The sequence below is a fragment of the Tessaracoccus sp. MC1865 genome (assembly GCF_017815535.1).
Taxonomy (GTDB): domain Bacteria; phylum Actinomycetota; class Actinomycetes; order Propionibacteriales; family Propionibacteriaceae; genus Arachnia.
In genome coordinates this window covers 1-461373 of record NZ_CP072596.1, presented here as the reverse complement: position 1 = coordinate 461373, position 461373 = coordinate 1, and the positions used below count along the sequence as shown (strand labels likewise).

The 461373-nt window shown below is 68.6% G+C and carries 378 protein-coding genes, 5 tRNA genes, 4 pseudogenes and 2 riboswitches (1 of these 389 only partly in view); of the genes and pseudogenes, 157 read left to right on the top strand and 230 right to left on the bottom strand.

The features are described from left to right. A protein-coding gene (locus J7D54_RS14370) for a S8 family serine peptidase (RefSeq protein ID WP_182762615.1) crosses the window boundary here: on the top strand, positions 1–2013 show its 3' portion. It extends 1164 nt beyond the left edge of the window; the window shows 2013 of its 3177 coding nt (coding positions 1165–3177); the start codon falls outside the window, past its left edge; the stop codon is at positions 2011–2013. Positions 2014–2171: 158 nt separating this feature from the next. Then, on the top strand, positions 2172–5303 hold the full coding sequence (locus J7D54_RS14365) for a S8 family serine peptidase (RefSeq protein ID WP_182762617.1): 3132 nt from the start codon (positions 2172–2174) through the stop codon (positions 5301–5303). 71 nt (positions 5304–5374) lie between these two features. Here the strand turns inward: J7D54_RS14365 and fbaA are convergent, their stop codons facing one another. The 5 genes from fbaA to J7D54_RS01890 form a co-directional block, all read right to left on the bottom strand. Beyond that, entirely contained in the window at positions 5375–6397 is a 1023-nt protein-coding gene (gene fbaA / locus J7D54_RS01910) for a class II fructose-bisphosphate aldolase (RefSeq protein ID WP_182762619.1), read from the bottom strand. Between the two features lie 126 nt (positions 6398–6523). After that, positions 6524–7069: a hypothetical protein gene (locus J7D54_RS01905; RefSeq protein ID WP_182762621.1), complete on the bottom strand. Its 546-nt coding sequence runs from the start codon at positions 7067–7069 to the stop codon at positions 6524–6526. Positions 7070–7074: 5 nt separating this feature from the next. Beyond that, a complete protein-coding gene (locus J7D54_RS01900) occupies positions 7075–7725 on the bottom strand; it encodes a TrmH family RNA methyltransferase (protein ID WP_182762623.1) in 651 nt (216 codons plus the stop codon). A gap of 18 nt (positions 7726–7743) precedes the next feature. After that, positions 7744–8784, bottom strand: coding sequence for a CNNM domain-containing protein (locus J7D54_RS01895; RefSeq protein ID WP_220486211.1), 1041 nt, complete (start codon positions 8782–8784; stop codon positions 7744–7746). Next, positions 8784–10142, bottom strand: a complete 1359-nt coding sequence (locus J7D54_RS01890; RefSeq protein ID WP_182762625.1) for a hemolysin family protein — start codon at positions 10140–10142, stop codon at positions 8784–8786. Before J7D54_RS01890 ends, J7D54_RS01895 begins: the two co-directional genes overlap by 1 nt. 95 nt (positions 10143–10237) lie before the next feature. On the opposite strand from J7D54_RS01890, the gene J7D54_RS01885 reads away from it, so the two are divergent. Further along, positions 10238–10531, top strand: coding sequence for a GNAT family N-acetyltransferase (locus J7D54_RS01885; RefSeq protein ID WP_182762627.1), 294 nt, complete (start codon positions 10238–10240; stop codon positions 10529–10531). Between the two features lie 74 nt (positions 10532–10605). On the opposite strand, the gene J7D54_RS01880 is transcribed toward J7D54_RS01885, so the two are convergent. The 5 genes from J7D54_RS01880 to J7D54_RS01860 form a co-directional block, all read right to left on the bottom strand. Continuing rightward, positions 10606–11148: a YceI family protein gene (locus J7D54_RS01880; protein ID WP_182762629.1), complete on the bottom strand. Its 543-nt coding sequence runs from the start codon at positions 11146–11148 to the stop codon at positions 10606–10608. A gap of 421 nt (positions 11149–11569) precedes the next feature. Continuing rightward, a complete protein-coding gene (locus tag J7D54_RS01875) occupies positions 11570–12301 on the bottom strand; it encodes a LemA family protein (RefSeq protein ID WP_182762630.1) in 732 nt (243 codons plus the stop codon). 175 nt (positions 12302–12476) lie between these two features. Continuing rightward, a complete protein-coding gene (gene pyrE / locus J7D54_RS01870; protein WP_182762632.1) occupies positions 12477–13016 on the bottom strand; it encodes an orotate phosphoribosyltransferase in 540 nt (179 codons plus the stop codon). After that, the gene (locus J7D54_RS01865) at positions 13013–13702 is read right to left on the bottom strand and encodes a class E sortase (protein ID WP_182762634.1); all 690 of its coding nucleotides are present in this window, start codon (positions 13700–13702) and stop codon (positions 13013–13015) included. Before J7D54_RS01865 ends, pyrE begins: the two co-directional genes overlap by 4 nt. Positions 13703–13872: 170 nt before the next feature. Continuing rightward, entirely contained in the window at positions 13873–14511 is a 639-nt protein-coding gene (locus J7D54_RS01860; RefSeq protein ID WP_182762636.1) for a LysR family transcriptional regulator substrate-binding protein, read from the bottom strand. A gap of 33 nt (positions 14512–14544) precedes the next feature. Between J7D54_RS01860 and J7D54_RS01855 the strand changes: the two genes are divergently transcribed. Both J7D54_RS01855 and J7D54_RS01850 read left to right on the top strand, forming a co-directional pair. Next, positions 14545–14898 (top strand): DUF5997 family protein, encoded by a 354-nt coding sequence (locus J7D54_RS01855; RefSeq protein ID WP_076063686.1) that lies wholly within the window; start codon positions 14545–14547, stop codon positions 14896–14898. 11 nt (positions 14899–14909) lie between these two features. Next, positions 14910–15428 carry a hypothetical protein gene (locus J7D54_RS01850; RefSeq protein ID WP_182762638.1) on the top strand — a complete coding sequence of 173 codons (519 nt, stop codon included), beginning with the start codon at positions 14910–14912 and terminating at the stop codon, positions 15426–15428. A gap of 30 nt (positions 15429–15458) precedes the next feature. On the opposite strand, the gene J7D54_RS01845 is transcribed toward J7D54_RS01850, so the two are convergent. Genes J7D54_RS01845 through J7D54_RS01835 form a run of 3 tightly spaced genes read right to left on the bottom strand, consistent with a single transcriptional unit; the run spans position 15459 to position 18606 of the window. Then, positions 15459–16181, bottom strand: coding sequence for a hypothetical protein (locus J7D54_RS01845; RefSeq protein WP_182762640.1), 723 nt, complete (start codon positions 16179–16181; stop codon positions 15459–15461). Positions 16182–16231: 50 nt separating this feature from the next. After that, positions 16232–17488, bottom strand: coding sequence for an acyl-CoA desaturase (locus J7D54_RS01840; protein ID WP_182762642.1), 1257 nt, complete (start codon positions 17486–17488; stop codon positions 16232–16234). A gap of 8 nt (positions 17489–17496) precedes the next feature. Beyond that, on the bottom strand, positions 17497–18606 hold the full coding sequence (locus J7D54_RS01835) for a ferredoxin reductase (protein ID WP_182762644.1): 1110 nt from the start codon (positions 18604–18606) through the stop codon (positions 17497–17499). Positions 18607–18736: 130 nt separating this feature from the next. Between J7D54_RS01835 and J7D54_RS01830 the strand changes: the two genes are divergently transcribed. From J7D54_RS01830 to J7D54_RS01810, 5 genes are all read left to right on the top strand, one after another. After that, the gene (locus J7D54_RS01830) at positions 18737–19543 is read left to right on the top strand and encodes a spermidine synthase (RefSeq protein ID WP_182762646.1); all 807 of its coding nucleotides are present in this window, start codon (positions 18737–18739) and stop codon (positions 19541–19543) included. Between the two features lie 52 nt (positions 19544–19595). Continuing rightward, a complete protein-coding gene (locus tag J7D54_RS01825; protein WP_182762648.1) occupies positions 19596–20102 on the top strand; it encodes a DUF1707 domain-containing protein in 507 nt (168 codons plus the stop codon). A 68-nt stretch (positions 20103–20170) separates the two neighbouring features. Further along, entirely contained in the window at positions 20171–21481 is a 1311-nt protein-coding gene (locus J7D54_RS01820; RefSeq protein WP_182762650.1) for an MATE family efflux transporter, read from the top strand. A gap of 47 nt (positions 21482–21528) precedes the next feature. Next, complete coding sequence (locus J7D54_RS01815) at positions 21529–22785, top strand: PQQ-dependent sugar dehydrogenase (RefSeq protein ID WP_182762652.1); 1257 nt, start codon at positions 21529–21531, stop codon at positions 22783–22785. A gap of 88 nt (positions 22786–22873) precedes the next feature. Next, the gene (locus tag J7D54_RS01810; RefSeq protein WP_182762654.1) at positions 22874–23671 is read left to right on the top strand and encodes a hypothetical protein; all 798 of its coding nucleotides are present in this window, start codon (positions 22874–22876) and stop codon (positions 23669–23671) included. A gap of 88 nt (positions 23672–23759) precedes the next feature. Here J7D54_RS01810 and pdxH read toward each other — a convergent pair whose 3' ends face one another. Then, on the bottom strand, positions 23760–24398 hold the full coding sequence (gene pdxH, locus J7D54_RS01805) for a pyridoxamine 5'-phosphate oxidase (protein WP_182762656.1): 639 nt from the start codon (positions 24396–24398) through the stop codon (positions 23760–23762). 56 nt (positions 24399–24454) lie between these two features. Between pdxH and J7D54_RS01800 the strand changes: the two genes are divergently transcribed. Continuing rightward, a complete protein-coding gene (locus J7D54_RS01800; RefSeq protein ID WP_182762658.1) occupies positions 24455–24817 on the top strand; it encodes a hypothetical protein in 363 nt (120 codons plus the stop codon). On the opposite strand, the gene J7D54_RS01795 is transcribed toward J7D54_RS01800, so the two are convergent. Further along, entirely contained in the window at positions 24814–25473 is a 660-nt protein-coding gene (locus tag J7D54_RS01795) for a DUF1707 domain-containing protein (RefSeq protein ID WP_182762659.1), read from the bottom strand. The genes J7D54_RS01800 and J7D54_RS01795 overlap by 4 nt on opposite strands. Before the next feature lie 86 nt (positions 25474–25559). Here J7D54_RS01795 and J7D54_RS01790 point away from each other — a divergent pair, with 86 nt between their 5' ends. Beyond that, on the top strand, positions 25560–26564 hold the full coding sequence (locus J7D54_RS01790; protein WP_182762661.1) for a hypothetical protein: 1005 nt from the start codon (positions 25560–25562) through the stop codon (positions 26562–26564). 32 nt (positions 26565–26596) lie between these two features. Here J7D54_RS01790 and clpB read toward each other — a convergent pair whose 3' ends face one another. After that, complete coding sequence (clpB, locus tag J7D54_RS01785; RefSeq protein ID WP_182762662.1) at positions 26597–29167, bottom strand: ATP-dependent chaperone ClpB; 2571 nt, start codon at positions 29165–29167, stop codon at positions 26597–26599. A gap of 191 nt (positions 29168–29358) precedes the next feature. On the opposite strand from clpB, the gene treS reads away from it, so the two are divergent. Then, positions 29359–31569, top strand: coding sequence for a maltose alpha-D-glucosyltransferase (gene treS, locus J7D54_RS01780; RefSeq protein WP_209455183.1), 2211 nt, complete (start codon positions 29359–29361; stop codon positions 31567–31569). 56 nt (positions 31570–31625) lie between these two features. Here the strand turns inward: treS and J7D54_RS01775 are convergent, their stop codons facing one another. The 3 genes from J7D54_RS01775 to J7D54_RS01765 all read right to left on the bottom strand — a co-directional run bounded on the left by J7D54_RS01775 (position 31626) and on the right by J7D54_RS01765 (position 35289). Further along, entirely contained in the window at positions 31626–32507 is an 882-nt protein-coding gene (locus J7D54_RS01775) for a carbohydrate ABC transporter permease (RefSeq protein ID WP_076063170.1), read from the bottom strand. Then, a complete protein-coding gene (locus J7D54_RS01770; RefSeq protein WP_182762665.1) occupies positions 32504–33778 on the bottom strand; it encodes a carbohydrate ABC transporter permease in 1275 nt (424 codons plus the stop codon). The genes J7D54_RS01775 and J7D54_RS01770 overlap by 4 nt, the downstream gene beginning before the upstream one ends. A gap of 92 nt (positions 33779–33870) precedes the next feature. Further along, positions 33871–35289, bottom strand: a complete 1419-nt coding sequence (locus tag J7D54_RS01765; RefSeq protein WP_209455182.1) for an ABC transporter substrate-binding protein — start codon at positions 35287–35289, stop codon at positions 33871–33873. A gap of 168 nt (positions 35290–35457) precedes the next feature. Between J7D54_RS01765 and J7D54_RS01760 the strand changes: the two genes are divergently transcribed. After that, on the top strand, positions 35458–35955 hold the full coding sequence (locus J7D54_RS01760; protein WP_182762667.1) for a histidine phosphatase family protein: 498 nt from the start codon (positions 35458–35460) through the stop codon (positions 35953–35955). Positions 35956–35969: 14 nt separating this feature from the next. Here the strand turns inward: J7D54_RS01760 and J7D54_RS01755 are convergent, their stop codons facing one another. The 4 genes from J7D54_RS01755 to J7D54_RS01740 form a co-directional block, all read right to left on the bottom strand. Beyond that, complete coding sequence (locus J7D54_RS01755) at positions 35970–36545, bottom strand: hypothetical protein (RefSeq protein WP_182762669.1); 576 nt, start codon at positions 36543–36545, stop codon at positions 35970–35972. 149 nt (positions 36546–36694) lie between these two features. Beyond that, positions 36695–37564, bottom strand: coding sequence for a hypothetical protein (locus J7D54_RS01750; protein WP_182762671.1), 870 nt, complete (start codon positions 37562–37564; stop codon positions 36695–36697). Between the two features lie 25 nt (positions 37565–37589). Beyond that, positions 37590–37865, bottom strand: a complete 276-nt coding sequence (locus J7D54_RS01745) for a DUF2277 domain-containing protein (protein ID WP_182762673.1) — start codon at positions 37863–37865, stop codon at positions 37590–37592. An 11-nt stretch (positions 37866–37876) separates the two neighbouring features. Beyond that, on the bottom strand, positions 37877–38233 hold the full coding sequence (locus J7D54_RS01740) for a VOC family protein (RefSeq protein ID WP_182762674.1): 357 nt from the start codon (positions 38231–38233) through the stop codon (positions 37877–37879). A gap of 168 nt (positions 38234–38401) precedes the next feature. Between J7D54_RS01740 and tdh the strand changes: the two genes are divergently transcribed. The 6 genes from tdh to J7D54_RS01710 all read left to right on the top strand — a co-directional run bounded on the left by tdh (position 38402) and on the right by J7D54_RS01710 (position 43772). Then, on the top strand, positions 38402–39427 hold the full coding sequence (gene tdh / locus J7D54_RS01735) for an L-threonine 3-dehydrogenase (RefSeq protein WP_076063151.1): 1026 nt from the start codon (positions 38402–38404) through the stop codon (positions 39425–39427). A 47-nt stretch (positions 39428–39474) separates the two neighbouring features. Continuing rightward, positions 39475–40662, top strand: coding sequence for a glycine C-acetyltransferase (locus J7D54_RS01730; protein WP_182762676.1), 1188 nt, complete (start codon positions 39475–39477; stop codon positions 40660–40662). A 24-nt stretch (positions 40663–40686) separates the two neighbouring features. Next, a riboswitch (TPP riboswitch) is annotated at positions 40687–40782 on the top strand. Continuing rightward, on the top strand, positions 40773–41573 hold the full coding sequence (thiM, locus tag J7D54_RS01725; protein WP_182762678.1) for a hydroxyethylthiazole kinase: 801 nt from the start codon (positions 40773–40775) through the stop codon (positions 41571–41573). It overlaps the preceding riboswitch by 10 nt. Continuing rightward, on the top strand, positions 41573–42250 hold the full coding sequence (gene thiE / locus J7D54_RS01720; RefSeq protein ID WP_182762680.1) for a thiamine phosphate synthase: 678 nt from the start codon (positions 41573–41575) through the stop codon (positions 42248–42250). The genes thiM and thiE overlap by 1 nt, the downstream gene beginning before the upstream one ends. Beyond that, positions 42247–43089, top strand: a complete 843-nt coding sequence (gene thiD / locus J7D54_RS01715; protein WP_182762682.1) for a bifunctional hydroxymethylpyrimidine kinase/phosphomethylpyrimidine kinase — start codon at positions 42247–42249, stop codon at positions 43087–43089. The genes thiE and thiD overlap by 4 nt, the downstream gene beginning before the upstream one ends. Then, positions 43086–43772, top strand: a complete 687-nt coding sequence (locus tag J7D54_RS01710; protein ID WP_182762684.1) for a TenA family protein — start codon at positions 43086–43088, stop codon at positions 43770–43772. The genes thiD and J7D54_RS01710 overlap by 4 nt, the downstream gene beginning before the upstream one ends. 75 nt (positions 43773–43847) lie before the next feature. Here the strand turns inward: J7D54_RS01710 and J7D54_RS01705 are convergent, their stop codons facing one another. Both J7D54_RS01705 and J7D54_RS01700 read right to left on the bottom strand, forming a co-directional pair. Beyond that, entirely contained in the window at positions 43848–44876 is a 1029-nt protein-coding gene (locus J7D54_RS01705; protein ID WP_182762686.1) for a hypothetical protein, read from the bottom strand. Between the two features lie 172 nt (positions 44877–45048). Next, positions 45049–45954 (bottom strand): PRC-barrel domain-containing protein, encoded by a 906-nt coding sequence (locus tag J7D54_RS01700; RefSeq protein WP_182762688.1) that lies wholly within the window; start codon positions 45952–45954, stop codon positions 45049–45051. A gap of 189 nt (positions 45955–46143) precedes the next feature. Between J7D54_RS01700 and J7D54_RS01695 the strand changes: the two genes are divergently transcribed. The 4 genes from J7D54_RS01695 (at position 46144) to J7D54_RS01680 (ending at position 51431) form a co-directional block, all read left to right on the top strand. After that, positions 46144–48702: a glycogen/starch/alpha-glucan phosphorylase gene (locus tag J7D54_RS01695; RefSeq protein ID WP_182762690.1), complete on the top strand. Its 2559-nt coding sequence runs from the start codon at positions 46144–46146 to the stop codon at positions 48700–48702. A gap of 131 nt (positions 48703–48833) precedes the next feature. Beyond that, a complete protein-coding gene (locus J7D54_RS01690; RefSeq protein ID WP_182762692.1) occupies positions 48834–49376 on the top strand; it encodes a hypothetical protein in 543 nt (180 codons plus the stop codon). Positions 49377–49390: 14 nt separating this feature from the next. Continuing rightward, entirely contained in the window at positions 49391–50605 is a 1215-nt protein-coding gene (locus J7D54_RS01685) for a hypothetical protein (RefSeq protein ID WP_182762694.1), read from the top strand. Continuing rightward, complete coding sequence (locus J7D54_RS01680) at positions 50589–51431, top strand: hypothetical protein (protein ID WP_182762696.1); 843 nt, start codon at positions 50589–50591, stop codon at positions 51429–51431. The genes J7D54_RS01685 and J7D54_RS01680 overlap by 17 nt, the downstream gene beginning before the upstream one ends. Positions 51432–51510: 79 nt before the next feature. Here J7D54_RS01680 and J7D54_RS01675 read toward each other — a convergent pair whose 3' ends face one another. Continuing rightward, positions 51511–52053, bottom strand: a complete 543-nt coding sequence (locus tag J7D54_RS01675) for a hypothetical protein (RefSeq protein WP_182762699.1) — start codon at positions 52051–52053, stop codon at positions 51511–51513. Between the two features lie 229 nt (positions 52054–52282). Here J7D54_RS01675 and J7D54_RS01670 point away from each other — a divergent pair, with 229 nt between their 5' ends. Beyond that, the gene (locus J7D54_RS01670; protein WP_182762700.1) at positions 52283–53233 is read left to right on the top strand and encodes an L-lactate dehydrogenase; all 951 of its coding nucleotides are present in this window, start codon (positions 52283–52285) and stop codon (positions 53231–53233) included. 194 nt (positions 53234–53427) lie between these two features. Here J7D54_RS01670 and J7D54_RS01665 read toward each other — a convergent pair whose 3' ends face one another. The 4 genes from J7D54_RS01665 to dnaK all read right to left on the bottom strand — a co-directional run bounded on the left by J7D54_RS01665 (position 53428) and on the right by dnaK (position 57518). Beyond that, entirely contained in the window at positions 53428–53850 is a 423-nt protein-coding gene (locus J7D54_RS01665) for a heat shock protein transcriptional repressor HspR (protein WP_182762702.1), read from the bottom strand. A gap of 6 nt (positions 53851–53856) precedes the next feature. Beyond that, complete coding sequence (gene dnaJ / locus J7D54_RS01660; protein WP_182762704.1) at positions 53857–55020, bottom strand: molecular chaperone DnaJ; 1164 nt, start codon at positions 55018–55020, stop codon at positions 53857–53859. 102 nt (positions 55021–55122) lie between these two features. Then, entirely contained in the window at positions 55123–55671 is a 549-nt protein-coding gene (locus tag J7D54_RS01655) for a nucleotide exchange factor GrpE (RefSeq protein WP_182762706.1), read from the bottom strand. Then, entirely contained in the window at positions 55668–57518 is a 1851-nt protein-coding gene (dnaK, locus tag J7D54_RS01650) for a molecular chaperone DnaK (RefSeq protein ID WP_182762708.1), read from the bottom strand. The genes J7D54_RS01655 and dnaK overlap by 4 nt, the downstream gene beginning before the upstream one ends. A gap of 469 nt (positions 57519–57987) precedes the next feature. Here dnaK and J7D54_RS01645 point away from each other — a divergent pair. Beyond that, positions 57988–59574: pseudogene (locus tag J7D54_RS01645) on the top strand (N,N-dimethylformamidase beta subunit family domain-containing protein); the annotation flags it as partial. Positions 59575–59601: 27 nt separating this feature from the next. Here the strand turns inward: J7D54_RS01645 and J7D54_RS01640 are convergent. From J7D54_RS01640 to J7D54_RS01620, 5 genes are all read right to left on the bottom strand, one after another. Next, complete coding sequence (locus tag J7D54_RS01640; RefSeq protein ID WP_182762712.1) at positions 59602–60645, bottom strand: glutathione synthetase; 1044 nt, start codon at positions 60643–60645, stop codon at positions 59602–59604. Further along, positions 60642–61811 (bottom strand): flavohemoglobin expression-modulating QEGLA motif protein, encoded by a 1170-nt coding sequence (locus tag J7D54_RS01635; protein ID WP_182762713.1) that lies wholly within the window; start codon positions 61809–61811, stop codon positions 60642–60644. The genes J7D54_RS01640 and J7D54_RS01635 overlap by 4 nt, the downstream gene beginning before the upstream one ends. Beyond that, positions 61808–62632: an N-formylglutamate amidohydrolase gene (locus J7D54_RS01630; protein ID WP_182762716.1), complete on the bottom strand. Its 825-nt coding sequence runs from the start codon at positions 62630–62632 to the stop codon at positions 61808–61810. Before J7D54_RS01630 ends, J7D54_RS01635 begins: the two co-directional genes overlap by 4 nt. Before the next feature lie 82 nt (positions 62633–62714). Next, entirely contained in the window at positions 62715–63368 is a 654-nt protein-coding gene (locus J7D54_RS01625; RefSeq protein ID WP_182762718.1) for a response regulator transcription factor, read from the bottom strand. Next, positions 63365–64513, bottom strand: a complete 1149-nt coding sequence (locus J7D54_RS01620; RefSeq protein ID WP_182762720.1) for a sensor histidine kinase — start codon at positions 64511–64513, stop codon at positions 63365–63367. The genes J7D54_RS01625 and J7D54_RS01620 overlap by 4 nt, the downstream gene beginning before the upstream one ends. A 175-nt stretch (positions 64514–64688) precedes the next feature. On the opposite strand from J7D54_RS01620, the gene J7D54_RS01615 reads away from it, so the two are divergent. Continuing rightward, positions 64689–65408 carry a hypothetical protein gene (locus J7D54_RS01615; protein ID WP_182762721.1) on the top strand — a complete coding sequence of 240 codons (720 nt, stop codon included), beginning with the start codon at positions 64689–64691 and terminating at the stop codon, positions 65406–65408. Here the strand turns inward: J7D54_RS01615 and thrC are convergent. Together thrC and mptB are read right to left on the bottom strand one after the other, a co-directional pair. Next, complete coding sequence (gene thrC, locus J7D54_RS01610; RefSeq protein ID WP_182762723.1) at positions 65304–66731, bottom strand: threonine synthase; 1428 nt, start codon at positions 66729–66731, stop codon at positions 65304–65306. The genes J7D54_RS01615 and thrC overlap by 105 nt on opposite strands. Positions 66732–66741: 10 nt before the next feature. After that, positions 66742–68106 carry a polyprenol phosphomannose-dependent alpha 1,6 mannosyltransferase MptB gene (gene mptB / locus J7D54_RS01605; protein WP_182762725.1) on the bottom strand — a complete coding sequence of 455 codons (1365 nt, stop codon included), beginning with the start codon at positions 68104–68106 and terminating at the stop codon, positions 66742–66744. A 68-nt stretch (positions 68107–68174) separates the two neighbouring features. Between mptB and J7D54_RS01600 the strand changes: the two genes are divergently transcribed. Genes J7D54_RS01600 through J7D54_RS01585 form a run of 4 tightly spaced genes read left to right on the top strand, consistent with a single transcriptional unit; the run spans position 68175 to position 72231 of the window. Then, positions 68175–69518 carry an NAD(P)/FAD-dependent oxidoreductase gene (locus J7D54_RS01600; protein WP_182762727.1) on the top strand — a complete coding sequence of 448 codons (1344 nt, stop codon included), beginning with the start codon at positions 68175–68177 and terminating at the stop codon, positions 69516–69518. An 8-nt stretch (positions 69519–69526) separates the two neighbouring features. After that, positions 69527–70054, top strand: a complete 528-nt coding sequence (locus J7D54_RS01595) for a DoxX family protein (RefSeq protein WP_182762729.1) — start codon at positions 69527–69529, stop codon at positions 70052–70054. Positions 70055–70087: 33 nt separating this feature from the next. Continuing rightward, complete coding sequence (locus J7D54_RS01590) at positions 70088–70813, top strand: response regulator transcription factor (RefSeq protein WP_076063093.1); 726 nt, start codon at positions 70088–70090, stop codon at positions 70811–70813. Beyond that, on the top strand, positions 70810–72231 hold the full coding sequence (locus J7D54_RS01585; protein WP_182762731.1) for a cell wall metabolism sensor histidine kinase WalK: 1422 nt from the start codon (positions 70810–70812) through the stop codon (positions 72229–72231). The genes J7D54_RS01590 and J7D54_RS01585 overlap by 4 nt, the downstream gene beginning before the upstream one ends. Before the next feature lie 203 nt (positions 72232–72434). Here the strand turns inward: J7D54_RS01585 and J7D54_RS01580 are convergent, their stop codons facing one another. Beyond that, positions 72435–72659 (bottom strand): hypothetical protein, encoded by a 225-nt coding sequence (locus tag J7D54_RS01580; RefSeq protein ID WP_182762733.1) that lies wholly within the window; start codon positions 72657–72659, stop codon positions 72435–72437. 270 nt (positions 72660–72929) lie between these two features. On the opposite strand from J7D54_RS01580, the gene deoC reads away from it, so the two are divergent. Further along, positions 72930–73676 carry a deoxyribose-phosphate aldolase gene (gene deoC / locus J7D54_RS01575; RefSeq protein WP_370585831.1) on the top strand — a complete coding sequence of 249 codons (747 nt, stop codon included), beginning with the start codon at positions 72930–72932 and terminating at the stop codon, positions 73674–73676. Positions 73677–73694: 18 nt separating this feature from the next. Here the strand turns inward: deoC and J7D54_RS01570 are convergent, their stop codons facing one another. The 10 genes from J7D54_RS01570 to J7D54_RS01525 all read right to left on the bottom strand — a co-directional run bounded on the left by J7D54_RS01570 (position 73695) and on the right by J7D54_RS01525 (position 92159). Then, positions 73695–75563 (bottom strand): ABC transporter ATP-binding protein, encoded by a 1869-nt coding sequence (locus J7D54_RS01570; RefSeq protein ID WP_182762737.1) that lies wholly within the window; start codon positions 75561–75563, stop codon positions 73695–73697. Between the two features lie 7 nt (positions 75564–75570). After that, a complete protein-coding gene (dcd, locus tag J7D54_RS01565) occupies positions 75571–76146 on the bottom strand; it encodes a dCTP deaminase (RefSeq protein ID WP_182762739.1) in 576 nt (191 codons plus the stop codon). Between the two features lie 42 nt (positions 76147–76188). After that, positions 76189–77517, bottom strand: coding sequence for an RDD family protein (locus J7D54_RS01560; protein WP_182762741.1), 1329 nt, complete (start codon positions 77515–77517; stop codon positions 76189–76191). A 91-nt stretch (positions 77518–77608) separates the two neighbouring features. Further along, positions 77609–79900 (bottom strand): transglutaminase family protein, encoded by a 2292-nt coding sequence (locus tag J7D54_RS01555; protein WP_182762744.1) that lies wholly within the window; start codon positions 79898–79900, stop codon positions 77609–77611. After that, the gene (locus J7D54_RS01550; RefSeq protein WP_182762746.1) at positions 79897–81132 is read right to left on the bottom strand and encodes a DUF58 domain-containing protein; all 1236 of its coding nucleotides are present in this window, start codon (positions 81130–81132) and stop codon (positions 79897–79899) included. The genes J7D54_RS01555 and J7D54_RS01550 overlap by 4 nt, the downstream gene beginning before the upstream one ends. Then, the gene (locus J7D54_RS01545; protein ID WP_076063068.1) at positions 81132–82097 is read right to left on the bottom strand and encodes a MoxR family ATPase; all 966 of its coding nucleotides are present in this window, start codon (positions 82095–82097) and stop codon (positions 81132–81134) included. Before J7D54_RS01545 ends, J7D54_RS01550 begins: the two co-directional genes overlap by 1 nt. A 25-nt stretch (positions 82098–82122) precedes the next feature. After that, positions 82123–88422: an Ig-like domain-containing protein gene (locus J7D54_RS01540; RefSeq protein ID WP_182762749.1), complete on the bottom strand. Its 6300-nt coding sequence runs from the start codon at positions 88420–88422 to the stop codon at positions 82123–82125. Positions 88423–88442: 20 nt separating this feature from the next. Next, complete coding sequence (locus J7D54_RS01535; protein ID WP_182762751.1) at positions 88443–89777, bottom strand: FHA domain-containing protein; 1335 nt, start codon at positions 89775–89777, stop codon at positions 88443–88445. 54 nt (positions 89778–89831) lie between these two features. After that, the gene (locus tag J7D54_RS01530) at positions 89832–90935 is read right to left on the bottom strand and encodes a MalY/PatB family protein (protein ID WP_182762753.1); all 1104 of its coding nucleotides are present in this window, start codon (positions 90933–90935) and stop codon (positions 89832–89834) included. Positions 90936–90965: 30 nt separating this feature from the next. After that, positions 90966–92159, bottom strand: coding sequence for a hypothetical protein (locus tag J7D54_RS01525; RefSeq protein WP_182762755.1), 1194 nt, complete (start codon positions 92157–92159; stop codon positions 90966–90968). Between the two features lie 291 nt (positions 92160–92450). On the opposite strand from J7D54_RS01525, the gene ileS reads away from it, so the two are divergent. Beyond that, positions 92451–95585, top strand: coding sequence for an isoleucine--tRNA ligase (gene ileS, locus J7D54_RS01520; RefSeq protein WP_245244073.1), 3135 nt, complete (start codon positions 92451–92453; stop codon positions 95583–95585). 82 nt (positions 95586–95667) lie between these two features. Here the strand turns inward: ileS and J7D54_RS01515 are convergent, their stop codons facing one another. The 3 genes from J7D54_RS01515 to J7D54_RS01505 form a co-directional block, all read right to left on the bottom strand. Further along, entirely contained in the window at positions 95668–97113 is a 1446-nt protein-coding gene (locus J7D54_RS01515; protein ID WP_182762758.1) for a CAP domain-containing protein, read from the bottom strand. 290 nt (positions 97114–97403) lie between these two features. Continuing rightward, the gene (locus J7D54_RS01510; RefSeq protein WP_370585838.1) at positions 97404–98408 is read right to left on the bottom strand and encodes a Gfo/Idh/MocA family protein; all 1005 of its coding nucleotides are present in this window, start codon (positions 98406–98408) and stop codon (positions 97404–97406) included. A 35-nt stretch (positions 98409–98443) separates the two neighbouring features. Beyond that, a complete protein-coding gene (locus J7D54_RS01505) occupies positions 98444–99622 on the bottom strand; it encodes a DUF480 domain-containing protein (RefSeq protein WP_182762762.1) in 1179 nt (392 codons plus the stop codon). 340 nt (positions 99623–99962) lie between these two features. On the opposite strand from J7D54_RS01505, the gene J7D54_RS01500 reads away from it, so the two are divergent. Both J7D54_RS01500 and ngcE read left to right on the top strand, forming a co-directional pair. Further along, positions 99963–101237, top strand: a complete 1275-nt coding sequence (locus J7D54_RS01500; protein WP_182762764.1) for an aspartate kinase — start codon at positions 99963–99965, stop codon at positions 101235–101237. Between the two features lie 82 nt (positions 101238–101319). Continuing rightward, positions 101320–102714: an N-acetylglucosamine/diacetylchitobiose ABC transporter substrate-binding protein gene (gene ngcE / locus J7D54_RS01495; protein WP_182762765.1), complete on the top strand. Its 1395-nt coding sequence runs from the start codon at positions 101320–101322 to the stop codon at positions 102712–102714. A 4-nt stretch (positions 102715–102718) separates the two neighbouring features. Here ngcE and J7D54_RS01490 read toward each other — a convergent pair whose 3' ends face one another. After that, positions 102719–104368 carry a helicase HerA-like domain-containing protein gene (locus J7D54_RS01490; RefSeq protein WP_209455181.1) on the bottom strand — a complete coding sequence of 550 codons (1650 nt, stop codon included), beginning with the start codon at positions 104366–104368 and terminating at the stop codon, positions 102719–102721. Positions 104369–104477: 109 nt separating this feature from the next. Here J7D54_RS01490 and J7D54_RS01485 point away from each other — a divergent pair, with 109 nt between their 5' ends. Both J7D54_RS01485 and J7D54_RS01480 read left to right on the top strand, forming a co-directional pair. Then, positions 104478–104771, top strand: coding sequence for a type II toxin-antitoxin system VapB family antitoxin (locus tag J7D54_RS01485; protein ID WP_076063541.1), 294 nt, complete (start codon positions 104478–104480; stop codon positions 104769–104771). Positions 104772–104814: 43 nt separating this feature from the next. After that, positions 104815–105357 (top strand): LytR C-terminal domain-containing protein, encoded by a 543-nt coding sequence (locus J7D54_RS01480; RefSeq protein WP_182762767.1) that lies wholly within the window; start codon positions 104815–104817, stop codon positions 105355–105357. An 84-nt stretch (positions 105358–105441) separates the two neighbouring features. Here the strand turns inward: J7D54_RS01480 and J7D54_RS01475 are convergent. Further along, a tRNA-Ser gene (locus J7D54_RS01475) sits at positions 105442–105526 on the bottom strand. An 81-nt stretch (positions 105527–105607) separates the two neighbouring features. On the opposite strand from J7D54_RS01475, the gene J7D54_RS01470 reads away from it, so the two are divergent. Beyond that, the gene (locus tag J7D54_RS01470; protein WP_182762769.1) at positions 105608–106786 is read left to right on the top strand and encodes an MFS transporter; all 1179 of its coding nucleotides are present in this window, start codon (positions 105608–105610) and stop codon (positions 106784–106786) included. 39 nt (positions 106787–106825) lie between these two features. On the opposite strand, the gene tadA is transcribed toward J7D54_RS01470, so the two are convergent. Both tadA and J7D54_RS01460 read right to left on the bottom strand, forming a co-directional pair. Continuing rightward, positions 106826–107257: a tRNA adenosine(34) deaminase TadA gene (gene tadA / locus J7D54_RS01465; protein ID WP_182762771.1), complete on the bottom strand. Its 432-nt coding sequence runs from the start codon at positions 107255–107257 to the stop codon at positions 106826–106828. A 32-nt stretch (positions 107258–107289) separates the two neighbouring features. Then, positions 107290–107880: a tRNA adenosine deaminase-associated protein gene (locus J7D54_RS01460; RefSeq protein WP_182762774.1), complete on the bottom strand. Its 591-nt coding sequence runs from the start codon at positions 107878–107880 to the stop codon at positions 107290–107292. 119 nt (positions 107881–107999) lie between these two features. Here J7D54_RS01460 and upp point away from each other — a divergent pair, with 119 nt between their 5' ends. The 4 genes from upp (at position 108000) to J7D54_RS01440 (ending at position 112304) form a co-directional block, all read left to right on the top strand. Further along, the gene (gene upp, locus J7D54_RS01455) at positions 108000–108641 is read left to right on the top strand and encodes a uracil phosphoribosyltransferase (protein ID WP_076063531.1); all 642 of its coding nucleotides are present in this window, start codon (positions 108000–108002) and stop codon (positions 108639–108641) included. A 46-nt stretch (positions 108642–108687) separates the two neighbouring features. After that, entirely contained in the window at positions 108688–109449 is a 762-nt protein-coding gene (locus J7D54_RS01450; protein ID WP_182762776.1) for a YwiC-like family protein, read from the top strand. A gap of 70 nt (positions 109450–109519) precedes the next feature. Continuing rightward, positions 109520–111295: an alpha-amylase family glycosyl hydrolase gene (locus J7D54_RS01445; protein ID WP_245244071.1), complete on the top strand. Its 1776-nt coding sequence runs from the start codon at positions 109520–109522 to the stop codon at positions 111293–111295. 22 nt (positions 111296–111317) lie between these two features. Further along, the gene (locus tag J7D54_RS01440; protein WP_182762778.1) at positions 111318–112304 is read left to right on the top strand and encodes a hypothetical protein; all 987 of its coding nucleotides are present in this window, start codon (positions 111318–111320) and stop codon (positions 112302–112304) included. On the opposite strand, the gene J7D54_RS01435 is transcribed toward J7D54_RS01440, so the two are convergent. The 3 genes from J7D54_RS01435 to J7D54_RS01425 form a co-directional block, all read right to left on the bottom strand. Then, positions 112297–112857, bottom strand: a complete 561-nt coding sequence (locus tag J7D54_RS01435) for an NADAR family protein (protein WP_182762779.1) — start codon at positions 112855–112857, stop codon at positions 112297–112299. The two genes, J7D54_RS01440 and J7D54_RS01435, sit on opposite strands and share 8 nt — an antisense overlap. 161 nt (positions 112858–113018) lie before the next feature. After that, positions 113019–113915 carry a 1,4-dihydroxy-2-naphthoyl-CoA synthase gene (locus tag J7D54_RS01430; RefSeq protein ID WP_076063520.1) on the bottom strand — a complete coding sequence of 299 codons (897 nt, stop codon included), beginning with the start codon at positions 113913–113915 and terminating at the stop codon, positions 113019–113021. An 89-nt stretch (positions 113916–114004) separates the two neighbouring features. Then, positions 114005–114736, bottom strand: a complete 732-nt coding sequence (locus J7D54_RS01425; protein ID WP_182762781.1) for a glycerophosphodiester phosphodiesterase — start codon at positions 114734–114736, stop codon at positions 114005–114007. Positions 114737–114872: 136 nt separating this feature from the next. Between J7D54_RS01425 and J7D54_RS01420 the strand changes: the two genes are divergently transcribed. Together J7D54_RS01420 and J7D54_RS01415 are read left to right on the top strand one after the other, a co-directional pair. Continuing rightward, entirely contained in the window at positions 114873–115409 is a 537-nt protein-coding gene (locus J7D54_RS01420; RefSeq protein WP_182762783.1) for a dihydrofolate reductase family protein, read from the top strand. 120 nt (positions 115410–115529) lie between these two features. After that, positions 115530–116108 carry a hypothetical protein gene (locus J7D54_RS01415; RefSeq protein WP_182762785.1) on the top strand — a complete coding sequence of 193 codons (579 nt, stop codon included), beginning with the start codon at positions 115530–115532 and terminating at the stop codon, positions 116106–116108. 40 nt (positions 116109–116148) lie between these two features. Here J7D54_RS01415 and J7D54_RS01410 read toward each other — a convergent pair whose 3' ends face one another. The 5 genes from J7D54_RS01410 to J7D54_RS01390 all read right to left on the bottom strand — a co-directional run bounded on the left by J7D54_RS01410 (position 116149) and on the right by J7D54_RS01390 (position 119419). After that, on the bottom strand, positions 116149–116475 hold the full coding sequence (locus J7D54_RS01410) for a type II toxin-antitoxin system PemK/MazF family toxin (RefSeq protein ID WP_182762787.1): 327 nt from the start codon (positions 116473–116475) through the stop codon (positions 116149–116151). Then, positions 116472–116678 (bottom strand): antitoxin MazE family protein, encoded by a 207-nt coding sequence (locus tag J7D54_RS01405; RefSeq protein ID WP_182762789.1) that lies wholly within the window; start codon positions 116676–116678, stop codon positions 116472–116474. The genes J7D54_RS01410 and J7D54_RS01405 overlap by 4 nt, the downstream gene beginning before the upstream one ends. A gap of 85 nt (positions 116679–116763) precedes the next feature. Then, positions 116764–117363 carry a malonic semialdehyde reductase gene (locus J7D54_RS01400; protein ID WP_182762791.1) on the bottom strand — a complete coding sequence of 200 codons (600 nt, stop codon included), beginning with the start codon at positions 117361–117363 and terminating at the stop codon, positions 116764–116766. 62 nt (positions 117364–117425) lie between these two features. Beyond that, positions 117426–118769, bottom strand: a complete 1344-nt coding sequence (locus J7D54_RS01395) for an ATP-binding protein (RefSeq protein WP_182762793.1) — start codon at positions 118767–118769, stop codon at positions 117426–117428. Then, complete coding sequence (locus J7D54_RS01390; RefSeq protein ID WP_182762795.1) at positions 118766–119419, bottom strand: response regulator transcription factor; 654 nt, start codon at positions 119417–119419, stop codon at positions 118766–118768. Before J7D54_RS01390 ends, J7D54_RS01395 begins: the two co-directional genes overlap by 4 nt. A gap of 94 nt (positions 119420–119513) precedes the next feature. Between J7D54_RS01390 and J7D54_RS14165 the strand changes: the two genes are divergently transcribed. Genes J7D54_RS14165 through J7D54_RS01380 form a run of 3 tightly spaced genes read left to right on the top strand, consistent with a single transcriptional unit; the run spans position 119514 to position 122492 of the window. Continuing rightward, complete coding sequence (locus J7D54_RS14165) at positions 119514–120734, top strand: hypothetical protein (RefSeq protein ID WP_245244069.1); 1221 nt, start codon at positions 119514–119516, stop codon at positions 120732–120734. Continuing rightward, positions 120731–121672 (top strand): ABC transporter ATP-binding protein, encoded by a 942-nt coding sequence (locus tag J7D54_RS01385; RefSeq protein WP_245244067.1) that lies wholly within the window; start codon positions 120731–120733, stop codon positions 121670–121672. The genes J7D54_RS14165 and J7D54_RS01385 overlap by 4 nt, the downstream gene beginning before the upstream one ends. Then, complete coding sequence (locus tag J7D54_RS01380) at positions 121659–122492, top strand: ABC transporter permease (RefSeq protein ID WP_182762800.1); 834 nt, start codon at positions 121659–121661, stop codon at positions 122490–122492. Before J7D54_RS01385 ends, J7D54_RS01380 begins: the two co-directional genes overlap by 14 nt. A gap of 1 nt (position 122493) precedes the next feature. Here J7D54_RS01380 and J7D54_RS01375 read toward each other — a convergent pair whose 3' ends face one another. Next, positions 122494–123657 (bottom strand): sensor histidine kinase KdpD, encoded by a 1164-nt coding sequence (locus J7D54_RS01375; RefSeq protein ID WP_182762802.1) that lies wholly within the window; start codon positions 123655–123657, stop codon positions 122494–122496. Positions 123658–123673: 16 nt separating this feature from the next. Then, positions 123674–124342 carry a response regulator transcription factor gene (locus J7D54_RS01370; protein WP_182762804.1) on the bottom strand — a complete coding sequence of 223 codons (669 nt, stop codon included), beginning with the start codon at positions 124340–124342 and terminating at the stop codon, positions 123674–123676. Positions 124343–124485: 143 nt separating this feature from the next. On the opposite strand from J7D54_RS01370, the gene J7D54_RS01365 reads away from it, so the two are divergent. From J7D54_RS01365 to J7D54_RS01340, 6 genes are all read left to right on the top strand, one after another. After that, complete coding sequence (locus J7D54_RS01365) at positions 124486–129183, top strand: multicopper oxidase domain-containing protein (RefSeq protein WP_209455180.1); 4698 nt, start codon at positions 124486–124488, stop codon at positions 129181–129183. A 132-nt stretch (positions 129184–129315) separates the two neighbouring features. Beyond that, complete coding sequence (locus J7D54_RS01360; protein WP_182762808.1) at positions 129316–129657, top strand: cytoplasmic protein; 342 nt, start codon at positions 129316–129318, stop codon at positions 129655–129657. A gap of 171 nt (positions 129658–129828) precedes the next feature. Further along, entirely contained in the window at positions 129829–131412 is a 1584-nt protein-coding gene (locus tag J7D54_RS01355) for an SDR family NAD(P)-dependent oxidoreductase (protein ID WP_182762810.1), read from the top strand. 111 nt (positions 131413–131523) lie between these two features. Then, positions 131524–132351 carry a CPBP family intramembrane glutamic endopeptidase gene (locus J7D54_RS01350; protein WP_182762812.1) on the top strand — a complete coding sequence of 276 codons (828 nt, stop codon included), beginning with the start codon at positions 131524–131526 and terminating at the stop codon, positions 132349–132351. 50 nt (positions 132352–132401) lie between these two features. Further along, positions 132402–133472 (top strand): serine hydrolase domain-containing protein, encoded by a 1071-nt coding sequence (locus J7D54_RS01345; RefSeq protein ID WP_182762814.1) that lies wholly within the window; start codon positions 132402–132404, stop codon positions 133470–133472. 2 nt (positions 133473–133474) lie between these two features. Further along, entirely contained in the window at positions 133475–133837 is a 363-nt protein-coding gene (locus J7D54_RS01340) for a hypothetical protein (RefSeq protein WP_182762816.1), read from the top strand. A gap of 220 nt (positions 133838–134057) precedes the next feature. Here J7D54_RS01340 and J7D54_RS01335 read toward each other — a convergent pair whose 3' ends face one another. The 4 genes from J7D54_RS01335 to J7D54_RS01320 all read right to left on the bottom strand — a co-directional run bounded on the left by J7D54_RS01335 (position 134058) and on the right by J7D54_RS01320 (position 143412). After that, the gene (locus J7D54_RS01335) at positions 134058–134459 is read right to left on the bottom strand and encodes a type II toxin-antitoxin system VapC family toxin (protein WP_182762818.1); all 402 of its coding nucleotides are present in this window, start codon (positions 134457–134459) and stop codon (positions 134058–134060) included. After that, positions 134446–134676 carry a hypothetical protein gene (locus J7D54_RS01330; RefSeq protein WP_040283599.1) on the bottom strand — a complete coding sequence of 77 codons (231 nt, stop codon included), beginning with the start codon at positions 134674–134676 and terminating at the stop codon, positions 134446–134448. Before J7D54_RS01330 ends, J7D54_RS01335 begins: the two co-directional genes overlap by 14 nt. Before the next feature lie 203 nt (positions 134677–134879). Then, a complete protein-coding gene (locus J7D54_RS01325; RefSeq protein WP_182762820.1) occupies positions 134880–137093 on the bottom strand; it encodes a UvrD-helicase domain-containing protein in 2214 nt (737 codons plus the stop codon). Then, positions 137086–143412, bottom strand: a complete 6327-nt coding sequence (locus J7D54_RS01320) for a DEAD/DEAH box helicase (protein ID WP_182762821.1) — start codon at positions 143410–143412, stop codon at positions 137086–137088. Before J7D54_RS01320 ends, J7D54_RS01325 begins: the two co-directional genes overlap by 8 nt. Before the next feature lie 369 nt (positions 143413–143781). Between J7D54_RS01320 and J7D54_RS14405 the strand changes: the two are divergent. Together J7D54_RS14405 and J7D54_RS01315 are read left to right on the top strand one after the other, a co-directional pair. Further along, positions 143782–144522: pseudogene (locus J7D54_RS14405) on the top strand (hypothetical protein); the annotation flags it as partial. Between the two features lie 177 nt (positions 144523–144699). Continuing rightward, a complete protein-coding gene (locus J7D54_RS01315) occupies positions 144700–145254 on the top strand; it encodes a HEPN domain-containing protein (protein ID WP_182762823.1) in 555 nt (184 codons plus the stop codon). Between the two features lie 245 nt (positions 145255–145499). Here J7D54_RS01315 and J7D54_RS01310 read toward each other — a convergent pair whose 3' ends face one another. The 4 genes from J7D54_RS01310 to J7D54_RS14400 form a co-directional block, all read right to left on the bottom strand. Beyond that, a complete protein-coding gene (locus J7D54_RS01310) occupies positions 145500–146480 on the bottom strand; it encodes a reverse transcriptase family protein (RefSeq protein ID WP_182762825.1) in 981 nt (326 codons plus the stop codon). Between the two features lie 114 nt (positions 146481–146594). Next, a complete protein-coding gene (locus tag J7D54_RS01305) occupies positions 146595–147332 on the bottom strand; it encodes a hypothetical protein (RefSeq protein ID WP_182762827.1) in 738 nt (245 codons plus the stop codon). Positions 147333–147369: 37 nt separating this feature from the next. Continuing rightward, entirely contained in the window at positions 147370–152106 is a 4737-nt protein-coding gene (locus tag J7D54_RS01300) for a class I SAM-dependent DNA methyltransferase (RefSeq protein ID WP_182762829.1), read from the bottom strand. Next, on the bottom strand, positions 152099–154933 hold the full coding sequence (locus tag J7D54_RS14400; protein WP_182762830.1) for a helicase-related protein: 2835 nt from the start codon (positions 154931–154933) through the stop codon (positions 152099–152101). The genes J7D54_RS01300 and J7D54_RS14400 overlap by 8 nt, the downstream gene beginning before the upstream one ends. Positions 154934–155154: 221 nt before the next feature. On the opposite strand from J7D54_RS14400, the gene J7D54_RS01290 reads away from it, so the two are divergent. After that, complete coding sequence (locus J7D54_RS01290) at positions 155155–156057, top strand: dienelactone hydrolase family protein (protein ID WP_182762832.1); 903 nt, start codon at positions 155155–155157, stop codon at positions 156055–156057. Between the two features lie 35 nt (positions 156058–156092). Here the strand turns inward: J7D54_RS01290 and J7D54_RS01285 are convergent, their stop codons facing one another. After that, on the bottom strand, positions 156093–157055 hold the full coding sequence (locus J7D54_RS01285) for a DUF4349 domain-containing protein (protein ID WP_182762834.1): 963 nt from the start codon (positions 157053–157055) through the stop codon (positions 156093–156095). A 182-nt stretch (positions 157056–157237) separates the two neighbouring features. Here J7D54_RS01285 and J7D54_RS01280 point away from each other — a divergent pair, with 182 nt between their 5' ends. Beyond that, complete coding sequence (locus J7D54_RS01280) at positions 157238–157654, top strand: DUF302 domain-containing protein (RefSeq protein ID WP_182762836.1); 417 nt, start codon at positions 157238–157240, stop codon at positions 157652–157654. A 6-nt stretch (positions 157655–157660) separates the two neighbouring features. On the opposite strand, the gene J7D54_RS01275 is transcribed toward J7D54_RS01280, so the two are convergent. Continuing rightward, on the bottom strand, positions 157661–157930 hold the full coding sequence (locus J7D54_RS01275; protein WP_182762838.1) for a hypothetical protein: 270 nt from the start codon (positions 157928–157930) through the stop codon (positions 157661–157663). Positions 157931–158092: 162 nt separating this feature from the next. On the opposite strand from J7D54_RS01275, the gene J7D54_RS01270 reads away from it, so the two are divergent. Then, positions 158093–159556 (top strand): HNH endonuclease signature motif containing protein, encoded by a 1464-nt coding sequence (locus J7D54_RS01270; RefSeq protein ID WP_182762840.1) that lies wholly within the window; start codon positions 158093–158095, stop codon positions 159554–159556. Between the two features lie 40 nt (positions 159557–159596). Here the strand turns inward: J7D54_RS01270 and J7D54_RS01265 are convergent, their stop codons facing one another. The 3 genes from J7D54_RS01265 to J7D54_RS01255 all read right to left on the bottom strand — a co-directional run bounded on the left by J7D54_RS01265 (position 159597) and on the right by J7D54_RS01255 (position 163340). Next, on the bottom strand, positions 159597–160790 hold the full coding sequence (locus J7D54_RS01265) for a cytochrome P450 (protein ID WP_182762841.1): 1194 nt from the start codon (positions 160788–160790) through the stop codon (positions 159597–159599). Between the two features lie 32 nt (positions 160791–160822). Then, positions 160823–163084: a catalase gene (locus J7D54_RS01260; protein ID WP_182762843.1), complete on the bottom strand. Its 2262-nt coding sequence runs from the start codon at positions 163082–163084 to the stop codon at positions 160823–160825. Positions 163085–163264: 180 nt separating this feature from the next. Further along, positions 163265–163340 (bottom strand) — tRNA-Arg (locus tag J7D54_RS01255). Positions 163341–163470: 130 nt separating this feature from the next. On the opposite strand from J7D54_RS01255, the gene J7D54_RS01250 reads away from it, so the two are divergent. Both J7D54_RS01250 and J7D54_RS01245 read left to right on the top strand, forming a co-directional pair. Continuing rightward, on the top strand, positions 163471–164958 hold the full coding sequence (locus J7D54_RS01250; RefSeq protein ID WP_182762845.1) for an AlkA N-terminal domain-containing protein: 1488 nt from the start codon (positions 163471–163473) through the stop codon (positions 164956–164958). Continuing rightward, positions 164955–165434 (top strand): methylated-DNA--[protein]-cysteine S-methyltransferase, encoded by a 480-nt coding sequence (locus tag J7D54_RS01245; RefSeq protein WP_182762847.1) that lies wholly within the window; start codon positions 164955–164957, stop codon positions 165432–165434. The genes J7D54_RS01250 and J7D54_RS01245 overlap by 4 nt, the downstream gene beginning before the upstream one ends. A gap of 61 nt (positions 165435–165495) precedes the next feature. Here J7D54_RS01245 and J7D54_RS01240 read toward each other — a convergent pair whose 3' ends face one another. Both J7D54_RS01240 and J7D54_RS01235 read right to left on the bottom strand, forming a co-directional pair. Next, positions 165496–165912: an ACT domain-containing protein gene (locus J7D54_RS01240; RefSeq protein WP_209455179.1), complete on the bottom strand. Its 417-nt coding sequence runs from the start codon at positions 165910–165912 to the stop codon at positions 165496–165498. A 110-nt stretch (positions 165913–166022) separates the two neighbouring features. Beyond that, positions 166023–166116 (bottom strand) — tRNA-Ser (locus J7D54_RS01235). 87 nt (positions 166117–166203) lie between these two features. Between J7D54_RS01235 and J7D54_RS01230 the strand changes: the two genes are divergently transcribed. Then, on the top strand, positions 166204–168063 hold the full coding sequence (locus J7D54_RS01230) for an LCP family protein (RefSeq protein ID WP_182762849.1): 1860 nt from the start codon (positions 166204–166206) through the stop codon (positions 168061–168063). 7 nt (positions 168064–168070) lie between these two features. Here J7D54_RS01230 and J7D54_RS01225 read toward each other — a convergent pair whose 3' ends face one another. Further along, positions 168071–168511 carry a hypothetical protein gene (locus J7D54_RS01225; RefSeq protein WP_076064170.1) on the bottom strand — a complete coding sequence of 147 codons (441 nt, stop codon included), beginning with the start codon at positions 168509–168511 and terminating at the stop codon, positions 168071–168073. A gap of 45 nt (positions 168512–168556) precedes the next feature. On the opposite strand from J7D54_RS01225, the gene J7D54_RS01220 reads away from it, so the two are divergent. From J7D54_RS01220 to J7D54_RS01205, 4 genes are all read left to right on the top strand, one after another. Then, positions 168557–168644: transfer RNA gene (locus tag J7D54_RS01220), tRNA-Ser, on the top strand. A gap of 113 nt (positions 168645–168757) precedes the next feature. After that, complete coding sequence (locus J7D54_RS01215; RefSeq protein ID WP_209455241.1) at positions 168758–169573, top strand: pseudouridine synthase; 816 nt, start codon at positions 168758–168760, stop codon at positions 169571–169573. Between the two features lie 75 nt (positions 169574–169648). Next, positions 169649–171493 (top strand): M15 family metallopeptidase, encoded by a 1845-nt coding sequence (locus tag J7D54_RS01210; protein WP_182762851.1) that lies wholly within the window; start codon positions 169649–169651, stop codon positions 171491–171493. Beyond that, positions 171490–172266 (top strand): hypothetical protein, encoded by a 777-nt coding sequence (locus J7D54_RS01205; RefSeq protein ID WP_182762853.1) that lies wholly within the window; start codon positions 171490–171492, stop codon positions 172264–172266. The genes J7D54_RS01210 and J7D54_RS01205 overlap by 4 nt, the downstream gene beginning before the upstream one ends. Before the next feature lie 82 nt (positions 172267–172348). Here the strand turns inward: J7D54_RS01205 and J7D54_RS01200 are convergent, their stop codons facing one another. The 3 genes from J7D54_RS01200 to J7D54_RS01190 all read right to left on the bottom strand — a co-directional run bounded on the left by J7D54_RS01200 (position 172349) and on the right by J7D54_RS01190 (position 186824). Further along, a complete protein-coding gene (locus J7D54_RS01200; protein ID WP_182762854.1) occupies positions 172349–182626 on the bottom strand; it encodes a calcium-binding protein in 10278 nt (3425 codons plus the stop codon). 334 nt (positions 182627–182960) lie between these two features. Beyond that, positions 182961–183926 (bottom strand): NAD(P)H-quinone oxidoreductase, encoded by a 966-nt coding sequence (locus tag J7D54_RS01195; RefSeq protein WP_182762856.1) that lies wholly within the window; start codon positions 183924–183926, stop codon positions 182961–182963. Positions 183927–183959: 33 nt separating this feature from the next. Beyond that, on the bottom strand, positions 183960–186824 hold the full coding sequence (locus tag J7D54_RS01190; RefSeq protein ID WP_182762858.1) for a glycosyltransferase: 2865 nt from the start codon (positions 186822–186824) through the stop codon (positions 183960–183962). A gap of 77 nt (positions 186825–186901) precedes the next feature. Here J7D54_RS01190 and J7D54_RS01185 point away from each other — a divergent pair, with 77 nt between their 5' ends. Then, positions 186902–187561 carry a VOC family protein gene (locus tag J7D54_RS01185; RefSeq protein WP_182762860.1) on the top strand — a complete coding sequence of 220 codons (660 nt, stop codon included), beginning with the start codon at positions 186902–186904 and terminating at the stop codon, positions 187559–187561. A 54-nt stretch (positions 187562–187615) separates the two neighbouring features. Next, positions 187616–188683, top strand: coding sequence for a non-hydrolyzing UDP-N-acetylglucosamine 2-epimerase (wecB, locus tag J7D54_RS01180; RefSeq protein ID WP_182762862.1), 1068 nt, complete (start codon positions 187616–187618; stop codon positions 188681–188683). Positions 188684–188770: 87 nt separating this feature from the next. Here the strand turns inward: wecB and J7D54_RS01175 are convergent, their stop codons facing one another. The 12 genes from J7D54_RS01175 to J7D54_RS01120 all read right to left on the bottom strand — a co-directional run bounded on the left by J7D54_RS01175 (position 188771) and on the right by J7D54_RS01120 (position 201365). After that, on the bottom strand, positions 188771–190060 hold the full coding sequence (locus tag J7D54_RS01175) for a nucleotide sugar dehydrogenase (RefSeq protein WP_182762864.1): 1290 nt from the start codon (positions 190058–190060) through the stop codon (positions 188771–188773). A gap of 110 nt (positions 190061–190170) precedes the next feature. Beyond that, positions 190171–191274 carry a hypothetical protein gene (locus tag J7D54_RS01170; RefSeq protein WP_182762866.1) on the bottom strand — a complete coding sequence of 368 codons (1104 nt, stop codon included), beginning with the start codon at positions 191272–191274 and terminating at the stop codon, positions 190171–190173. Between the two features lie 79 nt (positions 191275–191353). Continuing rightward, complete coding sequence (locus tag J7D54_RS01165; RefSeq protein ID WP_182763343.1) at positions 191354–192343, bottom strand: Gfo/Idh/MocA family protein; 990 nt, start codon at positions 192341–192343, stop codon at positions 191354–191356. Between the two features lie 2 nt (positions 192344–192345). After that, positions 192346–193434 carry a DegT/DnrJ/EryC1/StrS aminotransferase family protein gene (locus tag J7D54_RS01160; RefSeq protein ID WP_182762868.1) on the bottom strand — a complete coding sequence of 363 codons (1089 nt, stop codon included), beginning with the start codon at positions 193432–193434 and terminating at the stop codon, positions 192346–192348. Then, a complete protein-coding gene (locus J7D54_RS01155) occupies positions 193431–194030 on the bottom strand; it encodes an N-acetyltransferase (RefSeq protein WP_182762870.1) in 600 nt (199 codons plus the stop codon). The genes J7D54_RS01160 and J7D54_RS01155 overlap by 4 nt, the downstream gene beginning before the upstream one ends. Before the next feature lie 99 nt (positions 194031–194129). After that, complete coding sequence (locus J7D54_RS01150; RefSeq protein ID WP_182762872.1) at positions 194130–194462, bottom strand: DUF202 domain-containing protein; 333 nt, start codon at positions 194460–194462, stop codon at positions 194130–194132. Then, a complete protein-coding gene (locus J7D54_RS01145; RefSeq protein ID WP_182762874.1) occupies positions 194459–194821 on the bottom strand; it encodes a YidH family protein in 363 nt (120 codons plus the stop codon). Before J7D54_RS01145 ends, J7D54_RS01150 begins: the two co-directional genes overlap by 4 nt. Continuing rightward, a complete protein-coding gene (locus J7D54_RS01140) occupies positions 194818–195894 on the bottom strand; it encodes a glycosyltransferase (RefSeq protein WP_209455178.1) in 1077 nt (358 codons plus the stop codon). The genes J7D54_RS01145 and J7D54_RS01140 overlap by 4 nt, the downstream gene beginning before the upstream one ends. Positions 195895–195902: 8 nt before the next feature. Beyond that, complete coding sequence (locus tag J7D54_RS01135; protein WP_245244065.1) at positions 195903–196775, bottom strand: ABC transporter ATP-binding protein; 873 nt, start codon at positions 196773–196775, stop codon at positions 195903–195905. Next, positions 196753–197628 carry an ABC transporter permease gene (locus J7D54_RS01130; protein WP_245244063.1) on the bottom strand — a complete coding sequence of 292 codons (876 nt, stop codon included), beginning with the start codon at positions 197626–197628 and terminating at the stop codon, positions 196753–196755. The genes J7D54_RS01135 and J7D54_RS01130 overlap by 23 nt, the downstream gene beginning before the upstream one ends. Continuing rightward, positions 197629–198804, bottom strand: a complete 1176-nt coding sequence (locus J7D54_RS01125; protein ID WP_182762876.1) for a glycosyltransferase — start codon at positions 198802–198804, stop codon at positions 197629–197631. Further along, positions 198804–201365 carry a glycosyltransferase gene (locus tag J7D54_RS01120; protein ID WP_182762878.1) on the bottom strand — a complete coding sequence of 854 codons (2562 nt, stop codon included), beginning with the start codon at positions 201363–201365 and terminating at the stop codon, positions 198804–198806. The genes J7D54_RS01125 and J7D54_RS01120 overlap by 1 nt, the downstream gene beginning before the upstream one ends. Before the next feature lie 184 nt (positions 201366–201549). Between J7D54_RS01120 and argG the strand changes: the two genes are divergently transcribed. The 4 genes from argG to J7D54_RS01100 all read left to right on the top strand — a co-directional run bounded on the left by argG (position 201550) and on the right by J7D54_RS01100 (position 205796). Next, complete coding sequence (argG, locus tag J7D54_RS01115; protein ID WP_182762879.1) at positions 201550–202971, top strand: argininosuccinate synthase; 1422 nt, start codon at positions 201550–201552, stop codon at positions 202969–202971. A gap of 64 nt (positions 202972–203035) precedes the next feature. Next, positions 203036–203413, top strand: coding sequence for a hypothetical protein (locus tag J7D54_RS01110; protein ID WP_182762881.1), 378 nt, complete (start codon positions 203036–203038; stop codon positions 203411–203413). Positions 203414–203751: 338 nt separating this feature from the next. Next, entirely contained in the window at positions 203752–204585 is an 834-nt protein-coding gene (locus J7D54_RS01105; RefSeq protein WP_182762883.1) for a glycosyltransferase, read from the top strand. Continuing rightward, positions 204582–205796 carry a hypothetical protein gene (locus tag J7D54_RS01100; RefSeq protein WP_182762885.1) on the top strand — a complete coding sequence of 405 codons (1215 nt, stop codon included), beginning with the start codon at positions 204582–204584 and terminating at the stop codon, positions 205794–205796. The genes J7D54_RS01105 and J7D54_RS01100 overlap by 4 nt, the downstream gene beginning before the upstream one ends. A gap of 13 nt (positions 205797–205809) precedes the next feature. On the opposite strand, the gene J7D54_RS01095 is transcribed toward J7D54_RS01100, so the two are convergent. From J7D54_RS01095 to J7D54_RS01085, 3 genes are read right to left on the bottom strand one after another with little or no spacing between them, the layout of a single operon-like run. Further along, positions 205810–206775 (bottom strand): glycosyltransferase, encoded by a 966-nt coding sequence (locus J7D54_RS01095; protein ID WP_182762887.1) that lies wholly within the window; start codon positions 206773–206775, stop codon positions 205810–205812. Then, a complete protein-coding gene (locus tag J7D54_RS01090; protein ID WP_182762889.1) occupies positions 206772–209273 on the bottom strand; it encodes a glycosyltransferase in 2502 nt (833 codons plus the stop codon). The genes J7D54_RS01095 and J7D54_RS01090 overlap by 4 nt, the downstream gene beginning before the upstream one ends. A 39-nt stretch (positions 209274–209312) precedes the next feature. Then, a complete protein-coding gene (locus tag J7D54_RS01085) occupies positions 209313–209909 on the bottom strand; it encodes a hypothetical protein (RefSeq protein ID WP_182762891.1) in 597 nt (198 codons plus the stop codon). Positions 209910–210148: 239 nt separating this feature from the next. On the opposite strand from J7D54_RS01085, the gene J7D54_RS01080 reads away from it, so the two are divergent. After that, entirely contained in the window at positions 210149–210691 is a 543-nt protein-coding gene (locus J7D54_RS01080) for a WhiB family transcriptional regulator (protein ID WP_182762893.1), read from the top strand. A 68-nt stretch (positions 210692–210759) separates the two neighbouring features. On the opposite strand, the gene J7D54_RS01075 is transcribed toward J7D54_RS01080, so the two are convergent. Together J7D54_RS01075 and serS are read right to left on the bottom strand one after the other, a co-directional pair. Then, positions 210760–211590, bottom strand: a complete 831-nt coding sequence (locus tag J7D54_RS01075; protein ID WP_245244061.1) for an HAD family hydrolase — start codon at positions 211588–211590, stop codon at positions 210760–210762. A 125-nt stretch (positions 211591–211715) separates the two neighbouring features. Then, entirely contained in the window at positions 211716–212993 is a 1278-nt protein-coding gene (serS, locus tag J7D54_RS01070) for a serine--tRNA ligase (protein ID WP_182762895.1), read from the bottom strand. Positions 212994–213150: 157 nt separating this feature from the next. Here serS and J7D54_RS01065 point away from each other — a divergent pair, with 157 nt between their 5' ends. Both J7D54_RS01065 and J7D54_RS01060 read left to right on the top strand, forming a co-directional pair. Further along, positions 213151–214338, top strand: coding sequence for an MFS transporter (locus J7D54_RS01065; RefSeq protein WP_182762897.1), 1188 nt, complete (start codon positions 213151–213153; stop codon positions 214336–214338). Next, positions 214339–215223, top strand: a complete 885-nt coding sequence (locus tag J7D54_RS01060; protein WP_182762899.1) for a diacylglycerol kinase family protein — start codon at positions 214339–214341, stop codon at positions 215221–215223. 30 nt (positions 215224–215253) lie between these two features. On the opposite strand, the gene pheA is transcribed toward J7D54_RS01060, so the two are convergent. Continuing rightward, on the bottom strand, positions 215254–216168 hold the full coding sequence (gene pheA, locus J7D54_RS01055; RefSeq protein WP_182762901.1) for a prephenate dehydratase: 915 nt from the start codon (positions 216166–216168) through the stop codon (positions 215254–215256). Between the two features lie 99 nt (positions 216169–216267). On the opposite strand from pheA, the gene J7D54_RS01050 reads away from it, so the two are divergent. After that, positions 216268–217563: a S8 family serine peptidase gene (locus tag J7D54_RS01050; RefSeq protein ID WP_182762903.1), complete on the top strand. Its 1296-nt coding sequence runs from the start codon at positions 216268–216270 to the stop codon at positions 217561–217563. Positions 217564–217578: 15 nt separating this feature from the next. On the opposite strand, the gene eccCa is transcribed toward J7D54_RS01050, so the two are convergent. Next, positions 217579–221640 (bottom strand): type VII secretion protein EccCa, encoded by a 4062-nt coding sequence (gene eccCa, locus J7D54_RS01045; RefSeq protein ID WP_182762905.1) that lies wholly within the window; start codon positions 221638–221640, stop codon positions 217579–217581. A gap of 71 nt (positions 221641–221711) precedes the next feature. On the opposite strand from eccCa, the gene eccD reads away from it, so the two are divergent. Continuing rightward, positions 221712–223142, top strand: a complete 1431-nt coding sequence (gene eccD, locus J7D54_RS01040; protein ID WP_182762907.1) for a type VII secretion integral membrane protein EccD — start codon at positions 221712–221714, stop codon at positions 223140–223142. 15 nt (positions 223143–223157) lie between these two features. On the opposite strand, the gene J7D54_RS01035 is transcribed toward eccD, so the two are convergent. Together J7D54_RS01035 and eccE are read right to left on the bottom strand one after the other, a co-directional pair. Next, a complete protein-coding gene (locus J7D54_RS01035) occupies positions 223158–223829 on the bottom strand; it encodes a hypothetical protein (RefSeq protein ID WP_182762909.1) in 672 nt (223 codons plus the stop codon). Next, positions 223826–224998: a type VII secretion protein EccE gene (gene eccE, locus J7D54_RS01030; RefSeq protein WP_182762911.1), complete on the bottom strand. Its 1173-nt coding sequence runs from the start codon at positions 224996–224998 to the stop codon at positions 223826–223828. The genes J7D54_RS01035 and eccE overlap by 4 nt, the downstream gene beginning before the upstream one ends. A 128-nt stretch (positions 224999–225126) precedes the next feature. On the opposite strand from eccE, the gene eccB reads away from it, so the two are divergent. The 3 genes from eccB (at position 225127) to J7D54_RS01015 (ending at position 227334) form a co-directional block, all read left to right on the top strand. Then, the gene (eccB, locus tag J7D54_RS01025) at positions 225127–226524 is read left to right on the top strand and encodes a type VII secretion protein EccB (RefSeq protein ID WP_182762912.1); all 1398 of its coding nucleotides are present in this window, start codon (positions 225127–225129) and stop codon (positions 226522–226524) included. Between the two features lie 175 nt (positions 226525–226699). Next, positions 226700–227008 carry a WXG100 family type VII secretion target gene (locus J7D54_RS01020; protein WP_076062478.1) on the top strand — a complete coding sequence of 103 codons (309 nt, stop codon included), beginning with the start codon at positions 226700–226702 and terminating at the stop codon, positions 227006–227008. Positions 227009–227043: 35 nt separating this feature from the next. Further along, positions 227044–227334, top strand: coding sequence for a WXG100 family type VII secretion target (locus tag J7D54_RS01015; protein WP_076062476.1), 291 nt, complete (start codon positions 227044–227046; stop codon positions 227332–227334). A 55-nt stretch (positions 227335–227389) separates the two neighbouring features. Here J7D54_RS01015 and J7D54_RS01010 read toward each other — a convergent pair whose 3' ends face one another. After that, positions 227390–228199, bottom strand: a complete 810-nt coding sequence (locus J7D54_RS01010; protein WP_182762914.1) for a DUF1206 domain-containing protein — start codon at positions 228197–228199, stop codon at positions 227390–227392. A 375-nt stretch (positions 228200–228574) separates the two neighbouring features. Between J7D54_RS01010 and J7D54_RS01005 the strand changes: the two genes are divergently transcribed. Further along, complete coding sequence (locus J7D54_RS01005) at positions 228575–229384, top strand: hypothetical protein (protein ID WP_182762916.1); 810 nt, start codon at positions 228575–228577, stop codon at positions 229382–229384. Next, entirely contained in the window at positions 229381–230499 is a 1119-nt protein-coding gene (locus J7D54_RS01000; protein WP_182762917.1) for a hypothetical protein, read from the top strand. The genes J7D54_RS01005 and J7D54_RS01000 overlap by 4 nt, the downstream gene beginning before the upstream one ends. A gap of 32 nt (positions 230500–230531) precedes the next feature. On the opposite strand, the gene J7D54_RS00995 is transcribed toward J7D54_RS01000, so the two are convergent. From J7D54_RS00995 to aat, 3 genes are read right to left on the bottom strand one after another with little or no spacing between them, the layout of a single operon-like run. After that, the gene (locus J7D54_RS00995; protein WP_182762919.1) at positions 230532–231716 is read right to left on the bottom strand and encodes an alpha-amylase family glycosyl hydrolase; all 1185 of its coding nucleotides are present in this window, start codon (positions 231714–231716) and stop codon (positions 230532–230534) included. A 7-nt stretch (positions 231717–231723) separates the two neighbouring features. Further along, positions 231724–232587, bottom strand: a complete 864-nt coding sequence (locus J7D54_RS00990; RefSeq protein ID WP_182762921.1) for an Fpg/Nei family DNA glycosylase — start codon at positions 232585–232587, stop codon at positions 231724–231726. Continuing rightward, positions 232580–233326, bottom strand: coding sequence for a leucyl/phenylalanyl-tRNA--protein transferase (gene aat / locus J7D54_RS00985; RefSeq protein ID WP_182762923.1), 747 nt, complete (start codon positions 233324–233326; stop codon positions 232580–232582). The genes J7D54_RS00990 and aat overlap by 8 nt, the downstream gene beginning before the upstream one ends. Before the next feature lie 132 nt (positions 233327–233458). Between aat and J7D54_RS00980 the strand changes: the two genes are divergently transcribed. Then, positions 233459–234139: an EcsC family protein gene (locus J7D54_RS00980; RefSeq protein WP_083665571.1), complete on the top strand. Its 681-nt coding sequence runs from the start codon at positions 233459–233461 to the stop codon at positions 234137–234139. Here J7D54_RS00980 and alr read toward each other — a convergent pair. Further along, positions 234136–235257, bottom strand: a complete 1122-nt coding sequence (gene alr, locus J7D54_RS00975; protein WP_182762925.1) for an alanine racemase — start codon at positions 235255–235257, stop codon at positions 234136–234138. The two genes, J7D54_RS00980 and alr, sit on opposite strands and share 4 nt — an antisense overlap. A gap of 91 nt (positions 235258–235348) precedes the next feature. Between alr and J7D54_RS00970 the strand changes: the two genes are divergently transcribed. Continuing rightward, on the top strand, positions 235349–236140 hold the full coding sequence (locus tag J7D54_RS00970) for a DUF4282 domain-containing protein (RefSeq protein WP_182762927.1): 792 nt from the start codon (positions 235349–235351) through the stop codon (positions 236138–236140). A gap of 66 nt (positions 236141–236206) precedes the next feature. On the opposite strand, the gene J7D54_RS00965 is transcribed toward J7D54_RS00970, so the two are convergent. Genes J7D54_RS00965 through pdhA form a run of 3 tightly spaced genes read right to left on the bottom strand, consistent with a single transcriptional unit; the run spans position 236207 to position 239828 of the window. Further along, a complete protein-coding gene (locus tag J7D54_RS00965) occupies positions 236207–237745 on the bottom strand; it encodes a dihydrolipoamide acetyltransferase family protein (RefSeq protein WP_209455177.1) in 1539 nt (512 codons plus the stop codon). Positions 237746–237762: 17 nt separating this feature from the next. Beyond that, positions 237763–238740, bottom strand: coding sequence for an alpha-ketoacid dehydrogenase subunit beta (locus tag J7D54_RS00960; protein WP_076062458.1), 978 nt, complete (start codon positions 238738–238740; stop codon positions 237763–237765). Continuing rightward, positions 238737–239828: a pyruvate dehydrogenase (acetyl-transferring) E1 component subunit alpha gene (pdhA, locus tag J7D54_RS00955; protein WP_370585832.1), complete on the bottom strand. Its 1092-nt coding sequence runs from the start codon at positions 239826–239828 to the stop codon at positions 238737–238739. The genes J7D54_RS00960 and pdhA overlap by 4 nt, the downstream gene beginning before the upstream one ends. A 274-nt stretch (positions 239829–240102) precedes the next feature. Here pdhA and J7D54_RS00950 point away from each other — a divergent pair, with 274 nt between their 5' ends. Further along, positions 240103–242508: a bifunctional UDP-sugar hydrolase/5'-nucleotidase gene (locus J7D54_RS00950; RefSeq protein ID WP_182762929.1), complete on the top strand. Its 2406-nt coding sequence runs from the start codon at positions 240103–240105 to the stop codon at positions 242506–242508. Between the two features lie 69 nt (positions 242509–242577). Here the strand turns inward: J7D54_RS00950 and argF are convergent, their stop codons facing one another. Further along, a complete protein-coding gene (argF, locus tag J7D54_RS00945; RefSeq protein ID WP_182762931.1) occupies positions 242578–243567 on the bottom strand; it encodes an ornithine carbamoyltransferase in 990 nt (329 codons plus the stop codon). A 109-nt stretch (positions 243568–243676) separates the two neighbouring features. Further along, a complete protein-coding gene (locus tag J7D54_RS00940; protein ID WP_182762933.1) occupies positions 243677–244132 on the bottom strand; it encodes a low molecular weight protein-tyrosine-phosphatase in 456 nt (151 codons plus the stop codon). Between the two features lie 113 nt (positions 244133–244245). On the opposite strand from J7D54_RS00940, the gene J7D54_RS00935 reads away from it, so the two are divergent. From J7D54_RS00935 to J7D54_RS00920, 4 genes are read left to right on the top strand one after another with little or no spacing between them, the layout of a single operon-like run. Beyond that, complete coding sequence (locus J7D54_RS00935) at positions 244246–244932, top strand: response regulator transcription factor (protein ID WP_182762935.1); 687 nt, start codon at positions 244246–244248, stop codon at positions 244930–244932. 32 nt (positions 244933–244964) lie between these two features. Beyond that, positions 244965–246347 carry a cell wall metabolism sensor histidine kinase WalK gene (locus tag J7D54_RS00930; RefSeq protein ID WP_182763350.1) on the top strand — a complete coding sequence of 461 codons (1383 nt, stop codon included), beginning with the start codon at positions 244965–244967 and terminating at the stop codon, positions 246345–246347. Continuing rightward, positions 246344–247018 (top strand): AzlC family ABC transporter permease, encoded by a 675-nt coding sequence (locus tag J7D54_RS00925; protein WP_209455176.1) that lies wholly within the window; start codon positions 246344–246346, stop codon positions 247016–247018. The genes J7D54_RS00930 and J7D54_RS00925 overlap by 4 nt, the downstream gene beginning before the upstream one ends. Continuing rightward, positions 247015–247323, top strand: a complete 309-nt coding sequence (locus J7D54_RS00920; RefSeq protein WP_076062443.1) for an AzlD domain-containing protein — start codon at positions 247015–247017, stop codon at positions 247321–247323. Before J7D54_RS00925 ends, J7D54_RS00920 begins: the two co-directional genes overlap by 4 nt. Before the next feature lie 17 nt (positions 247324–247340). On the opposite strand, the gene J7D54_RS00915 is transcribed toward J7D54_RS00920, so the two are convergent. After that, complete coding sequence (locus J7D54_RS00915; protein WP_182762937.1) at positions 247341–249236, bottom strand: hypothetical protein; 1896 nt, start codon at positions 249234–249236, stop codon at positions 247341–247343. Positions 249237–249239: 3 nt separating this feature from the next. Beyond that, positions 249240–249728: a SigE family RNA polymerase sigma factor gene (locus J7D54_RS00910; protein WP_182762938.1), complete on the bottom strand. Its 489-nt coding sequence runs from the start codon at positions 249726–249728 to the stop codon at positions 249240–249242. An 83-nt stretch (positions 249729–249811) separates the two neighbouring features. Here J7D54_RS00910 and J7D54_RS00905 point away from each other — a divergent pair, with 83 nt between their 5' ends. Next, positions 249812–250366 (top strand): 4'-phosphopantetheinyl transferase superfamily protein, encoded by a 555-nt coding sequence (locus J7D54_RS00905; protein ID WP_182762939.1) that lies wholly within the window; start codon positions 249812–249814, stop codon positions 250364–250366. On the opposite strand, the gene J7D54_RS00900 is transcribed toward J7D54_RS00905, so the two are convergent. From J7D54_RS00900 to J7D54_RS00890, 3 genes are all read right to left on the bottom strand, one after another. Beyond that, positions 250338–251633, bottom strand: a complete 1296-nt coding sequence (locus tag J7D54_RS00900; RefSeq protein ID WP_182762940.1) for a M1 family metallopeptidase — start codon at positions 251631–251633, stop codon at positions 250338–250340. The two genes, J7D54_RS00905 and J7D54_RS00900, sit on opposite strands and share 29 nt — an antisense overlap. A gap of 6 nt (positions 251634–251639) precedes the next feature. After that, positions 251640–255512: a Pls/PosA family non-ribosomal peptide synthetase gene (locus J7D54_RS00895; protein WP_182762941.1), complete on the bottom strand. Its 3873-nt coding sequence runs from the start codon at positions 255510–255512 to the stop codon at positions 251640–251642. A gap of 76 nt (positions 255513–255588) precedes the next feature. Further along, positions 255589–256605 (bottom strand): LLM class flavin-dependent oxidoreductase, encoded by a 1017-nt coding sequence (locus J7D54_RS00890; protein WP_182762942.1) that lies wholly within the window; start codon positions 256603–256605, stop codon positions 255589–255591. A gap of 208 nt (positions 256606–256813) precedes the next feature. On the opposite strand from J7D54_RS00890, the gene J7D54_RS00885 reads away from it, so the two are divergent. The 3 genes from J7D54_RS00885 (at position 256814) to J7D54_RS00875 (ending at position 257805) form a co-directional block, all read left to right on the top strand. Continuing rightward, positions 256814–257059, top strand: a complete 246-nt coding sequence (locus tag J7D54_RS00885; protein ID WP_209455175.1) for a hypothetical protein — start codon at positions 256814–256816, stop codon at positions 257057–257059. Between the two features lie 243 nt (positions 257060–257302). Beyond that, positions 257303–257530 carry a hypothetical protein gene (locus J7D54_RS00880; RefSeq protein WP_182762943.1) on the top strand — a complete coding sequence of 76 codons (228 nt, stop codon included), beginning with the start codon at positions 257303–257305 and terminating at the stop codon, positions 257528–257530. Between the two features lie 5 nt (positions 257531–257535). After that, positions 257536–257805 carry a hypothetical protein gene (locus J7D54_RS00875; protein ID WP_245244060.1) on the top strand — a complete coding sequence of 90 codons (270 nt, stop codon included), beginning with the start codon at positions 257536–257538 and terminating at the stop codon, positions 257803–257805. Positions 257806–258168: 363 nt separating this feature from the next. Here the strand turns inward: J7D54_RS00875 and J7D54_RS00870 are convergent, their stop codons facing one another. Both J7D54_RS00870 and J7D54_RS00865 read right to left on the bottom strand, forming a co-directional pair. Further along, positions 258169–258429: a helix-turn-helix transcriptional regulator gene (locus J7D54_RS00870; protein ID WP_182762945.1), complete on the bottom strand. Its 261-nt coding sequence runs from the start codon at positions 258427–258429 to the stop codon at positions 258169–258171. Then, positions 258429–259169 (bottom strand): hypothetical protein, encoded by a 741-nt coding sequence (locus J7D54_RS00865; RefSeq protein ID WP_182762946.1) that lies wholly within the window; start codon positions 259167–259169, stop codon positions 258429–258431. The genes J7D54_RS00870 and J7D54_RS00865 overlap by 1 nt, the downstream gene beginning before the upstream one ends. 224 nt (positions 259170–259393) lie before the next feature. Here J7D54_RS00865 and J7D54_RS00860 point away from each other — a divergent pair, with 224 nt between their 5' ends. Together J7D54_RS00860 and J7D54_RS00855 are read left to right on the top strand one after the other, a co-directional pair. Then, positions 259394–259654: a hypothetical protein gene (locus tag J7D54_RS00860; protein ID WP_182762947.1), complete on the top strand. Its 261-nt coding sequence runs from the start codon at positions 259394–259396 to the stop codon at positions 259652–259654. Between the two features lie 134 nt (positions 259655–259788). Further along, positions 259789–260256, top strand: a complete 468-nt coding sequence (locus tag J7D54_RS00855; protein WP_077343896.1) for a hypothetical protein — start codon at positions 259789–259791, stop codon at positions 260254–260256. 48 nt (positions 260257–260304) lie between these two features. Here the strand turns inward: J7D54_RS00855 and J7D54_RS00850 are convergent, their stop codons facing one another. Together J7D54_RS00850 and J7D54_RS00845 are read right to left on the bottom strand one after the other, a co-directional pair. Further along, positions 260305–260568, bottom strand: a complete 264-nt coding sequence (locus tag J7D54_RS00850) for a type II toxin-antitoxin system RelE/ParE family toxin (RefSeq protein WP_182762948.1) — start codon at positions 260566–260568, stop codon at positions 260305–260307. After that, positions 260565–260828 (bottom strand): type II toxin-antitoxin system Phd/YefM family antitoxin, encoded by a 264-nt coding sequence (locus J7D54_RS00845; protein WP_209455174.1) that lies wholly within the window; start codon positions 260826–260828, stop codon positions 260565–260567. Before J7D54_RS00845 ends, J7D54_RS00850 begins: the two co-directional genes overlap by 4 nt. A gap of 212 nt (positions 260829–261040) precedes the next feature. On the opposite strand from J7D54_RS00845, the gene J7D54_RS00840 reads away from it, so the two are divergent. The 3 genes from J7D54_RS00840 (at position 261041) to J7D54_RS00830 (ending at position 263226) form a co-directional block, all read left to right on the top strand. Then, positions 261041–261331, top strand: coding sequence for a hypothetical protein (locus J7D54_RS00840; protein WP_182762950.1), 291 nt, complete (start codon positions 261041–261043; stop codon positions 261329–261331). A 34-nt stretch (positions 261332–261365) separates the two neighbouring features. Beyond that, positions 261366–261845 (top strand): ASCH domain-containing protein, encoded by a 480-nt coding sequence (locus J7D54_RS00835; protein ID WP_182762951.1) that lies wholly within the window; start codon positions 261366–261368, stop codon positions 261843–261845. Between the two features lie 91 nt (positions 261846–261936). Next, complete coding sequence (locus tag J7D54_RS00830) at positions 261937–263226, top strand: MFS transporter (protein WP_182762952.1); 1290 nt, start codon at positions 261937–261939, stop codon at positions 263224–263226. Between the two features lie 10 nt (positions 263227–263236). On the opposite strand, the gene J7D54_RS00825 is transcribed toward J7D54_RS00830, so the two are convergent. The 4 genes from J7D54_RS00825 to J7D54_RS00810 all read right to left on the bottom strand — a co-directional run bounded on the left by J7D54_RS00825 (position 263237) and on the right by J7D54_RS00810 (position 265819). After that, a complete protein-coding gene (locus J7D54_RS00825) occupies positions 263237–263698 on the bottom strand; it encodes an ATP-binding protein (protein ID WP_209455173.1) in 462 nt (153 codons plus the stop codon). Between the two features lie 76 nt (positions 263699–263774). Next, the gene (locus J7D54_RS00820) at positions 263775–264974 is read right to left on the bottom strand and encodes an MFS transporter (protein WP_182762953.1); all 1200 of its coding nucleotides are present in this window, start codon (positions 264972–264974) and stop codon (positions 263775–263777) included. A 3-nt stretch (positions 264975–264977) separates the two neighbouring features. Next, entirely contained in the window at positions 264978–265322 is a 345-nt protein-coding gene (locus tag J7D54_RS00815; RefSeq protein ID WP_209455172.1) for a metalloregulator ArsR/SmtB family transcription factor, read from the bottom strand. A gap of 89 nt (positions 265323–265411) precedes the next feature. Next, entirely contained in the window at positions 265412–265819 is a 408-nt protein-coding gene (locus tag J7D54_RS00810) for an SRPBCC family protein (protein ID WP_182762955.1), read from the bottom strand. A 104-nt stretch (positions 265820–265923) separates the two neighbouring features. Here J7D54_RS00810 and J7D54_RS00805 point away from each other — a divergent pair, with 104 nt between their 5' ends. The 7 genes from J7D54_RS00805 to J7D54_RS00775 all read left to right on the top strand — a co-directional run bounded on the left by J7D54_RS00805 (position 265924) and on the right by J7D54_RS00775 (position 269705). Beyond that, positions 265924–266262 (top strand): helix-turn-helix transcriptional regulator, encoded by a 339-nt coding sequence (locus J7D54_RS00805; protein WP_182762956.1) that lies wholly within the window; start codon positions 265924–265926, stop codon positions 266260–266262. Between the two features lie 20 nt (positions 266263–266282). Next, the gene (locus tag J7D54_RS00800; RefSeq protein WP_209455171.1) at positions 266283–266468 is read left to right on the top strand and encodes an SRPBCC domain-containing protein; all 186 of its coding nucleotides are present in this window, start codon (positions 266283–266285) and stop codon (positions 266466–266468) included. A gap of 8 nt (positions 266469–266476) precedes the next feature. Further along, the gene (locus J7D54_RS00795) at positions 266477–266767 is read left to right on the top strand and encodes an SRPBCC domain-containing protein (RefSeq protein WP_245244057.1); all 291 of its coding nucleotides are present in this window, start codon (positions 266477–266479) and stop codon (positions 266765–266767) included. 150 nt (positions 266768–266917) lie between these two features. After that, entirely contained in the window at positions 266918–267187 is a 270-nt protein-coding gene (locus tag J7D54_RS00790) for a hypothetical protein (protein WP_182762957.1), read from the top strand. A 97-nt stretch (positions 267188–267284) separates the two neighbouring features. Beyond that, positions 267285–267923: an NUDIX hydrolase N-terminal domain-containing protein gene (locus J7D54_RS00785; protein WP_182762958.1), complete on the top strand. Its 639-nt coding sequence runs from the start codon at positions 267285–267287 to the stop codon at positions 267921–267923. 10 nt (positions 267924–267933) lie between these two features. Then, complete coding sequence (locus J7D54_RS00780; RefSeq protein WP_182762959.1) at positions 267934–268941, top strand: DUF2332 domain-containing protein; 1008 nt, start codon at positions 267934–267936, stop codon at positions 268939–268941. After that, entirely contained in the window at positions 268938–269705 is a 768-nt protein-coding gene (locus J7D54_RS00775; protein WP_182762960.1) for a YdcF family protein, read from the top strand. The genes J7D54_RS00780 and J7D54_RS00775 overlap by 4 nt, the downstream gene beginning before the upstream one ends. Here the strand turns inward: J7D54_RS00775 and J7D54_RS00770 are convergent. Beyond that, positions 269627–270448 (bottom strand): ERCC4 domain-containing protein, encoded by an 822-nt coding sequence (locus tag J7D54_RS00770; RefSeq protein ID WP_182762961.1) that lies wholly within the window; start codon positions 270446–270448, stop codon positions 269627–269629. The two genes, J7D54_RS00775 and J7D54_RS00770, sit on opposite strands and share 79 nt — an antisense overlap. A gap of 163 nt (positions 270449–270611) precedes the next feature. On the opposite strand from J7D54_RS00770, the gene J7D54_RS00765 reads away from it, so the two are divergent. From J7D54_RS00765 to J7D54_RS14390, 5 genes and pseudogenes are all read left to right on the top strand, one after another. After that, entirely contained in the window at positions 270612–270953 is a 342-nt protein-coding gene (locus J7D54_RS00765) for a helix-turn-helix transcriptional regulator (protein ID WP_182762962.1), read from the top strand. Beyond that, complete coding sequence (locus J7D54_RS00760; RefSeq protein ID WP_182762963.1) at positions 270950–271423, top strand: SRPBCC domain-containing protein; 474 nt, start codon at positions 270950–270952, stop codon at positions 271421–271423. Before J7D54_RS00765 ends, J7D54_RS00760 begins: the two co-directional genes overlap by 4 nt. A gap of 84 nt (positions 271424–271507) precedes the next feature. Beyond that, positions 271508–272074, top strand: a complete 567-nt coding sequence (locus J7D54_RS00755; protein WP_182762964.1) for a DUF664 domain-containing protein — start codon at positions 271508–271510, stop codon at positions 272072–272074. A gap of 15 nt (positions 272075–272089) precedes the next feature. After that, a pseudogene (locus tag J7D54_RS14395) lies at positions 272090–273216 on the top strand (SulP family inorganic anion transporter); the annotation flags it as partial. Between the two features lie 6 nt (positions 273217–273222). Next, positions 273223–273837, top strand: a complete 615-nt coding sequence (locus J7D54_RS14390; RefSeq protein WP_371811098.1) for an STAS domain-containing protein — start codon at positions 273223–273225, stop codon at positions 273835–273837. On the opposite strand, the gene J7D54_RS00745 is transcribed toward J7D54_RS14390, so the two are convergent. Beyond that, entirely contained in the window at positions 273838–274320 is a 483-nt protein-coding gene (locus J7D54_RS00745; RefSeq protein WP_182762965.1) for a DUF4395 domain-containing protein, read from the bottom strand. 216 nt (positions 274321–274536) lie between these two features. On the opposite strand from J7D54_RS00745, the gene J7D54_RS00740 reads away from it, so the two are divergent. Further along, a complete protein-coding gene (locus tag J7D54_RS00740; RefSeq protein WP_182762966.1) occupies positions 274537–275229 on the top strand; it encodes an MOSC domain-containing protein in 693 nt (230 codons plus the stop codon). A gap of 24 nt (positions 275230–275253) precedes the next feature. Here J7D54_RS00740 and J7D54_RS00735 read toward each other — a convergent pair whose 3' ends face one another. Continuing rightward, positions 275254–276531: an MFS transporter gene (locus J7D54_RS00735; protein WP_220486247.1), complete on the bottom strand. Its 1278-nt coding sequence runs from the start codon at positions 276529–276531 to the stop codon at positions 275254–275256. A 124-nt stretch (positions 276532–276655) separates the two neighbouring features. On the opposite strand from J7D54_RS00735, the gene J7D54_RS00730 reads away from it, so the two are divergent. Together J7D54_RS00730 and J7D54_RS00725 are read left to right on the top strand one after the other, a co-directional pair. Further along, positions 276656–277153, top strand: a complete 498-nt coding sequence (locus J7D54_RS00730) for a hypothetical protein (protein ID WP_182762967.1) — start codon at positions 276656–276658, stop codon at positions 277151–277153. A gap of 21 nt (positions 277154–277174) precedes the next feature. Continuing rightward, positions 277175–277465: a hypothetical protein gene (locus J7D54_RS00725; protein ID WP_182762968.1), complete on the top strand. Its 291-nt coding sequence runs from the start codon at positions 277175–277177 to the stop codon at positions 277463–277465. 138 nt (positions 277466–277603) lie between these two features. On the opposite strand, the gene J7D54_RS00720 is transcribed toward J7D54_RS00725, so the two are convergent. From J7D54_RS00720 to J7D54_RS00710, 3 genes are all read right to left on the bottom strand, one after another. After that, positions 277604–287845: a choice-of-anchor K domain-containing protein gene (locus J7D54_RS00720; protein WP_182762969.1), complete on the bottom strand. Its 10242-nt coding sequence runs from the start codon at positions 287843–287845 to the stop codon at positions 277604–277606. A gap of 762 nt (positions 287846–288607) precedes the next feature. Continuing rightward, positions 288608–292642: a DUF11 domain-containing protein gene (locus tag J7D54_RS00715; RefSeq protein ID WP_182762970.1), complete on the bottom strand. Its 4035-nt coding sequence runs from the start codon at positions 292640–292642 to the stop codon at positions 288608–288610. A 442-nt stretch (positions 292643–293084) separates the two neighbouring features. After that, on the bottom strand, positions 293085–293831 hold the full coding sequence (locus tag J7D54_RS00710; RefSeq protein ID WP_182762971.1) for a sortase domain-bontaining protein: 747 nt from the start codon (positions 293829–293831) through the stop codon (positions 293085–293087). Between the two features lie 161 nt (positions 293832–293992). Here J7D54_RS00710 and J7D54_RS00705 point away from each other — a divergent pair, with 161 nt between their 5' ends. Beyond that, positions 293993–294433, top strand: a complete 441-nt coding sequence (locus J7D54_RS00705) for an Hsp20/alpha crystallin family protein (protein ID WP_076063374.1) — start codon at positions 293993–293995, stop codon at positions 294431–294433. 92 nt (positions 294434–294525) lie between these two features. Then, on the top strand, positions 294526–295086 hold the full coding sequence (locus J7D54_RS00700; protein WP_182762972.1) for a protein-L-isoaspartate O-methyltransferase: 561 nt from the start codon (positions 294526–294528) through the stop codon (positions 295084–295086). Between the two features lie 12 nt (positions 295087–295098). Here the strand turns inward: J7D54_RS00700 and J7D54_RS00695 are convergent, their stop codons facing one another. Beyond that, a complete protein-coding gene (locus J7D54_RS00695) occupies positions 295099–296046 on the bottom strand; it encodes a sugar-binding transcriptional regulator (RefSeq protein WP_182762973.1) in 948 nt (315 codons plus the stop codon). Positions 296047–296130: 84 nt separating this feature from the next. Between J7D54_RS00695 and J7D54_RS00690 the strand changes: the two genes are divergently transcribed. Beyond that, the gene (locus J7D54_RS00690; protein ID WP_182762974.1) at positions 296131–297741 is read left to right on the top strand and encodes an alcohol dehydrogenase catalytic domain-containing protein; all 1611 of its coding nucleotides are present in this window, start codon (positions 296131–296133) and stop codon (positions 297739–297741) included. Between the two features lie 6 nt (positions 297742–297747). Here the strand turns inward: J7D54_RS00690 and J7D54_RS00685 are convergent, their stop codons facing one another. Continuing rightward, complete coding sequence (locus J7D54_RS00685; protein WP_182762975.1) at positions 297748–298113, bottom strand: RNA-binding S4 domain-containing protein; 366 nt, start codon at positions 298111–298113, stop codon at positions 297748–297750. 80 nt (positions 298114–298193) lie between these two features. Between J7D54_RS00685 and J7D54_RS00680 the strand changes: the two genes are divergently transcribed. Beyond that, entirely contained in the window at positions 298194–298883 is a 690-nt protein-coding gene (locus J7D54_RS00680; protein ID WP_182762976.1) for an SDR family NAD(P)-dependent oxidoreductase, read from the top strand. Between the two features lies 1 nt (position 298884). Here the strand turns inward: J7D54_RS00680 and J7D54_RS00675 are convergent, their stop codons facing one another. Both J7D54_RS00675 and J7D54_RS00670 read right to left on the bottom strand, forming a co-directional pair. After that, positions 298885–299214 (bottom strand): plasmid stabilization protein, encoded by a 330-nt coding sequence (locus J7D54_RS00675; protein ID WP_182762977.1) that lies wholly within the window; start codon positions 299212–299214, stop codon positions 298885–298887. A 123-nt stretch (positions 299215–299337) separates the two neighbouring features. Next, positions 299338–300231: an oxygenase MpaB family protein gene (locus J7D54_RS00670; RefSeq protein ID WP_182762978.1), complete on the bottom strand. Its 894-nt coding sequence runs from the start codon at positions 300229–300231 to the stop codon at positions 299338–299340. Positions 300232–300356: 125 nt separating this feature from the next. Here J7D54_RS00670 and J7D54_RS00665 point away from each other — a divergent pair, with 125 nt between their 5' ends. After that, a complete protein-coding gene (locus tag J7D54_RS00665) occupies positions 300357–300833 on the top strand; it encodes a cupin domain-containing protein (RefSeq protein ID WP_076063400.1) in 477 nt (158 codons plus the stop codon). A 35-nt stretch (positions 300834–300868) separates the two neighbouring features. On the opposite strand, the gene J7D54_RS00660 is transcribed toward J7D54_RS00665, so the two are convergent. The 14 genes from J7D54_RS00660 to J7D54_RS00595 all read right to left on the bottom strand — a co-directional run bounded on the left by J7D54_RS00660 (position 300869) and on the right by J7D54_RS00595 (position 314784). Continuing rightward, positions 300869–302299, bottom strand: a complete 1431-nt coding sequence (locus tag J7D54_RS00660) for an L-fucose/L-arabinose isomerase family protein (protein ID WP_182762979.1) — start codon at positions 302297–302299, stop codon at positions 300869–300871. A 64-nt stretch (positions 302300–302363) separates the two neighbouring features. After that, entirely contained in the window at positions 302364–303485 is a 1122-nt protein-coding gene (locus J7D54_RS00655; RefSeq protein WP_182762980.1) for a mandelate racemase/muconate lactonizing enzyme family protein, read from the bottom strand. Continuing rightward, positions 303482–304504, bottom strand: coding sequence for a LacI family DNA-binding transcriptional regulator (locus tag J7D54_RS00650; protein WP_182762981.1), 1023 nt, complete (start codon positions 304502–304504; stop codon positions 303482–303484). Before J7D54_RS00650 ends, J7D54_RS00655 begins: the two co-directional genes overlap by 4 nt. Before the next feature lie 39 nt (positions 304505–304543). Further along, positions 304544–305449, bottom strand: a complete 906-nt coding sequence (locus J7D54_RS00645) for an amidohydrolase (RefSeq protein ID WP_182762982.1) — start codon at positions 305447–305449, stop codon at positions 304544–304546. Then, positions 305446–305679, bottom strand: a complete 234-nt coding sequence (locus tag J7D54_RS00640) for a biotin/lipoyl-containing protein (protein ID WP_182762983.1) — start codon at positions 305677–305679, stop codon at positions 305446–305448. Before J7D54_RS00640 ends, J7D54_RS00645 begins: the two co-directional genes overlap by 4 nt. After that, a complete protein-coding gene (locus J7D54_RS00635) occupies positions 305672–306664 on the bottom strand; it encodes a thiamine pyrophosphate-dependent dehydrogenase E1 component subunit alpha (protein ID WP_182762984.1) in 993 nt (330 codons plus the stop codon). Before J7D54_RS00635 ends, J7D54_RS00640 begins: the two co-directional genes overlap by 8 nt. Beyond that, entirely contained in the window at positions 306661–307695 is a 1035-nt protein-coding gene (locus J7D54_RS00630; RefSeq protein WP_209455168.1) for an alpha-ketoacid dehydrogenase subunit beta, read from the bottom strand. Before J7D54_RS00630 ends, J7D54_RS00635 begins: the two co-directional genes overlap by 4 nt. A gap of 16 nt (positions 307696–307711) precedes the next feature. Further along, positions 307712–308455 (bottom strand): SDR family NAD(P)-dependent oxidoreductase, encoded by a 744-nt coding sequence (locus J7D54_RS00625; protein WP_182762986.1) that lies wholly within the window; start codon positions 308453–308455, stop codon positions 307712–307714. Then, positions 308452–309510, bottom strand: a complete 1059-nt coding sequence (locus J7D54_RS00620; protein ID WP_182762987.1) for a Gfo/Idh/MocA family protein — start codon at positions 309508–309510, stop codon at positions 308452–308454. Before J7D54_RS00620 ends, J7D54_RS00625 begins: the two co-directional genes overlap by 4 nt. Positions 309511–309524: 14 nt before the next feature. After that, a complete protein-coding gene (locus tag J7D54_RS00615) occupies positions 309525–310529 on the bottom strand; it encodes an ABC transporter permease (protein WP_182762988.1) in 1005 nt (334 codons plus the stop codon). Positions 310530–310549: 20 nt separating this feature from the next. Next, the gene (locus J7D54_RS00610) at positions 310550–312061 is read right to left on the bottom strand and encodes a sugar ABC transporter ATP-binding protein (protein ID WP_182762989.1); all 1512 of its coding nucleotides are present in this window, start codon (positions 312059–312061) and stop codon (positions 310550–310552) included. Positions 312062–312071: 10 nt separating this feature from the next. Beyond that, positions 312072–313241 (bottom strand): sugar ABC transporter substrate-binding protein, encoded by a 1170-nt coding sequence (locus J7D54_RS00605; RefSeq protein ID WP_209455167.1) that lies wholly within the window; start codon positions 313239–313241, stop codon positions 312072–312074. Positions 313242–313262: 21 nt separating this feature from the next. Continuing rightward, complete coding sequence (locus tag J7D54_RS00600; protein WP_182762991.1) at positions 313263–313625, bottom strand: L-rhamnose mutarotase; 363 nt, start codon at positions 313623–313625, stop codon at positions 313263–313265. A 10-nt stretch (positions 313626–313635) separates the two neighbouring features. Beyond that, complete coding sequence (locus J7D54_RS00595) at positions 313636–314784, bottom strand: mandelate racemase/muconate lactonizing enzyme family protein (protein ID WP_209455166.1); 1149 nt, start codon at positions 314782–314784, stop codon at positions 313636–313638. 179 nt (positions 314785–314963) lie between these two features. Between J7D54_RS00595 and J7D54_RS00590 the strand changes: the two genes are divergently transcribed. From J7D54_RS00590 to galE, 4 genes are all read left to right on the top strand, one after another. Then, a complete protein-coding gene (locus J7D54_RS00590; RefSeq protein WP_209455165.1) occupies positions 314964–315425 on the top strand; it encodes a MarR family winged helix-turn-helix transcriptional regulator in 462 nt (153 codons plus the stop codon). After that, positions 315418–316716 carry an MFS transporter gene (locus J7D54_RS00585; protein ID WP_182762993.1) on the top strand — a complete coding sequence of 433 codons (1299 nt, stop codon included), beginning with the start codon at positions 315418–315420 and terminating at the stop codon, positions 316714–316716. The genes J7D54_RS00590 and J7D54_RS00585 overlap by 8 nt, the downstream gene beginning before the upstream one ends. 15 nt (positions 316717–316731) lie before the next feature. Next, positions 316732–318111 carry an L-serine ammonia-lyase gene (locus tag J7D54_RS00580; protein ID WP_182762994.1) on the top strand — a complete coding sequence of 460 codons (1380 nt, stop codon included), beginning with the start codon at positions 316732–316734 and terminating at the stop codon, positions 318109–318111. A gap of 97 nt (positions 318112–318208) precedes the next feature. Beyond that, positions 318209–319225 (top strand): UDP-glucose 4-epimerase GalE, encoded by a 1017-nt coding sequence (gene galE / locus J7D54_RS00575; RefSeq protein ID WP_182762995.1) that lies wholly within the window; start codon positions 318209–318211, stop codon positions 319223–319225. Between the two features lie 69 nt (positions 319226–319294). Here the strand turns inward: galE and J7D54_RS00570 are convergent, their stop codons facing one another. Then, positions 319295–320164: a hypothetical protein gene (locus J7D54_RS00570; RefSeq protein ID WP_182762996.1), complete on the bottom strand. Its 870-nt coding sequence runs from the start codon at positions 320162–320164 to the stop codon at positions 319295–319297. A gap of 125 nt (positions 320165–320289) precedes the next feature. Between J7D54_RS00570 and J7D54_RS00565 the strand changes: the two genes are divergently transcribed. Then, positions 320290–321300: a LacI family DNA-binding transcriptional regulator gene (locus tag J7D54_RS00565; RefSeq protein WP_182762997.1), complete on the top strand. Its 1011-nt coding sequence runs from the start codon at positions 320290–320292 to the stop codon at positions 321298–321300. Here J7D54_RS00565 and J7D54_RS00560 read toward each other — a convergent pair. Beyond that, on the bottom strand, positions 321272–321496 hold the full coding sequence (locus tag J7D54_RS00560) for a hypothetical protein (protein ID WP_182762998.1): 225 nt from the start codon (positions 321494–321496) through the stop codon (positions 321272–321274). The genes J7D54_RS00565 and J7D54_RS00560 overlap by 29 nt on opposite strands. Before the next feature lie 65 nt (positions 321497–321561). Between J7D54_RS00560 and J7D54_RS00555 the strand changes: the two genes are divergently transcribed. After that, complete coding sequence (locus J7D54_RS00555) at positions 321562–322608, top strand: adenosine deaminase (protein WP_182762999.1); 1047 nt, start codon at positions 321562–321564, stop codon at positions 322606–322608. Positions 322609–322672: 64 nt separating this feature from the next. Here J7D54_RS00555 and rplI read toward each other — a convergent pair whose 3' ends face one another. From rplI to J7D54_RS00510, 9 genes are all read right to left on the bottom strand, one after another. After that, positions 322673–323119, bottom strand: a complete 447-nt coding sequence (gene rplI / locus J7D54_RS00550) for a 50S ribosomal protein L9 (RefSeq protein ID WP_182763355.1) — start codon at positions 323117–323119, stop codon at positions 322673–322675. A 23-nt stretch (positions 323120–323142) separates the two neighbouring features. Then, on the bottom strand, positions 323143–323382 hold the full coding sequence (gene rpsR / locus J7D54_RS00545) for a 30S ribosomal protein S18 (protein ID WP_076063420.1): 240 nt from the start codon (positions 323380–323382) through the stop codon (positions 323143–323145). 83 nt (positions 323383–323465) lie between these two features. Then, entirely contained in the window at positions 323466–324005 is a 540-nt protein-coding gene (locus J7D54_RS00540; protein WP_076063422.1) for a single-stranded DNA-binding protein, read from the bottom strand. A 143-nt stretch (positions 324006–324148) separates the two neighbouring features. Further along, entirely contained in the window at positions 324149–324436 is a 288-nt protein-coding gene (rpsF, locus tag J7D54_RS00535) for a 30S ribosomal protein S6 (RefSeq protein ID WP_076063424.1), read from the bottom strand. Between the two features lie 144 nt (positions 324437–324580). Next, complete coding sequence (locus J7D54_RS00530) at positions 324581–325327, bottom strand: SGNH/GDSL hydrolase family protein (protein WP_182763000.1); 747 nt, start codon at positions 325325–325327, stop codon at positions 324581–324583. Beyond that, positions 325324–325704, bottom strand: coding sequence for a rhodanese-like domain-containing protein (locus tag J7D54_RS00525; protein WP_076063429.1), 381 nt, complete (start codon positions 325702–325704; stop codon positions 325324–325326). The genes J7D54_RS00530 and J7D54_RS00525 overlap by 4 nt, the downstream gene beginning before the upstream one ends. 29 nt (positions 325705–325733) lie before the next feature. Continuing rightward, positions 325734–326057: a hypothetical protein gene (locus tag J7D54_RS00520; protein WP_182763001.1), complete on the bottom strand. Its 324-nt coding sequence runs from the start codon at positions 326055–326057 to the stop codon at positions 325734–325736. A 267-nt stretch (positions 326058–326324) separates the two neighbouring features. After that, on the bottom strand, positions 326325–326741 hold the full coding sequence (locus J7D54_RS00515) for a hypothetical protein (RefSeq protein ID WP_182763002.1): 417 nt from the start codon (positions 326739–326741) through the stop codon (positions 326325–326327). Positions 326742–326774: 33 nt separating this feature from the next. After that, positions 326775–327497 (bottom strand): SDR family oxidoreductase, encoded by a 723-nt coding sequence (locus J7D54_RS00510; protein ID WP_182763003.1) that lies wholly within the window; start codon positions 327495–327497, stop codon positions 326775–326777. Positions 327498–327562: 65 nt separating this feature from the next. Between J7D54_RS00510 and J7D54_RS00505 the strand changes: the two genes are divergently transcribed. Both J7D54_RS00505 and J7D54_RS14360 read left to right on the top strand, forming a co-directional pair. Continuing rightward, the gene (locus tag J7D54_RS00505) at positions 327563–329263 is read left to right on the top strand and encodes a fumarate hydratase (protein ID WP_182763004.1); all 1701 of its coding nucleotides are present in this window, start codon (positions 327563–327565) and stop codon (positions 329261–329263) included. Between the two features lie 108 nt (positions 329264–329371). Then, entirely contained in the window at positions 329372–329767 is a 396-nt protein-coding gene (locus tag J7D54_RS14360) for a hypothetical protein (RefSeq protein WP_182763005.1), read from the top strand. A gap of 3 nt (positions 329768–329770) precedes the next feature. Here the strand turns inward: J7D54_RS14360 and J7D54_RS00495 are convergent, their stop codons facing one another. Beyond that, positions 329771–330439, bottom strand: coding sequence for a response regulator transcription factor (locus J7D54_RS00495; RefSeq protein WP_182763006.1), 669 nt, complete (start codon positions 330437–330439; stop codon positions 329771–329773). Next, positions 330436–331905: a cell wall metabolism sensor histidine kinase WalK gene (locus J7D54_RS00490; RefSeq protein WP_182763007.1), complete on the bottom strand. Its 1470-nt coding sequence runs from the start codon at positions 331903–331905 to the stop codon at positions 330436–330438. Before J7D54_RS00490 ends, J7D54_RS00495 begins: the two co-directional genes overlap by 4 nt. 166 nt (positions 331906–332071) lie before the next feature. Between J7D54_RS00490 and J7D54_RS00485 the strand changes: the two genes are divergently transcribed. Continuing rightward, entirely contained in the window at positions 332072–332680 is a 609-nt protein-coding gene (locus tag J7D54_RS00485; protein WP_182763008.1) for a hypothetical protein, read from the top strand. A 124-nt stretch (positions 332681–332804) separates the two neighbouring features. Beyond that, positions 332805–333539: a hypothetical protein gene (locus J7D54_RS00480; RefSeq protein ID WP_182763009.1), complete on the top strand. Its 735-nt coding sequence runs from the start codon at positions 332805–332807 to the stop codon at positions 333537–333539. On the opposite strand, the gene J7D54_RS00475 is transcribed toward J7D54_RS00480, so the two are convergent. The 7 genes from J7D54_RS00475 to J7D54_RS00445 form a co-directional block, all read right to left on the bottom strand. Continuing rightward, the gene (locus tag J7D54_RS00475) at positions 333526–334605 is read right to left on the bottom strand and encodes a sugar phosphate isomerase/epimerase (protein ID WP_182763010.1); all 1080 of its coding nucleotides are present in this window, start codon (positions 334603–334605) and stop codon (positions 333526–333528) included. The two genes, J7D54_RS00480 and J7D54_RS00475, sit on opposite strands and share 14 nt — an antisense overlap. Before the next feature lie 5 nt (positions 334606–334610). Continuing rightward, on the bottom strand, positions 334611–335618 hold the full coding sequence (locus J7D54_RS00470) for a sugar phosphate isomerase/epimerase (protein ID WP_182763011.1): 1008 nt from the start codon (positions 335616–335618) through the stop codon (positions 334611–334613). Between the two features lie 143 nt (positions 335619–335761). Further along, a complete protein-coding gene (locus J7D54_RS00465; RefSeq protein ID WP_209455164.1) occupies positions 335762–336883 on the bottom strand; it encodes a sugar phosphate isomerase/epimerase in 1122 nt (373 codons plus the stop codon). Positions 336884–336961: 78 nt separating this feature from the next. Beyond that, complete coding sequence (locus J7D54_RS00460) at positions 336962–338158, bottom strand: Gfo/Idh/MocA family protein (protein WP_182763012.1); 1197 nt, start codon at positions 338156–338158, stop codon at positions 336962–336964. A 66-nt stretch (positions 338159–338224) separates the two neighbouring features. Next, positions 338225–339337, bottom strand: coding sequence for a substrate-binding domain-containing protein (locus J7D54_RS00455; RefSeq protein WP_182763013.1), 1113 nt, complete (start codon positions 339335–339337; stop codon positions 338225–338227). Positions 339338–339418: 81 nt separating this feature from the next. After that, positions 339419–340450, bottom strand: a complete 1032-nt coding sequence (locus tag J7D54_RS00450) for an ABC transporter permease (protein ID WP_182763014.1) — start codon at positions 340448–340450, stop codon at positions 339419–339421. Then, on the bottom strand, positions 340447–341973 hold the full coding sequence (locus J7D54_RS00445) for a sugar ABC transporter ATP-binding protein (protein ID WP_209455163.1): 1527 nt from the start codon (positions 341971–341973) through the stop codon (positions 340447–340449). Before J7D54_RS00445 ends, J7D54_RS00450 begins: the two co-directional genes overlap by 4 nt. Before the next feature lie 130 nt (positions 341974–342103). On the opposite strand from J7D54_RS00445, the gene J7D54_RS00440 reads away from it, so the two are divergent. Further along, a complete protein-coding gene (locus tag J7D54_RS00440) occupies positions 342104–343327 on the top strand; it encodes an ROK family protein (protein ID WP_182763015.1) in 1224 nt (407 codons plus the stop codon). 8 nt (positions 343328–343335) lie between these two features. Here J7D54_RS00440 and J7D54_RS00435 read toward each other — a convergent pair whose 3' ends face one another. The 7 genes and pseudogenes from J7D54_RS00435 to J7D54_RS00405 all read right to left on the bottom strand — a co-directional run bounded on the left by J7D54_RS00435 (position 343336) and on the right by J7D54_RS00405 (position 349063). Beyond that, positions 343336–343491 carry a hypothetical protein gene (locus J7D54_RS00435; protein ID WP_182763016.1) on the bottom strand — a complete coding sequence of 52 codons (156 nt, stop codon included), beginning with the start codon at positions 343489–343491 and terminating at the stop codon, positions 343336–343338. Continuing rightward, complete coding sequence (locus tag J7D54_RS00430) at positions 343488–343913, bottom strand: HIG1 domain-containing protein (RefSeq protein ID WP_209455162.1); 426 nt, start codon at positions 343911–343913, stop codon at positions 343488–343490. The genes J7D54_RS00435 and J7D54_RS00430 overlap by 4 nt, the downstream gene beginning before the upstream one ends. A gap of 5 nt (positions 343914–343918) precedes the next feature. After that, positions 343919–344227 carry a hypothetical protein gene (locus tag J7D54_RS00425; RefSeq protein WP_182763017.1) on the bottom strand — a complete coding sequence of 103 codons (309 nt, stop codon included), beginning with the start codon at positions 344225–344227 and terminating at the stop codon, positions 343919–343921. Between the two features lie 5 nt (positions 344228–344232). Then, positions 344233–345066 carry an SPFH domain-containing protein gene (locus tag J7D54_RS00420; RefSeq protein ID WP_182763018.1) on the bottom strand — a complete coding sequence of 278 codons (834 nt, stop codon included), beginning with the start codon at positions 345064–345066 and terminating at the stop codon, positions 344233–344235. Then, complete coding sequence (locus J7D54_RS00415) at positions 345056–345691, bottom strand: hypothetical protein (protein WP_182763019.1); 636 nt, start codon at positions 345689–345691, stop codon at positions 345056–345058. Before J7D54_RS00415 ends, J7D54_RS00420 begins: the two co-directional genes overlap by 11 nt. A 128-nt stretch (positions 345692–345819) precedes the next feature. After that, a pseudogene (locus J7D54_RS00410) lies at positions 345820–348003 on the bottom strand (nitric-oxide reductase large subunit); the annotation flags it as partial. A 229-nt stretch (positions 348004–348232) separates the two neighbouring features. Further along, positions 348233–349063, bottom strand: coding sequence for a DUF72 domain-containing protein (locus J7D54_RS00405; RefSeq protein WP_182763021.1), 831 nt, complete (start codon positions 349061–349063; stop codon positions 348233–348235). 322 nt (positions 349064–349385) lie between these two features. On the opposite strand from J7D54_RS00405, the gene J7D54_RS00400 reads away from it, so the two are divergent. Together J7D54_RS00400 and J7D54_RS00395 are read left to right on the top strand one after the other, a co-directional pair. Beyond that, positions 349386–354905 carry a carboxyl transferase domain-containing protein gene (locus tag J7D54_RS00400; RefSeq protein ID WP_182763022.1) on the top strand — a complete coding sequence of 1840 codons (5520 nt, stop codon included), beginning with the start codon at positions 349386–349388 and terminating at the stop codon, positions 354903–354905. A gap of 191 nt (positions 354906–355096) precedes the next feature. After that, on the top strand, positions 355097–356167 hold the full coding sequence (locus J7D54_RS00395; protein ID WP_182763023.1) for an FAD-dependent oxidoreductase: 1071 nt from the start codon (positions 355097–355099) through the stop codon (positions 356165–356167). 47 nt (positions 356168–356214) lie between these two features. Here the strand turns inward: J7D54_RS00395 and J7D54_RS00390 are convergent, their stop codons facing one another. From J7D54_RS00390 to J7D54_RS00375, 4 genes are all read right to left on the bottom strand, one after another. Continuing rightward, a complete protein-coding gene (locus J7D54_RS00390) occupies positions 356215–358191 on the bottom strand; it encodes an MDR family MFS transporter (RefSeq protein WP_182763024.1) in 1977 nt (658 codons plus the stop codon). Between the two features lie 119 nt (positions 358192–358310). Next, positions 358311–358934: a hypothetical protein gene (locus J7D54_RS00385; RefSeq protein ID WP_182763025.1), complete on the bottom strand. Its 624-nt coding sequence runs from the start codon at positions 358932–358934 to the stop codon at positions 358311–358313. A 111-nt stretch (positions 358935–359045) separates the two neighbouring features. Further along, a complete protein-coding gene (locus J7D54_RS00380; RefSeq protein WP_182763026.1) occupies positions 359046–360980 on the bottom strand; it encodes a cation-translocating P-type ATPase in 1935 nt (644 codons plus the stop codon). Between the two features lie 14 nt (positions 360981–360994). Continuing rightward, positions 360995–361228 carry a heavy-metal-associated domain-containing protein gene (locus tag J7D54_RS00375; protein ID WP_182763027.1) on the bottom strand — a complete coding sequence of 78 codons (234 nt, stop codon included), beginning with the start codon at positions 361226–361228 and terminating at the stop codon, positions 360995–360997. 119 nt (positions 361229–361347) lie between these two features. On the opposite strand from J7D54_RS00375, the gene J7D54_RS00370 reads away from it, so the two are divergent. Then, positions 361348–362034 carry a Crp/Fnr family transcriptional regulator gene (locus J7D54_RS00370; RefSeq protein WP_182763028.1) on the top strand — a complete coding sequence of 229 codons (687 nt, stop codon included), beginning with the start codon at positions 361348–361350 and terminating at the stop codon, positions 362032–362034. A 21-nt stretch (positions 362035–362055) separates the two neighbouring features. Here the strand turns inward: J7D54_RS00370 and J7D54_RS00365 are convergent, their stop codons facing one another. Next, a complete protein-coding gene (locus tag J7D54_RS00365) occupies positions 362056–363867 on the bottom strand; it encodes an ABC transporter ATP-binding protein (protein WP_182763029.1) in 1812 nt (603 codons plus the stop codon). A gap of 107 nt (positions 363868–363974) precedes the next feature. Between J7D54_RS00365 and J7D54_RS00360 the strand changes: the two genes are divergently transcribed. Genes J7D54_RS00360 through murJ form a run of 3 tightly spaced genes read left to right on the top strand, consistent with a single transcriptional unit; the run spans position 363975 to position 370478 of the window. Beyond that, positions 363975–364919 (top strand): 1-phosphofructokinase family hexose kinase, encoded by a 945-nt coding sequence (locus tag J7D54_RS00360; RefSeq protein ID WP_182763030.1) that lies wholly within the window; start codon positions 363975–363977, stop codon positions 364917–364919. Positions 364920–364926: 7 nt separating this feature from the next. Then, the gene (locus tag J7D54_RS00355) at positions 364927–366837 is read left to right on the top strand and encodes a DUF6049 family protein (RefSeq protein ID WP_245244261.1); all 1911 of its coding nucleotides are present in this window, start codon (positions 364927–364929) and stop codon (positions 366835–366837) included. Continuing rightward, entirely contained in the window at positions 366834–370478 is a 3645-nt protein-coding gene (gene murJ, locus J7D54_RS00350) for a murein biosynthesis integral membrane protein MurJ (RefSeq protein ID WP_182763032.1), read from the top strand. Before J7D54_RS00355 ends, murJ begins: the two co-directional genes overlap by 4 nt. 9 nt (positions 370479–370487) lie before the next feature. Here the strand turns inward: murJ and J7D54_RS14385 are convergent, their stop codons facing one another. From J7D54_RS14385 to J7D54_RS00305, 9 genes are all read right to left on the bottom strand, one after another. Next, positions 370488–372626 carry an ATP-dependent DNA ligase gene (locus J7D54_RS14385; RefSeq protein ID WP_182763033.1) on the bottom strand — a complete coding sequence of 713 codons (2139 nt, stop codon included), beginning with the start codon at positions 372624–372626 and terminating at the stop codon, positions 370488–370490. A gap of 168 nt (positions 372627–372794) precedes the next feature. Continuing rightward, complete coding sequence (gene glpK, locus J7D54_RS00340; protein ID WP_182763034.1) at positions 372795–374315, bottom strand: glycerol kinase GlpK; 1521 nt, start codon at positions 374313–374315, stop codon at positions 372795–372797. 42 nt (positions 374316–374357) lie between these two features. Then, the gene (locus tag J7D54_RS00335; RefSeq protein WP_182763035.1) at positions 374358–375119 is read right to left on the bottom strand and encodes an MIP/aquaporin family protein; all 762 of its coding nucleotides are present in this window, start codon (positions 375117–375119) and stop codon (positions 374358–374360) included. 185 nt (positions 375120–375304) lie between these two features. Continuing rightward, positions 375305–376003, bottom strand: a complete 699-nt coding sequence (locus J7D54_RS00330) for a hypothetical protein (protein WP_182763036.1) — start codon at positions 376001–376003, stop codon at positions 375305–375307. A 1-nt stretch (position 376004) separates the two neighbouring features. Next, positions 376005–376346: a hypothetical protein gene (locus tag J7D54_RS00325; protein ID WP_182763037.1), complete on the bottom strand. Its 342-nt coding sequence runs from the start codon at positions 376344–376346 to the stop codon at positions 376005–376007. 186 nt (positions 376347–376532) lie between these two features. Further along, positions 376533–377480 carry a hypothetical protein gene (locus tag J7D54_RS00320; RefSeq protein ID WP_182763038.1) on the bottom strand — a complete coding sequence of 316 codons (948 nt, stop codon included), beginning with the start codon at positions 377478–377480 and terminating at the stop codon, positions 376533–376535. Then, the gene (locus J7D54_RS00315) at positions 377480–378739 is read right to left on the bottom strand and encodes a hypothetical protein (protein ID WP_182763039.1); all 1260 of its coding nucleotides are present in this window, start codon (positions 378737–378739) and stop codon (positions 377480–377482) included. Before J7D54_RS00315 ends, J7D54_RS00320 begins: the two co-directional genes overlap by 1 nt. A 111-nt stretch (positions 378740–378850) precedes the next feature. Beyond that, positions 378851–381460 (bottom strand): YhgE/Pip domain-containing protein, encoded by a 2610-nt coding sequence (locus tag J7D54_RS00310; protein ID WP_182763040.1) that lies wholly within the window; start codon positions 381458–381460, stop codon positions 378851–378853. Beyond that, a complete protein-coding gene (locus J7D54_RS00305; RefSeq protein WP_182763041.1) occupies positions 381457–384126 on the bottom strand; it encodes an MMPL family transporter in 2670 nt (889 codons plus the stop codon). The genes J7D54_RS00310 and J7D54_RS00305 overlap by 4 nt, the downstream gene beginning before the upstream one ends. A 91-nt stretch (positions 384127–384217) precedes the next feature. Between J7D54_RS00305 and J7D54_RS00300 the strand changes: the two genes are divergently transcribed. After that, entirely contained in the window at positions 384218–384811 is a 594-nt protein-coding gene (locus tag J7D54_RS00300; RefSeq protein WP_076062167.1) for a TetR/AcrR family transcriptional regulator, read from the top strand. After that, positions 384808–385416: an MBL fold metallo-hydrolase gene (locus J7D54_RS00295; RefSeq protein WP_182763042.1), complete on the top strand. Its 609-nt coding sequence runs from the start codon at positions 384808–384810 to the stop codon at positions 385414–385416. Before J7D54_RS00300 ends, J7D54_RS00295 begins: the two co-directional genes overlap by 4 nt. 167 nt (positions 385417–385583) lie before the next feature. Here the strand turns inward: J7D54_RS00295 and J7D54_RS00290 are convergent, their stop codons facing one another. Together J7D54_RS00290 and J7D54_RS00285 are read right to left on the bottom strand one after the other, a co-directional pair. Then, positions 385584–386948, bottom strand: coding sequence for an MFS transporter (locus tag J7D54_RS00290; protein WP_182763043.1), 1365 nt, complete (start codon positions 386946–386948; stop codon positions 385584–385586). Between the two features lies 1 nt (position 386949). Beyond that, positions 386950–388140: a TerC family protein gene (locus J7D54_RS00285; protein ID WP_245244050.1), complete on the bottom strand. Its 1191-nt coding sequence runs from the start codon at positions 388138–388140 to the stop codon at positions 386950–386952. A 187-nt stretch (positions 388141–388327) separates the two neighbouring features. On the opposite strand from J7D54_RS00285, the gene J7D54_RS00280 reads away from it, so the two are divergent. Further along, positions 388328–390235 (top strand): penicillin-binding transpeptidase domain-containing protein, encoded by a 1908-nt coding sequence (locus tag J7D54_RS00280; RefSeq protein WP_245244048.1) that lies wholly within the window; start codon positions 388328–388330, stop codon positions 390233–390235. Here the strand turns inward: J7D54_RS00280 and J7D54_RS00275 are convergent. From J7D54_RS00275 to J7D54_RS00265, 3 genes are all read right to left on the bottom strand, one after another. Beyond that, positions 390228–391565, bottom strand: a complete 1338-nt coding sequence (locus tag J7D54_RS00275) for an ABC transporter substrate-binding protein (RefSeq protein ID WP_182763046.1) — start codon at positions 391563–391565, stop codon at positions 390228–390230. The two genes, J7D54_RS00280 and J7D54_RS00275, sit on opposite strands and share 8 nt — an antisense overlap. Positions 391566–391638: 73 nt before the next feature. Further along, complete coding sequence (locus J7D54_RS00270) at positions 391639–391986, bottom strand: multidrug efflux SMR transporter (protein WP_182763047.1); 348 nt, start codon at positions 391984–391986, stop codon at positions 391639–391641. Beyond that, positions 391986–392300 carry a multidrug efflux SMR transporter gene (locus J7D54_RS00265; RefSeq protein WP_182763048.1) on the bottom strand — a complete coding sequence of 105 codons (315 nt, stop codon included), beginning with the start codon at positions 392298–392300 and terminating at the stop codon, positions 391986–391988. Before J7D54_RS00265 ends, J7D54_RS00270 begins: the two co-directional genes overlap by 1 nt. 35 nt (positions 392301–392335) lie before the next feature. After that, positions 392336–392394: riboswitch (guanidine-III (ykkC-III) riboswitch) on the bottom strand. A gap of 96 nt (positions 392395–392490) precedes the next feature. Between J7D54_RS00265 and J7D54_RS00260 the strand changes: the two genes are divergently transcribed. The 5 genes from J7D54_RS00260 (at position 392491) to J7D54_RS00240 (ending at position 398766) form a co-directional block, all read left to right on the top strand. Beyond that, positions 392491–393531, top strand: a complete 1041-nt coding sequence (locus tag J7D54_RS00260) for an LLM class flavin-dependent oxidoreductase (protein WP_182763049.1) — start codon at positions 392491–392493, stop codon at positions 393529–393531. Between the two features lie 53 nt (positions 393532–393584). Continuing rightward, complete coding sequence (locus J7D54_RS00255; RefSeq protein ID WP_182763050.1) at positions 393585–395258, top strand: DUF885 domain-containing protein; 1674 nt, start codon at positions 393585–393587, stop codon at positions 395256–395258. A gap of 45 nt (positions 395259–395303) precedes the next feature. Then, the gene (locus J7D54_RS00250) at positions 395304–396260 is read left to right on the top strand and encodes a TIGR03885 family FMN-dependent LLM class oxidoreductase (RefSeq protein ID WP_182763051.1); all 957 of its coding nucleotides are present in this window, start codon (positions 395304–395306) and stop codon (positions 396258–396260) included. 18 nt (positions 396261–396278) lie between these two features. Further along, complete coding sequence (locus J7D54_RS00245; protein WP_182763052.1) at positions 396279–397943, top strand: alpha-amylase family protein; 1665 nt, start codon at positions 396279–396281, stop codon at positions 397941–397943. A gap of 70 nt (positions 397944–398013) precedes the next feature. Then, complete coding sequence (locus J7D54_RS00240) at positions 398014–398766, top strand: extensin family protein (protein WP_182763053.1); 753 nt, start codon at positions 398014–398016, stop codon at positions 398764–398766. On the opposite strand, the gene J7D54_RS00235 is transcribed toward J7D54_RS00240, so the two are convergent. From J7D54_RS00235 to J7D54_RS00225, 3 genes are all read right to left on the bottom strand, one after another. Next, positions 398756–399238: a flavodoxin domain-containing protein gene (locus J7D54_RS00235; protein ID WP_076062142.1), complete on the bottom strand. Its 483-nt coding sequence runs from the start codon at positions 399236–399238 to the stop codon at positions 398756–398758. The two genes, J7D54_RS00240 and J7D54_RS00235, sit on opposite strands and share 11 nt — an antisense overlap. Positions 399239–399302: 64 nt before the next feature. Then, positions 399303–399905, bottom strand: a complete 603-nt coding sequence (locus J7D54_RS00230) for a DsbA family protein (RefSeq protein WP_182763054.1) — start codon at positions 399903–399905, stop codon at positions 399303–399305. 59 nt (positions 399906–399964) lie between these two features. Further along, positions 399965–401221 (bottom strand): dicarboxylate/amino acid:cation symporter, encoded by a 1257-nt coding sequence (locus J7D54_RS00225; RefSeq protein WP_182763055.1) that lies wholly within the window; start codon positions 401219–401221, stop codon positions 399965–399967. Positions 401222–401410: 189 nt separating this feature from the next. Between J7D54_RS00225 and J7D54_RS00220 the strand changes: the two genes are divergently transcribed. The 5 genes from J7D54_RS00220 to J7D54_RS00200 all read left to right on the top strand — a co-directional run bounded on the left by J7D54_RS00220 (position 401411) and on the right by J7D54_RS00200 (position 405372). Beyond that, positions 401411–402157, top strand: a complete 747-nt coding sequence (locus J7D54_RS00220) for a DUF883 C-terminal domain-containing protein (protein ID WP_182763056.1) — start codon at positions 401411–401413, stop codon at positions 402155–402157. Beyond that, a complete protein-coding gene (locus J7D54_RS00215; protein WP_182763057.1) occupies positions 402154–402675 on the top strand; it encodes a phage holin family protein in 522 nt (173 codons plus the stop codon). The genes J7D54_RS00220 and J7D54_RS00215 overlap by 4 nt, the downstream gene beginning before the upstream one ends. After that, a complete protein-coding gene (locus tag J7D54_RS00210; protein WP_182763058.1) occupies positions 402672–403310 on the top strand; it encodes a DUF3618 domain-containing protein in 639 nt (212 codons plus the stop codon). Before J7D54_RS00215 ends, J7D54_RS00210 begins: the two co-directional genes overlap by 4 nt. A 70-nt stretch (positions 403311–403380) precedes the next feature. Then, positions 403381–404322, top strand: a complete 942-nt coding sequence (locus J7D54_RS00205; protein ID WP_182763059.1) for a Sir2 family NAD-dependent protein deacetylase — start codon at positions 403381–403383, stop codon at positions 404320–404322. A 45-nt stretch (positions 404323–404367) separates the two neighbouring features. Further along, positions 404368–405372: a DUF808 domain-containing protein gene (locus J7D54_RS00200; RefSeq protein WP_182763060.1), complete on the top strand. Its 1005-nt coding sequence runs from the start codon at positions 404368–404370 to the stop codon at positions 405370–405372. On the opposite strand, the gene J7D54_RS00195 is transcribed toward J7D54_RS00200, so the two are convergent. Further along, the gene (locus J7D54_RS00195) at positions 405369–406859 is read right to left on the bottom strand and encodes an FAD-dependent oxidoreductase (protein ID WP_182763061.1); all 1491 of its coding nucleotides are present in this window, start codon (positions 406857–406859) and stop codon (positions 405369–405371) included. The genes J7D54_RS00200 and J7D54_RS00195 overlap by 4 nt on opposite strands. 218 nt (positions 406860–407077) lie before the next feature. Between J7D54_RS00195 and J7D54_RS00190 the strand changes: the two genes are divergently transcribed. After that, positions 407078–408004 (top strand): C40 family peptidase, encoded by a 927-nt coding sequence (locus J7D54_RS00190; protein WP_182763062.1) that lies wholly within the window; start codon positions 407078–407080, stop codon positions 408002–408004. Between the two features lie 58 nt (positions 408005–408062). On the opposite strand, the gene J7D54_RS00185 is transcribed toward J7D54_RS00190, so the two are convergent. After that, complete coding sequence (locus J7D54_RS00185; protein WP_182763063.1) at positions 408063–410171, bottom strand: alpha-galactosidase; 2109 nt, start codon at positions 410169–410171, stop codon at positions 408063–408065. Positions 410172–410551: 380 nt separating this feature from the next. Here J7D54_RS00185 and J7D54_RS00180 point away from each other — a divergent pair, with 380 nt between their 5' ends. After that, a complete protein-coding gene (locus J7D54_RS00180; protein WP_255433575.1) occupies positions 410552–420607 on the top strand; it encodes a N,N-dimethylformamidase beta subunit family domain-containing protein in 10056 nt (3351 codons plus the stop codon). A 104-nt stretch (positions 420608–420711) separates the two neighbouring features. On the opposite strand, the gene J7D54_RS00175 is transcribed toward J7D54_RS00180, so the two are convergent. Genes J7D54_RS00175 through J7D54_RS00150 form a run of 6 tightly spaced genes read right to left on the bottom strand, consistent with a single transcriptional unit; the run spans position 420712 to position 428561 of the window. Then, complete coding sequence (locus tag J7D54_RS00175; protein WP_182763065.1) at positions 420712–422610, bottom strand: glycoside hydrolase family 127 protein; 1899 nt, start codon at positions 422608–422610, stop codon at positions 420712–420714. Then, a complete protein-coding gene (locus J7D54_RS00170) occupies positions 422607–423077 on the bottom strand; it encodes a ribose-5-phosphate isomerase (protein WP_182763066.1) in 471 nt (156 codons plus the stop codon). The genes J7D54_RS00175 and J7D54_RS00170 overlap by 4 nt, the downstream gene beginning before the upstream one ends. An 11-nt stretch (positions 423078–423088) precedes the next feature. Beyond that, positions 423089–424807: a dihydroxyacetone kinase family protein gene (locus tag J7D54_RS00165; protein WP_182763067.1), complete on the bottom strand. Its 1719-nt coding sequence runs from the start codon at positions 424805–424807 to the stop codon at positions 423089–423091. Next, positions 424804–426744: a right-handed parallel beta-helix repeat-containing protein gene (locus J7D54_RS00160; RefSeq protein WP_182763068.1), complete on the bottom strand. Its 1941-nt coding sequence runs from the start codon at positions 426742–426744 to the stop codon at positions 424804–424806. Before J7D54_RS00160 ends, J7D54_RS00165 begins: the two co-directional genes overlap by 4 nt. 15 nt (positions 426745–426759) lie before the next feature. Beyond that, on the bottom strand, positions 426760–427647 hold the full coding sequence (locus tag J7D54_RS00155) for an NAD(P)-dependent oxidoreductase (protein WP_182763069.1): 888 nt from the start codon (positions 427645–427647) through the stop codon (positions 426760–426762). Then, entirely contained in the window at positions 427644–428561 is a 918-nt protein-coding gene (locus J7D54_RS00150; protein WP_182763070.1) for a sugar phosphate isomerase/epimerase, read from the bottom strand. The genes J7D54_RS00155 and J7D54_RS00150 overlap by 4 nt, the downstream gene beginning before the upstream one ends. A gap of 223 nt (positions 428562–428784) precedes the next feature. On the opposite strand from J7D54_RS00150, the gene J7D54_RS00145 reads away from it, so the two are divergent. From J7D54_RS00145 to J7D54_RS00125, 5 genes are all read left to right on the top strand, one after another. Beyond that, positions 428785–429816 (top strand): LacI family DNA-binding transcriptional regulator, encoded by a 1032-nt coding sequence (locus J7D54_RS00145; protein ID WP_182763071.1) that lies wholly within the window; start codon positions 428785–428787, stop codon positions 429814–429816. 110 nt (positions 429817–429926) lie between these two features. Then, positions 429927–431423: an alpha-N-arabinofuranosidase gene (locus J7D54_RS00140; RefSeq protein WP_182763072.1), complete on the top strand. Its 1497-nt coding sequence runs from the start codon at positions 429927–429929 to the stop codon at positions 431421–431423. Between the two features lie 232 nt (positions 431424–431655). Then, positions 431656–432549, top strand: a complete 894-nt coding sequence (locus J7D54_RS00135) for a carbohydrate ABC transporter permease (protein ID WP_182763073.1) — start codon at positions 431656–431658, stop codon at positions 432547–432549. Between the two features lies 1 nt (position 432550). Then, the gene (locus J7D54_RS00130) at positions 432551–433444 is read left to right on the top strand and encodes a carbohydrate ABC transporter permease (RefSeq protein WP_245244046.1); all 894 of its coding nucleotides are present in this window, start codon (positions 432551–432553) and stop codon (positions 433442–433444) included. A gap of 49 nt (positions 433445–433493) precedes the next feature. Continuing rightward, positions 433494–434864 (top strand): ABC transporter substrate-binding protein, encoded by a 1371-nt coding sequence (locus tag J7D54_RS00125; RefSeq protein ID WP_182763074.1) that lies wholly within the window; start codon positions 433494–433496, stop codon positions 434862–434864. A 299-nt stretch (positions 434865–435163) separates the two neighbouring features. On the opposite strand, the gene J7D54_RS00120 is transcribed toward J7D54_RS00125, so the two are convergent. The 5 genes from J7D54_RS00120 to gyrB form a co-directional block, all read right to left on the bottom strand. After that, positions 435164–436426 (bottom strand): MFS transporter, encoded by a 1263-nt coding sequence (locus J7D54_RS00120; protein ID WP_256437901.1) that lies wholly within the window; start codon positions 436424–436426, stop codon positions 435164–435166. A gap of 69 nt (positions 436427–436495) precedes the next feature. Further along, positions 436496–436572: transfer RNA gene (locus J7D54_RS00115), tRNA-Ile, on the bottom strand. Positions 436573–436749: 177 nt separating this feature from the next. Further along, positions 436750–437628 (bottom strand): DUF3566 domain-containing protein, encoded by an 879-nt coding sequence (locus tag J7D54_RS00110; RefSeq protein WP_182763076.1) that lies wholly within the window; start codon positions 437626–437628, stop codon positions 436750–436752. Further along, positions 437621–440221, bottom strand: a complete 2601-nt coding sequence (gene gyrA / locus J7D54_RS00105) for a DNA gyrase subunit A (RefSeq protein ID WP_182763077.1) — start codon at positions 440219–440221, stop codon at positions 437621–437623. Before gyrA ends, J7D54_RS00110 begins: the two co-directional genes overlap by 8 nt. Before the next feature lie 153 nt (positions 440222–440374). Further along, entirely contained in the window at positions 440375–442510 is a 2136-nt protein-coding gene (gene gyrB / locus J7D54_RS00100) for a DNA topoisomerase (ATP-hydrolyzing) subunit B (protein WP_370585834.1), read from the bottom strand. Between the two features lie 166 nt (positions 442511–442676). Here gyrB and J7D54_RS00095 point away from each other — a divergent pair, with 166 nt between their 5' ends. Continuing rightward, on the top strand, positions 442677–443294 hold the full coding sequence (locus J7D54_RS00095; RefSeq protein WP_182763078.1) for a DUF2461 domain-containing protein: 618 nt from the start codon (positions 442677–442679) through the stop codon (positions 443292–443294). Between the two features lie 18 nt (positions 443295–443312). Here J7D54_RS00095 and J7D54_RS00090 read toward each other — a convergent pair whose 3' ends face one another. Both J7D54_RS00090 and J7D54_RS00085 read right to left on the bottom strand, forming a co-directional pair. Next, positions 443313–444662 carry a M23 family metallopeptidase gene (locus J7D54_RS00090; RefSeq protein ID WP_182763079.1) on the bottom strand — a complete coding sequence of 450 codons (1350 nt, stop codon included), beginning with the start codon at positions 444660–444662 and terminating at the stop codon, positions 443313–443315. Positions 444663–444822: 160 nt separating this feature from the next. Continuing rightward, entirely contained in the window at positions 444823–445446 is a 624-nt protein-coding gene (locus tag J7D54_RS00085; RefSeq protein WP_182763080.1) for an SIMPL domain-containing protein, read from the bottom strand. A 46-nt stretch (positions 445447–445492) separates the two neighbouring features. Between J7D54_RS00085 and J7D54_RS00080 the strand changes: the two genes are divergently transcribed. Then, a complete protein-coding gene (locus J7D54_RS00080; RefSeq protein WP_182763081.1) occupies positions 445493–446020 on the top strand; it encodes a metallophosphoesterase in 528 nt (175 codons plus the stop codon). On the opposite strand, the gene J7D54_RS00075 is transcribed toward J7D54_RS00080, so the two are convergent. The 12 genes from J7D54_RS00075 to J7D54_RS00020 form a co-directional block, all read right to left on the bottom strand. After that, on the bottom strand, positions 446011–446535 hold the full coding sequence (locus J7D54_RS00075; protein ID WP_182763082.1) for a DUF721 domain-containing protein: 525 nt from the start codon (positions 446533–446535) through the stop codon (positions 446011–446013). The two genes, J7D54_RS00080 and J7D54_RS00075, sit on opposite strands and share 10 nt — an antisense overlap. A gap of 41 nt (positions 446536–446576) precedes the next feature. Further along, positions 446577–447977: a serine hydrolase gene (locus J7D54_RS00070; protein WP_182763083.1), complete on the bottom strand. Its 1401-nt coding sequence runs from the start codon at positions 447975–447977 to the stop codon at positions 446577–446579. Positions 447978–448008: 31 nt separating this feature from the next. Continuing rightward, positions 448009–448260: a hypothetical protein gene (locus tag J7D54_RS00065; RefSeq protein WP_182763084.1), complete on the bottom strand. Its 252-nt coding sequence runs from the start codon at positions 448258–448260 to the stop codon at positions 448009–448011. 59 nt (positions 448261–448319) lie between these two features. Continuing rightward, the gene (locus tag J7D54_RS00060; protein ID WP_182763085.1) at positions 448320–448772 is read right to left on the bottom strand and encodes a YhcH/YjgK/YiaL family protein; all 453 of its coding nucleotides are present in this window, start codon (positions 448770–448772) and stop codon (positions 448320–448322) included. Positions 448773–448835: 63 nt separating this feature from the next. After that, positions 448836–450029 (bottom strand): DNA replication/repair protein RecF, encoded by a 1194-nt coding sequence (gene recF / locus J7D54_RS00055; RefSeq protein WP_182763086.1) that lies wholly within the window; start codon positions 450027–450029, stop codon positions 448836–448838. Position 450030: 1 nt separating this feature from the next. Continuing rightward, positions 450031–451191, bottom strand: a complete 1161-nt coding sequence (dnaN, locus tag J7D54_RS00050) for a DNA polymerase III subunit beta (RefSeq protein WP_182763087.1) — start codon at positions 451189–451191, stop codon at positions 450031–450033. Positions 451192–451264: 73 nt separating this feature from the next. Beyond that, positions 451265–453829, bottom strand: a complete 2565-nt coding sequence (locus J7D54_RS00045) for an ABC transporter permease (protein WP_182763088.1) — start codon at positions 453827–453829, stop codon at positions 451265–451267. Positions 453830–453832: 3 nt separating this feature from the next. Then, complete coding sequence (locus J7D54_RS00040) at positions 453833–454699, bottom strand: ABC transporter ATP-binding protein (RefSeq protein WP_182763089.1); 867 nt, start codon at positions 454697–454699, stop codon at positions 453833–453835. A 6-nt stretch (positions 454700–454705) separates the two neighbouring features. Beyond that, the gene (locus tag J7D54_RS00035) at positions 454706–455779 is read right to left on the bottom strand and encodes a hypothetical protein (protein WP_182763090.1); all 1074 of its coding nucleotides are present in this window, start codon (positions 455777–455779) and stop codon (positions 454706–454708) included. Further along, a complete protein-coding gene (locus tag J7D54_RS00030) occupies positions 455776–456942 on the bottom strand; it encodes a glycosyltransferase family 4 protein (RefSeq protein WP_182763091.1) in 1167 nt (388 codons plus the stop codon). The genes J7D54_RS00035 and J7D54_RS00030 overlap by 4 nt, the downstream gene beginning before the upstream one ends. After that, positions 456939–457289, bottom strand: coding sequence for a hypothetical protein (locus tag J7D54_RS00025; protein WP_182763092.1), 351 nt, complete (start codon positions 457287–457289; stop codon positions 456939–456941). The genes J7D54_RS00030 and J7D54_RS00025 overlap by 4 nt, the downstream gene beginning before the upstream one ends. A gap of 329 nt (positions 457290–457618) precedes the next feature. After that, entirely contained in the window at positions 457619–457783 is a 165-nt protein-coding gene (locus J7D54_RS00020) for a hypothetical protein (RefSeq protein WP_182763093.1), read from the bottom strand. Positions 457784–457910: 127 nt separating this feature from the next. Between J7D54_RS00020 and J7D54_RS00015 the strand changes: the two genes are divergently transcribed. Further along, positions 457911–459512 carry an FAD-dependent oxidoreductase gene (locus J7D54_RS00015; RefSeq protein WP_220486252.1) on the top strand — a complete coding sequence of 534 codons (1602 nt, stop codon included), beginning with the start codon at positions 457911–457913 and terminating at the stop codon, positions 459510–459512. Positions 459513–459578: 66 nt separating this feature from the next. Here J7D54_RS00015 and J7D54_RS00010 read toward each other — a convergent pair whose 3' ends face one another. Both J7D54_RS00010 and dnaA read right to left on the bottom strand, forming a co-directional pair. Next, entirely contained in the window at positions 459579–459836 is a 258-nt protein-coding gene (locus J7D54_RS00010) for a metal-sensitive transcriptional regulator (protein ID WP_182763361.1), read from the bottom strand. A gap of 56 nt (positions 459837–459892) precedes the next feature. Beyond that, positions 459893–461248, bottom strand: a complete 1356-nt coding sequence (gene dnaA, locus J7D54_RS00005) for a chromosomal replication initiator protein DnaA (protein ID WP_370585835.1) — start codon at positions 461246–461248, stop codon at positions 459893–459895. Between the last annotated feature and the right edge of the window lie 125 nt (positions 461249–461373).

Here is a 461373-nt window from a genome sequence, read left to right as displayed (position 1 = left end):
AACCTGCCGGTCGCGCGCACCACGGACCCGCTGAACTGCGAGGTGGAGACCGCTGATCTCACCGGCAAGGTGGCCATCGCCCAGCGCGGCACCTGCACCTTCCACCAGAAGGCCGCCAACGCCCAGGCCGCCGGCGCCGAGGCGCTGGTCATCTACAACAACGAGCCCGGCTTCATCAACGCCACTGTCGAGGGCGAGGTGACCATCACTATCCCGGTGGTCACCGTCACCCAGGCCGTGGGCACCTCCGTGGTGGGCGCGCTCCCCGCCACCATCCAGTTCACCGGCGGGGAGAGTCAGCAGCCCAACCCCACCGGCGGGCTGATCTCGGACTTCTCCTCCTGGGGTCTGGCCGCAGACCTGACCCTGCAGCCGGATCTCGGCGCGCCGGGCGGGTCCATCCGCTCCACCTACCCGCTGGAGAAGGCCGACGGTTACGCCACCCTGTCCGGCACCTCCATGGCCGCACCGCACGTGGCCGGCGCCGTGGCGCTCATGCTGGAGAACGCGCCGTCGATGACCCCGGCGGAGATCCGCAGCCGGCTGCAGAACAGCGCCGTGCCCGCCGCCATCGCCGAACTTCCCGATGCGGGCATCCTCGACGCGGCCCACCGTCAGGGCGCCGGCCTGATCCGCGTCGACCGGGCGCTGCAGGACGGCTTCGTCGTCTCGCCGGGCAAGATCTCCGCCGGCGAATCCGCCGACGGCGCCCACACCGAGACGCTGACCATCACCAACGTCACCGACGCCCCCGTCACCTGGGCGCTGTCCTACGAGGACGCGCTCAGCACCTACCTGGAGACCGATCCGGACTGGGGCGACGGCACGCAGAACACCGTCGGCTACAACCTGTTCGCCTCGCAGGTGTCCTTCTCCGCGCCCAGCGTCACCGTGCCCGCCGGCGGCGCGGCCACCGTCGACGTCACGATTGACGCAGACCCGGAGGCCCCGGAGGGCGCCCAGTACTCGGGCTTCGTCCACCTGACCTCCGACGAGGGAGCCACCGCCGTGTCCGTGCCGTTCGCCGGCATGGCGGGCGACTACGGCAACCTCGAGATCTTCCCGGAGATCTGGGACCTCCCGGCGGTGGTCGAGATCACCGCCTGCTCCTTCTGGGACGAGGGCCAGTGCGTGGACCCGGACGTCGACTACGAGATCGTCGACGCCGGACGCATCTTCACGGGCGGCGAGGACCTGCCGACGGTGGCCTTCCACCAGGCCGTGCCGGTGCAGAAGCTGACCATCGACGTGCTGCGCGCCGACGCCAAGGGCAACCCCATCGACGCCAGCCGCGCCACGGTGCTCAGCTTCGACCACCTGGGACGCTCCGAGTTCGAGTCGCTGTACACGTGGAACGGCCAGCTGCCCAACGACGCCGGCCTGCTCGTCCCGGCCACGCCCGGCAACTACGTGATCCAGGTCACGGGCGTCGCGGCGGACGGCGACGGCGGCAGCCAGAGCTGGACGTCGGCGGCCTTCGGCTGGAAGAACACGCCGGTGGCGTCGCCCACGCCCACGCCGTCGAAGTCGCCCACGGTGCCGGTGGCGAAGCCGACGGTGACCGTCACGAAGTCGCCTGCGGCCGAGCTGCCGGCCGACGTGTACAACACGCCGGGCATGCACGAGGTCAACGGCCGCAAGTGGTTCACGGCCTGCGAGGACTACTCGCAGACCGTGCGGTGCCGCACGATGATCTGGGCCACCACTGTGATCCAGGCCGACGACGGCTCGTTCGTGCCGCGCAGCGGGTGGGCGTTCAACAACCTCACCTACCTCCCGCACATGACGCGGGCGCAGTGGGGCACCAACCCGCTGGCGGTCAACGGCACCTGGAAGGGCACCGACGGCCGCACGTGGCGCACCGAATGCGACACGGCGACGACGGGGCGCGGCGGCTGCCGCTCCTACATCACCGCCAGCGTGATCGAGGCCTACCCGGCGGCTGACGGTGGTTACGCCTACCGCTGGGCCACCAAGGAGATCCTCAACAACATGGTCCGGTTCCAGAGCTGACCAGCGACACCTGAAGCACCCAGAGGGCCCGGCGACACGTTCGCCGGGCCCCCTCTGCACCTGCCCCGGAGGTGCCGGGACCTCCAGACCTGGGGCGGAGGCGCGAAGCCGTCGCGGACCAGTAGGTTGTGCTCAGCCCTTGGCAACGGAAGGACGCCATGTTCCAGCAACGTTGGTGGCGCACGGCGATGACTTCGCTCGTCGTCGCCGCTCTCACCCTCTCCCCCGCGGTCTCGCGGGCCGACGACCAGACCGCCGCCACGGTGGACCTGGGCAACCTCGCCGACCACGTGACCACCCCCTCGGCAGAACTCGGGAAGACCTGGCCCACCGGGGAGTGGTTCGTCGAATTCCGTTCCCAGCCGACGGTCTCCGGCGGCAGGCAGACGCAACTCCAGCGTGACCGCTCGGACTTCACCGCAGAGGCGCGTGCCGCGAGCCTGCCTGCCGAGGTGAACCGCGTCTACACGCGGCTGTTCAACGGCGTCACCGTCCGCGCCGACGACGCGCAGGCCAGGAAACTGGCCGGGCTGCGCTCGGTCAGGTCGGTCCAGCCGGTGCTGGGCCTGCGCGTTCCCACGGCCCCGCCGTCGGCCGATGGCTCGCCCACCAGGCCGGCGCTGGCCATGATCGGCGCCGACAGGGCGCAGAGCGCGCTCGGGGTGACGGGCCGGGGCGTGAAGGTCGGCATCATCGACTCCGGCGTCGACTACACCCACCCGGATCTGGGCGGCACCGGCTCCGGGACGACGTTCCCCACCGCCCGCGTGGCCTACGGCCGGGACCTCATCGGCGACCACTGGAGCCCCTCCCCCGACGATGAGGGCGGCGCCGGCGAGATCGCCCCGGACAGGGATCCCATGGACTGCCTCGGCCACGGCACACACGTGGCCGGCACCGTCGGCGGCGCGGGCGAGGTCGTCGGCGTGGCCCCCGAGGCGACGCTGGGCGCCTACAAGGTGCTCACCTGCAGCGGCGACACCACCATGGCCGTCGTCCTCGACGCCATGGAACGCGCCACCGCCGACGGCATGGACGTCGTCAACATGAGCCTCGGCTGGCCGTTCCAGAGCTCGCCGAACCACCCGCTGTCGCAGGCCGGTGACCGCATGGTCGACGCCGGCGTCGTCCTGGTGGTGGCCGCGGGCAACGAGGGCGAGATGGGCACGCAGACGCTGCGGGCCCCGTCGGTGGCGGAGAAGGCCATCGCGGTTGCCTCGTTCGACTCGACGAGCATCGCCACCCCCGAGGTGGTGTTCACTCCGGCCTCCGGCGATCCCATCCGCTCCGGCTACACCGTCGTGTCCGCCGCTCCCGTGCCGACAGGCTTCACCGGCGAACTGGCCAGGTTCAGCGACCCGCTCCAGTGCAAGCTGGACCCCGCGCTGGAGGGCAGGATCGCGTTGCTCCCCGGCACCGGCGGCTGCGACATCGAGCGGCGCACGCAGCTCGCGCTGGACTCCGGCGCCATCGGCGTGGTGCTCCACGGCGACTACTTCTCCTGGGAGTGGGCCGAGGCCAACGACATCCCGATGATCGGCATCCTCGCCGACGCCGGGCGTCAGGTGGTCCAGTCGCTGGCGAACGGCCCGGTGACCGTGACCGTCCCGGGCACGTTCATCGACGACCCCAACCCGTACACCCCCGGGCTGGCCTCGTCGTTCACCTCCTGGGGACTCGACGCGGAACTGGGCCTGAAGCCCGACCTGGCGGCCCCGGGCGGCGACGTCTATTCGACGCTGCCGCTGTCCATGGGCGGCCACGGGCTGTCGTCGGGCACCTCGATGGCCGCGCCGCACGTCGCCGGCGCCGCCGCGCTCCTCCTGCAGCGCAACCCCGGCTACACCCCCGTCGAGATCCGCACCCGGCTGCAGAACACCGCCACCCCCGCCGTCTACTCGTTCATGCCCCAATCGGGCGTCCTCGACGCGGCCCACCGCCAGGGCGCCGGCCTGATCCACGTGGACCGGGCCATCACGCAGCAGCACCTCGTCACCCCGTCGAAGCTGGCCACCGGGCAGTCCGCGGACGGCCCGTTCCGCCAGACGCTCACGCTGACCAACGCGACGGACGCCCCCGTCACCTGGCGGGCCTCGCACGACGACGCGGTGACGAGCTCGGTCGCCTGGGGCGAATCCAGGACGCAGAACCGGCCGGACTTCACGCAGGAAGCCGCCGAGGTCGCCTTTTCGGCACCCACGGTCACGGTTCCCGCTGGCGGCAGCGCCACCGTCGACGTCACGATCGACGCGCCGGAGACCGCCCCGGACACCGCCATCTACAGCGGTTTCCTGCAGTTCACGACGGACGGTGACTCCCTCCGGGTCCCCTTCGCCGGCATGAAGGGCGACTACGGCGACGCGCCCCTGCTGTTCCCGCAGGCCAGCGCCAGCGCGCCGTTCCTCGGCGTGCTGTGGGGCTGCGCCGAGGTGGAGGGCCGCCAGTGCACCGATTCCATGCCGGCCTTCGGCGTCCGGGAGGACGACACGCCCTACGACGAGTGGCAGCTGCCCGCCGTCGGGTTCACGCTGGGCACTCCCGCCTCGGCCGTCACGCTGTCGGTGCTGGCCACCGACACCCAGGGAACGCCGGTCGAGAGGTCCGAGCAGGAGGTCTACACCGAGCCCGCTCCGTGGCGCTCACCGGAGGCCAACTTCGCCGCCTGGGACGGCATGCTGGCCGGCGCCGACGGCGAACCGATGCCCGCCCCGCACGGCACCTACGCCCTGCGGATCACCGTGACCAACTCCGACACCCCGGCGCTGACCGAGACCTGGACGTCGCCGTCGTTCACCTGGCTGGAGGCCATCGAACCGGAGGAGCCCAGCCCGGAGCCGACGCGAAGGCCGACCACAGCCGCCCCGAGGCCCGAGGTCAGGGACGTCTACAACACGCCGGGCCTACACATGGTCAACGGCCGGCAGTGGTTCACGGCCTGCGAGCCGTACTCGCAGACGGTGCGCTGCCGCACGATGATCATGGCCACCACCGTCACCGAGACGGCCGGGGCGTTCACCCAGACGACGGGGTGGGTGTTCAACAACCTCACCTACCTGCCGCGGATGACGCGCGCCCAGTGGGGCACCAACCCGTTGGCCCGGGGCGGCGCCTGGACATCGGCCGACGGCCGCACGTGGCGCACCGAGTGCGACACCGCCGCCACGGGCCGCGGCGGCTGCCGCACCTACCTGGGCGCCAGCGTCATCGCGGCACTGCCCACGGCGGGCGGCGGCACCCAGTACACCTGGGTGACGAAGGAGATCCTCAACAACATCGTCCGGTTCCGCTGACCTGACGAAAACAACTGCGGCCGGCCCCCGAGGGGACCGGCCGCAGCATTGTTCAGTGCGTCAGCGAGGCGTCACTTGGACGACTGGCCGGCGGAGCGGAGCTGCTGGCAGGCCTCCACGACGCGGGCGGCCATGCCGGCCTCGGCTGCCTTGCCCCAGGCGCGGGGGTCGTACAGCTTCTTGTTGCCGACCTCACCGTCGATCTTCAGCACACCGTCGTAGTTCTTGAACATGTGCGTGACGACCGGGCGGGTGAAGGCGTACTGGGTGTCGGTGTCGATGTTCATCTTGATGACACCGTGGTCGACCGCGTCGGAGATCTCCTGCGCGGTGGAGCCGGAACCGCCGTGGAACACGAGGTCGAACGGCTTCTCCTTGCCGTACTTGGCGCCGACGGCGTCCTGGATCTCCTTGAGGAGCTCCGGGCGCAGCTTGACGGCACCCGGCTTGTACACGCCGTGCACGTTGCCGAAGGTGAGGGCCGTCATGTAGCGGCCCTTCTCGCCGAGGCCGAGGACCTCGATGGTGCGCAGGCCGTCTTCGACGGTGGTGTAGAGCTTCTCGTTGATGGCGGCTTCGACGCCGTCCTCTTCGCCGCCGACGACGCCGACCTCGATCTCGAGGACGATGTTGGCCTTGGCGCAACGCTCGAGGAGCTCAGCAGCGATCTGCAGGTTCTCCTCCATGGGAACGGCGGAACCGTCCCACATGTGCGACTGGAACAGCGGCAGTTCGCCACGGGCGACGCGCTCCTCCGAGATGGAGAGCAGCGGACGCACGAAGCTGTCCAGCTTGTCCTTCGGGCAGTGGTCCGTGTGGAGCGCCACGTTGACCGGGTAGTTCTTGGCGACTTCCTGGGCGTAGGCCGCGAAAGCGGCTGCGCCGGCGATCTTGTCCTTGATGGTGGGGCCGGAGAAGTACTCGGCGCCGCCGGTGGAGACCTGCAGAATGCCGTCCGAGCCTGCTTCGGCGAAGCCCTGGAGAGCGGCGTTGAGGGTCTGCGAGGAGGAGACGTTGATGGCCGGGTAGGCGAACTTGCCCGCCTTGGCCCGGTCGAGCATCTCCGTGTAGACCTCAGGAGTTGCAACTGGCATGGGAGCCCCTTTTTTCTCGATGAAAACTGGTTCCCGCCCAGCCTATCGCGTCGGCTGGATTCCACACCGTCTGGGTCCGGGTTGTAGCCCGGGCGTTCCCGGGGCGCCAGGGAACGTGTCAGAGGGTCAGAGCAGGTTGTCGAGCGCCGTGGTGTCGAGGCGCACCCGGCCCAGCGAGTACGCCTGGGCGGCGGAGTCGATGACCGCCGGGGCGGCGTCGAGGAACGCCACGGGCACCTTGGCCGCCAGTTGGCCGTTGGCCTCGACGACGAGGGTGGGCCCGGCGCCGAAGTTGTGGCCTGCGAGCTTCAGCGCCGTCACCTCGGCCCACGGCACCGTCACGGCGGTGGGGTGGACGAACTCGACGCCCTTGGGGTCCAGGTAGAAGGCCACGCCGTCGGTGATGGCGGCCAGGTCCTTCTTGGCGTTGCTCAGCCCGACGGCCGACAACACGAGCCAGAACACCGTCGACACCAGCCACAGGGCGGCGATGCCGATGGTCCAGCCCAGCGACCAGTCGCGGCCGAAGAAGAACCAGAACACCACCAGCAGGACCAGCGAAACCACCGTCGAGATCACGCGCCACCGCAGGGTGCTCCGCGCTCTGGTGACGCGTGCCGCCGTGGGCAGAGGCGTCAGCCCGGCCGCGAATCGCTGTCCCTGCTGCTGCATGGAGGTCATGCTAGCGCCACGCCGGTTGAGGCCGGCCCGTGCTGCAGCTGCCAGTGGTACATCGCGATCGCCGCGGCCGCCCCGGCGTTCATCGAGCGGGTGGAACCGTGCTGCGTGATGGCCACCAACTGCTCGCAGCCCGCCACCATCGCCTCCGTCAGGCCGGGGCCCTCGGAGCCGAAGATCAGGCAGCCGTCGGCCGGGAGTTGCGCCGTCTCCAGGGGCACGGAACCGGGCAGGTTGTCGACGCCCACAGCCGTGACGCCCCGCTCCGCGAGGAAGGCCATCAGCGACGCCTCGTCCTCGTGGTGGTGGACGTGGAGGTAGCGGTCCGTGACCATCGCGCCGCGCCGGTTCCACCGTCGCTTCCCGACGATGTGGACGGCCGCCACGTTGAACGCGTTGGCGGTGCGCACGATGGAGCCGATGTTGAAGTCGTGCTCCCAGTTCTGGATGGCCACGTGCAACCGGGAGCGGGTGCGGTCAAGATCGGCGACGATGGCCTCGAGCTTCCAGTACCGGTACCGGTCTGTCACGTTGCGGCGGTCGCCGTCGCGCAGCAGTCCCGCGTCGAGGCGCTCATCGTCCGGCCACGGCTCCGGGTGCGGCCCCACTCCCACGGTCGGCGCAGTGGGGTCGTGGGGCTCGTCGGTCATGCCCGGCAGGATAGCGGCTCAGCCCGCATCGACGGATTGGACAATGCCCGTGGGCATCAGCCCGGGCAGCACGTCGCTGAGCGTCACGATGCCGATCTCGAGGTCGCCGTCAGTCACCACGGCGATCTGCGTGCGCGCCAAGCGCAGCTGGTTCAGCGCGGTGGCCACACCGCTGTCCGCCGACAACCGCACGGGCGGGCGCGCCACGTCCATCGCGGGCCGCGACAGGTCCGGCTCGTCCAGGGTGTCGCGGACGTGCACGATGCCGACGGTGGTCCCACCGTCGCGGACGAGCACCCGCATGTGGCCGTGGTTCCGGGTGACCATCTGCACGTCGGCCAAGGTCCCGGTCACCGGGATGGCGGCCAGTTCCTGCTCCTCGGGCACCAGTTCGCGCACCTGACGCTCGCGCAGGGTCAGCACGGAGGTGATCGACGACTGGTAGCCGGCCTCCAGCGCGCCGACGTTGGCGGAATGCTCCACCAGGTGGCGCAGACCGGCGACGTCCTGCGTGGCCGACAGCCCGTCGACGGGCTCCGCGCCGGCCTTGCGGACCAGCCAGTTGGCCATGGCGTTCATCGCCCTGAGGATGGGACGGACCACGAACATGAAGGCCCGCATCGGCACCGCCAGCAGCACCGAGGATTCCTCGGGGTGCGCGATGGCCCAGGACTTGGGCGCCATCTCCCCCACCACCAGGTGGAGGAACGTGACGATGATCAGCGCCAGTACGAACGACGCGACGTCGGCAACGGCGGCCGGCAGCCCCGTGACCTCCAGCAGCGGGGTCAGCGCGTGGTGCACGGCGGGCTTGGTGATGGCGCCGAGCGCCAGCGTGCACACCGTGATGCCCAGCTGGGAGCCGGCCAGCACCAGGGTGAGTTCATGCGAACTCTTGATGGCGGCGCGGCCGGCGAACGTGCCCGCCCGCTCCTCCAACCGGTGCGGCTTGGCGGCCATCAGCGCAAATTCGACGGCGACGAAGAACGCGCTCAACACGATGATCAGCACGGTCCAGAGGGTGACGGTCCAGCCACTCATGCCTGTCTCGAGCAACATCATTTCTGCTCCCCCAGTTCAGGCAGCGAGATCCGCACGCGGGAGGCCACGTGGCGCTCCACGGCCAGCACCTCGATGCGCACGAGGTGCGCCGGGGAGTGGGAGTCGATGGCGCGCTGCGCCGCCGTCGGCTCCAACACGAGGTTCACGACGGCGCCCTCCTCGGGCAGATCCCCCAGGGAGTGGATGATGAGGCCGGAGATGGTCTCGAAGTCGCCGCCGGGGAGCTTGAGGCCGATGGCGCGCTCCACCTCGTCCACGTGGACGTCGCCGGGCATGACCCAGACGCCGTCGTCGGACTGCGGGAGGTAATCGGGGTTGTCGGGGTCGTGCTCGTCGGTCAGCTCGCCGATGACCTCCTCGGCCAGGTCCTCGAGGGTCACGACGCCCACGAAGACGCCGAACTCGTCGATGATGCAGGCCATCTGTTCGCCGGCGGCGCGCAGCTGGTTCTCGGCGTCCGGCAGCTTGGTGAGATCCGGCAGCCGGAAGGGCTCGCGGGCGATGCGCAGCACGGGCTCGTCGAGGGCGCGGCCGGTGCGCAGCACATCTGCCAATTGGACCACCCCGATCACCGAGTCATGTTCGTCCACCACCGGGTAGCGGGTGTGGCCGGTGGCCATGAGGTTGCGCACCTCGCCGATGGTGGCGTCGGCGCGCACCACGTCGACGTGCACGCGGGGGTTCATGGCGTGGTCGAGGTCGCGGCGCGGGAAGTCGAGGATCCGGTCCAGGATGTGCGCCAGCTCGGGCGACAGCGTGCCGGATTCGCGCGAGGCAGCGACGACGCGCTCGAGATCTGTGGCCGACGCGGCCGACTCGACGTCGTGCACGGGCTCGATCCGCAGCGCACGGAGCAGCAGTTCGGCCGCCTTGTCGAAGACCCAGATGATGGGACCGAACATGGCCAGGTAGATGCGCGTCGACGGCGTCAGCGCGTCCGCCACCACCGTCGAGCGGGCGATGGCGTAGTTCTTGGGGAACAGCTCGCCGATCAGCATCTGCACGAACGTGGAAAACCCGATGGCGACGAATCCGCCGATGGCCACGCTGACCGCGGTGAGCGCCCCGCCGTCGAGCAGGGAGCCGATGGCCTGGCCGATCAGTGGCTCCGCCACGTAGCCGACGAGCAGGCCCGTGACGGTGATGCCCAGCTGGGCGCCGGAGAGCATGAACGAGGTGCGACGGGTGATCTCGAGGGTGCGGGCCGCGCGGTCGTCGCCGGCCTTGGCGCGGCTGCCCAACTTGGACCGGTCAACGGCGACGTAGGCGAACTCCTGCGCCACGAAGTAGCCGGTGGCGACTGTGATCAGGAGCACGACCAGGACGCCTACGAGCAGGGATACAACAGGGGTCATCGGGGCTTACCTCTCAGAGGCAGACGTTGGGACCCCTCCGAAGTGTCACAGCATGGCATGCGCTCCAGTATGTCAGGCGGACGTATCGTCGACACATGACCGAAAAAGCCACCGTCACCAACAATCCCGAGCAGAACCGCTACGAGATCCGGCTGGGCGACGACCTCGCCGGTTTCGCCGACTACATTTTGAGCAACGAACTCATCACGTTCACCCACACGGAGATCGACCCCGCCTTCGAGGGCAAGGGTCTGGGTTCCACTCTCGTCCGCGGTGCCCTCGACGACGTGCGCGGGGCCGGCGACCGCCAGGTGCTGCCCATCTGCCCGTTCGTCAAGAGCTGGATGGCCAAGCACCCTGAATACGAGTCGCTCGGCTACGGCTCCTGACCCGCTGCCCTGCTTGGGGACAGGAGAACGCCCCGGTGTGGTCACCGGGGCGTTCCTGTGGGGATCTGGGGAGATCAGGCCTGCTTGATGGCCGAGATCTCGAACTCGAGGACGACCTTGTCGGAGACGAGGAAGCCGCCGGTCTCGAGGGCGGCGTTCCAGGTCAGGCCGAAGTCGGAGCGCTGGATCTGCTTGGAGCCTTCAAAGCCCACGCGGGTGTTGCCGAAGGGGTCGAGGGCCGAGCCCTGGTACTCCAGCGGGATGGTGATGGACTTGGTGACGTCCTTGATGGTGAGGTCGCCGGTCACGTTGACGGTGTCGCCTTCGATGGAGAAGTCGGTGCCCTTGAAGGTCCAGGTGGGGTAGTTCTCGACATCGAAGAAGTCGGCGGAGCGGATGTGGCCGTCGCGGTCGGCGTTGCGGGTGTTGATCGACGCGGCGTCGATGGTGACCTCGAGGGTGCTGGCCTTCACATCGTCGGCGTTGATGACGGCCTGGCCCTCGAACTTCTCGAAGGAGCCGCGGACCTTGGTGACCATCGCGTGGCGGGTCACGAAGGAGAGGGTGGTGTGGGCGGGATCGAGGACGAAGGTGCCGTGGAGTTCGTTGAGGGACATGTTGTTTCCTTTCCGGGGTGGTAGTTGAAACTCTAACAGTCTTTGGTTGAGGTTTCAACTATGTCGAGCGGTTTTCAACAAAAGGCCTAGTGGCATCCGCGTGTCGCCTCGATGAGGAGGGACGTCTGGTTGGGGCGATGGCTCCACATCAAGATCTGGGGTGGTTGATGACGCTGAATCTAGATTTGCGGTGGTTGATGACGCTGAATCCAGATTTGGGGTGGTTGATGACGCTGAATCTGGATTTGGGGTGGGGTGGCGTGAGGGCCGAATCTAGATCTGAGGTCGCGGACGACGCCGAATCTGGATTCGGAGCCGACGGCCGGGCGCGACGTGGGCCGGGCCGACGGTGGGGCGAGCCGAAAGCGGAAGACGCCCCTGCGTCGCTACGACGAAGGGGCGTCTGCCTGCTAGGGGCCGCTCAGTTCTCGAACGGGGGCCGCTCCGCGGGCTGCTGCTGCGGCTGCTGGATCTGCTGCTGAGGCGGCTGGACCGGCTGCTGGTACTGCTGCTGCGGCGCGATCTGCTGCTGCTGCTCGGGGGCGGCGGGGGGACGCTGGGAGATCTCGCCGAAGTTCACGTCGGGGGCCTGGCGGACCATCGGGTCGTTGACCTCGAAGTAGGTGGCCTTCTCGAACTTCGCGAACCCGGCGATGATGTTGCTGGGTACCGACTCGATGCGCGTGTTGTAGTCGCGCACGTTGGCGTTGTAGAAGCGACGCGAGGCGGCGATGCGGTCCTCGGTGTCGGTCAGCTCGCGCTGGAGCTGCATGAAGTTCTGGTTGGACTTCAGATCCGGGTAGGCCTCCACGGACACCAGCAGGTTGTGCACGGCCTGGGTCAGTTCGGATTCGACGGCGGCGCGTTCTTGGCTGGGCTGGCCGCCGCTCTGGCCGGCGAGCGCACGGGCCTGGTTGCGCAGCGCGGTGATCTGCTCGAGCGTGTTGCGCTCGTGCGCCGCGTAGCCGCGGACCGTCTCCACCAGGTTGGGGATCAGCTCGTAGCGCCGGTTGAGTTCGACGTCGATCTGGCGCCAGGATTCCTGGATGAGGTTGCGGCTCTTGACGAAACCGTTGTAGGCAGCAACGCCCCAGAGGACCACGCCGAGGGCGAGGACGACCAGCACGGCCAGGATGATCAGCAGTGTGTCCACGAAGTTCTCCTATCTTCGGGAATCACGCTACCGCAGGCGCGAAGCCACGGGCAGGGTCTCACCGTGAGCAATTGGAGGGGTCATCGCCCCGGAAGGGCGTTCTTGTCGGCGTGTCGCGCCGTGACCCCATCCAATTGCTCACGGCACGGGGCCGCGGGGTGCCGAAGAGAGGGCCTCAGAGGCCGAGGTCGGCGAGGTTGAGGGCGTAGCGGTACTCGAGCCCGGCCTCGGCGACAGCCTCGGCCGCACCGGTGCCGCGGTCGACGACCACCGCCACGGCCACCACCTCGGCGCCCGCCTCCCGCACGGCCTCGACGGCGGTGAGGGCCGAGCCGCCCGTCGTGGAGGTGTCCTCGACGACCAGCACCCGGCGGCCCGAGACCTCGGTGCCCTCGATCCGGCGCTGCATGCCGTGCGACTTGCTCTCCTTGCGCACCACGAACACGTCCAGGCGGCCGCCGGCTGCGGCCTTCGAGTGCAGCATGGCGGTGGCGACAGGGTCGGCGCCCAGCGTGAGTCCGCCCACGGCGTCGAAATCAAGATCCGCGACCAGGTCGTTCATCACGCGGCCGACGACGGGGGCGGCCGCACCGTCGAGGGTCACGCGCCGCATGTCGACGTAGTAGTCGGCCTCCTTCCCGGAGGCGAGGGTGACCTTGCCGTGCACGACGGCGAGGTTCTTGACGTGCTCGATGAGTTCGGTGCGGTCGGTCATGATGTCTTCTTCTCCGTGTCGCTGAGGGTGCCGAAGCCGACGGCCCGGTCCGGGGTGGGGAACAGATCCTCGCAGGTGGTGAGGGTGATGAGGGCCTGGTGGGGCACGACATCCGGGTGGCCGGGGACCGGCTCGAGGACCCAGTTGTCGTCAGCCCCGACGGTGAGCTCGGCGGGGGCCGAGACGATCTCGTAGGTGAAGGTGGCGGTGCGGGTCTCGACGATGATCTCGTCGCCCTGCCGCAACTCGAGGAGGCGACGGAAGGGCTCCCCCTCCGTCACGCAGTTGCCCGCCAGGGCGAAGTTGCCGAGTTGGCCGGGCAGCGCGCTGCCGGGGTACCAACCGACACCCCGGTTGAGATCCGTGGGCTCGACCCCGGCGATGATCGGCCACTCCGCGCTGAAGGCCGGAATGCGCAGCAGCCAGTTGGCTTCATGCATGCCGGGCTCGGCGATGAGCGGCGGGGCGGCGGGGTCCTCCTGCTGCAATTCGGGAGGGAGCGGCGCGTCCCATTCCGTGCGGAGCCGGGTGATCTCGTCGACGGCGCGGTCACGGGCGAACGCCGTGGTGCCCCAGACCTGCCAACCGAGGAAAGCGCCCACGGCGAGGACCACGACGAGCAGCGTCGCGAGGAGCAGCAGGAACGGGGAGATGCCCCGCTTCTCTCTGATCACCCGAGTCGCCACGGCCCCATTCTTGCAGGATGCCGCCGACTCGCGGTTGCTGAGCCGTCGCCGCGGTCGTCCCTGGGCGGCTCGCCTGGGGTAGTGCATGGAAACTCCTCCAGTCTGGGGCTGCCTGCGCGCGCCGGAGCGGGCAGACCCCGGCTGGCGGAGATCTGATGCGCCCTCCGCAGTCAACGGCGGCGTGGGCTCCGTCGACCCTTCGCCTGCGGGGGCTTCGCAGCGCGCGGCTGCTCCTTCGGGGGCTTCTCCCCCTTGGCCTGGGCGGTCCGGGTGCTGTTGACCGTGCGGCCGCGCACCACGCCGATGAAGTCCTCGATCCGTGGGTGCTCGTTGTCCACCCGCCACGCCAGGCCCACCGTGGTGGGATCCGCATCGACGACGGGGAGGTAGACCATGTCCTTGCGGCTGCCGGAGCGCGCGATCGACATCGGCACCCGGAGGACGGCGGCGGAGTAGGCGGCGAGGTCGACGCTCTCCGGCTCCGCGTCGTGGATCACCCGCGTGCCGTCCTCGGCCAGATCCTCGGCGGTGACCTCGTCCAGCGCCGCCAGGAGGTGGTCCTTGCTCAACCACAGCACGGGCTGTTCTTCGTAGAGCGGGATGACGTGCAGCCCGTTCTTGTCGATGGGCAGCCGCACGAAACACAAGTCGACGTCACCGGCGACCACGGCGCGCCGCTGCTCCGCCTCGGTGACCTCCGTCACCTCCAGCGGTTCGCGGAACCGCTCGCCCCAGATGCGGCGCCATTTGGTGAGGGTGACGCCCGGCACGAAGCCGATGCGCAGGCCGCCGTCGTCTGCTGCTGTCATGCGTTGAGGCTACTGCAGGGCTACGCTTCGGGCATGAGCCAGACGATGAAGCCGATCACCGCAGCGGCCAAACTGGGCATCTACCTGCCCGCCGCGCCCGAGGACTTCCGCACCACCCCCATCACCCGCGAAGAGGTCGACGCGCTGCGCGACGACCCGCCGGAGTGGTTGGTGGAGCTGCGCCGCAACGGCCCGTTCCCCCGCGACGTCGTCGCGCAGAAGCTGGGGGTCTCGAAGTCGGGCCTCGCCCGCTCCGGCGTGAAGGAGGCGCTGACCAGCGATGAGATCGGCGAGCTGCTGGCCAACCCGCCGGGCTGGCTCGTCGACGAGCGCGAGACGCACCAGAAGGTGCTGAAGGAACAGGCCCGTCAGCGCGACCAGCACTGAGAGGACTGACCATGGCCACGATTGAACCCACAGATCCCCCGGTCGCCGACGAGGAAGTCGTCGTCGACGAGGAGTTCCTGCGCTCCATGGAGGACGACGAAGAGGCGCAGAAGATCCTGCAGCTGATGTCGGAGAAGGTCTGCGACTACTGCGAGGCACCGGTCACCTGGCTGGACCCGACGGACCTGCGGGCGGCGGACCCCCAGTCCTTCGATGAGCTCGTTGACCGCTACGGCATCGACCCGGAAGCCATCCTCATGTGCTGGGACTGCCCGGAGTGCGGCAACTTCAGCCTCATGGGAGACGACTTCGAGGTGCAGTGGCTCGACGCCACGCCCCAGTGCCCGGAGTGCGACAGCTACCAGGTGGAGGTCATCGACCCCGCCCGGGTGGCGCACCTCGACCGCGCGCGGTACCTGGAGTGGAAGAAGCAGGTGGGCGTACAGGCGCTGCTCGACGGCGACGCCGTCCAGTGCCACGACTGCGGCGTGCTCAGCTTCGTGCCGAGGCAGGACGCCGAGGGCAACTGACGCCGCCCCGTCCGCGCCGCGACGGCGGGGTCAGGCCGCCACCTCTTCGGGCGGCCGGAACCGGGCGAGCGCGGCGTGCTCGACGGCGCGGCTCCGCAGGAACCAGCTCCACGCGAAGGCCACCAGCGCGATCGTCTCAAGCATCAGGATGGGCTTGTAGCGGCCCAGCATGAAGTAGATCTCCACCGGCAGGAACGTCCACAGCACCATCAGGAGCACCGCGATCACGATGGTGGCGCCGCTGATGCCGTAGGCCACCAGGCGGGGACCCAGGTCATGCTCCGGGATGGCGCTCATGGGGAACAGGATCAGGCAGAACGTCGCCAGCGCCAGGAGGAACACCGAAGCGGCGACATTGTGCAGCCAGTAGGTGGTGCTCACCCCGAACACGCATTGCAGCACCGTGCAGTCCCACTCCGCCTGCCGCGGCTGGAGCGGGGCCAGCGCGACGAGGGCCGCGGCGATCGAGGCCACCTTGGCCACGATCCGATCGGCCCGCAGCTCCGGGTTGGTGGGGTGGTAGCCGCGGTAGGACCAGAGGAACAGGGCCAGCGCGCACAGCGTGCCGACGAACACGTCGCGCATCGGCGTGTAGTAGTACTCCGAGATGCTGCCGCGAAGGCCTTCCCCGCTGATCAGGCTCCAACCGATCAGCGACACCGGCAGGAAGAAGCTCAGCAGGGCGATCACGCGTTGCTGCGTGATGAAGGTTCGCCCCAACTGCTGGTGGCTACTCGGCCGGTCTTCCCGCACGACGCGCACCTCCTATGCCCTCAACGGCGGTCGGAGCACAGGATAGTCGGCTACGACGCGACGGCGGCCCGCCGGGGCAGCCACATGCCGCGCGTGTTGCGCACGACCTCGCCCACGGCGTCGCGGGCCGCGCCGGCCACCTCGCGCAGTCGGCTCGACCCCTCTCGCTTGTCCGGCAGCGAATGGCGCAGCACCGTGCGCCAGGCAGAGAACACCTGCTTGTACAGGGGGCCGGAGACGTAGCGCAGGTTGTGGCGCTCCATCAGTTCCTGGACCCGCGGCGCGATCTGCGGGTACCGGTTGCTGGGCATGTCCGGGAACAGGTGGTGCTCGATCTGGTGCGAGAGGTGCCCGGTCATCAGGTGCATCACCCTCGAGCCGGTGATGTTGGCGGAGCCGAGCATCTGCCGCAGGTACCACTCGCCCCGGGTCTCGCCCTCGATGGATTCCGTCTCGAACGTCTCGACGCCCTCAGGCAGGTGCCCGCACAGGATCACCGAGTGGGTCCAGATGTTGCGCAAGGTGTTGGCGATCACGTTGGCAGCCAGCGTGGGCAACGCTGACGGGCCCGACAGCAACGGGTGCACGACGTAGTCCTTGCTGAACTGCTTGCCGATCTTCTTCAGCGTGGCGGTCAGGTCGGCCTTGAACTCGGCCGTGGACCGCTTGCCGTCCTTCCACTCCTTGATCTGCATGTCGTAGGCGGCGATGCCGTACTCGAAGAACAGCATGGTGAAGAAGTTCGTCACGGACTGGAACAGGTGCTTGAGCTCCCATTCCTGGCCGGAGTCCACGCGCATGATGTTGTAGCCCAGGTCGTTGTCCATGCCGACGACGTTGGTGTAGGTGTGGTGCTCCACGTTGTGCGAGCGCTTCCACTGGTCCGCCGGCGACGCGAAATCCCATTCCCACGTGCTGGAGTGGATCTTCTTGTCGCGCATCCAGTCCCACTGGCCGTGGAGGATGTTGTGGCCGATCTCGGTGTTCTCGATGATCTTGGCGAACGTCAGCCCCGCGGTGCCCGCGATGAACGCCGGCGGGAACTTCGAGAACAGCAGCATCACGCGGCTCCCGGCCTCGAGCATGCGCTGGAGGCGGATGACCCCGCGGATGTAGTCGGCGTCGTTGGCGCCGCGGCTGCCCAGCACCTCGTCGCGGAGCTCGTCGAGCTCGCGGCCGATGGCCTCGATGTCTGCCGGGCTGAGGTGGGCAATGGGGTTGCGCCGCCCCGTCGACGAGGTTTCGGCGCGCTGTTGCGGTGTGCTGGCGGTGATGCGGTTGGAACGAACTTCCGTGGTGGCGGTCATGGCATGTCCTAAACGGTGAGGTGACAGGGCCCGGCCGCAGCCGATACGCAGGTCTGGACGAGTACAGGGTCTTGCGGATCAGCCGTGGTGACTTCCCCGGTGCGTAGGTCGCGGATGCTGCCGCCGGTGAGCGGCAACACACAGTTGAAGCAGATGCCCATCCGGCAGCCGGAGGGCATCAGGACGCCTGCGTCTTCGCCGGCGTCGAGCAGGGTGGTGGCGGCGTCGGCGTCCACCGTCACGCCGGAGGTGTCGAAGGTTACCGCGCCACCGTCGCCGACGGCGATGATGGCCGCGCGGAAGCGTTCGGTGTGCAACCGCTCCCCCAGGCCTTCGGCAGCCCAGTGGGCCTCCGCGTCGTCGAGCATGGCGGCAGGGCCGCAGGCCCAGGTGTCGCGGCTGCGCCAGTCGGGGACCACCGAATCGAGTTGGTCGGGCGTGAGGATGCCGTCGACGGCGGTGAAGCGGGTGACCAGCCGCAGGCGACCGGCCGCCTCGAGGCGACGCAGCTCAGGGAGGAACAGCGCCTCGGCCTCGCTGGGGGCGGAGTGGACGATGACCACATCCGCCGGCAGGGGGTCGTTGCGCAGCATGCCCATGATGGGCGTGATGCCGGAGCCCGCCGTCAGGAACAGTGCGGCGGGCGGGGTGGGCGTGGGCAGCGTGAAGAGGCCTTCGGCCTGGTCCAGGTGGAGCAGCGTCCCCGGGGCGAGGCTGCGGACGAAGTTGCTGACCTTGCCGTCCGGGATGGCGCGTGCCGTGATGGTGAAGGTGTCGGCATTCACCGGGCTGGTCAGGGAGTACGCGCGCCACAGGCGCACGCCGTCCACGTCGAAGCCGATGCGGACGTACTGGCCGGGCGTGTGGGGGCGCCAACCCCTGCCGGGACGGATGGTGAGGGTGGTGGCGTTGGGGCCTTCGGCGCGCACGCCCAGCACCCGGCCGCGGAGTTCGGCACCGGAGCCCAGCGGGCTGATGAGGTCGAGGAAGTCTTCGGGGAGAAGCGGGGTGGCGATGGCCTCCGCAACCCTGCGGGCGCCCTTCCGGACACCGCCGAGAACGCGCTTCGCGACCGACGTGGCCTGGGGCTGAGGGGCGATGACCCCCGTTGTGGTCATGTATACAAGCCTACGGCACCGTAGGTAACGGGCAGGGAAAACGGCATTCCCGTGGACAGGAACCGGCTCCCCAGGCCCCGCCCGAGGCGCTCCCCGAGCGCCGCCGCTGAGGTTTGGCTAGGCTCTCCACGTGGCTGACCGACTCTTTCCCGACCCCGAAACGATGGGGGCGTATTACGTCCGGTTCGGCCCCACGTCGCAGTCCTACGTGGATCCGTACCAGCCGGATCTGCTCCTGTTCGAGTACGTGGCGCACATCTCCCTCCTGCTGGAGCACTCGGCCTTCCGGGCCCCGGCGGACCAGCGGCTCCGCGTCGTCCACATCGGCGGCGCCGGCATGACTCTCCCGCGCTGGGTGGCCCACCGTCGGCCGGAGACTGCCCAGGTGGTGTGCGAGCCCGACGTCGAGCTCACCGAGGAGGTGCGGCGCAAGATCCCGCTGCCCACCCGTTCCGGGATCAAGGTGCGCGACGTCGACGGCCGCACCGGGTTGGCCGCGATGCCCTCGCAGTGGGCCGACGTCATCATCGTCGATGCCTTCAAGGAACTCGTGGTGCCGGGAGACCTGGTGACCCAGCAGGCGCTGGACGACCTGCGGCGCATCGTCAGGGGCGACGCCGTCGTCATCTTCAACATCACCGACAAGGCGCCCTTCGAGTGGGCCCGGAAGCTCGCAGGCGGGCTCAACCAACGGTGGAAGCATTCGATGATCGGGATGGAGAACGACGTCTACAAGGGCCGACGCTTCGGGAACCTGCTGATGTTGGCGTCCGACACCAAGCCCGACACCGGGCCGATCGAGCGTGAATCCGGGCGCCGGCTCTTCGGCTACCGCTGGGTCACGGGGCACGCGGCGCAGCGCTGGCCCGGCGGGGCGCTGCCCTTCACCGACGACACCATGGAGGACTCGCCCGGCCCCCGGGGCCGGGGATGGTGAGCGGTCCGTGGGGCGCGGGGATTTTGTCGCCCTGCGCAGCTAGCCTGAGGTCATGGACAACCTGCAGCTCCGCATCGGAGACCTGGAACGCAACGAGGCCGTCGGGTTCCTCCAGACGCATGCGGAGCAGGGCAGGCTCAGCTCCGATGAGTTCAACGAACGGATCGGCAACGCGCTGACGGCCCGCACGCTCGGGGAACTGGCGTCGCTCTTCTCGGATCTGCCTGCACCCAAGCCCGGCCCCGCGTCCAGCCTGCCTGCGGTCCCGTCGCCGGCCCCGCTGCAGACTCCCCCACCGCCGCCCTACGCCGCGCCCCACCAGCCACCCTCGCCCTACGGCCCGCCGCAGCTGCCGCCGCCCTACCCGCCGCCCATGTACGCGCACCAACCCGTGGCCCCGGTCCAGCAGGTGTTCGTCAACCAGAGCGGGCCCGTCGGGATGTACCGCAAGTACAACTCGTTCTGGGTGCACCTGCTCCTGTTCTTCCTCACCGGCGGCATCGGCAACATCATCTACGCCTGGTACATCTGGGACTGGAACACCAAACGCGGGTACTGAACCGCCGGTCCCACCGGGCAGGCGCCGGAGATGGGGCGCCGTGACAGGGGCATAGACTCGCCCCCGCCATGAGTTTGAGCCGACGTGTCCTCGCCCTAGCGGTGCCCGCCTTCGCCGCGCTGGTCGCCCAGCCGTTGATGATGCTGGCGGACACCTGGATCGTGGGCCACCTCGGCACCGTTCCGCTCGCCGGCCTCGGCATCGGTTCCGGCCTGCTCACCACGGCCACCGGCCTGATGATCTTCCTCGCCTACGGCTCGACGTCCGTGGTGGCGCGCCAGATCGGCGCCGGTCACCGCGGCCGGGGCATCGAGCTGGGCGTCCAGGCCATGTGGCTGGCCGGCCTCATCGGGGCGACGGTGGGCTCACTCGTCTGGATCGCCTCGCCGTTGCTGTCCACCGCGCTGGGGGCGACGGGCGACGTGCACACCCAGGCGGTGGAGTATCTGCGCTGGTCCCTCCCCGGGTTGCCGGGCATGCTCGTGATGCTCGCCGCCACCGGCACCTTCCGCGGGCTCGCGGACGCCCGCACCCCGCTGGTGCTGTCCATCAGCAGCGCGGCGCTCAACCTGGTGCTCAACGTGGCGCTCGTCGTCGGCCTCCAGATGGGCATCGGCGGCGCAGGCCTCGGCACCGCGCTGGCAGAAACCGCGCTGGGCGCGACGGCAGCCCTGCTCGTCGCGCGCAAGGCCCGGGCCGCCGGTGCGAGGCTCCGCCCGTCGTGGACGGAGATGATGAGCAGCCTGGCAGTCGGCGTCCCGCTGTTGCTGCGCACCGTCACCCTGCGCATCGCGCTCCTCATCACCACCTACATCGCCGCCCGGCAGGGCACGGCCGGACTGGCCGCGCACCACGTCGTGATGCAGGTGTGGGGTCTGCTCTCCTACGCCCTCGACGCGCTCGCCATCGCCGGGCAGACCATCATCGGCACGGCGCTGGGGGCGGCCAACCCGAAGGAAGCCCGCGACTCCACCCGCCTCATGACTTGGTGGTCCGTGGGCGGCGGCGCAGTGATCGGCGTGCTCGTGGTGCTCGTCCGGGAACCGGTGGCGGCGTTCTTCGCACCCGACGACGCGGTCCGCACGCTCGTCGCCTTGCTGCTGGTCCTGATCGCCGTCACGCTCCCGCTGGCCGGTTACGTGTTCCTCCTCGACGGTGTGCTGATCGGCGCCGGGGACGGCCGCTACCTGGCCATCGCCGGGGTGATCACGCTGCTGGGCTACGCTCCCCTGTCATTCGGTGCGCTCACCGTCGACGCCGGAGTGCCGGGGCTCACGTGGTTGTGGCTGGCGTTCGCCGTCGGGTTCATGGGGTTGCGGGCTCTCACGCTGGGTCTGCGCGCCCGCGGCGACCACTGGATGCGGCTGGGCGCAAGCTGACCCAGCGGGTGTGACGCGCCCGCCGGACCGGCTGGTAGCGTCGTGACATGCGAGTACTTGCACCGCTTGTCCTCACTGCCGCACTGACGCTGGCCGCCTGCACCGGCCCGGGTGAGCAGCCCAGGCCGGGAGACCGGGCGCCCACTCCCGCCACCTCCCCCAACTTCACCACCTCCGCACCGTCCGCGCCGTCACCGGCCGCCCCCGAGGCGTCGTCCACGGCGGCGGAGCCCACCGTCGCGGAATCGCCCACCGCGGAGTCGAAGGAGCCGGCGCCCGAGACCCACAAGTTCGCCGTCACGGAGCATGAGGCCTACACCAACCCGTGGGCGTTGGAGTTCCTGCCGGGCACGGATCTCCTGGCCATCACGGAGCGCACCGGGGCGCTGAAGCTGCGCTCGCCGGACGGCACGGTGCGCGAGGTGAGCGGCGTTCCTGAGGTCGCCGTCGCGGGCCAGGGCGGCTTCGGCGACATCGTCGCCGGGCCGACGTTCGAGACCGACGGCACCGTCTACCTCTCCTGGGTTGAACGTGGCGACGGCGGGGCGGGCGCGGTGGTCGGCACGGCCACGCTGGACGTCGACGCCGCCACGCTGAGCACCGTGACCAAGATCTGGGCGCAGACGCCGAAGGTGGACGGCGACGGCCACTTCTCCCACCGCATGGCCATCCAGGGCGACCACCTCTTCGTCAGCTCCGGCGACCGCCAGAAGATGGACCCGGCGCAGGAGATGGACAACACGCTCGGCAAGATCCTGCGCCTCACCCTCCACGGGCAACCGGCCCCTGACAACCCCTTCCAGGAGGACGCGCCGGCGGCGCAGCAGTTCTGGTCCATGGGGCACCGCAACGTGCTCGGGCTCGCGTTCGACGCCGACGGCCGCCTGTGGGCGTCGGAGATGGGGCCCGAGGGCGGCGACGAACTCAACCTGATCAAGCCCGGCCTCAACTACGGCTGGCCGGCCGCCTCCAACGGTTCGCACTACGGAGGCGGGCCCATCCCGGACCACGCTTCCGGCGACGGGTTCGAGCCGCCGAAGGTGTTCTGGACCCCGTCGATCTCGCCCGGCTCGTTGATGATCTACCAGGGCAGCCTGTTCCCCGGCTGGACGGGGGACGCCTTCCTCGGCGCGCTCTCCGGCGAGGCACTGGTACGGGTGAAGCTGGATGGCGAGACCGCCGCCGAACAGGAGACCTGGCCGATGGGCGCCCGCATCCGGGCCGTCGAGGAGGGTCCCGACGGCGCGATCTGGCTGCTGCAGGACGGCGACAGTGCGCTCCTGCTGGAGTTGCGCCCGGCCTGATGCCCTGGGGGTTGCGGAGGCGGGCTGCCGAGTCCCGAGTGCCCTTGGGGAGGACGAGCCCGGCGTGTCGGGGACTAGTGTGGCGGGCATGACCCGACGCATCAGTCGCTCCACCCTCGCCACCGCAGTTCTGAAGTCCGCCGCGTGGGCGGGCATCACCCTGATCGACCCCAACCGCCTCAGCGGCTGGAAGAAGCACGCCTACTGGCTGGCCATGGCCGGAGGCACCGCCGCAGAGGTGGCGCTGCCCGACGACGGCACCTACCGCCCCGCCGGCCTGAGCACCGGCCTGGCGCTCGGCACGGCTGGCGTGACCTACGGCGCGCAGGACCTCCTGGCCCGCAGCGACGCCTGGTCCATCAAGCAACTGCAGCGGCTGGGCATCAGGCAGCCCCGGCTCTGGGCCGCCGCCGGTGTCTTCGCCTCGATGATGGCGGTCTCCCTGGCGCAGGGTTCCCGGCCCGCGGCGGAGGATGCTGACGGGTTCGACGAGTTCGGCCAGCCGCTCCCGGAGACGCTGGAGCCGCTCCCGGCCGAGGCGCGGGCGGTCATCTCCGCGCTGCTCGACGCGGTCGACGACTACGGCAGCGAGGAACTGCGGGTCCAGCTCGAGGACGCCGTGTGCCGCGACGAGGACGGCCACTACCTGCTGGTGCCGGACCCCGAGGCTCCCCTCACGCTCCTGGACAGCTACACGTTCCCGGCGAGCGCCACCTTCACGCGCGACGGGGCCACCCACGTGCTCATGCTCGACATCGAGGACGGGCAGCTCTCGTACCTGTCGCACATGATGGAGCCGTACCCCGACGACGACACCGACGTGGACTGGTCCCTGCCGGAGGCGTCAGAACTGCGGGTCATCGCAGGTCTCGCGGCAGCAGACTGACCGAGGTCACATCTCTCCACCTATATGGGGGTGCAACCCTCCCCCATGGAGCGAGGCCCACACACCCACATAGCTGGAGGAAGGGCGCTCACGGTTGCAGGCGCTCGTTCGCCCACCCATCGGCGGTGCGCCGGCAGACCACCCGGTCATGCAGGCGACCCGGCAGCCCCTGCCAGAACTCGAAGGTGTCGACGCTGAGCACGTACCCGCCCCAGTGCGGCGGGCACGGCACGTCCCCGCCCTCGAAACGCCGCCGGGTCTCCTCCACCGCGGCCACCAGGTCGTCGCGGGAGCCGATCGGCGACGACTGGTGCGAGGCCCACGCCTCCAACTGGCTCTCGCGGGGGCGCTTGGCGAAGTACTCCTCGGACCGCTCCCGCGCCAGCCTGGTCACCGAGCCGACCGCCCGGACCTGCCGCATCTGGATCGGCCACCAGAACGACACGGAGGCGACGGGGTGCTCAGCCAACTCCCGCCCCTTGGCCGACTCGTAGCTGGTGAAGACCACCAGCCCGTCCGGCGAGATCTCCTTCAGCAGCACGATCCGCGCCTGCGGACGACCGTCGGCGTCAATGGTGGCCAGCGTGACGGCAGTCGGCTCCGGTTCCCCGACGGCGAGCGCATCGTTGACCCAGTCGTCGAGCAGCCCCCAGGGTTCAACCGAGGCGACATCGTCGGGCAGGGGCGCGCCGGTGTAGTCGCGCCGCACATCGTGGAGGTTGGCCATGGACCCATCCAACCATTCCCCCCACGGGCCGAGACAGGGGGGACTAACGTCGGCACATGAGCTACGACATCGCCGTGTTCGATCCCGTGGGCGCCCCCACCGACGACGACGCCTTCGTCGCCTGGTTCCAGCGGCAGAGCGCCCCGGACGACGACCCCGACGCGGGCACCGTCGCCCTCCGCAACTGGTTCTCTGATTTCTCGGGCCACTTCCCCGCCCTCAACGGCCCCTACGCCGACGACGACGGCACCACCACGTATCGCTTCGGCCGCACCGTCACGATGGCGAGCTGCCCCGACGGCGGGGCAGAGAAGGCGGCCAGGACCGGTCGTTCGCTGGCGGCCAAGCACGGCGTGGGGTTCTACAACGCCAACTCGGGCGATGAACGACTGTTCCTGCCCGGCGGCGGAACCAGCTAGCGGCCGATCTGCCGTCCCCAGGAGTCGACGGTGTTCTTCGCCGTGCGGAGATCCGCCCCGGTGAGTTCGCGGTAACGCTTGACGGCGTTGATCTTGCGGCCAGCGCGCACCTCGTCCATGACGTACTCGCGCTCCGAGTAGGTCAGGGGGCGAGGCGGCTCCATGCTCGGCGCCGCGCTGAGGCCGCGTCGGTTCTCGAACACCATGGGGTAGATCAGCCAGATCCACAGCGCCATGAGCACCACGAGGAAGCCCCAGTCCAGTGCCCCGGCCAGCGCGATGCCCACAAAGATCATCCACCACTGCGCGTACCAGGGGCGCGGAGGCTTACCCAGCTGGACAGGCGCATTGGGCTCGGCGTACGGCATGGGCTGCTGGTCGTAGCCGTAGCCCTGCGTGTTGAGGTCGTAGCCGTAGACCGGCGGCACCACGGGCTGCGGCGACGGCGCCGAGGCGGGGTACGGGCTGCCCGGCTTGGGGTTGGGGAGGTCCAGAAAAAGTGACGTCAGGTCGCTCTCCGTGCGGGCGCTCAGCGCGCGCGACATCCGGTCGTCGAATTCCTCCGAGCTCAACCGGCCGGTGGCGTGGTGCTCGCGGAGCATCCCGACAGCGTCGTCGCGTTCAGCATCCCCGATGCGCATGAAGTCCCCAGCCATGAGCACCAGCGTACCTTCCCACTCGCCCCATAAATGTCGGTGGCAGGACTAGGCTGAAAGCACCGAATCAACTCCTTGGGGGAGCAATGGGATTCATCAGACGCGTCGCCCTCACAGCAGTCGCGGCGGCCACAGCTATGACCGGATTCACCGCCTCAACGGCGCATGCCGCGCCCGTCTACGACACCAACGGACCGGTCGTGACGGTCTACAACACCCCGGGCAACCAGAGGGTCAACGGACGGCTCTGGAGCACCGCGTGCGCCAAGTACAGTTCCACCGTCGTGCGCTGCACCACGAACCTGTGGTCCACCATCGTGGTCCACCAGGGCACCCAGTACATCAACGAGACCGGTTGGCACTTCAACAACCTCACGTACCTGCCCTCCCACCGCGTGGCCTGGGCGGGCAACCCGCTGGCCACCACCGGGCAGTTCGTCAGCGCCGGCCGCCCATGGCGGACCGAATGCGACACCGCCGCCACCGGGCATGGGGCGTGCCGCAGCTACATCTGGACCCGGTACGTCTCCACGGAGGGGGGCAGCCCCTGGCTGCGTCAGGGCTGGGTGTTCAACAACCAGGTCCTGTTCGCCACGCCCACCGTGCCACCCGTCACCGCCGTACCGCCCATCGTGTTGGACCGGGCGGTCCTGACCCCCACCGGCTTCGGCCCCCTCCAAGCCGACATCTCGGACTTCGACGCCAAGACGCTGGGGTTCAAGGTGGACAAGAGCTACGTGCGGGAGGACGGGAGCACCTGCTCCACCGTCGAGACGCCGGACTCGTTCGTGAACCGCTACGGCGTCTGGTCGAGCCCGGTGATGGACCAACTCATCGTGCGATCGCCGCAGGTCAAGATCACCGACGGCGCGGGCGGCGTCTCAACCTTCCGCCTGGGCCAGACGGTGGACCAGTTGAAGGCCGCCTACGGAGCCGCCCTCACCGAGGAGAACAGCCTGTTCTACCTCCGCGAGGGCGACTCGTGGCTCTCCTTCAGCGCCAACACCTTCGACGAGAGCGGCGACCCTGCTGTGGTCGACCTGATCACCGCCGGGGAGAAGTGGTACGGCGGGTACGGCTGGTGCGAATGATCGACGACGGGGCCTGACCGGCGCCGACGAACTCAGGCGACGATGGCGATGCCGTCGTCCACCCTGTCGAAGCGCACGGTCTGGCCGTCGTTGATCGCGCCGGACAGCAGGCCGCGGGCCAGGTCGTCTTCGATGGTGGACTGCACCAGGCGACGCAGCGGCCGCGCCCCGTAGACGGGGTCGAAGCCGGCCTCACCCAGCCACAGCTTCGCCGCGTCGGACACCTCGACGGCGATCCGACGGCTGGCCAGCCGCGCGTTGAGGCGCCGCAGCTGGATGTCGACGATCTGGCTGAGTTCCTCCCGGCTCAGGGCATCGAACAGCACCACCTCGTCGAGGCGGTTGAGGAACTCCGGCCGGAACGCCTGCCGCACCACGGACATGACCGACTTCTCCTTCTCCTCGCGGTCGAGGAGCGGATCCGCCATGAACTGCGAACCAAGGTTCGAGGTCATGATCAGCAGCGTGTTGCGGAAGTCGACGGTGCGGCCCTGGCCGTCCGTCAGCCTGCCGTCGTCGAGCACCTGCAGCAGGATGTTGAACAGATCCGGGTGCGCCTTCTCCACCTCGTCGAGCAGGATCACCGAGTAGGGCCGGCGACGCACCGCTTCGGTGAGCTGGCCGCCCTCCTCGTAGCCGACGTAGCCCGGAGGAGCACCGACGAGACGGGCCACCGAGTGCTTCTCGGAGTACTCGCTCATGTCGATGCGCACCAGCGCGGTCTCGTCGTCGAACAGGAAATCCGCCAGCGCCTTGGCCAGCTCGGTCTTACCGACACCGGTGGGGCCGAGGAACAGGAACGAACCGGTGGGCCGGTTCGGGTCCGAGATGCCGGCGCGCGAGCGGCGCACGGCGTCGGACACAGCCACGACGGCGGACCGCTGGCCGATGAGGCGCTCACCGATGCGCTCCTCCATCTGGAGCAGCTTCTCGGATTCGCCCTGCAGCAGGCGCCCGACGGGCACGCCCGTCCACGCGGCGACGACCTCGGCGATGTCGCCGGCGCTGACCTCTTCGGAGACCATCGACGGCGTGGCGTCGGAGGCCTCCGCCTCCGCCAACTCCTTCTCCGCGGCCGGGATCTCGCCGTAGAGGATGGTGGAGGCCTTGGTGAGGTCGCCCTCGCGCTGGGCGCGATCTGCCTCCATGCGCAGTTGGTCGATGCGCTCCTTCAGGTCGCCCACCCGGTTGAGGCCGGACTTCTCCGATTCCCACCGGGTCTCGAGTCCGCGCAGCTTCTCCTGCGCGTCGGCGAGCTCGGCGTTCAGGGCGGCGAGGCGCTCGCGCGAGGCCTCGTCGTCCTCCTTCTCGAGGTGGAACTTCTGCATGGTCATGCGGTCCACGTCGCGGCGGAGCATGTCGATCTCCTCCGGTGAGGAGTCGATCTCCATCCGCAGGCGCGACGCGGCCTCGTCGACGAGGTCGATGGCCTTGTCCGGCAGCTGCCGGCTGGTGATGTAGCGGTTCGACAGCTCGGCGGCCGCGACCAGCGCGGAATCCGTGATGCGTACCTTGTGGTGCGCCTCGTACCGCTCGCGGAGGCCGCGCAGGATGGCCACGGTGTCGTCGACGGAGGGCTCCCCCACGTAGACCTGCTGGAAGCGCCGCTCCAGCGCGGGGTCCTTCTCGATGCGCTCGCGGTACTCATCGAGCGTGGTGGCGCCGATCATCCGCAGCTCACCGCGCGCGAGCATGGGCTTGAGCATGTTGCCCGCGTCCATGGCGCCCTCACCGGACGCGCCGGCGCCGACGACGGTGTGGAGTTCGTCGATGAACGTGACGATCTGGCCCTCGGCCTCCTTGATCTCGTTCAGCACGGCCTTGAGCCGCTCCTCGAACTCACCGCGGTACTTGGCGCCGGCCACCATCGACGCGAGGTCGAGCGACACCAGCCGCCTGCCCTTCAGCGAATCCGGCACGTCGCCTGCCACGAGGCGCTGGGCGAGGCCCTCGACGACGGCGGTCTTGCCGACGCCGGGCTCACCGATCAGCACCGGGTTGTTCTTGGTGCGCCTGGCCAGCACCTGGACCACGCGGCGGATCTCCTGGTCTCGGCCGATGACCGGGTCGAGTTTTCCGGAACGCGCCCGCTCCGTGAGGTCGATCGAGTACTTCTCGAGGACGGATTCGCCGCCCTCGGATTCAGCGGAGGTGACGCGCTTACCCCCGCGGGAGGCCTCGAACGAGGCCTTCAGCGCGTCTGCCGTCACGCCGGCGTTGTCCAGGATGGTCTTTGCATCGGAGGCGATGGTGGCCAGCCCGATGAGGAGGTGTTCGGTGGCGACGAAGTCGTCGCCGAGGGAATCCGCCAGCGTCTCCGCAGCCGCGAGCACGCGCGCGAAAGGCCCGCTCAGGGCGGGCTGGCTGACCGAGCTGCCCGACGTGGAGGGCAACTTCTTGATGGCGGCGACAGCGGCCGCGTCCACCTGGGCCGCGCCGGCGCCGACGGCCTCGAGCAGTGCGCCGACGGTGTTGTCAGGAGTCAGGAGGAGTCCGTGCAGCAGGTGCACGGGCTCGGTGTTGGGGTTGCCGTTGGTGAGAGCCTGCCGGACCGCCGCCGTGACGGCGTCCCGCGACTTCGTCGTGAGCCGTTCCGTGTTCATGTAGCTGGATCTCCTCGTTAGTTCTCAGAAAGCGCTGTCCCGCGCACTGAATTCAAAGTTGAGTCTACATCACTCAACCTTGTCTCCGACCAGTCTATTCCCCCGACAGCACCCTCGTGGCAGCGTTGCTGCAAGCGGCGGCACATGCGTACCTGCGCTGGGCGGCCAGAGCGACCGGTAGCGTAAGGCAGGTGACCACGACACCTGAGAACCCGGTGCCCGAGCAGATCGACGACGACGAACTGCTCGAGGCAAGCTTCGACCAGCAGCGGTTCGCGGCCCGCCCAGCCCGGCTGCGGCCCCGCGCCCGCCGTCGCTCCGACGACCAGGGGCCCATCGCCCCGCCGTTCACCGCCTCGGGCGCCAACCGGGCCTACGTCGAGTGGCTCGAGGAGCAATCCATGCTCCACGACGCCAACCAGATCTCGCGCCAGGTGGCCGGCAAGCACCTGATGTGGGCCCACCCCTACGCCCACCCGGACCCCCGCGCGGCGGTGCAGCGGGCCTCGGTGTGGTTCACCGCCTACCCGCTGTCGCACATGACGGACCGGGCGCAGTCCTTCCTCGGCTCCCTCGGCAGCCAGGAACTGTGGGAGGCCTTCTCCAGCATCGGGATCGAGGCCGTCCACACCGGCCCGGTGAAGCTGGCCGGCGGCCTGCACGGCTGGGAGCCCACCCCGTCGGTGGACGGCCACTTCGACCGGATCTCGATGGCCATCGACCCGCTGTTCGGCAACGAGGCCGAGTTTCGCGAGATGTGCGAGACCGCACAAAAGTACCACGGCACCATCATCGACGACATCGTCCCCGGTCACACGGGCAAGGGCGCAGATTTCCGGCTCGCCGAACTGAACTACCGTGACTACCCCGGCGTCTTCCACATGGTCGACATCCCGCCGGAGCACTGGTCGCTGCTGCCCGACGTGCCCGAAGGCCGCGATTCGGTCAACCTCTCCCCCGAGGCCGAGCAGGCTCTGTCCGACGAGGGGCTGATCATCGGCGCGCTGCAGCGGGTGATCTTCTACGAGCCCGGGGTCAAGGAGACCAACTGGTCCTGCACGCCCCCGATCGTCGACTACAAGGGCGTCGAGCGGCGCTGGGTCTACCTCCACTACTTCAAGGAGGGGCAGCCCACCATCAACTGGCTCGACCCGACGTGTGCCGGCATGCGGCTGGTGATGGGCGACGCGCTGCACTCGCAGCTGGACCTCGGCTCCCGCGGCCTCCGGCTGGACGCCAACGGGTTCCTGGGCGTCGAGAAGACGTTCGGCTCCCCCGCCTGGTCCGAGGGCCACCCGCTGTCGCTGGCCGCCAACCAGCTGATCGGCTCACTCGTGCGCAAGGTGGGAGGCTTCACGTTCCAGGAGCTGAACCTCTCCATCGACGACATCGCCCGCACGGGCACCGTCGGCCCTGACCTCTCCTACGACTTCATCACGCGCCCCGCCGCCCAGTTCTCCCTGGCGACGGGCGACACCGAGTTCCTGCGGCTCGTGCTGCGCGAAGCCATGCGCCTGGGCATCGACCAGGCGTCGCTCGTGCACGCCATGCAGAACCACGACGAACTCACCTACGAGCTGGTCCACTTCACCACCACGCACCGCGACGACGAGTACACCCTCGGCGGCCAGACCTACACGGGCGGCGAGCTGGCCGAGCACGTGCGCGAGACGATGCGGGAGAAGCTGACGGGACCGGCGGCCCCGTACAACTCCCTGTTCACCACCAACGGCATCGCGAGCACCACCGCGTCGATCGTCGCGGCCTCGCTGGGGTTCACGGACCTCGACGCGATCTCCGACAGCGAGGCGCGGCGCATCTCGAACGCCCACCTGCTGCTGTGCATGTTCAACGCGTGGCAGCCGGGCGTCTTCGCCCTCTCCGGGTGGGACCTCGTCGGCGCGCTGCCCCTGGACCGCGAAGAGGTCAAGGCCCTCACCGCCATGGGCGACACCCGGTGGATCGAGCGCGGCGCCTACGACCTGCTGGGAGTGGCCCCCGACGCGAAGAAGTCGGCGAGCGGCATGCCGCGCGCCCGCGCGCTGTACGGCTCCGTGCCGGACCAGTTGAAGCGCGAGACGTCGTTCGCGAGCCGGCTCGCCGCCGTCCTCAAGGTGCGCAAGCGCAACGGCCTGCCCACCGGCGCCCTGGTGGACGTGCCCGAGGTGGGCGACAAGGCACTGCTCGTGATGGTCAACGAACTGGAGACCGGCACCACCCAGATCACCGCCCTGAACTTCGGCGGCGAGAAGCTCAGCGCCCGCGTGCAGTCCGACAAGCTGCCCAGCGGCCGCGTGTTCGACCTGTCCACCCGACGCAAGGTGGGCACCGTGGACGACCTCGGCGGGTTCACCGTCGAACTGCCCGCCTACGGCGGCCAGGCGATGATCATCCGCGACTGAACCAACAGCAACGTCCCCTGCGCCCGGATCAGGCGCAGGGGACGTGTGCTGTGCGGCTACTTCTGCGAACCGGCCAACAGGGCCTGCACGAAGTAGCGCTGGAAGGCGAAGAACACGATCAGCGGCACGATCATCGACAGGAAGGCACCCGCCGAGAGCACGTCGATGTTCGAGCCGTACTGCCTCAGTTGAGACTGGATCGCCACGGTCAACGGCATGGACTGCGCGTTGGTGAAGATCAGCGCCACGAGCATGTCGTTCCAGGTCCACAGGAACTGGAAGATCGCCAACGACGCGATGGCCGGCAGGCCCAGCGGCAGGATCATCCGGAAGAAGATCTGCCACTCCGACGCGCCGTCCACCCTCGCCGCCTCCAGCAGTTCCGAGGGGAACTGCGTGAAGAAGTTGCGCAGCAGGAAGATGGCGAACGGCAGGCCGAACGCCACGTGGAACAGGATCACGCCCAGCACACTGCCGAAGATCCCCAACTGCCCGAACAGGCGGGCCAGCGGGATCAGCGCCACCTGGATGGGCACCGCGAGCAGCACGATGACGGCGATCAGCAGCCAGTCGCGGCCGGGGAACTGCAGCCACGCGAACGCGTAGCCGGCCAGGGCCCCGATCATCACGACCAGCGCGGTCGTCGGCACCGCGATCACGACGGTGTTCCAGAAGGAGCCTGTGATGGTGGGGTTCGACAGCAGGTTGGCATAGTTGTCCAGCGTCAGCTGGGCCGGCGCGGTGAACACGTTCCACCAACCCGACGCCGAGTTGTCGCCGGAACTGCGCAGCGACGTCAGCAGCAGCCCGACGGTGGGCACGAGCCAGAAGATCGCCACCACCGCCAACACCACGTTGACTATCGAGTTGTTGAAGACGCGCAACACCTTCTGTGCCGGTGTGAGCTTCGGTTTCACGATGCTGAGTTCGACGGTCATCGTCCGCGCTCCTCTCGGAAGCGGCGGATGTTCAGGATCATCGACGGCAGCACCAGCACCAACAGCAGGATGGCCAGTGCGGAGCCGAGGCCGTAGTCGTTACCGCCACCGAACGACACCGTCCACATCTCCACTGCAATCACGTTCGCCGCGGGTTTCGAGGCGCCTGGCGGGATGACGTAGACGAGGTCGAAGATCTTCAGCACGTTGATGATCAGCGTGACGAACACCACCACCAGAACGGGGGCGAGCAGCGGCGCCGTGATGCGGGTGAACACCCGCCACTCGTTGGCGCCGTCGATCCGGGCCGCCTCCTGCAGCGACGGGTCCATGGCCGACAGGCCCGACGAGATCATCACCATCGCGAAGCCCGCCCAGATCCACACGTAGGACAGGATCACCACGGCGTTGATGAACGTGGAGCTCAACCAGGACACACCCTGCGCGCCCTCGCCGAAGTTCGACGCCGGGAGCGCCACCCGGTAATTCCCCCCCGGATCCAGCCCTTCGATGACGTAGGTGCCGTTGGGCTCCGTGGTGGCGTTGCCGGCGATGGAGCCGTCCTCGGCCACCGCGTCGACGCGGATGCCGGGCAGGCCGGACTTGCCCTCCTCGAGGGCGCCCTGCGTGCCGCCCCCGCCGGGGATGACGTCCAGGAACACGGTGCCGGAGATCTGGTCGTCGCCGGCCTCGGGAGCCGCGACGGCCCCCTCCGCCGTCTCCGGGAGGTTGTTCTGCCGGATGCCGATCAGCGGCAGGTCCACGACGGTGCCTGTGCCCACCGTCGACTCCGTGCTGATGATGCCGCCCTCAGCGGTGAGGCCGACGTCCTTGCGCGGGTTGGCGCCGGGATAGTTGGCGGTGTCCGTGAAGGTGTTCTGCACGCCGACGATGGCGGCGTTCACGGCACCGAGCTGCGGGTTCTCCTGGAAGAGGCCGCGGAAGATGACGCCGGCGGCGAGCATGGAGATGGCCATCGGCATGAAGATGATCAGCCGGAATGCCGTCTTCCACTTCAACCGCTGCAACAGCACCGCGAAGATCAGGCCGAGGACGGTGCAGATCACCGGGGCCACGAGCACCCACATGATGTTGTTGCGGATGGCGGTGAACGTGGTGTCGTTGGTGAACATCGTCACGTAGTTCTGCCAGCCGGTGAAGTTGTCCCCGCTCCTGTCGTAGAGCGAGCGCACCAGGGTGAACACGATGGGGTAGGCGACGAGCGCGCCGAGCACCAGGAGGGCCGGCGCCAGGAAGGAAGCGATGATCAACCCGCGCTTCAAGCGACCCGAGGACCGGGGCTTGTGAACCCCGGTCCTCGGACGCTCTGGCGCGGTGACTACAGCAGTCACCGGAAGCCTTGTCAGCCGCCGTATGCCGACGCGGCAGCAGCCTCGAGGCGCTGCATGGTGCCGTCGACATCAGACGGGTTCTCGTAGAAGGTGATCATTTCCTGCCAGAAGCCCTGGCCCTGCGTGCCGCCGAACGCGCTGGGCGTCAGGTCGGACATGTCGAAGCGGAACGCCTCCGCACCCACGAGGGCCTCGGCGATCTGGCGGGAGGTGTCGTCCGGGTACAGCGAGGTGTCGACACCGTTGTTCGGCGAGGTCAGGCCGCCCAGGGGCACCCACACCGAAGCGGCTTCGGGTGAGGCGAGGTAGGCCATGAGCGCGTTGGTGGCCTCGTCGTCGGTGAACTGGATGGCGACGTCGCCGCCGCCGACCACTGCCGCTTCGGAGCCGTTGACCGACGGGAAGTCGAAGAACAGGGCGTTCTCGCCGACGGTGGAGTTGCCGTCCTCGGTGATGACGCCGGCCACGAAGTCGCCTTCGTAGACGGTGCCGGCCTGCGGGTCAGCCCCGAAGACCTCAGTGATGGACTCGGGGAAGCCGCGCTGGGCGCCGCCCTCCTGCACCAGATCCGTGCCCCACAGCTGGGCCAGCACGTCGAGAGCCTCCTTGACCGACGGATCCGTCCAGGGGATCTCGTGGTTGGCGAGCTGGTCGTACATCTCGGGGCCGGCGGTGCGCAGGTAGACGTTCTCGAACCAGTCCGTCAGCGGCCAGCCGACGTCGGCGCCCACGGAGATGCCGGCATAACCCGCGTCGCGGATCAGGCCGAGCTGTTCGAGGAAGCCCTCCCAGTCTTCGGCGGCGGCGGGATCTGCGCCGGCCTCACTCCAGAGGTCGGCGTTGTACCACATGGTGGATTTGTTGGCCGCCTTGAACCAGACGCCGTAGAGCTCTCCGTCCACGCTGCCGAGGTCGAGCCAGGACTGCGAGTAGTTCTCCTCGACGGCGGCCTTGACGTCGTCTGACAGCGGCATGATGCTGCCGTCAGCGGCGAGCTGCTGCATGAGGGCCGGCTGGCCCACGACGGCGACGTTGGGCGGCGTGCCGCCCTCGAGCTGGCCGGAGATGTAGGTGGGGCCGTTGTCGCCGAAGCTGGTGTAGGTCACGCTGGCTCCGGTGGCGTCCTCGAACTGCTGAAGGACGGCCTCGAAGTTGGCCTGCTCCGCGCCGGACCAGGCGGCGACGACGTTGAGGGTGGTGCCGGACAGGTCCGCCGCGGCGCCGTCGCCACCGGACGTGCTCTCGCTGGGGGACGCGCTTTCGCTGCCCATGGGGCTTTCGCCCGCAGCGCTCGGGCTGGCGCCAGTGGTCCCGCCGTCGGTGCCGGCGGTGGGTTCCACATCGCCGTTTCCGCAGGCGCTGAACAGGGCGACGCTGGCCATGCCGAGAGCGGCGAGGGCCGCTACGTGTTTACGGGATCGATTGAACATGTGTCTCCTTCGTTTGCGACGACACCTTCAGCGTCGCTCTCGCGACAGCGTCGTCGTCTAGCCGGTGAACACCTCCAACCTAGCCACCGGTCAGCGCCTGTTCACGCTAACAAATGTCTCTTTTCGCTAACTTTTCCACTATCCCCTCCGCGTGCTTAGGGTGGAGGTATGGCAGTGACGCTGATTCTCGTCCGGCACGCGAAATCCGACTGGCACGTGGACGTCCCGGACCGCCTCCGTCCACTGTCTGACAGGGGTGTTCGCCAGGCATCGGCCACCGCCCAGTGGCTGGGCGCGACCTTCGGCCGGGTGGACCTCGCCGTCGTCTCGGTGGCGACGCGGGCCCAACAGACCTGGGGGATCTTGTCCGCACATCTCCACCCCGCCTCAGGAACAATCGACTCGGAAGACGCCTACACCTTCGGCGGGGAGGAACTGGCAGACGTTGTCTCCGCGCTGCCGGGCTCTGCGTCGACGGTGGTCCTCGTGGGGCACAACCCCGCGCTGGAGGAATTGATCGGGCTGTCCACCGGACATTCCGTCCCCATGCGGACGTCGGCCGTGGCGGTCCTCGAACTCCCCAACTGGGGCGCCGTCGCCGAGGGCAAGGGCACCGTCATCGCCGCCGGGCGACCGGCGGACGACAGCTGGTCGGTGCGCCCGTGATCCCGGGGTGAACCTCAGCGCAGCAACGCGAGCAGGTCGTGGCGCGGTCCGCCGACGTCGGTCCAGTCCGCGATGAGCGTGCCCAGCGCGTCGCCGGGCACGTCGGACGAGCGCTCCAGCACCCGCACCAGTTCCACCTCTGCGTCCGACCCCTCGCCCGGCACCACGCCGCTGCCGTGGACGTCCATGACCAGCGGCAACACGTTGCCATCGTGGTCGTGCACATCCGCCTGGCCGTCCGCCTCCCGGATGACACGCTCCAACTCCGCCATGAACACCGGGTCCGTGGCCGCGTCGTAGCAGTAGCGGGTGCCCAGCACGGAGTGCTCGAGGGTGCCGATGAGGTCTCCCCCGTCCAGCGGGGCGGCCCGCCAGGTGACCGGAACGAAGTAGGCGTGCACGCCGTCGGAGATGACCATGGAATCCAGCCCGACCTCACCGTCAGGGTCCACCAGGCGGAAGTTGGCGACGCGTTCGAGCCTGCCCGCGTCGCCGAAGAACCAGTGCTGCCGCGGCAGCCAGCCCTGCAGCAACTCGATCTTGGTGGGGCGGAGTTCTGCTCCGACGTGGACTTCAGCTGCGCCGCTCATGGTGCCTCCTCGCGTCATTCACAACCTTAGGCGGTGCGTGGGGCAGCCCCAGCGGAGTTCGGGTTGCGGCCGATGCTGACCTTCAACCGCCTCCGGTGGGCGACAAGGTGGCCGTGCCGCTGTTGATCGCCACAGACCAGGAGCAGGGCTCACCTGCCCTGATGGTCGGCGAACCACTGGGCCCCGGCCGGCTCGAGCGCTCTGGCGACCTCCACCATCTCATCTGAGCTCCAGTCGCTGTCGCCGCCGTCGGGCCACAGTTCCGCGTCCACCTCTCCCAACTCGCGGCAGACCCGCCTGAACGACCGGCCCTCCCCGGAAGCGAAGATGTCGTCCCCCAGGTCGGTGACGTTGCCCTCGCCGCATTCCCGGACCGCGGTGGGCTCCAGCACGATGCGCAGCCAACCCGTGTGCTCCGGCGTGCGCAGGTCGTAGATGACCTGCTCCGGCTCCGCCAGGACCAGGCGGAGTTCGGGCGCCTCGATGCTGGTGGGCGCGACGAGGGGCAGCGTGGCGGTCCGGAACTTCTCGGCCCGCTGCTGCAGTTGGCTGCGACGGTCCAGGTGATCGCCCAGGGTGAGGAGCGCCACCCCCACCGCGGTCGCCGCCAGCAGGGCGACGGCGCCGACGAGGAGCCGCCGGGGTTTCAGCCCGGAGGCCGTCAACGCCGCCGCCACCGGCGCAAGGAATGCCAACAGCAGACCGGTGCGTTCGGGCGCGCCGTCGAAGGTCGTGAAGAGCGCGACGCCCGCCGCGGCCACGGCGAGCAGGACCGGCACGAACCACCAGCGCAGCCCCAGCCTCGCGGCCAGGAAGACCACGACGACCACGCCCAGCGCCGCGCCGGCGAGGGCGCCCAGGAAGGCGTAGCCGACGTTGCAGAGGAAACCGCTGCACGGGACCAGCGCCGCCCCGACGCCGCCCAGCAGGGCGGGGACGAGGATGGACAGGTAGGCCAGTCCCGCGCCCAGCCACAGGAGCGAGCCGGCGCTGTGCTTCGGGGGCTGGGTGCGCGGCATTCCTGCAGGGTAGCCGGGGAGGGGTCTAGCCGGTGGCGGCGAAGCGCTTCGCGGAGCGGGCTTTCGCCTTCACCGCCTCCTCCTGCCGGTTCTTCGCCGGCGCTACGGTCACGAGGTCCTCCAGGAGGTGGCGCGTGATGTGCGCGACCTCCTCGACGGCGCGGTTGAACGCCTCCTCATTGGCCTTGCTCGGCTTCGTGGTGCCGGAGACCTTGCGGACGAACTGCAGCGCGGCGGCGTGCACCTCGTCGTGCGTGGCGGGCGGTTCGAAGTTGTTCAACGGGCGGATGTTGCGGCACATACCCAGATCTCCTACGTGGTGCCCTCGTAGAGGCCGATGGGGTTGCCGTCCGGGTCCTCGAACACGGCGAACCAACTGGTGGGGGTGACCTCGGTCTTCTCCATCACGACCGTGGCGCCGTGGTCCTTCGCGACGCTGAGGGTGTCGTCGATGGAATCCACCTCGACGTAGGAGCGGGGCTGGGTGAAGCCGTCGCCCCGCGGGGCGAGGCCGCCGCCACTGATCTGGTTGGGGGCGCGCCACATCGGGTAGCCCTCGAAACCGGGGAACTCCTGGATGTCCCACCCGAACAAGGTGGAGTAGAAGTCCTGCGACCGTTTGAGGTCTGAGACCGGAATGTCAATGTGGGTGATGTCGCCGTGAGCCACGGGAGCCTCCTTCACACTCGGTTGCCACCAGCCTAAGCCGGGCCTCGGCCCAATGCCAGGGGTTTCCGCACCTCGCAGATGCGGGATCGCGGGCGGTCCGGTGAAGGTGGACGCTCGTTGCGGCAGGGCGCCCGCAGGCGGCGCGGGTGGCGTGCCACGATGGTTGACATGTTGGCCCTGGTGAAGACAGCTCCCGGCCCCGGGCTGGAGCTCATGGACATGCCCATCCCCGTCCCCGGCCCCAACGACGTGCTCATCAAGATCCGGCGCACCGGCATCTGCGGGACCGACGTGCACATCGACCGCTGGGACGGCTGGGCCGAGAAGAACGTGAAGTGCCCCCGCATCATCGGGCACGAGTTCTGCGGCGACATCGTGGAGCTGGGCTCGTCTGTGACCAACCTCGAGGTGGGCCAGTTCGTCTCCGGCGAGGGGCACTACGTGTGCGGGCGTTGCCGGGCCTGCCTGGCCGGCAAGCGGCATCTCTGCCGCAACTACAAGGGCATCGGCTACCACGTCGACGGCGTGTTCTGTGAGTACTTCGTGATGCCCGCCCGCAACGTGTGGGTGCATCCCGACGGCATGAACCCGGACGTGGCCGCCATCTTCGACCCGTTCGGCAACGCCGTGCACGCCGCGCTCCAGTTCCCCGCCCTGGCTGAGGACGTGCTCGTCACGGGCGCCGGGCCCATCGGCATCATGTCCGCGCTGGTGGCCAAGTTCCAGGGCGCCCGCAACGTGGTGATCACGGACCTGTCCGACGAGCGGCTGGAACTGGCCCGCTCGCTGGGGCTCACGTCGACCGTGAACACCGGGGTGGAGCGGCTGGAGGACGTTTACGAGCGCTTCGGCATGGTGGAGGGCTTCGACATCGGCCTCGAGATGTCCGGCTCCGGGCCCGCGCTGCGCTCGATGATCGACAACATGACGCACGGTGGGCGCATCGCGCTGCTGGGGTCGCCGACGCAGGAACTCACCGTCGACTTCGCCACCATCATCTTCAACATGCTCACCATCCAGGGCGTGACCGGGCGCGAGATCTTCGAGACCTGGTACGCCATGAACGCGCTGATCCGCTCCGGTCTGGACATCTCCGGCGTGATCACGCACCGGTTCCCGGCCGAGTCTTTCGCTGAAGCCTTCGAGGTCGCCTCGGATGGCCGGTCCGGCAAGGTCATCCTCACGTGGGACTGACCACGTCGCATGGGATCCCCGCCAGTTACTTTCCGAACAGGAGCACCATGACCTTCCTCGATGACATCAACCAGCAGATCCAGGCCCTCCGCGACGAGGGGCTGTACAAGGAGGAGGCCCCGCTCACGACGGCGCAGGCCGCGCATGTCGGCACGCTCGGCGGCGAGGTCATCAACCTGTGCGCCAACAACTACCTGGGCCTGGCGGACTCCCCCGAACTGATCGCCGCCGCGAAGGAGGCGCTCGACCGCTGGGGCTTCGGCATGGCGTCGGTGCGGTTCATCTGCGGCACCCAGACGCAGCACCAGGACCTGGAGGCGAAGCTCGCCGGCTTCCTCCGGAAGGGCGCCGAGGGCTTCGACACGATCCTCTACTCGTCGTGCTTCGACGCGAACACCGGCCTGTTCGAGACCGTCTTCGGGCCCGAGGACGCCATCATCTCCGACGAGCTCAACCACGCGTCGATCATCGACGGCGTGCGCCTGACGAAGTCGCAGCGCCTGCGATACCGCAACCGGAGCCTCGACGACCTGCGCGCCCAGCTGGAGGCCGCCAGGGGCGCGCGCCACCGGGTGATCGCCACAGACGGCGTCTTCTCGATGGACGGCTACGTGGCGCCCCTCGACGACATCTGCACGCTCGCCGATGAATACGGCGCGTTGGTGATGGTCGACGACTCCCACGCCGTCGGCTTCATCGGCGACACCGGCGCCGGCACGCCGGAACTGTTCGGTGTGACCGAGCGGGTCGACATCCTCACGGGCACGCTGGGCAAGGCTTTGGGCGGCGCGTCGGGTGGCTTCACCTGCGCGCGTGGGCCCATCGTCGAGTTGCTGCGCCAGAAGTCGCGGCCGTACCTGTTCAGCAACTCGCTCGCCCCCGCCATCACGGCCTCGGCGATCGCGGTGATCGACCTCATCGCCTCCCGGCCCGAACTGCTCGACCGGCTCCGCGAAAACACGGCCTACTTCCGCCGCCGGATCGTCGAGGAGGGCTTCGAGGTGCCCGAGTCTGACCACCCCATCGTCCCCGTGATGATCGGCGACGCGGCGCTGGCCGCCCAGATGGCCGACGAGATCCTCTCCCGAGGCGTCTACGTCCGCGCGTTCTCGTTCCCGGTCGTGCCCCGCGGCAAGGCGCGGATCCGCACCCAGTTGTCCGCCGCCCTGACCAGGGAGGACCTGGACGCGGCGGTGGCGGCGTTCGTCGCCGCCCGGGACGCCGTGGCCCGCTGACCGTCAGGCGACACTGGTAGGGTCGGGGCGAAGCCGGGGTGCCCCGCAGGAGGGCTGAGAACACACCCGTAGTCACCTGATCTAGGTCGTTCTAGCGAAGGGAGCAATCCATGACCGGCATTGCCCGCATCCTCGGCGCCGTCCGCGCCACCACCCCGTTGGTGCACTGCATGACCAACACCGTGGTGCCCGAGATCACCGCCAACGTGCTGCTCGCCGTCGGCGCGGCGCCCGCCATGATCGACCTGCCCGAGGAGGCGGAGATCTTCGCCGGCCTCGCGTCGGCGCTGCTGATCAACGTGGGCAACGGCTCAGCCGAGCAGCACGCCGGCATGCGCCTCGCCGCCCCCGCCGCCGCAGCCGCGGGAAAGCCGTGGGTGCTGGACCCGGTCGCCGTCGGCGGCCTGCCGGTGCGCACCCAACTCGCCCGCGACCTCCTCGCCCACCGCCCTGCCGCCATCCGCGCCAACGCCTCCGAGATCCTCGGCCTGGCCGGCACGTCGGCCGGGGGCCGCGGGGTGGACGCCACCGACGAGGTGGAGGCCGCCGTCGGCACCGCCCGCGAACTCAACGCCACCACCGGCGCAGTCGTCGCCATCTCCGGCCCCGTGGACGTGATCGTGTCCGCCGGCCGGATCACCCGGGTCACGGGCGGCGACGCCCTCATGCCGCTGGTGATCGGCACCGGCTGCGCGCTGGGCGCCACCGTCGCGGCCTGCCTCGCCGTCGCCGAGAGCGAGGCGGACCGGCACGACGCCGTGGTCGCCGCACACGCCATCTTCGGCGCGGCCGGAATCGCCGCTGCCCGGGGGGCTTCGGCCCCCGGCACCTTCCGCACCCTCTGGCTCGACGCGTTGCACGCGCTGACGCCGGCAGAGGTGGAAGGACTCGTCACAGTCGAGGAGGACTGATGCAGGCCCACAAGAAGCTGGCCAAACAGGTGGACTGGCGGCTCTACGTCGTCACGGACACGGAGCTCGCGGGCGGCCCGGACAGGGTGCCGCGGATCGTCGAGCAGGCGGTGCTGGGCGGCGCCGGAGTCGTCCAAGTGCGCGACAAGCACATGTCGGAGGTCGAGTTCCTCCACCTCACTCAGGCCTGCGTCGACGCCACCCAGCGCGTGTTCGACGCCACCGGCCACCGCGCCGCCATCTTCGTCAACGACCGCCTCGACATCGCCGCGGACCTCGGCCTCCACTTCCACATGGGGCAGAGCGACGGCGACATCGCAGAGGCCCGACGGCGGCTCGGGCAGGACCTGATGATCGGCCTGTCCATCTCCAACAGCGAGCAACTGCGCACCGAACTGCGCCACCAGACCGCCGACGTGTTGGGCCTGTCGCCCATCTGGAACACCAGCACCAAGACCGACACCGAACCGCCGCTGGAACTGCAGGGCGCCGAACAGATCGTGCGCGAGACGGCCGGTCGTGCGAAGACCGTCGCCATCGGCGGCATCAACCAGGTCAACGCCCGATGGGTGATCGACACGGGGGTGGACGGCATCTGCGTCGTGTCCGCCATCATGACCGCCCCGGACCCGCTGGCCGCAGCCAAGGAACTCATGTGGCTCTGGAGGACCCGATGACCACGCCCAAGATCGCCCTCAGCATCGCCGGCTCGGACCCCAGCGGCGGCGCCGGCATCCAGGCCGACCTCAAGACCTTCCACGCGCTGGGCGTCTACGGCACCGCCGCGCTCGCCGGCCTCACCGCCCAGAACACGCAGGGCGTGCGCGAGGCCCGAGCCGTCGATCCCGCCTTCGTGCGCAGCCAGATCGAGGCGGTGCTCGACGACCTCCCCGTCGCCGCCACCAAGCTCGGCATGCTCTCGAACGCCGAGGTCGCGGGCGTCGTTGCGGACCTGCTCGAGGAGCGGCGCGCCGACTTCGGCGTCGTGGTCCTCGACCCCGTCATGGTCGCCACCTCCGGCGACACACTCCTCCAGGACGACGCCGTCGTCGTCGTCCGCGAGCGGCTCATGCGCCTGGCGGACGTGGTCACGCCCAATGTCCCGGAGGCCGCGGTACTCCTGGGTGCCTCCCCGGCCACGGACAGCGACGGCGTCATCGCGCAGGCGAAGGCGCTCGTCGGGGCCGGCGCCAGGGCCGCGCTGGTCAAGGGTGGCCACCTGTCCGACGACGAGGTCACCGACGCCTTCGCCACCTCCGACGGCGTGGCCATCCTCAGCGGCCCCCGGATCAGGTCGCGGCACACGCACGGCACCGGCTGCACGCTGTCGTCGGCGATCGCCGCCCACGCGGCGCGCAACGGCGACACGCTGCGCACCGGTGTGCGGCTGCCCAGCATCGAACAGGCCCGCGACTACCTCATGCGGGCCATCGCGTCCGGCGCCGGCTGGACGCTCTCCCGAACGCCAGACCTGGGCCACGGACCCGTGGACCACTTCGTAGAAAGCACGCGATGACCATCACCTGGACGACCGGCGAATTCAGCGCCATGGCATGGGAGGCCACGGCGGGGATCCGCCGCCGCATCGACGACCTCCCGCTGCTGACCGAACTCGCGGACGGCACCCTCGACGTCACCCGCTTCGTGGAATACCTCGTGCAGGACGACTTCTACCTGCGCGGCTACACCCGCGCCCTCGCGATGCTCGCTACCCGCGCTCCCTTCCCGGAGGCCGCGGGCTTCTGGGCGGCGAGCGCCGGCGGCGCCGTCGCCGCGGAGGTGGAGATGCACGCCGCGCTGATGAGCGACCCGGCGCTGGCCGGCGCGCCCCGCCCCACCGTCGCGTCCCCCACCACCCGCGCCTATGTCAACATGCTGCAGGCCATGACGGCCTACGAACGCTACGAGGTGGGAGTCGCCGCGGTGCTCCCCTGCTTCTGGGTCTACGCCGACGTCGGCGCCCGGCTCGCGGAGACCGCCTCGGCCGTGCGGGACCACCCCTTCGGCCACTGGGCGGCCTCCTACGCGGACCCCGCCTTCCAGGACGCCACCAGACGCGCCATCGAGCTGATGGACGCGGCCGCCGCGACGGCGGACGAGACGACTCGCGGGCAGATGCTCACCGCCTTCGTCGACGCCACCTATTACGAGGAGCAGTTCTGGGCGAAGTCCTACGCCCAGGAGGCCTGGACGATCTGACCCGCCGACGCCCAGTGACACAGTTCGCTCCCACGCCCTCAGAGGGCGCGGGAGCGAACTTGTTGAGCGGTGTGGTCAGCAGCCGCCGAAGCTCACGTCCTCGGTGTACTTCTGCGCCGAGATCTCCACGATCACGTCGGTGTCCTTCATCGGGGTCAGCGGTGCGTAGCGCGCGCCGCCGCCCGGGTAGGGCTCGCCCTCGACGCGGAACTGCAGTTCGCGGTCGCCGAGCCTGACGGAGCCGAGGTACTGCAGCTCGCCATGGTTCTGCTTGCGCACCTGCTTGAAGTCCGCGCCGTAGATCGCCTTGATCTGGGCCACGGTCATGCCGACCTCAGCGCCGTCCTCGGTCTGGATACCGGGCTCACGCACGGCCACGTCGGCCAGGTCCACCACAGAGATGCCACGGTCCACCAGCTCAGGCCCGTTGCGGTAGGCGTCGCAGTCTTCGGTGGGCGACGGGACGATGTAGCCGAGCCGCAGGTAGTTGAGGGTGGCGTTGTTGTAGGCCGCCTGGGTGTACGGGGCGTAGGTCAACGGGCCGAGGCCGTCGAAGGTCAGCTTGCTCTGATCCAGCACGTGCGCCGGGATGCTGGTGACAGGGGCGACCGAGCCACCGGAGAAGCGCACCAGGTTGTTGAAGACGAAGCCCGTCTTCCGCACGTAGGAGTTGCCCTCCTTGGCGATGAAGTTGGTCTCGATGTACGAGCGGCAGCCACCACGGCCGGTGGCCGGCGTGTCACATTCGGTGCGCCACCTGTGACCGGCGCTGGTGAAGGTGCCGTTGGCCGCGAGCGGGTTGCCGGCCCAACTGGAGCGCGGCGACGGCAGGTAGGAGAGGTTGTTGAAGTGCCAGTCGGTGTCCTGGACAAATCTGCCGTTCTTGTACACGACCTGCGTCGACCAGATCTTGGTCTCGCACCGCACGACGTTGGACGAGTACATCTCGCACTCGGTGTCCCAGAGCCTGCCGCTCTGGATGTGGCCGCCCGGCGTCGAGTAGACGTCGGTGGTGTCGGCGGCGTTGGAGGGCTGGGTCACCAACCCTGAGATAGCCAGTCCCGCTGCTGCGGTGGCGATGGCGGTTCTGCGGAGAAGCGACATTGCTGTTCCTAACTGTGCCTGGGGCAGAGCCCCGTGGATGATGTCATCCTCGTTCTTCGGGGAATCAATGTGAATACGTCGCGGTGCTCAATCTGGTTGCACTCGGCCGGCGTCTGTCCCAGACTCGGAAACGGCCGGCCCGTGATGGGCCGGCCGTTCCTCGTCAGATCACTCAGTTGGGGCGGGGGTTGCCCTGGTCAGGCGCGTCGAAGATGTTGTCGATGGGGCGCTGTCCACGGGTGCGTTCGCCCAGGGGGCCTTCGGCGGCGTCGGGGTAACCGGAGACGTCGTCCCCGGGGTACGCCTCGTCGTCCACCAGTTCACCGTCCGGGCCGACGTCGCGCAGGCGATCGTCGCGGAGTCGCTCGTCGTCGACGTAGCGTTCGCCCCCCACTGCGGCCTGGTCGTCCACGAACGAGGGGTCGTTGCGGTAGGCCGGGTCACTGATGAGGTCGTCCTGACGGCTGCGGACGTTCTCGTTGCCCATCCCGGGCGAGCCGAGGCTGCCGCTCTCGACGACGCGCTCGTTGCCGACGCCGGGCGAGCCGAGGCTGCCGGTGTGGACGCCTGCGTTGTCGCCGGTGCGGCCGTCCCCGAAGGAACGGGCCGGGTCGTGGGTGTGGTCCGGGCCGTCCAGCACTTCACCGACGGGGCCGCGCCCGTCGCGGTCGCTGTCCAGCAGCGGTCCATCCGAGCGCTCCTCGCCGGACAGGTCATGGTCGCGGTCCCAGCGGCGCGTGCGGAGGCGGTCTTCCTCGATGACGCTGCTGTCCACCTGGTAGTAGCGGTACAGGTCGTCTTCCTGGGACCTGGTGATGTGTCCGTCCTCGTCCACGTTCGGGGCGTCCTTGACGGTGTCCTTGTCGTGCGCCAGCGTCAGGCGGTCACCCTCCAGCGAGGATCCCGCGAGCGGCGCGAAACTGGTGCGCAGGCCGAAGAGACCGGTATTGACCGTGACCCACATGGGCTGGCTGGTCTGGTCGTCGAGGTAGACGCCGCTGACGCCGCCGATCTTCTCGCCGCTACGGTCGTAGGCCGTGGCCCCGAGCAGTTGGTCGATGTTCTCGTCGTGGTGCATGGTGTGCTCCCTTCGTTCCCGGCCAGAATCTGGCCGATCCGTGTAACCGGGGGTACGTTCCAGCCTCTCTCACAAAAGGGGCGGGAAAAACACCCTGAGGGAGGTGATTGGGACGCCCGGTACCGGGTATCTGAGCGCGCAGGACACGCCCGATGTGAGAAATGTGCACGTTCAAACTACTGTGGTGCCATGCCTGAGTTTGCGCAGCACAACGGGGGCCCCATGCGGGCCGATGAATCCCCCAACACCGACGTTCGCCGCGTCGGGCCCACATCGACACCGACGCACCCTCTCGCCGCCGCTCCGGTGGGCGCGCCGACCTATTCGGTCGACGGTTTCGTGCGCGAGTTCCTCCACGAACTGAACACGAACCAGGGCGTCACGCTCTCACGTTCGACGGTCAATGACCAGTACCTCGCTCTCGCCAGCACCGTGAAGAACTACCTCATGGCGCGGTGGCTCGAGACCAACCGCAAGACGCACGCCGCCAAGGTCAAGACCATCGGTTACCTGTCCGCCGAGTACCTGCTGGGCAGCCAGCTCAACAACGCGCTGCTCGCCTCGGACCTGCACGACATCGCCCTGGAGGGCCTGGCCCAGTGCGGCCTGGACCTGCCCACGCTGCGCGCGCAGGAGATCGAGCCTGGGCTGGGCAACGGTGGCCTCGGCCGCCTCGCCGCCTGCTTCATCGACTCCCTCGCCACCATGAACGTGCCCTGCGTCGGCTACGGCATCCGCTACGAGTACGGCATCTTCCGCCAGACCTTCGTCGACGGCCGCCAGGTGGAGCAGCCCGACACCTGGCTCGCGCTCGGCGCGCCGTGGGAGTTCCCGCACCCCGAGGCCTCCGTCGTGGTCAACTTCGGTGGCCACACCGAGCGCTACACGGACGACGGCGGCGAGGAGCGGTGCCGCTGGGTGCCGGCCTGGAACGTGCTCGCCGTGCCGTACAACTACATGGTGCCCGGCTACCTCAACGGCCGCGTCAACACGCTGCGCCTGTGGAGCGCGTCGGCCACCAAGGCGTTCGACCTGCAGATCTTCAACTCCGGCGACTACGCCCAGGCCGTCCGCGCCCAGACCTTCGCGGAGAACATCTCGAAGGTCCTCTACCCCGAGGATTCCACGCCCCAGGGCAAGGAACTGCGCCTCCAGCAGCAGTACTTCTTCGTCGCCGCCTCGCTGCGCGACTTCCTGGACGGCCTCGAAGAAGACTTCGACCTGCACAACCTGCCTGAGCGGATCATCTTCCAGCTCAACGACACGCACCCCGTCATCGCGGTGCCCGAACTCCTGCGCATCCTCATCGACGAAGAGGGCTTCGACTGGGACGAGGCGTGGGAGATCGCCAGCAGGTGCTTCGCCTACACCTGCCACACCCTGCTGCCCGAGGCGCTCGAGGTGTGGTCCACCGAGTTGCTCGGCCGCCTGCTGCCCCGTCACCTGGAGATCATCTACCAGATCAACGAGAACCTCATGGGCGAGGTGCGCGCCGCCTTCCCGGATGACGAGATCCGCGCCCGCCGCATGTCGCTGATCGTCGAGGGCGACGAGCGCGGGGTCCGGATGGCCCACCTGGCCGCCGTCGCCGCCACCAAGATCAACGGCGTGGCCGCGCTGCACTCGCAGCTGCTGCGCGACAAGGTGCTGAAGGACTTCGCGGACCTGTGGCCGGACAAGTTCACCAACGTCACCAACGGCGTGACCCCGCGTCGCTTCGTGCGGATGGCCAACTACAAGTTCGCCGACCTGCTCAACGACACTCTGGGCAGCGGCTGGGTCACGGACCTCGAACGGCTCCGCGAGTTGGAGCCCTACGCGGAGGACGAGGACTTCAAGGCCCGCTTCCGTGAGGTCAAGGCGTGGAACAAGGGCCGCCTCACGCGCCTGCTGAAGGTGCGCGACGGCATCGACCTGCCCGAGGGCCACATGCTCGACGTCATGGTGAAGCGCCTGCACGAGTACAAGCGCCAGTCGCTCAAGGTCCTGCACATCGTGTCGCTGTACGAGCAGGTCATCAGCGGCAAGATCACCGCCGCGGAGGTGACCCCGCGCACCGTCCTGTTCGGCGCCAAGGCCGCTCCCGGCTACCGCATGGCCAAGGACACCATCCACCTGATCAACAAGGTGGCAGAGGTCGTCAACAACGACGCGCGCCTCGAGGGTCGCCTGAAGGTCGCCTTCCCGGCCAACTACAACGTCACCCTGGCGGAGAAGCTCATCCCCGCGGCGGACCTCTCGGAGCAGATCTCGCTCGCCGGCATGGAGGCCTCGGGCACCGGCAACATGAAGTTCGCGCTCAACGGCGCCCTCACCATCGGCACGGACGACGGCGCCAACGTCGAGATCCGCCAACTGGTCGGCGACGAGCACTTCTTCCTGTTCGGCATGTCCGAGCCGGAGGTGGCAGACCTGGGCTCCAAGGGCTACAACCCCACGGAGTACTACGAGGCCAACGCCAACCTGCGCGACGCCCTGAACCTGATCCTGTCGGGTCACTTCTCCGGCGGCAACGGGCACATCTTCGACTCCGTGGTGCTGAACCTCATCAACCAGGACCGGTTCATGGCGCTGGCAGATTTCCAGAGCTACGTGGATGCACAGGCCCGCGTCGAGGAGCGTTACGCCGACCAGGAGGCCTGGACCCGCTCCGCCATCCTGAACGTGGCGCGCACCGGCTTCTTCAGCTCGGACCGCTCGATGCGCGACTACCTGCAGCGCATCTGGCACACCACCCCGATGATCTGATCCGCACCCGACGAAGCGGCCGGTACCCCCACGGGGCGCCGGCCGCTTCGTCGTCTGGGTCCACCTGGGTGCGCGCCTGCTCTGATGACCCCGTGCGACCGTAGGCTGCACAGGCAGATTGGGGAGGTAGCGTGCAGGAAACCGTCATCACGGATGAGTCCGGGGCCATCGAGATCACCGTGGAGGGGCTGGAGGTGGTCTCACTCCGCATCAGTGCTTCATGGAGAGACCGGTTCATTCCCCGAGAGTTGGCCGAGACGATCTCGGCCCTCATCCGTCGGGCACTGCCGCCCCTCGAGGCAGCCGCACCGTCGGCCCTGCCGGAGGTGCACCTCCCCCTCTCGTCCATCCCCTCCTATCTCGCTGAGATGCGCGCGGGCCGGGCGGCCATGCGTCGCTACCTCGCCCGGCTCAGGGCCGGTGAGGTTGACCGTCGCCGAGAAGAGGTGCTGGGCACCCCGCACGACAGGGTGGAGGTCTTCCTCACCGCTGGCCGCTTCCACGGGCTGCAGATCAACCCGGAGTGGGCGGCGAAGGCCAGCCTGCAGGCGCTCGCCGACGAGATCCTGGAGGTGCTGCCGAAGCCGCTGGTGCAGCCCTCCGCCGAGGACGCCGACATCGCAGACGCCCATTCCCACTACGCGGCGGCGCGCCGCTACCTCGTCGAGAAATAGGACGGAGACACCTCATGAGCCCCCAGGCAACGCTGGATCTCATCACCCAGATGACCGAAGACCTGCAGGACGCCTATGAACTGCAGGCCGAACTCGTGCTCGCCGAGATGGAGGCGTCCAGGGCGCTGGTCGGCGATTTCAAGGAGTATCGCTGCGAGAGCTGGCCGTTCTGCCCCTCCGGCGGGTACTACAGCGAGACCCGCCCGTCGGGCTGGAACCTGTTCTGGCACACCATCCGCACCAGTGACCACGAGCGCCAGGGCGAGGCCATGGAGGCGCTTGCCGAGGCCGAGTCCGGCTACGACACCACCTGCACCGCGCAGACGAGCCGCAAGGACAAGCTGGTCAGCATCCCCACGGACGTGGGCGGCTTCCTCCTCGACTGGTTCAGCATCGACGCCTCGTTCGAGGGCGTCTACTACCCGGCCAACACCAACGAGATCCCTTCCAACGGGGAGCCGTGGGTGAGCGGGAACGCCGCGGGCTACGACGCGTCCATCGGCAGCCAGCGCACAGCCGCGGAGACCACGCGCGGCGTCGCCGGCGGTCTGGTGTCCAACACCACGACGTATCTCGGCAACGTCACGGACTCCATCGCGAACCTGACGAACCTGGCCCAGCAGCAGGAACAGCTCTACCTCGACGCCATCAAGTTCGCCATCATGGAGCCGACGATCGGTAGCTTCATCGGCGCGGTGGAGGATTTCGCCCAACTCGTCATGGACCAGCGACAGCTCTTCTACGACCGCGTGCAGGAGCAGGGCAGGCAGCTGTCGGCGGCCATCTCCTCCGTCGTGCAGGTGGGGCTCCTCGAGAACGACCTGACGGGCATCGGGCCGGGCGGCACCTGGCCGTCGCCCCGCAACGTGTCGCGAGACCTGGACCAGCCGGGCTGCACCGGCAACGACGAGGTGCGCGCCAACGCCGAGTGGTTCCAGTCGCAGGTCGCCTACTGGGACGACCTGGCCACCCAGATGTCGACGCTGCACAGCACCGCTTCCGGCGCGTCGCGGCTGCCGGTCATCATGATCGACATGCCCCACTTCTCGGCCGCCGAGTCCTCGTCGCTCAACGGGTTGGCAGACAGCATCACCACTGCCATCGACGGAGGCCGCGCCGCCGCTGAATCCATGCGCGACTCGCTGCGGCAGACCGCCCGCAACTACCTGGACAACGAAGCCTCCTCCACCTCGCAGGCAGACTCCCTCTTCAATGAGTACTTCGGCTAGGCGGGCTGCGGCCTGGGCCGCCGTCGGCGTGTTGGCCCTCGCGGGCTGCACCCCCGCCGCCGACGAGCGTACGGAGTCCACAGACCTGCTGCGGGAATACATCGGCGCCACCGCGAGGCCCGCCGGGTTCACGGTCACCGATGAGTGGCGCCTCGAGGTCGTCGGCGGGGAGCCGCCCGAGACGCAGAAGCTCTACCCCACTGAGGGATCCAGCCTGGCGGATCCCGCCGCGCCCATCACGGTGCCGAGGGACGACTTCCCCCTGGACGACAGCATCGAGCTGGCCGAGGCGCAGATCGACGCGTGCGACGGTGCTGCCCGCGTCGCGGTGCGGGCCCTGTCGCCCGGCATCGTGGTTGCCGAAGCCCAGTGCGACGGGCAGGGCAGCGTCTTCCTCGACGGCAAGCAGTTGGAGCCGATCACCGAGCCCATCTCCGGAGCCGCTCTCACCCAGGTCTGGTCCGAGATCGACCGGGCGGGCCTCACCGACGAAGCCCTGTCCGTCGAGATCGACACGGAGGAAGGCTCGGCCGTCGTCTCCGTGCGCGGTGTCGACAAAGCCAGGATCTACCAGTGGAGTCGCGGCCTAGACGCGGCGAGCACCAGCGTCGCGTCCCATCCGCTGCCCTCTGACGGCCCAGCGCCGGAGCCCGCACCGCTCCCGCCGGCAGGGGATCTGGCCTCCGCCGTCGACGGACTCCTCGGCTCCCTGCCTGATCCCAGCCTCGCCACCCGCCTGGAAGTGCAGCGCGACGGCGGCGTGACGACGGCCATCCTGGAGTCCGCCGACTACACCCAATTGTCATCAGCAACCTTCAACGGATGAGTTGACAGCACAGCGAAGCGGCCGGCACCCCAGAGGTGCCGGCCGCTTATGTCTCGCCTGATCGGGTGTCGTCACCGGATCAGATGGTGTAATCCTTGTTCTCGTCGGCCGGATCTGCCGCGTCGTGCGTGCCCTGCTCCTTGCCGGAGGCGCGGCCGCGCTCAGCGAGGTCGCGGAAGCCGCGGTTGATCTCGTCCATGAACTTGTCGAGCTGCTCGCGCAGCTGGGCCAGAACGTTCTTGGCGCCCGCCTCCGAATCAGCTTCGGGGTGGGACTCGACGTACTGCTTCTTCTGCTCCTCGTAGAACTCCTTGGCCTTGTCGGCCACCAGCCCCACGAAACCGACCGCGGCGTAGGCCGTCTCCTCAGCCGCCTTGCGCAGGTTGTCGCCCAACTGCTCCGGGCTCCGGTGCTGCTCGGGGCCGTCGACGGCGGTGTGCTGCTGACCCCACGCGTCGCTGGCGGACGCGTCAGGAGCGTCGGTCGTGCCGGTGGTGCCGTACTCGGCGCCCGACTCCTGGCCGGCCGCGGCCTCGGTGGCGTCGTGGGTGTAGGTGGGTTCATCGGCGAAGCGCTCGCCCTGGCTCTGGTCGTCCGGTCGGTCGTTGAAATGCTCGGTCATGGGACCCTCCTGGATCTCGTGCGTTCCTATCTAGTGTGCAACGTAAAGGGTGCCGCCACGAGGGGTTGGCTCCCCCAAAAGCCCCCTATTCACCCCTGAGGATGGGACCCACGAGCGTTTCGGTGGGCCGAGGGCGCCACATCTGGATGTGGGGTCCCTGACCGACGCAGATCCAGATTCGGGGCCGTGCCCGACGCGGGGTGTTGGGGATTGTGGGCAAGATGTGGGTATGAAGATGCGAGGCACGAAACTGTCAGTCGTCGGCGCGGGCGCCGTCGGCACCTCCCTGGCGTACGCGGCGCTGATCAAGGGCGCCGCGACGCACGTCGCGCTGCACGACCTCAGCGCCACCAAGGTCAAGGCCGAGGCCCTGGACCTCGCCCACGGCAGCCAGTTCCTGCCTCCCCACGTCACCGTCGAGGGCTCCGACGATGTCGCGGTGACGGCCAAGTCCGACGTGGTGGTCGTCGCGGCCGGTGCGAAGCAGCAGCCCGGCGAAACCCGGATGGACCTCGCTGCGAAGACCGTCGGGATGATGAAGTCGCTGATCCCGCCGCTGGTGGAACAGTCGCCCGACGCGGTGTTCATCATGGTGACCAACCCCGTCGACGTCACCACCCAGGCGGCGCTCAAGATCTCGGGTCTCCCCCGCAACCAGCTGATGGGCTCCGGCACGGTGCTCGACTCGTCGCGGCTGCGGTGGCTCATCGCCGCCGAGTGCGCCGTCTCGGTGACCAATGTGCACGCCTACATCGCCGGCGAACACGGAGACACCGAGACTCCGCTGTGGAGCACCGCCACCATCGGCGGCGTGCCGCTGAAGCAGTGGGAGGAGCAGACCGGCCAGTTGAGCCGCGAGGTGCGCGAGCGCATCGCCGAGCAGGTCGTCGGCGCGGCCTACGAGGTGATCGAGGGGAAGGGCGCCACCAACTACGCCATCGGGTTGGCGGGCACGCGCATCATCCAGGCCGTGCTGCGTGACGAGCACCGGGTGCTGCCGGTGTCGTCGTACCTCGAGAACTGGCAGGGGATCTCGGACGTGTGCATGTCGGTGCCGCACGTCGTCGACGGCAAGGGTGTGGGCCGGGCGCTGGAGCTACCTCTCACCGACGGGGAACTCCAGCGCCTGCGCGACAGCGCGGACCACATCCGTGAGGCGGCGCGCCGGCTGGGCTTCTGAGGCGGACGCCGGTGAGCAGCACGGCGGGCTGGGGCCGCCGCCGGTCACCCGCTGGAAGCCCGGGTTCCGGATGGCTGCGCTGGGCAAGGCCGCCAACGCGAAGGTGGGCGGGAGTTGGGCTCGACGGGCGAGGCCACAACCGCCACTACGACGGCGACCCGAGCCAATCCGGCGGTTCTGCCACCGCCGCGTCGTCAGGAGGCCGACGGCGGCAGCGCGAGGCGCCGCTGTGGCCGGTACCGGCCCTGGTGCACGCGCCCGGACGACTCCGCGGTGAACACCCGCGCCGCCATCTCGTCGCTCTGGATGCGCCGGACCAGTTCGCTCAGGCGCTCCACCTGGTCGCGCAGGCCGTCAACCTGCTCCTCGAGCGCGAGGATGCGGCGGATGCCCTCAAGGTTGATGCCCTCGGTCTGCGACAGGTACTGCACGTGCCGCAGTTTCGCGATGTCGCGCAACGAGTAACGCCGGCCACGGCCCCGCGCCCGCTGGGGGACGACGAGGCCGAGCCGGTCGTAGCCGCGCAGGGTCTGCGCGTGCATGTCGGCCAGCGACGCGGCCACCGAAACGGGGAAGACCGCCGCGTCGGGGTCAAAGGGCTGCAGATGCTGGCTCATCGGTCATCACCCTCCGAACAGCGACTCGCGAGGGTTGACCTCGTGGGCCTTCTCGGCGTATTCCAGCAGTGCGGCCTTGGCCTCCGCGCTCAGATCGTCCGGCACCTCGACCTTGATGGTCACCAGCAGGTCACCCTGCGAGCCGTCCGGCTTCCGCGCGCCGCGGCCACGCACCCGCATCGTGCGCCCGTTGGGCGTCGACGGCGGGATCCGCAGCTTCACGCGCTGCCCCTGCATGGTGGGGATCTGGATGTCGGCGCCCAGCGACGCCTCGGTGAACGTCACCGGCACGTCCAGTGTGAGATTGGAACCGCTGCGCCCGAACAACTTGTGCGGGGTGACGTGCACGCTGACGTACAGGTCTCCCGGCGCGCCGCCGTTCTCACCGGCCGCGCCCTTGCCCTTGAGCCGGATGCGCTGCCCGTCCTCGACGCCGGCGGGGATCCGCACGTTCATCGTCTTGGTGGACTTCCCACGGCCGGAACCGGCGCAGTCCGGGCAAGGGGTGTCGACGATGAGGCCGCGACCGAGGCAGTCCGTGCACGGTTCGCTCATGTGGAACACGCCGCCGGCCTGCGACGACTGCATGCCCGAACCCTCACAGGACGGGCACACCCGCGGCAGCGTGCCGGCCTTCGCGCCGGTACCCCGGCACGACGGGCACGGCTGATCCGAGACCGTCCGCATGGTCACCGTCGCGCCCTCGACGGCCTGCTCGAAGCTGATGGTCACGTCGCCCTCGATGTCGGCGCCGCGACGGGGGCCGCGCTGCGTGGCGCGACGGGTGGCCCCGGCGCCTCCGCTGAACAGACCGCCGAACAGGTCGCCGAAGCCCTGCTGCCCGGTGCCCTGGCCGGCGTTGCGGAACAGGTCCTCGAACGACGGCGACGCGCCGCCGCCGGGCTGCCCGGGCCGGTTGAACCGGAAGCCGCCGCCGAACAGGCTGCGGGCCTCGTCGTATTCCTTGCGCTTCTCCGTGTCCGACAGCACCGCGTTGGCCTCAGAGGCCTCCTTGAACCGGGCCAGGGCGGCGCTGTCGCCCGGGTTCTGGTCAGGGTGGTTGTCGCGGGCGATCTGACGGAAGGCCTTCTTGATCTCGTCCGGCGACGCGTCCTTGGAGACGCCGAGAACCTTGTAGTAGTCCTTCTCGAGCCAGTCCTTGGTACTCACTTCCCGATCATCTCCTTTCTGAATGAGGGTGCATGGTTGTTCCTCCACGGGCCGGGCGGCCTGCCCTGCGACGTCGTCGCGAGGGCAGGCCCATGCACGGCATTACGGGTTGGCGACGGCGACGCGTGCCGGGCGCACGACCCGCCCCTTGAGCTGATAGCCCTGCTGCATGACCTGCGACACGGTGGTGACCGTGACCGGTTCGTCCAGCTGGACCGCCATGAGGGCGTCGTGGCGGTTGGGGTCGAACTCCTCGCCCACCTCACCGAACGACACCAGGCCATGCTTGGCCATGACCTTCTCCAGCTCGTCGGCGACCATGCGGAAACCGCCGTCGATGTCGCCGTGCTCCCTGGCGAGGGCGATCGAGTCCAGCACGGGCATGAAGTCCGTCAGGACCGATTCGATGCCGGCCTGGCGGGCCAGGTCGCGGTCGCGGTCCACGCGCTTCTTGTAGTTGACGTACTCGGCGCCGAGGCGCTGAAGATCCGTCGTGCGCTCCGCCACGAGTTCCTCGAGCTCGGCGACACGGTCAGGAGCGTCAACGGCTTCGAACTCGACGGGGGCTTCAGGTGCGCCCGTGGGCGAGGCCGTCTCCTCGACGGCCTCGCCCACTGCGTCGCTGTCCGGAGTGAACTGCGAATCGGTCACTTGTCGTTCTCCTCGTCGACGATCTCCGCCTCGACGACGTCCTCTTCGCCCTCGGGCGTGGCGTCAGCGGCCCCGCCGTCGGCCGGAGCGGACTCCTGCGCCTTGGCCTGGGCGGCGGCGTAGATCGCCTGACCCATCGCGGCGGCCTTCGTGTTGAGGTCGTCGATCGCGGCCTTGACCACGTCGTCGTCCTCGCCCTTCAGGGCCTCCTTCAGCGCGTTGGTGGCCTCCACGACCGGCGCCTTCACGTCCTCGCCGATGGTCTCGTCGTGCTCGGTGAGGAGCTTCTCGGTGCGGAACACCAGGGCGTCGCCCTCGTTGCGCATGTCGACGGCCTCGCGGCGCTTGCGGTCCTCTTCGGCGTGCGACTCGGCGTCCTTGACCATGCGCTCGATGTCGTCCTTGGCCAGGGCGGAACCGCCGGTCACCGTCATGGACTGCTCCTTGCTGGTGGCGAGGTCCTTGGCGTTGACGTGCACGATGCCGTTGGCGTCGATGTCGAAGGTGACCTCGATCTGGGGCACGGACCGCGGTGCGGGCAGGATGCCGGTCAGTTCGAAGTTGCCGAGCGACTTGTTGTCGCGGGCGAACTCACGCTCGCCCTGGTAGACCTGGATCATCACCGACGGCTGGCTGTCCTCAGCGGTGGTGAACACCTCGGAGCGCTTGGTGGGGATGGTGGTGTTGCGCTCGATGATCTTGGTCATCACGCCACCCTTGGTCTCGATGCCCAGCGACAGCGGGGTCACGTCGAGGAGCAGCACGTCCTTGACCTCGCCCTTCAGCACGCCGGCCTGCAGCGAGGCGCCCAGTGCGACGACCTCGTCCGGGTTGACGCCCTTGTTGGGCTCCTTGCCACCGGTGAGTTCCTTGACCAGGTCCGCGACGGCGGGCATGCGGGTGGAGCCACCGACGAGGAGGACCGTGTCGATCTTGTCGACGGAGGTCTTGGCGTCGGAGATGACGGCGTTGAACGGCGCGCGGCAGCGGTCCAGCAGCGACTGGGTCATGCGCTGGAACTCCGAGCGGGTCAGCTTCTCGTCGAGGTGCAGCGGGCCCTCCGCCGAGGCGGTGATGTAGGGCAGGTTGATGGCGGTCTCCGACGCGGAGCTCAGCTCGATCTTGGCGCGCTCGGCGGCCTCCTGCAGACGCTGGCGGGCCATCTTGTCCTTGGACAGGTCCACGCCGTTCTTGTTCTTGAACTGCGTGACGAGCCAGTCCACGACGAGGGAATCCCAGTCGTCGCCACCGAGGCGGTTGTCGCCCTTGGTGGCCTTGACCTCGAAGACGCCGTCGGCGATCTCGAGCAGCGACACGTCGAACGTGCCACCACCGAGGTCGAAGACGAGCACGGTCTGCTCGGTGTCGCCCTTGTCGAGGCCGTAGGCCAGCGCGGCGGCGGTGGGCTCGTTGATGATGCGGTCCACCTTCAGGCCCGCGATCTCGCCGGCCTCCTTGGTGGCCTGACGCTCGGCGTCGGAGAAGTAGGCCGGGACGGTGATCACCGCGTTGGTGACCGACTCGCCCAGGTACGCCTCAGCGTCGCGCTTCAGCTTCTGCAGCACGAATGCCGAGATCTGCTGGGGACGGTAGTCCTTGCCGTCGATCTCGACCTTCCAGTCGGTGCCCATGTGGCGCTTGACGGAGCGGACGGTGCGGTCCACGTTCGTGACCGCCTGACGCTTGGCGACCTCGCCGACGAGGACCTCGCCGGAGGTCGAGAAGGCCACCACGGACGGGGTGGTGCGCGAGCCTTCAGAGTTGGGGATGACGGTGGGTTCGCCGCCCTCGAGGACGGCGACGCACGAGTTGGTGGTGCCGAGGTCGATGCCTACTGCACGAGCCATGGGATTTCCTCCTGGGTGTTAGCTGCATGAAGCTGTTGAAGTCGAATCAGTTCCCTTGAGCGGGGTTGACTCAAGCTAACCACAGACCCCGCCCAGGCTCAAGTCAAAGTTGAGCTTATCCGGCTCAACCCTGGGGAACCCTGATTATTGGGCTCCCTGAGCACCCGTGTCGGCACCGCACGTTAGAGTCGGGGACAGATCGCTGACCAGGGGGAATCATTCATGCGCATCCAGACACTGTTCATCGCCGTCATCGTGGCCCTGACCACCATCTTCGCCTCCGCCCAACCCGCCTCAGCGGAGTCCACGTGGCGGATCACGGGCCGGCTCGGGGACTGGCAGGTGCTCTCCGGCTACGCCGTCGGGGAATCGCTGCTGCCCGGCGACGAACTGCGGCTGAAGGTCCACGCCACAGGGGCGACGGTCTCCGTCGAGATGTTCAGGATGGGCCACTACGACGGGCACCGGAGGCCAACTCGTCGCCACTGCTCCAGCTCAGCCCGCGGTGAAGCAGCCCGGGTGCGTGACGCGCGACAAGACGGTGGACTGCTCCAACTGGAGCGTCACGCACCGCTTCGACACCACCTCCTGGCAGCCGGGCGCCTACCTGGCGAAGCTCTCAGACAACGGCGGCAACCAGCGCTACGTCTCGGTGTTCCTGCGCTCCCCCAGCCACTCCGGGGCCGTGACCGTGATGTTCGCCACCTCCACGCATGCGGCGTACAACAGCATCGGCGGCTACTCGCTGTACGTCGGCCTGCCCGACGGCAGCGCGCTCAATCGGGCCTACACCGTCAACATGAACCGGCCCAACCGCGGCAACGGCGCGGACAAGTTCTACCGCTACGAACTGGGCTTGGTCCAGTACCTCGAGTCGCTGGGCGTTCCCATCAGCTACACCACCAACTCCGAGCTGCACCGCGGGGCGGATTCGTTCCGGGGCTCGCGGGCGCTGGTGATGCTGGGCCACGACGAGTACTGGTCCGTCGAGATGCGCCGCAATGCCGAGATCCTGCGAGACAGGGGCACGAACCTCCTCTTCCTGGGCTCCAACGCGGCCTACTACCGGACTCGCTTCAATGCAGACTTCACGGAGGTCACCTCCTACAAGCTCAGCCACCTCGACCCGGTGCAGGACCGCACCTCGACGGGCACCTTCCGCGCCGAGCCCTACCCCAACCCGGAGGCCCGGCTGATCGGCTCACAGTACGACTGCGACGGGGCCAACCCACAGACTGACCTGGTCATCACCAACCCGTCCTTCTGGGCGTTCAAGGGAACCGGCGCCACCGCGGGCTCGCGGTATCCCCAGCTCATCGGCCACGAGGTCGACAAGGCGGGCCCTGATTCCCCCCAGGGCGTCCACATCGCCGCGCACTCGACGTTCGACTGCACCACCCGCAAGGGCATCTCAGACCTGACGTACTACGTGGCGCCGTCGAAGGCAGGCGTGCTGAACCTGGGCACGATGGGCTTCGCGTTCGCCCTGACGCCCGGGATCGCCTACGACGCGCGTTCGGTCGCGTTCGTCAAGCAGGTGCTGGCCACCGTCGTCACCGAAGCAGCGAAGGGGCCGCTGGGCACCACCCACACGGAACGGGGCAACTTCCTCGACGTCTACCCGGCCCCGCCCGCGCCGAAACCGCTCGACATCTACACCACCCCTGGCGAGCATCTCGTCAACGGGCGTCGCTGGAGAACCGCCTGCGAGCCCTACTCGCGAACCGAGCGGTGCCGCACGGAGATCTGGGCGACGACGGTCGCCCAGGTGGGCGGCAGGTTCGTGCAGACGAACGGTTGGGCATTCAACAACCTGACCTACAAGACCTCGCCCCGGGCAATGTGGAAGGGCAACCCCTTGGCCGCAACCGGGTCCTGGACCGCGGTTGACGGGCGCAAGTGGCGCACGGAATGCGACACCGCAGCCACCGGTCGCAACGGGTGCCGGAGCTACATCGAGTCGGACGCCATCGCGCTCGTGACGAAGGCGGATGGTTCGAAGGTCTACGAATGGACGCGCGACTGGCGGTTCAACAACATGGTGCGCTTCAGCTGATCCGGCGCCCGGCGCCGCCGGGTAAAGCTAGAGGGCGGCCAGGCTGATGTTGGAGATCTGGTTTCCGTAGTGCCGGCGGATCTCGAGCTTGCGCTCCAGATCCGTGATCACCGCGGTCGCGAAGTTCTCGTCGTACAGCGCGGCGCAGGAGCCCAGACCACCGGGGCTGAAGACGTTGACCTCCATGAGCTTGTCGCCCACGATGTCGAGCCCGACGAGGAACATCCCGTCGGCGACGAGCTTGGGCCGCACCACATGCACCATCTCGAGCATTTCATCGGAGACCTTGACGGCCTCCGCCTTGCCCCCGGCCGACATGTTGGAGCGCAGGTCGGACCCGCTCGACCGGCGTCGGAAGGCCGCATACTTGCCGTTCATCATCAGCGGCTTGCCGTTCATCACGAACATCCGCACATCGCCGTTCTTCGCCTCCTCAAGGTACTCCTGGGCCACGACGTAGCCGTCGCGGGAGATCGCCTCGATGATCTGGTTCATGTTGGGGGATTCGTCCGTGTTCACCAGGAACACGCCGCTGCCACCGGAACCCTGCAACGGCTTCAGCACGGCACGGCCGCCGAGATCCTTCACGAAGTCGACGATCTGGGCCTCGTCACGCGAGATGAGCGTAGTGGGGCGCACCGCCTCCGGGAAGTGCTGGAAGTAGGCCTTGGAGAGCGCGTTGGCCAGGCTGGTGGGGTCGTTGACCACCAGGACCCCCGTCGAGGCGATGAGCTGCCCGAAGGCGACCCCCGCGTTGTTGGCCCACGCCGAGCCCTGCGCGTCGTCGGCGGGATCCGAGCGGAGCATCACGATGTCGAACTCGCTGAGCGGCAGCCGCTCCTCAGACGTGGGCTTCTGCACGTCCTCGATGTAGCGCTCGAGTGAGCGGTAGTTCTTGCCGGCCCCGGCGCGGGCGCGGGCGCTGAGGGAGCCGTCGGGCTCGTAGGCGAAGTTGCCCATCCCCATCAGCCACGCCTCATGACCCATGTTGGTGGCGTGCATGGCCAGCCTGGTGGTGGTGTATTCGGCCTTCTCGGTCATGACGTCGTTGACGACGAATCCGATCTTCATGCTGCAACTCCTTGGATGAGTTCGGTGGGGTCTGTGGTCTGGGCTGCGACGAGGAGCCGCTCGCGGCTGCTGGCCTCGTCGAACCAGCGGGGCAGCACGACGGGGGCGCTGAGCACCCCTCGTGCGTTGAGTTCTTCGATGAGAGGGAGGTCCTCCAGGGCGAACTTGCCGAGGAAGAAGGCGCCGAGGTCGCCGCCGGAGCGGAGGTGCCCCAGGATGTCGATGAGGCCGCGCAGGTAGCAGGCGTCCTTCGTCAGCCCGCCGGAGCGGAAGATGCGCATCACGGTGGAGAAAGCGCCTCCGGGGTGGAAGCCGTCGTCGACGAGGCCCTCCCAGCATTCGCGGAACGACGCCCCGCCGAGCATGCGCGACACGGTGAGCACGCGGCCGGCGAGTTGCCGGAGCCGCGACGCGGTCAGTTCCCCGCAGGCCACCTCCGCCAGCACGGCCAGGCCCTCCTGGGTCTCGTCGTACCCGGCCAGGCCGGTACCCAGAACCTGGAGCGGCTGGTGGGAGCCGTTGACCTGGGTGACGAGGTGCGTGCCGACCTCGTGCTGGATCAGCGCGTTGGCGCGGTCCGCCGATACGGAGGCCTCCGGCCCGATCAGCAGCAGGTTGCCCGACACCATGACGCCGGTGGAATCCGGCCGGATCTCCGCGTGGATGTCGACGTCGGGTTCGAGCCCGCGGTAGTAGTCGAGTTCCTCGTTGGCCAGGGCCAGGAACTCCTCGGCCGTCAGCCGTTCACCGGACCATGCCGAGGCGTCGATCCGGCTGAGGATCGCCTCGGCCGCCGTGAGCAGGTCCTGGTGGACCCCGCCGAACAGCTCGATGGAGAGGTTGCGGAAGTCCTGCGAGCCGCGGCAGCGCAACATCGACAGTTGGAGGTCCAGCTCGCGGTGCTTGTTGCGCAACAGCGCGCCCACCGTCGCGTCCTGCACGCGGGTGACGTCGATGCTGTGCAGCACCGTGTGGAGCACCTCCGGCTCGATGATGTAGTCGCGGTAGGTGAACTCCGGCTCCCGCACGTCGCCGGCGATGAAGGCGTCCTTCACGTCGTTGGCGTCGATGGGCGTGACGTCCAGGATGAACCGGAAGCTGGTGCTCAGCTGCGACAGCTGCAGGTCGATGGCCTGGTCCACCATCGAGAGCGGGTTGTTACTCATCCGCCCTCGCCAGCCATGGCCTGCTCGGGATCCCGGTGCTGCGGGATGTGCCGCTCGGGGATCTCGGCGAGCGCCGCCAGCACCGGGCCCTGGGTCTGCTCGAGGGCGGCGGCGAGCCGTTCGATGTGCTCGTGGTCCGGCTCCCCCGTCCACTCGTCCATGAACGTCTTCTTGAACTCGATGGCCAGCACACAGCCCACGCCGGGGTAGCGCTCGTGGACGAACCAGGCGAGGTTCTGGCCCTTGAACTTCACGTTCTCGCGGATGTCGAAGCCCTGACCCAGCATCGATTCGCGGAAGGCGCCCGCCACGTCGCCGAACGTCTCATGGTTCAGCGAGCCGGTGCCGAGGTTGACCTCCGGGTTCTCCTCGACCGGCTCGTCGGGGGCGTCCGCGCCGTCGCGGCGATGGTTGTAGGAATGCACGTCATAGATGACGAACGGGCCGCGCTCGGCCACCACATCGAGGCGCTCCGCCAAGGCGGCATAGAACGCGTCATAGCCTGTCAGGGCGATGTCGACCGCGTCCTCGGGAAGTTCGTCGGTGTCCCAGACCTTGAGCCCCCAGCAGTCGTCCGGCGTCCGGTAGACGGCCTTGGTGCGGATCCGGTTGAGATCCGTCTCGAACCGCGACAGGTGCACGTTGACCCGGGCCGGGATGCGACCGGCGATGAGGTCCGTGAAGGGGTCCTCCTCGCGGAAGCGCACCTCCTCGTCGAGCACCATGGACCTGGCGATCTCTGGGCTCAGGTCATGCCCGGCATGGATGGAGGTGGCGATCAGTTGACCGGACCAGTCACCGAGGAACTCGAATGGTTGCATGCACCATTCCTACCCGACGACCGGTTCGCGGGGGTGAAAACGCATAGCTATGAAGGGGGGCCGCGGTTGTGGCGGGCGTTGCTCAGGAGCCGGGCTGGACGAGACCGGACTCGTAGGCCAGGACGGCGACCTGGACGCGGTCGCGGAGGTCGAGCTTGCCCAGGACCCGGGAGACATACGTCTTCACCGTGGTCTCGCTGAGGTACAGCCGGGCGCCGATCTCCGCGTTGGACAGCCCACGGGCCACCAGCCGGACGACGTCCAGCTCGCGCTCGCTCAACGAGCCCAACACCTCGGGCGTGACGCCCGGCGAGGGACGGCGCGTGAACTGTTCCAACAGGCGACCGATCAGGGCGGGCGCCAACATCGACTCGCCCCTCGCCACCACACGGACCGCGTGCACCAGGTCGTCGGGCGCGACGTCCTTCAGCAGGAACCCCGAGGCGCCCGCACGCACCGCCGACCACACGTACTCGTCGAGGTCGAACGTGGTCAGCACCAGGATCTTCGGGCGCGACCCCGGCCCTGCGAGGATCCGCTGCGTGGCGGCGACGCCGTCGAGCCTGGGCATCCGGATGTCCATCAGCACGACGTCGGGGCGCTCCCGGCGGGTCAGTTCGACGGCGACCTCACCGTCGCCTGCCTCCCCCACCACCGTCAGCCCCGCACGCTCCAGGATCAGCCTGAACCCGGCGCGCACCAGTTCCTGGTCGTCCACGATCAACACCCTGATCATGGACCCTCCAACGGCAGGACGGCCTCGACGGCGAACCCGTCCTCGTCGTGGACCGTCAGCGTGCCGCCGAACAGGGAGACCCGCTCGCGGATCCCGACCAGGCCGTGACCGGGGGCGGCGCTTCCCGGCAGGGCCGGGCCGGGGTCGCTGACTCTGATGCGCAGGTCGTCGCCGAAATGGATGCCCACGTCCGCCGAGGTCGCCGCTGAGTGTCGACGCACGTTGCTGAGCGCCTCCTGCACGATCCGGTAGGCCGCCAGATCCAGCCCTCCGCCGAGCGGCACGTGCCGGCCGGTCCGGGTGACGCGGACCTCGAGCCCCGCGTCGCGGACCGCGGCCACGAGCTCAGGCAGCGCCTCCAGCCCCGGCAGGGGCGTCAGCGCCGCCACCGGGTCCGGCACGCGGAGCATCTGGACCATGCGCCGCATCTCCGACATTGCGCCCGTGCCGCTGGTGCGGATGGCGCCCAGCGCGCGCCGCACGAACTCCGGGTTCTCGTCGACCACCTGCTCCGCTGCCCCCGCCTGCACCACCATCACGCCGACGGCGTGCGTGACGATGTCGTGCAGTTCCCGGGCGATCCTCGCGCGCTCCTCCGCAACGGCGGCGGCCGAACGTTCCCGGCTCGCCGCCTCGGCCTGTTCAGCGGCCACCGCAGCAGCCACCGCCTTCTCCTCAGAGGCGCGCAGGCCGCGTCCGATGAGGTAGGCCAGCGCCACTGTGGCCCAATGGAAGATGAGTTCCCCGGGGCTGCGGAGATCCGGCAGCGCCAGGTCCGCCAGCGCCAGATAGGCCGCGATCAACAACGCGGCGAGCCACCGCAGTGCGCCCGGGGCGTGGCGCGCCACCGAGTAGGCCAGGACGTAGGTGGGCACCAACTGGCCGAGGAACAGCACCTGTAACTGACCGCCGGTGAGCAAGCCCAGCACCGGCCAGACGAGGAGCGCGGCCACCGCCACCCACGGCCGCGCTCTCCGTTGCGACAGCAGCGCGGCGACCGCGACGATGCCGACGGAACTGACCGCGGGCGAGCCGGCCCCGAAGACGGACTCCATCGGCAGCCACACCTCGACCAGTCCCAGCACGGCGAGCAGCGCCGAGACCACCAGGTCCTGCGCCTGCGGGCTGAATCGAGGCCGTGCCATGCGCACAGCCTAAGCAGCCCACCGTCGTCCCATGCCATTCCAGGGAAGACCGCTGGGTCTCCGGAAGTGGACTCCGCGGGACACAACCGACCCCGTGGGGCTGATGACCGGCCAACCGCCGGCTTCGTAGCGTCGGCGGCAACCGGCACAGGTCGGTCCCAACCAAGGAGCAGCCATGCACATCACCTCACCCACATTGCGCTGGACCACCGCGCTCACGCTCGCCCTCGCGGCGCTCACCACGTGCGCCTCCCTGCCCTTCGGCCCCAACTTCGCGGGGCCACCCGCCACGTGGCTGGCAGAGATCGCCGTGACCCCAGCCGCTGGCTGGTCCTTCCACCTGTTCACCATCTCGCAGTTGTTCCTGGCCGCGGGCGTCGTCGGCATCGCGGCCCAGACCTGGCGGCGCGCACCGAGGCTGACCTTCGTGGCCACCGCCCTCATCGCCCTGAGCGCGTTCGCGCACGGCGTGGGCGGAGGCGTCCAGATCATGCTGCTCACCTTCGCCCCCCACACAGAGCTGCACGACGAGGTGGGGCCGGTCATTGAAGCCATGTACAGCAGTCCCCACCTGGTGCCCTACCTGGCGTTCGGCATGCTGGGCCTGGTGCTCGGAATGATCCTGTTCGGCGTGATGCTGCTGCGCGCCCGTTTCGGGCCGCGCTGGCTGGGCGTGGCGCCCATCCTCTTCGTGGTGGCGGAATTCGGGCTCAGCTCGTTGAGCGAGTGGGCCTTCTACGCCGCCGGACTACTGTTCGGGGTCACCCTGGTGGGGCTGGCCGTCGTGACGCTACGCGGAACGCTCGATGATCGCGCGGACGGCGACGGCGTCGTTCGGGGCGCTGAGGACGCGTCGGGGCAGATCCTCGATCCCCTCGAAGCGCGCCGGACGTGACGGCACCACGCCGATGGCCTCGACGATGGTCTCGGCGAACTTCACTGGCAGCGCGGTCTCCAGCACGATGACCGGGCCGTCGACGGGTAGGCTGCCGGCGACCTGCACGGCGTCGGCAGTGTGCGGGTCGATGACCACGCCGTCGGCCCGGAAGACCCGCCGGATCTGGTCCAGCCGGTTCTGGTGCGTGGACGTACCCGCCACGAACCCGAACCGCTCGACCTGGCCGCGGAACTCCGGGGTGCCGCCCAGGTCGAAGGAGCCGTGGGAGCCCAGTTCGTCGACGAACAGCTCCCGCACGCGGGCGGCGTCGCGACCCAGCAGGTCGGAGATGAAGCGCTCGAAGTTCGAGGCCTTCGAGATATCCATCGACGGCGAGCTCGTGGCCTGCGTCTCGGCACCCGCCCGCACGCGGTAGACGCCGGTGCGGAAGAACTCCTCCAGCACGTTGTTCTCGTTGGTGGCCAGGATGAGCCGGTGGATGGGCAGGCCCATCTCGCGGGCGATGTGGCCGGCGGCGATGTTGCCGAAGTTGCCCGACGGCACGGCGAAGCTGACCGGCCCCGCGTGCTTTTCGGGGAGCCGCAGCCAGGCGGCGAAGTAGTAGACGACCTGGGCCAGCAGGCGCGCCCAGTTGATGGAGTTCACGGCCCCGATCTTGTGCCGGGCCTTGAAGTCGGCATCCGCGTTGATGGCCTTGACGATGTCCTGGCAGTCGTCGAACACCCCGTCGACGGCGATGTTGACGATGTCCGGGTCGTCGATGGAGAACATCTGCGCCTGCTGGAACGGCGTCATCCGGCCCTGCGGCGACAGCATGAACACCTTCACGCCCTGCTTGCCGCGGAGCGCGTACATGGCCGAGGACCCGGTGTCGCCGCTGGTGGCGCCCAGAATGGTGATCCTCTCACCGCGGCGCTCCAGTTCGTAGGCGAACAGCTCGCCCAGCAGTTGCATCGCCATGTCCTTGAAGGCGGCGGACGGGCCGTTGCTCAGGTGCGCCAACCACAACCCGTCGCTCAACTGCGTCAGCGGCACGACGGCGGGGTCGAGGAACTTCGACGGCTCGTAGGCCCGCCCCACGATGCCGCGCAGGTCCTCGGCCGGGATGTCGTCGATGAACAGCGACACGATCTCGAACGCGAGCGCCGCGTAGCCCTCCTCCGCCAGCAGCGTGCGCCAGGCATCGAGTTGGGCGACGGAGACCTGCGGGTAACTGTCCGGCAGGTACAGCCCGCCGTCGGCGGATAGACCCTCGAGCAGGATGTCGCTGAACCGCTTGCCGGGCGCGCCCGAGGCATCACGGGTGGAGACGTAGAGCATGGGGTGGAGTCTAGTGTGCCGGCCGCTGGGCGATGGCCGGGATTCCGCGGCGCCACCACCACCACAGCGGCACCCCCACCACCACCATGGCGACATAGGGTGCCATCGCATCCTGCAGCGCGGGCAGGAGCGCGAACGCAGCCACCACCACCAGCCAGACGCGGTCCGTCAGCGGCGAGCGCGGGCAGAAGACATACAGCGGCAGCAGCCACGTGAGGTACCAGGGTTGCAGCGCCGGCGCGCACACCATGAAGGCCGCCAGCACGGCGACGGCGAAGAGCCACGGCCGGTCCCCCGTCGCCCGCCCCTTCGGGCCCCACTTCACCCACAGGAGCACCACGACCACGGCGATCAGCAGGGTGGAGAGCAGGTTGATGACGCCGTCGGAGACCCCCTCCGGGAAGATCTCGTGGTAGCGGAAGAAGGACGCCACCCACGACAGCGGGGCGTTGCTGGTGGCACCGATGGGCTGGCCCGCCGTCGGGTTGCGCCAGCCGAGGCCCCAGTGGAGCGAGGTGGCCAGGAACGTCAGCACCGTCACCGCTCCCGGCACGACAGCCACCCACGCGAGACCCCACCAGGAGGACCGGGCGGGCCGACGGAGGCTCCAGGCGAGGGCCACCACGCCGAGGCCGTACAGCGCAGCGGACTGCTTGATGCCCATCGCGACGCCCAGCAGCAGGCCGGCGACGACGAGCCCGCGCCAGCCGCGCCATCCCAGGTCGGTGACCGCCAGGAACGCGGCCACCCCGAGCGCCACCATCAGGGCGTCGTTGTGGGCGCCGCCGATCCACTGCACGAGGATCACGGGGTTGAGCAGCCCCGCCCACAGCGCCAGGCCCGGGTCGACGCCGAAGCGCCGGGCGAGCCGCGGCAGCACCCAGGCGAGGATCGCCAGCGCGAGCACGCTCTGGATCCGCATGGCCATCGGGGTGGCGAGGATGTCGCCGGCGGTCAGCCGGGAGATGAGGCCGAACAGGTCGAGCTGCAGCGAGGGGTAGACCGAGGTGGTGGTGTGCCAATGGGTGCCCACGAGCAGGCCGGGCTGCCCCGCATCGCCGATGGCCGTCTCATACGGGTTGATACCCCGGGCCACCTGCCAGCCGGTGGCCGCGTACGCGTAGGCGTCGCGGGAGTGGAGCGGCAGCGACACCAGCAGGGGCAGCGACCACAGGGCCGCCGTCGTCAGCGGGCGGTGCCAGCGGGGCCCCAACTGCCACCAGGCGAGCAGCAGCACGCAGTGGCCGGTGAAGGAGACGATGACGCGCCACCAGGACGCCGGGCCCTCGAGCAGGAGGGGGGCGTCGGTGAACGCGGCGCCGACGATGACGAGCACCGCCGAGAACCCGATCGTCACCCACAGCCAGTTGCGCACCGCGCCAGACTAGTGGAATCAATCCGGGATATTTTCGCCACGAGTATGTTGCGGATTACTCTGGGCACATGCATCGTGTCGTCATCATCGGTTCCGGCTTCGGCGGGCTGTTCGCGGCCAAGGCCCTGAAGCACGCGGACGTGGACATCACCCTCATCGCCAAGACCAACACGCATCTTTTCCAGCCGTTGCTCTATCAGGTGGCGACCGGCGTCCTCAGCGAGGGCGAGATCGCACCCCCCACCCGTGAGATCCTGCGCCGGCAGAAGAACGTGCAGGTGCTGCTGGGCCTCGTCGAGGACATCGACCTGACCGCCCGCACCGTCAAGTGGCGCTTCCACAACCAGCACCACGAGACGCCCTACGACACCCTGATCGTGGCCGCCGGCGCCGGCCAGAGCTACTTCGGCAACGACCACTTCCGCACGTTCGCGCCGGGCATGAAGACGATCGACGACGCGCTGGAGCTGCGGGCCCGCATCCTGAAGTCGTTCGAGGTGGCCGAGTTCACTACCGATCCCGACGAGCGGCGCCGGCTCCTGACGTTCGCTGTGGTGGGCGCCGGCCCCACGGGCGTCGAGATGGCCGGCCAGATCCGCGAGCTGGCGGATTCCACGCTGCGCAACGAGTTCCGCTCCTTCGATCCCTCCGACGCCCGCGTCGTGCTGCTCGACGGCGCCGACCAGGTGCTGCCGCCGTTCGGGCCACGCCTGGGCCGCAACGCGCAGGAGACGCTGGAGAAGCAGGGCGTGGAGGTGCAGCTGGGCGCCATCGTCACAGACCTGGACGACGACGGCCTGACCTTCCGCCGCAAGGACGGCAGCACCCAACGCATCGAGGCAGGCTGCAAGGTGTGGGCCGCCGGCGTGCAGGGTAGCGAACTGGGCGCGACCCTCGCCGAGCAGTCCGACGCCCAACTGGACCGCTCGGGCCGCGTCGTCGTCGACGAGAAGCTGAACCTCCCCGGGCACCCTGAGGTGTTCGTCATCGGCGACATGGCGTCGATGCCGGGAGTGCCGGGTGTCGCCCAGGGCGCCATCCAGGGCGCGAAGCATGCGGCGAAGACCATCCGGGCGCGGGTGGCGAACGCCCCCGAGCCCGGCGCGTTCACGTACCGCGACAAGGGGTCCATGGCCACCATCTCCAAGTTCGCCGCCGTCACTCAGATCGGCAAGATCCAGCTGACCGGTTTCATCGCGTGGCTCGCGTGGCTGTTCCTGCACCTCCTCTACATCGCCGGGTTCAAGCAGCGCATCACCACGCTGCTGAGTTGGTTCATCACGTTCGTGACCAACGGCCGCTCACAGCGGGTGGTCACCAACCAGCAAATGGTGGCGCGCCTCGCGTTGGAGCGTCTCGGCGCCGGTTCTTCTGGCAAGCTGATCCACGGCGAGGAGCTGACCGAGGACTAGGAGCTGCGATGGACGCCTTCCTGAAGGTGGTGCGTGACCTCGCGCTGCTCGTGGCCAGGATCGTGCTGGGCGTGACGCTGATCGCGCACGGCTGGTACCGCTGGAACATCACGGGCCTCGAGGACCAGACCAACATCCTCGAAGGGGTTGGCCTGCCCAGCGCGGAGGGGCTCGTCATCGCGACGATCGCCTTCGAACTCATCGGGGGCGCCCTCCTCATCTTCGGCCTGGCCACTCCGCTCATCGGCCTGGGCATGATCGTCCAGAACGGAGCGGTCATCCTCACGACGCGGCTCGACGCCGGCTTCTACCAGCACGACCGGGGCTGGGAGTACAACGCCGTCCTGGCCACCTTCGGCCTGGTCCTCCTGGCCTTCGGCTCCGGCCGCGCCGGCCTCGACTACCTGTTCCTGCGGCCGCGCGACGACGCCGGCGAGCGCCTGATCGAACCGGACCCCCGCGACCGGCCCACGGCCTACCCTGTGCCGGACGAACCAGCGGCGGGCTCTCACAGGTACCCCACAGAAACCCCATAGCTTTCACCCACCCGGCGGTGAGAGAGTGGACCCATGGCCCATGCTGACACCCTGACCCGCCCGGACGGCACGCCCATCCGCGTGCTCACCGTCGACGACGAACCCAGCCTCATCGAGCTGCTGTCGATGGCCATGCGGTACGAGGGGTGGGACGTCTACACGGCGACGTCCGGCACGGAGGCCGTCAAGGTGGCCCGCGAGGCGCAACCCGACGCCCTGGTGCTCGACATGATGCTGCCGGACTTCGACGGGCTGGAGGTGATGCGCCGCATCCGCACCGAGGACCCGGACGTGCCCGTGATCTTCCTCACCGCGAAGGACGGCGTCACGGACCGCATCGCCGGGCTCACCGCCGGCGGCGACGACTACGTCACCAAGCCCTTCTCGCTCGAAGAGGTCATCGCACGGCTGCGGGGGCTGCTGCGCCGCTCCGGTGCCACGTCCATCCGCCCCGACACGCAGATCATCGTCGGCGACCTGATCCTCGACGAGGACTCCCACGAGGTGACCCGCGCCGGCGAACACATCAACCTCACCGCCACCGAGTTCGAACTGCTGCGCTTCCTGATGCGCAACCCCAAGCGGGTGCTGTCGAAGGCGCAGATCCTGGACAGGGTGTGGAACTACGACTTCGGCGGCCAGGCCAACGTCGTGGAGCTGTACATCTCCTACCTCCGCAAGAAGATCGACGCGAACCGCGACCCCATGATCCACACCATGCGCGGCGCGGGCTACGTGCTGCGGCCGGCGGCCGGATGAGCCCTCAGCGACGCGGCTCCCTCGCCGCCCAGATCCAGCCCCGCGTCGTCATCACGGTCGCGGTGCTGGCGCTCGTGGTCAGCATGGTCACCGTCTTCGCAGCCGCCACCATCCTGTACCGCCAACTCGACACCGAGCTGGACGGCGCGCAGGTGCGGCAGGGTCGCGGGCCGGGCTGGAGCAGCGGCGACCGGGTGCCCGGTATCGAGACCCCCGGCATGAGGGTGGGCACCGTGATCGCCCTGGAGCTGCCCGACGGCAGCGCCGTGGGCAGCGTCATCGAAGACGGCAAAGTGGACTCCGTGACCACGGCCGCCATGATCCGCCTCGTCGAACTGCCGGCCGACGGCGAGAAGCGCTCCGTGATGCTGCCCGGGATGGGCAAGTACCGCGTCGAGGCGCGGGAGACGCGGCTGGGCAAGGTGTCGGTGGGGCTGCCCACCGGCGACATCGACCGCTCCCTGCTGTGGCTGACGCTGTTCGCGGCGGGCATCTCGTTGTCGGCCGTCGCCGTCACGGCGTTGGTCACGCGCGAGGTGCTGGGCCGCGCCACCCGGCCGCTGACCGCGCTCACGAACACGGCGGACCAGGTCAGCCACCTGCAGCTGGAACGGGGACGCGTCGAGGTACCGAGGGTCTCGGTGGGCGCGCTGCCGGAGAACAACGAGGTCACCCGCCTGGCCACCGCCTTCAACGACATGCTGGACCGGATCGAGGGCGCGCTGGCCGCCCGCGAAGCGTCCGAGGTGAAGCTGCGCCGGTTCGTCGCGGACGCGTCGCACGAGCTGCGCAACCCCCTGGCCGCCATCCGGGGCTACAGCGAGCTGGCGGAGCGCGCCCCGGAAGGCGAGAAGTCCTTCGCGCTGCAGCGCATCGATTCGGAATCCCGACGGATGACCAAGCTGGTCAACGACCTGCTGCTGCTGGCCCGGCTCGATGCCGACACGCAGGTGGAGGCGAGGCCCGTCGACGCCGTCGAGGTGGTGGTCAACGCGGTCAGCGACGCGCAGGCGGCGAGCCGCGACCACCAGTGGCAGCTGATGCTGCCGGAGCCGGAGGTCATGGTGCTGGCCGACGCAGACCAGCTGCACCAGGTGATGATCAACCTGCTGAGCAACGCCCGGACGCACACGCCGCCCGGCACCGTCGTGCGCACGTGCGTGCGGCGGCATGGGGACCGCGCGGTGATCGAGGTCGCCGACAACGGTCCCGGCATCCCGCCCGAGACGCTGCCCCGCGTCTTCGAGCGGTTCACAAAGGCCGACGACGCGCGCACCCACTCCACCGTTCCGTCCACGGGGCTGGGGCTGGCGATCGTGCGTGCCATCGCCGAGGGCTTCGGCGGGTCGGCGATGGTGTCGAGCAGGCCTGGCCGGACGGCCTTCACGGTGACGCTGCCGCTGGCCCCTGCCGACTGACCGACGCGCGGCTGCCAGGCGCCAGGGCGACTTCAAGTTCCGGCCCAGTGCTGGGTTTGGCGCCGTCCTTGGCCTCAAAGCCAGCATTGAACACGGCCGCCCGATTTCAGTGCTGGATGTGGCGCCGTCCTCGGGCACAAACCCAGCATTGAAGCAGGCTCATGCCGCCGGACGACGCTGGGTGCCGCGCGCGGAACGCCGGCTCAGGGCGGCGCCGGGTCGAAGGTGATGCCGCGCACGAGCTTGCTGTTGGCCACGAGGCCGTCCAACTCGCCCTCGGCCTGCTTCACGAAGCCACCAGTTTCAGCCGTGCAATCGCTGGCCGAGGTCCAGACCTCGTATTCATTGACGCGGCCCGAACCGTTGGACGACTGGCGCGGAGTCAGGCTCACGCGACCGAGCTGCACCGGCTCGTCTGAAATCTTCACCGTGAGGTGGTGCGGCGGCTGGACTTTGGTGCCCGACCACTGGGTATGCGCGTGTATTCGTACGCTGCGTTAGCGGATTGGGGGAATACCAACCCGCTCAACGCCAACGCGCCGGCGGCAATGCCTGCCACCACATGTCGTGTTGTCACTGTGGACATCCGAGTCCCTTCTCATCGGTGCCCACACCTGCTCTGCACCTTCACCGTCGCCCCTTGTGGCGGTCACCTTCAGAAGACAAGCGCTCGTTGGAAGTGCGCAACACCCGCCCAAATGGACAGCTACGATGCAAGAAACGAAAGGACCGCAATGCAGATCACCCGCTCGGCACTAGCCCAGATGATTGACCACACGTTGCTGAAGACGGACGCAACGCGCGCCCAGGTGGCCGCGCTGGTGGCCGAGGCACGCGAGCTGGGCACGTACTCGGTGTGCGTCTCCCCGTCGATGCTGCCGATCGACGTGGAACTGGGTGAGGTGCTGGTCGCCACGGTGTGTGGCTTCCCATCCGGCAACCACACCCCGGCGGCGAAGGCCGGGGAGGCCGCCGAGTCGGCCCGACTCGGCGCCCACGAGGTGGACATGGTGATCAACATCGGCCTCCTCAAGGAGGGCCGCGCGGACCTCGTCGAGGCCGAGATCCGCGCCGTGCGCGAGGCCGCCCCGGACGTGCTGCTGAAGGTCATCATCGAGTCGGCCGCCCTGACTGACGACGAGATCATCGCGGCCTGCCGGGCGGCGGAGGCTGCCGGGGCGGATTACGTGAAGACGTCCACCGGCTTCCACCCCAGCGGCGGCGCCTCGGTGCACGCGGTCACGCTGATGGCGCAGACCGTCGGTGACCGCCTGGGGGTGAAGGCCAGCGGCGGGATCCGTGACTACGCCACCGCCAACGCGATGGTCGAGGCGGGGGCCACGCGCCTGGGCCTGAGCGGCAGCGCCTCGGTTCTCGCGGGCGCTGAAGGCGTCGAATCGGGCGAGGTGCCCGAAGCCGGCGTCGAGTCCGGCGACAACTACTGAGCCACCCCGAGCGGCGGCTCAGTCGTCGGAGAACTGCGTGAAATACAGCGTCGCGTACTGACCGCGGGACTCGAGCAGCTCCGCGTGGGTACCGCGCTCAACGATCCGGCCGGACTCGACCACCAGGATCTGGTCTGCATGCCGCACGGTGGAGAGACGGTGCGCGATCACGATCGACGTGCGCCCCTCCCGCGCGTTGTCCAGCGCCTGCTGCACCAGGTGCTCGGATTCGGAATCCAGGTGCGCCGTCGCCTCGTCCAGCACCAGGATGGGCGGGGCCTTCAACAGCAGCCGGGCGATCGCGAAGCGCTGCCGCTCGCCGCCGCTCAACCGGTAGCCCCGCTCGCCCACCACGGTGGCCATCCCGTCGGGGAGCCGGCGCACCAGGCCCGCGATCTGGGCCGCCTCGAGCGCCGCCCACAGCTCATCTTCGGTGGCCGAGGGCTTGGCGTAGCGCAGGTTGGCGCCCACGGTGTCGTGGAAGAGGTGCGCGTCCTGCGTCACGTAGCCGATCTCGTCCTGCAACGACGACAACGCCAGCTCTCGCACATCCGTGCCGCCGATCTCCACGCTGCCCGAATCCACGTCGTAGAGCCGCGCCAGCAGGTGCGTGATGGTGGTCTTGCCCGCGCCCGACGGGCCGACCAGGGCGACCGTCTGCCCCGGCGACACCTCGAACGTGACGCCCCGCAGCACCGGCTCGTTGGCCGACTCCCCCACCGCCATGGCGGGCTCGAGCGACTCCAACGACACCTGCTGCGCGTCCGGGTAGGTGAACCACACGTCACGGAAGGCGACGCTCGGCGGCCCGGTCACCTGCTTCGCGTCCGGCGCGTCGACGATCAGGGGCTTCAGGTCCAGCACCTCGAACACCCGCTCGAAGCTGACCAGCGCCGTCATCACGTCCACCCGCAGCGAGCTCAGCTGGATCAGCGGCCCGTACAGCCTGGCCAGCAGGGCCACCAGCGCCGTGAGGGTACCCACGGTGAGCTGACCCTCCACCGCGGCGTAGCCGCCGAAGCCGTAGAACAGCGCCGTGGCCAACGCCCCGACGAAGGTCATCGCGGTCATGAACACCCGCGAGGTCATGGCGATCTTCACCCCGCCGTCGGCCACCGCCCTGGCCTGCGAGGCGAACGTGGCGTTCTCCGTGGCGTGGTCGCCGAACAGCTTCACCAGCAGCGCCCCGGAGACGGAGAACCGCTCGGTCATGGTGGCCGACATCTCCGCCTGGTGCTGCATCCGGTCACGGGAGAGGTCCGCCAACCGCCTGCCCACCAACTGGGCGGGCACCATGAAGATGGGCAGCAGCACCAGCGCGCCCAGCGTCAGCGGCCACGACAGCGCCAGCATGGAGCCCAGCACCAGCAGCAGCGTGACGCCGTTGGACACCAGCGACGACAGCGTGGAGGTGAACGCCTGCTGCGCGCCGTTGACATCCGAGTGGAGCCGCGAGACCAGCTTGCCCGTGTGGGAGCGGCTGAAGAACGCGATGGGCATGCGCAGCACGTGGTCGAAGATCTGGGTACGCATCGAATAGATGAGCCCCTCGCCGATGCGCGCCGAGCACCACCGCTCAACGATGGACAGCGCCGCGGAACCGACGGCCATGCCCGCCACCACCAGCGACAGCACGACGATGAGCCGGACGTCGCCCGCCAGCACGCCGTCGTCGATGATCCGCTGGAACAGCAGCAGCGGTACCACCGACAGCGCGCTCCCGAGCGTGACGCTGACCAGGAAGAGCAGGATCAGGCCCTTGAAGGGTCCGCCGTAGGCGATGACGCGGCGCGCGGTGCCGCGGTCCAGTTTGTGGTCACGGATCTCGGATCCAGTGGCGAGCCGGCCGAGGACCCGGCCCCCACCCATCCCCCTGCCGACACTCATGGGCGGATCAGACCTGGCTTCGGTGGAAGTTGAGGTGCGAGCGCGACGGCGTGGGTCCGCGCTGCCCCTGGTAACGGGAGCCGTACTTCTCAGAGCCGTACGCGTGCTCCGCCGGAGAACTGAGCTGGAAGAAGCAGAACTGGCCGATCTTCATGCCCGGCCACAACTTGATGGGCAGCGTGGCCATGTTGGACAGCTCGAGGGTGACGTGGCCCGAGAAGCCGGGATCGATGAAGCCCGCCGTCGAATGCGTCACCAGACCCAGGCGGCCCAGCGACGACTTGCCCTCCAGCCTGGCCGCCAGCGCCTGGCCGAGCGTGATCCGCTCGTACGTGGACGCCAGAGCGAACTCCCCGGGGTGCAGCACGAAGGGTTCGCCTTCGGCCACCTCGATCAGGCGCGTGAGCTCGGGCTGCTCCACCGACGGGTCGATCGACGGGTATCGGTGGTTCTCGAACACGCGGAACAGCTTGTCCAGGCGCACGTCGACGGAGGCGGGTTGCACCATGACGGGATCCCAGGGGTCCAGCAGGATGTTCCCGGCGTGCACTTCGGCCAGGATGTCGCGGTCGCTCAGCAGCATGTCGTCGATCCTAACGCCGCGGCGACTGGCCCAGAGGCGTGCTCAGGAGATGACGGGGCGGCGCAGGACGGTGAACCAACGGTTGCCGTAGCTGACCTGCTGCCCCTCCCTGACCCGCACCTGGGTGCCGGACGGGCAGGGTTCCAGCTCGCCGCCCTGCGTGACGAGGGCCGTGCCGTTGGTGGAGCCGCGGTCCACGACGTACACGCCGCGGGGGTCCGTCCCGATCTGCACGTGGGTGCGCGAGATCATCCGGCCGTCGCCCGACGCGGGCACCAGGTGCACCTCCGGGTCCTCCGGGCCCTTCTGCGGGTTGCGGCCCAGCAGCACCGTGACGGTGAGTTCCACCTCGCGGCCGTCGTCGAGGCGGAGATACCAGCCCGCGCCTCCGCCGCGACTCGCCGTGGACGGCAGGTTGGCGATGCGGGTGCCTTCGTTGTCCTCCACCTCGCCGAAGTCGCGGCGTCGCACCTTCATCGACGGTTCGATCACCGACGTGGGGGTGGGCAGCGGGATCCACGCCCGGGGAGGCTTGGGCGACTCAGCGGGCGTCGGCTCCGGCAGCACCGGCTTGGGCGGTTGCGGGGCCTGCCACGGCGACGGCGCGGGGGTCTTCGCGGCCGGCGGACGCCACTGCGCGGAGGCCTGGAAGGGCGCCTGCTGCGGCGTGGGCTCGACCGGCTCGGACTGGACGCCGGGCAGCCAGTCCGGCGCTGACAGCTGGGTGCGGGGCTGCGGGGGGAGGCCGCCGTGCGGCGCTCCCTGCTGGGGCGCCCCCTGCTGGGTGCCGCGCGGCGCGAAGGAATCCCAGTTGGGTGTGGCGGTGGTGCCGGGCTGAGGGCTGAACGAGCTCGACAGGTGGGGCGGCAACCCGACGGTGCTGGCCTGGGCCGTCTTCCGCGGGGCCGTGCTGCCGGGACGAGCCTCGGCCTCCCTGGGCTGCACCACGACGGCGGACACAGCCATGTCGTGCCAGCCCTGGCGACGCTCGTGGATCACGAGGAAGATCAGCAGCGCGATGCCGCCGATGACGGTGCCCAGCACCGCGGAGAACACCACGTGGCGCAGGAACACGCGCCACCAGCCGATGGGTTCGCCGTCCTTCAACGACACCAGCCGCAGTCCCATGGCCTGCGCGCCGAGGCCCGCGCCGCGTACGGCGTAGGCCCACCACTGGTACAGGGCGAAGGCCAGGGACAGCACCCCGGCGCCGATGGCGATGACCAGGGCCACCGTCGGTTCGCTGGCGGACCGCCCGGCGAACGCGCCCAGGGCGCCGATGACGAGGAACGGCAGCGCGTCGATCACCGCGGCGAGGAAACGCTTCCCCAGCCCAGCGACCACGGCACCGCGTGGAATCAGCCGACTCACCTAGCTCCTCCTAGACCAGATACATGCAGAGAATACCCGTAGGGGTGCCACCCGGCACGGCGGCCGGTCGGGTGAGATGGGCAGCACCGCATCACTTGATCCTCCGGAACGATTTGGTCGACAGGTAGCTGGTAAGCCAACGCACCCAACTGACGGAGCGCCGCATGCCGCGGTGGATGGCGGCGGACGACCGCCAGTACTCGCGGGCGGTGGTCTCGCTGGGCTCGCCCGGGGCGAACACCAACCAGTCCGCCTCCTTCGCCAGCGCGATGGGATCCGCCACCGTCGCCACCTTCGGGAAGTCCCCGACGAGGGCCTCAGCCTGCTCGGACCTGGTGGCCGAGATGGACGGCGAGCGGCCCACGTCGCGGGCGCGGTCCACCAACTCCGCCCAGGCACCGGCGATCCGGTTGGCCAGGACGGGGTCGTTGCGCCGACGGGAGCGACGGCGCAGCTTCAGCCCGATGACCAGCGCCAACGGCGCCACGATGGTCAGCAGTGGGATGGCGGTGAGAGCAGCGATGGCGCCGATCTGCGCCCAGTCGATCCGGCTCTCCGGCTCCGGGGCCTCGCCCGGTTCGATGGGCAGCAACTCGTCCGGCGGCGGCACCTCGGGCCGCTGCGGCGGCGGGGGCGGGTTCTCGATGAAGGGAAGCTGCTCCGGCGGCGTGCGTTCGTCGTCCTCCGGCGGCTCGCGGTCCTCGGGCGGCGTGGGGTTGAACACCACCCATCCCAGGCCCTCGAGGTAGACCTCCGTCCAGGCGCCCACGTGGCCGCCGGAGATCGCGCTGCCCGTGTCCACCTGGTAGCCGTAGATGACTCGCGCCGGGATGCCCAACTCCCGCGACATCAGCGCCATCGCGACGGCGTACTGCTCGTGGTCGCCGACCATCAGCTCCGGGTCCGCGAGGAGGTCGATCAGGCGCCGCTCGGAGTGGCCGGACAGCGAGGCGACCTCGTCGGCCTGGCCGTGGCTGAAGTAGCCGTTGCTCAGCCGCTCCTCCAGGGTCAGCGCGAGCTGTCCGGCCGTGCCGCCGTCGCGGGCCCAGGCGCGGGCCGCGGCGATCAGCTCGTCCGGTACGCCGTTGGTCTCCGGCAGGTCGAACCGGCCGGCGCGCGCCTTGGCGATCTCCTCGTCCGGGGGGCGGGGCGCGACCCGGGCGCCGAGCTCGTAGGTGTCGCCCTCCCGCAGCCCGGCCACGTTCAGGCCGGTGCCGGAGCTGCGGTTGTAGAAGAAGTTCTCCCCCAGCTCGACGCGGCGCGGCCCCTGGAACGCCACCTGCGTGCTGCGCCCCACCGTCGGGGTCCAGACGCCGTCGTAACCGCGCACCGTGACGCGCACGGAGAGGTCGTCGCCCTCGGTCTCGTCGGCGATCCACTGGCCCACGCGGGTGAAGGTGGTGGCCTGCACCGCGGTGTCGTCGAGGGTGGAGACCCGGTAGCTGATGCCGTCGTACTTGTCGAGGGTGGCGATGCGCACGATGTCGTCCGGGCGCGCCCCCAGCACGTCGAACAGCACCTCCGCACGGTGCTGAGTGATGTTGGCGCGGAACCCCTGCAGGGGGGAGGCGAACTGTTCCAGGTCGATGGGCGGCTCCATCGCGGTGCGCAGGGTCTCGCGCGCCGGGGTGGGCGAGATGAACGGCACGGCGGCCAGCGCCACCGCGAAGGCGGCCACCAGCACGCCGGCGCCCAGCAGCGCGCGCAACGGCTTGAGCCGGTTCGCGCTGCCCGCGAGCTGGCCGCGCACCACGGCGCGGCGGTGGCTCGTCCACACGAGCACCACGACGAACAGCAGGCCGCCCACCACCAGGGGGCGGTAGGCCACCTGCGAGCCGACGACGACGCCGATCAGGTAGCCCAGCACCGGCGGGAGCCAGGCCATCATGGGCCGACGCGAGCGCAGCGAGATGACCATCGCCAGCAGGCCGGCGGTCAGGCCCACCAGCCCGGGCACGGTCAGCAGGTTGTAGGTCTCGCCGATGGGCGGGTCGAGCGTCAGCATGTCGCGCCACGCCGTCACTGGCCCCACGAGCAGGCCGAACAGCGTGCGCGGGGTGGGGACGACGAAGCCGATCGTCGACGACGGCATGGTGAGCAGGCCGCCGAAGAGGAACCACGCCCCGGCGGCGGCCAGGGCGGTGACGCCCGAGGACCAGTGCCGCAGGGCCGACACGACGGCCAGGCCGATGCCCACGGCCCCGAAGCCGAGGACCGCCACGAACAGCCAGCCGGTGCCGTACACCGGGTAGAAGGAGAGCGCCACCAGGGTCAGCAGCACGAGGATCGCGGTGGCGTCGACGGCGGCCCAGCGCCACCGTCGGGACAGCTCGTACGGGGTGGCGTCGTGCGCCGGCAGGGCCCGGCGGGCGGGGGCGCTCACTGCATGGCCTTCCGCATGGCGCGGGGCAGCTCGTCGAGGGTGCCCACCTGGAGCACGGTCACGTTGCTGGCGGAGCGGGCCCGCAGTTCGGCCCCGTCGGCCACGCGGATGCCGACGACGCGGGTGTCGACGTCGAACCGGGCGCAGGAGCGGCGCAGGTCAGCCAGGGTCGCCGTCGAGCCGGTGATGCAGACCGCCACGGACGCCGACGCCTCGCGCCGAATGGTGGTGTGCACCAGGTCCGCGATGCCGCCGCGGGTGCTCTGCCCCACGAGCGACAACTCGTCCAGCGTCCTGGTGGGCGTGACGCTCATCAGGGTCTCGTGCGTGGTCAGCACCGCCAGCGGTGACTCGGAGTACAGCGTCTGCAGCGCCACCGAGGCGGCGCAGGACACGGCGAGTTCGAACTCGGCGTCGTCGAGGTAGGCGCCGCGTCCGGTGTCGAGCGCGACGACGACCCGCGACATGCGCGACTCCTCGAACTGCCGCACCATCAACTCGCCCGCCCGGGCGGTGGAGCGCCAGTGGACGTGGCGCCGGTCGTCGCCGGCGACGTAGGGCCGCAGCGCGTGGAAGTTCATGTCGGCCGACGAGATGTGGGAGCTGGCGTGGCCCTCGAGGTCGTGGACGAAGCCGGCCTGCCGGCCGGGCAGCCGCACGGTGCGGGGGTGGACGTAGAGCTCGAGGGCCTCCGTCCAGGTGGTGGAGCGGCCGGCGAGCGCGAAGGGGTCGCCCTGCACCGTCTGGGCCGGGCCGACCGTGACAAGACCGCGCTTGTCCGTGGGGATGCGAAACGTGTTGTGCGACACGGCGCCGGAGACCAGCGACGGGAGCGAGAAGCTCGTCGACACGGGCCCGACGGGCAGGTCCAGCCGCGAACCCCAGTGGCGGCGGGGCGCGGCGTTGCGCACCATCAGCTCCCCCCGGGCCGGGTCACCCACGACGACGGCGCGGCCGGCCAGCCGCAGCCCCACCTCGAGCGTGGGCCGGCCGATGGTGAACAGCAGGCACAGCCCGACGGTGACCACCGCCAGCACTCCCGCGACGGTGAACTCGAGCCACCCGAAGCCCAGGCCTAGCGCCAACGCCAGGGCGCCGGCGGCCAGCGCCATCCAGCCGCTGGTGCGCAGGCCGGTGACGCGGCGGAGCCGGTCATAGAACCGGCGCAGGCCGTCGAACGTGGGTGGGTCCACAACTTCGGGAGCTTCCCACCGCGCGGGAGTTGCGGTCATCAGGCGGACTGACGCTCCGTTGGAGGCTCCACGGAACCGACCACCTCGGCCATGACGTCAACCGCCTGGACTCCGTTGAACTCGGCCTCCGGGTCGAGGATGAGACGGTGCGCGAGGCACGGGATGGCGAGCATCTTCACGTCGTCCGGCACCACGAAGTGCCGCCCCAGCGACGCGGCCCACACGCGGGTGGAGCGCACCAGGGCCAGGGCGCCGCGGACGGAGACGCCCAGCCGCACGTCGTCGACGTGCCGGGTGGCCTCCGTGAGGCGGGTGATGTAGTCGAAGATCGACGACTCGATGTGCACGGACGCGGCCAGTTGGCTCATCTCCGCCACCTGCGAGGTGGACAGCACCGACGGCAGCGCCGTCGACCTGGGCCGGCTGCCGCCGGTGGCGAGGATCCGCATGGTGGCGTCGTGGTCCGGGTAGCCGAGCGCCGTCTTCATGAGGAAACGGTCGAGCTGCGCCTCCGGCAGGCGGTAGGTGCCGGCCTGCTCGATGGGGTTCTGGGTGGCGATCACCATGAATGGCTGGCCGACGTTGTAGGACTGGCCGTCCACGGTGACCCGCGACTCCTCCATCACCTCGAGCAGCGCCGACTGGGTCTTCGGAGAGGCGCGGTTGATCTCATCGGCCAACACGATGGAGGCGAAGATGGGGCCCTGGTGGAACTCGAAGTCGCCGGACTTCTGGTCGAAGATCGTCACACCCGTGACGTCCGAGGGCAGCAGGTCCGGCGTGAACTGGATGCGGCTGTTGGTGCCCTGCACGGACTGGGCGATGGCGCGCGCGAGCGTGGTCTTCCCGGTGCCCGGGTAGTCCTCGAGCAGGAGGTGCCCTTCCGCGAGCATGCAGGTGACGGCCAGCCGGACGGCTTCCGTCTTGCCCATGATGACGCGTTCGATGTTGGCGACGATGTTGGCGAAGTTCTCGCCGAACCACCGGGCTTGTTCGGGATTCACTGGCTCTGGTTTCCTTCGTTCGGGCTCATCTGATCCTGCTCCAGGTCTGGGTGGAGCCGTTCAGCGTGCAGGTGACGTCGATCCGGGTGGGCTTGATGTCCGGCGGGGTGGAGGTGGTGGGCTCGGGGGTGGGGCCACCGGGCTCCGCCGGGCTGGGAGTGACGGTCACCGGGTCCGCCGAGATGTACTGCTCGGTGGGCTGGTAGTAGATGACCCCGTCGCTGCCGGCCGGCACCACTTCCTGCTGCTGCTTGCCCTCGCCGCTCAGCTCGATGGTGCAGCTGCCGGAGTCGACGTAGCTGAACTTGAAGGTCAGCTGGTCGTTCTGGAGTTGCGGGAGGACGGGCGCCGTCGACACCGCGGAGATCGCCGGGAGGTGGCTGAAGCTCTGCTCGTTGACGCGCCACGGGATCTGTTGCTCGCCGTAGGGGACCGCGCCGCTGCGCTGGCTGGACCAGACGCAGCCCCTCGATCCCGGATAGCAGAACTCGAAGGCGGACGGGTCCCAGCCGTTGGTGCCCTCCCAGTCGTCTGCGCTTCCGCTGAGACGCGCCGTGACCCGGCTCTCGTCGACGGCTGAGTAGGAGGCGACCTGGGGAGGCGTCGGCTCGGCGCCCTGGGGACGCAAGCCGGTGCGGGTCTCCACGGCGGACTCCATCTGGTCGAGCACCGCCTTGATTTGCAGCTGATACCGGCGCCCGTTGACGAGCGGCCTGATGACGCCGTCGCCGGGGAGCTGGTGCCAGCCCTCGCCCATCGAGTACTGGATCACGCCCGGGGAGTTGCGCGGCATGGTGTGGGCAACGCTGACGGTGACCTGGCCGTCGCCCGGGGTGGCCTCCACGGACGTGAGCTTCGGCCGGGCCCACGAGGTGATGGGTGTCGGCGACATGCCCAGCGCCACCTCGCTGTGCCGGTTCTTCGCGTAGACGCGGAACTGGGTGGCCTCGGTGCCCATCCCGTGGATGGCCGCCTGGAGGGTGGTGGCCCCCGTCGGCGCCACCACTGCCTGGCGGTCCGTGCGCTCGCGGCCCGACGCCACGGGGACGACGCGGTACTGCGCGATGGTGGGGTCGCCGTTGGGGTCCACCCCCGACACGTCGAAGGAGACCCGGAAGCCGCCGCCGATGTCGTCCTGGATGGTGGTGGGCGTCACGGCGATGGAGCCCATCGGCGCCCCGACGGGGTACTCGCTGTTCGAGGCGTCGGACAGGTCGGAATCGAAGTGGGCCGCGTTGGAGACGATCGCGTGGTCGCTGAGGGCCTGCACCCGGAACTGCGACGACTGGCCGTTGACGAGGTTGGCCCACCACAGCGCCCGCTGGTCCGCCGAGACCGTCTGCGGGCTGTCGGGCTGTTCGGCGCCGTCGACGTAGCGACGGACCAGGTAGCCCTTGACCCCGCTGGAACCGAACTCCGAATCGGTGATCCGGTTGTGCACCCAGGAGACCGTGAGGCCGCGGTCTCCCGTGGCGGCCTGGACCACCTGCGGCGGCAGCAGCTTGGCGTCGGGGTGGAACGCCGCGGACGGCGGCGAGATCTCCGACGGGCCGACGGAGTTCTGCTCGGTCACCGTCGCGGTGTACGGGACGCCGTTGGTGAGGCCACGGATGCTGCAGATGCCGCGCGAGCAGGTGCCCTCCGCCGGCGGGAGACCCGGCGCGGACGCCGACGCGGTGCCGGTGACGTTGGCCGGCACGTCGCCGCCCGTGCCGGTGGGGGTGTACTTGAAGGTGACGGATCCGTCGCCGGCGACGATGTCGTAGGGGTTCCCGGGGCGGCCGGGCACGTCGCGGACCCGCACCTGGATGACCCCGCTGACCACCCGTTCGGGGTCGCGGAGCGCGTCGTTGACCGAGTAGCTGACCACCATCGTGCCGTGCCACCCCGGCGCCGGCGAGACGGTCACGACGCCTGCCCCCGGGTCCGCCACGGCCTTGCCGCCGCCGCTGACCACCCGCGCGCCTTCGAGGAACACCTGCTGGTCGTGCGGCAGGTAGGACACCACGTTGTCGCCGAGCACCGGCACCGGCATGGACTGGCCGGCGTCGACCTCGACGACCACCTCGGACGCGGAGACCTTCTGGAACCGGGAGGCCACCACCAGGATGGTGAGTTCGAACCGGGCGGTGTTGGCGTCCACCGAACCGTCGATCACCTCGCCCTGCAGCACGACGGACTGGCCCTTGCGCGCCGAATCGAGGGCGCGCGCGACGATGCGGTTGCCGTGCTCCTCCCACTCGATGGGGGCGTCGCCGCGGATCTGGCGCGGACGCTCCAGGAGCCGCACGCTGTCGCCCTCGGGGTCGCGGAAGAAGGCCGTCACGTCGATGCTCTGCTCATCCTCCGCGGCGCCGACCTCGAGGACCGGACGCTCCGTGAGCAGGACGGGCGCCTGGTTGACCTGGTAGCCCTCCTGGTCGGGGTCTGAGCTGCCGCTGACCTTCGCGCGCAACACCGTCACGGGGATGGAGATGAACGCGCTGCTCACGTCGGTGCTGGCGCTGGAGGCGGGCATCACGTCCCTGACCTCGAACACGACGGCGGCGGGGCCGAAATCCGCCAGCCCCGGCTGGTACTCCACGGCGTTCAGGCCCGCGGCCCGGGCCAGGCCGGTGCCGGGGTAGCCCTTGATGTTCTCGACGCTGGCGAGTTCCACCTCACGGCCCTGGGTGCCCTGCACCACCTCGTTGACGTTGATCTGGAGGTTCTCGCCGGCCCGCACCGTCATCTGGAGCGCCGGGTCCTTCAGTGTGGGCACCACGTCGCCGCGGCCGGGGACGGTGATCACGCCGTTGGTGGCGAGGCCGTCGTCGTCCACGGCCCGGTAGCGGATCTGCTGCATGGTGTCGCGTACGCCGATGGAAACCTTGCCCTCGTCGGTGAGGCGGGGCGCGAGGTCGTCCTCGGCATCGGTGTCGGGGAGGTCCACGGTGAGCTCGTCACGCGGGCCGTCGGGGTCGTAGTCGTTGGCGAGGGGGTCGATCTCGACGTACTGCTGATCCGCGAGCTGGGCCACGTCGACGAGGTCGTCGCGGGCCACGGGCGGCAGCAGGGGCGCCTCCTCGTCGACCGTGAGCCTGATGAGCCCGGAGTTCGGTTCGCCGCGGAGGTCGACGATGTCGTAGGTGCCGTCGTAGTCGCCCTCCTCCTCCGGGGCTGTCATGACCAGTTCGCGGTTATCCACCAGTTGCACGGGGATCTCGGCGCGCATCCGCGCCGGCTCCTCGCTGGCGAACTTGATGGGGTCGCCGTCGAGGTCGTAGTCGTTGGAGAGGGGATCCAGCTGCACCTGGCGTCCCGGGCGCGTGCGGATCTCGTCCATGACGGCGATGGGCTTGTTGTTGGTCTTGCTGGGCTGGGCCACGCCGATCCGGATCTCGCCGGTGGCCTCGACGCCGTGGCTGTCGACGACGACGTAGCGGAACGTGTCCGTGCCTGCTGAGGTGAGGAACGCCTCGTACTCGAAGTACCGCTCCCCCACCTTGAGGACGCGGCCGTGCGTCGGGATGGAGCCCAGGCCCACGAGCCGCACCGAGTCGCCCTGCGGGTCGATGCCGTCGAGCGGGATGGGGATGCGGGTGGTGGTGCCTGCGAGCACGCGGTCGATCACCTGGCGGGGCTGCGGGGGCTCCGCGTTGGAGGCCTCCTCGGACACGATGGTGACCCGCACGATGCCGTCGGTGGCCTCACCTGTGCTGTCGACGGCGCGGTAGCGGACCTGGCTGACGCCCGGGGCCGAACCCGCCGGGACGCTGACCCGCACGGTGTCGCCCTCCACCCACGCGTTGTCGCCGAACGGGTTGTCCACCAGTTCGGCGTCGACCGTGAGGTCGCGGCCGTCCGGCGAGGTGTCGTTCTCCAGCACCTTGACCGCGCCCGTGGCGCCGGCGCGCACGCGCAGCAGGTCGTCCTCGACCCGCGGCCCGATCTGGTCCGACGCGTCGGTGGCGACCACTTGGATGGTGCCCCGCTTCGACGCGGTGCCGTCGGAGACGTGGTAGTGGAACTTCTCCGTGCCGGTGAGCTCCGCCGTCGCCTCGATGGTCAGCAGCGTGCGGCGCTCCATGGTCACGTTGAGGGTGGGGGGCACGTCCGTGATGGTCTGGATGACCAGGACGTCGCCGTCGGGGTCCGTGTCGTTGAGGAGCGGGTCCACCGTGACCGAGCCCATCGCCGGGAGGTGCGCGACGTCGTCCACCGGCACGGGTGGCCGGTTGGTGAGCCGCGGCAGCACGTCCACGCGCACCAGCCCGCTGGCGCCGTTGTTGACGCTGTAGTTGATGTAGTGGGCGCCCACCCTGTCCGAGGTGAACGTGAAGCGGTTGTCCGCCAGCGAGGTCTCGACGCACTCCGCGCAGTCGACCGGGTTGACCTCCGTGAGGTTGATCGCGCGGATGTCGTTGGCGAGCGGCTCTACGGTGACGGATTCGCCCTGCATGGTGGTGGCGAAGTCGCCGTAGGTGGTGGGCGGCACGACCTCTTCCGAGACGAGCACCTGCAGCTGGTCCGTCGTGACGGCGCCGTGCCGGTCCGCGACCTGGACGTGGATGGTCTTGGGCCCGAAGGTGGTGCCGACGTCGGTGTAGGTGATCTCGCCGTCCGGGCGGAACTGCACGATGTCGCTGAACTGGGGGTCCATCCAGGCCTTCTCCAGGATGAGCGGGTCGCCCTCCGCGTCGCGCCAGTCCAGCAGCGCGCGGTACTTCACGTCGGAGTCGCCCTTGGTGACCCGCAGCGGCTGGGGGGCCGGCACGTCCGGGTCGTGCTTGCCGCGCAGCGCGGGCGGCTGGTTGCCGCCGCCGGGCTCCGCCGGGTGGACCGTGACATAGGCGTTGGCCGTCGCGGTCTTCTCGCGGCCGTCGTCGACGGTGTAGGGCACGACGATCTCGCCGCTGGCATCTGAGTCGACGGTGATCTGCAGCCCGGACCCGCCGCGCACCGGCTGCACCGTGGCGCCGTCGATCTGCAGGTCGTCCGGCACGGAGATGGTCAGCACGTCGCCGTCGGGGTCCGTGTCGTTGTCGAGCACCGGGATGATGGTGGCCACGCCGGCGCGGGCGCCCAGGCGGTCGTCCTTGGCGATGGGGGCGCGGTTGTCGAGGGTGCGGTCCGGGAGCACCGTCGGGTCGCCCTCGGTGTACTCGCTGTCTTCGCGCTCGACGATGGGCCGCACGTGCGACCAGGCCTCCGGCAGGATCACGGTGCCCTTGTCCACCAGCCAGACGGTGCCGTTGGCCATGTCGTTGAGGGCCACCGTCGTGCGGTTGACCTGGAACTCCAGGGCGGTTCCGTCGCTGGTGAGGTGGTCGAGCTCGGTGACCACCGGTTCCTCACCGGCGCAGCGCTTCACGACCCGGAGCACTCCAGGGCCTCCCTGGAACGCACCGTAGAGGCAGTCCGCCACCTGGATGGGGCGCACCGGCCTCAGGTCCATGCGCCCGGACATGGAGCGGAACCCGTCCGGCGTGATCGCGCCCAGCCCGGCCTCGTTGGCGAAGAGCGCCCGGGCGCCGTCCTCACCGTGCAGCACGTCTGCCACCGGCGGCAGCAGCACCGCCTGCGACTGCCCGCTGATGGTGAACGCCTTCGGCATCCCCTCCACCCAGATCTGGGCGTTGTGCCGGTCCAGGACGACGGCGTTGTCACCGACGGCGGAGATCTCGAAGCTGCGGCGCTCGGGGTCGAACTCGATGGGCACCGCAGTGGTGAGGACGACGTCGCCCTCGAGCCGCACGAGCGTGCTGGCGGAGACGTTGAGGCCGATGGCCTTCCCGCTGACGGTCAGGGTGGCCACCCCGAACTCGCCCACCTCCAGATCCGGCTTGTCGCGGAGGAAGTCCACCCGCAGCATCTCGTCGAGGGTGCCGTGCCAGACGCGCCCGTTCTCCTGGTCGAACACCAGCATGGAGCCGCCCACCTGCTGCACCACCGCGTTGGGCGGCATCTTGGTGGCGCGCTCCAGGATGTTGCGCCCGGGGAGGTACGGATGCAGGTTCGACGACTGCGGCAGGAAGGCCTGCGCGTGCTCCTGGTGCTGGTAGAGCTGGAACCTGGAGTCGCCGGTGGCCGTCGCCGCGGACAGCTCGTCGATCTGGGCGTTGACGGTGCCCATGAGTCCGTCGTCACGCTTGCCGACGAAGACGATGCCCTCGTCGAGGTGCACGTCTGCCTGCACGAGGCCCGGGCTGAGGTACGCCGCGATGCCCAGGGCGATCGCCAGGACGACGACGAGGAGGGCCTGCCAGAACCGCCGGAGGAAACGGGCGATGATCCGAAGGGGCCGGGCAGCCTGCCTGGCTGGCCCGAGCGGAGCGTCCGTCACGGAGATCTGGTCCTCCTCTTCTAACCGCGGGGCGGCTCGATGCGCAGCGAAACGCCGTCACCGAGGTCGAGCACGGTGCCGATCCCCACCTGGACCGAGGCCCCGTCGCGCAGGGTGAACGGGGGTTCGCCGGCGGGGAGCACAGTGGTGCCGTTGGTGGAATCCAGATCCGTGACGTGCACGTTCCAGTCCTGCGTGGTGATCAGCAGGTGGTTGCGCGAGATGTCGTTGCTGGGGCTGGCCACCCGCATGAGGTGGCTGCCGGACGGGCCGTGGCCCGCATCGGGGGCGCGGCCCACGACGATGCCGGCGACGATGTCGGCGAAGTCGCCGCGGTTGGTGTGCACACCCGCCAGGACGGGGCGGCGGATGAGCCGCGGGTTCGACGAGTCCACGGGGTACTGGCAGATGCGGCAGGTGCGGCTGCCGGGGGCGTTGGGGTGGTTGTTGACACAGGGCACGGCCAGCACCTGCGGGTCCGGTCGTTCGTCGGCCGGCGGCGCGGGCTTGTGCGTGGCGGCCAGTCCCGTGGAGAAGATGGTGCCGCCGTCGTCCTCCTCCACCTCGCCGAACGAGCGCGGCACCACGACGGGCGCCGGTCGCTCAGCCGGCGACGACAGCGATGCGGGCTCCGCGATGGGGGGCACGACCACCTCGGGCGCGACCGGGGGCGGGATGACGGCGCTGAGCGCTGCGGCGATCTCCTCGGGGCCGGCTTCGTCGGTGTCGTCCGCGTTGAATTCCTCAGACGGCGGGGCGTCGAGGACCATGGCCTCCGAGAACTCGTCATGGACGACGTCCACCGGCGCGTCGTCGTCTGAGACGTGGGCCGCGGTGGGGACGAACTGCGGCGTGCCGGCCGGCTCGTCCGCGGTGGGGAACCGCACGAGGGCGGCGGGGTCAGTGGTCAGGAACACGGCCGAGACGGTGGCCGCCCCGACCACCAGCGGCAACTGCAGGGCCTGGTCCGCGTCGAACTCCTCCAGCGTGATGCCGAGGTTGCGCTCGCGGCCCAGGTGCTCCTCGCGCCACGTCACGCTCCCCTCGCCCTGCAGGACGACATCCCCGGAATCAGTGTCGACCACCCGCACGCGGCCGCGCGCGAGGCCGTGCAGCCCGTCGTCGTCCCAGTGGAACGCGCCCAGATCCGGCATGGAGTCCAGGCCCACCTGCGAGACGAGCGTCAGCAGCGCGTCGAGGGAGCCGGCGGCCACCACGCTCAGCCAGAGTTCGTTGACCGTGGCTGCTGCGCGCGCCGGCGGGGGCGCCATGACCACCAGGGTGCTCGGCCCGGTCAGGGCAAGCCACGCACCGGGCGTGTAGGTGGTGCGCCATGCAGCCATGGGTCGCGTCATGTCATCTCCTCGGATTGGCACTAGGCAGAAGGTTAGCGGTCAGGACCCGCGAAACTAGATGATGGACGAAGCCATCCGCCTGATGCCCTCGGTGATGATCTCACGCGAAGAGGCCAGATTGACCCTGACGAACTGGGTGGATTCAGGCGAGAAGTCCGTGCCGAAGTTGAACCGCACCCGGCCCACGTCGTGGAAGTGCCGGCCGGGGTGTTCCAAGCCAAGCGGCGAGCAGTCGAGCCATGCCAGGTAAGTGCCCTCGGACGGCGTGTACGTGAGTTGCGGGAGCTGCCGGGCCAGTTCCTCGGCGAAGAACGCCTTGTTCGCGTCGATCTCCTGCGACGCCTGCGCCAGCCACTCGCGGCCTTCGCGCAGCGCGGTGGTGTGGGCGAGGATGCCGAAGTAGGAGGCGGAGTCCGACACGACGGGGTTGATGCGGCCACGCAGGTCTGCCGGGCCGATGATGAGCGCGGCCTTGAGGGCCGCCAGGTTCCAGCACTTCGACGCGGACGTGATGATGACCGCGCGCGCGCCCGGCGCCGCCTGGAGGTAGGGGGTGTGCCGGGTGCCGGCGAGCGGTGCGTGGATCTCGTTGGAGGCGACGATCACGCCGTGTGCGTCGGCCAACGCGGCCACCGCCCGCAGTTCCTCGACGGTGTGCACGGCCCCGGTGGGGTTGTGCGGCGAGCACAGCAGGTACAGCGCGGGGCGGTGCTCGACGAACGCGGCCTCGATGGCCGCCAGGTCCAGGCGCCCGCTCTCCAGCATGGGGGCGGTGACCACTTCGCGGCCGTGGCTGACGCTGCGGAAGGGCGGGTAGACGGGCGGGTTGATCAGCACCCGGTCCCCCGGCTCGGTGAAGGCGAGCACGGCCTCGCGCATGCCGGTGACGACGTCGGCGACCAGCATGGCGTCGGCCGTGTCGAACTGCCAGCCCCACTGCCACTGCGCGTAGTCGGCCATCGCCTCCTGGTAGGCGGGCAGTTCGGGGTAGCCGGTGTCCGAATCGCGGATGGCGCGCTTGATCCGGTCACGGACGGCGACGGCGATCTCCGCGTCCATCTCGGCGACGAACATGGGCAGCACGTCCGGCTCGAAGCGGCGCCACTTGATGCTGCCCCGCTGCCTCAACTCGTCCAGCGGCACGTTGAAGATCGTCATGCCGGCGAGTCTATGGCAGCCGGCCGCGGGTCAGCCGCCGTCGACGTTGTGGGCGACGGCCCCGATGATGTCGTGCAGGAAGCGCAGGTACCCGTCGACGTGTTCGCGCGGCGCCGCGTCTTCGATGACGACGGCGGCCACCTCCCGCTCGAGCCACAACTGGCTGAACTCCGGCGTGGTGGGGGCGGTGAAGAACCGCCACACGGCCGGGCCCAGGAGGTGCCGGGTGGCGTCCGCGTCCGACGACGTGACGCGCCAGCGGGCGTCGAACGTGGGGTCGCCCACCTCGATGTCGCTGGTGCCCATCAACTCGGCCAGCAACGCGTTCTCCGCGGTCAGCCGCACGGGGTTCATCACCAGGCCCGGGCGTCGCACGCAGAGCACCTGGCGGATCTTGGCGCCCTGCTCGGGGGCGGAGATCCACTGCCAGCCGAAGCACGGGAGGTCGCCGAAGCGGCCCACGAAACCGTGCACGAACCTGCCGGACGGCACCGGGCCCTGATTGAAGCGTTCGACGATCTCGCGCGCGTTGGCGTAGTAGAGCCAGCCGCGCTGTCCCGCCCATTCCTGCCAGGTGGTGCCGCGTCGGACGACGGGCCTCACCGCCGCGGTGCGCAGCGCGGGGGCCGAGGCGGTGAGATAGGCGGGCAGGGCGCGCTGGTAGGGGCGGGGCCGGATGGCGTCGAGCACCCGCGAATCGATGGCGTCGACCATCTTGCGGAGCAGGTCCAGGTACCGGTCCACGTGCTCGGGCTCGACGCGGCCGCGCGCGCTCAGCAGGACGGCGTCGTGCTCGAACCAGATCTCCGAGAAGTCCGCGGCGATGGGGATCAGCAACTGGCGGACGGCCTCGTTGAGCACGTCGTTGGCGAACTGGGGGTGGGCGGCGCTGACGCGCCAGGCCAGGTCGAAATCCGCCTCGATGGGGATGCCGGGGCCGGACTGGGTGAAATCCGCCGCCTCGATGCTCAGCCAAGGGAACCGCACCCCCGGCACCCGCAGTGCCACGACGTGGAGGTGACCGGCCGGGTCCGAACCCGCCGTCGCCCGGAAACCGAAGCAGGGCAGGCCTGCGTAGGTGCCGGACCACCCGACGGTGATCGCGCGCTGCCCGCCGACGTGGAGGCCGCCGCCGCGGAAGGTACCCGTCATGGCCTCCCACGCGGGGAAGAAGTGCAGGTTGCGGAGGGTCGCCCAGTGCCGCCAGGCCTCAGCATCGGCCATTCAGGCACCTCCCTTCCATCCCCATCGGCTCAATGTTGCCATGGAGGTCGTCCGGCGGGGCGCCGACCGCCGCGTGGGCTTGAGTCGGCGCCGCGCTCGGCGCATAATGGCACGGACCGCACGGCGCGGATGGGGCCATCACCCCGGAGCTGCCGGAAGAACGGTGGATCTCCACTCATTAGAACCGGCTGCGGCAGCGAATGAAGCGGGGCGCTCACGCGTCCAAGAAGGGTGGTACCGCGGGCCACGGCTCGTCCCTTCGCCATGGCAGACGAAGAAGGAACCCACCCGATGAGCACCACTCCCGGCTACCGCGCCGTGCCCGCCCAGGTCGATTTCCCGGCGTTGGAGCACGACATCCTGAAGTTGTGGGCTGAGCGCGGCACGTTCGACCAGTCCCTCGAGAAGTCCAAGGGTGGTGAGCCCTGGACGTTCTACGAGGGCCCGCCCACCGCCAACGGCATGCCCGGCACCCACCACATCGAGGCGCGGGTCTTCAAGGACATGTTCCCCCGCTTCAAGACGATGCGCGGCTTCCACGTGGAGCGCAAGGCCGGCTGGGACTGCCATGGCCTGCCCGTCGAACTCGCCGTCGAGAAGGAACTGGGCTTCTCCGGCAAGGCCGACATCGAGGCCTACGGCGTGGAGGCGTTCAACGCCAGGTGCCGCGAATCCGTGCTGCGCCACGTCGACGCGTTCTCCGATCTGACGGAGCGGATGGGCTACTGGGTCAACCTCGACAAGGCCTACGTCACCATGACGCCCGAGTACGTGGAGTCACTGTGGTGGGCGCTGAAGCAGATCCACTCCAAGGGCCTGCTGCAGGAGGACTACCGCGTCGCGCCGTACTGCCCGCGCTGCGGCACCGCGCTGTCGGACCACGAACTCGCGCAGGGCTACGAGGACGTCACCGACCCGTCCATCTACGTGCGCTTCCCGCTCACGTCCGGCCCGCTCGCCGGCGACGTCGACCTCCTGGTCTGGACGACGACGCCCTGGACGCTGGTGTCCAACACCGCGGTCGCGGTGCATCCGGAGGTCACCTACCGGGTGGCCAGCCACCCTGAGCAGAAGTCGCTGGTGGTCGCCGAACCGCTCGCCGAGCAGGTGCTGGGCGAGGAATGGACGCTGGGCGCGTCCTTCACCGGCGCGGAGATGGAGCGCTGGTCCTACCAGCGGCCGCTCGAACTGGTCGAGTTCCCCGCCGAGGCCCACTTCGTGGTGCTGGCCGACTACGTCACGACGGAGGACGGCTCCGGCCTGGTCCACCAGGCCCCGGCCTTCGGTGAGGACGACATGGCCGTCTGCCGCGCCTACGGGCTGCCGTTCGTGAACCCCGTCACCAAGGAGGGCGCCTTCGAGGAGGGCCTCAGCCTGGTGGGCGGCATGTTCTTCAAGGACGCCGACGCGTTCATCGTCGAGGACCTCACCTCGCGCGGCCTGATGTTCCGCAAGCTGGACTACACGCACAGCTACCCGCACTGCTGGCGCTGCCACACCCCGTTGCTCTACTACGCCATGCCCTCCTGGTACATCCGCACCACGCGCATCAAGGACCAGTTGCTCGCCGAGAACGAGGACACCACCTGGCACCCGGAGAACATCAAACACGGCCGCTTCGGCGACTGGCTCACCAACAACGTCGACTGGGCCCTGTCGCGCACCCGCTACTGGGGCACGCCGCTGCCCATCTGGCGCTGCGAGGACGACCACCAGGTGTGCGTCGGTTCCCGCGCGGAGCTCTCGGAGCTGACTGGGCAGGACCAGTTGGCGCTCGACCCGCACCGCCCGTTCGTCGACGACATCACCTTCAGCTGCCCCACCTGCGGCAAGGAGTCGCGGCGCGTGCCCGAGGTCATCGACGCCTGGTTCGACTCCGGCTCGATGCCCTTCGCGCAGTGGGGCTACCCGCACGCCGAGGGTTCCGTCGAGATGTTCGAGGAGCGCTACCCGGCTGATTTCATCTGCGAGGCCATCGACCAGACCCGCGGCTGGTTCTACTCGCTGATGGCGGTGGGCACCCTCGTCTTCGGCGAATCGGCGTACAAGAACGTCGTGTGCCTGGGCCACATCCTGGCCGACGACGGCCGCAAGATGTCCAAGCACCTGGGCAACGTGCTGGAACCCATCCCGCTGATGGACAAGCACGGCGCCGACGCGGTGCGCTGGTTCATGGCGTGCTCCGGCTCGCCGTGGTCGGCCCGCCGGGTGGGCGACACCACCATCGGCGAGACCGTGCGCAAGGTGCTGCTGACGTACTGGAACACCGTCGCCTTCCACACCCTGTACGCGCGCGCCGCCAACTGGACTCCGACGGGCACCGCTCCCGCCGTGGCAGATCGCCACGTGCTGGACCGTTGGTTGACCTCCACCACCCAGGAGCTGATCCTGGAGACCACCGACGCGCTCGAGAACTTCGACACGCAGCGCTACGGCCAGGCCATCGCCGGCTTCATCGACGCGTTGTCCAACTGGCACGTGCGTCGTTCCCGTCGCCGGTTCTGGAGCGGCGACGAGGGCGCCCTGTGGACGCTCCACGAGACGCTCGACACGCTCACCCGCCTGCTGGCCCCCATCATGCCGTTCGTCACGGAGCGCGTGTGGCAGGACCTCTTCTACGCCGCGGACCCGGAGGGCCCCAACTCGGTGCACCTGGCCTCGTGGCCCGTGGCGGACGAGTCGCTCATCATCCCGGAACTGACCGAGGCGATGAAGCTGACCCAGCGCACCGTCGAACTGGGCCGCTCCGCGCGCGCCGAGTCCAAGATGAAGGTGCGCCAGGTGCTGGGCCGCATGCTGGTGCCGTCGCGCATCTTCGCCAAGCTCTCACCCGAGTTGCAGGAAGAGGTCAAAGCCGAGCTGAACGTCGAATCCATCGAGTCCTTCGATTCGGCCGGCGACCTCGTCGACTTCTCCGCCAAGGGCAACTTCCGCAACCTCGGCAAGCGCTTCGCGAAGAAGACGCCGCTCGTGGCGAAGGTCATCGCCGAGCTGGACGCCGCCTGGCTCGCCGGGCAACTGCGCGACGCCGGCCGCGCCCTGATCGAGTTCGAGGGCGAAGAGGTGGAGCTGTCCGCCGACGACGTCATCGTGACCGAGCGGCCCCGCGAGGGCTGGTCAGTTGTCAACGAGCAGGGCGAAACCGTCGCGCTCGACCTGGAGCTGACGCCGGCCCTGGTGCTGGCCGGCCTGGCCCGCGAGGTCATCCGGTTCATCCAGGACGCCCGCAAGCGCGCCGGGCTGGAGATCACGGACCGGATCCGCGTCACCGTCGAGGCCGACGGCCCCCTCGGCGACGCCGTCGAGACCCACCGGAGCCTCATCGCCGGCGAGGTGCTCGCCGTCGATCTCACGAACGCGCCGGTGGCTGAAGCCACGGATGTCGACGATGAGCTGGGGCTGAAGATCACCCTGGCAAAGGCCTGACACTGACCCACCGTGATTCAACGGCATCGGGCCGACCCGCAGCGTGCGGGTCGGCCCGATGCCGTGTGACCGGGCGCGGAGGTCAGGGGAACAGCACCAGGTTGTTGAAGACCCACGCACCGGACTGCTTCACAACCAGACCGCTGGTCGTCGTCGTCGCGCGGAAGACCGTGGTGAACGTATAGCTGCGGCAGGCGCCGCGGCCGGTCTGGGCGGTGTCGCACTCGGTCTTCCACCGGCGGCCACCGGATTCGAAACCGTTCATGTTGTGCATGGCGATCGGGTTGGTGCCCCACTCCGCACGGCTCATGAGCGGCAGGTAGGTGAGGTTGTTGAACGCCCACCCCTCCTTCTGCACGAACCGCCCACCTTCCTTGACCACGATCGCGGCCCAGATGTCGGTGCGGCAGCGTTCGGTCTGCGAATAGGGCTCGCACCTGGTCTGCCAGTCGCGGCCGTTCACGTTGCGGTGGATGCCCGGCAGCGTGTAGGGGGCGCTGCGCACGAAACCCCCCGCCGTGGGCTTCGGCGGCGTGGGCGCCGGGGTCGGCGAGGCGCTGTTGCCGGTGGTGACCCAGATCGTCTGGGTGGGGGCCGGCGTGGTGGGGCGCGGGCTCGCCGGGGCGGGCTGTCCGGCGGCGGGAGCGTCGGCGTCGAAGAGCTTCACGCCGTAGGAGTGGCTCACGGTGACGCCGTTGCGGACGATGCCGCTGACGGTGACGGTATAGGTGTGCACCGCGGAACCCACCGGCTTCGGCAGCAGGCCGAGCTCGAAGACCAGCGTCGGGTTCCCCATGCCGCCGACCAGCGGCTGCTTGGTGACCTGCACGGGGCCGTTAGGCCCTGTCACGCTCACCTTGGCGCTGTCGAACTTGGTCGACGAGTTGCCGGTCAGCGACCACCGCCCGTTGGGCTGGATCTGCGTGGGGAAGTAACCGGCCGTGGGCCACGGGATCCAGGCGGGATCCGGGTTGGAGCGGTTGTCGTTGGGGGTGTTGATGACCCAGAGGGCGTTGGAGTTGGTGGTCGAGCCGCTGCCCATGGTCGTCGTGTGCGGGCGCATCACCCAGCGACGGTGGCCCACGGCCGTGTTCGACGCGCCCGGCTCAGACATGTACAGCGCGATGGCGCCCGCGCCGGAGCCGGAGCGCACCGCGCCGAGCGCGATGTTCGAGCGGCCTGCGGCCTCCTTGCCCTGGGCGCTGATGCAGCGCCAGGAATCCGTCGGGTAATGGTCGAGCCGCTTGTTGGCGCTCATGATGAGGGCCGCTTGTTGCGCCTTGGCGGACAGCGCGGCGTCGAACTTCACCGCGGCGAGGCCACCCATGGCGCGGAAGTAGTTTACGGCGTCGAGCGTGGCCTTCTGGGCCGCGGCGCTGGGGGCACCCGCCGCGCAGGTGTCGAGGTTCCCGGTCCAGTCCTGCTGCACGGCCAAGGCCGGCTTGAGCTGCTGCTGATAAGCAGCGCGGACGGATTCGATGTTGGAGTTGTCTATCGCGGTGGTGGCCTGGGAAGACTGAAGACCCATCCCGGAGAGGATGAGCACAGCCCCCAAAGCGGCGGCCAAAAGAGCATGCAGGCGCACTGGGGAAGATCCTTCTGCGAACAAGATTTACCTACGAGGAGGGGTCGCTCGACGATGAGTACCGCCTGTGACGGTACACAAGTGACGCATAAGGTGCAGTCAAACCGTAAATCTGATGTCTTACGACCTCAACGTCAGGTTAATACTCCGGGTCGGTATCCTCGGCATCGGGGTGGCCTTGGTGGGGCGACCCACCTCCTGACACCTGACGACTTTGTCAGTTCAAGAGCGGTTCAGATGAGCGCCAGGTTGGCGTCGCTGTGGGAGATCCCTGCCTGCCGGAGGCATGACTCGAGCACCCGCATCACCTCGAGGGTGTCGTCGAGCGGCATCGTCAACGACTCCGTGCAACCCTCCCTGATCCGCTCCGTGACCTCGGCGAACTCGTGGCTGTAGCCGCGGCCGGTGGGCATGGCCTCGATGATGCGCGGCAGCACGCCGTTGCGGTGGATGGTGATCATCGACGGATGGTGGAAACGCGGCTCCACCTCGATCCAGCCCTTGGTGCCGATGATGACCATCCGGGCCGGGCCATGCCCGTCGAAGCCGACCGCCAGCGACGACAGCCCACCGCCGGTGTGCGCGAGGCTGATGCTGGCGGCCCGTTCCACTCCCGTGGGGTACAGGCGCGTCATGCAGTCCACAGACTTGACGTTGCCGAGGAACGCCTGGGCGAAGTTGACGACGTAGACGCCCAGGTCGAGGATGGCGCCGCCGCCCAGTTCCTTGGCGAAGAGGCGGTGGTCGGGCTGGAACTCGCGGTACGCGTAGAGGTCACCCTGCACCGAGACGACGTCGCCGATGCGCCCCCACGCCACCACTTCGCGGGCGGCCTCGACCACCGGCAGGAAGCGGGTCCACATGGCTTCCATGGCGAACACGCCCCGCTGGCGGGCCGCCCTGACGATGTCGCGGGCGCCGGCCAGGGTGGCGGTGAAGGCCTTCTCGACGAGGACGGCCTTGCCGTTGGCGATGGCCATGAGCGCGACGTCGCGGTGCTGGGGGTGCGGCGTGGCGATGTAGACGACATCGACGTCCTCGGATTGGAGCATCTCAGCGTAGGAACCGAAGGCCTTGGGGATGCCGTGCTTGGCGGCGAACGCCTGGGCCTTGGCGGTGGTGCGTGACGCGACGGCGGTCAGTTCCGCACCGGGGACGAACTGGAAGTCTCCAGCCACTCCGTGTGCGATAGCTCCCGTGCCGACGATGCCCCAGCGAACCGTATCCATGGCAGACAGGGTAGTCCTCTCGATAATGCTTGGTGGGTGTTTGACTAGGCTCTGCGTCGGCCGATGAGATAGAGCCGGTCCCGATCCGCGTCGCCGCTGACGAGGTACGACTCAGATTCCAGGCCGGCCGCGGACATCGCGCGGCGGATCTCGGCAGGGTCGTGCAGCACCAGCGGCACCGCCACCTCTTCGCCGTCCCACTGCGTCACCGGTTCGACGGCGTTGCCGACGTAGACCGCCAGCGCGAGCACGCCGTCGGGCAGCAGGGTCTGGGCGAGGTGCCGGAGGACGGCCGCCAGTTCGCTGGGCGCGAGGTGGATGAAGGAGTACCAGGCCAGGATGGCGCCCCAGCCCGCGTCGTTGCCCGGCCGCAGGAGGCGGCGGAAATCGCCCACCTCGAACTCGACGTCGAGGTTGCGCTCGCGGGCCACCTCGATCATGCGCGGTGCCAGGTCGAAACCGGTGGGCAGCGCACCGGCCTCCGCCAGGAGGAGCGTGGTGTCGCCCAGGCCGCAGCCGATGTCGGCCGTCTGGTGCGGGCCCGAGAGTTCGGCCACGTGCGCGATGAACCAGTCCTCGAACGCCGTGGGCGACATCGGGTCCGGCTCGAGGTCTGCCAGCGCCTCGTAGGCGACGACCATGGCCTCGTCGCGGGAGGCGACCCCCTCCGCCAGGATCTGCTCCCGGTCGACGGCGGCCTCAGGGCCGACGTCGGGCGGGATGTCGCCCAGGAGGTGGAGCCAGCGATGGTCCTGGTGTCCGGCCTTGCGCTCGAGCTGCCGCACCAGCGGGGCCTCGCGCTGCGCCATGCGCTGCAGGACGGCTTCCACCGCTTCCCTGTCGGTGAAGCGGTGCAGCCTGTCGGTGCGGGCCTTGAGCTCACCCGGCGCCTGGGGGCCGCGGAGCAGCAGCACGGTCAGCAGGGCGCGCTCGTCGTCGGGCAGTGCCAGGGCCTCGACGGCGCTCTGCGAGTACTTCAGGGTGCGCTTGCCGTAGTCCAGCCACGTGATACGGGCCAGCCCCCGGTCCTTGAGGGAGCGCACGGCGTCCTGGACGGTGCGCTCGTCGTAGTCGACGACGGGCTCGCGGCTGCTGGACTGGTTGCAGGCGGTGCGCAGGGCGTTGAGCGTCAGCGGATAGCTGGCCGGGACGGTGATCTCCTTCTCGAGGAGGCACCCCAGCACGCGCTGTTCTTCTGCGGTGAGGATCGGGAGCGCGGTCACGGGCCCGACATTACCCGCTGGGGCCGGGCGCCGTCGGGGCGGGTGCGGGGGTCGCCCTGGCGACCCGAATCTTGATTCGGCGTCGTCCACAGGGCTGAACCCAGCAATGAACCACGACCTCCTCGTTCAATGCTGGATTTGGCGCCGTCCACAGGGATAAACCCAGCAATGAACGACCGCCTGCTTGTTCAATGCTCAGCCTGATTCCACGCGCCGGGACTGCCCCCAGCGCTGGTGCGCACGTCGCCGGACGACGGCGACCCGGTGCGCGGCGGACGGCCCTCGCTTCCAGGCCCCGGGCGAACTATCCTGATACGCGGTCCTCAGGAGGTTCTTACACATGGGTCGCATCGTTCAGAAGTTCGGCGGCAGTTCGGTTCAGGACGCGGAGTCCATCAAGCGCGTCGCCCGCCGCATCGCACGCACCCGCGGCGAGGGGCACGACGTCATCATCGTCATCTCCGCCATGGGTGACACCACCGACGAGTTGATGGACCTGGCGCTGCAGGTCTCCCCCAGCCCCAAGTCACGCGAACTCGACATGCTGCTGACCACCGGCGAGCGCCAGTCGGCCGCGCTGCTGGCGATGGCGCTGGCGGACCTCGGCGTGGAGGCGGTGTCCTACACCGGATCACAGGCCGGCATCCTCACCACCCCCACCCACGGAAACGCGCGCATCATCGACATCACCCCGGGCCGCGTCGTGAAGTCGCTCGAAGAGGGCAGCGTCGTGATCGTCGCGGGCTTCCAGGGCGTCGCCCAGACCACCAAGGACGTGACGACGCTCGGCCGCGGCGCGTCGGACACCACCGCCGTCGCGCTCGCCTCCGCGCTGGGCGCCGACTACTGCGAGATCTACTCGGATGTGGACGGCGTCTACACGGCGGATCCGCGCATCGTGAAGTCCGCCCGCCAGATCAGCGAGATCGGCTACGAGGACATGATGGAGATGGCCGCCAGCGGCGCCAAGATCCTGCACCTGCGCTGCGTCGAGTACGCGCGCCGCGAGGGCGTGCCCGTGCACGTGCGTTCCTCGTTCACCGACAAGCCCGGCACCTGGGTCAAGAGCCAGGATCAGATCACGAAAGACGGAGCCATGGAAGAAGCCATCATCACCGGTGTCGCCCACGACCGCACCGAAGCCAAGATCACCATCGTCAACGTGCCGGACCGGGTGGGCGAAGCCGCCAGCATCTTCCGCGCGATCGCCCAGGCCGACATCAACATCGACATGATCGTGCAGAACATCTCGCGCCTGTCGGACGCCGCCACGGACATCTCGTTCACCCTCCCCATGGACCTGGGCGCCAAGGCCATCGCCGCGCTCGACGCCATCAAGGACGAGGTGGGTTTCGAGGAGGTGCTCTACGACGACCAGATCGGCAAGGTCTCGGTGGTGGGCGTGGGCATGCGCTCGCACCCGGGCGTCTCCGCCACGTTCTTCGACGCTCTGGCCAAGGCAGACGTGAACCTGCAGATGATCTCCACCTCGGAGATCCGCATCTCGGTGATCGTCGGCGCCGATGATGTCGACGACGCCGTCCGCGCCGCCCACAGCGCCTTCGGGCTCGACGGCTCGGCCGAGGCCACTGTCTACGCGGGCACCGGTCGCTGACCTTGCCCTCCCCCTGTCCCGGCGCCGGGCGCCGGGCAGGCAAGAAGGGTGCTCCCGGCGGGCGCGGGGCTAGAGTTCCTGCATGACCATTCTGGGGCGACGACACTTCCTGGCTGCGGCCGCCGTCGTGCCGCTCACGGCGTGCGTCAACACCCAGCCGCCGGCGCCCCCGGGCGAGAGCCAGACGGGGAGCCCCACCTCCACGCCGGAGCCCAGCCCCACGGCCACCCATCCCTTCGGGCTCACGGTGCCCAGCAGCGTCAAGGCCGTCATCTTCGACGGCGCCTTCGGCGTCGGCTACGTGCGCGACGCCGCCACCGCCATGCGGAAGACCTATGAGGGCCTGCGGGTCCAGGTGTCCGCGAGTAGCGACATCACCGCAGACGTGGCGCCCCTGTTCGCCGACGGCGCCACCCCGCCGGACCTCGTCGACAACTCCGGCAGCCACCAGCTGGCCGTCGCGGACATCGTCGACGAACTCCTGCCGCTCGACGACCTGATGTCGTCCGTCAACCTCGAGGGCATCCCCATCGAGGAGACGCTGTACAGCGGCGTGGTGCAGGCCGGCACGTTCAACGGACGCCACGTGGCGCTGGACTACGCACTCAGCGTCTACGGGCTCTGGCACTCCGCCAGCCACTTCGCGGCTCAGGGCTGGGCCGTGCCCACCGCCTGGGACGAGCTGTTGGAGCTCGGCGAGCAGGCCCGCGGGTTGGGCCAGGACCTGTTCGTGTGGGGCGACGACGCCGCCAGCTACTACGCCGAGCTGGCCATCTCGTCGGCCATCAAGGAGGGCGGCCACGACGTGCGCCGCGCGCTCGACAACCTAGAGCCCGAGGGCTGGTCCCACCCCGCCGTCGCCGGGGTGCTGCAGTCCCTGGCGGAGTGCGTGGCCGCGGGCTTCGTCCGCCATGGCGGGGCGTACGTGGACGCCCAGGCGGAGTGGTCGCAGCACCAGAAGGCGCTGTTTTACCCGTCGGGGTCCTGGATCGCCAGGGAGATGGAGGGCCGCACCAGCCACGGCTTCGAGATGACGGTTTCCCCGGTGCCCGCGCTCACGGCCGCGCCGACGCTGCCCTGGTCCGCCGCGCATGCGCAGCCCATCGAGCAGTTCATGGTGCCGAAGAACTCAGCGAACCCGGCCGGCGGGCAGGAACTCCTGCGGACGCTGCTGTCGAGGGAGGCCGCGGAGTCGTTCGCACGGAACAACCTGGTGCCCACGGTCGTGCGCACCACGGTGCCGGCAGACCTGGAGTCGACGGCGTTGGCCGCGCAGACCCGCCTCCTGGCAGACGCCGGGGAGGACGTGTACTCGTGGCGCTTCGTGTCCCACTACGGCCTGTCCGAGGACTACAACCGCCTCTGGGGGCAGTTCCTCAGGGGTGACCTGGGCGCGCAGGCGCTGGCCGAGGAACTGCAGGCGTTGTCGGACGCTGTGCGCGAGGATCCGGACATCCCCACCTACACCGTCGACTGAGCTGCTACCGCCCCCGGCGGCCGGTGCCGAAGATGCTGCGCACGATCTCGCGGCCGGCCGTGCGCATGACGTCCTTGAACACCGGCGACTTCGTGACCTGCTCGATCAGCGACGGGTTCTCCCGCTCATAGCGGCGACGCTCGGCCTCCGCCTGCTTGCGTTCGCGCTCCAGCTGGGCCAGCTCGCGCTCGTTCTCGCGCTGCTGCTTCTCCCACTCCTGCTGGGTGCGCTCCTGCTCCTTCTGGGCGGCGGCCTCGGCCTCCGCCCGCTCCGCCTCCAGCCGTTCGGCCGCGGCCTGCGCCGAGCCGGCCTCGAGCCGGCGGGTCAGGATCTCGTAGGCCGATTCCCTGTCCACCGCCTGGCCGTACCGCGCGAACAGGGGCGACGCCTCCACCGAGGCCCGCAACTGGGCCTCCGGCGTCGGCGACATCGAGGAGGCCGGCGCCCAGATCCGCGTCCAGGCCACCGGGGTGGGCGCGCCCTTCTCGCTCATCACGGTCACGACGGCCTCGCCGATGCCCAGCTGCTGCAGCACCTGCTCGAGGTCGTAGTGGGAGTGCGGGTAGGTGTCAACGGTGGCCTTGAGGGCCTTCGCATCGTTGGGCGTGTGGGCCCTGAGCTGGTGCTGGACGCGCGAACCGAGCTGGGCCAGCACGTCGTCGGGCACGTCCTTGGGTGTCTGCGTTACGAAGAACACGCCGATGCCCTTGGAGCGGATCAGCCGGACGGTCTGCGTGATGGCCTGGAGGAACGCCTTCGACGCATCGTTGAAGAGCAGGTGGGCCTCGTCGAAGAAGAACACCAGCTTGGGCTTGTCGAGGTCGCCCACCTCGGGCAGCGACGTGAACAGGTCTGCCAGCAGCCACATCAGGAACGTGGAGAACAGCGCGGGCTGCGTGGCGAGTTGCGGCAGTTCCAGCAGCGACACCACGCCGCGGCCGTCCGGCGCCACCCGCAGCAACTCCGAGGGCTCGAACTCGGGCTCGCCGAAGAAGACGTCGCCACCCTGGTCCGAGAGCGTCACGAGCGAGCGGAGGATCACGCCGGCGGTGGCCGTCGACACCCCGCCGATGCCTTTCAGTTCCGGCTTGCCCTCATCCGAGGTGAGCCACTTGAGCAGGCCGACGAGGTCCTTGAGGTCGAGGAGCAGCAGGCCGTTCTTGTCGGCGTAGTGGAACACCAGCCCCAGCGAGGATTCCTGCACCTGGTTGAGGCCCAGCACCTTGGACAGGAGGATGGGGCCGAACGACGACACGGCCGCCCGCACCGGAACGCCGATGCCCTGCCCGCCCAGGGCGTAGAACTCGGCGGGGAACGCCGTCGGCTGCCAGGGCTGGCCCTGCTTCTGCGTGCGGGCGAGGATATTATCGTTCGATTCGCCCGGCGACGCCATGCCGCTGAGGTCGCCCTTGATGTCCGCGGCGAACACGGGCACGCCGGCCGTCGACAGCGCCTCGGCCATCACCTGCAGGGTCTTGGTCTTGCCCGTGCCGGTGGCCCCGGCCACCAGGCCGTGCCTGTTGAACATCGACAGGGGGATGCGGATGGGCACGTCGACGGCGGGCTCTCCGTCGACGAGGACGCCCAGCGTCGCTGCCGGCGCCTCGAAGGTGTAGCCGGCCCTGATCTGGTCAGTTGGTGCTGCATCGTTCACGTCCGCATCGTCCCACAGACCCCCGTCGCACGGGCGTGTTTACGACGCACGGAGGCCCCAGTGGGCACAGCTGGCTCCGGGCGGGGGGCGGGTTGGGTAGGCTGGCGGCGTGATCTTCAAGCGAGTCGGCGATTCCCGCCCCTACCCGGACCACGGGTACACCCAGAAGCAGTGGATCGCGATCGCGCCCCATCAGGTGCGCCTCGACGAACTCGTGACCACCAAGCGCACGCTGGATCTGGAGGCGCTGCTCGAGGAGGATTCCACCTTCTACGGCGACCTCTTCGCGCACGTCGTGTCCTACCGCGGCGAGCTCTACCTGGAGGACGGGTTGCACCGGGCGCTGCGCGCCGCGCTCCAGCAACGGCAGACAATGCACGCCAGGGTCCTCGAGTTGAAGTAATCTCCCACCAGGGAAACTCCTCGACGAAAGCGAATGTAAACAAGTGCGCATCTTCCGCCTGATAGCCACCCCGGTGATTCTGCTGGGTCTGCTGGGCTTTCTCGGGTGGGGTTTCCTGTGGGGCTGGCGCGAACTCACCGCGCCGCTGCCGACGACACCGCCCACGCCGTGCGTCACTGAAGCCACGGAGTTCGTCAACCCCACCATGGTGTTCGTGCACGTGTACAACGGCGGCTTCACCTCCGGGTTGGCGCGTCGGATCGGCACGCAACTGACCGACGGCGGGTACAACGTGGTGAGCGTCGACGACACCGAGGAGACCATCAAGGAGACGGTGATCCGCGGCAACAAGGACCAGTACCCCGCCATGCGGCTGCTGATGTCGAACTTCATCGACCCGAAGATCGAGTACGACGACCGCATCGACGGCACCCTCGACGTGCTGGTCGGCACCGCCTGGCAGGGCTACGCGCCCACGGAACAGATCATCTACCAGGTGTCGTCCGCCGGCGGTTCGATCTGCAGGCCGCCGGTGGCCACGGACGAGTCTGCGTCCCCGTCCCCCTCGCCGACGACGGAGAGCTGAGCCCGTCGCACGCACGCCCGTAGCCTCGGCTCCGGGGCCCATAGAAACGTTGAACCCCCGGAATCTCTTCCGGGGGTTCGTCGGCGGTGATGGAGGGATTTGAACCCCCGGTAGGTTGCCCTACTCTCGCTTTCGAGGCGAGCTCTTTCGGCCGCTCAGACACATCACCGCAGACCAGTGTAGTGATTCCCACCGGCGATCACCAATCGTGGTTTGCCAGCCACCCGCGCCCGGCGCGTACAGTAGGCCGGTGCGTGAAATCTCGGCCCTCCTCCGTGTCCCGGGACTCCCGCTCATCCTGGCGGCCCAGCTAGCCGCCCGGTTCCCGGCCGGGATGTACACGCTGGGGATCCTCATGCACGTGGAGCGGGCCCAGGGCACCTACACCGCCGCGGGCCTGGTGCTCGCGTCGTTCTCCGCGGCCATGGCCGTGGCCGGGCCGCCGGTGTCGCGGCTGCTGAGCAGGTTCGGCACCTTCCGGGTGCTGCTGGTGTGCACCCTCCTGTCCGTCACCGCCTTCTCGGCCCTCGCGCTGTTCCCCACCCTCCCCCTGTTCTGGCTCATCGTGCTGGGCGCCCTGGGCGGCGGCACCGTCCCGCCCGTGATCCCGGCGGTCCGCACGCTGTATCCCCGGGTGACCCCGCGCCCCCTGCTGACGACGCTCTTCAGCTTCGACGCCGCGCTGCAGGAGGTCATCTGGGTCATCGGACCGGTGTCCATCACCATGCTGGTGGCCGCGTTCGACACCACCGTGGCGCTGCTCATCGTGGTGGCCGTACAGATCGTCGGCGGCCTCGCCTTCATGCTGGCGCCGGCCGTGCGCACCATGAAGATCCCGCAGACGGACCGCAAGCTGGGCCGCGTGCTCCAGAACCCGTCCGTGATCCTCATGATGGTCACCTCGGCGCTGTTCCTGGGCGCCTTCGCCGCCGTCGAGGTGGGTGTCGTGGCCAGCTTCGACGAAGGCTCGATCCTCGCCGGCGTGGTGCTGGGCATCACGTCGTTCGGTTCGCTCATCGGCGGGCTCGCGGCGGGCAACCGGCCCATCTCGCGCTGGTCGCTGGCCCTGCGCACCATGATCATGGTGGTCGGCCTCGTGTTGGCCGCGATCCTGACCGGCTTCTGGGGCCTGACCGCCGCCCTGTTCATCGCGGGCGTCGGCATCGCGCCCGCCCTGGCGGCCGTGTCCTCGGTCATCGCCGGCAGCGTGCCGTTCGCCGACACAGCGGAGGCTTACGGCTGGATCGGCACCGGCCAGTTGCTGGGCACCTCTGTGTGCGCGGCCGTCGCCGGCGTAGCGATCGACGCGGTGGGGGCGCCCGGCGCGCTGTTCATCGCCGCGGGGGCCGGCGTGCTGGCGCTGGTGGTGGCCGTCGTGTTCCGCAAGGCGCAGCCGGACCTGCGCGGCGGCATCTCCATCCTCGACTGAGCCGCGGCCCAGCTGTCATGAGCGGGCAGGGGGGTTCACCTAGCGTTTGGCGGCGAAGAACTGCTCGAGGATCGCGGCGCATTCGGTTTCCAGGACCCGTGAGGTCACCGTCGGGCGGTGGTTGAGCCGGGGGTCGCGCACCACGTCCCACAGCGACGAGACGGCGCCGGCCTTCTCGTCGAACGCGCCGAACACGAGGTGCCCGATCCGCGAGGCGACGATGGCGCCGGCGCACATGGTGCAGGGTTCCAGGGTGACCACGAGCGTGCAGCCGGTGAGCCGCCACTCCCCCACTGCCTGCGCGGCGCGGCGGATGGCGACGACCTCCGCATGCGCGGTGGGGTCCCCGGTGAGTTCCCGTTCGTTCCCGGCAGCGGCGATGACCTCCCCGGCCGGGTTCAGGACGACGGCGCCGATGGGTACGTCGCCGTGCGCTTCCGCGCCCGACGCCTCGGCCAGCGCGCGACGCATCGCGTCATGCCAGCGCGTGCCCACGGCCCAGGTCAGTCGTCGAAGGACTCGGCGGCGCGCTCGAACTCCGCGCCGATCTTCAGCTTCTTCGCGATGACGCCGAGGAGGACGTCGGAATCCTCGTCGTAATCCGTGGCGATGGCCTCCATCTCGAAGCCGCGGAGACCGCTGGCTGCGTAGATCTCGAGGTCGCCCAGCGGGAAGGAGTCGTCGTCCTCGTCCGGCACGTCCTCGCCTAGGTAGTCGACCACGTCGCGGGCCAGGGGCCAGTCGTTGGCGGCCGTCGCGTCGGACAGCAGCACCTCGACGGTGCGGCCGCGCACGCGGCACAACACGAAGAACTCGCCGGCCACGGAGACCCAGCCGTCGGCGCCCGAGTCGCCTGGGAGGCGGCTCAGCTGACGGATGAGCTCGTCGAAGTCGTTGGCGAGGTCGTAGTCCATGGGCACCGCAGTGGCCTTACCGTCTTCGCGGTAGAGCGCGACCACAAGGTCGATGTCGTCCTCGGTGGCGTCTTCGAGGTCGTCATCGTCGTCGTCGAAATCGTCCAGATCAGCGTCGTCTGTTTCCTCGACGTCGTTCTTCAAGTCGAACGGCTCCGCATCCTCATCGAACACGTCCACAACCCACTCCTTCCGACGAACCCAGGTGCCTCGCCCATCCTTGCACGCTTCCCCGGAATGAGACAGCAGGGGGCCCAACCCGCTACGCGGAAGTGCCCGGATGTGCGAAGGTTGGTCCCGTGGAACTACACGTCGTCGAACACCCGCTCGTCCATCACAAGCTCACGGTCCTGCGGGACAAGAACACGCCGCAGCCGGTCTTCCGGTTGCTCGTGGAGGAACTCGTCACCCTGCTCGCCTACGAGGCGACCCGCGGGGTGCGCGTCCATGAGGTGCAGATCGAGACGCCCGTCGCCCCCACCACCGGTGTGAAGCTGGCGCAGCCGGCGCCCCTGGTGGTGCCCATCCTGCGCGCCGGGCTCGGCATGCTCGACGGCATGCTGCGCCTGGTGCCCACCGCGGAGGTGGGCTTCCTCGGCATGATCCGCGACGAGAAGACCCTGCAGCCCATGACCTACGCGGAGCGCCTCCCGCAGGACCTGTCGGGCCGGCAGTGCTACGTACTGGACCCGATGCTCGCCACCGGCGGCTCACTCGGCGGCGCCATCCAGTACCTGGTGGACCGGGGGGCGGACGACATCACCGCCATCTGCCTGACCGCTGCGCCCGAGGGCGTGGAGAAGCTGCAGCACCTCCTGGGCGACCTGCAGGTGCCGTGCCGCGTCGTGGTCGCCTCGCTGGACGAGCGCCTCAACGAGGCCGGCTACATCGTGCCCGGCCTCGGCGACGCCGGCGACCGCCTGTACGGCCTGGCCGAGTAGGCACCCCGTCGCTCGTCCCCCGCGGGGCGGCCGATAGGTTGGGGTCATGGCCAAGGGAGCGTCCAAGGGGTGGATGACCAACCAGCACGGCGCCTGGGCGATGATCATCGTCCCGTTCCTCGCCGGGCTGATCCTGGTGGCCCCCTACCGCCCCCTCGACGGTGGCGACGCCGCGCTGGGCGTCACGTGGCTGATCGGCTACTTCGCCTACCACGCGCTCACGCTGGCGCTGAAGGCCGCGCCGCGCCGCCGCCCCTCGTACTACCCCGCCGTGGCCGTCTACGGCGCCATCGCCGTCGTCGCGGGCCTTGTCACCTTGTGGTTCCGGGGCTGGTCGCTGCTGCTGTGGGCACCGCTGTACGCCGTCCTGCTCGGTAGCGCGCTGTGGTTGGCGGCCTCCAAGCGGGAACGCACCGTGCTCTCCGGGGTGCTCACGATCGTCGCGTCCTGCGGCCTGATGGCGGTGCTGCGCAGCACCGCGGGGGTGGACTTCGTCCGGGCTGACGAGGTCGCCGTCGTGGTGGCCATCACGGCCTACTTCGTGGGCACGGTGCTGCACGTGAAGGCACTCATCCGGGAGCGCAACGACCCCCGCTCGGCGAAGCGGTCGCTGTTCTACCACGTGGCGCTCGGCGCGCTGGTGCTGGCGGCGGCCATCGTCGGCTGGCTCGGCTGGGGCTGGCCCATGTGGGCAGCGGCCCTCATCGCGCGCGCCTGGTGGCTGCCGCGTCGGCGTCGCTCGCCGGGGCAGATCGGCGTCGTCGAGATCGTGGCGTCGGCATGGGCGTTGCTGCTCGTGCTGTTCTGAGCCACCCTCCACTCCCAGCGCACGCTTGGAGACATCCCCTACTCTGAGGCGAGATCAGAAAGGGGCCATCGTGGTTCTAGAGGGTATGGGCGCGATCGTCGCCGAGGGTGGCGTCGGATTCCGGGTGTGGGCGCCGAACGCCGACAGCGTCAGCGTCACCGGCGACTTCAACGGCTGGGACACCACGGCACATCCCCTCACCAGGGAGAACGACGAGGGGTACTGGTACGGCTACGTCGAGGGCGCCGAGGCGGGTCAGGAGTACAAGTACCTGCTGACCAACGGCAGCCTCGAACTCCACCGCAACGACCCCTACGCCCGCGAGGTGACGAACTCCGTCGGCAACACCGTCATCGTCGACCCCCTCGATTTCGACTGGGAGGACGACAGCTTCGAGCCTCCGGCGCACAACGAGATCGTCATCTACGAGGCCCACGTCGGCTCGTTCTTCACCAAGAGCGACGACACCGGCAGCTTCACGATGATGGCCGAGAAGCTCCAGCACGTCCTGGACCTGGGCTGCAACGCCATCCAGCTCATGCCCATCGCCGAGTTCGCCGGCGACCTGTCCTGGGGCTACAACCCCGCCCACATCTTCGCCGTCGAATCCACCTACGGCGGCCCCCGCGCCTACCGCGAGTTCGTGAAGCAGGCGCACCGCATGGGCCTGGCCGTGATCCAGGACGTGGTCTACAACCACTTCGGCCCGTCAGACCTGGACCTGTGGCAGTTCGACGGGTGGCAGGAGAACGACAAGGGCGGTATCTACTTCTACAACGACCACCGCTCCAGCACCCCGTGGGGCGACACCCGCCCGGATTACGGCCGGGCCGAGGTGCGTCGCTTCATCCACGACAACGCGCTGATGTGGCTGCGCGAGTACCGCGTCGACGGGCTGCGCTACGACATGACGCCGTACATGCGCTCCGTGGACGCCACGGGCTTCGACATCATCGACGGCTGGACCCTGCAGTCCTGGATCAACCGCGACATCCGCGCCCAGTTCCCCAGGGCGCTGCTCATCGCGGAGGACATGCACTCCAACCCGCTGGTCACCGGCCTGGACAACGACGGCGCGGGCTACCACGCGCAGTGGGACCCCAACTTCGTGCACCCGGTGCGCAAGGCCCTGCAGGAATACGACGACGCGCACCGCAGCATCGACGCCATCGCCGACGCGCTCACCTTCAACTACGACGGTGACGCGTTCCGCCGGGTGGTCTACACCGAGTCGCACGACGAGGTGGCCAACGGCAAGGCGAGGGTCGTGGCGGAGGTCCAGCCCGGCGACCAGCAGGGCTGGTTCGCGCAGAAGCGCTCCACGCTGGGCGCCGCGCTCGTGATGACCGCGCCGGGCATCCCCATGCTGTTCCAGGGCCAGGAGTTCCTCCAGGGCGACTGGTTCCGCGACGACGTGCCGCTCGACTGGCATCTGAAGCGCGAGCACCACGGCATCGTGCAGCTCTACGCGGACCTCATCACGCTGCGGCGCAACCTGTTCGGCGAGTCGCAGGGGCTGCAGGGCCAGGGCATCAACGTCTTCCATCGCAATGATGACGCGAAGGTCATCGCGTTCCAGCGCTGGTACGACCACGGCATCGGCGACGACGTCGTGGTGGTGGCGAACTTCTCCGGCGAGGTGCGCGACGACTACCGCATCGGGCTGCCGTCAGGCGGCAGGTGGGAGTTGAAGCTCAATTCCGACGCCACCCTGTACTCCGACGACTTCGGAGACCACCCGTCGGACGACCTGCACAGCAACGACGAGGGCCAGGACGGGTTCGGCGCCAGCGCCACGCTCACCATCGCCCCGTACTCGGTGCTGATCTACAGCTACGCGGGCTGACGACTCGCCCTAGGCTCGGGTCATGGACGAGGCACAGCGGATCGACGCGTTCTGGCAGTGGTGGGGGCGGCATTCAGCCGCGTTGGGGTCGCTGCTGGACACCGGCGCCGAGGAGGCTGCGGTCCGCACCTACGGGCCGCTGCTCGCCGAGCAGCTCGACGCCGTCGACTCGCGCCTCGGCTACCGCATCGACGACAACGCGGGGCGCAGCCGTCGCACCCTCACCATCTCTGCCCATGGGCAGCCGTGGCTGATGGCGCTGGCCCGCCGGGTCCGTGACGGCGCCCCAGCGCCGGACCGGCACTGGTCCTACTCGAACTTCATCAAGCGCTCACCGGAGCCGATGGCCGTGACCTTCGACATCGACGGGCTCGCCCTCGAGTTGGCGGACACCCAGATCACCTACCGCGACATGGCGCGCCGGGTCGACGTCGGCGTGTGGCACCCGTTGTTCGAGCCCTTCACCGCCGAGCAGCGGGCGTCGCTGGCCGCTGCCATGGTGGACGTCGCGTTGGGCGAGGAGCATGTGCAGTGCTGGGTGGGTGGGCTCGAGGCCCTGGACAGCCCGCCGGAGGACCCTGTCGACCTCGTCACGCTGCGGCGCTTCGTCGACGACGTGCGCACCCGGTTCGTCGAGCTCCCCGACGTCAGCCCGTGGACCACGGTGCAGGGCACCCGCTACGACGGCAAGGAGCTCCACGCGCGCATCAGGGTGCCGCTGTGCGTGGCGCGGGAACCGCTGTTGGAGAAGGTCGTCACCATCCGGCTCCGGCTCGAAGACCTGCGGGGCCCGGCGGCCGACGAGGTCGAGGAGATGATCAACGAGAGCATCGGGGCCGACGGCGAACTGGTCGCCGTCGAAACCCTCAACAGCCTGCGCACGTGGTACTCCTACGTCCGGCCCGACACGGAGGCGACGCAGCGGCTGCTCGATCTCGCCACCGCGCTCGCCCTACCGGTGGAGGTGGCCAACGACCCCACCTGGGAGGTCGTCTCCCACCTCAGCTGAGCAGCCGGCGGCGGGCCTCCATGAGGGCGAAGCCCTGGATGTTGAGGCCCGGCCAGCGGGTGGGGTCCTGGGCGGCGGGGTCATCGGCCGACAGGCCGATGCCCCACACCCTGTCGATGGGCGTGGCGTTGACCAGCACCGCGTGCCCGGTGGACCTCAGGTGGTCGGCCAACTGCGGATCCGCGGCGAACTTGGCCACGTTGGCGGCCACCGCCACCTCGAAGCGGTGCGACTTCCACACCTCGTCGTTGAACGGCCGGACGGTGCGCCCGATCGCCCGGGCCGTCGTCGGCGACTCTGCCCTCAGCACGCGCTGTGCGGAATGGGTGTCGCCGAAGAGGGTCGCCTTGCGCCAGGCGAGGTAGTGCTCGACGGTGCGGAAGAGCTCGCCGTCGGACTCGAAGGGCGCGGGATAGTGCTCGCTGAGGCAGCCGTTGTCGACCTGGCCTGGCTGTTCCGGCACGTGGCCGTGGAACAGCAGCAGGTTGAACCCCGCGCCGGCGGCGAGGGCGGCTCTGAGGCTGGCAACTGAGGAGGGCTCCAGGATCGCCATCGACCCTCACTTCCACACGGTAGGTCTACCCGGTCACCCTACTGAGCGCGGGGTCGATCCAGGGGTCCTCGGCGAGAGGTCAGACGTACTACTTTTCGGCGGTTCCGCGGGGAGTCGTCGCTTGTCAGACGCGGGTGCGTGCCTTGCGCTGCCGCGATGGCTCAGTAGTAATAGGGGAACTTCGACCAGTCCGGCCTGCGCTTCTCCAGGAAGGAGTCGCGGCCCTCCACGGCCTCGTCGGTCATGTAGGCCAGCCGGGTGGTCTCGCCCGCGAAGATCTGCTGGCCGACCAGCCCGTCGTCGATGGCGTTGAAGGCGTACTTGAGCATGCGCTGCGCGGTGGGTGACTTGCCGCAGATCTTGGCGGCCCATTCCAGGCCGACGTCCTCGAGTTCGGCGTGCGGCACCACCCGGTTGACCATGCCCATGCGGTGGGCGTCCTCGGCGTCGTGGACGTCGCCGAGGAAGAAGATCTCGCGGGCGAACTTCTGCCCCACCTGGCGGGCTAGATAGGCCGAGCCGTAGCCCGCGTCGAACGAGCCGACGTCGGCGTCGGTCTGCTTGAACTTGGCGTGTTCGCGCGACGCCAGCGTCAGGTCTGAGACGACGTGCAGCGAATGGCCGCCGCCGGCAGCCCACCCGTTGACCAGGGCGATGACGACCTTCGGCATGAAGCGGATCAGGCGCTGGCATTCGAGGATGTGCAGGCGGCCGAGCTTGGCGGCGTCGACGGATTCCGCCGTCTCGCCCTCCGCGTACTGGTAGCCGGCGCGGCCGCGGATGCGCTGATCCCCGCCGGAGCAGAACGCCCAGCCGCCGTCCTTCTCGGACGGCCCGTTGCCGGTCAGCAGCACGCAGCCGATGTCGGAGGAGGTGCGGGCGTGCTCGAGCGCCTGGTACAGCTCGTCGACGGTGTGCGGGCGGAACGCGTTGCGCACCTCCGGCCGGTCGAACGCGATCCGCACGGCGGGCACGTCCTTGGCGCGGTGGTACGTGATGTCGGTGAACTCGAAGCCCTCGACGGGGGTCCACAGCTCTGGGCGGAACGGGTTGCTCATGCGCCCACCCTATCGAGCGCGGCTCGGCGACGTCGGCCCGAGCGCGCGGGGCGGCTCGCGCCGTCGGCGGTCTGGCTCAGCGGTCTGGCTCAGAGGTAGCCGCGACGGACGGTCTCGCCCAGCCTGTCGGGGAAGTTCGTGATGATCGCGTCCACGCCGATGCGCTTCAGACGCAGGGCGTCTTCGTCGTTGTTCACCGTCCAGGCATTGACCTTGATGCCCTTCTCGTGGCACAACCACACGAAATCCGGGTGGCGCAGCGCCAGGTAGTGCGGGTGCACGTTGCCGGCGCCGAACCGCTTGGCGTACTCCCACGGCTCGTAGAGGCCGTCCGAGAACAGCAGGCCGAGGTGCTCCGGCGACACCCGTCCGCGCAGGTTGGCCAAGCTGTAGTGGTTGAACGACGAGAACAGCGTCTGGTCCAGCATCCCTGCATCCGTGACGGCGGCGAGCACGTCGTCCTCGAGCCCCGGGTACAGCTCGACGCTGTTCTTGAGTTCAAGGTTGACCGTCGCGTCGGTGCCCCTGACCAGCTCCAGCACGTCGCGCAGGAGCGGGATCTTGGTGTTGCGACGGCCGGGGAAACCGTGCGAGAAGTCCGCGCCGCGCAGTTCCTCCAGCGTCTGGTCCACAACCTTGCCGAAGCCGTTGGAGGTGCGGTTGATCGCCTCGTCATGGACGACGACGAGCTGCCCGTCCGCGGTGCGCTGGACGTCGAGTTCCAGGCCGTCGGCACCCATCTTGAGGGCGAGCTCGAACGCAGGCAGCGTGTTCTCCGGAGCGTATGCCGACGCGCCGCGATGGGCCCAGATTGCAGTCACTCCCCTATCCTTCCACCTCTTCGCAAGCTGGGCACCTTCTGAACGGCTCAGCATCCGGGCGGGTAGCCTCGAAAGGGTCTCGGTTGAATCGCGCCCGACCGTTGAGCGGTGTCCGGCGCCGGGGAAAGGAGTGGCCATGGCCACGCTCGTCTTCAGCATGAACCAGAGCCTTGATGGGTACGTCGATCACGACAAGTTCGCGCCCGGCCCCACGCTGTTCCGGCGCTTCATCGAGGAGGCGCGGACGCAGACGGGCTCGCTCTACGGGCGGCGCGTCTACGAGTTGATGCGCTACTGGGACGACGACCGGGCCGAGTGGGACGACGCCGAGCGGGAGTTCGCCGTCGCCCACCGCCGGCAGCCGAAGTGGGTCGTCTCGCGCAGCCTGAAGGAGGTTGGGCCCCACGCCTCATTGGTGACCGGCGATCTGGCGGAGGCGGTGCGCCGGTTGAAGGCCGAGCACGACGGCGAGATCGCCGTGGCGGGGCCGCGCTTGGCCCAGAGCCTGACGGAGCTCGGCCTGATCGACGAGTACCGGACCTACCTCCACCCGGTGGTGTTGGGCGGCGGGGATCCGTTCTTCGCCAGGCCCCGTCCGCGGCTGCGCCTGGCGGCTTTCGAGCAGGTCGACGACGACGTGCTGCGCCTGAGTTACGTCCCAGCCGTCGCTTAGCGGGGGATCGGACGGCGGCGGCTGGCCTCGCCGCGTCAGGTCGGTGTGCACCGGGTGAAAGTTATGCTCCGACTACGGCTCCTGCATGAGGAGCACCGAGATCCGCCGAAAGGAAAGATCATGAATCACAGAATCGGCACCTCCATCATCGCCGCCATGGCAGCCCTCGGGCTCGCCGCATGTTCCGGCACCCCAGGGGAGTCGACGACGCCCGGCGCCTCCGTCGAAGCCCCCGCAACGGACACCACCACCACCGCCGAGACAGGCACCGAGTCGGCGTCGGCCGACCCCACCACCCAGTCCGCTTCCGCCGACCCCAGCGCGGACTCCGACGCGTCGACCCCGGCCGGCACGGACGCCCAGCAGCCGGTGGCGGACGCCTGCGCGAGCATGTCCGGCCCCCTCGAGGATGCGAGCAAGGCGATCGCTGACATCGCTTCGGTCGGCACCGCGGATCCGCAGGTAGCCGTGGACACCTGGACCAAGCTGGTCGAGGCCTACCGCACGGCCGCGGACATCGTGGTCAACCCGGAGGTCAAGGCGGCCGCCAGCGCCGTGCAGGAAGACGCCACGAAGATGCGCGACGCGATCCAGAAGGTCTACGTCGACCAGGACATGAGTGAGATGGGAGACGTCACCGAGGCCACCACTGAGTTCGGGGCCTCCATGGCGGAGTTGCAGGCGCTCTGCACCGGCTGAGTCCACGTTCATCGACGCGGGAGCCCGCTGACGCCATCTGTCAGCGGGCCATCCCGAGGAAGGTCATGAGGAGTCGCTCCAAGTCGACCATCTGCTGGCTGGAGAGCCTGCCGACGCGCACCTGCACGTTGCTCCGCCTCACCGTTGTCAGCTTGTCGACCATCACGTCGCTGTCCTGGGACAACCCGCCCGCGCCACCTGCGGGGATTCGCAATCGCAACAGTGGAGCGTCGATGAGCCTCGTGGTCAGGGGCACGACGGCCACCGAGTCCGTTTGATCGAAGACATCATCCTGAACGATGATCGCCGGCCGCGGTTTCGAGGCGTAGACACCGCCCGCCACCGTCCATAGTTCGCCGCGTTTCACTCCTCGTCCCAGTCGACGGCAACGGCCTCGATGAAGTCCTGCTCGTCGTGTCTGCGGTCAGAGTCCGCCACTAGGGCGGCCTGGCGACGGGCTTCACGAGCGAATTGCTCCGACCGCACGTCCGGCACCCACACCTGCACCGCACGATACCCGCGAGCCCGCATTCGCTCGCGGTACTGCCCCACCCTGTCGCTGACGCTCATGGATCCACGTTACATGTAACGCTTTCCCGCGACAAGAGGCTCGGGTGGCGGCGTTAGGTTCGTGCGGGGCCGGGGCCGACGCGGGTCAGATCAGGCTGGCTGCCTCGTCGAATGCGAGGCGCGGGTTACGCGGGAACGTGCCGTCCTCGGCGACATGGCCGATGTTGACCACCATGAGGCTGCGCATCGACGTGCCGGGGAAGAACTCCCGGTCGAGGCCTGCGAGGTCGACGCCGCCCATCGGGCCAGCGTCGAGCCCGACGGAGCGCACAGCGAGGATGAACCCGCCGGCCTGGAGCCACGCGTTGTTGCGCGCGAACGCCTCGCGCATCGCATCGTCGGCCTCGAACCGGTCGCGCGCTCCGGCAGACTGGGGCGAGACGACGGGCAGGTGCTCGTGGAAGTCGATGTCAGCGGCGAGGATGGCCACGACGGGAGCCGACTCCGACTTGTGGCGGTTGAACTCCGCCAGCAACGGCAGCAGGCGGGACTTCGCCTCAGGAGTGCGCACGAACGTGATCCGCAGCGGCTGGCTGTTCATGGCCGTGGGGGTGAACTTCGCCAGTTCGTACACCTGAGCCAGCTCGTCGTCGGTGACCGGCTCCGACGTGAAGCGGTAGGCGGTGTGCCGCTCGGTGAAGATGCGGCTGGCGGTGATGTGCTCGGGCGGGGCGACCAAGGTCATGCAGAATCCTTCAGAGAGGTAGTTGATCCTTCTACTATATCCCACGTTCCGGAAACAGCCGTCTAAGAGGCCGGCTGCTGCGCGGCGAGCGTCAACTCCGCCCGAAGTCCGCCCAGCTCCGAGTCGCCCAGCGCAACGTCGCCCCCGTTGTCGCGGGCGATCTCCTGGGCGATGGCGAGCCCCAGACCGCTGCCCCCGGCTTCACGCTGGCGCGCCTCATCGAGGCGGACGAACCTCTCGAACACCCGCTCCCGGTCCTCCGGCGCGATCCCCGCCCCGTCGTCCTCGACCACGACGCGGGGCCCCGCAACCGTGATGCGAACCCGGGAGCCGGCATGCCGCACCGCGTTGTCGACGAGGTTGCGCAGCACCCGCTCCACGGCAGGCCCGTCCACCGTCGCTGCGCCTTCCCCCATCACCTCGAGCGCCACCCCTGCGCGGCGCGTACCCGCCACCTGCTCCGCCACCGCCCGCAGATCGGTCAGACGACGACGTCCACCCGCCGCCCCGACCCGGGCCAGCAGCAACAGGTCGTCGACGAGTGCCTGCATCCTCAGCACTTCCGGCTCCAGCTCCGCCGCCAGCTCCCCCGTCGGGAAGGCGTCGGGATGTGACAGGGCCACTTCAATGCTCGCCCTGAGTGACGACAGCGGCGACCTGAGCTCGTGCGCGGCGTCCTCCACGAATCGGCGTTGCCGCGACGCCGCCCGATCCAGTCGATCAAGCATCTCGTTGAGCGTGCGTGCGAGCGCGGCGAGCTCGTCATCCGCGTCGGGCACCGGCAACGCGCCGGGCCCACCCTCACTCGCCACCCGCGCGGCGGCCACCCGCAGCTCCTCCACCGGGCGCAGCGCCCTGCCCAGGGCGAGCCAGATGAGTCCAGCCAGCGCGAGGGTCAGGATGGGCACGACCCCGACGAGCGATACGCGAAGCGCCCGAAGCACCCCCTCCACGTCGCGCAGCGGCAGCGCGACCACCACGGTGACGCGCTCGCCTCGCCAGGTCGCAGTCCTGGCGGCGATGCGGGCGCGGTCGTCGTAGGCGGTGGGCAAGGTGACCCCGGGTCGCTCCGTAGCGAGCGCTGCCTCCTCGGGGCTCAGCAGCGGCAGCGTTCGGCTGGCCGTAGCGGAGCTCGACACCACCAGCCCATCGGTGTCGAGCACCTGCGCGATCTCTCCGGGCTGGGTGACGGGGAGCGGATCCGGGAGCCGGTCGTCGGAAGCGAGCCGGGCGATGGTCTCCACGCGGGCGGTGGCCGCGCGGTCGAGTTCGGCGACGCGGCTGGAGGAGACGACGGCGGTCAGCGCGACGGCGCCCAAGGACAGCCCCACCGCCAGCAGGCCGGCCGTCAGCAGGGTGAGTCGCAGACGCAGCGACAGCCCTCCCCACCGCACGGGGCCAGTCATCCGACGGCCCGGTAGCCGGCGCCCCGGATGGTCGAGATGACGTCGCGACCCAGTTTGCGCCTCAGGTAGCCCACGTAGACCTCAACGACATTGAGGTCCTCGCCGGTGCCCTCCCAGACGTGGTCACGCAGCTCCACCTTGCCGACCACGCGGTCGCTGTGGCGCATCAGGTATTCCAGCAACGCCACCTCGCGGGCGGTCAATTCCACCGGCGCGCCGCCCAGCGTGACCGCTCGGGTGGACGGATCAAGGGTGAGCGCACCCACTTCGAGCACGGCCGGCCTGGCGCCGGAGGGTCGCCGAACCAGAGCCCGGAGCCTCGCCACGAGCACGACGAACGAGAACGGTTTGGTGAGGTAGTCGTCTGCACCGAGGTCGAGGGCGTCGGCCACGTCGTATTCGCCGTCCTTCGCGCTCAGCATCAGCACCGGGGTCCAGACGCCGCGCTTCCGCAGCTCAGCGGTCACCGCGTACCCATTGCGCCTCGGCAGCATGATGTCGAGCACGATGGCGTCGTAGTCGCCGTGGGTGGCCAACGTGAGCCCTGCGTCACCGTCGTGAGCGACGTCCACAGCGAAACCCTCAGCGGTCAGTCCCCGCTGGAGCGCGCGCGCGAGGGTGCGCTCATCGTCGACCACCAGTACGCGCACGGTTTCATCATGTCATTCACGCGTCGTCCGCACCCCAGCGCCGCACGCTTCCGCTCTCAGCAGCCTCTCAGCGTGCGGCGCCTATCGTGGCACCATGACCGATTCCCAGGCTGACCGCCGTTCCCCGCTCCGCTCCCCGTGGGCGGTGCCGATCGTCGTCGCCGTGGCCGTCACTGCCTCCCTGGCCGCCCAGCCACTGCTGGCCGCGGGCGAGTCGAATGATCTGCCCGACATCTCCGCCGAGGAACTCGTCGCTCGAGTGCTCGAGGCGGACCCCCAGCCGATGTCCGGCACGGTGGTGCACACCGCACGTCTCGGCCTACCCGACCTGCTCTTCACCGAGGCGACCGGCGCCGACCCGATGTCGCTGCTGGGCGGCAGCTCCACGCTCAAGGTGTGGACCGACGGCGAGCAGCGGTCGCGGGTGGCACTGCTGGGCGCCGTGTCCGAGTACTCGGTCGTGGCCGACGGAGCGGACCTGTGGACCTACTCCAGCTCCGACGACGAGGCCGTGCACTACAGCGTCAGCGATGCTGACCGGGCGCGCCTGGAGGCGATGAGCGAGGAGGCCCGTGCCGAGGCCCTGGCCCGCAAGGCGGAGCTGCCCACCCCGCAGGAAGCCGCAGCGGAAGCGCTCGCGAAGGCCGACGAGTCCAGCACCATCAGCGTCGACTCCCAGATGATCATCGCGGGCAGGGACGTCTACCAGCTCGTCGTGACCCCCGACACCGACGCCACCCTCGTGGAGCGCGTCGTGGTGGCCGTCGACGGCGAAACGATGACCCCCCTCCGCGTGCAGACCTGGAGCACCCAGGACCAGAGCGCGCCCGCGGTTGAAATCTCCTTCACCGACGTCTCCTTCCAGATGCCCAACGAATCGGTGTTCGAGTTCTCCCCACCCGCGGGAGCCACCGAGCGCGAGGTCGTCGTACCGCTCCCCGAGCAGGATGGCGCGATGCCGTCGCACGAGGGCACGCACCATCAGAAGCCGACGGTCACCGGCTCGGGATGGGAGAGCGTCGTCGAACTCCAGGGAATGGACCTCACCAAGCTCCTCGCCGCCGACCCGGGCGCCATGTCCGGCATGCCCGATCGCCTTGTCGGATCGGACGAGGCCCAGGAACTGATGGACGAGTTCACCCCCGACCACTCCGGGGGGATGGGGCTCGACAACGCAGCACTGTTCGAACAGCTCACCACGGAGGTTCCCGAGGGACGCCTGCTCAGCTCCACGCTGCTCAGCATCCTCATGACCGACGACGGCCGCGTGCTCGTGGGTGCTGTGCCCGCCGAGACGCTGCGTGCGATGGCGTGAGCGCCCCCGCCATCGAGACCTCGGGGCTGACCAAGCGCTTCCGCTCCGGGCAGGTGGCGGTCGACGGGGTCGACCTCGCAGTACCCCACGGTGCTGTCTACGGCTTCCTCGGCCCCAACGGGTCGGGGAAGACCACCACCATCCGCATGCTGCTGGGCCTCGTTTCCCCCACGTTAGGCTCCGCACGCCTGCTCGACCGGCCGATGCCGGGAGACGCCCTGGAGGTGCTCCCCCGCGTGGGGGCGCTGGTCGAGGGACCCGCCTTCCATCCCTACCTCAGCGGACGCGCCAACCTGGCCCGGCTCGACGCCTGTGACGCGACGTCCGCCCGGTCCTCGTCGCGGCAACGGATCGGCGAGGCTCTCGAACGCGTGGGGCTCACCGCCGCCGCCCGCAAGCCGTACCGTCAGTACTCGCTCGGGATGAAGCAGAGGCTGGGACTCGCAGCGGCGCTCCTGAGGCCCCGCGACCTGTTGGTGCTCGATGAGCCGACCAACGGCCTCGATCCCCAGGGCACCCGGGAAGTCCGCCACCTCATCCGCGAACTCTCGGCCGAGGGCGCCACCGTGCTGGTTTCCTCCCACCTGCTGGCTGAGATCGAACAGGTCTGCACGCACATCGGGATCATGAGCCAGGGTCGGCTGCTGGTCCAATCGGAACGGGGATCGCTGGTCGCCGACGACGCCTCGACGCTGGTGGTCACCACCAACCTCGACGACGTAGCTACCGCCGCCGATGTGCTCCGCGGGCTCGGGCTCGAGTCAGTGACCGCCGAGGGCGCCGTGCTGCACGCTGCGCTCGGCGCCACTGCCCCGTCGGGGGTGGCCGCAGCGCTGGTGCACGCCGGTGTCGGCCTGGACGGGCTCGAGGTCCGACGGCGCAGCTTGGAGCAGCTGTTCGTGGAACTGACCGGGGAGGGCTTCGATGTCGCGCGCTAGGGGTTCGTTCGGGCGGCTGGTCCGCAGCGAGCTTCGGCTCCTGTTCGGGCGACGGCGCACGCTGGCCCTGTTGGCGGGGCTGGCCCTGGTGCCACTCCTGCTCGCCCTCGTCCTGTTCATTGCCAGCAACTCCGGCATGAGCGGGCAGGGCCCAGGTTTCATCGACCGGGTGACCGGCAATGGGCTCTTCCTGGTCATCGCAGCACTGTTCATGTGCCTGCCGTTCCTGCTGCCCTTGACCATCGGCATCACGGCCGGCGACGCCATCGCCGGTGAGGCCCAGACGGGGACCCTGCGGTACGTATTGACGGTACCGGTGGCCAGAACCCGGCTGCTGGCGGCAAAGGCCCTCGTCGCACTCGCTTTCGCGTTCGCGGCCGTGCTGGTGATCACGATCGTCGCTCTCGCCGCCGGCGGTGCGTTCTTCGGATTTTCGGAGATGACACTGTTGTCGGGCACCACGGTGTCCCTCGCGGCGGGCGTGGGCCGGATGCTGGGAGTCGCGGCGTACGTGGCGCTGTCGCTGACGGGTCTGGTGGCCGTCGGGCTGTTCTTCTCAACCCTGACGGATGTACCGGTCGGCGCGATGGCCGCGACGACCGTCGTGGCCGTGGTGTCGTCGGTGCTGGACACGCTGCCGCAACTGTCGGCCATCCATCCCTATCTGCTCACGCATCACTGGTTCGACTTCGCCGAGTTCCTCCGCCTCGAGGTCGACTGGAGTGTCCTCGCGTCCGGCCTTCTGGTTCAACTGGGCTGGGTGGCGATCTTCGCCTCGCTGGCCTGGGGCCGCTTCAGGACCGCCGACGTCACCGCCTGACCTAGCTCGAGAAGCGCACCGCGGGCATGGGGTCGGGAGAAAGGGTCGCCCACTTGTCGGCGTCGAAGACCACGTCAGGCAACTCAGCCGTCGCAGGCGCCCCACCCACTGTCCCTGCCGTGCCGGTATCCATCGGCAGGATCAGGAGCACCAACGCACCTCCTTCATGGCTGCGCCCCACCAACACGCGGCCGCCCCTGGACTCCACGATCTCCTGGACGAGCGCGATGCCGAGGCCGGTCTGGGAGAGGTCGAGGTCCCCGGCGACCGGGGGCAGATGTGCGATGTGCGGCTGGCGCGCATTCACCGCCGCGGCCAGTGCCGCGTCGAAGCCGCGCCCGGCGTCCGCGACGCCCAGCCACAGGCTTCCTGCGTTGGTCGAGGCAGCCAGGCGCACGGTGTCGTCCTTGTGGGTGTACCGCACGGCGTTCTCGATCAACGTGTCGAGGCAGCCCCGGATGCGTTCGGCGGAGAGCGTCACGGTGCCGGCGTCGGAGTCGACCATCCAGTTCCTGTCGGCAACGGACGCCCACCGGTGGGCCGTCTCCCGCAGCAGCGCGTCCACATCTACGGGCATTCGCTCCAACAGGTCACTCAACTGGATCATCCGCAGCAGCCTGTCGCTGGCCCGGGCCAAACGACGCAACTCGTCGTGCACCACCTCCAGTCGCTCGCGGACGTCCGTGTGCTCCTGCCCGTCGAGCGTCATCTCCACATAACTTTGCGCGATCGTGAGCGGGGTCCGCATCTCGTGCGAGGTCAGCCGGGCCAGCCGCAGCCGCCGGGCCGACGACTGCGCTGCCCGATCGGCCAGCGCCCCGGCCATGGTCAACGCCGCTTCTCTGCGCTGGACGTGCCACACCACTAAGCCGGCCAGCATCAGCATCAGGAGGATCTCGGTGGTTTCCGCCCAGGCCACGTGTCCGGTCGAAGCACGATAAACCAGGATCGCACCCGTGATGAGGCTGACTCCGACGGCCGCCAGCACCGTCGGCAGGAGGTCCCAGGCCTCAAAACCGTAGGCCAGCGCGAAGCCCACCCACACCAGGTGGAACGGCACCACCTCGAAGGTTGGAACGAACCACATCCACAGGGCGCAGACCGTTGCCAGGGCCAGCCACGGCAGGAACAGGCGCGACCGCAGCACCCCTTTGCCCTGCCTCATCTCGGCTCCTCTGAGGTCAGCCGTCGGTGAAGCAGTAGCCGACGGAACGGATGGTTTCCACAGGCACGTCCGGAACCTTCTTGCGTATCCGCCGCATGCAGACCTCCACCAAGTTGCTACCGGGATCGAAGTCGAACCCCCACACGTCGTGCAGCAACTCAGATCGGGTGCACACGTCGCCGTGCCGGCGCGCGAGGTGGGCGAGCAACCCGAACTCACGCTCGGACAGGTACACGTCCTTCCCCCGCATGCGTGCCAGGCGACGATCCATGTCCAGTCGGAGCCCGCCCACCTCCAGGAAGCGCTGATTGTCGCGCTCGTGTGGCTGGTCAACCAGATGGCGCCGCACGCGGGCCACCAGCTCGGCGTTGTGGAACGGCTTCACGATGAAGTCGACGGCGCCCAGGTCAAGCGCCTGCACCCGCAGAGAAACGTCGTCCACCCCCGAGACGACGACGACCGGGGTGGTGAAGCCATTCTTACGGAGGACAGACAGCACCATCAGCCCGTTCGACTTCGGCATCACGACGTCGAGCAGTACGAGATCCACCTCCTGCTCACGGAGCTGCTGCAGCGCCTCGTCCCCGTCCTCGGCGAGCAATACGGTGTGACCTTCGTTCGCCAGCAGCGTGCGCAGCAGGGCTCGAGTCCGCTCGTGGTCATCGACGACCATCAAGATGCTCATGACCGACAGATTACGCCTGCGTGACCGCTGTGTCAGTTGATCTCTCCACGCGCGGGGATGGGCTCCAATAGCGGGTGAGCGTCGGTTGACGCCCTCGGTAGGCGGGCGAGAAAAACGACCCCCGCGAAACGAGAGGGGAAGGAATGATGAACGTGCTCAGGAGGAGCCGACGAAGGCTCGCCATCACCATCACCTCAGCATCGTTGCTGATTGTGATGACACCCGTGATCGGGCTGGAGGCAAACGGGGCCGCACCGCAAGCGGTGACCGCAGAAGTGGCCGCTGCTGCGCCGACATCACCGACTGACGAGACGAAGGTGCCCCACTACTTCGGGCCGTACCCCAACTGGGCCAACAGCCCCTACACACTGTCGACGGCCACGGTCACCGTCGACGGCCCGGGCACGGGTGCGGAGGCGGTGGCGGTGGTGGACCCCCAGACCGGCGGACTGGCTTCGATCACGGTCACCTCCCCGGGACGTGGCTACGACACCACCACCACGGTCACCGTCGGTGGTAACGCCGCGGGTAGCACCGCCGGCACGGCCACAGCGACGGTCAACCCGAGCGGCGCCGTCGTCGAGCTCAGCGTGGACTCCCCCGGCGCCGGCTACGGCGCGTTGGCCATCGCGATCACCGGAGGCGGCGGCACCGGTGCCACCGTAACCGCATCGGGTGGCGTCGACGGCGTCACCCTCGCTGACGGCGGCAGCGGCTACACGATGCCCACCGTCGACTTCGACCTCCCCGACGATCCCAACGGGACCGTGGCCAAGGCCCACATCCCCATGACCGCCAACGGTGACGCCGTGGATGGGATGGATGCGGGCGGCACCATCACCGCAGTGGTGGTCGATGATCCCGGATCCGGCTACAGCACAGCCCCCGCGGTCACGATCCGCAACGGCACCATCTTCGACCCCATCAACGGCGCCACGGCGGCAACCGCCACCACGAGCCTCGCGCTCGTCGGAACGGGCATCACTGATCCGGGTTCCGGGTACACCAGCGTTCCCAGCGTGGAGGTGACTGATCCCACCGGAACCGGCACGGGGGCCACCGTCACGGCGGTGACCGACGTCGGCTCCATCTCCTCGATCACGGTCGACACCGCCGGCGACGGCTATCTCTCGCCAGGGATCAAGAAGTTCCAGGACGAACTGCCTGTGCCGTGCAACCCTGGCACAGACGGGCTCGGCTGCCCGCTGGCACCTGACACGCCGGCCATGGGAGCGGACGCCAAGTTCATCCCGACCGGTGTCCCCGAGGTGAAGACCTACAACGACCAGGAGGCCGACGAGTACGTCATCGGCCTGGTGCAGTACCGCACCAAGTTCTCCACGGACCTGCCCGCGACGCTCGTGCGCGGCTACGTGCAGCTGTCCACCGCGGCCGTGCCGGGACGGCAGGTGCCGCTTTACAACGAACTGCTCGACGGCACCCGGCAGCCGATCAGCGGTTACACGGCCGTCGCGTCGCCCCAGTGGCTAGGCCCGATCATCGCGGCCACCAAGAACCGGCCGGTGCGGATCGTCTTCCGCAACCTCCTGCCCAACGGCGCCGAGGGCGACCTCTTCCTGCCCACCGACAGCACCATGATGGGCTCGGGAATGGGCCCGATGGAGATGGCCGAGCCCGTCAACGAGGGCACCGTGATGGACGGCGTGCGGAACCCGGATTGCACCGGCTACCCGAAGTCCGACATGTGCTTCAAGGACAACCGGGCCACGCTGCACCTCCACGGCGGCATCACACCGTGGATCAGCGACGGCACACCGCACCAGTGGATCACCCCCGCCGGCGAGGACACCGCCTGGCCGGAGGGCGTGAGCGTGCGCAACGTTCCCGACATGGTGGACAGCAGCGGAGCCGAAGTGTGTGCTCCCGCCGATGACGGCTGCTCCACCTTCTACTACACCAACCAGCAGAGCGCCCGGATGATGTTCTACCACGACCACTCGTGGGGCATCACCCGGCTCAACGTCTACGCCGGCGAAGCCGCGGGATACCTGATCACCGACGACACCGAGAAGGCCCTCGTTACCAACGGGACCATCCCCGGCGCCGACGACACGATCCCCCTCATCGTCCAGGACCGCACTTTCACCCCGGACGAGGCAACGCTCCAGCTGCAGGACCCGACGTGGGACACGCAACGCTGGGGCGGCAAGGGCAGTTTCTGGTACCACCACGTCTACATGCCTGCGCAGAACCCGGGCGACCCGTCCGGGATGAGCGCCTATGGACGTTGGATGTACGGCCCATGGTTCTGGCCACCGGCCTCGGGGACGGTCAACGGACCGATTGCCAACCCGTACTACGACCCTGCCTGCAATCTGGACGACCCGGCCACCTGGCAGTACCAGACCGATCCGTTCTGTGAACCCGAGCAGATCCCGGGCACCCCGAACATCTCGGCCGGCATGGAGCAGTTCAACGACACCCCGATCGTCAACGGTGTCGCTTACCCGACGCTGAACCTCCAGCCGAAGTCGTATCGGCTGCGGGTGCTCAACGCGGCCAACGACCGCTTCTTCAACTTGCAGTGGTACACCGCCGACCCCACCCAGGGCGACGGCACCACCGAGGTGGCTCTCAAGCCCGAAGAGCTCGCGGCGGCCCAGCTGGATCCGACGGTCTCACCCACCCCGGTGGGCAGCCAGAACAACGCCTACGGCCCCGATTGGGTCCAGATCGCCAGCGAGGGCGGCTTCCTGCCGGCGCCTGCGGTGCTCGACGGCCAGCAGCCCACCACCTGGATCACCGATCCGACGCGCTTCGACGTCGGCAACGTGGACCAGTCCTCGCTGCTTCTGGCACCCGCCGAGCGGGCCGACGTCATCGTCGACTTCTCGAAGTTCGCCGGCAAGACGCTGATCATGTACAACGACGCCCCGGCCGCGTTCCCGGCGCGGGTGCCGTCGTACGACTACTACACCGGCGCTCCCGATCTGAGCCCAGTGGGTGCCCCGACGCCGTTCGCCGGCTACGGACCCAACACCCGCACGGTAATGCAGGTGACCATCGCTGACACGACACCAGCGGCCGCGTTCAACCTGACGAAGCTCCGCACCGCGTTCTCCCACAAGGCGAACGGGTCGGGCGTCTTCGAGTCGGGCCAGCACCCGGTCATCGTCGGCCAGGCCGCCTACAACTCGGCCTACGGCGCCTCCTTCGCCGCCAGCAGCAACTGCAACGTGGCCAACCCCGCCGTCCAGCGCTGCGACGGGCTGGTTCGGGTGAACAACACCGGAACCTTCGCCTTCAACACTCTGCGTTCACCGAACACCAAGGTGTCGATGAAGATGGAGCCCAAGGCCATCCACGACGAGATGAATGCGTCGACCTTCGACGAGTTCGGGCGCATGCAGGCCAACCTCGGCATCGAGGCGCAGCCGCCTACACCGGGACTGCAGAACGTCACTCTCTACCCGTTCACCAATCCGCAGACCGAACTGATCGACGGCAGCAAGCTGCCCTCGGCAGACGTGAAGGTCTCCCCGATCAGCGACATGGCCGACGGCTCGCAGATCTGGCGATTCACCCACAACGGCGTGGACACGCACCCCATCCACTTCCACCTCTACGACGTCCAGGTGCTGAACCGGGTGACGTGGGACAACATCATCAAGCCCACCGATCCAGGCGAGCTGGGCTGGAAGGACACCGTGCGGATGAGCCCACTGGAGGACACGATCGTGGCGCTGCGCCCGATCATCCCGAAGGTGCCGTTCGAGGTGCCGAACTCGGTGCGGGCACTGAGCCCGATGGATCCGATCGGCTCGACGATGGGCTTCAACAACACCGACCCACAGGGCAACCCGACCGCTGTGGTCACCAACCGGCTGGTCAACTTCGGCTGGGAGTACGTCTACCACTGCCACATCCTCTCCCACGAGGAGATGGACATGATGCGACCGGTCAGCCTCGCCCTGCCACCTCTCCAGCCCGTCGGGCTGGCCTACACCCTCACCGGGAGGGGCAACAACCGCCGGGTGCGGCTGACGTGGACCGACAACTCGATCACCGAGACGTCGTTCGTCGTCCAGCGGACGGCCGACGGCACCACCTGGGTCGACGTGGGAACGGTGCAGTCGCCGCTGGACCAGGTCAACACCAGGGGAGGCACGCGTGAGTTGGTCGACGCCACGTCCAACGCCACGACGCCCTACCGCTACCGGGTGCAGGCCGTGAACACGGTCGGGTACGGCGCGGAGTTCCCGAGCTTGTCTGTCCGGGCAACCTCGTTGGAGCTGGGCGTCAACATTCCAGGGGCCCCAACCCAACTGGTGGGCGCCTTGCAGGCCGGACCTCGGGTGGCTCTGACCTGGCGTGACAACGCGAGCAACGAGTCCGGGTTCGTGGTGGAGCGTTCCACCGACGGTGGGACAACCTTCGCGGCCCTGGCCACTCCGGCAGCGCGCAACGGCACGGGGAACGTGACCTTCACCGACACCAGCGTGACGCTGGGGTCCACGTACCAGTACCGGGTGACCGCAGCCAACGCCGCGGGCGCCTCGGCGCCGTCCAACACGCTGTCGATCACCGTCGCCGTTCCGGCAACGCCGGCCAACCTGGCCGGAACCGCCAGGCGGCAGGGAAACGGCGAGCGGGTGACCCTCACCTGGGCTGACCTCGCCAACGAGAGCGGCTACACGCTCCAGTGGAGCACCACCGCGGCCTTCACCACCGTGAACGGCACCGGATCCACACCAGCGAACACGACGACGTTCACCACCGGAACCATCACGCGGCAAACGTGGTTCTTCCGGGTGCGCGCCGCCAACGCCCTGGGGACGTCCGCCTGGTCTCCCCTCGTCCAGGTGGCCGCCGCCGGGTAGCGCTACCGCGGCGGGTTAGGCGTCGGGAGCCTGCGTCACGCAGGCTCCCGACGTCGGCCGCCCCCTCCCGAGCGCGCCCAGAAGAACAGTCAACGTCTCGCTGCAAGAGCAGCGAGAGTCCAAAGGAGAGTCATGAAAGACCCTGTTGTCACCAATCCCGGGCTGTACCGGGTGCTCTTCGAGAACCATCGTGTTCGAGTGTTGGAGTACGTAGATCAACCAGGCGATTCCACCCAGCCCCACTCACACCCCGACAGCGTGATGGTGACCCTCACCGGGTTCCGTCGCCGGCTCCGTTCAAACGACCGGGAGATGGACGTCGAACTGACTGCGTTCCAGGCACGGTGGCTGGACGCCCAAGAGCATGCGGGCATGAACATCGGAGACACCCCGACCCACGCCATTTTCGTCGAGCTGAAAGAGCCCACCTCGTCGGCCGTCGCCGAGCAGCGCCTCGGACCGTCCACGTCCTGAAAGCGTCCACGACGCTTCGCCTGTTTCAATCACCCCTCGATGCGATGAACCTGTTCAGTTCGCTGCGCGTGCCTCCATCAGGATGTCCGGAGGCATCGGCCGGCGCAGCTGCCAGGTGAGCGCGATCGGCTGTGAGGTGCCCGCGGCCGAGTTCTGAGTACGCTTAGCGCCGTGTCGAATCCATCAGCGCCCAAGCCCACTGCAGCACCCTCCTCGGAGGCGGTCGGCAGCGGAGTCGACCCAGACGACCTGGCCGCGACCCTGCGGGTCTTGCGCACCATCCACGAGCTCGACGAGGCCCACCCCGACTTCGTGGCCGTCCGACGGGCGACCGGCAGGATGTTCAAGGCGGTCAAGCACCACCGCCGAAGCGTCAAGCGAGCGGCGATCCAGGACAGCGACAAGGCGATCGTCGCCGGGACAGCCACGGGCGCACCCGACCGCATCGATGATGAGACGCGGGGGCTGGCGCTCACGTCAGGCGTCGAGGCGCCGACGGCCGGGACGCTCATGAAGGCCCGACCCTGCTACATCTGCAAGCAGCGATACACGCTGGTGGACGCGTTCTACCACCAGCTCTGCCCCGCGTGTGCGGCCATGAGTCACGCCAAGCGCGGAGCGCGGACGGATCTGACCGGCAAACGAGCGCTGCTGACCGGCGGCCGGGCCAAGATCGGAATGCACATCGCGCTGCGGCTGCTGCGCGATGGTGCCCACACCACGATCACCACCCGCTTCCCGCGCGATGCGGTGCGACGCTTCGCGGCGATGCCCGACGCCGCCGACTGGCTGCATCGACTCCACGTGGTCGGCATCGACCTGCGTGATCCGTCCCAGGTCATCGCATTGGCCGACGCGGTGGCCGCCCGGGGCCCGCTGGACATCCTGATCAACAATGCGGCACAGACCGTACGACGCTCGCCTGGTGCGTACGCGCCCCTCGTCGACGCCGAGTCGATCCCCATCCCGGACGGGCTGTGGCCCGAAGGGCAAGGTCCAGAACTCCTGACGTTCGGGCACACACGAGACCTGCATCCTCTGGCACTGGCCGAGTCGGTCAAGGCCCACCCGCTGCTCGCGGCGGCGGACGCTGCGGTCACCGGCTCTGCCTCCACTCACGCGGATGCCGAGGCTGCGGCCCGCCACGCCCAGCGCCTGACGGACATGGCTCTGGCTCCGGGCTCGTCGTCGCTGGCGCGTCTGGCCGACGGCTCAGCGATCGACGCGGGAGGGCTCGTTCCGGACCTTCACGACTCGAACAGCTGGGTCCAGGGCGTCGGCGAGGTGGACGCGCTCGAGATGCTCGAGGTGCAGCTCTGCAACGAGACGGCGCCGTTCATCCTCATCAGCCGCCTGCGGCCGCGCCTGGCCGAGGCGGCGAGAAGCGTGGCGAGCGGTCCGGCCCGGGCGTACGTGGTCAACGTCTCAGCAATGGAGGGGGTCTTCGCGCGCGGCTACAAGGGTCCCGGCCATCCGCACACCAACATGGCGAAGGCGGCGGTCAACATGCTGACCCGGACGAGCGCGCGGGAAATGTTCGAATCCGACGGCATCCTGATGACCAGCGTCGACACCGGCTGGATCACCGACGAGCGACCGCACCCCACGAAAGTTCGGCTCGCCGAAGAGGGCTTCCACGCGCCCCTGGATCTGGTCGACGGAGCCGCCCGGGTCTACGACCCGATCGTCCGCGGCCAGGCCGGCGACGACCTGTTCGGCGTCTTCCTGAAGGACTACGCACCGTCACGTTGGTAGGCCCGCACTAGGCAATCTGACTCTCTGCACGGGACGGAACCGTCAGATCCCCTTGAAGGCCACACCTGTCCCTACGCAGCGTAGTATCAGCGGCAGGGCAGGTGATACCACTTGGTCGTCTCCGCCCTTAAGGAAGTGACTGTCATGAACAGGCTGCAGGAGACCCGTCCCATTTGGCACGCGGTCGCGTGGATAGCGATCTACGTGATTGCGGTCAACATCGGCGACTGGCTTTCAACGCTTGTCGGCGTTCCGAATTTGGGGGCCAGCGCGGTGCTGGTCCTGCTCGCGGTGTGGCTCGTGGTCCGCCTCCGCAAGCACGGTTGGCTGACGTACTACGGCGTCCGCCCCCTGCGCAGGCGCGATTTCAACGCGACGCTGCTATACATCCCGCTCCTGCTGATCGCGCTGATGCAGTTCACGAAGGGTTTTAGGGACGACCTCGACTTCACCACGGTGGCGCTGATCATCGTTCTCATGGTCGCTGTCGGTTTCCTTGAGGAACTGATCTTCCGCGGCATGTTGTTCCGCGGAATCCAACGCACCAGCACGTTGACGCGCGCGGTTGTGATCTCCGGCGTCACTTTCGGCATCGGGCACATCGTGAACCTCACCAGGGGAATGGCGCCGTTGGATCAGGCAATCCAGATCGCGTTCGGCGTCACCCTGGGAATCGTCCTGGCGCTGCTGTTCGCCGTTACCGGCACGATCGTTCCGCTCATCGCCTTCCACGCCCTCCTCAACATCAGCGGGAATCTGACCAGGGCGGATGCGCAGGCAGAACTGGTCATGCTCGCGGCGACCACGCTGGTCTGCGCCGGATACGCCGGGTACTTGATCACCGTGCTTCGACGACGTGGGCCCAGCCCCGAGATATCGCAACCCGCGCCTTCGGACACCGCGGCCGCTCCGCCGGCGCGAGCTTCGGCTCTCACCTGAGCGGGGCGGCGAGACGGGTGCGCACTTCCGAGGTCTCGAGGAGGGGTCTCTTGGCTGCCGGCGCCGGCGCCGGTGCGATGGCGCTGTTGGCGCTCGTTGGCCCGCGCCCGGTGGGAGCGGCCGCGGGCCGCACCGGTGATCCTGCGCTGCTCCGGCGCGTGGACCCCCATCTCCGGGGGCTCAATCGCGTGGCACTGGCCTATGTCGACGGGGATGCCACCCAGTTTGCGGGCATTGGCGCCGACCAGACCACCCCCTTCGGGATCGGCTCGGTGTCGAAGACCTTCTGTGGCGCAGTGCTGATGGACATGGTTGCCAAGGCCGAAGTGAGCCTTGACACCACCGTCGACGAGATCACCGACGCAAGCGGATCCGAGGTGGCCGACGTCACGCTGCGGGAGCTCGCCTCCCACACCTCGGGCCTCCCGGACTTCACGGCGAAAGCGGCCGGGAGCCAGAACACGTGGTTCGGGTTGCTCCACGCAGACGGCTTGCGGCAGGACGCGGCCGAGACCGTCGCCGACATCCTCCAGCAGGGCACGGAAGGACGGGGCAGCTACTCCTACTCCACTGCCGGCATCGCCCTGCTCGCCCACCTCCTGGCGGCGAAGGCCGCGACCACTTACGGCGAGCTGCTCACGGAACGCATCCTGGAGCCGTTCGCACTGACCGACACGCTGCTCCCCGCGACTGTGGCGGACCTGCCGGAGGGATGGACCAAGGGCCGGCTCGGCGGGCGACCCGCAGAGCCGTGGATCCTGGGGGGTCTGGGGCCGGGCGGCGGCATGTGGTCCACCTGCCAGGATCTTGCGTCCTGGCTGCGGCTGACGCGGGACGGCCGCCAACCAGGCTCCGCCGGGCTCGACCCTGTAGCCCCGGCGCCGATCCTGCCCTGGATGCCGGAGGCCCAGATGAGCATCACTTGGGTCCGGGCCTCCACTGCCGGAGGCGAGGAACTCATCTTCCACAACGGGCTCACCGGGTCGCACCATTCGTACGTGGGGTTCTGCCCCCGCACCGGGTGCGGCCTGGCCTACGTCGTCAATTCGGTGCCCACCGGTGCCCAGTTGCTCACCCTGCAGGGCGACCTCGTGAGCGCCCTACTGGACGAAGCGCACTAGCCATGAGCGAGACATTCGTCCTGGCACTGTCCGCCGCACTGGCCCTCGCTACCGTCGTCGGTACTGGATGGGCGATGTGGCGGATCACGCGGCACAATCCCAGCCGCCATCGCGCCCTCTCCTACGTGCTGTGGAGCGTCACTGGCACCACGCTCATCGGGGTGGTTCTTCCTGCCATCGTGATGGGAATGGTGGACCCCTTCCCCATCTGGATGGTCCAGGCGACGTTCACGTCGGCGACTGCGGCGGCCCTGGGCTGGCGGTGGCCAGCCCTGCCCCGTGAGCCGCGAGACCGGGCCTGGGTCGCCGTCGGCTCGGTGATCTTGGCCCTGGCGCTTGCGCTGGCCGGGGTCGCGGTCACCTAGCAGCAAACGGCCGTGCGAAGCCCGCCGCCTGCGTCGGCCCAGCGGAGAGGTCGCGCGCCAGCGCTACCCGAGCAAGATCGCCTGAAGCCCCAGCGGCGCGTGAGAGTACCGAAAGTCTGTGGGGCAGACTGGTTGAGGCGACGAACATATTGCCCGCAAGCGACGCGAAGTCGGGGGGAGTGGCTGCGGCAGATCCTCGACCTCTGCGGCAACCGTGACGTCAACCGTGGGCCTTGACGACCTCGATGGTGCAGCGTGGGTCGGTGGATCGTGCGAGGCGCCTGTCACCGGTGAGCAGGGGCGCCTGAAGTGCTTCGGCGAGGGCAACGTACGCGGCGTCGTAGATAGTGAGGTTGTCCCGCAGTTCCCAACAGCGAACCAGCAGCGAAGTGTGCTCGACGCGCTGGAGTGGCAGCTCCTGCAGGTCGTCAAGAGCAAGCCGGACCCGGCGCGGGTCCAGGTGGCCGCCGAGGGCCAGGCCGCGCCAAACCGAGGCCACTTCGAGGTCGACCAGCGCGGGTGCGGCGAGTCGTTCACCGCGCAGCCTGTCCCGCACTGTGTCACCGTCCTGGCCGTCGTCAAGCAGTGCGACGGCCAGGACGCTGGCGTCAATGACCAGCACGGTCGGACCGCAACGCGCTCACCGCGTCGGCGAGCGGCAGCGATCCGCCGGCGCGCCCGCCGGCCCTGGCCAACACCTCGTCCAACGTCGGCTGGGCGGCTTCGGCGATCAGCTTCGAGCGCAGGTACTCCTGAAGTGACTGGTGCGCCGCGCTAGCCCGCTGTCGCAGCACAGCATGCGTCTGGTCCGGCACGTCCTTGATCTGAATATTCGGCATGGAGCCATTATGGCGCCACGCACGCCTTGACGGAAGCGCGCCACTCTAGGCAGATCAGCTCTTTTCGCCACTGAGGTATCGACTGCGGCGGAGCGCGTTGCGCAGTGGCTATTGGTAGTGGGTCCGCATCCTCAGACGTGGACCCCGTGGCGACCAGGTATCGTCAGCGGCCCGGAATCCTCCTTCACCTGATCCGCTCAGGATCAGCTTGGCAGCAGCGACGACGGTGTGCCGCTGTACGTCACGACCAACTCGTCGCGGGCGCGCGACGCCGCGACGTACAGCAGCGAGCGTTCCCGAAGCTGCGCCTCGCTCAGTTCCTCGTCGTCGAAGTCGTAGGCCTTCAAACCCATCGGCATCGAGTCCTTGCTCAACCCGAACAGCAGCACCCGCGCGAACTCGGTGCCCTTGGCCCGGTGCATCGTCAGCGCCACCGGGTAACCGGGCTTCACCGTGCCGGCCTCCAGGGCCCGCACCTCGACGCCCCGCTCCCCCAGCCCGGCGACGACGCGGTCACGCGTCACCCGGTCGCGCACCAGCACCGCGACCGTCTCCGGCGCGACGTCACCACCGCCCACCCAGGACCCGAGGAGGTCCGCCGCGAAGTCCAACTCCGCCGTCAACGTCGGGAACGACCGCACCTCCGGTTTGGGCCCCGTGCGCGCCGACAGGTAGCCGGCCATGGTCTCGGCCTCGCCGTCGGAATCGACGATCTCCTGCCCGGTCAGCACGCCGACGGCCCACGCCAGGTTCTGCGCGGTGGTGCGGTAGTTGAGCTTCAGCCCCCGCGACCTGCCCTGCGTCCGGATCCCGTACGCCGAGAGCATCAGCTTCTGCCCGTAGATCCGCTGGTGGGCGTCCTCGGCGATGAAGACGTCGTTGGGCGCCTCTCCCGCCAGCGCCCGCACCAGCTGCCAGTGGCACGGCTTGAAGTCCTGCCCCTCGTCGACCAGCACGTGCCGCGCGGGCCGCTCCCCCGTCGCCTCAAGGTGGGCTGCCGCAATCGAGGCGGCCTCAGCGAAATCCAACGTGCCCGCCTCGCGGGCGGCGCCGCGGTAGGCCTCGACAACGGCCCACACCGCCTTGCGTCCGGCCCGCGACAGCCGCACCCCGCGCCCCGTCCGCGCCACCTTCAGGTAGTCCGCCAGCTGCGTGATGCGGTGCGGCAGGATCACCATCTCGTACTCGGCGGCCAGGAACGCGGGCTTGCGCAGCTTCTCGTCCAGGTCCTCACCGGCCCGCAGCACGGCTTGCCGCCAAGCGGCGTCGGCGTCGGTCCGGCCCCCGATGTCGGTGCGCCCCACCCCCAGCACGGCCGCGACAGCCTCGCTCACGTCCGCCCCCGCCGACTGCAGCACCGCCCGGGCCAGCGCGTCGATGCCCTTGACGTGGAGGCCGGGCGCGCCGAGGGCGTCGGCGAAGCGCAGGCCGGGGTCGAGGCGCTCGAGGCTCCGCGACAGCTCGGCGGCCAGGTTGGTGGTGAACGTGGTCACGACGATGGGCGCGTCCGGGTCCTCGACGGCGAGCCGCCGCGCCCGGTGGAGCACGACGACGGTCTTGCCGGTCCCGGCGCCGCCGGAGATCCGGTACGGGCCCTTCCAGTCGCCCCGCACCCAGGTGCGCTGCTGCGGGTGGAGGAAGACGCGCCAGGCGGAGAAGTCGCCGCCGGTGATGACCCGGCGGAGCTCGTCGGCGCCGGCGAGCTTGGCGAACCCCATCTGGGCGGTGGGGTGGTCGAAGCTGTCGAGGAGCTCCTGGTCGCTGACCGGCTCGGGCTCGACGAACCGAGTGGTGGCCTCCTCGTGGCTCATCGGCCGGTTCATGATCTCCAGCTCCTGCTGGATCTGAGTGATCGACTCGCCGTCGGCCAGGAGCAGCAGCGCGAGGCCCTGCCACTCGGGCAGCGTCTGCGCGAACGTCTGCAGCGCGTCCTTGCTGGTGAGCGCGACAGCCTGCTCCGAGGTGGCCGGCGGGATGCCGAGAGAGACGGTGAGGTCGGCGGCGCTGAAGGCGATCAACGGCTCGGGTCCTGCCGGTAGCGGCGGGACGGCCACCGGCGGTTCCCACGTGGGTGCCGATTCACTGGCCACTTCGTTGTACTCGGGCAGCCCGTTGATCGGGTTGATCGTCAGCTGCACCTTGGCGGCCGCCTTGTAGGCGTCGTCGTGGTTGTAGATGCCGTGCACCACATAGGCGGTCGAGGTGGGGGTGGTGAGCTTGAACAGCAACGCCCGGTACTGGATGTCGACTCGCCCCGTCCGGGCCCGCGAATCTGCAGCGTTGGCGATCGGCTCGATGTGCAATCCCGGCGCGCTGTCGTCCTGGGCGAGCTTTTCGAGGAAGGTGTAGGCCTTCTGCTTGATCGACGCGTCGAGCAGCTTGTCCTGCTTGGGGTAGATGATCACACTCTCAGCCACGGGGCTGCTCCTTCCATGCCGCCGCGATCACGGCCGCGTCGGGCGCGAGGATCCGCCACCCCTGCTGATCGGGCACCGGTTCGGCATCCAACCGCACCGCGATCCGCTCGTTGGTCCAGACGAGGTCGAAGGGAACGCCGTCGAGCTCGTAGCCCACCTCGGCGTCCGGCGCGGCCACCCCGGCCTCGCTGAGCGCGGCGATGAGCTCCAGCACCGACGCCGACTCCCCCGCCAGCTCCTCGACGATGGGCTGCCACTCGGCGCCGACCTCCACACCCCGATGGACGATGTCCACCACCGGGACGGTCGGGAGGGCAGCGGAGGATCGCGCCTCGAACGTGGCGATCGACGCGGGCAGCAGCGCCATGACGTTGGCCAGCCGCAGCCACTCGCGCCAGGCGTCCTTCGCGTCGGGAGTGGTGAGGTCGACGGTGTCGTCGAGCACCGCGGCCAGCCGCACGGAGCCTGGGGCCGGGACGCTCACCGCGACGGCGAGACTCCCGTGCCGCCAGACCCGGGTCTGCCCGCCCGACCCGGACAGCAGACCGACGGCCAGGTCCTCCACCGGCGCATCCGTAGGAGTGGCGCCGGAGGCGAACACCGAGAACGCGGCCGCCCGGGCGAAACGCTCCAGATTGTCGGGGTCTGGCTGCTGCATCCACCCGGCCAGGAACGCCAGCGGCCCACCGAGCAGCGCCTCCCGCGCCGCGGCGGTGTGCTGCATCGTCGGCTCGGCGTTCAGCTTCTGCACCAGCGACGCCTTGAACCACGACGGCGCAGTGGCGGCGTCGCCCGCCTCGTCGAGCGCCAAGTCCTGTGCGGTGATCGCGAGCACGAGCGTGCCGCTCTGGCGGAGGATGCGGCGCTTGGCGGCGTCGTCGGCGACGTTGTTGTGCTTGGGCGAGGCGTGGAACTGCCAACCGTCGGTGAAGATCGCGACGTCGGGCAGGCCCTCGCTGGACAGGACGAAGTCGGGCTTGGAGTTGGCCACGTGCACCTGCGGCCGGAGCCGGAAGGTGCGGCTGCCGAGCGAGACGGTGATGATGTTGCCGCCGGAGATGCTCGGGGTCTGCTTGACGGTGCCGCCCAGCTTCGCCGCCAGCCGCAGGAACGCGGCGCGGAACCGCTCCTCCAACCACGACTCCCCCGTCGGGTCCGGCGCCGGCGGTGCCTCCGTGATCTTCCACGACGGCACCAGCGGCGGCTCCCCGCCGTCGATCCCCAGCAGCGTCCGCAGGTGCCGCTCGGCGGCGACCCGGGAGGTGACCTCACGGTTGTACGGGGCGGCGAAGGGCAGCAGGCAGCGGTGGCAGGACAGGCGCCCCTCGTCGTCGCAGGCGCAGTCCTTGACCCGCTCCAGCGCGCCGGTCAGCACCTGCCACAGCTCGCGCGGATCGGCCAGCTCGGCCAGATAGCCCGTGCCGCCGGGGACGAGGTCGTGCAGGAGGAGCGCGTCGCGGTTGTCGAGCAGCGGGTCCTTGATGAAGGCGACGTCGAGGTGGTCGGGCGCGCCGCCGTAGTTCTCCCGCAGCCCGAGCAGGACGGCGGCGGTGAGGCTGGGCACGGCAAACACGTCGTCGCCGAACGCGATGCCCTGCGGCAGGGTGAGCACCACGCCCTCGGTGGTGAGCTTGCGGGTGAGCAGCACGGAGCGGGTGTGCTCCTCGTGGCTGTGGCGGTGCTTGCACCAGGGCCGGTGCTCGTCGCGCTTGTTGGCCAGTCCGGTGCGGTCGAGGTGGCCGCAGGCCTCGCAGATCCGGAACCGGGGCCCGGCGAGCCTGTTACCGGCGATGGTGATCTCGCCGGCGGTGTGGCGGCGGGGGCCGAGGTTGTACCAGCGGACGTTCATGCCCTTGAGGTACGCCACTCCCAGGCCGCCAGTGGTGTACCAGCGGTGCTGGACGGTCTGGGGGTCGACGTCGGCGGCGGTGACGATGGAGAAGCCGGCGCGGACGCGCTCGTCGTTGGAGTCGTCGATGCGCGACTCGTCGCGGCGCACGAGCGCGGAGACGCGGGTGAGCTCGATGGTCTCGAACCGCTGCCCGACGTCGTTGATGCCGGACTTCCCGCAGCGGGGGCAGGTGGTGGGGGTGTCGTCGCCCTCGTGGCTGTAGCCGCAGTGGGGGCAGAGCCGGACGGAGCGGATGGCGGAGCCGTCGTGGCCCACCTCGACCGCATCGATGTCGATCTGGTGGCCGCCGACGTAGAACGACGCACCGGGCGCGAAATCGCGCAGGGCGTTGGCGCTGGCGCGGGAGTAGTCGGCCGCCTCGGAGTGGTACTCGCCAGTGTCGGAGTCGATCCAGCTCATGGTGACGTCGAGCTGGACGGAGTCGTCGACCAGCGAGTAGTTGGGCAGCAGCCCAATCCGCTCCAGCGCGGAGATCCAGAAGTCGCCGTAGGCAGCGCCGATCTGGGCCTCCAGCATGCGCTGCTCGGCGCGGGCCTCCTTGAGGGCGCGGGCGTCGTCGTCGCTGTCCTGCTCGCGGGCCTCGAGGTCGGGCAGTTCGGCGACGAGCTGGTCGAGGCGGTCCTTGAGGTCCTGCTGCTCCGCATGCCAGCGCTGGGCGGCACGGCCGATGGTGGCCACCAGCCCGCTTGCCCCGTCGGGCCCGGGGGTGGCCCATGCGCGCAGTGCCTCGGCGGCATCGCCCCGGAGGGTGGCGGTGAGGTCGCCGTCGACGGCGAACGCGGCGAGGAAGCGGTCGACGGCGCCGGGCTGCCGGGAGGCCTCGACGAGCTGGTCGAGGAAGGTGTCCTTCCCACCGGTGGGTTGCGCGAGGGCGGTGCCGGTGGTGCGGGGGTGGATGGCGTCGGGGTCGCGGGCGAGGCTGTCGGCGAGGTGGGCGATGTACTGGCGGCGGAGGATCTCCTCGGCGCTGAGGTACGTGGCGGGCGGGGTGACGGCGCCGTTGATGAGGGAGAGCGGGTCGCCGAGGCGGGGCAGGAACTCGCCGCGACCCTGCACGAAGGCCAGGTCCAGCGCGTTGCCGGTGAGTCGGCCGGCGCGACCGACGCGCTGGACGTAGTTGCTGACGGTGCGGGGCAGGGAGGCGAGCATCACCGAGGAGAGGTCGCCGATGTCGATGCCCATCTCCAGCGTCGGGGTGGCCACCAGCACGTTGGGCGCGGTGGGGTCGTCGGCGCTGGACTTGAAGGCGTTCTCGTACTTGAGGCGCGTCGCTGTATCGAGGAGGCTGGTGTGTTCGCGGGCGACGACCCTCCGCACCTCGGATGAGCGGTAGAGGCGGCGGTAGTAGTTGTCCGCGTCGCCGGAGTGGGGGGCGAGAGTGCCGGCGCAGGTGGCGTGGAGGCAGGGGCCGCCGTCGAGCTCCGCGCCGGTGTCGAGGCTGACGGGGAACTCGCCGTGGCAGGTGGTGCAGCGCAGGGTGTGGCGGCCGGCGTCGACGTCCGAATCCTCGGTGGGCGCGACGACGACCCGCTCCGGCTCGATGGCGTAGACGGTGGCGCCGCTGCGGGTCTCGACGGCGTGGAGCAGCTGGTCCTTGGCGAGCTGGTCCAGCAGCGTGCGGGCGAGCACTCCCCCGGCGGCGCCATCCAGGCCCAGGCAGCGACGCGCCCACTGGGCGTACCAGGCCCGGGTGCCGGTGACCGGATCGAGCAGCGCCTTGTTCGGCTCGATCTTCGCGCCGCCCACCCGCGGGAAGGCGGGCGTGGAGCGGCCGGGCGGGAAGGGCGGCATGTACTTGGCGCGGCCCTTGCGGCTCCACAGGTGCCAGCGGTTGCCGTCCTCGGTGACGTACCGCTCCAGCCATGGGTGCCAGATGCCGCCCTGGGTGCGGATGCGTTCGACGACGCCGCGGGCCCAGGTGGTGAGCGTCCGGTCGTCCACCTCGTGGGGGAACAGCCCGGGGTCGAGTGAGTCGAGCGCCTTCCTGGCGGAGCGCAGGAGGTCGGCGCCGTCGATGGAGACGTGGGCGCTCATGGTGCCGGTGCGCTCCAGGGTGCGGCCGAAGCTACTGGTGAGGCCGAATTCGAGGGTGGCGGAGAACAGCAGCCGTTCCTGGGCGATGGCGATGAGCTTGGCGGGCGGGTTGTCCTTCTCCCAGAACGGCTTGAACTCCTCCTCGCGGGCGGTGAGGTTGGGGGCGAGCAGCCGGTAGCGCTTGAACTTGTCGTCTTTGGCCTGCTCGACGGCGTGCGCCACCAGAGCGGGCAGTGATCGCGGCGCGTCGCCGGCGGCGCGCAGCACGGAGCGCAGGGTGAGGGTGTGGGAGCGGGAGGAGACGAAGCCGGCGCGGTGGGCGGCGTCCTGGACGGAGTCGACGAAGACCAGCGACTTCTTCTCGGCCTCGTCGAGGGTGGCCTGGCCGAACATGTTGGACAGCGTCACCGACATCAGGGTGGCGATGGCGCTGCCGGTGAAGCGGATGGCGTCGGTCTGCCCGCAGCTGGGGCAGGTGTCCTTGGCGGAGTCGTCGTCGGCATCCTCGCCGATGTGGGTGACGACGCGCAGCACGCGGCCCTCGCGGACGGCGGTGGGATCAACGTCGCTGGGCGTGGTGGTGATCCGGCGCTCGCGTGGGTCGAACCAGGCCAACCCGGTCTCCGGTGGGGCGTCGGAATCGACATCCGCCGAGGCGTTGAGGAGGGGCCGGAACCGGCCCTCGCGGGTCACGTGGTGGCGGCGGATGTTCTCGTCGTTGGCAGCCAGTTGGTCGCCCACCGGGCCGAGCTCGACGCCCCAGCCGGAGCGGCCGCAGAACCGGCAGTGGACGGCGGGGAACGCGATGCCCCCGCCCTGGGTGGCGTCCTCGCTGGCGACCGGCGGACCGTCGTCGGCCCATCGGAAGCGGGCGGCCGAGTCGGCGTAGCGGTCGATACGGCTGAGTTCGCGCACCCAGAGGTGCGCCTCGGTGGACGGCATGGTCCGGTCCGGCCCGCCGCCCTTGCCGCGGGCCCGCAGGTGCCCGAGCGCCCCGTGGACGGCGATGACGAACCGACGGCGAACGTCCAGCGTCTCCGGGGTGCCACGGATCAGCCGGGCGAGCTCGGTGACGTGGGTGGCCTGAGCGGTGGCCGCGAGGAAGTCGCGGATGAACGCGCTGGACTTCGCGAGAGTCTGGAGGTCGGCTGTGTCTGGATCCTCATGGAGGGCGCTCAGGACGATCCGGCACAGCTTGGCGGGATCGGTGTCGTCGTCGATCTGCGCGACGACGTCGGCGGCCACCCGCTCGGTGACCTCCACTCCCCCGCCTTCTCCGCTGGCTGAGGTGCGAGCGCCAGCGAGCCTCGAAGCCTCAGAAACTGCCAGCGACCACTCATCCGGAGCCAACCACTGCTCCCCCACGACACAGCCGTCATCGAGCTTCTCCCCGAACACCCGAGTGGCGAAGTCGACGATGTCCATCGCACCGGACGGCGCATCCTCCCGCGGCCCGAGGGTCGCGGACGTCCCCACAGGAGTGATTCGCCCCAGCGGCCGACCCCACTCCTCCGCACTGTGAGTGTCGTCACCGCTTCCCTGTTCCGGCCAGTACGACTTCAGCGCCAGTCCCAAGCGACGCAGCAGCATCGCGACGTCCGTCCCCTGCGCCCCGTCGTAGGTGTGGAACTCGTCGAGCACCAGGTAGGTCAGCGACTCAGCCGACTTCTCCCACAGCTTCTGGTCGGCGGATCGCAGGAGGAGTTGGTCGAGCATCTTGTAGTTGGTGAGCAGGATGTCCGGCGGGTCGTCACGAATGATCGCCCGGTCAGTGATCAGACCGTTCTCGGTGACCTTGGTGGTGGGACCAGAGCGCTTCCCATCGGCGGAGACGGCGGCCTCGCCGGTGTAGAGGGCAGCGGTGATCGAACCGAGGGGCTGGTGGCCGTGCGCGTCGCGCTCGGTGATCAGGCGGGCGAGGCGCTGCGCCTGGTCGTTGGCCAGCGCGTTCATCGGGTAGAGGATGAGCGCCTTCATCCCGCCCACGCCCTGGCGGCGGGCGCGAAGGCAGCGGTCCAGGATCGGGTACAGGAACGCCTCGGTCTTGCCCGACCCCGTGCCCGTCGTGACCAGCGTCGGCTGGGGACGACCGTTCAGGCTGGACAGCCGACGGAAGGCCGTGGCCTGGTGACCGTAAGGGGCGAAGCCGGGCGGCATCCAGTCCAGCGGCGACGCCTCACGACGCGGCGCCGGACTGAACGGCATCCCCGTGCGCAGGTAAGGCCCCTTGAACATGCCCTCGGACTCGTCCGCAAGGAGCTCGTGAAGGGCCGCTCGCGCGTCGGCGTCCGCCAAGGCGAAGGTGGTGGTGAGGTAGTCGAGGAGCCCGTCGCGCAGCCGCATGGCCTGGCAGCCTGGCAGCAGTTCACTCACAATGATGTCCTCCCCCTCGGGCGCTGGGCCCCGACGACCCCAACCTATCCAAGAACGCATCCGCCAAATGGCCGTGACGACGCATCAGCCCCGCATGGCCATCTGGATGATGTGGGGCGCTCCTCTTCGGAAGGAACGACCACGGATCTCCGCGGGATTGAGTCCACGACTCCCTCGGGGGGCTCGTCCTCACCGCGGCAGGCCAACCGCAGTCGGGCACCGTGCTCCGTTCACTGTTTTCCAGAACAGCGCTCGAAACGATGGCCTCGGACCACACGAGGCCGACCCGCATCGGGCACACAACGACGAAGATCGTATAGCCGAACTCGGTCGGCGAGCTGGAGATTCGGGGATACTTGTCTCGTGCCGATGCCAAAGTTCCCGCTGGACCCCTCGCAGTCTGTGGGCCGTTTCTGGGTTGCAGGAGGTGGGGCAGAACAAACATCGAGCGGTGTCTGTCGGGTGGAGCCCGGACTCCTCGAACTGGAGGTGGTTGACCCGCTCACGGCCTGGATGGAACCAGTACCTGACACACCTGGCGAATCTATTCGCCGGGCAATGGAGCCTCTTGACCTGGTCATACAGGGCACCATTCCCTTCTCCCCTGAGAGAGTTACCTTCCTCGGAGCGCGTACCATCGAGCGCCGAGCTATCCGACTTCCGTTTGGAGATGGTCAGCCCGATGACCCTCAGCTCCACCGGCTTCGGGCTGATTGGTGCGTCGCCGGAACACATCTCCCATCAAGTGATTCGGCTTTCCACGCTGTCCGAGCGCGCTTCACACACTTGGAACTGTGGGCCCGATACACGGGGATCGATATGAGGCTGAATTCTTTACCGAAAAGAACGGTCACGCTACAGTTCGAGCCGCCGCCTGCTGTGTCCGTGCCCTTCCTTGTGTTCGAGGAGAACGCCTTGCTCCGTCTCGAGACGGTCGGGTCACTGCCTGCGCCTTCGGTTTGGGGCGGGCAAATCCACACACAAAATTGGCTGGTTCTTGAAGGGTTGTCCGGATGGACCCTAGAGGCCACTCTTGCGAAATTCGTTCGACCCATCCAAACGCTTCTTACCTTGATAGCCGGAGAGCAGTGTGGCGTCCTGCAATTGGAGGTCAAAGTTGATGGCGCCTGGTGCCCCGTGTTTGGGGGCCAGATAAGCGGTGCTGACCCGAGACCGACGGGAGAGACACTTCTTCTATGTCGAGGTGGATTGCCGCTCGAAAGGATGGCGGCTTGGTGTCAAACTGCCATCCGGCTCTCACCAGCTCCTAACGTTGTGGCGTCGGCCTTGGCTGGGGCCTTCGCGACGATCGACACTCAGGCCCTTGCGCTCACCACGACGGCCGAAGGTCTCGACCGCACCTTACATCCGAGCGCTTACAGATTCACCAAGGACGAGGTCGCGGAATCTGTAGCTGCCTTGAAAACTTCTGCGGTTCCTGAGAAGGTCCGTGATCAACTCATCGCGGCTCTGAACCTGTACCTCGCTGAAGACAGCTATCCGATGCGAATGAACCGGCTAGCCCGCGAAGTGGCCAAGGCTGCACCTGAGTGCGTGGGAGAACCGCGGAAGTGGAAAAGGATCATGACGGAACTCCGGGTTGGTCTCGCCCACGCCCTCAACGCATCACCGATGGATGCCGTCGTAGATTTGCCGAGGATTCGGGCCCAAGTGATCAACCTACAGTGGGCGCTCCGCCTGAGGATGCTCCAAGAAGCAGGCGTGCCGGATGAGGTCCTTCGGGCCGCCCTCGGTGAATCACCGAGTTATCAACGCGACCAGAGATTCTGGAGAACAAGCCTGGGAGAACTCTTTCCAGGCAAGGCGGGCGCCTCCATGTAACGAGGCTGGCCAACGATGTACTGGGCATCGAGCTCCAGAGCGGCTCAGCGAGCATCCCGGCTTCTCTAATCTAAGATCGTCCGTGCGCCGTGCGGACCACCTGCTCAGGCAAGACGTCGTTGCCGGTTATGCCGACTCGGGGTCTATTAGTGGTCGAGCCAACTCCTCGGTTGAACGCTGGTTGCAGCGTTGGTTGGGCCTAGTCTAGACAGGATGGTCAGGTGAGTGGTCACCCGCCCAGACCTTCAGAGGCCCAGTTCCCCGAGGAGTTCATCCCAGTCATCCCTGGGCGGACCCTTCAACTCTAATCCCATCGCACCAAAGGCCACGTGGAGGTCACTGTGCCCGAGGTCATTGACGATACTACGCACGACCTCGGGATTCACCTGGTTCACATGGCGGAGCCATCCTTCCAGTTGGCGCCCCGACGGCAGTGCGACCCGAGCCTCACAATCCGAGTACCCGAACTCGCCGATGTAGTGAAACCATGCTCTCAGTCTCCTTTTGATCCGCCGTGGCACGTGTGGCCTTGCAGCGTCCCCCACGTACAGGCCAGTGACGTACTGTGGTCCGCCGCGACGCATGAAGCGGGTCTTGCGAGGATTCAGCACCCAGCCCTGTCTTAACAGCACGGCATCCACCCGCGCGACAAGGCTGTCGTCAACATGTTGTCCTGAGAACGTTAAGTCATCGGCGTAACGCGAGTACCGAACGCGCTGCTCGCCTGCGAGCTCCTCAAGGGCTCTATCGGTCGCTTCGAAGACGACATTAGAGAGCATGGGGCTAGTACTGAAACCAGGCGGAGTCGAATCGTCCACGACGAGTATCGGAAGAAGTAATTGCACGAGATCCTCAGCCAATCCCTGACTCAGAAGCGCCGACTCCAGCCGCCTGCCATTGATGGCCCCGAAAAAGTCAACCAAGTCCACACAAACAACACACGCTTGCCCCAGGTGTTGCGAGGCGTTATCGACGATACTTCTCCCCGCCACATAGCCGAACACCATATCCGGTGCTTCATAAGGCAGAACGCACTCGAGTCGTATCCGCAGAAGCTTGAGCGCAGCTTTCAGCTCGACATCAGGGACCGCGATATCGCGGTAGCCACCATGACGCTTGCGAACTCTTCGCTTCGAGTATCTGGCTCCTGCCCTGATTTCGTCGCCGAGGGACCGGAGCTGCGGCTCAGTCAGTCCGATCGGCCGCAAGAACGCACGAATATCCATGTCGTTTCGCCATAGGCGAGGGGGCGCGTCGAAGCACGAAACCTCACTCAACGCACGCGACTCGCGTACCTAGGACGGCGCCCCCTCTCTCGTAGAGTATCTCAAGTCGACTCCTCAGGGAAGTCCACGTCGTATGATTGTGCCATCTTCAAGTGAGCGCACCATCGAGATTGATCGTCGAATCGCCTTCCAGTTCCGATACTCGTGATTCTTGGGATCCGTCGGCCGTCCGGCCGCGTTCCATCGATTGAAGATGTGCATTGCGTAGTCGGCGACCGCCAACGCGTGCGGCTTGCGCTTCTGGCCGACACTGGTGGTCAATGTGTAGCGGCCTGAGACGGACTTGGACGCCGATCCTACAATGGCAGCGAACTTGCTGTTTAGCGACTGATGTGTCTCAAATATCAGGTGCACTTCATCGGCAGATCTCACGCTCTGGAGCACCGTCCGTATCAGCTCGCGATAGAGCACCGCGAGGGTCTGCACCTCGCCAAGATCCGGCCGACGCTCACCCCGCGTGAACAGGATGCATATACGCAGCGGCATGAGACCTGCCAAGAGATCAACGAAGAACGTATACGCCTCTCTGGGATCCTCGGAGGCATGGAAGGAGTTTGACTTATGCAGTTCGAAACTCTCAAGATCGTCCAAGTAGTATAAGTCCCGCGTACGAGCATACAGTTCCGCGATCCGTCTTTCGGTCTCCTCATAAGTGGATTCGAAGAGGGCAGCGCCCACCATCAAATAGGGCGACGTGGATTCATCGAAGACCACAGTAACGCGTCGGGGCAGCGGCAGACTGAGCACTTGGATTTCCTCAGGAAGCGAATGCTGAGGTGTCTGTGCTCTCATTCCACATCTCCTCGGACATGGCGCACCTCGCGGCTTGTCACGGGCATCGAAGCGCACCTACGGCTGAACGGAAGTCGGCCTCGCGGTCACGGGGGGCGAAGGGGAGCTCGTAGGTGTAGACCGTTCCCGCGGGATGGGTAGCGGTGCGCTCATCGTCGGTGAGCTTGTCGCCCTTCTTGCGCCACAGCTGGCGGACCTGCGTCGGAACAAGACGGCCGTTGGCGTCGTAGATGTAGTCGTTCTGGTCGTAGCCGTGCAGGACCGCGAACTGGGTGCGGTAAATCGTGGCGAGCTCGTCAGCGGTGACGCCGAGCATCGTGGCCATCAGCGCGTCGATCTCCACCAGAGCGTTGCGGCGATCGATATCGCGGCGCAGCGGGATGTCGGGTGTCCACTCATACCCGACGTCTCCCAGATCAGGCGCGTCTGCGTGCGCCTTACCGAGGAGCCATTCATCGTCCGCGAACTTAGGATCCCACACCTCGCGCCACAGGTCAGCATAGGCCTCTGTGAGGCAGTTGAGCCGCAGGGTCCGCAGCAAGAGTCTTGGAACCAACGGATGACCAGCGGGGGGAAGCGACCACTGTTCGGCAGCGCTTTGGATGATGTTGCTTCGCGGCGCGGAACGCGTGCGCAGATCATTGAGCAGCGATGATGCTGCTCCCGCGACAAGTGCCACGTCTCTGGGATCGCCGGCGAAGCCGTAGACGACCAGCAGGTGCGCAGCGCCGGGAGGGAGGATCGTCGGAATGAGCGTCCGCTCGCCGGAGTTGGCCGCCATTGCTCGCCACACGACGCGGTAGTGGTCGCGGACGGGGACTCCGTCCCAGGTGCCGTAGGCAGAGTCATAGATGGCTCGGCTGCCGGACGGCTTGTAGGCCGTCACAGGCTGGGCGTCGGGCGCAAGCGTCTCCAAGTCCAGCGACGACCAGTCGAGGTTGTGGAGCATCGTCGGGTTGGGCGACTTGTAGAAGGGGTTCGCGACGTGAAGGTTCGGGCCTTGAAGGATCGCATCTTCCCAGGACGCCGGCCCCCACTCCTGGACGAAGCGGCCTTTCTGTCGATCGATAGACTCATCCCAGCCTCGTGAGAAACTCAAGCCGAGCTCCCCGACTCTCCTGGCCTTCGCCAGACGAGCGAGAACCGTAGCCGAGGAGCTATTCACCGTGTAGAGCATCCGTGAGCGCTCGACCGGCGTGGTCGGAGACTCCAGGACATCGCGCCACACCTGCAGTGTCTCCCGATTGACCCTTTGGATGCGTGATCGGTGAGGGCGACGATCCCAGCCACCCTCGTGCTTGAAGCCCGGTTCGGGACCCGAGCCATCGTGCTGGGCAGAACGCGTGACGGTCTCGGGGTGGTAGAGCCCGGCTGCATGCAGGAAGATTGCCTCTCCTATAGGTCCGTAGACATGGACCCCGTAATTGACGAGATGGTGGACTTCGTCGAAGAGTTGCAGCTCGTTGATGAACTGCCAGTGTCGCCGGAGCCGCGCGTAGGTGGCTTCGCGAAGCACTCCCGCCTTCTCGTCTGTGAAATGAGTCTCCGGGTGGATCAGGCCGGTGGCACCGCGGTCAGACGAGTTCACCCAGGTCCGGGACATGAAGCAGCGGTACAAGTCCGGCTGAAGGCCTGACAGCACCGGATACGTCGTGATGTCTCCGACGAACTCAGCGAGAGCCACGAGTTCCGCGTCGCCATCGATCACGCCTTGCCCGATCCCGGGCTGTTGGAGCGTCTGCTCGCGGCGCGCCTTCTTCTCCGCAACTGACGGTTTCCACGCCAACTGCCACCACGGGTCGCCCTCGGCCAGGAGAGACTCGACGTCACTTCGCGGCCGAACCCACGGCGGGTTTCCGACCTGCAGGTCGAAGCCTCCGCGACCGAACACCGTCGCGAAGTCCAACTGCCAGTGGAAGAAACCCTGCTCCTTCGCCACGTCCTCGCAGACACGCAGCCACGCGTGATCGTCGAGCACGTCCCTGACTCGTCTGGCACCGGCGCCGGCGAGTTCGAAGCTCTCCTGGTCCGCCATCGCCTCCCATTGGTCCCCCGGGGACAGCGTGCCCATCCCCTGCTTCGCGCCGCGGGACGACAGCTTCTGCGTGCCGAGGATGCCCTGGGCGGCGTCGATCCACTGGTCGAGCGTCGGCGGAGCCACCTCGTCGCCGGTCAGCGGCCAGAACCACAGCGCAGTCCAGGCGTCCATCATGCGGCGGAGTCGGCGGTAGGCGCCGTCGTCGTCGGCGAGGGATTCTTCGATCTGTTCGCGGGTGACGTTGGGAGTGCCGGTTCCTGAGGCTTCGAGGCCGCTTCGCGGCACCTCAGCCAGCGGAAGGGGGTCTCCCCACAGCTTGATGTGGCGGGCTGACTGCTCTTCAGCGACCTTCAGGCGTCGGTAGGCCATCGCCCACAGTTCCTCGGCCTGGTGCGAGATCGCCACCAGTTGGTCGAGCTGCTTCTTTGTCGGCTTTCCCTTGATGGCCTTGCGCCACGCCTTGACCTTGACCACTCGGTCGGGGACGAGCTCCTTGGCCTCCTTGGACTCCGACGTCGCACCCCAGCCGGCAGCGGGCAGAAGCCAGTGGTGGACGCGGCCGCCGGTCCCGCTGAGCTCGGGCCGGTCCTGCTCGATGCGAGCGGCGATGTCGGTGAGCGGCTCGGCCGTGGGCGGCGCGGTGAGCCAGCGCTTGTCGTTGACCTGATCGCGCGTGTAGAAGGAGCGCGACGCGCCGACCAGCGAGTTGCCGCGGCGCAGCCGGAGCCCGAACCACGGGGCCTGGAGCCCCTCGGCCATGGTGTCCAGCCACAGCGTGATCTCGGCGAACTCCACGGCGGTGGCGTTGAGATCCACGCCGTAGACGTTGTGCAGGGCCAGGTACGCCTTCACCTTCTGCAGCTCGGCCGGGTAGACGTCGGGGTCGATCCGCTCCGCCAGCTCCTCCTGCCGGCGCTTGAGGTACTGCTCGGCCAGCTGCCGGACGGCCTCGATGGCGAACGCGCCGGAGCCGAGGGCGGGCTCGCAGACGCTGAGGCCCAGGATCTCCTCGGCGGTGGTGGTGTGACCGTCCTGGTCCAGCAGCTCGGCGAGCGCCTCGGAGACGGTGAACTTCGTCAGCACCTCGGGGGTGTAATAGGAGGCGGAGCGCTGGCGCTGGCGGCCGGAGAGCCGGAAGACGAACTGCCCGCGGGTGTAGCGGCGGCGGCTCTTCTGGCCGGTGACGGGGTCGGTGTCTTTGACGAAGTCCTTCTCTTCAAGGTGGTCGGCGCGGTCCACGGGCACCACCCAGGAGCCCTTCTCCGGGTTGCCGTCGCGGGCCACCTCGTAGAGGTCGACGTCGGCGAAGGAGCCGGTGTAGCTCATCAGGCCCTCGTAGACGGCGCCCAACTGGTTGATGCCCAGTTCGACGTAGCTGATGAAGCCGCGCTCCTTGCCGGAGCGCTCCTTGCTCAACAGGAGCCGGCGGAGGACCTCCTGGAGGGCGTGGTTGCCGAGGCCGACCTCGTCGATGAGGGCCGTGGCCTGGGGTGAGAAGAGGTCTGCGCGGAGAGGTTGGAACTCGAGGCCTCGTTCGACTAGGCGGTCATTGGTCGTTTCATAGGTTTCGAGACGCTCAGTCGCTTCGCTCCCTCGCTCCTCAACCAGCGGGGATGGACGCTCAGTCGCTTCGCTCCCTCGCTCCTCAACCAGCGAGTGGCCGCGGTCGACGAGGCGGAAGAGCAACGCCAGGGACTCGTACAGGTGGGTGCCGGAGCGGGCGCGCGGGGAGGCGAGCTCCACCTGCACGAGCTCCCGCAGCCGGTCCAGCGAGTAGCCGCGGGCGTAGTCAGGGTCCCCGACCGGGAGGATCTTCAGCTCCGGCGACGCCTCCGCGTAGAGGAGGAACAGGATCCGGTAGAGGAACCGCAGCGACTGCAGCGCCAGCGGCTGCGCCTGGCTCTGCGGCAGCGGGTCCAGGCCTTGGGCGCGCCGTCGGTCCACCACCTCGTTGGCGATGAGCTCGATGGATTCCCGCACGCCCTCACGCAGGTCCGCGGACACGCCGACGGTGTGGGCGACGGACGCCTCCAGCGTGGCGTCCCACCAGATGTTGCCGTCGGCATCGGGGGCCAGCGACTCGGCGTCGACGGCCACCAGCGCCCTGTCGATCTCGCCGCCCTGCTTGGTGTCGCCGCGCTCGGCGACGGTGTGGAGGTCGACGGCCAGGTAGCGGCCCTCGGGCCAGCGGGAGGCCTCTGCCACCACCAGCCAGCGGCCGGTCATGATGAGCGCGAACTTCGTCTCCTCGTGGTCGAGGAACAGGGTGGAGACGAGCTTCGTGGCAGAGGTGATCGGGTCCTCATCGTCGACGACGTACGGCTCGGCGAGCGTGTCGGCGTGGCGGGCGAACAGCTCGTCCAGCGTGGCGGCGGGCTTGGCCTCGATCAGGGCGAGTGTCGGCTCCAGTCCGGGCGAGCGAAGCAGCCGGACCGGGCCGTTGACGGTGGTCTCGTAGGGGCCGGGCTCGTAGCCGAGGATGCGGCGGAGGTCGGCGTGGAGTGCCGCGGCGGCGTCAGGGTCCGGGTCGTCGTCGGCGTAGAGGGCGGCCATGGCGGTGGCCAGCTTGGAGCGCTCGGCGGTGAACCTGGATTTGGTGGTGGGGTGCTCGGCGTCGCGCCACTGCTTGACCCGGTCCAGGACGCGGGCCACGTAGGACTCCTTGCGGGCGTCGGTGGTGAAGAAGTGCTCGCTGATCCAGTCCTCGACGACGAGGAGGGCGTCGCTGTCAGCCATGGGTGGCCTCCGGGGTGTCGGCGGGGAGGACTACCAGCAGGGGGCGCACCAGCTGACGGTCTGGGGTCATGTCGCGGCTCAGCCGCTCCTGCGCGTCGACGAGCGCGCGGCGGCGGCGCACCTGGTCGCGCTGGATGAGCGCCTCGGCCTCGGACTGCCACTCCTCCGCGCGGGCCACCCACTCGTCGACCCGCGCCTTCGCGGCGTCCGCCGCGGCCTGGAACTGGAACCGCAGGGTGTCCTCGGCGCGGTCGACTGCGGGACGGACGAGGTCCATGTCCGGGAGCTGGACCGGGCCGGGGTTGCTGCGCTCGCCGATGACTCCGGCGTCGGCGAGCATCTCCCCCGCCGTCGCGTGGACCTCGACGAAGGGCGTGGCGCCGTGGAACTGGGCGGACAGCCACGATGAGGCCACCACCTGGCCGCGGCGGTTGATGAGGGTGCCGTTGAGCAGCACGGTGGGCACGTCGACGTCGCCGCGGACGGCGAAGATCTCGCCGCGGGCGAGCCGGGCCAGGGCGCGGTCGGCGGCCCAGTCGAGCACGGGGTGGAGGGGGCCGAGGTAGTGGGCTTCCGGCCAGGAAGAGGCGCTGGTGTCGGTGAGGGCGGCGTCGAGGATGGTGCCAGCGGCGTTGGGCTCGGTCACGAGCTGGAGACGCTCGAGGACGTTGCGGTCGGCGAGGTAGCTCTGCGGGAGCACCTCGAAGCGCTGCCGCAGGTCGGCGGGCGGGACGAACTCGACGATGTGCTCGGCCTGGTGTTCGCGCCAGCCGACGCCGCCGAGGTCCCGAGGCAGCGGCTTGTCCTCGGGTGAGGGGTAGTACTCGTGGAGGGCGTCGCGGAGGAAGTCGACCGGCTTGGCGTAGAGGAGGTGGTCGCCGACGACGGCTGGCTCGGGCTGATCGTCGGCGTCGTCGTCGAGGTACTGGGCCAGCCAGTCGTCGACGCTGGTGGCGATGTCCTCGGGGCTGGCCACCACGTCGTCGAAGCTCTTGGAGCCGGCCAGCACTTGGCGGATGGCCTCCTCCTCGGCGGTGACGCTGTAGCGGCCCATGAGGCTGGCGGCGTCGCCGAGGGCGCGGTGGGCCTCGTGCTCGCGGGCGACGAGGGCGGTGAGGACCCGGATGTCGCCGGAGAAGCGCTCGTTGGCGGCGCTCAACAGCAGGGTGGTGATCTGCGGGGGCTGCTTCTGGCCGTAGCGGTCGATGCGGCCGTTGCGCTGCTCGATGCGGATGAGGCTCCACGGGATGTCGTAGTGGATGAGGTGGTGGCACTGCTTGTGGAGGTTGACGCCCTCGGAGGCGACGTCGCCGGTGACGAGCACGCGGATGGGTGAGCTGGTCTGCTTGAAGCTCTCGACGATGGCCTGCTGTTGGTCGTCGGCCAGGCCGCCGTGGAGGACGTCCACCTGGCCGGGCTTGAGGCCGAGATCCTTCTCAAGCTTGGCCTGGAGCCAGTGGAGGGTGGCGACGCGCTCGGAGAAGACGACGGCGCGCATGGGCGAGGACTTGCCGACTCCGACCTCGTCGCGGAGGTAGCTGACCAGGGCCTGGTACTTCGACGAGGTGGCCATGGTGGCGTCGTTGAGGACGGCCAGGCGGCGCAGGGCCTCGGCCTCGCGGTGGGCGGCGGGCGTGTGGTCGAGGCGCTCGATGCGGTTGCGCAGGGTGTCGCGGAGGGCGGCGGGCGAGGACAGGAAGGCTTTCGCCAGCGTCCACGGGAAGAGCGAGCCGTTGGCGCCGGAGTAGGGCGAGGTGGTCGTCGGGCGGAGCCAGGTGTCCACCAGCTCGTCGACGACGGCGTCCTCCTGCGGGGAGGCGTCGATGAGACGGTTGTCGGGTTCGAGGCGCTCGGCCCAGTCGGCGCCCACCTCCTCGGCCACCTCGGCGCTGTGGCGGTGTCGCCGGATGGTGAGCTGGTCGACGCGCTTGGCGTCGAGGTCGCCGTCGGCCTTGACGGCGGTGGGGTCGAGGAGTCGGACCAGCTCGGCGAATGACTCGCGTGATCCGTTGTGCGGGGTGGCGGAGGCGAGGATGAGGGCGTCGGCCTGCGGCGCGAGGATGCTGGCCAGGCGGTTGTTGAGGGTGGCGGTGTTGGTGACGTTGTGCGACTCGTCGATGACGACGGCGTCCCAGTGGTGGCGGCGCAGGTCGTGGACGAAGCGCTCCTGCTTCAGCGTGTCGATGGAGATGATCACGCGGCGGAAGTAGGAGAACGGGTTGCGGTTGGCGGGCAGCTTCTGCTTGACGCGGGCCACGCCCTGGGAGTCGAGGCGCACGAACGGGATGGCGAAGCGGCTCCACATCTCGTGCTGCATCTGCTCCAGCACGTGTCGCGGGGTGACGACGAGGATCCGCTCGCCGCGGCCGCGCCGGATGAGCTCCGAGAGGATCATGCCGATCTCGAGCGTCTTGCCGAGGCCGACGGCGTCCGCGAGCAGGATGCGGGGGCGCAGTGTCGCGGGGTCGAGGGCCTTGGCGACCGCCTTGTGCTGGTAGCCCAGCTGCCGGGCGAGCATGCGTGGCGAGACGGTGAGCGAGTCGTCACTGAGGGGGACGGCGGTCTTGCGGAGGGTGGACTCCACCCAGAGGCGGGAGCGCCGGTACTTCGGGGAATCGTCCGGGCGGACGGTGGTGTCGCGGGGGTCGTTGAGCTTGATCCGGTCCAGCGAGGGGTAGAAGACGGCGTCCTGGCCGCGGACCAGGTCGGAGAGGCCCTGGGCGTTGAGGACGGGTCCGTCGGACGACTCGTCGACTGACGTCACCAGCCAGTCCTCGTCGCGCACCACCACGACGTTGCCGGGTGCGAAGGTGTCAGTCCTACTCATGGTGAGGTGCAGCCTATCGAGGATGCCTCAGGTACGGGCGGTGGCCCAGCATCTTCTGCCTCGGTGTGGAGCTGCGATTCGGGTCGCCGTGGGATTCTGGGATGAGGAGATCGGGCGATGGGCTCGGGGCGGCCACGGGCCGGATGCCCCCACTACGTTCGTCAACCTGTTCCGTGAGGAGCAGAAGACACGCGCCCTGCTGGCCTGAGGAGGAGTGGGTCATGGATCGTTCAGGCGTGAGACGCCTGCTGGGTGTCGGCCCCGCCCCGACTCGCATCGTCGACGCCGAAGTCTCGCGACCCCAAACGTGGGAGGGAATCTCGCGCTCACGGGTGTCGCTGCGCGCCCCCGACGGGCACACGATCCCGTGCCTCCTCCTGGAACCGGAGCATCTCTCGACACCCCTGCCCGTCGTGGCCGTTCACCAGCACAACGGCGAGTTCCACCTCGGCAAGAGCGAACCGGCCGGGATCGCGGGCAACCCGGACATGGCCTATGGCCTCGCCCTCGCGACGGCCGGGGTCACCACGCTGATCCCTGACCTCCACGGGTTCGAGGAGCGACGCGACCACTCTGGCGACGGCGCCCGTGACGAACAGTTCCACGCATGGAACCTCATCGCCCACGGCAGCACCCTGCAAGGCGCACATGTCACCGACGTCAGCGTGGCCATCGACTGGATCCTCCACCACACCGGCGCCGGTTCATGCGGCGTGATCGGGCACTCGCTGGGTGCCCAGGTCAGCTTCTTCTCGATGGCCTGCGATGAGCGCATCGTCGCCGGCGTGCTCAACTGCGGCGTCGGGACGGTGGCATCCTTCGAAGCCGCCGGCATTCTCCACAACCCGGCCTGGTATCCGTCCGGCATCACGACACTCGGCGACTCCCCCGCCGTCGCACGTGCCTTCCATCAGCAACGAGTCCTCCTCGTCGCCGGGCGCCACGACCCCTTGTTCCCCGTCTCGGGCGTCGACCAGGTCGTCGCCGCCTTCGCACCAGGAGTGGCCGACCACGAGATCTTCGACGGCGGACATGAGCTACCGTCCACGCTGCTGACCCGCGAAGTCGACTGGCTCCTGCGCGAACTCACCTCGCCGAGCAGGCCCGATGGTCGCACTCCCTGAGGATCGGACGGTTCGCCCGGCGGCACTGCGCGTGGTCACGGGGCCGACTGCTCAGCCTCCGGTTGTGTCGCGAGCACGGGGGCGGAGGGCGCGTGGCGGCGCGCGGCCCGCCGTCGGAGGTAGGCGCGCAGGGGGAAGAACAGCACCAAGGCCACCAGCCACACGGGGGCGGTGGCGATCAGCAGCGTCAGCAGCCCGGTCAACAGGCCTGCGGCGCCGCGGATGCCGTCGGTGATGGCCTCGCCGAAGCCCCACGACTCGCCGCCGGGACTCACCACGGCGCGGGGTTCGACCAGTTCGATCGTCACCGTCGCCATCGCGGCCTGCCGCTCCAGGTAGGTCACCTGCGCGTCGAGCGATTCGATCTCGCCCCGCACCCGGGACAGCTCGGTCTCGATGGCCAGCATGTCCTTGACGTCCTTGGCCGCGTCGAAGAACTCACGCAGGCGCACTTCCTGGGCTCGCAGGTTGTCCAGCCGGGCGGAGAGATCGACGTGCTCCTGGGTGACGTCGCTGGTGGCCTCGGACTGGAACTTCACGACGCCGAGCGCAGCCACCTCGGCGAGGAAATCCTCGTAGGTCTCGGCGGGCACGCGCGTGGTCACCCAGCCGCGCAACGCCGACCCGTCTCCCGCGGGTGCGCCGTCCTCGCCGTAGCGGTAGAGCCATTCGTCGGTGTCGGTGGCCACCTGCATGTCGGTGACGGTGCCCTCGTGGCTGCGGGCCAGGTCGCGGATCTTCGTCACCGCGTCCGGCGTGCTCTCCACCTCCAGGCGGAGCACCTTCGACCGGATGATCAGGCGGTCCCCGCCGCCGGAATCCTCATCACCGTCCTTCTGGGGCATGCCCACGGAGCCACCGCCCGCGTCCGGAGCGGGGCCACCCGCAGGTGAATCCACAGTGGCGCCGTCTCCCCCGGCACAGGCCGCCAGCAGCAACGTCATCAGCAGCGCGACGACAGCTCCCACGACGCTCCGCAGCCCAGCTTTCCCCCACATGGCGCCTCCTCGATCGGTTCAGTGGGGCCGACGCTACCCCCGCGCCGCGCCGCCGGGTACAGGCCGGGCACAGCCGAGTCCAGATCGTTACTCGGGAAGGGCTGTCCACGTCGTTGCCGATTCGTTCCATGTCCCTACGCTCGGGCACCGAAAGGGGCACGATGAGGGGTAAGGAGGTTGAGATGAGTTACGGACTTCGCATCGACCTGGAGCGGCCCTTCGACGACGTGGTGGCCCTCACCAAGGAATCCCTCGCACAGAGCGGCTTCGGCATCCTCACGGAGATCGACGTGAAGCAGACGCTGAAGAACAAGCAGGACGTCGACGTCGACGACCAGGTCATCCTCGGCGCCTGCAACCCGGGGTTCGCCTACAAGGGGCTCCAGATCGAGCCGTCGCTCGGCGTGCTGTTGCCGTGCAACGTGGTGGTGCGGCACACGGCAGGCGTCACCGTCGTGGAGGCGATCGACCCGGAGACGATGGTCGCCATCACCGACAACTCGGAGATGAAACCGCTGGCCGACGAGGTACGCGAGGCTCTGCGGGCAGCGTTGGACCGCGTGTACGTCAGCGCGACGGGGAACCCCGAGGGCGTCTGAGGGGGCTCAGAAGGGCTGCTGTTCCTCGGCAGCCTTCAACGCGGCCGCGGCGGCGCTGGCGGCGTCCATTCCCTGGAAGTTGAGGTAGGCGAAGTCGCCGCGCAATGCCTCCAGCACCCGCTCGACGTCCCAGGCCCTGTCGAGGTCCTTGATGTGCTGGGTGATGACTTCGGCAGGGGCATCGGCCAGTTCGGTGACCCGCTGCAGCCGCTCCTCGTCGAGGCGCTGCTGCACGCTGTCGGCGGTGGACGAACGGACGCGGTCGGCATTGGACATGTCTTCTTCCTTATTGTGAGCCTCCAGCCAAGCACTTCTGGCAGCGGCAGAATGCACCCCGGAGGGCACCTTGGGCTGCGTCCGCCCACCCTTTGGGGTGGTTTTCGAAGAAGGGCGCCGACTCGAGCAATTTTGTCAGTGCGTTCTTATTTAATGGTACGTATGAACGAGACGCGCGAAGTGTTGCTGCAGGGCATGGCTGCCCTGTGGCAGGACATCGGCTCCCTGGGAATGAACCCGGCAGCCGACGTCCAGCGTCGCGCCCAGCTCGCGGCACTGTTGGACGAGGTCCAGGCGCAGGCAGCCGGCGCCCGGCTGCGGCTCCTGCACGACGCACGCCTCGCAGCCGATGACGCGCTAGTGGAGCGGGTGCGGCAGTCCGTGCGCACCACCACCGCCCAGGCCACCGCGTCACTGAAACTCGCCATGGATCTCGGGGAACGCTTCCCGCTCATCGCCGCCGCCTTGAACGACGGGGAAATCTCCCTGGCGCAGGCCGAAGCGATCATCTCCGGGCTCCGAAAGCTCCCCAACGCTGTGACGCGTGCAGAGGTGGAGCTGTGCCAGCGCTCCGTCCTGGCGGAGGTTCACAACCTCGGCCCAGACGAGTTGCGGGAACTGGCCAGCCACGTGTTCCGGGTGATCGACCCCGACGGCGCCGAAGCCGAAGACAAAAAGAGGCTCGACGCCCAAGACCGGGCCGCCCGCCGCAACCGGTACCTCACCATCACCCCGGACCACCACGGGTCGTCGAGGTTCAGCGGCCTACTGCCCACCGCCCAGGCAGAACTGCTCGCCGCACAACTCGACGCGGTGATGCCGCCAGCCTCGTCGTACCGCGACTCCGACGAACCCTCCGACCCCGCCATGCGCCGCGCCGACGCGTTGATGATCCTGGTCCACACCGCCGCCGCCACCGGGGAACTCCCCGCCCACGGCGGAGACCGCCCCCAGGTCCACATCACCGTCAACTACAACACCCTCCTCACCGGCCTGGGACGAGTCGACGTCCTCGGCGGCCACAGCCTAGGCGGACTATCCGCCGCCGACGCCAGACACTTGGCCTGCGACGCAGACCTGATCCCCGTCGTACTCGGCACCAACTCCCAACCCCTGGACGTGGGCCGCAAACACCGCCTCTTCCCCACCGGGATCCGCACCGCCCTCACCCTCCGCGACGGAGGCTGCGCATTCCCCGGGTGTGCGGCCAAACCACGCGCCTGCGAAGCCCACCACATCGTTCCCTGGTGGGCAGGCGGAGAATCCTCACTCGCCAACGGCGTTCTCCTCTGCCCGCACCACCACCGGCTGGTCGAACCAGACCCACAACAGTCATCCGAATCACAATGGCAGGTCCACCTCGACCCGGACACCGGAAAGCCGTGGTTCACCCCACCCCGACATGTCGATCCGGCGCGAAGGCCGAGGCAACACCGCAGGCACCTGCTGCGCGAACACCTCACCTCGGCCAAGGCACCACCCTGCCCAGATGAGCCCGGCATCGCTGAACCGGTCGCCGTCGACGCCGCTCAGAGCGAACACCGGCCCAAAGACCGACGCACCGACTTCAGCCAACTCGACGAACTCATCGCCCGCACCGCCGCCATCTGGGCCCCGGGCGCTTAGCTCCCTGCCTCACCTCTGCGGCTTCTTCCGGTGACGGGCCTCAGCCGACGGCGATCCTGACGTTGCGTAGCGCGTAGCCGGAGATGACCTCGTCCCAGCCGAGGGCCGGCTCGCCCACCAGCGAGACGGGGTGCGCGAAGAGCCTCGTCAGCAGGATGTCGGACTCCTGGATCGCCAACGCGTTGCCCGGGCATTTGTGGGGCCCATCGCCGAAGCTCATCACTTCGGGGCCGATGCCGCGGGGCAGCTCCCGGCCGGGGCAGAGGTCCAACGGCGAGTCACCGACGGTGGCCGGGTCTGCATTTGCCTGGCGGATGTGCAGGTCGAGGAGCTGCCCCGCCCGCACCGTGTGGGTGGCGCCCGCGTCCGTGAACGTGAACTCCTTCTCCGCCCTCCGGTACAGGTGACCGATGATCGGCTCCAGCCGCAGGATCTCGTGGAGGATCGCGTAGCGCTCGTCGTCGGGGGCCACGACGTAGCGCGAGCGCAGTGCGTCGTCGCGCAACAGGTGAAGGGCCGCCATCGAGATGAACTCGCGGGTGGTGGCCATGCCCGCCGCGCCGTAGGTGACGCACTCGATGAGGATGGCCGGGGCGCCGTACCCCTCGTCGATGAGGTGGCTGATGACGTCTTCCTGCGGCTGTCGCCTGCGGGCCCGAATGGCGGGGCGCACGTCCCAGAAGTAGAACCAGGCCATCGGCGCCGCCCCGCGGAGCGCCCGAAGAGCTGCCCGGACCGGTCCCTCGGCTCGGTCTGAGGCCGGGTCGTAGACCGGCTGGTCCAGCAAGCGCTCCAGACGACGCGCCAGCCCACGTCGACGCGAATCGGTGAGGCCGATCACCTTCGCCGCGACCTCCGTCGAATAGCGCAGCGACACGTCGTCGAGTTGTGCCCGGCCCTTGGCCGCCATCTCGGCCACCAGTGCGTCCGCACGCGCTTCCATCAGCCCGCGATAGCGGGTGGCCACCGTCTTGGGCGCGAAGAAGCGGGCGATCTTGCTGCGCTGCTGCCGGTGCGGCTGCCCGTCCACGAACAGGATGGGCTGATCGGCCATGGTGCCGTCCGGGATGGACTCGGAGTTGAAGCCGGCCTGTGTGGTGGCGTCGCGCTCCCTCAGGATCTGGCGGACGGCCTCCGTGGAGCGGATCCGCCAGACGCCGTCGAAGCACTCCACGCTGGGCGACGTGGACTCCCCCGGCTCGACGGAGATCCGTCTGCAAGCGCCATCGCTCATCTCATCAGCCTACTCCCGCGCCCGGCCCAGACTCAGCTGGCCGGGGCGGGTGCGGGGAACCTCTCCCACACCCGATGGCTGGCCAGGAGCTCGGCCAGACCGGCCACGAGTTCCTCAGTCTCCCCGGTCAGCACGCCGGGGGCGTCCAGTGGCACTCCGGCGGCCGCCAGCACCTCCCTGGACCCCGGCTCGACGCCGATCGCCTTGCAGTGCCGGTACATCTCGGCCACCAGCTTCACCACCCGCGGATCCACGGGCTGGCCGACGGTGTCCTGACCCGCCTTGGCGTCGAACGTCGGAAGGGCATCCGGTGCAGGCTCGGGGGCGTCAACCACGATCACCGCGTCGAACTCGACCGAGGCGGCGGTGAGGAACGTCCGGTCCACCACCACGTCGCCGAGCTTTCCGCCGTGCGGAGCCGTGACGAACGGCACCATCCCAGCGGCCAGCACTGCGTCCTTCGCCGCCGCGATCGTCTTCGGGGCGGTGTCGGCGTCGACCACGAGTGCAACCTTCCGCCCGGTCACAGGCCACTTCTGGCCCACCTGCGACAGAGCCGGGCTGGGCTCGACGTCTGCCGGCGGAACCGCCGGCTTCGGCGCCGGCAGCCCGAGGCCCTGCGCCACCTGGGCGCAGAGTTCGGCGTCGATGTTGGCCAGGCATGCCAGTTGGCGCACCTTGATCGCCTCCTCGTAGCACTTGCCGAGTTCGAAGGTGTAGGCCCGCGCCAGGTGCTGCCGCTCCACTGGGCTCAGGGAGCGGACGAACAGCGTCGCCTGGCTGAAGTGATCCTCGAAGCTCGCCGGGCGCTCCCGCGTCTTGTCCCCCGCCACCGGCGTGGGGATGTCGATGAACGCTGCGTCCTCATCGGTTGCCTCCGCCGGGTTCCCGCCGTCGAGGGAGTTGGGCTTGTAGGGCGCCACCCCGCCGTGCACGGCGTGCTGGTGGAAGCCGTCGCGGAACATGTCGTTGACTGGGCAATGGGCCCGGTTGATGGGTATCTGGCTGAAGTTCGGGCCGCCCAGCCGAGTGATCTGGGTGTCGACGTAGGAGAACAGCCGCGCCTGCAGGAGCGGGTCGTTGGTGAAGTCGATACCGGGCACCAAGTGAGCGGGGTTGAACATCACCTGCTCGGTCTCGGCGAAGAAGTTGATGGGCCGCCGATTGAGCGTCATGGTGCCGATGATCTCCACCGGACACAGCTCCTCGGGCACGAGCTTCGTCGGGTCGAGCAGGTCAATGCCCTCGAACGTCTCTTCCTCGGTGTCCGGCATCACCTGCACGCCGAGGTCCCAGGACGGGTAGGCGCCCGCGTCGATGGCGTCGTAGAGGTCGCGACGGTGGAAGTCGGGGTCGTTGCCGGCGGTGAGCTGGGTCTCTTCCCACACCTGCGAATGCACGCCCTGTCGCGGCTTCCAGTGGAACTTGGCCAGGCTGGTCTCACCGGCGTCGTTCATCAGGCGGAACGTGTGGACCCCGAAACCCTCCATCATCCGATACGACAGCGGGATGCCGCGGTCCGACATGTTCCAGGCCGTGTGGGCCTGCGCCTCGGTGTGCAGGGTCACGAAATCCCAGAAGGTGTCGTGCGCGCTCTGCGCCTGGGGGATCTCCTTGTCGGGTTCGGGCTTGACCGCATGAACGACATCGGGGAACTTGATGCCGTCCTGGATGAAGAAGACCGGCATGTTGTTGCCCACCAGGTCGTAGTTGCCCTCAGAGGTGTAGAACTTCGTGGCGAATCCGCGGGTGTCGCGGACCGTGTCCGACGACCCACGAAACCCGACGACGGTGGAGAACCGCACGAACGTCGGCGTCTCGACGCCCTTCTTCAGGAACGCGGCGCGGCAGATCTTCGTCGCGCGCCCGTTGGCCACGAACACGCCGTGCGCGCCGGTGCCACGGGCGTGGACCACCCGCTCCGGGATGCGCTCGTGGTCGAAATGGGTGATCTTCTCCCTCAGGTGGTGGTCCTGCAGGAGAATCGGCCCACGGGGCCCGGCCTTGAGCGAACGGTCAGTCTCCCGGAGCCGGGCGCCGACCGACGTCGTGAGGAACTCGCCTTGCTGGCCCACCGCCTCCGCAGGCGCCCCGGTGGGCGCTCCCGTCGGGGTGACCGTGTCGGGCCCCTGCTGTGAGGGCTTGGGCGGGGGCGGCGCCGTGGGGGCGGTCGGTTCCTCCACGGCCGGGTTCTCGACACCGGGGCCGGGCGGCGGAACGGAGAGGGCGCCCTCGTCGACGGCGGCCTGCTGGGGCTTGGCGGACTTCTTCGCGGGAGACTTCTTCGTGGCCATGCGCGACTCTCCTTGATCGGGCGCCTGACGGCTGGATCCGACGGCGTTGGGGATCGGTCGAGTTTAATCAGGGGATCGGCTCACCGGCGGGCGTTCATCCCGCCAAGAACGCGTGCAAAAGGGTGGCTGCCATGACATGAAGAAAGGCCTAGCCGGTCATTGACCGGCTAGGCCTTCCGCTGGCGCGCTCGGCAGGATTCGAACCTGCAACCTTCTGATCCGTAGTCAGATGCTCTATCCGTTGAGCCACGAGCGCTTGGGCAAGAAGAGACTATACGCGGTTCTTCGCCGATTCGCCAAAACGGGGCCTCGTCCACGGAAATCCGCGTCACCGTCGTGTCGCATTCCTGCTAGTTCAGGCAGTCGTCGTCAGCCACACTGGAGGCATGCACACCGACGAAGCCGCCTGCCTCAGGGCGATCCGCGCGAAGGACGCGCGCTTCGACGGGGTGTTCTACACCGGCGTCACGTCCACCGGCATCTACTGCCGGCCCTCCTGCCCGGCGCGCACCCCGCAGGCCAGCAACGTGCGGTTCTACCCCACCGCCGCGGCCGCGCAGGCCGCCGGGTTCCGCGCGTGCAAGCGTTGCCTCCCGGGGGCGGCCCCGGGGTCGCCGGAATGGGACGTGCGCGGCGACACCGTCGCCCGGGCCATGCGCCTCATCGACGACGGCGTGGTGGACCGGGAGGGCGTCCCGGGGCTGGCCGCCACGCTGGGCTACTCGCCGCGCCAGTTGCAGCGGCTCCTCGCCGACGGCGTGGGCGCCGGGCCCGTCGCCCTGGCCCGCACGCGGCGGGCGCACACCGCGCGCACCCTGCTGGAGGCGACCGACCTGCGCCTCACGGATGTCGCCTACGCGTCGGGTTTCTCCAGCCTCCGCTCGTTCAACGCCACGATCGCCGAGGTCTACGCCGCCACCCCCACCGAGCTGCGCGCCCGCACCCGACGGCGGCCCACGCCGTCGAGCGGGGGCCTGACCTTCGTCGACCTCACCCTCCCCACCCGCACCCCCTTCTGCCCCTGCAACGTGTTCGGGCACCTCATCGCGACCGCGATCCCCGGCGTCGAGTCCTTCCACGACGGCGCCTACCACCGGACCCTGCGGCTCCCCTCGGGGTACGGGGTGGTGTCGCTCTGGCCGGCCGGCGCCGGTGGCGTCCGCGCCCGCCTCGGGCTCACCGACGTCTCACAACTCCCCACCGCCATCTCACGCGTGCGGCGCCTGCTCGACCTCGACGCCGACCCCGTCGCGGTCGCCGACCACCTCGGCCGCGACCCCCACCTGGGCGCGCTCGTGCGGAAGCATCCCGGTCGCCGGATCCCCCGCAGCGTCGACGGTGACGAGTTGGCCGTGCGGATCATCCTCGGGCAGCAGGTGTCCACCGCTGCGGCCCAGACCCACGGGGCGCGGTTGGTCGCGGCGGTGGGCGCCGCCGTCGACACCCCCGTCCGGGGGCTCACTCACCTGTTCCCCACCGCCGAGGCCGTGGCGGAGGTTCCCGACTCGGCACTGGCCTTCCCGGACTCGCGCCGCCAGACGCTGCGTCGGTTGGCCCGCGCGCTGGCCGGGAGTGAACTCGATTTAGGCGTCGGGGCCGACCGCGCCGAGGTTCGGCGCACCCTGGCCGGCCTGAAGGGGATCGGCCTTTGGAGCATCGAGATGATCGCGATGCGAGGGCTCGGCGACCCCGACGCCCTCCCCGCCACCGACCTCGGCGTCGTCCGCGGCGCCGAGGCACTCGGGATCAGCCTCGCAGGCAACGACTCCTGGCGCCCCTGGCGCAGCTACGCCACCCAGTACCTGTGGGCCCTCACACCCCACGCCGTCAACACCATCCCGGGCCGTCCGGCCTGCCACCCGGAGGATCAATGAGCACCTACAGCATCATGGACAGCCCCATCGGCGCCCTCACGATCGTCGAGCGCGACGGCGGGCTGGCGGCCATCTACATGGTCGAGCACCGGCACGCGCCCGGCCCGGAGACGTACGGCGAACGGGTGGACGACGCCCTCCCCGAGGTCACACAGCAGCTGCGCGAGTACTTCGACGGTGAGCGCACCGTCTTCGACCTCCCGCTGAACCCGGTGGGCACGGAGTTCCAGCGCTCGGTGTGGTCGGAGATGGCCGCCATCCCCTACGGCGAGACGCTCACCTACGGCGACATCGCCGCGGCGCTGGGTCGCCCGTCGGCCTCACGTGCGGTCGGCACGGCCGTGGGCCGCAACCCCATCAGCATCGTGGTGCCCTGCCACCGGGTGGTGGGCAGCTCAGGGAAGCTCGTCGGCTACGCCGGGGGCGTGGACCGCAAGGAGTACCTGCTGGCCCACGAACGCGGGCTGACCCGGTAACTGTCCTTCAGATGGGGTCACCCCCACCGATTCGGGCAGGGTGAGACCATCTGGAGGACGTTCACGGGGCGGAGCTGAGCCGCTCCAGGATCTCGAGCGCGTTGGAGACGCTGTCGATGGGCACCAGGAGGTGGTCGTGGTGCAGCCCGGCCAGCATGTTGCAGCTGATCCCGGCCCCGGCGAGGGCGGTGGACACGGCGGCGGTCAGCCCCACCGCCTGGAGGGAGGAATGCACCTCGAGCGTGATCCAGCCGAAGACGCCGTCGAACTGCTTGTCATAGTCGAGCGCCACCTCCTCCTCGAGGACCAGCGTGCGACCCTCCTCCTCCACGATCACGGCCTGGGCCTCGACCTCGAGCGCCTCCCAGTCGTAGTCGTCGAGGGTGTCGTCGGCCCGGAGCACGTAGACGAAGCGCCCGTCGCGCACGGAGGGGGAGAGTTCGCGCAGCATCGCGCCGAGATCAGTGAGGCCAGCCATGGGCATCAGCCTAGGGCCGCGGGCGGGAAGCACAGTGGCGCGGAGCGTCACGCCGGCGGGGTGAAAGCCCCGGAGACGCAGAAACCCCCGAAACGGGGGTTCTGGTTCACTGGCGGAGGTGGCGGGATTTGAACCCGCGATCGAGTTGAAGCTCGAAACCCGCTTAGCAGGCGGGCGCCATAGACCGGACTAGGCGACACCTCCAGTGCCGAACCAGCCTAGCCGAGCACAATGGTGAGCGCCAAAACAGTGCGGGTTACACTGGCGCGCAGGACCACCCAGGGAGCATGGATGAGCGACGACAAGCCGCGACGGGGCTACAGCCTCGGCGACGAGCCTGATTTCGACCTGCCCGAGGAGGGCTCGGAGGAGACGTCGGCGCTGCACCGCTCCCGCCTGGAGGACCACAGCTGGTTCCGGGCCAGCGCCAAGCCGACGCCCGTCCCGCAACGCGCCCTGCAGGCCCGCGACGAGTGGGCCGACGTGCCGTTCGGTGAGGAACCCAAGCCCCGTCCCACCGCGAAGCCGCGCCCCACTCCCCCGGCCGTGACGCTCGGCGGCACCCCCATCGCAGAGCCTGGCGCGTCGCTGCATCCCGACGAGGTGAAGCGCCGCAAGCTGCGCACCTCCCTGCTGCTCACCGCCGCGTCGACTGTCCTGCCCGGCTCCGGCCTGCTGGGCGCGCCGCAGCGCTGGTTGAAGGTCGTCGGCGCGGCCACCGCGCTCGGCGCCCTGGCTCTGGGCCTCTACTTCCTGAACTGGGCGCTCCGCGACACCGCCAGCTTCGCCAGCATCGCCGTCGACCCCGACTTCCTGAACCGCGCCAGCGTCTCCCTCATCGTGCTGGGCCTGGTGTGGGTGGCGCTCATCGCCACCACGCACATCGCCACCCGCCCCGGCGGCCTCCAGCACGGACGCAGGCTCCTGGGCGCCGCCATCGTGGCCGCCCTGGCGTTCGGTGTCAGCGCACCGTCGGCGTTGGGCGCCCGCTACTCGCACGACCAGATCATGCTGGTGGAGAGGGTCTTCGGCCCCGGCGGCGACACCGGCGACGGCGGCGTGCAGTCCACCTCGCGCCCCACGCTGGCCACCGAACCGCAGGTGGACCCCTGGAAGGACGTCCCCCGGGTCAACGTGCTGCTGCTGGGCGCCGACGGTAACGAGGCCCGCGCGGACGAGGTGGAGAAGTACAGCGTCCGGACCGACACCATCATGGTGGCCTCCATCGACACGGCCACCGGCGACACCCTCCTGGTGCAGATCCCCCGCAACGTGCAGTACACGCCGTTCCCGGAGAATTCCGAGATGGCCGAGGCGTTCCCCCGGGGCTTCCGAGGCGAACCCGAGGCGGAATGGCTGGTCAACAGCATCTGGGCCAAGGTCGAACTCGACTACCCCAACCTGCTGCAGGGCAACACCTACCGCGGCGCCGAGGCCCTGAAGGAAGGCGTCGAGGGCATCACGGGCCTGGAGATCGACTACTTCATGATGCTCGACATCGACGGCCTCCAGCAGCTCATCAACGCCATGGGCGGCGTCGTGGTCAACATCAACGAACCGCTGCCGAAGGGCACCGCCACCAACTGTCGCGATGAGGACCGCTGCCTCCTGCCGGGCCCGAACCAGCGCCTCAACGGTTACGACGCCATGTGGTACGCCCGGAGCCGCAAGACCACGTCGGACTACTCCCGCATGGCTCGCCAGTCGTGCCTGATCGACGCGGTGATCAAGCAGGCGAACCCCGCCACGATGCTGACCAGCTACGAGGGCATCGCGCAGGCCGCGTCCCACATGGTCACCACCGACATCCCCCAGCGCGACCTCAAGGCCTTCGTGCAGCTGGCGTTCCGCGTCAAGGACGCCAAGGTGCAGCGGCTGGTCTACTCGCCGGGCAAGAACGGCTACTCGTACGCGGATCCGGATTTCGAGGCGATGCGCCAGTCCGTCGAGGACGCGCTGAACCCGCCGTCGCCCACGCCCACAGCGGTCGCGCCCACGTCGGTTGCCCCCACCTCGGCAGCCCCCTCGACGCCGGCGCCCGCCGAAGAAGAGACCACGGCGTCACCGTCGCCCTCCGGCACGCCGGAGGAGTTGCAGGAGGGTGCGCAGACCGTCGCCGACGCGTGTGCGTGGAACGGCGAAGCCGAGTAGTCGGGGCCTAAATTCCCTTGACCGTGCGGAGACGCTCGCGCAGATCCGTGACGACATCGTCGACCTGCTTCGGGTCGTTCCCCGGGAACATCAGGTAGGTGGCCCGCTCGTGCCCGTGATGAATGGTCACCCGGGTGCCGCTCTGGGTCTGGGTGACCTTGCTCACGTCGAGCCAGCGGCCCTCGCCCTCGACCTCGCGGCCGCGCACGCGGTAGCCGTCGTCGTCGAACGTGACCTCCACCGCCAGGCGGCTCATCGACGTGAAGGCCAGCACCAGGAGGACCAGCCCGGTCACCATCACGACGCCTCCCAGCACCGCCCAGAGCACATGCCAGCCTGAGCTCAGCGACGCGACCAGGAGCACCGCGCCCAACAGGCTGCTCACGGCGGCGATCGCGAAGGCCCGCACGGGGGGACGCGGCTGGATGAGGTAGACCGTCTCAGGCATGGGGCTGAGCCTACCTGCCGTCACCCGCTACCATGGTGGGGCACTGGCGAGGTCGCATAGTGGACTAGTGCAGCCGCCTTGAAAGCGGCCGAGTGGCAACGCTCCGTGGGTTCGAATCCCACCCTCGCCGCCAATTCGGAGGAGAACATGCCACCCAGGTCGCCGCTGCCGCCCCGTCACGGGCTGCAGGCAGCGTGGGTGCGCACCCCGGACAGGGATCCTGACAACGCCCTCCCCTGGCCCACCATGCGCGAGTGGCTCGTCCATAAACTCGCCACCTCTCCGGAGGACGTCGACGAGATGCTCGCCCGCGGCGCGTTCGTCGACGACCGAGGCCGGCCGTGGACCGGGCGCGAGGTCTACCGCCCGCACACCTTCGTCTGGTTCCACCGCGAACTCCGCGACGAGGCGGAGGTGCCCGGCGAACTGACCGTCCTCCACCGCGACGAGCGCATCGTCGTGCTGGACAAGCCGCACTTCCTCTCCACCATCCCCCGCGGCCGGCACGTGGTGCAGAGCGCCGTGGTCAAGGCCCGCCAGGCGTTGGACCTGCCGGAGCTGTCCGCCGCGCACCGCCTGGACCGCGGCACGGCCGGCGTGCTGCTGATGACCACCGAGAAGCGCTGGCGCGCCGCCTACCACTCCGTGTTCACGGAGCGAACGGCGGTGAAGGTGTACCGGGCCATCGCCCCGTTCGACGAGGGGCTCAGCTTCCCGCGGCGGGTGGAGTCGCACCTCATCAAGCGCGTCGGCACCATGCAGGCCGAGACCCTGGAGCGCGAACCCAACGCCTTCACGGAGATCGACATCGTCGAGGTGCGCGGCAGCCACGCGCTCTACGAGGTGCGTCCGCTCACCGGGAAGACCCACCAGATCCGCGCGCACTTCGACCAGCTGGGCATCCCCCTCCTCGGAGACCCCCTCTACCCGGACGTGCTGCCCACGGAGATCGACGACTTCTCCACCCCGCTGCGCCTGCTGGCCTATTCGTTGGAATTCCCGGATCCGGTCGACGGCGAACCCCGCCGGTTCGTCTCCCGACGCAGCCTCAATTGGTCCTGACAAGCACCTCCACCGGCTCGAGGTCAGTCACCACAAGGGGATGACGTGATCCGGTGCCGCTGTTAGGGTGACGTGATGAGGTGGCCTCTGCGACGACGACGTGCCTTGGGCTCCGGCCTGCTGGGCCTGCTGATGGCGCTCGGGTTCCTGATCGTCCCGGTGAGCGACACCGCTGTCGCGCTGGACGTCTACACCACCCCCGGTACGCACACCCTCAATGGTCGACAGTGGCGCACCACCTGCGAGCCGTACTCCTCCACCGTGGAGCGGTGCCGCACCGAGATCCAGGCAACCACCGTCACCTACAGCGCGGGCCGCTACGTCGAGAAGTACGGCTGGACCTTCAACAACCTCACCTACAAACCCTCCCCCCGGGCGCAGTGGGTGGGCAACGTGCTGGCCACGCCCGGCGAACACACCAGCGGCGGGCGACGCTGGAAGACCGAGTGCGACACGCAGTGGACCGGCCGCGGGGCCTGCCGGTCGTCGATCTGGATGACGACGTACACGCGCGGCTCCTCGGGCGGCTACGTGGCGCGCGATCAGTGGGTGTTCAACAACATCGTGCGCTTCACCGACTCCGGGGTGGTCGCCTCATTCTGTGAGCCGGACTCGGCGGTCGGCGGCCTTCGCTACACCGATCCGGGGGCCGCTTCAGGAAGCCCGGAGCCCTCGGACGCAGTCGCCGTCCCAGGAAGCCCGGAGCCCTCAGAGCCAGGTGCCGCTACGGAGGGCACCGCCCCTGCGACTGCGGCTCAGGACACAGCCGAGCCGCTCGTCGAGGCGACCCAGCAAGCGTTGGCCGCATCCGTGACCATCCGGTCGGTGCAGCACCCGGTGTATCCCACGGGAGTGCTCTACGACCGGCTCGGCGACATCGAGGTCACCGGGACGGTCAGCGGCGGCGACGACGGGGCCGCGGTCGCCGTCGAGCTGCGCGACGCCGCGGGTGTGGTGCGTTCCTCCTCCACCGCGACCCTCAGCGGCGGCGCCTTCACCGCCAGGCTGGCCGGCGGGTTCGTCGGCCAGGCCACCCTCGTCGTCACCTCTGCGGGAGGCGAGGCGACCCGCGCGGTGGAGCTCCGCCGCGCCGACGTCAGCCTGACCTCCGCCACCCGCATCGACCCGCTCGGCACGGCGACCATCACAGGCCGCGTCGCCCCCGGCATCGGCGACCTCCTCGTCCAGGCCTACGCGGCGGTGCCTGGCGGCTGGTTCAAGACCGGCGAGGCGCGGACCACTTCCGACGGCAGCTACCAGCTGACCTACCGGCACGGGCTCGGCACGCTCGGCACCACGCAGGTCAGGATGTGCGCCAATCTCCCCTGGGGGTCCACCATCCCCAGCAGCGCGTCGCTGGGCATCGAGCGGGCCCGCATCGCCAACCCGGTGATCTCGAACACCACGGCCGCCGAGGTGTCGGCCACGTACCGCAGCGGCTGCCCCGTGGGCCCCAGCGGCCTGAGCTCCATCCGGATCAACCAGCAGTCGATGGACGGGCGCGTCTACCGGGGCGAGATCATCGTGCGGCGCTCGCGCGCGGCGGAGGTCGCCGAAGTCTTCCGGCGCACGTTCGAGGCCGGCTTCCCGGTCTACCAGATGACCAATCCAGACGTGTTCGGCGGCGACGACTTGGCGATGATGGCCGCCAACAACACCTCGGGCTTCAACTGCCGCACCGTGGTGGGCAACCCGTACGCCATGTCGCCGCACAGCTACGGCTATGCGGTCGACGTCAACCCGTGGCAGAACCCGTACCGCGACCCCACCGGGAAGTGGCACCCCAGCACCGCGTACGTGCAGCGCACCCCCGTCGTGCCGGGCATGCTCACCACCACCAGCGCCCCGGTGAAGGCGTTCCAGTCGCACGGCTGGAGCTGGTTCTCCGGGTGGGACTGGCACCATTTCGAGAAGCGATGAGCGCCAGGTTCGCGCGGCACTCCGCGCTCGCGGTGGCAGCGCTGCTGTCGGCGTGCGCCCCGTCCCCGGAGACGCCGGAACCGACGGTGGTCCCACCCACGCCCAGCGCCTCGACGGCCGCCGGGCCCACCTCCACGCCCAGCGCTGAGCCCACCGTCGAGCCCTCCCCGTCGACCGCCACGCCGACGGTGGACCCGAGCCCAGCAGGAACCCCGGCCTCGAGCGCCGCTGCGGGAACCGCCGCCCCGCCCTCGGAGCCGCCCCCGGCGCCCACCGCACCGGCGCCCAGCACTGCCGGCGGGCTCGCCCCCGGTGACGTCGCCACGGCCGAGGGATGGCGGCCCACCGCCAGGCCCGGCAGCCCCGACGAGGGGTTCATGGGCAACGACACCTGGGTGCACGCCACCTCGCCGGAGCACTCGGCCTACGCCGCCGTCGCGTTGGGCTGCACGGAGATCCGCCCCTACCCGCAGCCCGTGGCGGCCCTTGAGGGCAACCTCAGCGACGACGCAGGCAACGCCGGCGTGGGCCTGACGCTCGAGTTCGCCACCGCCACCGACGCCTCGGCGTACTTCGCCGAGTGGCTGCGTCAGGCTGAGGCCTGTGTCGGCACCGTCACGGAGAAGGTCAGCGCCACCGACGACACCTGGGTGGGACGCCGGAACCTGGGCACCGTGTGGTCAGAGACCGTCGGAGTCAGGGGCGACCAGGTGCGCCTCCTGATCGTCGACTCCCCCGACGCCGACCTCACCGGCGCACTCGGGACCACCTGAACCTCACCTCGGAACCCACTGCCCTGAGCACAGCGGTCGGCCCCACCCCGCCCGAAGGAGGGGTGGGCCGACCGTTCGACGGTTACGGCTGGCAGGCCGGCATGTCGAAGTGACCCGGCGTGTTCGGGTAGGCAGGTCCTGCCGCCCGCTTCATGTCGGAGTTGTAGACCATCGCCGTCTCGGTGAAGGCGGAGGTGCCCTTCGTGGTCACATCCCCCACCGTCTGGCCGGCCCCGGCCGACCACGCCAGCTGGTGCACGAAGTCACGCACCGCCGGCGACATGACCCGCAGGTCGTTGAAGCCGCCGTAGGCCGCGTTGCAGTGCGAGTACAGGTTGAAGGCGCCTGTGGTGTCCATCAGCCGGTCACCGGAGTTCGGGCCGTTGGCCGTCACGTCACCCTGCAGCACGTCCCTGTCGAGGCCCCCGTAAAGCCAGTCCACGCCCTGGTGGTGCTGGTTGTTGGCGACATCGGCGTCTGCGGTGTCGGTCATCTCGAACCAGGCACACGGGTCAACGAGCTGTGCACCGAGATTGACCGGCCAGTCGCTGGTGGTGCAGCTGGCGAAGCCGCCGCGCGGCGCCCAGTCGATGATGTCCGAGCCGATGACGTCCTGCTTGGCCGTGTCCAGTTCGCCCGCGCCGCCGAAGACGAGGTCGACGAACCGGTCGTTGTCGCCCCGCGACGAGGCGTCGAACGCGCCGTTGGTGAGGCAGTCCGTCGTTGCGGCGTCGGCCAACGGGTCACACCCGCGGCCGCCCCACAGGACGTCCTCACCGTTGCCACCGAAGATCCGGTCTCCGCCGGAGTCGCCGTTGACCAGGTCGTCGTCAGCACCGGCGTCGATGACGTCGGAGCCCAGCCCGCCACGGATCCGGTCGCGGCCACCTTCCACCGTGCCCGGATGGGGCATCACGTTGGTGGTGCTGGAACCGAGCCACACGCCGCCGTTGGTGTCGTGCAGCAGGTCGATGCGTCGATCCAACACGCCCCGACGGAACCCGGTGAAGGTTTCGGCGGGCGGCTGCTTGAGCGACACCGTGAACCCTGCCGGGCCACGGTCGCCGTCGAGGTAGGTGGTCTTGACGCCGCCCCGGTCACCCAGGATCGCGTCGTCACCGGCCTCGCCGAACAGCTCGTCGCTGCCCAGTTCGCCGTAGACCTCGTCGTTGCCGTTGCCACCACGGATGGTGTCGTTGCCGTCCTGGCCCCAGAGGCCGTCGTCGCCGTCGTCACCGTAGATGATGTCGTCGCCGAAGGCGCCCACCGGCTCACAGGTGGTGCCGCTCGCGCTGCAGAACCTGGTCGTCGGCTCGCCGGAGGCCGGATCGGAGACCCGCACCGCGGTGGCACCCGAAGGCACTGCGCCGATCGGGTACCGCTCAGTGAACACGGCCTCGGAGAGCTCGCCCGGCATGCCCTGGAGCTTGCGCAGCAGGGTGCCGTTGTCGCCGATGACCACGTCGTCGGCGCCGTTGGCCTCGATGATGTCGCCCGTGTCGCGGAATGCGCGACGCGAGCTGCCACCGATGATGTCGTCCTGGCCGTCGGGTGCGCCCGGTCCCATCAGCTGGGCTGCGGCACTCGCCGAGCCCGGCCACCCGGGATCCGCCAGAACCGTGGCCCCGGGCGTCTTGGCCGACGCCTCACCGATCGGCAGGTCGCCGCGGATGGTGTCCGCGCCGCCGTTGCCCTCGATGTAGTCGCCGTCGCCGTCGCCGGAGATGACGTCTGCGCCGTCCTGGCCCCAGATGCCGTCAACGCCGTCGCCGCCGCTGAGGCGGTCGTCGCCGTAGCGGGTGGCCGCGCCACCGGCCGCGAGATCGAACCATTCGACCCAGCGTGCCGTGACCAGGCTGCCGCCGTCGGAGCCCATCCGCTTGAGCGCCGCGATGCTCGCCTCGCCGGTCGACGGACGCGTGATGCGCCCGTTGTCGCCCAGCAGTGCGTCGTCGCCGTCGCCGCCGAAGATGGCATCGGCCACGTCGGGTTGTCCGACGGTGGTGTCGCCAGTGCCGGACAGCGCCCAACTCGAGCCGCCGATGAGATCATCGTCACCGTCGTTGCCCTCGATCCAGTCGGTCCCGGCCCAGCCCTCGATGAGGTCTGCCCCGGCGTTGCCGATCAGGCGGTCATGCCCGCCCTGGCCCAGGATGACGTCGGTGCCGTCGCCGCCGTAGACCTCGTCCGCCCCTGAAGTGCCCGCCGTCGGCGCGTCGCCGAGGTCGAGCGGGACGATCGAGCGCCCATCGGTGATCCGGTTGCGCAGGATCTGATGGTTCTGCGCCAGCGGGACGACCGCGATGATGGCGTTGTCGCCGGCGATGAGGTCGTCGCCCTCTTCACCGAAGAGGCGGTCGCCGACGTCGGGTCGGCCGATGCCTGCGGAGGCCCGCTCCCACGAGCCGCCCACGATCATGTCGTGGCCGGCGCCGCCGAAGACGGTGTCTGCACCGTTGTTGCCTTCGAGGTGGTCTTCACCGCCCTGGCCGTACACCGTGTCGTCGTCGAGACCACCGAAGGCGGTGTCGTTGTCGTCGCCGCCCCAGACGGTGTCCTTGCCACCCAGCGTCGACGGCTGGTCCGTTGTCGCCAGGTCGACGGGCACGCTGAGCGCGGCCGCCGTGGCGTTGTCGCCGATCAACCGGTCACGACCCTGGTCGCCGTACAGCTGGTCGGCGCCGTCGGCCTTGCCTGCCGCCCTGGTGCCACCGACGACGAGGTCGTCGTCGTGACCACCCGAGGCCCAGTCATCGCCGGCGTTGCCCTCGATGACGTCCGCGCCGTTGCCGCCGTAGAGGAAGTCGTTGTCGGCGTTGCCGAACACGTCGTCCTCGCCGTCGCCGCCCCAGACGGAATCAACCCCTGCGCCGCCCCAGAGCTGGTCGTCGCCGCCCTGGCCGTCGAGCTTGTCGCTGCCGTGCTGGCCGCAGACCAGGTCGTTTCCGCCGCCTGCCTGCACGCGGTCGTCGCCGCCGCCCGCTGAGACGGTGTCGACGCCCTTCCCGCCGATGATGAAGTCGTTGCCGTCGCCGGTGGCGGCGGTCGTCGACTCTGCCACCGGGTCGGACACGACCGTCGCGCCGGCCTTGCACTGCTCGGCCTGGTTGAACTTGTCACCGTAGATCAGCGCGGCGCCGTCGCCACCGAACACGTGGTCGTTGCCGAGGCCGCCGACCAGCGTCTTGGTGTTGGGCGTCGCTCCCGGCGGGAGCGCGAGCGCGGTCACGCTGCGGAGGGGGCCGTAGGTGACGCCGTCGATGGTGTGCGGATCCACAGCGGGGTCCCCCACCACGGCGGGCTCTGCCGACAGGTAGTCGTCGCCCGGGCCGCCGTAGAGCTTGTCGGTGCCGAGGCCGCCGACGAGCACGTCGTTGGCGTCGCCGCCCACCAGCTGCGTGGACTGGTTGCTCAGCGAGCCGCTGGTCAGGTAGTCGACACCCTTGCTGCCCCAGACGAAGTCGTTGCCCTCGCCCGAGTTGACGATGTTGAACGTCGTCACGTCGGCGTCGTCGGAGCCGACATCGTCCACGCCGTAGTCGAGTTCAGCGCCGGTGAAGATCACGTCGTTGCCGGCCCCACCGTTGAGGCGGTCGTTGCCGTCGTCGCCGATGAGCCTGCTGCCCGTCGAGCTCAGCGTCGGCGTGTTGGTCGTCACCGAGATGGTGTCGTCGCCGGCGTTGCCGCGCACCTTGGTGGCGCCTAGACCGACGCGGATGGTGTCGCCGGCCCAGTTGTCGCCCTGGGCCTGGGTCGTCGGATCCTTCGCGGAGGCGTAGGCGATCACGGCCCCCACCGGGATGTCCGGCGGGTCGCTCTCGGCGTCCACTGCCTTGACGGTGGTGAGCGCAGAGGTGTTCTGGGTGAACGCCAGGGTGGCGTCGCCGGCCACCTTGTTGTCGCCGTCACCGACGGTGATGTTGTCGGCACCAGCGCCACCGGCGACCCACGCCTTGGAGACGAGACCGTTCACCGTGAGTCCGGTGTCCACCGTGGTGATGACGTCGTCGCCACCGGCGCCGTCGATGTACGCCGGGCCGTTGCCCGCCGTGATCTGGTCGGCGGATCCGGTGCCCTTGACGACGACCTCACGGTCGAACGCCGTGGTTGCCGGCGGCGGTGCGCCCTCAGGAGTGACCTCCGTCTGGCGCTGGCCGTCACCGCTGAACGTCAGCTTCATCGGCACAGGACTGTTGGTGCCGTCCACGACGACGCGCTTGATGCCCGGGTCGTGGAACTCACGCGTGATGCCGAGCATCTGCACCTTGATGCCGTCGTAGGCGCCGTCGGTGCCGTCGATGTTGGCCGTGGTCTGCGCGTAGTGGAGCTGCGTGACCTTGATGACCTCGGCGTCGCCGTCAGCCTTGGCGCCCCACGGGGCGCCGCGGTAGGAGTCCGTGCCGAGCTTGCCGGTGAAGACGTAGAGCGTGTCACCCACCACGCCGCCGACGTTGGGCGGAGGCGGCGAACAGTCCACCTTCACGGTGAAGTCCAACAGGGTCAGTTCCACCAACCGCACCGAGAACGACACGGAGAAGATGCTCACGCCGATCTTGATGTTGAGTTGCAGGAACAGATAGACCCGGCCAGACATCTGGAACAGACACAACGGGTTGACCACCAGTGCCTGGACGAATTCCGTCAGCCTGAACTTCCCGTCGTTGTTCGGATCGTTCCAGTAGAGGCCGACGGTGAGACCCAGCCCACCCTCGACGCCCACGGACACGACCAGGACGCTGACCATCGCGCCGGCGGCGATCTCGCCCTTGAGCGTGACCACCGGGAGCGGCTTGCCGTTCTCGTCATTGGTGTCGAAGTAGAGACCGTCGAGCACGCTGACCGCGAGCTCACCCGCGGAGGCGGTGTCGCGCATCTCGATGGCCTTGCGGATGCCGTAGGTGTCCATGCCGGCCCGGATACGCGCCGTGATCGACGCCGAACCCGACAGGGTCAGCAGCACCGGCGGCGGTGCGTAGACCGGTCCGAACTCCTGGCTGAAGGCGAAGCCCAGCGTCAGGTTGCCGGAGTCGAACTTGACGATGTCGATGTCGCCGCCCATCAGCAGGGCGAACGCCTTGGTGGGTTCCTGGAAGATCGGGAACGTGATGCCGGCCTCATTCGCCTTGCCTGCGGGCGCCGATCCCCCCGGAACGGTGAAGGTGGCGGGCGCGGACCCGTCGGCCTTCCCGTTGAGATCCGACAGCAGGGTGGCGTTCGGCACGCCACCGGTGATCAGGCTGCCGGCCACGTCCGGGGTGAGCGTCGTGTCGAGCGCCTCGTCGCCGAGCACGTCGAAGCTGCCGATCGTCACCCAGCAACTGGTGGTGCACTTGGGCAGCGAATTGAGCAGCGTGATCACGTTCGTGATGCGCTTCACCATGGTGAGGTCGGGTCCGTCAGCGAGCGTGCTGAACGTCTCCGCGAGGGTGAACAGGCTGATGTCGCCACCGCCTGCGGCCTTGCTGACGTCGGACAGCACCGGCAGCGGCGCGTAGAGCGCGTCGATGATCGGCTGGATGGGCCCCGTGACGCTCTTCACCTTCTCCAGGATGGGGCCGAGGATGTCCGAGAACACCTTGCCGGCGTCGATCTGGAAGTCGTTGAACGCGATCGTCGGGGTACCGACGCTGGACCGCAGCGAACCGCCGTCGTTGTCGGCGGAGATCGTCCAGCCCAGCTCGAAGTTGACCTTCACACCAGGCAGGAGCGAGTCGTCGCCGTCGATCTCGATCCGGGACTCGATATCCCAGTCGATGGTGACAGCGGCGCCGATCGACACTGCGAACAGGTCTCCCATGGAGGCCGTGCTGAGATCGGCGAACGTCAGCTTGGCGCTGTCGCTCGGCGCGCACAGGGCGTCGCCGGCGGCGAAGCAACTGCCGGTCTGCCCGGGCTTGTGCAGATCCACCTTGAAGTGGCCGGTGAACACCTCAGGCGCCCCGGCCGAGGTGATGTCCACCCCGATGAAGGCGAGCTTCGCCTCCACCTTGGCGGGCATGGTGACGTTCAGCTCGACGCCGAGTTCGGGGCTCGCCACGGCGTTGCCGTCGACGGTGTCCCAGCCGTCCTGCGTGGCCACGTAGAAGCCGTCGTTGAGGTTCAGGCCCACCTTCAGGTGGAGCGCGAACTTCGCGCCCACGCTGACGGTGCTCTGACCGCTCGCCGGGTCAGCCTTCAGGGACAGGCCGGGGATGCCGATGTCCAGCGGACGCGACGCGCCGGTGAACTCATCGCGCACTGTCACCTCGAGCGTGACCCCACCCACCTGGTTGGCGGGGCAGTCGATCAGCTGCGGCTTCTCGACGACGAGGGTGTAGGCGGCCGCTGTGGCCGTCCCGTTGTCGGTGTAGGTCAGAGCGGAGCCCACGTCGAAGAGGAACATGAACTCGGCGTCGGTGGAGAGCTTGCGCAGCACCTTGTAGCCGGTCGCTCCCGCGACAGCAGTCCAGTCCAGCTTCACGCCCACGCTCGCGGACAGTGCAGCCTGCTCGACGGAGGCCACGCTGCTCGCGACGGTGTCCTCCTTGGCATCCGCCGGGCCCTGATAGGCGACGACGCGGTACTCGTACGTCTGCTTCACGGCATCCGCCGCCGGAACAGGCACGGCCACTGCCGTCAGGCCCGTTGCGGGCTCCAGGAACGCCTTGCACTCGAGGCCGACCAGCGGGGAGACCGCTTGGAGGCCGGCTGCGGTGAGCTTCTCGTCGAGGCGCTTGTTGACCTCTGCCACCCAGTCCTTGGGGCTGAAGCTGGTCAGGCCGCCGAGCACCTCATTCTTCAGCGTGGTGCGCAGCGTGCCGAGGAAGTCGGCGCCCTGCTGCAGGTCCTTGCCGACGAGCGGCAGCTTGCCCTCGAACGAGGCCGCCCGCAGTGCCACCTCAGCTGTGGCCAGGTAACTGTCGAGGCCGTGCTCGAACTGGCCGAAGTCCAGCACCGCAGCGGCGATGCGCGCGGCGAGATCAGCCGGGATGTCGAGCTGCTTGAGCGCGTCGTCGGGCGCGGGCAGGTTGCCGCTGGGCAGCAGATCACCCAGGTCGGACGAGCGCGGCAGGCGCACCTTGAGGGCACCCACAGAGGTGTAATCGCTCACCCCCTTGGCGAAGAGCGGCACGTTCGCACACGCCATGAGTTCGGTGGTGATGCCGCTCTCACACGTGACGCCGCCGGTCGCCATCCCCGTGGGGTTGAGCTTCACGCCGGCGCTGCCGAGGAAGGTCGACCAGTCCACCGGGTTGTTCGCGGTGGCGCCGTCGACGCCGATGCGCACGCCGAGATCGACGGCGACCTTGGCCTTCTCGGCGCCTTCAGCGCCGGAGGGGTCACCCAGCGACAGCGACAGGGGGCCGAAGGTGCCGGTGAGGACGCCCTCGCCGGAGGCGTTGGCGTGCACCGAGATGCTGGAGTCCTCCATCACCTTGAAGCCGGGATCCGCGGTGCTGAGTGGCACCAGGATTCCCACCTTCACGGAGCCGGTGACGCTGGCCTGTGCTTGGCCGGTCGCCTTGACCGTGACCACGTCGCCGAGCGCGCCGAGGTCCACCGCGATGGGTGTGTCGGTGCGGTAGCTGCGGTCCCATGCCACCTTCAGCACGAGGCTGGCCGGCGCCGGCGCCGTCCCGGGCACATAGGCCACCGACAGCGGCGTACCGCCCAAGCGGGAGTTGAGATTCGTCACCAGGTCCTGGATGGTGTCGGGGTTGTTCGCCACGAGCCAGTCGACCGCGTCGAGCAGCGCGGCACGGGCGGTGTAGCGCGTGCCGGCCACCGGGAGGGCGTCCCAGTCCTTGACCATGGTGAGCGTGGTGCCGTCGGTGCTCACCGATTCGACGATGTTGACCTGCGTGCCCACCGTGATCGCCCGGCCCACCATCGCCTGCGTGAACTTCGCTGCGGCGGTGGTGCGGGTGCTGTCCACGAGGGTCTTGGCGCCGTAGGTGACGCCCGCGTCGCCGTTGGCCTGGTCGCTGAGCACCAGGTCGCGCAGGGAGCGGCCGATGCCAGGCAGCTTGGTGTTGTAGGCGTCACTGCCGGTGCCGGGGTCGGCCTCGGCGATGTTGTGCACCAGCGTCTGCAGCTGCTTGATCACCATGTTGAACAACGCCTTGGGGTTGTCAACGGAGAAATCGAGCGAGGTGAGCTTCGAGAAGTTCGGTGCGGTGAAGACGAGGGTGTCGGGGTCGGTCAGATCCGTCCAGTTGAGGGTGAACGTCACGTCGTTGCCGACGAAGCCCTCGAGCTCCGGCACGGTGATGCTCGCCGTCGCCTTGGCGCGGATGTTGATGTCGGGGGTCAGCACGGCGCCGGGATCGGTCACGAGCATGCTGACGAGCTTGCTGAGCCGGATGTCGTGCTGCGCATCGCCGATGGGTTTCAGCGCCATCGAGACCATGGGGTCGGTGCCGGTGTCGCTGCACGCGTCGTTCTGGCTGGAGCGGCACATGACGAGGTCGCCCTTGATGTTGACCTTGAAGAAGCCGGCACGGGCCTGCATGTCGATCGTCGATTCGATCGGGAAGTCTGCGGTGTAGATGGTGGAGCCGGTCCGCAGCATCACCCGGTCGGTGGGCAGCGGCCATTCGTCGACCTGCATCTTCATGCCCGCGACGGTGGTCTCGTACGGGCAGGGCTGACCTGCCTTGTCCGCCGGTGCGCAGGCGATGCCCGTCACCGGGTCGTTCAGGTCGAGCACGACGGTGATGGTGGCCTTGTGGGTGGCGCTCACCACTGCCGCACTGGCTTCGGCGTTCGCGCCGAGGATGCCCGCGCCGTCGTCGTTGGTGAGCACATCGGCGAACGTGATGGCGCCGGTGCGCTCCTCCGGGCCCGAGATCACCCAGTTAACGGTGCCGGTGGGCGTGGTGGGCGCCCAGTTGCCGGTGAGGGTGATGGAGTTGTCGGTGTTGCTGGCGATCTCGCCGCCCGATGAGCCGGCGACGACCCGACGTCCGGACAGGTTCTGGCCCGCCCAGGGGGTGCCGGAAACGGTCATGGTGGTGTCGGTGAAGGTGCTGCTGGTGCCCGAGAGGTCCTGTGCGGCCTTGTCGAGGTTCCCGGAGGCCGTGCCCGAGAACTCCAGCGGGATGACGAACTTGTTGTTGGTGGAGTCCCAGCTGACCGTGCCGAGATCGAGGCTGGCGTTGAGCTTGGTCAGGAGGTCCTGCAGCGAGCTGAACTTGGGGGTGCCCAGCCTCGCCGGGTCACCGTCGGACCAGACGTTGTCCGCGAGGAAGGCCTTCAGCGGTTCGGCGATGGCGATGACGTCGGCCAGGGTCCCGCGCATGAAGGGCAGGTCCAGGTTACCGGTAGGCACGCCACCGGAGTCGTAGTTGCGCTGCTGGATCGCGTTGATGGCGGTGATCACGCGGGCGAGCCCGTCGGCGAGGTTCTGGAGGTTCATGTTCTGGAACTTGCCGAGGGTGGCGTCGAAGCCGGTCGCGGTGACCTGCGGCGCGCCCTGCGTGATGTCGGGCCAGTTGACGGCGACGGTGGCGTTCACCGTCGTCGGGAAGCCCGGGATGGTCACGGACGTATCGGCGCCGAGGGTGAACTCGCCGGAGATGGAACTCTCGCTGTCCACATCGAGGTCTGCCTGCACGAGGCCCTCGAGCGAGCCGGCCGCGGCCAGCTCAGCCTGGTTGCCCACGAAGGCGAGCTTGCCGTCGTTGTTGGGGTCGTTGAAGGTGGCCACGGTGTGGTGTTCGACCGAGAGGTCCGAGTCGGGCAGCGTCACGCCCAGGATGCCGACGGCGGCCTTGGCGTTGGCGGTCACGGTGGCGGTGACGTCGATGTCGAGGCGGGGCGACCGGGTTGTGGGGGCGGTGTCATGGATCATCCACACCCCGCCGCTGCCGTCTTCCTGGATGCTGAACTTCAGCTGGGCCGTGACCGCGGCGGAGACGCCGCCGGTGACGGAGAGGTCGACGCCGGTGGCGGCGTCGGCGAGGTGGAGGTCCAGGCCGGTGACGGTGCGGTTCACGGTCGCCGTGAAGTCGACGCGCCAGCCGGCGCCGACCTGCGTGGCGTTCGTGATCAGCGTGCCGCTGCGCCCGTCAGGAAGCGTGAAGGGGAAGGTGCCCGTGGTCAGGTCGGTGAAGTTCTCGACGCCCGACAGGGTGTCGACGACCACCTTCTGGATGAGATCGTCCACACCCAGCAATGCCCCCGGCGACGACGTCACCAGGGGCAGCGGCAGCGCCAACGCACCTACCGTTCCGAGGTCCTCGGACCAGGTGGCCAGGTTCCCCGTGGGGTTCGTCGACAAGAACCCCTTGATGTCGGCAACCCCGTCATCCGGTGCCGCCCAGGCCCTGTTGAGGGAGGCTGCGAAGAACCCGCTGAGAAGGACTACAATGGCGATCATCCACGCCAAGGGTCGACGAATGCTGACTTGTTCCATGACTTCTTCCCCAAGAATTGATTAGGCACGGCGGAACGCACGGAGGCACCCGCAGTCGGGCCTGAATGTACGGGGGCTGCGTCCTGCCTCCCCCTGGCCAGCACTGGCTGAGGCCGACGCTAGAACAGTCGTTACGGAAAGGTCAATAGGTGGGGAATTCGGCCTGGAGTCGGCACTGTGACACGCGCGCCATAGGTGCGGTGATTCGCCTAGCCCAAGGCTGTTTGATCATGAAACAAAGGCTGCCGAGCCAGTTTGGAAACGGTTCTGTACCTCGGCGTGTCGTCAACTCCGGGGGTCAGTGGACCAGCACGATTTTGCCCACATTGTCGCCTCCGGCGAGCTTTTCGTGGGCGGTGCGCACCTCGTCGAAGGGAATGCGCGTCTCTGGGGAAAGTTTGATTCGGCCGTCATTCAACATCGGCCATACCTGCGCCTCCACGGCGGCACAGATCTCCGCCTTTTCCGTGTCCGGCCGGAAGCGCAGCGAGGTGGCGGTGATGCTCGCCTGCTTGGAGAGGAGCGCGCCCAGGTTGAGCGTCCCCTTCACCCCGCCCTGCAGGCCGATGACGACGATGCGGCCCCGCTTCTTCAGGGCCTTGACGTTGGCCTCGAGGTACTTCGCGCCGATGATGTCCAGGATGACATCGGCACCGCCGGTGGCCTCCCGGAGTTCCGAGACCCAGTCGCCGTGGTAGTCGAACGCGAAGTCCGCCCCGTGGTCCCTGCAGTGCTGGAGCTTCGCTTCGCTGCCCGCGGTGGCGACGACGACGGCGCCCAGCGCCTTGGCGTACTGCGTGGCGAAGGTGCCGATGCCGCCGGCGCCACCATGGGCGAGGAACACCTCACCGTGGGCCAGGTTCCCCACGCGCAGGTTCGACAACACGGTGGCCGCCACTTCCAGCACCCCGGCCGACGAGACCAGGTCCACTCCCGGCGGGGGCGAGATGAGCTGGCCCTCCGGCGCGACGAAGAACTCCGCGTAGCCGCCGCCTGCCAGCAGCGCCACCACCTCGTCACCCCGCTTCCAGCGCTCGACGCCTTCGCCCACCTCTTCCACGACACCGCTGGCCTCGAGGCCGATGATGTCGGTGATGCCGGGAGGGGGCGGGTAGTGGCCCTGGCGCTGCAGGAGATCAGCCCGGTTGACGCCGGAGGCGACCGTGCGCACCAGCACCTCGCCAGGGCCGGGGGTGGGCTTCGCCGCCTCGCCGATGTTCAGGACGTCGACATCTCCGGGGGCCTCAACGATGACAGCGCGCATGTGTTCCACCCTAACGCGCAGCGGACGGCCGCGTCAGCCCTCCCTGTCGACCACCTCGGTGACCGTCATCGGCGGGAAGTCCGGCCCCGGTTCCGTATGGATGAAGCCGGTCAGCCGGTCGTAGAGACCCAGGATCCGCGGCTCGAGGTGCTGCCAGGTGCGCTCCGCAGCCTTCTCCGCCAGCAGTTCGGCGGGCACCGGCGACTCCAGGTTCTGCCGCACCGCGCGCAGGTAGTCGGCCAGGTCGCCGCTGCGGAACACCGTGCCGGTGCCCTCACGCCGGGTGAACGCCCGCATGGCGGCCGCGTCGGCGTGCACCAGCGGCAGGCGCGCGTGGAGGTACTCGAAGAGCTTGTTGGGGAGGGCCAGATCGTGGTTCGGCGACCCCTTGGGGATGGCCGAGACGGCGACATCCGCGCCGCTCAGGTAGTACGCCAACTCGTGCTGGTCCACGGGGGGTGCGAAGTGCAGGCGGCTCTGGGCCACCCCGGCGACATCGGCCACCTTCCGCAACTCGGCCTCGCGGGGGTGCGGGTACGGAACCGCCACCAGCGCCAGGTGCACGTGCTCCGGCAGCTCCGCCAGGCCCCTGATCAGCAGGTCCAGGTTGCGGGCCCGGCTCAGGACCCCCGAGTACACGAGCAGCTGCACGTCGTCGCCCAGGCCGAGCGCCTCCCGCACCGTGCGCGTGCCTACGAGGGGGTACTCCACCGGGTAGTGCAGCGCCACCGTCGGGCGCCGCGGCAGCCGGAACCTGGCCTTGAGGTCGTCCGCGAGGGGTTCGGCGACGGTGAGCACACCGTCGGCGTGCACGATGCCGGCCGCCTCCGCGTGCACGAGCATCTCGTGCCGCGCGCGGGCGCCCCGTTCGACGGCGGGGAGGCCTGCCCAGTTCTCGCGGGCGTCGTAGACCATCCGCACCTCGGGGCCGAGCCGGCGCAGCGCGACGCGGGCCGCGTCGAACACGTACGGGTGGTGGACGTGCAGCACATCGGGCTTCAGGCTCACGAGCAGCTGCGCGAGGGTGCCGGTGTGCGCCTCGATGATGGCCTCGGGGCGCTGCGACGGCGGGGTCACCAGCGCCCGGACCCGCGCGGGGGCGTCGCGCTGCAGTTTGGCGACGAGGCGCTCCGGCAGCGAGGTGGGCTTCGGCGGTGCGGCCGGTGCGTTCTGCAGGGGCACCCGGATGATCCGCACGTCGTTCATGACGGCCTCGCCGGGGGCACTGCCAGGCTGCTCCACCGACACGATCGTGACGCGGTAGCCGCCGCGGCTCAGGGTCTGGGCGATCTTCTTGGCGCGGGTGTCGATGTCGACCGGGGCGTGCCGGAACAGCACCACGTGCGGCGGTTCGACGGCGGAGCCCGGCGCGCGGAAGGGCGCCTCAGCGGGCGTGATCCGGGCCCGGCCGCTGCGGGGGTCCGTCTCCGTGAGGATGGCGAGCCTGGAGAACTCCTTCAGGATGACCGCTTCGTTGTGCTGCCAGGAGTACCGCTCGGCGAGCGCCGCGAGGTGCTCGGCCGGCACGGGGGCCGCCAGCGCGGCCGTCAACTGGCGGCCGAGGTCCTCCGCGTCATGCGAGCGGAACACACGGCCCATGCCGTTGTCGGTGACGAACTGCGCCAGCAACTTGGCGTCGGACGTGACGAACGTGAGGCCGGCGTGGAGGTACTCGAACAGCTTGTTGGGCATGGCCTGGTCGTGGTTCGGCGACCCCCCGGGCATGGGGTGGACGGCGACATCCGCGCCGCTGAGGTAGTGGATCAGCTCGCTCTGGTCCACGGCGGGCACGAAATGGATCCGGTCCGCCACGCCCAGCCCCTCGGCCTGCTCCATCAGCTCGGGCTCCATGGGATGCGGCAGCGGCATCGTGACGATGGCCAGATGGGCGTCGGCGGGCACGTGCGCCATGGCGTCGATCAGGGTGTCCATGCCCCGGGCGCGGCTCATCACGCCGGAGTAGACGATCAACGGCGTGCCGTCGTCGACCCCTGCCGCCTCACGGACGGTGCGGGGACCGGTGGGCTCCGCCAGCACCGGGTAGTTGCGCAGTTCGATGGCAGGGCGCTCCAGCGCGTACTGCTCCGTGACGATGTCGGCGATCTGCTGGTTCACCGACGTGACGTGATCTGCGAAGGGCATGAAGCGACGCTGCAGCTCCAGCAGCGTGCGGTGGGCCACGATGTCGCCGATCTCCTTGTCCGGGAGGCCGGTGAAGTTCTCGCGGATGTCCAGCGAGACGCGGACGGGGTGGCCGGCGGAGCGCAGGGCGTCGAGCGCCTGCCACGCGGCGGGGAGCACGTTGGGGTGGTGGGCGTGCAGGATGTCGGGCCGCAGCGAGATCAGCAGATCCGTGAGGGTGTAGGCCGTGTGGTCCGCGATGGGCAGCGTGGTGGCGAGGTCGAGGTCGCGGTAGAGGTCACGGTGCGCGGCATCGGGACGCAGCGGCGCCGTGACCGTGTCGAGCGCCCACCCCACGCGGTGGGCCACGCGTCGGCCGAGCCGGCCGGCGACGAAGGGTGCCATCTGGGCCGTGAGCTTCGCGTAGTGCGCGGCGGCCTTGGCCGAGGCCGCGTCAGCACCCTTGACCCGCTCGGCATAGATCCCGCGGCGGCGACGCAGCGCGCGCACCTGCTCGACGGCCGGGTCCGGCGCATTCGGATCCGTCGGCACCGATTTCAGCAGCGACTCCTTGGGCCGGAACGCCAGCGGCACCCGGATGACCCGGATGGCGTCGTCCAGCAGGAACTCCTCGGACGTCCCGCCGGCGGGTTCCAGGGAGATGATGATGGGCTCGAAGCCTCCCCTGTGCAGGGTGCCCGCGATGCGCTTGGCGCGGGAATCGAAGTCGACGGGGGCGTGCCGGAACAGCACGACACGGGGCTTGCGGTCTGACACTGGGTGCCCCTTTCTGCAGGGAGACGAGCCACCGCAACTCTACAGACACCGGCACCCGCCCCGGCTTATCGTGTGGCATGACGAAACTCACCAGACACGATGCCAGTGAGCAACTGCCCCAGTGGCGCTACCTCCTCGGCCGGATGCACCTCCTGGTCGACGCCGGCTCGTTCGACGAGGCCCTCAGCTTCGTGAACGCCGTAGCGGCACTGGCCAACGAGCACGACCACCATCCGGAGATCGACGTGCGATACAACCGCGTGCACCTCGCGGTCGCCAGCCACGACGTCGGCGCCATCACGGACCGCGACGTGCGGTTCGGCACCGCCGTGACCGAGCTCGTCCGTGAGCGGGGCTTCACGTCGGAGCCCGGCAGGCTGGCGCAGCTCGAGATCGCCATCGACGCCCTCGACATCCCGACGGTGGCCGCCTTCTGGCAGGCCGTCACCGGCTGGGACCTGGACGACGACGCCCTCACGGATCCGGATTTGATCGGTCCGCCCATCTGGTTCCAGCAGATGGATGAGCCCCGCTCGCAGCGCAACCGGATCCACGTCGACCTCACCGTCGCCCACGATGAGGCCCGGGCACGGCTGAACGCGGCCCTCGACGCGGGCGGCCGCGTGCTCGACGACACCCGTGCGCCCAGCTTCTGGGTGCTGGCGGATCCGGAGGGCAACGAGGTGTGTGTCTGCACGTGGGAGGGCCGCGACGCGTGGACGACCTCCGACACCTGACACCCCCGTCGCGGGTGCACCGGGACCGCACGGCGCTGTGCCAGACTGGAGCGCGTGAAGTTCATGAGCGTCGTCGGTGCCCGTCCCCAGTTCGTCAAGCTCGGCCCCATCGTGCGGGCCGCCCAACAGCATGACGACGTGGAACACATCATCGTGCACACCGGGCAGCACTACGACCCGCTGCTGTCAGATGTGTTCTTCCGGGATCTCGGCATCCCCGCCCCCGACGCGCACCTGGGCGTGGGCTCCGGCACCCACGGCCGCCAGACCGGCGCGATGCTCTCCCAGATGGACGGCGTGCTGGAGGAGTACCAGCCCGACTGGGTGTTGGCCTACGGCGACACCAACTCCACCGCCGCCGCCGCGATGGCGGCGGTCAAGATGCACGTCAAGCTCGCGCACCTCGAATCGGGCCTGCGGTCCTTCAACCGGCGCATGCCGGAGGAACACAACCGCATCATCACGGACCACCTCTCCGATCTGCTGCTCGTGCCCACGCAGGTGGGCATGGACAACCTCGCCAAGGAGGGCCTGGCCAACCGGGCGCTGCTCGTCGGCGACGTGATGACCGACGTGTGCCTCGCCACGCGGGACGCAGTCGCCAACGACGCCCCGCAGCTGCCCGCTGGTGTGGACCCGGAACAGCCGTTCGCCCTGGCCACCATCCACCGCGCTGACAACACCGACGACCCCGAGCGCCTCCGCGCCATCCTCAGTGCGCTGAAGGCCGCCCCGGTGCCCGTCGTGTTGCTGGCCCACCCCCGCCTCGTGGCGCTTGCGAAGAAGCACGGCCTGGCGCTGTCGAACGGCTCGCTGTTCGCCGTCGAGCCGCTGGCCTACCCGCAGATGGTGCGCGCCGTGATGGCCGCCGCAGGTGTGGTCACGGATTCGGGTGGCCTGCAGAAGGAGGCCTTCCTCCTCGGCACGCCCACCACCACGATCCGCACGGAGACCGAGTGGACCGAGACCATCGACAGCGGGTGGAACATCCTCGACCCCGAACTGACCCAGCTCTCCGACGTGATCGTCCGGCCCGCCCCCACCACGGACCTGGGCCAGCCCTACGGCGACGGCCATGCCTCCGAGCGGGTCATCGAGGCGCTCCTCAACTTCGCCGGCTGAGGCCGGCCCGCCTCACGGTTGGGGGCTCCACGCCCAAAAAACGATCATCCGGCCTGGATCAGGCCGGGTGATGTCGTTGGTGTGGGATCAGCCGAGGCCGATGACCCGGATGTCGACGCCGGGGAAGTCCACCGGGTCGAGGCTGCGTCGCCCGTCGACGATGGCGCTCACGCCAGGCAGGTCTTCCTTGGTGAGGGTGCGGTACTCGATGTGGTCCGTCTGAACGACCGCGTAGTCCGCCTCTTCGCCCAGGTGGTAGGGCGCGAAGCCGTACTTGGCCAGTTCCTCGTCGGTGTACATCGGGTCATGGACGCCCACCTCGGCGCCGCGCTCGCGGAGCTCGGCGACCACCGGGAACACCCCGGAGAACGCCGTCTCCTTCACGCCGCCGCGGTACGAGGCGCCCAGCACGGCGACGCGCTTGCCGCTCAGGTCGCCGGCGACATCGGCCAGCATCGAGACGGCGTACGCGGGCATCGCTGCGTTTGCCTTGCGGGCCGTCTCCACGACGGTGGCGTCGGGATCCGTCCACAGGTACAGGCGCGGGTAGATCGGGATGCAGTGCCCACCCACGGCGATACCGGGACGGTGGATGTGGGAGTAGGGCTGCGAGTTGGAGGCCTCGATGACCTGGTAGACGTCGATGCCGCTCTTGCCGGCGAACTTGGCGAACTCGTTCGCCAGGCCGATGTTCACGTCGCGGTAGGTGGTCTCCGCCAGCTTGGCCATCTCTGCGGCCTCGGCGGAACCCAGGTCCCACACGCCGTTGCCGCGCGGCAGGTCCGGGCGCTCGTCGAAGCTCAGAACGGCCTCGTAGAACTCCTTGGCGAGCCTGGCGCCCTCCTCCGAGAGGCCACCGATCAGCTTGGGGTACTTGCGCAGGTCTTCGAACACTCGGCCGGTGAGGACCCGCTCCGGGGAGAACACCAGGTGGAAGTCGAGGCCCTCCTTGAGCCCGGACCCCTCCTCCAGCATGCGCTTCCAACGGCTGCGGGTGGTCCCCACGGGAAGAGTTGTCTCGTAGCTGACCAGCGTGCCGGGCTTCAGGCCGGCGGCGATGGAGCGCGTGGCGTTGTCCATCCACTCGAAATCCGGGATGCCCTCCTCGTTGACGAAGAGCGGGACCACCACGACGACGGCGTCAGACTCCGCCACGGCCGCGCTGGTGTCGGTGGTGGCGCGCAGGCGGCCGGCGGGCACCAGCTCGGAGAGCTTCTCCTGCAGGTGCGCCTCACCCGGGAACGGCTCGGTCGCCTGGTTGACCAGGTCCACGACGCCCTGCTGCACGTCCGCACCGATGACCTCGTGACCCGCGTCAGCGAACTGCACCGCTAGCGGTAGACCAATCTTCCCCAACGCAACAACGGTGATCTTCACCTTGGTTTCTCCTCTAGCTTTTCCCGCAGTCCTTGGCCTCCAGGAAGTCTACCGTGCGACGCTCTGGTCACATATCCGCACCAGGCGTCTACCTTGTACGGGCTGTCCAGCTATGGCGAATTGAGCATCAGCGCAGTGTCAACGCCCCAAACCGTGGACAGCACGAACAGAACGAGGAGCACCACCCAGACAACGGGCCTTGGCCATTTGGGAATTGCCATCGCAAGCGGCAGCCACAAAGGAAACAGCGGCAGCATGAAGCGAGCGTAGGAGTGGAAGTAGCCCTGCTGGCTGATTGTCAGCAGCATGCTCGCCCCAACGAAGAGGATCAGTCGCCAGTCAAGGTGCTTGGCTACCATCCACACGAGCAGAGCGATATACACCAGTACCGCCAGCAGGACTGCATGACGTACCCTCCAATGCTCTGGGAACGGAAAGACATTGGCAGTGACGAAGCGGAGCGTGTCGAGAGGGGTGCCGAGCGTTGTTTTCCAGGCGGCCTGAACACCGAAGTAGCCGAAAAAGTGCCCGGTACGGAAGGCCACGTAGAGCCAATAGCTCAGGAATCCGAGGCCGGACAGAACAGCCCCCGCCAGTTCCTTGGTCCATAGGGCCCGGAGCCAGCCCTCCTTCCGTTTCGACCAAGCCTTCCGGATCATGATGACTCCGAATAGGAAGATGAGGGGTACAACCGTCGGGCGCGTGAGTCCGGCAAAAAGGGCGAACACGCCTGCCAACAGGGGCCGTTTCGTCAGGAGGGCCCAGAGGCTCCAAGAAACCAGTGCCGTGAAAGGGCCTTCCGAGTAGCCCATTACCTGCACATGGCTCCGCGGCGCAAGAGACCACAGCAGGGCTAGCCACACCCCTTCAGCTTCACCCGCAACCCGGGCCCCTACCCGCTGAATTCCCACAACAGCAGCGAGGGAACCGAGCACTGCGATCGCAATCAGCGCCTGCTGGGTTGTGAGTCCGGCCAGGGTGAAGACCTCGCCGAGAGCCGGCACGAGAGGGAAGAAGGCCAGATTGGAAAGGGGAGATTCCCCGGTCGCAGGCCACTGGTAGCCACGATCCATGACGCTTGCGTACCAATAGGCATCGAACTGGCTCAACGTGTTCAGTACCGCACCGGTGCCCACGATCCCCAGGAGAGTGACAAACGCAACTTTGGCCGTCAGCCAACCCGCCACAGCGCTGAGAACAGCTGTCCGTGTCATCTGGCGGGCCTCACCGGCTTCGGGCTCAGCCCGGCGGCGCGGGCCACCGGTCCGCACCGCCGATGTGGCTGGCATTCCGCTAGATCACCGAGACAAATCGGCCGGTCTTAGCCGATTCGATCATTGCTTCGCACACTTGGACGACGCGGGCGCCCTGCTCCATCGTCACGATGTCCGCTTCCTTGCCCAGCACGGCGTCGCGGAACTGCTCGTGCTCGGTGCGCAGCGGCTCCGGCTTCGCGATGGCGTAGCGGGTGACGTCGCCTTCGGAGACACCGCGGAACTGCGCGATGTCTGCCCAGGTGGTCTGGACGTTGCCGTTGGCGTAGAACGTCAGGTCGGCGGTCAGGGTGTCCGCAACGAACATGCCCTTCTCGCCGGTGACGATCGTCAGGCGCTCCTTGGTGGGCGTCAGCCAGTTGACCAGGTGGTTCGACATGAGCCCACCCTCGAGCTGGCAGGTGGCCGAAACCATGTCTTCGTATTCGCGGCCGGTCTTGCTCATGGTGCGGGCGGCGACCAGTTCATACTTGCGCTGGGTCACCCAGGCGGTGAGGTCGATGTCGTGGGACGCCAGGTCCTTGACGACGCCGACATCGGCGATCCGGGCCGGGAACGGGCCCTGACGGCGGGTGCAGATCTGGTACAGGTCGCCCAGGTCGCCGCGCTCGAGCCGCTTGCGCAGCTCCTGCAGTGCCGGGTTGTACCGCTCGATGTGACCCGTGGCGCCGATCAGGCCCTTGGCAGCGAACGCCTCAGCGAGACGCTTCGCGGCACCGGTGTCTGCCGCCAGCGGCTTCTCCACCAGCGCATGCACGCCGGCCTCCGCCAGCGCCAGGCCGATCTCCTCGTGGTACCGGGTGGGGGTGGCCACCACGACGTAGTCGAGCTTCTGCTCGATCAGCGCGTCGATGCCGGGCAGCACCTCCAGGTCACCGGCGACGGAGAACGGGTCCCCCGCCGGATCCGCCACTGCCACCAGGTCGACACCGTCGATGGAGCGCAGGTTGCGGGCGTGGTGACGGCCCATGGAGCCCAGGCCGATCAGGCCCGCTCGAAGGTTCGCCACTGTCATGCACCGGCCTTGGCGAGCGTGTTGACGGCGGTGACGATGCGCTCGAGGTCTTCCTGCGACAGCGACGGGTGCACGGGCAGCGAGAGGCACTCCACGGCGGCCTGCTCGGTGTTGGGAAGCTCGACGTCGGCCTGGAACGGCTTGAGGCGGTGGTTCGGCACGGGGTAGAACATGCCCGAGCCCACGTTGTACTCGTCCTTCAGCGCCTTCGCCAGCTCGTCGCGGCCCTCGGCCACCCGCACGGTGTACTGGTGGTACACGTGCACCGCACCCTCGAGCACCGGCGGCACGACAACACCCTCCAGGTTCGACGACAGGAACGCGGCGTTGGTCTGCCGCTGCTCAGTCCAGGCGCCGACCTTCGTCAGCTGGACGCGGCCGATGGCGGCGTGGATGTCGGTCATGCGGTTGTTCAGGCCCACAACCTCGTTGTGGTACTGCTGCAGCATGCCCTGGTTGCGGTAGAGACGCAGGTTGCGCTCAATCTCGTCGTTGGCCGCCGAAACCATGCCACCCTCACCGGAGGTCATGTTCTTGGTGGGGTACAGCGAGAACATGCCGAACGTGCCGAACGCACCCACCGGCGTGCCGTTGAGCGAGGCGCCGTGCGCCTGCGCGGCATCCTCGAACAGCATCAGGCCGTGATTGTCGGCGATGGCCTGCAGTTCGACCATCTTCGCGGGGTGACCGTAGAGGTGCACCGGCATGATCGCCTTGGTGCGCTCCGTGATGGAGGCCTCCACCGACGCGGGGTCCAGCGTGAAATCATCCAGCGCGATGTCGGCGAACACCGGGGTGGCGCCGGTCAGCGCGACCGAGTTGGCCGTCGCGGCGAAGGTGAACGACGGGACGATGACCTCGTCGCCGGGGCCGATGCCGGAGCTCAGCAGGCCCAGGTGCAGACCCGACGTGCCGGAGTTGACCGCCACACAGGCACGGCCCAGACCGAAGTGGGCCGAGAACTCCTCCTCGAAGGCCTTGACCTCAGGGCCCTGGGCGAGCATGCCCGAGCGCAGCACGCGGTCGACCGCCTCGCGCTCCTCATCGCCGATGATCGGCTTGGCCGGTGGGATGAAGTCGTTCACTGAGAAACCTCCACGAGAGTGTTGTCGTCTTGTTCTTGATATTTGTCGCCGGTCTGGGGGCACACCCACAGGCCTTCGGTGTCACCCTGCTCGAGCGGCACGCCGGCGCGGCCCACCCAGCGGATACGCCGGGCCGGGACACCGGCCACGAGCGCGAAATCCGGTACGTCCTTCACGACGACGGCACCGGCCGCAACCATGGCCCAGCGGCCGATGGTGACGGGCGCGACGCACACCGCGCGCGCCCCGATGGAGGAGCCCTGCCTGCAGGTCACGCCCACCGGCTCCCAGTCGTCGCCGCGCTTGAGCTTGCCTTCGGGGTCGATGGCGCGCGGGTAGTAGTCGTTGGTGAACACGACCGCGGGACCGACGAAGACCCCGTCCTCCAGCACGGCCGGCTCGTAGACCAGGGCGTAGTTCTGAAGCTTGCAGTTGTCACCCATCTGCACGCCGGTGCCGACGTAGGCGCCGCGTCCGACGATGCAGTTCTCACCGAGGACGGCCTTCTCACGCACCTGGGCCAGGTGCCAGATGGAGGAGCCTTCTCCGATGGTGGCGTCGGGTGAGACGTCCGCCGAATCAACAATGCGAACCATGCTTGGGTCCCTTCGAATATCGCTGCAAGCGAGCATACAGAATGCGCGTCCGGGCCGGACATCGGGCCGCGCCCAGTGGGCCGCGGCCCCGGCGCGCCACTAGCGGGCCGCCGGGCCGACGAGGGTCAACGCGAGCACGATGAGACCCCCAGTGGCGACGGCGAGGGCCAGCGCGGCCGGCAGGACCCCGTCGGGCAGCTTCACCACGCCGGAGGTGAGCGACCGGTGGGTGTACCGGTACCGCCGACGCGAGGCCGCCCCGAGCGCCAGTGCGGTGAGGATGCCGGCCCCGCCCAACAGCCACGCCCATACGCCCACCGTCTGGGCCGCGATGCGGGCGTAGACCAGGGCGCCGAGGCCGAGGGCCAGGGACGTCCGCTGCCACGCCAAGCCGGTGCGTTCCGGCTGGAGACCGGGGTCGTAGACGCTCATGCCAGGAGGAGGCCGGCCAGGATCAGGACACCCACCAGCGCGACGATGATGGCCACAGGCAGGGCGAAGAACGCCGTCGGCAACGGCTGCGCACTGCGGAGGGCCTTCTCGTAGCGCGCCCAGCTCCACCAGGCCATCGGTGCGCCGGCCGTGCCGGCGACGAGCAGCACGATGGAGGCCGCCATGCGGAAGCCGCTGTGGATATCCGGCCCCAGCACCTCCAGCGCGATGCCAGCCGCCAGAAGGGCGAGGGAGGTGCGGATCCAGGCGAGGAAGGTGCGTTCGTTGGCCAGCGTGAACCGCGCGTCCGGCTCCTGGCCGGTGTCGTAGACGAACCTGGGGAAACGTGGCCGGGTCATGGCGTCAGTATGCCCGCGAGCTTGCCGATGCGGACCGCCGCCTCGTCGTACGGGCTGGGCCGCTGGCGGAGTTCCTCGCCCGCGGCGCGGGCGTTCGCGACGAGCGCCGCCCGGTGGTCGGCCTCGGCGGCGAACCTGCGGAGGGCCGCGACGGCGGCGGGCACGCCGTCGACGATCACTCCGGCGCCGGTCCCCTCCACCAGTTCCCGCACGCGGGGCAGCGGCGTGGCGACCGTGGGCATGCCCATGGCGAGGTACTCGTACACTTTCGACGGCATGGCGTCGCGGAAGGCCGGGGTGTCGGCGAGGAGGCACAGGCCGACGTCGGCGCCGGCGGCGATGCGCCAGGATTCCGCAGGGGGTTGCCGGTCGTGCCAGGTGACGGTGCGCGCATCCCGGCGGGTGAGCCGCTCGTCGAGCCAGGCGCGGTCCGCCGCGGCGACGGGGCCGACGAGGTCGAGGTGCCAGGGCGTCGGGTCGTCGACGGTGGCCGCGACCGCCTCGACCATGTCGCGGAGGCCCCTGGTGGTGCGGTTGTCGCCGATGTAGACCGCCCTGCGGTAGCCCCGGGCGCTGTCACCGGGAGCCGACGGCATCGGGGGCAGCAACGTCACGTCGGGCACGTTGCGCATCACGAAACGGCGGGGAGCGTGGCGCGGCGGCACGTGGTCGTCGGCCACCAGCACCAGGTCTGCGCGGGTGATGATCCGGTTGAGGAGGGACACGGCGCCGCGCAGCACGGCGAGCAGCGGCTTGGGTACCCAGGCCCTGTCGCGCAGCAGCTCGCGATAATCCTCGTGCACGTCGGCCACCCAGGCACGTCGCAGCACCCGCGACGACACCCAGGCTGAGAGCGCGGTGTCGGGGTCGATGGTGACCAGCACGTCGCAGCGGGCCTGCCAGGGCCACAGCAGAGCGCGGAGGCCGCGCTGCACCTTCCCCGTTGGCCGGGCGCCTGCCCCTGTGGAGGACAGCCCGCGCACGCGCACCCGGCAGCCGGCGCGTTGCAGCGCTGCCACGGTGCGGTGCAGGCGGGCGTCGGCGACGTCGTGCCCCGTCGTGACGATCGCCACTCTGGGGGTCAGAAGTCCTCCATGACGATGGAGTCGTCGCCGACCTTCAGGAAGTCCAGATAGGCCTGGCACACTTCCTTCGGGTCGCCCCGGCGGATGAGCTTGCCCTTGTGCAGCCAGACCACCTCGTCAGAGAGTTCCTGGATGGTGCCCAGCGCGTGCGACACCAGCAGCATCGTGCCGGCGTGGTCCATGAGCTCGGACATCTTCTTGTTGGCGCGGTCCTTGAACTTCGCGTCGCCGGCCGAGAGCGCCTCGTCGATGATCAGGATGTCCGGGTCCATGTGCACGGCGACGGAGAACGCCAACCGGGAGAACATGCCCGAGGAGTAGGTGCGCATCGGCATGTCGATGAAGTCGCCCAGGTCGGCGAAGTCCGCGATTTCGTCGAAGCGCTCCGTGACCTGTTGGCGCGTCAGTCCCGCCGCCAGGCCGCCGAGCACGACGTTCTCGCGGCCGGTCAGGGCCGAGTTGAAGCCGACGCCGAGCGCGAGCAGCGTGGAGACCTTGCCGTCGATCTCGATGCGGCCCTGCGACGGCGGCAGGATGCCCGCCACGGCACGCATGAGGGTGGACTTGCCCGCGCCGTTGGCGCCGATGACGCCGGTGCACTGGCCCTTCGGCACGTTGAACGTCACGCCCCGCAGGGCGCGGACCTCGCGGAAGTTGACCTGCTGGCCACGCAGCCGCTTCACCATGGCGTTCTTGAGCGTGTTCTTGCGCTCCATGAACACCTTGTAGGTGATGTGCAGGTCGTCGATGACGATGGCGGCGCCGTCGTCGGACGTGGGGGGCGCGACGGAGGAATGGACCTCCGGCTCGGGTGCACCGGGCTGGCGCTCCAGGTACTGGGATTCGTCAGAGGCGGACAGCGAAATCACGCTCCCTCGAGATGAAGTACAGGATGCCGCCGATGCTGAGGGCCAGCGCCCAGGCGACGGCCGTGGCCACGTAGTACCACGGCGGGTTGTGGCCGTGCAGCGCGTCGCTCCACATGCCGAGGATGCCGAACACCGGGTTGAACAGGATCCACTCGCCCGTGCGCTTCCCGATGGGGTTGGTGAGGAACTGCTCGCCCGTGTACAGCACTGGCGAGGCGTACAGCCAGATGCGGATGATGTACGGCAGGAAGTTCGCGGTGTCGCGGAAGTAGACGTGCCAGGTGGCCACGATAGAGCCGAGCCCCATGCCGATGAGCGCTGCGAGCAACACCACGAGGGGGACCCACAGCAGGGTCCAGGCGATGGGTTTGCCGAAGACGACGTGGATCACGGCGTAGACGATCATCGTCGGCACGAACCGGCGCAGCGCCAGGTAGGTGTTGGCGAAGATCAGCAGCTGCTTCGGGAAGTTCATGTTGAGGATGAGCGAGCCGGCGTTGGTCACCGAGGTGGCGCAGGCCTGCACGATCCCGGAGATGAGGAAGAAGAGGAAGAGGCCGCCGGCGATCTGCGGGAAGTCGGCCCGCGGGACGCCGTTGGCGTCCAACTGGCTGCCGCCGCCGATGATCATCACCAGGAGGAAGTAGACAGCCGCGAGAAGGAGCGGGTTGAGCACCAGCCAGGCCTGGCCGAGGAACGTGTTGGTGTTCCCGGCCCGGATGTTGGTGTCACTCATCTCCTTCGCGAAATCGAGGCGGTGCCACAATTCCGTGAAGTACACCCGGAGGTTGGGGATGCCCGCTTTGTGCGGTGTATAGACGCGCCGTGTGGACGTCTCAGCAGTGTTGGCCACTTAACCTTCTCCCCGGTGATCCGCGTGCGCGGATGCCAGCTTCTCGTAGACGGCCCGCAGGCGGGCGGCGTCGGCATCCCAGCACAAGGCGGGACGTGCCGCCTCGACATTACACACGTAGCGCGGGAAATCAGCAACGGCCTCCCTGATAGCGCGCGCCAGGTCGTCGGGGTCGCCTGGTGTGTAGAGGGTGCCGAGGTCGTGCTCGCGCACCACCTTGGCCAGCTCACCGATGTCGGTGGCCACCACCGGCAACCCGAGGCTGACGGCGTGGAACAGCTTGTTCGGCAGCGCCAGGCGGTGGTTGACCCACTTGTCGGAGTGCGTCACCAGGGACAGGCCGGCGGCCGACATCAGCGCCGAAGCCTCCTCGAGCGGGAGCGCCCCCAGTACCGTGACCCGACCCGGATCGAAGGACGTGAGCCAGGTCTGATCCGCCGGGCCGCACATGGTGATGGGCAGATCGACGAGCTTGCTGGCCGCCGCGATGGTCTCGAGTTCGCGGTAGGCGGCGATCCGGCCCGCGTACACGAGGCCGGTGGGCGTCTCCGGGACGGCGGGGTGGCCGTCGCGCAACGGGAAGGTGTTGCGCACCACCGTGACGTCCTGCCAGCCGTGGACACCCTGCAGCGCATCGGCGACACCGTCGCCGACGGTGATGATGGCGGAGGCGCGGGAGCCGCACTCGCCCTCGACGCGCTTCTCGCGGGCGTCGGCCAGGGGGGTGGGCCGGAACTCGCGCGGGAGGCCCGACCACAGTTCGTGCGAGTCGTAGACGAGGGGCACCTTTCGCTCGCGGGCGAGTTGGTCGCCGGCGGCGAGTGCCGTGAAGTCGTGGGCGTGCACCACGTCGAAGTCGCGCTGCTGTGCATCCTTGACCGCACCTGCAGCCCACCGGCCGAAGGACGAACGGCGGTGCTCCGGCAGCAGCAGCCACCGGGCGAAGCGCAGGTGGGGAGGCAGTTTCTTCCCCGCCAGCGACGGCTGGCCCTCCCCGCGGAACACCGACGACGTGCCCACCGACGACACCGTGATGCCCGGCCCCGGCACGAAGTCGTCAGGGACGGAGCGGCCGATGATGTGCACGGTGTGCCCGGCGTCGACGAGGGTGCGGGCTTCCCGCAGCACCCGGGTGTCCGTGGCCACCGAGGTGGCCACCAGCATGAGGATCTTCATCAACGGGCCGGCTCGCCCAGTCCCATGAACTCTGCGAGCACGTGGGCGCTGTGCCGCCCGTCGTGCCACCGCTTGGCGTACTCGCGGCCCCGGCTGCCGAGCACCGCGGCCCTGGCCGGGTCCGCCGCAACGTCGAGCAGCACGCTGCGTAGCGTCTGCGACGTGGCTTCGACGATGGGGACGTCGTCCTTGATGCGCTGCCGCACACGGTCTGCCACGTGGCCGATGACCACCCGGCTCCCGGACATGGCCTCGACGGCGGTGATGCCGTAGTCGCCGAGCCGGATCTGGTCGATGACGATGTCGGCGGTGAGCATCTGCTCGCGCATCTCGTCGCGGCTCAGTTCATTGAGGCCCCGGTAGACGATGAGGCCTTCGGTTTCGAGTTCGCGGCACACCGCGTCGACGTCCTCAGAGCCCTTGATGGAGCGGCGTGAAGGCACGTGGAACACGATGGGGAGACCGCCGTGGGCCAGGGGCGACATGGAGGTCCGCCATTCGTCGGTGTCGACGACGACGGGCAGCCAGGTGGCCTGCGGCAGGTAGTCGAGGAGGTCGTTGGTGGTGACGAAGACGGGGCCGTCGAAGCTCAGCACGTGCGGCGTGAGGTCCTCCACCTGACGCTGCAGGATGGCCGTCAGTTCCTCGGTAGGGTCCTTGAACGGCGAATCCGGCTCGAGGGAGGCGTGGATGCGCGGGTTGCGGATGTCGGAGCCGTGGAAGACGAGGCCTTGGCGGATGCCCTTGCGCGCGAACCACCCCACCTCGTCGTAGAAGTGCGCGCCGAACTTGGCGCCGATGACCGAGCGGCCCGATTCCGTGAGGACGTGGCTGACGCGGTCTTCGAGCTTGGCTTGGAGTTGCTTCTGCCAGGCGGGTGAGACCCACTGGCCGTAGGTGACCGTCTCGTCGACGGGGAACGTCAGCGACTGCTCGCGGTGCCGCCACACCGATTCGGCGATGGCCTGCGGGTACTCACGCATGAGCGCCTTGGCCCAGAGCTGGGGCAGGCCGCCGGTGTTGGCGCAGCCGATCCGGATCCACGGCCTGGGCTCGAACAGCTTCGAATCAGCGAGGGTGGCACGCTGCCGGAGCATGTCGCTGCGGATGGCCGCCAGGTTGTCGTGCAGCTTGGTGGGCTCGAGGCCCGGCAGGAGCTTAGGGTCCGTGATCTGCTTGGCCACGTCGACGATCACGTGCTCGAAATGCTCGAAGGTGTGCTCCGCCACGAGTTCGTCGGTGAGCTTGGCCCGGTATTGGTCCAGGTTCCCGAGCAGCTTCTTCGCCGCCTCGGCCAGCGAGGGCGGGTTGGAGTGCAGGAACACCTCGCCGATCCCCAGCGTGGTGACACGTTCCGAGAGCCAGTCCATGTTGGAGGTCAGGATGGGCAGGCGTGCCTGGACGGATTCGAAGTACTTGTTCGGCGCTGCCCAGTTGTGGTTGCCCACGGGCAGGAACGGCATGACGGCGGCCGTGGCGGAGGCCAGGTATTCGGCCACCTCGTGGGTGGGGGCGAAGGGCACGAAGTGCACCCGGTCGCGCACGCCGTGGGTGGTGGCGATCGCCTCGAGTTCGTCGGTGTAGGAGCTTTCGCGTCGGGCGCCGATCGCCAGGTGCACGCCTGGCAGGTCCTTCAGCGCCACGACGGCGTCGTGGACACCGCGGTGGTAGCTGAGCCCGCCCGCGTAGACGAGCAGCGGCGCCTCGTCGTCGATCTTGAGGAAGTCGCGGATGGTGAGCGTGCGGCCGGTCTCCGGCAGGTTTCCGATGGGCGCGTTGGGCACCAGCGGGGGCACCTCGCTCAGGGAGTACTGCTTGGCCAGGAAGTCCGCGATAGGCTGGCAGACGGTGACCGTGGCGTCCACCTTGGGCATCGCCTCGGTCTCGAGCGCGGGGAAGCCCAAGGTGACGTTCTGGTCGTCGCTGGCCAGGCCGTAGACGTACTCGCGGGCGTCGTAGAGGAGCCCCATCTGCCTGCCCTTGGCACGCTGGATGTCCGCCACCTCGGCGCCCATGGGCAGCAGGTGGACGTCGGTCACGATGAGGTCAGGCTCCAGCCCGGCGATCACGTCGCGCAGGGCGTCCGTCATCACCGGCACGTGCGGTAGCGCGGAGCGCCAGTCGAACGGCGCGTCGGGGTCGGGCTTGGGCGCAGTGACCTTCTGGGCCGTCTTGTTGACCAGCCCCTGCGCCGGGCGCAGCACGCGCTTGTTGGCCTGCTTGACCACGGCTCCGGCTGTCTCCTCGACGCGGGCGATGGCCTTAGCCACCTTCTGCGGAGGACGGCGGTGCAACACGAGGTGGAACGCCTTGCGGACGATCCGGTAGAGGATCGACGGCGGCTTTGGCCCCGCGGCGGGCGCCGGCCCACCGCTCTTCGACCTGGCCTGGCAGAGGATGTACGGGATGCCCGCAATCACCCCCTCGTTGGGGATGCCGGTGCCGAAGCCGACCATGGTGACGCGGTAACCCGCAGCAACGAGCGCCAACGCATTGCGCTGCGCGCGTGCGTCGATCTCGATGTTGTTGGGTAGCGCGATCACAGCATGGGGTCGCTGCATGCCTGGCCTCCAGCCTGCCGACAGTACTAGGCGAGCATCCTACCTTCTGCCGCGGCGCACACCGCTTCGGCGCACAGCGGTCATCAGTGGTGCGCATGGTGGCAGATTCCGCGACGGGGATCCGGCATGCCCGCAAGGTCGGACAGCGTATAGAGAGCGTGATCCCTGCGGCTACAGTGGCGCCGTGACTAAAGTACTCACCTCCCTGCCCGTAGGCGAGCGCGTCGGTATCGCGTTCTCCGGTGGCCTCGACACCTCTGTCGCCGTCGCGTGGATGCGCGAGGCGGGCGCCGTGCCCTGCACCTACACGGCAGACATCGGCCAGTACGACGAGCCGGACATCGACTCCGTTCCCGGGCGCGCGGTGGAGTACGGCGCCGAGATCTCGCGGCTGATCGACTGCAAGCCGCAGCTCGTCGACGAGGGCCTGTCCGCCCTGGCCTGTGGCGCGTTCCACATCCGTTCGGCCGGCAAGGCGTACTTCAACACCACGCCCATCGGGCGCGCCGTCACCGGCACGCTCCTGGTGCGCGCCATGGCCGAGGACAACGTCTTCATCTGGGGCGACGGCTCCACCTACAAGGGCAACGACATCGAGCGGTTCTACCGCTACGGCCTCATGGCCAACCCGCAACTGCGCATCTACAAGCCGTGGCTCGATGAAGAGTTCGTGCGGCAGCTGGGCGGGCGCGCGGAGATGAGCGCCTGGCTCACGGAACGTGACCTCCCGTACCGCGACTCCAAGGAGAAGGCCTACTCCACCGACGCCAACATCTGGGGCGCCACGCATGAGGCCAAGACCCTGGAGGACCTCAACGTCTCGCTCGAGACCGTTGAGCCGATCATGGGCGTGAAGTACTGGGACCCGTCGGTCGACATCGACACCGAGGACGTCACGGTCCGCTTCGAGCTCGGCCGCCCCGTCGCCATCAACGGCGTCCGCTTCGACGACTCGGTCTCGCTGGTCATGGAGGCCAACGCCATCGGCGGCCGCCACGGACTCGGCATGAGCGACCAGATCGAGAACCGCATCATCGAGGCCAAGTCGCGCGGCATCTACGAGGCGCCGGGCATGGCGCTCCTCTGGATCGCCTACGAGCGTCTCCTCTCGGCCATCCACAACGAGGACACCCTCGCGAACTACCAGGCGCAGGGCCTCAAGCTCGGCCGCCTGCTGTACGAAGGCCGCTGGCTGGACCCGCAGTCGCTGATGCTGCGCGAATCCATCCAGCGTTGGGTCGCCTCCGCCGTGACAGGCGAGGTGGACCTGCGCCTGCGCCGCGGCGACGACTACACCATCCTCGACACCCGCGGCCCGCACCTCAGCTACCAGCCCCACAAGCTCTCGATGGAGCGCGTGGAGGACGCCGCGTTCGGCCCCACGGACCGCATCGGCCAGCTCACCATGCGCAACCTCGACATCGCGGATTCCCGCGAGAAGCTCGAGCTGTACGCCCAGCAGGGCACCCTGTTGGCCGGGCACGCGGCGCTCATCGGGCAGTTGGAGCGCGGCGGAGCCGCGGCCATCGCTGAGCTGGGCGCGACCGGGCCCTCGGATGTCGACGAGGCCGTGGAGCGCTCCTCGATGGATTCCGGCACCGACTGATCACCCCTCGGGGTGCCCGCGATGAAGTGCAAGGAGACGCATCATTCCTGCTAAAATGCGGGCTGTGATGCTTGATACCAGCGAGCTAGCTCAGCGCGCGGAAGACAATGACCGGCTGCGCCGGGAAGTCGTGCGCGAGTTGGAAGCAACTCGAGGCGAGCTGTCAGCCCTCGTTCAGGAATTGAATCGCGCGCAAAGCGATGCCCTTACCCTTGCAGGCAAGTTGGCTGACCGCGACGTAGTGCTCCAACAACTGGTAGACACTCACGCGGCGGAGAAGTCGGAGCTTAATACGACGATCAACGAACTCAAGCGTCAGCTTGAGAACCAGCAGACTGCCAAGCGCCCGTTGTCGACCCCGGCAAGGCCTGCGCGGAGTCTGGCGGTCCGCGCCAAATCGTTCGCGAAGCGGCATTTCACGGGTTCATCCCCCAGCAACTAATGGCAGAGACTGTCCACTGGGAGCACGCACTCCCCCACGAAGTCGATTTCGCAATTATCACCCACGCGTACCCGAGGACGTGGAAGCACGGCGGCGAATTCGTTCGTTCCCGAGTCCACGCATACGTCGCCGCAGGGCTCCGCGGAGTCGTCATTGACGTGTCCGGATCGGCCGGGTCCGTCACGGTGAGCGCAGACTCCGCTACGCCCATTTTTGTCACTCATATAGCCGGTGTGCCTGACGCTCTGGAAGTGTTGTCCCATCGCGGCATCCCAGTCCTGGCGCACTCACCGAGCCCAGCGCTCACTGGGCTCCTGCGTGAATTTGTCCCCGGGAATATGCTCAGCGTCTGGTACCACGGCTACGAAGTGCGCGACTACCGACGCCTGCGGGACAATTTCTCGACGGATGAGTTGGCGCTTCGCGGAGACGCGCTCGATGAGCTGAACCGCACCCGCTTCGACGCGGCGAAACCGATCTTCGAGGACCCCCAGATTGCGGTGGTGTTCGTATCCGATGTCCAACGCCGCAATTCCGAGTTAGATGTCGGCGCGCAAGCGCTCAATGTCCACATCATCCCTAACCACATCAACACTGACCTCTTCCGTCCACGCGTCCGACGCCCCAATGAGGCGAGAAGTCTTCTATTGATGCGAAGTTTCGCGTCTGCCAACTACGGCAATGACATAGCCATCGAGTCGCTACGGATCCTGTCCCCAGAGAAATGGTTCAATTCGCTCAACATCACCATCCGTGGGTTCGGGGCACTGTTCCACCGAACAGTTGAGCCACTCCGACCATTTTCGAACGTCACGATCGAAGAAAAGTACTCCAGCCCGATTGAGATGGCCGTCAAACACTACGATCACGGCGTCTTCTTGTGTCCGACCCGCTACGACACGCAGGGTGTCATGCTCGGTGAGGCGATGGCGAGTGGCATGGTGACAGTGACACATCCCGTCGCTGCTATTCCCGAATTCACAGATGAGCACTCCAGCTTGCTACCTACCCCTGGAGATCCTGTGTCCTTTGCCGAGGCAATAAGATACATCGTTGACAATCCCTTAATCATGCCTGTCCTGTCGGAGCGCGCCGCGGAGCGGGTTGCCGCGCAGTGCGGCAAGGACGCAACCATCGGACGAGAGATCGCATTGATCAGGGGGCTCGGATGACGCTTTTTTCTCCAGTCGTCATCACTGAGGATGAAAACGCAGCCGAGGCCGCTCTGGCACGCGGATGGCACGTTGTGCGACGCTACCCAGGCAGCGACAAAGTCATCACCATCAACGGCAACCCTGTGCTCTGTGGCATTCCGGCCCCAGAGCTGAGGATTGCGGACTGCGCTCTCGATGATCAGTTCACGCCAGTGTGGAACTACGTCCTCAACTGGATCGCGGGCCATGTCCTCCGCCCCTTGCTCGTCGTTGAACCGAACGACTACTTGACCGACCTCGCATTATGGTCAGCTTCGTCACGCGGCTGGCCGGTGGGCGCGCTTGTGACTGGGAGTCCTGAACTCACCCCGCAAGCGGTCGCGCTGCTCTCGGCCGCCGACGGGCTGTTCGTCCCCGACGGCGTCAGGATTGAAGCATTCGAGCAGGAGTGGTCAGTGCCTTACTCCCTCCTGGAGCACGCCCCGATGGTGTCAGTTGCCCCCCGGCGCCCCCTCCCCCCGCGCAAGCGGGTGGTGGACGCGACGAAGGTGCTCCTGGTGGCGCATGACGCCGGCGCCGGCTCCACATTGGCCGCTCAACGAGCTGGGTTGTTGTTTGACTATCTGGAGGCCACAGGAGGAGATGTGAGTGTCGATGTCGCATCGGCGATGACGTGGCCGGACGCGCCTGCGCGAATGCATCGTGTGCTGGACCTCGACGCGGCCAACTGGGCTCCTGGACGTGGCCCTACGAGCGGCACCGCGAACCACTTGTTCGACAAAGGAAACTCCCGTCCGTACCCGGTGACCCGCATGGTGGGAGGAACGTGGAACCGGGCGTTGGAACGCTATTTCGACACACGGGCGAACGATCACTATGACGTAGTGGTCATCACAGGCCACCCGGCTTACTTCGACTTCGCTTCCTTCGCGAGACGGCGGTGGTACGCGCGGACCGTTCTCGACTATCCCGCTCCCTTTGCCGCCAGTCATGTTGAGTGGCCCGAGGACGTGCGCGCCGACGTCCACAACCTGGAACATGGCTTCAATTTGAATGTCGACGCCATCATGGTGCCGGACCAGGCTGGAGCGGGGCTGGTCGTTCGGAGCAACCCCGCCTCGGACATCGTCGTTGTGCCGACGCCAGGAGGCGGTTCTACGACGGCTGCAGCCGATTTCCGCGCATTGATCCGACGCCTCGGGGACCACAGCTTCAGTCCGCCGTATTGAGCCGGCGGGTCACCTAGATGCGTCGGGACGCCTGCACTGCCCGGTCGCTGAGAGACTTGAGAACTCGCGCCAGCTTGTTCAACGCTCGGTAGCGGAGCCCGCGTGGCGGCACAGTCGACGGGTCATCGAGCTGGGGCGCGACCTCCGACGGAGCAGCAGGTGTCTCGGGGCTCGTTACCGATGAGGGGTCCTTCTCGATGGTGACGTTATCCTCGCGCCTAGAGGCGGACTCGGCGACAGGCGCCTCCCCCTGGATCGACCCCAGGCGAGCCGCAACCATCGCGCGCACGACCTCATTTGACCGGCGCCTCAGTTCCCGGTCCCGCTCGCTCATGGCGGAGTTGGAGAGGTTCCCGTCGTGCCGACGGTAGAGCCAGGTGGGTTCCTCGATGATGGAGAAACGCGCTTCGTCCAACATCAGTTTGGTCCACATTGGCGGCAACATGTGCGCCTCCAGTGAGAGGTCAAACTCAAAATCGCGAATGAGATCGTGCCTGACGAAGGAACCATCGTTGAGGGCCGTCCGCCCCTGGGTGATATCAGCCAATCCGGTCGGCTTGAGAACCACGGAGTTGGTGACCTGCAGATTCGCATCGACAATATGGAACGAGTTCGACACCACATCGATAGCCTGATCCTCAAGACGCTGGAAGGCGGTCGGAAGGTGCCGGATCAGAGCAATGTCGTCATCACCGAACAAGGACTGGAACTCGGTATCCACACGTGCGGTACCCAGCTTGATTGCGGCACCGGGGTCGTTCCTGCCATCGTGCTCAGGAACGCGCACGTAGTCGGCTCCTAGGTAGTTCGCGACGTGACGCGTCTCGTCATCCTCGGAGGCGTCATCCACCACCAGGATTCTCACTTGGCGCTTGGTGCCTCGCATCGCCTCGGCCGCCGAAGCCTGTAGTGCGCGCACGGTCGCGCCGAGAAAGCGCGCTCTATGCCGCGTGGGGATAATCAAGGTGACACTGGTCATTTTCGGACTCCCAAGAACTGTGCAAGAACGTCAGCCGCAGCCTGGCCATCGTGCCAGCGACGCGCATAGGTGTGGCTCCGGCTGCGGAGATCGGACAGGTACGTGGCATCGCCAACCACTCGTGCCAGGGCTTCTCGGAGTGAGGCGATGTCTGCCACTTCAACAATCGGGATTTCATCGTCGATCCTCGACCGGGCGGATGAGCCGACCTGACCAATCACGGCGCAGCTGCTGGCCATCGCTAAGACGGCATTCGCGCCGTATCCGCCCACGCCGATGTTGTCGACCACGACATCAGCTTCCTGAACGAGTTGGCGCACCGGTGCCGAACCACGATCAAGGACACGTAGACCCCGGTCAGCAGCCAACTCCTGGAGAACCTGATCGATCTCACTGCTGTACCCGGATGTCTCGGAAGGCAGGTGAACCACCGTCGGCGCACCCGTGCCCGCTCCCGGGACAGCGAAAGAGTCAGCCGACACAACACGCGGAAGCCACCGCGCGTTGGGCAGGAAATCCAACAGGTCCAGCGATGCCGTGAACTGATCCAGTCCCAACCACTCGGCTACGGCGATCGTCTCAAAAGCCCGCTTCTCCAGGGAGGCACCGGCTTCCAACTTCGCGAGGCGCGATGACGGGTACAGCGACGCGTGCCTGGATGGAAGGCGTAGTTCTGCGCCGTGGAACACCTGACCGATAAGGACCCCGGCCTCTTCGAGGGTTTCGACAGCCTGACACACCGGCAGCGGTAGGTACGTGTACTCCACAGGGGTCCACCCAGCCTCCAGAAGGACGTGGGTGTAATCGCTGGACAACTGATGGATCACGTCCCGCATGTGGCCAGCATCCGTCCGGCGCCCATGTGGAAGGACCGCGCCTGTGCCGGTGTGATCAGCATTGGGATCTGATGTCGAGAAGCTGGCCGCCTTGACACCGTCCAATCGGGCGGTCGCCTGCGCCCAGAGCACTCCCTGCCCGTCCGTGTTGACGGGCATGATGGCGAGCCTGACGGACCCATCTGGACTTTCCCCGAGCGGCTGGATCTGCGCATCAGGCGTTGTTTCCACCTCCACAGCGGCGTCCCGACCCGCATCGCTTCGCGGAGGATTCTTCAACGTGGCCGCCAGTCGGTCGTAGACGGCGAGCAGCGGGTCCACCTGGCTGGACCAGGTGAATCGTGCCTGTAGTCCAGGGGTGATGGCGCTTCGATACCGCTGAGGGTCGGCCAGAATACGGCCGACTGCCGCCGCCATATCATCAGCGCTGTCGGCTTCAAATACCTCACCGACTCCAGTTTGCCGAACGAATTCGCCCAGCACGCGCTGGTCGGAAACCGCCTGCGGAACCCCTGCAGCCAGGTACTCGTAGGTCTTGCTCGGGAGCGAGTCCTGAACGTTTTCGGTGTGCCTGAGAGGGACGAGCCCGACTGTTGCTTCCGAGAGGAATTCAACTAGGCATTCCGGGCGGACGTAGCGCGTCACATGGAAGCGGTCGAGTACCCCCAGCGAGGTGGCGCGCTCTTCAAGCGCCTCAATCACGTTGCTTGTGGGGTGCGAGACGATGAGAACCATATGCGCCGCGGGTAAGGATGGCAGGATATCCACTGTGTGCGTCAGCCAGCGCGAGTGCCCAACGGACCCCGAGTAGACGAGCAGGGGAGTGGTCTGATCCAGGCCAAGCCGGTCACGCAAGCCTTTGCCCCGCAATGGTCGTCCCGGGACCCCGGGGGCGTTCACGACCACGAGCGGTCGCTCCGGCAGCTTGTGATCTGATTGCATTCGGGTTGCCAAGTCGTCGGAGACGCTGACGACTGCGTCGGCGATTGCAATGTGCTTGCGCTCAATGCGCTGAGCAGCAGCCAACCTGGCTTCACCGATCTCAAGCAGACCAGGGACGTATTCATGCGCATCATAGACAACGCGCACGGCACGCCCACGCCGGTTGAGTTCACGCCTGGCGGCTGCTGCCGCGGGCAGCGTCCGGTAGTCATGAACATGGATGATGTCCGGCTCGAACTCAATCAACGGACCGACGATACCGCGGTTGAGACCCGCCACTGATGGGTCGAGATGCTCCCAGATCTGAAGCCTCCGAGCCCAGGCGTCGCTGCGCTCTGCCAGCTCATAAAGGCGCTGCCACTCGCGCGGTCCGTATCCCGCGAACTTGTTGATCCTCCACCGCAGCGCCACAGCGAAGCGCTCGACGACACCCGCGACACCTGTCTTGCGTGGCCTGAGTCGGTATGCCCGGACATCGCCGGGATCCATTGCTACAGTGCGCAGGGCCCAGCGCAGTCCAGAACTCTGTCGTCTACCAGCAGGCATCGCAGGGAAGAGGCGCACATCGACGCCCTCGACGAGGGGGTCCACCGAGCCATATCCGAGGACGACTACGTCAAAGCCGGCTTCCCGGGCACTGCGTGCGCTCTTGATCACGCGAGAGTCCCCAACGACCCCGTTGTCGACCGTCATTACCACTCGAACCTGATTGCGATCCACGATTCCCCTTCGCCCGAATCTGGACTATACAAGAACATGTCACCTGCAGCGCTGGCGCAGACGCCAGCCGGAGGCTGCGGATCTCTGACCAGGATCGACGGCTCTCAACGGTGAGAAGAGCAGCGCTCGCTGAGCGCAGCCTCGCCCACCGGCGGTCAGCAGGATGCCGGCGAGCGCCGCCCCGGACACGAGCAGACCGATGAGGCCCAGCGGGTTGTAGCTGGGGGTGAAGAACACCGACTGCGATCCCACAGCCAGCAGGACCGTCGGCGTCAGCAGCGCTCCCCACGCCAGACTGCTCCCCCGGGAAAGCGCGAAGGCCCGCCGGACCACGGCGGCGAAGAACCCCACGCCCACCAGCAGGAGCAGCAGCACCGTCCACCGGCGAACGAGCACCAGGTCCTGGCCCGCTAGACTCCACAGCGGATGGAAGAAGAACGCGAACTGCGTGCTGGCCCAGGGCCAGTCCCACGGGGAGGTCATCCAATTGAGGTGCATGCCCTCGTCGGTGAGGTCGAGGCCACGTCCTGTCATCCACCAGACCCTGGAGAGGATGGCGAGATCCGCCAGGATCAGGCCCATTACCGCCACCCGGCGCCAAAGTGGACCGGGGCGGATGGCAGACTCTGTGGACACGGGCACATCCCACTGAGTACTCACTCGGCCTTCACCGCCCCACCCGGCGCCTCTCCCCCGCGTCGTCCAGCCTCGAGGATGCGGCCGATACCCATCCCTGAGCCCAGATACTCAGAGCAGCCTAGGTCCGGTACCCAGAGAAGTCGGGTAGATCTCCCCATGCCGTGAGCACCCACGGCCCGCGTTTTCACGACAGTCTTGAACCAGCACTCCACAAGGGGATCTACGGAAGGGCTGACATGACTGAACCGACGACCGCCTGCGTCGCCTACTCGAATGTGTTCCTGCACCCGCTCCTCGACGACGGCACTGCCCCGACGTCGCGCGGCGAGCGCCGTGAGCAGCAGATGCTCCGTTCGCAGGCCGAAAAGATGTGTGCCGGCTGCCCGCTCATGGCCCAGTGCCTGACGGACGCCGTCGTGAAGTTCGACGTCTCCGGCTTCGTCGCCGGCACCACGCGTCGCCAGCGCCAGGAGATCCGCGCCCGGCTGGGCATCATGGTCACTCCTGAAGACTTCGACACCTTCGCGGGCGTCAACTCCGGCCGGCAGTTCGACCGGTACGAGATCCACCGCATGCGTGCCGCCAACCCGGATCAACCGCTGAGCGTCATCGCGGCCAAGGTCGGCTGCTCCGTCTCCACCGTGAAGCGGCACCTCCGCCGCATCGAGGCGGAAGGCGGCGTCGCCCGCCCCGTCCAGAAGAAGACTCCGACGCCGGCCCAGGTCGTGGCCGTCGCCAACGACGTCAAGCGCGGTACCCGCCGGGTCGCCGCTGCCTGAGCACCCCCGCAAGCTGAAAGGGCCACCCTCTCCCCCAAGGGTGGCCCTTTCTCTCTGCTCACGCGGTGTCAGGCAGCGCCTTCGGCCTCCAATGCGGGGAACCACAGGTTCAGTTCCTCGACGACGCCGAGGTCGGCGAAGCTGCCAGTGACCGCGTCTGCGGCGGCCAGCACCTCGTCGGGGGCGTCGCCCATGGCCACGCCACGGCCCGCCCACTCGAGCATCTCGATGTCGTTTCGGCCGTCGCCGATGGCCAGCACGTCCTTCTGGTCGATCCCGAGTTCCCGGCACACCATCGCCAGGCCGAACGCCTTGTCGATGCCCTTCGGGGCGATGTCCAGCCAGGCGGACCAGCCCACGAAGTAGGCCACCTCCTGGAGCCCGAGCCGCCCCACCAATTCGCTGAACGCCTCTTCGGTGGTGTCCGGGTCCCGCACGATGACGCGGGACACCTCCTCCTTGGCCAGGTCCTCCACGGGGACGACCTCGACGTCGCCGAGCAACTCCCCGGGTGGGAACTCCTGGCTCACCCGCCAGTGGAGCCCGTCCTGGACGGCGATGCGGGCATGGGGTGCGATCTCGCTGACCTGACGGATGACGTCGGTGGGGTCGAAGCGCGTCTCGTGCCGGATCTCGAGCTCGGGATAGGTGACCACCATCGCGCCGTTGGCCGACACGTGCCAGCCCTCCGGCAGCCCGATCTCATCGGCGATGGGTTGCGTGGCCAGCCACGACCGACCCGTGGAAAGAACGACGGTGACCCCCGCGTCGAGGGCCCTGCGCACCGCAGCGCGCACCTCGGGCGGCATGACGCCGAACGCATCGACGAGCGTGCCGTCGATGTCCAGCGCAACAAGTTGTGGTGTGAATTCCATGGCGTTGCCTCTCTTCCCTGCCATCAGGGACGCCTGGTTGCTTGATCTGTTACCAGCCCAAGCATGCCACCGTTGTGTCAACCAACGGTAGAGAGCAGGCAAACGACGCGCTTCATCCGCTTGTGAACCGCGCATCCAGCCCATGATCCTCAGGAAGCAGGCGGGGTGATCAGGTCGCGGCCACCGAGGTACGGGCGCAGCGCCTCCGGCACATGGATGGAGCCGTCGGCCTGCTGGTGATTCTCGAGCAGCATGATGATGATGCGGGTCATGGCGCAGAGGGTGCCGTTGAGGGTGGCGACGGGGCGCACGCCGTCCTCGAACCGGCCACGGATGCCGAGCCGGCGGGCCTGGAACTCCGTGCAGTTGGAGGTGGAGGTGACCTCGCGGTACCGCTTCTGGGTGGGCAGCCAGGCGTAGCAGTCGAACTTCCTGGCCGCGCTCAGGCCGAGGTCTCCCGAGGCGACATCGAGCACCTGGAACGGCACCTCGAGGGCGTTGAGGAAATCCTTCTCGTAGCCGAGAAGCTTCTGGTGCCATTCCTCCGCATCAGCCGGGTCGCAGTGGACGAACATCTCGACCTTGTCGAACCAGTGCACGCGGAAGATGCCGCGGGTGTCCTTGCCGTGCGAGCCGGCCTCGCGACGGAAGCACGGGGAGTAGGCGACGTAGCGGCGCGGCAGCGTGCCCGCGTCGAGGATCTCGTCGGAGTGGTAGGCGGCGAGCGCCACCTCGGAGGTGCCCACGAGGTACAGGTCGTCTGCGGGCAGGTGGTAGACGTCCTGGGCGGCCTGGCCCAGGAAGCCGGTGCCCTCCATCGCCGACGGGCGCACCAGCGCGGGCGGGATCATCGGCGTGAAGCCCCACTCTGCGGCCTTGCTCATCGCCAGGTTCAGCAGCGCGATCTCGAGCTGGGCGCCGAAGCCCGTCAGCACGTAGAAACGCGACCCTGAGATCTTGGTGCCGCGCTCCATGTCGATGGCGCCGTGCATTTCGCCGAGCTCCAGGTGGTCGCGGGCCTCGAAGCCTTCAGCCGCGAAGTCGCGCGGGGTGCCGACGGTCTCGATGATCACGCCCTCGTCCTCGCCGCCCTCGGGCACGCCGTCGATCACGAGGTTGCCCACCTGCTTCATCAGCTCGTCGAAGCGGTTGCCCGCCTCGTCGGCGTCGGCCTGGGCGCGCTTGACGTCTGCCGCCAGCTGCTGGGTGCGCGCGATCAGCGCCGCCTTCTCCTCGCCCTTGGCCTTGGCGACGTCCTTGCCGATGGACTTCTGCTCAGCCCGCAGCGTCTCGAACGACGCGATCGAGGAGCGCCGGGACTCGTCTGCCGCGATGAGGTCGTCGACGAGCTCGACCGAGGCGCCGCGCAGGGCCTGGGAGCGTCGGACGCGATCGGGATCGACGCGAAGCCACTTGGGATCAATCATGCGCCCAACTCTAGCGAGCACCGGCCTCCCCCCGGGACGCGGGCGGTGTGCCCAACTCGGGTTCCTCTCCCAGCCCAGTAAGGCAGGGGCGTGACACTTCCCCCCGGGGATAGGGTGAACGTGGTCAGTTTCGTGGCCCCCATAGGAGAGGCGAAGAGTGGCTAAGGCGACACGTAGGGAGCCCATCCCGGCGGAGATCTGGGTGCTGGTGGCAGCCGCGTTCCTCATCGCGCTCGGGTTCGGCATCGTCGCGCCGATCCTGCCCCAGTTCGCCAAGTCCTTCGACGTGGGCGTGATGGCCGCCTCCGCGATCGTGTCGGTGTTCGCGTTCGTGCGCCTCATCTTCGCCCCTGCGGGCGGCGCCCTCATCGGGAAGTTCGGCGAACGCCGCATCTACCTGCTGGGCCTGAGCATCGTCGCGCTCTCCAGCGCCCTCAGCGGCCTGGCGCCCGACTACTGGACCCTGCTGTTGTTCCGCGGGCTGGGCGGCATCGGCTCCGTCATGTTCACGGTGTCGTCGATGGGCCTACTGGTGCGGCTGTCGCCCCCCGGGCAGCGCGGCCACACGTCGTCGCTGTACGGCTCGGCCTTCCTGCTGGGCAACATCTTCGGCCCCATCCTCGGCTCCGCCCTGTCCGGCCTGGGCCTCCGCGTGCCGTTCTTCCTCTACGCCGCTGCCGTCTTCGCCTCGGTGCTCGTGGTCATGGTGTTCCTGCGCCGCGACACCGGCGCGCCCGAGGTGCCGGGACAGGCGCAGCCGAGGATGACTCTCAGCGAGGCCATGGCCCTCCCGTACTACCGGGCGCTGCTGGTGACCGGCTTCGCCCACGGCTGGGCCAACTTCGGCGTGCGCATCGCGCTGCTCCCGCTGATGGCGGCGGCGGTCCCCACCATCGGCGCGGCTGCCGCCGGAATTGCGCTGACGCTGTTCGCCGTCGGCAACGCGATCACCCAACAGGCCACGGGGCGGCTGATCGACAGGCTGGGCAGGCGCCCGTTCCTGGTTGTCGGCCTCGGCCTCTCCGCCCTTGTCACGCTCCCGTTCGGCTGGTTCGACACCCTCACCTGGTTCTTCGTCCTCTCGGCAGCCGCCGGCGCTGGCGCGGCGTTCATCGCCCCCGCATCCCAGGCCCTGCTGGCAGATCTCATCGGGTCGAACCGCAACGGCGGCCAGGCGCTCTCGACCTACTCCATGGCCACAGACCTCGGATCCATCGCCGGCACCCTGCTGGCCGGGGCCATCGCCGACATCCTCGGCTTCGGCTGGGCCTGGGCCGTCACCGCGTTCGTCCTGGCGGTCGCCATGCTGCCCTGGTTCTTCGTCAAGCGGCCGCGGCGGGCGTAGATGCGGGTCGCGGTCGTCGTCAATCCCGCCTCGGTGCGCCGGGGTGAGCGTTTCCGCGCGATCATCGACGGCGAACTCAGCGCCCGCGGCCTGCCTGCGGCCCGGTACCTGCTGACGACGCCCGAGGACCCGGGCACCGGGCAGGCCAGGGCAGCCCTCGAGGCCGGCGTCGACCGGGTGCTCGTGGCAGGCGGCGACGGCACCGTGCGGATGGTGCTCGCGGCGCTCCGCCGCACAGACGTCCCCGTCGGGCTGTTGCCCTCCGGCACGGGGAACCTCCTGGCGCGTAACCTCCGGCTTCCGCTGCGGCTGCGCCCGGCGCTGGTGAAGGCGCTCGACGGCACGCCCCGCCCGTTCGACCTCTTGCGCTACACGAACCTGGACACCGACGCCCAGGGCTACGCCGCGGTGATGGCGGGGCTGGGCGCGGACGCAGCCGTCGTGACCGACGCCACGGCCCGGCTCAAGCGGCTGGGACAACTGGGCTACGTGCTCGCCGGGCTGCGCCACGTGAAGGCGCGGCCGGTGCCCAGCAGGATCGCCGTCGACGGCGAGGTGCTGCTGCGCGACGCCTCGCTCGTCCAGGTGGGGAACCTGGGCGAGCTCCGTGCCGGAGTGCGGCTGCTCCCCCACGCGGACGCCTCCGACGGGCTGCTCAACCTGCTGGTCGCCTCGCCGCGTCACTCGCGCGACGTGCTGCGCATGATGGCGGGCGTGCTGTTGCGCACCAGGCGCGAGCCGTTCGTCGACCGGCGGGTGGCACGCGACGTGGTCGTCAACTGTGACCTCCCGGTGCCCTTCCAGGTCGACGGCGACGTCATCGGCGCCGTCAGCGCCATCCGGTTCGAGGTCCTGCCCGGCGTTGCGCGGGTCGTGTCGGCCTAGGCCCCTTCGACCAGGCGCCGGGCGCCTGGCTCAGGGCAAGAACGGCAGGCCGAGGCTCTCCACCCAGGCCGCGGCCGCGTCGTACGAGTCATCGGTGAACCCGTCGCCCACCTTCGGCCGCGACTCATCGGCCCGGGGGTAGGAACCCAGGAAGTGGACGCGGGGGCAGACGCGGTGCAGGCCTTCGAGGGCCTCGCCCACGCGCTTGTCGTGCAGGTGCCCCTCGACGTCGATCGAGAAGCAGTAGGACCCCAGCGTGGTCTTCGTCGGGCGCGACTCGATCCGGGTCAGGTTCACCCCGCGCACGGCGAACTGCTCGAGGATCTCCAGCAGGGCACCCGAGTGGTCCTCGCGCATGTAGGCGACCAGCGTGGTCTTGTCGGCGCCCGTGCGCCGGGCGACCGGCCCGGCCTTCCCCACCTCGACGAAGCGGGTCACCGCGCCCGGGTTGTCCTCGATGGCGTAGGCCAGTTCGGTCAGGCCGTAGGTGTCGCCGGCCACCCGTGCGCAGACGGCCGCGTCGTAGCGCGACTCCGGGCGTGCGACCTCCGCAGCCGCGCCGGCCGTCGAGCCCGCCTCCGTGACCTGCGCCCGGGGCACCTTCTCCGCCAGCCACTGACGACACTGGGCCGCGGCGTGCCCGTGGGTCAGCACCTGCCGCACGTCGGCGAGCTGGGTGCCTTCACGGGCATAGAGCCCGAACTCGACGGGGATCACGATCTCAGCACGGATGGCGAGCGGCTCGCCGGCGATCAGCTCGTCGAGGGTGGCCGACACCCCGCCCTCGACGGAGTTCTCGATGGGCACGACGGCGCCGCTGACGTCACCGTGGCGCACCGCATCCAGCGCCTCGCGCACGCTCGAGAACGCCACCGCCTCTTCGTCGGTGATCATGCGCAACGCCTGATGGGTGAACGTCCCTGCGGGACCGAAGTATCCGAGCACGTCCCCATCCTCCCCCTTCCGCGCCCGCGCCCGCCAACCCGGTCCGGAAATTGCGCCGCCCGATTCGCGCTGGCCCCGCCGGCGACTACCCTGACCCGCGTGAAGCGATACCTCTGGCGCGCCACCGCGGCCGCGATGACGGCGGGCATCCTGCTGTCCAACGCCGCCGTCGGGGCATCCGCCGAGGAGGCCGATGTCTTCCGGCCCACACGCTGCGAGATCAACCAGCCCACCCCTGAGGGACAACTGCTCGACGCGTGGCACCTCCAGCGCCTCAACATGGATGAGGTCTGGCGCCTCGCCACCGGCAAGGGCGTGACGGTGGCCGTGATCGACACCGGCGTGAGCACGGCCGGCAGCCTGTACTTCGATCCGGACCAGGTCCAGGGTTTCGACTTCGTCGGGGTCTCTGACGACGAACGCGACAAGAAGGTGAAGGTGGACTGCCTGCACGGCACGTTCGTCACCTCGTTGCTGGCGGCCGGGCTGCGGCCGGACGGCAGCACGGTTCATCCACTGACGAACTTCGCCGGCATCGCCCCGGACGTGGAGGTGCTCGCCTACCGGGCGCTGGCCCAGTCCGCGGTGCAGCCCGACGAGGGGCAGCAGGCGCCTGCCCCGGAATCGCTGGAGCCTGCGGTGCGCGCCGTCAACGCCGCCGTCGACGCCCAGGTCGACATCATCAACCTCTCGCTCACCGTGCAGCGCGACGTCCCCTTCTTCGACGAGTTCGAGGCTGCCATCCACCGGGCGCTGAGCGCCGGCATCGTCGTGGTGGCCGCGGCAGGCAATGGCGACCAGAACGTCGGCCCGCTGTTCCCCGCTTCGTTCCCCGGCGTGATCTCCGTCGGGATGAGCACGGAGCAGGAATCGGCGCATCCCCAGTCCTACGCCTGGTCTCGCGTCGAGATCGGCGCCCCCGGCGCCGGCATCGTCGGGCTGGCCCCCTCGCAGGACGACCGCAACGCGACGACGGCGAACCAGGCCTTCCACCTGGACACGGGCACGTCGTTCGCCGCGCCGATCGTCAGCGGCGTCATCGCGTTGATGCTCGAGTACGACGCGGCGACGGGTCGCGAGCGGGCCTCCGCCGCGGAGCTCCTCACCCGGTTGCAGCTGACGGCGGACCCGCCCCCGGCCACCGCGCCCGACGCCCAGCTGGGCTGGGGCATCGTCAACCCCCTGCGGGCCGTACTGGACACCCGCCCCGCGCCCATGTCGAGCGAGGCCGCTGAGTTCGTCCCCCCGCCGGCCCCGACGCCGGAACCCGAGCCCGTCGACGCCCGCATGCCCGTGTTGGGCCTGGGGGTCGCCGTCGGGGCCGTGCTGATGGTGGGGCTGGGCGTGGTGGCCGCGATCGCGATCCCCGCCGCGGCCCGCCGCCATGCCCGCTGACCCCCGCCCGGTGCCTCAGGTCTCGGATCGGGGCAGGTGCGCCGTCTGGATGAGGCCCTTGAAGGTGCGGGTGACCAACGTGCCGCGGCCGGGGGGCATGGGCGAGCCCTGCACGTCGCCGTAGAGCTTGCCCTCCTCCTTGTTGCCGCTGAGGATCAGCGCCGGGTTGACGGCGTCCTTCATCTTCGTGATCAACGGGTCACCGAACACGGCCCGGCTGGCGCCTCCGAAGGCCCTGGTCATGATGATGTGCAGGCCGATGTCGCCGGCCTGGTTGATCAGATCGGAGAACACCGCCATCGGGTTGCCGGACTGGGTGGCGACCAGTTCGTAGTCGTCGACGATCAGGAACACCTCGGCGCCGGTCCACCAGGAGCGGTCGCGCAGCTGCTGTTGCGTCACGTCCGGCCCTGGGAGCCGCGCGCGGACCGCCTCCGCGGTCTGCTGCAGCATGGGCGTGGCCGCGGAGGCCGACGGGTAGTAGCCGATGAGGTGCGGCGTCTCCACCTCGCCCAGCAGCGAGCGGCGGTAGTCGACGATCATGATCTTGGCTTCCTGCGGCGTGAAGCGCGTGGTGATGCCCTTCAGGATGAGGCGCAGCAGGTTCGACTTGCCGGATTCCGGGGCGCCGAAGGCCACCAGGTGCGGCTCCGTCATCGTCTCCAGGAAGACCGGCGAGAGCTCCAGCTCGTCGATGGCGAACGGGATCCGGCGGTCCGCCGGGTCGTGGCCGATCGCGGGCAGTTCGTTGATCTCGAGGCTCTCCGGCAGCATCCGCACCTCGGCGGCGCGCGGCCCCTTCCAGGCCTGGTTCACCGTCTCGATGAACTGGCGCTGCCCGGCGGCGACGTCGTCGGCGTCCTCCACCGAATCGATCCGGGGCAGTCCGACGAGCGCGTGCAGCCCGCCCGCCGTGATGGAGCGGCCCGGCCGCCCCGTGGGGATCGCGCCCTGCAGCTTCCGGTCCACCTCGGAGTCGAAAGCGTCACCGAGCTTGAGTTCGATCTTGGACTGCAGCGCGTCCTTGGTCGCCGCCCGCACCTCCATCCACTTCGTGGCGCTCACCCACAGGTGGATGCCGAAGCCGAGGCCGCTGTTGGCGAGCGTCTGGACCTGCGGTTCGAGGTTCTCGAACTCGGTCTTCAGCGTCGCCCAGCCGTCCACGACGAGGAACACATCCGTCGGGAACCGGTCTGGGGGGATGGAACCGTCGCGGCGGCCCTGGCGATAGGTGGTCATGGAGTCGATGCCCAGCTCGCCGAACTGCGCCTCGCGCGCCGAGCGCAGCGACATCAGTTCCGCGACGGTGCGCCGGACACGGTCCACGTCCAGCCGGCCGGTGACCGACCCGATGTGCGCCAGGTCACGCATCGAGGTGAGCGCGCCACCGCCGAAGTCGAGGATGTAGAACCCCACCTCCTGCGGGGTGTGCGTCAGGGACAGGCCCGCGATGGCGGCGCGCAGCGCCATCGACTTGCCGGACTGCGGCCCGCCGGCGACACCAAGGTTGCCACCGGAGCCGGAGAAGTCGATCCACCAGGGGTCGCGCCGCTGCTGACGCGGCCGGTCGATGAGCCCGACGGGGGCCTGGAGGCTGGACCGCCGCTGCGGGTCCGCCACCTGCAGGCCCCGGCCCTCGACCTCGGCGAGCCCGCCCAGCAACTGGTCCATGGCCGGCGGCACGTCGAGCGGGGGCAGCCACACCTTGTGCGCGGGCCAGCCGTGGCCCTTCAACCGGCCCACCGCGATGCTGAGCAGCGTCTCGTCGTCGTCCTCGTCCTCGACGGGGTCCTCCGCCGGGGCCGCGGCACGAGCGGGCGCCGCTGCCGGTTCCGGCGCGGGGGGCGTCACGGGCATCACGTAGTCGGCGGTGAACTCGAGCACGGGGGGCGTCCAGGAGCGCGGTTCGATCACCAGGTCGTCGAGGGGGCTGTGCTGCAGCGGCGTCGCCACCGGGTCGGCGTTGCCGTGCCAGGGGCCGGAGACGTAGGCCGCCTTGAAGCGGGTCATGCCGGTGGTGTCGTACTTGAGGTAGCCGTTGCCGGGCGGCGTCGGCAGCTCGTAGGCGTCCGGCACGCCGATGACGGTGCGCGACTCAGCCGGCGAGAACGTGCGCAGCGCGATGCGGTAGCTGAGGAAGGTGTCGAGGCCGCGCAGCTTGTTCTCCTCGAGCCGCTGCGACGCGAGGAGCTGGTGCACCGCGATGGACCGGCCGACGCGGCCGATCTGGACGAACAGGTCGATGAACTCGGGGCGGGCCGACAGAAGCTCGGAGAACTCGTCCACGACGATGAAGAGGCTGGGCATCGGCGGCAGGTCCGCCCCGTTCTGCCGGGCGGCCTCGTAGTCTTCACGGTTCTTGAAGTTGCCCGCCGCCCGGAGCAGTTCCATGCGCCTGTCGAGTTCGCCGCTGATGGCGTCCTGCATGCGGTCCACCAGGCCGAGCTCACCCTCCAGGTTGGTGATCACCGCGGAGACGTGGGGGAGATGTTCGAGGCCGAGGAACGTCGCGCCGCCCTTGAAGTCGACCAGGATGAAGTTCAACTGCTCGGTGGAGTGCGTCATCGCCAGGCCCAGCACCAGGGTGCGCAGAAACTCGGACTTGCCGGAACCCGTGGCGCCGATGCAGATGCCGTGCGGCCCCATGCCGCCCTGCGCCGACTCCTTGATGTCGAGCTCGACGGCGCTGCCGTCGTCGGCGGTGCCGAACGGGATGCGCAGGTGCTGGCGCAGGGGCCGGGGGCGCCAGGAGACGCGGGGATCGAGCGTGAGCGGATCGCCCACCCCCAGCATTGCGGGGTAGTCCTTCGGCGGCGCGAAGACGACCTCAGCGGGCCCGTCGTCGGCGGTCTGCCCAGCGGCGAGCTCCGGCATCCGGTAGGGCGCCATCGCGCGGGCGAGCATCTCGCAATAGACGACGGGCACGTTGTCCGGCCGCCCGAATGGCGTCTGGGCGTGCGGCGTGCGGGTGGTGCGGCGGTGCAGCACGACGGTGTCGCCGCGCACCTCGAACACCGCGACGCCCAGTTCCAGGGACCGGGGAACTTCACGGTTGCCCGTGACCTCGATGGTGACGGCCTTCGTGTCCGGCGTGACGAACTGCTGCGAAGCCACTCCCTCCACGCCGTCGGAGACGATGACGGCCAGCGACGGTGGGTTGTCGGCGTTCTGCGCCGAGGTGGCCATCTGGGAGAGCTCGCCGGCCGCCGTGGCGAACATCCGGACGGGGCCCACGCCGTCGGCCTCGGTGGGGTGCTGGAGGTGCGGCAGCCACTTCACCCACTGCCAGGAGGTCTGGTGCGCCGGGTCTGCCGCCACCATGAGCGACACGTCGGAGGGCGCGTGCCAGGTCACCAGCTGGGCCACCATGGCCCTGGCCAGCGCCCGGCAGTCCTCCTCGTCGCCCACGAGCTGGACCGCGCGGAAGCCGCGCAGGTCCACCGCGAGCGGCACGGACTGGATCACGCGGTGCGTGCGGATGAACCGACGCAGCGCTCCGGTGGTGAGCGGCTCCAGGTCCTCGATGGGCTGCGACTCCGGCGGCGTGATCCGCTTGGCCGACTGCTGACGGCCGACGGAGACCCGGACCGAGCCGAAGTCCTCCGCGTCCGGGCGCCGCTCCCACATGCGCATCCCGCCCACGATGGTCCACAGCGAATCAGGCGACGGGTGGCGGTAGGCCACGGATTCCCGCTGCTCGTCGGCCGTCTTCGCGAAGTTCTTGCGCACCTGGGCCAGGTAGCGGAAGTAGTCGCGGCGGTTGGCGTCCAGCTGCGCCGACTGGTCGTCGTTCTGCCGGCCCACCTGGGACAGCATCATGCCCATCATCGAGACGGCGTAGAGGCCGCCGATCACGCCGCCGAGCGCGCCGCGGCCACCGCCCATGCCGCCCATGTTGAACATCATCAGGCCCATTGCGAGGCCACCCGCGACCATCGGGAGCATGCGCAGGAGGTTGCCGAACGGCTTCGACGCCGCCGGAGGGGGGATCTCCGGCGGTGACTCCAGCAACAGGTCTCCGCGCGGCATCGCCGGGGGCGACACGCGCTTCGGCCGGTGGAACGTGATCTGGCCCATGAGCGCCAAACTTAATGGACTCGAGGGGCAAGCCGGCGCCCGTGCGCCCCCGGCCGGTTAAGGTATCCGACGTGAACACCACGGCCGAGGAAGATCTGTCGCGCGTCACGGTTATCTCCAGCAGCCGTCGCGTCGACCTCGCACTGCCCGGTTCCGTGTCCCTCAGCGAACTGCTCCCGAGCATCCTGCGGTTCTCCGGCCTGGAGTCGAACAACCCCACCGACGCCGTGCACGCCTGGGTGCTGCAGCGCTTCGGCTCAGACCCGTTCGACCTCTACACGCCGGTGCACAAGCTGGGGATCCGCGACGGGGAGACGCTCCACCTGCGCCAGCGCGAGAGCGCCATCCCCGACGCCGCGTTCGACGATGTCGTGGACGCCGTGGCCGGCGCCACCAACTCCCGCCCCTCCTGGCAGGCGAAGCACTCCCAACGCATGGGCATCACGTTGATGCTGCTGGCCCTCATCGGCATCCCGCTCCTGGTCATCCTCGGCCAGAAGCCCATCGACCTGGCCGAGGCCCGCTTCGACCCGTCGCTCCGGCTTCCCATGGCCCTGGCCGTCGGGGTCACCGGCTTCCTGAGCTTCGCCGCGGCGATCGGTGCCATCGCGTTGGCCCGTGCCGCCGGTGAACGGCGCACCGCCGCGGCCCTGGCCTGGGGCAGCGTGGCGCTGGCCGGCATCGCCGGCTGGTTCCTGCCGGACCCCATGTCCGGGATCGTGCCGCTCGCGGTGCGCATCATCCTGGCCGCGAGCCTCGTGCTGATCGCCTCCGCCGTCTGCGCGCTGGCCGCGAACGTGCAGCCCATGCCGCTGTTCAGCGCCGCCCTGGCCGCACTGCTCATCGTCGTCGGTTCCAGCTTCATGCTGCTGTTCCCCGGTCACGACGTGGAGGTGGCGGCCATCGTGGTGACCATCTCCTCGTTCCTGACGGCCTACCTGCCGCCGTTGTCCTACCGGATCGCGGGCGTGGCCCTGCCGAACCTGCCCACCACCACGGAGGGCATCCTGGCGGACGAGACCCCCGTGCAGTCCGACATCGTCAAGCGGGCTCTGTTCGCCGACAGGCTGCTGGGGGCGATGCTGGCCGCCATGTCGGTGGTCGCCGTCCTCGCCGCCTTCGTGGTGATCAGCCAGGGCACGCTCTGGTCGACGCTGCTGATGCTGTGCATCGGGTTCGCCTACCTGCTGCGCGCCCGCGCGTTCGTCGGCTTCACCCAGCGGCTCGGCCTGCTGCTCGGCGGCGCGATCACCGTGGTCATCAGCCTGTACGCCGTCGCCACCGGCCCCGTGCAGTCGCTGGGCGGCATGGTCACGCTCTTCGCGGTCGCCCTGGCACTCACCTACGTCTTCGCCCACTACTCGGCCTCGTGGTACCAGCGCATCCTGGCCCCCACGTGGGGCCGGTGGGGCGACGTGCTGGAGTGGCTCGCGATCATCGGCATCGTGCCGGCCCTGTTGGGCGTGCTGAACCTGTACGCCTACTTCAGCACGTTGCTCTGAGGCTCGCCGGGCCGCTCAGGCGGGGCCTGACTGGAACAACAGGCGGTACTCCGTCGGCGAGGGTGGCACGCGGACCTTCACGACGCGGCGCACCGACGCCAGCACCACCTCGGACTCGTCGAGGTCCGTCACGGCCTTCACCTGGCCGGACTGCAACGCATAGGCGCGGCGGAGGTTCTCCCCGCTCTTGGGGCCCAGCGGCGACACCATCGCCATCTCGCACACCCGCAGGTCCGCGATGGCCTTGGGCGACGACGGGTCGCCGACGATGGCGACGGCCTGCCAGGCACCCAACCGCGCGGTGGTGCCCACGGCGCCCGTCTCGTCGATGATCAGGCTCGGTCGGAAGGGGCGACCCTGTCCCGGCAGGTTCTCCGGGGTGTTCAACACGTCGATCGTGCCCCCGCAGGCCCGGACGGTGTCCGCCAACGTGAGCCAGCGACGGTGGTCTGTCGCGATGACCGACAGGTGCGCGCCGATGCACATGGCGCGGAACGCCACGAGCCACCGCAGGTACTCCGGCACGGCCAGGTACAGGCGGGTGGGCTCCGGGCGGAACAGGCGCATGGTCACCGGCCCGCCGGGGCCGGAGCCGAGCAGCATCCCTGAGGGCCCCGTCGACATCGTGGGCAACTGCTGTTCGATGGCCTTCTCCGGCGCGAGCGCCTGGAACGAGATCTCGCTCACTCGTCGATCCGCCTTCCGAGGGGGACGGTGGCCAGCAGACCGGGGACCTGCACGCCGCCCAGCGGGGCGAGCTTCACCACGCCGTCGAGCTTGGACACCATGAAGTCGTCTGCGGCGATGGCCTGTTCGAGGCTGGCCGTCACGAGGCGCACCGCGCCCTCCGGCGGGCGGCCGGGGCTGACGGTGAACGAGGTGACGGCCATCATGGCCGGCGCCTTCGCCACCACGTCCAGCACCCGCTGGTAGGCGGCGCTGGGCGAGGCCCCGAATCCGCCCAGGGCGCGGGTCTCATGCACGAGGCCGTCGCCGAACCAGGCCGACCACTCCTCGCGGCTGCGCGGCTCCGCGGGCGCGGGAGAGGCTCCGGAGGTGAGCGTCAGCACGTCGGAGATCCCGTGGGGGTCCAGTGGAGCGGTGAGCATGCCCTGCCGCTTCAGGAGCGCCTGGGCGCGGTGGAGCCCGAAGCGCAGGGTGGCGAACACGCCGGTCTGGCCGTCGCCCCGTCGGCCGACCGCCTCCAGGCAGAGCCGCGGGTCGAGGCGGAGCGCCACCCAGGTGCGGCGCAATGCCGGTGGCGGGGTGCCGGGGATGATCTCGCGGTAGGCCTCCAGCGCGGGTGACCCCGCCGGCAGCATCGCCCCTGACGGCGCAGGAACCGTCAGGGTGACGACCTGGACGCCGGCGAAGGCGACGTCGTCCTGCCGGGTGAGCGCGCCGAGCGCGTCGAGGTCGAGTTCGGCGCCGCGGTCCGTGAACAGGGTGTGGTCTGCCGTGACCTCGAGGATGCCGGACCAGGATCCGCCGTCCGCGGTGACGCCGATGTCGCCGTCGTGGGCGTCCTTGATCTGGGTGAGTTCGAGGCCGGGCAGCCACTGCGCGAGCGGGACCAGCCCGGACGCATGCTCGGGGTGCTCCACCCACCGCCGCGCCCTCTGCCGGAACGCGGAGCGCAGCTTCAGCGTGGCCGGGATCGAGCGCCCGTTGACGGGGAGGCTCATCAGGATGGCGACGAGCAGCACGGCACCTGCCGTGGCCAACGCCCACGCGGAGCGCTGGACGACCAGCAGGGCCACGATCACCAGCACGATCTGCCAGGCGACGACCATGGGCAGGAATCGCGTCGAGCGTGCCCGCCGTTGCAGCGCGTAGCCGTTGGTCCTCCGCAGCATCTGACCTCCTCCGAGCGCCCACTCTAGGACGTGCAACGGTCCACGCCCGCCGCTGCACACCGCCGGCATGCGCCCGACGGCGGCTACAGTTGCCCCCGACCCCCGGCCCGGACACACGCAGGACATCGATGGCGACTCGCAAGGACCTTCTGAAGGCGCACGCCTTCACCTCGCGCCGCATGATCGCGGCCTTCGTGGACCGCGACCCCGATGACCCCACGCCGCCGCTCAGGCGGGTGAGCACGGCGACCTTCGTCTCCGTCCTCCTGGGCGTGGTCCTGCTGGCCGGCACCGCGCTGATCGGGCTGTTGCGCGGTGGTGTGACCAACGAATCGTGGCGCGATCAGGACAACGTCATCCTCAACGACGTCCAGTCGGGCCAACTCTTCGCGCACACGAACAAGCTCGTCATCCCGGTGACCGACGTGGCGACAGCCCGGCTACTCGCCGCCGGCGACGACCCCGGCGGCCCGCCCCGGATCATCGACGTGAAGACCGAGGCGCTCGTCGGCACGGAGATGCAGCCGCGCCAGGGCATCCCCGGCGCTCCCCCGCAGCTCCCCGCAGCCAAAGACCTGGCGTCGTTCCCGTTGCGCCTGTGTTCCACCGAACCCATGGGTCGCGGCCGCTACCTCACCCTCCAGTTCGGGGCGACGGAGGCCTCCAGCATGGATTACAGCTTCATCGCCAAGGCCAGCGAGGGCACCCGGTACCTCGTCTCGGGCGGCCAGAGCCACGAGTTGTACAGCGCGCGGGGCAGCGGGGGCGTCGTCTCCTTCGACGTGCCCGAGGTGGAGCCGGGCAACTCCTGGATCTATGCGCTGCCGATGGGGGCACCGATCAACCCACCGCAGATCACGGGCTACGGCGACACCCCGGTGAAGGCCTACCAGGGCAAGACCATCGGCGACGTGGTGGCGGTCACCGGGAGCAACCCGGTGCGCTACTTCGTCCAGCTGAACGACGGCCTGGCCCAGATCTCCTACCTGGAGGCGAAGCTGCTGTTCCACGAGAAGAACAGGGACTTCACCCAAGAGGTGGGCGCCATCTCAGAGCGTGACCTGTCGGGCTACCTGATCGAGGACCTCGAGTCGATCACCGAGGGCGGCATCCCGATGTACCAGCCGAAGGCCCCGCCAGGCTACGAGAGCGGCCGGGACGCCTCCGTGTGTGCCACCTTCAGCGCGGACACGCCGGACAGGGTGTCGGTGTCCATGGGCCAGGCCACGCCAGCCCTGGACCAACGCCGGCTGGGCGCCCCCACGGGTAAGTACATCGACCACATCGACCTGCCGCCGCTGAAGGGCGCGCTGCTGCGCAACGGGGATGCCGGCACCGACGAGGCCGCCGCCACCCTCCTGCTCAACGGCCGGGGCTACGGCATCCCGACGATGGGGGCGCGTCAGGCCCTCGGCTACGGCGACGCCACCCCGTTGCCCGTCACGGGTGGCCTGCTGAACCTCATCCGCTCCGGGCTGCCCAGCGGGGTGGCGCTCGGGCGCGACCACGTTGAGCCCGCGGGATGAGGCGCACCATCCCCTCATCCACCGGGAATAGGTATCCCTACTTGAATGTGTCATGGGCCACGGAAAGTGACCCTCTCCGCGGCCTAGGGTTTCGGAAGACACCACCGCAGCCACGAGGAGATTCCACTGTGGCTCTTACAGGGCCACAGTGGCTCGACGTCGAAGGGAATGAATCATGAGCGACAAGTCCGTAGACCGCGCTGCCATGCAGAAGGCGACGCAGCAGATTGAGGCCAAGCACCAGCAGATCCACAACCTGCAGAACCGCCTCCAGGGCCAGATGAGCGACCTCGCCTCGCGCTGGCACGGCAATGCGTCCACCGCTTTCCAGAACGGCTACCGCCAGTTCGACACGGAGTTCGAGAAGGTCAAGGCCGGTCTCGACAAGATCCACGGCCAGCTGGTCGAAACGCTGCGCGAGTACGGCGTGCGTGAAGAAGAGAACCAGGCCACCGCCAACCAGATCGCCGGACTCATCGGCTGACGGCCGCTGACCAGAACTGACCAGGAGAGATTTTCATGAGCGACTCAACCATTTACTCTGTTGCCGGCCTGCAGGAAGGCATCAGCAACCTCTCGGCCGCGCACCGCGAACTCACCAGCCTCCTCGAGGACCTGAAGGGCGAGCTGTCCTCGTCCCTCGGGCAGTGGGATGACAACGCCCGCAACTCCTACCAGGAAGTGCAGATCCAGTGGGATCAGTCGGCCAAGCGCCAGCAGGACATCGTGCAGCGCATGCCCGTGCTCCTCGGCAACATCGCCGACGGCTACAACGCCACTGAGAAGCGCAACGCCGGCATCTGGGGCTGACCCCGATGGAAGAAGGGCCCGGCTCGCCGGGCCCTTCTTGCATGCCGTGAACCGCTCAGCTGCGGCGGCGGGTGTTGGCGAGGGCACTGGCCCGGGCGAAGCAGAAGATGCCGTAGGCGATGACACCCACGGCGATCACGATCAGCAGCGCAGTGCCGTACGGCAGTTCCGTGAGCTTCTTCAGCGCTCCGTCGAGCCCACCCGCCTCATCGGCGTCGCGGCTCAGCACCGCCACCACCAACAGGATGCCCACCACGCCGACGGCCACCCCCTTGGCCAGGTATCCGGTCATCCCGAGCGCGGTGAACACGCGGCGGGTGCGCCCGGTGACGTCCACATGCTCGAGGAAGGACTTGCGGAGGCCGCTGATGACCATGCCCACGCCGATGGCGAGGATCACCAGGCCGATGATGGCGAGCAGCCAGGAACCCCACGTCGACTGCATCAGGGTGGCGCTGAACGAATCGGTGGATTCCTCGCCGTCGGTGCTGCCGCCCGTGGCGTAGACGACGGCGACGCTACCGACGGCGACATGCGCGATGCCCCGGCCTGCGGCGCGCGCGGCCTGCCAGGGTTCGCGCCGGACGGAGGTGGCCGCCTCCGCGAAGGAGTGGAGAGCCAGGGCGAACATGGCGATGCCTGCCACCCACAGCGCGATCGACCCCACCGGAGAGGCGTCGATGGCACGCATGGCGCCGCTCTGATCTGCGGACCCGCCGCTCCCGAGCGCGATACCGACGGCGATCAGGCCGATGATGATGTGCACGATCCCGTTGACGACCTGCCCCACTGAGGCGGCGATCACGGCAGCGGGGTGCCGCTCGACCTTATTGGCGGTTCGTTCGACCTTGTCACGCTTGCCCATTAGGCCATCGTAGGGCGTGGCTCTGGCCATCGAGGCCGGAGTGAGGAGCGCGCCGCTTCAGCCCTTGCCCATCACCGAGTCGGAAGAGCCCTGTACGGCGTACCTGAGCCGCAGAGCCGCGCTGGAGGCCGCGTGCAGCACGCCAGACGGAGAGGGGCCCGGCCCACGGCCAGAAACAGCCTGAAATGACGTGTTCCCGCGACCATCCTTGCCAGATCTTTACCGAAGCTCTCAACCAGATTCGGGACCCAATTCGACCGGAAACATGAACAAGTCTCAACGACACACCATAAGCGTGGCTACGCAAAACTTGTGGGGCCCGGATTAAGCCCACCCCTGAGTAGGCTCAAAACAATGGGATGATACGTTCGCCGCATGAGGAAATTGATCGCCGTTGCGTTGTTCGCTGTCGTGTCTCTGGCACCATCGATTGCCCTGGCGGACGACTCCACAGACTCCAAACTCCAGGAAGTCCTGCGCGTCAACCCTGGACTTGCCAGAGAGGATCTGGAAAGCCGAATTCAGGAGATGGAACGGACGACCGGACGTACTCGGTCCTCCATCGTAGAAGACCTATATACGGACTCTGCCTCGGCCCGGGACCTCGCCGGTGCGGAGAGCCTGACCGAGGCTTCGGCACCGGACATTGGGCCGATGAGTAGCGGCGACAGCCTGGCCGGTGACGATCCCGGCACCGTTTGGGTAAAGCTCGGCTGTTCAGCACCCGGACTCTACACTTATTCCTATGCTAAAAACATTGTCCGGCATGGGCACAACACACTGTTCGTGGAGCAATGCGCAGCGGTTCACATGGTGGGGCGTAAGGACAAAATTGGAATTCGGAGAATCGACCAAAGCTATAGCCGACTTAAGCACCACCCACAGTACGGGATTGCGCATGTTCGCCGAGTGATCGGACAGTCCACCAACATGGCTGAACGTGCGGCCACCTTCGGTACAACCATGCTCAGCCGCAACCCTAGCTATAACGACAACTTCGCGTTCAACAAGTGCGTCTGGTGCTCAAGTCACAACTGCTCATCGCTGGTGTGGGCGGCCTGGATGTACGCTTCTACGGATAACGTTGATCTCGACGGAAACAAGAGCACGAATATGGGCGTATATCCGGTCGACCTTGTCAACACTCCGTTGAGCGCCGTGAATCGCTACCTGGAACGCGCGTGATCCCCTTCGTCAGCCGCCGGTCCCTCCTTGGTGGGATCGGGGTGTGCATCGTGTCCGGGTGCCACAGCGACGATGTCGTTTCACCCGATGACTTCGCCACCAGCAGTCCAGTGTCCGAACCGTCGGCTATCCCAGGGCCGGGGTATGCCCTCCTCTTCACAAACATGGGGGCGGGTGAATCTGTGGACGGAAAGAGCGGAGCCGTTCTCATCACAGACCCGCAAGGGACATCCGTCACCAACGTCTCGTTTACCCCTGAAGAGCAGTCAACTATTACCTCCAGTGGCACCGAGCTCGTCTGGCTGGGACATGATCGCATATGGCGCTGGGGCCATTCGCTAGAGAGTTGGCCTGCACCATTCGAATATGGGGCAACGCAGGCAGTCGAGGTGCACGATGAGCGCGTATTACTGTCGATCAACGGGTACCAGACAGATGATGCCTATCGATGGGCATTCGCGATCGTTGATGGCGCCGGGGCGCGGACGTGGGAGGTTCCGAGAGTGGTCACGGAAGGTGTGGCCTGGGTGGAGAACAGGGTCTACGGATTCGCCGGGACGGACATCGCCGAGTCCTCCAGCACACTAACCGAGTTAGGACCAGATCCCTCCCTCGCAACTTTTGGACCGACAGTGCCTAACGACGCCCTCTGGGGGGTGACTGGATGGGATAACAACGTTGTTGCCCTCACCGCGAATGAGAAGGGCGCAGCCCAACTTGTGATATTGAGCCCGAGCACTCAGGCGGTGCGGAGCGTTGGACTCTCGGGGCTCTCACAAACCGCAGTTCGGTCTTGGGCCACGGGATCGCGTGGGCCTGATGGGCTAGTAACGATTGGGGGCCTGCTCTACTGGATCAGTGACGACCATCTCTGGGAGGTGGACCCTGTCGACGGCATCGTCAGTGAACTTCGTCCCCTGACGACCACCGCTCGCTGGCTGCTTGATGCTACAGGGCTCTACTCACTCCACTTCACAGACCTCCCGGACGGGCGTAGGAGTTGGTCAGTCTCCCACTTCGATCCAACGACAGGCGAAACCGTGGCGACTCTGGAGAACCTCATCATGAATGGCCCGAGGGACTTATGGCTCCAGAACGTGACTCGCGTTGGCTGACCTGGCGAGGAATGTGGGGGGTCGCTAGTTAGCTAGGCGAGGGCGACGATGTGGAGGTGTTCGCCCTCTCCGGTGACCCGGACGCCGGGCGTGGCCAGGTCGAGGTCGACGGTGAGCGCGCGACCCCCGTCGTACACGCGGTAGGTGAGGTGCTCGTTGGACTTGTCCAGCACCTCGACAGAGGCTGTGGCCAGCCACGGATGCCTGCGGCGCAGCGCCACGGCCGCGCGGTAGTGGTGCCAGACGTGGGCGCCCAGGCTGGAGAGCCCGGCGGGGGTTTCCGGCAGCGGCGGGCGGATCTCGTCGTCGCCGTGCCAGGTCTCGGTCTTCGTGCCCGTGAAACCCTGCTCGTCGCCGTAGTAGATGCTGGGCGCGCCGGGCAGGGTCATCAGCAGGTAGGGCACCACCGTCGTGGCCCTCGGCACGCGGGTGGCGATGCGGCTGACGTCGTGGTTGCCGAGGAACGTGTTGGGGAGGAAGCGCTCGGCGAAGACCGCGTGCCGTTCGATGGCGTGCGCCAACTCCCACCCGTTGACATCCGTGAGGGAGCTCCAGATCCCCTTCCACAGCTCGTACTGCGTGAGCGTGGTGAAGGTGGACTCCCCGATGAAGCCGAGGTAGTCGCCGTGGATGACCTCGCCGACGAAGACGGCATCCGGGAACTCCGCGCGGACCCGTTCGGCGGCCGCGCGCCAGAACGACGCGGGCACCGCATAGGCGACATCCAGTCGCCAGCCCGCAATGCCACGCCGCAGCCAGTGCAGCATGATGTCGACGACGAGGTCGAGCACTTCCGGGTTGCCGTGGTCCAGTTCGACGAGGGCGTCATGCCCCTCCCACCCCTTGGGCCGGTCGCCCTCCCACCTGACCAGCTCTGGGCGCTCGCCGACGAGGCGGTGCTCCCTGGCCACGTGGTTGAACACGCCGTCGAGGATGATGTGCATGCCCCGCGCGCGGGACTGCTCGACGAGGTGGTCGAAGTCGGCGTCGTCGCCGAGCCGGGCGTCGATCCGGTAGTGGTCCAGGGTGTCGTAGCCGTGCGACACGGACTGGAAGACCGGCCCGAGCAGCAGCCCGTTGCAGCCGAGTTCGACGGCGTAGTCCAGCCACGCGTCGAGCTTGCGGAGTCTGGGCGCGGGCGCCCCGTGCTCCGTGCGGATGGGGGCGCCGGTGGCGCCGAGGGGATAGACGTGCCACCAGATGGCGTGTTCGAGCATTGGGCTCCTACTTCAGTAGCCGCGACATACGTCGATCGGCCAGGGGTTTGCCGCCTGTTTGGCAGCCGGGACAGTACTGCAGGGACGAGTCTGCGAAGGAGATCTCCGCGATGGTGCTGCCGCAGACGTCACACGCCTCGCCGGTGCGTCCGTGGACGCGCATGCCGGCGCGTTTGGCGTCCTTGAGTTCGGCGATGGGGGTGCCGACAGCAGAGGCGAGCGCCTCCCGGAGCACCTCGTGGACGTGGGCGAAGAGGTCGTCGGCCTCCTCGGGTGACAGGGAGTTGGCGGCCTTGAACGGGCTCAGTTTCGCGGCGTGCAGGATTTCGTCGGAGTACGCGTTGCCGATGCCGGCCAGCACCTTCTGGTCGCGCAGCACGCCCTTCAACTGGGAGCGGCCGGCGCGGGTGAGCACCGCGCGGAAGTCCTCCGACGTGAACTCGGGCGCGAGCGGATCCGGGCCCAGCGCGGCGATGCCGGGCACCTCAGCCGGGTCCTCCACCACGTAGATGGCCAGTCCCTTCTGCGTGCCGGCCTCCGTGATGCTGAAGCCGGACCCGTCGTCCAGCACCATCCGCAGCGCGAGCCCGGACTTGCCACGACGGGCGGGGACGGTGGGGGCCACGTCGTGCCAGGTGAGCCAGCCGGCTCGGGCCAGGTGGAAGATGAGGTGGATGCCCTGGGCGTCGATGTCGACGAACTTGCCGTGCCGCGTCACCCCGGTGACCTCGAGGCCGGCCAGCGCGTCGAGGCCGATGCGGAAGGTCTTCAGCGCGGAGAAGCTCACGAGGTGGCCCTCGGTGATGATGCGTTCCCGCAGTTTCTCGTCGAGCGCGGCGGCCAGGGCCGCCACCTCTGGTAGTTCAGGCACGACGCTCCCCTCTCAGTTGCAGTGCCGCCCGTGCGCCGTCGTCGAAGGCGCGGAGCAGGTCTTCGCCGGCGACGGGGCCCAGGTTGTCCCATTCGAGGCTGGGATAGGCCATGGCGGGTGCGAGCTTGCGCAGGTAGTCGTTGCGGGGGATCTCGTAGGCCCCCAGTGAGCCGAGGTGCTCGGTGAGCCACTGTACGTCGAGGATCCCGACCCCGACGGCGCGCAGCTGGGTAACCAGGCGGATCAGGGCCACCTTCGAAGCGTCCCGGCCCCGCACGGGGTCGTGGAACATCGACTCCCCCGCGAACATCCCGCCCACGTGCACGCCGTAGAGGCCGCCGACGAGGGCGCCGTCGTCGGTCCACACCTCCACGGTGTGCACCCATCCGGCGTCGAACAGTTCGCGGTAGGCGGTGCTGATGCGGCTGTCGATCCAGCCGTGCGGCCGCGACGGGTCCGCGCACCGGGCGAGCACCGCGTCGGGGTCCGAATCCACCGTGGTGACGTACCGCTTGGCGTTCTTCCGCAGGGAGCGAGTGACGTGCAGGCCCTGCACCGGCAGGATGCCGCGGCGCATCGGCGACCACCAGCCCATTTCCTCGTCGCCGGTGCCCAACGGCATGGGAAAGACGCCGCAGCGGTAGGCCTCCAGCGCCAGGGCAGCACTGAACTCCTCGGACCAGCCGATGAGATCCTGGCTCGGCCACTCTTCCGGCCGGCCGAACGTGACGCCCAACATCACTCCAGTCTTGCAGGTGCCGGTCCGGATTGCGCCCCCTCCGGTGCACCCCCGGTTCGTCCCTGGTTCGTCCGGCGGGCTCTCGACTCGGCTTGGCACGCGTGGCAAGCTGAATGCCATAAGGAGGCCTCCATGATGCAACCAAGCGATGCCGTGGCCGTGGCTGAGGGCCTGACCGCCGATGTCTTCCACCAACTGCTCGACCTCGCCATCCGGGGCAAGGGGAAACTGCCCGGTGCCAAGCACTCCGCCAAGCAGACCCTCCTGAGGCAGGGCGACTCCGAGGCGGCGATCCGCAGCCTCGTCAACACCCACATCGCCATGGCCGGCGGCCAGGGGTTCGCCACCAACTGGGGCGGCTTCTTCGTGTCGCTGGTGACCATCCCGGCCAACATCGCGGCGGCCTCGTTCCTGCAGGCGCGGCTCGTGGCGGCCATCGCGCACCTGCGCGGCTACGAACTCGACGACCCCCGGGTGCGCACCGCCATCCTGATGGTCATGCTGGGCCCCGGCGGGAACGCAGACCTGCTGGAGAAGGGCATCATCCCGTCCTCCCCCGCCACGGTGGCCACCGCCCCCGTCTTCGACGCGAAACTCGACAACCAGATATCCAAGGCCCTCCTGGACCGCGCCATGAACCAGATGACCGGCAAGCGCCTGGGCGTCTGGGTGGGCAAGCGCATCCCGCTGGTGGGCGGTGGCGTCGGTGCCGCGGTCGATGGGTGGTCCACGCGCACGATCGCCATGCACGCCCTCACCGAACTCCCCAGCCGGCGCCGGAAGCTCAGCGGCGGCATCGTCGAAACGGGTTAGCCGAAGTACTCCCTGGGCACGCGCGCCGCGATCAGGCACGTCACCTCATAGGTGATGGTGTCCATGAGTTCGGCGACCTCCTCGACGCCCAGCCGCTCGGTGCCGCTGGTGCCCATGAGCACCACCTCGTCGCCGACGCGCACGGAGGGGTCCTCCGGGCCCAGGTCGAGCATCGTCTGGTCCATGCACACCCGCCCCACGACCGGGTAGGAACGACCGTCGATGAGCATCCGTCCGCGGGAGGACAGGAGGCGCGAGTAGCCGTCTCCGTACCCGACGGCGACGGTGGCGATCCACGTGTCGCGCGGCGCCGTCCACGTGCGGCCGTACCCCACCGATTCCCCGGCAGCGACACGCTTGACGAAGTTCACCCGGGAGACCCAGGTGCCCACGTCGCGCAGCTCGCGGCTGGGCGGAGTCTCGACGTCCGGGTACGAGCCGTAGATCATGATGCCGGGCCGCACCATCGTGGTGCGGCCGAGGTCGTGCCCGAGCACCGCCCCCGAGTTCGCCGCGTGCACCCACTCGACGGGAGCCACCGCCCCCTCGATCTGGGCGACCACCTCGTCGAAGAGGGCCAGTTCTGAGCGGGTGAAGTCGTCACCCGCGGACACGTCGCTGACGGGCAGGTGCGTGAAGACGCCGCCCAGGTGCAGGCTCCCGGAATCCGCGATACGGCGCGCCAGCTCGACGGCGTCCCGGGGCTCGGCGCCAACCCTGCGCATGCCGGTGTCGATCTTGAGGTGCACGTCTGCCACCAGCCCGCCGGCCTTGGCGGCCGCGGCCGCCTCGTCGATGCCTTCAACCGTGCCCACGGACAGGGTGACGGCGGCGCGCAGCGCGGCCGGCAGCTCGTCGGCGAAGGTGGGGGTGAACTTCAGGATGGGCAGCGTCACACCGGCCGCCCGGAGTTCCTCGGCCTCCGCCGTGAGGGCCACGCCCAGCCACTCCGCCGAGCCGCGCTCCTGGATGCTGCGCGCCACCGGCACCAGTCCGTGTCCGTAGGCGTTGGCCTTGACCGCGGCGAGGATGGCGCGGTCGCCGCTCAGCTCGCGCACGGTGGCCAGGTTTGCGTGGATCGCGTCGAGGTCGACCCGGAATGTGGTGGGAGACGCCATGGGTCAACTATTGCGCACGCCGGTGACGGCGCGCGCACGGGCACGGTCGGCGTCCGCGACCATGGTCCGGGAGCGTGGCAGACTTCATTGCATGTCTAACCAACAGTGGAACACCGGCCAGGGCGGCGACTACCCGCCCCAGAAGCCGGAAGGTGGCGCAGCAGAACAGCCCACCACCCAGCACGACTGGGCGCAGCAGCAGGCTGACTGGACACAGCAGGGCCAGACCTCGGCCACCGAGTGGGGGCAGCCTCAGCAGCCCGCCGCCGGGCAGGACTGGCAGCAGGCCCAGCCGCAGCAAGGCGCGGGAGACTGGCACCAGGCCCAACCGCAGCCCAGCGCGGGAGACTGGCACCAGGCCCAGCCGCAGCAGCAGACCGTCCCGGACTGGAACCAGCAGGAGTGGAACCAGCAGCAGGAGTGGAACCAGCAGCAGGCCTGGCAGCAGCAGCAGACCCAGCAGCAGAACTGGGACCAGCAGGCCCAGCAGAACTGGGACCAGCAGCAGGGTAACTACCCCGCCGGCACCGGCTACACCGGCCAGTGGCAGGGTGGGCCGGCGCCCGTCCCCGCCGAGAAGAAGCCCAGCCCGTTCGATTTCGGGTTCAAGCGCGCGTCGCTGCCCGGCTCCGCCGGACTGATCTTCCTGGTGGGCACCATCGGCATCGCCGTGTGGTGGCTGTTCCAGCTGATCGAATCCTTCAGCTACGTCGTTGAGTACCCGCTGGACCTCTTCATCACCCTCTTCGGCACGGCCGGCCTGGCGGTGTTCGGCATCATGATGCTGCGCGCCGTGCTCGAGGTCGGCGTCGCGGCCACCGGCCTGCTGACCAGGCAGGACACCACGGAAGCCGCCCCGGCGGAGGACACCCCCCTGGTCTGAGTGCCAGCACAGAGAAGGGGCGGAAGCGTTACGCTTCCGCCCCTTCTGCGTACCCGCTGCCAGGTGTCAGTAGAGCAGCGCCAGGGCCGGTTCGGCGAGGATCGACGCCACGTCGTGCAGGAACCGCGAGCCCTGCTCACCGTCGATGATCCGGTGGTCGAAGGCGACGGCCAGGGTGGTGACCCACCGCGGCTCCACGCGCTCGTTGTGGCCCTCGCCCACCACCCACGGGCGGCGCTGGATGGCCCCCATGCAGAAGATGGCCGATTCGTTGCCGTTGATGATGGGCGTGCCCGCGTCGATGCCGAAGACGCCGACGTTGGTGATGGTGAAGGTGCCGCGGGCGTAGTCGCCGGGCTGCAGCTTGCCCTCGCGGGAGACCTGCACCAGCTGGTTGATGGCCTGGCACAGCTGCAGCAGGCCCAGCCGCTGCGCACCCTTGATGTTGGGCACCATCAGCCCGCGCGGCGTAGCCGCGGCGATACCGAGGTTCACGTCGGCGTGGTAGACGATCTCGTGGGTGTCGGCGTCCCAGCTCGTGTTGAGGTCCGGGTTGCGGCCGAGCGCCAGGCAGATCGCCTTCGCGTAGACCAACAGCGGCGACACCCTCAGCCCGGCGAACTCGCGCCGCTCCTTGAGCGTCTCGACGAAATCCATCATGCCGGTGACGTCGACGGTGATCCATTCGGTGACGTGCACCTTGGTGCTGACCGAGCGGACCATGTTCTCCGCCGTCACCTTGCGCACGCCCTTGATGGGTACGCGTCGCTCCGAGCGGCCCTGGAACGGGTCGAAGCCGCCGAGCCCCTCCGTCGGCCCGAAGCCGCCCCCGTTGGCGGTGTGCGAGTCGCGGGGTGTGCCCTGGAAGCTGGCCTGGTCGTTGATGATCCGGCCCTGCCTGGGCTGTTCGTCGAGGAAACTGAATGCGGCGGCGGCCTCGACGTCGCGTCGGGTCACGGTGCCGTCGGGGCCGGTGCCCACCACGGTGCTCAGGTCCACGCCCAGGTCCTTGGCGTACTTGCGCACCGGCGGCTTGGCCTTGGAGTCGCCTGGGTCCGACGCCAGCACCAGGGTGGATTCCGACGGGGCGGTGCCCGGCGTGGGCAACGGATCGCCGGTGGCCTGCGCGTGCACCGCCTCGGCCGGGTGCACCTCGTCGGGGCGACGGCCGGGCTCGTGCTGGCCGTAGGCAGCCGAGAGGGCCTCGCTGGTCTGGTTGACCTCGGAGGGGCTGCTCTGGTGGCGACGACGACGGCGCGTCGACGGAGTGTCGGAGGCGCCGTATCCCACCAGGTTGGGGCCCGGTGCCTCGTCGGCGTCGTCGGCATCGTCCTGCGGCGGGATGGCGGGCGTGGCCTCAGCGGGGGCGCCGTCCTCGATCTCAACGACCGGGGTGCCGATGTCCACCGTGGTGCCCTCTGCGACGAGCAGCGCGGTGACGGTGCCCGCGTAGGGGGACGGCAGCTCGACGAGCGACTTGGCGGTCTCGATCTCGACGAGGACGTCGTTGACCTCGATCACGTCACCGACGGCGACGCGCCACGCGACGATCTCGGCCTCGAGCAGGCCCTCGCCCGGATCGGGAAGCAGGTACTGGCGCAACATGGGATGCTCCTTCGGGCTCAGAATGCGAGGGACTGGTCGACGGCGTCGAGGATGCGGTCCACGGACGGGAGGAACTCCTCCTCCACCCGCGACGGCGGGTAGGGCGTGTCGTAGCCGGTCACCCGCAGTACAGGCGATTCCATCACGTAGAACAGGTCCTGGTGGAGGCGGGCTGCGATCTCCGCGCCGAGGCCCAGGCTCAGCGGGGCCTCGTGCACCACGATGGCGCGCTTGGTGCGACGCACCGACGACATGATCGTGACCCAGTCGACGGGGCTGAGGCTGCGCAGGTCCACCACCTCGAGTGAGGTGCCCTCCTCCGCGGCGACGGCGGCCGCGTCGAGGCAGGTCTTCACCATGGGGCCGTAGCAGAGCAGCGTCGCGTCGGTGCCGTAGCGGGTGATGGAGGCCTGGTGCATCGGCTCCGGGCGCGACGCGAAGTTGACCACGCTCTTGGTGTGGTAGCGGCGCTTCGGTTCGAAGAAGACCACCGGGTCGTCGGACTGGATGGCCTGCTGGATCATCCAGTAGGCGTCGTTCGAGTTCGAACAGGTGACCACCTTGAGGCCCGGGGTGTGCGCGAAGTACGCCTCGGGCGATTCCGAGTGGTGCTCGATGGCGCCCACCCCGCCGCCGTAGGGCATCCGGATCACCATCGGCATGCGGGTCTGGCCGCCCGTGCGGGCGTGGAGCCTGGCCACCTGGGTGACGATCTGGGCGAACGCGGGGAACACGAACCCCTCGAACTGCATCTCGACGACGGGGCGGTAGCCGCGCATCGCCAGGCCCACGGCGGTGCCGACGATGCCGGATTCGGCGAGCGGGGAGTCGATCACCCGGTTCTCACCGAACTCGGCCTGCAGGTTCTCCGTGATGCGGAACACGCCGCCGAGCTTGCCGATGTCCTCGCCAGCGAGCAGCACCTTCGGGTCTGCCTGGAGGGCCCGTCGAAGGCCCCGGTTGAGGGCCTTCGCCATGGTGAGTGTCTCGGTCATGCGTCCTCCCCGGCGGCGACGTAGTTGTGGTACTCGCGGCGCTGCGCCTCGAGCGCGACGGAGGGTTCCGCGTAGACGTTGGCGAACACGCTGTCCATGGTCACCGACTCGAACGTGTTGATGCTGGCCCGGAGGTCGACGCCGAACTGCCTGGCCTCGTCGTCCATCTGCGCGAACCACTCGTCGTCGATGGCGCCCTCGTTGCGCAGGTAGGTGGTGAGGCGCGAGATGGGGTCGCGGCCCTTCCACTCCTCCTCCTCCGCGCCCGTGCGGTACTTCGTCGGGTCGTCGGAGGTGGTGTGGGCGCCCATGCGGTAGGTGAACGCCTCGATGAAGGTGGGGCCCTCGCCGTTGCGGGCGCGCTCCAGGGCCCAGTCCGTGACGGCCTTCACGGCGAGCACGTCGTTGCCGTCCACCTGCACGCCGGGGAAGCCGAAGCCGCGGGCGCGTTCGTACAGCGGGATGCGGCTCTGCAGCGCGATGGGCTCGGAGATGGCCCACTGGTTGTTCTGGCAGAAGAAGACCACCGGCGCGTTGTAGGACGCGGCGAAGACGTAGGCCTCGTTGACGTCGCCCTGGCTGGAGGCACCGTCGCCGTGGTAGGCGATGACGGCGGCCGGCTCGTCGGCGTCCGGGCCGACCGCGCCGTCGAACTGCAGGCCCATCGCGTAGCCGGTGGCGTGCAGCGTCTGGCAGCCGATGACGATCTGGTAGTTGCGGAACTTCTCGAGGTTGTCCCAGTTACCGTGGTCCGTGCCGCGGAACAGGCGCAGGAAGTTGGTCATCGGTACGCCGAGCACCATCGCGACGGCGTGCTCGCGGTAGCTGGGGAACACCACGTCGGCGGGGCGCACCGCATGGGCTGAGCCCACCTGCGCGGCCTCCTGGCCGAGGAGGGGCGGCCACATGCCCAGTTCGCCGTGGCGCTGGAGGGCGGTGGCCTCGGCGTCGAAGCGCCTGGCGAGGATCATGTCGCGGAGGTAGCCGACGAGGTCGTCGATGCTCCCGCTGAATTCGAAGTCGTCATTGTGGACCCGTTGCCCGTCGGGGGTGAGCAACTGCACCATGTCGTGGCTCTGACCGCGCACGCGGCCTCCTTCCGGTCTCAACCTACGTAACCGTAACTTACGCAAGCGTAGCTTAGGGGTTCCACCTTCCCCCGTTGCCCCCAGCTCCACAGCTTGCCCATATCTGTTGTGGGAACCTCACAACAACCCCTTCCCTGCCCCGTACGGGTGACTTTGTGGTGAAGTGAACGTTAACAATCGGTAACGGGCTTGACCTTCCTGTGACAAGGCTCAAGAGTGACAACTAGCCACCCGGGGGGGGTGGCGGTCTTAATGCCCACAGCATCGGAGAGACATGACCAACACCTTCACACGAGCGACTGCGTCGTTCGCCGCCACCGCGTTGGTGGCGAGCGGGCTCGCATTCGCCACCTCCACACCCGCGAACGCCGCCATCAGCGCGTGTGTAGCGGCGAACGACACCGTCACACTGCTTGGATTCAATGACCTGCACGGCCGCATTCTCACCAGCGGCGACGGCTCGGCACGCAGGCCCTACACGGGAATCATGCCGTTGGCAACCACTATCGAGCGCATCCGTGCCACCGAGGGGGCGGACAACGTCGCCGTCCTCTCCGTGGGAGACAACATCGGCGCCAGCATCTTCGAATCGATGGTCACCGAGGACGAAGTGACCCTCGAGGCCCTCAATTCGCTCGGCCTCGAGGCATCCGCCGTCGGCAACCATGAACTGGACCGCGGCTGGACCGACCTGTCCGATCGGGTCAGCGAAATCGCAGACTTCCCCTATCTCGCCGCTAACGTCGAATACAACGGGGAGGCCCCGCTGCCGATCGAGGACTACACGATCGTGACCAAGGCTGGCCTTGACATCGCCATCGTCGGTGCCGTCACGAAGGCCACGCCGGGGCTGGTGTCCCCCGACGGCATCGCAGGCCTGACCTTTTCTGACGAGGCCACCGCTGTGAACCGCGTCACGGACGAACTGCTCGACGGCGAGTCGGCCAACGGAGAGGCCGACATCGTCGTGGCAGCTATCCATGAGGGCGCCACCGACGCAATGCTGGAGGCTCTGGACGAGCGGATCGCCGCTGTCTTCACCGGTCACACGCACGCTACGTACATCCAGCACCTGCCCAGCGGCGCCCCCGTCGTCCAGGCAGGTTCGTACGGCGCGAAACTGGCAGAGGTGACGCTCGCGGTCGACACCGTTAGCGGCGGCCTCTGCGGCGCAGAGGCAACCATCAACGAGGGCCTCGACGCGGTCGACCTCACCAACGGCGTAGTGGCGGAGATCAACACACTCGTGCAGGCCGCGCGGGACGAAGCGGATGTCGTCGGACAGGTGGTCATAGGTGCGGCCGAAGACGCCATCTCCACGCCCACCGGAAACTCGGACGTGCGCAACACCGAGTCGCCCATGACCAACATGGTCGCCCAGATGTTCTTTGAGGTGGTGGGCGACGGGGATGCCGACAACGTCATCGGCATCCAGAACCCCGGTGGCACGCGCGATTCGTTCGACGCAGGCGACATCACCTACCGCGAGGCGGCCCAGACGCTGCCCTTCGCGAACTCGCTGTTCACCATCCAACTCACGGGTGCCCAGTTCAAGCAGGTCCTTGAGGAGCAGTGGCAGCGCGGCGCCGACGGCATCGAGTTCGAGCCGCCGACGGAGGGCTTCGATCGTTCGATCCTCCGCGTGGGTCTCTCCGACAATGTCGGCTACACCTACGACTCATCGCTGCCCCTTGACCAGCGGGTGACGTCGGTGTCCATCAACGGGGAGCCGCTGGACGCCGATAAGCTCTACACGCTCGTCTCCGGCGAGTTCCTGATTGGTGGCGGCGACCAGTTCTACACCTTCGGTGAAGGCGTAAACAAGGCAGACGCGGGCCGCGCTGACCTTGAGGCCTGGGTCAGCTGGGTCAACGATCAGGAAGTGTTGGCCCCCGACTACTCAAAGCGCGGCGTCGAGTCCGCGTTGCCGTCTACCCATGTCCTGGTTGAGGGTGGCGCAGGTCTGACGTTCACATTCAGTGCCCTCGACATGGAACTGGGCGAGGGTGACAAGGTCTCTCCCCCTCTGGCCAACACCGAGATCGTCGCCTTCATCGGCGACGTCGAGGTGGGCTCGGGAACCGTCACCGACGGCGTGGCCACCATCACGGTCACGCTCCCCGTCGGCACCGAGGCTCCGGCCGGTGCGCAGGTCCTCACGTTCGTCGTGCTCGACTCCGGGACGATCATCGATTTCCCGGTCACGGTGGAACTGAAGGCGAAGCCTGAACCGACGCCGACGCCGGCCCCCGAGTTCAAGCGGACCGCTCCGTACACCCTCGCCGGTGAGCACAACATCAACGGTCGCCAGTGGCGCACCACCTGCGAGCCCTACTCGCAGACCGAGCGTTGCCGCACGGAGATCTGGGCCAGCACCATCAAGATCGTCGACGGCAAGTTCGTGCAGACCAACGGTTGGGCCTTCAACAACCTGACCTACCTGCCCGCGAAGCGCTCCCTCTGGGGCGACAACCCGCTGGCCAACACAGGCTCGTGGACCGCCGCCGACGGCCGCCAGTGGAAGACCGAGTGCGGCACCGCCGCCACCGGTCGCGACGGTTGCCGCTCGTACGCCATGGCGACCGTCTACAAGGCCGTCGCCGGCGAGAAGAGCGGTTACGTCTTCTCGCAGAGCAACGAATGGGTGTTCAACAACATCGTGATGTTCGCCAAGAACTGATCGGTTGAAACCGGCAAGGGCCGGGCTTCCCCAGTGGAAGCCCGGCCCTTTGCCGTGCCGTGGCGTCGGTCAGCCCGCGAGCGTGGCGACCAGGACGGCCTTGATGGTGTGCATGCGGTTCTCGGCCTGGTCGAAGACGACGCTGGCCGGCGACTCGAACACCTCGTCGGTCACCTCGACGCCCGTGAGGCCGAACTGGCTGAAGAGGTCCTGACCCACCGTCGTGTTGAGGTCGTGGAACGCGGGGAGGCAGTGCATGAACTTCGCGCCGGGCCCGGCCTTGGCCATGAGGTCGGCGTTGATCTGGTAGCCGCGCAGCAGGTCGATGCGCTCGGCCCAGACCTCCTTGGGTTCACCGAGCGAGACCCACACGTCGGTGTAGAGGAAGTCGCAGCCCTCGACGGCGTCCGTGTCGTCGGTGATCGTGATGCGCGCCCCGCTGGCCTCCGCGAGGCGGCGCGCCTCGGCGACCACCCCGTCGGCGTTCTGCTGCTGCGTCGGGGCGATCATCCGCACGTCCATGCCCATGAGGGCGCCGCTGATCAGGAGCGAGTTGCCGACGTTGTTGCGCGCGTCGCCGAGGAAGGCGAACGAGATCTCGTTGAGGGGCCTCCCGGCGTGCTCCATCATGGTGAGCTGGTCGGCGAGCATCTGCGTGGGGTGCCAGTCGTCGGTGAGTCCGTTGTAGACCGGCACACCGGCGTGCTCCGCCAGGGTCTCGACGACGGCCTGGCCGGAGCCCCGGTACTCGATGCCGTCGTACCAGCGGCCCAGGACGCGGGCGGTGTCGGCGGCCGACTCCTTGTGGCCGATCTGGGACCCGGAGGGATCGAGGTAGGTGGTGGTGCCGCCCTGGTCCGCCATCGCCACCTCGAAGGCGCAGCGCGTGCGGGTGGAGGTCTTCTCGAACAGCAGCGCGACCTGCTTGCCCACCAGGCGTTGCTCCTCGCGGCGCTCACGACGGGCGGCCTTCAGCTCGCCGGAGAGCTCCAGGAGGGAGCGCCACTCGTCGGCGGTGAAATCGAGTTCCTTGAGGAAGGAGCGGCCGAGCAGGCTCATGGTGTCGCCTTTCGCTGAGTTCGGAAGCTCACAGAATATGCCCGGCGCGGCCATCGCCCGGCGATGTCGGCCATCGATGGAATGGACCAGCGTGGCAGTGGCGCGCCAGCTAGGCGCGCAGCGCCGCCTCGAGGATGCCGGGCATCGCGGCCTCGATGTCGGTGAGCGTGACGTAGAAGCCCTCCTTGTCGCCGTACCAGGGGTCGATGAGCGGCTCGCCCTGGGGCTTGGCGGGGTTGAGGTCGTTCAGCAGGACGACGTTCGCCGTCGGGACGAGACGACGGAGCCGCTCCACCTGGAAGGGCTCCACGGCGACGAACAGGGTGTCGCCGGTGAGGTCCTCGGCCCGGATGGTCCGGGCGCGGTGGCCGGCCGGGTCGTAGCCGTGCTCGGCCAGCACGGCGACGGCGCGGCGGTCGATGCCGTTGCCCGCCTCCTCCGTTGACAGGCCGAAGCTCTCCACCTCGATGTCGAGCCCCTGCTCGTCGATCATGCGACGCGCAACGCGCTCCGCCATGGGAGAGCGGCAGATGTTGCCCCAACAGACGAAAACCAACCTGGACATGGGCCTCAGCGTAGCCAGACGACCACCTGGCGGGCGCGTGTCGCCGGTGCGTGGTTGAATCAGAGACGCAGGTAGGATGACATCTCGTCCGGCGAAGATGACAGGGTGGGGCTATGCAGATCTTGGTGGTTGACGACGATCAGGCCGTCCGTGATTCCCTGGCACGTTCCCTGACCTACTCCGGTGACGAGGTGCAGACGGCCGCTGACGGCGTCGAAGCCCTCGCGAGGCTCGTGAACTGGCAGCCCGACGCGATCATCATGGACGTCATGATGCCCCGGCTCGACGGGCTGGAAACCACCCGCATGCTGCGACAGGGCGGCAACGACATCCCCATCCTCATCCTGACGGCGCGCGACGCCGTGGGCGACCGCGTCGACGGCCTGGACGCCGGCGCCGACGACTACATGGTCAAGCCCTTCGCGCTCGACGAGCTCCTCGCCCGCCTCCGGGCGCTCACCCGGCGCTCGAAGCCCGCCACCGAAGCTGAATCAAAGGTCCTGACGTTCCAGGACGTCACGCTCGACACGCAGCACCGGGAGGTGACGCGCGACGGACAGAACATCTCGCTGACGCGCACCGAGTTCGCGCTGCTGCAGGTGTTCATGGAGAACCCCCGCCGGGTGATGGAGCGCAACACGCTGCTCAACGAGGTCTGGGGCTTCGAGTTCCCAACGACGGCGAACTCGCTCGAGGTGTATATCGGCTACCTGCGCCGTAAGACTGAGGCCGGCGGCAGGTCGCGCCTCATTCACACGGTGCGCGGGATCGGTTACGTCCTCCGTGAAACGCCCCCGTGATCTGGAGTTGGTGGATCCGTCTCCGACGCGGGATCGGTCGTCTCGTCAGCGGCCAGTCGCTCCAGTGGCGCCTGGCGCTGCTGACCGCCGTGTGCGTGGCCGCGTCGGTGCTCGTGGTGGGCGGCGCCTCCTTCGTCACCACCCGGTGGTCCCTGCTGGAACAGCTTGACGAGGAACTCGTGCAGGTGGCGCAGAACGCCTCCAGCACGGTGTCGCTCGACGTGGCGACCCTGGGCGGCCTGTCGCCCGATTCACTCGGTTCCTCCGGCGGCCTGCTGGGCGTGGTCTCCGCGAGGGGCACGATCAGCCAGGTGTCGGGCCAGCGCGAGACGCTGTACGCAGGCCCGGAGGAGATCGCGATCGCGCGCCTGAACTCCGGTTCGTCAGCGCGCAGCGTCGACTTCGAGGGGCAGACCTACCGCATGGTGTCGGTGCCGATGCGAGTGGAGGGCGAGTATTACGCCGTCATGTACGCGCGCCCGCTGACGGCCCTCCAGGCCACGCTCGGCTCGCTGTGGGTGGTGCAGTTCGTCGCCGGCATGCTCGGCATCCTGACCACCACCGCCGCCGCGCTGTGGGCCGCCCGCGCGGTGTTGGCGCCGGTGCGCAGGCTCTCGCGGGCGGTGAAGTCCGTCACCCAGACCGATCAGCTCAACCCCATCCGCATCTACGGACGCGACGACCTGGGCGAACTCACCACATCCTTCAACACCATGCTGCGCTCGCTGCAGCAGTCGCGGGAGCAGCAGCGGCAGCTGATCGCGGACGCCGGCCACGAGCTGCGCACGCCCCTCACGTCGATGCGCACCAACGTCGAGCTGCTCCTGGCCGACGACAACACCGGCATGTTGCCAGAAGGCGCCCGCTCCGAGGTGCTCGGCGACGTGGCCGCCCAGCTGGGCGAGTTCTCCGCCCTCGTCGGCGACCTCGTCGCGCTCACCCGCGACGACCACCTGCAGCGACACCACGAGCTACTGGACATGGCAGAGGTCACGGAGTCCGCGCTCGCGCGGGCGGCGCGACGGGGCCCCAACCTGCACTTCGACGTCGCGCTCGAATCCACCCCCGTGATGGGCGACGCCTCCACCCTGGAGCGCGCCATCACGAACCTGCTCGACAACGCCGTGAAGTTCTCCCCCTCGGAGGCCACCATCCGGGTGTTCCTGATGGACGGCACGCTGACGATCATCGACCAGGGGCCGGGCATCGAGGAAGAGGACCTGCCCAACATCTTCGACCGGTTCTACCGCTCGGACAAGGCGCGCAACACCCCCGGCACCGGCCTGGGCCTGTCCATCGTGGCCCACACCGTTGAGGCCCACGGCGGCACGGTGAAGGCCAGCAACGATCCCGACGGCGGCGCGCGCTTCACCATGCGCCTGCCCGTCGTCGAGTTGAGCGAGCAGTACGAGTGAAGGCCCTGACTCCCGCGCAGAAGCGCGGGCTGTCCGTTGGGCTGGCCACCGGGCTGTACGGCATCTCCTTCGGCGCCCTGGCGGTGGTCGCCGGCCTGTCGGTGTGGCAGGCCTGCGCGCTGAGCCTGCTGATGTTCACCGGTGGCTCCCAGTTCGCCTTCATCGGGGTGCTCGGCGGCGGCGGCTCGCTCGGCGCGGCCACCACCGCGGCGTCGCTGGTGGGGGTCCGCAACGCGGTCTACGGCGTGACGGCCAATGCGATGCTGCGCCCGCACGGCTGGCGGAAGGTTGCCGCGGCCCAGGTGACCATCGACGAGTCCATCGCGGTGGCGTCGGGCACCGAGGACAGCGACGAGGAGCGGCGCGGCTTCTGGGCCGCGGGCCTCGGGGTGTTCGTGCTGTGGAACCTCTTCACGCTCCTGGGCGCGCTGGCAGGTAACGCCTTGGGCGACCCCAAGGTGTGGGGCCTCGACGGAGCCGCCGTCGCCGCGTTCCTCGGCCTCCTGTGGCCCCGGCTGAAGGGCCGCGACCCCATCGTGATCGCGGTGCTGGCCGCCGTGGTGACCGTCACGGTGGCACCCGTGGTTCCCGGGGGTATTCCGATCATCCTCGCCGCAGTGGTGGCCATCGTGGTGACGGTGCTGCAGACCAGGAGGGTCAACGCGCAATGAGCCTGTGGATCTGGATTCTGGTGGCCTGCCTGATCGCGTTCGGCACGAAGTTCGTGGGCTACCTCGTGCCCGAGCGGTGGTTGGAGAACCCGTGGGTGCTGCCGCTCAGCCACGGCGTCACCGTCGGGCTGTTGGCCAGCCTGGTGGCCGCGAACACGTTCGTCACGGGCCAGGAGGTGCGGCTCGACGCGCGGGTCGTGGCCCTACTGGCGGCCGCCGTCGCGCTGCGGCTGAAGGCCCCGTACCTGGTGGTGGTGGTCGTCGGCGCCGTCGCGGCGGGTGTCGCCCGCCTGCTGGGGGGTTAGCAGGCGGGCGACGCGGGTCAGCCGTCGGTGCGCATGGTGGCGAGAACCTCGAGGAGCTGGGCGCGCTCCGCCTCGGTCGGCGTCCAGACGCCCTGCTCGCCGGTGACCTCATTGATGAACGTCACCGCTGCGGCGTTCGGCCCCACGTTGCCGCTGAGCGGGTCACCGAACTGGTTCAGCATGATGAGCACCGGGAGCCCCGTGGGCCAGCCCGCGTGGCTGGGCTGGAGCGGGTCGAGCGGTGCCAGTTGGCTCTGCCCCATGGCCAACACCAGCTCGGGCGGCAACGCCACCTCGCGGGGCGCCACGTCCAAGCCCTCTGTGCCCTCGGGGAGGCCGCACGCCACGCCCCTGGTCAGCTCGGCCCGCTGCACGGGCAGCACCGAATCCAGCCGCGGCGCGTAGCCGTTCTCGTCGTAGGGCGAGCAGAGGGCCACCTCGTCGGTGAAGGGCTGCGGCGTGGCCTCGCGCTGCGCCTGCCACAGGGTCAGGACGTCGTCGACCAGTTGGCCCCCACCCTCGCGGGTGCCCGCCACGAACTGGCAGTTGACGGTCTCCATGGCGATGACGCGACGCTCGCCGTCGGCGTAGTCGAGCACCACGTGGTACGTGGGGCCGCCCACCTCTGTGCAGGCGTCGGCAGTCGAGACCGGCAGCCCGTTGATCGCCTCAACGATCCGGTCGGGCTGCGTCGTCAGCGGCTCGACGGGGCCAACGCCGCCGAAGCCCCGGGGGTCGCCGCAGAACCAGGCCCGCTGCACGCCGCCGGGCAGGATGTCGGTGGGTGCGAGCGTGTCGGGCGACAGGACGCCGCCCACGACGTCGGCGCACACCTGCGGTAGTAAACCCTCCAGGGGCTCCTCGGGGAGGGGCGCGGAGGTGGGGTCGACGGTGGGCTGGGCGGTTGGCGCCGGCAGCTGGGCGAGGAAGTCGTCGATGCGCTGGCGCAGCGCTTCCGGCATGGTCCAGGTGCGGTAGGCGGAGTCGTGGTGCCACGCCAACCCGTCGCCCCACCGGAGGAGGGCGACGGGGTCGCCGGCGGCGGTCAGCAGCACGAACTCCGGGGCGCCGAAGATCAGCGGCTGCCGACCGTCGGAGGTTAAGTCAGTCGCGACGGAGGCGAGCATGTCGTCGGTGATGTCTGCGGGCAGCTCCACCGGCTTGCCGTCGACGCAGGCCAACGCGCGGGTCAGGCGTGCCGGGTCCACCTCGGACCACAGCGACTGGGTCGTCCCGGTGCACGAGACGTCGATGCCGTCCCACGTTGTGGCCTTGTCGTCGCGCTGGGCGGCCCAGAGCTTCTCGAGCGTAGCGAGGTACGCGTCGCCACCCTCGCGGAACCCGCCCGTGTAGTCGACGGCGTCCACCAGTTCGCCGCAGCCACCCATGCGCACACCCCTGAGGGTGCCGTCGGGATACTCGGCCACCGCGGTGAACGGCAGATGGAAGCCGCCCATGCAGTCGAGGACACCCTCGGAGCGCGCCAGGGCGTTGAAGCTGTCCAGCGCCTCGGCCACGCGCTCACCCTCGAGGGGTTCACTGGCGCCGACGAAGGCGATCGGGTAGCTGTCGCTCGCGGGGGCGCCGCACAGCCAGAGGCGGGCCGCGTCGGCCGGGAGGTCGCCGTCGACGAGCGGTTCGGCGCCGGTCATTCCACAGGCCTCCGGGATCCATGGCGCGGCGGGCTCGGGCGGCGCGGTGGTGGGGGCGGGCGAGGCGACGATGTCGCGGGGGTCGCCCGACAGCTGCGTCACCAGCGGGACGGCGAGAGCCGTCACGGCCACCACCGCCGCCGCTGCGACGGCGACGCGGCGGGTGCGCGCCTTGCGGCGGGCGCCGTCGGCCCATCCCTTCGCGTTGGGGCGGGGCGGTAGCGAGCGGCGCATCGCGTCGGAGAGTTCGTTCTCGTTCATGTCTCAGTCCTTCAGGTGCGGCGACCGGCGCAGGGCGGCGAGGCCGCGCGAGGCGTGGGAGGTGACGGTGCCCTCGGGGAGACGCAGCACTTCGGCCACCTGACGGATGGGCAGGTCGTCGAAGTAGCGCAGCACGAGCACCGTTCGTTGGAGGCGCGGGAGGTTCGCCAGGGCGCGATGCAGATCCGGGTCGGCGATCTCGTCGGGCGCACCCCGTTCGGGAGCCTCCTCGGTGGGCAGTTCGGAGCGCCAACTCCGCCGTCGCCACCATGACACGAACGTGCGGTACATGGTGGTGCGGACGTAGCTCTCGAAGTGGCGGTTGCTATCGAAGGTGGCATAGCGCTGGTAGGTCTTCGACAGCGCAGTCTGCACGAGGTCCTCGGCGTGCTGGTGGTCACCGGTCAGCAGCCAGGCAGACCAGTAGAGCTCGCCAGCACGTTGCTCGACGTACTGATCGAATCCCGCCGTCGCGGACTCGAACCGGGTCATCACTGCCTCCATGTCCATCTATACGCCACAGGCCCACGGTTTCCATGCAGCCAGTGATGAATCGGCTCCCGTAGGCTGCGCGCATGTCCCTGACCGTCGGCGAGACCACCATCCGGGTCGCTCACGGGGATGGCGATGCCCACGACCTGCTCATCAAGGCGGTGGCGGAGGCCCGTCGCCTCGATCCGGCCGATCTTCGCGTGAGCCACCGGTGCCAGCAGTGCGGGAGTACCGCCCACGGCGTTCCCACCCTGACCCTTCACGGCGACACCCTTCCGCTCGCCGTCAGCCTCTCCAGGGCCGACGGTGTGGTACTCGTCGCCTTCGGCCGCGCCGCTGCGCTCGGGGTGGACATCGAGGTAGCTGACGCGGCCGCGGACCCGGCGTTGGACCGCGTGCTGCGCCACCGCATCGAAGCCCCCTACCCGGATGCCGCGGCCCGCACGGCTGCCTGGGTGCGGAAGGAAGCCGCGCTCAAGGCCTGGGGCTGCGGGCTCCGCGTGGAGCCGTCCGCCGTCCAGGATCTGGGTCAGGCAGCCGTCGCCCCTGGACGGCCGCCCGTGACCCTGACCGACCTGCCGGTCGAGGGCTACCAGGCTGCGCTGGCCGTCATTGCGGGGCCGGCAACTTCTTGCTGAACAGCCAGGCGTCGAAGAGCGCGGTCAGCTTCTGCTGGGCCACCTCTTCCGCCAGGGCGATGAAATCGTCCGTCGACACGACGCCGAACCGGTGTCGCACGTTCCACTGCCTCAACACGGTGAAGAACCGCTCCTCCCCCATCTCCGTCCGGAGGGCGTGCAGGGTGAGGGCGCCGCGCTTGTAGATCCAGTCGTCGAACATGCGCGCCGGCCCCGGGTCCACGAGCGGGCCGGGCACCGCCAGGGCCGCCAACCGCCGCCAGTGCTCCTGGGCGTGCGACGCCGCGTGCCGCCCGCCGGAGGCCTCGGACCACAGCCATTCGGCGTAGCAGGCGAAACCCTCGTGCAGCCAGATGTCGCTCCAGTTGCCGACGGTGACGCTGTTGCCGAACCACTGGTGCGCCAACTCGTGGGCGACGAGCCGCTCATTGGCCCAGCCGGCAGCCGCGTGATTGGCGCCGAAGATGCTCATGCCCTGCGCCTCGAGGGGGATCTCGAGCGCGTCCTCGGTGACCACGGCCCGGTACCCGCCGAACGGATAGGGACCGAACATCTCCTCGAACACCGTGACCATCTCGCCCTGCCGCTCGAAGGCGCTGCCCACGCCCACGTTGACGAGGGGCGGATGCACGATCTCCACGGGCACGCTCGCCCCGGACGCGACGGGCCGCGACACCCCGACGCCGATGTGCAGCGCCGCGAGGTAGGTGGGCATCGGCTCCGGCTGGTGGAAGACCCACTGGTGCTGACCGCCGCGCGCGACGTGCTCGACCACGGTGCCGTTACCGGAGGCCCAGTACGACCCGGCGTACTTCACGGCCACCCGGTAGCTGGCCTTGTTCGTCGGCCGATCGTTGCACGGGAACCACGACGGCGCCCCGTACGGCTGCGACGACACCAGGATGCCGTCGGTCAGTTCCTCCCAGCCCGCGCCGCCGAACAGGCCGGGCACCGGCTTGGGTTTGCCCGAGTACTTAACCGAGACGGCGAACGGGCTCCCCGCCTTCACGGGCTTGGCCAGCTTCACCGTCAGCCGCGCGCCCTTGTGCGTCACCTTGGCCGGGGCGGCACCGTCGACCAGCACCTTGTCGGCCTTGAGCGAGTGGAGATCGAGCTGCACGTCCGTGAGGTCGGCCAGCGCCACACACGTCAGTTCGGCCTTCGCCGTGAGGCGGTTGGTGGTCACGTTGCAGGCGAGGTCCAGGCTGTAGTGGGTGACGTCGAAACGCTCATCCCCGTGCCCGAATGCGTAATCGGCGGGTTTCATCGGGGCCTATCCTGTCACGCTCGACGCGGCGACCGGCACGTCCTCGTCCTCGATCCACGGCGCGATCGGGTTGCCGATCCACCGCGTGCCGTCGGGGACGGACTCGCCGCGCATCACCAGGGAGCCGGGCCCGATCGTCGCGAACCGCCCGATCACGGCCGCCGGCAGGATCACCCCGTTGGGACCCAGGGTGGATCCGGCCCGCATCGTGACGAGATCCAGGCTCAGCACCCGGTCGTGGAACAGGTGGGTCTGCACCACGCAGCCACGGTTGACGCTGACCCCGTCGCGGAGCTCGATGAGATCCGGCTCCGGCAGCCAGTAGGTCTCGCACCAGACACCGGACCCGATCCGGGCGCCCATGGCCCGGAACCACAGACCGAGCAGCGGGGTACCCGTGACCACGCGCGCGAACCACGGGGCGGCGATCTGCTCGACGAAGGCGTCGGCGAGTTCATTGCGCCACACGAACGAGCTCCACAGTGGGTGCTCGGCCTTGGTGACCTTACCGACGAGCGCCCACTTCACACCGGTGGCGATGGCCACACCGACGACACCGGTGGCCGCCAGCACGACACCCGACAGGGCAACGGCCAGCAGCCAGTGCGTCGACGCCAACGTGAGCAGGGCGGCAACGGCAAGGAGCCTCAACCCGGCGTCGAACCAGGAGGCAGTGAGCCGGCACAGTTCCACCAACGCGCGCTGAACCTTCACCGCGGTGGGCGGCTCGAAGGTGCGGCTCTCGTCACCGGCGCCGGTGTCGCGGCGCAGCTTCGACGGTGGGCTGCCGATGTAGGAGGTGCCGCGCTTGGCCAGTTGTCGCCGTGGCGCGGCGGACAACACAGCCACCAGCGACCCCTTGGGTACCCGGCGGCCCGGCGCGGCCATGCCGGAGTTGCCGAGGAAGGCCCGGCGGCCGATCTTCACGTTGTCGATGCGGAGCCAGCCGCCGCCCAGCTCGTAGCAGCCGAGCAGGGTGTCGTCGGCGAGGAAGGCGCCCTCGGCGACGGTGGTCAGCCTGGGCTGCAGCAGCACGGTGGACGCCTCGACGCCCGGCCCGATCTTCGCGCCGAGCGCGCGCAGCCAGGCAGGGGTCCAGGTGGAGGCATAGAGACCGAACAGCCAGGTGCGGGCTTCGTCGAGGATGCGGAAGATGGCCCAGGCGCGCCAGGCCGGCCCGCTCTCGGTGGGGAAGTGGCCGGGGCGCTGGCCGCGACCCAGGAGGCGCACGAGGCCCAGGATGACCAGCGCCACCACGGCGAGGCCTGCGGTCACGGACAGCGGCAGCCAGGCGAGGGCCCGGCCCAGCGCCTGGGCCAGGGATTGGGCCCCCGAAAGCGCGGGCCACACCACGGCCAACCCGACGAGCACACCGTGCACGGGGATGAGGGAGATAACGTGGCTCATGGCCGCGTACGCCGCCTGCCATGCAGGTCTGCGCGAGGGCAGCTTCTCGTCCCAGGGGCCTCGGTTGGCGCCGACGTGTTGGGCCGGCGCGCCGGACCAGAACTCGCCGTCGGGGACGTGCCCGGTGACGGTGGAGCCGGGCGCGACCTCCGCGCCCCGGCCGACCACGGCGCCGGCCACCAGGGTGCTGCGGGCGCGCACCACGGCCCTGGCCTCGACGACGACGGGGCCGAGGTGGAGGGTGTCGCCGTCGAGCCAGTGGCCGGTGAGGTCCACTTCCGGCTCCAACGAGCAGCCGTTGCCGAGCGTGAGCATGCCGGTGACGGGCGGGACGGTGTGCAGGTCCACGTCGCGGCCGATGTCGGCGCCCAGCAGGCGGGCGTACCACTTCATCAGCGGCGCTCCGGCCACGCTGGCGGCGCCCAACTCGTCCGCGATGCGCTCCGCGAGCCACAGGCGCAGGTGGGTCTTGCCGCCGCGGGGGTAGGCACCCGGGCCGATGCCGGCGAGCACCACCCGCACCACTCCCGCGGCCAGCAGCATCCGCCCCGGCGCGAAGATGAACAGCAGCCAGCCGAGCAGCACCAGAAGCCAGGGGGCGGTGGGCACCCAGTCCAGCCCGAGGAGCGCGCCGATGTTGGCCCCCAGAGCGACATAGGTCAGCCAGCGCAGCCCGGCGAGCGTCCGCAGCGGCAGCAGCGCGATGATCTGCCCCATCTGGGTCTTGCGCGGGACGGGGCGCACGTTGGCGTTGAGCCGGGAGCGCGGGGCCTCCATCGCGTCGACGTAGGCGGCGAGGCCTGCCAGCGTGGGGTGGTCGTAGATGTCAGCCACCGTCACCTCGGGCTGCCGCTCGCGGACCCGTGCCACCATCTGGGCCGCGGTGAGGCTGCCACCGCCCAAGGTGAAGAAGTCGTCGTCGACGGAGGCGACAGCCGCCCCGAGCACGTCCTGCCAGAGGTCGCGCAGCCAGGCCTGGGTGCCGGCGAGGGCGAGTTGGTCGTCGGGCGAGCTGGGCAGGGGCCACGGGAGCGCGTCGCGGTCGATCTTGCCCGAGGTCCGCGTCGGCAGGTCGTCGACGACGGCGAGCCGCGGCACCATGGCGGCGGGCAGGCCGGCGCGTAGCTGTTCCATCGCGTCGCTGAGCGTGAAGGCGGGGGTGACCGTGACGTAGCCGACGAGCAGCGTGTTCCCCGAGTCCGTCTTGCGGACCGCCGAGGCCGCGGCCGTGACATCCGGCAGGTCCAGGAGGGCCGAGTCGATCTCGCCCAGCTCGATGCGACGGCCGCCGACCTTCACCTGGTCGTCGGCCCGGCCCTGGAAGAGGAGGCCTGCGGGGTCGAAGCGGACGAGGTCGCCGCTGCGGTAGGCGCGGTCCCAGCCGAGCGTGGGCATGGGCGCATACTTCTCCGCGTCCTTGGCCGGGTCGAGGTAGCGGGCCAGGCCGCTGCCGCCGATGATGAGCTCGCCCAGCGCCCCCTCCTCCACCTGGTGCCCGTCGGGGTCGACGACGGCCAGATCCCAACCGTCGAGGGGGAGGCCGATGCGGACCGGCTCGTTGGGGAGGACTTGTGCGGCGCACGCCACCACTGTCGCCTCGGTGGGACCGTAGGTGTTCCACACCTCACGGGTGGGGGTGGCGAAGCGCAGCCCGATCTCCGGCGGGCAGGCTTCGCCGCCGAGGATGAGCAGGCGGACTCCGGCGAGCGCCTCCGCGGGCCAGAGCAACAGCAGCGTCGGAACGGTGGAGACGACGGTGAGCCGGTTGGCCTCGAGCCACGGCCCGAGGTCCATGCCGCTCTTGACGAGCGACCGCGGCGCGGGCACGAGGCAGGCGCCGTAGCGCCAGGCCAGCCACATCTCCTCGCACGAGGCGTCGAAGGCGACGGAGAGTCCGGCCATGACGCGGTCGCCGGCGTTGATGGGGTCGTCGACGAGGAACAGCCTGGATTCGGCGTCGACGAAACCGGCGGCGCTCCGGTGGGTGACCGCGACACCCTTGGGCTTGCCGGTGGAGCCTGAGGTGAAGATCACCCAGGCGTCGTCGGTGAGGCCGGGGTCGCCTGCTGACGGTGCTTCTGCGCGGGAGGCCAGCCAGGCGGCGGGTCGCACGACCAGGCCGTCGCTGAGGACGGCGGCCACGTGCGCCTCGTCGAAGACGGTGCGGGCCCGCTCGTCAGGGTCGTCGGCGTCGACCGGCACATAGGCCGCGCCGGCGACGAGGATGCCCATGATTGCGATGTACAGATCGAGCGTGCCGGAGGCGATGCGCACGCCCACTTTGTCGCCGATGCCGACGCCCCGGGCGGCGAGGTCGTCGGCCACGGCATTGGCGGCCTCGTCGAACTCGGCATAGGTCAGCGATGCCGCGCCGTTGTCCAGTGCGGGCTCGTCCGGGTACAGCGCCACCGTCTCGCGGAAGATCTCGACGAGGGTTCGGGGCGGTGGGGCGAGCTCGCTGCGCAACAGCATCCGGTGGGTCTCCTCAGTCAGGTGGGCGGGGTCACCCTACTGACCCGAGGCGTCCGCGAAGTGAACGTGCCCATGCTCAGCGCCAGCCCAGCTCCCGGGCCACGTCCAGCACCGACCCGACGACGTGGGCGCAGTAGTCGACGCCCAACTGGTTGGGCACGGCCAGCAGGACGGTGTCGGCCGCGGCGATCGCGGCGTCCTGCGCCAACTGCTCCACCAGCACCTCGGGTTCGGCCGCGTAGGTCTTGCCGAAGGTGGCGCGGCCACCGTCGATCATCCCGATCTGGTCTCGGCTACGCCGTTCGAGCGCGAAGTAGTTCTGGTCCTCCTGGGTGACCAGCGGGAAGATGCTGCGGCTGACCGAAACGCGCCCCTCGCGCTGGTGGCCGGCCTCGGCCCACGCGTCGCGGAAGACCTGGATCTGCTCGGCCTGGAGTTCGTCGAATGGCTGGCCGGTGGCTTCGGTCACCAGCGTCGAACTCATCAGGTTCATGCCGAGTTCCGCCGCCCACTCGGCGGTGGCGCGGGAGCCGGCGCCCCACCAGATGCGCTCACGGAGCCCTTCCGAGTGCGGCTCGATCCGCAGCAGCCCGGGCGGGTTGGCGAACATGGGGCGCGGGTTGGGCTCGGCGAAGCCCTCGCCGGAGAGTACCTCCAGGAAGCGCGTGGTGTGCCGGCGGGCCATGTCGGCGTCGGTTTCACCCTCGCGGGGGATGTGCTCGAAGAGGCGGTAGCCGTCGAGCACCTGCTCCGGCGATCCGCGGCTGATGCCGAGCTGGAGCCTGCCGCCTGAGATGAGGTCTGCGGCGCCGGCATCTTCCGCCATGTAGAGCGGGTTCTCGTAGCGCATGTCGATGACGCCGGTGCCGATCTCGATGCGGCTGGTCTTCGCGCCGATCGCCGCGAGCATGGGGAACGGCGAGGACAGCTGCCTGGCGAAGTGATGCACCCGGAAGTAGGCGCCGTCGGCGCCCAGTTCCTCGACGGCGACAGCGAGGTCGATGGACTGGAGCAGCACGTCGGAGGCCGACTGCGCGGCTGACTGCGGGTGCGGTGTCCAGTGGCCGAAGGAGAGGAACCCGATGCGCTTCATGGGGTAATCATGCCCCGTACCCGAACTGGGATGCTGCATGGGACGGAACCTGTAGTGGGCAACTTTGGTGCACCGGCCCCGCCGTGCTGCTCGCGCGCGAGACGACCTACCGGTGCATAGCGGAGACCATCAGAGCGACTCGAAAACAAGAGTCGCCTGGATGCGGTCACCTCCCAACAGACCTTTGTTGCCAGAAGAGGATGTACTGATGGTGCTGGCCACCGACATCATCCCGGTGAGTCCCCGGGTGTTCATGTACGCCCTGGGCCTTGTGGATATCCTCGCCGGCGTGCTCGTGGCGCTCAGGCCGAAGATCGGCTCGCTCGTCGTGGCGGCCTGGCTGTTGGGCATCATCGTGAACCTGCTGATCCTGGGTGGCTTCTACGACGTGGCCCTGCGCGATCAGCCTCCTCGTCGGCGCCTTGGCGCTCAACCGCCTGGCCTCGCTCGTTGAGTGAAGGTCGGGCCCGGCGGCGCAGCCTCGCCGGGCCAGACTATCCACGGATTCGGACGGCCGTCCACACCCTCTCCACAGACTTATCCACAAGGTTATCCCCAGCTGTCGATAAGTTACCCGCATGTGATTCGGCCACAAATGGTCAGCCCGGTCGAGTCGAAGGCTTCCCTCGCGCATCGCGGCAAATCCGGATGTTCCCGGGCACTTGACCTGCCCATGCTCGCAAGTTACCTTGGATCAATGGAGGATCCAGTCATCGCTGCGTCCGCACTCAAGCATGGCCTGGGTGAACATGAGATCCTCCACGCCTACCGCAACCCGGTCCGGATCTGGGATCTCGGAGACGGGTTCACCATGATCGTGGGTCCCAACCAGTCCGCGATCTTCTTGGAGGTCGGCTATGTCGATGGCGATCAAGTGCACGCCATCGTCCACGCAATGAAAGCCCGCGAGAAGTTCCTGAGGTGATGACCATGCCACGCACTGTTGACGAGATCCTGCAGCACGCCGACGAGCTGGCGGCGCGCTTCGAGTCCTACGAACCCAACCCCGACGACGAATTCGACGCCGGCGCTGTCGCCCTGCTCCGAGCAGCGGTGGCGGAGCGATCCGAAGCCGAGCGCCACGTGATTGACGCCATCCGCGCAGCCCGCGAAGCCGGCTTGCCATGGTCAGCGATCGGCGCCTTCGTCGGCACCAGCGGAGAGGCCGCCCGCCAGCGCTACGCAAGCAAGGTCGCCTGAAGCACCAGGCGCGGCATGTGCGGATGTTGGGGACTGCATCTCAAGACGCCCGACGCGTCGATTCGCGGATCATAGACATACGCGGTCGTAGATCTCGGTGTGGCCAGGGTCACCAGATCCCCCACCGCATAGAACATGCTGGTCGTGGTCTCCGGACTGCCCCCGGGTGGGGTGATCGTGTGACGGTGGCGCCCTGCTCGGTGACGGCCCTCATCCCCTGCGAGAAGCCGGTGTCGAACGCCGTCGTGAGCTCCGCCGTGGGCACGTTCCGCCGTACCGCCGCCGCCTGCTGCGCATCGATGGTGCTGATGCTGAACTCGGTCATCAAAATCCTCTTCGGCCCCCACGTTGGAGCCCTCGTGTTCAGTAGGCGCCGGAACCAGCTCGGCGTCGCGGCTCGTCGAGGACCAGCAGATCGCCCACCTCGCAGTTGAGGACCCGGCAGATGGCCCGGAGCGTGGAGAAGCGGACGGCCCGGGCGCGGTCGTTCTTGAGCACGCTGAGGTTGACCACACTCACCCCCACCAGTTCGCTCAACCGGGTCAGAGTCATGTCGCGGTCTGCGAGGAGCGCGTCGAGACGACAGTGGATGCCCGTGTCCTCCTCAGGCTCGGCCGGGACCATCAGACGAGCCCTGCCGTGTCGCGCTGGAGTTCCTCGCCGTAGCGGAAGGCCGCCGCGACGGCCGCGAGCGCCAGGCCGCTGAAGATCGGCCAGAACGCGATGGTCAGCCGCAGTTGCGGCGCGGGCAGGAGCACTGAGGGATCTTCCAGCCCGAGGCTCTCGTCCCAGCCCCACCCGACCGACCCGAGGACCTCCTTGGCCGCCATGAAGTCGCCGATGCCGAAGAGCACCTGCCACAGGATGCCGCCGCCGATGAGCGCAGCCGCGGCCACGAGGACCGCCTTGCGCACGACGGGGCGGAACGGCTCGCCGGCGAGGAGGCGGTGCGCGATGAGGAACACCGCCCAGGTGACGGCGAGCTGGGTGAGACCCTGGACCAGAGTCCCGGCGGCGAGCAGCGCCCGGGTGGCGAGGCCGAGGCCGGTCACGGACGCCAACGCCTCCGTGAAGCCGCCGCCCACTAGGCGTGCGTCGCCGCCGGGGAACATCTCGACTCCCTCAGGGAGCACCGGCCAGAACGTCTCGGTGGGGAGGGCCACCTCCACCGTGTCGAGGAGGAGCTGGCTCCCCACAGCAAGGGCGGTGAGGATGAGAACGATGACGCCGTAGATCACCGCCCCCCCGCGGACCACCCGGAGGGTGGCCGTGTCTCCGCCCAACCGCCCGCGACCGACGAGCACCACCCCCACCGCGAGCAGGACCACCGACACCAGCACCAGAACTGCAGCTCCACCGAACATCACGTGCCCCTAACGATTGTCGATAACAACGATAATCGTTAAGGTACGCGCACTCGGGGGCAAGCGCAAGGGGCCGTCTGCAGCCTGCTCTCCAGAGCGCGGCTTCTGTGGATATGCACACACAAGCCGCTCCCTGGATAGCAGGATGCAGGAGGGGACGGGCCTCTACCTACCCCCAGGTGTCGCCGAGCCAGCGTCGCGCCCGGCCGAGGAGTCCACGAGCGATGTCGCTGTCCGCGGCCCACGCCTGGCTGGAAGAGATGGACCGCGCATTCAAGCAGGACTTCACCGACCTCGACACAGTGATGACATGCTGCGGACAGCCAGCCTCGCTCAACGACCTCGACTACGACTGGCCTGCCGGCTTCGCGCGCTTCCGCCTAGCGTCGCAGAACCCTAACCGCGGCTGGCTCACCCCCGACGAACTCACCACCATCAGCGCGGCCCTGCGCCACCCCGTTCGCCAGATCCTGGCGAGGTACTAGCTCGTCGCGTCTCTGCGCCGCTGAATGCACCTTGAGCATTTCCGCTACGCCGAGCGCGGCAGATCCGGACGGCCGCGCGCGTCATGACGTGTGGCAAGGTGAAGCAACGGCCCGGGAAAGCAAGGGAGTGTGGGGTGACGACGAGGACTGTCGAGAATCACGTCAACGTCCCGGCTGCCGCGTCCGATGTGTGGGATCGAGCCGTGAATCCGGACGGCATCAACTTCGAGATGCGGCCCTGGATGACGATGAGCATGCCACCCGGAGCGGCCGGGCTGTCAGTCGAGGACATCCCCCTTGGACAACCCGTCGGCCGCGCCTGGCTCCGGCTGTTCGGCCTCATCCCTTTCGACTTCGACCGCCTGACTATTGTCGAGCTCGAGTCGGGCCGGCGGTTCCTGGAGCGGTCCACGATGTTGAGCATGCGGTGTTGGGAGCACGAGCGGACGTTGACGCCGGTCGCAGGAGGTACGCGGGTGCACGACCGCGTGACCTTTCGGCCGCGCCTGCCGATCCCGGGCCTCGCCGCCCTCTTGGAGCGCGTGGTAGATGCCTTCTTCAGGCATCGACACCGCCGGTTGCAGGAGTACTTCGGCAAGTGACCATCGAGGGGGTCGCGACGCACGCGAAGCGGCATGACAGCGAGTTGTCTACCGGCGTTCGTAGATGTCGCGGCGGTGGCCGACGGCAACGACGAGGACGAGCAGCACGTTGTCGTGGATCTCGTAGACGATCCGGTAGTCACCGGTCCGGACACGCCACTCACCGTCGCCGCCAACCAGCTTCTTGGCACCGCCCGGGCGCGGTTCGCTGGCGAGCAGTTCGATGGCCGCCTGGACTCGTCGCTGGGCGACCCTGTCCAGCTTGCGTAGTTGTCGAACCGCAGCGGGCGCGACCTCGATCCGATAGCTCATGCCAGGCCGAGGTCGGCCTTGACCTGCTCCCAGGGGATCGCCGACTCACCATCAGCGATCTCGTCACGCGTCACACGAGCTGCCTCGAGATCAGCCAGGTCTTCCGCGGCCGCAATCAGCCGATCCAGATCGTCGGCGTCGATGACCGCCGCCACCCGTTGGCCCCGACGGGTCAGGTACACCGGGTCGTGTCCCACGCGGGCCGTGTCCACGACATCGGCAAGGCGGGCCCGAGCGTCGCTCACAGTCATCTCAGTCATGCCACTCATGGTAGCCGCTAGATTGGCTGAAATGTACACCTCAGCGCCCGCGGTTGCTGTGAGCCGAACGCACGACTCTCGGCATGAGCGCGAAAAATCGGCCATTCCTGGCATCCATCCAGGATCCAGGCATCTGCGAACCGGGCGCGGCCAACACTGCGCCGGAAGAGCCACCCCCTACTCTTGACGATCGAAGCCCGAGCGTCCCGATCGTGAGCGAGGACATCCGTGACTGCGGTTACGACGACGACGGGCTGTGGTTCCGCTACCGCGCGGCAGCCGTCATCCTGCACGACGGCCATGTGCTGATGGTGCGCACTCAAGGGATAGCCCTGACCGCACCGCTCGTTGCAGAGCCAGCGCTCAGCGGTCGATGTGAGACGGACCATTTCTGGCACAACGTTCGAGCCATCGTCGTTGTGTCAGAAGTGACACCGCAGACGGTGTCAGATCCGCCACCATCCAGCGGCGAGAACCCGTTCAGCCAGGTGGTCGCGCACTGATCCCCCCAGACGAACAGCCACGTACGCTGGCTCCATGGACGTCAACGAGTTCTGGGAACGGGCGCGCCAGGGGGCCCAACTCAACCCCATCCAGGAATGGATCGGCCCACGGGTCTCCGGCACGGTGCCGCCCGCGGCCTGGGCCTTCGGCGAGGACGCCGAGACCGCAGACCGGATGGCCCGCGAGGTCGCCGTCGGCACGAAGACGACGAACACCAGCCTCCTGTGGCAGTACGAGGCCGAGGGAGCGCAACTCCCGGGGAAGGGCGACCTCAGCATCATCCTGGACGGCAGCGAGCAGCCCCGCGCGCTCATCATGACCACCGACGTACAGGTGCTGCCGTTCGACCAGGTCGACGAGGGGCTGCTGCCCGACGAGGCGCCGTTGGCCAGCTGGCGCCAGACCCACGAGGACCTCGCCCGGGCGGCAGACGACGGCAGCCACCCGTTCACGCCGGACATGCCGGTGGTGCTGGAGCGCTTCGAAGTGCTCTACGCGCTCCGCGCCGACTGATCGCACGGGGCGCCGCCGGGCCCGAGCGAGCGGCGGCACGACGCCGGGCCCAAGGTTGGACATTCCCCCGACGCTGGAGTTGACTTGGGCGGTGCATCGCCGCCCCCGCAACCCCCTGATCGCGACCCTCCTCGGGCTCCGCGGCAACGGCCGCGCCTCGGTGTACACCGAGCCCATGTGGGGCCTGTCGATGATGCTGGTGCTGCCCTACGCGTCGGTGTACATGCTGGCGCTGGGCGTGCACGACGCGCAGATCGGCCTGCTCGCCACCATCTCGATGCTCTCCCAGGTGGTGTTCGGCCTCCTCAGCGGCGTCATCACCGACAAGCTGGGCCGACGCATGACCACCGCCGTCTTCGACATCATCGCCTGGGTGATCCCCTGCCTGGTGTGGGCGCTCGCGCAGAACTTCTGGTGGTTCCTGATCGCCTCCATCATCAACGGCGCCTGGCAGGTCACCCAGAACTCGTGGGACTGCCTGCTCGTCGAGGACGTGGACCGCGCCGAAATCCCCAAGGTCTATTCGCTCGTCAAGGTCGCCGCCGAGTTCTCCGCGCTCTTCGCGCCCATCGCCGCCCTCCTCGTGGCGAACCTGGGCATGGAACACGCCGTGCGGATCCTCTACCTCAACGCGTTCGTGATCATGGCGCTCAAGGTCTGGCTCCTCTACCGCTACACGACGGAGACCGCGACGGGCCGCGTCCGCATGCAGCAGACCCAGGGCGTCAGCATGTGGAAGCTGCTCTCCGAATACCGCGGCGTGCTCGGCCTGATCCTGCGCTCCAAGGGCACCATCTTCTCGTTGTGCGTGGCGGCCATCGTGGGTGCGGTCACGCTGGTCAACGGCACGTTCTGGCAGGTGGTCATCAACAAGGAACTGGGCGTCCCCGACGCGCTGCTGCCCTTCTTCCCGATGGTCCGCTCGCTGCTGTCGGTGCTGTTCTTCTTCACGATCATCCCGCGGCTCACGCACGCCAAGCACCTCAGGTCGCCCACCCTCATCGGCTTCGTGGTGTACCTCGCTGGCCAGTTCCTGCTCGTGGGCATCCCCTCCCCGGACGGGGCGGCCGTCGCATCCACGTATGCGCTGCTGGCCGTGTGCCTGCTGCTCGACGCGTTCGGCGCCGGGATCCTGTTCATGCTGGCGGAGTCGCTGGTCGCGCTGCACGTCGACCGGCACGAACGCTCCCGCGTGATGGCGATCCAGCGCACCGCCGTGATGCTGGTCACCGCACCGTTCGGCTGGATCAGCGGTTGGCTGTCGAGCATGGACCGCGACTGGCCGTTCCTGCTGACCTCGGCGCTGTTGGTGCTGGGCCTGGTCGTCGCGGGCCGTTTCTGGGTCACCACCCACGAGGAAACCGCCCCGGCACAGCCCTAGCCGCACCCGCTCAGCGTCGGATGGTCAACGGACCTTCGTCTGCGGTCGGCGGTTGGAAGTGATCGAAATACTGCGCCGCGACCTCAGGTGCCAACGCGAAATCGTCGCCGTGGGCCAGTGCCCTCGCCCGGATGCGGTCGAGGCAGGTCTGCCGGTCCGTAGCCAGGTAGACGACCTCCGGCACGACCCCGTGGGGAGCCAGCAGTCGCCGCCAGTCGTCGCGCATGTCCCTGGACCAGAACGAGAAGTCCAACACGACGTCGCGCCCGTGGGCGACGAGCTGCAGGAGTCGCCGTCGGAGATGGGCGTCGATGTCGGCGTGGTCGTCCGGCGGCAGCGGCATCGTTCGCAGCCCGCGGTCCCAGGCTTCCTGGTCGAACGAGAGCCGCGCCATGCCGTCGGCCTCGAGCTCACGCGCGACGGTGGACTTACCGGACCCGGCGGGCCCACACATGAACACGACGCGAGACATGCCGACACCTTAACCGGTCACTTTTCCAGCAGCGCCACGAGGACGCTAGCCACCTCCACCGCGGGGTCGGGATGCGTCAGGAGTCTCGCCGCAGGATGCGCCGGTGAGCCAGCAGGACAACCGCGGCAACGGCCACCGCGATCAGACCACCGGCGAGGAAGGTGCGGCCGACGAACAGGGCGGCCAGCGCTCCCGCGAGGGGGTAGGTGAGCCCCCACCACAGGTGGCTCCAGGCGAAGTGGGCGCCATAGACCCGCCCCTGGGCCGACGCCGGCGTGCGCTCGGCGATGAGGGTCTCGGTGGGCAGGTTCACCCAGTTCTGGCCGACGCCGGCCAACGCCCAGAGCGCGACCAGCCCCGCGTAGGGCGTCAGGTCGGCGGGCAGCACCGCGACGGAGGTCAGCACGGCGCCGACGGCGATCCAGCGCACCAGCGAAACCCTGACGAGGTGCGCGACGGCCAGCGAGGCAAGCGTCGCTCCAAGCCCGTAGGCCGCCATGACCCATCCGAAGTGCGCGTCGGTGAGCCCCAGACCGTCCTGGACGCGGGCGACCGTGACGGTCAGAACGAGGGCACCGGAGATCGCCGCGACCAGCTCCGCGAGCAGCGCGAACCGGATGTGCCCGTCGCGCCACAGCCGGGAGGTGCCGTCGCGCACATCGGTCCACGTGGTTGTTGACACCTCGTGGTCCTTGACCCTGATCGGCCCCAACGTGAGGACGAGGAGGGCCGCGAGCCCGAAGAGGCCACCGATCACGAGGAACAGCGAGCGCCCACCCAGGCCCAGCGCCGCCAGGCCGCCGAGTCCCGGGCCGACGATGCCGAACACCTCTGTGGTCGCCGCCGAGAGGGCGAAGGCCGCACGCGCATGCAGGGGTCCGGCGACGAGAGGCACCGTCGCCTGGTTCGCCGGCGTGAAGAAGGCGGTGAACCCGTTGGCCACCACCATCAGGACGTAGACCTGCCACGGCGCCGTGACCCAGAACATGAGGCCGACCGCCACCATCCGGCCCGCGTGGCAGCCGGCCAGCAGGAGTCGTCGGTCGACGCGGTCGGCGACCACTCCAGCCACCGGGCCGAGCGCGACGAAGGCCGCCACGCGCAGGGTCAACGCGATGGCCACCACCACCGGCGCCTGCGCCGAACCCTCGAGTTCCACCGCGACCAGGGCCAGAGCCACCCACAGGATGGCGTCGCCCAGCTGACTCACCGACTGCGCCCCGTAGAACCTCGCGAACCGCGGATTGCGGAGCACCGTCACCATGCTGGAGCTCATGCCTCACTCACTCGCGTGGTCGTGCGGAAGGTTGCCGGCGAGGTGCTCGGCGTGGCCCAGCGCCTGGGTCAGCATGTCCGCGACGTGGATATTGGTGAGGCGGTAGTGGACGTGGGCGCCGTCCCGGCGCGCCGTCAGGAGGCCGGCCTGTCGAAGCACCGCCAGCTGCCGGCTCACCGTGCTCTGGGGTCGACCGCACATCTCCACCAGTTCGCCCACACTCAACTCAGCCCGGAGGAGCGCCACCATCAGCAGCAGCCGCGTCGGGTCCGCCATCGCGCGGAAGAGTCCCGCGGCGACGTCGAGTTGGTTGGCGGCCGGGGGGAAGGCGATGTCGTGACGTTTCACGGACACATCATATTCACACATCCGGATATGCAGATATTTGCGCCGTCCTCTTCTTCGCCCTCGAGAAGGTCGCCGATCAGCCGTGAACCCTAGCCCCGACGAGCCGCGGGGCCCTCGACGATCTCCTTGAGCCTAGTGAGGTCATCGCCCACCATCTGGCAGTCGCGCTCGAACTCCTCGACGCTGAGATCCAGTTGCCGCACGGTGAAGACGACCTCCGCCCCGTCCGGGTGGGCCAGCACCCTCAGCGGGTTGTGGACCACCTCCCCTGACGGCAGTGTCACGTCGTGGTCCAGCACGCCGTACTCGTTCCTGGCGACGAACTGCACCTCGACGCGGCCCATGGGTGAATCGACGACGACGGTGCCTGCGTGCCGCTCGACCTCCGCCTCGGCCAGACCCGCCGCCCAGAGCGGCAGCTTGTCCAGGTCTGAGGCGAACTCGTAGACGCTCTCCGGTGAAGCCTTGATGACGCGGCTGAGGTGGCGACTCTCCATGGGCCCAGCCTGTCACCTGCTGAGGGTCCGGATGCAGCGGCACCGAAATCAGTCCCCGTCCATTTCGCCCTTGACATACAACCAAATGGTTGTAGATTGGTGTCATGGCTGAGACGGACGAGGATCGCGCAGATGCACTGTTCCACGCGCTCTCGGATCGGACCCGGCGCGACATCCTGCGCCGCGTCCTCGCCGGTGAGCACTCCGTCTCGGTCCTGGCAGCGAAGTACGACATGAGCTTCGCCGCCGTCCAGAAACACGTCGCCGTGCTCGAACGCGCGGGCCTCATCACCAAGCGCCGCCAAGGGCGCGAGGCCCTCGCAAGCGGCGACTTCGAGGCAGTGAGATCAGTCGCCTCCATGCTCGACGAGCTGGAGGACATCTGGCGCGGACGCGTGGCGCGGATCGACGAACTCCTGCGTGAATCCCCAGGCACCCACTGACCGTCCCAGAGGAGGACACCATGCCTGTCACCGATGTTTCCCGTAATCTCGACGAACACAGCCTGACGCTCACCGCCGAGTTCGCCGCACCCGTCGAACGACTCTGGCAGATCTACGCAGATCCTCGCCAGCTCGAGCGAGTCTGGGCCCGCCCGGATACCCGGCCACGTTCGTCGATCACAGCCTCACGCCCGGCGGCCGCATGAACTACTACATGACCAGCCCAGAGGGAGAGCGTTTCCACGGCTACTGGGACATCAAGGAAGTCAACGACGGCCAGAGCTTCCGCTTCCTTGACGGCTTCGCCAAGGAGGATTTCACCCCGCAGGAGAACCTCCCGGTGGGCGAGAACACCTTCCGCTTCGAGTCCACCGAGGGCGGGTCGCGGCTGGTGGCCACCACCGTCTACCAGTCGGCCGAGGATCTGCAGACCGTGCTGGACATGGGCATGGAGGAGGGCGCCACTCAGGCGGTCAACCAGATCGACGAGCTGGTAGCTGCCTGAAAACTGGAGGGAGATTACTGCCACATCCCGCGACATGCGGTCGATGTGGCAGGAATCTCCCTCGATATTTCGCCACTGGGGCCAGCCCGCCGGTCGACCTCTACCCCCAAGGGGGATGCGACCAGTCAACGCCCCTTGTCAGGGTGGAGCATGAGCACTGATGACATGGCCCCAGAGAACTTCGTAGACCCCGATCAGGACAACGAACTGCTCGCGCAGCGGATCGACGACGCGGCACGCGAACACCATGAAGTCACCCGCGAGGATCTCGGCACGCAGGATCTCATCGACGACGGCGCAGACCCCGCCGGGATGACCCCGGAGAACCTGGAGGTCCCCGTCGACGACTCGCTGCACCTCGACGAGCCGCGCCGGACCACCATTGAGGAGCGCATCGCCCAGGAGGAACCCGATCTCTGATCGTTCGCTGGCCCACGACAGGATGACCAGCCAGGCCATCGACCTTGGTCTGTAGCCCCACGCCGAGGCGGACACACAACCCGCTACGGTCGGAAGCATGAACAAGGCGTCCCAGGACCTGCACCGCATCGCTATGGAGCTCACCGCCATCTCGGAGAGCGCACTGGCCTACTGCACGGACGAGTTCGATATCGGGCGGTTCCATCGGGTGGCGGAGATCGGCCGCGACCTCCTACAGATGGTGTCGCGGGATGAACTCCCACCGTTCGACCGGGAAGTGGCCTCGACGGCCGGCTACACCACGCCGAAGATCGACGTGCGCGGCGCGGTGTTCGACGACGAGGGCCGCGTCCTGCTGGTCCGCGAGATCCTCGACGACGACCTCTGGACCCTCCCCGGCGGGTGGTGCGACGTGGGTGAGACGCCGCGCGGTTCCGTCGAGCGGGAGGTCCTCGAGGAGGCCGGCGTCGCCGTGCGGGCCGGGCACCTGGCCGCCGTCCTGGACCGCGAGGTCTGGGGACACCAGCCGCCGCTGGACCACCACTGCTACAAGATGATGTTCGTCTGTGAGGCCCTCGCCCCCGTCGACCTGGCCTACACCAGCGACGAGACCAGCGAGATCGGCTGGTTCGCCGTCGACGCGCTGCCCGAGCTCTCGGTCTCCCGCATCCTGCCGGAACAGATCGCCCTGCTGCACCGCCACTCGCAGAACCCCGGCCCGGCGACGCTGGATTGAGCGGGGCGACATGAGGGGCAGCCGATTCCTGGAATCCGAGCCGATCGACCGGCTCTACGAGTGGTTCGCCACCGAGACGGCCGCCACCTCCCCCACGTGGGAAGCTCTGTGCCGCTGGATCGCCGCCACCCCGGCGGTGCACCGTCGCCTCGACGACCTCCCCGGGCAGGCGCGCCAGCCCAACCGCTTCCTGGCCGCCGTCCGTTTCCTCGGCGGCCCGACCGAGCGCGGACCCCACTTCGCCGCGTGGCTCGACGAGCGCTGGGCGGAGGTGGAACATGTCATCCTCACCCGCACCACCCAGACGAACGAGCCGGGCCGGTGCGCGGTCATCGCTCCGGTGCTGGCGTCGCTGCCCCAACCCGTCGCGCTACTGGAGCTCGGCGCGTCCGCCGGCCTCTGCCTCCTGCCAGACCACTACGCGTACGCCTACGACGGCGCACCCTCGCGCCCGGCGACCGCCGAACCCGGCGCGCCGGAGTTCCCGTGCCGCGTCACCGGCACCCCACCAGGCGACTCCGCCACCCTCACCGTCCAGGCCCGCCAGGGCATCGACCTCAACCCGCTCGACCCCACCAACCCCGACACCCGCCGCTGGCTCCGCGCCCTCGTCTGGCCAGGCGAGGAGGACCGTGAGGAGCGGCTGGGGGCCGCACTGTCGATAGCCGCCGAGGTCCGGCCGCCGGTCTCGCAGGCGGACCTGACGCAGGATCCTGCCACCGTGATCTCGGCCGCCCTCGACAGCCTCCGCCAACAGGCGCCCACGGCCACGCCGGTGATCATCCACTCCGCATTCCTCGCCTACCTCCGGCGCGACGACCGGCAGGCAGTGGTCGACGCCATCCGCGGCTCCGGCGCCCGCTGGGTGTCGCTGGAGGGTCCACGCGTCGTGCCGGGCATCGACCCCGCGTCGCTCTGCACCATGCCCGAGGCCGCGAGCTTCATGATCGCCCTCGACGGCACCCCCCTCGGCTGGGCGCAGGCCCACGGCCGCTCCGTCCACTGGACCGCGCCGTGAGCAATTGGATGTGGTCACGGCGCGACACGCCGAGGAAAGCACCCACAACGCCCCGTGACCCCATCCAATTGCTCACGGTGGCGACGGGGCTGACGCTGCTGGCCGCGCTTCCCGACATCGCGCACGGCTGGGCCAGCACGCGCAACTACGGCCGGCCACGCACCGGCCCGGACACCACCGAGGCCCTCATCGTGCTGGGCTGCCCCACCCACCCCGACGGCTCACTCCACCCGCTGCAACGGTGGCGCGTCGACATCGCCGTGCGCACGATGAATCCCCGCATCACGATGGTGGTCTTCACCGGCACAACGGCGAAGACGGGGACCAGCGAAGCCTCGGCCATGGGGGCCTACGCACAGTCCCAGGGCATCCCCGGCAGCCTCATCGTGCTGGAGGAGGAAGCCCTGAGCACGTGGCAGAACCTGCAGTTCTCCGCACCCCTGGTGGGCCACCACGACGTGATCCGTCTGGTGTCGGACCCCATGCACGCCTGGCGCGCCCGCCAGTTCCTGCTGCGCCAGGACCCGGCGATGGCCGCGAGGCTCGCCCCGGCCGACGACTTCCGGCCCCTCGAGCGCTGGCGATGGAAGCTCCGCACCATGGTCTACGAGGTGGTCGCCCGCTACCGCGAGTGGCGCAATCCACGCCTCCCGGGTGCGGTCACCTCTGGTGGAGACTCCATGCGCTACTCCGGCGACGCCCAGCGCTCGTCGGCCGCCTCACCCTCCACCACTTCGCGGACGGCCGCGCCGAGGAAACGGTAGGCCCATTCCTGCGCCAGCGCGCGATTCTCGGCGAAGATGATCGGCACCTGCGGGTACCGCACCTGGCACTCCGCCAGCATGTCGGCCACGAGGGCCGGACGCACGTGGTTCAACTTGAAGATCGACGAGTAGCGGTCCTCCACCAGCACAACGGCCCGGGGGAGTTCCGCGAGCGCCTCCAGCCTGAAGCGCAACTTGCCGCTGGTCAGGCTGCCGGCCAGGTCCTCCAGCGACTTCCGCTCGACGACCGCGGCCCACGTGCCGTCGACCTTCACGCCGTAATCCCCCACCGGCAAGGCCTCCTTCACCGTGGTGACCTGCTGCTGGGTGAACTTCCAGGCGTAACGTTCACGGGTGTCGACGTAGAACTGGAGGTCCGCGAGGCCCGACGCCCGCGCTGTCGGGAGGGCGACGTTCGGTTTGGCCGCCTTCGTTGTGCGCGCCGACTGCCAGAAGATCATCTCCCGCCCGCGCGCCTGCGTGATGACGAACTGTGAGCGCGACTCCCGTGCCCGGTCCACTTCGATGCTGATGGCAGCACCTCGCTGCACACAGGAGCGCAGCGGCAGTTCCTCCACCATCTCTGGGTTCTCCGGCCAGGGCAGGCCGTGCCGATGGCAGTAGATCTTCGACGCCCGCGGCCAGGTGTCCTTGACCCTCAGCACGATGCCGTCGCCGATGGGGACCAGCACGAGATAGGGCAGGCTCGAATCCTCCGGGTTGCGCGCGATCAGCAGTTTCACGCCGTCAGCCCATGGATCCGGGTGGTCGCGAACGTTGGCACCGGGGCGTCGTCGGCGTCCAGCAGCAGCTGGCCGATAGTCCTCATGCGCCCAGCCTAGAACCGCCCCGCCTCGTCGTGGAGGACCATTGACAGGTGACCAACTAGTCACCTAATGTTCCGGTATGGAAGACGACATGGTGTTCAAGGCGTTGGCGGATCCCATCCGCCGGCTCCTCCTTGACGCCCTCTTCGAGCGGGACGGCCGCCCGCTCGGTGAGCTCGAGGAAGTCGTCAACGAGCACGTCGAGATGACGCGCTTCGGAGTCGCCAAGCATCTCCGCGTTCTCGAAGCCGCCAATCTCGTCACCCCCGTCCGGCGGGGACGCCAGAAGCTGCACTTCCTCAACCCCGTGCCCATCCAGCAGATCCACAACCGGTGGATCGGCAAGTACAGCGGCCGCGCGGAGATCGCCGCGGGCCTCCTCCACCTCAAGCACCAACTCGAACCAGAGGACGAATCATGAGCGACCTGCAGGTCTACACCATCTACATCAAGGCCCCGAAGACCACCGTCTGGGAGGCCATCACCACTCCGGAGTACACGCGCAAATGGGGCTACGGCGGCGACGTCGACGTGGATCTCACAGCCGGCGGCCGCTACCGCAACCTCTCCACCGACGAGATGAAGGCCATGGGCATGGGCGAGGTCGCCGTCGAGGGTGAGGTCATCAGCGTCGACGCACCGAACCGCCTCGAACTCACCTGGCAGCCCACCTGGCACCAGGACATGGAGCCCACCCGCCTCACCTGGGAACTCACCGAGTACCCGGGCGGCCTCACCAAGGTGGTCCTCACGCACGACCTGAGCGCGGCACCCGGCACCGGCGCCGAGTTCGCCGGCGGGCACGACCCCGCTCAGGGTGGCGGCGGCTGGCCGTGGGTGCTCTCGGACCTCAAGAGCCTGCTGGAATCCGGAAGCAACATGTCCGCCTGACCACCGTCCCCGGGCAGGCCTTTCCTGCCCGGGGATACCCCTCAGGGCCTACCGCCGGCACCGCGTGCGGCTTAGGCTGCTGTCATGGCCGACGAAGACCTCACCCCCTGGGAACCGCCTCTGGCGGGCACCGATGTCGAGCAGCTCCTCGGCTCGCTCGACCGCATGCGCTGGACGTTCCGGTGGAAGGTCGACGGCCTGGATTCCGCGGCCCTCAACACCAGGATCGGCGCCTCCATCCTCACGCTGGGCGGCCTGATCAAGCACCTCACCCAGGTGGAGGCCACCAAGTTCACCTGGGCGATCGACGGCAGCCACCCGGGTGAACCGTGGGCGTCGCTGGACTTGTCCAGCGAGGAGGAGCGCAACTGGCCGTTCACCTCCGCCGCCGATGACTCCCCCGAGGAGCTCTACGCCAACTACGACGCCGCCGTCGCCCGTTCCCGCCAGAAGATAGCGGACCTCCTCCTCGACGGCGACCTCGACCAGACCGTCCACCTCGGCCGGGTCTGGGGCGTGGAGATGACGCTGCGCCGCATGCTGCACGACCTCGTCGAGGAGTACTCCCGCCACACGGGGCACGCCGATCTCCTCCGCGAAGCCGTCGACGGTGTCGTCGGCGAGGATCCGCCCGAAGGCTGGCGTCCCTAGCGGTAGATTCCGGCCATGGGCGACACGCGGCGTGGCTGGGAGAGGTTCCTCCCCGGTGTCGCGGTGCTGCGCCGCTACGAGCGGCGGTGGCTGAGAGGCGACCTCGTCGCCGGCATCACAGTGGCCGCCTACCTCGTCCCCCAGGTGATGGCCTATGCAGCCATCGTGGGCCTCCCACCGTCGCGGGGCTCTGGGCGATCCTCATCCCGCTGGCGGTCTACGCCGCCCTGGGTACCTCCCGTCAGCTGTCCATCGGCCCGGAGGCGTCGACGGCGTTGATGACGGCCGCCGGGATCGCCGCCCTCGTGGGTGCCGTGGGCCCTGAACGGCACGCGGACGTGGCCGCGATCCTCGCCATCGCGGTCGGCCTGGTCTGCCTCGCGGGCTGGCTGCTGAGGCTGGGCTTCCTCGCCGACCTCCTCTCCCGGCCGCTGTCGGTTCTGGTGGGCTACATGGCCGGCATCGGCGTGTTGATGATCCTCAGCCAACTCGGCAAGGTCACGAAGCTGGACGTCTCCGGCGAGCGGCCCGTCGACGAGGCCTGGTCCTTCCTCACTCAACTGCCGCAGGCCCATCTCCCGACGGCGGCCCTGGCCCTCGTCCTACTCGTGCTGCTGTTCCTCGCCCGCAGGTTCTTCCCCACCGCCCCCGGCCCCCTCATCGCGCTGCTCCTCGGCGCGGCCGCCGTCGCGTTCTTCAACCTGCAGCGCTTCGGCCTCGAGACCATCGGCCCGGTCCCCAGCGGCCTGCCCGCCCCCCGGGTGCCCGCGCTCGGCGACCTCTCCGTCTGGGCGCTCTTCCCCTTCGCCCTGGGCATCGCAGTGGTGGGCTACACCGACAACGTGCTCACCGCCCGGGCCTTCGCGGTGAAGCGCCGGGAGCGCATCGACGCCTCCCAGGAACTCCTCGCCCTCGGCACCGCCAATGTGCTGACCGGGTTCCTCCAGGGCTTCCCCGTCTCGTCGAGCAACTCGCGCACGGTCCTCGGCGACTCCGCCGGCTCGCGCACCCAACTCCACTCGCTCGTCGCGCTCGGCAGCGTGGTGGCGGTGCTCCTGTTCGCCGGCTCGGTGCTCGCCTCCTTCCCGACGGCGGGGCTGGGCGCGCTGGTCATGTACGCCGCCACGCGGCTCGTCGACCTCGCGGAGATGCGTCGCATCGCCCGCTTCCGCACCAGCGAGCTCATCCTGATGCTGGTCACCATCGCGGCCGTGCTGGTCACCGGCATCCTGATCGGCATCGGCATCGCCATCGGGTTGTCGATCCTCGACCTCATCCGCCGCATCTCGCGTCCCCACGACGGCGTGCTGGGCTACGTGCCCAAGCTGCCCGGGATGCACGACGTGGACGACTACCCCGACGCCCGGCAGGTGCCCGGCCTGGTGGTCTACCGCTACGACTCGCCGCTGTTCTTCGCCAACGCCGACAATTTCCTCGCCCGCGCGGAGAACGCGGTCGAGACGGCGGAACAGCCGGTGCACTGGTTCCTGCTCAACGCGGAGGCCAACACCGAATGGGATCTCACCGCAGTCGACACCCTCGAGCTCCTCCGCGAGAACCTCGAGGCCCGGGGCATCTCGTTCGCGATGGCGCGCGTGAAGCAGGAGACGCGGGACCAGCTGGAGCGCACTGGCTTCATCGACAGGGTGGGCGACGACCGCATCTTCGCCACGCTCCCGACGGCGGTGCAGGCCTATGTGCGGTGGTACCAGGCGACTTTCGGGGCCGCGCCCGAGGGGCTTCCCCCGGCGGCGCCCGTGTGATCAGGCCTGACGCGGCGCCCAGATGTCGGCGCAACTCGTGCAGCTGTCCTGGCGCACCACGCCGGCCCGGATCAGCTGGCCGTACAGCCAGCAGCCGGCGCAGAATCCGAGGACGGATTCCAGGAAGGCGAACAGCACCAGCACCCCGATGAGCACCGACGCGGCCGGCGCCAATCCGAGCGCGGGGCCGAGCAGGGAGGCGACGGTGGTGACGGCCAGCCCGATGCCCTGCGCGAAGCGCTTCGGCGGCCCAGACACCAGCACCGGCTCACCCAGCCGCGGCGCGACCACCTTCGTGGCTAGGAGCCCGAGGGGGCTGAAGCGCGGACCGGACAGCACGCGGAGCAGGAAGCCCACGGCCATGAACGGGACGAGCCACTGCGAACCGGTGGCGAGCACCAGCACGGCCGACGCACAGACACCGGCGGCGACGACGCGCGCCGCCTTCTCGTTGACCGGGTCAGGGAATCCGCTGATGCTCATGGACGTGGAGCCTAAGCGGACGGACCGCGCCTCTCCTAGCCCGTCTGCTGAGGGCGGAAAGCCCCTGCCCGCGGAATAAAACTCAGGAACGCACCCGGCGCCGGTGCAGCGCCCGCACGAGCGCGGCCTCCGCCAGTTCGACGGCGCGGCCCAGGAAGCGTCGATCGTCTGCAGCCAACATGACCCGAAGGGCTACGGCGCGCCTATCGTGAGGGCATGGAGTTCCTCGCCCGAGTCAACGCCGTGCGGGTGGGCCGCGCGCAGACCCACGTCTGGGACGGCCGCGAGGTGCGCAGCGGCGCCGTGAAGCGCCAGGCCGACGGCTCGGTCCACCTCGGCCCGCTGGGCTTCGACGGCGACGAGCAGGCGGACACCGCGGTGCACGGCGGCCCGGAGAAGGCCGCGCTCCTCTACGCCGGCCACCACTATCCCCGCTGGGCCGAACAGGGCCTCACCCTGCCCGACGGCGGCTTCTTCGAGAACGTCACCCTCGGCGACCTCAGCGGCACAGGCCCCGACGAGACCACCGTCGTGCTGGGCGAGACGTGGCGCCTCGGCGGCGCCGTCGTGCAGGTGAGCCAGCCGCGCTCGCCCTGCTGGAAGCTGGCGCAACGCTGGGGCGTCAAGGACCTCGTGCTCCAGGTGCAGGAAACCGGCTGGTCCGGGTGGTACATCCGGGTCTTGGAGCCCGGGATCGTGGCCGCCGGCGATGCCGTCGAACTCCTGGAACGCCCCGCGGAGCCCACCGTCGCCGAGGTGGCCCGCGTCATGAACCGCGACAAGAAGGATCTCGACGGCGCCCGCCGCCTCCTGCGCTCCGAACTGCTGCCCCCACGGTGGCGCGAGCGGCTGGAGAAGAGGCTCGCCGGGCACCCGGAGGACGACACCGCCCGCACCCAGGGAACGTGAGCAGCCGGCCAACGATGAGCGTCTTCACCCCGCCGTTGCTGCTGCGCGGTAGCGCCGGAAGGCCGGGAACACCAGTGCAGCGACGGCGAGGCCCACCAGCACAAGGAGCCCACCGCCGCCCGTGGCCCAGGCCGGGCCGACGGCCTCAGCAGCGCCGCCGTGCACCACGTCGGCGATGCGGGGCCCACCGGCCACCACCACGATGAAGACACCCTGGAGCCGCCCGCGGCGGGCGTCGTCCGTGGCCGCGAGGAGGATGGTCTGCCGGAAGGCGGCCGAGGCCATGTCGGCCGCGCCCCCGACGACGAGGGCCCCCAACATGAAGGCCAGCATCGCCTTCGGTGCCCACGGTGCCAGCCCCACCGCCAACCCGGCAACGGTCATCGCGACTCCCCACACTGCCACCGCCCACAGCACCGCGGCGCCCTGGCGCTGGACGCGCGACACCCATCCGCCGAACACACCGCCGAGCACCGCACCGGCGGGGATGGCGGCGAACAGCAGCGCGAACTCCGTCCCGCCCTCGGTTGGGCCCCCGAACGCCACGTGCGCGATCTCCGGGAACAGCGCGCGCGGCATGCCGAACACCATCGCGATGAGGTCCACCAGGAAACTCAGCAACAAGATCTTGTGGCCGGTGAGGTAGGCCAGGCCCTCCCAGACGGAGCGCAGCCCGGGGGCGCCCTGGGGGTTGTCGACGGGCAGCGGGGGCAACTTCCACACCGCATAGAGCGTCGCGAAGAGCGTGAGGGTGTCGGCGAAGTACAGCCAGGAGTAACCCAGCACCGGGATGAGGGCCCCGCCCACGAGCGGCCCCGCGATCGCCCCGGCCGACATCACCGTCATGTTGAGCGCGTTGGCGGCGGGTAGCTGGTCCTCGGGCAGGAGCTTCGGGAGGATCGCCGTGCGGGTGGGCTGGTTGATCGCGAAGAACGCCTGTTGCACGGCGAACAGCACCAGCAGCAACCAGACGTTGCCCATGCCGAGGAAGGCCTGGAGCCAGAACAGCGCCGAGGTGACGACCATGCCCAGCGTGGTGACCTCCAGAAGGAGCCGCCGGTCCAGGTGATCCGCCAGGGCACCACCCCAGAGCCCGAACACCACCAGCGGCACGAGCCCGAACAAGCCCGTGAGCCCCACCATGCCGGAGGATCCGGTGATCGAGTAGATCTGCGCGGGGACCGCCACGACGGTGAGCTGGGCGCCGATGACGGTCACGATATTCGCCGTCCACAACCGCCGGAAATCCGGTGTCCGCAAGGGTCTGGTGTCCGCGAACAGGCGGCGCAACCCTGCCACCATGCTCACCGTACGGCCACCGTTCTCTCCACGACGGCGAGGGTACAAGGTGCAGTAGTCTGATTCCGAAACGGAACCAAGATGAGATGGGGCTACTGACATGGATTTCCGCAGAACACTCGCTGCCGTGGCACTTTCCGGTGTGATCCTCACCGGCTGCACCGGCGCCGCAGAAGAGGGCCCGACGCCCGATTCGACGACGACCAGCACGACGGCGGTCACCGCAGACAGCCAGTCGCCGTCGGCAGAACCCATGGAGAGCTCCACCCCCGCGGTGGAACCCTCGCCCATTGCGCACGGTGAGCGCGAGGAGATCCCAGCACTCGGCGCCGAGGAGGCGGGCATCGCCTCCGACGTCAAGCTTGAGGAATGCGGCCTCGAGGCCGGCCCCGTGAAGGCCTCCGGTACCGTCACCAACACCGCCGACGAAGCCCGCGACCTCGTCGTGGCCGTCATCTGGCTCGGCAAGGATGGCAGCGGCAGCTCGCTGTCGGTCAAGGTGTTCCAGGAAGAGGCTGTTCCTGCCGGGGAGACCCTCGACTTCACGCTTGAGACCGAGATCCCCGACGCCGCCAGCCGCTGCGTCCTCAACGCACGCTCGGCGCCGGCCGGCGCGCTCGGCTGAGCCGGGCACCGGAGGGACGCCATGACGAAGCACCACATGCGGCTCGACTTCACCATCGACGTGGTGGACCCGGAGGGCGCGAAGGCGATCGGTAGGCAACACCTGGCTGACCGCGTGGACGCCGCCACGATGCGCGGCGAGGACATCGGCTACCAGGGGGAGCAGACGCCCGGGGCGGATCTCGACGCCCTGTTGGCCCAGTCGCCCAATGTGGTGGCGTCGATGGCAGTCGCCGAGTTGTTGCGCCGGGGCGCGGAGACGATGCCCCAGGTGCGCCTGACCAACGTTTCGATGACGCACCTCGACACCTGACCCACCGGATTCGACCCGTCAACAGAACCGCCCCCGCGCCATCAGGCGCGGGGGCGGTCCTTCTGATCCGTGGTGAGCGAACCAGGCGGGCCTCCGGGGCGGGATGGGGGGACGATACCCGCCCCGGAGACTCACAACTCAGCTACGCCGACGGCTCCTCGTCGCCATCGCGGTAGCTCCACCGGCCATCAGGAGCAGCGCGACACCGGTCAGGATGAGGCCGGTATCGGTCCCCATGCCCGTCGGGTCGCCACTCTTGACGATCGGCTTCGGGGCCGGAGCGGGGCGCGCCGGCACCTGGTGGTCGCTCTGGTCAGTGACAGGCTTGCCGTCCGGCGGGATCGCCGTGACGGTCGCGACGTTGAGCACCTTGCCCGCCGCCACGTCTGCCGCGGTGACCACGTAGGCCGCCGAAGCGGTGCAAGTGGTCGACTGGCCGGCCGCGAGCTCGGTCACCGGGCAGGTCACCGAGATGCCCGCCGCCTTCAGCTTCGGATCATCGACACTGACGTCGGTCAGCGTCGTATCTCCGGTGTTGGTCACCTTGAAGCTGTAGACGATCTTGTCCCCGAGCCGCACCGGCCCGGCAACGTTGGCGCTCTTGATGATCTCGATGTCGCCGCTGCCGGGGAGAACCTCGGGAGACTCGACCAGGACGTCGTCCTCGTCGGTGACGATGTCACCGTTGGGGGCGGTGCCCTCGACGACCGCGATGTTGTGCACGAACCGCGCATCGATGTCGCCCTGGCTGACGGTGTGCTTGAGCTCGATCAGGCACTGTTCCCCCGGGGCCAGCGACTCGGCACACAGCACGTCTGTCAGGTCGAACATCTCGTCGCTGATCACCACGTCGGTCAACGTGACGTTGCCGGTGTTGGTGGCGAGGAGGTTGTAGGTGATGACCTCACCCACGACCACGTACTGCACCTTGTCCGCCGACTTGTCGAGCGAGATCGCCGGCAGCTGGTCAACCACGACGGTCTCGTCGTCCTCGTCGGTGGGCGGCGGGTTGTCGCCAGGAGGCGTACCTGTCGTCGTCGCGACGTTGACGATCTCGCCGGCGTCGAGGTCGGCCTGCGTCACCGTGTGCTCCAGCTCCACCGAGCACTGCTCGGCAGGGGCCAGGGATTCGGCGCAGAGCGCGTTCTCGATGTCCAGCATCTCGTCGGAGATGACCACGTCGGTCAGCGTCACGTTGCCGGTGTTGGTCACCGTCAGCGTGTAGGTGACCACGTCACCGACAGCGTCCACCGACTCGACGTCAGCGGTCTTGATGATCTCGATGGCCGGGAACTGGTCCCCGGGCACGGTCTCGTCATCCTCATCGGTGACCGGCGGGTTCTCGCCGGGAGGCGTACCCGTGGTCGACGCCAGGTTGTAGATGCTGCCCGCATCCACGTCGGCCTGGGTCACGGTGTACTCGAAGCTGAGTTCACAGCTCGCTCCCGGAACCAGGGTCGCCGCACAGGCCGCGGCATCCACGGCGAGCATCTCGTCGGACACGGACACATCGGACAGCGTCACGTTGCCGGTGTTGGTCACCGTCAGCGTGTAGGTGACCACGTCGCCGGCCGCATCGTAGCTCGTCAGGTCCGCAGACTTGACGATCTGGATGGCGGGCGTCTGGGTGGCGGGCACCGTCTCGTCGTCGGTGTCGGTCACGTCATCGCCGGCCGGCGGGGTGCCGACGGTGGTGGCGGTGTTGTCGACAGAACCGGCGTCGAGGTCTGCCTGGGTGACGCTGTAGGTGGCAGAGCACTCCATGGTCTCCTGCGGAGCCAGGGTGGCGCCCATCGCCGGCGTGCACTCCAGCGCCGAGAGGCCCTCGAGCGGATCCGTCACCTGGACGTCAGTCAGGGTGACGTTGCCGGTGTTGGTCACCAGGAACGTGTACGTGATCACGTCATCGACCGCGTCATAGGTGGCCACGTCGGCCGACTTGACGATGGAGATCGCGGGCGACTGGGTGGCCGGGACGGTCTCGTCGTCGGTGTCGGTGACATCGTCGCCCACCGGCGGGGTGCCGACGGTGGTGGCGGTGTTGTCGACAGAACCCGCGTCGAGATCAGCCTGGGTCACCGTGTAGCTGGCCGAGCACTCGATCGAGGCCCCGGGCGCCAGCGTGGTGGGCTGCGCGGGATCACAGGTCAGTGCCGAGAGGTTCGGCAGCGGATCGGTGATCGTCACATTGCTCAGCGTCACGTTGCCGGTGTTGGTGGCCACGAACGTGTAGGTGATCACGTCACCCACCGCGTCGTAGGTCGCCACGTCGGCGTCCTTGGTCAGGTCGATCGCAGGCGACTGGGTGCCGGGCACCGTCTCGTCATCCGAGTCCGTCACATTCTCGCCCACCGGCGGCGTGCCGACGGTGGTGGCGGTGTTGTCGACAGAACCCGCGTCGAGATCAGCCTGGGTCACCGAGTAGCTGGCCGAACACTCCATCGAGGCCCCGGGCACCAGCGTCGTCGGCTGGGCCGGGACGCACGTCAGGTCCGACAGCCCCTCCAAGGGATCCGTGATGACCACATCGGTGAGCGTCACGTTGCCGGTGTTGGTCGCCACGAACGTGTAGGTGATCACATCACCCACCGCGTCGTAGCTCGCCACATCGGCGTCCTTGGTCAGCTCGATCGCAGGCGACTGCGTCGCCGGCACCGTCTCGTCGTCCGAGTCGGTCACGTCGTCACCAATCGGCGGGGTGCCGGTGGTGGTGGCCGTGTTGTCCACCGAACCGTTGTCCAGGTCGGCCTGGGTCACCGTGTAGGTCGCCGTGCACTCGATCGAGGCCTCGGGCGCCAGCGTGGTGGGCTGCGCGAGATCACAGGTCAGTGCCGAGAGACCCGGGAGCGGATCCGTGATCACCACGTCCGTGAGCGTCACGTTGCCCGTGTTGGTGGCCACGAACGTGTAGGTGATCACATCACCCACCGCGTCGTAGCTCTCAACATCCGCCGTCTTGACCAGGTCGATGTCGGGCAGTTGGCTGGCCGGCACCGTCTCGTCGTCGGTGTCGGTCACCGGCTCACCGACCGGCGGCGTGCCGACGGTGGTGGCGGTGTTGTCCACAGAACCGTTGTCCAGGTCGGCCTGCGTCACCGTGTAGATGGCCGAGCACTCGAGCGACTCCCCCGGAGCCAACGTCGTCGGCTGCGCCGGGACGCACGTCAGGTCTGAGAGGTTCGGCAGCGGATCCGTGATCGTCACGTTCGTGAGGGTCACGTTGCCGGTGTTGGTGGCCACGAAGGTGTAGGTGATCACATCACCCACCGCGTCGTAGCTCTCAACATCGGCCGTCTTGACCAGCAGGATCGCCGGCTCGACGGCAGCCGTGACTGTCTCATCGTCGGTGTCGGTCACCGGCTCACCCGCGGGCGGGGTGCCCTCGGTGGTGGCCAGGTTGTAGACCGAGCCGGCGTCGAGATCAGCCTGCGTCGCCGCGTAGGCCGCGGTGCAGGTCATAGTGGCACCCGGAGTCAGGGTGGAACCCTGAACCGGGGCGCAGACCAGCGCCGAGAGGCCCTCCAGCGGATCGGAGATCGTCACATTGCTCAACGTCACGTTGCCGGTGTTGGTGGCCACGAAGGTGTAGGTGATCTCGTCGCCCACGGCGACGTAGGTCGCCACATCCGCCGTCTTGACCAGGTCGATGTCGGGCAGTTGGCTGGCCGGCACCGTCTCGTCGTCGGTGTCGGTCACCGGCTCACCCGCGGGCGGGGTGCCCTCGGTGGTGGCGGTGTTGTCCACAGAACCCGCGTCCAGATCAGCCTGGGTCACCGTGTAGGTGGCCGAGCACTCGAACGAGGCCCCGGGCGCCAGCGTCGTCGGCTGGGCCGGGACGCACGTCAGGTCCGACAGACCCTCCAAGGGATCCGTGATGACCACATCGGTGAGCGTCACGTTGCCGGTGTTGGTCGCCACGAACGTGTAGGTGATCACATCACCCACCGCGTCGTAGCTCGCCACATCGGCGTCCTTGGTCAGCTCGATCGCAGGCGACTGGGCGGCCGGGACGGTCTCATCGTCCGTGTCGGTCACCGGCTCACCGACCGGCGGCGTGCCGACGGTGGTGGCTGTGTTGTCCACCGAACCGTTGTCCAGGTCGGCCTGGGTCACCGTGTAGGTGGCCGAGCACTCGAACGAGGCCTCGGGCGCCAGCGTGGTGGGCTGCGCCGGGACGCACGTCAGTGCCGAAAGCCCCTCCAGCGGATCAGAGATCGTCACATCGGTGAGCGTCACGTTGCCCGTGTTGGTGGCCACGAACGTGTAGGTGATCACATCACCCACCGCGTCGTAGCTCTCAACATCCGCCGTCTTGACCAGATCGATGTCGGGCAGTTGGCTGGCCGGCACCGTCTCGTCGTCGGTGTCGGTCACATCGTCGCCGACCGGCGGGGTGCCGACGGTGGTGGCAGTGTTGTCCACAGAACCCGCGTCCAGATCTGCCTGCGTCACGGCATAGGTGGCGCTGCATTCCATGGTCGCGTTCGGAGCGAGGGACGAGCCTTGAACCGGAGTACAGACCAGCGCCGAGAGGCCCGGCAGCGGGTCAGAGACGGTCACATCGTCAAGCGTCACGTTGCCGGTGTTGGTCACCTCGAAGGTGTAGGTGATCACATCACCCACCGCGTCATAGGACTCCACATCGGCGGTCTTCACGATCATGATCGACGGTTCGGTGGCCGCAGTCACGGTCTCGTCGTCGGTATCGGTCACCGGCTCACCCACGGGCGGGGTGCCCTCGGTGGTGGCGAGGTTGTAGATGGAACCACGGTCGAGGTCGCCCTGGCCGATGGTGTAGGTCGCGGTGCAGGTCATGGTGGCATCCGGAGCCAAGGTGGAACCCTGGACCGGGGCGCAGACCAGCGCCGAGAGACCCGACAGCGGATCGGCGATCGTCACATTGCTCAACGTCACGTTGCCGGTGTTGGTGGCCACGAACGTGTAGGTGATCACATCACCCACCGCGTCGTAGGTCGCCACGTCGGCGTCCTTGGTCAGGTCGATCGCAGGCGACTGGGTGGCCGGGACGGTCTCATCGTCGGTGTCGGTCACCGGCTCACCGACGGGCGGGGTGCCGGTGGTGGTGGCGGTGTTGTCCACAGAACCGTTGTCCAGGTCGGCCTGGGTCACCGTGTAGATGGCTGAGCACTCGAACGACTCCCCCGGAGCCAACGTGGTCGGCTGCGCCGGGACGCACGTCAGGTCTGAGAGGTTCGGCAGCGGATCCGTGATCGTCACGTTCGTGAGGGTCACGTTGCCGGTGTTGGTGGCCACGAACGTGTAGGTGATCACATCACCCACCGCGTCGTAGCTCTCAACGTCAGCCGTCTTGACCAGCAGGATCGCCGGCTCGACGGCAGCCGTGACTGTCTCATCGTCCGTGTCGGTCACCGGCTCACCCGCGGGCGGGGTGCCCTCGGTGGTGGCCAGGTTGTAGACCGAGCCGGCGTCGAGATCAGCCTGCGTCGCCGCGTAGGCCGCGGTGCAGGTCATGGTGGCACCCGGAGCCAACGTCGCCGGCTGCACCGGGACGCAGGTGAGCTCGGACATGCCGGGAAGCGGATCAGAAATCGTCACATTGCTCAACGTCACGTTGCCGGTGTTGGTGGCCACGAACGTGTAGGTGATCACGTCGCCCACCGCGTCGTAGGTCGCCACGTCGGCGTCCTTGGTCAGCTCGATCGCAGGCGACTGGGTGGCCGGGACCGTCTCGTCGTCCGTGTCGGTCACCGGCTCACCGACCGGCGGCGTGCCGACGGTGGTGGCGGTGTTGTCCACAGAACCGTTGTCGAGATCGGCCTGGGTCACCGTGTAGCTGGCCGAGCACTCGATCGAGGCCCCGGGCGCCAGCGTGGTGGGCTGCGCGGGATCACAGGTCAGTGCCGAGAGGTTCGGCAGCGGATCAGAGATCGTCACATTGCTCAGCGCCACGTTGCCGGTGTTGGTGGCGATGAAGGTGTAGGTGATCACATCACCCACCGCGTCGTAGGTCGCCACGTCGGCGTCCTTGGTCAGCTCGATCGCAGGCGACTGGGTGGCCGGCACCGTCTCGTCGTCGGTGTCGGTGACATCCTCGCCCACCGGCGGCGTACCGACGGTGGTGGCGGTGTTCTCGACAGAACCGTTGTCGAGATCTGCCTGGGTGACGCTGTAGGTGGCAGAGCACTCCATGGTCTCCTGCGGAGCCAAGGTGGCGCCCATCGCCGGCGTGCACTCCAGCGCCGAAAGGCCCTCGAGCGGATCAGTCACCTGGACATCAGTCAGGGTGACGTTGCCGGTGTTGGTCACCAGGAACGTGTACGTGATCACGTCATCGACCGCGTCATAGGTGGCCACGTCGGCCGTCTTAACGATGGAGATCGCGGGCAACTGGGTCGCCGGGACGGTCTCGTCGTCGGTGTCAGTGACATCCTCGCCCACCGGCGGGGTGCCGACGGTGGTGGCGGTGTTGTCCACAGAACCCGCGTCGAGGTCAGCCTGGGTCACCGTGTAGGTGGCCGAGCACTCCATCGAGGCCCCGGGCGCCAACGTCGTGGGCTGGGCCGGGTCACAGGTCAGTGCCGAGAGGTTCGGCAGCGGATCAGAGATCGTCACATTGCTCAGCGACACGTTGCCGGTGTTGGTGGCCACGAACGTGTAGGTGATCACATCACCCACCGCGTCATAGCTCGCCACATCGGCGTCCTTAGTGAGCGAGATGGCCGGGAACTTGTCGCCGGTGACCGTCTCGTCGTCCGTGGCCGTCACAGCCTCACCCGCCGGCGGCGTGCCGGTGGTGGTGGCGAGGTTGTAGATGGAACCACGGTCAAGGTCGCCCTGGCCGATGGTGTAGCTCGCGGTGCAGGTGATGGTGGCATCCGGAGCCAGGGTGGAGCCCTGGACCGGGGCGCAGACCAGCGCCGAGAGGCCCGGCAGCGGGTCGGCGATCGTCACATTGCTCAACGTCACGTTGCCGGTGTTGGTGGCCACGAACGTGTAGGTGATCACATCACCCACCGCGTCGTAGGTCGCCACGTCGGCGTCCTTGGTCAGCTCGATCGACGGCGACTGGATAGCCGGCACCGTCTCGTCATCGGTGTCGGTCACCGGCTCACCGACCGGCGGGGTGCCGACGGTGGTGGCGGTGTTGTCCACAGAACCCGCGTCGAGATCAGCCTGGGTCACCGTGTAGGTGGCCGAGCACTCGAACGATTCCCCCGGAGCCAGCGTGACCGGCTGGGCACACACCAGAGCCGAAAGGCCATCCAGCGGGTCGGCGATCGAGACGTTGGTCAGCGTGACGTTGCCCGTGTTCTTCGCCACGAACTTGTAGGTGATCACATCGCCCACTTGGTCGTAGTTGGCAACACCTGCTGTCTTGGTCAGCGAGATGGCCGGCGCATAACGCCCCGTGACAGTCTCGTCGTCGGTGTCCGTGAGGTCATTGCCGCCGGGGTCGGTACCCGTCACCGTGGCGGTGTTGTAGAAGCTGCCCGAGTCGACATCGGTCTGGAGAATGTTGTAAGTGAGCTCAACAATGCAGGTCTCACCCGGTTCCAACTCCTCCGCGCAGAAGGCATCGGTCGCGCCGAGTGCGCCGTCGGTGATGCTCACATCGGTGAGCGTGACCGGCCCGGTGTTCTTCGCCGTCAGCGTGTAGGTGATCACGTCACCTGCAGCGCTGAAAGTTGCCGGGGAGGCCGACTTCGTCAACGAGATGTCAGCGGCACAGATGGACGTCTTGACTGAATCCTGACCACCAATGTTCAAGCTTGCCGTGTTGACAACCTCACGGCACTCTCCGGTAGCGGGAAGGTCGTTCCCAGCGAAGACATGGGTGTAGGTGAATTCGTGCTTCTTACCTGCCTGCGACCACACCAAGGTGCGCTCGGCAGCCGAGTATTCGTCAGCGAGGGACGGGAAGGTGTCCGAGACGACGGCCTGCTTGACCTTCTCGGTCATGTTCCAGTCGGCGGCCGAGAACGGCGCCGCATAGACCGACGGCCGAGACTGGTCAGCCCAGTGCACGGTTGCAGTGTTGACCCCGTCATAGCTCGATGGCTTCTGGTTCCAAGTGCACGAGTAGTCCAGAACGATCTGGCCGGCTCGCGGCACCAAAGCGTTCACTCCTCCGACGACGCTGCAGGATCCGCCGATGCTGGTGGCGTCCGTCACGTTGACGATGGCGTCCTTGTAGTTGTTCGGGTTGACGACGGTGATCTGACCGGTCATCGACCAATTGGAATCCGTTGCCGCGCCCTCGGTGACGGTCACGGTGTAATCGGCCGAGGCCTGGCCGTTCGCGTCCACGTAGACCTCGGACTGGTCGACGGACTTGTCGATGGACCAGGCGTAGGTGCGATCCATGCTGGAGATCACATTCTTCGATGTCTCCAGATCAGCCTGGTTGCACACCTTGGCGCTGGCGCTGTCGTTCTGTCCGGTCTCCACGATGCTCGCGGTGTTGGTGTACTCACGGCACTGCCCAGCGGGTGAGGTGTGGGTCACGTCATACGTGAAGGTCTTGACACCCGCGGTGCCCTGCACCGTCGAGTTCGGGTACTTGGCCGCAAACTCGGCAAAGGTGTCTGCCACCTTGATGGATGCGTTGGCACCCGGCACCGCCGTCGCGTTGTCGAAGCTGTAGTTCGCGCTGGCGGAGGCGTTCCCCGTCTGCCCGTACGGGCTGGTCCAGGAAATGGTCGCCGTATTGGTGCCGTTGGCGACGGCGGGCGCTGAACAGTTCAACGTCACGGTCTTCGTCTGTCCCGCCGCCAAGTTGAACGTGGGCTCATTCACGACACAGGGCGTATCAACGAGCTGCACGTTCGAGATGGGGAACGCATTGTCGTTCTTGATGGTGAGGTTCGTCGTGTACTTCCCGTCGCTGCGCTGACCCTTGGCCGGGGTCACCTTGACCGCGTAGGTGAAGGTGGTGGGGCTCACCGCCGGGTTGGCCACGGTATTGGCCGGAGTCACCGACTTGTCGATTGCCCACGTCCACGCCTGCGTGTAGGTGGGATTGCTGGTCGTCTTCACGATCGTCAGCGGTTTCATCGTTGGGCGGTTCACGAAGGTGCACTTCACGGGCAGTTCGGAAGCCTTCTTCACTTCCACCCCGTCAAAGGTGATGGACGACCCCGATGTGGTGACACCCACTCCCTGACACACCACCGATACAAATTCCCAGCCGGACGTTTGCTTCTCGGAAACGGTGACGTCCTGATTGGGCACCAGTACCGACTTGGACCCGGTGGTGGCGGCCGTAGTCGCGGTTGGGGTCAGCGAGAAGTCGTCCTTCCAGAAGGAAGGAACACCGTCGAGGTTGGTCATGGTCGTGCTGGAATCGAAGCCGAAAGCCGGGACGGTGCCGTTGTAACCAGCGGGCACTTGCACCTGCTTGACAATTTCAAGGCTGCGCACCTGGGTGAGCTGGGCGCAGAGCTGCGACGTCGTCGTCGACCGCTCCTTCGTCCACCACTCACTCTTCGGGGTGCCCGACGTGCAACTGCTCGCGAAGCCGCTGAGCACCATGCGGTAAGGCAACGTGCCACCGGCCCCATCACTGAGGTAGATGATCTGCTCTGGCGACTGAACGGTGATCTTGACGTAGTCGTCCGGCTGGTTGGAGTCGTTCGGCGTCTCCCACAAAGTCCAAGGGAAGCTGAAGATCGGGCTGCTCTGAACACCGGGCAACTGCACCTGCATCGTGCCGGTGTAGCGCTCATCTGCATTTCCGGTGATGGGGTTGTTGTAGTGCTTGATGGTGCCCAGGCTCACCGAAGTACCTAGCGGCAGGTCCGTCACCGACGACGGGGTGAAACCGATGGCGCTCTGCTTGCCTGTGTCGAGCGTGCTGGGGCAGGAGTTGTCGTAGCCATGGGCGGTGAGTGCTTCCTGACCGGGAGAGACCCAACCACTGGAAGTGGAGGTGGCAGCCGGCCGGTACCGGATGCAGTTCGTCGAATCGGACTCTGTCAACCCGTGATGGTCGACAAGTCGCGCCTGAATGCCGCCAACGTTGGCCTGCGGAGCCAGTAGAGCCTTGGGATCCATCATCGGACCCACATTCGCGATCGGCTCAGCCGGCTCCACCGTTTCGGGAGCCAGGGCATCTGAGGTCTTGGCTGGTTCTTCTGGCTTGGGATTACCCCGCTCTTCAGCCGCAGGATTCTCCACAGTCGGCTTCTGCGCGGCTGGCTTCTGCACAGCAGGCGCCGGCTCCGGAAGCTCAGTTGGTTCCTCCACAACTGGTGGCTCCTCCGTCACCACGGGCTCCGGGGTGGTCTCCTCGACCACTTCGACGGGGACCGCTTCGGCGCTGGGCGCCTCCGACGGCGTCTCCTCCGCAGTCACCTGGGCAGTTGTGGGGCTCTCCGCCGCCACTTCGCTGAGGGTCACGGAGCCCTCCTCCAGCGCGATTGCCGCCGGCGATTCGGGTTGGGTGCTCTCGGTATCGGCCTGGGCACCCAGGACCCCCATCAGTGGGAGCACCAGGATGAATGCGGACCAGGTGGAGAGAAGCCTCCACGTACGGCTCCGCCACGAATGATGACTTGTGGTGTGCGACTGCCCAGGCATGTGACTTCCTCTTTCGGATCTCCTGGGGAGCAGCGGCTCTGCGCGCCTTCTGCTTCCCCGGGGATGGCCGAGGGAGGTCATCTCGAAGTCAGAGGAAAAGCAGCCACGGAACTGGCGACAACCAGTTCCACACAACCGTCCCCCGAGGTCGAAAGGTTCCCCCCTTGTTACCCCTTAGAAGGCACTGTAGGGCACCTTTGCGTTTCTGTCTCGGAGACAACGTAAGGAAGTTTCTATTTTTCCCCGTCACTCAGGACTTTCACAAGATCCGTAAACGCCCGCTGCTCGGGTGCCATGGCTCCCCTCCTGAGCGCGGAATGTGCCCATGCGCCCGACATCGGGGAAAGAAACTGCACTCGAGCTGCGCGAGACTGTCATCCGTTCAGCCGACAGGCATCTCCGAATTAAGCAACGCATTTACGTAACGTAAGTTACTTTTGTCGCCTCCCGCCGTGACTTTTGTCACAGTGAACCGCCCCTGCGTCATTTGACGCAGGGGCGGCCCTGTTCGATCCAGTCGAGGCCGGACCCGGCAGCCCTCCGGACGGGGACGGGGGACTGGCCCTGTCCGGAGGTCACGCCTCAGCTACGGCGACGCTTCTTGCCTGCCATCGCCGCGGCACCGCCGGCCAGCGCGAGGAGCGCCACACCGGTGAGCACCAGCCCGGAATCGGGACCGGTACCTGTGGGATCACCACTCCTGACCATCGGCTTCGGGGCCGGGGCCATGGGGCGCGTTGCCGGTGCAGGGGTGGGCTCTGCCGGCACCTGGTGATCGTCCTGATCCGTCACGGGCTTGTCGTCAGGCGTGAGGCCTGTCGTCGTCGCCAGGTTGAGAACCTTGCCCGCCGCCACGTCGGCGGCCGTGACCACGTAGGCCGCGGTTGCGGCGCAGGTGGTGGATTCACCCGGATCCAGCTCTGTCACCGGGCAGGTGACGGAGATGCCCGCAGCCTTCAGCTTCGGATCATCGACGCGGACGTCGGTCAACAGCGTCTCACCGGTGTTGGTCACCGTGAAGCTGTACATGATCCGGTCGCCGAAGCGGACGGGGCCAGCCTTGTCGGCGTGCTTCACCAGGTCGATCCCGGGCGTGAGGACGGGTTCGGACGGGGCAGGAGCCTCGACCAGGGCGTCGTCCTCGTCGGTCACGATCTCGTCATCCGGCGCCGTTCCCTCGACCACTGCGATGTTGTGGATGAACTCGGCATCGAGATCCGCCTGCGTCACTTCGTGCTTCAACTCGATGACGCATTCCTCCCCCGGAGCCAACGACTCGGCGCACAAGGCGTCTTCGACGCCGAGCACTTCGTCGTCGATGACCACGTTGGTCAGCGTGACGTTGCCGGTGTTGGTGGCCAGCAGGGTGTAGGTGATGATCTCGCCAACTTCGGCGTACTCTTCGCGGTCAGCCGTCTTCACCAGGGAGATAGCCGGATTCTGGTCACCCGGAACCGTCTCGTCGTCGGTGTCGGTGACATCCTCACCCTCCGGCGGCGTGCCGACGGTGGTGGCCACGTTGTAGACCGAGCCGGCGTCGAGATCCGCCTGCGTCACCGTGTAGGTGGCGGTGCATTCCATCGACTCCCCGGGATCAAGCGTGGTCGGCTGCGCGGGATCGCAGACGAGGGCTGACATGCCCGGCAGCGGGTCGGTGATCGTCACATCTGTGAGGGTCACGTTGCCGGTGTTGGTGGCCAGGAACGTGTAGGTGACGAGGTCACCCACGGCGTCGTAGGTCGCGACGTCCGCCGTCTTGACCAGGCTGATGGCCGGCATCTGCTCTGCAGGCACGGTCTCGTCGTCGGTGTCGGTGACATCCTCACCCTCCGGCGGCGTGCCGACGGTGGTGGCGGTGTTGTCAACGGAACCGTTGTCGAGGTCGGCCTGGGTCACCTCATAGGTGGCCGTGCATTCCATCGATTCCCCCGGGGCCAACGTTGCCGGCTGGGCCGGATCACATGTCAGGTCGGAGAGGCCGGGCAGCGGGTCCGTGATCGTCACATCGGTGAGCGTCACGTTGCCCGTGTTGGTGGAGACGAACGTGTAGGTGATCACGTCGCCCACCTCGTCGTAGCTCTCCACATCCGCCGTCTTGACCAGGTCGATCAACGGGAGCTTGTCGCCGGTGATCGTCTCGTCATCGGTGTCGGTCACCGGCGGGCCGCTCGGCGGGGTGCCGGTGGTGGTGGCCACGTTGTAGACCGAGCCCGAGTCGAGATCCGCCTGCGTCACCGCGTACGTGCCGGTGCACTGCATCGACTCTCCCGGATCCAGCGTCGTCGGCTGCGCGGGAACGCAGACGAGGGCGGACAGGCCGGGTAGCGGATCAGAGATCGTCACGTTCGTGAGGACGGACTGGCCGGTGTTGGTGGCCAGGAAGGTATACGTGATCACGTCGCCGACCGAGTCGTACGTGGTGGGCGAAGCGGTCTTGGTCAGCGTGATGTCCGGCACACAGACCGTGGCCTCGGTTTCCGAGGTCTGCTGGGTCTGCGTGATGGTTGCCGTGTTGTCGTACACCGCGCACTCGTCGCCCTGGGTGTTGGGCGCGAGGTTCCTGGTGTAAGTGAACGTCGCCGTCGTCCCGGACACCGTGGCGGTGGCAGTGGTGCCCACTGCGGTGACCGAGGTGCCGGCGTCATTGGCCGTGACGGTGCCGAGCGTGGTGGTCGAGCCGTTGAAGGTGTCGGTGACGGTCACGCTCTGGTTGGTCTTGGTCGACGAGCCGAACATGTAGTCGGCCGTGGCGGTGACCGTGGCATCATCTGCGCCGGTCGGGAACGCGGTGGCCCAGTTCGCCTTGCTGACCTTCAGCGTGGCGGTGTTGGTGCCGCTCAGCGGAACATCACCCAGCTGCCCGTTGCTGATGCACGAGTAGTTGAAGGTGCTGGTTCCGATGGGTAGCTCGACATTTCCGGTGCCGGCGGCCACGCCGGTGACGGTGCAGTCCATCCCCGGAGCCAGCTGGTCGGTCAACGAGGCCTTCAGTGCGACATCCGGGTTGCTGACGGTGATGACACCGGTCAGTGAGTACGCCGAGCGCTGCACCTCGACGAGCGAAACCTCAACCTCGTAGTTGGCGACGACCGGGGCCTCGCCTCCCACGTGGTAGGTCACTTCCGTCTCACCGTCGACGGTCTTCTCGATGGCCCACACGTAGGTCTCGTGGAAGGTGGCGACGGCGGTCTTGGTCATGGTGGGGACCTGCGGGTCGACGAACACGACGCTCACGTCGTCGGTCAACCCGACGGTGACCTGCTGTGTGCGGCCCGCCAGGGCGGGCAGCAGGAAGCCGGTGGGCGGCGTGATCTCTTCGATCGTGTACACGCCGTTCTTGGCCTCGTCGAACCGGATGATGCCGAGCGTGTCGGAGTCGTCGCCCGCGCCGTTGTCGGTGACGGTCACCGAGGCGATGCTGCGGTCACGCGGGTCAGGCGAGATGCGGAAGGTCGCCCCGCCAACCAGGTCGCCGTCCATGTCGCGCTTCTCGATGTCCAGGCCAGGGCACGCGTCAACATCGACAGAGCCCGTGAGGAAGTCTTTGAGCTGGGACTTCTCCTGCGAAGAGGCACTCGAACGCAGATAGACGGAGTTGAACGACAGGCGGCCGCACTCGATTTGCCCGCCGTTCTGGCCGATAAGAGCCGTCAGGTCGAAGGTGAACTCTGCCGTGTCGCCTTCTGAGGCGTAGTCGAAGGCGCCGGGCGGGACGGACTTCTCCACCCACGTCGTTCCGTTCCACTCAAACACCGTGGGCTGCGTAAAGCCGCCATTGGTCGATGTAGCCAGGACGAAGCGCAGATCGCCCACCGTGCGGTTGGGCACAGTGGCGTCGTGACTGTTGACCACGTTTGGCTTCTGGTTCAGTTCCAGGTAGAAGCCGCCGTCGCCGCTACCGGAGAAGCGGTTGAACCCAAAATAGAGCGTCGGCTTGCCATCCACGTAGGCGATGTCCACTGCTGCGCTGACCAGATCGGTGCTCTGTCCCACACCCGCGTCGCTCTGCTTCCAGGTTGACGGCGGATCCGGTTCGTGAGATCCCTGCACGAACACGTCGTCCGTCTCGCTGCCACAGGCGTCGTACACGAACGACGGCGAACCGCTCCAGTTGATCGGCGTCAACGCGTCGACACTGCAGTCCTCTGTTGCCAGGACGCCGATCTCGGCTTCCGGGGCGGCGAGTGGTGCGGTTTCGTCGAGCGCAGGAAGCTCACCCTCGGGAGCCACGGCGACCGACGGGGCCGCCTCTTCCTTCACGGGCTCTTCCGGTGCGGCCTCTTCGGCGGGAGCAGGCGCTTCTTCAACGGGCGCCGCTTCCTCGACCACGGTGGCCGGCTCTTCGCTCACCGGTTCAGGCGCCGGTGCGGGAGCCGGCTCTGGTTCGGGCGCGGTCTCCTCAACCACCTCAACCGGCACCGGCTCCTCTGCCGGCGGTGGCGCCGGCTCTTCGAGCGGCGGCGCCTCTTCACTCACTGACGGTTCCGGCGCTACTGGAGTCTCCTCCGGCGCAGCCTCCGTCAGGGTCACGGTGGGGGATTCCTCGGCCATCGCAGCGACGGCGGGGGTCACCTCCCCCGGCGCGTCAGTATCGGCCTGTGCTCCGAGCATTCCCATCAGCGGGAGTACGAGGATGAACGCGGACCAGGTGGAGACCACTCTCCACGTGCGGCTTCGCCATGGAACATGGCCTAATGTGTGCGACTGCCCAGACATCAATCTTCCCCACTTCGGTCTGCGGGGGCCACGGCTATCGGCGCCGCAGCTGCCCCGGGATCGGCCAGGAGGCGTCTGTCGTACGTCAGGGAATGACCGTTGTGTCAGTAGTTGTCCCCCACGCCGGACGGTGCCCCCCTTTAAACCCTTGTTCAGCACCATATGCCCCCACGGGCCCGTTTGTCGCCACCTTTTGGTAATGAACTTTCAGGCAATTCTTTACGTGCCTGCAAAGGGTTGAGCGGCTGGTCAGCGCATTGTGGGGGGATTGGCGGGCGCAAGTGAATCATGGCGGGAAAAAGACGTCGAGCTCGCCCCTCCTACCTCACGGAGTTACGCGCGGCTACGACACGGGGACGGCGGTCACGACGATGTTGTCCGAGTAGATCCAGCCGCGGCTCGTCCGGATGAAATCCCCACCGCAGGTCACCAGGTGGAGCCGGCGTTCGCCGTCTGTTGCGAAGAGCCTGTCCGGGAGCTCGGTCTGGCGGTACAGGTGCACGCCGCTGACCACCCACTCCTGGCGTCGGCCCCGGTCGTCCCAGGTGCTGATGCTGGCGCCCGGTTCGACCTCCCCCAGGTAGTAGAGAGCGCCGCGGTCCCCGCTGTAGACGACATGGCCGGCGAGGAGAGTGGACCCGGTGCCGGCCCGCAGCGGCTGGACGGTGTTGAGAAGGCCCACCTTCGAGAGGTTGCGCGGCAAAGTCATCGCATTGTCCGCGGAGACTCCCTGGTTCACAATGCCGGCATCCACGTAGATCGACGGGATCTGGAGGCGACTGACGAAGCTTCCGCCACCGTCACCATCGGCCGGAGGTTCCTCGACCGGCTCGGTACGCACGAACGGCCCCAGTTCAGCCTTGGCCTCTTCCTCGATCACGAGCGGCTCGACGTCGGGGGCCGCCGACGGCCTGGCCGCGATGGCCTCCTCGGCGCTCATGGAGAACTGCCGGCTGGGTTCCGGGGTCTCCCCCGGCGGACGTTCCTGGAGCCCGGACCAGACGAGGTACCCACCGCCCATGGTCAGTGCCACGGCGAGCAGCACCCACAGGCCTGCCCGCCACCCCCTGCGGCGCGTCGCTCCAGTCACCAACCCAGCGTAACGCGGCGATTGACGGGCGACAGTCGGCCGATCGGCAGAAAATAAAGTTGAGCGCAGTTCGCTCAACCCGGGCTTGACTCACCGCGGTCTCGGATTAAACTTGAGTCCAAGAGGCTCAACCCCGAGCTGCACACAGAGAAAGGGAAACCATGGCACGCACGTTTGATCCGTTCCGCGACATGGAGCGCCTGTTCGAGCAGCGCTCCACCTCCCAGCCGGGCATGAACATGGATGTCTATCGTTCGGCCGATCACTTCGTGGCCGAGATCGACCTGCCTGGCGTTGACCCGTCGAGCATCGACATCGACATCGACGACCGCACGCTCACCATCCGCGCCGAGCGCCAGAGCAAGGCCGCGGAGGACACCCAGTGGCTGACGCGGGAGCGCGCCACCGGCACGTTCGCCCGCCAGTTGATGTTGGGACGCGGCATCGACGCCGGCAAGATCGAGGCCGACTACACCGACGGCGTCCTCACCGTCATGCTGCCGGTGGCTGAGGAGTCGAAGCCGCGCAAGGTGTCCGTCGCCCATTCCGGCGGTCAGCGCGAGATCCGCTCGGAAGTTGTCGAGGAGGGCAGCGAGGGCTGATCCCTCCTGCAGGAGTTGCCACGGGGCGCCGCACACCACGTGCGGCGCCTCTTTGTCACCCCCCGCGCAGCGCGACGGGGCAGACTGGAGACATGACGAAGCTCGACGACGCATTCGACGTGGTGGCGCGCGCCGACTTCCTGCCGCCGAAGGTCAAGCCCTTCGCTGATCTGGACAGGGCGCTGGCGATCGGTCACGACGCGACCAACTCGCAACCCTGGACGGTGCGCTACATGCTGGAGCATCTGGACCCGCAACCCGGAGACAAGGTGCTCGACGTGGGCAGCGGCTCGGGCTGGACCACCGCCCTGCTCGCCTACCTGGTGGGTGAGAGCGGCTCGGTCGTCGGCGTGGACATCGTGCCTGAGCTCGTGCAGATGGGTCGCCTGCACATGGACAACCGGTTCCCGTGGGCGCGCTTCGAGGAGGCGGAGGAGGGTGTGTTGGGCTGGCCCGAATCGGCTCCCTACGACCGGATCCTGGTCTCGGCCGACGGCGGGAGCGTGCCGGAGGACCTGGAGGCGCAGCTCGCCCCCGGCGGCCGGATGGTGCTGCCCGCGTCGCAGCGCATCATCATCGTGGAGAAGGACGCCGACGGGAAGCTGACACGAAACGCCGCCGCCGGGATGTTCAGCTTCGTCGAGTTGCGGTAACCGGCTCGGTACTCAGCCGGCGAGGAGCGCCTGCGCGGTGGGCTCGTCGGTGACCAGGGCCGTGATGAGCCGGCCGCGGATCGCGCCGCGGATGGCGCCCACCTTCTCCACACCGCCCGCGACCCCGACGACGTTGCTCATCTCCCGCAACTCGTCCAACCCCAGCCCGATGCGCCGCTCGGACCACGGGGTGGCGACCACCCGGCCCTCCGCGTCGTACCACTCCCCCAGCATGTCGCCCACCGCTCCACGCGCGGCGAACTCTGCCACCTCCTCGTCGGTGGTCACGCCGGCCAGGACAGCCGAGCCGCCGGGGGTCGCCGACCCCATCCCCGTCAGCGTCACGACGGCGGAACGAGCCAGGTCCAACACCTCGCGGACAGCCTGCTCGTCGGCCAGCGCGCTGGCCATCTCGGCGCTCGAGACCAGCAGCGGGGCGGGCACGGTGCGCAGCCGGCGCAGCACCCCCGGGGAGCGGGTGAGCACGTCGTCGATCCCGCTCAGCTCGCCGGCGCAGGCGACGAACTGCACACCGTCGAGCGACTCCTCGGACAGCTCGACCAGTGCACGGGCCACCGAATCACCCCAGGAGACGCCGACGACGGCGCCGGGGTGCAGGTGTCGCCTGGCGTAGGCGGCCAGCGCGGCGGCGACGCGCTCGTTGGTACGCTCGCGCGAGAGCCTGCCCTCAGCGGTGGGGACCACGATGACGTCGGTCAGCCCAGAGGCCTCTTTCAGCCTGGTGGCCAGCTGCATGGCGGCGAGGTACTGCGAGTCCATCTCGATGCGCACGATCCCGTGCTGGCGGGCCGCTTCGAGCAGCCGGCCGACGGTCTGGCGCGAAACGAACAGCCGCTTGGCCACCTGCGCCTGCGTGAGGTCGTCCTCGTAGTAGAGCCAGGCGGCACGCACGACGAGGTCGAGGTCGTTCGGCGTGGGGGTGAGCACCTTGGTGAGCATATGCCCAGTTCGTGCGGACAGCCTTCCTTCGGACGGCAACGCGCCTAGATTTGATCCGTAGCACTCAGAGAAAGGGTGTCCCTCGTGACCCAGATTCCCGCCCTGCAGCATGCCATCCAGTTCGTCGGCGTCGACGAGATCGTGCTGAACACCGAGAAGCCAGTCGACGAGGTCGGCCCGCATCAGATGCTCCTCCAGGTGGAGGCGTGCGGCATCTGCTTCTCCGACACCAAACTGCTCCACGCGTTCGACTCCCACCCCCGCAAGGCCGAGGTGGTCAAGGGCATCGACCTCGACGCGCTGCCGGAGATCCCGTCGTACCACCCCGGCGCCGCTCCGGTCGTTCCGGGGCACGAGCCCGTGGGCCGCATCGTCAAGGTGGGCGACCAGGTCACGCACTTCGCCGTGGGCGATCGGGTGCTCGTGCAGGCCGACTGGAAGCACCTGCGCACCGCCAAGTCGAACGGCGCCTTCGGGTACAACTTCGACGGCGCCCTGCAGGAGTACGCCCTCATCGACGAGCGCTGCGTCGTGGCGCCCAACGGTGAGGAGTTCCTGATCCACGTCTCCGACGGCCCGTCCGCCGCCGCAGTGGGCCTCATCGAGCCCTGGGCCACCGTCGAAGGCTCCTACGCGTGGGCGGAGCGCGACCACCTCAAGGACGGCGGTCGCCTCCTGGTCGTGAGCGACGGCGAACCCACCGGGCTGGACGCGCTCACCTCGGCGCACGTGCCTGCAGAGACCGTCTCCGTGACTCCGGGCGAGGTCGCCTCGCTCGAGGGCCAGGTGTTCGACGACATCATCTACTACGGCTCAGACCCTGAGGTCATCGAGGCCACGGCGCCGCTGCTCGGCACGCGCGCCACCTATTGCCTGGTGCTCGGCGGCGGGACGATCGGCCGCAAGGTGGCCCTCGACATCGGCCGCGTCCACTACGACTTCATCCGCTTCGTCGGCACCACCGGCGACGACCCGGCCGACGGCTACGCCTGGGTCCCGGCCAACGGCGAACTGCGCGCCGGTGACAACGTCGCCATCATCGGCGCAGCGGGCCCGATGGGCATGATGCACACCATCCGCGCCGTCACCTCCGGGGTGGAGGGCATCCGCGTCACCGGCACAGACCTCAGCGACGACCGCCTGACGCACCTGGCGCGCACCGTCGATCCCATCGCCGCCGGCCGCAGCGTGCCGATCACCTACGTCAACACCGGCAACGAGGAACTGCAGCACGGTTTCACGCACATCGCGTGCATGGTGCCCGTCCCGGCGCTGGTCAGCCAGGCCGTGGACCTCGCCGGAGAAGGGGCCATCCTCAACGCCTTCGCGGGTATCCCTGCCGGCACCCTGGGGGACTTCGACCTCCAGGGGATCGTGGAGCGCCGCATCTTCATGCTGGGCACCTCGGGCTCGGATGTCTCGGACATGCGCACCGTGCTGCGCAAGATCGAGGAAGGCATCATCGACACCCACATCAGCCTGGACGCCGTGACCGGCATGAAGGGTTTCCAGGACGCGATCGACTCGGTGATGAACCGCACCAGCGGCGGCAAGATCATGGTGTACCCGATGCTGCACGACCTGGAGTTGACGCGTCTGGTGGACATGCCGGAGAAGCTTCCGCATGTCGCCGCGAAGCTGAACAACGGCGTCTGGACCAAGCAGGCCGAGGAGGCGTTGCTGGCCGGCGCCTAGCCCACGCTAGTGGCCGCGGAGCTGCTCGATCGCCCGGCGTTCACGCTTGGTCGGGCGGCCGGCTCCGCGGTCGCGCACCGCCACGCGGCCCACCATCTCCGGGATGGGTGGCGGCTTCTCGGGCGTCCGGTCGATGTAGGCGGCCTGCGCCAACGGAGCGCTGACCCGCTTGGCCAGACCGGGGTCCACCACCTCGAGGATCTTCTCGTCCTGGTCCTTGCGCACCCGGATGACCTGGCCCGCCACCACATGCTGCGACGCCTTGGGCAGCAGGTCGTTCACCCTCACGTGCCCGCCGCGCACGGCCGAGGTCGCGAGCGAGCGGGTCTTGTACACGCGCACCGCCCACAGCCAGGCATCCAGTCGGGTCATGCGCCGATACTAATCGCCCGGTCAATGGGTGTCGGGGAGGCCCGGTACGGTAGCGACGAGACCTGCCAGAAAGGAACCCCATGACCAGGAAAGCCATCGTCACCGGCCACAGCAAGGGCCTAGGTGCCGCGCTCGCCTCGCAGTTGGAGGCCGACGGCTGGGCCGTGCTCGGCGTGTCGCGCTCTGCCGGCGCCCAGGTGGATCTGGGGTCGGCGTCGGAACTGGCCGCGTGGCTGGAATCCGGCGCACTCGCGGAGTTCCTGGCGGACGCCTCCGACGTCATCCTGATCAACAACGCGGGGGCGGTGTCGCCCATCGGCTTCGTGGGCACGCTGGACCCGGCGGAGATCGAGCGGTCGGTCAACGTCAACGTGACCGCTCCCCTCATCCTGACCGACGCCGTGGTGAGGCTGCGCACCGCTGGGGCGTCGCTGCGCGTGGTGCACGTCAGCAGCGGCGCGGCCCGCCGCCCCTTCGCCACCTGGAGCACCTACTGCGCCGGCAAGGCCGCCGTCGACATGCACGCCGTGGCGCTCGCCGAGGAGAACCTCGACGGTGTCCGCGTCGCGTCGATCCAGCCGGGCGTCGTCGACACGGGGATGCAGGCCACGCTCCGGGCGACGGACTTCCCTGGCCGCGACGAGTTCCAGTCGCTGAAGGACGAGGGTCGCCTGTCATCGCCCGACGAGGCGGCGCGCAGGATCATCACGCTGCTCAACCGCGCAGACTTCGGCGAGAAGGTTATCGCGGACGTCCGCGACGCCGGCTGATTCACTTCTTGTCGACTGCCTTCTCCAACTCCGCCTTGTTCATCTTCGAGCGGCCCTCGATGTTCTTGCGCTTGGCCTCTTCATAGAGCTGGTCCCGGGTACGGCCACCCGCCCCCTTGTGGGAGCGGAGGCCACCGCGTCGGCCTGACGAGATGTCCTCGCGGGACAACCTGCTGGATTCCTTCGCCTCGCCTGCCCGAGCGCGCTCCTTGTTCACCGTGCGGGCGGCGATCTCCTCAGCGGTGTCCTCGTCCTCGCCGCGCTCCTCGAGGCCCTCCTTGATGTGCTCGTACTGCCGTTCGCGCTTGGCGCTCCATGCCTTGGGGCCCATCTCCACCTCCTGCTCGGTTCCATCAACGCTACGGCGGCGTTCCACGTCCGGCTACCCCCTTTAGCGCGGGCCCGACGGGTGGCTGCGTCTGGCGCGGACAGTCCGCTCCCTCCCCGCGAACGCTCAGGAAGCGGCCGTGCGGGGCGGGGCACCCAACCGGTCGCGCCGGGCCTCGGGAGTGAGCGCCCAACGCACGATCGTCGTCGAGAAGCGGCCGAGGGGCTGACCGAACAGCACGTCGAACCACCGGCCCGCGGGGAGCCGCAGTTCGCGACGCGCCCATGGGGGCAGGGTCGAGATGGCACCGGCTGCCAGCATCCAGTAGCCGGGGCGGGCGGGCCAGGGCACGGGCGGGTTCTTGAGCAGGAAGTCCACGGTGTCGAGGGCGGGCGGAGAAGCGCGTAGTTCGGGCCGGTACTTCTCGATGGCGGCAAGCAACTCAGCTTCCGTTCGTGGCAGGTCGACGGCGCCGAGCATCTCGCCGACGGGGGCCGCCTGCGCGACGTATTCGTCGGTCTCCTGCTGGGTGAGGCGCCGGTCGCCGAAGTGCTGGAAGCTGGCCAGGAAGCTCTGGGTCTCCGCGATGTGGACCCACTCGAGCAGGTGGGGGTCCGAGGCACGGTAGGGCGTGCCGTCGTCGGTCTTGCCGCGGACGCGTTCGTGCACTGTGCGGATCCGGTCGATGAGCGCCTCGGCGGACGGGATGGGTCCGTAAGTGGTCATCGCGATGAACTCGGAGGTGCGCTGGAGGCGACCCCACGGGTCCGAGCGGTAGCCGGAATGCCCGGCGACTCCAGCCATGGCGGCCGGGTGCAGCGCCTGCAGCAGCAGCGCCCTGATGCCGCCGGCGTACATCGCGGCGTCGCCGTTGACGTGCCAAATGACGTCGTCGCGGCCGTGCCACCGATCGCCCTCGGCGCCCCAGATGAGGGCGGCCTTGGCGTCGGCGTCTTCTCCCGCGACCCGCGAACGCAGGGTGCGCCCCAGGAGTGACCGGAAGCTGGCGATCGGGTTCATCTCTCCAGCCTACGTGGCTGCGGGCGGCGCACGGGCGCGTGGACCCCAGCCCCAAGGGTGGTCTTCGCCCGCACCGCCGCCGGCTGTCACCCGGCGCCGCTAATGTGTGCGGGTAGGAGGAAATCATGAAGATCACCGACAACGGGCCTCAGCCCAACGCGTTCGACATCGAGACCGCCACGCGGGAAAACACCAACTACCGCACGGTCGCCTGGACGGGGAAGTACTTCCAGGTAACCCTCATGTCCATCCCGGTGGGGGAATCCATCGGCCTGGAGATGCATCCCGAGACAGACCAGTTCCTGCGCATCGATGCGGGTGAGGGCAAGTGCGTGATGGGCCCGTCCAAGGACAACCTGGACTTCGAGCAGGAGGTCGAGGACGGCTGGTCCATCCAGGTGCCCGCCGGCACGTGGCACGACGTCCTGAACACGGGCCAGGAGCCCCTGCAGCTCTATGTCGTCTACGCCCCCACGCACCATGCGCAGGGAACCGTCCACGAGACGGCCGCCCTGGCGGAGGCCGACGAGGAAGCGGGCGGCGACGAGCCGCCGAGCTGGTCGCACCAGCCCGCGCCGGATGCTGAGGACAAGTCGGCCTGATCCGACGCGAGGGCTGCGCCTGCGGGGCGCAGCCCTCACACCTCGCGGTACCCGATTCCCGCCAGTGACGCGACGGCCTTGACCGTTGCAGCCTGGTGTCCGACGCACAGCGCCCAGTGATGTCCCACACCCGACGCGCTCCAGTCATCAACCCAGCGCCCCGGATCGCGGCCGAAGTCGACGCGCGACGTGGTGTTGCCGATCTTCAACAGCGGGCCTTCCACCACGGTGCCTTCAGACGTCGTGAAGACGTAACTTCCATCACAGTTCTGGCCGAGCCCGAGCAGCGTGACCGGCCCATGGGCCACGTCGAACTCCACGGAGACCCCCCACCCACGTTTACCGTGGTACACGCCGAGTCCCCGCAGGAGGGGTCGCCGGGCGGAGATCGCCAAGTGGGCCGGACCGTCGTGGCCCATTTCGACGACGTTGTCCTCGTAGTTGAGCGCCTGGATCTCGGTGAACGAACCGCCGGCCCCGAGTGACTGGGCGGTCAACATCGCGATCGCCGTGCGCAACTCGTACTCGCCCGCCGCAGGGATCCCCCGTGCGGTCAGCAGCGAAGCACCAAGGATCATGCCGGCACCGAGCCGCTCGTGGTACTCGCCGCCAAGACCGCGGTGGTAGTAGGCGATGGAGTCGAGGTCGAAGTCCTCGACGAGGCGGTCCAGCCCCACCGAGACCTGGGCGGCCCAGCGGAAGTCTTCTTCGGCGACCGTGTCGTCAACTGTGAAGATCTGTCGAGCCAACTCCACCCTCTCCGCGACCTCGTCGCCGGAGACCTCGTTGACCCGCTCGCGAAGATCGTCGAACTCCAGGACCTCCACGTGGGCGCCGAACGTGGTCGACACCGTCGTCAGATCCGTGGAAACGTCCAGCATCCCGGGATAGAGATGCCCCATGAGCCCGTGCCGGGCATTCCGGAGCCGGGACCGAGCCCCAGCGGCCCGCACCCACTGCAGAATCCGCTCCCAGGCGTCGTCCTGGCGCAACCACCCGGTGACGGACCTGAACTCGATCCCGGCCCGCATGAACACGTTGGCAACTTCGGGGACTGGACACTGGCCGCAGAACGCCAACCATTCACCCGTGCCGAAACTGTCGTGATCCATCTTCTCCGACGGTTGGAGATCGATGATCAGTACGGGCGCACCCGCCCGCTGCGCGATCGGCAACACCTGCGACGACGTCAGGTAGGTGGTGAGGTAGATGACGACGAGATCACAGTCGGCGAGGCGCAGCACCTCGGCCGCCTTGCGGGACTCCTGCGGATCCGACACGAAGCCCGCGTCGATGACCTCTGCGTCAAGTCGCCTGAACCTGTCTGACACATAGGCGACCGATTCCTTGAGCAGCGGCAGGAGTTGGGGGAACTGCTCCCAGTACGCCCCCAACCCGCCGCTCACCAGCCCGATCTTCATCCGGGGCCGGCTGTGGGGTGTGAGTCCTAACGAGTTGTGCAGCATGCTCTCTCCCTGGTTCTGGAGGCATTCGGATGGATAACTCCTTGTCACGGACATTTGCGTGACGCTAAGTCTCTGCGACGGCCAGCAGTCGCTCAACATCGATCTCGACACCGAGGCCGCTGCCTTCCAGCGGAGACACCAGGCCGTCAACGGGCAGGGGCAGCGCCGGCGAGAGTTCAGTGATCAGCGTGTTTCGCAACGGGGCCACCTCGAACTGGCGGCAGTTGGCGCTGGCCAGCGACACGGCCAACCCACCCGCGTACGAGATGGGGCCGGCAAATGCGTGGGCATTGACCTGCCGGTGGTGCGCGGCGGCCAACTCGGCCCCGGCCCGGAAGCCCGAGATCCCGCCGGCGCGCCCAGGGTCGATCCCTAGGACGTCGACGGTGCCGGTGGCCAGGATCTCCGCCATCCCACCGACGGTCCATTCACGCTCGCCGTAGGCGATCAAAGTGCTGGTGGCATCCCTCAGACGGGCGTAGCCCTCCGGGTCCCGCGCTCCCAGCGGCTCCTCAATCCAGTGGAGCCCGTACTCTTCGAACGCCAGCACGCGTCGGATGGCATCCGACGGAGACCAGGCGACCCGCGGCGAGACGTCGATGAGGATCTGCGCCTTCTCACCCAGGGCACGCCGGATTTCGGACAGGAACGCCACGTCGCGCTCATGTTCGAAGCCCAGGTGGGCGTCGCCGGCCTTGCCGAAGCCCACTTTGACCCCGGCGGCGCCGAGTCGCTGAGCCCACTGTGCGAACTCTTCTGCGCCTTGCCGGAGATCGGCGCGCATGGCGTGGCTGGTGACGATCGTCGGGAGCGATTCATGCCGGGCTCCCCCGAGCAGGTCCACCACGGAAGCGCCCAGCCGACGGCCCAGGAGATCCCACACTGCGGTATCCAGGGCGGCCGTTGCGAAGCCCGAAACGCCACCGAACGTTCCGTACCACCAGCCGCGCTGCTCAGCGAAAAGTCCCACTCCTGCCGGGGTGGCGGGGGTCCCTAAAATGGACTCCGCCCAGGTTCTCAGCACGATCGTGGTGGCGCGGGCGGCCTCCGGAGCGATCGTGACGGCCTCGCCCCATCCGTGGTTACCCGCGTCATCGGTCAGCCGGCAGATCGTGACAAACCGTGTCGAACCATGGTCGTTCGGCTCGGTGTAGGGCACTGTCCAGGCCTCGAGTTCGGTGATCATCGGCTCTCCTTCGGCAGCACTCCCCGGCCGTCGAAGATCGTCGGGAGCAGGCTGACCTCCGGCTCTCCACTGCGGAGCAGCCGTAACATTTCGGCGGCGATGACCTCACCCATCGACGCATCTCGGCGCACTGAGGCGATCCCTGGTGTCAGGACGTCGAAGTGCGGCCATTCGTCAAGAGCGACGATGGAGATCGCATCGGAGACGCCCCGCTCACGCAGCACCTGGAGCGCTCCAAGCGCAGGACCGATGCCCCCTCCGAGGATCGCGTCGGGCGGCCGGTCCATCCCGAGCAGTTCCCCGGTGGCCCGGTGGCCCCAGTCTGAGTCGAAGGCTCCGAACTTCAGCAGCTCGGTGTCCAAGTCGATGCCGGCCTCGGTGTGGGCGTCCATCATCGCCCGCGTCCGTTCGCGGGTGGAGCGCACGTCGAGGTTGCCGGTGACGAGGGCGATTCGGCGCCGTCCGTCCGCGAGCAGCGCCCTGACAGCCTCCAGCACGCCCGAATAGTGATCAGTCAATACGGCGCCGGCGCTCACCCCTTCCACCTCGCGGTCGACCAGGACGAGCGGGACGGTCAACTGTTGGAGCGCAGAAACGGTGTCGGGGGCGGTCTCCGTCACGAGTGAGGCGATCACCCCGTCCACCCGGCGCCGTCTCAGCACCGCCAGGTTGCTGGTCTCGACCTCAGCGTCGCCGTCCGAGCTCATGAAGATCATGGAGTACCCCGCCTGACGGAGGTCGTGTTCGCAACGCTTGGCGATGTTGGCGAACAACGGGTTCGAGATGTCGCGCAGGAGGAACCCGACAGTGGTCGTGCGTCCCTGCCGCAACGCCTGGGCGAGGTGGTCGGGCACATAGCCGAGTTCTGCGGCGGCCTTCTCGACCTTCGCCCGCATCTGCGGCGACACGTCAGGATGACCGGTCAACACCCGTGAAACGCTGGAGAGGGCGACCTGAGCCCTGCTCGCAACGTCCCGGATCGTGGCATTGCCGGGTACCGGTTCAGCAATTCCCGTCACTCGTCACACCTCCTTTCGTCGCAGGCGAAGCACGCCGTCTCACCGCTCCGGGCGGTACACGCGTTCCGCAGTTGTGATCAGCACCTGCTCCTGCTCCTCGCGATCAAGGGAGCCGAGGAGCTCTCGGTACACAGCGATAATGCTGTCATAGGAGGAAAACAGCCGGTCGAGCGGCCAGTTGCTGCCGATCATGCAGCGTTCCGGCCCGAAGACCTGCAGGCACGTTTCAGCCCATGGCCGGAGCGAATCCAGCGTGAACTGGGGATCGGTCATGGCGATCCCGGACATTTTGCAGGTGACGTTGTCGGCCTGCGCCAACTCACGGATGCCGGCGGACCAGTTGTCGAAGTACTCCTTGTCCCTGCGTCGCGGGAATCCGATGTGCTCGAGCACGACGGGTAGTTCCGGGTAGCGCCCCGCCATCCTGCGGGCTGCCGACATGTTCGGGTATGCGCAGTCCAGGTCCAGCAGCAGCCCTCGTTCCGTGAGCAGCGCGAGGCCCCGTTCCATCGCGGGGTCGTTCCGGCCGGAGGCGAGCCACGGTTCGACGGCGAAGTCCCGCACCCCCCGGAACCGCGTGCTTGCAGCAAGGTGGGCGTCCATCACGTCCCCGGCGTCACGGTCAGCGAGCGTGACGTGGCCGACGATGGCCGCCAACCGGGGGTGTTCCACGGCCATGGCCTCGAGCCAGCGAGTCTCCTCGACGGGATCCGGGGAACCGATCGCGGCTTGGACGTGGACGAACGACGTCACGCCGCTGAAGCGGGCCTCCGCCTCGAGCGCGCGCATCGTGAAGGCACGCATCTTGATTTGGTCGATGTTGCCGAGTTCGTAGTGGTCATCCGGCGTGTCGATCCAGTCCCAGCGGAGGCTGGGGTGCGAGAGGTCGAACAGGTGGATGTGAGTGTCGACGAAGGCGGGGAGCCTGTCGGTGATGATGCTCATGGCTCGTACTCCAGGACGGTCGCGCCCACTGCCACCTCGTCGTCCTCGCCGACGAGGACGGCTGTGACCTCGCCGGAGAACCCCGCAGCGACCTCCGCGTCCACCTTGTCGGTCTCGACCACCAGCACCACGTCCCCCGGAGCGACGCGGTCGCCCACCGCGACCTCGACCGAGACGACGACGTACGTGTCGCTTGAGTCGGCCACTTTCGGCAGCTTCATGTCAGCCATGGGACCCCCCTTCGGTCCAGACGTGCTCGAACATTGCGGCGGACGTCGGGCTCTCTGCCGCAGTGGCGGCCTGGACGGCCCGTTGCACGGCCTCCCGCGCCTCGACCTCGACACCATCGAGGTCGGCGGCACCGGTACCTCGGTCCAGCAGTGCCGCGCGACTGATGGTGAGCGGGTCCCGTTTCCGCCACTCCTCCAACTCGCCCTCGGGCCGATACGGCGCGGTATCGGAGCGTGAATGCCCGGAGAAGCGGTACGTCTTGGCCTCAACCAGGGTGGGACCCCCGCCCTCACGGGCCCTGTCAGCAGCCTCTCCGACCACCTTCCGCACCGCGTCAACATCCATTCCGTCCACCTGTTCGCCCGGCATGTCGTAGGAGGCGGCGCGGCGGACCAGATCCTCGAAGGGGGTGGTGACGTCCCATCGGCTGTACTCCCCGTAGACGTTGTGGTCCAGGAGGAAGACCACTGGGAGCTGCCAGATGGCAGCCAGGTTGAGCGACTCATGGAAGGCGCCGATGTTGCTGGCACCGTCGCCGAAGACCGCGGCAGCCACGCGGTCCTCCCCCTTGGTCTTGAAGGCCAGTGCCGCTCCTGCGGCCACTGGTAGGCCCGCGCCGACGATGGCGAAGGTGGGCAGCAGGCCCACCTCGTCGAGGCAGAGGTGCATGGAACCGCCCACGCCGCCGGTTGAGCCGGTGGTCTTTCCCATGATCTCGGCGAACATGGATTCGAGCGGCAGCCCCAACGCCAACGCGACGCCGTGGCCGCGATAGGTGGCAGTCACCGCGTCGTCGGCGCGTAACACCGAGGCCAGCCCCACGTCGAGGGCCTCCTGGCCCTGGCACAGATGTGTCGTCCCGTGGATCGCACCGGAGGCGAACAGCTCGTTCACGGTGTCCTCGGCCACCCGGATCTCCACCATGCGCCGGTAGCGCTGCAGCGGGTCATCGAGGGCTGCGCGCAGATCCAGGGCGGTGCTCATGCCGTCGCCCCCTTCACAGTCAGGCCTTCGCGGTCCCACCAGTCGGGCAGGGGTTGACCGTCACCCACCATCGCCTGGACCTGACGGACGACCTCGTCGGCCGAGGGTGCGTACATCTCTTCCAACTCCTTGCCGTAGGGAACAGGGACATCCGGAGCGCTGACCCGGCACGGTGGGGCCTTCAGGTCGCCGAAGGCCTCCGCCGCGCACAGACTGACGATCTCGCTGCCCCAGCCCCCCGAGTGGGGCGAGTCCTCCACGACGACGAGACGCCCCGTGCGGCGTACCGAAGACAGGACGGACTCCCGGTCGAGCGGCACGAGGGTGAGCAGATCGACGACCTCGGCCTCGATGCCTTCCTGCGCCAGCCTCTCGGCCGCCTCCAACGCAACCCTGGTGGTGCGGCCCAACGCGATCAGCGTCGCGTCGACACCGCCTCGTGCGACACGGGCATGACCGATCGCGATCCGGTGGCCGGTGTCGACCTCACTGCGCACGCCGTAGAGCACGCGTGGTTCCAGCACGACGACCGGATCCGGGTGCTCGATGGCCGCCCGCAACAGGCTGTACGCGGTCTGCGCGTCGCTCGGGCTGACGACGGACAGGCCAGGGGTCGCCGAAACCCAGTTCTCCAGGGTCTGTGAATGCTGACAGCCGAAACCCGTGCCCGATCCGACCGAGGCCCTCAGCACCATGGGCACCGTGTACTGGCTCCTGGACAGGTAACGGATCTTGGCCGCCTCGGTGGCCAACTGGTCCAGGGCGACGCCCAGGAACTCCATGAACATGATCTCGACCACGGGGCGCAGCCCGTGCATGGCGGCACCTACAGCGGCCCCGGTGAAGGCCATCTCGGAGATGGGTGTGTCGCGGACTCGCTCCGGTCCGTACCGCTCCAGGAGCCCGTCCGAGGTCTTGAACGGGCCACCTGCGGCCGCCACGTCCTCACCCAGGACCACTACCGAATCGTCGGCCGCCATCGCATCGGCCAGCGCCGCCGAGATGGCCTGGTTCATTCGCATTCTTGGCATGTTGCGTCCCCTTCCTTCAGTACATGAGTTGCCCACCGGAGACGTTGATGACGGCTCCGGTGATGTAGCTGGCAGCGTCGGAGAGCAGGAACACGGTGGCCCCGACCAGATCATCGGGGTCAGCGAGCCGCCCGAGGGGTACCTCGTCGACCAGCCGTTGGCGGTCCTCCGGTGAAACCCCCTCGCGCAACATCTCGGTGTCCACGTAGCCAGGGCTGACGGCGTTGACCCGCACGCCGTCAGGCGCAAAGCTGCGGGCGAAACCCCGCGTCATGCTCGTGACCGCACCTTTGGTGGCCGCGTAGACGATGCTCCCCTGGTAGCCCCCGGACATCCAGCCCTGCGAGACGTAGTTGACGATTGAGCCGCGCCCCACTGAGCGCATCGTGCGCCACGCCTGGCGGTTGAGGAAGTAGGTGGCCTTCAGGTTCACTGCCACCTGCGTGTCGAAATCTTCCTCGGTCACTTCGTCGACCGCGCTGCGGCGGATGATGGCCGCAGTGTGCACGAGGCCCACCACCTCACCCAGCGCCCGGGCGTGCTCGAACAGGTCCTCATGTCCACCCACGTCCACCAGGTCGTACGACGCGGGGGCCCCACTCCGCAGGTGGGGAGGAGTCCTCCCCGGGAGATCGACCGCCAACACACGCACACCGGCCTCGTCCAGGGCGAGGGCCACCTTGGACCCGATGGCACCGGCTGCACCGGTGACGACGACGACGCGTCCCTTCAGAGAGGCGCCCAGGTCGAGGCCCGTCACTTCCGCTCCTCGAAGTGCCCTGAACCGGCACTGGCGTAAGCGAGCTCCAGTGCTTCGACGGTGCGGGCGCCGAGCCATGCCGGCGCGCAGTTCTCCACATGCCCGCCCTGCGCCAACTCAATCACGGTGTCCACAGGGCCGATGCAGTCGTAGGCGCCATCCTTATCGGTGAGTGGGAGGTTCGCTTCGAATCCATCGGAGCGGAACAGCCAGACCTGTTCGCGCTCGACGTCGACCCGCAGTTGGCCCTCGCTCCCGATGGCAAAGAAGTTGAGCTGGTGTTTGTTGTTTCCGGCCCCGACGTGGTTGGACCCACCGAACATCGTCCCGATGGCGCCTCCCTCGTACCGCAGCGTCACGGCATCGTGCAGCTCGACTGGAGCACTCAGGGGCGCCGTCATCCGCGCAAACGCACCGTCCACGCGCATGTCGGTCAGCCACAGTTGGAGGCCCAGTGCGTGGCTGAGTTGAGCCTGCGCGTAGCCCCCGCCGGAGATACTCGGGTCGGTCCAAGTCTCGTTCTGCGGAAGCAGGTCCTTGCTCGCGTCCGGATAGGCGCCGGTGTTGGAGAGCAGTTCCCTCGTCTGCGACGACATGTGCAGGCTCACCGCCTCCACCTCGCCGATGCCGTGCTCGGTCATCAGCCGCTTCGCCTGCCGGATCATCGGCTTGAAGTTCCACCCGAACGCCACCACCACGTGACGGCCGGTCCGCTCGCTGGCTTCGGCCAGCCGCCAGGCGGACTGGGAGTCGATGGCCACCGGCTTTTCCATCAGCACATGGATACCGCGCTCCAGCGCCGCGACGCCCTGCTCGACGTGGAAAGACGTGGGGCTCGAGATGACCACGACGTCGATGTCGTGGTCGAGGACGTCCTGCCACTCGGTATGGGCATGGGCGAAGCCATATGCCCTCTGGACGCGTTTGAGCGCATCCTCCCCGCGCCGGTTGACGGCGACGAACTCCACGTCGTCGCGGCGGGCCAGGTTGGGCAGGTGGGAGGCGAGGGCCCAGGATCCGGCGCCGATGACGCCGACTCTGGTCTTGGCGGACATGTCAGTTCTCCTTGTCAGGCTGGTGAGAAGCGTTCTCGTAGCCGGTCGAACGAGACGGCTGCCACGAGCAGGACGCCGTTGGCGACCTGTTGCCAATAGGACGAGACGTTCATCAGGATGAGTCCGTTGTTCAACACTCCGATGATGACCAGGCCGAGCAGAGTTCCGAGCACCGATCCCCTTCCACCCGACAGGCTGGCTCCGCCCAGCACGATGGCGGTCACGACCATCAACTCCATCCCGAGGGCCGCATTGGGCACGGCGGCCCCCAGTTGTGAGGTGAGGATCATGCCGGCAGTCGCCATGGCGACGCCGGAGGCCACGAAGGCGAGGAAGATGGTTCGGCGGCTCGGGATGCCCACCAGTCGGGCGGCAACGGGATTGGCGCCGATGGCATAGATGTTGCGCCCGAACACGGTGTAGCGCAGCACGACGTAGACCACCGCCATGAAGGCCAGCAGGACGACGACGGGCATCGGGACCCCCAAAGGACGCGCCGTGCCGAGGTAGCCGAAGTTCGGCATTATCACCGTTTGCCCGTCTCCGAGAAGGAAGGCCACGCCGCGGAACGCCGCCAGCCCACCGAGGGTGACGATCAGGCTGTTCAGACCGACGACCGTTACGAGCACACCGTTGATGAGACCGATGATGCAGCCGGTCGCGATGGTGGTGAGCACCGCCACAGGCAACCCGAGGGTGGGGGTGAGCACGGCAAGGACAATCCCGCACAGGGCGGTCGCCGCACCCACCGACAGATCCACCTGCCCCGCGATGAGCAGCAGGGTGCCGGGCGCCGCGAGGATGCCCGTCACGGCGATCGCGGTGAGAATGTTCAGCAGGTTGTTGGCGCTCAGGAAGAAGGGGCTCGCCACGCTGAAGAAGACGATAAGGACGGCCAGGACTCCGATCAGCGCGGCCATCTCAGGGATCGTGATCCTCTTGCGGGCGGGCGCCGCGTCAGCAGTAGCCGGGTCTGGCGCTGCTGCGGGCTGACCCACCTCGGGGCCTGTCTCACTCATGGGTTCCTCCCTGTTCATCTTCAGCCTCCAGCCGCATCAGTCAGCGCGGCAAGGGTGACCTCGTCATGGCTCAGTTCACGAACGACCTCGCCGCGTGCCATCACAACGGCCCGGTCCGCGAGGTGGACCACCTCCTCCGAATCCGAGGTGGCGACCAGGATCCCGATTCCATCCGCGGCGAGATCCCGCAGTGCCTGGTAGATGTCCTGACGGGCACCCACGTCCACCCCTCGGGTCGGCTCGACCAGGAGCATCAGCGATGAGTCCGCGTGCAGCCAGCGCGCCAGGAGCACCTTCTGCTGGTTGCCACCGGAGAGCCTGAAGATGGGGCGGTTGGCCCCTTGCGGGCTCACCTTGATGTTCAGCTCATCCCGCCAGCGCTCGAAGGCCTCATTCTCAGCCCCGGCGTCGGCCCACAGCGAGGCCCGGGCGTCGCGCGACCAGCTGGCCGCACCGAGATTGCGGGCGCTGGTGAGTATTCCGAAGGCGCCCTCGGATTTCCGGTCGGCCGGTAGGTAACCGACGTTGGCCCTCACCGAGTGCCGCGGCGATTTCGGCCGGTAGCCGCCGTTGAGCACGATGCTGCCCGACGACACCGGAAGGGTTCCGAAGGCCGCCTCACACACCTCGGCGATGCCGGAGCCCACCTTTCCGTAGAGCGCGACCACCTCACCGGCCCGGACCTCGAGGTCCACATCCGTGAAGGCCCCCGGCGAGGTGGCCCCGTCGAAGGACGCCACCACCTCACCGAGTGCTCCGGCGGGCGCGGGCCTGCCCGCGTCGGCCAGCCGTGCCCCGACCATGGCCTCCACCAGGTCAGCGCGGGGGCTGTCCGCCACCGAGCCCCGGTACTTGACGTGTCCGTCGCGCAGGACGACGACATCGTCGGCGACCTCCTTGAGTTCGTCCAAGCGGTGGGTGATGTAGATCATCGCGGTGCCGCGTTCGCGGAGGCGACGGATGTACCGGAAGAGGGTCGCGGTCTCTTCGCCGGAGAGCGCCGCCGTCGGTTCGTCAAGCACGAGGATCTTGGCCTGATCGACGAGGGCACGGGCGATCTCGATCACCTGGCGTTGGCCCACCCGTAGCGTGGAGACGGGCCGGTCGATGTCGAGATCCACCTCAAGTTCCTCCAGCACAGCCCGGGCACGACTGCGGACCTGACGCCAATCGACGAAACCCATCCGATTGGGCAGTTTGCCCAGTGAGATGTTCTCAGCCACAGTCAGCGACGGGGCGTCGTTGAGTTCCTGGTAGATCATCCCGATGCCGAGTTCAGAAGCGGACTGCGGCGTCATCTGGCTGTGCACAACGCCGTCGACGATGATGGTGCCGTCGTCGGCCTGGTAGTCACCGCTCACGATCTTGACCAGCGTGGACTTGCCGGCCCCGTTCTCCCCCAACAGCGCCACCACTGTGCCCGGGTGGATGTCGAGGTCTATCCCGTGGAGCACCTCGACACCACCGAACGACTTCCTGACTCCACGCAGGGACAGCACCGGGACGCCTGTCGGGGGGAGAACGTCGACCATCAGATGCCTCTCAGCAGCCGCTCACGTCGTAGAACTCGGACACGTTGTCCTTGTTCACGAAGATGTGGTTGACGAGGAGGTTCTCCGGAACTTCCTCACCATTGATCAGGTCGATCAGGTAAGGCACGCCGATTTCTCCGTAGCGCTCGGGGAAGAACGCGGCGTCGCCGGCCCAGTTCGGGTTGTTCGCGATCTCACAGTGCGCCGTGGGGTCAGCCCCCATGCCTGCCATGTAGAGGTGCTCTCCGCGTCCCGCGGTGCGCGCCGCAGCATAGGCACCCAGGACGGAGTCGTCGTTGATGCCCACGACGATGATGCGCTCCATACCCGGCAGCGCAGTGAGCGTGTCGCCGAATTTTGTCAGGGCGATGTCCTGACGACCGGCGTCGAGCACGCGCTCGTTCTTCAACTCACCCTCGCAAACGGACTGGAAGCCTTCACGGATGCCATCCATGCGCAGAGTATTGACCTCACCCACGCCGAGATCCTCAAGAGACACGTACGCGTCGTACTCACAGTCGAACTGCTCTTTCATGAAGTTGCCGAGTCCCTCACCCGCGACGAATCCCGCGCGGCTGTTGTTGGCACCCATGAAGGCGTCCTGACAGTCGCCCTGGGCGATGTCGATGGCGATCACGGGTACATCAGGGCCTGCGTCGCAGATCGACTGCGCCGCATCGGAGACCGGCTGGAAGTTGAGGTAGCCCTCCACTCCCTGGGTCGCGAAGTTCTTCGCACAGTCGAGGGCGGTGGCGGCGTCGAGCTTCGAATCACAGAACACCAGTTCGGCGCCTGCCTTCTCGGCCTGCTCCTTGATCGAGTCCGAGACCAACTTGCTGAACGGGATCGTGTCGTTCAGGGCGATGAGGCCGATCTTCATGCCTTCTCCGCTGCCGGGCTCGGCTTCGCGGAACTCGACGAACTCGGCTTCCCCGGAGGGCGACTCGCTCTCGCTCGGCGAGGCTTCGTCGGTGGTCTCCCCCTCTGCGGGGGAGCTCTCTTCTCCCGGGGAGGCAGGGGTGGTCTCCTCCGCGGGCGCGACGGGAGAGGTCTCCTCAGCGGCGGTCTCCACCGGAGGTGTGGTGTTGTCGGTGGTCTCCCCGCCACAGGCGGCGAGGGTGGCGAGGGCGAGGGCAGCGGCGGCGCTGACCAGAGCCTTATTCAACGGTCGGATGAACACTTTGGTTTCCTCCTGTCGGGGTCACCGGCCCGGGCGGGACGGATCGTTGGAGTCGCTGGCTGCCGCAAGCGACTCATCCATGTGCCAGACTTCATCGGCCCTCGTCAGACCTGCGTCGTCTGGGAGCGCTTCGAGCACATCTGTGAACCACGCACCCCATTCGGCGTTCGTGGCAGAGCGGCCGATCGCCGCCAACGCATCCTCGGCGTCGGGGTGGCATTCGGCGTAGGCGTAAACCTCGAGATCGCGCCGGAACAACGAGTAGTTGCGGAAGCCGGCGTCGTGCAGATCGCGCAGTAGAGCGGGCCAGACCGCGTCATGTCTGCGCTCATACTCGCGCTCCATGCCGGGCTTGATCCTCATGATGAAAAGGAGTCGCTCCATGTCCCCTCCTTCAGTGTTTGTCCAGTCGGTACTTGTCGATGTAGTCCCAGTCGAGCTGCCAGCCCAGCCCAGGGTCATCACTCAGGATCAGATGGCCGTTCTCGAGAGGCGGCCGGTTGGTGATGAGGTGCCACCAGAAGGGGTCGCGGTCCGGGTGGAAACACTCCGCATACGTGCCGTGCGGCTGACTGGCAATGAGGTGGGTGGAGACCTGAGGTTCCTCGTGGTGGCCCATCTGGACGTCGTAGGACAGTGCGATTGCTGCGGTCCGACGCCACTGGGTCGGTCCCCCGGACCAACTGGCATCGAAGTTGCACACATCGATCGATCCCGTCTGCATCAGGTCGCGGCATCCCGACGGCGACATCTCGCTCTGGCCAGCACAGATCGGGATGGTCGTGCGGTAGCGAACATCCCGGAGGCTGCGCAGATCGTTGTGCCACTGCACCGGCTCCTCGAACCAGCGGATGCCGAGGTCAGCAACCCGGGTGGTGAACTCCACCGCCTGGGGAACCGTGTACCCGTTGTTGGCATCAACTGTGAGGACGAAGTCGTCGCCGGCCGCCGCCCTGGCCGCCTCGACCCGTCGCGCATCCTCCTCGGGGGACGCGCCGCCGACCTTGAACTTCATGCCTGCCAGACCGGCGTCCTTGTAGTACCGGATCTCCTCGGGGATCGTCCCGAGCGGCTCACCGTAGTAGCCACCAATGGCCACCAGCGGTACTTCGTTCCGGAATCCGCCCCAGAGCCGCCACAGGGGCTGACCCAGAGCCTTGCCCACCGCGTCCCAGATAGCGGCGTCGACTGCGCCGATGGCCACGAGCCCCAGACGACGATCACGGAGGATGTCGAAGGTCACCGGATACATGAGGTCCCAGCACTTCTCTGTCCGCAGCGCGTCCTGTCCGACGAGAGCAGGAGCGATCTCGTTGTGGACGATCGCCTCGATGTCGAGGAGCGTCTTGTCCTCGTCTCCGGCGTAGGCCTCCCCCACGATCCCGCCGTCGGTGATCACCTGCACGATCAGCGTCGCCCTGTGCGTCATGTGGTAGTGGCTGCCGCGGAACTCCCGGGCAAGCGGAGCGATGATCGGCACCGTCTTGATACGGGCGATCCTCAGATCCGGACCGGACCCTGCGTCATTGCGGGATGAGCTCACAACCACCTCCACTGGAATCGTTCCCAGAATCGTTACCTCCGAAGGTACAGGCCGGAATTCAGCAACGCAATAGGTTCGGCCCAGACGCATCCCACTAGTCGCCGCTCCCGCAACCCAAGGTGGATTTTGATTAGCTGAGGTAATGAGCTAGGGTAACTTCCGGTCCACGAAAGGAATCCGTGACGAATACCGCACCCACTTCGGCCGGCACCGCAACCGTGCCCCTCGATAAGCCCGCCCTCGCCAACGACCTCCGTCTCGCCTGCCAGCGCATCGCGCGCCGTGTCCGGTTCGAGTCCACCAGCGAGCTGCCTCCCCACCTCTTCTCGGTGTTGGCCCGCGTCAATCGCGTCGGCCCCCAGACCCCCACCCAGCTGGCAGAGGACGACCGCGTCAGCACGCCGTCGATGACCCGCACGCTGAACGCCCTCTGCGAGCGCGGCCTCGTGGAGAAGCAGCCGCACCCCCACGACGGGCGCCAGGTGCTCATTCATTCGACGAAGGCCGGTGACGAGGTGGTCCAGGAGACGATCGCGCACCGCGACCTCTGGATGCTCACCCACATCGATTCCCTCGACGACGACAAGCTGGCGCTCTTGAGGAAGGCCGCCGACCTCCTCCTGGAGGTGTCGCATGCCTGAGATCACCACCCGCTGGCGCACATTCGCCTCGTTCGCGGTGCGCAACTACCGCTTCTTCTTCGTCGGCGCCCTGGTCAGCAACCTGGGCACCTGGATCCAGCGCATCGGGCAGGACTGGCTGGTGCTGACCGAGCTGACGGACAACTCCAGCACCGCGCTGGGCATCGTCACGGCGCTGCAGTTCCTCGCCATCCCGCTGCTCGCCCCCTACGCGGGGGCGGTGGTGGACCGCTTCGACAAGCGCAAGGTGCTCGTCATCTCACAGCTCGCGCTCGCCGCCACCGCGCTGGCCCTGTGGGGCCTGGTGGCCACGGGCACGGTGCAGCTCTGGCACGTCTACGTCTTCGCGCTGATCACCGGCGCCATCACCGCGTTCGACAACCCCGCGCGGCAGTCGTTCGTGTCGGAGATGGTGCCGCTCAAACTGCTACCCAACGCAGTGGGGCTCAACTCGACCTCGTTCAACGGGGCGCGGCTCATCGGCCCCGGCCTGGCCGGCGTCCTGGTGGCCGCCGTCGGCGTGGGTCCCACGCTGCTGATCAACGGGCTCAGCTTCTTCGCCTTCATCGCTGCGCTGTTGTTGATGCGCGCAGACGAACTGCACCCCGCGCCCATGGTGAAGGCGCGTGGCGCTGCCATGGACGGCCTGCGGTACCTGGGCGGCCGGCCGGACATCATCGTGTTACTGGTGGTGGTCTTCATGCTGGGCACGTTCGGCATGAACTTCCAGATCTTCAACGCCACCATGGCCACAGAGGTGTTCCGCGCCGGAGCCCGCGAGTTCGGCCTGCTCGGCACGATCATGGCCATCGGCACGCTCGCCGGGGCACTCGGCGCCACGCGGCGGGCGAACCCGTCGCTGCGCACCGTGCTGATGGCCCTGACCGGCTTCGCGGTGAGCACCTTCGCCCTGACGTTCGCGCCCAACTACACCGTCTACGCGCTGCTCCTGATCCCCTCGGGCTTCTTCGCCCTCACTGTGATGACGACGGCGAACGCGGCGGTCCAGTTGTCCACCGCGCCTGAGTACCGCGGGCGCGTCATGGCGGTCTACGTCGCGATCTTCGCCGGCGGCACCCCGCTGGGTGCGCCGCTGATCGGCTGGCTCGGCGAGGTGCTCGGTCCCCGGGCGTCGGTGCTGGTGGCCTCCCTGGCCACGGGCATGGCCGTCATCGGGGTGCTGGCCTGGTTCATGGTGCACGACGGGCTGCGGCTGCACATCGAGCGGGGTCGTCCCCTCCGGATCCGCGCCACCCTGCCGTCCCGCCCCGCCTACGGAGGCGCGCGCTGAGGGTATCGTCGGTACATGGCGATCAGCGCGCTTGACCTGTTCAAAATCGGGGTGGGTCCCTCGTCGTCCCACACGATGGGCCCCATGCGCGCCGGCGCGCTCTTCCGCACCCAACTCCTGGCCAGCCCCGTGGTCGACGACGTGGCCAGGGTCCGCGTCGACCTCTACGGCTCGCTCGCGGCCACGGGGCTGGGGCACGGGACGGACCGCGCCGTCGTCGCCGGGCTGCTCGGATTCCAGCCCCAGCGGGTTGATCCGGACGAGATGAAGGCGGCCGTGGACGCCGTGGTGCACGGCGACGGACTGATGTTCAAGGAGCGCCGGCTGCCGTTCGACTGGTCCACCGATCTGCTGTTCCACCGCGAATCCAAACCCTGGCACCCGAACGCCCTGACGGTCACCACCCTCGGCGACGACGGTGCGGATCTGATGACCAACACGTTCTACTCCATCGGCGGCGGGTTCGTCGTCGACGAGGCGCAGGCCGAGGCCGGTGAGACCGGGGTGGCGGACGTCACCGTCGAGTTCCCGTTCAGCACCTCGGAGGAGCTGCTGGCGTTGTGCTCGCTGCACGACCTGAATGTCGCCGAGCTGGTGGCCCGCAACGAACTGGCCTGGCGTCCGGCGGAGGAGACCGGGGCGGCCCTGCTGGAGATCTGGTCCGCCATGCGCGGCTGCATCGAGCGGGGCGTGCTGCAGGAGGGCTTCCTCCCCGGCGGGTTGCGCGTCCCGCGGCGGGCGCCGGACCTGTACCGCCACCTCATCTCCCGAGACGACGCCCCCAACCTGATCACCCGCACCTTCTCGGCCATGGACTGGGTCAACCTCTACGCGCTGGCGGTCAACGAGGAGAATGCGGCGGGCGGCTGCGTCGTGACCGCGCCGACGAACGGTGCCGCCGGCATCATCCCCGCGGTGCTGCAGTACTACATGAAGTTCCAGGCCGGCGCCCGGGACGAGGACGTGGTGGATTTCCTGCTGGCGGCCACCGCCGTCGGGGTGCTGCTGAAGATGAACGCCTCCATCTCCGGCGCCGAAGTGGGGTGCCAGGGCGAGGTTGGATCCGCCTGCGCGATGGCGGCCGCCGGCCTGGCCCAGGTGATGGGCGGCTCCCCTGCCCAGGTGGAGAACGCGGCGGAAATCGGGCTCGAACACAACCTCGGGCTGACCTGTGACCCCATCGGCGGGCTCGTGCAGGTGCCCTGCATCGAGCGCAACGCCATGGCGTCGGTCAAGGCCATCAACGCGGCGCAGCTGGCACTCAACGGGGACGGGCGGCACCGCGTGACACTCGACCAGGCCATCCGCACCATGCGCGATACCGGGCGCGACATGCTCAGCAAGTACAAGGAGACCTCTGAGGGCGGCCTCGCGGTCGCCTTCATCGAGTGCTGACGAGCACTGAGCGATTCGCTTAAGCGGCGACCCGCACCGCTCAGCGTCAACTGCACAGGTCTAGAGTTGGGGCTGAACCCGAGGAGGAACCCCACCCATGCGCGTGCTCGTCACCGGTGGCGCCGGCTACATCGGCTCCCACACCACACTTGCCCTTCTTCAGGATGGTCACGACGTCCTGGTCGTCGACGACCTGTCCAACAGTTCCGAGGAGTCGCTGCGCCGCGTCGCAGACCTCGCCGGGCGCGAAGCCCAGTTCGTCGAGGCCAATGTTCGCGACGCGGCGGCTCTCGACAAGGCCTTCGCGGACTTCCGGCCGGATTCCGTGATCCACTTCGCCGGCTGGAAGGCCGTGGGCGAATCCACACAGATCCCGCTGACGTACTACCGCGAGAACATCGGCTCCACGATCACGCTGGTGGAGACCATGGCCAAGCACGGCTGCAACCGCATCGTCTTCTCCAGCTCCGCCACCGTCTACGGCGAGGAGTCGGAGCCCCCGTTCACCGAGGACGCGCCCACCGGCGCCACCAACCCGTACGGCCGCACCAAGCACATGCTCGAGCAGATCCTCGAGGACGCCTCGGCCGCCAACCCCGAGCTCTCGGTTGCCATCCTGCGGTACTTCAACCCCATCGGCGCACACGAATCCGGCCGCATCGGCGAAGACCCCAAGGGCATTCCGAACAACCTGCTGCCGTTCGTGGCGCAGGTGGCCGCCGGTCGCCGCGAGAAGCTGATGATCTTCGGCGACGACTACGCCACCCCGGATGGCACCGGTCGCCGGGACTACATCCACGTGGTCGACCTGGCCGCCGGTCACCTCGCCGCGCTGAACTACCTCGGCGACCACACCGGTTACCACGTCTGGAACCTCGGCACCGGCCAGCCGTCCTCGGTCCTGGAGATCGTGCACGCGTTCGAGGCCGCAGCCGGCCAGGAGATCCCGTACGAGATCGTGGCCCGCCGCCCGGGCGATGTCGCCGAGAGCTACGCCAACGTCGACAAGGCGCACAACGAACTGGGCTGGCACGCGGAGAAGACCGTGGCCGACGCCTGCGCCGACACCTACCGCTGGCAGCACGACAACCCCAACGGGTTCACTGGCCTCTGACGCAATGCAACTGAACGGGGGCCGGTGTGGATGATCCACACCGGCCCCCGAATCTGTCGACGGTGGCCGTCAGGCGGCGGAAGCTGCGGACTTGGCTCCGCGCCGGGTGTCGATGAGACGCACGAGGACGCCCACGATCAAGGCGATCCCCGCGGAAATGAGCGAGCCCTGCAGCACGATCCAGAACGTCGCCCACGTCTGCTCGAAGCCCCCCATGGTGAGCGCCGCGTCGAGGGCGACGTGACCGGCCACGCCCACGGTGACGATGAGTAGCACCGCGAGCCAGGCGAGGATCCGGCGTGGCGTGTCCCATCCGAGGCGGCCGAGCGCGAGGCCGAGGCCGGCGGCCACCACATAGGGCACGTAGACGATGGCCGCTGAGCCAGTCTGGCCCACCACCGCGGACATCAGCCCCGTGAGCCAGTAGACCGTCGGGAGGTAGAGCAGACCCAATCCGACGGTGAAGGCGATGGGGCCTCGCATGAGCAGCCAGTAGGCCAGCACCGCGTAGCCGGAGTAGGCGGCGACGACGGCCATGGTCATCACCAGCATGGCTGGCGGGCTGGGGCTGAGGGCGTTCCCGGAGAGGTCGACGAAGCTGACCACCACGAGCAGGGCCATGCCCACCGTCGCGACGAACGCCGCCGGGCCGGCCGCAACCGGCCCTCGCTTGGCGCGCCAGATCCTCAGGCCGAGCGCGGTGAAGGCAGCGGCCATGACGACGGCCGAGACCGAGTTGTAGTAGCTGAACAGATTCAGGGCCAGCCGGAACTGCCCGCCCGCAGAGGCGCCACGGAAGGCCTCCCTCACCGCCATGGCAAGGTGCGGCAGGAGCGCCAGCAGCAACGCTGCGGCACCGATGACCAGCGAGCGCCACGGCGCGGTGGCATCGGCGCCGTCCTGCTGGACCGGGTCCTGGTTTCCAGTGGTTGCGCTCACAGGCGAGCCCCCTTCGTCACCCTCACCGTACCGGGGGGGTGGATAATGCGCGTTCCGGCTGCGTGTCTCTTCGTTCCCACCGGCCCGTGCGCATTCCGGGGGGTGAACGATGGAAGGATGAAGGCATGCCCCGCCCGACCATCAAGGACATCTCCCGCATCGCGGGCGTCTCGCCCACCGCGGTCTCGTTTGCGCTGAACAACCGCCCGGGCGTCTCCGAGTCGACGCGGGCCCGCGTGCTGCAGGTCGCCCAGGAGATCGGCTGGCACCGGAGCGTCGCCGCCGCGGCGCTGTCCGCGGGGCGAGCGCAGGCAGTTGGCATGGTGCTGCCACGACCCACTGGTGAGTCCACGGGCGAGCGGTTCCTGATGCACCTCATCGCCGGGATCGAGGAAGTCCTGACCGCGCACGCGTTGGCGTTGGTGCTCCAGTTCATCGTTTCCCCGGGAGAGGAACTCGAAACCTACCGCCGTTGGCACTTCGAGCGCCGTGTCGACGGGGTGATCCTCACAGACCCCGTGGTGGACGACCCCCGGCCCGCCATCCTGGAAGAACTGACGATGCCGGCAGTGTTGATCGGCTCGCTGCCTGGCAACGAACTGCCCAACGTCCGTGTCGACGACGCTGCGGCCATGCGCTTCATCGTGGACCACCTCGCAGTTCAGGGGCACCGGCGCATCACGCACGTCCCGGCTCCCCCGAACCTGATCCACACCCTCAGACGGTCCGCTGCCTTTGCCGAGTCGTGCCGGGAACTGGGCATCGAGACCCCGCGGATCGAGACCAATCCGGGCAGCATCAACGCCGGCCAGGCCATCACACAGCAGTTACTCATGGCCGACAATCCGCCCACGGCCATCATCTATGACAACGAGGGTCTGATGCTGGGCGGCCTTGGCGCGATCACTGCCATGGGTGTGCGGATCCCGGACGACGTGGCCATCGTGTCCTTCGAGGACTCCACGTTGTGCCGGGTGGCCTCCCCACCGATCACTTCGCTGGCCTACGATCCTGCCGGTCTGGGCGCGGAAGCCACCACTCTGCTGCTCGACCTCCTCGGCGGTGAAGAGCCACGGGAGGTAGTAGTTGCCGCGCCGATGATCCAGGTCAGGGGTTCGACCCAGACCCGGTCATAAGCTGCCCGTCCCGGGGGCGGTCAGTGGCGTGTCTATTGGTCTGCTGGCCGGCGACCTCGGTCCGCTCGTTGAGTTCGATCCACGTGGTGTCGCACCCCGGGCAGCGGTAGACCGGCGCGCCTTCAACCAGCTCGTCGGTCTTGATCGTGCCGCAGGCGTCCTGGCACGGCCATGTGGTGAGGAATCGGGCGCTCATGAGCGTCAAGGCTACAGGCGGAGATGCGTCTTTGCCCCACGAGATTGATTCACTACCATCGGCACATGTTGCAGGAGCCGAAACCGACGCGGGATCTGGCCGCGCTGCCCAAGGCACATCTGCATCTCCACTTCACCGGGTCCCTGAGTGTGCCCGCCCTCCGGCAGTTGGCGGAGGCCCGCGACATGGACCTGCCTCCCACCCTCATCGACGGCGTAGCCCTGGACGTGCCCTACGACAGGCGGGGCTGGAACCGCTTCCAACACCTCTACGACGTGGCCCGCGCCGCCGTCCGGGGCGAGGAGGCGCTCCGCGCGGTGGTCCGCAACGCCGCAGCTGAGGACGCCGCCGAGGGCTCGCGCCGGCTGGAGTTGCAGGTGGACCCCACGTCGTACGCCTCCTCCGTCGGAGGGCTGCAGGAGGCGCTGGAGATCGTGTGCGACGAGGCTCGGCTCGCCTCCGCCAGCTCCGGCGTGCAGATCGGGGTGGTGGTGGCCGCCTCCCGCATCCGGCACCCGCTGGACGCCCGCACCCTCGCGCGGATCGCCGCGCGGCACGCCGGCCAGGGCGCCGGGGAGGTGTGCGCGTTCGGGCTCAACAACAACGAGCGCGAGGGCCGTACCCACGAGTGGGAGGGCGCGTTCCGGATCGCCCGGCGCGCCGGCCTACCGGGGGTGCCGCACGGCGGCGAGCTGCGCGGAGCAGACCACCTTGAGGAGGTCGTCGAGCACCTGCAGCCCGCCCGCATCGGGCACGGTGTCCGCGCCGTCGAGAACCCCGATCTGCTGAGCCGGATGGTCGACCGGGGCATCACCTTCGAAGTGTGTCCGGCGTCGAACGTGCAGCTGGGCGTCTACCGCGAGCCGGACGAGGTGCCCCTCCGCACACTCCTCGACGCCGGGGCCGATATCGCTCTCGGTGCCGACGACCCGCTGCTGTTCCTGTCCAGGCTCACGGACCAGTACGTCACAGCGCGCGAGGTCCACGGACTCGACGACGCGGCCCTGGCCAGGCTGGCGCGCTCGTCGGTCAACGCCAGCTTCGCCCCGGCCGACGACAAGCGCCGCTGGCTGGCGGAGATCGACGACTGGCTCCAGTCACCCGTCGATTGACTCCCCCGAGAAATGACAAGAGCCCCGGCCGAAGCCGGGGCTCTTGCAGGTTGCGATCAGACGATCACTGGGCGACGACCTCGAACGGGACGTACGCGGTGACGGCCTGGTGCAGCTTGATGGCTGCGGTGTGGCTGCCGACAGACTTCACCGGCTTCGGGAACGAAGCGGTGCGCTTGTCGACCGTGGGGCCACCGGCCTTCTTGACTGCCTGAACCAGGTCAGCAGCGGTGACGGAGCCGAACAGGTGGCCCGCCTCCGAAGCGCGGGCAGCGACGGTGACCTTGAGGCCCTCGAGCTGCGTGCGCAGTTGCTGAGCGTGCTCGACGCCGCGCACCTCACGGGCGTCGCGCGCCCGCTTGATGCCGTCGATCTGCTTCTCGGTTCCGCGGGTCCAGCGGATGGCCCTGCCCTGGGGCAGGAGGAAGTTACGGCCGTAGCCGTCCTTGACCTCGACGACGTCGCCGGCGATGCCGAGCTTGTCAACGGTGCTGGTCAGAATGAGCTTCATCATGGTGTCTTCATCCCTTCCGATCAGCGGGCGGTCGACGCGTACGGCAGCAGAGCGACTTCGCGCGCGTTCTTCACGGCGATGGCGATCTTGCGCTGGTCCTGGACCGAAAGGCCAGTGACGCGACGGGCACGGATCTTGCCACGCTCAGAGATGAACTTCTTGAGCGTGTTGATGTCCTTGTAGTCGATGTTGGCGACGCGGGTCGTCTTCACCGGCATGATCTTCTTCTTGTTCACAGACTTGCGCTGTGGACCGGCCATTGTGGTGCTCTCCTTCTATTACTGAAAGCCCGTCTTGCGACGGAATGTGCCAGCTAGCCCATGGGAGCTAGATAAGCGATGGATCAGAACGGGGGCTCTTCCGGCTGCGACTGCGCCCACGGGTCATTCCCGCCGCGGTTGCCGCCTCCGGCGTTGCCGGAGCTGGCCCACGGATCGCCCTGCGGGCTACCCTGACCACCACCGGTGTTGCCACCACCCTGGTTACCCTGCCACTGGCCACCACCGCCGCCGCCACCACTGCCGGAGCGGGTGACGGTTGCGGTTGAGAAGCGGAGGGTGGGTCCGACCTCGTCGACATCGATCTCGAAGACGGTGCGCTTGACTCCCTCACGGTCGTCATACGTACGCGACTTCAGACGGCCCTGAATGATGACCTGCATACCCTTGCGAAGGGTTTCGGCCACATTCTCGGCGTACTGGCGCCACACGGAGCAGCTGAGGAACAACGCCTCGCCGTCCCGCCACTCGTTGGACTGACGGTCGAGCACACGGGGTGTCGACGCAATCCTGAAGTTGGCCACCGCTGCGCCGTTGGGCGTGAAGCGGAGCTCGGGATCTGCGGTGAGGTTTCCGATCACCGTGATCTGGGTTTCGCCTGCCATGTTTCTGATGCCTCCGATAAGTTCGGACTTGGTGACGACACAGCCTGGGCCTTGTCGTCGAGGTCTGAGTGAAAATCTATCTGTCTACCACTTTGGCCGGTGGCGCCGACAATTTTCCACTCAGTTTTTTTGCTGTGGAAAACTCAGTCCTCGCGGCGCAGCACCTTGGTGCGCACAACCCGCTCGTCGATGGTCATCAGGCGATCCATCTCAGCAACGGTCGCCGGATCCGCAGTCACCTGCAGGACGGCGTAAATAGCCTCGGACTTCTTGTTGATGTCGTATGCGAGCCGACGACGTCCCCAGATGTCCTGGTTGTCGACGGTGCCACCACCCTTGGTGATGACTTCGAGATGCTTCTCGACCAGCGCGGGGACCTGACGCTCGTCGACATCTGAGTCGATGAGCACCATAACCTCGTACTTGCGCATGCTTCAGCCCCACCTCCTTCGGACTAACGGCCGCGAGTCTGTCCCGCGGCAGGAGGGCAAAACTGACCTGGGGTCAGCCAAGGAGCCAGACTACCGGCTGCGGGCTACCGATCCCAAACCGCCCGACGCGGCGGGAACGGCCGCTCAATCCGTCGGCAGCAGCCTCTCGACGACCCCGCTGGCCTCGATGGCGGCCCAGTAGGCGTCGGCCCACCCCTCGTAGCCGAGGTCGTTGGGGTGGAACCAGTCCCCCGCGGTGTAGCGGTGGTAGCGCCAGGTGCCCGCCTCGCGGGTGGCGCGGTGCAGCGGCACCAGGTGGTGCTGGTGGCGCTCGATGAGGATCGACGCGACGGCGGCCATCTTCTGCGACTGGCGGCCCAGCACCGGCACCATGAACCACGGCACGTCAGCGACGAAGGAACCTTCCGGCAGTGCCGCGAGGACCACGTCCATGTTCGCCTCGAAGGACGCGGGCGAATGGCCGGGGAACACGACGTCGTTGCCGCCGATGTCGAGAGTCACCAGATCCGGCGTGAAGGGGAGGTCGCGGAACTGCGGCAGCTGGTCGCGCACGACGTCGGCGCTGGTCGCGCCGCTCACCGACAGGTTGGTGATCAACACCTCGCGGCCGGTCACCTCGGCGAGCTTGCGCCCGATCCGCGGCACATAGCCGTGGTCCACATGGGATGCCCCCACGCCCTGGGCCGCGGAGTCGCCGAGCGCCACGTAGTGCAGGGCGTCCTCGCCGCCGTCGCGGGACTCCCCCCAGTGGATGCGGTAGTCGTTGACGTGGCGGACGATCTCGCGCCGGCCCATCAGGTACGACGCCGCGCCGGCGGACACGAGGGTGCCCGCGGCCGCGCCGGCCAGGAGCCCCAGCAGCCGCTTCATCGCCGGCCCCGGTACGGACCGGGCAGCACGGGGTTGCCGTCCTTCGCCCAGGCGCGCAACCCACCGCTCACGGATTCGGCCAGGAGACCCTTTTCGCGGAGCAGTGCGGCCATGAAGGAGGAACGCAGGCCCGTGTCGCACATGACGATGATGGCCGCGTCGCGCTCCGCGAGCGGGTCGTCGCCGTGGATGGCGTCCACCGGGTTGTCGTGGAGGGCCCCGGTGTCCACCGGGCGGGCGCCGGGCGCGTGACCCGCCTCGTATTCGACCTTGGTGCGCACGTCGATGAGTACGGCGCCCCTGCTCAGCGCCAGCAGCGTCTCATCGATGCTCAGCCCGTCGTCGGAGCGCTTCCCCAGGAAATCCAGCAAACCCATGCGTCCATTGTCCCTCACGCCGGGCTGCGTCAGACCACGCCGAAAAGGCCCAGCCCGATGGCGCCGAAGACGAAGCTCAGGCCCAGCGCGAGCAGGACGTAGCCGAGCCAGGTGCGGCGGGCCCAACGCACCGTCAGGAACGGCAGCACCACGGCTGCGGCGAGGGAGATGATCCCGAAGACGCGGTGCCAGAGCGGCGCCTCTTCCACGGCGAAGTCCACGCCGGCGCCGCCCGTGTCAGGGATCAGCAGCGTCAGCAGCCCGGCGAGCGCCCCCGGCAGCACCAGCAGCAGGGACAGGAGCCCGAGCGCCAGCGCGCCGGGCCAGGTGCCCCACCAGATCCGCTTCGTCACGCCGTCGAGCTTACGGGCTGGCCGGACCCTCGCCCACCCAAGCGTTGTTGAGTTGTGCAGCGGACAAGCTGCACAACTTCACTCTGCCCAGCGAGTGAGACGACGCCCACCCAAGCGTTGTTGAGTTGTGCAGCGGACTTGGTGCACAACTTCACTCTGCCCAGCGAGTGAGACGACGCCCACCCAAGCGTTGTTGAGTTGTGCAGCGGACAAGCTGCACAACTTCACTCTGCCCAGCGAGGTGGCGGGGCGACGACGACGGGGCGGTCAGTCTTGCGGGATGTGGCCGTTCAGGACCCAGGCGAGGAACTCCTTGAGGTCACCCGTCTCACCGTCGCGGCCGCCGCGGCCGATCACCAGCGGAGCCAGTTGCGGCTGCAGCTTCACGCCCGTGAACCGCGACATCAACCCGCCGGGAACCGTGAGCGAGTAGTAGTTGCCCTCGGTGTCGATGGCGACGGAGTGGTTGGTGCGCAGGTACCAGCCTGTCTTGTCCGTCTTGACGGTGTGCCCGTCCAGCGTGACGGCCTTCAGCGGGCGGGGCGCCAGACCCTGCTCGCGGGCAGCGACGAGGAACTCGTCGATGAGCACCTTTGCGCGCGCGGCCTCATTGCGGGCGTGGCTCGCGTTCAGTTCCGCGCGGATGCGCGCTGCCTTCTGGCGCTCTGTCAGGTGCTCGTCCATCCCCTCAGCCTAGACTCGCCGATCCGCCCCCCGTCAGATGGAGTAGCCACCGTCGACCAGGATCTCCTGGCCGGTGATGTAGGCCGCCTCCTCGGAGGCGAGGAACGCCACCGCCGCCGCGACCTCCTCGGGCTCGCCGAAGCGACGCGCCGGGATCTTGTGCCGGATCTCGTCCGCCGCCTCGGGATCAGTGTGCAGCCGCTTGAGCCGGTCCGTGGCCGTGTACCCGGGCGCCACCGTGTTGCAGGTCACCCCGTCGGCGCCCACCTCGAGCGCCAGGGTGCGCAGATGGTTGGTCACCGCCGCCCGCATGGCGTTGCTGACCGGCAGCGTCAGCGACGGGCGACCCACCGTCAGCGACGTGATCGCGATGACCCTGCCCCAGCCGTGGGCGCGCATGCCCGGCAGCACCGCGTCGACGAGCCGCGCCGTCGACATGAAGGTGGTCTCGAAACCCGCGTGCCACCCCTCGTCGGTGACCTCCGACGGCAGGCCGGGCGGGGGCCCGCCGGCGTTCGCCACCAGGATGTCGACCTCCCCGGCGGCCTCGACCGCGGCGCGCACCCCGTCGATCGTGGAGACGTCCGCCACCACCCAGCGGGCGCCGATCTGGTCAGCAGCCACCCGCAGGTCCTCTTCGGTGCGCGCGGCGATGGTCACCTCGGCACCCATGTGGCGCAACAACTTCGCCGTCGCGAACCCGATGCCCTTGCTGGCGCCGGTGACGAGGGCACGCTTCCCGCTCAGTGACAACATGCCCCCACGCTAACCCACGAAATCGTGCGTGGGAGACTGAATCGATTGCTTTACAAGGAGGTCCGATGCCGGAGTTTCGCTACGCAGACATGCTGCCCACCGGGGGCGACGACACCCCCTACCGTCTCCTCACCCATGAGGGTGTCGAGGTGGTCGAGGGGCCGGAGGGACGCCAGTTCCTGAAGGTCGCTCCGGAAGCACTGACGCTGCTCGCAGAGACGGCGATGCACGACATCGCGCACTACCTGCGGCCGGCCCACCTGCAGCAGCTGCGCACCATCATGGACGACCCGGAGGCCTCCGCCAACGACAAGTTCGTGGCGCTCGACCTGCTCAAGAACGCCAACATCGCCGCCGGCGGCATCCTGCCGATGTGCCAGGACACCGGCACCGCGATCATCATGGGCAAGCGTGGCCAGCAGGTGCTGACCGAGGGCACCGACGAGCGGCCGCTGTCGCTGGGCGTCTACAACGCCTACACCAAGCTGAACCTGCGCTATTCCCAGAACGCGCCCATCACCATGTGGGAGGAGCGCAACACCGGAAGCAACCTGCCGGCGCAGATCGAGCTCTACGCAGACACCGCGCCCGGGCACGAGAACGGCTACAAGTTCCTCTTCATGGCCAAAGGCGGCGGCTCCGCGAACAAGAGCTACCTCTACCAGGAGACCAAGGCCATCCTGAACCCCGACTCGATGATGACGTTCCTCGAGGAGAAGCTGCGCTCGCTCGGCACCGCGGCCTGCCCGCCGTACCATTTGGCGATCGTCGTCGGCGGCACGTCGGCCGAGTTCGCGATGAAGACCGCCAAGTACGCCTCCGCCAAGTACCTCGACACCCTCCCGACGACGGGCTCCATCGAGGCGCACGGCTTCCGCGACGTGGAACTCGAGCAGGAGGTGCTGGAACTCACCCGCAAGATGGGCATCGGCGCCCAGTTCGGCGGCAAGTACTTCTGCCACGATGTGCGGGTCATCCGCCTGCCGCGCCACGGCGCGTCGCTCCCGGTGGCGATCGCGGTGTCGTGCTCCGCGGACCGGCAGTGCCTCGGCAAGATCACGCCTGAGGGCGTGTTCATCGAGCAGCTCGAGACCGAGCCCGCCCGCTTCATGCCGGACCACGTGGACGAGGACCTCGACGCGGAGACCGACGGCGTGACCGGCACGGGGAAGGGCGCCGTCGTGCGCATCGACCTGAACCGGCCCATGACAGACGTGCTGGCCGAGCTGTCCAAGCACCCCGTGAAGACGCGCCTGTCGCTGACCGGCCCGCTGATCGTCGCGCGCGACATCGCCCACGCCAAGATCAAGGAACGCCTCGACGCGGGCGAGGAGATGCCGCAGTACCTGAAGGACCACCCCGTCTACTACGCCGGTCCGGCGAAGACCCCCACCGGCATGGCGTCGGGCTCGTTCGGGCCCACCACCGCCGGCCGGATGGACTCCTACGTCGACCAGTTCCAGGCAGCCGGCGGCTCGATGGTGATGCTCGCCAAGGGCAACCGCTCGCAGGCCGTCACCGATGCATGCGACACGCACGGCGGCTTCTACCTGGGCTCGATCGGCGGCCCCGCCGCCAGGCTGGCACAGGACTGCATCAAGCACGTCGAGGTCGTCGAATACGAGGAGCTCGGCATGGAGGCGATCTGGAAGATCGACGTGCAGGACTTCCCGGCGTTCATCGTGGTGGACGACAAGGGCAACGACTTCTTCGCCGAGGTCAACAAGCCCCTGGTGCTCACCATCCCGAAGCGCGAAGGGCTCTGAGCCGCAGCCGCTGAGGGCCGCAGCCACAACGGCAGATGAGAGTCTTCTCATCTGCCGTTCCGCTCCCCTTCATCCTGGCACCCTTCACTAGAGGCAGGAGGCAAGCGCATGGACAGGAAACGCGGGGTGACGGCCGGGCTGGTGGCCGCTGCCGTCGTGGCCGGGCTGCTCGTGGGCTGGCTGCTGGTCGCGCTCGCCGCGCCCCTCGCGCAACCGCCGGCGGAGCCGGCCATCGTGGTCACCGCCGTACCGTCCCCGGCCAGCACGACGACGACTCCCAGCCCTTCGCCGACGCCCAGCCCCACCGTCGACGCGGCCACCGCGACACCGGAGCTCAGCCCGACGCCCACCACCGCGTCGACGCCCGCGACGACGACTCCCGCGCCCACCCGGACGACCGTGGCTCCGCAGCCCGTCAAGCCCGCGCCCCCGGTCAGGCCGGCACCGGCCCCGTCCACCGATGACGACGACGACGATGACGTGGATGACGATGACGACGACTAGCCGTCACGCCAGCCGGTAGCCCATCCCGCGGACCGTCTCGAAGCGGTCCTTGCCCAGCTTGCCCCGCAGGTATCGGACGTAAACGTCGACGACGTTGCTGCCCGGGTCGAAGTCGAAGCCCCACACATTGCTCAGCAGCTGCTCGCGGCTCAGCACCTGCCCAGGGTTGCGCAGGAACGTCTCCGCCAACGTGAATTCGCGGGCGGACAGGTCCACCCACTCGCCGTCCACCTGGGCCTTGCGCGTCCGGAAATCCAGCACCAGGCCGTTGTGCGACAACTGCGTCACGCTCTGCCCGGCCGGCTGGGGCGACTCGGTGCGCAACCGCAGCCGGATCCGCGCCAACAGTTCCTCGAACGAGAAGGGCTTGGGCATGTAGTCGTCCGCGCCGCCCTCGAGCCCGGCCACGCGATCCGCGACGGAGGACCGGGCCGTCAGCATGATCACCGGCACGGCGACCCCCTGCCCGCGGATCTGCTCGAGCACCTCGAAGCCGTCGATGTCCGGCAGGCCGACGTCGAGGATCACCAGGTCGAAATTGCCGTGCACCGCCAGCGTGGCGCCCTCGGACCCCGACGCGGTGGTGTGGGAGGTGAAGCCCGCCGCCTTCAGCCCCTTGGCGATGAATCCGGCGATGCGGGTCTCGTCCTCGATGATCAGGATCGTGCTCATAAGCTCTCCATCTTGATGGTCGGTTCGAGTTCGGCGGGTTCCACCGGACCGAGCGGCAGCACGAGGGTGAACCGGGAGCCGACGCCCACCGTCGATTCAATGTCCAGGCGGCCACCGTGCGCGGCCATGATCGACTCGACGATACTGAGCCCCAGCCCCGCGCCCTGCGCGTGGGCAGCCCCCACGCGGCTGCGACCGAAGCGCTGCCGGACCACGTCCAGCTGATCGGGCTCGATGCCGATGCCCTCGTCGCGGACCCACAGCAGCACCTCACCGCGCTCGAGCGCCGAACCCAGCGTGATGGCCGAGCCCGCGTCGGAGTATTTGACGGCGTTGGCGGCCAGTTGCAGCCAGGCCTGCGTCATGCGGCCCGGGTCGAGGAACGCCTCGGCCGAGGCGATGCGCTCGAGCCGCCACGCGCGGTCCCCCAGCGCCCGTGCCTTCTCCAGCACCTGGTCCGTCAGTGTCGCCACGTCGAACCAGCGGGGCTGCACGAAGTCTGACTCCGTGGCCTTCGCCAGCATCAGCATGTCGTTGACGAGCACGCCCATCCGGTCGGCCTCGTCGATGACGAGGTCCCGCGTCTCCCGCACGTCGACGGGGTCGTCGGGGTCGACGAGTTCCATGTGGCCGCGCACCACGGTGATGGGCGTGCGGAGTTCGTGGCCCACGTCGTCGAGCAGCTGGCGCTGGCCCTCGACGGAGCGCTGGACGCGGTCGAGCATCCGGTTGATGGTGCTGGACAGGGCGGTGAGGTCGTCGCGGCCGCGCACCGGCACGCGTGACGTGAGGTCGCGCTCGTCGATCGACTCGGCGGCCTTGCGTAGTTCCTCGATGGGCCGCAGCAGCCTGCCCACGGAGATCCAGGCGACGAGCACCAACAGCAGCACGGTGCCGACGGCGACCACGGCGTACAGCGTCATCGTGCGGCGCAGTTCCGCCTCGACGAGGTCCAGGTCGTAGACGTGCACCAGCGCACCCGTCGACCCGGGGTACTGCACGGGCGCCACGAGCACCCGGTAGTTCCCATCCGGGGTGCGGACGGTGTCGATGCGGATCTGGTTGCCGGCGGCCATGGGCATCAGGTGGCCGACGAGTTCCTCGTCGTTCTCGGGGCGCAGCGGAACGTCCGTCGAAGCGACCCAGCGCACCTGGCCGTCCACGACGGCCAACTCCCCCTCGGCCTCGCCGATCACGGTTCGGGCCAGGAAGGTGTGCAGCAGCTCCGACGGCCCGGCGAAGGACTGGCCGGTGGCGGGGTCGATGCCCTCCGTTGCGAGCACGCGGAGTTCGTCGCGCGTGCGCGTCAGTTGGTCGTCGACACCGCTGTGGATGGCGCGGTGCTGCAGCACCGCGACGATGGCGCCGGACGTCAGCAGCGCCAGCCCCGCGAGCAGCACCATCGTGGTGATCAAGCGCGCCCGCAGCGTCACCTTGGCGACGAGGTCGGGTTGCTGGGAGATCATGTCCCTATCCTGCCCTGAGCGCGGACCGGGCGCTCACACGGTGGCGACCGGCGTGCCCTCGTGACGAAGCCCCTCACCCATGAGAAACCTCTCACGATTCCCGCGTGGTTCCCCTCATCTGCGACCGGTGTGATGGTCTCAACAACCACTTCGAAGGAGTATTCAGATGGCTCTCAAAACCTCCACCACCTGGCTCGCGGCGGCCGCGTTCGGTGTCGCCGCAGTCGGCGGTGGGCTGCTGGCCTCCGCCGCATCCCCCACACCCGCGCCGGCCGTCAGCTCGCCGGCAGTCTCGCCCACTCCCCACATGGAGCCCATCATCGTGGCGGCCCCGACGGTGAGCGCCAGCCCAGACGCGGACCCCACCACGCCACAGCCCACGCCGGCCCCAACCGCCACCGAGACCATCGTGATCACCGGCACAGACCAGTGCGACGACCTCGACAACAATTTCACCTGCGACGACGAGCAGGGCCTGTCGTCCACCGTCGACAGTTCGCTCACCCCGGCTCCGGGCATGGCCCCCGCCCCGGCCAAGACGTCCGTCGCCGCCCCCGCAAAGACGAAGGCCGCCACCGTCAAGAAGACCACCTCCACCCCGGTCTACAACGACGACGATGACTGGGACGACGATGACCGGGACGACGATGACCGGGACGACGACCACGACGATGACTGGGACGACGACCGGGACGACGACCACGACGACGACCGGGACGACGACGACCACGACTGGGACGACGACGACCACGACGACGACCACGACGACGACTGAGCCCGCATCGCTTCCTGATCAGGCCTGTCCCGGCGCGTCCCCCAGCGCGCTGCGGACCGGCCCTGTGTCTGCCCCCGCGCTGCGCGGCCCTAGGATGCAGGGAGTCACAACCCCGGAGGACCTCATGGACGAGACCCGCACCGTCATCGAAGTCGATGCGCCGAAGGAGCCGCTCTTCCCCGGTTCCGCGTTGGTGGGCACCGTCCTGTTCCCGATCTTCGCGGTCGTGGCGCTGGTGCTGGCCATCGTCTACGAGATGCCCTGGCTGGTCACCTCGTCGCTGGCCATCACCCTGGCGCTCTCGGCGATCCTCATCTCCCAGTACCTCAACCGGCGCGGTCGCTCGGGCACCCTGCGCCTCTCGCTGGGCGACGGCGTGACGCGGATCGGCCCGGCGCCGTCGTCGCGGCTCATTCCGCTGCTGCTGACCGGCCTCGCCGGCATCGTGGTGCTCGTCGACATCACCCTGCGCCTGACCGGCTACCTCACGGACGACGGCGGTATGAGCTTCGCCGTCATGCTGGCGCTGATCGTCGGGTGGGGCATCGCCGACGGCTGGTTCGCGTACCGGAACCCGCCCGGTCTGGTGCTCTCACCCAGCCATGTGACCACCGTCGCGAGCATGGGGAAGGAGACCCGCGTGCCGTGGGCCCAGCTCACCGGCGCGCCGGAGATCAAGGGCGCCCGTTTGCTCATCCCCACCGACAAGACCCAACTCCAGGTGGGCGTGAGCCAGATCGACTCCGACCCCCGGGTGGTGGCGGCCCTCATCGAGGCCTACCGCGGCAGACCGGCCAGGCAGGGCGAACTCGGCGACGGGCGGGTCGCGCAGCGCGCGCGGTCGCTCACCGTGCGCTGACCTTTCCCTCCACGCCCAGAGCCTGCAGCAACGTGAGCTGCCGTAGCCGTTGCGCAGTTGACGAACAGGCCTCGGGCTGGCCGGTGTCGGTCGCATGGGTCAACTGGGCCGGTGTCTCGCCGGGATGGAAAGTGGGGTCGAGGCTCACCGTCAGCTCCGCACTGGACAGGGCCTCTTCCACGGCGGGCTCACGGTGCCACTGGGCCACCCGCTGGGCGAGCCCCCCGTACCGAGCGGCCGCTCCAGAGGCCAATGCCACGTACTGTTCCGGGCTGATCTGGGCGGGTGCTGGGAACCGGAACACCAGGTGTCCAGCGAAGGGCATCTGCCCGGCCAGAGAACCGCGTTCGAGCAGGTCGATCATCCTGAACTGATGGAGCGGATCCCCGTTCATGCGGCCCAGGTCGACACCCGTGAGCGCCGTACTCCCCCAGGCCCAAGCCGTCCCCGTCAGGTCCGCACCCGAGGACACGATGCCCACCGCCTCGGGCTGGTTGAGTTCTGCTCGGAACCCGAGCCCTTCCACCGCAGTCAGCAGGAGCGACCCCGGTCCGGTCACCACCGCCACCCGCAACTCGAAGCCCTGTTCGTAGATGTACTGGGTGACCGCGTCCACGGCCTCCCGTAGTCGCTGGGCGTCCGCGAACGGGTCACGCCCCCAACCGGAGCCGCGGCTCTCGTGGAGGACGAAGGTCTCCGCGCCGAGCGCAGCGGCGAGGTCGACAAAGCGCAACACCTTGGCCAGAGCGAACCGTCGCACGCCCTTCCCGGCGGCGCACAGAGCCCCGTCCGCGAAGACCGGGTGGGTGGTCACATCAGGCCACGCCAATGCCACGCGCACGCCAGCAGCCCGTAGCGCCGGCACCACGGTGATGAGGGCGTCGTCCGCCGGTTCGCCGTCCGGCCCAACCAGGTCGTCGTCGCTGAGGACCACGGACGTGGCGCCGCGCTCGGCGAGCGCATGGACCACGTCAGCGATCTCGGCGGGCGACCAGTCCGACAACGAGCCGCCCGACGGACGCAGAGGGAACGTCCAGCGGGGGTCGCTGTTGAGTGGTGTGTCCACAGCTGTCAGTTCCCAGATGAGAACGCTGCATCAAAGGCGGCCTCCGGCGCGCTGAAGTTGAGCTTGCGGACGAACTCAAGGGCATCGGGCGCGCCGATGAGTCGGTCCATGCCCGCGTCCTCCCATTCGACCGACAGCGGACCGTCGTACCCGATGGAGTTGAGCGCGCGGATGGCGTCCTCCCACGGCACGTCGCCGTGACCCACGGAGATGAAGTCCCAGCCGCGGCGGGGGTCTGCCCACGGCAGCAGCGACGACAGGCGGCCGTTGCGCCCGCCGGTCAGGCGCACCTTGGTGTCCTTGCAGTGCACGTGGTAGATCCGCTCGTGGAAGTCGAGGATGAAGCCGACGGGGTCGATCTGCTGCCACACCATGTGACTCGGATCCCAGTTGATCCCGAACGCCTCGCGATGCCCGATCGCCTCCAGGGTGGCCTTGGTGCTCCAGTAGTCGAACGCAATTTCGCTGGGATGCGTCTCGTGCGCGAACCGCACGCCCACCTCGTCGAAGACATCGAGGATGGGGTGCCAGCGATCGGCGAACTCCTGGTAGCCGGCCCGGATGACATCATCCCCGACGGGCGGGAACATGGCGATGTACTTCCAGATGGGCGAGCCGGCGAAGCCGGTGACGATCTTGACGCCAAGCTTGGCGGCGGCCCGGGCGGTGTCCTTCATCCGTTCGGCCGCGCGCCGGCGGACTCCCTCGGGGTCACCGTCGCCCCAGATGTCGGTGGGGATGATGTCGCGATGGCGGTGGTCGATGGGGTCGTCACAGACAGCCTGCCCGACGAGATGGTTGGAGATCGCGAAAACCTTGAGGCCGTTCTTCTCCAAGATCTCGCGGCGCGACTGGATGTAACCATCATCATTCAACGCCTTGTCAACCTCGAAATGGTCGCCCCAAGTAGCGATCTCGAGGCCGTCGTAGCCCCAGTCGCCAGCCAGCTTGCACACCTCCTCGAACGGCAGATCGGCCCACTGGCCCGTGAAAAGGGTGATCGGACGAGACATCTGGAAGACCTCCTGAAGATATGGTTCTGGGACACGTCCTTGTGTCATTAGGGAGCGTGGCCGTCCCCCCGGAGAGGCAGAGCCCGCGGAATCGGGCTCTACCTCTCGTTCCGGGGGGCCGGTTTTTCACGTGTCCAGGGTGGCTAGCCGCGCAGGTTAGCCATGTTCTGGTAGCTCAGAGCAGCGAACTCCAGCGACTGGCCGGGATTGGCCGCACCGCCGGGTGCGTTGTCCTGCTCATACATGGGGTGGTGGTTGCCGCGGGCGCCCATGTTCTTGAAGAACGTGGCGAAATCGATGTCACCGGTTCCGAAGGGGACCATTTCATAGCCGTTGGACACGCTGGTGTTGATCCGGCCGTCCTTGGCGTGGAATAGCGGGAACCGCGATGTCTGTGCCTGTACGACCGCCAACGGATCGAAGATCGATTCGACCTGCTCCCCGTCGGGTGCCGTGAACATCTGGTGCTTGTACTGGGCGACCATGCCCCAGTAGATGTCCAGTTCGAAGTGGACGTACTTCGGCTCGGTCCGGGCGATGAAGTACTCGAGCTTTCGGATGCCCGACGAACGGGTTGGCCTTCCGAGCGCATCTTCCGGTCCGCTGTCCAGCAGGAAGTTGTAGGCGGCGTCGTGGTTGTGCGTGTACAGCTTCAGGCCGTGTTTGTTCCAGGCCCGCTCCCCGAGGAAGTTCCACCGGTCGACGGCCAGGTCCCAGTCCGCCTTGTAGTTACTGCCCGTCGGATCCGAACCGGTGCCGACGTGCTTCATCCCGAGGATGTTGGCCACCTCACAGGCGGCATCGAACGACGCCAGGCTGGAGTCCGAGATGGCGCCCGGGACGCTGCCATGGCTGCCCTGGCCGACCAGCCCGTTGTCGTCGAGCCAACTGCGGAGCAGCCGGGCGCCTTCTGGGGTTCCCAGAGAGCGACCACCTTCGGCGTTGGCATGCTGGTTGTAGCCGGCGAACTCCACTTGCCGGTAACCCATCTCGGCCAGCGCTTCGAATACCGAGCGGAAACCGGAGGCGAAGGGTGTGGAGGCGGGGTCACGGGAGATGGCGTCGCGGACCGTGTAGAGGATGATGCCGCGGCGCGGACCGGGGACCAACTGGGCGTTGGAAGTGCCGGGATTGGCGGCAGCCTGGAGCGGGAAGGCCGCGGCTGCCGCGATCCCGGTGGAGGCCGCGAAGAGCTGGCGGCGGGACAGGCCGAGTCTGCGGCCGAGTTCGAGTCGATCTGGTGCTACATCGTCGTAGGTGGACACGAAGGTCTCCTTTCCAAGAGACGTTGATGGGTCTTTGTGACGAGTGGTGAGTGGATCGCGAGCGGCTCGCGCTGATGGTCAGGTCCTCCTTTCCAGATTGATCGGCGTCCAAACGGCACTCTGCGTGGCGCTCTGGGCGACGGCGTCCAGCACGCGCTGGATGCCGAGACCGTCGCGGAAATTCGGATGCGGTTGGTGGTCTTCGGCGATAGCGCTGAGGAAATCCACGGCCTGGTGCGTGAAGCCGTGTTCGTAGCCGAGCATGTGGCCCGGCGGCCACCAGCCCGAGAGGTAGGGGTGCTCCGGTTCGGTCACCACCACGCGGGTGAAGCCGGAGTCCGCACCCCGGCCGTCGAGCACGTGAAGCACGTTGAGGTCTTCGAAGTCGAAGGCCAGTGACCCGTCGGAGCCGTTCAGCTCGATCCGGATGGAGTTCTTCCGGCCTGTCGCGAAACGTGTTGCCTCGAAGGTGGCCAGCGCGCCGCCCTCCAGGCGGGAGAGGAAGACCGCGGCGTCGTCGACCGTGACCTCTCCCATCTCAGTGCCTGAGCCGGTCGCGCTGAGCCCATGCGAGTCCAGGCTCACGGGGCGCTGATGGACGAAGGTCTCGAGCAGAGCGCTGACGCCGGTGAGCCGGTCCCCGGTGATGAACTGCACGAGGTCGACGATGTGCGCGCCGATGTCGCCCAGCGCGCCCGAGCCGGCGCGTTCCTTCTGCAGGCGCCAGCTGAGCGGAGCCGACGGGTCGGCCAGCCAGTCCTGCAGGTACTGGGCACGTACGTGGTGCAGCGTGCCGAGCCGTCCCGAAGCGACGATCTCGCGGGCGTGGGCGATGGCCGGAACCCGGCGGTAGGTGAACCCGACCATCGCCTTCACCCCCGATGCCGCCGCTCTATCCGCAGCGGCGACCATCGCCTCCGCCTCGGCGACAGTGTTGGCGAGTGGCTTCTCGCAGAGCACGTGTTTGCCCGCCTCCAGGGCGGCGATCGCGATCTCTGCGTGCGTGTCTCCGGGCGTGCAGATGTCGACGATGTCGACGTCGTCCCGCTCGATGACGGCGCGCCAGTCAGTTTCGGTGGACTCCCAACCGAAGCGTCGGGCGACGTCGCTCAACGCGTCGGGATGGCGCCCGGCGATGACCGCCAACCGTGGCAGCGCCGGCGGAGAGAAGAACGAGCGGGCGTTGCGCCAGCCCTGGGAGTGGGCCTTGCCCATGAAGGCGTAGCCGATCATGCCGACACCCAGCTCGGGGACGGCGGTGGGGTGGGTGGTCATGGTGTCCTCCTGCGATGGGAAATGGCCGGGGTGCGCCGCGACCCGGGGGCCGCGGCGCGCTACCGGTCAGGACTCAAAGCCGAGTTCCATGTATTCCTCAACGTTGTCGGCGTTGACCACCGGGGCGTTGAGGACGATGCGGGTGGGTACCTCGACCTGGACGAGGTCGCTCATGCCCTTACCCTGCGCCAGGAGACGGGCCAGCTTGATGCCATCAGCAGCCTGCGTCGGCGGGTAGAGGACGGTGGCCTCCATCTTGCCTTCCTGGATCCAGCGCATCGCATTGGCGGAACCCGCGCCACCGATGAGCGCCATCTCGTTGCGGCCGGCGTTGTCGAGGGCGGCCATGACGCCGACGCCCTGGTCGTCGTCGTGGTTCCAGATGATGTCGATCTGCGGCGCAGCCTGCAGCAGGTTGGAGGTCACGCGCTCACCGGATTCGACGGTGAACTCGGCGGCTACGCGATTGTCGACCGTCTGCCCGCAGTCCTTGAGCGCGTCCGCGAAACCGCTGGAGCGATCCTGGGTGAGTGGCAGGGAGTCGATGCCGGCGATCTCGGCGATGACCGGATCGGAGAGGCCCTTCTCCTCGACCAGATCACAGGCGTAGGTGCCTGCGGAGACGCCCATGCCGTAGTTGTCGCCCAGGATCGTGGTGCGTGCCGCAAACGGGCTGGAGAACTCACGGTCCACGTTGACCACCGGAATCCCGGCCTGCATCGCCTTGATTGCCGCCTCGGTGAGGGCCGCGCCGTCGGTCGGGAGCAACACGATGACGTCGACGTCGTCGTTGATGAACGTCTCAATGTGGGAGATCTGGAGGCTGGGGTCGTTGGTGCCCTCAGCGACGCGGAGGTCGATGTCGGAGTACTTCGCCGCGGCCTCCTGGGCCGACGAGTTGATGGCTGCGAGCCACCCGTGATCAGCGGCAGGTCCGCTGAAGCCGATGACGACGGTTTCGCCGATCTCCTCGTTGCCACCGGCCGCGGGGGTGCCCTCGCTGCCCGTGCCCTCGTCCGTGGTGGTCTCCGTGGCGGTGTCGGTACCGGTGGTGTCCGTGCCCGCCTCGGTGGCAGCGGGTTCCTGGGTGACCTCGGGGCTGTTGCTCGTGCAACCGGCCAGGATCAGGGCGAGGCCGCCGACGGCGGCCATCAGGGACGTGCGCTTGCGGATGGTCATGGTTACTCCTTGTTCGTCGTTGAAGAGGTGCATGTTCGTCGGTGAGGCGGCGGATCGGACTGGGTCGAGAGCGCAGGAGCATCACCCGCTTGAGCTGTGCCGTTCGGCGACCCTCTGCTGCAGCAGGACGGCGACGATGATGATGGCGCCCTTCGCAACCGCCTGCGTTGAGGTGTCGAGGTTGTTGAGGGTGAACACGTTGGTGAGGGTGGTGAAGATCAGGACGCCCAGGACGGTGCCGACGATCGTGCCGCGTCCACCGGTGAGCAGCGTGCCGCCGATGACGACGGCGGCGATGGCGTCGAGTTCGTAGAGCTGCCCGTGCGTCGAGGTACCGGTGGTGGTGCGGGCCATCAACATGACGGCCGCGATCCCGCAGGCCACGCCGAGCAGGACGTAGAGCAGGGCGGTGTGCCAGTTGATCCGGATACCGGCCAGACGCGCGGCCTCCGCGTTGCCGCCGACGGCCAGCGTGCGCCGGCCGAAGGTCGTGCGGTTGAGCAGGATCCAGCCGATGACCGCCACCAGCGCGAAGATGATCACCAGCACCGGGATGCCGACCACGTTGCCGCCGAAGAAATCGATGAAGTCGCGGTCCTGCACGATCTGCGTCTTGCGCTGGGCGATGATCTCGGCCATGCCCCGCGCCGCGGCGAGCATGGCGAGCGTGGCGATGAACGGTGCCACTCGGCCGAACGCGATGAGCACCCCGTTGATGGCACCGCAGCCGGCACCGACGGCGACGGCGGTGAAGACCATCACGATCCAATGGATGTCAGCAGCCATCGTCTGCGTCGCCAGCGTGGTCGCCCACACCGTGCTGAGCGCCACGATCGCGCCCACCGACAGGTCGATGCCCCCGCCGGAGATCACAAACGTCATGCCGACGCTCACCACACCGATGACCGACCCCAGACGCAGGATCGTCAGGATGTTGTCGATACTCAGGAAGCGTTCGCCGCCCGTGGCGAAGCCCACGATTGCCAGGAGCAGCAGGGCAATGATCAGCCCGAGATTGAGCCCGAACGCAGTACCTAGAAATCCGCGGAGGCCGGATTTCGTCTTGGCAGTCGCGCCAGCCGTGGCAATGGGTTCGTTCGCAGCTGTGCTCACGCTGCTTCTCCCTTCAGGATGATGTCGAGGACCTTGTGCTCATCGAGTTCCGCTGCGGGTCCGTCATGGACGACCACGCCATCGGCCACCACGAGAACCCGGTCCGAGAGCCCGAGCACTTCGGGGATCTCACTGGAGACCACGACGACTGCGCGCTTCTCGTCGCTGATCTGCTGGATGAGTCCGTAGATCTCGGAGCGGGCGCCGACGTCGACGCCCCGCGTCGGTTCATCGAGCAGGAGCACACGGCTACCGCGCTGCAACCAGCGCGCCAGCACGACCTTCTGCTGGTTGCCGCCGCTGAGGGTGCGCATCTCGCGGGCGATGGTGCGCGGGCGCAGATCGAGCGAGTCGACGTGAGCCTGGGAATCCGCCAGCTCAGCACCACGGTTGATGAAGCCGACGGTGGCGAAGTCGGCGAAACTGGCCAGCGACACGTTGTTGGCGACGGAGTGGCTCAGAATCAGAGCCTGGCTCTTGCGTTCCTCAGGGCAGAGCCCGATGCCGGCGGTCACGGCGGCCGGGACGGAACCATTGGCCAGCTTGCGTCCCTCGACACGCACCGTGCCGGAGTCGGCGCGGCGGGCGCCGAAGATCGTCTCCAGAATCTCTGAGCGACCGGCACCGACCAGCCCGGCGATGCCCACGATCTCCCCGGGATGCACCTCGAAGCTGACATTGCTGAACTCTCCGTCGCGACTCAGTGACTCGACGGTGAGCAACGGGTCGGCGGCACGGTCCGGGGCCTCACGGGTTGGGAAGACGTACTCCATCGAGCGCCCGGTCATCAGCCTGATGAGCTCGGTCTTGGGGGTGGACTTGGCGTCCAGCCCCGTGGCGACGGTCTTGCCGTCCTTGAGGATGGTGACCCGGTCCCCGATCTGGCGGATCTCCTCGAGCCGGTGGGAGATGTAGATGACGGCGACCCCAGCCGTCGTGAGTTCCCGCACCACTTGGAAGAGTTGCTCCACCTCCTCGGAGTCGAGGACCGCGGACGGCTCGTCCATGACCATGACTTTCACATCCCGGGAGAGCGCCCGGGCCATGCTGACGATCTGCTGACCCGCAGCGGACAGGCGCCCCACCTCGATGGTGGGAGAGATGTCGCTGTGGCCCAGCTGGCCCAGCAGCTTGGCCGCCCGCTCACGGGTGGCGCGTCGTTTGGAGAGACCGAAAGAGCTCAACTCGTGACCGAGCATGATGTTCTCGGCGACGCTCAATCCCGGGACCAGATCCAGTTCCTGATACATGGTGGCCACGCCGACGTCCATCGCCGCCTGGGGGTGGGCGAAACGGACCGCCTCACCGTTCCAGATGATCTCGCCCTCCTCAGGCTGATGGACTCCCGCGAGGACCTTGATCAGCGTGGACTTTCCGGCTCCGTTCTGGCCCAAGAGGCAGTGCACCTCGCCGGCACGCACATCGAGGTCAACGCCCCCAAGGGCGAGCACACCGGGGAACCGCTTGACCACGCCCCTCATCTCCAGGATGGGGGAATCGGCGGCTCGGCTCTGAGCTGTCATAACGCAACTCTGCAACCCCTTTTGTTTTGTGTCAAGCATAAGTTTTGTCTTTAGCGTGCAAAGCGTCATTCGTTTGACGGAACTTACTACCCGGGCTTGATTTAAAGTCCGCGTGTGGTTGACTTTGGATATGACCGTCAAGGCATCACAGAACCGGTTTGTCGGGAGCACCAGGAATGGTCTCCCGGCGCTGTCGGATGCCCTTGACCTGCTCTCCGCCAACGCGCAGGAGGCGGCCGAGGTCCTCATGTTGATGCTCGACGGCGGAGTCCGCACCCGTGGCCAACTCATCTCCGAGACAGGGTTGGCCCGCTCCGCTGTGGGCGCACAGATCGACTCGCTCCTCCACGCAGGTCTGCTCTCGCCGGAGGGTGAGGCGGCATCCACCGGGGGCCGGCCGCCGGTGCAGTTCCGCTTCAACCCAGCGGCCCGCGTCGTGCTCGCGGCAGACCTCGGCGCCAGCCACGCGACCCTTGCCCTGACAGATCTTGCGGGCCGGCCCATCGAGAAGGTGCACGAGCAGATCAACATCGCTCAAGGGCCGGAAGAGGTCCTGTCCTGGGTTCTCGAGCAGGGCACGGCGCTGATCGAACGCAGTGGCCGAGGTGACGATCTGATCGGTGTGGGGATCGGCGTCCCCGGACCGGTCGAACACTCGACGGGCCGCCCTGTGCGGCCACCCATCATGCTGGGGTGGGACGGCTTCGACATCCCGGCCCGCATCAGGCGCGGACTACCCGTGCCGGTGCTGGTCGACAACGACGTCAATCTCATGGCCTTGGGCGAGCACATTCTGGTGCATCGCAATGTGGAGCATCTGCTGTTCGTCAAGGTGGCCACCGGCATCGGTGGCGGCATCATCATGGGCGGCCGTCTCCATCGCGGGGCCAAGGGCGCCGCCGGAGACCTCGGCCACGTGTTCACGCCCTCGGGCGACGGGGTGCTGTGCCGATGCGGCAACACCGGGTGCCTGGAGGCCGTCGCCAGCGGACCGGCGATCGCGGCGCGCCTACGCGCACAGGGACTCAACGCCGAGACCCCGCTGGATGTCTTCAAACTCGCTGAGGGTGGCAACATGCTGGCTGCGGCGGAACTGCGGGAGGCCGGCCGCATGATCGGCGACACCCTCGCCGCCTGCGTGAGCCTGCTCAACCCGTCGGTCATCGTGCTCGGCGGCGTACTCAGCCGCGCCGGGGACCACCTGCTGGCCGGGGTACGGGAAAGGGTCTACACCCGCTCCCTACCGCTGGCGACCGGTGACCTGCAGATCCTGCCCGCCGGCACCGGACGCGACGCCGCCGTGGCGGGGGCCGCCGTGATGGTGACGCAGCACGTGTTGGCCATCAGCCGCTGAGACTGCGGTCAGCTGAACCAGCCGAACATCGTGCAGCCCACGGCGAAGACCACCATGGAGACGAACAGCAGGACGGTCAGGATGGCGCTCTCCGCCTCGCTGGGCTGCTTGTGTTCGGCCTGGTACTTCTCGACGTCGAACTGTTCCCGGTTCTCGGTGCTCACGACATGCCTCCCAATCGGCTGAGATCAGATACAAGTGCCACGCCCAGCACCACGAACACCACCGCCATGAAGCCGGTGTACATCCAGCGCTGGCGATGGTCGGAGCGCCAGAACCTCTTCATGCTCACGATTCCGTTGACCACCGCGTAGACGCACAGGGCGATGCCGATGGGGGCCGCCACCCAGCCCGCCAGGCTGAGCACCGGCACGAGCACCGGGATCAGCAGGTAGGTGATCAGGCAGCGCACCCCGGAGAACATCACGGACACGCGGAACGCCGCGTGCGCTCCGGCGCCCGAGGCGGTGTCGGCTTCGGTCACGCCGAGGAGACGGCGCATGAACCGGTCCGGCGCGGCGTTCGAACGGAACCGGGTTGCGGGGGGCGACGATGTCGCCTGAGCCGCGTCGTCGAGGATGCTCACGGCGCTCACGCTACCGCTTCTGCGGCTTCGTCCTCGAGGTTCCGAGTGTGACGCAGGTGGCGCCACAGGCGGATGCCGCCCAGGACGGCCAGGACCACCCCTGCTCCGCCCACGAGTACGCCGGCGAACAGGCCGATGTAGAGCGGGCTGAAAAGCACTTCCTCCTGCGGGCGCTGGCGCATGACGCCGAGCAGGAAGCCGAGCAGCGGGGCCAGGGCGGCGATGCACACGCCGAGCGTGAGCATCCAGAAGCCGGGCGCGGTGGGCACCAGGCGGACGGGCCGCCCGGTCACGACGGGATCGAGATCTGTCATCGGGATCATCCTTCCAAGGGGCGGTCGACGACGGCCAGGCCCGGCTTGTGGGGCGGCGGGGCGGCCTCGTCGTCGCCGTTGAATTTCTTCACGGCCTGCACGAGCGGGCCGACGATGTCCATCGGGAGCGGGAAGACGACGGTGGAGTTCTGGTCCGCGCCGAGTTCCAGCAGGGTCTGCAGGTAACGAAGTTGGAGGGAAGCGGGTGCCTCGCTGAGCGTGAGGGCGGCGTCGCGCAGTTCCACCGACGCCTGGAGTTCGCCCCGGGCGCTGATCACCTTGGCGCGACGTTCGCGCTCGGCCTCGGCCTCCCGGGCCATCGCCCGCTGCATCATCTCCGGGATCTCCACGTCCTTGATCTCCACAACCGACGCCTCGACGCCCCACTCCTTCGTCTGCGTGGCGATCGAGTGGGCCAGGTCCTCGTTGAGGTCTGCCCGGTGGGCGAGCAGTGTGTCGAGTTCCGCCCGGCCGACGACTGAGCGCAGCGTCGTCTGCGCGAACTGCGAGGTGGCGACGGCGTGGTTCTCCACGGACATCACCGACAGCACCGGATCTGTCACCCGGAACATCACCACGGCGTTGACGCGGGCGGTGACGTTGTCCCTGGTGATGACCTCCTGCGGAGGAATGGTCAGGGTGACCGTCCGAAGGTCCACGCGGACCAGCTTGTCGAGGAACGGCAGGCGGAACACCAGGCCGGGGCCGAGGGCGCCGCGCAGCCGGCCGATGCGGAACGCCACCACCCGTTCGTACTCCCGGACGATCCGGAAGGAGGAGACGAGGAACGCGACCACAAGGAGGAACGCGAGAATTGCCAGAACGACCTCAGTTGGCATGGTCAGCTCTCCTGTCTGATGCATAGCTGCTGCGTTGGCGGGCCAGGGCTGCGGCCGCAGCCTCGCGGTCCTGCCTGGTCTGATCCGCAGTCCTGACGACCGCGCCCAGGGGATCTGCCGGGGTGTGGCGCAGGAAGAGCCAGAGCGGCACCGATCCCGCGGCGATCAACACTGCGGCGACGAGGGCCAGCACCTGGCTGGTCCAGTTCTCCACCACCAACGCCGTCACGGCCGGCCACACGACAGCCAGCACCGTCACCGAGCAGGCGATGCCGCGGTGGAAGCGCGCGGATTCCGACGAGGGCCACGGGTCCACCGACCGGCGCATCTCGCGTCCGTCGTCGGATTCGGTGCAGCTGTCCTTGACGGGGCACGAGTTACAGACGAGCGGGCTGCCCCGGTACCGCATCACCCGGTTGTCCGGGTCGAAGGACCGCGGGTACAGCCACTGGTCCTCCGGGCAGAGCCACGCGTCGTGACTCTTGTGGTAGACGAAACCGCCGTTGCGGTCGTCCTGCGTGCGGCTCTGTGCCCGCCTGGCGAACGAGTCGATGCCGTAGGCGACCAGCAGGAGCACCAGCCCGTAGCCCGCGCCCAGCCAGGCGGCGATCTCGATGTCGATCATGAAAGGTCCTCATTCTCGGGAGGAACCCGCCTGTCCGAGGCGTAGCGACTGCGGCTGGGCGGCAGCTCGTCGGCGGCGATGCCCGCCTGAACCGGCAGGCCGGTGCGGTCCTCCTTGGCCTCATCGTGCTCGATGACGAAGAGCGTCTCGGGCTCCATGACGGTAACCGTGGCGGGGATCGCGTGGCGGATCCCGCACCAGGCGAGCCACACGAACGGCAGGATGCCGCCGACGAGGAACACCACGTCACCGGGCATGCGCAGCCATTCGAGGATGACGTTGCCGGGCTCGGCGATGTAGCCCAGCGTGCGGGCCTCGTAGTAGCCCTCGTTGACCGAGTGCCACAGCTGCAGCACGCCCAGCGGCAGCAGCGTCGCGAACACCATCCAGGCCAGGCCGATGTTGAGGCACCAGAACGAGATCTTCGCCATCAGGTCCGACCACTTCTCCGGCTTGACGATGTAGCGCAGCGCGAAGAGCGCCATGCCGACGGCGAGCATGCCGTAGACGCCCATCATCGAGCCGTGCGCATGGTTGGCCGTGAGCGCGGTACCGATCTGGTAGTACGACACAATCGGCAGGTTGATCAGGAAGCCGAACACGCCGGCGCCCACGAAGTTCCAGAAGCCCACGGCCACCAGGAACATGACGGCCCACCGGTGCGGGAAGGGCGCGCTGCTGCGCGACTCCTGCTTCGAACCCAACTGCAGGAAGGCCCATGCCTCCACCGTCAGGAACGTCAGGGGAATGACCTCGAGGGCGGAGAAGAACGCGCCCAGCGCCATGTGCTCGACGGGGGTGCCCGAGAAGTACAGGTGGTGCATGGTGCCGATCACGCCACCCACCGAGTACAGGATGACGTCGAGGAAGATGATCTGGATGGCGATCTTGCGCCGCACCACGCCCAGCATCACGAAGATGTAGGCGACCATCACGGTGGTGAACAGCTCCAGGAAGTCCTCCACCCACAGGTGCACCACCCAGAAGCGCCAGAACTCGGCGACGGTGAGGTGCGTGCCGTTCGTGGCGAGGAGCCCGACGGCGTAGAAGGCCGGGATGGCCAGGCCCGAGTAGAAGAACAGCCACGGCATGTTGAACTTCGACTCGGAGCGCAGCCGCGAGCGGATGGCGCGGTAGATGATGATGATCCAGATGAAGAGGCCGATCACCAGGAGGATCTGCCAGAACCTCGGCAGGTCCAGGTACTCCCACTGCTGGTCGAAGAAGATCGAGCCCTGTGCCCATTCAGGGCCGAACGTGCTGATCGCCGTGCCGCCCAGCATGCCGAGCACCACCACGGTGAGCGCGCCGAGGAGGCCGTAGGCCAGCCAGTGCTGGCGCTTCGGTTCGCGGCCGGAGATGATCGGTGCCAGGAAGATGGCGGCGGCCAGGAAGGCTGCGGCCGTCCACAGCAGCGACAACTGCAGGTGCCAGGTGCGGGCGAGGTTGAACGGGAGGATGCGGGCCAGGTCGATGCCGAAGAAGCTGTCGATCTCCGCGCGGTAGTGCTCGACGGCGGCGCCGAGTGTCGCCTGCGCCAGGAAGAGCAGTGAGACGACGAAGAAGAACCAACCGGTGGCCTTCTGGGCCTTCGTGATGCCCACCTTGCCGGGCTGCAGGAACGACAGGGTGGGGGTCTCGCTCGACTGCCAGCCGATCTTCTTGCTCCACCTGCCGTACAGGGCGAACAACGCGCCGAGGCCTGCGAGCAGGGCGATCAGCGACATGGCCGACCAGACGAGGATGTCCGCCGTCGGACGGTTGTCGACGCGGGGCTCGGGCGGCCAGTTGTTCGAGTAGGAGTAGTCGTGCCCGGGGCGCTCAGCCGAGCTGGCCCAGGCAGTCCAGCCGAAGAAGGCGGTGAGATCGTGGATCTGGTCCGGATCCGTGATCGCCGAGGGGATCAAGCCGTACTTGGTGGAATCGGTGCCGAAGAAGTCTGCGTAGTGCTGCTTGAGCATCTCGAACGCGCTGATCTGCTCGGGAGTGAAGACCAGCACGCCGGTGCTCTCGTCGTAGCGGTTCTCCCGCATATGCTCGACGGTGGCCGCCGCAGGATCCTGCACGCCGCCGTCACGCAGTTGTTCGGTGACGTGCTCCGTGGCCAGGCGCAGGTACTCGGCCGTGTAGTCAGGGCCGAGGTACGCGCCGTGGCCCATGATGGAGCCGTACTGCTGGAGCCCACGGCGGAGAAAGATCTGTTGCCCGGAGGTGATCTCCTCTTCGGTGAACACCACCTCCCCTGACTCGCTCACCACCTGTTGCGGGAGGGGCATGCCGTCGGTGTAGGTGCGGTAGGCGAGGAAGCCCATCACGAAGAAGCCGAAGACGAAGACCAAGGCTATGCCCTGGACCCATCCTTTGGAGATGACCAGCTCAGCTTTCGACGGCTGTAGATCGGGGTTGTTGTTGACGAGGCTCACTGTGCCCACCACCTGGGTTTCATCTGGGGATGCGGATGACCGCGCGGCCATGATGTGGGAACCCTAGGGCACGAGTGGGTCTTTATTGGCGAAACTTTGGACAAAGTCCCCCGGTCGTTCAGGGTGTGAGCCTGCTCAGCAGTCGCACGGCGTCGTGGGGAGCGTGTCCGCGGGCGTCGTTGTCGAAGTAGACGTACGCGTCCAGCCCCGCGCCCATCCATTCGCGGCACTGCCGCGCCCAGCGGTCCAGCGACCCATCAGGGTACGCGCTGGCGTACAGCTCCTGCTCGCCGTGAAGCCGGACGTAGCGGAAGTCGCCGGTGGCATCGCGCATGGTGGGCCAGGTACCGGCGCTGTCGGCGATCACCATGGCCACCCGGTGCTCCGCCATCAGGGCGTGCGCCTCCGGGGAGTTGAAGCTGTCGTGTCGCGGCTCCACTGCGTGGCGGACGGGTGATGACGGGTCGACGTCCTCCGACACCTCCAGAAGGACCCGATCGGGCGCGACCTTGTCGTCGTGCCCGGCGGACAGCTCGGCGATCTCCCCGTGGGTGCGCGGCAGCAGGGACAGGAACTGCCCGATCTTCTCGCGGTCGAACGACATCCGGGGCGGCAACTGCCACAGCACGGGGCCGAGCCGCCGGCCCAGCGCCAACACGCCCGAGGCGAAGAAGTTGGCCAGCGCGGTCTCGACGCCACGCAGTTGCAGCATGTGGGTGAGGTAGCGGCCGCCCTTGACTGCGAACGTGAACCCCGGCGGCGTCTCCGCCGCCCAGGCGGCGTACGAACTGGGCCGCTGCAGCGAGTAGAACGAACCGTTGATCTCAGCCGAGTTCATCCGCTCGGCGACATAGCGGAGTTCGTCCCGCTGCTTGAGACCCACGGGGTAGAAGTCGCCGCGCCACCCCTTGTAGCGCCAACCGGAGACCCCGACGAAGCACGTAGCCATATCGGGAGCCTACGTCCACGGCCGGCTCCGCACCGTGACATCTGGCGGGTGCGCGATCCGCAGGACTCCGGCACCGCTGCGGCCGAACAGCGGGCAACGACGAGTCCATCAACCCCGAGGGCTGACGAGGCCCCTCCATACCCCATGCCCATCCGGAGCCGCTGTCGGGTTCGAACAAAGTTGGGCGCCCAGGTTTGGTTTACGCGTGGAGCGCCCGAAAATCCCCTGACAACACGGTCGTGTCGTTTTCCAAACGAGCCCCTGACCTGACAGATTGTCGCCAACCCCCAACCGGGGGCTGTTGTCGTGCCAGGAGGTTCGAATGTTTCGACGCATCGCCATCGTCAACCGTGGAGAGGCCGCCATGCGGCTCATCCACGCAGTGCGCGATCTCAATGCGGAACATCCGGACCGGGAGCCCATCGTCACCGTCGCGCTCTACACCGACGCGGAGCGCTCAGCGATGTTCGCCCGCGAGGCCGACGAGGCCTACCCGCTCGGGCCCGCGTCGGAGCGCCCCTATCTGAACCACGACCTGCTCGGCCGCGTGTTGACCGAGGCCCGCGCCGACGCGGTGTGGGTGGGCTGGGGCTTCGTCGCCGAGGACCCCGCCTTCGCGGACCTCGTGGAGTCGCTGGGCATCACGTTCATCGGACCCTCGGGCGACGCCATGCGCAAGCTCGGCGACAAGATCGGCTCGAAGTTGATCGCCGAAGAGGTCGGCGTCCCCGTGGCGCCCTGGTCGCGCGGCGGGGTCGACACCCTCGATGACGCCCTGGCCGCCGCCGACGCCGTCGGCTACCCCCTCATGCTCAAGGCGACCGCAGGCGGTGGCGGTCGCGGCATCCGTCGCGTCGACTCCGCCGCGGACCTCGCCGACGCCTACCAGCGCACCCGCGACGAGGCGCAGCGCGCCTTCGGCTCCGGCGTCGTCTTCCTCGAGAAGCTCGTCACCGGCGCCCGCCACGTCGAGGTGCAGCTCATCTCCGACGGCGACACCGCCTGGGCAGTGGGCGTGCGCGACTGCACGGTGCAGCGCCGCAACCAGAAGGTCATCGAGGAGTCCGCCTCGCCGTTGCTGACGCCCGAACAGAACGACGAGATCAAGGCCTCCGCCGAACGCCTCGCGCTCGCGGTGGGGTACAAGGGCGCCGGCACCGTCGAGTTCCTGTACCACCCGGGCGAGCAGCAGTTCGCGTTCCTCGAGGTCAACACCCGCCTCCAGGTGGAGCACCCCATCACCGAGGTGACCAACGACTTCGATCTGGTCAAGGCCCAGATCCGCATCGCCGCCGGCGACAAGCTCGAGGGTAAACCCGTCGAGTTCGGCCACGCCGTCGAGGCCCGCCTCAACGCCGAGGACCCGGACCGCGATTTCGCGCCGTCGCCGGGCCTCATCACCCGCCTGGACCTCCCCGCCGGGCCCGGTATCCGCGTCGACACCGGCGTCGCCGAGGGCGACTCCATCCCCGCCGACTTCGACTCTATGATCGCCAAGATCATCGCCTTCGGCCGCACCCGCACCGAGGCGCTGGGCCGCCTGCGCCGCGCCATGGCGGAGACCACCGTCGTCATCGAGGGTGGCGCCACCAACAAGAGCTTCATCCTGGAACTCCTGGCCCAGCCCGAGGTCACGGGCGCCGAGGCCTCCGGCCGGCGCGCCGCCGCCGTCGAGTGGGCCGACACCGGGTGGATCGACCGGGTGCGCGCCGAGGGTGGGCTCGTCGCCGACGAGCACGCCGGTATCGCGCTGGTGGCCGCGGCCATTGAGGGCTACGACGACAACGTCCACGTCGAGACCGAACGACTGCTGAGCACCGCCCACGGCGGCCGCCCCCAGACTCAGCACAAGTCCGGCCTCACCGTCGACCTGAAGCTGCGCGGCGTGGTCCATTCCGTGACCGCCTACGCCACCGGCCCCGGCCGCTACCGCGTGACCGTGGACGGCACCACCGCGGATGTCGCCGTCGAGAAGCTCGACGAGGTGCACGGCCGCATCACCGTCAACGGCGAGCGCTTCCGCCTGGTGACGGCCACGCACGGCCCCGTCCACCTGATCGAGGTCGACGGCGTCACCCATCGCGTCTCCCGCGACGAGGGGGGCGTGCTCCGCTCCCCCGCTCCGGCCCTGGTGGTCGCCACCCCCGTGTCCGTCGGCAGCGAGGTCGAGGCCGGCGCTCCCGTCGTCGTGCTCGAATCCATGAAGATGGAGACCGTCATCCCCGCCCCGTTCGCGGCCCGGGTGAAGGAACTGCACGTGATGACCGGCTCGCAGGTGGAGTCGATGGCGCCGCTGGTTCGCCTGGAGCCCCTCGGCAACGGCAACGGCGGCGTGGCCGTCGACGAGACCAACGGCGTCGACCTCCCTGAGCCTCAGGAGGTCGACGCGGCCACCCGCCTGGCGCAGCTGCGCGCCGAACTCTCGGCGGTCCTCATGGGCTACGACGTCGACCCGGCCGCCAAGACGCTCAAGGCCTACCTGGCCGCCCGCGACGAGGCCCGAGCGCAGGGCATCGACACCCTCCCCGGCGAGATCGAGCTCATCGCGCTGTTCGCCGACCTAGCCGAGCTGTCACGCAACCGCTCCGTCGGCGAACAGGACAACACGGAACTGCGCGTCCACTCGGACCGCGAGCACTTCCACCGCTACCTCACCACCCTGGACGCGGAGCGCGCCGGCCTCCCCGGCCAGTTCATCAACCGCCTCGGCCGCGTGCTCAGCCACTACGGCGTCGACTCCCTGGACCGCCTCCCCGCGCTGGAGCAGGCCGTGTTCCGCGTCTTCCTGGCGCAGAAGCGTCAGGCAGCCGACGTCTCCATCGTGTTGGGCATCCTCGACCGCTGGATCGACGAGCCCGCGCCCGACGCCGACAGGGCGGCCTCCGCCCGCGCCGACCTCGAGCGCCTCCTGCGCGCCACCCAGCTGCGCTTCCCCGTCATCGGCGACATGGCCCGCTCGGTCAGGTTCCGCTGGTTCGACCAACCGCAGGTCGACGCTGAGCGGGCCTCCGTCCTGGCCGGCTTCGGCGCCGAGCTGGAGGCGCTCGTCGCCAACCCTGAGGCCGTCGACTACGAGGAGCGCGTCGCCAAGCTCGCCGGCGTGCACGAGTGGACGGCGAACTACCTCGCCACCAGGCTCGCGCAGGGCGTGCCCGCCCACGAACCCATGCTGGAGGTGCTGCTGCAGAAGTACTACGCGGACTACGACCTCAGCAACATCCGCCGCTTCGCCGTCGACGGGCGCTCCGTCGTCATCGCCGACTACCTGCTCGAAGGGCGCCCCCGCCGCTTCGTCACCACCGTCGGCACCCGTGACGAACTGACCGACGGCGCCCTGGAGCGCCTGGTCAACGAGCAGTTCGCGGCCCGCCCCGAAGGCTACGACGCTGTGGCCGAGCTCTACGTCGCCTGGCCGGAGACCCCCGACGAAGAGGGCATCGGCGTCGAGCTGGCCGAGCTCCTCAACACCTGGGCCTGGGATCCGGCCACCCAGCGTGTGGCGGTGGGCGTCTGCCTGGCCGACGGCACCGTCGAGTACCGCGCATTCACCTTCGACGACATCGACGGCGTGCGCACCCTCCGCGAGAACACCAACGTCCGCGCCCTCCACCCCATGACCGGCCGCCGCCTCGACCTGCGGCGCCTCCGCGAGTTCGACACGACGCGGCTCCCCGCCCCTGCGGATGTGCTGCTCTACGAAGCGGTGGCCAAGTCCAACCCGGACGACCGCCGCCTGGTGGCCATCGCCCAGGTGCGCCAGCTCGGCGTGGTTCGCGACGACGCCGGCCGGCTCATCGGCCTGCCGCACGCCGAGCGGGCGGTCTCCAACTGCCTCGAGGCGATCCGCCGCACCCGCTCCGCACGGGGCTCGGCCGGGTCGAAGCTCGACATGAACCACGTGTGGGTCTACGTGTGGCCGCCCGTCGACCTCACCGTCAACGACATCAAGCCCCTGCAGGACCGCATCACCCCGCTGTCCGACGGCGCCGGCATCGAAGAGGTGCTCTGCCACGCCCGCTTCCTGACCCGCGACGGTGAGGGCGCCGAGGAGCTGCAGCCCCTGGCCGTCCGCTTTCACGCCAAGCCCGGCTCCGGGGTCACGACCTCGGTGACGGCACCGCCGTCCGAGCCGCTCAAGCCCCTCGACGACTACGCGGGCAAGGTGCTCCGCGCACGCCGTCGCGGGCTGGTGTACCCGTACGAACTGTCGGCCAGCCTGGCCGGCGAGGGCGGCTCCCTCGTCGAGCTGGACCTGGATGCCGACGGTCGGCTGGTAGAGGTGGACCGCGAGCCCGGCCGCAACAAGGCCGGCATCATCTGCGCCCGCGTCACCACCCTCACCGCGCTGCACCCGGAGGGCATGACCCGCATCGTGCTGTCCGGCGACCCGACGAAGGGTCTGGGCGCAGTCGCCGAGCCCGAGTGCGCACGCATCATCGCCGCCATCAACCTGGCCGAGGAGATGGGCGTCCCCGTCGAGTGGTTCACGCTGTCTTCCGGCGCCCGCATCTCCATGGAGTCCGGCACCGAGAACATGGACTGGGTGGCCGCCGCGCTGCGCCGGATCGTGGAGTTCACGCAGGCGGGCGGCGAGATCAACGTCGTGGTCGCCGGGATCAACGTGGGCGCCCAACCGTACTGGAACGCTGAGGCCACCATGCTGATGCACACCAAGGGCATCCTCGTCATGACGCCGGATTCGGCGATGGTGCTCACCGGCAAGCAGTCGCTGGACTTCTCCGGCGGCGTCTCCGCGGAGGATAACTTCGGCATCGGCGGCTACGACCGCGTGATGGGCCCCAACGGCCAGGCCCAGTACTGGGCGCCGAACCTGGGCGCCGCCATGGGCATCCTGATGTCGCACTACGACCACACCTACGTCGCCCCCGGCGAGACGGGGCCGCGTCGGGCCGAAACCTCAGACCCGGGCAGCCGCGACATCTCGGACTTCCCCCACCAGTGCGACGGCTCCGATTTCGCGACGGTGGGCCAGATCTTCTCCCGCGAGCACAACCCGGACAGGAAGAAGCCGTTCGACATCCGCTCGGTCATCGCCGCCGTGTGCGACCAGGACCACCCGCGGGTCGAGCGCTGGGCCGGGATGGCCGACGCCGAGACCGCCGTCGTGATGGACGCCCGCATCGGCGGCCACTCGGTGAGCGTGCTGGGCATCGAGTCCAAGCCGGTGCCGCGCGCGGGCTTCCCGCCCACCGACGGCCCGGACACCTTCACCGCCGGCACGCTGTTCCCGCGCTCGTCGAAGAAGGCGGCCCGCGCCATCAACGCCGCGTCGGGCAACCGTCCGCTCGTGGTGCTGGCGAACCTGTCCGGCTTCGACGGCTCGCCGGAGTCGATGCGCAACCTGCAGCTCGAGTACGGCGCGGAGATCGGCCGGGCCATCGTCAACTTCGACGGCCCCATCGTGTTCGTGGTGATCTCGCGCTACCACGGCGGCGCGTTCGTCGTGTTCTCCAAGCAGCTCAACGAGAACATGACCGTGCTGGCGATCGAGGGCTCCTACGCCTCGGTGCTGGGCGGCGCACCCGCCGCGGCGGTCGTCTTCGCGGGCGACGTCGCGAAGCGCACGGCGGCCGACGCCCGGGTCCGGGAGCTCGAGAACCGCCTGCAGGAGGCGGCGCCGCAGGACCGGGCCCCGCTGCAGCTGGAACTCGCAGACGCCCGGGCCGCGGTGCGGGCCGAGAAGATCTCCGAGATCGCGGCCGAGTTCGACGGTGTGCACTCCATCCACCGGGCCGTCGAGGTGGGCTCCGTGGACCGCGTGATCACGCCCGCAGAGCTGCGCCCGGCGATCCTCGAGGTGATCGAGGCGCACGGCCGCTGATCTTGCGCGCGCCGAATCTAGATTCGGGGTCCCTGATGACGTTGGATCTAGATTCGGCCCACGCCCAGGCTCAGGCAGAGTGAAGTTGTGCAGCGGACTTCCTGCACAACTTCACTCTGCCTTGACTTCACTCTGCCTTGACCCGCACCCCGACGCGGAATATTGAATGTTCAAGTATTGTTGTACCTGACATGAACGTCGACACCGTCGTGATCGGAGCCGGACAGGCAGGGCTGTCAGCGGCCCACCACCTGCAACGCCTGGGCATCGACTTCGTCGTGCTCGACGCCAACCCGGCACCCGGAGGCGCCTGGCAGCACCGTTGGGACTCGCTCACCATGCACGACGTGCACGGCGTTGCGGACCTCCCGGGCACCGACGTGCCGGCCTGGGACAGCGCAGCTCAGGCCAACGTCGAGGTGCCCGAATACTTCGCTGACTACGAGCGGCGCTTCAACCTTCTGGTCGAGCGCCCGGTGCGCGTCAGCCGCGTGGAGTCGGACCCCGGCACCCGCGACCTGTTGGTCCACACCACCCGCGGCACCTGGCGTGCCGGGTCCCTGATCAACGCCACCGGCACCTGGGACACGCCGTTCATCCCGTACTACCCCGGTGCCGACACCTTCCGCGGCGAGCAGTTCCACACCGCCCATTACCCCGGGCCGGCCGCGCTGGCGGGCAAGAAGGTGGTCGTCGTCGGCGGCGGCGCCTCCGCCGTGCAGTTCCTCGGCGAGCTCGCGGGCCGGGCGGACCTCACCTGGGTCACCCGTCGGCCGCCGGTCTGGCGCAGCACCGAGTTCGATCCCGACGCCGGGCGCGAGGCCGTCGCGCTCGTCGAGGAGCGCGTCAAGCGGGGTCTGCCGCCCAGATCGGTGGTCAGCGTGACGGGCCTGATGTTGCGTCCGCAGGAGCAGAAGGCGGCCGCCATGGGCGTCTACGCCGCCCGTCGGCCGATGTTCACCCGCATCGAGCCCGACGGCGTGCGCTTCGCCGACGGATCGTTCCAGCCGGCCGACGTCCTGCTGTGGGCCACGGGCTTCCGTCCCAGCATCGCCCACCTGGCGCCGCTGCGGCTGCGCTCCCCGGAGGGCGGCATCGAACTGCTCGCGCCACGGGATCCGCACACCTTCACCACGTCAGCCGTCGACGGCCGGATCCACTTCGTGGGTTACGGCCCTTCGGCCTCGACGATCGGCGCCACCCGGGCGGGGCGGGTCGCCGCGCTGACCATCCGTGAGCAATTGGATGGGGTCGCCGCCTGATCAGGCCGCATTTCCCGGCGTGTCGCGCCGTGACCCCATCCAATTGCTCACGGTCGTTCCCAGCGGCGGGTCGCAATGTCGGCCACCAGCGCACTGTCGAGCATCATCACGGCCCGACGCAACCCGGTCCCGTCGATACCCTCGGCCGTGTCGATCCGCGGCCGGGTCACGTGCCCGGTGGGACGGTGGGCCACCAGCTCGGCCACGGCGTCGAGGCGCGCCGTCATCTGCTCGCTCAGCATCCGCTCCCTGCGGCCACGCTTCGACATCTCGACGGCGAACGCCTCGTGCTCGTCGATCAGGTCCGGGTCCTCGGTCAGCAGCATCGTGCCGGTGGAGCGCAGCATCTGCAGGCCCCTGCCCAGGTCGCCGCCGCCGAACTCGGCCACGGCGTCGCGGAGGATGGGGTTGTCGTCGCGCACCTGTTCCGCGAGCAGCACGAGGTGGGCGCCCAGGATGCGCTCCTTGCTCCGGGCGTGGGAGTCCTCAGGCGTGAGCCGCACGCGCTCCTGGTCCGGTGCCGACATGGCGGTGGCGTCGAGCAGTTCGCGTCCGCGCTCCTCCGGCTGGGCGAGCGTGTCGCGCAAGGGGACGGCCTTGATGAACATCGTTCCCACCAGCGACAGCAGCGTGAGCACGGGCAGGATGAGGAACACCGCCTGCATGGCGTCGCCCAGCGATGAGCGGAGGAGGTCGGCCAGCGGTTCAGGCAGGTAGAGCAGGTCAACGGGATGCAGCACCGCGTTGGGGTTGAGGCCGCCAGTGGGCACCCGCGCCTCCAACTCGGGGGTCAGGCGCTCCTCGATGCCGCTCATGAGGTGCGTGGTCATGATGGTGCCGGCGATGGCAGTGCCCAGCGTGTTGCCGATGTTGCGGAAGAACTGGAGGGCGGAGGTGGCCACCCCCAGGTCGCGCCGCTGCACCGCGTTCTGCACCGCGAGCACGTAGATCTGGAACGCCATGCCGTAGCCGAAGCCCAGCACCGCGGTGGAGGCCACCAGTTCCAGACGGCTGGAATCCTCGCCAAGCCGCAACATCAACAGCGCGCCGATCACCTGCACCACGGCGCCGGCGACGGCGAACTCCTTGTAGCGACCGGTGCGGCTGGTGAGCTGACCCACGACGATGCCCATGGCGAACAGCACCACGTTCATCGGGATCAGGATCAGGCCCGATTCCGTGGCGGAGACCTCCAGCACGCCCTGGGCGTAGACCGGGACGTAGATCAGCACCGCCATCATGGCCATGTTCATGAAGAACGCGCCCACCGTGGAGAACGTGAAGATCTTGTTGCGGAACAGGTGCATCGGCACGATGGGCTCTTCGGCCCGGTGCTCCACCCAGACGAACGCGACGCTGAAGACGACACCCACCAACAGCAGCACGATGACCTGCGGCTCCCCCCAGCCGTTCTGCCCGCCCAGGCTGATGCCCAGCAGCGCCGCCGACACACCGATGGTCATGGTGGAGATGCCCGCGTGGTCGATCTTCCCGCGCACCGATTCCTCGGGGATGTGCAGGTGCCGCAGGATGATCAGCAGCGCGAGCAGGCCCACGGGCATCGAGATGTAGAACAGCCACCGCCAGCTCGACACGTCGGTGATCCAGCCGCCCAGCAGCGGGCCGGCCACCTGCGACGCGCCCATGACCGCACCCATGTAGCCCTGGTACTTGCCGCGTTGCCGCGGCGGGATCAGCACGCCGAGGATGGTCTGCGACAGCGGCATGAGGATGCCCATGCCGATGCCCTGGACGGTGCGGGCGACGATGAGGAACCAGAAGCTGAACGCCATGCCGGAGAGCACGGAGCCGAGCATGAACAGCAGCAGACCGATGATGTAGAAGCGACGGCGGCCGAAGATGTCGGACAGCTTGCCCGAGATGGGGGTGACCACGGCGCTGACCAGCATCACGATCGTGGAGAGCCACGAATACCAGGCGAGGCCGCCGAGGTCTGCGACGATGCGCGGGATGGCGGGGCCGACGATCGTCTGCGAGATCGAGGCGCTGAACATGCCGACCACGAGACCGAAATATGCCCACCGGATGGTCGCGAATTCAAAGGGGGTTGGCTGTTTGGTCACAACCGCCCAATGTACGCCCGGCCCACTCCAGTCCGAAATCGTTGCGTGGCGCAACGGTGTCACACGGCGCGCACCCAGCGGTCGCCCTCGGGAGCGAAGCCCACCCGGCTGAGGTACTCCGTCAGGTGCTTCTCCGGTCGCTCCACCACCACCCGTTCCAGGCCGAGTTCCTCGAAAATGCCGGAGCGACGGTGCACGAACTCGCCGGGGGTGAAGTCGCGGAAGCGGGGGCTGACCCAGTCCAGTTCGACGATGCCCTCACCGTTGCCGGCGTCACGCACCACGGTGACCCCGACCGTCTCGTCGCCGCGCACCACCAACCAGGCGTGGCGGTCCCCCCGGTTGAGGAGTTCGGGCCGGAAGCCCGTGTGGGTGGCCGCGATGTCGTCGGCGTGCACGCTGAGCACCCGCGCCAGGTACGCGTCGTCCGGGCTGACCGGGACCACCTCGTAGACGGCGGCGTCGTGCCGCTCGCGGTAGAGGCGGCTGAGCCAGTAGATGTTGATCAGCACTATGACGGCGTTCATCGCCATGAACGGCCACACCTCGATGATCCCGTTGTAGACGGCGGCGATGACGGACCCGGTGAGGTTCATCCAGCGGAACCGGAGCACGCTGCCCAGCGTCAGCGACCACACCACCAGGATGGAGCCCAGCCACCCGACGATCTCCAACCACGGCATGCGGATCCCCTTCAGCTCTGTTGCCGATCGATGCTATCGACGCGTGGGCCGCTCGGGGAGAAGCAGATCGAACCTGTGCGGCAGGACGCCGCACAGGTTCGACAGGAAGCCTCAGCGAACCAGCTCAGGCTTCCGCTCCGTGGCGAGCTGCCGGTCGCCCACCCGGGGGCGCAGCCGGGGCTGCGAGGCGCTGGTCCTGCGGCGCAGGAGGCGCATCGCGTTGACGATGACCACCAGCACGGAGGCCTCGTGGACGAGCATGCCGATCGCCATGGTGACGCCACCGAACAGGACGCCTGCCAGCAGGGTGCCCACCGTGATCAGGGCGATCACGATGTTGGCCCGCATGACCCCGGCCGTGCGCTTGGCCAGCGAGATCGCGTCCGGGATGCGGCTGAGGCGGCTGGTCATCAGCGCGATGTCGGCGGTCTCCACGGCCACCGGCGAGCCGGCTGCACCCATCGCGATGCCGACGTCCGCGAGCGCGAGCGCGGGGGCGTCGTTGACGCCGTCGCCCACCATGGCCACGGTGTGGCCCTCGGCCTGGAGCTGGCGGATGACCTCCAGCTTGTCCTCGGGCAGCAGCGACGCGCGGGCGTCGTCGATCCCCACCTGGGCGGCGACGGAATCGGCGACCCGCTGGTTGTCGCCGGTGAGCATCAGGACTCGCTTGACGCCGGCGGCGTGCAGGGAGGCGACGAGTTCGGCAGCTTCGTCGCGGACGGTGTCGGCGACACCGAGTGCCCCGATGATGTCACCGTCGAGAGCCACCAGCAGCGGCGTGCGGCCGGCCGCGGACAACTCCTCGACTGCGGCCTCCGCCCACTGGCGCCCTGCGGGTGCCTGCGAGGAGCGGAGGGCCTTCTCGATGAGGGCGACGTTACCGACGGCGACCTCGCGGCCCTGCACCATCGCGACCACGCCGTGGCCGGGCACGGAGCGGACGTGCTCCGGGACGGCAGGGACGGTGATCCCGCGCTCGCGGGCCTCGTCGAGGACGGGCACGGCGAGGGGATGCTCGGAGCCTGCCTCGGCCTGAGCGGCCCACCGGAGGACCTCGTCGTCGCCGAGAGTCCGGCTCATGATGTCGGTGAGCCGCGGCTCGCCGCGGGTGATGGTGCCGGTCTTGTCCAGCGCCACCACGTCGATCTTGGCCGCGGTCTCGAGGAACTCGCCACCCTTGATGAGGATGCCGTCGCGGGCCGCGCGGCCGATGCCAGCCACGAGGGCGACGGGCACGGAGATCACCAGCGCGCCGGGGCAGCCGATGACGAGCAGGGTGAGCGCCAGTTCGAGGTCCATCGTGAGGAGCCCCACGACGACGGCCAGCGCGATGATGCCGGGGGTGTACCACTTGGAGAACCGCTCCATGAACTGCTGGGTGCGGGCCTTGGCGTCCTGAGCCTCCTCGACGCGGTGGACGATGCGGGCCAGGGTGGTGTCGGCGCCCACGCCGGTGGCGCTGAGGGTGAGGAAGCCGTCGGCGACGATGGTGCCGGCGTACACCTCTGAGCCGGCCGACTTCTCGACCGGGATGGACTCGCCGGTGATGGCGGCCTCGTCGACGGCGGCCTGGCCGCTGACCACGTCGGCGTCGACGGGTACCCGCCCACCGTTCTTGACGATGACCGTTTCACCGACTTCGACGGTATGGGCGGGCACCTCGACCTGCTCGCCGTCGCGGATCACCGTGGCGGTGGTGGGTGCCAGCGCGACGAGTTCGGCCAGCGCGGAGCGGGTCTTGGCGAGGGTGGCGTTCTCGAGGGCGTGACCCAACGCGAAGAGGAACGTGACGGCTGCGGCCTCCCAGTAGTTGGCGATGGCGATCGCGCCGATGGCCGCGACGGCCACCAGCAGGTCGATGCCGATGACCTTGACCCGCAGGGCGAGCCAGGCCTTCTTGACGACGGGGGCGCCGGCCACCACCGCCGCGGCGAGCATGAAGTACTCGCCGGCGGACGGAGCGACCTGGCCGAGGACCAGTGCGACGACGATCAGGGCGCCGGAAACGGCGGGGATCGCCCAGCGATGAAGACGGGCATGCATGGCTACCTAACCCCTCAGAAAGCCGACGGACGGGCGGTGTAGCCAACCTTGGCGACGGCGGCGACCAGGTCGTCGACGCTGGTGGCCTCGACGTCGTGGTCGACCTCGATCCGCGAGGAGGCGAAGTGGACCTTCACTCGGGCGACGCCGGGGAGCTGGCCGACGGCCTTCTCGATCTTGGCGACGCAGGAGGGGCAGCTGAAGCCCTCGGCGCGGAGGATGGTGCGGGTGGTGGTCTGCGTGGTCATGTCGGTTCCTTCTATTCATTCCGGCGTTGTTGCCGATGAGTCGAAGCTACGCCGGAACCGCCACCGAGTCCTTGACCTACGTCAAGCAGGAACGGACCGAGCAGGTGCATACTTGAGCCATGTCAACCGGCGATACCTGCGTTTCCCTCGTGCCGATCTTCAAGGGCCTCGACCACACCCAGCAGCTGGAGGTGGCGGGGTTCGCCCGACCGCTCCACTTCGACGCCGGCGACCAGGTGGTGGCCGCCGGGGACCGCAGCCGGCGACTCTTCGTGGTGCATTCCGGCCGGGTCCGGGTGGTGCACCTGTCGGAGGGCGGCCGCGAACACGTCGTGCGGGTGCTCAGCGTGGGGGACGTGCTCGGGGAGGACGCCTTCGTTCTGGGCCGTCGCCCCACCCACTACGCCTACGCCGACACCGAGGCGTCGATGTGCACCTTCGACCACGACGACCTCGCCGCCCTGGTGGCCCGCTATCCCGGCATCGCCGTGCGGATGTTGCAGGTCCAGTCGGAGCGGCTGGCCAACGCCGAGCGCATGCTGGCCGCCATGAGCGGCACCGACGTCGGCGCGCGCCTGGCCAGCTACCTGCTGGATCTGCCCTCCACCTCCACTCCGGAGGGGGCAGAGGTGGAACTGCCGATGGCCAAGAAGGACGTGGCCTCGCACCTGGGTACCACTCCGGAGACGCTCAGCCGTCAGTTGCGCAAGCTCGTCGACGACGGCGTGCTCGGCCTCCACGGCCGCCGGGGCATCGTGATCCGCGACATCGACGCGCTGCTGGACAGGTCCGGCGCCACGGGCTGAGTCAGAAGTCGCCGGTGCGTTTTACTGCGTGATCTCGTACGCGAGCAGGCGTGCCTTGTCCGCCTTGTTCTCCGAGCCCTGCAGCGCCAGGAGCTCTGCGTAGATGCCGCCGGAGCGCGCCAGCTCGGCGGGAGAGCCCACCTCGTCGATGCGACCCTCGCGGAGCGTCACGATGCGGTCCACCGACGCGATGGTGGAGAGGCGGTGCGCGATGATCAGCGTGGTCCTGCCCACCATGAGTTGCTCGAGCCCGGCCTGGACGGCCCGCTCGGCCTTGGTGTCGAGCGAGCTGGTGGCCTCGTCGAGGATCAGGATGGGGGCGTCCTTCAGCAGCGCCCGCGCCACGGACAGCCGCTGCTTCTGGCCGCCGGACAGCTTGATGCCCCGCTCGCCGATCTCGGTGTCGAAACCGTTGGGCAGGCGGGAGATGAAATCCAGCGCGTTGGCCCGCTGCGCCGCGACGGTGAGTTCCTGGTCGGTGGCTCCGGGGCGGCCGTACTCCATGTTCTCGCGGATGGTGCCGCTGAACAGGTTCGCGTCCTGGAAGACCACGCCGATCGCCTTGCGCAGCGCCACCGTCGGCACGTCGCGGACGGACTGGCCATGCACCCGGATCTCGCCCCGGGTGGCCGGGTACAGCTTCATGATGAGGTTGACCAGCGTGGTCTTGCCGCCGCCGGATTCGCCGACGAAGGCCACGCGTTCCCCGCGGTTGACGGCCAGGTCGATGCCGCGCAGCACCAGGTTGTCGCTGCCGCCGTCACCGTCGTCGTAGCCGAAGTCGACGTCGTCGAACGCGATGACCGGGTCCTCGTCGGTCCACTTCACCTCCGCGGTGGGTTCCGCCTCCAGCGCGTTGTTGGGCTCATCGATCTCCGCCATCACGTTGAAGTACTCCTCGCTCCCGACCACGGCGCGCTGGGTGAGGTCCACCCAGTAGCTCATGGAGGTGACGGGCTGGCGGGCCATGGCGGTGAGCTGGATGAGCAGCACCATCGCGCCCACGGTGTAGTCGCCGCGCGCCGCCTGCACGAAGATGATGGCGTAGACGCCGAAGAACACCAGGTCGAGCGCCGCCCGGCGCCAGAAGTCCATCCGGTGCCAGAACGCCGACTGGGACCTCGTGAGGGTGAGCGTGTTGTCGTAGTGCTCGTTGAACCCCTTGAGCTCGCGCTTCTCCGCGACGAAGGACTTGACCACGCGCATCTGGCCGATGACCTCGGCGAAGCGGCCGCCGGCGATGTCGTAGTGGTCGTTCTTCTGCTTCTCCCACACCATCCACCGGCGCGAGGTGATGGCGGTCAGCCACACGAACGTCGGGTAGATGATGATCAGCAGCAGCGACAGCCACGGCGAGTAGAACGCCGTGATGACCAGCACCGCGAGCAAGGTGACGACGGTGGGGAAGAAGCTGTTGGCGAAGGTCTGCAGGAAGTCGGTGATCGAGGTGATGGACCGGTTCAGCCGGCTGACGATCTTGCCGGTCAGTTCGTTGTCGTAGTAGCGCTGCGGCAGGCGCAGGAGCTTGTGGAAGTAGCGACCCGACAGGATGGCGCGCAGCTTCACCGACATCTGGTCGCCGAAGTAGCCGGCGATGTTGGTCAGCAGCGAGTTGGCCAGGGCGATCACCAGCAGCACGACGGCGTACCAGATGAGGTCCGTCCAGTTACCGCCGTCGCCCGAGGCGATGCTGACGACGGTGTCGGTGGCCCGGCCGATCACGAACGGCGTGAGCAGCGCGGTGGCCGACACCAGGATGGCCCCCAGGACGATGCTGACGTAGAGGGGCCACAATTCCCTGGCCGTAGCCATGATCCGAATGATGCTGCGCACAGCTGAACTCTACGACGACCGACAATTGCCCTGCCCCCACCGCCGGCCTGACAGGCGACGCAGGCAATCCTGCGACGCCGACATGGTGGCGTGAGTAGGTTGAGGGCATGCGGACTCTGCGCACTGTCACCCTCAACACGGGCTACGACGACTACTTCACCGTCGGCGACACCGTCTGGGGCGGCGTCTCCCCGATGGACGCCTTCAGCAGCGTCTGCTCCGGGAAGGGCATCAGCTGCGCCCGGGCCGCCGTCGCGTTGGGCGTACCCACGGTCGCCTACGCCCTCGTCGGGACCGATGACGAGAAGGACTACTCGGGCCGGCTCACGGCGGAGGGGATCGCGCACCGGCTCGTCACCGTGCCGGGCGCGACCAGGCACAACCTCACCCTCATCGACGCCGCGGGCGAGAAGGTGGCGGCACACTTCGTCGCGCAGGGCTTCACCCTCTCCGGGCCGGCCGACGTCCGCCCCCTCGTCGACGCCCTGCTGGCGGATGTGCAGCCGGGCGACATCGTCACCCTCAACGGATCCACCCCCACCGGCCTGCCCGCCACGACGTGGGCAGACCTGGCCCGCTCGGTGCTGGAACGCGGCGCGGAGGTGGTGGTCGATGCGCAGAAGGACGCCCTCGTCGCCGCTCTCGACGTGCCAGGCTTGCTGGCCTTCAAGCCCAACGACGACGAGATCCTGGCCATCCCGGAGGTCGCGGCCGCACCGCAGGAGGACCGGGTCGCCGTCGCGTTGGAGGTCCTCCGCCGCGCGGGGGTTCGGTTACCGATGGTGTCGCTGGGGGCGCGCGGGGTGGCCTATGTCCCGGATCCTCACGGAGTCGCGGAGTACGGCTCACTGCCCGTCGAGCGAGCCATCCAGTCCGTGATGGCAGGCGACTCCTTCGTGGCCGGCCTCGCCTGGGGCCGGCTCGCCTCGGATGAGCCGAGGCAGTGGCTGCGGCACGCCCTGGCGTCCGCCGCCGCGCACGTCGAGGGCCGCGCCGGATCCGCCCTCCGGGAGCGCGCGCAACTCAATCTTCCCGCGGCCCGTCTACCATGAGACGGTGATGGTCGGTCGGTTGCTGCGTGCCCTGCTGGCAGCGATGCTGTTGGCGATGGGCCTCGTCGGCACCCCGTCGACGGCGAACGCAGCCTCCGAATACCTCGATGTGGAGATCACCTCCATCTCCACCCCCACGCTCAATCTGGACAACCCCGAGCAGGTCGTCGAGATCCAGGGGCGGCTGACGAACGTCTCCACCACCCCCATCCGCTACGTCAACGTGCACTTCTGGCGCGCCCCGGTGCCCATCCTCACCACCGACGAGCTGACCTCCATCACCGCGAACCTGCCCGTCGGCAACCGGTTGTTCGAAGAGGCCGCCGGAAACCTCGACATCCTGACCCGCGACGAGCCGTTCGGCCCCGGCGAGCGCGCCAACTTCACCGTCCGCGCCACCGTCGCCGAGCTCGTCGCCGAGGGCCCCTCGCAGGTCCCCCTCGGCCGCGACGAGGCGGTCTACCTCCTGGGCGTCCAGGTGCGCGGCATCCCCGACGACGCCGAGAACATGGTGGTCGGCCGCGCCCAGGTCGTCACCCCGGCCACGCAGCAGCCGGTGGGCTCCAGCGCCCTCGTGGTGTTGGCGGGCACCCCCTCGTGGCTGCCGGACGGCACGTTCCTCGACGACTCGCTCACGGAGCAGCTCAGCGGCCGCCTCGAGACCCTCCTCAGCTCCGCCGAACGACCCGGCGTCATCAGCGCCGTGGACCCGGCGCTCTACCAGGCCGTGCAGTGGCTCAGCGCCGAGCACACCGTCGCCGGTGAGGCACGACCCGCCAACGGGGTGGCCCTGCGCTGGGTCGAGCGGGTCGACGCCCTGGCCGACGACGGTCGTCTGTGGCGCCTCCCGTTCGCCAACCCGGATCTGGTCCGCGTCGACGCCACCGGCCAGCTGCCGCGTGTGCTGGCCTGGGCGCGCGAGGCCACGCCCCAGGACCTCCTCGATCTGCCGTCGGTGGCCGTCCTCGACGAGGGCGCCAACACGGATCTGGTCAGCAAACTGGGCGAATTCAGCACCGTGGTGATCCGCAACGCCACCGGCGCCAGCGTCGGCCCGCCCCGCGTGCTCACCGCAGCCCCGCAGGGCGCGGTCACCGCCCTGCCAGCCGGCGTGCAGCTGGCCCGCAAGATCGCCGACGAACTGCTCGCGCCCCGCCCGCCGTTGTACGTGATCGACACCCCGGAGGCCGCCGCCATCGACAACGAGCTCGCGCCCTACCGCGAGCACGTCCCCGCCACCACCACCCCCGCGGAGCCGCTGCGCTGGGCCGACGCCCAGACGCCGGCGGCCTACCAGGAACTGGTGGCGGCGCTGGACGAGCAGACGGGCAACGCCTCGCTGATGGCGGACCTCACCCCCAGCGCGGAGGCCTACGACCTGGCCGCCGTGGGGGCCACCGTCTACTCGAAGGGGTTCCCGACGGAGGCCGCCGCCGTCGACTACCTCAACGCCGCGTCGCCGGCGGAGGTGGACCTCTCCCGCGTCACCCTGCGGGCCGCGGCCAACTACGTGATGGGGGCGCGGGTCAACGAGTTCCCCGCCACGCTCAGCAACGATCTGGACATCCCCATCGTCGTCGGGGTCGAGTTCAGTTCCGACGCCCCGCAGCGCATCAGCGTGCCGGGCGTCAAGGCTGTCGAGGTGCCCGCACGGGGCACCGCCACCATCACGATCACGCCGGAGGCCGCCGCCAACGGAGTCGCCCTGGTGCGGCCCCGGTTGGTGACCGCAGAGGGCCAGCTCCTCTCCGAGGGCCCGCCCATCGAAATCACGGCCACCGATCTTGGGCGCGTCGGCTGGATCATCATCGTCGTATCGGGTGCAGTGGTGCTGGGAGGCACCGCGTGGCGCATCGCCGCCGTCCGCCGCGAACGGGCGCGGGCGGATCAAGGCCTTCCGCCGAAGGGGAGCGAGTGAGTCAGGTCAGCAGCACGAAGAGGTTGGTCTCCGCGAGTGCGGTGATGGCGTCGGGGACTCTGATCTCGCGCGTCCTGGGCGTCGTCCGCGTCGCTCTGCTCGCGTTCATCCTCGGTACCGCCACCCGTCAGGCCGACATCTACGGCCTCGCGGACATGGTGCCCAACTCCCTCTACATCCTCTTCGCCGGCGGCGCCCTCAACACGGTGCTCGTGCCGCAGATCGTGCGCGCCATCAAGAAGGACGAGGACGGCGGGGAGGCCTACACCAACCGCATCATGACGGCGTTCATGCTGATCATCACCGCCGTCGCGGTGCTGGTCACCATCGGTGCGCCGATCGTCGCCCGGATCTACACCTCCGGCTCCTGGCGCGACCCCGGACTCGCGGCGCAGTACGGCTCCCTCATCGCGCTGATGTTCCTGACGCTGCCCCAGATCTTCTTCTACGGCGCGTTCTTCCTGCTGGGCCAGATCCTCAACGCCCGCGACAAGTTCGGTCCCATGATGTGGGCCCCCATCGCCAACAACGTGGTGGCGATCGTCGTGCTCAGCACCTACCTGGTGGTCTGGGGCAACCAGCAGGACCACAGCCAGGCGTTCACCACACCGCAGATCCTTCTGCTGGGCATCGGGTCGACGGCTGGGATCGCCGTGCAGACCCTCGTGCTGCTGCCGTACGTCAGGAAGGTGGGCTTCAAGCTGAGGCCCCGCTTCGACCTCAAGGGCACCGGCCTCGGCCACACCTTCTCGCTCACGAAGTGGACGATCGGCTTCGTGGCCGTGAACCAGCTCGCGCTGGTCGTCGTGCAACGCCTCGCCACCTCGGCCACGGCCACCGGCGAGGGCGCCGGCGTCGTCGCCTACGCCAACGCCCACCTGCTGTGGATCCTCCCCCACTCGCTGATCACGGTGTCGCTGGCCACCGCCATGCTGCCCAGCGCCTCCCGCCTGGCGGCCTCAGGCGACACGGACGGCGTCAGCCAGGAGTTCATGAAGACGGTGCGGCTCGCGCTGATCGTGATCGTCCCGGCCGCCGTCGTGTTCCTCGCGCTGGCGCAGCCCACCGCCGGGATCCTGTTCGGGCAGGGCGCCGGCCGCTCCAGCTCAGACCTGGTGGCCTGGGCCCTGATGGCTTTCGCTCTCGGGCTCATCCCGTTCACCGTCCAGTTCGTGACGCTGCGCACCTTCTACGCGCTGGAGGACACCCGCACCCCGTTCCTCGTGCAGGTCCTCATCGCGGGGCTGAACATGGCGGGCGCCATCGGCCTGGTCTCAGCCGCGCAGGCCTGGATGGACGAGCCGTCCTCGTGGGTGGCCACCGCGCTCGCGCTGGCCTACTCGGTCGCCTACCTGGCCGGCGTGCTGGTGTCCTGGCGGCTGCTGAAGCGGCGGGTGCCGGGCATCGACGGCGGGGCCATCGGGATGCACATCCTCCGGCTGCTGCTGGCCTCGGCCGTCGGCGGCGTGCCGGCCTACTTCCTGGCCGGCTGGCTGACCAACGCCATCGATTCCCAGTTTGTCGGCAACGTCGTGGCGCTGGCGCTGGGCGGGCTGCTGATCCTCGGCAGCTTCGTCGGCATCGGCAAGCTGCTGAAGGTGCGCGAGCTGACCAGCCTCTCCACGCTGCTGAGCAGCCGCTTCGGCCGCCGCGGCCCAGCCACCCCCGCGGCCCAGCCCGCCACGGACGCGCCGCGCGGCGACCGTGATGACAGGGACGACCGCGACGACGAGGCGCTCGTCATGACCGCCATCACCGGCCCGCTCGACTTCGACTCGGGGCCGCCCACCATCATCCGTAACCGTCCACCGATCGTGCAGCGCACGTTCGATGCCCACCCCGCCTGGCCCGTCGACAACGAGGTCGCCGCCGGAGCTGAAGATGAGGACATCGCCATGGACCGTCGGCCCGAACCCGACATCGACGACGACCCCACCGGTCCGCTGGACCTGGAGGGCCTCTTCCGCGAGGAGCAGCGGGGGCAGATCGCCAGCGTCGGCACGCTGCTCAACACGCGCTACGAGCTCGTCCAGCAACTCGCCGAGCGGCATGGCGCCGAGACGTGGCGGGCGCACGACCAGGTGCTGTCGCGCGATGTCGTCGTGCACGTGCTCGCCCCCGGCGACCCCCGCAGCCCCGAGTTGCTCCGGGCCGCGCGCAAGGGCGCCGCCGCCACCGATTCGCGCTTCCTGCGCGTGCTCGACGCCGACGAGACGGTGGACCGCGACCAGGGCATCGGCGCATACGTGGTGGCCGAGTACGCCTTGGGGCGCTCGCTGACGGACCTGCTATCGAAGGGCCCGCTGAGCGCCATCGAGGCCGCCTACATCGTTCGCGAACTGGCAGATGCGCTGGTCGGCGTGCATGCGCAGGGCCTGTTCCACGAGCAGATCACCCCGGACAACGTCATCATCACCACCTCCGGCGCGGTGCGGCTGGTGGGCTTCGGGATCGAGGCCACGCTGGCCCGCGGCGACGCGGAGGACACGGCCTGGTCCACCCGGGAGCGGGCCGACGTCGTCGCGCTCGGCAGCCTGCTGTACGCCACCCTGGTGCGCCACTGGCCTGGCGGCGCTGCCTGGGACCTGCCGGCGGCCCCCATCATCGCCGGCGAGACCGCACCCGCCCACACGGTGCAGGTGGGCATTTCGCCCGCCCTCGACCGGATCTGCTCCGCCACGCTCACGGAGCGCGGCGACCTGAGCGTCCCGCGCATCCTCAGCGCCTCCCAGCTCGTCGCCGCCCTCGACGAGGTGCTCGGCAACGCGGACGCGTCCCTGGACCTGGAGCAGCGGGTGCGCTCGTGGCACGGCCTCGACGACGCCCCGCCCCGCCCCGCCCTGTTCCGCGAGACGGAGGTCATCCGCCGCTCCGACGACGCCGTGGCCGCGCCCCCCACCGTGACGCTCCCGGCCGCCTCGGACGACGACCCGCTCTTCGGCTTCGGCCGGGAGTCGCGCCAGGACGAGGCGCCCGTCAGGGAGGGCGCACGCCCCGGCCGCAACGGTCGCCTCTGGTGGATCCTGCTGGCGCTGGCCGTCATCGGGCTCGCCATCGCACTGGTCTTCAGCCTCTTCGGCGGCAACGATCCGCAGCCGGCGAACCCCACCACCCCCGGCGGGACCAGCGCCATTCCCGTCTCGCCCGGCGAGACGACACCCGGCAACGGGGAGAGCACGGTCGCGTCCGGGCCCATCACCGTGGCAGAGGTGACCGACTTCGACCCGGAGACCGACGGCGGCAACAACGAGGAAGTGCCGGACCGGGCCGCCAATGTCGTCGACGGGGACCCGGCCACCACCTGGCAGACCATGCGCTACCTCCGCAACCCCAAGCTCGGGGGGCTGAAGCCCGGCGTGGGCCTGCTGCTGGACCTGGGCGAGCCGCGCACGGTGAGCAGCGTCACCCTCACGCTGGTGGGCGCCACCTCGGTGGAGATCCGGGTGCCGAAGGGCGAGACCCCATCGATGCGCACCGAGGCCGACTGGGAGATCGTCGGGGCAGACCCAGCCGCCAACGGCACGGCCACCGTCACCCTCACGGAGCCTGTGGAGAGCCAGTGGGTGCTGGTGTACTTCACTGAATTGCCGGCCGTCGAGGGCGGGTTCCGCGCTGAGGTAGCCGAGGTCACGCTGCAGTAACCGGGCAGGTCAGCCGGCCCCGAGCACCTTGTCCAGGTCGTAGCTGAGCGGTTCCTCGAGCTGGTCGTAGGTGCACGACTCCGGCTCCCGGTCGTCGCGCCACCGCACGAACTGCGCCGTGTGCCTGAACCGGTTCCCCTCCATGTGGTCGTACTTCACCTCCACCACCCGCTCCGGCCGCAGGGGCACGAACGACAGGTCCTTCTTCGCGTTCCACCGCGAATGCTGCGCAGAGGTCGGCGTGCGCTGCGCCGCGGCGATCTCCGCCCATGGGTGCGCATCGGATTCGTCGACGAGGGTCTGGATTTCCGCGAACAGCTCGCGCCGCCGTTCCATCGGGAACGACCCGATCACGCCCACCGAGTTGAGCGTCCCGTCGTCGGTGTACAGGCCCAGCAGCAACGAACCGATCGCCTCGGTCTCGCCCTTGTAGAGGCGGTAGCCGGCCACGACACAGTCGGCCGTGCGCTCATGCTTGAGCTTGTACAGGACGCGCTTGTCCTCCTGGTACACCTCGTCCAACGGCTTGGCGATCACGCCGTCGAGCCCTGCGCCCTCGAACTGTTCGAACCACTCCATCGCGGTCGGCTCGTCGCTGGTGGCCTGGGTCAGGTAGATCGGCGGCTTCGCCTTCTTCAGCGCCTTCTCCAGCGCCTTGCGGCGCTCCTTGAACGGCTTCTCGGTGTAGTTGTCCATGCCGAGGGCCAGCACGTCGAACGCGACGAAGCTGGCGGGCATGAGCTTCGACAGCTTCTCGATGCGCGAGGCGGCTGGGTGGATGCGCTGCTGCAGGGCGTCAAAGTTGAGGCGGTCCCCGGTCTCGGGGTCGATCATGATGATTTCACCGTCGATCACCGAGTGGTCCGGGAAGTTGTCGATGATGGCCCCGACCAGCTCAGGGAAGTATCGGGTCATCGGGCGCTCGTTGCGGCTGCCGATCTCCACGTTGTCGCCGGAGCGCCAGATGATCGAGCGGAAGCCGTCCCACTTGGGCTCGAACAGGTACTCGCCCTTCGGCAGCTTCTTCACCGGCTTGGCCAGCATCGGCCCGAACGGCGGCACGACGGCGGTGCCCCACTCGGCGTCGCGCTCGGCCTTGGGCGCGAGGTAGTCGTCGTCGGTCTTGTCCTCGCGGCGCTTCGACGGCGGCACCCGAGGCGGCTCCCCGGGCATCTTGGGGTAGTCGGGCGGGAAGTTGAGCTCGCCCAGGCCGCGCTCGAGGTCCTTCTCCCACAGGGCCAGGGCGCCGTCGATGGTGCCCGCCTCGTCGTCGATGTCGGCCCAGGCGCAGCCGCGCTCCGCCACGATGCCCGGCGCCGTGTGGACGGTGAACTGGTGCGGCTCCACGTCGTCGAGGTCCTCCCAGCGCACGGGCATCGACACAGGGGCACCGGGGAGGGGGCGCGGAGAGTAGGCGGCGGCGATGGTGCGGTCGCGGTTGGCCTGGTTGAAGTCGACGAAGACGCGCTGGCCGCGCTCCTCCTTCCACCAGCTGGTGGTGACCAGGTCCGGCATCCGACGCTCCAACTCGCGGGCAATGCCGATCACGCCGTGCCGCACGTGCTGGAACTCGTGGGTGGGCCTGATGCGGGCGAAGACGTGCACGCCGCGGTTGCCGGAGGTCTTGGCGTAGGCCTTGAGGCCCACCTCGGCCATCACTTCGCGCAGCGCGTGGGCGGCCTTGACGGCGTCCTTGAAGTCGGTGCCGGGCTGGGGGTCGAGGTCGATGCGCAGCTCGTCGGGCTTGTCCACGTCGTCCTCACGCACCGGCCAGGGGTGGAACGTGATGGTGCCCATCTGCGCGGCCCAGGCGAGGTCCGCCGGCTCGTCGAAGACCAGCTGCTCGTGCCGTCGGCCCGACGGGTAGGTGCACATGACGGTGCGGAGGAAGTAGGGCGCACCGCGCGGCGGCCGCTTGGAGAAGAACTCCTCGCCCTCGATGCCCTCTGGGAACCGCTGCAGCGTCATCGGCCGGCGCCCGTTCAGGTGCAGGAAGGCGTCGGAGACGGCCAGCAGGTAGTCGGCGAGGCCGCGCTTGGTCACGGCGCCTGCCCCGTCGTCGGGCCACAGCACCTTGTCTGGCGAAGAGAGTTTCAGCTCCCGCTCGCCGTAGGGTCCATCGATCTTGAGGATCACCGGCTCAGCCATGCGCCAAGGCTACTTCCCGAGGGGGCAGAGTGAAGTTGTGCAGCGGACTTGGTGCACAACTTAAGTGTGCCTCGCGCCGGGAGCTGGCGAAACGCAGAACCGCAGGGCCTCCTTGACGGAGGCCCTGCGGCGCAGCGGGAACCAGCTATGAAAGCACAGCCGGAAGGATCACTCCTTCACGTCTTCGTCGACCCACTCGAACGTGCGGGTCACGGCCTTCTTCCACAGGCGGAACTTGCGATCACGCTCGGCTTCGTCCATCGACGGGGTCCAGCGCTTGTCCTCGGCCCAGTTGTCGATGACGTCCTGCTCGCCCTCCCAGTAACCGACGGCGATCCCGGCCGCGTAGGCCGCGCCGAGGGCCGTGGTCTCTGCGACGACGGGGCGCACCACGTCGACACCGAGCATGTCGGCCTGGAACTGCATGAGGGTCTCGTTGGCGGTCATGCCGCCGTCGACCTTGAGCTCAGCGAGCTTCACGCCCGAGTCTGCTTCCATGGCGTCGAGCACCTCGCGTGTCTGGTAGGCGGTGGCCTCCAGGACGGCGCGGGCGATGTGGCCCTTGTTCACGTAGCGGGTGAGGCCGACGAGCGCGCCGCGGGCGTCGGACTTCCAGTACGGGGCGAACAGGCCGGAGAACGCCGGCACGAAGTACGCGCCACCGTTGTCTTCAACCGTGGCGGCCAGCTTCTCGATCTCAGGAGCCGAGGAGATCATGCCCAGGTTGTCGCGCAGCCACTGCACCAGCGAGCCGGTCACGGCGATAGAGCCCTCGAGCGCGTAGATGGCGTCGTTGTCGCCGATCTTGTAGCAGACGGTGGTCAACAGGCCGTTCTCCGACGGGACGACCTCGGTGCCTGTGTTGATCAGCATGAAGTTGCCGGTGCCGTAGGTGTTCTTGGCCATGCCGACCTCGAAGCAGGCCTGGCCGAACGTGGCGGCCTGCTGGTCGCCCAGGATGCCGGCGATCGGCACGCCGGCCAGCATGCCCTTGCCGCGACCCTCGCCGTAGACCTCTGCGGAGCTGCGGATCTCGGGCAGCATCGACATGGGAATGGTCATGTCGGCCGCGATGTCCTCGTCCCAGCTGAGGGTCTTGAGGTCCATCAGCATGGTGCGGGAGGCGTTGGTGACGTCCGTGACGTGTACGCCGCCGTCGGTGCCGCCGGTCATGTTCCACAGCACCCAGGAGTCCATGGTGCCCATGATCAGGTCACCGGCTTCGGCCCGTTCGCGGGCGCCGTCGACATTGTCGAGGATCCACTTGACCTTGGGGCCACAGAAGTAGGTGGCAAGCGGCAGGCCGACGCGGGCCTTGTACTTGTTCTGACCTTCGGCGCCGCCCAGTTCGTCGACGATCTTCGCGGTGCGCGTGTCCTGCCACACGATGGCGTTGTAGGCCGGTTCGCCGGTGTTCTTGTCCCACACGACGGTGGTCTCGCGCTGGTTGGTGATACCGACTGCTGCGATGTCGCCCTGGTTCAGCTCAGCCTGGCTGAGTGCATCCGCCACGACGGAGCGCACGTTGCGCCAGATCTCCTGCGGGTCGTGCTCGACCCAGCCGGCGCGGGGGAAGATCTGCTCGTGTTCCTTCTGGCCGACCGACACGATGGTGCCCTTGTGGTCGAAAACGATGGCGCGGGAACTCGTCGTGCCCTGGTCGATGGCAAGTACGTACTTGTCAGTCATGTGTCTTCAGTCCTTCTCGTCAGTGAGGTTGGATGGATGCGATCAGGCGACCGGCGGGAGCAGGACCATCGCGAGCAGACCCGCGAGAGCGCCACCGATCAGGGGGCCGACCACCGGAACCCAGGCGTAGCTCCAGTCGGAGTCGCGCTTGCCGGGGATGGGCAGGATGGCGTGCATGAGGCGGGGGCCGAGGTCACGGGTGGGGTTGATGGCGTAACCGGTGGGACCACCGAGGCTGATGCCGATACCGACGACGAGCAGTGCCACGCCGAGGGCGCCGAGCCAGCCGAGGTTGGCCGGACCTTCGCCGCCCGCCTCGGTGAACTTGCCGGCCGCGATGACGACGAACACGAGCACGAAGGTGCCGATGGCCTCAGTCATGAGGTTCCAGAGCGGGTTGCGGATCTCAGGTGCGGTCGAGAAGACGGCCAGCTTGAGGTTGGGGTCCGTCTCGGTGTCGAAGTGCTGCTTGTACGACAGCCACACGAGGCCGGCGCCGGCCATGGCACCGACGAGCTGGGCGGCGAAGTACACGAGCACGAGGCCGACGGAGACGGGCTCTCCACCCATTTCCTCAGCGCCGTTGACGAGCAGGCCGACGGTGACGGCGGGGTTGATGTGACCGCCCGATGCGTAGGAGGCGAGGACACCGGCGAACACCGCGAGGCCCCACCCCCAGTTGATGAAGAGGAAGCCCTGGCCGTTGCCCTTGGTCTTGGCGAGCAATGCGTTGGCCACCACGCCACCACCGAGTAGCAGCAGCAGCATCGAGCCAACGGCCTCAGAGAGGAAGATGGTTCCCATGATTTCTCCATTCCTGACTGCAGTGTCAGATAGACGTCTTCCATAGACGCGTTTGACCCCAGCAAAGAGCAAGTTGCACGTCATTGCAACAGCCGTGCACACCTGTGCACAGGTCTTAGACACCGGTGCACATAACTGCGTGCTGAATCGCCGTGCGCCGCGCCCGATTGGGAGAAAGGACGCTGTCAGGGCCGCCTGTCGCGCGGCTGCAGCATGGTGAGCAGCGCCGCCCTCATGAGGTCTCTCTCCTGGGCCAGTTCATCCAGCGCAGCAGGTGGCAGCTCGACGGCATTGTGGCGCGCATAGGCCCGTTCGGCCGCCAGCATGATGTGGGTACAGATCGACCCCACCTGGGCATCGTCGAGCCACTTCGGATCGAACATGATGCGTTCCGCCCCACCGTCGACGTTGAGGATGACGGTGACGCCCTTCGAGCGGCCCCGGGCCGGCACGGCTGGTTCCGTCTGCCGGGTCGCAGCCAGGGCTGCGGCATGCCGCGCGTCGAGGTCCCGGCCGAGGGTGTCGAACAACACCAGCGACCGACGGCTGAGCGCGGGCAGGTCGCGCAGACGCTCGCGCACTTCACGGGGCAGTTCGGGCTCCTCGGGAGCCGCACCGGGTTCTGGCGGTGCCGCCAGCTGGAGGGTCGACAGCATCAGCGCCTCGCGGAACCGGGCCTCCAACGCCGCGGCGTCGGGCACCTTGTGGAACCAGACGGGGCTCAGCCGCACCTTGGTGAGGCGGCCGTGCTCAGACCAGAGGCGCACAATGCCTTCGCGGTCTGAGAACCCGCCGTCGGATTCGTCGATCGCCTCTTCCTCGGGCTCATCGCCGCCGTAGGGTGGCGGCGCGAGCGGGTCCAGGTCGTCGTCGAGTTCGGTCACGTCAGGGAACCTCCGCCACAAAGCTTTCGGTCCAGGCGGCGAGTTCGTCCAGCGTCAAGGTGTCAAACATGTCCCGGTTGAGGAAGAGGCGACCGCTCGCCGAGTTCCCGACGCACCATTGCGCGTCATTCGCCTCGTAGCACCAGACACCGGGGCGCAGTTCTGTCTGCCCATTCTCGAGGCCCTCGCTCCACTCGGCCGCCCGCTCACTCCATGCCCAGGGCGCAACAACGATCCGATCCGCTTTTCCGGCGTCGTACACCGGCTGTCCGAGCAGCCAGTTCAGGGTGAAATCCCCGACGGTCGTGGGGTAATCGTCCTCGCCCAACTCCTCCAGCTGCACCGACCCAGTGGCCGCCGGGTCACTGGACGACCGGGTCGCCGAGGGAGCATCCGTCGACGCCTCAACAGTCCCTGTAGGGCTGGGGGGTGCCGGGCCGTCCGGGGTGCAGCCGGTGCTCACGATCAATAGCGTGACACTGCAGGCGGCCAGGGACCGCAATCCCATCGAAACGGCTCCACGCATTCCTTACCTCTTCACCCCGTCGTTGGTTCCGCCGGGCCGCTGGGCGCCAGCCGGATCGTCCACCCGTGATTCTGCCTCATCCGGATCCGGCACCGAGTCCGTGGGGGCCGGCGGGACAGAGGCCTGCCCACCGCCTGTGGGCCACGTGCCAGGCTGAAGCAACTGAGGAGCCGAGAGGCATTCCGTCACCTTGCCGGCAAGCGCATCGGCGCTGTCTCGGACAGGGCGTCCGAACTGGGCGTCCTGCAGGTTCGTCCGCAACGCCCTCAGAAGATCGAGCGCGTTGGCAACCCGTCGGTAGTGATAGCCCTTGGCGCCAGGCTGCAGACTCTGGACAGCCTGGGTGGTGGCCTTGATCTCGCGCTCCATCACGAGGAAGAGCGCTCGATTGAACAGCGCGAGCTGGCTGATCGCATTGGCCATGCTGGTGGCCAACCCCCGCAGTTCCTCCGTCGCGCCGTCCTGCACGATGCTGCGCGCCGTGTAACTGCTACTTGCTCCGCTGACCCAGCCGGGGATCTGTCGCAGCGCAGTGATCCTGCTGCGCATCTGTGACACCTGGTCGGCCTTGGTGCGCCACCGTCTCGCATCAGCCTCAAGGTCCCCGGGGACATGCCCCACCTCCGTTCGGACGACCGTCATCTGCTCGCGAACGGCCTCAACCTCGCGCTGAAGATCCCGGATGATCTTCTCGCCCTTCGCCTCAAACTCGCGGCGGTCCTGCTGGTAGCCGAAGAGTCCGTGCTCCACGAACGACAGGAACTCGTCCCACCAGTTCACGGAGTCCTTCCGATCCGCCTCCACCGCGGCGTCGACGGCAGCCTTGAGCGCATCGGCGGCTGGCCCGAGCCGGTGGGCCCCCACGCCCTCCGCTTCGGTCAGGGAGAATCCGCTCGGCTGGCCGCCGAATTTGATGAACAACCCGTCAACGAGATTGATCGGCAGAATCATCAGATCATCCCTTTCGCCTGCTGGGCATTGGCCTGCTCCGTGCCCCGGTAGTCGCTGGCCGACGCCCGCAGCATCGACGAGATCGTGTTGTACTCGCCGCCCGCCCCGGAGGACCAGTCAGTGGTGGACGACGTCAGGGAGTTCACACCGAGGTCCGGCACCAGACCGAATTCGGTGGGGACCGGGGTCGACGTCACAGATTCCATCTCACCGGACAGATCCTCCCATTCCTGGGCTGCAGCCTCCAGCTGGGCCGGATCCACCTGATAGTCACCGGTGCTCCCGCCGCCGCCCGAGCCGCCGCCGGACGGTGAGTACGACCCTGGGCCTGTCGGGTAACTGGGTGACGTGTATTGCCCAGAACCCTCGGCGCCGGGCTGCTGGTACGCGGGCGGGGACGAGGGCGCCGGATAGGAGGGTGGCTGATAGCTCGGCGGCTGGTACGGCGAGGGACCCTCTGAGCCGGGCGACGGCGGGACGTAGCCCGGATCGCCCGGGCCGGGGACGTAGCCGGGATCGCCCGGGCCGTGGACGTAGCCCGAATCGCCCGGGCCGGGGACGTAGCCGGAGTCCCCCGGGCCCGGCACGTAGCCAGGATCACCCGGACGCGGCACGTAGCCGGGATCACCCGGACGCAGTGAATAGCCGGGCTCCCCGGGGCGGGGTGAATAGCCGGGCTCCCCGGGGCGGGGTGAATAGCCGGGCTCCCCGGGGCGGGGTGAATAGCCCGGCTCGCCGGGCCCCGGCACGTAGCCAGGCTCCCCAGGGCCGGGGACATAGCCCGGATCACCCGGACGGGGTACATAGCCCGGGTCTCCGGGGCCGCTCCCGTCCGGGCCGAGGCCCGCTGCCATGGGGCCACCCGGACCACCGGGCACACCGCCCATTGCGGGGGCGCCCGCGCCGCCTCCGGCGAGGCCGCCGCCCATCGACGTGGCACCACCGGGCATGCCGGCTCCGGCCGCGCCGGGGGCGCCTCGCATCATCCCGCCACCCATGGCGCCCGCCATGTCTCCGGGGGCCACGCCACCGGGTGCGCCGGGGCGGCCCGCGCCGCCGGGGCCACCCATCATGGGCGGCATCATCGCCGGGCCGCCGGCGCCCTTCTTGCCCTTGGCTCCGGTGGAGTTGGGGTTGATGGGTGCTTCGCCCAGGTCTGTGTCGTCGATCTCGTCATCTGAATCTGCACGCAGCCCGGCGAAACCGCCCTCGGCGGCCCGCTTCATCAGCTGCTCCCACGCCTCGTCAGCGTCACCCATAGCCATCTCCTCCGGGCATAAACCGCTGCCAAGTTAACCAGCCGTTCGGGTCACGTCACACACCGTTGGCCCGCCGGTGGCGGGGGCCCGTACGCCCACCTGGTTGGAGTATCAGCCGGCGTGGGCCGCCCGGAACTGCGCGGGGGTCAGACGACGCTTGGCGGCGATCGCCGTCACCGAGAAGGTGAGGGCGACGACGCCGAGCAGGAGCGCCACGGAGGCCAGGCCGACCTCACCGGTGCCGTCCGCCATGTGGGTGCGGACCAGCTCGAAACCGTTCTGCAGCGGCGACACCGCGCCGATCGGCGAGAGCCAGCCGACGGCCGAGGAGAGGCCGAGGCCCACCGTCACGACGAGCAGCAGCCCTGAGATCAACCGCCCGATGTTGCCCAGCCAACCGGCCAGGGCGTGGTTGGCCAACGCGAACGAACCGCCCAACAGCATCATCAGCAACACGAGCACCGCGGCGGTGCCCACGCCCAGGCCCAGCACGACCGAACCGACGAGCCCCAGCACGAGGCCCTGGCCCACGACCAGTACCAGCGGAAGCCACACCGTCCGGCCCCAGAGCACGATGCTCGCTGCACGAGAGCTGACGACGTTGCGCGGCACGGGACGCCAGAAGGCGAACGCCGCCAGGGCGCCGAGCCACAGCCCCGCGACGATCAGCAGCGCCGTGGAACCCACCTCCGTGGGCGTGATCAAGTCCTTCTCCTCGGCCACCGGCGACGCAGCGACGCTGGACAGTTGCTTGCGGTCCTCGGCCGAGTAGGCGGGCAGTTCCTCGGCGCCCTTCGTCAGCTCGGTGTTGAACAGCTCGAGACCGTCCGAGAGCTGCCCGGCGCCGGACGACAGTTGGCTGAGCCCCCCGCTGAGTGCGTCGGTGCCCTCCGCTGCCGAGCGCACGCCGGCGGTGTACTGGCCGACGCCCGAGACGTATTCTTCAGCGCCGGTCTGCAGCTGCTGGGCGCCCGAGTCGAGCTGCCCGACCCCGCCGGCGAGGCCCGAGGCCCCGTCGGCCAGGCCGCGGGCGCCGGTCTGCAGCTGCTGGACACCGGCCGGGAGTTGGGCGATGCCGTCTGCCAGGCTGCGGGCGCCGTCGGCCAACTGGGTGACGCCGGCCGGCAGGGCGCCGACCTGACTCTTGAGTTGCTGGAGACCGCCGGCGAGCCGGGTGGCGCCGTCCGAGACGAGGGGGGCGTTGTCGACGATGGGCTGGGCCTCGATGACGATCTGCTCAGCGCCGTCACGCACCTGCGTGAGGGCGCCGCTGAGGACGGCCATCTGCTCGGCGGTCTGCGTCGGCAGTTCGGCGACAAGGGTGTCGACCCCGTCAGCCAGCGCGTCGGCGCCGCCGGCGAGTTGACCCGCGCCGCCCAGCAGCGACAGCCCACTCTGCGGGTCTGGCGTGTTGAGCGCGGCCGAACCCGCGCCGGTGCCGGCCTGGAACCCGCCCTGCACGCCCGCGGCGGCGCCGGCCGCGAACGTCTGGCGGCGCATCTCGCAGGTGGCCGGATCCTCCACCGGGCACGTGAAGGCCTGCGCGATCTGGTCTGCGACCGCGGCGACCTCGGCGGGCATGGGCACGGCGCCGGAGGCGTAGCCCTGCAGGGCCTGGTCCGCCTGGGTGAGGCCGCCGCTGAGCCCGGCAGCGCCGTCGGCGGTGGCGCGGGCGCCCTGGGCCAACAGATCGAGCTCCGAGGTGTCGACCGGCTGATTCTCGATGCCGGTGATGATCTGGTTGAGGCCGTCGCTGAGCTGGTCAACCCCACCGACCACCGCGGCGGAACCCTCGGCGAACTCGGGGAGCCCGGCGAGCAACTGGCCGCCCTGGTCCGCCAGTTGCGTCACGCCGTCGACGAGGGCCGGAGTCTGTCCGGAGAACTGCTCGACACCGTCGGCCAACTGCTCGGCGCCGTCGACGAGGCGGGGCGCCTGGCCCGCGAACTGGTCCACGCCGTCGGCCAACTGGTCGGCGCCCGAGGCGAGCTGGCCGGCGCCTGTGTTCAGGGCGCCGACGCCCACGGCGAGGTCGCCCACGCCCTCCGCGAGCTGCGCGCCACCGTCGGCCAGCTTGCCGCCGTTGTCCTTGAGTAGCGTCATGCCGTCGTTGAGCTGCGCGGCGCCGTCGGCCGACTGCTGCGCGCCGTCGGACAGCTGCGAGGCGCCGTCCTCCAACTCGGAGACACCGTCGACGATGGTGCCGAATTGCTCGCCCACGGTGTTGAAGCCCACGTAGATGCCGTCGAGGTACCCCTCGGTGAGCTGCGCGTTGATGGTGTCGGTGGCCATGCGGGCGATCTGCTCGGCCACCTGGGCGTCCGTGACCGGCGCGTTGTCGCTGACCGCCACCTGGATGCCGGCCTGCTCGGCCTTGGCCGCGTCGTTCTCGGACCAGGACGTGGCGTTGGCGGAGAAGTTCTCCGGGATGGTCACGACGGCGGAGAACCGGCCGGACCTGAGGCCCTCGGTGGCGCTGGGCGCATCCGCGAGGGTCCAACTGATGTTGTCGCCTTCGCGCTCCACCATGGCGGCCGTGAGCTGGCGGCCCATGGGGATGTACTGGTCGCCGACGGTGACCGCCTGGTCGAGATTCACGACGGCGGCCTCGATGCGGCTCTCGCCGCCACGGCCGATCAGGCCCAGCATCAGGCCTGCGGCCAGCAGCGGCACAAGGGCCATCGCAACGATCTGTGCAGGGGTGGGGCGGGTGTTTCTCATGCCCTTGTCTCCTCGTGCAGGGGTGTGGCGACGTTCAGCACGCCGTCGGGGGTCAGGTCGATGAGGTGCTCCGCGCTGGCGGCGCCCAGGAGGACGGCGCCCCGCGAACGGGTGTTCTGGATGAGCTGGTCGAGGGCGTCCCGCGCGGCGCCCGGCGTCACCACGTCGACGGAGTCGACGATCACGACGGTGGCCGGACGGGTGCTCTCCAGCGCGGAGGCCACGTCGTCGACACGGGCCAGGTCGAGGTAGGTCACCCGACGGCGGGCCCGGCCGGCTCCTTCGGGCAGCAGCGCGCCGGCCACCCGGGCTCGGCCGCCGGTGGTCTGGAGCCTGCCGCCCAGCGCCAGGAGGGCGCCGGTGCGGGCACCGACGGGGCCGACGACACCGGCCACCTGGCCGGGCATCAGCCACAGGGTGAGGGGCTCGACGATGCCCTCCACCTCAAGGTCTTCGGCGTGCAGCGCCGACCCGTCGCCGGGCCATTCCTTGAGCGCCATCTCCTTGGAGAGCACCTCGCCCTCCACGTCGAAGGTGGGCAGCAGGCGGTCCAGCCACGCGGGCAGCCACCAGGCGCGGTCGCCGAGCAGCGTCATCACGGCCGGCACCAGCGTCATACGGACCAGGAACGCGTCCACAGCGACGCCCACGGCCAGCGCGAACGCGATCGATTTGATCGGCCCCATGCCTTCGGGGACGAAGAACGCGAACACGGCGAACATGATCACGGCCGCAGCGGCCACGACCGGCCCTGAGGCGACGAAGCCGCTGCGGATGGCGTCGAGCGCGCTCTTGCCGTGCACGTACTCCTCACGGATCCGGCTGACGAGGAACACCTCGTAGTCCATGGCGAGGCCGAACAGGATGCCCATCAGCAGGATGGGCAGGAACGAGATGACCGGCATGCCGCGCTCGAGGTTGACCAGCTCCTTCAGCCAGCCGTGGTTGAACACCAGAGTGGTGGCACCGAACGCCGCGCCGACGCTGAGGAGGTAGCCCACCGTCGCCTTCACCGGCACCCACACCGAGCGGAACACGGCGGCCAGGAGGACCAGCGACAGGCCGACCACCAGCAGCCCGAACGGCAGCAGCGCCTGGGTGAGCTTGTCGCTGATGTCGATCTGGACGGCGGTCATGCCGGTGAGGTTGGTGTTGACGTCGTACTCGGCCAGCCACTCGTCGTGTCGGTCCATCAGCGCGCGGGCGAGGACGGCGGTCGCGGGGTCGTCCGGGCCGGTGGTGGGGACCACCTGGATGAGGCCCGTGTCGGCGTTGGGGTTGGGGGTGGACAGCGGCACGGAGGCGACGCCGTCCATCCGCTCGATGTCGGCCTTGAGGTCGGCCATGACGCCGAGGGGGTCCGTCGAGCCGATGATGTCGGCGGTCACGACGAGCGGGCCGTTGACGCCCTCGCCGAAGTGCTCCGCCATGAGGTCGTAGGCGATCCGCGCGGGCTGTTCCGCGCGCTGCTGGCCGGCGTTGGGCAGCGACACCTGCAGCCCTACCGTCGGGATCGTCAACGCACCGAGCAGCACGACGACGCTGATGATGGTGGCCACCGGGTGCTTGGTGGTGACGCCCACCCACCAGGCGAAGGCACCCGTCCCGGAACGGGACTTCTTCCTGGCCTTCGGCGCGCGTTCCCGGGGGCGCATCTTCTCGCCCATGAACCCCATCAGCGCGGGCAGCAGGGTCAGCGCGACGGCGACGGCCAGGGCCACGCCGAGCGCAGCGAAGATGCCCATCACGGTCAGGAACGGGATGTTGGCCACGGACAGGCCGAGCAGCGCGATGAAGACGGTGAGGCCGGCGAACACGACGGCCGACCCGGAGGTGCCGACGGCGCGGCCGGCCGACTCCTGCGGCTCGAGGCCCTGGCGCAACTGGTCGCGGTGCCGCGACAGGATGAAAAGGGCGTAGTCGATGCCGACGGCGAGGCCGAGCATCACGGAGAGGATGGGCGTGGTGGAGTTGATGGCGAAGACCGACGTCAGCAGGAACATGAGCGCCGTGGTGATGCCGACGCCCATGATGGCGGTCAGCAGCGGCAGTCCCGCAGCAACGAGGGACCCCAGCACCACGGTGAGGACGATGAGGGCCACCACCAGGCCGATGATCTCGATGAGGCTCAGCGCGGGCAGTTCGATGTTGTACGCCTCGCCGCCCATCGCGACCTCGCTGCCCGGCGGCAGCTCCGTCTGCAGGGCGTCGGCCACCTCGGTGATGGGCGCCAGGTCGTCGGCGGTCGGGGTCACTCCGGAGAACCCGAGGCTCAGCTGGATCAGCGCCGCGCGTTCGTCGTCGGAGACGAGTCCGTCCACGAACTCGTTCCAGGGCGAGGTGGCGCCGTCGGCCTCCACCTCGTCGAGCGCGGCGAAGCTGGCGACAGCGTCCTCGATCTGGGGCCGGTAGGTCTCGACCGACTCGCCCTCGGGGAGCACGATCACCGCCATGGCCGACAATGCGGCACCCTGCGGGAACGTCATCCTCAGCTTCTCCAACGCCTCCTGGGAGTTGGAGGAGGGGATTTCGAAGTCGTTGTTGAAGCTCCCTGACCAGGCCGCGGCCGCGCCGCCCAGGCCCAGGAGGACCGCCAGCCAGATGGCGAGCACGGTGAGGCGGCGCCGGAAGCACCATTTGCCGACGGCGTAAAGCCAAGCTGACATGAGATTGCCCTATCCTCTGGTGTACCGGCATCAGGATACATCGGTGTACCGATTTCAATACATTCCTGTACCCGTCGCGAAAGTGAGCAACATGACGGTCTTGGACACAGCCCGACGACGGGCCACGCGCGCCCGCCTCGTCGAGGCCGGCATCAGCGAGTTCGGCACCCGTGGCATTGACGCCACCAGCGTCGAGCAGGTGTGTGAGGCGGCCGGCTTCACACGCGGGGCCTTCTACTCGAACTTCTCCAGCAAGGACGACCTCTGCATCGAGATCGCCCAGACCGTGGCCGAGGAGGCGTCGGCCCGGATCCGGGACGCGCTGGCCACCATGCCCGACGAGATCCCGGCGGATAGCATCGTCACCGCCATCCTCGACGTGGCGCACCTGTCCCCCGCACTGCATGCCACGGAGGTGGAACTGTCGCTGCGGGCCGCGCGGGTGCCCGAGTTCGGCGAGCGGCTGCGCGCCACCCGCGCCGGGCTGCTGCCCATGTACCTGGAGGTCGCCGAGCAGGCCGCCGCCCGCGCCGGCGTGCGCTTCACCGTCCCTGTCGCCGATGCGCTGGAGATCCTCGAGACACTGCACTACTCCCCCCGCCAGATCGGCTACAACGAGGAATCCAAGCGGCTCATCACCCTCGCCTCGCAGGCCTTCGTCGAGCCGATCGGGACCGGGGCGTGAGCGCCCGCGTCGAACATCTGGTGACCGCCTCCGGCCAGGGCTTCGAGAACAACGTGTGGCTGGTGGGCGACGACACCGAGGCCATCATCATCGACCCGGCCCACGACGCCTCGGCCGTCGTCGAACTCGTGGGCGGGCGGCGCGTCACGCAGATCGTGCTGACGCACGGACATTGGGACCACATCGGTGCGGTGCTGGACTTGGCACCCCTGGTGGGCAGCCCGCCCATCCGGCTCCACGAGGCCGACAGGTTCCTCTGGGACGAGGAGCACCCGGGCGACGACTTCAACCCGCTGCTCGACGGCGAGCACCTCGCCGTCGCGGGGACCGAGCTGGAGGTGCGCCACACCCCGGGCCACACGCCCGGGGCGGTGTCTCTAGTGGCGGAGGATCTCGGCTGCGTCTTCACCGGCGACACCCTCTTCGAGGGCGGCCCGGGCGCCACGCGCTGGGGCTACTCCGGCTTCGAACAGATCATCGGGTCCATCTCCGAGCGGCTCTTCACGCTCCCCGATGAGACGGTGGTCCACACCGGGCACGGACCCTCCACCACCATCGGGGCCGAGCGCCCGCAGCTGGCTGACTGGGTCGCCCGCGGCTGGTGAGCCGCGGTACCCAGGCCCGGCCGGGTAGATTGGCCGCCATGATGCGCAAACTGTTGTGGCTCGTCGGGTTGATCACCCTGGCCTGCGTCGTGGTGGGGGCGGTGGACCGTCGGCAGGCCGCGCGTCGCCGCGAGCTGTGGGCCGAGGCGACCGACTGACACCGGCGTTCAGGACGCGCGGGTGAGGTCTTCCGTCCCGCGTTCGAACGTGGCGTGCCCAAGACGCGCCCCAGCCCCGAACAGCACCGCTGCACAGGCCACGTAACCCACCCCGATGCCGACGAAGGCCGCCGTCGAGAGCCCCGTGGTGGGCAGCACGAAGGCCGCCACGACCCCCGCCGTCACGAATGCGGCGTTGAAGAACATGTCGTAGAAGGTGAAGACGCGGCCCTTGTACTGCTCTTCCACGTGCGACTGGACGATGGTGTCCACACAGACCTTGAACGCCTGGACGGCCAGGCCGACGAAGAAGCTGGTCACGAAGACCACGGGCTTCGCGGAGCTGATGGCCAACGCCGCCGAGGTGGCCGTGCCGAGCAGGAGCACCGCGATCGAGGTGCGACGCAGCCCCAGCCACCGCACCATGACGGGCACCACGGGTGCCGACAGGATGAAGCCGGCGCCGGTGGCCAGGCCCCAGACCGTCAGGTCGGCGAGCGCCAGTTCCGGGCGGTCCGAAGGGTGCCACAGGTGCCTGGCGGCGAGGATGACCGCGACGCTGAGCAGGCCGAACAGCAGCCGTGTGGCGGCCATCAACAGCAGCGCCAGGAGCGCGACGGGACGGGTGCGCAGATGGCGGGCGGCATCTGCCAGGCCGGCCACCACCTCCGTGGTCGAACGCCGCCTGACGACGGTGGAACCCACGCCGCCAGCGGCTGGGTCAACGGGGGCGGGGCCGAGGGCGTCGCGGTGGAAACCGCGGCACACCAGCACCGAGCCGACGAACATCACCGCCGACAACCCGAACACCATGGCATCGGCCCTGTTGGCCCCCAGCGCGTCGCCGAGCGCGAACCGGGCGGCGAAGCCGGCGACCGCGCCGATGACGACCCCGATGGGCCCCACCGTCGGCACGATCGACGACGCCGTGAGGTACTCGTCCTGCTCGACGGTGTGCTGCAGCCCGGCCGACAGCCCGGCCAGCATGAACCGGTTGATGCTCATCGCGACCAGCAGGGCGCCGAACAGCACGACGGCCCAGCCCCCCGTCGTGGCCCCCGTGGCGATGATCACGCCGATGGTGGCGGCGAGGACCGCCCGGGTGAGGTCCGAGTAGAGGGCGACATTGCGTCGCGACCAGCGGTCCAGCAGCGGTGACACGAACGGGCCGATCACGGTGAACGGCAGCAGGGTGAGCGCCAGCACCCCCCCGATCGCCCAGGCGCTGGCCTGCGACTGTGGGGAGAACAGGATGTAGCTGGCCATCCCCACCTGGAGTGTGCCGTCAGCAGCCTGGCTCAGGATCCGCAGGGTCAGCAGCCGACGGAAGGCTGCGTGGCGCCAGAGTCGCCTGAGGGCGCTGATCAGCTGCACGTCAGTAGTCGCCGGCCTCGGCGTGCGCGCGCTCCGCCTTCTCGACGGACCAGTTGGCACCGACCTCTTCCATCATGGCCTCGACCTTCTCGCGGTCGAAGCGCATGAGGGCGTTCTGCGCTGCCAGCATCTCCTCGTACTTGGCGGTGCGCTCGCCCGGCTCGCCCTGGTAGTCGTGGCTCAGGTAGCCGTGGGCCAGGCGGTCCACACGGCGGACGGCGGCCATGAGCTTGCCCTTGGGCGAGACCAGCGACGCCACGACCGTGAGCGTCAGCACGCCGATGATGACGGGCAGTGAGGTGTACGCGTCGAACGTGAACACGTTGACAGGCTCACCGTCGTTGATGAAGAACAGCGCGTTGGTGTGCAGCGCCTCGAGCACCAGCTTGACGCCGATGAAGCCGAGGATGATCGACAGGCCGTACTTCAGGTAGACGAGGCGGTCCAGGAGCCCGTCGATCAGGAAGTACAGCTGACGCAGACCCATCAGCGAGAACGCGGTGGCGGCGAACACGATGTACACGTTGGTGGTGACCGCGTAGATGGCGGGGATGGAGTCGAGCGCGAACAGGATGTCCGTGCCGCCGATGGCCACCATCACGAGCAGCATGGGGGTGAGGACCCGGCGGCCGTTCTCCATGGTGAAGAGCTTGTCGCCGTCGTAGTGGTCCGTGGTGTGGAGGAAGCGCTTGGCGAGGCGGATGATGAAGTTGTCCGCCTCCGAGTCTTCCTTCTCCGGCGCCAGCAGCTTGCCAGCCGTCACGATGAGGATCAGGCCGAAGAGGTAGAAGGTCCAGGTGAAGTTGTCGATCATCGCCTTGCCGGCGAAGATGAAGGCCGAGCGGGCGATCAGCGCGAAGACGATGCCGAACAGCAGCACCTTCTGCTGGTCCGCGCGAGGCACGGCGAAGCTGGAGATGATTACCAGGAAGACGAAGAGGTTGTCAACTGACAACGCCTTTTCCAGCAGATAGCCGGAGAAGTACTCCACGCCCATGGTGGTGCCACCGAAGATCAGCAGGATGACACCGAAGAGGATCGCCACCCCCACGTAGAAGGCCGACCAGATGGTGGCCTCACGCAGGGTGGGTTCGTGCGCCTGCCGCACGTGGAAGAAGAAGTCGAACGCGAGAAGGGCCAGAATGGCGACCAGAGTGATCGCCCAGACCCAGAGGGGCACGTTTGTCGACACGCAAAAGCTCCTGACTGGCGAGAAAGCGGGGTTTCTGCCATCGGTACCCTTCAGGGCCAACGTCGATGACTCATCAAGTCTACCGTCCGGCACCGCCAGCCCGGAAACGCCGGAAGCCACCGCGCGTTCTGCGAGGGCTGTCGTCACCCTTGGGTAGCCTGGGGTGGCGCCGAAGAGGAGGTCCCTGATGCGTCGACTACTGGCCGCGGCACTGACCGCCGTCCTACTCGCCTCGGGCTGCGCCCCGGGCGCCGACGGTGACTCGCCCCAGCCGCAGGAGTCGCCGACGGCCGCAAGCCCAGCCGGTGACGTGCCGGCCGCAGATTCCGTCCTGGCGGAAGTGGCCGCGGCCCTGACTGCCAGGGATGTCTCCAAGCTCACGATGTCGGCCAGCAACGCCGCGGCGCAGGCCGAACTCGAAACGATCTTCGCCGGCATGGATGGCATCTACCCCACGTTCGAACCGGGCGAGCTGACCTACCAGGGTGAGGGCGCCGTCGGCACCTTGACGGTGACGTACCCGCTCGGCGTGGACGGCTGGACCTACGCCACGCCCGCCGCGTTCACGCTCCGCGACGACCAGTGGGTGCTTGAGTGGTCGCCGACGTTGGCGCACCCTGAGCTGACGGGGTCGACGCGGTTGCGCTTCACGCAGGAGGAGGCCAAGCGCGGGCCGATCAACGACAACACCGGCCTTGCGCTGGTGGAGGAGCGCGCGCTCTACGAGGTGGGCATCGACAAGGCCGCGCTGGCCGAAGCCGAATGGGCCACCTCCGCCGCCCAGCTGGCCACCCTCCTGGGCGCCGACGCGGAGGCCTTCACGGCCAAGGTGCTGGGCGGCGGGCCGCGGGCGTTCGTGATCGCCAAGACGCTGCCCCAGTCGGAGATCCCCGCCGGGGTCGCCGATGTGCCGGGCCGGCACGTGCGCGAGATCCGTGCGGTGCTGGGCCCCAGCTCGACGTTCGCGGCGCCCATCCTGGGCGCGATCGGGGAACCCACCGCGGAGATGATCGAGAAGTCCGGCGGCAAGCTCACCGTCAACGACCGCGTGGGCATCTCCGGCCTGCAGCTGCGCTACGACGAGCAGCTCCGCGGAGTGCCCCTGATCCGGGTGGACCTGGTGTCCAGGGCGGCGGAGGAGGGCGCGTCGCCGTCGCCCACCCCCATGGAACCTCGCCCGCTGTTCCTCCAGGACGAATCCGTCAGCGAAGGCATCGACCTCAGCATGGACCGTGACCTGCAGACAAAGGCCGAAGCGGTCCTCGCGGCGCAGCCCGGTCTCGCGTCGCTCGTGGTGATCAACCTGGCCGACGGTGGGTTGCTCGCGGCGGCCCAGTCGCCGTCGGGTGGCACCTATCCGCACGCCACGTTCGGCAAGTTCGCTCCCGGTTCCACGTTCAAGGTCGTCTCGTCGCTGGCGATGCTGCGGCACGGGCTGTCGCCGTCGTCGACGGTGCAGTGCCCGCCCACGCTCGCCATCGACACCTACACCTTCGGTAACTACACCGGCTACAGCCACACCGGCGCCATCACGCTCACGGATGCCTTCAAGTACTCGTGCAACACGGCGTTCGTCGCGGGCGCAGACACCGTCACCTCGGACCAGCTGGCCGCTGCCGCCGGTTCGCTGGGCGTGGGCACCGATTACGACGCCGGGTTCACGTCGAACTTCGGCACAGTGGCGCCGAGCAACCGGATCGACCGGGCCGCGTCGATGATCGGTCAGGGCCAGATCACGATGTCGCCGTTGGGCATGGCGGCGGTGGCCGCTTCCGTGGGCGCCGGCCGCACCGTCGTGCCGTGGCTGGTCAAGGGCCACCAGGCGTCGCCGACGGCCGCTCCGCTGGCGGCCGCCGAGGCGCAGAGCCTCCAGGCCATGATGAAGGCGACGGTGGACACCGGCACCGCGCAGTCCCTGAAGGGCAAGATGATCGGCGCCAAGACGGGCACCGCCCAGTGGGGACCGACGGGCAACCAGCAGACGCACGCGTGGATGATCGCCTACAACGACAAGGTGGCGGTGTCGGCGTTCGTGGAGGTCGGCGACAGCGGCGGCACCACCGCGGCGCCCCTGATCACGGCTCTGTTCAGCTGACGAAGGCCGCGTAGTCGGCCTGGAGCACCTCGGCCACCGCTTCGGGGTCCTTCTGGCCGCCGATCAGTTCCTGGAACGCCGCGCCCGCGGTGTCGCCGAAGCTGGGCGTCGCGTAGTCCAGATAGGGCAACAGCGTGCCCCGCTGCGACACGGCCGCAAATTCCACGAAGACGTCGTGCAGCACCCCGGTCTCCGGCGCCAGCTCGCCTGCCCGCAGCACGGGGAGCCCGCCGTTGGCCGCGACCGTCTCCATGGCCCCTTCGTTGGTGATGAAGTCCAGATAGGCGGCCGCGACCTCCGGATGGGCCGCCCTCGACGGGATGGACCACGGGATGCCGGTACCCCCGGTGGTGGCCAGCGCACCGTCGAGGCCCATGGGCGGAGCCATGAAGCGCAGTCCCTCGCCCACGGCATCCTGCAGGTCGGTGGCGAGCCAACTCCCGGCCGGCAGGAAGGCAGCCTTGCCCTCGGCGAAGTGGAGCCAGGCCGAGTCGTAGTCCGTGCCGTTGGGAGAGTCACCCAGGTAGTCCTCCGCACCCCAGGCGGCGAACTTCGTGAGCGCCTCGAGGTTCGCGGCGCTGGTCCAACTGGCCCCCGAGTTGCCCATGCCGAGCTTGATGATGTCGTCCGTGGGCACGTAGGCAGCCTGGAGCGGCCCGAACACATGGAGGGCGGGCCACTTGTCCAGGTTGCCGAGCACCATCGGCTGCAGCCCGTCGCCGCGCGCCGCGTCGAGCAGGGCGAAGTAGCCCTCCCACGTTCCGGGGGCCTCGCCGCCGAGCCTGTCCAGGGTCGCCTGCCGGTAGTACAACCCGACGATCTCCCCCGTCTGCGGCACTCCGTAGAGGTTCCCCTCCCCGAAACTGACCGCATCCGGTGAGTAGCGCATCTTGCCCAGCACCGAGCCGGCGAACCGGTCGTCCCAGCCGTAGGCGGCCGCGAACCCGGAGAGGTCGAGGATCTGACCCGCACGGACGAAGGCCCCCATGTCGGCCCGGGCGTTGTTGACCTGCATCACGTCGGGCACATCGTTGCCGGAGAGCGCGAGTGTGACCTGCTTGCGGAGGTCGTCGAAGGACTGCGACAGTCGCCGGATCGTCACGTTGGGGAACGCGTCCTGGAAGCCCTGGTTCAAGGCCTCCATCGTGGCGTTCTGACCCCCGCGGACCTCCTGGTCCCACACGGTCAACGTGACGTCGCCGAGCGACGCGATGTCAGGGTCCGCGACGGCAACAGGCTGGGAGCTGGCAGTCGGTTCCTGATGGGAGCCGGGCGCGCACGAGACCACGGTGCTGCCTGCGGCAACAGTGAGGAACGTGCGTCGCTTCATGGGTGCCTTCTCAGTGACTGGGCTTCCAAGAATGCCAGCCCGGCGCAGTGCCCATCGGCCGGCGAGGATCTCCTCAGTGAGGGCTGTCCCGATCCATCCGCTTCAGGCCCACCACGCACGCGACGATGCCGGCCAGGAACAGCGCCTTCAGCCAGGACATCTCCTCCTGGCCGGTCAGGGTGGCGTAGGTCACGGTGAGCACCGCCCCGAGGCTGGTCCACACCGCATAGGCCGTCCCCGTAGGGATGTGTTTCATCGCCAACCCGAGGCCGACGGTGGACAGTGCCACCGCCACGAGGAACACGACGGTGGGCCCGAGCCTCGCGAAACCCTCGCTGGCCGACAGCGCGTTGGCCCACACCGCCTCGAGGACGGCGCTGACCAGGAGGACGGGCCAGGCCCAGGACTGCGGCAGCCGCATCACGCCACCACCTTCAGGCCCACGACGCACGTCACGATGCCCACCAGCAGGAGGACCTTCTTGACGTTGGCCGGCTCCGCGCCCGTGGCCATCGCCCAGATCACGGTGAGCGAAGCGCCGGTGGCGGTCCAGACGGCATAGGCCGTGCCCGTCGGCAGCGTGTCGAGCGCCACCCCGAGGCCAATGAGACTGAGGACGGACGCCACCACGAAGACCATGGTGGGCAGGGGGCGCCGGAGCCCGTTCGAGCGGCCGAGCGCGGTGGCCCAGACGGCCTCCATCACACCGGAGGCGAGCAGGATGACCCAATCCATGAAGACACAACTCCTTCTGCACTGCCCTCACGCGAGGGGGCCAGTCTTGTCTTCACCGGGTACTGATCCGTCGTCCGGGGCGGGTCGCCAGCGCCGAGTCTAAAGGAGTCCAGGGTGCCCACCAAGGTCACCGGCGCTTGATCGGCTAGACTCCGGGAATAGTTGAACCCTAAACATTGTTGGAGTGGGCATGGACCTCGAAACGCTTGAATTCGGCATCGACACATTCGGCGACGTCACGGCGGCCGCCGACGGCACGCTGCTGCCGCACGACCAGGTCGTGCGCAACGTCGTCGATGAGGGGATCCTCGCCGACCAGGTGGGCCTGGACGCCATCGGCATCGGCGAGCACCACCGCGACGACTTCGCCGTGTCCTCGCCGGAGATGGTGCTCGCGGCCATCGCCGCCCGCACCCAGCACATCAAGCTGGCCTCCGCCGTCACGGTCCTCAGCTCCGACGACCCGGTGCGCGTGTTCGAGCGCTTCGCCACCCTGGACGCCATCAGCTCAGGCCGGGCCGAGATCGTGGTGGGGCGCGGTTCCTTCACCGAGTCGTTCCCCCTGTTCGGCTACAACCTGGCCGACTACGAGGAGCTCTTCGAGGAGAAGCTCGCCCTCTTCGCCCAACTCATCCAAGGCGGCAGGCACAGCTGGCAGGGCAAGCTCACCCAGACCCTCAAGGACGTCGAGCTCTTCCCCACCCTTGCCGACGGGCCGCTCAAGACGTGGGTCGCCGTGGGAGGCAGCCCCCAGTCCGTGGTGCGTGCCGCGTCGCACGGCCTGCCGCTCATGCTGGCCATCATCGGCGGTCCCACCGCCCGGTTCGCGCCGTTCGCCGAACTGCACCGTCGGGCCCTCGAGGAACTGGGCAAGGCGCCGCAGCCCGTGGGCTACCACACGTACGGTCACGTGGCGCCGACGGACGAGGAGGCTCTGGAGCAGCTCTACCCCGCGTGGCTCGAGCAGAGCCGCCGCATCGGCGGTGAGCGCGGTTGGGGCCAGATGGGCCGCGAGCACTTCGAGCACGAGGCCGCCCACGGCTCCATGGCGGTGGGTTCTCCGGAGACCGTGGCCCGCAAGATCGCCGACGGCATGAAGGCACTCGACGCCACCCGCTACCAGCTCAAGGTGTCCGCCGGCCGTCTCTCTCACGAGGCGATCCTGCGCTCCATCGAGCTCTACGGCACCGAGGTGGTCCCGCTCGTCAAGGACATGCTCGCCGACGCCTGAGCCGTGAGGATCCCCTCGCCGTACGGTCAGAGGCCGGTGCTAGCGTCGGATCCATGACAGAAACGCCCGCGCGACCAAGCTCGCCCCTGGACCAGATGGCCGACGACTACGTCGAGACCTTGGCCAAGCTCTCCCCCATCGCCGCGACGAACTGGGGCATCCCCGGCCAGGACCATCTCCTCGACGATTTCTCCCCGGCCGGCCTCGACGCCCTCGCCGACGCCACGCGCGCCACGCTGGCGAAGGTGCGGCAGACCGCCCCGCAGGATGAGATCGACGAGGTCACCGCCGCCGCCATGAACGAGCGGCTCGGCCTCGAACTCGAACTCCACGACGCCGGCGAGAGCTACGCCACGCTCAACAACCTCGCCTCGCCGCTGCAGGGCATCCGCGACATCTTCGACCTGATGCCCACGGACACCCTCGAACAGTGGGAGGTCATCGACCAGCGCATGGCCACCGTGCCGACGGCGGTGGACGGCTACATCGAATCGCTCCGTTACGCGGCTGCCCACGCCGACGGCCCGTTCCCTGCGCTCCGCCAGATCGAGCTGGGCGTCAAGCAGGCAGAGGAGCTGGCCGGCGTCGGTTCTTTCTGGACCCGTTTCGCCGAGGGCGCGCAGGTGCCGGACGCTGCCTCCGCCTCGCTGCTCCGCAGCGCTGACGTCGCCCGCGAGGCGTACGGCCGGCTCGCCGGGGCGCTGCGTGAGCTCGCCCCCCACGCCCCGAAGGACGACGCCGTGGGCCGGGAGCGCTACGAGCGGTTCTCGCGCTACTTCCTGGGTGCCCGTGTCGACCTTGACGAAACCTACGAGTGGGGCCGCGAAGAGCTCCACCGCATCGTCGCCGAGCAGGACGACGTCGCCCTCCAGCTCTACGGCGAGGGCACCTCACCGGAGGAGGCCATGGCGCGCCTCGACGACGACGTCAACCGCCAGCTCCACGGCGTGGACGCCCTCCAGCGCTGGATGCAGGAGACCTCGGACCAGGCGGTCGCCGAACTGGCGGACGTCCACTTCGACATCCCCGCCCCGGTGCGCCGGCTCGAGTGCATGATCGCCCCCAGCAACACCGGTGCCATCTACTACACCGCCCCCTCCGACGACTTCTCCCGCCCCGGCCGCATGTGGTGGTCGGTGCCCGAGGGCGTCGAGCGCTTCGGCACCTGGCGCGAGAAGACCACCGTCTACCACGAGGGCGTCCCGGGCCATCACCTCCAGCTGGGCCAGACGATCTACCGCTCCGCGCTCCTCAACCACTGGCGCCGGCTCGCGTGCTGGGTCTCGGGTCACGGCGAGGGCTGGGCCCTCTACGCGGAGCGCCTGATGGCGGACCTCGGCTACCTCGACGACCCCGGAGACCGGATGGGCATGCTCGACGCCCAGCGCATGCGCGCTGCCCGCGTCGTCCTCGACATCGGCGTCCACCTGGGCAAGGAAGCGCCGGAGGAATGGGGCGGCGGCACCTGGAACGAGCCCAAGGCCTGGGAGTTCTTCAAGGCCAACGCCAACATGGCCGAAGAGTTCCTGCGCTTCGAACTGGACCGCTACCTCGGCTGGCCCGGACAGGCGCCGTCCTACAAGGTGGGCCAGCGGCTGTGGGAGCAGGCGCGCGACGAGGCAGCGGCCCGGGGAGGCGACGCGTTCGACGTGAAGTCGTTCCACCGCAGGGCCCTGGACCTCGGCTCCGTGGGCCTCGACACCCTCCGCGAGGCACTCCTGAAGTAGCCGAAACCGTTGCGCCCTGGCCCCGGATGGGCTGGACTAGAGGCCATGACGCGACTCGGCTTCCACGCCTCCCACGAGCAGATCGCCCCCGGCCAGCTCCTGACCGACGTTCAACTCGCAGAACAGGCCGGGTTCCAGATGGCCATGTGCTCAGACCACTTCGTGCCGTGGTCCACGGCGCAGGGCCACTCCGGGTACACCTGGAGTTGGCTGGGCGCGGCGCTCGCCACCACCGGGCTCACGTTCGGCTGCGTCACCGCCCCGGGCCAGCGCTACCACCCGGCCGTCATGGCGCAGAAGATCGGCACGCTGGCCTCCATGTTCCCGGGCCGCTTCTGGACGGCGCTCGCCAGCGGCGAGGCGATGAACGAGAACATCACCGGCGACGTCTGGCCGCGCAAGGAGGTTCGCGAACAACGCCTCGACGCATGCGTCAGCATCATCAGCCGCCTGCTCGACGGTGAGGAGGTCTCCCACGACGGCCTGGTCACCGTGAACTGCGCGCGCATCTGGGACCGGCCTGAGGAACGGCCGCTGCTCATCGGCCCGGCCGTCTCGGCTGAATCGGCCGCGCGCATCGCGCAGTGGGCCGACGGCCTCATCACGGTGAACCAGGACCACGACTCCCTCCGCCGGGTCATCGACGCCTACCGGGGCGCCGGCGGGAGGGGCCGACTCGCGCTCCAGCTGCACCTCAGCTGGGCCCCCAGCTTGGAGAGGGCGGAGCACATCGCCCACGAGCAGTGGGCGGGCAACGCGGTGGGCGCACCCCTGACCTGGGACATCGCCACCGTGGAGGGTTTCGACGTGGCGGCGTCCCACATCACCGTCGACGAGGTCCGCCGTGCGGTGCGCATCTCCGACGACCCGGCCCAGCACGTGGCCTGGATTCAGGAGTACGCAGCACTCGGATTCGACGACATCTACCTCCACTTCGTGGGCCAGCACCAGCAGCCTTTCATCGAGGAGTTCGGCTCACGGGTCTTGCCAGAGTTCGCCTGACCTGGCTTCGATGGACCCATGAGGATTACCGATACGAGCGACCTGTGGTGGAAGAGCGCCATCATCTACTGCCTGGACATCGAGACCTATCTGGACAGCGACGGTGACGGCGTGGGCGACCTCGCCGGGCTCTCCCAGCGCATCGACTACCTCGCCCAACTCGGGGTCAACACCCTGTGGCTGATGCCGTTCTACCCCAGCCCGGACCGCGACGACGGCTACGACATCAAGGACTTCTACGGCGTCGACCCACGCCTGGGCAATCACGGCGAGCTGCTGGAGGTCATCCGCACCGCCCACAGCCGCGGCATCCGGGTCATCGCAGACCTCATCATCAACCACACCTCGGACCAGCACCCCTGGTTCGTCGCGTCGCGTCGGAGCACCACCAACAAGTTCCGCGACTACTACATCTGGCGCGACGACGACCCGGGCGACACGTCGGCCGAAGTCGTGTTTCCCGGCGAGGAGGACGGCATCTGGACGAAGGACGAGCGCACCGGCACCTGGTACCTCCACCACTTCTACAGCCACCAGCCGGACCTCAACGTGGCCAACCCGAAGGTGATGGACGAGCTCCTGCGCACCGTCGGCTTCTGGCTGGAACTGGGGATCGACGGCTTCCGCGTCGACGCCGTGCCCTTCCTGCTGCAGAACTCCGAGACCACGACGACGCCCACCCAGTACACGGACCCGCACGACGTGATCCGCGGCATCCGCGACTTCCTGGGCCGCCGCAAGGGCGACGCCATGCTGCTCGGCGAGGTCAACGTGCCGCACGAGGAGCAGCTGAAGTACTTCGGTGAGGACCGCGGCGACGAGCTCCACATGATGTTCGACTTCATCGCCATGCAGGCCTGCTACCTGTCCTTCGCCCGCGAGGACCCGGCGCCGCTCATCAAGGCGCTGTTGGACCGCCCCGAGATCCACCCCACCTGCCAGTGGGCCACGTTCCTGCGCAACCACGACGAACTCACCCTCGACAAGCTCACTGACCAAGAGCGCCAGGAGGTCTTCGAGGCCTTCGGCCCCGAGGAGGAGATGCAGGTCTACAACCGCGGCCTCAAGCGCCGGCTCCCACCCATGTTCGCCGGAGACCCCCGCCGCGTCCGGATGGCCTACTCACTGATGTTCTCGCTGCCGGGCTCCCCCACGCTGTACTATGGCGAGGAGATCGGCATGGGCGAGGACCTCTCGGCCGAGGGGCGCATGTCGGTGCGCACGCCTATGCAGTGGGACAGCGGGCGCAACGGAGGTTTCTCCAGCGCTTCCCCCGGCAAGCTCATCCAGCCGCCCGTGGCCGACGGCTTCGGCCCCGAGCACGTCAACGTCGCCGACCAGGAGCACGATCCCAGCTCGCTGTGGTCCTTCATCCGCACCCTGATCAGCGTGTGCCGACGGCGGCCCGAGTTGGGCTGGGGCGACTTCAGCGTGCTGGAGCACCACAAGACCCCCTCCGTGCTTGCGCACCGCCTGCAGTTGGACGACTCCTCCGTCGTGGCGCTCCACAACTTCTCCTCCGACGGCACAGTCGTCTCCCTCACGGACGTCTTCGGGGACGACGACGTGGTGGAGGACCTGCTGGACGGCGAGGCCGTGATCCACCACGAGGGCGGCGGCCTGGAGGTGCCGCTCGACGGCTACGGTTACCGGTGGTTCCGCGTGGCGCGGCGGGCCACCTGAGGCACGTCAGGGTCGGCCGGCACTTCCGGCGGATGGCGGGGGGCTTGGCGGCGGATCTACGCTGGCTGCCATGACGTCCCGCCGCGCGCTGCTCCTCGGCGCCGCGGTGCTGCCCTTGGCAGCGTGCGGGCGATTCGACCCCGGCTTCGACGTGCCCCTGGACGGGCCGGTGGCCTGCCGCACGCCTGAGTCGCTGACCGCCTTCGACACGCTCGGCGGAGCGCCCCTGCGCTACGAGATCACCGGCACCCCACAGAGCTTCAACGCGGACCCGCGCTTCGTCGAGCAGTTGCAGGGCTGGGCCGACGACTGGGTGGCGGTCAGCGGGCTGGGCGCGCTGGCGGCAGTGTCCACCTACGGCGCCCACGTCGACAAGTGCGGGTCCTGGCACGCCGCGGGCCGGGCGTTCGACTTCGGCGTCCTCACCCATGAGGACGGCACCGAGGTCTCCTGCCGCTACGACCTCTACGGGGAGGACCCCACGCGGCTCGCCCTGTACTGGCGGTTGGCGGCGTCGTTGGCGAAGCACTTCAACTACACGCTCACCTACCGCTACAACGAGCAGCACCACAATCACATCCACGTCGACAACGGCGTCAGCGGCTACGAACCGTTCGGCTTCAACGAGGGCTCACGCACGCACGTGACGCTCGTGCAGGGCGTGCTGCGCTGGGTCTTCGGGCGCGACGTACCGGCCCACGGCGACTTCGACGCCACCACCCGCGACGCCGCCCGCGCCCTGCAGCAGGAGTTCGGCATCACGCAACGCCTCAGCACGACGGAGGGCTGGGCAGCGTTCCTCGACGCCGCGGCTAGGGGGTGAGCGTCACCGCCCAGGCCCGCACGGCGGCGGGGTCGAAGTGGTCCTGCTCGCCGTGCTTCATCGACTTCATCAACAGGCGGCGGAAGAAGCCCACCTTCCCGGGGACGTAACGCCCCGCGAAAGACTCGCTGGCCTCCGCACCCGTCAGTTCCACCATCGGCGCGTTGTACGCAAGGGACTGGTCACGCGCGGCCGGGTCCTGGGCGCTGAGGCAGGTGTTGAACACCGCCACCCTGGTGCCTTTCAGGGCCTCGGCATGGGAGGCGGCCCACGTCGTTGCCTCGGAGTACCAGTTGTTGGCGTTGATGCCACTGCCGAAGATCACGAGACCGGCCCCGTCGACGGCGGGCTTGTCCTTGAGGTCGGCCACGCGCACGTCGTGGCCGCCCTCACGAAGGACATCTGCGACGGTGAGTGCGACGTCGCGGGCGGAGGCGGTGCGGGTGGCGTACCCGACGAGAACCGAAGTCATGAACCATAAGATAGTGACGCGGTTGTGCCCGCCGACTCCGGGGTCGCCCCTAACGGGCCCGGGTTCAGTCGAAGATGGGCCCGACGGTGCGGGTGCGCTTCAGTTCGAAGAACCCGGGGTAGGCGGTGACCTTCACGAAACCGTCGAACAGGTCGCCCGCCTCCTCGCCCTTCGGCGCGGGCGAGATGACCGGTCCGAACAGGCTCATGCCGTTGACGCGTAGCACCGGGGTGCCCACCTCGTCGCCCACCGGGTCCATGCCCTCGTGGTGTGAACGGCGCAGGTCGTCGTCGATGTCGCGGGTCCGGGCGATGTCGACGATGTCGGCGTCAGCCCCGACGGCGGCGAGCGCCGCCCTGACGGTTTCCGGGGAGCGCTCCTCATCGTTGAGGTGGAAGCGGGTGCCGATCTCCGTGTAGAACTCGAGCAGCTTCTCAGAGCCGTGGCGCTGTTCGACGAGCAGCGCCGCGCGAGCCGACACCCAGGCCTTGTCCATGAGCTCCTGGTAATCGGAAGGTAGGTCGCGACCGTCGTTGAGGACGGAGAGGCTCATGACGTGGAAGGTGGTCTTCACGTCACGGACCTTCTCCACCTCGAGCATCCAGCGGGAGGTCATCCAGGCCCAGGGGCAGACGGGGTCGAACCAGAAATCAACGTGTGTCGTCATGGCTCCATCTCACCACACCGGCGGATTGACGGAAGCGACGTTCGCCGTCGGCGTCAGGCTCAGCTGGCCAGCGCGTCTACCGCCTCGGCGTCCGCCTTGGCCGCCGACTCCTCGGCGAGCTGTTCCTGGCTCTTGGAGGAGCGGACCCACTTGTCGATGATGGCGGCGATGGCGCCGTCGCCCGTGACGTTGGTGGCGGTGCCGAAGGAGTCGATGGCGATGTAGGTGGCGATCATGAGGCCGACCTGGGCGTCGGTGAAGCCCAGCATCGACGACAGCAGGCCGACAGCCGTCATGATCGCGCCGCCCGGCACGCCGGGTGCTGCCACCATCATGACGCCGAGCATGAAGATGAACGCGATCATCAGACCGGGCTGGATGGCGCTGCCGGACAGCATCATGACGGCGATCGAGAAGCAGGTGATCTTGATCATGGAGCCGGCCAGGTGGATGGTGGCGCACAGCGGCACGGCGAAGGCCGCCACCGGCTGGGACACGCCGTTCTTCAGCGTGGAGCGCAGCGTCACCGGGATGGTGGCGGCCGACGAGGAGGTGCCCAGGGCGGTCGCGTAGGCGGGCAGCATGTTGAGCAGCATCCGGAAGGGGTTGCGGCCGACGACGGCGCCCGCCACCAGGAACTGCAGCACGAGCATGATCCAGGTGAGGATGAACACGAACACCACGACGCCGAGGAACGTGACGATGACGGTGGCCACCTGGCCGCCCTGGGTCATGTTGAGGAAGATGCCGAAGATGTAGATGGGCAGCAGCGGGATGATGATCTTGGCGATCACCCAGTTGACCAGGTCACGCAGTTCGCGGAAACCGCGCAGCAGTGCGCCGCCCTCCACGACCGTGAGCGCGATGCCCACCACGAAGGCGAGCACGACGGCCGTGGTCACGCCGAAGAGCGGCGGGATGGGCAGCTCGAAGAAGGGTGCCAGCAGTGACTCCTCAGGGTTGGTGAGGGACTGCGCGCCGTCGGCCGGCAGCACCCTGGGCAGCACCAGCATGGAGGCGCCGTAGCCCATGAAACCAGCCAGCAGGGTGGAGAGGTAGGCCAGACCGGCCGTGATAGCCAGCCACTTACCGGCGCCGCGGCCGAGATCGGCGATGGCGGGGGCGATGAGGCCGAGAATGATCAGCGGGATGGCGAATCCGAGGAACTGTCCGAACAGTCCGTTGAACGTCACGAAGATGCGCGTCACCCAGTCAGGCAACACGGTGCCCAGCAGCACGCCGAGCACGATGGCGGCGACGATCTGGGGCAGCAGCCCGAAGGAGAACTTCCTGGGCCTGGTTGTCTCAGCACTCATAGGAGAAAAATAGACGACCCCCTGGGAGATATCCGCATCGGGCCGGCTTGGTGAGAAAGGGCGGGCGCGATTTTACTCCCACCCCACCCCTGAATTCACACCTTTAGGGGCCTGTCAGTCGAGGCCGCAGCCAACTAGCGTCGTTGTACGGCTCTTCAGCCGCGCACCACTACGAGAGGAGTCCCACCTATGTCCTCCCACGATTTCGAGCCTCGCCCCACCGAGCCCCAGGTCCCCGTTGACTCCGGGTACCGCGGGTTCGACGCCGACGCCACGACGCCAGGACGTACCGAACAGGCCGCAGACTCGTTGAAGGGCCCTGCCCGCGACGTCAAGGACACGGCCGCGGAGGCCGGGCGCGACGTCCTCGACACCGCCAAGTTCGAAGCAGGGCAGGTCGCCCAGGAGGCCAAGTTCCAGGGCAGACGTCTCCTTGATGAGGGTGTCGGCGAACTCCGGTCCCAGGCGAACACGCTCCAAGCCAAGCTGGCGGACACGGTCGACGCGCTCACCGAGGAACTCGGTGTGATGTCGGCGAACACCCAAACCGACGGCCCGCTCACCCACTTCGCGGGTGACGCACACGACTGGGGTCGCCGTGCGTCCTCGTGGCTCCGGGACAACGACCCCGACCAGGTCATGACCAGCGTGCGCCGCTACGCGTCGCGCAACCCGTGGACGTTCCTGGCCATCGCGGCCGGCGCCGGCCTCGTCGTCGGACGCCTTTCCCGCGGACTCAAGGACGCGGCTTCGGATGACGACGTGCCCCGGCTCGCCGGCGACACCAGCGGCTACTATCCGCGCAGTGACGCCCCGGGCTATGCCCTGACGACTTCGGCCGAGACGCCCCTGACGTCCGATTACGGCCGCGAAGTGCCCCCCACCCTGTCCACCGGGCCGGGGGCGCAGCCCAACCCGTGGCAGGGGAACCTATGAGTCACACCCCCGAACAGGCGCAGCGCGTGCACCATGCGGACGACATCGCTCCGCAGCCTGGTGACCACGCGCCCGCGACAGCCTTTGACGAGGCCGGCCAGTACCGCCGAGACGCGGACCCGCGGTCGTTGGGCGAGATCGCCAGCGACGCGCTGGACAACGCCTCGACCCTGATCCGTCAGGAAGTGGAACTGGCCAAGGTCGAACTCAAGCAGTCGGCGACCCGCGCCGGGAAGGGCGCAGGCTTCTTCTCGGGTGCCGCCGTCACCGGCTACCTCGGTCTGTTGTTCCTGTCGCTGGCCGCGTGGTGGGGCATCGCCATCCTCATCGGCAGCTACGCGGAGCCGGCACTGGGTTGGTCCGGCCTGATCGTGGGCGTGATCTATCTCGTGATCGCCCTCATCCTGGCCATGACCGGCAAGTCCGAGTTCACCAAGATGAAGGGTCTGCCGAAGACCACTGAGACCGTCAGCAAGATTCCCGCCGCCGCAACCGGCCATGAGGAGAAGAACCGATGACAGACAACCCCGAAGAGATCCGTCGCGACATCGAGCGGACCCGCACCGACCTCAGCAACAACGTGAACGCACTGGCAGACTCCGCCAACCCGGCACGGGTGGCGCAGCGCCAGATGGACAAGGTCAAGGGCAGCGCCCGCGGCCTCAAGGAGCGCGTGTTCGGCTCTCCCTACGACCCGTACGACGAGGGCATGATGGGCGACGCCAAGGACCGCGTGGGTGACGCCCGCGACACGATGGCCCACGCCGTCGACGACGCCACGCACAAGGTGCAGGAGGCCCCGCACAAGGTGCGGCGCTCCACGCAGGGCAACCCCATCTCCGCGGGGCTGATCGCCTTCGGGCTGGGCGCGCTCATCGGCGGGCTGATCCCGTCCAGCCGCACGGAGCAGGAGCTCGCCAGCCAGGCCAAGGAGAAGGCCCAGCCGCTCATGGACGAGGCGAAGGTGATGGCGCAGGACGCCATGGACAACCTGAAACCGTCCGCGCAGCTGGCCGCCGACTCCGTGAAGGAGGCGGCCCAGGAGGGCACCGGCCACGTGAAGGACGATGCCCAGCACGCCGTCGATGAGGTGAAGGGTCAGACGCAGCGCTCCGTGGAGGACGTGCGTTCTGACGACCGCAACCCCCTGTGACGTCAACCGACGCCACTCTGAGCCATGGTGGCCGGCCCGCACGTTGCGGGTCGGCCACTATCGTTGAGCCATGACTCCTCGCGATGTGGGTGGCTGGTTCCGCACCGCGGTTGACGGTCCCGTCGTGCTCCCGAACACGGGCGCCTGGGGCCCGGGCACGGGGAGCTTCGGGCGCCAGTCGCACGACGACGACCTGCGGGCCGCCGTGGACCTGTTCCGCGGGCGTCCCACCATGGTGCTGACGGGGGCGGGCATGTCCACCGCATCCGGGTTGCCGGATTACCGCGGCCGCGACGCGGTGCCCCGCTCCCCCATGATGTTCCAGGAATTCGTGGGCTCAGATCTCAGCAGGCGTCGCTACTGGGCGCGCTCCACCGTCGGCTGGCATTCGTTCGCCTCAGCGGAGCCCAACGAGGCACACCATCTGCTCACCCGGATGGGCCGGCTCACCCCGCTCACCGGGGTGGTGACGCAGAACGTCGACGGCCTGCACCAGAAAGCCGGCTCGCACCCCGTCCTCGACCTGCACGGCAACCTTGCGCAGGTCCTCTGCCTCGAGTGCGGACGGCAGATCAGTCGCCACGAGCTGCAGCAGCGGTTCCTCCAGCTCAACCCCTCGTTCGCCGCCCACCTCGAGCAACTCGCCTCCGACGCGGCGGCCGCCCCGGACGGCGACGCCGAGGTGGACCGCACCCAGGACTTCGTCTACCCAGGGTGCCCGGCCTGCGGCGGCATGCTGAAGCCGGACGTCGTCTTCTTCGGCGAGAACGCCCATCGCGACACCGTGGCCGCCGCCCACGCGCTGCTCGACGAGTCCGACGTGCTGCTCGTGCTGGGCTCCAGCCTCACCGTGATGAGCGGCCTTCGGTTCGCCCGCCGGGCCGCCCGCGAGGGCAAGGAGGTCATCATCGCCAACGACGGCAGCACCCGCGGCGACGACGTCGCCACCTTACGCATCCACGGCCGCCTCGAGCCCACCCTGCAGCGCTGGATCTCGCTGCTGACACACTGACCCGCCTAGAATGCGGTGTCACTGACCCCGAAAGTAGGAGCACCCATGGCCGGCGGACTCGCAGCCCTCCTGGACGACATCGCCGCGATCGCGCGCGCTGCGGCCGCCTCCGTCGACGACGTGGCCGCGGCCGCCGCCAAGGCGTCGAGCAAAGCGGTGGGCGTCGTCGTCGACGACACGGCGGTCACCCCCCGCTACGTCCAGGGCTTCTCCCCTGATCGGGAACTGCCGGTGATCTGGCGGATCGCCAAGGGCTCCATCGTCAACAAGCTGGTCTTCATCCTCCCCGCCATCCTGTTGCTCAGCCAGTTCGCGAACTGGGCCCTGACACCGCTGCTGATGCTGGGCGGCCTCTACCTCTCCTACGAGGGCGTGGAGAAGATCTGGGAATCGGTGACCGGCCACTCCAAGGCGAAGAAGGCCCCGGCGTTGGTCAAGGGCGCCGACCACGAGAAGACCATGGTGAGCGGGGCCATCCGCACCGACTTCATCCTGTCGGCGGAGATCATGGTGATCTCACTCAACGAGGTGACGGATCTCGGCTTCTGGATGCGCGCCGCCTCCATGGTGGCGGTGGCGCTGGCCATCACCGTGCTGGTGTACGGCGTGGTGGCCATCATCGTCAAGATGGACGACCTGGGCCTCCACCTCGCCGCGAAGCCCAACTCGAAGCGCCTCGGAGAGGGCCTGGTCAAGGCCATGCCGGTGGTGCTCAGCGTGCTGTCCACCGTCGGGATCGCCGCGATGCTGTGGGTGGGCGGCCACATCCTGCTCGTCGGCATGCACGACCTCGGGTTCCACCCCATCTACAACTTCGTGCACGACCTTGAGGCGGCCGTCGGCGGGGGCCTCCTCGGCTGGCTGATCAACACGTTCTTCTCTGCAGTCATCGGCATCATCGCTGGCGCCATCCTCGTGGCGATCATGCACCTCCTCCCGTTCGGGAAGGGCCACGACGAGAACGGACACCCCGAAGCTGTCGAGGTGCCCGTCGTGCCGTCCGCCGAAAAGATGCGCGCAGCGCCCCGCGCGGAGCCGGGCGAAGCCTAGGCCTTCCCCAGGTCCTTCAGCGCGGGGCCCTCGAGCACGGTGCCGTCTGCCGCGAACCTCGACCCGTGCAGGGGGCAGTCCCAGGACTTCTCCGCGTCGTTCCAACGCACGACGCCCCCCAGGTGCGTGCACACCCCGGAGACCCGGCAGGTGACACCACCGACGGTGCTGGCCGCCACCGGCTTCCCGTCCAGCCGGCCCACGACGCCCTTGCCCTCGGCGGGCGGGTCGTCGGGCAGCGAGCTGAGTTCGCCGCGGAGCCAGTCCTTGGCGAGGTGCCCGGCCACCTTCACGTTGGCGCTCAGCGCCTCGCCGACGGCGCTGGCGGAGGTGCCGCGGTCCGTGAGCGTCTCTGCCCAGGGCATGGAACCGCCCAGCAGTTGGGCGCTGAGGTTCAGCGCGGCCGCCACAGCGTTGGTCATGCCCCACTTGTTGTAGCCGGTGGCCACGAAGATGTCGCCGTGCCCGCCGGGCAGCTTCCCCACATACGGCACGCGGTCCACGGTGGTGTAATCCTGTGCTGACCAGGAGTGGGTCATCTCCAAGCCGGGGAAGACCGAGTCGGCCCAAGCGACGAGGCTCTGCAGCGCGGCCGCCTCCGAATCTGCTCGGCCGACGGTGTGGCCATGGCCGCCCACCATCAGAAGCTGCTCCGGGCCGTCGTCGAGGGTGCGCAGCGAGTGGGTGGGGCTGTCGGCGCTGAGGTACATGCCCTGCGGGATCTGCCCGCTCGAGACGCGGTGCGCGGTGGCGTAGGAGCGCGAGGGCACCAGCTTGGCGAAGTAGCCGCCCCTGTCGAGCTGCGGGGTGCCGGTGGCCAGCACCACCCGGCCGGCCGTCAGTTCACCGCGGTTGGTGGTGACCCTCACTGGTGAATCGCCCTCAGCGTTCAGCAACCGCGTGTTCTCGAACACGACGCCGTTGTGGGCGAGCAGTTGACCCGCGAGTGCGTCGAGGACGGTGAGGGGGTGGATCTGCGCCTGGTCCAGCATCGTGAGGGCTCCGGTGGTGGCGAACGGGAGCTCGGTCTGGTCCGTCCAGACGACCTCCTCCAGGCCGGCGGCCTGACAGGCCTCCAGTTCCTTGCGCAGTTTGCCCGCGCCGTCGGAGGTGGTGGCGTAGGTGTAGGCCGTGCGGCGTTGGAACTCGACGCCCTCGGTCTCCAGGAAGCGCACCAGCCACGCCTGGCCTTCGCGCTGACCCTCGACGTAGGCGCGTAGCACCTTCTCACTCTGATGTGAACGGATGCCGCTGAGGGACAAGCCCTGCAGCAGGGACAGTTTCGCCGTGGTGTTTCCGGTGGTGACGGCCCCGACGCTGCGTGCTTCCACGACGGCGACCGTCAGCCCGGTGCGTGCGAGGAGGAGTGCGGTGGTGAGGCCGGTGAGACCGGCCCCGGCGACGACGACGTCGTAGTGGGCGCCGGCGCTGAACGCAGCGGTGAAATCAGTCTTCGGAGGGTGAGTTGCAAACCAGTAGGACTCCATGTGACATCGTACGCCGGGGACGGGGCCATTCAGCAGTGATGCGCGAAACCCCTCGTGCTGAACGCAGTCCTGAGAGTTCTTCAGTGAAAGCCAGTTGAACAGGCTCTGACGAGCAGCTACTTCTTCGATGAAACAGATGTTCCTGAGAACCAGATTTGGATTTCTCAGGTTCGGGTGCCTACTATCTCCGGGTCACTCATTCGGAAGGCACCCCCCATATGTTGAAGCGAGCGATCCACCTCCTGGTCGCGGCCGTCATGGCCGTGACGCTGAGCGTGGCCTACGGAGGCGACGCACAGGCGGCCGGCGGCAGCGTCTACACGCAGCCCGGTCACCACCTGGTCAACGGCCGCTACTGGCGCACCAACTGTGAAATGTATTCCCCGGAGGTCGTGCGATGCAGCACCGACATCTGGGCCACGAGCGTCGTGAACCACCAGGGCCGGTTCGTCACGCACGACGGCTGGGTCTTCAACACGCTCACCTACCTCCCGTCTGACCGCGCCTCCTGGGGCAGCAATCCCCTCGCCCAGGCGGGCAGCTGGACGGGCACCGACGGCCGTCGCTGGAAGACCGAGTGCGACACCGCCGCCACCGGCCGCGGCGCCTGCCGCTCCTACGCGGTGACCACCACCATCGAGACCGCCACCGGCACCTACACCTCGGCCAAGGCGTGGGTCATCAACAACATCGTGCAGTTCTCCACGGCGAGCGTGCCGGCCGTGACGAAGATCCCCGCTGCCGCCCCGGCGCTCAGCTGGGTGCCGGTGGAGAAGTCCATCCCCGACGTCACCGTCGGCCAGCAGGTGGCGAAGGCCGCACTGACCAAGGTGGGGTCCGCCTACCGGTACGCGAACGCTGGCCCGTCGACGTTCGACTGCTCCGGCCTGACCTCCTGGGCCTACAAGCAGGTGGGCGTGACGCTTCCGCGCACCTCAAGTGCGCAGATCTCCGTGGGGAAGCGGGTGGCCAAGAGTGAACTCCAGCCGGGCGACCTGGTGTTCTACTACAGTCCGATCAGCCACGTGGGCATCTACATCGGCAACGGACAGATCGTCGACGCGGCCAACCCGAGCACCGGCGTTCGGGTGGCCTCCCTCCACTCCATGCCGTTCGCGGGCGCGACCCGCGTCGTGGGTGCCTGAGGGCGCCTCCCCCCGAACGAGCCCATCGCCCTGTCCCCCCACAGTGCGGTGGGCTCCCTCACACCCGCTCGACGTCGATCAGCAGTGCCACCTCGGGGAAGCGGCCGGCCAGCCGGATGCCGACGCTCGCCAACTGGCGGCCCGTCATGACGCCCAGCTCGTGGCCCAGCCCGGCCAGGGACACCGTGTACCGGGAGTCCGGCTCCAGCCCTGGGAGCCGGATCTCGCCGAGCTCCGGCATCATCGGCTCGTCGATCACGGCGAGGGAGAACAGCGCCCGCGCCGGGGTGACCACACCCTTCAGGAAGAGGTGGGGGCTGCCCATGTCGACGCGGACCAGGCGGCCGGTGTGGAGCAGTTCACGTACCTGCTTGTAGAAGCCGATGATGAGCTGCAGCGCCCCGAGCTCCTCCTCGGTGGCCTGCGTGAGGTCCCATTCGATACCCAGGTGGCCGAAGAGCGCGGTAGCGGCGCGGAACTCGATGCTGTGGCTGCGGCCCGTGGTGTGTGACTGGCCGGACGCGATGTGGCTGCCCATCAGTTCGAGCGGCAGGAGTTGGCCGGTCCACCAGAGCATGCGCTGGCGCGAGTGGGGATCGATGTTGTCGGAGACCCAGACCCGCTCGACGCGCTGCAGCACCTCGAGGTCGATGCGGGCGCCGCCGGAGCTGCACGACTCGAACTCCGTGTCCGGATGCAGTTCCCGCAGTTCGTCGAGCAGTCGGTAGAACGCGCGGGTCTGCGCGGAGACGCCCGGCCGCCCGGCGTCCACGGCCGAGCCTGCGTCGACGAGATCGCGGTTGTGGTCCCACTTCACGTAGTCGACCGCGTACTCGGCGAGGACGGCCGAGACCTGGTCACGGACGTGGCGGTAGGCGTCGTCGACGGCGAGGTTCAGCACCTGCTGGTTGCGCCACTGACCGGGGAGGCGACCCGCGGGCTGGAGGATCCACTCGGGATGGGCACGCGCCACGTCGGAATCCGGGTTGACCATCTCCGGCTCGAACCAGAGGCCGAACTGCATGCCCCGTTCCCGTACGTGGTCCACGAGGGGATGGAGTCCCTCGGGGTAGACGTCGGCGCTCACCACCCAGTCGCCGAGGCCGGCGGTGTCGTCGCGCCTGGCGCCGAACCAGCCGTCGTCGAGGACGAAGCGCTCCACGCCGACGTCGGCGGCCCGGTCGACGAGCTTGCTCAGGTGCCCGGCGTCGTGGTTGAAGTAGACGGCCTCCCACGAGTTGAGGGTGACCGGGCGTGGGCTGTCCGGGTGGACCGGGAGCGAGCGGAGGTACTGGTGGAAGCGCCAGGCCTGCGCGTCGAGGCCGGCCGCGTGGTTGAAGTAGACCCAGGGAGACGTGTAGCTCTCCCCCGCCGTGAGGCGACCCTCGCCGGGCAGCAGCAGTTCGCCGCCCCCCACTACTTGGACCCCCGGCATGACGCGTTCCACGTAGTGGACGTGGTTGCCGCTCCAGGCGGTGTGGACGGCCCAGATCTCGCCGCCCTCGTAGCCGAAGCCACGCTCGCCGACGTGCAGGATGTAGGCGGCGTCGTGCCCGGTGCGCCCGCGGCGCCCCTCCCGGCGGTGGGTGCCGATGGTGAGGTCGAAGCGCTGGGGCACGCGTTCGGACGCCCAGCGGCCGCCGAAGTCGAGCACCTCAGCGGCGCGGTTGGGGATGGGCAGCGCGAGATTGAGCTGGTCGACGGTGAAGGCGTCCTCACCGGTGTTGCCGACGGTGGCCTGTGCCCGGACGAGCCCCTCAGGCAGCAGCTCGACGCGCAGTGTCAGCGTCAACTCCGCGTCCGGTGCCGTGGCGGTGAAAACCACCGCGCCGGGGCCGGCTGCAGTGAAGCCGTCTTCCACGTCGGCGCCGTCCACGGTGGCCGACTCGAGTTCCCAGGCCGGCGTCCACCCGCGGCCGTCGTGGGAGCCGACCAGGCCGGGCGTGCCCATCCAGCCATGACGCGCCTCAGGCAGCAGCCCGACGCGCAGCGGCGCCAGGATGGCGTTGTGCTCGGCCGTGTAGCCGGCGGCGCCGAGCATGGCCTGCATATCCGCTGCCGTGACCTCGCCGATGTCGGCCCCCCAGTGCCTGACTTCAGGCAGCCCGCCGTCGGTGGTCAGCACGAGCGAGACACCGTCGGCCCGCAGATGGATGGTCGTGGCCATGGATGGCGCCTCACTCTCGAAGGGGTACCGGACCATCCTAGGGATCCCGCGGCCCGGCAGTCGCCGTCATCTGACCCTCCCGCGGCCTGAGCCAAGAAACCACGACGCGGTAGTTTGCTTCTCCTGAAACCCCTGCAATGCGCCACTGACAGGGCACGTTCCACTTCCATCGCTAGCCACAGCCATTTCACGGGAGAAAAATACTTTCCCTCCAACCCAAAACACGAGTTTCCTGTGTCATGATTGCGTTCCCGGGCTGACCTGCGGTAAAGGTTCGCGAACGCCGGGCACCTCTGAGGGAGACACCGATGTCGACGCCCACACATCCTCGTCCCGTACGGCACAGCCGCAGGATCGCGATTGGAATCGCCACCGTGCTGATGGCCCAGCTCTGGGCGGCCCCGCCGAGCCCGGTGGTGGCTGCGCCCGGCGACCAGATCGTCGCGGAGAACCAACTCCCCGGCAGTCCCGCCACTGAGTGGGACGTCGACGGGTACGGGTCAGACACCATCCAGGGCTTCGCCACCGACATCAGCGTCAACGTGGGCGGCACCGTCGGCTTCAAGATCGACACGCCCTCCACCGACTACCGCATCGACATCTACCGGCTGGGCTGGTACGACGGGGACGGTGCCCGGAAGGTGGCCACCATCGACAACCCCACCCTGGTCAACCAGCCCGAATGCCAGCTGGCCGAACCCGCCCCCGAAAACCTGCTCGACTGTGGGAACTGGAGCCCATCGGCGTCGTGGGCGGTGCCGGCCGACGCAGTGTCCGGCATCTACATCGCCCGGCCCACCCGCGAGGACGTCGGCGGAGATCTCGCCAGCCACATCCCCTTCATCGTGCGTGACGACGCCAGCACCTCAGAGGTGTTCTTCCAGGCCTCCACCACCACGTGGCAGTCCTACAACGCCTACGGCGGCTACAACCTCTACGGCTACAGCGGCACCCAGCACGCCCACAAGGTGAGCTTCAACCGGCCGTTCCAGACCCGCGGCACCGAGCCCGAGAACTACCTCTTCAACTCCGAATACCCCATGCTCCGGTGGTTGGAACGCAACGGCTACGACGTCAGCTACACCACGAACGTGGACACTGCCCGCCGCGGGAACCTCATCCAGCAACACGACGCCTTCCTCTCCGTCGGACACGACGAGTACTGGTCGCAGGAGCAGCGCGACGCCGTCGAGGCAGCCCGCGACGCCGGCACCAACCTGGCGTTCTTCAGCGCGAACGAGGTCTACTGGAAGATCCGCTGGGAGGACGACTTCCGCACGCAGGTCACCTACAAGGAAGGCGCGGCCGCCGGTTCCGACGAGCATTACAACTGCTACGACAACTACCAGTGCGACCCCAGCGACGTCTGGACGGGCCTGTGGCGCGAGGCGCCCGGTTCCACGCCAGAGAACTCCCTCACCGGCCAGATCAGCTGGCGCGACGACACCGTGGCCATGAAGGTCCCGGCCCGCTTCGCCCCGCTGCGGTTCTGGCGCAACACCGCTGTGGCGAGCCTCACCGGCAACGCCGAGGCCACCCTTGCACCGGGCACCGTCGGTTACGAGTGGGACCCTGAACAGGCCGAGTTCAACCAGTACTACCCCGACGGCCGGATCCTGCTGTCGTCGACCCAGATCAACGGCGAGTTCCACAACATGAGCCTCTATCGCGCCGACTCGGGCGCGCTCGTCTTCGGCGCCGGCACCGTCCAGTGGCCATGGGGTCTCGACTCCAGCACGTCGACGCCGCAGGCAACCGAGAACGCAACGCAGCAGCAGGCCACGGCCAACCTGCTCGCCGACATGGGCGCCCTACCCACCTCGCTCCAGAGCGGGCTCGTCATGCCCACCGCCTCGACGGACGCCACCGGTCCGACGGTCACCATCACCACGCCCGCTGAGGGCGCCGACCTGCCCGGCGGCACGGTGAACGTCACCGGCACCGCTGCCGACACCGGCGGTGTCGTCGCGGCCGTGGAGATCTCCGTCGACGGCGGCGCCACCTGGAACCGCGCCACCGGCACCACCACCTGGCAGTACTCCTTCAACAAGCCCACTGCCGGCAACATCACCATCCGGGCACGCGCCGTGGACGACTCCGCCAACCTGGGCGTCGTCGCGTCCCGCACCTTCGGCACCGCCGACCAGGTGTGCGACCAGGTCAGCCCGTGCTCGATCTTCGGGACCGCCGTCACCGGCACCCAGGAGAACGATGCAGCAGCCACAGAGCTCGGCATGAAGTTCCGTTCGGACATCGACGGGTACATCACCGGCCTCCGCTTCTACAAGACCACCGGCAACACCGGCACCCACGTCGGCACGCTGTGGACAAGTGCGGGCGTACCGCTCGCCACCGTGACCTTCGCCGGCGAGACAGCCACCGGCTGGCAGCAGGCGTACTTCGACAACCCTGTCCCGATCACGGCCAACACCACCTATGTCGCCTCGTATCACGCCCCCAACGGCAACTACGCGACCGGAGTGCCGTTCACGACGGCGATCTCCAGCGCGCCGCTGACCGCACTGGCCGATGGCACCGACGGCGCCAACGGCGTCTACCTGTATGGCCCCGGAGGCTTCCCGACCCAGACGTTCGGGAGCTCGAACTACCTGGTCGACGTGTGGTTCGCCGCGACCGCCGTCGTCGGCCCGGACGTCACCGCGCCCACCGTCATCTCCCGTTCCCCCGGGGTTGGCGCGACAGACGTCTCGCTGGGCGCCAACGTCACCGTCGGCTTCAGCGAGCGGCTCGACCCCGCGTCGGTCACCACCGCCACGGTGCTGCTGCGCGGCCCGGGCAACGTCACCGTCCCCGCCGCCGTGACCTGGAACGAGGCTTCGCGCGCCGTGGTGCTGAACCCCACGGAGTCGCTGACCGCCGGAACCACCTACAGCGTCACCGTGCGGGGCGGCGCCACCGGCATCCAGGACCTGGCCGGCAACGACCTCGCCGCAGACGTCACCTGGAACTTCACCACGTTCACCCCGCCCGCAGACCGCCCGGACCCGAACACCGGCCCTGGCGGGCCCGTCCTGGTGGTCACGGGGACCGGATCGCACGGCACCTACCTCGCAGAGATCATGCGCGCTGAGGGCCTCAACCTCTTCGCCGTCGGATCCCGCGCCAGCCTCACCGCCGCGGGCCTCGCCGACTACCAGACTCTGGTGCTGGGCGAGACCTCCCTCACCACGACCGAAGTCGACGCCATCACCGCCTGGGTCAACGCAGGAGGCGACCTTGTCGCCATGCGGCCCGACCCCGCCCTGGCACCGCTGCTCGGCCTGGTTCCCGCAGTGGGCACGCTGGCCAACGCCTACCTGCAGGTCGACACGTCGTCCTCGCCTGGCGCCGGCATCGCCGGCATGACCATGCAGTTCCACGGCACCGCCGACCGGTACACCGCTGCGGCCGGCACCCGTGTCGTCGCGGGCCTGTACAGCTCCGCCACCGCGCCCACCTCGAATCCCGCCGTGACCATGCGGACGGTGGGGGCCCTGGGCGGCTCCGCCTCCGCGTTCACCTTCGACCTGGCCGAATCCGTGGTGCTGACCCGCCAGGGCAACCCGGCATGGATCAACCAGAACCGCGACGGCCAGGCCGGCCCCAACCGCAGCAACGACCTCTTCTACGGTGGCGCTGAACCGGACTGGGTGGACCTCAGCCGCGTCGCGGTGCCGCAGGCCGACGAACAACAGCGCCTGCTGGCCAACCTCATCACCTCAGCGACGGCTGACGCGATGCCGCTTCCCCGACTCTGGTACCTGCCGCGGGACGAGAAGGCCGCCATCGTCATGACGTCTGACAACCACAACGGTGGCAGCGTCGACGGCCGCTTCGATCAGGAGATCGCCGCATCGACGCCCAATTGCTCCGTGGGCGACTGGGAGTGCATCCGCTCCACCGCCTACATCTACCCCGGCAACAACCACATGACGCAGGCTCAGGCGCTCGCCTACCAGGCCATGGGCTTCGAGATAGCGTTGCACCCCAACACCGACTGCACCAGCCCGAGCGCAGCTCAGTACGCCTCCATCCTGGCCACCCAGAACGCCGCCCTCGCCAACACCTACCCGGGCCTCATCCCGCCCAACACCAGCAGGAACCACTGCATCGCATGGATCGGCTGGACCGACGTGCCGGAGGAACTCCTGAAGACCGGAGTCAACCTCGACACCAACTATTACTTCTGGCCACCCGAGTGGGTTGCCAACACCCCCGGCATGTTCACCGGTTCCGGTTTCGCCCAGCGATTCGCCGACGCCGACGGCCAGCTGATCGACGTCTACCAGGCCACCACCCAGATGACCGACGAGTCCGGCCAGTCGTACCCGTACACCGCGGAGACGCTCATGGACCGCGCACTGGGCGCCGAAGGGTACTACGGAGCCTTCGTGGCGAACATCCACAGCGACGGCTCCAGCGAACCGATCAACGCCAACATCGTTGCCGCGGCCAAGACCCGCGGTGTGCCCGTCATCACCGCCCAGCAGCTGCTGACGTGGACCGACGGGAGGAACGCCTCGTCGTTCACGAACCTCGCGTTCGCCTCCGGCCAACTCTCGTTCACCATCGACGTGGCCTCGGGGGCCAACGGCCTCCGTGCCATGCTCCCGGTGAAGGGCGCCCAGGGCACCCTAGAGGCCCTGACGATGGCCGGTCAGCCCGTACAGACCACAGAGCAGACCATCAAGGGCGTGCGGTATGCCTTCTTCCCGGCTGCCGCAGGCTCCTACGTAGCTTCCTACGGTGAGGACACCACGGCACCGGTGATCACCGACGTCGCGGCCGCCCCAGCCACCAACGGCACGGCAGAGATCACGTGGGCCACCGACGAGCCGGCCACCACGCGGGTGCTTTACGGCACCTCCGCGGCCTCGCTGAACCAGGTCGCCGAATCCAGCTCGCTGGTGACCGCCCATGCCATCACGCTTCAGGGCCTCGAACCGTCGACCACGTACTACTACCGCGTCGTCTCGGCCGACGCCGCCTCCAACAGCGCAACCTTCCCGGCGACGGCCTCCGCCCCCCTGTCGTTCCAGACACCGGGCACCATGGCCACCGACGACACGGTCGCGCACTTCACCGCGGGCACCCACGTCGGAACAGTCGTCACCAACCAGGCCGGCGGCGAGGTCACCCTCGCCCCGGCGCTGGATGAGGGCTTCTCAGGCACCACTGTGCCCACCGGCTGGAACTCCACCGCCTGGGGCGCCGGCGGCGGCACCACTGTCGGCACCGGAATCGCCACCGTCGACGGGGCGATGCTGGGGTACGGCACGACTGCTGCGATGTACGGGCCGGGCCGGGCCGTCGAGTTCGTCGCCACCTTCGGCGCGGACAGATTCCAGCACGTCGGTTTCGGTGTCGACATGAACGATGTCGCCCGGTGGGCGATCTTCAGCACCAACCAGAGCACGAACGCCCTCTTCGCACGCACCAACAACAACGGCACGGCCGTGAACACCCAACTCACCGGGTCTCTCATCGGCAGCGAACACACCTACCGCATCGACTGGCTGGCGGGCCAGGTCGTCTTCTGGGTCGACGGCGTCATCGTGCATACGGAGAACGTCGCCATCACCGACAGCATGCGTCCAGTGGCCAGTGACCTCAACGTGGGCGGACCGGCTCTGATGCTGGACTCCGCCACCATGTGGCCGCCGTACGCCACCAGCGGCGTCTTCGAGTCGCGCGTCCACGACGCCGCAGCAGTGGCGACGTGGGGCACCTTGGACTACGACGCCACCCTGCCGCTCGGCACCTCGCTCAACCTCGAGGTCCGCACCGGCAACACCGCAACCCCTGATGGCACCTGGACGCAGTACGCGCCTGTGGCCGACGGCGCCGTCGTGGCCCAGGCCGGACGCTACCTCCAGTACCGCGCCACCATGGGCACCACCGACGTGAACGCAACCCCCGTGCTGCGCTCGGTCAACCTGCAGTACACAGAAGGTGCGACGGCCACGACCACCACCACCACGCTCGCGGCGGGCACTCCCACCGACAACAGCGTGGAACTGACCGCCACGGTCACACCGAACGATGCCGCCGGCACCGTCCAGTTCAAGAACGGTGCCACCAACATCGGCGCACCGGTGACGGTGGTCAATGGCAGCGCAAGCTACACGGCCACCGGCCTCGCGCCGTCGACCAACCACACGTTCACGGCCACCTTCACGCCGGCGAACGCGGCGCTGTTCACCGCCTCGACATCGGCACCTCTCCAGGTGACCACCGCCGCGGCGCCCACCATGGCCACCGACACCACGGTCGCCCACTTCACCGCGGGCACCCACGTCGGAACCGTTGTCACGAACCAGTCCGGCGGTGAAGTCACCCTCGCGCCGGCGTTGGTGGAGGGCTTCTCCGGGACCACTGTGCCCACGGGCTGGAACACCACGCCTTGGACCGGGGGCACGGCCACCGTCGCCGGCGGTGTCGCCACCGTCGACGGTGCGCTCCTCGCCTACGGCACCCCTGACGCCATGTACGGACCGGGAAGGTCCATCGAATTCGTCGCCACCTTCGGCGCCGCTGGCTTCCAGCACGTCGGTTTCGGCGTCGACATGAACGACGTCGCCCGGTGGGCGATCTTCAGCACCAACCAGAGCACGAACACCCTGTACGCACGTACGAACAACAACGGCACGGCCGTGAACACGGCCCTTACCGGGTCCCTGATCGGCAGCGAGCACACCTACCGCATCGACTGGCTGGCGGGCCAGGTCATCTTCTGGATCGACGGCGCCGTCGTCCACACCCAGGATGTCGCCATCACGGACGCCATGCGTCCGCTGGCGAGCGACTACAACACCGGCGGAGCGACCGTCGTCGTGGACTCGCTCACGATGTGGCCGCCGTACGTCACCAACGGCGTCTTCGAGTCCCGCATCCATGACGCGGGTGGCCCCGCGGAGTGGGGCACCCTCGACTACGACGCGACCCTGCCCCTCGGCACCTCGTTGAACCTCGAGATCCGCTCCGGCAACACCGCAACGCCTGACGCGACCTGGACGCAGTACGCGCCCATCTCCGACGGCGCCGCCGTCGGCCTGACCGGCCGCTACCTGCAGTACCGCGCCACCCTGGGCACCACCGACGTGAACGCAACCCCCGTGCTGCGCTCGGTCAACCTGCCGTACACCGAAGTCCCGCCGGCAACGGCCACCACCACGACGCTGGCCGCCAGCGCCTTGACCCACAACAGCGTCACCCTGACGGCCAACGTCGCACCCACCGGCGCGGCCGGCACCGTCCAGTTCATGAACGGCACCACCGAGCTCGGGACACCGGTGACCGTCACCAACGGCACCGCCAGCTACACCGCCACCGGCCTGACCCCGGAAACCGGGTACACCTTCACCGCCGTGTTCACCCCGACGAACCCGGCACTGTTCACGACCTCCACATCAAACGCGGTTCAGGTCACCACCACGGCCGCACCCGCAGTCACCACCACCACGACGCTCACAGCCGGCACCCCGACCCACAACAGCGTCGAGCTCACCGCCAACGTCGCACCCACCGGCGCGGCCGGCACCGTCCAGTTCATGAACGGCACCACCGAGCTCGGGACACCGGTCACCGTCACCAACGGCACCGCCACCTACAACGCAACCGGACTCAACCCGGAAACCGGGTACACCTTCACCGCCGTGTTCACCCCGACGAACCCGGCCCTGTTCACGACCTCCACCTCAAACGCCGTCCAGGTCACCACCACGGCTGCACCCGCAGTCACCACCACCACCACGCTGGCAGCGAGCAACATCACTCACAACAGCGCCGCCCTCACCGCCACCGTGACCCCGAACAACGCCGTCGGAACCGTCCAGTTCAAGCGCGACGGCACCAACATCGGCAGCGCCATCACCGTGGTCGACGGCACCGCCAGCTACCTGGCGGCCGGGCTCACCCCCGAAACCGGGTACACCTTCACCGCCGTGTTCACACCCACCAACGCGGCCCTGTTCACGACCTCCACCTCCAATGAGGTTCAGGTCACCACGACGGTCGCGCCGCCGACGTCCACCACAACAACCGTGACCGCGAGTCTGCTGACGCACAACAGCCTCACGCTGACGGCCGCCGTCGCACCCGCCAACGCCGCCGGCACGGTCCAGTTCGCGATGAACGGGGAGCCGATCGGCACGGTCACGGCCTTGGTCAACGGCGAGGCTTCGCTGCTGGTCACAGGATTGGCGCCAGATACGCAATACACCTTCACTGCGGTGTTCACGCCGACGAGCCCATTGCAGTTCGCCGCGTCGACATCCGCCCCGCTCCAGGTCACGACTGACCCGGCACCGGCAACGGAAACGAGCACCACTCTGACGGCTGGCACTCCCACCCACAACAGCGTCGAGCTCACCGCCAACGTCGCACCCACCGGCGCGGCCGGCACCGTCCAATTCATGAACGGCACCACCGAGCTCGGGACACCGGTCACCGTCACCAACGGCACCGCCAGCTACACCGCCACCGGACTGAACCCTGAAACGGGCTACACCTTCACTGCGGTCTTCCTTCCGACGAACCCGCTGTTGTTCACCACCTCCACCTCCAGCGGGGTCCAGGTGACGACCAAGGCGGTGCCGGCTGGCGCCACCTCAACCGCGCTCGCGGCAAGCAACGTGACGTTCAACAGCGCCACGCTCACAGCAACCGTTGCGCCCGACACCGCTGCAGGCACAGTCCAGTTCACGAAGGACGGGGCCAACATCGGCAGCGCGGTCACCGTGGTTGACGGAGTCGCCACCTATCAGGCCACCGGACTCACACCCGAAACCGGGTACACCTTCACCGCCGTGTTCACACCCACCAATCCGGCCCTGTTCACGACCTCCACCTCAAACGCCGTCCAGGTCACCACCACGGCTGCACCCGCAGTCACCACCACCACGACACTCACAGCCGGCACCCCGACCCACAACAGCGTCGAGCTCACCGCCACCGTGACACCCACCGGTGCCGTCGGCACCGTCCAATTCATGAACGGCACCACCGAGCTCGGGACACCGGTGACCGTCACCAACGGCACCGCCAGCTACCTGGCGGCCGGGCTCACCCCCGAAACCGGGTACACGTTCACCGCCGTGTTCACACCCACCAACGCGGCCCTGTTCACGACCTCCACCTCCAACCAGGTTCCGGTCACCACCACGGCTGCACCCGCAGTCACCACCACCACCACGCTGGCAGCGAGCAACATCACTCACAACAGCGCCACCCTGACCGCCACCGTCACACCCAACACCGCAGTCGGCACCGTCCAATTCAGGAACGGGACCACCGACATCGGATCGCCGGTCACCCTCGTCAATGGCACGGCCAGCTACACCGTCTCCGGACTCACCCCGAGCACCGGCTACACCTTCACCGCCGTGTTCACACCCACCAACCCGGCACTGTTCACCGCCTCGACCTCCAACACGGTCCAGGTCACCACGGATGCCCCGGCACCGATCGTGGTCACTGAGGTCACCGCGCCGACCTTCGCAGATGTCGCGGGTACCAACGGCGGCACCATCACGATCCCGAGCGTCACCGGAGTCCGCTTCCTGGTCGACGGCGTCGTGACGGCCGCCGGGACTCACAACCAGACCGCCGGCGAGGTCACCATCACCGCCGAGGCCTTGCCCGGCTACGTCATCGCCGACGGTGTCACCACCTCGTGGACCCACACCTTCGTCGACTCGCGTGCCCGCGAGACGACCACCAAGCTGGTTGCCAGCACACCGACGCAGAACTCGGTGCTGTTGACCGCCACGGTGCTGCCTGACGATGCAGTGGGCACCGTCCAGTTCCGACGCGGTAACGGCACCATCGGTGCACCGGTGCAGGTTGAGCACGGCATCGCGACATTCAACGCGACGGGCCTGAACCACGGCACGACCTACAGCTTCAGCGCTGTGTTCACGCCGAGTTCATCGTCGTTCATCGGCTCCACCTCGGGCGTCGTCCAGGTGACGACGGCCACCGTCGCCGCCCCCGCGAAGTTCCAGCGCACGGCCCCGTACACGATGCCGGGCCTGCACAAGCTCAACGGGCGTGAGTGGAACACCATCTGCGAGGTCTACTCGCAGACCGAGCGTTGCCGCACGGATATCTGGGCCACTGTCGTGGTGATGAAGGACGGCAAGTTCATCCGCACCAACGGCTGGGCGTTCAACAACCTGACGTACCTGCCGTTCATGACCCGCGAGGCTTGGGGCGCCAACCCGCTGGCGAACACGGGCAGCTGGACGGCCACGGACGGACGGCGTTGGAGGACCGAGTGTGACACGGCGAACACCGGCCGCAACGGCTGCCGCTCGTACGCCCTGGTGACGGTCTACACCGCCACACCGCGGGCTTCGGGTGGTTACCGGTTCAGCCAGGACAACGCGTGGGTGTTCAACAACATCGTGTTGTTCGGCTCCCCCGCCATCCGGTAACCAATCTCCGGCCTGCCCGGACCGGACACACGCATCCCCACCGCAACCGCGGTGGGGATGCGTCGTTCGGGCCTCAACCCGGCTGGACCAGAACCGGCAGGGCGCTACTCCGCCCGGGGCAGCCAGACCCTCATCGTTGCGGGTCCCCTGTTGCCCCACCGGTGGTAGGGGATCAGCACGGTCTGCCGCAGCTCCCCGGCAGCCTCCTGGGGCGCCTCCCCGTAGGGCCACTCTGCGTGGGCCGGTTCGGTGAGCCGAATGGTGACGGACGGTTCCGCCCCGTCGACGATCCCGGCGCTGACATCCACCTGGGCCCGGGCCACCTCGGCGCCGAGGTCCGTGGATTCGAGCGCGAAGATCCTCGGGCCCTTGGCGACGGCGACCTGGTGGGTGATCGTGTCGATCCGGGGATCCGGGAAGACCCACCTCGCCTGCATCGGCAGGGTGAGGACGATCTCGTCGCCGGGCCGCGCCGCTTCGACCACCGCGTAGCCCGGCCCGACGGACCGAGGACCGGAGCCGACGTCCAGGGACGCCTCGCCGGCCCACTCGGGAACCCGCAACTCGACCCGCAGCCCGGAGCTCGGAGCCCGGCGGACGGCCACCCGGACGACGCCGTCCTCCGGATAGCGAGTCGACATCTCGAGCTCGGCCGGTTCGCCGTCGACGACGGCCCGGATCTGGGCCGGCAGGTACTGGTGGATCTGGACCCCACCGTCGTCCGTCGTCGCCACCATGGAGCCGAGCGAAGCGAGCGTGCGCGAGACGTTGGTGGGGCAGCAGGACACGTCGTACCAGGGAGCGCGAAGGGACGAATCTGCCCGGGGGCTGGGGACGTCCACCTCCGGCGGCGACCCGGGCGAGCGCCGGTAGAGCGTGTTCGCATAGAAGTAGCTGTGCCCGTCCTCGGCCGTGGAGGTGGCGAGGATGTTGTAGAGGATGCGCTCGATCAGGTCGGCGAACCGTGCTTCACCCGTGGCCAATAGCAGCCGTTGGCTGACCATCATCGCGGCGACGCCCGCGCAGGTCTCGGAGTAGGACCGGTCCGGCGGCAGCTCGAAGTCCTCGCCGAACGCCTCGCCCGTGTGGCGCGAACCCATGCCACCGGTGGCATAGGTGCGCCGGGCGATGGTGTTGACCACCTGCAGCTTGACGGCCTCGAGGAGTTCCACGTCGTCGAGTTCCACGGCAGCGTCCACCGCGCCCGCGGCGAGGTACATCGCCCGCACGGCGTGCCCCCTGGCGACGGTGGCCTCACGCACCGGCACGTCGTCCTGGTAGTAGCTGCGCCCCAACTCGATGTCGGCCAGACGACCATGCCCGCGTCGCTCCACGAAGAGTGCGGCCTGCCGCAGGTACCGGTCGTCGCCCAGCAGCCGGCCCAACTCCACCAACGCGACCTCGATCTCGGGATGCCCCGGGATCGCGTCCCTGCCGTCTTCACCGAACTCCCGGCAGACGTGGTCTGCGGCGCGGATGGCCATCTCGACGAAGCCGTCCCGGCCGAACGTCCTCGCCCGGGCGACGGCGGCCTGGATGAGGTGCCCGAAGCAGTAAAGCTCGTGCCCCCATTCGAAGTCGCTGTACCGCGGCTCCTGGCCAGGCCGGCCGAACTTCGTGTTGAGATAGCCGTCCTCCTCCTGAACGGGGAGGATCCGCTGGGCGAGGGACTGGAAGCGGTCATTCATCTCGGCTGAACCGGTGCGGCCGTGTTCCCACGCCATGGCCTCCATCAGCTTGTAGACGTCTGAATCCGAGAACTCTCTGCCACGGCGCTTCTCGGGCAGGGTGCCCTCGACCGCCCAGGTGAAGTTCGCGATCCACCCCACCTTCTCCATCCAGTCATGGGCGTGGGCGATCAACGTGGAGGCATTCAGCGACTGACGCTCAGCCCAGAATCCGCCCGTGATGTCGACGTCGCGGATCCCCAGCGGCCGCCACCGGCCCCTGCTGGGCGCGATGGGCAGGCCGAAATCGCGCCGGACGTCGTGCGTCGCGGTCATGACTCCTTCTCTTCCTCTTCATAGGCCTCGATGACGTGCACCTTCTCGTTGGACGGCGACTCCGGGTCGAAGACGTGGCCGAGGAACTCCGACACCAACTTCAACGCCAACTCGCGTCCGATGACCCGCTCCCCGAGACACAGCACCTGGCCGTTGTTGGACTTCACCAGACGCTCAACCGAGTAGGAGTCGTGCGCGGTGCTGGCCCTGACCCCCGGCACCTTGTTGGCGGCGATCGCCACGCCCATCCCTGTGCCGCACACGAAGATCCCGCGGTCCGCCTCCCCGGCCGCGATCAGGCGTGCGCCCTCGACGGCGAGGTGCGGATAGGCGGTCGGGTCCGTGTCGGCCTTCACGCCGACGTCGATGACCGCGTCCACCCGGTCGTCCGTGGCGAGCAGGGCCGCGATGGCGTCCTTGTAACCCACCCCGGCCTGGTCTGCCGCAAGCACGATTCTGTACCCCATGATTTCCCCTCCTACTTCGTGAGCACAGCGGAGACGGCCTGCGCGCACAGGGCGAAAGAGACGGCTCCCGGGTCGGGATGGCCGACGCTGCGCTCAGCCAGCGGCCTCGCGCGGCCCTTCCGGGGGGTCAGCGAAACGGTCGCGTCCGCGGCCTCCTTGGCCACCGCGGTGGCCTCCGCCCAGGCGTCGGCCGCGTCCCTGCCTTGTTCGGCGGCGGCGGCCAGCGCGTCGCGGAAGGGGACGGCCGCGTCGATGATGGTCTTGTCCCCCACTTCTGCCTTGCCCAGGGCTGTCATGGCCTCGACATAAGCCCCGATGGCCGCCGCGAGCCTGCGCGCATCCACCGGTTCCTCGTTGCCGAACGCGGCGCCGAGGGCCCGCAGCGCCGCCCCCCACAGCACGCCCGAGGCGCCACCGGCGTTGTCCGCCCAGGCGTCGCCTGCTGCGGCGAGGACTCCGGCGGCGCCCCATCCGTCGGCCAGGGCCGTGCGCGCAGCGTCAGTGGCGAACCCGACCCCGCGCACCATGCCGCGGCCGTGGTCGCCGTCACCGGCAACGGAATCGATGCGTGCCAACTCCTCCTCGGCCTCGTGGAGGACGCGCTTCATGCTCTCGAGCGCGGCGACGGCGGTCTCGGCCACCCCACGCGAGGCGTCGGAGCCCACCACCGGCACCTCCACGACATCGGCCTCCTCGGCCGCCGGTGCATCGCCCGCGGCCACCCGTTCAGCCGCGAGACTGCCGCGCTTCCACGCCGGGGTGTCGGCCGGATCCAGCCAGAGCTCCTCGAGCTCGTCGTCCAGCCAGCACAACGTCAGGGACACCCCGCCCATGTCGAGGCTGGTGACCAGTTCTCCCACCTCGGGGCCCACCAGTTCGAGCCCGTGGTCGCGGAGCCGCGCGGCCACGATGCCCCAGAGGAGGAACAGCTCCTCGTACTTGGTGGAGCCCAGGCCGTTGAGGATGGGGGCCACCCTGCCGGAAGCACCGGCGGGTCGCTCCTCGAGGAGCCGGTCCACCATGAGGTCCGCCAAATCGTTGGCCGGCAGCCAGTCCACGTCTCTGAGCCCCGGCTCGCCGTGGATGCCCAGCCCGAAGCCCATCTTTCCCTCGGGGACGGTGAAGTGGGGATGGTCCGCGCCCGGGAAGGTGCACCCAGAGAAGGCGAGCCCGATGCTGAAGGTCAGCTCGTTGGCGTGGTTGCCGAGCCGCTCCACCTCGTCGATGTCGTGGCCGCGCTCCGCGGCGGCTCCCATCACCTTGAACACCACGAAGTCGCCCGCGATCCCGCGGCGCTTGTCCTTCTCGTGGGCGCCGGCGCTGGCCACGTCGTCGGTGACGATGACCTGGCGCGCGTCGATGCCCTCAGCCTGGAGTCGCTCGCCCGCCGCACTGAAGTTCATCACGTCGCCCGCGTAATTGCCGTAGGTGTAGATGACCCCGGCGCCCGAGTGGGCGGCCCGGCCCACCGAGTAGGCATGGGAGGCCGACGGCGAGGTGAACAGGTTGCCGATGATCGCGCCGTCGGCGAAACCGGGGCCGACCACGCCGGCGAAGGCCGGGTAGTGGCCGGAGCCACCGCCCACCAGGACGGCGACTTTGGGCTTGGCCGGCCGCTGGGCGCGCACCACCCCTCCGACGACGGCCCGGACCCGATCTGCGTAGAGGTCGACGAACCCTGCCACCGCATCGTCGGTGAAGTCCGCGGGATCGTTGTAGATGGTGGTCATGACAGTGACTCCTTCCGGGGCCAGAGGACAGCGGTGTGGTGACCAGCGGGCAGCGACGCCACGACGCTCCCAGCGTCGGGTCCAAGCACGAGTTCGGAGCCGTCGGGCCCCTCAAAATCTGCATCGACGAAGCGGACGCGGCCCAACTCGGAACTGGTGACCACCTCAGCCCGGCGGGCGTCGGCCGGGAGGTCCGAGACGACGGTGACCACACCGTCGTCGTCCACCCGGAGGTCGATCCGGCCCCCGTCGATCTGCACCGGGTTCGTCTCACCGTCGAAGGGCCGTGCGGCGCCGAGGTAGACGTTGTCGCGGGCCACGACGGCCTGCTTGATCCCCGTGAAGCGGCGGTGGTCGCCGGAGCGCACTCCGGTGCGCTGCAGGTAGTCCTCGAAGCTGGCCGGGTGGCCGTCGTAGACAGCCGTGCCGTAGCCCGCCTCCGCCGCCTCGGGCAGTTCGATGCGGTAGTTCTCGCGCTGCGGGTCGCCGCCGAAGACGTTGCCGATGAACCGGTCGTCGCCCCCGACGATGACGGCGTAGCCGGAGACGCGGGTGCTGTGCGGCCGGTGGTACGGCGTCGCACGGTCGAGGACGGGCTCGATCCGCAGGCTGCCGAGGAACAGGTTGCCGACGTAGGCGCCGCCCTGGCTGAAGTTCTCCAGCGAGACGGGGGAGCCGAACACGTTGTGGTCCACGATGTAGGGCCCGTGGCTGACTTCGACGAAGAAGTCGCGGCTGTTGGAATGCAACACGTTGCCGGAGATGCGGGTGCCCTGGGTCTGCCAGTCCAGCCACAGGCCGAGCGAGCAGTCGTGGATGTGGTTGCCGATCAACTGCACGTCGATCGGCGCGTGGAGCTTGATGCCGCCGATCTCATGCCCGTAGAACTGGCGGCGGATGCCGATGTTGTAGATGTGGTTGTCCTCGATGGTGGAGAACACGCACCCCAGGTGACCGACGACCCCGTTCTGGCCGCAGTCGTAGATGGTGTTGCGGCGCACCACGTGCGACCCGATCCGTTCCCGGCTCCAGCCGTAGTCCTCGGCGACGAAGACCGACTCGAGCTGGTACTGGTAGCCGGGCTTGTCCCTGCGCACCGTGGCGAAGTTCTGGCCGGTGCTGCCCTCCTTGCCCAGCGAGATCGCGGAGCACTTGGAGTCGTGCAGCACGTTGTCCTCGATGATCCAGCCCTTCGCCCAGTTGGGGCCCACCATGCCGGGCTGGTCAGCGGTCGGGGGCACCCAGGGGGTGGCTGCGTGGCGGATCTCGAAGCCGCGCAGCGTGATGTAGTCGACGTGGTTGGCCTCGGGGTAGAAGACCGAGCGGCGCACGTTGATCTCGACGGTTTCGTTGCGGGGGTCCGCGTCGCCGAAGTGGGCGTGGATGGTGGTGTGGTCATCGTCGACCTCGGCATGCCAGACCAGGCGACTCGGCGCTTCGGTGCCGGCCTGGGGAATGCCGGTCCAGTCGTCGACGATGGTCTCCTGTGGGCCCGGGTGCCGGACGTCGTCCAGCGAGGGCACCTCGAGGAGGGCCCTGCCACCCAGGTAGACCTCCCCCAGATGCAGCTCGGGTTCGTCCTGGGAGGGTCGCACCAGCCAGTCGCCCGCGATCACCTCCGCGTACGGGTTGAACTCCCCGAAGAGTGCGTTGTCGACGACGGTGCGCCAGACACCGTCGCCGACGGACTCCCAGCCGGTGACCTCCTCGGAGCCGGTGAGCACGACGTGCTCGCCGGGGGCCGCGGTGAAGGTGATGCGCCGGTTGTCGCTGAGGCCGCCATGCGGGGGCTTGACCCACTCCCGGTAGATGCCTTCGTGCACCACCACGGTGTCGCCGGGGCGGGCGAGCGCGGCGGCCCTGTTGAGGGTGGCGAGGGGGGATTCAGGGGTGCCTTCGTTGGAGTCGGCGCCGCGCTTCGAGACGTGGATGTCCATGGACGTGAGTTCTCCTCAGTGGATGGGCCCGTTGGCCAGGAAGGTGGCGATGGCCGAGTCGTCCTCGGCGTCGAGCCCTGCCTTCTTCGCCATGCGGTACAGGTTTTCGGCGGCCTGCGCGACCGCGGTAGGGAGTTGGTGGCCGCGGGTGAGCTCGCCGACGATGCCCATGTCCTTGGCGATGACGTCGACGCGGGAACGAAGCTCGGGCTTCTCCCCGCGGAGCTGCTGGACCATGCGCGGGCCGCGGTCGGCCAGCATGAACGACGCGGCTGCCCCCCTGTTCAGGGTGTCGACGCAGAGGTCGAGATCCAGGCCCATCGCGTCGGCCATGGCCAGCGCCTCGGCCGCGGCGGCTGTGTGGATTCCGCACAGCAACTGGTTGACGGCCTTCATGTTCTGCCCGTCGCCCACGCCGCCCATCACCACGACGGTCGACGCCATGGCGTGCAGCACCGCGTCGCAGCGTTCCAGCACCTCATGACTGCCGCCCGCGGTGATGAGCACGTCGCCTGCCCGGGCGCGCACGGCGCCGCCCGAGACGGGGGCATCGACGGTGCCGACGCCCCTCTCCCCGAGCCGCGCGGCCACGTCGTTGACGACGGCGGAGCCCACCGTCGAGGTGATGATGACGGCGGCGCCGGGGGCGAGGGAGTCGCCTGCTCCGTCGCCGCCGAAGAGGGCCGCTTCCAGTTGGGCGCCGTCCCGAACGGCGACGACCACATGGGTGGCTCCGGCGACGGCCGCACGGACGGTGGCGACGGGGCGCACCCCGTCGGCGGCGGCAAGGTCGCGGCGCTGGGCCGACACGTCGAACCCCCGCACCTCCCAGCGCTCCGCCAGCCGGGCGGCGATGGGCAGCCCCATGGCGCCGAGGCCAAGGACGGCGATCACGTCAGTCACTTCGGCTCCTTCAGCGCCACCGCCAGCATGCGGCGGATGTAGTCGCGGTTCTCCGCGGAGACAGTGAGACCGTCCCCGCCGTAGTGCTCCACGCAGAAGGGCCCGTCGAACCCCGCCTCGACGGCGATCTGGATGGCGCGCCGGTAGTTGGCGCTCCCGTGGGCCATGGGGGCCGGGAGGCTGACGACGTTGCCCGCCGCCTCCTCACTGCGGAAGTAGTTCTTCACGTGCCAGTAGTTGGCGTGCGGCAGGCAGCGCTCGACGGCGGTCAGGAAATCCTCGACGGGGCGGTGCAGCCGGTAGAGGTTGCCCAGGTCCGGGTTGAGGCCGACGTTGGCCAGGCCGATGTCGCGCACGAGGCGCACCGCGGATTCCGAGGAGCCGAGCAGCGTGTCCTCGTACATCTCCAGCGACATCTCCAGCCCGAGCCCCGCCGCATGCAGGCCGAGTTCGCGCAGCCGAGCGACGGCCAGGCCCCACGTCGCGGCGTCGGTGGCATCGACGGGACCGGGCGCCGTCCAGAACCAGAACGCTTCGCGCTGCCCGGGGGTGAGGGGGCGGTGCAGGCCGAAGGAGACGACCTTCGAGCCGACGACCCCGGCGGCCTCCAGCACCCGGTGCGAGTATTCGAGGTTGGCGTCGCCGGCCTCCGGGTCGATCACGCTGCGCCGGATGGCGGACACGGCGACCGGGTTGAGGCCCAGGTCGCCCAGGACAGCGCGGAGCTCGTCGAGGCGGGCGGCGTCGAGGTCGCCGATGCGCACCCAGTTGTCGGTGAGGTCGACCTCGGTGAAGCCCTCGCGGAGCACCTGGTCGAGTTGGTTGCGCCACACCGCGGCGGGCTCATCCTGGGAGTCCGGGAAGGGCAGCATCGCCGCGGCGATGGGCCAGTTGGCTGAGGTGTGGGACGGCATTCGGCTCCTTTGCCTGGACGTCGTGCGGACCATTGGGGCGCGGAGAACCCGACGTGAAGTTTCCTGCGCTCAACGAAACTTTCTTCGACGTTAACACCGGATGGTGGCCCCGGCAAGGGTATTGTTTTATTTCAATACAATTCCTGGCAAGGCCGCCAGCCATCTTTCAAGCCGCACAGCCGGGCTCGCCGCCGAGCCCCGCTCCGACAGCCTGAGGAGTGAGATGACCTCGAGTTCCGTTGCCAAGCCCACGCTGGCAGCCGTCGCAACCAGGGCCGGAGTGTCCCTCGCGACCGCCTCCAAGGTGGCCAACGGGAGACCGGACGTGGCCGACGGCACCCGGATCCGCGTCGAACGCGCCATCCTGGAACTGGGCTACGAGACCAATCGGCGCACCCCGTCGGCCGCGCGCCCCTCCATCGCCTTCCTCGCCGACGTGATCACCAGCACCTACGCGATGGAGGTGTTGGGCGGGGCGGTGCGAGCCGCCGAGGAGCTGGGGATCGACCTCGTCGTCGAGCGGGCGCATCGGCAGACGGACCCTGAAGGGCTCCTGAGCAGCGCGGCGCTGACCCAGCGCCTGTTGGCCGCGAACAGGATCGGTGCGGTGCTGCTCACTGCGGGCGTCGGCGGCGATGTCTACTCCACCGTCCTGGGCGCGAGGCTCCCCATGGTGGTCATCGACCCACTCGACTCCGACCGCCCGGACGTCGTGTCCGTGGGGGCCACCAACTGGCTCGGCGGCCGCTCGGCGGCGGAACACTTGCTCAGCCTCGGCCATTCGAGGATCGCCGCCATCTGCGGGCCCGTCCGGTCCATGAGCGCGACCGCCAGGCTGGACGGCTTCCTCTCCACCTGCAGCAACGCCGGGGCGACGGTGCCCGATCGCTGGCTGCGACGCTGCGCCTTCGACGCCCAGGAGGCCGCCGAGATCGCGGCCCGGTGGTTCTCCGACGACGAGCCACCCAGCGCCATCATGACCGGCAGCGACCTGCAGGCCATGGGAGTGCTCAGCGCGGCGCATGCGGCGGGGCTGCGGATCCCCGACGAGCTGAGCATCATCGGGTACGACGACACGCCACTGGCCACCTGGGCGACCCCCGCGCTCACCGCGGTGCGCCAGCCGCTCGCCGATATCGGCCGACGCGCCGTGGAGACGGCACACCTCATCCACCGTGGCCAGGTGCCTGAATCGCGGCACATCGAGTTGGCGACGAGGTTGATCGTCCGCCAGTCGACCGGCCGCGCCCCCTGAACCCGTCCCGCAAATTTCTGGTGGCCCCCGAAAGTTTCCGCATCACCCGGACACGCGGGACCTGCTGTGGCAGTCTTTGTATATCGACACAACAAAAGCAATGGAGGGTCATGAAAGCCACGTTGAAGATCGATCCCGCGTTCACGGTGGGACCGGTGCGCCGGCGCACCTTCGGCTCCTTCGTCGAGCACCTCGGGCGCTGCGTCTACACAGGAATCTACGAGCCCGGTCACCCCACGGCGGACGACGAGGGCTTCCGCGGCGACGTGCTGGAGCTCGTCCGTGAGATGGGCGTGTCCACCGTGCGCTACCCCGGCGGAAACTTCGTCTCCGGGTACCGCTGGGAGGACGGCATCGGCCCGGTCGAGGACCGCCCCAAGAGGTTGGATCTCGCCTGGCACAGCCTTGAGCCCAACGAGGTCGGGACCGACGAGTTCATGTCCTGGGCGAAGAAGGCCGAGATCGAGCCCATGATGGCGATCAACCTCGGCACCCGTGGCGTCCTCGAGGCGATGGACGTCCTCGAGTACTGCAACGTGCCGGGCGGCTCTGACTGGGCTGAACAGCGCAGGGCCAACGGCGCCGAGGATCCGTACCGGGTCAAGATGTGGTGCCTCGGCAACGAGATGGACGGCCCGTGGCAGATGGGCCACAAGACGGCGCACGAGTACGGCCGTATCGCCGCCGAGGCCGCGCGCGCCATGCGCATGATCGATCCCGACCTGGAACTGGTGGCCTGCGGATCCTCGAGCCGCAGCATGCCAACGTTCGGCGAATGGGAACGCACGGTCCTCACCGAGGCGTACGACCAGGTGGACATGATCTCCGCCCACGCCTACTACTGGGAGAAGGACTCCGGGCTCCAGGAGTTCCTGGTGAGCGCCGAGGACATGGACCGTTTCATCAACCAGGTGGGCGCCACCATCGATTCGGTCGCCACGGCCAAGAAGACCGACAAGAAGATCGGGATCTCCTTCGACGAGTGGAACGTCTGGTACCTCGACAGGGATCCGTCGAAGCCGCCGTCGGGAGACGACTGGCCCGTCGCTCCGCGGCTGCTGGAGGACAACTACTCCGTGGCCGATGCCGTGGTGGTGGGCAACCTGTTGATCTCGCTCCTGCGCCACACCGACCGGGTCTGGTCCGCCAACCAGGCGCAGTTGGTCAACGTCATCGCCCCGATCATGGCGGAGCCGGGAGGACCGGTCTGGAAGCAGACCACCTTCCACCCCTTCGCCCTGACCTCGGCCCACGCCAAGGGTGACGTCCTGCGCGTGATCATCGACGGCCCCATCATCGAGAGCGAGCAGTTCGGCACCGTTCAGGCTGTGGACGCCGTCGCCACCTGGGCCGACGACAATGCGGCCATCTTCGTCGTCAACCGGCACACCACCGAATCGGTGCCGGCCGAGATCGAGATCCCCGCAGGCTGCACCATCAAGGAGGCCGTGACCCTGCACCATGAGGATCACAACTGGAAGGCCAGCGCGGAGGACGATTCGAGCGTGGGCGTCACGTCGAACGACACCGCCCAACTGGAGGGATCGACGCTCACCGTCACGCTCCCACCCATCTCCTGGACGATGATCACCCTCTCCACCAACTGAGCACCTCGGGTGGCCCGGCAACCCCGGGCCCCCCGAAAGTTCAGTAACAATCCAGGAACTTTTCGCCGCAAATGGTTGACCGGTCACAGTGGCGACGGTTAGCCTCTGAACAGTTAGTTGTCATTCAAAACAAATAGGGTCACGTGGACAGTGTTGTCACGCGCCGGCGGCCCTAAGGCAATGCCATCAGAGCCGAAGTGCAGATGGTCACTATCAAGGAGGACCACTGAGAATGACCAAGCTCCTCTATTCCAAGCGCCTGGCTCCATACCTGTTCATCCTGCCCTTCCTGCTCACGGTGGCGGTCTTCTGGCTCATCCCCGTGATCCAGTCGGTGATCATGAGCTTCCAGGAAGTGGTGTACGGCCAGGCGGAGTTCATCGGCACCCGCAACTACGGGCGGCTGTGGCGCGACCAGATCTTCTGGAAGGCACTGTTCAACAGCCTCCGGTACATGGTGCTGACCCTCGTGCTGCTCATCCCCATCCCCATGTTGCTCGCGGTGGTGATCAACAGGAAGCTGGGCAGCAAGAAGCTGAAGAACTTCTTCAAGGCATCGCTCTTCGTGCCAGCGCTCACATCGGTCGTCGTGGCGGGCATCATCTTCCGTCTCATGTTCTCGGAGAGCGACACCGGCATGATGAACCAGGTCGCGGACTTCTTCGGGTTCGGGCCTGTCCGGTGGCTGCGCAACGACTTGACCGGTCTGGCTGCCCTCCTCCTGTTGGCGCTGTGGCGCTGGACCGGCGTCAACACCATGTACTTCCTCGCCGGCCTGCAGGCCATTCCCGAAGAGCACCTGGAAGCGGCCTCCATCGACGGCGCCAACGCCGTCCAGAAGTTCTTCTTCGTGACCCTTCCGGGCCTGAAGCCCACCATCGTGTACGTCACGACGATCAGCGTCTACGGCGGCCTCGCGATGTTCCTCGAGAGCTTCATGCTGTACGCGGGCAACAGCTCGCCGAACAACCAGGGCCTCACCATCGTCGGGTACCTCTACCGCAAGGGCATCCAGGAGAACGACCTGGGCTTCGCCTCCGCGGTGGGCGTGGTGCTCCTGGCGCTGGTGCTCATCATCAACCTGACGCAACTGACCGCAACCGGCACCTTCAAGAAGGAGGCCTGAGATGACCACAGCCACTGATTCGACCCGGATGGCTGAGGCCCTGGGCGAGGAGCCGAGGCAACAGCCCCGCCGTCGGGTCGCTGCGATCCTTCAGGGCACCTTCCTCCTGGTGATCGCTCTGATCTCGCTCATCCCCCTGGCCGCGATCGTCATCGGCACCTTCCAGGACGGCGGGGAGATCATCCGCAACGGCATTTCCTTCCTCGTCGATCCGGCGGACCTCAGCTTCGACAACTACGAAATGCTCTTCACAGATTCGGGGCTGTACTTCCGGTGGTTCTGGAACAGCCTGATCCTGACTGTCGTGCAGGTTGCAGGGACCCTCCTCGTGAGCTCCTTCGTCGCCTACGGCTTCGCAATGTACGACTTCCCCGGCAAGAACGTCGGCTTCATCCTCGTCCTGGTCATGATGACCATCCCGTTCGAGATGCTGATGCTCCCCCTCTACGTCCAGGTGAACAACTTCAACGCGGCGGACCAGTACTGGATCGTCGTGCTGCCGTTCCTGGCGCAGGCCGTCACCATCTTCTTCTTCCGTCAGTACTTCATCGGCATTCCCCGCGAACTGCTGGAGGCCGGCCGCGTCGACGGCGTCTCAGAGTTCGGAATGTTCTTCAGGATCATCGTCCCCATCTCCAAGCCGGCATTTGCGGCCATGGGAATCCTCAACGGCATGATGGTCTGGAACAACTTCCTGTGGCCACTGCTGGTCCTGCGCTCCGCCGAGAAATTCACCCTCCCGATCGGCCTCAACACGCTGTTGACCCCGTATGGCAACAACTACGAACTGCTCATCATCGGAGCGTTCTTCTCCCTGATCCCGATCCTCCTGCTCTTCCTGGCATTCCAGCGATTCTTCATCGAAGGAATGACGGCAGGTTCGATCAAGGGCTAGCAGACAGACATCCCCGCAATTAGTAGGAACAACACAAAGGAGTGGACACATGAGAATCCGCAAATTTGCAGCGACACTCGCTGCAGTCAGTTTATCGGTGGTGGCGTTGGCCGCCTGTGGTGGCGGGGGCGACGGCAGTTCCTCGGAACCGTCGGCCTCGGGCGAGGTCGTCAGCGGCGCGCCCGCACCTGAAGGCGCAACCAAGCTCAGCATGTGGGTGTTCGCCGAACTCCACGCCGCCGTCTACGACGAGATGGCCATCCAGTGGAACGAGGAGAACCCTGACAAGGCCATCGACCTCGACATCACCGTCTACCCGTACCAGGACATGCACGACAAGCTGCTGCTGGCCGCCAACGCCGGCACCGGCATGCCGGACCTGGTCGACATCGAGGTCAACAAGTTCTCGAACTTCGTGAAGGGCGACAACCCTCCGTTGGCTGACCTCTCCGCCGCAGCCGAACCCTACATCGACGACATCGTCAAGGCCCGTCTCGATCTCTACAGCCGCGACGGCAAGATCTACGGTTACCCGACCCACGTCGGCGCCTTCGTCGCGTTCTACAACCAGGAGCTCCTCGAAGCCCAGGGCATCGACTACACCACCATTAAGACCTGGGACGACTTCAAGGAAGCCGGCGTCAAGTACCACGAGGCCACCGACAAGGCCTTCGGCACCGCCAACACGGGCGTGTGGTTCGTCGAACCGCTCGTGACCGCCCAGATGGGTGGCCAGGTGTTCGAGGACGACGGCATGGGCAAGGTGTCCGTGAACAACCCCGAGGCCGTCAAGGCGCTCGAGCTGATGGCCGACATGGAGAAGTCCGGGGCGCTCAGCACGATCGCGGGTGGCAGCCCGGACGCTGAGGAGGCCTACGGCGCCATCAACAACGGCGACTACGCGGCCATCGTCTACCCCGCCTGGTACACCTCCAGGTTCGTCGACTACATGCCTGACCTCGCCGGCAAGATCGCCATCGCACCGGCACCTCAGATCGAGGGTTCCGAGACGCTCACCATCGGTGGCGGCGGCACGGGTACCGCAGTGTCCGCTTCGTCGGAGAACCTCGAACTCGCCACCGAGTTCAACGCCTTCGCCAAGCTGTCCCTCCCCGCCAACGTCGCGGTCTGGGAAGTCCTCGGCTTCGACCCGGTGAACATGTCGGTCTGGGAAGACGACGCCGTGACCCACAACCCGGAGAACAAGTTCAACAAGTACTTCACGACGAACCTGTTCGACGTGCTGAACTCCGTCAAGGACGGCATCGGTCACTTCAACTCCTTCGCCAACCCGAACCTGCCCGCAGTGGACAACTGGTTCCGCACGGTCACGCTCAACGAGGTGTACGAGAACGACACGCCCGTCAAGGAAGCCCTCGACCAGGCACAGACCGACCTCGAGAACGAGATCGGCGAGTGAGTAGTCTCGGTTGAGGCTCTACAACCGAATCGGCAGCGGCCGGGACATCCCCTTCCCCCGGCCCCTGCTCCATGCAGAGAGCTTGGCCAGTCCCACGGGATGAACCCGATTCAACTGGCCTGCCACTGTTTCTGGTGAAACACCAGGGGGCCACCTGCGTTACCGCGGGTGGCCCCCTGTTTCCGGCTGACGGAGAACTACGGGGGGCGCAGCCCAGCCTTGATCGCTGTGGCGCACACCAGAGCCAGCGGGCTCAGCACGTCGAGCTGGACAACGGGCTGCACACTCAACTACAGGGGTTACCCATTCCCGACGTCGACCCCCGCGCAAAGCTCGTGCTGCACCCTATCCAGTCGGCCCGTCGGCTCGGGGAGAGCATTTTCGTTTTCTGCCCGCGCATGACCGGCATCCGACGGGAGAGCGAGCGTAGCCAGAAGGCCGAGAAGCAGCGCTACGGCGGCCAGTCCAGTCGTCAATCGGCTGGCAGTGATCATGGCCTCTCCCGCGGCCTGGGCGATGGCCGCCTGACCGGGCTGCGCCTGCAGACCAGCGATGGCGATGCCAGCAGACTCCCGCACGGCAGACGTGATGCCGTCGACGGCCCCTCCTGACAAATCGAGGGCGTTGAGGTTAGCTCGGGTGGCTCGGCCGAGTTGGGCGACGAGGAACCCGCCGAGAAGCGCGACTCCCAGCGCAGAGCCGAACTGGCGCACGCTCGATTGCAGACCCGACGCCTGGCCGCTCTCCTCGACCGGCACGTCGGCCAACAGGAGCGCGGTGAGCTGTGCGGTGGCGAAGCCGACCCCGAAGCCGTACACGAACAGCCAGACCGCGATGACCCAGGTGGCGATGGAAGATGACAGAGTCAGCGCGAGGCCGCCGATGGCCACAGCCTCCAGGAGGAGACCCAGGCGCACGATGGTGCGCTGGTGCACGCGTTTGGAGAGTTGCGGCAGGGTGCCCGACGCCAAGAAGGTGCCAACGGCGAGCAGCAGGATGACCGCGCCTGTGCCGAGTGCGGTGTACCCGAGAGTGCCCTGCAGGAGCAGCGGGAGAGTGAACAGCAATCCGAACTCGCCGAAGGCAACGATGAGGGCGGCGATGGCACCGTTGCGGAAAGAACGGATCCGGAAGAGCCCGAGGTCGATGAGCACGTCCAGACCAGCCGCCTGGCGTGCCCGCTCGAGTTGGACGAAGGCGCCCATGAGTACGAAGCCGAGGACGAGGGCGAGTGGCACCGGCGACAGCGATCCGTCCTCCTGGCGCCACCAGCCAAACCACTCCGACTCGATGAGGGCGAAGACTAGGGCACCCATGCCCAGCGCGGACAGAACCACTCCGCCCCAGTCCCGCAGCACCGTGGCGCCGCTATCCCGCGTCTCGGGCACCGCCTTCACGATGCCGAGCAGGACGAGGAGTCCGACCGGGATGTTGAGCCAGAAGGCCCACCGCCAGGACGCGTCCGTGGTGAGCCACCCCCCGAGGAGTGGCCCGGCCACCTTGGAGACAGCCAAGCCCCGCGTCCCGAGGGTGGTGGTGCGCCGGCGTAGCGCCAGCCACACAGTCGTCAGGACCAATTTGTCACCGGTTTCGCCGAAAATAGTAAAACCCCTAGTCACCTAGGGGTTCATTGGTGGGCCTAGCTGGACTTGAACCAGCGACCTCATCCTTATCAGGGATGCGCTCTAACCGCCTGAGCTATAGGCCCGCTTACCGACGCCCAACTGTAGCGGATGACTTCCGCTCCCTGCAAACTCAGGCCAGCCGTGAGCAATTGGATGGGGTCACGGCGCGACACGCCGACAAAACGACGCAAAACCGGCCGTGAGCCTATCCAATTGCTCACGGCCGGGTAGCGGCTAGGAGGCCCCAGAGGGACCAGCGATCAGTCTTCGGCGAGGGTGACCTCGAGGCCGCCCATCACGGTGGCCGCCAAGTTGTACAGGAAGGCAAACAGAGTGGCCAACGCGGTGATGATCACCACGTTGATGGCCGCGACGATCGAGGAGAACCCGAGGACGCGGTTCACGCTCAGGATCTGGGTCACGTCGAACGCGGTGTCCTGGTCCCCCAGCAGCTGGTTGAGCAGCGTGTTGACGTACTCCAGCGTGCCGGCCCCTGCCAGCACGGACCAGATCACGAACGTGGCCACCACGAGCATGATGCCGAAGGCGATCGCGAACAGGAACGTCGTCTTCATGACGGACCACGGGTCGATCCGTGCCAGCCGCAGGCGAGCCTTGCGGGTGCGGCGCGGGCGACGCGTGGTGCGAACCGGCGCTGCGCCCTTCTCAACCTTCGGCTCGGCGACCTCAGCCAGCGGCAGCGGATCCCCGTCCTCGGCTTCACTCGCGCTACGACGGCCCGGAGGCACGACGGTGGCGCCACCCCGCGTCGGGGCACCGAGGGGCGCGGGGCCGCCGGGGCGACCCTGCATGGGGGGCTGCTTGGCGCCGGGCGGCGGCACCGGTGCCGTGCGGGCCGTCGGCGCGGAACCGAATGCCGGCGTCACCGGCATCGACGCCCACTCCTGGGCGGCACGGGCCGCGCGCTCGGCGACCCGCGGCGCCACCGACGCAGGCTTCCCGTCGTCGGTGGGCTTGCCCTGTTCCGACGGCGCCCCGACGGGGCGCTGTGCGCGGGTGTCCGGCTCAGGAGCCGACTGCGACGACGTCACCGGCTCAGCCGGCTTGTCCGACCGGTAGGGCGAGAAGTCAAGACCGGGGCGTCCGTCGGCCCCGGGCCAGCGCGGCGCATCACTCATCGACGGTCTCCTCCGGGCTCACTTCCGTAGCCTCCTCGACCACGGTTTCCCCTACGGTACCGTCTGCCGGCTCCTCGGTAGCCAGCTCATCCTCGGTGACCTCAGTTTCGGGGTACAGCGCGATCACGCTGACCTCGTCCTCACCGCGGACACCGACGAACTTCACGCCCATGGTGTCGCGGCCCTTCGCAGGCACGTCGGAGACGGCCGAGCGGGTGACCTGGCCGGAGACCTTGATCGCGATGACCTCGTCATGCTCGCCGACGATCAGGCCACCGACGAGCTTGCCGCGGTCCTCGTTCAGCTTCATGGCCTTGATGCCCAGGCCGCCACGGCCCTGGACGCGGTACTCGCTGACAGAGGTGCGCTTGCCGTAGCCACCGTCGGTGACCGTGAACACGTACTGTTCAGACTGATCCTCATCGGCGCGGAGCACAGCCATCGACAGCAACTCGTCGCCCGAGCGGAACTTCATGCCCGTCACACCGGACGTGGCGCGCCCCATCGGACGCAACTGCTCGTCGTCTGCCCGGAAGCGGATGGCCTGGCCCTTGCGCGAGATCAGCAGGACGTCGTCGTACTCGGAAACCAGCGACGCACCGATCAACTCGTCGCCCTGCTCGCGGAAGTTGATCGCGATGACGCCGGCCTGGCGCGGCGAGTCGTAGGCCTTCAGGTCCGTCTTCTTGACCAGGCCGTTCTTCGTGGCCAGCAGCAGGTACGGCGCATCCTCATAGGAGTCGATGGTCAACACTTGGGCGATCCGCTCGTCGGGCAGAAAGCTCATCAACCCGGCGACATGGCCGCCCTTCGCGTCCCGACCAGCCTCCGGCAACTGCCACACCTTGCTGCGATATACGCGGCCGAAGTTGGTGAAGAACAAGATCCACTGGTGGTTGGTGGTGGTGAAGAGATGCGCCACCTCGTCGTCGGCACGCAGCGACGCACCGCGCACGCCCCTGCCGCCGCGCTTCTGCACGCGGTACAGATCCGCGCGGGTGCGCTTGGCGTAGCCGCCGTGCGTGATGGTGACCACGACGTCGTCGTTGGGGATGAAATCCTCATCGGAAAAATCCCCATCAGCCGCGACGATCCGGGTGCGGCGCTCGTCGCCGTACTTGTCGACGATCTCCTGCAACTCGCTTGCGATGATCCGACGCTGCCGGGCCTCGTCGCCAAGGATGTCCTTCAGGTCGGCAATCCGACGCTCCAGCTCGGCCAAGCGGTCGACGATCTTCTGGATCTCCATCGACGCCAGGCGGCGCAGCTGGGTGTCCAGGATGAAGCGCGCCTGCACTTCGTCGATGTCGAGCAGCTCCTGCAGGCCCTGGTTGGCCGCATCAGCGGTGGCGCTGGCGCGGATGAGGGCGATGACCTCGTCGAGCATGTTGAGTGCCTTGACCAGGCCGCGGTCGAGGTGGGCGGCGCGCTCGGCCTCATCCAACTGCCACTGCGTGCGGCGCCGGATGACCTCGAGCTGGTGCTTGATCCACAGCGAGATGAACTGGTCGAGGCGAAGGGTGCGGGGCACCTCCTCGACGATGGCCAGCATGTTGCAGCCGAACGTGTCCTGCAGCGACGTGTGCTTGTACAGGTTGTTCATCACGACACGCGGCTGGGCGTCGCGCTTGAGCACGATCACCAGACGCTGGCCGGTGCGCGCCGACGTGTCGTCGCGGATGTCGGCGATGCCCGTCAGGCGGCCCGAGTTGACGAGGTCTGCGATGCGCAGCGCCAGCGTGTCGGGGTTGGCCATGTAGGGCAGCTCCGTGATGACGAGGAGCTGGCGACCGTTGCGGTCCTCCTCCATGCCGATGACCGCGCGCATCGTCACCGAGCCGCGCCCGGTGCGGTATGCCTCTTCGATGCCCGAGCGCCCGACGATCAGTGCGCCGCCGGGGAAGTCTGGCCCTTGGATGCGCTGGATGGCGGCTTCGAGCAGTTCCTCGCGCGACGCGTCGGGGTTGGCCAGCGCCCACTGCACCGCGTCGTTGACCTCACGCAGGTTGTGGCTGGGGATGTTGGTGGCCATGCCCACCGCGATACCCGTGGAGCCGTTGACCAGCAGGTTCGGGAACCGGGCCGGTAACACCGTCGGCTCCAGCTCGCGGTTGTCGTAGTTCGGACGGAAATCGACGGTATTCTGCTCGATCTCGCGCACCATCTCGACGGCGGGGTTGGCCATCTTGGTCTCGGTGTACCGCATGGCTGCGGCCTTGTCGTTGCCCTGGCTACCGAAGTTGCCCTGGCCGGCGACGAGCGGCAGGCGCATGGCCCACGGCTGCGCGAGACGCACGAGGGCGTCGTAGATCGCGGAGTCACCGTGCGGGTGGTACAGACCCATCACCTCACCGACGACGCGGGAGCACTTGTTCCACCCGCGGTCAGGGCGGTAGCCGCCGTCCCACATGGCGTAGAGCACGCGGCGGTGGACGGGCTTCAGCCCGTCGCGCACGTCGGGCAGCGCACGCCCGACGATGACGCTCATCGCGTAGTCGAGGTAGGAGTTCTGGATCTCGACCTGCAGGTCGATGGGATCGATGCGGCCCAGCGCGGGTGCCTTGAGTTCGTCCTTGTCGACGTCGTCAGCCATGCGTCAGTGAACCTTCCGGGTTGGAGCCGAGCGAGGCTGGTCACCCCGCTCGCGAAGCGAGCCCAAACAACGCGAGCAAAGCGAGCCTGTTGTTTGGATTATGAAGTTGTGTGAGCGAAGCGAACTCCGCGGGGTCTGGGGCAAGCCCCAGTGCTAGATGTCGAGGAAGCGGACGTCCTTGGCGTTGCGCTGGATGAACGTGCGGCGCTGTTCGACGTCTTCTCCCATGAGGATCGAGAACATCTGATCCGCCATGGCGGCGTCGTCGAGCGTGACCTGCAGCAGGATCCGGTTCTCCGGGTCCATCGTGGTATCCCACAGATCATCTGCGTTCATCTCGCCCAGGCCCTTGTAGCGCTGGATGGGGTTGACCTGCGGCAGCTTCTTGCCTTCGGCGAGCCCGGCGTCGCGCAGCGCATCGCGCTCGGTGTCGTTGTAGGCCAGTTCGTGCGCCGAGTTCGACCACCGGATGCGGAACAGCGGCGGCTGCGCGAGGAAGACGTGCCCGGCCTCGATCATGGGACGCAGGAAGCGGAACAACAGCGTCAGCAGCAGCGTGCGGATGTGGGCGCCGTCGACGTCGGCATCAGCCATCAGGATCAGCTTGTGGTAGCGCAGCTTGTTGAGGTCGAAATCCTCCTGCATGCCCGCGCCGAGTGCGTTGATGATGGCCTCGACCTCCTTGTTGGCAAGGATGCGGTCGATGCGGGCCTTCTCCACGTTGAGGATCTTGCCTCGGATGGGAAGGATCGCCTGCGTGCGGGGGTCACGGCCACCGCGGGCGGAACCGCCTGCGGAGTCGCCCTCCACGATGAACAGTTCGCACTCGGAGGGGTCCGTCGACTGGCAGTCCACCAGCTTGCCGGGCAGGCCGGAGCCACCCAGCAGGCCCTTGCGGGAGCGGGCCATGTCGCGGGCCTTGCGGGCGGCGATGCGGGCCGCCGCCGCAGCCTGCGACTTGCGGACGATGTCCTTGCCTTCGGCGGGGTTGCGCTCGAACCAGTCGCCCAAGCGGTCGTTGAGGACACGCTGCACGAAGGTGCGGGCCTCGGTGTTGCCCAACTTGGTCTTGGTCTGGCCCTCGAACTGCGGCTCCGAGACCTTGATCGACAGGATGGCGGTGAGGCCCTCGCGGATGTCGTCGCCGGAGACGCGGTCCTCGCGCTTCTTGATGAGGCCCCAGGTCTCTCCCCAGCGGTTCACCGTGCCGGTCAGCGCGGCGCGGAAGCCCTCTTCGTGGGTGCCGCCCTCATGCGTGTTGATGGTGTTGGCGAAGGTGTAGACGCTGCTCGCGTAGGAGGTGTTCCACTGCATCGCGATCTCGACGCCCATCCCGGCCTCGGGGGCGTGGGCCTCGACGTCGATCACGGTGGGGTGGATGGCCTCTTTGCTGCCGGAGAGGTACTTCACGTAGTCGATGAGGCCGTCGTTGTAGAGGAACTCGTCGTAGGGGGTGTCGACTTCGCCGTCATCGCCCGTGGCCACCTGGCGCTCGGAGCGCAGGTCCAGCAGGGACAGGCGCAGCCCCTTCGTCAGGAACGCCATCTCGCGGAACCGGGTGGCCAACGTCTCGTAGTTGTAGGACGTGGTCTCGAAGATGTCGTGGCCGGGGTAGAACGCGATGGTGGTGCCGGTCTCGTCCGTGGCCTCCATCCGCTCCAGCTCCGTGACGGGCGTGCCGTACTCGAACTCCTGGTGCCAGCGGTACCCGTCGCGACGCACGTCGACGATCATGCGCTCCGACAGCGCATTCACGACGGAGGAACCCACGCCGTGGAGGCCGCCGGAGACCTTGTAACCCCCGTCGCCGAACTTGCCGCCGGCGTGCAGGACGGTCAGCACGAGCGTGACCGTGGGGATCTTCTCGACGGGGTGTTCCTTGACCGGGATGCCACGGCCGTTGTCCTTGACGCGGACGCCGCCACCGTCGAGGAGTTCAACCTCGATGGAGTCGCAGTACCCGGCGAGGGCCTCGTCGACGGAGTTGTCGACGATCTCGTAGACGAGGTGGTGGAGGCCGCGTTCACCGGTGGAACCGATGTACATGCCGGGGCGCTTGCGCACCGCCTCAAGGCCTTCGAGGACGGAGATCTGGTCGGCGTCGTAAGATCCGGAGACGGTGATGTCTGCTGAATCTTGGAGTCCCTCCATCCGCGCTTGGGGGGTGAGGTCCTCATCCATGGTCACGTCGTCCGACACATTGCTCCTGTCCACACAAAGTGGCGCCGGGATTGCCCCAGCGCCGTTGAACGTGCCAATACTACCGCGAGGGCGCGCAAAACCACGCATTAACGACGCAGGATGCGCGTTCATTCGCACTTGTTGCGCGTTTGGGCGTTCCGATGGGGGCTGAGACGTGGTCCCCTATCCCTCTGGGGGCCGCAGGGCCGCAGATCGGCGCGGGATCGAACCGCCGGAGGGCACCGTCGGCTCGCCAGGGGGCAGAATCTAGGACATGGACGCGTTTCCCCTCCCTGCCGCCGAGTTCTACCGCGAGCTCATGTTCGACAACACCCGTGACTTCTGGCTCGCCAACAAGGCGCGCTACGACAACGAGGTGCGCGGCCCGCTGACCCGGGTGGTGGCCGCGCTGGCCGAGGAGTTCGGGGAGGCCAAGGTGTACCGCCCCTACAAGGACGTGCGGTTCGCCAAGGACAAGTCGCCCTACAAGACCCACCAGGGTGCGTACGTGGCGATGGCGCCCGCCTGTGGCTTCTACGTCGAGGTCAACGCCGAGGAGGCCTTCGCCGGGGGCGGCTTCTACCGCGCGGAGCCGGAGGCACTGGCCCGCTTCCGCGCCGCGATCGACGATGAGCGCTCGGGCGGCCAACTCCAGGCGATGGTGGAGGGCCTCGAGCGCGACGGGTGGCTGATCACGGGCCAGACCCTCGCCACCGCTCCGCGGGGCTTCACGAAGGCGCATCCCCGGATCAGGCTGCTGCGGCACCGGTCGCTGAGCGCGATGCGGGAGGTCACGGCCACGGGGGTGGAGGCGTTCGCCGAGGAGGTCCGCGAGATCTGGCGAGGGTCCGCCCCGCTGGTGGACTGGATGGCCGCCCGGCTCAACGACTGAGCCCGGGACCGTCTGGGGCTACGCCTCGGCGCTCGCCGTCACGCTCTCAGCCACGGTGGGGGAGGGAGCGGCCGGCGTCGACGGAACTTCACTCAGAGACTCCGTCACCGTCTGGCTCGGCACCGGCGTCGGGGAGGACTCGGGCGAAGGTGCCGGCGGCGTTGACGACGGAGGCGGCGGTGGCGGCGGCGGGGGTGGCGACGAGGTGACGGGGCTCGGCTCAGGCGACTTCGTCGTCGCACTGGCCGAGGGGCTGGGCTTCGGTGCCGCAGACGTCGTGGTGGGCGTGGGTGCCGGTGTCGTTCCCGGCGCGCTGGGCGGGTTCGATGTGGTGCCCGGTGCAGGGGTGGAGGGCTTCGGCCCGGCGGCCGAAGTGTCACCGGGCTCAGGCGCGGGCGGCGGCTCCGAGGTGGCACTCACCGAGGGCTGCCCGGTCACCGACGGCGACAGGGACGGGCTCGGCGACGGAGACGGTGACGGCGACGGCGACGCGCTCGACGAGGGCGTTCCGGGGGCCAGGGTCATCATGACCGAGAGGTCCACGACGCCGGGCTTGCCGTTGAGCCACGGGATGGGATCAGTGAACTGCCCGTTCACGATCACCTCGAAGTGCAGGTGACAACCCGTGGAGTACCCGGTGCTGCCGACGCGGCCCACGCCCTGCAGGGCCGAGACCTTCTGCCCCACCTTCACGCCGATGGACGACAGGTGGTTGTAGGTGGTCACCACGCGGTAGCCGCCCAACCTGCCGTGGTCGATCTTGACCTGCACGCCGTTACCGCCGGCCCAACCGGTGCCGACGACGGTGCCGGCGGCCGCGGCACCCACCGGGGTGCCACAGGGTGCGGCCCAGTCGTGGCCCGTGTGCAGCTTGTACACGCGCAGCACGGGGTGGAACCGCATGCCGAACTTCGAGGACGAGCGCCCGCGCACCGGCGGCGAGAGGAGCGCGCCCGCCTTCTGCGTGCCGACGGACTCCACCGTCGTGACGGGGATGGTGGCCGGGGCAACGGGCAGGGGCACGATGACGGGATCGAGTTCCTTCACCCCGTCGGGCTGGATGACCTCAGGCGTGGGCGCGCTGTACGGATCGAAGCCGAGGTCTTCCCCGCCGGGCACCCGCCAGGTCACATAGCCGCCCTCGACGGCGTAGACGCCCAGCGGGTCCGTGAATTCTTCGCCGAACACTTCCTGGACGCTGGCACGCGCGTGGCCGATGCCCGGAGCGGGTGCCGGTGGGCTCTGGATGATCGCGGCGGGGGCGGGCACTGCTTCGATGACCTGCTCTTCGCTGCTTGCACCGACCAGCGCAACCAGACCCACTGCAACAGCGGCGGCCAACACTGAGGTGGTGCCTCGCAGTTTCATTTTGTTCCCAGCCCCCAAGCCGTCATCAATGACTCCTCGAACCATCGAATCACCTTCTGGGACCAATTGGAAGGGCAACTGAGAATCCACGGCGTGTAATTCAGCTCAATCGCAGTGCCAGGAGGGGAAAGGTGGCGATAATGCCCGCAGATCCCGGGAATCAGCCCTCGGCGGCCTCGAACTCGACGGTGAGCGCGACGCTGATCTCCACGTCGACGGGGTCGAGATCCAGGTCGAGGGCGGCGGTGCCGTCGGCCCGCAGGAGCGCCTGCTTGTAGTGCAGCGACGGCGGTGCGCCGCCGTCGGTGATGGCAACCGGCTCCGGAGCCCGCCGTCCGGCCGCCTCGGCGATCCACCTGGCCCGCTGCCGCGCATCCTGGAAGGCGTCGCGGATGGCCTCGGGCTCGATGGCGTCCCGGGTGTCCTGGGTAAGTCTCCACTCGACGTTGTCGACGGTGACGCCATCCACAGCGGCGAAGCGGCCGAGGAAGTCGCCGAGGTCGTCAAGCTCCCAGACGATCACGGAGCCGTCCAGTTGGGCGACATGCACGGGCTCGCCCGCGCCCGAGAAGTCGGTCCACGTGCGGAGGCCCGACAGGTGGGCCTGATCGCCGTCATCCTCAGGAGTCAGTTCGTCGAGGAGCGTCCGGACCTGCTTGGCCACGGCCGAGACCTCGCCGATCACGACGTCGTGCGCCGCACCCCGTCGTGCGACGGAGAAGGACACCCGTGCGCACTCGGCGCGCACCTTGATCCGGCTGCTTCCGGTGACCGTGATCTTCATCGGACCAGTACAGCACTGCTTCCGTGCGCCCACTTACGATGGCGACATGCACAAGCTGGTGATCCTCGCCGACACGCACCTGCCCAAGCGTGCCCGCGACCTTCCGCCGGAGCTCTGGGCAGCCATCGAGGCCGCCGACGTCGTCCTCCACGCGGGCGACTGGGTCGAGCCGGCGCTCCTCGACGAGGTGGAGCGCCGGGCCGGCGGGCGTCACGTCGGCGTGCACGGCAACAACGACGACGCGGTCCTGCGTCAGCGACTCCCCGAAGTCGCCCGGACGGTCATCGAGGGCGTCCGCTTCGCCGTCGTCCATGAGACGGGGCCGGCGGTTGGGCGCGAGAAACGGATGGACACCGCCTTCCCGGACACCGACGTCCTGGTCTTCGGCCACTCCCACATCCCCTGGGACACCGTCACACCGGCGGGGATGCGGCTGCTGAACCCCGGCTCCCCCACCGACCGTCGCAGACAGCCGGTGGGCACCTTCATGACCGCCACCGTCGATGCGGGGAGGCTCTCCGACGTGACCCTGGTCCCCGTCGACCCGGCCTGGCGGACGGCGGCTCAGCCGTAGGTGTCGCGGGGTCCCCGGCCTTGGACGGACCGCAGCCCCTTCTTCCAGCTGGGGGCCTTCGGGCCGCGGAACTCGACGCGCAGGACGGTCTGCTCGCCCAGCGCCGCGTTGAGTTTGGCCACCAACTGGGACGCGGCGTACCGCATGGCGGTGGCCCACGCCGTCGAGTCGCAGTCGACGATCAGCACCCCCGCGTCATAGTTCACCGGTTTGGAGTGCGCGGCGTTCGACTCGCCCACCAGCTCGGGCCAGCGACGCAACACGGTCGACAGGTTGATCCGCGGCTTCCATCCCCGCTTGCGCACCACCTCGTTCAGCACATCGCCGACGAGCTTGGGGTCGCGGTCGTCCGGGTGCGCGCCGCTGCGCTCCTGCTCGAACACCCGCCTCGTGCGCCGCGGGGTGCGCGGCGCGGCGGGTTCGGGCAGCACGACGCCGTATTCAGAGGCCTCGACGGTGGCGCGGGCGATTTCCGACGCCAACTCGAGCCCCGTGGGATCATGCGGCTCGGACATAGGGCCAGCCTAGTCTCCGCAGCGACGTTCCCGAGCGGGACCTACCCCAGGGTGTTCTCGGCGAGGCTGGCCATCCAGCTGGGCTGCGGCACCGATTCCGGGCTGTCGCCGGCGCTCTGTAGCACCAGGACCCGGATCTTCTCCGGCCCCTCCACGTAGAACGACAGGCCGAGCGCACCGGGCACCGAGCCCCCCTTGAAGCCGATGTACACCGCGCCGGGCACCTCTATGCCCGGGTAGGCGGCCAGGATGCCGCGCACGGGCTTGCCCGGCTCCGTGGCAGCGCGCTGCTGGAGGTTGACGTGGGCCGCGCAGAGGTCCGCGGCGGTGGCGTACCAGTCGATCCCCTCGTCCCAGAACGGGCTGCCCATGGTGGTCTCGTCGTAGGTCAGGTCCCACTCAGGCAGGCCGGAGAGGACAGCGCGTTGGGCCTCGGAGACCGCCTCGGTGGCGTCGTCGTAGCCGTTGGAGGCGGCCGCCCACTTGGCGCGGATGCCCTGGTCGCCACCCATCTGGAAGGCCTCGCGGGTGGTGAGGAACGGCCGGTTGAGCTCCGGGGCGTGGTGCCCCATCGTCTCCAGCTCGGCCTCCACGGCCTCGCGCCCCACGGCGTCGAGGAGGAGGTCCGCGGCGGTGTTGTCGCTGTTGGAGATCATCTCCAGCGCTGCCTTCTCGACGGTGACCTCCGTGCCGGCCGGTTCGTTGCGCAGGCTGCCGGTGGGCAGCGACTTGACACTTTCGGTGAGCGTCAACTCCTGCTCCCACGTCAACGTGCCGTTCTCGACGGCCGTGGCGACCGCGCCCAGCACGTAGAGCTTGAACATCGAGGCGATCGGCAACACCGTGTCGGCGTCGCGCTGTTCGATGGGCGTGCACTCCGGGGTATCGCCCGTGCGGGTCACCTCCGCGAGCAGGAACGACGAGGTGGGCGCCTTGTCGAGCAGCAACTGGGACGCCTCCGCCGGGGTCTGGATCTCCGGCGCCTTCTCGTTGGGCACGAACATGAGGCCATCGATCTTGCCGTCCTTGAGCGCGATCATCATCAACACGGGCGTGGCCGGCGAATCGAGTTCCGCCGTGCCCTGGGTGTCGGTGCCGTCCCAGCTGACCAGCGTGAAGGGGCCCTCCTCGCGGAGCTGCGCGAACACCTGCCCGACCTGGTCTGCGGGCACCTGGCCGAGGAACTCGTCGCCCAGCCGCTCCTCCGCCTCCTCGGCGGTGGGCCCGGCGTCGGCCGCAAGCAGGTCCAGCACCCACTGTGCCGCTTCGCCGACGGGGGTGTCGGGCAACTCGACCGGCACGGCCTTCTGGGAGGGCGACGCATTGGTCGAAGCCTCTGCGGAGGCGGTGGTGGGCTCCGGCGCTGGAGGCGCCGTCGCGCCGGAACAGGCGCTCAGGGCAAGCGCGACGACGGCGGCGAGGGCGAGGCGGGAGTGACGCATAGGGACATGAATACCATGCCCCTCCGCCCTGCTACTTCGCAGGCCCCCGGCGACCCCAGCGGAAGTACGCCAGCGGCAGCAGACCCATCGAACTGACGGCGCCCAGCGCGGGCAGCCAGACGGCCTTGGGGCCGTTGACCTCGTCCTTGTCGCGCCTGGCGACATCGATCATGGCCGCGATGCGCAGCACCACGTCGGCGGTTCCGCCGAGCCCCATCAGGACCCGCGCCCAACCAGGGAGCTCCTCGAACTTCTTCTTCGCCATGTCACGCTTCTTCGCCATGTCACGCCTCCTACCTGCCAGGTTAGCCCCCGGCAGGACGGAGGGTGACGCTTTGGGGGTCAGGCGACGCGGAGTTTGCCCACGGCCTTCAGCACGCGGCTGGGACCGTCGGTCCAGACACCGGGGAGGTGCGCGTCGTTGGGGAACGCGACGACGAACCAGCCCGGCTGCAGGTTGACGGTGACGGTGGTCGGGCCCTCGTGGAGTCCGAAATCGGTCTCCTCGTCGAACTCGGTCGCCGGGGTCAGCGCGTCGAGCGCCGCGAGCTTGACGGTCTCCTCGCCCTCGAGGACCACGTGCACGTCGGCGAAGCGACGGTGCGCCTCGAACTGGGTCTTCACCTCCGGGTCGGCAGCGTCATACGAGAAGATGTTGACCGCGCCGATCTCGTCGGCGAGCTCGATGGTGCCGGGCTCGACATCGGTGTCGAGGCCCATGATGGTGTCGAGGATCTGCGCCAATCCGGGAATGTCCGCGTAGCGCGACCTGTGGTCGAGGGTGTCGATGATCATGTGGGGTACCTTCCCGCCGGGCCCCTGCCCGGCGTCAACCAGATCACGGTACCCCCGGCCCTTTCAGCCCCGCGATTCCTCGGGTTGATCGGACAATCCGGACTGCGCATCCTGGGCGGGGGCCACGGTGCCGGCGCTCACCGTGAACCGGCGCTCGGCCGGGAAGTCCGGCACGTCGGCGCCCACGGCGGCCGTGATCAGCACCTGCTCGGCGTCGGCGATGGCGGCACCCAGCCGCTCGCGTCGGGTCACGTCGAGTTCGGCGAACACGTCGTCCAGCACCAGCACCGGCTCCGTGCCGTCGTCACGCACCAGGGAGAAGCCACCCAACCGCAGTGACAGGGCCAGCGACCAGGACTCCCCGTGCGACGCGTACCCCTTCGCCGGAAGGTCCCCGATGGACAACTCCACGTCGTCGCGCTGCGGCCCCACCAGCGTCATCCCGCGGTGCAGTTCATCTCCGCGCAGCCGGTCCATCGCCTCGAGCAGCCTGCGCTGCAGCTCCGCCCGCACGTCCTCGGACCCCGCCACATCGGCCAGGTCGAGACCGCTCTTGTAGACCGCGTCGATCTGGTTGTTCTTCGGCGCGATGGTCTCGTACGCGCGCTGGGCGTAGGGCAGCACATCGGCCAGAGTGTCGAGCCGGGCGTGCAGGAGCTCGGCGCCCAGCGCCGCGAGCTGCTCGTTCCACACGGCGAGCGTGACGTCCTCGTCCCCGCCCTGCGACACCTGGGAGCGACCGGACATCGACTTCAGCAGCGCGTTGCGTTGCCGCAGCACCCTGTCGAAATCCTGCTTCACCCCGGCCATGCGCGGCCACCGGGTCACGACGAGCGAGTCGAGCCATCCGCGACGGTCCGACGGGTCTCCCCGGACGATGGCGATGTCCATGGGGGAGAACACGACGGTGCGAAGCGCCCCCACCAACTCACGCGGGCGCTGCAGCGGCGCCCGGTTGAGCCGGGCCACGTTCGATTTGCCGGGCACCACTTCGAGCTCGAGCCAGATCAACCGGTCGTCGTCGCGGGCGGCCTGCACCCTGGCCCTGATGATCGCCGACGCCGCACCGGCGCGGATCAGCGGCGCCGTCATCGACACGCGGTGCGACGACATGGTTGACAGGTACTCGATGGCCTCGACCAGGTTGGTCTTGCCCTGGCCGTTGGCGCCGACGAAGACCGTGACGCCGGAGGTCAGCTCGAGGTGGGCCTCGTGGTAGTTCCGGAAATCAGCAAGCGCGAGCTCAGTGACGAACACGTCAGCTGGGCAGGCGCATCAGCATGATGACGTGGCGGTAATCGCCCAACGGGTCCGCATCGATGCTGGGCAGGCCCATGATCAGGCAAGGCTTGCCGGGCAGCGTGAACGAGAAGTGCGCGAACGGTGCGTCGAGCGCGGTGAGCGCATCCAGCAGGTAGTGCGGGTTGAATCCCGCATCCGTGATGGACTGCTCGTCGCCGACGACCTCGATCTGCGCGTCGATGGCCTCCACGGCCTGCGCCTGGTCCCCCGTGGCGGCCTCGAGCGTGATGTGGTCTTCGTTGATGCGCATGCGCAGCGGCGTGTTGCGTTCCGCGACGAGGGCGACGCGCTTGACCGCGGCCAGCAGGTCTGCGGTGTCGATGCGGACGCTGACCGTGGCGGAGACGTCCATGAGGTGGCGCACCTTGGGGAACGCCTGGCTGAGCAGGCGCGTGGTGGCCTGGCGCGAACCCTTCGAACCCTCACCGACGAAGCCGGCGAGGCCTTCGCCCTCGGCCTCCGTGGTGGACAGCGAGATGGTGACGGTGTCGCCGGAGGTCATGGACTTGGCAGTGTCAGCCAGCACCTTGCCCGGCACCAGCACGTTGCCCTCGAGGCCCGGGCTGGTGGGGTTCCAGGTGAGTTCCTTCAGCGCCATTCGGTAGCGGTCTGTGGCGAGCAGCGAGAGGTTCTCTCCGTCGATCTCCATCTTCACGCCGGTGAACACGTTGAGGAGCTCGTCGCGGCCCGCGGCCACGAACACCTGGCCGACGGCCTTCTCGAAGACGGCCGCGTCCACGGTGCCGGTCTGCGTGGGCATGTCCGGCAGGGTGGGGTACTCGTCGACGGGCAGCGTCTGCAGCGTGAACCGGGCGGAACCGCAGGTCAGCTCCACCTTGGTGTGGTCTGCATTGAGGTCCACCGGCTTGTTCGGCAACGAACGCGCGATGTCGGAGAGCAGGCGGCCGGAGACCAGCACCTGGCCCTCGTCGCTCACCTGGGCCGGGAGCGTGACCTTGGCCGACGTGGTGGAGTCAAAACTGCTCAGCGTCAGGCCGTCGCCGTCCGCCTCCAGCAGCATGCCTGCCAGGATGGGAGCGGTGGGGCGGTTGGGGAGGCTGCGCGCCACCCATGCCACGGCGTCGGCTAGCGCCTCGCGTTCAACTCGAATCTTCACGTGTCACACCTTTGTCGTTCTACCCAAAAAGCTCGTCGCCAGCATCATACCCAGACGTTGGTTGAACGCGTCGTCAGTCGACGGCGATGGAGTCGAGGATGGCCAGCCGGCTGGCCCGGCGGGCGGGGGCGATGGCCGCGAGGACGCCCACGGCGGCGGCGACCACCACGAAGATCAGCAACTGCACCCAGGGGATGACCAACGTGCCGATGCCCTGGTCGCGCAGGAGCGTCACGAGCGCCGCGCCGAACGCCACCCCCAGCACGACACCCAGCACGGCGCCCAGCGTCGCGACGAGCACGGCCTCGAGCGTGACCATCCGCCGCACCTGGGGCCTGGTCATGCCGACGGCCCTGAGGAGCCCCACCTCGCGCACCCGTTCCATGACGGACAGGCCGAGGGTGTTGACGATCCCCAGCACCGAGATCACCACGGCGAGCGCGAGCAGCGCGTACAGGGTGGCGAAGATCTGGTCGAACTGCGCCACGCGGCTCTCCACGAACTCCTGTACGTCCGACACCACGACGGTGGGCACCTCCTCGGTGACCTCCTCGAGCCCGGCCCTGACCGCGGCCGGGTCCGCGTCGTCGTCGATGAAGACCACCAGTTGCTGGACCATCGACGCATCGGCGACCTCCGCGAACGTGTCCGGGGTCACCACGATGTCGCCGATGGGGAGCGCCGCGCCCTCCTCGTGCAGGCCGGTGACCAGCACGGCGGCAGTGCCCGTGGGGCCGACCAGGTCGATGACCTCGCCGAGCGTGAAGCCGTGTTCATTGGCGTAGTCCGCCGACAGCACGACGGGCGGCTCGCCGCCCTGCTCGCTCAGCGACCCGACGGTCACGTCCAGGCTGGTGCCCCGCTCCAGGCCCTCAGGTGTCAGGCCGAACAGGCTAGTGGGCTCGTCGATCCCCGCGACCTGCGCCGCACCGCGGTACCCGGCGTACACCTCGGACACGCCGTCGACCTCCCTGGCGGCCTCGAAGAGCTTTGCGTCGAAGGGCTGGTAGGCGAGCGGAGCGATGACGAAGTCGCCGCGCTGGTCCTCGGTGAGCTGGTTGCGCAGCGACGTGGTGGTGCTCGCGGCCAGGATGGCGACGGTGGACACCAGCGCAAGGCCGATCATCAGGGTCGCGGCGGTGGCCGCGGTGCGGCGGGGCTGGCGCACGGAGTTCAGCTGCGCCAGCTTGCCCACCTCCCCGAACAGCAGGCGGAAGCCCCTGCCGAAGAGCCAGATCAGCGGCGCCCCGATGACGGCCGCGGCGATCACCATGCCGATCAGCAGCGCGGCGGCCCCGGCGCCGAACCAGATGAGCGGCTGCGGCACGTCGAGCCACAGCGCGATCACCATGGCGGCCACGCCCAACTCGATCAGCGCCACCCCGAGCAGTGGGAGACCGCCGAGGCGCTCGGGCCCGGACTGGGCGGCGCTGGTCATGGCTTCCACTGGGCGGGTCTGCGACGCGCGGCGGGCGGGTAGGTAGGCGGCGATGAGCGTGATGACGACGCCGATGGCGTAGGACGCGATGACGGCCGAGGAGGTGACCGTCGGCGTGATGTCTCCGGGGTCGATGCCGAAGGCGCGCATCAGTCCGAGGATGCCCCAGGCGAGGCCGTAGCCGACGGCCAGGCCCAGGGTGGCGCCGATCAAGCCGATGAACAGCGCCTCGATCAGCACCGTCCCGCTCACCTGGCGGCGGGTGGCGCCGATGGCGCGGTACAGGGCCAGCTCGCGCGCCCGCTGCGCCACCAGGATCGAGAACGTGTTGAGGATCAGCAGCGCCGCCACGAGCAGGGCGATCCCCGCGAAGACCAGCAGGAAGATGTTGACGAAGCCCAGCCCGACGTTGAGTTGCTCCTCGATGCCCTCGGCCAGCTCATCCCCCGTCTCGGCGACGAATCCGTCGGGGAGCACCTCCTGGACTGCGTCTGCCACGGCGTCGGCGTCCGCCTCCGGGGTGGTCTGGACCCACATGGCGTACGAACCGGGCCGCCCCTCCTGTGCGATCTCCTGGATCTCGGGGAGGGTGAAGAACAGGTAGCTCGCGCCGACGGTGCTGCCCGCGCCGTACGTGCCGGTGCCGACCAGCGTGTAGGAGCGGATGCCGGTGCGCGGGGTGGCGACATCGAGCGTCTCGCCGATCACGTACCCCCCGCGTGCCGCGGTGGCGGGGTCGAGGACCACCTCGTCGCCGGCGGTGGGGGCACGGCCATCGATGATCCGGGCGCCGGCCACACCGTCGGAGGACGTGGCGTCCTGCCAGTTCATGCCCAAGCCCGGAGCCCCCGAGAAGGCCAGCACGCGGCCGTCTTCGTCGAGGGGGTACACCTGCGTGTTCGACACCATGGGCTCGACGCGCACCACCCCGTCGATCGCCTCGACGGCGGCGACATCCTCCTCCGTCAACAACGCGGGCGGGACGCCGGGGTTGTTCTCGAACCCCGAGATGCCGGTGGCCTCGAACGAGACGTTGACATCTGCCAGCGACCCTTTGACCAGGGAGTCGAAGCTGGATGACAGCATGTTGGTGAACATGAGCGATCCCGCGACGAACGCCACTCCGAGCACGATCGACAGGGCGCTCATGATGAGGCGCACCTTGCGCGCCCAGACGGATTTCAGGGTGGCCCGCAGCATGGGTCAGTCCAGCAGGGCGCGGCGGGCGATGGAGCGTTCGACGGTGGATTCTCCCTCGACCTCGTCACCGACCGGAGCGTTCATGGAGGCGGCGGTCCCGTCCCGGTACACCACCGGGCCAGCCGCGGCGGGCTGGTCGTGGCGGGGGTAGAGCGTGGCCATCGCGCTGAGCAGCTGATCCTGCGTGGCGCCGCGCATCTCGTGGACGATGCGGCCGTCGGAGAGGAACACGGTGCGGTCCGCGTAACTGGCGGCGTGGGCGTCATGGGTGACCATGACCACCGTTTGGCCGAACTCGTCCACGGAGCGCCGGAGGAAGCCCAGCACCTCCGCGGCCGACGTGGAGTCCAGGTTGCCGGTGGGCTCATCGCCGAACACGATGTCCGGGCGGTTCATCAGGGCCCGGGCGCACGCCACCCGCTGTTGCTGGCCGCCGGAGAGCTCCGACGGCTTGTGGGTGAGCCGGTCCGCCAGGCCCAGCACGTCGACGATGCGGTCGAACCACTCCGCGTCGACCTTCTTGCCGGCGATCGCCAGCGGCAGCGTGATGTTCTCGCGGGCCGTCAACGTGGGCACCAGGTTGAACGCCTGGAAGATGAAGCCGATGCGGTCGCGGCGCAGCTCAGTCAGCGGGGTGTCGCCGAGCGGGCCGACGGCGGTGTCGCCGATCCAGACCTCGCCCGCCGTCGGTGTGTCAAGGGCGGCCATCAGGTGCATCAGGGTGGACTTGCCGGATCCCGACGGGCCCATGATGGCGGTGAATTCGCCCGCGCGGATCTCGAAATCCACAGAGGACAGTGCCGTCACGACGGCAGAGCCGGTCCCGTAGATCTTGGTGAGGCCCTCGGCCCGCGCTGCGATGCTCACCATTCGAGACTAGCTTGTCGGGAAAGCGTGCTCACCGAGGCTGAGCGCCAGGGCGGCGATCTCCTGGGGCGACTCCTCCCCGCCCAGCACCGCGTCGACCTGCATCGCCCAGCCGGCGGAGTCGTAGGCGACCTGCTCCTGCTCGGCCTCCGACGAGTACCGCTGGGTGGCGGTGGTGCCGTCGATGATCCGGGCGTACCAGCGCCGCTTGGCGTACACCGCGAAATCCGCCGCCACGTACTGCTCGCCGGTGAGGTAGACCACGTCGTAGTGGTCCGCCCTGGCCTCGAAGTACTTCTCCAACTGCCAGCGCCAGTAGCCACCGATGTGGTCCGAGGCGGCCACGGGCCGCTCGCGGTCGCCAGCCAACGCGATGGCCGCCCACGCCGGCAGCGCGCCGGGCGAGTTCGTCAGGCCGGGGGCGCCGAGGTCCGGCACGTAGTGGGTGCGTTCACCGGCCCCCGGCCGACGCACCGCGGTGACGAGGTCGACGGCGAGGCCGGGGTTTGTCGTGAGCGCTGGTTCGTCGTGGTGGCTGACGACCAGCACGCGGGTGACCCCGGGATCGCGGGGCTCCTCGCGCGGGGCGGGCCTCGGGTCCACGTCGATGAGCGGCGTGGCGGGCAGTTCCGTGAACGGTTCCTTCCACCTCTTCGCCAGGTCCGTGAGCGCCTCCGGTTTGGGCGCGAACAGGCCCTCGTTGGCCAACATGCAGGCCGCGGCCGCGGGCGTGTGCAGCGGCGGTGCCCCGTCGATCCAGACGCCGAACGGCCAACCGCGGGAGGCTGCTGCCCACAGGGCCAGCTCCGCCGCCCATTCGTCCGGCGCGACGACGGGCATCGGCTCGTGAATGTGCTTCTGGAGCCAGTTGAGCACGTTGTCCCACCCACCGACGGTGGCGGCGTCGAGGGATCCGTCGTGGACGCTGAACGGCAGCGGCGGCAGGGCCAGCGTCTGGGCCGGGTCCAGCCCGGCGAAGCGCAGGAGTTGACCGTCGCGCTTCAGCACCTTCCAGCCACGGGCGCCGGCGATATGGGCGGCGATCGGGTCGTCGGAGATCAGGACCGGGGTGCGGTGCGTCATGCGGACAGGCCTCCGATGAGGTCGATTTCGCGGTCAATGGTGGCGGCGCGCCCGCACTGGGCGCGCACCCGTTCGGCGGCGGCCACGGACAGTTCGGGCATCCGGTGGCGATTGACCAGCAGGTGGCGGATCGCCTCGGCGAAGGCCCACGGGTCCTCAGCGCGGGGCAGCAGGCTCGAGGCGTCGTCGGTGAATTCGGGGATGGCGGCCACCGGGTTGGTGATGGTGACCATGCCGCTGGCCATCGCCTCGCCGAGCATCACGCCCTGGGTGTCGAAGCGTGTCGGGCAGAGGAACACCCCGTGCCGTTGATGCGCGGCGGCCATCTCGATGGGCGAGGAGTAGCGCTCCTCCACTGTCACGTTGCGGTGACGACGCAGGCCGGCCGTCTCGTCCCGGAAGCGGCGGCCGAAGCCGCGCACCGTGATGGTGAGCTCCGCAAAACCTGGTTCCTCCGCCAGCACCTCGAGGGCACGCAGTGCGATGTCGTTGCCGTAGTTGCGCTCCGCGAAGCTGCGCAGCAGCAGCAGCTGGGTCGCTTCTTCGGGCTGCCGCACCCGGGCCACGAAGGTGTCGCCGTCGATGTGGTTGGGGATCACCTGGGCGTTGCCGGCCGCGACGCCGACGTCCTGGGCGGCCAGTTGGCGCTGGAAATCCGAGACGAACACCACGGTGGCCGCAGGGTCGGTGAAGAGCCTGGCGGCCGCGTCGAACCGGGCGCGGTTCAACTCATCCCTTGCGGTGCGGATGGATGCGAGCTCCCGGCTGTCGTGGTTCCCGGCCAGCCGACGGTAGTCGCGCACCTCGTAGCCGTGGAACCAGACGGCCAGGCGTTGCGCGGGAACCCGGTCGAGCAGCGCGTGGATGGTGCTCGGCTCAGGGGAATGCGCGAGCACCGGCCGCTCGGCGCCGGCCGCGGCGTCGAGGACGCGTGGGAGATCCTCCGGCGGCACCGACCACACCACCAGTTCGCCGTCCGTGCCGGCCTCGGGGGTGCTGCCCGCCCGCAGCGATGAATCCACAACGACGCCGTGGAGCCCAGCCTCCTGGTAGGCCCTGGCGCGCGTCCTGACGAATTCGCGGCCGCTGCGCCATGGCCTGGGATACGACGGCGTGAGCAGCACGTAGTCGGCCGCGGCGAGCTGGCCCTCGAGGTCGGTCATCGCTTCACCGTGCGCACGACCTTGCGGACAGCGCGCTCGGCGAGATTCGGCTTCGGCGACGCAGGGCTTGCGGCGAGTCGGTTCTTCAGTTCGACGATCTCCCCTTCGGCCTCCTCCACCTTGGAGCGGGCCTCGAACAGTTCGTCGCGCATCTTGGCCAGGGCCTTGAGGGCCGCCTCGTGTTCGGCCTCCTTGGCCGTGAGGCGCTGGGCGACGGCGAAGAGTTCGCCCTCCATGCGGGCAGCGTGCGCGGCAGCCTTCGTCAGCTCTTCGCGGGTGCTGGCCAGTTCGGCCTCCATGCCCCGGTGGAGGTGGTCGTCAATGCGGCTACGGTCGTCGTCGGTCACGCAGGTGAGTGTAACTGCGGGTGCCTGTTTGTTTGTGGTGTTCTGCGTACTGGCCTGAGCCTCTGTCCACACCCGGTGCTTTGATGATCTTTCTGTAGTTACATTCCAGATGTATTCATAGCGCCTGTGGAGTCTGGGGATAACCCGCATCGTGGCTTGTCAGGCCCGTGAGGCGCTTGTGGACGGTGTGTGGGCAGATCGAAACTACACGTGGAGTATTTGGGGATGAAAATGGGGGTGTGGAGTTATCCACACCCCCATCCACAGCTTGGGACAGCGTGCCGTCAACATGTTGTCCCCAGGCCGCACGGACCCGGGAACAGGGCAGATCAGCGGCCGAGGAAGCGGCCCAGGAGGCCGACCTTCTGTTCACCGGGATGCTGCCCGTCGCACCACTGGGCAGAGGGCACCCCGCGCTTGACGTCGGAGATGTGCTGGCCGCAGCCGGCCCAGGTGGTCTTGCCGCAAACTTTGCAGTTGACAGGTCGGCACATGGATGAGGTCCTTTCGACGAAATCTGAGCGCCTGCCAGGTGCAGACGGTCGCTACACCTGAACAATAGCACGATACCCCTGGGGGTATCTACCCCGGGGGGTATAGTGTTTCCCTGTGAGAACAGTGATGGTTGGAGGAGTCGCCGGCGGAATGAGCGCGGCGACGAGGTTGCGACGACTCGACGAGGACATGGAGATTGTGGTCCTCGAGCGGAGTGGATATGTGTCGTTTGCGAATTGCGGGCTGCCGTACCACGTGAGCGGCATCATCGAGGAGCGGTCGGCCCTGCTGTTGCAGACGCCGGAATCGCTGTGGGAGCGGTTCCGGATCGACGTGCGTGTGGGCACGGAGGCCGTGCGGATCGATCGGGCGCGCAAGGTGGTCGTCGTGTGCGACCTGGCCACCGGAGAGGAGTCCGAACTCGGCTATGACAAGCTCGTGCTCTCCCCCGGCGCCCGCCCCGTGCAGCCGCCCATCCCGGGCATCGGTCGCGCGCTGACCCTGCGCAACGTCGAGGACACCGACGCCATGGTGGCCGCGGTGCAGGGTGCCGGGACCGCCGTCGTCATCGGTGGCGGCTTCATCGGCCTGGAGGTCACGGAGAACCTGTTGCACCGCGGCATGAAGGTTGCGCTGGTGGAGGCGCTCGACCAGGTGATGGCCCCGCTCGACCCGGAGATGGTGGCCCCGGTGCACGACCGGTTGCGCGAACACGGTGTGGACCTGCGGCTCGGCTCCGCGGTCACCGCGATCGGCGAGTCCGACGTCACGCTGGCCGACGGCTCGAACCTGCCGGCCGACATCGTGGTGGCCGCCATCGGCGTGCGCCCCGATGTCGAACTGGCCCGGGCCGCCGGGCTGCACATCGGTTCGCTCGGTGGCATCGTCGTCGACTCCCGCAACCTGACCTCGGATTCCTCGATCTACGCAGTCGGTGACGCCGTCCAGAAGGACGACGCCCTGAACGACGACGCGGTGCTGGTGCCGCTGGCGAACACCGCCAACCTCCAGGGCAGGCGCGTGGCCGACGACATCGCGGGCCGCGGCGTTCCCGCCCGGCCCGTCATGGGCACGGCGATCGTGGGGCTGCTCGGCCTGCAGGTGGCCTCCGTCGGCTGGAGCGAGAAGCGGCTCAGGGCCGTGGGCAAGGAACACCTCGTCATCCACACGCACCCCGCCTCGCACGCCACCTACTACCCCGGCGCGGCGACGATGGCGCTCAAGCTGCTGGTGGATCCCGCCGACGGCAGGATCCTGGGCGCCCAGGGCGTGGGTGAATCCGGCGTCGACAAACGCATCGATGTGATCGCGACCGCGATGGCCGGCGGCCTGAAGGCCCCGGAGCTGGCGGAGTTGGAGCTGGCCTATGCGCCGCAGTTCGGTTCTGCCAAGGATGCGGTCAACATGCTGGGGTACGTGGCGGAGAACCGCCTCAGCGGCCTGGAGAACTCGATCCAGTGGCACGAGGTGGAGGCTGCGCAGGAGGCCGGCGCCACGGTCGTCGACGTGCGGACACCGGGCGAATTCGAGCGCGGCGCCATCACCGGCGCGGTGAATGTGCCCCTGGACGAACTGCGGGACCGGATGGATGAGATCCCCGACGGTGACCTCATCGTGCACTGCGGGGTGGGTATCCGCAGCCATGCCGCGGTGTTCATCCTCGGGAACCGGCGGGTGCTGAACCTCGACGGCGGGTACACGACGTGGAAGGCCGGCACCGGGGGCTGAGTCTGAAAGCGGTTGCTGAACGGCCGCCCCCTTTGAGGGGCGGCCGCTCAGAAACAAGCTGGGCCGTCAGGCCAGCGAAAGGAAGAGCTTCTCCATCTTCGCCTGGTCCATCCCCTGGTCGGGGTGCTCGAGGCACTGCTTCAGACCGACGGCGATCGTCGAGAAGCCGGCCCGGTCGACGGCCTTGGACACGGCGGCCAGTTGCGTGACGATGTCGTCACAGTCGCGACCGTCCTCGATCATCTTGATGATGCCGCCCAGCTGGCCCTGGGCGCGCTTGAGTCTGCGGACGACGGATTCCATCTCTCCGGGGTTCAACTGCATGGGGGCCTCCTGGTTCACACTGCGACTATACCCCTAGAGGTATAGAGGACCAGCCATCACGCCTGCTTGATCTGGTTCGTGAGCTCGGTGACCTGATTGTAGAGGTCCCTGTCCACGCCGATCTTCTCTGTGATCTTCCGCACGGCATGCAGCACCGTGGAGTGGTCCCGGCCCCCGAACTTCGAGCCGATCTTCGGCAGCGACAACTCGGTCATCTCACGACAGAGGTACATCGCCACTTGGCGGGCCGCGGCGATGGTGGCCACGCGGCTGGCGCCTGTCAGGTCATCGTGGCTGATGCCGTAGTAGCCGGCCGTGGCCGCCATGATCGTCTGCGCGTCCACAGGAGCCGCGTCCTCGGGCATGAGGTCGTTGAGGACCTGCTGCGTGAGGTCCTCGGTGATCTCCTGCGCGTTCAGGCTGGCCAGGGCGGCGACGCGGGTGAGGGCGCCTTCGAGCTCGCGGATGTTGGTGGGGATGCGCGAGGCGATGAGTTCCAGCACCTGGGTGCCCGCGGTCAGCCGCTGTTGGGCGACCTTCTTGCGGAGGATGGCGATGCGGGTCTCGAGGTCCGGCGGCTGGATGTCGGTCATGAGACCCCATTCGAAGCGCGAGCGCAGCCGGGGTTCCAGCGCCTCCAGCAGCTTCGGCGGCCGGTCCGACGTCATCACGATCTGCTTCTGGGCGTTGTGCAGGGTGTTGAACGTGTGGAAGAACTCCTCCTGCGTCTGGATCTTCGACTCCAGGAACTGGATGTCGTCGACCAGCAGCACGTCCACGTCGCGGTACGACGAGCGGAACTCCGCGGTGCGGTTGTTGGAGATGGCGTTGATGAAGTCGTTGGTGAGCTCCTCCGTGGAGACGTACTTCACTCGGAGGTTCTCGTAGTAGCTGGTGACGTAGTGGCCGATGGCGTGCAGGAGGTGCGTCTTGCCCAGGCCCGAGGGCCCGTAGATCATCAGCGGGTTGTAGGACTTGCCGGGGGTCTCCGCGACGGCGGCGGCTGCGGCGTGCGCGAAGCGGTTCGACGAGCCGGCGACGAAGGACTCGAAGGTGTAGCGGGGATTCAGCCGCACCTCCTGGGGCTTCGAACGCGGCAGCATGGGCTGCGGCGGTAGTTCCTCCGGCATCGGCGCGGCCGGAGCGGGCTCGTCGGGCACCAGTTCGGGGCTGATCATCACCGCGAGGTGGGTGGGTTGGCCGAACAACTCGCTGAGCCGGTCCTCGATCTGTGGACGGAGTTTCGTCTCCAGGCGTTCGCGGGTGGGTTCATCCCCGACGGCGAGCATCAGCGTCGAGCCGTGCATGTCCACGGGCCGGGTTCGGCGTAGCCAGGCGCGAGTAGGGAAATCCGCGGACGTGATCACGTCCTCCCACAGCACCGCCAGGTCTGGCGTCGGTGATTGAGTCACCTCACCCACTTCCCGGGCGGTTCTTCCGCCTCACATCGCACTCGTCCACAGAGTTGTCCACAAGAGGGTATAACTGATCCCGAGCTAAGCCCAATGCTGCCTCGCCTGTGGATAACCGGAGACAG

What these genes read in the sequence shown, in the direction of transcription:
- J7D54_RS00850 (WP_182762948.1), bottom strand. Translation starts at nt 260,568, where the DNA reads ATGAGCTATCGGATCGAGGTCGCGCCCGCTGCGGTTCGACAACTACGC.
- pdxH (WP_182762656.1), bottom strand. Translation starts at nt 24,398, where the DNA reads ATGGCCAACCTCCACGATGTGCGGCGCGACTACACCGGCGCGCCCCTG.
- J7D54_RS00890 (WP_182762942.1), bottom strand. Translation starts at nt 256,605, where the DNA reads ATGAAGCGCATCGGGTTCCTCTCCTTCGGCCACTGGACACCGCACCCG.
- J7D54_RS00385 (WP_182763025.1), bottom strand. Translation starts at nt 358,934, where the DNA reads ATGCCGTGGTTGGAGATCGTCGGGTGGCTGGGCTCCATCCTGGTGGTG.
- J7D54_RS00670 (WP_182762978.1), bottom strand. Translation starts at nt 300,231, where the DNA reads ATGAACCCGATCGCCAGCTTCCGGTCACTCCTGGGGCGCACCCTGCGT.
- J7D54_RS00035 (WP_182763090.1), bottom strand. Translation starts at nt 455,779, where the DNA reads ATGACGCACCGCACCCCGGTCCTGATCTCCGACGACCCGATCGCCGCC.
- J7D54_RS01015 (WP_076062476.1), top strand. Translation starts at nt 227,044, where the DNA reads ATGAGCGACTCAACCATTTACTCTGTTGCCGGCCTGCAGGAAGGCATC.
- J7D54_RS00455 (WP_182763013.1), bottom strand. Translation starts at nt 339,337, where the DNA reads ATGACCATCCGCAAGCGCACGTCCCTGATGGCCGCCGTCGGCGGCCTC.
- J7D54_RS00600 (WP_182762991.1), bottom strand. Translation starts at nt 313,625, where the DNA reads ATGGAGCGACTCCTTTTCATCATGAGGATCAAGCCCGGCATGGAGCGC.
- J7D54_RS01695 (WP_182762690.1), top strand. Translation starts at nt 46,144, where the DNA reads ATGCCTGAGTTTGCGCAGCACAACGGGGGCCCCATGCGGGCCGATGAA.
- J7D54_RS01860 (WP_182762636.1), bottom strand. Translation starts at nt 14,511, where the DNA reads ATGACAGCAGCAGACGACGGCGGCCTGCGCATCGGCTTCGTGCCGGGC.
- J7D54_RS00275 (WP_182763046.1), bottom strand. Translation starts at nt 391,565, where the DNA reads ATGAAGCGACGCACGTTCCTCACTGTTGCCGCAGGCAGCACCGTGGTC.
- J7D54_RS00700 (WP_182762972.1), top strand. Translation starts at nt 294,526, where the DNA reads ATGACGAAGCTCGACGACGCATTCGACGTGGTGGCGCGCGCCGACTTC.
- J7D54_RS01670 (WP_182762700.1), top strand. Translation starts at nt 52,283, where the DNA reads ATGAAGATGCGAGGCACGAAACTGTCAGTCGTCGGCGCGGGCGCCGTC.
- J7D54_RS14385 (WP_182763033.1), bottom strand. Translation starts at nt 372,626, where the DNA reads ATGGCTGAGCCGGTGATCCTCAAGATCGATGGACCCTACGGCGAGCGG.
- J7D54_RS01080 (WP_182762893.1), top strand. Translation starts at nt 210,149, where the DNA reads ATGACTGAACCGACGACCGCCTGCGTCGCCTACTCGAATGTGTTCCTG.
- J7D54_RS00665 (WP_076063400.1), top strand. Translation starts at nt 300,357, where the DNA reads ATGAAGATCACCGACAACGGGCCTCAGCCCAACGCGTTCGACATCGAG.
- J7D54_RS01185 (WP_182762860.1), top strand. Translation starts at nt 186,902, where the DNA reads ATGACGAAACTCACCAGACACGATGCCAGTGAGCAACTGCCCCAGTGG.
- J7D54_RS00300 (WP_076062167.1), top strand. Translation starts at nt 384,218, where the DNA reads ATGACGGTCTTGGACACAGCCCGACGACGGGCCACGCGCGCCCGCCTC.
- J7D54_RS01005 (WP_182762916.1), top strand. Translation starts at nt 228,575, where the DNA reads ATGAGGAAATTGATCGCCGTTGCGTTGTTCGCTGTCGTGTCTCTGGCA.
- J7D54_RS01305 (WP_182762827.1), bottom strand. Translation starts at nt 147,332, where the DNA reads ATGAGAGCACAGACACCTCAGCATTCGCTTCCTGAGGAAATCCAAGTG.
- J7D54_RS00185 (WP_182763063.1), bottom strand. Translation starts at nt 410,171, where the DNA reads ATGGCCACGACCATCCATCTGCGGGCCGACGGTGTCTCGCTCGTGCTG.
- J7D54_RS01375 (WP_182762802.1), bottom strand. Translation starts at nt 123,657, where the DNA reads ATGAGGCAGGGCAAAGGGGTGCTGCGGTCGCGCCTGTTCCTGCCGTGG.
- J7D54_RS01435 (WP_182762779.1), bottom strand. Translation starts at nt 112,857, where the DNA reads ATGGCGATCCTGGAGCCCTCCTCAGTTGCCAGCCTCAGAGCCGCCCTC.
- J7D54_RS01685 (WP_182762694.1), top strand. Translation starts at nt 49,391, where the DNA reads ATGAGCCCCCAGGCAACGCTGGATCTCATCACCCAGATGACCGAAGAC.
- J7D54_RS00215 (WP_182763057.1), top strand. Translation starts at nt 402,154, where the DNA reads ATGAGTCACACCCCCGAACAGGCGCAGCGCGTGCACCATGCGGACGAC.
- J7D54_RS01790 (WP_182762661.1), top strand. Translation starts at nt 25,560, where the DNA reads ATGGGATTCATCAGACGCGTCGCCCTCACAGCAGTCGCGGCGGCCACA.
- dcd (WP_182762739.1), bottom strand. Translation starts at nt 76,146, where the DNA reads ATGCTGCTGAGCGACCGCGACATCCTGGCCGAAGTGCACGCCGGGAAC.
- J7D54_RS00995 (WP_182762919.1), bottom strand. Translation starts at nt 231,716, where the DNA reads ATGCTCGAACACGCCATCTGGTGGCACGTCTATCCCCTCGGCGCCACC.
- J7D54_RS14165 (WP_245244069.1), top strand. Translation starts at nt 119,514, where the DNA reads ATGACCGATTCCCAGGCTGACCGCCGTTCCCCGCTCCGCTCCCCGTGG.
- J7D54_RS01810 (WP_182762654.1), top strand. Translation starts at nt 22,874, where the DNA reads ATGACCCGACGCATCAGTCGCTCCACCCTCGCCACCGCAGTTCTGAAG.
- J7D54_RS00460 (WP_182763012.1), bottom strand. Translation starts at nt 338,158, where the DNA reads ATGACCACCCACCCCACCGCCGTCCCCGAGCTGGGTGTCGGCATGATC.
- J7D54_RS01840 (WP_182762642.1), bottom strand. Translation starts at nt 17,488, where the DNA reads ATGACCGCCACCACGGAAGTTCGTTCCAACCGCATCACCGCCAGCACA.
- J7D54_RS00705 (WP_076063374.1), top strand. Translation starts at nt 293,993, where the DNA reads ATGGCACGCACGTTTGATCCGTTCCGCGACATGGAGCGCCTGTTCGAG.
- J7D54_RS01595 (WP_182762729.1), top strand. Translation starts at nt 69,527, where the DNA reads ATGGACGCCTTCCTGAAGGTGGTGCGTGACCTCGCGCTGCTCGTGGCC.
- J7D54_RS00740 (WP_182762966.1), top strand. Translation starts at nt 274,537, where the DNA reads ATGGAGTTCCTCGCCCGAGTCAACGCCGTGCGGGTGGGCCGCGCGCAG.
- J7D54_RS01250 (WP_182762845.1), top strand. Translation starts at nt 163,471, where the DNA reads ATGCACACCGACGAAGCCGCCTGCCTCAGGGCGATCCGCGCGAAGGAC.
- J7D54_RS00320 (WP_182763038.1), bottom strand. Translation starts at nt 377,480, where the DNA reads ATGATTCTGCCGATCAATCTCGTTGACGGGTTGTTCATCAAATTCGGC.
- J7D54_RS01205 (WP_182762853.1), top strand. Translation starts at nt 171,490, where the DNA reads ATGAGCGCCAGGTTCGCGCGGCACTCCGCGCTCGCGGTGGCAGCGCTG.
- J7D54_RS01370 (WP_182762804.1), bottom strand. Translation starts at nt 124,342, where the DNA reads ATGAGCATCTTGATGGTCGTCGATGACCACGAGCGGACTCGAGCCCTG.
- J7D54_RS00130 (WP_245244046.1), top strand. Translation starts at nt 432,551, where the DNA reads ATGACCACAGCCACTGATTCGACCCGGATGGCTGAGGCCCTGGGCGAG.
- J7D54_RS00170 (WP_182763066.1), bottom strand. Translation starts at nt 423,077, where the DNA reads ATGGGGTACAGAATCGTGCTTGCGGCAGACCAGGCCGGGGTGGGTTAC.
- J7D54_RS00250 (WP_182763051.1), top strand. Translation starts at nt 395,304, where the DNA reads ATGACGCGACTCGGCTTCCACGCCTCCCACGAGCAGATCGCCCCCGGC.
- J7D54_RS00630 (WP_209455168.1), bottom strand. Translation starts at nt 307,695, where the DNA reads ATGCCAAGAATGCGAATGAACCAGGCCATCTCGGCGGCGCTGGCCGAT.
- J7D54_RS01600 (WP_182762727.1), top strand. Translation starts at nt 68,175, where the DNA reads ATGCATCGTGTCGTCATCATCGGTTCCGGCTTCGGCGGGCTGTTCGCG.
- J7D54_RS01800 (WP_182762658.1), top strand. Translation starts at nt 24,455, where the DNA reads ATGAGCTACGACATCGCCGTGTTCGATCCCGTGGGCGCCCCCACCGAC.
- J7D54_RS01270 (WP_182762840.1), top strand. Translation starts at nt 158,093, where the DNA reads ATGAACGAGACGCGCGAAGTGTTGCTGCAGGGCATGGCTGCCCTGTGG.
- J7D54_RS01820 (WP_182762650.1), top strand. Translation starts at nt 20,171, where the DNA reads ATGAGTTTGAGCCGACGTGTCCTCGCCCTAGCGGTGCCCGCCTTCGCC.
- J7D54_RS00205 (WP_182763059.1), top strand. Translation starts at nt 403,381, where the DNA reads ATGACTCCTCGCGATGTGGGTGGCTGGTTCCGCACCGCGGTTGACGGT.
- J7D54_RS00810 (WP_182762955.1), bottom strand. Translation starts at nt 265,819, where the DNA reads ATGGAGAGTCGCCACCTCAGCCGCGTCATCAAGGCTTCACCGGAGAGC.
- rplI (WP_182763355.1), bottom strand. Translation starts at nt 323,119, where the DNA reads ATGAAGCTCATTCTGACCAGCACCGTTGACAAGCTCGGCATCGCCGGC.
- J7D54_RS00240 (WP_182763053.1), top strand. Translation starts at nt 398,014, where the DNA reads ATGACGTCCCGCCGCGCGCTGCTCCTCGGCGCCGCGGTGCTGCCCTTG.
- J7D54_RS00305 (WP_182763041.1), bottom strand. Translation starts at nt 384,126, where the DNA reads ATGTCAGCTTGGCTTTACGCCGTCGGCAAATGGTGCTTCCGGCGCCGC.
- J7D54_RS00715 (WP_182762970.1), bottom strand. Translation starts at nt 292,642, where the DNA reads ATGGGAATGCTCGGAGCACAGGCCGATACTGACGCGCCGGGGGAGGTG.
- tdh (WP_076063151.1), top strand. Translation starts at nt 38,402, where the DNA reads ATGTTGGCCCTGGTGAAGACAGCTCCCGGCCCCGGGCTGGAGCTCATG.
- ileS (WP_245244073.1), top strand. Translation starts at nt 92,451, where the DNA reads ATGAGCACCACTCCCGGCTACCGCGCCGTGCCCGCCCAGGTCGATTTC.
- J7D54_RS01060 (WP_182762899.1), top strand. Translation starts at nt 214,339, where the DNA reads ATGCGGGTCGCGGTCGTCGTCAATCCCGCCTCGGTGCGCCGGGGTGAG.
- J7D54_RS00525 (WP_076063429.1), bottom strand. Translation starts at nt 325,704, where the DNA reads ATGGGTTTGCTGGATTTCCTGGGGAAGCGCTCCGACGACGGGCTGAGC.
- J7D54_RS00905 (WP_182762939.1), top strand. Translation starts at nt 249,812, where the DNA reads ATGTCCCTGACCGTCGGCGAGACCACCATCCGGGTCGCTCACGGGGAT.
- J7D54_RS01500 (WP_182762764.1), top strand. Translation starts at nt 99,963, where the DNA reads ATGGGTCGCATCGTTCAGAAGTTCGGCGGCAGTTCGGTTCAGGACGCG.
- J7D54_RS01765 (WP_209455182.1), bottom strand. Translation starts at nt 35,289, where the DNA reads ATGTTCAATCGATCCCGTAAACACGTAGCGGCCCTCGCCGCTCTCGGC.
- J7D54_RS01285 (WP_182762834.1), bottom strand. Translation starts at nt 157,055, where the DNA reads ATGTGGGGGAAAGCTGGGCTGCGGAGCGTCGTGGGAGCTGTCGTCGCG.
- J7D54_RS01750 (WP_182762671.1), bottom strand. Translation starts at nt 37,564, where the DNA reads ATGCCGCGCACCCAGCCCCCGAAGCACAGCGCCGGCTCGCTCCTGTGG.
- J7D54_RS01120 (WP_182762878.1), bottom strand. Translation starts at nt 201,365, where the DNA reads ATGCAGCGACCCCATGCTGTGATCGCGCTACCCAACAACATCGAGATC.
- J7D54_RS14400 (WP_182762830.1), bottom strand. Translation starts at nt 154,933, where the DNA reads ATGAGTAGGACTGACACCTTCGCACCCGGCAACGTCGTGGTGGTGCGC.
- J7D54_RS00795 (WP_245244057.1), top strand. Translation starts at nt 266,477, where the DNA reads ATGACCAGCCCAGAGGGAGAGCGTTTCCACGGCTACTGGGACATCAAG.
- J7D54_RS01850 (WP_182762638.1), top strand. Translation starts at nt 14,910, where the DNA reads ATGGCCACGATTGAACCCACAGATCCCCCGGTCGCCGACGAGGAAGTC.
- J7D54_RS00645 (WP_182762982.1), bottom strand. Translation starts at nt 305,449, where the DNA reads ATGAGCATCATCACCGACAGGCTCCCCGCCTTCGTCGACACTCACATC.
- J7D54_RS00950 (WP_182762929.1), top strand. Translation starts at nt 240,103, where the DNA reads ATGACCAACACCTTCACACGAGCGACTGCGTCGTTCGCCGCCACCGCG.
- J7D54_RS00010 (WP_182763361.1), bottom strand. Translation starts at nt 459,836, where the DNA reads ATGCAGTTGAACCCCGGAGAGATGGAATCCGTCGTCCGCAGACTCAAG.
- J7D54_RS01230 (WP_182762849.1), top strand. Translation starts at nt 166,204, where the DNA reads ATGAGCGACGACAAGCCGCGACGGGGCTACAGCCTCGGCGACGAGCCT.
- J7D54_RS00445 (WP_209455163.1), bottom strand. Translation starts at nt 341,973, where the DNA reads ATGACAGCTCAGAGCCGAGCCGCCGATTCCCCCATCCTGGAGATGAGG.
- J7D54_RS00140 (WP_182763072.1), top strand. Translation starts at nt 429,927, where the DNA reads ATGAAAGCCACGTTGAAGATCGATCCCGCGTTCACGGTGGGACCGGTG.
- J7D54_RS01760 (WP_182762667.1), top strand. Translation starts at nt 35,458, where the DNA reads ATGGCAGTGACGCTGATTCTCGTCCGGCACGCGAAATCCGACTGGCAC.
- J7D54_RS01835 (WP_182762644.1), bottom strand. Translation starts at nt 18,606, where the DNA reads ATGACCACAACGGGGGTCATCGCCCCTCAGCCCCAGGCCACGTCGGTC.
- J7D54_RS00160 (WP_182763068.1), bottom strand. Translation starts at nt 426,744, where the DNA reads ATGGACATCCACGTCTCGAAGCGCGGCGCCGACTCCAACGAAGGCACC.
- J7D54_RS00755 (WP_182762964.1), top strand. Translation starts at nt 271,508, where the DNA reads ATGGCCGACGAAGACCTCACCCCCTGGGAACCGCCTCTGGCGGGCACC.
- J7D54_RS00675 (WP_182762977.1), bottom strand. Translation starts at nt 299,214, where the DNA reads ATGGGCCCCAAGGCATGGAGCGCCAAGCGCGAACGGCAGTACGAGCAC.
- J7D54_RS00355 (WP_245244261.1), top strand. Translation starts at nt 364,927, where the DNA reads ATGGTCGGTCGGTTGCTGCGTGCCCTGCTGGCAGCGATGCTGTTGGCG.
- J7D54_RS01200 (WP_182762854.1), bottom strand. Translation starts at nt 182,626, where the DNA reads ATGATCGCCATTGTAGTCCTTCTCAGCGGGTTCTTCGCAGCCTCCCTC.
- J7D54_RS01195 (WP_182762856.1), bottom strand. Translation starts at nt 183,926, where the DNA reads ATGCGCGCTGTCATCGTTGAGGCCCCCGGAGATGTCGACGTCCTGAAC.
- J7D54_RS00870 (WP_182762945.1), bottom strand. Translation starts at nt 258,429, where the DNA reads ATGGTCCCGGCCGAGCCTGAGGAGGACACGGGCATCCACTGTCGTCTC.
- J7D54_RS00610 (WP_182762989.1), bottom strand. Translation starts at nt 312,061, where the DNA reads ATGGTCGACGTTCTCCCCCCGACAGGCGTCCCGGTGCTGTCCCTGCGT.
- J7D54_RS01020 (WP_076062478.1), top strand. Translation starts at nt 226,700, where the DNA reads ATGAGCGACAAGTCCGTAGACCGCGCTGCCATGCAGAAGGCGACGCAG.
- J7D54_RS00425 (WP_182763017.1), bottom strand. Translation starts at nt 344,227, where the DNA reads ATGACAGATCTCGATCCCGTCGTGACCGGGCGGCCCGTCCGCCTGGTG.
- J7D54_RS01570 (WP_182762737.1), bottom strand. Translation starts at nt 75,563, where the DNA reads ATGAGTGTCGGCAGGGGGATGGGTGGGGGCCGGGTCCTCGGCCGGCTC.
- J7D54_RS01535 (WP_182762751.1), bottom strand. Translation starts at nt 89,777, where the DNA reads ATGACGCGACCCATGGCTGCATGGCGCACCACCTACACGCCCGGTGCG.
- J7D54_RS00910 (WP_182762938.1), bottom strand. Translation starts at nt 249,728, where the DNA reads ATGACCCGGTTCGAGTCCGCGACGGCGGGATTCGATCAGTACGTCGAG.
- J7D54_RS00070 (WP_182763083.1), bottom strand. Translation starts at nt 447,977, where the DNA reads ATGCGTCACTCCCGCCTCGCCCTCGCCGCCGTCGTCGCGCTTGCCCTG.
- J7D54_RS00220 (WP_182763056.1), top strand. Translation starts at nt 401,411, where the DNA reads ATGTCCTCCCACGATTTCGAGCCTCGCCCCACCGAGCCCCAGGTCCCC.
- J7D54_RS00825 (WP_209455173.1), bottom strand. Translation starts at nt 263,698, where the DNA reads ATGTCTCGCGTCGTGTTCATGTGTGGGCCCGCCGGGTCCGGTAAGTCC.
- J7D54_RS00845 (WP_209455174.1), bottom strand. Translation starts at nt 260,828, where the DNA reads ATGACTGAGATGACTGTGAGCGACGCTCGGGCCCGCCTTGCCGATGTC.
- J7D54_RS01340 (WP_182762816.1), top strand. Translation starts at nt 133,475, where the DNA reads ATGAGCGAGACATTCGTCCTGGCACTGTCCGCCGCACTGGCCCTCGCT.
- tadA (WP_182762771.1), bottom strand. Translation starts at nt 107,257, where the DNA reads ATGCGTCGCGCGCTGGCCGAGGCGTCGGGCGCGGAAGCGCACGGCGAC.
- J7D54_RS00470 (WP_182763011.1), bottom strand. Translation starts at nt 335,618, where the DNA reads ATGTCTCGTCCGATCACCCTTTTCACGGGCCAGTGGGCCGATCTGCCG.
- eccCa (WP_182762905.1), bottom strand. Translation starts at nt 221,640, where the DNA reads ATGGGCCAGATCACGTTCCACCGGCCGAAGCGCGTGTCGCCCCCGGCG.
- J7D54_RS00200 (WP_182763060.1), top strand. Translation starts at nt 404,368, where the DNA reads ATGGCCGGCGGACTCGCAGCCCTCCTGGACGACATCGCCGCGATCGCG.
- J7D54_RS00420 (WP_182763018.1), bottom strand. Translation starts at nt 345,066, where the DNA reads ATGCCAACTGAGGTCGTTCTGGCAATTCTCGCGTTCCTCCTTGTGGTC.
- thiD (WP_182762682.1), top strand. Translation starts at nt 42,247, where the DNA reads ATGACCACGCCCAAGATCGCCCTCAGCATCGCCGGCTCGGACCCCAGC.
- J7D54_RS01680 (WP_182762696.1), top strand. Translation starts at nt 50,589, where the DNA reads ATGAGTACTTCGGCTAGGCGGGCTGCGGCCTGGGCCGCCGTCGGCGTG.
- J7D54_RS01380 (WP_182762800.1), top strand. Translation starts at nt 121,659, where the DNA reads ATGTCGCGCGCTAGGGGTTCGTTCGGGCGGCTGGTCCGCAGCGAGCTT.
- J7D54_RS01245 (WP_182762847.1), top strand. Translation starts at nt 164,955, where the DNA reads ATGAGCACCTACAGCATCATGGACAGCCCCATCGGCGCCCTCACGATC.
- J7D54_RS00135 (WP_182763073.1), top strand. Translation starts at nt 431,656, where the DNA reads ATGACCAAGCTCCTCTATTCCAAGCGCCTGGCTCCATACCTGTTCATC.
- J7D54_RS00940 (WP_182762933.1), bottom strand. Translation starts at nt 244,132, where the DNA reads ATGTCCAGGTTGGTTTTCGTCTGTTGGGGCAACATCTGCCGCTCTCCC.
- J7D54_RS01525 (WP_182762755.1), bottom strand. Translation starts at nt 92,159, where the DNA reads ATGGCCGATGCTGAGGCCTGGCGGCACTGGGCGACCCTCCGCAACCTG.
- J7D54_RS00090 (WP_182763079.1), bottom strand. Translation starts at nt 444,662, where the DNA reads ATGAAACTGCGAGGCACCACCTCAGTGTTGGCCGCCGCTGTTGCAGTG.
- J7D54_RS00540 (WP_076063422.1), bottom strand. Translation starts at nt 324,005, where the DNA reads ATGGCAGGCGAAACCCAGATCACGGTGATCGGAAACCTCACCGCAGAT.
- thiM (WP_182762678.1), top strand. Translation starts at nt 40,773, where the DNA reads ATGACCGGCATTGCCCGCATCCTCGGCGCCGTCCGCGCCACCACCCCG.
- J7D54_RS01745 (WP_182762673.1), bottom strand. Translation starts at nt 37,865, where the DNA reads ATGTGCCGCAACATCCGCCCGTTGAACAACTTCGAACCGCCCGCCACG.
- J7D54_RS00380 (WP_182763026.1), bottom strand. Translation starts at nt 360,980, where the DNA reads ATGCATGCCCGTCTTCATCGCTGGGCGATCCCCGCCGTTTCCGGCGCC.
- J7D54_RS00045 (WP_182763088.1), bottom strand. Translation starts at nt 453,829, where the DNA reads ATGCTGCGGGCCACCCTGAAATCCGTCTGGGCGCGCAAGGTGCGCCTC.
- J7D54_RS14360 (WP_182763005.1), top strand. Translation starts at nt 329,372, where the DNA reads ATGGACAGGAAACGCGGGGTGACGGCCGGGCTGGTGGCCGCTGCCGTC.
- ngcE (WP_182762765.1), top strand. Translation starts at nt 101,320, where the DNA reads ATGACCATTCTGGGGCGACGACACTTCCTGGCTGCGGCCGCCGTCGTG.
- J7D54_RS00375 (WP_182763027.1), bottom strand. Translation starts at nt 361,228, where the DNA reads ATGACCACGCAGACCACCACCCGCACCATCCTCCGCGCCGAGGGCTTC.
- J7D54_RS00125 (WP_182763074.1), top strand. Translation starts at nt 433,494, where the DNA reads ATGAGAATCCGCAAATTTGCAGCGACACTCGCTGCAGTCAGTTTATCG.
- J7D54_RS00210 (WP_182763058.1), top strand. Translation starts at nt 402,672, where the DNA reads ATGACAGACAACCCCGAAGAGATCCGTCGCGACATCGAGCGGACCCGC.
- J7D54_RS01145 (WP_182762874.1), bottom strand. Translation starts at nt 194,821, where the DNA reads ATGACCCGGCCACGTTTCCCCAGGTTCGTCTACGACACCGGCCAGGAG.
- J7D54_RS01890 (WP_182762625.1), bottom strand. Translation starts at nt 10,142, where the DNA reads ATGACCCCTGTTGTATCCCTGCTCGTAGGCGTCCTGGTCGTGCTCCTG.
- J7D54_RS01620 (WP_182762720.1), bottom strand. Translation starts at nt 64,513, where the DNA reads ATGGCACGGCCTCGATTCAGCCCGCAGGCGCAGGACCTGGTGGTCTCG.
- J7D54_RS00620 (WP_182762987.1), bottom strand. Translation starts at nt 309,510, where the DNA reads ATGTCCGCCAAGACCAGAGTCGGCGTCATCGGCGCCGGATCCTGGGCC.
- rpsF (WP_076063424.1), bottom strand. Translation starts at nt 324,436, where the DNA reads ATGCGCAAGTACGAGGTTATGGTGCTCATCGACTCAGATGTCGACGAG.
- J7D54_RS01775 (WP_076063170.1), bottom strand. Translation starts at nt 32,507, where the DNA reads ATGACCGTCGAACTCAGCATCGTGAAACCGAAGCTCACACCGGCACAG.
- J7D54_RS01880 (WP_182762629.1), bottom strand. Translation starts at nt 11,148, where the DNA reads ATGTCCCTCAACGAACTCCACGGCACCTTCGTCCTCGATCCCGCCCAC.
- J7D54_RS01365 (WP_209455180.1), top strand. Translation starts at nt 124,486, where the DNA reads ATGATGAACGTGCTCAGGAGGAGCCGACGAAGGCTCGCCATCACCATC.
- J7D54_RS01240 (WP_209455179.1), bottom strand. Translation starts at nt 165,912, where the DNA reads ATGGCTGGCCTCACTGATCTCGGCGCGATGCTGCGCGAACTCTCCCCC.
- J7D54_RS01420 (WP_182762783.1), top strand. Translation starts at nt 114,873, where the DNA reads ATGGCCACGCTCGTCTTCAGCATGAACCAGAGCCTTGATGGGTACGTC.
- J7D54_RS01615 (WP_182762721.1), top strand. Translation starts at nt 64,689, where the DNA reads ATGCACATCACCTCACCCACATTGCGCTGGACCACCGCGCTCACGCTC.
- gyrB (WP_370585834.1), bottom strand. Translation starts at nt 442,510, where the DNA reads ATGCGTGGTTTTGCGCGCCCTCGCGGTAGTATTGGCACGTTCAACGGC.
- deoC (WP_370585831.1), top strand. Translation starts at nt 72,930, where the DNA reads ATGGACAGCTACGATGCAAGAAACGAAAGGACCGCAATGCAGATCACC.
- J7D54_RS00785 (WP_182762958.1), top strand. Translation starts at nt 267,285, where the DNA reads ATGAACAAGGCGTCCCAGGACCTGCACCGCATCGCTATGGAGCTCACC.
- J7D54_RS00565 (WP_182762997.1), top strand. Translation starts at nt 320,290, where the DNA reads ATGCCCCGCCCGACCATCAAGGACATCTCCCGCATCGCGGGCGTCTCG.
- J7D54_RS01900 (WP_182762623.1), bottom strand. Translation starts at nt 7,725, where the DNA reads ATGACCGACGAGCCCCACGACCCCACTGCGCCGACCGTGGGAGTGGGG.
- J7D54_RS00255 (WP_182763050.1), top strand. Translation starts at nt 393,585, where the DNA reads ATGACAGAAACGCCCGCGCGACCAAGCTCGCCCCTGGACCAGATGGCC.
- glpK (WP_182763034.1), bottom strand. Translation starts at nt 374,315, where the DNA reads ATGACTGACAAGTACGTACTTGCCATCGACCAGGGCACGACGAGTTCC.
- eccE (WP_182762911.1), bottom strand. Translation starts at nt 224,998, where the DNA reads ATGCTGCGGAGGACCAACGGCTACGCGCTGCAACGGCGGGCACGCTCG.
- J7D54_RS00400 (WP_182763022.1), top strand. Translation starts at nt 349,386, where the DNA reads ATGTTTCGACGCATCGCCATCGTCAACCGTGGAGAGGCCGCCATGCGG.
- J7D54_RS00935 (WP_182762935.1), top strand. Translation starts at nt 244,246, where the DNA reads ATGCAGATCTTGGTGGTTGACGACGATCAGGCCGTCCGTGATTCCCTG.
- clpB (WP_182762662.1), bottom strand. Translation starts at nt 29,167, where the DNA reads ATGAACACGGAACGGCTCACGACGAAGTCGCGGGACGCCGTCACGGCG.
- J7D54_RS00485 (WP_182763008.1), top strand. Translation starts at nt 332,072, where the DNA reads ATGGCTCTCAAAACCTCCACCACCTGGCTCGCGGCGGCCGCGTTCGGT.
- J7D54_RS00415 (WP_182763019.1), bottom strand. Translation starts at nt 345,691, where the DNA reads ATGATCGACATCGAGATCGCCGCCTGGCTGGGCGCGGGCTACGGGCTG.
- J7D54_RS00790 (WP_182762957.1), top strand. Translation starts at nt 266,918, where the DNA reads ATGAGCACTGATGACATGGCCCCAGAGAACTTCGTAGACCCCGATCAG.
- J7D54_RS01100 (WP_182762885.1), top strand. Translation starts at nt 204,582, where the DNA reads ATGACGCTTTTTTCTCCAGTCGTCATCACTGAGGATGAAAACGCAGCC.
- J7D54_RS00685 (WP_182762975.1), bottom strand. Translation starts at nt 298,113, where the DNA reads ATGACCCGACTGGATGCCTGGCTGTGGGCGGTGCGCGTGTACAAGACC.
- J7D54_RS01075 (WP_245244061.1), bottom strand. Translation starts at nt 211,590, where the DNA reads ATGGCAGGGAAGAGAGGCAACGCCATGGAATTCACACCACAACTTGTT.
- J7D54_RS00260 (WP_182763049.1), top strand. Translation starts at nt 392,491, where the DNA reads ATGGACCTCGAAACGCTTGAATTCGGCATCGACACATTCGGCGACGTC.
- J7D54_RS00230 (WP_182763054.1), bottom strand. Translation starts at nt 399,905, where the DNA reads ATGACGACACACGTTGATTTCTGGTTCGACCCCGTCTGCCCCTGGGCC.
- J7D54_RS00145 (WP_182763071.1), top strand. Translation starts at nt 428,785, where the DNA reads ATGACCTCGAGTTCCGTTGCCAAGCCCACGCTGGCAGCCGTCGCAACC.
- J7D54_RS00040 (WP_182763089.1), bottom strand. Translation starts at nt 454,699, where the DNA reads ATGGTGAGCATCGCAGCGCGGGCCGAGGGCCTCACCAAGATCTACGGG.
- J7D54_RS00885 (WP_209455175.1), top strand. Translation starts at nt 256,814, where the DNA reads ATGGTGCTGGCCACCGACATCATCCCGGTGAGTCCCCGGGTGTTCATG.
- J7D54_RS00505 (WP_182763004.1), top strand. Translation starts at nt 327,563, where the DNA reads ATGCCGGAGTTTCGCTACGCAGACATGCTGCCCACCGGGGGCGACGAC.
- serS (WP_182762895.1), bottom strand. Translation starts at nt 212,993, where the DNA reads ATGATTGATCCCAAGTGGCTTCGCGTCGATCCCGATCGCGTCCGACGC.
- alr (WP_182762925.1), bottom strand. Translation starts at nt 235,257, where the DNA reads ATGGCGTCTCCCACCACATTCCGGGTCGACCTCGACGCGATCCACGCA.
- J7D54_RS00280 (WP_245244048.1), top strand. Translation starts at nt 388,328, where the DNA reads ATGCGTCGACTACTGGCCGCGGCACTGACCGCCGTCCTACTCGCCTCG.
- J7D54_RS00530 (WP_182763000.1), bottom strand. Translation starts at nt 325,327, where the DNA reads ATGAAGCGGCTGCTGGGGCTCCTGGCCGGCGCGGCCGCGGGCACCCTC.
- J7D54_RS00860 (WP_182762947.1), top strand. Translation starts at nt 259,394, where the DNA reads ATGTCGCTGTCCGCGGCCCACGCCTGGCTGGAAGAGATGGACCGCGCA.
- J7D54_RS01665 (WP_182762702.1), bottom strand. Translation starts at nt 53,850, where the DNA reads ATGAGCCAGCATCTGCAGCCCTTTGACCCCGACGCGGCGGTCTTCCCC.
- J7D54_RS00095 (WP_182763078.1), top strand. Translation starts at nt 442,677, where the DNA reads ATGGACGCGTTTCCCCTCCCTGCCGCCGAGTTCTACCGCGAGCTCATG.
- argF (WP_182762931.1), bottom strand. Translation starts at nt 243,567, where the DNA reads ATGAGCCTGCTCGGCCGCTCCTTCCTCAAGGAACTCGATTTCACCGCC.
- J7D54_RS01625 (WP_182762718.1), bottom strand. Translation starts at nt 63,368, where the DNA reads ATGATCAGGGTGTTGATCGTGGACGACCAGGAACTGGTGCGCGCCGGG.
- J7D54_RS00180 (WP_255433575.1), top strand. Translation starts at nt 410,552, where the DNA reads ATGGCCCAGCTCTGGGCGGCCCCGCCGAGCCCGGTGGTGGCTGCGCCC.
- J7D54_RS00195 (WP_182763061.1), bottom strand. Translation starts at nt 406,859, where the DNA reads ATGGAGTCCTACTGGTTTGCAACTCACCCTCCGAAGACTGATTTCACC.
- J7D54_RS01275 (WP_182762838.1), bottom strand. Translation starts at nt 157,930, where the DNA reads ATGTCCAATGCCGACCGCGTCCGTTCGTCCACCGCCGACAGCGTGCAG.
- J7D54_RS00080 (WP_182763081.1), top strand. Translation starts at nt 445,493, where the DNA reads ATGCACAAGCTGGTGATCCTCGCCGACACGCACCTGCCCAAGCGTGCC.
- J7D54_RS00580 (WP_182762994.1), top strand. Translation starts at nt 316,732, where the DNA reads ATGGCGATCAGCGCGCTTGACCTGTTCAAAATCGGGGTGGGTCCCTCG.
- J7D54_RS00515 (WP_182763002.1), bottom strand. Translation starts at nt 326,741, where the DNA reads ATGGACGAGCACCTGACAGAGCGCCAGAAGGCAGCGCGCATCCGCGCG.
- J7D54_RS01265 (WP_182762841.1), bottom strand. Translation starts at nt 160,790, where the DNA reads ATGAGCGATGGCGCTTGCAGACGGATCTCCGTCGAGCCGGGGGAGTCC.
- J7D54_RS00490 (WP_182763007.1), bottom strand. Translation starts at nt 331,905, where the DNA reads ATGATCTCCCAGCAACCCGACCTCGTCGCCAAGGTGACGCTGCGGGCG.
- J7D54_RS00225 (WP_182763055.1), bottom strand. Translation starts at nt 401,221, where the DNA reads ATGAGTGCTGAGACAACCAGGCCCAGGAAGTTCTCCTTCGGGCTGCTG.
- J7D54_RS01905 (WP_182762621.1), bottom strand. Translation starts at nt 7,069, where the DNA reads ATGCAGCAGCAGGGACAGCGATTCGCGGCCGGGCTGACGCCTCTGCCC.
- J7D54_RS00110 (WP_182763076.1), bottom strand. Translation starts at nt 437,628, where the DNA reads ATGAGTGATGCGCCGCGCTGGCCCGGGGCCGACGGACGCCCCGGTCTT.
- J7D54_RS00615 (WP_182762988.1), bottom strand. Translation starts at nt 310,529, where the DNA reads ATGAGTGAGACAGGCCCCGAGGTGGGTCAGCCCGCAGCAGCGCCAGAC.
- J7D54_RS00030 (WP_182763091.1), bottom strand. Translation starts at nt 456,942, where the DNA reads ATGACCGACCTCGAGGGCCAGCTCGCCGCGGCCGACTACGTGCTGCTC.
- J7D54_RS01405 (WP_182762789.1), bottom strand. Translation starts at nt 116,678, where the DNA reads ATGAGCGTCAGCGACAGGGTGGGGCAGTACCGCGAGCGAATGCGGGCT.
- J7D54_RS00635 (WP_182762984.1), bottom strand. Translation starts at nt 306,664, where the DNA reads ATGAGCACCGCCCTGGATCTGCGCGCAGCCCTCGATGACCCGCTGCAG.
- J7D54_RS01550 (WP_182762746.1), bottom strand. Translation starts at nt 81,132, where the DNA reads ATGACCGCAACTCCCGCGCGGTGGGAAGCTCCCGAAGTTGTGGACCCA.
- J7D54_RS01730 (WP_182762676.1), top strand. Translation starts at nt 39,475, where the DNA reads ATGACCTTCCTCGATGACATCAACCAGCAGATCCAGGCCCTCCGCGAC.
- J7D54_RS01855 (WP_076063686.1), top strand. Translation starts at nt 14,545, where the DNA reads ATGAGCCAGACGATGAAGCCGATCACCGCAGCGGCCAAACTGGGCATC.
- J7D54_RS00370 (WP_182763028.1), top strand. Translation starts at nt 361,348, where the DNA reads ATGTCAACCGGCGATACCTGCGTTTCCCTCGTGCCGATCTTCAAGGGC.
- J7D54_RS00680 (WP_182762976.1), top strand. Translation starts at nt 298,194, where the DNA reads ATGACCAGGAAAGCCATCGTCACCGGCCACAGCAAGGGCCTAGGTGCC.
- J7D54_RS00480 (WP_182763009.1), top strand. Translation starts at nt 332,805, where the DNA reads ATGGACGAGACCCGCACCGTCATCGAAGTCGATGCGCCGAAGGAGCCG.
- J7D54_RS00510 (WP_182763003.1), bottom strand. Translation starts at nt 327,497, where the DNA reads ATGTTGTCACTGAGCGGGAAGCGTGCCCTCGTCACCGGCGCCAGCAAG.
- J7D54_RS00865 (WP_182762946.1), bottom strand. Translation starts at nt 259,169, where the DNA reads ATGTTCGGTGGAGCTGCAGTTCTGGTGCTGGTGTCGGTGGTCCTGCTC.
- J7D54_RS00735 (WP_220486247.1), bottom strand. Translation starts at nt 276,531, where the DNA reads ATGGTGGCAGGGTTGCGCCGCCTGTTCGCGGACACCAGACCCTTGCGG.
- J7D54_RS01755 (WP_182762669.1), bottom strand. Translation starts at nt 36,545, where the DNA reads ATGAGCGGCGCAGCTGAAGTCCACGTCGGAGCAGAACTCCGCCCCACC.
- dnaK (WP_182762708.1), bottom strand. Translation starts at nt 57,518, where the DNA reads ATGGCTCGTGCAGTAGGCATCGACCTCGGCACCACCAACTCGTGCGTC.
- J7D54_RS00965 (WP_209455177.1), bottom strand. Translation starts at nt 237,745, where the DNA reads ATGTTGCGCCAGTACCTGCTTCCCGATCCGGGCGAGGGCCTGCTCGAG.
- rpsR (WP_076063420.1), bottom strand. Translation starts at nt 323,382, where the DNA reads ATGGCCGGTCCACAGCGCAAGTCTGTGAACAAGAAGAAGATCATGCCG.
- J7D54_RS01530 (WP_182762753.1), bottom strand. Translation starts at nt 90,935, where the DNA reads ATGACGATCTTCAACGTGCCGCTGGACGAGTTGAGGCAGCGGGGCAGC.
- J7D54_RS00960 (WP_076062458.1), bottom strand. Translation starts at nt 238,740, where the DNA reads ATGACCGAGACACTCACCATGGCGAAGGCCCTCAACCGGGGCCTTCGA.
- J7D54_RS00065 (WP_182763084.1), bottom strand. Translation starts at nt 448,260, where the DNA reads ATGGCGAAGAAGCGTGACATGGCGAAGAAGAAGTTCGAGGAGCTCCCT.
- J7D54_RS14390 (WP_371811098.1), top strand. Translation starts at nt 273,223, where the DNA reads ATGCGTCGCATCGCCCGCTTCCGCACCAGCGAGCTCATCCTGATGCTG.
- J7D54_RS01170 (WP_182762866.1), bottom strand. Translation starts at nt 191,274, where the DNA reads ATGACACGGACAGCTGTTCTCAGCGCTGTGGCGGGTTGGCTGACGGCC.
- J7D54_RS01515 (WP_182762758.1), bottom strand. Translation starts at nt 97,113, where the DNA reads ATGGGTCTTCAGTCTTCCCAGGCCACCACCGCGATAGACAACTCCAAC.
- thiE (WP_182762680.1), top strand. Translation starts at nt 41,573, where the DNA reads ATGCAGGCCCACAAGAAGCTGGCCAAACAGGTGGACTGGCGGCTCTAC.
- J7D54_RS00265 (WP_182763048.1), bottom strand. Translation starts at nt 392,300, where the DNA reads ATGGATTGGGTCATCCTGCTCGCCTCCGGTGTGATGGAGGCCGTCTGG.
- J7D54_RS01010 (WP_182762914.1), bottom strand. Translation starts at nt 228,199, where the DNA reads ATGGGCAAGCGTGACAAGGTCGAACGAACCGCCAATAAGGTCGAGCGG.
- J7D54_RS00835 (WP_182762951.1), top strand. Translation starts at nt 261,366, where the DNA reads ATGGACGTCAACGAGTTCTGGGAACGGGCGCGCCAGGGGGCCCAACTC.
- J7D54_RS00555 (WP_182762999.1), top strand. Translation starts at nt 321,562, where the DNA reads ATGTTGCAGGAGCCGAAACCGACGCGGGATCTGGCCGCGCTGCCCAAG.
- J7D54_RS01710 (WP_182762684.1), top strand. Translation starts at nt 43,086, where the DNA reads ATGACCATCACCTGGACGACCGGCGAATTCAGCGCCATGGCATGGGAG.
- J7D54_RS01415 (WP_182762785.1), top strand. Translation starts at nt 115,530, where the DNA reads ATGAATCACAGAATCGGCACCTCCATCATCGCCGCCATGGCAGCCCTC.
- J7D54_RS00895 (WP_182762941.1), bottom strand. Translation starts at nt 255,512, where the DNA reads ATGCTGTTGCGCAGCGAGCTCGCCCCACCGCCCCGAACCCTCGTCGAG.
- J7D54_RS00745 (WP_182762965.1), bottom strand. Translation starts at nt 274,320, where the DNA reads ATGAGCATCAGCGGATTCCCTGACCCGGTCAACGAGAAGGCGGCGCGC.
- J7D54_RS01585 (WP_182762731.1), top strand. Translation starts at nt 70,810, where the DNA reads ATGAGCCCTCAGCGACGCGGCTCCCTCGCCGCCCAGATCCAGCCCCGC.
- J7D54_RS00880 (WP_182762943.1), top strand. Translation starts at nt 257,303, where the DNA reads ATGGAGGATCCAGTCATCGCTGCGTCCGCACTCAAGCATGGCCTGGGT.
- J7D54_RS01395 (WP_182762793.1), bottom strand. Translation starts at nt 118,769, where the DNA reads ATGACTGGCCCCGTGCGGTGGGGAGGGCTGTCGCTGCGTCTGCGACTC.
- J7D54_RS00190 (WP_182763062.1), top strand. Translation starts at nt 407,078, where the DNA reads ATGTTGAAGCGAGCGATCCACCTCCTGGTCGCGGCCGTCATGGCCGTG.
- J7D54_RS01210 (WP_182762851.1), top strand. Translation starts at nt 169,649, where the DNA reads ATGAGGTGGCCTCTGCGACGACGACGTGCCTTGGGCTCCGGCCTGCTG.
- J7D54_RS01705 (WP_182762686.1), bottom strand. Translation starts at nt 44,876, where the DNA reads ATGTCGCTTCTCCGCAGAACCGCCATCGCCACCGCAGCAGCGGGACTG.
- eccB (WP_182762912.1), top strand. Translation starts at nt 225,127, where the DNA reads ATGGCGACTCGCAAGGACCTTCTGAAGGCGCACGCCTTCACCTCGCGC.
- J7D54_RS01150 (WP_182762872.1), bottom strand. Translation starts at nt 194,462, where the DNA reads ATGAGCGTCTACGACCCCGGTCTCCAGCCGGAACGCACCGGCTTGGCG.
- J7D54_RS00315 (WP_182763039.1), bottom strand. Translation starts at nt 378,739, where the DNA reads ATGGGTGACGCTGACGAGGCGTGGGAGCAGCTGATGAAGCGGGCCGCC.
- J7D54_RS01360 (WP_182762808.1), top strand. Translation starts at nt 129,316, where the DNA reads ATGAAAGACCCTGTTGTCACCAATCCCGGGCTGTACCGGGTGCTCTTC.
- J7D54_RS01260 (WP_182762843.1), bottom strand. Translation starts at nt 163,084, where the DNA reads ATGGCCACGAAGAAGTCTCCCGCGAAGAAGTCCGCCAAGCCCCAGCAG.
- J7D54_RS00695 (WP_182762973.1), bottom strand. Translation starts at nt 296,046, where the DNA reads ATGCTCACCAAGGTGCTCACCCCCACGCCGAACGACCTCGACCTCGTC.
- J7D54_RS00085 (WP_182763080.1), bottom strand. Translation starts at nt 445,446, where the DNA reads ATGAAGATCACGGTCACCGGAAGCAGCCGGATCAAGGTGCGCGCCGAG.
- J7D54_RS01590 (WP_076063093.1), top strand. Translation starts at nt 70,088, where the DNA reads ATGGCCCATGCTGACACCCTGACCCGCCCGGACGGCACGCCCATCCGC.
- J7D54_RS00015 (WP_220486252.1), top strand. Translation starts at nt 457,911, where the DNA reads ATGGTTGGAGGAGTCGCCGGCGGAATGAGCGCGGCGACGAGGTTGCGA.
- J7D54_RS00805 (WP_182762956.1), top strand. Translation starts at nt 265,924, where the DNA reads ATGGCTGAGACGGACGAGGATCGCGCAGATGCACTGTTCCACGCGCTC.
- J7D54_RS00640 (WP_182762983.1), bottom strand. Translation starts at nt 305,679, where the DNA reads ATGGCTGACATGAAGCTGCCGAAAGTGGCCGACTCAAGCGACACGTAC.
- J7D54_RS01330 (WP_040283599.1), bottom strand. Translation starts at nt 134,676, where the DNA reads ATGCCGAATATTCAGATCAAGGACGTGCCGGACCAGACGCATGCTGTG.
- J7D54_RS00395 (WP_182763023.1), top strand. Translation starts at nt 355,097, where the DNA reads ATGAACGTCGACACCGTCGTGATCGGAGCCGGACAGGCAGGGCTGTCA.
- J7D54_RS00060 (WP_182763085.1), bottom strand. Translation starts at nt 448,772, where the DNA reads ATGATCATCGACACCCTCGACCACAGGTCGCGCTACGCGGACATTCCC.
- J7D54_RS01225 (WP_076064170.1), bottom strand. Translation starts at nt 168,511, where the DNA reads ATGCCTGAGACGGTCTACCTCATCCAGCCGCGTCCCCCCGTGCGGGCC.
- J7D54_RS01310 (WP_182762825.1), bottom strand. Translation starts at nt 146,480, where the DNA reads ATGGATATTCGTGCGTTCTTGCGGCCGATCGGACTGACTGAGCCGCAG.
- J7D54_RS00980 (WP_083665571.1), top strand. Translation starts at nt 233,459, where the DNA reads ATGATGCAACCAAGCGATGCCGTGGCCGTGGCTGAGGGCCTGACCGCC.
- J7D54_RS01125 (WP_182762876.1), bottom strand. Translation starts at nt 198,804, where the DNA reads ATGAAGATCCTCATGCTGGTGGCCACCTCGGTGGCCACGGACACCCGG.
- J7D54_RS00970 (WP_182762927.1), top strand. Translation starts at nt 235,349, where the DNA reads ATGTCTAACCAACAGTGGAACACCGGCCAGGGCGGCGACTACCCGCCC.
- J7D54_RS00760 (WP_182762963.1), top strand. Translation starts at nt 270,950, where the DNA reads ATGAGCGACCTGCAGGTCTACACCATCTACATCAAGGCCCCGAAGACC.
- J7D54_RS00020 (WP_182763093.1), bottom strand. Translation starts at nt 457,783, where the DNA reads ATGTGCCGACCTGTCAACTGCAAAGTTTGCGGCAAGACCACCTGGGCC.
- J7D54_RS00405 (WP_182763021.1), bottom strand. Translation starts at nt 349,063, where the DNA reads ATGGCTACGTGCTTCGTCGGGGTCTCCGGTTGGCGCTACAAGGGGTGG.
- J7D54_RS01640 (WP_182762712.1), bottom strand. Translation starts at nt 60,645, where the DNA reads ATGAAGATCGGATTCGTCGTCAACGACGTCATGACCGAGAAGGCCGAA.
- J7D54_RS00440 (WP_182763015.1), top strand. Translation starts at nt 342,104, where the DNA reads ATGACCGTCAAGGCATCACAGAACCGGTTTGTCGGGAGCACCAGGAAT.
- J7D54_RS01300 (WP_182762829.1), bottom strand. Translation starts at nt 152,106, where the DNA reads ATGGCTGACAGCGACGCCCTCCTCGTCGTCGAGGACTGGATCAGCGAG.
- J7D54_RS00235 (WP_076062142.1), bottom strand. Translation starts at nt 399,238, where the DNA reads ATGACTTCGGTTCTCGTCGGGTACGCCACCCGCACCGCCTCCGCCCGC.
- J7D54_RS01675 (WP_182762699.1), bottom strand. Translation starts at nt 52,053, where the DNA reads ATGACCGAGCATTTCAACGACCGACCGGACGACCAGAGCCAGGGCGAG.
- J7D54_RS01095 (WP_182762887.1), bottom strand. Translation starts at nt 206,775, where the DNA reads ATGACCAGTGTCACCTTGATTATCCCCACGCGGCATAGAGCGCGCTTT.
- J7D54_RS01815 (WP_182762652.1), top strand. Translation starts at nt 21,529, where the DNA reads ATGCGAGTACTTGCACCGCTTGTCCTCACTGCCGCACTGACGCTGGCC.
- J7D54_RS00920 (WP_076062443.1), top strand. Translation starts at nt 247,015, where the DNA reads ATGAGCCTGTGGATCTGGATTCTGGTGGCCTGCCTGATCGCGTTCGGC.
- J7D54_RS01280 (WP_182762836.1), top strand. Translation starts at nt 157,238, where the DNA reads ATGAGTTACGGACTTCGCATCGACCTGGAGCGGCCCTTCGACGACGTG.
- fbaA (WP_182762619.1), bottom strand. Translation starts at nt 6,397, where the DNA reads ATGCCAGTTGCAACTCCTGAGGTCTACACGGAGATGCTCGACCGGGCC.
- galE (WP_182762995.1), top strand. Translation starts at nt 318,209, where the DNA reads ATGCGCGTGCTCGTCACCGGTGGCGCCGGCTACATCGGCTCCCACACC.
- J7D54_RS00900 (WP_182762940.1), bottom strand. Translation starts at nt 251,633, where the DNA reads ATGAAACCCGCCGATTACGCATTCGGGCACGGGGATGAGCGTTTCGAC.
- J7D54_RS00560 (WP_182762998.1), bottom strand. Translation starts at nt 321,496, where the DNA reads ATGAGCGCCCGATTCCTCACCACATGGCCGTGCCAGGACGCCTGCGGC.
- J7D54_RS00875 (WP_245244060.1), top strand. Translation starts at nt 257,536, where the DNA reads ATGCCACGCACTGTTGACGAGATCCTGCAGCACGCCGACGAGCTGGCG.
- thrC (WP_182762723.1), bottom strand. Translation starts at nt 66,731, where the DNA reads ATGCTCTACGTCTCCACCCGTGATGCCTCGGGCGCGCCCGGCAAGCGG.
- J7D54_RS00270 (WP_182763047.1), bottom strand. Translation starts at nt 391,986, where the DNA reads ATGCGGCTGCCGCAGTCCTGGGCCTGGCCCGTCCTCCTGGTCAGCGCC.
- J7D54_RS00335 (WP_182763035.1), bottom strand. Translation starts at nt 375,119, where the DNA reads ATGGGAACCATCTTCCTCTCTGAGGCCGTTGGCTCGATGCTGCTGCTG.
- J7D54_RS14365 (WP_182762617.1), top strand. Translation starts at nt 2,172, where the DNA reads ATGTTCCAGCAACGTTGGTGGCGCACGGCGATGACTTCGCTCGTCGTC.
- J7D54_RS01700 (WP_182762688.1), bottom strand. Translation starts at nt 45,954, where the DNA reads ATGCACCACGACGAGAACATCGACCAACTGCTCGGGGCCACGGCCTAC.
- J7D54_RS00150 (WP_182763070.1), bottom strand. Translation starts at nt 428,561, where the DNA reads ATGCCGTCCCACACCTCAGCCAACTGGCCCATCGCCGCGGCGATGCTG.
- J7D54_RS00165 (WP_182763067.1), bottom strand. Translation starts at nt 424,807, where the DNA reads ATGACCACCATCTACAACGATCCCGCGGACTTCACCGACGATGCGGTG.
- J7D54_RS01895 (WP_220486211.1), bottom strand. Translation starts at nt 8,784, where the DNA reads ATGTTGCTCGAGACAGGCATGAGTGGCTGGACCGTCACCCTCTGGACC.
- J7D54_RS01215 (WP_209455241.1), top strand. Translation starts at nt 168,758, where the DNA reads ATGCGCGAGTGGCTCGTCCATAAACTCGCCACCTCTCCGGAGGACGTC.
- J7D54_RS00915 (WP_182762937.1), bottom strand. Translation starts at nt 249,236, where the DNA reads ATGAACGAGAACGAACTCTCCGACGCGATGCGCCGCTCGCTACCGCCC.
- J7D54_RS01450 (WP_182762776.1), top strand. Translation starts at nt 108,688, where the DNA reads ATGGCCAAGGGAGCGTCCAAGGGGTGGATGACCAACCAGCACGGCGCC.
- J7D54_RS00660 (WP_182762979.1), bottom strand. Translation starts at nt 302,299, where the DNA reads ATGCTGCACAACTCGTTAGGACTCACACCCCACAGCCGGCCCCGGATG.
- J7D54_RS00725 (WP_182762968.1), top strand. Translation starts at nt 277,175, where the DNA reads ATGACGAAGCACCACATGCGGCTCGACTTCACCATCGACGTGGTGGAC.
- J7D54_RS01825 (WP_182762648.1), top strand. Translation starts at nt 19,596, where the DNA reads ATGGACAACCTGCAGCTCCGCATCGGAGACCTGGAACGCAACGAGGCC.
- J7D54_RS00780 (WP_182762959.1), top strand. Translation starts at nt 267,934, where the DNA reads ATGAGGGGCAGCCGATTCCTGGAATCCGAGCCGATCGACCGGCTCTAC.
- J7D54_RS00360 (WP_182763030.1), top strand. Translation starts at nt 363,975, where the DNA reads ATGCGGACTCTGCGCACTGTCACCCTCAACACGGGCTACGACGACTAC.
- J7D54_RS01885 (WP_182762627.1), top strand. Translation starts at nt 10,238, where the DNA reads ATGACCGAAAAAGCCACCGTCACCAACAATCCCGAGCAGAACCGCTAC.
- J7D54_RS01630 (WP_182762716.1), bottom strand. Translation starts at nt 62,632, where the DNA reads ATGCAACCATTCGAGTTCCTCGGTGACTGGTCCGGTCAACTGATCGCC.
- J7D54_RS00175 (WP_182763065.1), bottom strand. Translation starts at nt 422,610, where the DNA reads ATGACCGCGACGCACGACGTCCGGCGCGATTTCGGCCTGCCCATCGCG.
- J7D54_RS01430 (WP_076063520.1), bottom strand. Translation starts at nt 113,915, where the DNA reads ATGAGCAACCCGTTCCGCCCAGAGCTGTGGACCCCCGTCGAGGGCTTC.
- gyrA (WP_182763077.1), bottom strand. Translation starts at nt 440,221, where the DNA reads ATGGCTGACGACGTCGACAAGGACGAACTCAAGGCACCCGCGCTGGGC.
- J7D54_RS00245 (WP_182763052.1), top strand. Translation starts at nt 396,279, where the DNA reads ATGAGGATTACCGATACGAGCGACCTGTGGTGGAAGAGCGCCATCATC.
- J7D54_RS00800 (WP_209455171.1), top strand. Translation starts at nt 266,283, where the DNA reads ATGCCTGTCACCGATGTTTCCCGTAATCTCGACGAACACAGCCTGACG.
- J7D54_RS00585 (WP_182762993.1), top strand. Translation starts at nt 315,418, where the DNA reads ATGCCTGAGATCACCACCCGCTGGCGCACATTCGCCTCGTTCGCGGTG.
- J7D54_RS01155 (WP_182762870.1), bottom strand. Translation starts at nt 194,030, where the DNA reads ATGGTTCGCATTGTTGATTCGGCGGACGTCTCACCCGACGCCACCATC.
- J7D54_RS01635 (WP_182762713.1), bottom strand. Translation starts at nt 61,811, where the DNA reads ATGAGTAACAACCCGCTCTCGATGGTGGACCAGGCCATCGACCTGCAG.
- J7D54_RS00820 (WP_182762953.1), bottom strand. Translation starts at nt 264,974, where the DNA reads ATGAGCTCCAGCATGGTGACGGTGCTCCGCAATCCGCGGTTCGCGAGG.
- J7D54_RS00075 (WP_182763082.1), bottom strand. Translation starts at nt 446,535, where the DNA reads ATGTCCGAGCCGCATGATCCCACGGGGCTCGAGTTGGCGTCGGAAATC.
- pyrE (WP_182762632.1), bottom strand. Translation starts at nt 13,016, where the DNA reads ATGACCGACCGCACCGAACTCATCGAGCACGTCAAGAACCTCGCCGTC.
- J7D54_RS00765 (WP_182762962.1), top strand. Translation starts at nt 270,612, where the DNA reads ATGGAAGACGACATGGTGTTCAAGGCGTTGGCGGATCCCATCCGCCGG.
- J7D54_RS01440 (WP_182762778.1), top strand. Translation starts at nt 111,318, where the DNA reads ATGGACGAGGCACAGCGGATCGACGCGTTCTGGCAGTGGTGGGGGCGG.
- J7D54_RS01105 (WP_182762883.1), top strand. Translation starts at nt 203,752, where the DNA reads ATGCTCAGCGTCTGGTACCACGGCTACGAAGTGCGCGACTACCGACGC.
- J7D54_RS00655 (WP_182762980.1), bottom strand. Translation starts at nt 303,485, where the DNA reads ATGATCACCGAACTCGAGGCCTGGACAGTGCCCTACACCGAGCCGAAC.
- J7D54_RS01290 (WP_182762832.1), top strand. Translation starts at nt 155,155, where the DNA reads ATGGATCGTTCAGGCGTGAGACGCCTGCTGGGTGTCGGCCCCGCCCCG.
- J7D54_RS01400 (WP_182762791.1), bottom strand. Translation starts at nt 117,363, where the DNA reads ATGACCTTGGTCGCCCCGCCCGAGCACATCACCGCCAGCCGCATCTTC.
- aat (WP_182762923.1), bottom strand. Translation starts at nt 233,326, where the DNA reads ATGTTGGGCGTCACGTTCGGCCGGCCGGAAGAGTGGCCGAGCCAGGAT.
- J7D54_RS01795 (WP_182762659.1), bottom strand. Translation starts at nt 25,473, where the DNA reads ATGGCTGGGGACTTCATGCGCATCGGGGATGCTGAACGCGACGACGCT.
- J7D54_RS00310 (WP_182763040.1), bottom strand. Translation starts at nt 381,460, where the DNA reads ATGAGAAACACCCGCCCCACCCCTGCACAGATCGTTGCGATGGCCCTT.
- J7D54_RS00495 (WP_182763006.1), bottom strand. Translation starts at nt 330,439, where the DNA reads ATGAGCACGATCCTGATCATCGAGGACGAGACCCGCATCGCCGGATTC.